Below are 394,854 nucleotides of genomic sequence, written 5' to 3' on the forward strand. Positions count from 1 at the left end.
ATATTTATCCCAGATATTAAATAACTACACTCTATACAGTTTACTTACTGATTTAGCACTCAATTTGAAAGATGAAATACAAATCACAATAAACTTTAAAAGTTGTTCAACGGTATCAAGCTTTCCTTTTTAGGGGTTGCCATTTTAAGTACGTTCCCGAACGCCACAACCACTCTAGTGGACCGTATAAAAAATACTTCAACCATATTCTGCTTAATAGAATTTGGAGAACAAAAATGATGATGCCGAGTACAAATAATTCTGTGGCACCCCAACTACTGAATACACACCCAAAAGCCCAAGCAGAAAACAAAATGGCTCCAATAACCCCTTGCATTTCATAATTAGTCAGTGCCATTCGACCATAAGGAGATAATACGTCAAGATATTTGCTAAAACTGCTGGTATTATACAGAATAATAAATCCCATCCCCAAAGCAGCTGAGAAAAATACTAAATTGAGATCTCCCAAAGTTTTAACCACCAACATCATCGCAGGTATATATTCATCACCCGGTCTCATTAATGACCGCACTTCTACAGCAGGCAAGAGGCTTTCAATCCAATTCACGAAAAAGGAAGCAACTGCAAAACTGACAAACATGAATAGGTTCCGTCTTTTTCTTTCCCCCACAGTCTCAAAAAAGCGGATTCTACCCACAACCAATCCTAATATAAACAAGGCAAAAGTAACATAGCCTCGCCCATACATACCAAATTGATAATTCAGCTTCCCTTCAAATCTTTCAGCATAATTGTGCTTTACAGAATTAATAAAAGAGGGGTTTTGGATATGCGGTGGAATTTCCCTTGCTTCAGGAGAACCGCTTTCAGTTGGGTTTTCTGCAGTTTGCTCTTTCAGATTACTATTATGAATGCTAGACTGGATAGCTCGAGGCGTTCCAATTAGCAGAAGAGCAGCCACCAGTAGTAAACTCCAGTTTCTCAGAGAATAAAGAGGGATCAATAACAGTCCAAAAACGGCATATATGGAAATGATTTCAATACTGTAAAATGAATGGCCAACTACTCCAATCAGTAACAAAATGAACATCCTCCATATAAATCGCTTTCTAAAATCTACCCCTTTCTTGGCTGCCCTGTCCATCTGAATAAAAAAACTGAGTCCGAAAAGAAAAGCAAAAATATTGATAAACCTGCCCATAATCAGGTTGCTGCCAATCCATTGAATCACTTTATCCATTTCCGGAAAGCGAGATTGAGCTTGATCAACTGAAACTTCAAATATTCCGAAATTTTGCAACATATGCATCAGAATAACACCCAGAAGGGCAAAACCCCTTAATGCATCTAGGACTGTAATTCGTTTTAAAGGTTGGGTTAATGTGGTGGGTTGACTTACATTTTTCATTTTGATACACTATTTTTATATAACAAATGTAGTGTCCTCAATTCATCTCTTACTTATACAGACTACAGCTTAACCTACCAATTTTACTGTTATACTACTTCATGATCTGAAGGCTTTCTAGCCAATCCTTCACTTCACCTTTTACTTCCTTGCGTTTTTCACCCTCCATCACAAAATAGATTCCGTCTCTTTCTACTCCACCTTTGGTCGAATAGCCTTCCAGAATAGTACTCTCAGGACAAAGCTCCTTTACGGTATTAAAACTACTTCCAACTCCATACCCAGCATTGGTATTAAATGGGATGACTGTTTTACCACTAAGATCATATTTGGTCAAAAAGCTTTTCATTGGTGGAGGTAATTGCATATCCCAAGTAGGAAAGCCAATGAAAATAATATCATACCGTTGAATATTTTCGATTTCCGTTTTAAGAGGCGGTAAGTATCCTGTTTCATTTTCTTGGTCTACTTGCGCTACTATTTCATCATAATCTTCCGGATAAGGGGTTTTCAACTCCAATTCAACAATTTCCCCACCTACTTCCTCATAAATCATCTTGGCAACAGCCTGAGTATTATTCGTTCTGCTTAGGTACACTATTAGCACATCATCAGACTTATTTGCTTCATTCACGCTCTTATTATCTTTAGCCTGGCTGCAAGCACTAATAGGTATAATGAATAAAATACCGACCAAGAAATAATTAAGAAATTGCATTACACTATAGTTATTGATCCTAGTCACTTCAATTATTTACCACTATCGCCACCCAAGAGTTTTGTAAAGGAGAGTGCGCTCAGCTTCCAATTTCCATCTTCTTTCACATATACCTCAGTCACTTCGAAAGGGTTGGTGACTTCATTTCCACCGACTACAGCTAAAAGTGTGATGTTATTCAATAGAATGGCGGTGTTGCCCATTACATTAACCGATACTTCTTTGACATCTGCTTTCTTATACCAAATACCCCCACTTTCAATCACACTAAGTTCCTTCTCCTTGCCCCAGCTTCCTCCCATGTGGACGAAGACTGATTGCTCATGAAATAAATCATCCAGTTGACCTACATTTTTATCCGCCATCCAATCCCATTTCTTTTTGGATAAATCCATGATTTCCTTTTCTACATTTTTTGTATTGGATATAGTCAATTCAATACTATTAAATTCTTCCTCCTTTACCGGTTCAAGCCATTCTGTAGGTTCATTACCTGTAATGGCAAGGTAAGTAACACCTGTGTTAGGGGTGGCCGCATGCCAATGCGCTACTCCAGCTGCGCAGTGCACTACATCTCCTTTTTTTACAGTTTGCACTTGCTTTCCTCTTTCCTGATAAAAACCGATGCCTTCAGTGATAATTAATTGCTGTCCGGCAGGATGCTTGTGCCAATCGAGTTTTGCTCCTTTAGCAAATACAGCTTGTACGATACTATAATCAAAGGTTTTATCAGCATCACTTACATGATAGAGCCAAACATCCCCAGTGTGGTGTACATTAGGTGCTTTTTCTCCTTTGGGAAATGTTGAATCATCTTGCGCATTCAATTGCCTGCAAAGCAATAAACTGAATAGAATAGCGGAATAACTTATATACTTTTTCATCATAACAATATTTATATTTCAATTCGTAATGTATTAATACTTAATCAAGTCCTTTTTCTTGTAGCCAATTGAACATAAGTTCGGCAATCTTTTCATTGTTTAAATCTGACATAGGGAAGTGGCTATTCCCTTTAATTCCAATATCTGGCAAATATATCAGGGTCACATCACCGCCATGTTTATTGACTGCATTGCTCCATGTCTTAGCCATAGCCAATGCTGCCCTCCATTGCTCTTGTCCTGGATATTTCACAGGCTCAGTTGGAATATAATCACCGTAATAAATAATAATCGGGATTTGTGTTAATTTCTTGAAATCCGACATGGGAACCCCTCTGGCACTTAACTTTCCACCAACATATGAAATGGGGTCTGGTATTTCATTTTCAGGAAAAACAAAATTACTGCCCGGCTCATAGGAGACAATGCCTTTTATATTATCATTTTGAAGTGCGGTTAACCATCCCTGACCTCCACTATGCGAATGAGTTACCAATATGCCAGCACCAATTTTATCAAATAATGCGGTTACTGCATTGATGTTAACTTCTATGTCGAGCGGGCCAGTATCTGGTGTAATCTGTCTGTAAAAATGGTTTAAAGCCAGTGAATCTTGAGGAAACTGGCTTCCTTTGAAAAACTCATTATCAATTCCCAACCGGAAAATCCCAAACCAGAGCTGATCATCAGGTTTGGCTGTAATAGTAGTGGGTTCTGTACTTCTCCCTGCTTTTCCTCTCCTCGGTTGATCAATTAAATAAACAGGAAACTGCTTTCTTAGAAAAATATTCTGAAAACCTTCTCTGCCATCTGGGGTAGTCTCCCAGGTTTTAGCTGATTGCCCGTAACCATGCCAAAATATCAGTGGCAGCTTACGTTTATCTTGTGGGATTTGATAGAATACATAAGCGTGATCACCATGCAAAGTCTGTCCTTCTGAAGCTTGATTGGAAGGATTAAAATAACCATGATTTATTGGGTCAAAGGTGCCTGAAGCTTTTACAATTTCACCACCGACCATAAAACTACCTTGTTCCTCAATAATTAAGGGTTGCTTTTGTGCATGACTTGGAAAAACGATCATCATCAGAACCACAGCAAGAAAAGCAAAGAATGAAATGTTATTTTGATAGTGCATAGTATCCTTTTTGGTTAACAAGCATAATTTACATAATTAATTAAGAAAATTTTGTTCGTCAATCATTAGCCAAGTCCTTAACTTCAATTATCAATGACAGCTACTACAAATTTGAACCTCTTCTTAATGAGATTACTTATACAATCTACTGCTATTCTTACCAATTTTACGGATTCAGCAATTGAGGCGCAGGAATTAAAAAAGTATTGTATTAGTTTTGATAAAAAGTAGTTGTTATGGACGAGATACAAAAATTTGAAACTGTTAGCCAATACAATGCATACAACAATCATGAAACACTACACCCTCTGGTTACAGTAGTGGATTTTTCAAAGGCTGATCCAAGGTATCTTAAAAAAACATATTTCGGCCTGTATCTTGTACTCTTGAAAGAGGTAAATTGTGGAGATCTAAGATATGGAAAACAAACTTACGATTATCAGGAAGGCACTTTGATATTCGTTGCACCGGGGCAGGTCATTTCAATTGATAATAACAACCAACTCTATCATCCCAAAGGACATGGAATTGCCTTCCATCCAGATCTTATCAAGGGCACTTCACTGGGCAAACACATTGATCTCTATTCATTTTTTAGCTATAATGTAAATGAAGCCCTGCATGTTTCTGAACGCGAGCGAAAAATGGTCATGGATTGTTTTTCCAAAATCAGCTATGAACTAGAGATGAATGTTGACAATCACAGCAAGAAATTAATTACCTCTAATATTGAATTGCTCTTAAATTATTGCGATAGGTTTTATGACCGCCAGTTCATTACCCGTGACAATGTGCATAAAGGAATTTTGGAAAGGTTTGAAACTTTACTGAATGCTTACTTTTCTTCTGACAAACCCGAAACTATTGGCTTGCCTTCTGTAGCTTATTGTGCTGATGAACTCAACCTATCATCAAACTATTTTGGTGATTTGATTAAAAGGGAAACTGGTAAATCTGCTCATGAGTTTATTCAACTAAAATTAATTACAGTAGCAAAGGAAAGAATATTTGATCCTAATAAATCCCTTAGCCAAATTGCTTTCGACCTGGGCTTTAAATACCCACAACATTTTACTCGCGTTTTTAAACAGCATGTAGGCGTATCTCCAAAAGAATATCGGAATTTGAATTAACCCTAATTCGATTAAAAACAAAAAACCGTAGCTATGAACTACGGCCTTTCTTCTTGATTTTCTTGACCACCCATTTCATGGCCAAGGACATACAAAAACTAACTAATGCTCCTACAGCTGCCAGAATACAAGTTTTGATGATATCAGCACTTTGCAAATTGACCAGCACCGTAAGGATTGTTCCCCCAGCTGTGCCTGCCTTACCGTGGACTTGCATCTCCCTTGTTTTTGACCTCAGGCAGTGGAGGAATTTTGACCTCATTATCCACTGTCACCTGACTTACTGCAGTCAGGACACTGGCACCAACGGTCAAATATCCTGCAACGGTGATCAAGCCAGCTGGCAATGTGATGGGCGCTCCTAAAAGAGCGCCTCCAGCAGCAGCCAATATCAGACCGACTGTCCGCAATTTTCTAAACAACTTTGGAGTGGGCTTTTTAACTCGTTCTAAAATATTCATAGCTGATTTCTCTTTAATAGTGATGTAAATATGATTTTGCTTCTCTTGAGCCTCTTCAAAGACTTCCAAAAGCCTGTCCATGGCTTCACTCGATCGGATTCCTTTTCCTATTCCTGTTAGCTCCGAGACTGGTGCAATACAGCCTTCCAATTCTGTCCTAGCATCATTCGCAGGATGGATTAAAATCCAACTTCTTCCAGGAACACTTTTCAATATCAGATGAAATCCCCTCTCATGGGTAATCCTTTTTTCAAGTAGGTATTTACCTTCTGGGATACAACTAATAAAAGGCTGATTCTCCTTCCACGGAAGTTCAATAGTATGGCAGATTTTTTCACTGCCATACCTCAAGCTCCCATTGGTTCCGCTGGACCTATAATTTCGAATAAGTTCAAAACTCATTTCCAAATTCTATAAAGGTCCGGGAATAGTATTGTCAATCTCTACCAAGGCAAGAGCATTGTACGCACCGTTTTTAAGCGGGTACATTGTCCCGTTTACTTCCTGCAGGAATTCCACCCCAAAAAGTAAAAAGATTGGAAAATCTCCTGTTGTAGGAACCGTAGCGGTCAAGTTGATAGCTGATTCCGATTGAGGACCAATAGCAATATCACTGCTTTCATCAGTGTCCAAGTCGAACGATTCACCTTCAAAGTCCACTTTACTTGCAGCTACAATCAAGCGCATATGGGTAGCCCCTCCAGGAGCAGCAAAAGTATTCTGAGGAATAAACCCCGGAATGTTTACCGTTGCCTCACCACTTGCACGATCAATGGCAGCCGAAAAAGGCGCATACATGGTTGCATTAAGCTTTCCGTTTTGATTAAACTCAAAACCCTTCAGCAGCTCAACATCACCTTCACTAGCCGTTCTTTGTCCTCTATCGTTGGATGTATCGCTTTTCACGACCTTGACCATTTCTCTGGTCATTCGGCTGGCCACTCTACCATCAGCCGCCTTCAAGAGTAGAGGTCGAACAGAAGTTCTCAAAAGCCTTCCAGCTTTTCCAGCCCTCCCGAATTCAGCGCCATTTTCCCGAGTCCTCTGGAAAGCAGGGTCATTCTTCATACGCTCTTTGTCAATTCCGCCTTTTTCCCTGGCCAAGTAGCCATCTTTCGTTTTGTAGAAAGACAGATCCCCGATCTTGCCTTTCAGTTTGATTATACCTTTTTGTCTTGCCATAATTGATAAATATATTTGATGAGTCACCAAAGTATTTCTCAAATGAGCGTTTGTCAAAAACTGACTTCCGATAAAGGTTGTGTTGTCTTAATTGGCAATTATTGTCGCTAAAGCTTTCAAGAAATTGGCTATATTAGTGTATAGCATCCTTATGGATAAAGTATAGATAAAGTATGAAGTCATGATATTGAAAAGAACCGTCATATATCCAAAGGACATACAGCGCATCACGGGTAAGAGCGAACGCACTGGAAGACGAATATTAGAACGTATAAGAGAACAAAAAGGAAAAGAGAAGCATCAGCTGATCACCGTTTCCGAGTTCGCAGATTACACCGGAATAGATGCTGAAACAGTCCAAGAATACCTCACCGATTAAGCCAAATTTTTAGGTTCTAATCCAGAAATTTTCCCGCCTTTTATTCATAAAATTTGCCCTTTTTTGCGTATATTTAGTATAACAAAGAAACGTTCTTTGGCAGTTTTAGCTTCAAAAAGAGCCGATATTTGGTGACAAAAACGATTAAATTTTTAGTGCCCTATTCGTGCCCTTTTAAACCATACAAATCATAAGTAACTGAATATCAGTTTTAAATAAGGTTTTAGTGTGGTCCAGGTGGGCCCACTTTCAGAATTTATCTGAACACAAAAAGCCTTAAATCTTATGATTTAGGGCTTTTTTGTGTCATTAGCCGAAATCCTCCTCAACCGCTACAGCCATTTCACAACCAGTGGAATGATTACCCCTGCCGCCACAAACCTTAATCCTGATGAACTTGAAAACCTTTACTGAAACAGAGTGAGGTCTCGGATGATAGAAATGTTTAATCTGATACCATTTAATTCAAAAGACAAAATGTTCTGATGAGATTAAACATTCATAAGTGCAATAACAAATAAAAAACACGCATAAATGTTTAATTTGATTGCATTTTATTTTACAGATAAAAGAATTTAATGCAATAATTAACACTTTGCTTTCATCTTGTATTGCCAATAAAGTAAAGAAATGTACTTTTATTGCTAACTAAAGTAATAATGTTTACTATTTAAGATAACCATATGCAGAATTATGTACGAAAAGAAATATTTAAACTAGCAACTCTTCCATTATTACTGCTCTTTGCATGTAAATCAAATTTGAATAATGATATCATTAATGTAGGATGGGTCAATGAAAACGGTAGAACAGCCTGTTATTGGATCGGAAACGAAAGGGTAGATTTGGTTAATAGTTCAGAAGGAGCAGCTTACTTAACTGATTTACAATTTAAAGATTCCGTTTTTTATTCATGTGGCACTTATTCTAATGGCGAGCGATTAAATGGTTTTTTTGCTATTAACGATAGTATAATTTATCTGGATGGAAAGGTTAAAAGCGAAATTCATTCTATAAAGGTTGTTGATGATACAGTTCTTTTAGTTGGTTTTTTTAACAGTAAACCTGCTTTTTGGAAAAATGGAAATAGGATCCTCCTTGAGAATTCTGACGATTACTCAGTTGAATCAATGTACACTTTCAACAAAAACGTCTTTATTTCTGGATATAACCGTATAGAAAAATCTGTATGTTTTTGGGTAAATGGTGTTAGAGTCGACCTTAATGACGGTAGAAAGACATATGAAACAGCAAATAATATTTTTGTAGACGAGTATGATACTTTGATAGCAGGTAGTTTTATTAAAGGAGAATTACTTGACAAAGCTTGCTTTTGGAAAAACGGTAAAAGAATCGATTTAGCAAAAAACTTAAACCTTTATTCATACGCAAATTCAATTTATAAAGATAATAATGATATATATGTTGCAGGGTATTTTGGCAAAATAGACCCTAATTCTTCAACTTATAAAAAAGTAAGACAGGCATGTTACTGGAAAAATGGTGAACTTCACACCTTAGAGTCAGAAAATTCAATTGCAAAATCAATAATGGTAAAAAATGGGAGAGTTGTAATTGGAGGATTTACGAGAACCAAAAATAAGACTACTCCTTGTTATTGGATAAATGGGAAGAAATATGACTTAGAACCTTGGCTTATAGGCTATGAAGGCTTATCAAACTCGTTATCTATAATTTCTAAGAAGTATAATGAGTAATAAAGCCAATAAGGATCCTAAACTATAGGTAAAACTCCAAGAATTAATGTAATTTAAATAGCAAACAAAATTATCATTAAGTAAAATTGGTAGATGACTGGCAGGATTACCAGTTAATTTAAATGAAACTTCAAACACAATACATCTTTATAATACTTTCTTTTCTTGCTGCATGCACCACTTCAGCCGAAAAAACAACTGAGCTTAACGATCCAATCTTTCGAGAATGTGATTCCTTAATTGAAAAGGCAAGCTTGGATTTTGAAAACGGGATAAGGGATTATACAATAATGGGAACAGTCTACGCCACCGAATTTGAGATGTTCTATTTTGAATACATGAAAGAGCATCATGACGTAACCATAAAAGCAAGTTGTGTAATTGACTTCCCTAGAGAATGTTACCAGTCAGCAATGAACTCACTAATCGAAAAAGAATTAGGCGAGGATATAATAGAAAAAACTAGAAAGGCAGCGAAGGAAGAATTTTAAATTGAAGAAGCTCCTACAACCTCGACCAGAAGCTAGCAGATTCAAGCCTAACTAAAGCCACTAACTTAACCAATCATAAACGCCTAACCCTTCCTTCAGCTACACCTGGATAAAATGCGTTTGACGATTTTCATCCGTGCAATTTGGTGCAAATTCAAATCCTACCTCCTCAGCATCTCAATCTCCTTCTCCTTGGGAGAGGGACTAAGGATAAGGCCTAATTTCCTTCCCTTTCGGGGTAGGACTAAGGATAGCTTGCCAGCCTTTGGCAGTGGGATGCCACCATATCCGAAACTCTCCATAGCACAAAAAAGATTTACAACCCTAATTACAGCCTATTCAAAACCTGCTTTTGGCATTCAAATCAAAATTCATCTATACCTGTGACCAATTCTTTCCAAATAAAAACAAGATTGAATTCACAATCGTTGATACAGGAATAGATTTTAAACAGAAAGTGAATACCAGATTCGGAAGCAATCTCTCTTAAGTACAAGCACTCAAGTGGGCAGTACAAGCTTGATGCAGGTTCTGATGAGGGTGGTAGTGCGAAGGAAGAAAAGTTCTATTTTAACGGTGAATTAATCCGGAAATACTCCCATAAAAATTACTATAACAATTCAGATAATGTACCTGATGCTCAGTGGGTATCTGGTCAATATACAGTAACGAAATACTACAATAATGGAAACTTAATTTTCACCGAGAAAGAAGAGAAAGGTGTAATGACGCTTTCAAAAAACTAACAGCAGGAATAGGGAAATTTTTTCAGCAATGTTTGATATTTCTTAGTCTTTCAAGTAATCTTATAATCCAATCCAAATGAAAACTCTCAGAAAAATATTTAAGTGCACACTATATTTTTTGCTGGTTCCTGCTTCTTACATAGTAGTTTCTTTGACGTTAAGTGCTATCACAATTGAAAGAAATAAAAGTGATGAAGTCCCTGATAAAACCATTTATTTAGCTTCAAATGGTGTTCATTTAGATATTGTCCTTCCTAAGGAGGGTATAGAATCAAAATTACTATCTCATTTAAGACACAAACCAAATGAGAATTATTTGGCTTTTGGATGGGGAGATAAAGAATTCTACTTGAATACCCCAACTTGGAACGATTTAACCTTAAACACCGCATTTAAGGCGGTTTTCTTTAAAGGTTCTGCCTTAATCCACGTCACTCGTTATCAGAATAAACAAAGCCACTGGATTAAAATTGAAATAACAGAATCTGAACTAAGGAAATTGAATAACTATTTGTATGAAACCTTCGAATTAAATAATAATGAAGAGAAAATTCTACTTAAGCGCCAAGGATATACCACAAGAGACGATTTTTATAAAGCAAAAGGCAGTTTTTCTTTTTACAAAACCTGCAACTCTTGGGTAAATACAGGGTTTAAAAGTAGTGGGATGAAATCATGTTTGTGGACTCCCTTCGATTTCGGATTAATGAATAAGTATAAGTGAATGAATTTAGAGATGCACTTATAGGCATGTATTAACTCCAGTCATTTCCAATTACTTTTTAAGTGTTGCATAGTTTTGAGCTAGAATCTCGATAAAAAATCTGTTTTAGTCTTTAATAAACTCGCGTTAATCGAATATGATTTAATTATGAAAACCATGAGTCCTAATATTGGGTAGAAAATAAATGTGTACTGGGCTCATCAACCTAAAATTATGTACACTTCCTTATCATCCATCATTTTAATTTATACTGTTAAAATGATAAGTTATGAAGATTTTATTGGTTGAAGATAATGAGATAGATGTTGTACTTACTAAATCTTATTTGGATGATGTTTATGCTGATTTACAGCTAGATGTTGTAAATAATGGAGCTGATGCTATTGATTTCTTACTACAGCAACAAGAGTTCTCTCATTGTGAGGAACCTGATATAGTGCTCTTAGATTTAAATTTACCAAAAATTGATGGTTTAGAGGTTTTGCAAGTGGTGAAAAATACACAAGGTAAAAAGCATATTCCCATCATCATTTTAACTACATCGGTTTTAACCGCAGATAAAAATTTTGCTCTGCAAAATGGTGCTTTAGCATATTGGGAAAAGCCATTAGACATAGCTTTATTGAAAAATATCCTTTATAATAATAGTATTTTAATTGAGGATTGATTTTGTTGCTTTATGAAATCTCAAATTTTATGAAGGCGGCTACACTAGCAGAAATCAAAAAAGAATTACAGCATAAATCTGAAGAAGAGCTCTTATCCTATTGTTTGAGTTTATCCCGATTTAAGAAAGAAAACAAAGAGCTTTTGACCTATTTACTGTTTGAAGCTTCAGATGAGGAAGGGTATATCCAATCAGTGAAAAATGAAATAGATTTACAATTCTCTGAAATCAACAATCAAAATTACTATTGGATGAAAAAGACCATCCGAAAGGTGTTGAGACATACCAGAAAATATATCCGGTATTCAAAAAAGAAAACAACTGAACTAGAATTACTGATTTACTTTTGTCACAAAATGCTTTTATTAAGGCCTTCAATTAAAGAAAACACCGTTTTAATCAATTTGTATAATAGATTGGTCATATCAATCCGCAAAACTATAGCCAAAATGGAGGAAGACTTGCAGTATGATTACAATCTAAAACTAGAGGAGGTTTTAGGTGAAAAAGCATTGTAAATTTTTGATCTGTTTAATTCATGAAAAACAATGCTTTATTTTTTAATAATCTTCATTATCCTTCCTAGTTCATCTCCTACGGTGATGTAGTAAACCCCTTCTTCTAAATTAGTCAAATCTACTTCCTGACTGTCTTGAGCTTTAATCATAAAAGTTTTTACAGTTGCCCCGTTAGAAGAAACAATTGCAGCTTTCTGCTCTGGCCCTGTATAACCTCTCAAATACAATATTCCAGTCGTAGGGTTTGGATATAGATTAAGATCAAAAACAGCATTATCATTTGCTAAAACAGTAATAATCTCAAAATCTACTATCCCTCCTTCATTTAGGTATACATTAATACTCAATTCAATTATTTGCTCATCGAATGGTAATTTGAAAGAAGTAGCCCCTTGTTCAAGTCCAGGGATATCAATATAAAACTCGTAATTACCTCGAGGTATTTCTTCCATGCTAAAAGCACCCGATTCCTCAGTAACCGCGTCACTCACTATTTCTTTAGAGGCTTCATCTAAAAGGTAAATTATTAATTCACTAATCCCTTCCCCACTTTCCAACTCACCTATTGAAAGTCTAGCATTCATCTGCTCTTCTGACTTTATTACTTGTCCGTTAATTTGACCATTTCCATTTGATTCTCCCTTTTTGGTTTTCATCTTCATACTTAAGTCCAAATTACTATTGATGCTAAGTATTGATGCATCTTTGTTAAAACGGGTGCTAGCATAATAAGTAGGTGAGATGTCCGATGTAGTATTACCTCTTGGTATCACTTGTAAGATATAATTACCAGGAGCGACATTGCTGAATTTCAAATCTCCGTCTGTGAATGGCTTTCTTTCATAAAGTCCTCCATTTATATCAAACAGTTTTGCTAGCCCATCATCAAGTGGACTATCATCAGACCTTAAAACATTAATTGAAAGATCATATGTACCTAGCACTGTCACTGTCTTTACAACTTCTGTGCTATTTATGGTATCATTCCCTGTTTGATAAGCTTTTACATCAACTACCGATCCATTAGTGAATACTAATTCATTATCTAGGATACTAGCTGAACCACTTTCTACTGTAAATTGAACAGCTAACCCACTCGAAGATGAGGCTACTAATGGGAAGGGTGATTGGTCCAGAGATAATGTGTCAGGTAGATTGAAGGTAATGGTTTGGTCTTCCTTAATTATCCGTGCTTTAGTCACAGCTACTTCCCATTCCTGAGTGGTACTACCATCTTGAGCGGTAACAGTATATTGAACTGCTTCTGTGAAATCTCTACTTACATTTGTATCTGGAGATATAGAAGCACCTTCTGAAATTTCTATTTCCGGAGTTAAACTGGTAACATCCGATAAGCCCTCTACCTCAACTTCTATTTTATGATTTGAAGTATCAATAATTGCAGCTGATGTCGATGTGGCTAAATTAAAACTAACGATATCGGTTGCTGTATTTAGTTTGGAGAAAATTTCAGAGGTAAGATTTACACTACAGTCTGAAATTGTATCTGTGAGCTGTATAGCATAAAATCCTTCACTTAAGCTATCTATTATTATTTCTTCTGAACCTGCATTTACAAATCTATTGAAAGTATCATTTACAAGGATTTCATAAACACGATTTGGTTTGCTCACTTTAATTGATATTAAGCCATTGGCTATAGTGCCAAAATCTTTATCCTCAGTCTTCAATATATTTGCAGTAAAAGAAGCTGAATCAACCACTGTTATGGTTTCTGCCTTGGACAAACAATTTGTATTTAAATTCAAAGCCTGTACTGTATAATTACCAGCAGTTAGGCTGTCAAGTATTGGCCCCTTTTCAGAAAAATCTGTTTGATTCTTTACTTCTGAACCTTGATACCAATAAAAAGTATAATCGTTTTTAGTATCGATATCAACATCTACTTCAATTCTTCCATTATCAGGAGAACAAGTGGTAACTGGATCCGCTGTTAGTACAATAGAAGGAGTAATCGTATTATTATTTATCGTGACAACATCTGTTATGAAGCAAGCTGTTCTAACATCGGTTACTTTAACAGTGTAATCACCTGCCGCTAAACTATCAAGCAAATATCCATTTCCTATGGAGGTATTTGTAGTGTTTGTATCTGAATACCATTCAATTAAATAATCAGAAGAATCACCTTGAATAGCAACCGAAACACTCCCAGTGGGTGAAAGCACATCACACGAACTATTATCAGTACTAAATAGCTGTGTTATAGTGGGACTAGCAGTTTGGTTAATTTCAACAGTCGCTAATGCAGATTCACATAGAGTACTTGAATTAATAGCAATAACTGAATAAACTCCTTGGGGCAGGTTATTGATAGTATCACCTGTAAAATCTACTTCTGCTTTTTCACTACTACCCAAAAACCATTTAAAAGTATAACCAGAAGTTGAATCACCTACATTCACCATTACACTTCCTGAATTTTCATCTGAGCATATTACATCTGTTGCACTTGCAGAGGCTGTAGGGATTATTTTATCATCAGGTACTTCAATACTTTGTATTGTTTGACAACCTGTTGCTTTCTCTGTAATTAGTACAGTGTGAACACCCGATTCTAAGTTATCGGCTTCGTGGCTATCACTTATTTTCAAACCACTACCCACAGTATTCCCAACATACCATTCATAAGTGAAATTCCCAACGGGTTCACCTCCATTCACGGCTACAGTTAATTTACCATTCGGGTTGTCACAGTCATCATTTCCTCTATCAACAGTTATGTCAGCAGTAATTGTTCTGACACTATCAGAAATCACTACTTGGACTGTATCCGAGGAACAACCAGCCAATTTATCAGCTGCAAAAACAGTATAAGTTCCTGCACTTAATCCTGAATAGACGGAACCCGTATAATCCGGTGTGTCATCAACGGTTGTTCCGTTAAACCAAAAGAAATCATAATCAGCAGTCACCTCTGTTCCACCGACTAATCTAAATACTCTAGCGTCACCATTTGGAGGAACACTTCCTGCCGAGCAAGTTATATTCTTGTTAATTTCTGTTGAAAGAGCAAAAGGAATAGGCTTCACTTCAGCAGAAACCATGTTGTTACTATAATCACATTCCAGGAAATTTGAATTAGGAAAACTTATAGGTGTTGGTGTAGTAGAACCATTGTCGTTCAATACTACATAAAGGGTAAATTGGGCACCCGTACCATTCACCAATAGGTTATCGGCTGATTCAACATTCCCTACCGCAAAATTACTAACGGAAATATTTTCTGTATTCAACTTATTGGTTCCAGCAACTAAAGGGTCGCCATCATAAAAAGTGACTGGTATACTACCTGATAATGGAACATCCCCAATGTTTTCGAAATCGAAACTTACAGTAAAATTGTTATCGGGACAAACTGGTGCTGTTACGGAAAAAGACGATTCGATAAGATTTAATTCTGGCGCTGCATAAGCATAACAACCATCAGAAGTAAGAAAGGGTGCTTGATTTAGAAAGTTATTTAATGGGCGGTTGGGGCCAGGTGTACAAACACCAGTAGAAAATACGGTCTGATGTTTTTGCTGATTTCTTGGAACGGTCAAATCATCATTGATATTAACATTGAAATAAGCATGCTGATTCCATACCCTTCTTGCAGGTACCCAAGGTGCAGCACCGGATTTATAAATTCGTACTTCTGCCGGAGCATCTAGGCTAAGATTTCTGCCTGGCGTACTTACTTGATGGTCTTCAGTAACGCATACCACACAAATTTCCGTGGAGCCATCCGCATCCACATCGGCTACTATAGGATACTCCGTCATTGTTCTTGAACGGCAATGTTTGAGAGGGTTTATGGTACCATCTTTCCCATTGAGAATATATAAATAATCTTCATCTCTGTAAACTACTTCTGATTGACCATCACCATTAAAATCAAATAAGGTTGCTCCTGTGATTCCTGAAGTTTCTTCATTTACTTCTGTTCTCCAAAACAATTGCCAATTTTCATCTAATGCATAAAGATATTTTCCCGAGACAAATGCAGCATTTAATTGACCATCCCCATCTAAATCGGCAATATTTACTCTTCCTGTACCTTGTCTCCAACCAAATTCATAACCAGCTTCAGCAAAAGGGTCACTGAAAGTTTTTACAGTATTGTTGAATACATCCCAAAAGAATACGGTTGTCACATTGGAAGAATTTGCACCCGTTACAATTACGTCTAAATTACCATCCAAATTATAGTCTGCGATAGAGGTTGTAGAGTTCTGGGGTTGCTGTCCACCTGATTTAGTTTGGTAAGGGGCAGGCATTGTAGCAAGTAAAGTTAATGTACCAGCACCTTCTGTTCTATCTCCTAAATTCACACTATAAATATTATTCCCAATAATCAATTCTAAGTCCTCATCACCTAGTATATCCACTGCAACAGGCCCACCTGGGATTTCATTCCAGTTAGTACCGGAGGTTTCTACAATAATTGTCCCTGTACTTGGATCTCTAATTACATCTTTATAATACATTTCTGCTTGACCATCACGGTCGAAATCTGCAAAGCTTAGAAAATTAGGATCCTGATTTAGACGCTCTGAAGTCCAAATAGGATTTAGTTCACAATCAAAAGAGCTGATATTGTAATTATCAACACTGTTGACATTTACTATAAATACTTCTCCGCAATTATCATCTTGAAGATTGACCATTGCGGCATTAGTAAAAGAGGGGTTATTTGTTGTTCTTTCATATTTAACAGTAGCATCATCACCATTTAAAAGAAAAATTTTGTCATCATATTGATTGGTTGTCAAAATTTCAGGAATTCCATCTCTATCTAAATCCCCTAAGGCCATACTACTCAATGAAGTTGTTACATCGTTACGAGATTTTGTTCCTAATGCTAGCTCAAAAACTGGAAATTCTGATGGTTCTGCTTGGCATGAGGCATCATTACCCATGTAAAAGCCATCACAAGCTGCATCTGACACACAATCTCCATCAAAACAGTCGATGAAGCCATCGCCATCATTGTCAATGCCATCATCGCAAATTTCTTGAGCGTTGCTAAAATTATAGGATATGAACGAAAGGACTAAAAATGTTATTAATTTTTTCAATGCAATTATATTTTAAAGGATAATATGAGGTAGAGATTTTGATAATTGGTAATGTGCTAATTGTCAAGTATTATATATACAAAGGTAGTTCAATTTTTAGTTAGAAAAAAGGATTGTTTAATTGTAAGTAGGGTATAATGCTATATGTTACCTATACCTTGAAATACGGGTTTGAAAGTGGTTTTTCCATGAGAATTTACAATCCTGCATTTTATTTTTTTTGTAATTTATTTATAACAAGTATTATTAAAGCAGTTAGAAATTGGTTGATTATCTCCAACACTACTTGTCAAGAATTAATACCGACTATCATAAATTTATTGGACTATTAGTATAAATAGAGTTCAGTTCTTTCTTTTGCAACAAACATTAATATGCGATCAGTAATTTTTATTTTTATTCTGTTTTTTTTTCAAAATGCTGGTTTTTCCTTTCAACAAAGTACTTACACAGTTTCGGGTGTAATTATTGATGCTAATACGAAGGAATCAGTAGTTGGAGCTTCCATTTCTTGGGATGATGGAACGGAAGGAGTAATTGCTGACGTAAACGGAAGGTTTTCTTTCCTTTTAGAAAAAGGAACATATACTATTAAGTTTTCTGCTGTTGGTAAAAAAACTATTGAAAAAAGGGTTGAAGTTACTCGGAATGTTGAGTTGAAAATTCAGATGGAAGAGGATGTTAAGCAATTGTCTGAGATTACGGTCAGGGCCAAAGGTGAGGTTTCAAATTTGAAATCGGCATCAATGGGGATTGAGCGATTATCCATTAAATCTATCAAAAAAATTCCTCCCATGATGGGAGAAGTTGATGTAATTAAAAGCATCATTACATTACCAGGCATAAGCTCCGTTGGAGAAGGCGCTGGAGGCATAAATGTTAGAGGAGGTTCTGTTGGGCAAAATTTAGTGTTGTTGGATGGAGCACCTATATATTTTACTTCACATTTATTTGGTTTCTTTTCAGTTTTTAATCAAGATGTAGTTGAGGGTGTAACGCTCTACAAAGGAAGTATTCCTGCCCGATATGGTGGTAGAATTTCGTCAGTACTTGCTGTTGAAACGCAAGATCCTATTAAAGATTCTTTGATAGTTAGTGGTGGAGTTGGATTGATTTCTAGCAGGCTTACTTTACAAACTCCAATTATTAAGGATAAATTGGGAGTCATGGTTTCTGGTCGCAGCACCTATTCAGATTGGTTATTAAAATCGACTAATAACCCACAGATTGAAAATAGCAGTGCATCCTTTTATGATCTAAACTCTAAAATTAGCTGGAGATCGGGAAATAGGAGCAGGTTTAGTTTTTCTGCCTACCACGGTGCTGATAAATTTGCTTTTTCCCCGGACACAACTTATAGATACGGTAATAGTTCATCAACACTTATGCATCAATATGAAGTAAACGAGATTTTTAATGTTACAAGTTTGATTTCCTATGCTAATAATTTCTCCAATGTGATCGGTAGCTTTAGTAATCAAGATTTTTTATTAGAAATCGGAAGTGAAAGCAAAGCTGCAAAAGTTTATATGGGAGCTGATTTAGCAAGACATTATTTTGAATGGGGAGCGGAATTGAACCAATATGAATTAAACCCTGGTCAATTGAAACCAACTAATGCTGAATCAATAATTAATAAAAAAGAGCTTGAATTGGATTACGGAAGAGAATGGGGCTTTTTTGTAGAGGATGATATCGATATTGTTAAATTTAAATTTATCATTGGAATGAGATACAGTCTATTTCATAAATTAGGACCTTTTACAACTCATACTTATCAAGAGGGTAGAACCAAATCTCCTCAGAGTATCACCGATACCAAAATATATAGTAAAAACGAAAAAATTGTTACTTATGGTGGTTTTGAGCCTAGATTCTCATTGAATTATGAAATAAGTGAAGTTCAATCCATCAAAATTGGCTACCAAAGAACTAGGCAATACATGCATCTGATAGCTAATAATGCAGCTGTGGTCCCAACAGATATATATAAATTAAGTAATCGACATATTCAACCACAGATTGGTGATCAGATTTCTTTGGGCTTCTTCCAAAATTTTAAAAATGGCGGGTTTGAAACATCTATGGAGGTTTATTATAAAAACATAGAAAATTCAATTGACTATAAAGAAGGAGCTAATTTGCTTTTGAATGAATTTTTAGAATCGGAAATAGTAAACGGTAGGGGATATTCGTATGGCGCTGAACTGTCGATTAATAAAACTAAAGGAGATTTAACAGGAAGATTGAGTTATACTTATTCTCGTTCTCTTTTTCAACCTGACGGTAGATTTGAAGAGGAAAATATCAACAACGGAAATCCGTACCCGGCTTATTTTGATAAACCACACGATTTAACTTCTATATTATCCTATCAATTATCCGATGATTGGACTTTAAGCGGTAATTTCACATATAGCACTGGACGACCTGTAAGTATTCCTATCAGTAAATATGAGGTAGGAGCCATAGCAGTGGCGGAATTTTCTGAAAGAAATCAATATAGAATACCTGATTATCATAGGCTGGATTTAGCATTGACTTATGATCCACAAAGCACTAATAAGCAATTAAGAAGTAGTTGGACTTTTGGTCTTTATAATGTTTATGGCAGGAAAAATCCTTTTTCAGTTTTTTTCAGAGATCAGAATGGAGCTCCACCACAAGCTTATCGCTTGTCCATCTTAGGAATACCATTTCCTTCTGTTACTTATAATTTCAGTTTTTAGTATGAAGTTTCTTAAATTAATTGGTTTTCTTTTTTTTCTCAGTGGCTGTATTGATCCATTAGATATTGAAGTTGAAGATAAAAATGGTCGTTTAGTTGTGATCGCTGAAATTACTAATCTGAACGAATCCTACAATGTAACCTTACAAAGAACTGCTGATTACGAAACATTAGTAAACCCAAAAGAAACCGGTGCCAAAGTTAGTGTTTTTGATGAGCAGGGAAATGAATATTCTTTTATCGAAAGAAAAGCAGGCAAGTATTGGTCTTGCCCCTCTGAGTTTATAGGAGAAGTGGGCAAGGATTACGTATTGAGAATTGAAACTATGGATGGTAGTATTTATGAATCTGATGTAGAAACACTTTTACCTACAGGCCAAGTCGATTCAGTTTATTATGTGAAGAGCTCCAGGGAAAGAGAGGTAAACGGGGATACATATATTGAAAAAGGGGTGAAAATTTATAGTAATTTCCGAGATAATGAGGAAAAGGAATTTTTCAGAATCGATTGGCAAGGAACTTATAAATTTCGTTCAGCACCTATGGATAATAATAATCGATATTGCTGGAATACAGAATTTTCAAAATTTGATATCAAACTTCATGATGATCAGTTCACAAATAACAGTTTGATTACGGATTATCAAATTACTTTTCTACCCGATGGATTGCGGTTTACTGAAGACTATAGTTTTCAAGTACAATTGAAAACTATGAATCAAGGTGCTTACCAATTTTGGGATCTAATTAAGCAGCAATTTGAAAATGATGGTTCAATATTTAGTGCGCTGCCCGCTCAGATAGAGAGTAACATCAATTCAATAACAAACCCAAAAGAGAAAGTTTTAGGTTATTTTATTGTTTCAGGAGTGAGTACCAAAAGAATTCGAATTCCTGCTTCTGCCTTGACTGGAATAAACGAGGCAGCACTATCTTGTAATCAATTTAGACCCTCTGACCCGCTTCCAGAATATTGCTATGATTGTGCAAAATATCAAAACAGTACTAGTGAAAGGCCCTCTTTTTGGTGAAATATTGTAGCTATTTGAGATTAGCTTTAATCTTCTTTGCGGTATTTTCTAGCGCTTCTTGAGATGGATTTAATTTCCCTTTGCTGAAATTTATATCATCCATAGAGTTCATTGGTACCAAGTGAACATGCACATGAGGTACTTCAAGGCCAATTACTGCAACGCCAACTCTTGTGCATTTGATTGATTTGTCTATAGCCTTTGCTACTTTCTTGGCAAATAAATGCAATCCTGAAAGGACATCATCTTCTAAATCAAAAATATAGTCAGTTTCTTGTTTAGGAACCACTAAGACATGACCTTCTACCAATGGGTTAATATCCAAAAAAGCAATATAGTTATCATTTTCAGCCACTATATGCCCTGGTATCTCTCTATTAATGATTTTTGTGAAAATACTTGCCATAATATTGATGATTTATAAAGAGCCGATTAAAATTTTCGGCTCTTTCAATAATTACATACTAATATCTAAAATTTCAAATTCCATTTTACCGGCAGGAGCATCAACTTCAGCGATTTCTCCTACTTTTTTACCCATAATTCCTTTTCCAATAGGCGATTTGATAGAGATTTTCCCTTCTTTCAAATTTGCTTCTTCTTCAGAAACCATGGTATAAGTCACTTCCATTCCATTCTTTTTATTCTTAATCTTGGCTTTTGTTAATAGGCCAACCTTGGAAGTGTCCACATCGGATTCCTTGATAACCCTTGCATTTGCCACAACGGTTTCCAATTTATTTATTTTCATTTCAAGTAAACCTTGAGCCTCTTTAGCAGCATCATATTCTGCATTCTCGCTTAAGTCTCCTTTGTCCCTGGCTTCGGCTATGTCAGCTGAAGCTTTTGGTCTTTCCACGGTTTTTAAATGATGGAGTTCTTCCTTCATTTTTCTTAAACCCTCTTCTGTGTAGTATGATACTTTACTCATCGTTATTAAAAATTGAGATTTCTATAAAATAAAAAACGGCACAGTTTTGCATGAGCCGTCTATCTTGTTTCTGAATATTTATACAAATATATGAGAATTATATATTGAAAACAAGATGGAGGAGCTAACGTTCTATTTACCTAAAAGTTCTGGGTATTTCTCTTTTATCTCGTTTTTGATGTCTTCATCTAGCTCGGCTAAATAAAGCGTTTTTACGTTTTTAAGCTGATCTGCTGTAATTCCTTCTGCTCCTTTTAAGTTAGCTTTATAAAGGCTAGCTTCATCAAATGTTGCACCAGTAAGGTGGCAATTACTTAAATCCGCTTCCATTAAATAAGCATTGGAGAAATCAGATTTAATAAGAAAAGCATTTCGAAAGTTAGCTTTAATTAGAAAGGCATCTTTAAAATTGGCTCCGCTTGCGAAAGCTCCTTCAAAATTAGCTTGGTTCATCTTAGCATTTTCAAAATTAGTCTGGTTAGCCCTAGTGCCCGAAAAATTACATTCTATTGCATTTGCATGACTAAAGTTTGAGGAGTTTAAATTTGAGCCAGTTAAATCTACATGACTCATATTGGTTTTTGTCATGTGACAGTTTACCAAATTGATTTCGGTGATTTTGTGTCGGTTCAGTCTTTTTATGTTACCAACAGTTCGAAATGCGGCTTCTTCCGATTCCCATTGACGGAAGTCATCAATTTCATCTTTATACATTCTGATTCGGAGCTGTTTCTCACCATTGGCATTTAACCAATAAATAAGAATACCAATTATGGCAATATCAAAGAGCATACCGTGGGCTTCCGCCATTACCTCTTTGAAAAAATCTCGAAAATTATCCAAATAATACGGCAAACTAAATCCTAAAACCAAGATGGTCAGAAAAAATAAAACTATGAATGAAGTTAAAATTGGCTTCTCAATAGTCTCTTTTATTTTTTCTTCAATTTTTTCTTTAAGTTCTTTTTTGCTCATTGCGATAAATTCCTCAGTGAAATCAGTTCCTAATTTATATTTATTTTATGAGTTTTTAATATGGAAATCTATAATTAATCTCTTTTTTCGACCAATAATTTAATTTTTTGGCTTAATACTTTATTTATTTTTTCATAGGATTCAAATGACCAGCCTGCCACATGCGGAGTTAGTATTACTTCTTTTAATTTTGTAAGTTCTTGAAATACAGCTAAATCATCATTTTTTAATGAGTTGATTTTTTCATTTTCCAGCACATCTAGTGCAGCCCCCTTTATTTCTCCAGCTTTTAATAATTTCAATAAATCTTTTAAGATTAATACTTCTCCTCTTGATGTATTGATGATGTAATCCAGTTTTTTAAATCTTGCTAAGTATTCATAATTAAGGAGTCCTTTATTTTTTGAATTCATGGGGATATGTATACTCAGAATTTGAGTTTCTGCATACAATTTCTCTAAACTTACTTCTTGGACAAAATCATTGGAAAAGCCCGTTTTTTCAGCATCAAAAGCTAAGATTTTACATCCAAAGCTACTTAACCTTTTAGCAAAAGCTGCTCCCATATTTCCATACCCCAATAAACCAACGGTTTTGCCCATCAATTCAACTCCTCTATTGCCTTCTCTGTCCCATTTTCCACTTCTAACTTCTAGGTCGGCTGTATTAATTTTGTTGAAAAGAGTTAGTAACATTCCCATTGCATGTTCTGCCAATGCATCTCTATTTCCTTCAGGTGCATTAATGAGCTCTATATTTCTTTTCTTCAGCTCTTCTACCTCAACATTATCAACTCCAGCTCCAGCGCGGGCTACAAAAACTAGTTTCTTAGCGTTTTTCAATAATTCAGCATCGATATATGTTTTACTTCTCACTATTAATCCTTCATAATTTTCAACTATGGGAATTATTTCCTCTCGCTTTATTTTTGGCATATAATCTACTGCTAAGTTGAGTTCATTCAACAAAGGCGTAATACTTTCATGCATTTCATCAATAACAAGGACTTTCATTTTGATTTTATATGGGATCTAATAATTAATTTCACTAATACATGTTAATCACTTCTGAATATCAGGCGGATACAGTGTGTTATCGTGTAATTGCCTTATAGGTTCATTTTAAATTAGGAAATGAGCCACAGTAAAATATACAAGTAAGCCTAATAAATCATTAGCGGTGGTGATAAATGGTCCAGCGGCCAGGGCAGGATTAATTCCTAATTTATCTAACACCAAAGGAGTCACAGTGCCCATAAATGATGCTAGTAAAACTACATTAAACAATGCAATAGAAACTACTATTGCTAATCTTATATCCTGACCTAATATAAGGTTCATTCCCATCACAATTCCAGCAATCACGGCTCCATTCAAAATAGCGACTGCCAATACTTTTAATATTCTTTTTAGAAATGAATCATCAAAAACTGATTTGCTAGCCAAACTTTGCAAAACAATGGAGGAAGATTGAATCCCAACATTTCCGCCTGTTGCTGTAATTAAAGGAATGAAAAACGCCATGGCAGGAACCAATAAAATATCATCTTCAAATACTCCTATAAATTGCGCCCCTAACAATCCGCCAAACATGCCAATAATAAGCCAGGGTAGTCGGGCTCGCGTTAACATCCATACACTATCGTCTTCTTCAACATCCTCGGATATACCAGCCATCATCTGTCTTTCCTCTTCGGCTAATTCAGTAATTACATCCACAATATCATCAATGGTAATTCGCCCCATTAATTTTCCTTGAACATTTACTACTGGCACAGCATCCAAATCGTATTTCCTCATGACTTCGGCTACATCAACTTCATCCATGTAAGTCTCAACAGAAATAACATCATCATCATAGAGGTCCTTTACTTTTAAGTGGTCATCAGCTAAGATGATTCTCTTTAAAGAAACTCTACCTAACAAGATGTTTTGGTCGTCCACTACATATACTGAATAAATTTTCTCAACATTCTCTGCCTGTCTTCTGATTTCTTCAATGCACTGATTGATAGACCAGTTAACGTTGGCTTTAATTAGCTCTTTTGCCATCAAACCACCCGCTACGTCTTCTTCGTAGCGTAAAAGGTCTAATATGTTTTTAGCTTTTTCTTTATTCTCCAAAGAAGCAATTACTTCTTCTCTGTCTTTTAAAGGTAATTCATTTATGATATCCACCGCATCATCTGAATCTAATTCATTCAGCATGGCGGCAATCTCTGTAGTATTAAATTCCTTTAAATATTTTGAACGAACATCCTCATCTAAATCATTTATAACTTCAGCACTGACCTCATTTTCCAATACATCCAATACATAGCGAGATTCCTCGGTATCGAATTCCAAAAGAATAGTGGAGATATCGGCAGGATTCGTTTCATCAAGTGTATTTTTTATAAACTGCTCATCCTGCTCGAAAATGGCAGTTTGCAATTTCTCCAAATACTCTTTTGAAAGCTCAAATTGGTCAATATGTTCTTTTTCCTCAAGATTCTCCATTGGCAATATGGTTTGTCAATTCTACAAAATCATTAACGGTCAGTTGCTCGGCTCGTTTATCCAACAAATCTAATGACTTTATTTCATCAGATAAATTGAAAGTCTTTAAAGCATTTCTTAAAGTTTTTCTTCTGTTATTAAAGCCTTGTTTCACTACTCTGAAAAATAACTTTTCATCGCAATCTAAAGTTTGAGTTTCATTTCTTTTCAGTCGTAAAACAGCGGAAGTTACTTTTGGTGGAGGATTAAATACGTTAGGCGGAACAGAGAAAAGGTATTCAACCTCATAAAAAGCCTGAAGCAATACACTCAAAATCCCATAAGTTTTACTGCCTTCTTTTGCAGCTATTCGCTCCGCAACTTCCTTCTGAATCATCCCCACCACTTCCGGAATTTGATTTCTATATTCTAATACCTTAAAAAATATTTGTGAGGAAATATTGTATGGGAAATTCCCTATAATTCCGAAAGCTTCTTTATAATAATGACCCAAATCTATTCTTAAGAAGTCTTCTTTTATGATTTTTTCTTTATAGTCAGGATATTGATTTTGAAGGTAGTCCACTGATTCTTGGTCAACATCCATAAATAGAAGTTCATATTCAGCTCTATCGATTAAAAAATTACTAAGCACACCAGTGCCTGGCCCAATTTCTAAAAGATGTTGGTATTTTTTATGCCCACTAAGGCTTTCTACTATTTTTTGGGCAATATTTTGGTCTTTTAAAAAGTGTTGCCCTAAATGTTTTTTCGCTCGAACTCCCTTCATTTTTCAAAGCAGATAAAAAAAAACTAAATTGCACAGAATTTAATCATAATTATTTTAAAATTCGACTTCAAGCGCTTATTTAAGATATGGAAGAACTTACTAAACCAACTATAGCCATTACCATCGGAGATGTGAATAGTATTTCACCTGAAGTGATTATTAAATCTTTGGAAGACCCGAGAATTATAAAAATGATGACTCCAGTGGTTTACGGTTCTGGAAAAATTCTTTCTTACTACAGGAAAGCATTAAATATTCGAGATTTCAATTATTTTCAATTGAAAAAATTGGAAGAGTTAAGCGATAAAAAACTTAATGTACTGAACCTGTGGGAAGAAACGGTGAATATCACCATGGGGCAATCATCTGAAGAAGCTGGGAAATATGCTTTCATTAGTATAAAAAAAGCGGTGGAAGATGCAATGGAAGGTAAGGTGGATGCAATTGTGACAGCTCCAATAAATAAGCATAACATACAGTCTGAGGATTTCAAATTTGCAGGACATACTGAATATCTAGCGCAGCAGGCAGGAGTAAAAGATAGCTTGATGCTTTTAGTAGATGGAGATTTAAGAGTTGGGGTAGTTACTGGTCATATTCCAATTAAAGAAGTGAGCGAAAAAATTACTGCAGAAAAGATAGATAGTAAGCTGGATGTATTAGAAAAATCTTTAAAGCATGATTTCGGAATTAAGAAACCAAGAATTGCAGTCTTAGGACTGAATCCGCATGCTGGTGATGGAGGAGTGATTGGAAATGAAGAGGAAGAAATGATTAAGCCATTAATTGAAAAAAGAAAAGAAAAAGGGAAGTTGGTTTTTGGGCCTTTTCCGGCAGATGGATTCTTCGGGAATCAGCAATATAAAAATTTTGATGCCGTATTGGCAATGTATCATGATCAGGGTTTGATTCCATTTAAAACGCTGGCTTTTTCAAATGGTGTAAATTTCACGGCAGGTCTTCCTTTTGTAAGGACTTCCCCAGATCATGGAACAGCTTATGATTTAACAGGAAAAGGCTTAGCAGATGAAACTTCTATGCGTCAAGCCTTGTTCTTGGCAATCGATATCATAAAGAATAGAAAAGAATATTCTTAAAGCAGTTTAGTAATATCAAATAATATTTTTATCTTTGCGCTCTTAATTCAGATGGGATGGAAAAGTTGAAGGATTTCGACATTCAGGTTTATAAGCTTGGAAACAAGCAGCATGAATATGAATTTGCAGTAAATTCAGCCTTTTTCAGTGAGTTTGAAGGTGAATTGGTAGAAAGTGGAGAAGTAAAAATTCATGTTCTATTAGATAAAAGAGAAAATCTAATGGAGCTAGATTTGAATTTCTCAGGCTACGTTGACTTAATTAGTGATAGAAGCTTAGAGCCTTTTCAATATCCTATAGAAATCAACAAAAAGTTGTTGTATAAATATGGGGAAGAGGAGCAAGAGTTGGAAGAAGATGTAATGGTCATCACAAAAAACACTCAAGTGATTAATGTGGGGCATTTCATTTATGAAACCATTGCTTTGCAAATACCTTTGAAAAAATTGCATCCTGATGAGATTGAGGAAGATGAGGAACATAATGAATATGTGTATATAGATGATGCTGAAGAAGAGCTGGAGGAAGAGGAAGAAAGCATTGACCCAAGATGGGCAGCATTAAAAAATTTGAATAAAAAGAAATAAGAATTAAAATTTAGAATAAAATGGCGCATCCTAAGAGAAAAATATCCAGAACCAGAAGAGATAAAAGAAGGACTCACAAAAAAGGAACGGCAAAATTATTGGCGATTTGTCCTACTACAGGCGAGGCGCATTTGCCACATAGAGCTTTCTGGCATGAAGGTAAACTTTACTACAAAGGAAATGTAGTAATGGAAAAAGAAGTATTGGCTTAATTCAGTCAATTCAAATTGTTAAAGCTTTGCTGTCAAGCAAAGCTTTTTTTATGTGACAATGTTTTTAGAAAAAAAATAATGGTTTTAGCATTCTATGATGTTTAAATTTGATTTTTCTAAAAATATCACTTATTGATTATTGCCTAATCAAGCATTTCTTAAGAATTTGTCGGGCTTCAAATCAATATTACATATATTAGCAGCTGAATAGCCAAAGAAACTACAATCAAAACATGACTAAAATAACCGCAGCTATTACCGGAGTTCATGGGTGGGTGCCTGATTATGTGTTGACCAACAAAGAGTTGGAAACAATGGTGGAAACCAATGATGAATGGATTACATCCCGTACCGGCATAAAAGAAAGAAGAATTCTGAAAGGTGAAAATCAAGGAACTTCAGTAATAGGAACACAAGCTGTAAAAGGATTGCTTGAAAAAACAGGAAATAAAGCAGAAGATATTGATCTTTTGATTTGCGCTACTACAACTCCTGATATGCTTTTTCCTGCAACAGCAAACGTTATCAGTAATAATGTTGGTGCAGTTAATGCTTTTAGCTACGATTTACAAGCCGCATGTTCAGGTTTTATTTTTGCATTATCCACAGCTTCTCAGTTTATTGAAACAGGTAAATACAAAAAAGTAATTGTGGTTGGAGCCGATAAAATGTCTTCAATTATTGATTACGAGGATCGCCAAACTTGCATCATCTTTGGTGATGGGGGAGGAGCAGTGTTGCTAGAGCCTGATACCGAGGGTTATGGTATTAAAGATTCGATTTTACATACAGACGGTTCTGGCGAGCAATTTCTTCACATGAAAGCAGGCGGAAGCAGAAAGCCAGCATCCCCCGAGACCTTAATAGCCAAGGAACATTACGTTTACCAAGAAGGAAGTCAGGTTTTTAAATTTGCCGTTACTAATATGGCTGAAGTAGCCGCTGATATTATGGCAAAAAATAATTTAGTTTCTGATGATGTAGCTTGGTTAGTTCCTCATCAAGCTAATAAAAGAATTATAGATGCCACAGCAAAACGTATGGGAGTCAGTTCTGATAAGGTTATGCTTAATATTCATAAATATGGAAATACTACAAGCGGAACCATTCCTTTATGTTTATGGGAGTATGAAAAGCAAATGAAAAAAGGAGACAATATAATATTGGCTGCTTTTGGTGGTGGTTTTACTTGGGGTTCCGTTTATATAAAATGGGCTTACGATTCTAAATAATTTTATTAAATTAAAGTTAACAATATATATGGCAGATACTTCTGATTTTAAAAATGGTCTTTGCATAGAATATAACAATGATTTATTCACAATTGTTGAATTTCAGCATGTGAAACCAGGCAAAGGCCCAGCTTTTGTAAGAACAAAACTAAAAAGTCTTACTACAGGAAAAGTTCTGGATAATACATTTAGTGCTGGGCATAAAGTAACTACAGCAAGAATAGAAAGAAGACCACATCAGTTTTTATATAAAGATGACATAGGAATGCACTTTATGGATACTGATACTTTTGAACAAATTTCTATTCCAGACGAAGTAATTGATAATGCAGATTTATATAAGGAAGGACAGGAAGTGGATATTTTAATCCATGCGGAAACTGAAAAACCTTTAAGTTGTGAGTTGCCTCCATTTGTAGAAATGAAAGTGACTTATACAGAGCCTGGTATAAAGGGCGATACGGCTACTAATGCAACTAAACCAGCAACTGTAGAAACTGGAGCAGAAATAAAAGTGCCATTATTCATCGATCAGGATGAGATTATTAAAGTAGATACAAGAACCCGTTCTTATGCCGAAAGGGTGAAAAAATAAATTGTAATATAAAAATTTTGACTTTTAACTAAACCAACAGCTATGAAAGCGAAAGAGATTCAAGACCTAATTGATTTTATTTCTAAATCCGGATTGGATGAAGTAAATATTGAAACTGAAGAATTTAAAATTAAAGTTAAAAAGAACACGGAAGCGAAAGTTGTTCAAGCAGCAGCTCCTGCACCACAACCTGCAGCAGCTCCAGCTCCTGCACCAAGTCCAGCACCAGCAGCACAGGCGCCAAGTACTGGGGGAGAAGATAAAGCAGCTGCTTCTGATGACGATAAGTATGTTGCCATAAAATCTCCAATGATTGGCACATTCTACAGAACTCCTAATCCTGACAATCCTCCTTTCGTAAACGTTGGAGACTCAGTTAAAGCTGGAGATACTGTTTGTATTGTAGAAGCAATGAAATTATTCAATGAAATTGAATCAGATGTTTCGGGTAAGATTGTGAAGATTTTGGTAGATAATGCAACTCCAGTTGAATACGATCAACCACTATTCTTAGTGGATCCTTCTTGATAATTATAGAAGTCAAGAGTTATTCTTAATGTGTCATTAAAATACAGAAATCGTGTTTAAAAAGATATTAATTGCCAATAGAGGTGAAATTGCTTTGCGAATTATTAGAACTTGCAAAGAAATGGGAATCAGTACAGTGGCGGTTTATTCAACAGCAGATAAAGATAGTTTGCATGTTCGTTTTGCTGATGAAGCCGTTTGTATCGGTCCTGCTGCGAGTAAAGATTCGTATCTAAATATTCCAAATATTATTTCTGCTGCGGAAATTACCAATGCAGATGCTATTCACCCAGGTTATGGATTTTTATCCGAAAATGCTGAATTTTCTAAGGTTTGTGGTGAATATGGTATAAAATTCATCGGAGCTGACCCTGAAATGATTAGTAAAATGGGGGATAAAGCTACAGCCAAAGCTACTATGAAAGCTGCTGGTGTACCTACCATTCCTGGTTCTGAAGGCCTATTGGAATCCATTGATGAGGGTAAGAAAATTGCCAAAGATATGGGCTATCCTGTAATATTGAAAGCTACCGCTGGTGGTGGAGGTAAAGGGATGCGAATTGTAAATAATGAAGAAGAGTTTAAAAAAGCTTGGGATTCAGCCCGTCAGGAAGCTGGTGCATCTTTTGGAAATGAAGGACTTTATTTAGAAAAATTTGTTGAAGAGCCTCGTCACGTTGAAATCCAAATAGTTGGAGATAAAAACGGTAGAGCGTGTCACCTTTCTGAAAGAGATTGTTCTATTCAAAGAAGACATCAAAAATTAATTGAGGAAACTCCTTGTCCAGTAATGACGGATGAATTGCGTGATGCAATGGGTAAAGCTGCCATTGCTGGGGCTGAAGCTGTTGGATATGAAGGTGCTGGTACTATTGAATTCCTATTGGATAAGCATAATAATTTCTATTTTATGGAGATGAATACGCGTATCCAAGTGGAGCATCCAATCACTGAGGAGGTAACTGATTTTGATTTGATTAAAGAACAAATCAAAGTAGCTGCGGGAATTACCATTTCTGGTGAGAATTATTTCCCACACCTTTGTGCAATGGAGTGTAGAATTAATGCGGAGGATCCTGCTAATGGTTTTAGACCAAGCCCAGGAAAAATCACAAACTTACATTTGCCAGGTGGCCACGGTGTAAGGGTTGATAGTCATGTTTATGCAGGCTATACTATTCCTCCATTTTACGATTCTATGATTGCTAAATTGATTGTTTCTGGGCAAACTAGAGAGGAAGTAATGGTGAGAATGAAAAGGGCATTAGAAGAATTTGTAATTGAAGGAGTGAAAACAACCATTCCTTTCCATATTGAAATGATGGATAATGAGATATTTAAATCTGGTAATTTCACTACCAAGTTTTTGGATGATTATGATTTCACTAAATTGAAAAGTAAGAAATAATAAAAACTTAATTTATATGACAAAGCAAGCCGGAATATTTACTATAATATGTTTCCTGCTTGCTTTTTCTGTTTCAGGGCAAGATTCCACTTTCACTAAATTTGCTGGTATTAGCTTTGGAAGTAGTATCCCAAAGACCGATTTAGAACCTACCTATAAAAAACCTGGTATTCAACTTTCGGCCTATTTACAATTCATTCCAAATCGTTGGTTAAATGTTGGTTTATGGTTTAGTAGTGGAGAAGTGATGTCTGAAAACAGAGAGGTGCGTTTTTTTGATCAAACTGAATTTCAGATAAATGATTTTGCCAGAACAACTTACCAATCATTACATGTTGAGCCCAGTTTTCATTTTTTGAAAAAGCCTAATTATTCATTGTATCTCTCTCAAGGTTTTGGATTTATGCGATTTGCTGTTTATGATAGAGATAATAATGATTTGATAAATCAACTAGATAGCCGTGCTCCAGGAGAAGAGTATTCTAATTTTACAGTGCTATTGCCCACAACTTTGAATGTATTCTACTTTTTTCCTAATGATTTTGGGCTTCATGTTAGAACTGGTTTTTTGAATCCTCAAACCGATTATTTAGATAATATATCGAATTTTGGAAATCCTGATAATAATGACAATTTATTTATACTTCAACTGTCAATTATAAAACGTTTTAAGCTTAAAAATTCAGAATATGAAAAATAGTCTAGCGCTTGTTTTAATTGGTTTAATGTTATTTTCTTGTCAAAAAAATAAGGAGAGTAAAGAAATTAAAAGAATTGATAGGCCCGAATCTAGTATTTTAAAAGGTGTTTTTATCCCTGAAGGTAAAGATGTTTTCTATACCTCAGGTTTAGTAAGCGAAGTATTAAATCCCAATGCTGGTGTTGGTGATATGTCAAAATATGGTAATACCTACCAGCAAAGTATTGGTGCCTTAAAAAGAATAAAAGAAACCTTAGAAGCAGAAGGCTATAATATGGAAGATGTATTCTTCCTAAGAGTATATTTAGCGCCTGATGAAACTGGAGAGATAGATTGGGATGCTTGGTTTAAAGCTTATGGAGAATATTTTAATAATGAGGATAATCCAAATAAAGTTGCGCGTTCAACTATTGGAGTATATAAATTAGCTCGACCTGAATTGTTAGTAGAAATTGAAGCTGTGGCAGCAAAGTGATTTAACGTAATCTTCTTTGATTTCTTTCGTAAAGCACCTGCATAATCCCATCTTTAAGTCCACTATCTGGAACAATTATGCTGAGTGATTTTGACCATGCCATAGCATTAATATAAATATCCAAGGCGGGAATGATGACATCAGCTCTATCGGGGTTCAATTGCAATTTATTGATCCTTTCTTCCATGTCAAAACCCTTAATATATTCCTGAATTTCTTTCACTTTTTTTAAACTAATAGGTTTACCTGCTTTTTTACCAGCTAAATCTTTCACTTTATTTATGTTTCCACCAGTGCCAATTGCATGGATTTTAACTGATTTCTTTATTACATTTTTTTCAATCCAATTCCTCATTTCGTCCCACATATAATGTGAGTTATCAGTTTCCAAATGCCTTACTGAGCCAATTTTGAATGATTTAGATAATAGTTTTTCATTATTTTGGTAGAAATTGAATTCAGTGCTTCCTCCTCCTACGTCAATATGCAGATATGCCTTTTCATCCATATAAGGGAAAATGGCTTTATTAATCATATTAGCTTCCTGATCACCATCTATAATGTCAATTTCTAAATCTAACTCTGCTTTTACTTGGTCAATTAAGTATCTTCCATTTTCAGCCTCTCGCATAGCAGAAGTGGCGCAGCCCATATAATCATCTACTTCATATAAGTCTATGAGAATTTTAAAGGCTTGCATTAACTTTAAGAATTTAACTTTGGATTGTTCGCTTATTCTACCTGTAGTAAAAACATCTTGCCCTAATCTTAAAGGAAAACGAACATATTCAAGCCTTTTGAACGTAATATTTCCTTGGTAAAGCGTTATTCTGGTTAATTGTATTCTGATGGCATTGGAACCAATGTCAATAGCAGCTAATTTTAACATACTCAAAAAAACAAAAAATGAATTGATTTGTAACTATAATACAAAACAAAAAACATTTAATAGTGATGAGCTTTATGTTTTTGAAAATTATTTGGATAAAGTCTATCCTTTATGATATATTCTAAAAAAATATTTATATTTGTTATTGGAAGAATTTTATGAAGAAACTCCTAGTCATATCGATTTTATTATTTCTAGCGCAAGATATCATTGCGCAAAGTTTCTATTCCAATAGAATAAATAGACGTTGGTTAGCTACAGGAGGCCTTGGATATGCACGTTCATTAGGTGATTTGACCAATCCAGGTTCATATTTTGACACAAAATTTAATGTTGTTGGAGGATTACAATATCGATTTACGAACAGAGTTCAAGCTGGTGTAAATCTTATGGCATTTCAACTTTCTGGAGATGACCAAGATATAGATCCTGAATTGAATACAAGGTCAAGGGGTTTGTCATTTGTATCGAATAATTTAGAATTAAGCGCAACCGCCACTGTTTCACTTTTCCCTACCCCCACTAGGTTTACTCAGCGTAAAATGATAAATCCTTACGCAACAGTTGGAGTAGGATTATTATTATTTGATCCTAGAGCTGAAGTACCTGAATATTTACGAAATCAAACAGGAGATACATTGAGAGCTGTTCCTAGGGCTGGAGAAATGGTTTCCTTAAGGCAGTATCAAACTGAAAGACCTAATACTTATGGGCGCTTTGCATTTGTTATACCAGTAGGAGCAGGAGTTAGAGTTAAAGTTACCGATTTCATGGATGTTTCTGCTGAGGTTAGTAATAGAATTACTTTTACCGATTATTTAGATGATGTCAGTGGTAGAGGGTATCCAGATTTGGATCAATTCGATTGGCAAAATAGTGATCAAGAAGCAATTGCTGCGGCCTTATCAGATCCAACTGGTAAAGGAGAAATAAGGGGTAATCCTGATAGTGATGATTATTATTTAATATTTAATATTAAAGCAGAATTTTATATTCAAGGAGAATTGCTAAATAGGATATTTAGTCCTGGAGGTAAACGATATAATATTAAACCAAAAAGAGGCCGGAGAGGCGGTGGTCTTTTTAACAAAAGAAGATTTTAATGAAAAGGCTGGTTTTGCTCCAGCCTTTTTTAGTTATAAGTGTACTACTGGTAGATTTATATGAATCTAAAATCATAGCCAACCATTATGCTTCCAGCATCTGATGCTGTGTTCCACCTTAAGTCAAATCTATCCTTGTAATTTTAATACCTACTTTGTTTTGACTGTACCTATCCACAGTTGAATTACTATATTCTATATCTAAAAAAGAGGTTATATATTTTCTTTTTTGCTAAAATCTCTGTTTAGTTTATTGGGGTTCTTCCTATTTAAGGATTTGTATTTTACTTTGTTTGTTTTTTTTGGCGGTTAAATTTCAAAAGTAGGTAAATCATTTTCAAGGTTCACTTATATTGAATCTAATCTTTAAAAAATAAAATTCGAGCTTCGTCAAAATATTGTCATGGGTTAAGAATACAATTAGTAACTTGCAGTTTTTAGTGAATTCTTACTGGGAAGGAGAAAAAATAGGGATTAAAAGGAAGCTAAAATAATAGATTAAAGATAATGCCTTCCAGTTTAAGATGTATTAAATGCGCTAATCTATAAAACTATAAATGAAAGTAGCTATAATAAAATATAATGCTGGTAATATTAAATCTGTATTATTGGCATTAAAACGATTAGGTATAGAAGGGAATTTAACGGATAATCCTGATGAGATTTTAGCAGCAGACCGTGTAATCTTTCCTGGTCAGGGAGAGGCAAAATCAGCTATGAAATACTTGAAGGAAAGAGGATTAGATAAAGTGATTCAATCTATAGAAAATCCTTTTTTAGGTATTTGTTTGGGATTACAGTTGCTGTGTAGTCATTCTGAAGAGGGAGATACAGAATGTTTAGGGATTTTTGATGCTAAAGTGAAGAAGTTTCCCAGTAAATTAAAAGTACCTCACATGGGTTGGAATACTGGAAGTATATCGGATGATGTTATTTTTCAAGGAATAAAATCACCTGCATATTTCTATTTTGTACATTCCTATTATGCTGAAATTTGTGATCAAACAATTTCACAAACGGAATATATGTTGCCATTCAGTAATGTATTAAAAAAAGATAATTTCTATGCGATTCAGCCACATCCCGAAAAAAGTGCAGAAGCAGGAGAACAATTTTTGAAGAACTTTTTATTCGAATTATAATATTATGCATATAATACCAGCCATTGATATCATAGATGGAAAATGTGTTCGCCTTACCAAAGGGGATTATAACCAGAAAACAGAATACAATGATCATCCACTAGCAGTTGCTAAAGAATTTGAAGCAGCTGGAATCCAGAGATTACACTTGGTGGATTTAGATGGTGCTAAAGCAAAAAAGGTAGTGAATTTGGAGGTGCTTAAATCCATTTCCGAGAATACTAATTTAACTATTGACTTTGGCGGTGGAGTTCAAAGTACTGAAGATTTAAAAGCAGTATTTGATGCTGGTGCAAATCAGATAACCGGAGGAAGCATAGCCGTGAAAAACGAGCCTCTATTTACTGAATGGATAGAAGAATTCGGGGGTGAAAAAATCATATTGGGCGCAGATGTGAAAGGTGAGCACATTGCTATTCATGGATGGCAAGAAAGTTCTGAAAGGCATATTTTTGATTTCTTAGAGCATTATCTTAAAAAAGGATTAAAATATGTGATTTGCACAGATGTTTCGAAAGATGGAGCTTTAGAAGGCACTTCTAATGAACTTTATCAACATATTTTGGATAGATTTCCTGAGGTGCAATTAATAGCCAGCGGTGGAGTAAGTAACATAAAAGACTTACAAATTTTGGAAGAGATGAAGGTTTACGGTGCTATCGTTGGTAAAGCTATTTATGAAAAGAGAATAAACTTATCAGATTTAAAGCAGTTCCAATAATATGCTTACAAAAAGAATAATTCCTTGTTTGGATATCAAAAATGGTCGCACCGTCAAAGGGGTAAATTTTTTAGAGTTGAGAGATGCTGGTGATCCAGTTGAATTAGCTAAAATTTATGCAGAGGAAGGAGCAGACGAGTTAGTGTTTTTGGACATTACCGCCACTAATGAGAAAAGAAAGACATTGATAGAGTTAGTGGAAAAAGTAGCAGAAGCTATCAATATACCCTTTACAGTTGGAGGGGGAATTAGTACAGTAGAGGATGTTTCAGTGCTTTTAGGAGCTGGAGCAGATAAAGTATCTATTAATTCAGCAGCCGTTCGAAATCCGCAAATCATCAAAGAAATGGCGGATGAATTCGGCTCTCAATGCATAGTGGTGGCAGTAGATTCCAGAAAGGTAGGGGATAAAAATATAGTTCACACCCACGGTGGTTCAAAACCTACTAAGTTAGAAACTGAAGCTTGGATTCAACAAGCTGTTGACTTAGGTGCAGGTGAAATTCTATTAACCTCAATGGACCACGATGGAACTAAAGCTGGTTTTGCCGATGAATTATTATCTAAAATCTCATACTTGGTGAATGTTCCCGTGATTGCTTCAGGCGGGGCAGGGAATATGCAACATTTTTGTGATACCTTTACAAATGGAAAATCCGATGCTGCTTTAGCTGCCAGCATATTTCATTTCAAAGAAATTGGAATTCCGGAATTAAAAACATTTTTAAAGAGTAAAAATATACCTACAAGAATCTAATGTTTAGATTTTAATATTATTAGTTATGCAAAAACCCGATTTTTCAAAAGGTGAAAATGGTTTGCTACCAGCCATCATTCAAGATTCTATAACAGGCAAAGTCTTAATGCTGGGCTACATGAATGAAGAGGCATTGGAAAAAACCCAAACAACTGGAAAAGTAACGTTTTATAGCAGATCAAAGCAAAGACTGTGGACAAAAGGAGAATCTTCATCAAACTTCCTGCACTTAGTAGATATTGTTTTGGATTGTGATCAGGATACTTTTTTAATTAAAGCCAAACCCGATGGGCCTACTTGCCACACTGGCGCAGATACTTGCTGGGATGAGAAAAATGAGAGCATTGGTTTCATTAATCAATTGGAAGAAGTGATTGAAGAACGTAAGAATGGAGAGGATGAAAAGTCTTATGTGAAAAGCTTATTCGATAAAGGCATTAATAAAATTGCTCAAAAAGTGGGAGAAGAGGCTGTGGAAGTAGTGATTGAAGCTAAGGATGACAGTGAAGAGTTATTTCTAAATGAATCAGCTGATTTATTATTTCACTATTTAATTCTATTACAAGCTAAAGGATATAAATTACAGGATGTAGTGAAAATATTGGAAGGCAGGCATCGTTAAAAGAGAAAAATAAGCGGGTATGAAAATCAGTTGTTTACGTATATTTTTGCTATTGTTTTCGCTTTCGTTTTTTTCTTGTGAAGAGGATAAATTGAATTCTGCCGAATGTGATGGAAACCTATTTTGTACTAAAGAATTCAGAACCATCTCACTTGAAATTACTAACCAAGAAGGTAATCCAATAGTATTAGATGATTTCTACACCTTTTATGATTCTAGGAAAAAATTTGAATATGAGTTAAATGATATTCAAAAAAGGCAGGGAATATATCCTGTACTTACTGATGCCGAAATGGATGAGGTAGAGAAAGAAGGAACTACTTTGATTTTTGTAGGAGAAAAAGATGGTCGAAATATTGTGGAACATCAAATGGTGATTGGACATGATTGCTGTCATGTTATTTTAATTGAAGGAGAAAGTAAAATTGTAATTGAAGGATAATGAAAAATCTATTGATGTTATTTTGTTTTATTTCAATGGCAGCTACTTGTCAGGATAATAATTCTGGTGCTAAGAATAAGAAAGAAAATCCGTGTGATCCGGATATTATGTGTACTATGGAATTCCGAATTATTAACTTAGAAATTACTGATAATGAAGGGAAAGTAATTGTACTAGATGATTTTTATAGTGAAATAGATGGAGAGAAAATTGAAATTCCAGATGATGTTTATGAATCTAAGAATGGCATTTACCCAGTAGCTACTGATGGGCAAATGGATGTATTAGATTTTGATGGAAATGAAGTGATTTTCTATGGTATAATCAATGGTGAAACTGTAGTGGAGCATAAAATGAAAATAGGTAAAGATTGTTGCCATATTCTGCATATAGAAGGTGAAAAGAAAATCACAATCACTCTTTAACTATAAAATTCTGCAATTTCATTCAATCCTTTTCTATCCAGCTTAGGCACATAAGTCTCCTCCGCAGGATAACCAACTGGTAATAATAAAAAGGGTCTTTCATTTTTTGGTCTTTCCAGAATTTCAGATAAAAAATTCATTGGACTGGGCGTATGCGTTAGGGTAGCCAAACCCGCTTGGTGGATGGCGGAAATTAAAAATCCACAAGCTATTCCGACTGATTCATTTACATAATAATTGGTTTTCTTTTGTCCTTCTTCCTCATCATAGATTTTTTTAAATACCACTATGATATAGGGGACAGTTTCCAAAAATGGTTTTTCCCAATCCGTGCCAATGGGTTCCAAATCTTTTAACCATTGATCGCTCATCCGATTTTGATAACTTTCATATTCCTCTTTTTCTGCTGCTTCCCGTATTTTCTTTTTTAAGTCAGGATTAGAAATGACACAGAAAGTCCAAGGCTGTTTATGTGCACCTGAAGGAGCAGTTGCTGCTGTTTTTACAATGTTTTCTATTATTTCTTTTGGGATGGATTTACTAGAAAATTCACGGACAGACCTTCTTTTGTTCATGGATAAATAAAATTCCTCACTTCTCACTTTCAATGTTTCAATAGCTGCATTATCAAATTTTAATTGAATATGAGGGTGACCTTTTATTACTTTTTCCATTATAGTTGCATTTGTTTCAAAGCTTTCTCCACATCTTCAGGGGTATCAATTCCTACTGTTTCTATAGGAGTAATTGCGGTTCTTATTCTGTAACCGTTTTCTATCCATCGCAATTGCTCTAAAGATTCGGCTAGCTCCAAAGGTGTAGGGGAAAGGGTGACAAGTTTAGCAAGTATATCAACCCTGTAGGCATAAATCCCAATATGCTTATAGTGTTGATGGCTCTTCATCCAATCTTCGGTTGGGATGTTTCTCATGTGAGGAATAGGAGATCGAGAGAAATATAAGGCTAATCCGCTGTCCGCTTTGAGGGCTTTAATAACATTTGGGTTTTGAAGGTCTTCTATATCATCTATATTTTTAATCAGAGTCGCAATTTCAGTCTTTCTATTAAGAATACTAGCTAATAAATCAATTTGCTTTGGGTCAATAAAAGGTTCGTCACCTTGGATATTGATTACAAAATCATAACTATCATTTACTAATTTTAGAGCTTCATGACATCTTTCTGTTCCATTTTTGTGATCGGGACTAGTCATATATACTTCGTGCCCCAATTCTTTTACGTGTTCAAAAATACGGTCATCATCAGTGGCTACTACCACTTTCTTCAGTGCACTACTTTTTTTGCATTGTTCTACGACTCTTTGAATCATGCTTTTGCCTCCAATATCAACTAAAGGCTTTCCAGGAAATCGGGTTGAGCCATATCTGGCTGGGATAATTCCAATTATGTCCATATTTTCTTAGTTTTCAGCTTTTTTCACCTTTAAGCTTGTGCCACTTTCATCTACTACCACTATTTTTTCTCCTTGATCTAAATATTCTCCTCTTGTATTAGCATCATATAGTTCCCCGTCTATTTCAACTTTTCCGCTAGGTCGAAGAACTGAAAAAACGGTTCCTGTTTTACCCACTAAACCAGCTTTAATAAATCTTGAAGAATAGCCTTCTGTTTTGGCTTGAACTCCTTGTAGTGCTACTTTTTTGAAGAAATTACTATTAGTTAATCGCACTCCTCCAATAAACATCAAAATTATGCTTCCAAACAAACCTGTTAATGTAGTAAGCAGTGCTCTTGTGATGTTTTCACTCGGTACAAATTCAAAATCAAACATTTCGTTATTCAGCATCATAAATACCAAAGAACCTAAAGTCAGAATTAAACCTAGTATTCCAAATATACCAAAGCCGGGGATAACAAATACTTCAATGGCTATTAACACTAGTCCAATTACAAAAGCTAAAATCTCCCAATTTTCTGCTAATCCATTCAAATAATAGGGTACTAAATAAAGAACCAATGCTATGATGGATGCCATAATAGGAAAACCCACTCCAGGGGTTTGCAACTCAAAATATATTCCTCCTATAATAATGAGGATTAAAATTCCACTAATAAACGGGTTGATAAAGAACGAAATGATGGATTCAGTACCGCTTACTTCATAGCGATGTACTTTTGAGCTATCTAAATTTAAGTAAGTTAATAATTCAGTGGTGTTGTTAAATTCTCCTTCGCAAAATCCATGCTTTATGGCCTCGGAGGTTGAAAAGGTTATAACTTCCCCAGCTTTGGTGATGCCTTCTATCTCAATTTTCTCATCCACCATGGCTTCTGCAATTCTAGGGTCTCTGCCTGAAGCTTCAGCAGTTGATCTCATAATAGACCTCATATATGATTGATATTTATCTGGAGCAGCCTCACCAGTTTGATTTACTACAGTTGCAGCGCCTATGCTACCTCCAGGTGCCATATATATGCTGTCACATGCAATGGAAATTAATGCACCAGCTGAAGCTGCATTGTTATCAATAAAAACGTAAACAGGAATATCTAAATTTAGAAGGGCTGAACGAATTTCATCAGCATCATAAAGAGCACCTCCATAAGTATTCATCTCAATTAAAATATGTGAGGAATTCCTTTCTTTTGCTTCTTGAAGTGCTAATTCAACATATCTATTGGTTCTGACATCAATCTGATCCTTAATTTCCATTATGAAGACTTCCTGCTTTACATCCGTTGAATCAGCAAAAATTGAGAATTGAATTATTCCCAGTAGTAATAAAATAAAAGCTACTCTTTTCATGTGCATTCGTGATTCCTCATTTGCAATATGGAACTTCAATTTAAATTGATCTCTTTACTTCCTTTTATTTTCTTCATGATATAGCTGATTTTATAAAATCAATATCAGGATAAAAATTATGGATCAATTTAAGGTAATAGTAGTTAAGCTACAATATTATGCAATGACATTTTAAATATTTTCTATGAAGTTAAATTAATGAACGATTTATATTGATATTTCTCTTTGCTTTTTCTTCGAAAACCGATCCTGAAAAGCCTTTTTTAACAAAAAAGAATTAAATTTATTTTAAACAGCTGTTTTTATAATTCGTTAATTGAAATCACGTTTTCTTTAATGATTTGAGAATTAAAATTCAGTTTTATTTTACTTATCATTACATAATAACCATTTTTGTAAAGCAATCGAATACCCTAAAAGCATGAAGATAAAATCCTTATTCATCTGTCTATTTTTCGTTTTCACTTCCTTAATTTCTGCAAATGCTGCCGTTATTGATTCTGTAGGTATTAAAGTTATAGATGGAGAAAAATATATCATACATAAATTAGAACCAAAGGAAACACTTTACTCATTAGGAAAGCGCTATCACGTTTCTGTGGCTGAAATACAAGAGGTGAATCCGCAAGAGAAAGATGGGTATAAAATAGATCAAATAGGTCGTGTGCTTTTAATTCCATTTAAGGAAGAAGAGTTTGTTTCGTCTACTGACATAAGCCCTCAACAGAGCAATGCTAAGCAACATACAGTTGAGGCTGGAGAAACCATTTACTCAATTTCAAAACAATATAATGTTAGTCAAGAAGACATTAAGAAATGGAATGACTTGCAATCGAGTACTTTAAATATTGGACAGAAATTATGGGTGAGTAATCCTTCTCGATTCCCATCAGGTACAAAGGCTGCTGACAAGAATGTAAAAACTGAAAGTAGAAATAAGATTACACATATTGTAGATTTAGGAGAAACCATTTACAGTATTTCTAAGCAATATGATGTTAAACAGAGCGATATTATTGAATTGAATGGTTTAAAAGATAATAATATTGCTGTTGGTCAGAAATTGATTATTAAAGCTGGAAAACAGGAGAAAGTAATTGCTGAAGTAGCGAAAACTAAGCCGGACGAGCAGAAAAGAGAGGTTAAATCTTTTCATAATGCCAAAAAAGGAGAGACTTATGATATAGTGGCTGAAATGTACGGTTTGAAAAAAGCAAAACTGAAGAAATGGAATAATTTCAAAGAACCATTTGTAGGAGGAGAGGTTATTAAAATTGTGCCGCCAGTTACAGAGACAGAAAATACTGCAAATCCTGTTTCAGAAACTGGAACAGTTGAGGTTGATGAATCAAGAATACATACTGTTGAGTCTGGGGAAACATTATACAGCTTGTCTGAAAAGTACGGTGTAGAAGTGGAGGATTTGAGAAATTGGAATAGCTTAAGTAATTACAAACTGAGTTTAGGTCAGAAATTATACATACAGAATCCTGATGCTTTGATGGCAGATGTTGAAGTTGATGAGCAGAAAAAAGAGCAAGTAGTTTTTGAGGAGCCTAAAACAGAAATATCTGAAAATCCTCAAAAACAAGATACTAAAGCCTATTTTTCTGTTGACGAGGAGGATATGCCTAAAATTGATAAGATCAAGGAAAAAGGAGTGGCAGAAGTTATTGAAGGATCAGAAGGCACTGAAAAATATTTAGCTTTGCATAGAACTGCTAAGATTGGCACCATCATGCAAGTGAGAAATGATTTGAATGATCAAATTGTTTTTGTGAGGGTCTTAGGGAAATTGCCTAATACTGGAGTTGATGAAAAAGTGATTATCAGAATCTCCAAAAAAGCATTTGAAAAGCTAGGTGGAGTGGATTATAAATTCCCAGTTGAAATCAGTTATCTTCCGCTGAAAGATTAAGAATGAAGGATTTGGAGGAAGTAAAATCCTTATTGGATGAAAAATATAATCTGTATAATCGTCCTGATTTCATTGCAGATGATCCAGTCAGCATACCACATTTATTTAAGAAAAAGCAGGATATAGAAATTTCTGCTTTTTTTGCTTCCATTTTAGCTTGGGGACAGAGAAAAACCATTATTAATAAATGCAAAGAGTTGATGGGGATGATGGGCAACAGTCCCCATGAATTTATCTTAAACCATTCTGAAAATGACTTGAAAGACTTGATGCATTTCAAGCATAGGACTTTCAACGATATTGACACCCTTTATTTTATTCATTTCTTTAAAGAATTTTATCAAAAGCATGATAGTTTAGAGGAGGCTTTCCTGTTAGGCAGATCATCTGAGAACGGATTCATGAAAGAAAGCCTGATTGCTTTTCATCAATTCTTTTTTGCATCAGAATTAGCCCCTCAAAGAACCCGAAAACACATCGCCACACCTGAAAGAAAATCAGCTTGCAAAAGAATCAACATGTTCTTGCGCTGGATGGTAAGGCAAGATGATAGAGGCGTAGATTTTGGAATCTGGCAGAAGATAAAACCCGCAGATTTAATTTGCCCTTGTGATTTACACGTTGATCGAGTAGCTAGAAAACTAGGCTTAATTCAAAGAAAGCAAACCGATTGGCAAACTGCAGAGGAGTTGACCCAAGCCTTGAGAAAAATGGATCCTAATGACCCTGTGAAATATGATTTTGCGCTTTTTGGGCTGGGGATTATGGAAGGATACGGGAGATAATTACGAATTGGGAATTTTGGAATTACGAATTTCTTTTGGTTAGTATGCTAAGAGTACTGGGTGAACTGAATTAGGTAATAAGTATTAAGTTTTAGGTTTTAAGTAAAAAAAATCTACCGCTTGCGTCTTATCAGGGGTAATTTCTTGTTCCTTTGAAACATTTACTACTAGTAAATTAAGAGATAGGTTCTATATTCAAACTGAAATCACTTTTTCCGTTTTCCAACAGACTCAACCTTACTTTTAATTTCCTGATTAGCAGTAATAGTCTTCAGTTCATCGCCTTTTTTTAATTTCTGTCCCATTATACTTTTACCGTTCAGGCTAGTGTAGGAATAACCTTTTTTGAAAACTGTATCGGGATTTATTAATTCGAGTGTTTTTTGGTAAATCTCTAATTTCTGATGCGTGTTTTGGAAGCTTTTTCGAATATCATATTGCATTTTCTGCTGATAACGGCTCAATTGATTTTCAGCTTTGTTGAAATGCTTTTTCAAGGCATAGCGCATTGAATGTTTTCGGTCATTGAGCTTATGTTGCTCTCTTTCCACTTTTTGGTTGAGGTAAGCCAATATGTTATTGGTAGCCAAATTGAGTTTTTCCTCATAAATCCTCATGCCTCTAATCAAAAATTCAGCTACTGCAGTGGGAGTTTTTAATTTGGTATGTGCCACTAGGTCACAAATGGTTTCATCTCTTTCATGACCAATTCCTGTAAAAACTGGTATAGGAAATTGCGCAATATGAGCGGCTAATTCGTAATCGTCAAAGCAATCCAAATCAACTTGAGCACCACCACCTCGAATTAAAACCACTGCATCAAAATTTTCCATCTGCTCATGGATTTGATGTAGTGAGGAGATAATGGTTTGTGCTGCCTTATCTCCCTGCATAGTGGCTACAAATAACTGGGTCTGTAATTTATATTCATAATTGTTGTCTAAGATTTGATTCATAAAATCACCATAACCCGCTGCAGATTCAGCACTGATAATGGCAATGCGCTGAGGAACCATAGGCAGAGGATGGCTTTTGTTCATTTCAAAAACGCCATCCTCTTTCAGTTGGGCAATAATTTCTTGCTTCTTTCTGGCTCTTTCGCCCAAAGTAAAATTGGGGTCAATATCTTTTACATTTAGGCTTAAGCCATATACTTCATGAAATTGTACCTGAATATTTGCCAAAACAGTCATTCCAGCTTTTAGGCTTTCCCCAGTGATGGATTGAAACCAAGCGCTTATGCTTCTATAGCTGTATGACCAAATGGTTGCTCTGCTTTTGGATAACAGTTGATTACTTTCTTCATCTTTTTCAACAAATTCCAAATAGCAATGTCCGTTGCGGGCTTCTCTTAACTCACCTATTTCTGCCACGACCCAATAGGAAGGTTCCAACTGAGTATTAAGCGTATCTTTAATTAATAAATTGAGGTCTGTAAGAGAAATGTGCTGCATTAGGGTTGCACGTTTTGGATATTTTTAACTACATCTTTTATGATGAAAAAAAGCACTACGGCAAAGCTGACTATAGAAAACCAGAACATAAAACGTTTATTTGCATAAGGAACTTCTTCATCACTTTCTTTATCGGCAAAAAGCCAGCCGTAGAATTTCTCTATGGTTTTACGCATTACAATTCTTTTAAAAATTCTAAAAATCCTGCGTTTTTACCTTTTGGCCTCACGATCATCAAAGGTATATCATTATCTAACTGGATTAGCCTTTCCGCAATACTTCCTAGGAAGAAAGCTGTTGTTGCGGTACGTCCTTTTGCTCCAATAATGATAGCGTTTGCGTTAATTTCATGTGCTTTATCAATCATATCAGTTGTCACATCTTCATTGGTATCCTGAGAGTAAACAGCTTTTAGTTTAATGCCTTTGGTATCAATTGAGTTTATGAATTTTTTATAGCTTTTAACTGCATTTTTTTTCATTACCTCGGTGAATTCTTCGAAAGTTTTTCCAGTATAGTGATATCCTGTTGGTACTGTAAACACATTTTGAACAGTAATTTCAGTAGAATTATCATTAAGTTGGGCAATATTAATAGCTTCTTCTAATGCCAATTTAGAATGCTCTGAGAAATCACTTGGTACCAATATTTTATCCATTTTTGGAGTGGTTCCTTCAGGAATAATCAAAAGACTACATGCGGCACGTCTTGCCAATCTTTGAGAAAGTGCACCGCTTTGTTCAGCTTTTTCCCTTCGACCCATGACGATTAAATCGATGTCTTTTTCTTTGGTGAATTTTAAAATGCTATCAGCAATTTTACCTGTCACTACATTAAAATGGAAATTGGCTTTATGCTTACCAGAAATGAATTTTTCAAACTTCTGTTCCATTTCATTTTTTCTTTCCTTGATGACATTATCGACCATGTCAGGAAATTCTTTCAATACATCTTTAGGTATATGAAGGTTTTTAATAACATTCACAAAATGAACATCTTCCACAGCTGAAGCTTTTGCCAAAAAGTCAGCAAATTCTACCATGGTTTTGTCTAAATCACTTAAATCTAATCCTATTATTACTTTTTTAATTGGGTACATAAGGGTATAATCTGAATTCGGTTACAAAGGTACAAACACTAATTTCCAAACTAATTAAAAATCAAAATAAAAATTATTCATCATCTTGCTTTTGCTCTTCTTCAAATGGCTTCATAGAATCCTCGTCATAAAACTTTTGGAGTTTTCGTTTTAATTTGAAGTAACGAATTAAGCCATATATTATCATCAGAAAACTAATTCCAAAAGATAGATAAGCTAGCCATTGTATATTTTGCAGGCTTTCCATTTTTAAGAAGGCAATTCCACCTAGAATTAAATATAGGCTAGTTCTAATGTAAGCGAATAATGTCCTCTCATTTGCCAAGGTGGTTCTTTCTAAGGCTAAAAAGTCTCTTAAGATGATTTTCTCCCTGTTTTTGTAATCAGGGACTATTTTAGGCATTCTTAGTTTTCTCATTACATTAAAAAGTTGAGCTCAATTAAATTACTTTACTCGTTTTATTGATTTATCGCTAATTATTTTACTTATTTTTATGAAAATTGTTCATTTTTATTAGCATTGACAAAAATAAAACGAATTCTTAGCCATGTCTTTTTTTCTAAAAGTAGTTACTAAAGCTTTTCTATTCTCTTCTCTAATTTTTTTTACGCATAATTCGGCCGCACAGTTTGGCATAGGTGATGCCCTTAAAAATAAAGCTGAAAAGTTAGTGAAAGATAAATTGAAGGAAAAAACTGAGGAAAAACGTGAAAGTTACGATACTCTATCTTTTAATTATGCGATCGCCTTTCTGGATAAGACTGAGTCTTTTGAGAATCAACAAAAGGGTGAGGGGCTTATTAAGACAGCTAATTTCCTGTTGAGGGATGATGAGCCCCAAACAGATTTGGAAGTAGCAAGAGATATTTATGATTTTGGTCGACTTAATTATAATATAGGCAATCAATTTTTGGCTGAAACAAATTTGAAATTGGCAAAATTAAAATATGAACAAATTTCAGCCACAAATGAACCCAATTATCTGAAAACTATAGGGCTTTTAGGGCTGTTATATAGCGATATGGGTCGATTCACAAAAGCTGAGGAATTTACTCAGACAGCATTAGATGGATGGGATGAGCTTCAAGGCAAAAATAGTATTGGTTATCTGGCTGAGTTAAATAATCATGCTGTTTTGCAAATTAATTTAGGCAACTACCTACAAGCAGAAAAAATCATAAAGCAATTAGGGGATAACCTCAATGCGGAAAAGGAGAATGAAATGTTGCCGTATGCTATTTATTTAAATAATGAAGCCATTTTGAATCAATATATGGGTAGGGCAGATGAAGCTTTGGGCTTGTTGGAGGATTGCACCGAAATCGCAAAAGAAAGCTTAACAGAAAAAAATAGCACATATCTGCAGTTTTTGACCAACAAAGCAATACTAGAACAAGAAAATGGTAATTTAAAAACCGCAGAAAATACATTTCAGGAAGTATTAGATTTACAAGAAAGCAGGTTAAAGTTGAATGCTAAAAATGACCCCGATTATGCCCACATGAAATCGAATATTGCAGCACTTTATGTTGAAAAAGGAGAATATGAAAAAGCTGAGGAGGCATTACAATTAGCATTGGAGATTTACCAAGACAAATTTGGTGAGGAGCATCTAACTACTTCGGGAACTCAAGCGGATTTAGGCAACCTCTACCGCTTTTTAGGAGAGAATGAAAAAGCTGAACCATTATTGCAGTCAGCACTTTATACTCGAGAAAGAAAATTATCTAAAACACATCCGAAGGTGGTCAAGAGCCAAGAAGATCTAGCACTGTGGTTCTGGGCTAACGGTCAAATAGAGTCAGCTACAAGTTATTTTAAACGGGTGATGGGTACCAGTCAGGAATTTATAAAGGATTACTTTCCAGCTCTTAGTGAAGCAGAAAAAACAAAATATTGGGAGCAGCTTAAGCCTCGCTTTTTCAGGTTCTATAATTTTGCCTTGGAAAATTATAATGAATATCCTGAATTACTAGAAGATTTTATGCGCTATAGGTTATCCACTAAAGGGGTATTATTAAGTTCATCCACTGCTTTGAGAAATGCAATCTTTAGTCAAAATGATGAGGAATTGACTAGACTATATGAGCAATGGATAGATCAAAAACAGCAATTGGCTAACGCATATGCCTTGAGTGAGGAGGAAATTAAAGAGCAAAATCTAAATGTAGATTCTCTGGATAATGCCGCTAATCAAACCGAAAAGGATTTATCTGTAAAATCAGATGCCTTTTCGACTGCATATGAAGATAGGAATACCGATTACAAGGCTATTCTTAGCCAATTAAAGTCTGGTCAGGTGATGATTGAAATTGTGCAATATCCGATTTATGATAAGCAACTAACATCGGATAACGCTTATGCCTATTTGATTTTGAAGAAAGGGGCAGAAAAACCTAGCGTAATTATTAACAAGGAAGGAAACCTTTTGGAAAACCGATACTATTCTTATTACAATAATGTTATCAATCAAAAAATGAAAGATGATTATTCCTATGCCCAATATTGGAAGAGCATGGAAAATGAAATTGGGGATGCTAGCAGGATTTATATCTCTCCAGATGGTATTTACAATCAGGTTAATATGAATACGCTTCAGCAACCAAATGGAAAATATTTGATTCAGGATCATGATATTCGTTATGTCGGACATCCTAATGATATTTTATATGAGAGATTAGCTCAATCTGCTGGGCAACAAACAGCCTTCTTAATGGGAGACCCTAATTTCAATAGTCAAAACATTGCGCAGCTCCCTGGAACAAAAAAGGAAATTGAAGATATTTCAAAATACCTCTCGCCCTCGATGACCATGCAGAAGTATTTGAATAGTGAAGCCAATGAGTCCAATTTAAAACAGGTCAAGTCTCCAAAATATCTGCATTTGGCAAGTCACGGTTACTTTCTAGAGGATAAACAAGCAAACCATAATTTGTTTGGCGTACAGTTACAATACATCAGACAAAATCCATTATTGCGTTCGGGTCTACTTTTGGCTGGTGCTGGAAAGGAAGAAAGCTCAGGAAGTTCACAATCATTTAATCAGAGTGATAATGGTTTTTTCTCAGCCTATGAAGCCATAAACCTCAACTTGAATAATACTGAAATGGTAGTGCTTTCCGCCTGTGAAACCGGGAAAGGAGATATAAAAGCAGGAGAAGGCGTTTATGGACTACAAAGAGCATTTATTGTAGCCGGTGCTGAATCATTGGTGATGAGTTTATGGAAAGTAGATGATACTGCTACCCAGAAATTGATGTCAGGATTTTATAAAGAAAATGTTCAAGGGAAAGCCATTCCAGATGCTTTTCGTTCTGCCCAATTAGCCATGTTGAGTGAGTATCAACATCCATATTATTGGGGAGCGTTTATCATGTTTAGTAGGTGATTTTTATTGCATGCTTACTCGCTTATCTCTTCTCTTTCTGAGAAAAAGCGAACTACATTATCAGGGATCTTTTGGAGCAAGATGCTTATTGATTTTCCATTTTAAAAATTCATAATTGATTTCTTCTATTTTAGAGCTGCGCTTAGTTCCAAAGTAACCAGGCTTAACATATTCAATTTCTTGCATGTCATTTAGGAATAAAGTGTAAGGTGCTCCTATTAAAGAGGATTCTTCAAGAATCCTTTCAGATAAGAACAAAAGTGGGACAGGTAAGCGCATAAAATCTTTCTTATTCCTGTATAGGGTATAAAAATCATCTTCTTTTTGAAGGCTCCATTCTCTATTTTGTTTGTCCACTCTCATAATAACCAATATGGAATCCTTTAAATAGGGTTGCTCTGAAATAATTCTTTCTAGCTCATCAAGCTCTTTTTTACAATATCTGCAGTCTGAAGACCAATAAAACAGTATTTTTTGAGAATACTCTTCAAAGTTTTGCACTGGTTTACGATCTAGATTTGTTCCCGTATATAAATAAGTTTTAAAGTTTAGGCCCTCTTCTAAAATCTCACCAGTTTCCGACTTACTAAGTTCATCAAATTCCAGTAGAATTTCTTCTTTACTCTTGTCTTGAGAAATAGCATGATTTAATGTTGTGAATGCTAGCAATACTAATAGATAAGTTCGTTTCATTTTATTGGATAATTCAAAAACTAAAGTAGTAATTTTTTATTTGTGTAAAAAGCTTATTCATAAGTTGCTTAAAAAAAGCTTGATTCTATTATTTTTGGCATCTTTGTATTTATAAAAAGATCTTACTCAGTCAATGTTGAAATTTTTCCAATTCATATATACCATTTGGGCGCTACTCATTTTCCATGTCTTTATGATTATCCTTTTTCCGGTGTTTTTAATTCCACCCATGATCCATAAAAAAGGAATACATCTAAGCTTCAGGGCGATTCGATTGTGGTCATTACTTTTTAGTACTTTTAACCGTATCATTTATAAAATTAAAGGGAAGGAACATTTCAATAAAAAAGAAAATTATGTGGTCATTTCCAATCATACATCCTTTTTAGATACACCTGCCATTGCGCAAGCTATTGACGCTCCTTTTAAGGCCTTGGCTAAAAAAGAATTGACCAAAATCCCAATTTTTGGATTTTTGATCAAAATGATAACCGAAGTAGTGGATCGATCAAATCCTACAAGCAGACAGAAAAGTAAGGAGCGATTAAATGAAGTTTTACAAAGTGAATCTTCTATTTTAGTTTTTCCTGAAGGCACCATGAACCGAACAGATCAGCCCTTACAACGATTTTATGACGGAGCTTTTCGAATTGCTATTGATGCGCAAGCTCCAATTTTACCCATAGTCATAAAAGATGCAGCCAAATTGATGAAACCTAGTAGTTTTTTAATGAAACCCGGCAAAGTGCATGTTCAAATTTTACCCTCTATATCAACGGAAGGATTGACCCAAAAAGACCTTCCGAAATTGAAAGAAGAGGTGATGGAGAAGATGCAGGAGGAGTTGCTCTAACAGCCAGAGATTTCCAGCATTTATTCATTATTGGCACTATCAAGATAAAATCGTAATTTGGTAAAAACTAAAACACCGAATTATGAAGAACTTACTTAAAGGGCTGGCATTATTTTTCATAGTATTAATTCCATTTAAATCCTTGGCTCAATCAGATTGTAATCCTTATTTCTTATTGGAAGAAGGCAGGAAATGGACTTTAGCTAATTATAACGCCAAAGACAAATATCAAGGAAAGCAAAGCTATGAAGTTTTGTCTCTTGAAGAAGAGTCAGATGGCAAACTCATTGCCAATGTAATGCTCATTTCTTATGACAAAAAGGATAAGGTGGTAATGGAGAAAGAAGTGGAGTTTACATGCAAAGATGGTGTGGTAGAATTGGACATGTCCAAGTATATTCCTGATGAAACTATGGAAGGTTTTAAGAATATGGATGTTGAAATGGAATTTGATGCCATCACCATTCCTGAAAATTTGGAGGCAGGTCAATATTTGGAAGATGGTGGTGTAAGCGTGACGATTGCAGGTCCTATGCAAATGAATATGGAAATCAAAATTCAAGACAGAAAAGTAATGGCGAAAGAGAGTATTGAAGTACCAGCCGGAACCTATGATGCTTGGAAAATTAATTCAATTGTGAAATTGGATATGATGATGACCCGAGAAACCAAAAATGTGGAATGGATTGCTAAGAATGTAGGGGTTGTTAGAAGTGAACAGTATGATAAAAAAGGAAAGTTAAGTAGCTATACTGTTTTAACTGAAATCAATTAGTTTATTTTCATGAAACACATCATGGCTTTTCTGATATCATAGAGTAGGCTTTCGATAAATTCTATTATATTGAAATCCTTAAAGCTGTCTGTTTATTCAATTTATTAAATATGAACAATAAATTTTTATTAGTCCTTTTAGTATCATTCTTATTTGCCAATAGTAGTTTAGCTCAATATCCTGAAATTCTGAGTTTAGAGGATCAGGCTAAATTGGAAGACGAAATTCTGAAAGAAAGATTTGAAACTGTTTTACCTGAAATAATGGGGCGATCAGGTATCGATATGTGGGTCATTATTTCAAGTGAATATAATGAAGATCCTGTTATCAAAACCATGTTACCGTCCACATGGATGGCCGCCCGAAGAACTACGATGTTGTTGATATATCAGCCTGAAAAAGGAGCAAAACTGCAGGCTCATGCTGTGGCTAGATATGATGTTGGAGAAATTTTTAAGAGGGCTTGGAATCCTGATGAACAGCCAGACCAGTGGAAAAGATTAGCGGCACTCATCGCAGAGAAGAATCCTAAAAAGATTGGCTTGAACATGTCCAAAGACTTTTCACATGCCGATGGCCTGGTAAAATCGGAATATGACTTGCTGATGAATGCTTTGTCAAAATCACAACAGAAAAAAGTAGTATCAGCAGAGAAATTAGCTGTGGGTTGGTTGGAAACCAGAACAGAGCGAGAGCGTGTTATTTATGAGCAATTATGCAATATTGCCCACAAAATTATAGCGAAGGGATTTTCATTGGAAGCCATCACACCTGGCGTTAGCACTACCGATGATTTGGTTTGGTGGTATCGGCAAGAAATCAATAGTCTTGGTCTAAAGACTTGGTTCCACCCTACTGTGGATGTGCAAAGAGCTGATCCTGAGAATTTTGATCATTTGAGGAGTTTCAGTAAAAGACCTGACCAGCAGATTATTCAGCCAGGTGATTTATTGCATGTAGATTTTGGCATCACCTATTTGAGATTAAATACCGATACACAACAGCATGCTTATGTTTTAAAGCCCGGAGAGGAAAGAATCCCAACTTATTTGGTCAAGGCTTTTGAGGAGGGTAAAAAAGTGCAAGATCATTTGACTAATCAATTCAAAACAGGCCGAACAGGGAATGAGATGCTGTTATCAGCATTGGAGGAGGCTAAAGAAGCTGGTTTGAAACCTACTATCTATACACATCCTATCGGCTATCATGGTCATGCCGCTGGACCTACAATCGGAATGTGGGATTCTCAGGGTGGAGTCCCAGGAAGCGGTGATTATCCATTATATCCAAATACAGCTTATTCCATTGAATTGAATGCAGCGGTTTTCATCCAAGAATGGAATAAGGAAATCCGCATCATGCTGGAAGAAGAAGCTTTCTTTGATGGGGAAGAAATATATTATATTGATGGAAGACAAGAAGAGATTTATGCCATTTCGAGATGAAATTTAGGTGGTAATGAAGAGGTCCAAGCGAGACGCTTGAACCAGTTGCCTTTTTACTACAGATATCTAGCTCAAGCGTCTCGCTTGGGCTTTTTCTTTCTTAAATAGTCTTAATCCTAACCTTTTTCTTCTTTAATCTACTGTTATCTAAAGATTTCACTATGCTTTTAGCTTTTTCAGCATTAACCGCCACGAAAGCACAATCCAATTTTAATTCAATTACGCCTATATCTTCTTTTTGCAGTTTGCCTTCCTTCATAAACAAACCTGCGATATCTCCTTTAGATATTTTATCTTTTCTACCCCCAGAAATAAAAAGCGTTTGAAAAGCGATGGCATCAGTCTTTGTATTTCCAATTTCTTGAATAGAAATATATTCTTCATTGATAAAATTAGGTAGCTTCTCTTCCGATCCTTCTAAAACATAAGCCACCCCTGCTTGATGCATGCGGGCAGTCCTTCCATTTCTATGAGTGAATTCTTCCGCTTTAATAGGTAAATGATAATGGATAATAAATTTGATTTCAGGGATATCAAGACCTCTGGCTGCTAAATCAGTAGCTAACAACAAATGATAGCTTCCATTTCTGAATTTAATAAGAGCTCTTTCCCGGTCTTTTTGCTCTAATCCGCCATAGAAACAGCCATGCGGAATTTTCAATCCACCTAAATGTTCGCTGACCCTTTCAATGCTATCTTTAAAGTTACAAAAGATAATACCTGGTTGCCCCTCTAATTTCTGGACTAATTGCCCTAAAGTTTCAAGCTTATCCTTTTCAGGGGATTTAATAATTTTGACTGAGAGTTTATTGATCTTTTCATCCAAATAATTTAAGTAAAAAGGATCACGTAAACCTAAGAATTCAGGTATTCTATTAGGTTCAGTAGCAGAAGTCAAAATCTTCTTTCTCAATTGGGGAAGCTCCCAAACGATGGCTTTCATTTCTTTTTCAAAACCTATTTCAAGAGACTTATCAAATTCATCTAGTACTAAAGTATGGATGTTCTTGACAGCAAAACTTTCTCTTTCAATATGATCCGCTATTCTGCCCGGTGTACCAATCAGAATTGCTGGCGGATGCTGTAAATCGATTTTATCTTTAGCTCCTGCCCTACCTCCATAAATAGCATTCGTTTTGTATCCACTGCCCAATTCCCTCACTACTTGTTCAATTTGCAATGCCAATTCACGAGAAGGAACAATGATCAAAACTTGAATCTCTTTGCATTCTGGGTCTAATGATTCAATAATGGGCAGTAAAAATGCCAATGTTTTGCCGCTTCCTGTCGGAGAGAGCAAGATTGTATCTTCAGAAGTTTTGAGAACTTGCAAGGCCTCTTTTTGCATAGGATTCAAGCCCTTGACTCCTAATTTAGCCAACATTTCGGCCTGAGATTTGATTTTTTGAACCATGATGCAAAGCTAAGGAAATTAAGTTTGATATTGATAGTGTTATTAAACCTCTATGTAAAAGGGAATCATGATCAAAAATGAATAACTTTACATTTCATTTTATAGCACACCCCTTTATGTCTTTTGCATCATTTAATTTACCTATTGCACTTTCCAACGTTCTATCAAAACAGAATATTAAAAGCCCCTTTCCTATTCAGCAAGAAGTTATTCCGCTGGCTATGGATGGGAAAGATGTTCTAGGCATTGCCAAAACGGGCTCAGGAAAAACCTTAGCCTATGTTTTACCCATTTTAACAAAACTCAATTTTTTTCCAGAAGCAAGAAATCGTCAGCCGCAGGTTTTAATCTTGGTACCAACTCGTGAATTGTCACAGCAGGTATTGGAGGTCTTTAAACTTTTTGTGGATACGAATCGAAATCATAGCAAAACCATGGCAGTTTTTGGAGGAACTTCCGTGAATCCACAAATGCAGGGAATGGGAGAAGTGAAGATATTGGTTGCGACACCTGGCCGACTTTTGGATTTAGTTTCATCCAATGCTTTAAAGTTGAGTAGCTTACAGCTTTTGGTGATTGATGAGGCGGATAAGATATTGAATGCAAACTTTAAGAAAGAGTTAGATGAAATTTTGAAGATCATTCCAGGGACTGCTCAGAAGCTATTGTTTTCAGCTACTTTAAGTCCTGATGTTCAAAAATTGAAACAACTATACCTTAACAAACCCTCTATCATTCATATCGAGCAAAAAGAAGAAAAAGTTGAATTGATAAAGCAATCCGCATATGCAGTAGAAGCCAATCAAAAGGGCCCCTTGCTTAGATATTTAATAAAATCAAAAGACCTAAAACAGGTAATGGTTTTCACTTCTTCGATTACAAGTGCTAATAAAGTAGCCGATAAATTGCGAAAGAATGGGATAGATGCGTTAGCTGTTCATAGTAAAAAAAGTCAGCATGCCAGAAATCAAGCCTTATCGGATTTTAGAGATGGGAAAGTTAATGTTTTGGTCACTACAGATCTGCTATCTAGAGGTATAGACATTGAATACTTACCGTTCGTGATCAATTATGAACTCCCCCGTTCGCCTAAAGATTTTGTGCATAGAATAGGTAGAACAGGAAGAGCCAAACATGCAGGTGAAGCGATCTCCTTGATTTCTAAAGAAGAATCACATCACTTTGAAGTTATACAAAAGAAAATCAACTATAAAATTACGCTAACAGAGATAGAAAACATCAACCTTCACGGTTATTGACCCTTTTTTGCCTATGGGGCAAGCGAAATCTTATTTTTAAAAGATATTATATTTTTTATGTATCTTTAATGATATGGACAATACCCAAAAAGATATGATTTGCGTTTATAGCGATACTGAATTAAATATTAATAGGCTCAGAGCTGAATTGGCTAAAATTGGTATTTCTTCTTTGGTAAAAAATGAATTTCAATCAGGAGTAATTGCCGGATTTGGAGCTCCTGTGAATGCTGTTGATTTATATGTTAATGCTAGTGAGTCGGAAGAAGCATTAGCAATAATTCAAGATTTGAATTCATAAAGCTTGGATCAAAACCTTAAAAATAAAGTGATTGAATAAAAACCTGCTAAAAAATGAACATCTAAGAGACGTCACTTTGAGTGTGATATTCGGATTGCTTTCAACGCTTTTAGGTCTTGTCAAATTTAATATACCAGGCTTCACAGCTGCCATTAGCAGTTTGAATGAAATCCCTCTTTTGATAAGTGTTTTGTATGTTGGCAACCCTTTTTATCTCATTATTGCTGTTGTTATTTCAGCTTTACCCACACCTGAACAAGGATCTATTTATTCGACCATATTGATGCATGCCGGAGGCTTAGCTTTCTTTGGTGCGTTTTATCATTTAGTTATAAAGCAGTATTCAGGCTATTTAATTAAAACCATAGCGCTATGCGTTTTAGGAATTTCTATCTATTACGCAGCATTCTTAGTCCCTATTTTTATCATCACAAATCAGCTTTTAGGATTAAATGAGACTCCATTCATTCCTTTTTATATCGAATTAAGTCAATCGCTTCATTTCGAATTTATCACTTCTTTACTTGTCGTCACCTTATTCATGGTTCAATTTAATTATAGCAAAAAGTTAAAGAAATATTCCACAGGGCTTGAAGGAATAGTAAAAGAACGAACAGAGGAACTAAGAACGACTGTGGAAGAATTAAACAGAAGTAATCAAGAACTAACTTCCTTGAATGATGGACTAGATTTGATGGTGAAAAACAGAACTGCTGAATTGGAGGAAAGAAATTACCAGCTTACAGAGTACGCATTTATTAATTCTCATCTTCTACGAGCTCCATTAGCTAGGGTTTTGGGCTTAACTGACCTCATTAGAATGGAAAGTACGGATCCGAAGACCAAAGATCTAATGGAAAAGTTATTTAATTCCTGCGAAGAATTAGATGAAATTATAAAATTAATGAGTAACCAACTATCAGATGGTAGCATTCTAAGTTCAAACCAAAAAGAGGAGTTGAAAAATAGAATTAATGAGATTATAGCTCAACGCGATAATTTAAATTAAACCACTTCAAAGCCTCACGACTTATTAACCATTGTAGATGAAGCTTGAGCAGTTGGGAATACTAAAACATCTGCTAAATTCACATGTGCTGGTCTAGTAGCCATAAACAAAATCAAATCTGCAATATCTTCTGCTTTCAAAGCATCAAAGCCCTCATAAACTGTTTTGCTGCGATCCTCATCTCCCTTGAATCGCACCAAGGAAAATTCTGTCTCCACTAATCCAGGAGCAACTTGCGAAACTTTAATTCCATATTTATTCAAATCCATCCGCATTGAACTATTTAAAGCATCCACTGCATGCTTGGAAGCACAATAGACATTGCCGTTAGGATAAGCTTCTTTCCCAGCGACAGAACCTATATTAATGATGTGCCCTGCCTTTTGAGCAACCATTTTTTCAATAATTGGCTGAGAAACATATAACAATCCTTTCACATTGATATCAATCATAGCTTCCCAATCTTCCATATTGCCATTTTCGATTGAAGCCAGACCATGTGCGTTTCCTGCATTGTTTACTAAAAGATCGATATTCTCCCAGTCTTTGGGTAGGCTTTCGATAGCCTTCAAAACAGCTTTTTGGTCACGTACATCAAAATTCAGTGTATGAATTTCCGTATATTTTTCTAACTCGTTTTTTAATTCAACTAGTCTTTCTTGCCTTCTACCTGTTGCAATTATCCTAAATCCGTTTTGACCTAAAAGTAAAGCAGTGGCTTGACCAATACCTGATGTTGCGCCTGTTATAAATGCTGTTTTTTTCATAGTTTTTCTTTTATCACTTTAATTCTCTCACAGAATGCACAGAAGGTCACAGAAAGAATTTTAAATTATGATTTATTTGAGTTTAAATAGATACATTAAATTATCATTTAGTGTTTTACGGAGTTTAGCATCTAACTCGCCAATTTCACCAAGGATTAAATTTTTATGGAGAGTGACAATTTTGGACAATCTCAAAACAGATGTTTTTTTCAATCCATTAATACTAGATGGTTCAAGTAGAATGTCTGACTTTTCCGTCCAATTGAGTTGTGTAGAAATAAAAGCTAAAATGATATCTGATTCTTTATTTACTAAAATTATTGCTGGACGTATTTTGCTGCCTTTTAGATCAGTAAAAGGAAATGGAACCAAGACAATTTTGCCTTTTTTCATTTATACTTAATTTTCAGATCTTCTACTGTATATAAATCTTCTTCCTCTTCCAGAAAGTGATAGGTTTGAGATTGATTTGCTAATTGAGTCAAGCCATTTTGCAGCGTATCTTCTTCATACTTTTTCAGAATGTAGCTGGCAAAATCTTTGACTTCTTGGATTTTTTCGTCAGACATTTTATCTAAAATATCAACTGTGTCTTGAATTAAATTAGCTTTTTCCATTTGTTTTATTGTTAATGGGTTATGAAATATATAAACAAAATCATAAGAATGAAAATTCGATTAAGTAGGCTTTAATTAGCTTAATTAATAATCCTCACCAAGCTTTCGTTATCCACTAGTTTTGAAACGTTGAAGTTAACTAATAAGCCTAATTTTTTGTCTGATAATTTGAGGTAGGAAAGTAGTTGTTTTTTATGGACATTATGTAGAAATTCTACTGATTTGATTTCTATTATAATATTATTCTCAACTATTATATCAATTCTATAGCCTAGTTCTAATTTTGTGCCTTTGTATATAACGGGTAAACCTACCTGACTTCTTGCCTTTAATCCCATTTGATGTAATTCGAACATTAGAGTGGCTTCATACACATGTTCTAATAATCCTGGCTCTAGTTCTTTAAATACGGTATATATGGCACCTTTTATTTGGTAGGTCAAGTCGTTTAAACTCATTGGGGTTGGTTTTAAGGTTGAAATTAATTTAAGGGAATGAAGGAACTAGAATCTTGAGAAATGAAATCTACTCTATGGGATTGCTCACAGAAGAACACATTAAATCTGAGCTTGTCAACCTGGCAACATGTAAACTTGTTAACCTATTTTTTAACTCTACTAGGATTATCGTTGATGAAGGCTTTCCAACTTTTAGGGCCACTAGCTGTTTTTCCTCCTTGGAAGTGATGACAGACTGCCACTCCTAATGCATCTGTTGCATCTAATAGTTTAGGAATTTCCTTTATGCCTAATAAAGTTTTTAGCATTTCAGCGACTTGCTCTTTGGAGGCGTTACCATTACCCGTAACAGACTGCTTTACTTTTTTGGGTGCGTATTCCGAGATGGGTAAATCTAACCTTAGAGCAGCTGCCATAGCCACTCCTTGAGCCCTTCCCAATTTCAACATGGATTGTATGTTTTTACCATAAAAGGGTGCTTCCAAAGCAACTTCATCTGGAGCATAATCTTCAATTAAGCTCGTTACACGATCAAAGATTTTACGTAATTTAATTTCGTGATTAGCGTATTTTGATAAGTGAATTACACCGTATTGAAGCATAGACATTTTATTGCCTGTTATTTGAATAACCCCATATCCCATAACCGAAGTACCTGGATCAAGCCCTAAAATGATTTTGTCTTTAGGCATATGTTTTTTAATCTCTTTATTGCTATTTGCTTGTAAGTCCTCTTGTGTTTTGCTCACAGAAACCCCAGAATTACACAGAAAGTGGAATTAATCTATCAATCTTATATCAATCTATTATTTCCACTTTTTCCACCAATTTATTTCAACTCTTCAAAAACTTGACAACACGATAACTTGCAAACCTGATAACCTAGTGCGCCTCACTCCAATTATCAGCTATACCAACCCCGATTTCCATAGGAACATCTAATTCCATGGCATTTTTCATGAGGTCTACTACTTTATCTTTGAGCTTATCAATTTCGTCTTTATGTGCATCGAAAATCAATTCATCATGCACCTGCATAATCATTTTGGATTTTAAATTTTCCTTTTCCATCCATTTATGAATATTGATCATGGCAATTTTTATCATATCTGCAGCACTTCCTTGTATTGGAGCATTTATAGCATTTCTCTCTGCATATCCTCTAATGGTCTGATTTCTAGAATTAATATCTCTTAACCACCTTTTTCTTCCCAAAATAGTCGTTACGTATTCGTTAGCTCTTGCATCTTCTTTGACTTTTTCCATATAATCATGTACCCTAGGAAACTCTTTAAAGTATGCCTTGATAATATCGGAAGCCTCTGTTCTTGAAATATTGAGGTTTTGAGCTAATCCAAATGCTGATATTCCATAAATGATTCCGAAGTTTACTTCCTTAGCTTTTCTCCTCATTCCAGGATCCACATCATCTAAATCTACTCCAAATACCTTGGCGGCAGTAGTAGCATGAATATCTCTACCATTTTTAAAGGCTTCCATCATGGCTTCATCTTGTGAGAATGCTGCCATAATGCGTAATTCTATTTGAGAATAATCGGCAGCCATCAGTTGATAATTTTCATCTCTAGGAACAAAAGCTTTTCTAATCAATCGACCTTTTTCCGTGCGGATGGGGATATTTTGTAAGTTTGGATTATTGGAACTTAATCTACCAGTAGCAGCAACCGCTTGGCGATAATCCGTGTGAACTCTTCCATCCTTTTTACTGATCAATTTTGGAAGAGCATCTACATAGGTCGATTTCAATTTTTGATACTCTCTGAATTCTAAAATCTTATCCGCTATTTCATGTTCATTGGCTAGTTTAGATAATATTTCCTCTCCAGTAGCGTATTGTCCTGTTTTGGTCTTCTTAGGTTTATCAACCAGTTTCATTTTATCGAAAAGAATCTCGCCCAATTGCTTTGGTGAGGCTATATTGAATTCCTGACCTGCTAGTTCAAAAATCTTCTCCTGTGCCTCTAAAGCAGCGGTTTCTAATTCTTTTGACATCTTTGAAAGCGCATCTTTGTCAATTTTAACTCCTTCATACTCCATTTCAGCCAAAACGTAGGAAAGTGGCTCTTCCACATCATGAAGCAAACTTTCAAGATTGTTTTCTTTGATTTCCTTTTCTAAAATATGCTTTAATTGTAAGGTGATATCGGCATCCTCCCCAGCATATTCTACAACATCCTCCACTGGAACATCTCGCATATTTCCCTGCTTAACTCCTTTTTTACCAATTAGATCGGTAATGGAAACTGGACTGTAGTTCAAGTAATTCTCAGCCATTACATCCATATTATGACGCGTTTCAGGATCCAAAAGATAATGAGCCAGCATTGTATCAAACATCTTACCTTGCACTCTGACACCATAATTTCGCATTACCTGAATGTCATATTTCAGATTTTGTCCAATTTTCGTGATGTCTTCATTCTCTAACACTTCCTTGAATTCATCAGCTATTTTTTGAGCTTCTTTTTGATCCGCTGGAAATGGAACATAATAAGCTTCACCCGCTACATAAGAGAAAGCTAACCCAACTAATTCTGCATCAGTGGGTTCCAAATCAGTGGTTTCAGTATCAAAACAAAATTCATCCTGAATGGACAAATAAGTTATTAAATCCTCCCTTAATTCAGGTGTATCAATTAAATGATATTGATGCTTTGTATTAGCTAAGGTTCTTCTTTCTTCTGGCTCTTCTTCTTTTTGTGCTGCTTCTTCTGGTGTATCTGTAAACATAGACATTTGAGCAGGGTCAACCTTAGCCGAAGATTTGGATGGAGCACTTGGCTCTTCTCCCAACACCCGTTTCATGATGGTCCTGAACTCCAGTTCCTCAAATAATTCCCGTAGAGCTTCTTCATTTGGTTCATCCAAAACCAATTTATCAGGCTCATAAGCCAGAGGTACGTCTACTTTTATTGTAGCTAGTTTCTTTGAAAGCAGAGCCTGTTCTTTATTGGCTTCCACTTTCTCTTTCATCTTTCCTTTAAGTTCATCAGTGTGTTCCAGCAGTCCTTCCACTGAACCATATTGCTTTAAGAATTTTATAGCAGTTTTAGCTCCAACACCCGGGATTCCTGGAATATTATCCACTGCGTCACCTTGTAAACCCAAAATATCGATTACTTGCTCAACTCTGTCTATATCAAATTTCTTTTTAACTTCCTCAACACCTAGTACATCTACTCCATTACCCATAAACGCAGGTTTGTAAAGGAATACATTTTCAGTAACCATTTGAGCATAATCCTTATCGGGCGTCATCATATAAACCTTAAAACCATCTTCACCTGCTTGCTTGGCTATCGTACCGATAATATCATCTGCTTCAAACCCATCCATAATCAAGACAGGAATATTAAATGCCTCCACTATTTTCTTCACATAAGGAATAGCTACACGGATATCCTCTGGCTGCTCTTCTCTTTGTGCTTTGTAAGCAGGGAATTCTTCATGGCGAAATGTTGGAGCTGATGTGTCAAAGGCTACACCAATATGTGTTGGTTTCTCCTTCTTCAATATTTCTAAGAGGCTGTTGGTAAAGCCTAAAGCAGCGCCAGTATTCATCCCTTTTGAATTGATTCTTGGGGTTTTGCTAAAAGCAAAGTGCGCACGGTAAATTAGCGCCATTGCATCAAGAAGGAATAATTTTTTATCTGATTCGGGTGTATTGCTCATTTGTAATTTGATTCTGAAGTTAAACAGATTTTAAAGGTAGAAAATCTTTAGGCTTTTTGGAATGTTGAAGTCTTTTTAAAATTGTAAATTGTCTGCTATTAAATTTTAAAATAAGTATGAAAAAAATAATTCATCTGATTGTTATCGTATTATTTCTATTTAGTTGTTCTGCACAAACTCAAACGGGACTTGAACCTCATGAAGGAAAAGTTGAGGTAGAAGGTGGAGAGATTTGGTATAAAGTAATGGGGGAAGGAGAGGGGATTCCGATTCTAACATTGCATGGTGGGCCTGGTGGAACCCATCGTTATTTTTATCAATTGAGTCCTCAAACAGATAAAAGATCATTAATATTATTTGATCAGTTAGGAGGCGGTAGATCCGATTATCATAATGATACTACTTTGATGACTGTAGATCATTTTGTGGAGCAGGTAAAAACATTAAAGGACAGTTTAGGTTTGGAGGAATTTTATCTGCTAGGCCATTCTTGGGGAGGTGCATTGGCGGTAGAGTATTACCTAAAATACCCAGGGGGAATTAAAGGAATGATATTGAGTAGCCCCTTGATCAGTACTCCTAGATGGGAAGCAGATGCAGACACTTTAATCAAAACACTACCCGAAGATATGCAAGCAATTATTAAGAATGCAAATGAAACAGGTGAATATGATTCAGAAGAGTATCAAAAAGCAGATGCCTATTATTGGAGTCGGTTTGGTTTAAGAACTGCTAAAAATGAGCATCCTCTAGATTCTGTTGAAGTTACGGGGAATGGAATAATTTATAATTATATGTGGGGTCCAAGTGAATTTAGGTGTACAGGAACATTGAAAGATTTTGACAGAACTGAAAGTATGAGGAAAATTTCTGTACCTACACTTTTTGTAACTGGCGAATATGATGAAGCTCGTCCGCAGACTGTCCAATCTTTCAGTGACAAAGTTCCTAATTCAGAATTTGAGATTATAGAAGGCGCAGGGCACTCAACTTTAAATGATAATCAGGAAGGATATAATAAAATTTTAAAAGAATTTTTGAAAGAGTAGAAAATGTCCTGAGTTTATACTCAGGACAGAAAATTTGTTTATTAATCAGCTATTTTTAAAGTTAGAACTGGTCTTTTAGAATGGTTTACCACATCCTCAGCAATACTTCCACTAAGTAAATGCATCAAACCTTTTCTACCGTGTGTGCCCATGGCAATCAAATCAATATTGTTGTCTTTAGCAAATTCTAAAATTCCTTCTTCTTCGTTTATGCCATTATGAATATGCTTCTCAGCCTCCAAGCCATTATTTTTCATATATTCATCCATTCGCTTGTAGGTGGTAGTTGATGATTCGAAATTATTCGGAGTATTTATTTTTAGAAGGTGAATCTTAGCATAAGATAAATGTGCAATTTCTTTCATCTTAGCTGCTAATTCTTTGTCATCACTCTTCAACGAAGTGGCAAAAACAACATTGTCAATGTTAGCTAAACTTATTTCTTCTTTTAAGGTCAGAACAGGGCATTTAGCATTTCTTACTACTTTCTCGGCATTAGAACCAATTAAAATTTCATCTACTCCACTACTACCGCTTGTTCCCATTACTACTAATTCAGGCTCATATTCATTGATGATGCTAGAAATATTGTAATAGGTATTTCCAGCTTTTAATTCGGTCTTTAGATTAACATCTTCTAAAAGCTCATCATTTCTAAGTTCTTTCAATTTTTTCTTGCCTTGTTCAATCATTTTCATCACGAAAACACCTTCCATTCCATCAACATTAGTTGCTTCTCCCATAGTATTAAAGGAAGTTTGGCCTGGAATTTCTACAACATGCAAGAGTGTTAATTCAGCATCCGTTTTTTTTGCAATCTCTGCAGCTAATTTCAATGCGTATTTAGCTTGATCTGAAAAGTCGGTTGGAACCAATATTTTTTTCATAGTGATATAGTTTTCGATTATTGTTCAATTAAATATACGAATCTTATGCTAAAATGATGGGGAAAGTACTATAAAATATGGTATTACAAGTCTAAAATTGAAATGCCAAATAAAACTACAAATAGTAAAGTAGAAAGTGCCAAATGTTTTAATTGTGGGTCATATTCAATTGAGTTCTTTGCTTTATAAATTTTAATAAGATGGATTACAAATAAGGCAAAAGCAGGAAATAAATTAAAAATGCTTTTTATTTCTTCGTTCATGAATAAAAATACAATTGAAGCCAGACATCCTAGAGTTATTAGAATGGTATGATAAATGATTGCTTTACCTTCCCCAATTCTTACTGGGACGCTATTTTTTCCAGCAGACTTATCTGATTTGATATCTCTTATGTTATTGATATTCAAAACCCCTGTGGCAAACAATCCACAGCTAGCGGCAGGTAGTAAAATTAGGGGCTCAAGACTTCCAGCATGTAGAAAATAGGTACCGCAAACGCCAACTAGACCGAAAAAAATAAAAACTGAAATATCGCCCAATCCACTGTATCCATATGGTCTTTTTCCATTGGTATAAGCAATAGCTGCCGCAATAGCAGCTAGGCCCAGGCCTAGAAAAACATAAAAAGCAGTGCTGCCAATCCCAACTGAAAAATGTAAAAGTATAATACCACTTACAAAAGATAAGATAGCAAAAACGATAATGGAATTGAACATGGCTTTAGAAGAAATACTGCCTCTTTGCACACTGCGTTGAGGCCCTTCTCTTTCTGCACTGTCTGCGCCATGTACACTATCTCCATAGTCATTCGCCAAATTGGAAAGGATTTGTAAGAATAGGGTAGTGGTCAAACTTAAAATACAGACTGATAGACTGAAGTTCCCATAAAAAGCAGCTAAGAAACTGCCCATTCCAATACAAGACAGGGCTAAGGGTAAAGTTCTTAGCCTAAAGGCTTCTAACCAATTTTTAAGCATACTTATAGTTTTTCAGCTATCTCGCCGGGGTTTACTGATGATGGGTAAAAACTAATTTCTTTCCCATCACCTGAAACTAAATATTTACAGAAATTCCAAGTCGGTTCTTTGCCAGTTTCCTCTTTTAAGAATTTAAAAAGCGGATGCTGATTTTTTCCTACTACTTCCATTTTAGAAAACATAGGGAAAGTTACACCATAATTCTTCTCACAGAATTGAGCAATTTGTTGATCGCTACCCGGCTCTTGTCCACCAAAGTTATTGGCAGGAAAACCTAAAATGGTTACTTGATTACCGAAATTTTCATGCAATTCTTGCAAATCGGCATATTGAGGAGTGTAGCCACACTCACTTGCCGTATTTACTATTAATAAGTTTTTGCCTTCATAATCCGAGAAATCTATCATTTCCCCTTCTAAGGACTGTATTTGAAAATCATATATACTCATAGCTTTTTCTGTTTCATTTGAGTTTGTGAAAATAGATAAATTCAGCAGAAGAAACAGAAAAGAAAATAGAATGTTCATTATTGAAGAGTTTAAGATGATAGATTTAAGATTATAGACTCACTATTTAATTGCACAAGCTCTGAATAAAATCCTTTGCTTTTTCTTTATATACATCTTTAATTTCACCTAATTTGATATCGACAATTTAGTGATTCTACATCTTCGTAGGAGCTTCTGCTCCTAGTAAATTCATCGACTTTTCAATGGTTTCTGCTACTATTCTTGAAAACCCTATTCGAAATGCCAGTGCATCTTTATCTGATTCATTGAAAATGGAAACCTCTGAATAGAATTTATTGTAAGCCTTAGCTACTTCATAAACATAATTTGCTATGATTGAAGGGGCATATCCATTCGCAGCCTCCTCTATTTTGTTAGGGAAGTCAATGATCAATTGAAGCACATTGTTTTCAGTTGGCTCTAGTGAACTTAAACTCTCACTAACTTGAGGTTCAATACCTAATTGCTCTGCTTTTCGTAAAATCGCACAGATTCTAGCGTGCACATATTGAATAAAAGGGCCTGTATTTCCTTGGAAATCAATGGATTCTTCAGGGTTGAACATCATTCTTTTTACCGGATCTACTTTTAATAGATAATATTTCAAAGCACCTAGCCCTAACTGACGGTATAGTTCTTGAGCTTCTGCTTCATTAAACCCATCAATTTTGCCCAATTCATCCGTTCGGCTTTTAGCAGTGGCAAACATATCTTCCATCAAATCATCTGCATCTACCACAGTACCCTCTCTGGATTTCATTTTACCTGTTGGTAAATCTACCATACCGTAAGATAAATGGTAGCAATTTTCTGCCCATTTATAGCCTAATTTAGCTAAAATAATGAAGAGTACTTTAAAATGATATTCTTGCTCATTTCCTACTGTATAGATTTGTTGTTCAATTTTAGGAAAATCTCTATAGCGCAAAATGGCAGTTCCAATATCTTGCGTCATATAAACAGAAGTTCCGTCTTTTCTGAGCAATAATTTCTCATCCAAGCCATCTTCTGTCAAATCAATCCAAACAGAACCATCTTCCTTTTTATAAGCTAAGCCTTCTTCTACTGCGCGTAGTACTTCTTCTTTCCCTAATGAGAAAGTTTGGGATTCGTAATATAACTTATCAAAATCTACGCCCATGGTTTTGTATGTATTTTCAAAACCTTTATAAACCCATCCGTTCATCTTTTCCCAAAGGGCATAAGTTTCAGGCTCTTTTTGCTCCCATTTCAGCAACATTTCCTGTGCTTCTTTCATAATTGGAGCTTCTTTCTCAGCTTCTTCTTTAGTCTTCCCAGCCTCTACCAACTCAGCAATCTGAGCTTTATATTTTTGATCGAAAATCACATAGTATTTCCCCACCAATTTATCACCTTTCATTCCACTTGATTCAGGTGTTTCACCTTCACCAAATTTCTGCCATGCCACCATGGATTTACAGATGTGAATCCCTCTGTCGTTAATAATTTGAACTTTATGGACTTTATTTCCATTAGCTTTTAGAATTTGGGCAACGGAATAGCCCAAAAAATTATTTCTTAAATGGCCTAAGTGCAAGGGTTTATTGGTATTGGGAGAGGAATACTCTACCATTACTTCCCTTCCAGTTTCTGCTTTGAATCCGAAATTAGGAGTATTCAAAATATCAGAAGCAATTTGCAACCATACCTTATCAGCAAATACAATATTTAAAAAGCCTTTCACCACATTAAACCCACTTACCAATTCAGAATTCTCTTGCATGAATTCACCTATAGCCTTAGCGGTCTGTTCTGGGCTTAATTTTGAAAAGCGTCCTAATGGAAAGCAAACTAAGGTATGGCTTCCTTCGAATTCTTTTCTTGTTGGCTGAATTTGAATAAGGTTTTCATCCAAATCTTGTTCAAATAGAGATTTGAATGCTTTTAAGGATAGTGATTTAAGTTCTTCTGTTAAATTTAACATGATAGAGAATTATTTAATAGATAGTGAATTGAATGATTAAGCTTTGGGTAAAAATACTTCTGCCATCATGCACCTGGCACTTCCACCACCTAAGGCTTCAATAGTATCCAATGAGCTACTTATAATTTCGCAATATTTTTCAATTCTTTTAACCTGTTCTTCATTCAACGACTGATGCGCAGCGGCTGACATCACTAAATAAGGCTTTCCGTCAGTACCATTTACTTGCAGCATATTTCCTGCAAAGTGGTGCTTTTGCTTTTCGCTTATTTCAATTACTTCTTTACCACTATTATGTAAACTTTCAATAACGGTTTTTCTTTCTTCTTTATCATCAATAGATTTTGCGCAGAGAATAGCAAAATCATTGGCAATACACATCATTACATTGGTGTGGTAGATAGGCAATCTTTTGCCATCCACAGTTTGATTTGCTGTAAATTTTATGGCTTTATAGCCAAATTTATCACAGAACTCATCTAGAACCTTTTCATCTGTTCTGAGCGAAATTGCTATATAGACTAACCTGTTTGGACGGTCTAAGATCATACTGCCAGTACCTTCCAAAAAGCGATCTTCGGCTTCATGATGTGAAAAATCTATAATCTCACTTATTTTCAGACCTTCCTTAGTTTGAAGCTTTTCCAAAATATCTGGCCTCCGCTCTAGTCTTCTGTTAGGAGCATACATAGGATATAAACCTACTTTTCCATCTTCATGAAAAGAAACCCAGTTGTTAGGGAATATAGAATCAGGAGTGCTTGGTTCAGGGGTGTCTTCTACCACAATCACATTGATATTTTTGCTTCTGAGCATTTCAACAAAATGATCAAATTCATTAGCGGCTTTTAATTGTATTTCGGATGCACTTAATCCTTCAATTGCTTTTTGGTAATAATTATTCACAGCAGTTTGTTCATTGAATCTGAACTGAACTGGTCGAACCATCATTAATGTATTGGTACTTTGGTTATTTTCCATCTGATTAAAAATTTTCAAAAAGAATAAAATTATTTATTTGGCTCTTTCAAGCGGTAATGTTGAACATCTTAACAATCCTTCCATTTTAGAAATTTCAGCGTAAGGCACTTTTTCAACCGTATATCCTTTTTCTTCCAAAATGCCTGCCAGTCGAGTGAATTTCTCTTCTAAAACCACTACTTTAGGGCTGATAGAGAAAACATTAGAGTTCATTTCGTACATCTCATCCCTAGTGATATGGATAAGATTATCTTCACCAAAATAATCTTTAAGGTAATTATAATCTTCCTCTAACTTGAACCCATCCTTATAAATTATAGCTTGGTTTTCACCAATAGGCTGAAAACAGCAATCTAAATGCAGGGCATTGTCTTTGGCTACCTGATCTGATTTATTAAGTTGAAACCCTTTTACTGTTTTGTTTGGGAATTCATGGGCAAGAAATTCTAATCCGGCTCTATTGGTCCTCGCTACAATGTATTTTTCAAAATCTTCTTTTTCAGAATAGCCTACGAAAATGTGGTCTTTCCAAGGCATGACATCTCCACCTTCTACCCTTACTTCTTCCGGAACCGTCACAATTTGCTCAGGATTAATTTGCTCTAAAACATATTGAATGCCTTTGATTTCCTCTTTTCGGTCTTTCAAGATTCTTGGTTTGATGAATTTATTTTCAATCACAAAGCCAATATCTCTTGAGAAAATCTGATTATAATCTTCTATAATTTCAGGGCGGTAAACTTTTACTCCGTGTTTCTCTAAAACTTTTGCAAATGCCTCCATTTCCTTCACCATATCGGCTTCTTTGGGATAAGTCCCTGCAGCAATATGTTCTTTAGACTTAGGGTCATAGGCATCATCCAGATTGGGGACATCCCCAACGCCTTTGGCAGTTCCTACTATCACAGCCCTCAATGGGGAGGTCTCATCGTTTACAAATACATTTATCATAAAAAATATTGAATTATTTAATAGAAAAACCCGAATGTTTCAGTGTTAAAATTTTAGTTTTGCAAAGATTGCAAATATAATTCAATATTGCATTTCAACACCGTACTAAACTTTAGTTGAATGAAGAGTTACATAGATTTAATAGAACAAACCTTTTATTGGCCTCAAAAAGAATTTAACGTTGAGGATAATGCCTTAAAATTCCATGATGTCCCTTTAATGGATATTATTGAAAAATATGGCACTCCTCTAAAACTGACCTACCTACCTAAGATTAGTCAAAATATAAATCAAGCAAGAGAGTATTTTGCAAATGCATTTAAGAAATTAAATTACAAAGGAGAATATACTTATTGTTATTGCACAAAATCTTCGCATTTCTCTTTTGTAATGGAAGAAGCCCTGAAAGCGGGCGTCCATATGGAAACTTCATCCTCTTTTGATATTCCGATTGTAAAGAAATTGCATGAGAAGGGATTGTTGACCAAGCAACATTATGTGGTCTGCAATGGTTTTAAAAGACCACTATATAGACAGTACATCAATGAGTTGATCAACGATGGTTTCGAAAATGTGGTGCCTGTTTTGGATGATTTGAACGAGATTGACAGCTATGAGGCCGAAGCTAAAAATCCTTATAAAGTAGGAATTAGGATAGCTTCAGATGAAGAGCCTACTTTTGAGTTTTATACCAGCCGATTGGGGATTCGCTACAATGATGTGATTGATTTATATCAAAATAAAATTGCAAAAAGTGAAAAGGCTAAGCTTAAAATGCTCCATTTTTTCATTAATACTGGGATAAAGGACACGGCTTACTATTGGAGTGAATTAGGCCGATTTATTGATAAGTATTGCGAGCTGAAAAAAATAGCTCCAGAATTAGATACTATCGATATTGGAGGAGGTTTTCCAATCAAAACTTCTCTGGGCTTTGAATATGATTACCAATATATGGTCGATCAGATTGTGGAGAATATTCAATGGATTTGTGAGAAGAATAATGTGGAAACTCCTCACATCATGACAGAATTTGGGAGTTACACGGTAGGGGAGAGCGGTGCCACTATTTATTCTATACTTGATCAGAAGCTTCAAAATGACAAAGAGCTTTGGTATATGATAGATGGATCATTTATTACGCATTTACCAGATGTTTGGGGTTTAAACCAGAAATTTATTTTGATGGCAATTAATAACTGGAACGAGCCATTTCATAAAGTGAAAATGGGAGGTTTGACCTGCGATTCTATGGATTATTATAATTCGGAAGCTCATTCCTTCGAGGTATTCTTACCTAAGGTGGAGAGAAATGAACAGCAATATGTAGGCTTTTTCCATACTGGGGCTTATCAAGAATCATTAGGGGGCTATGGTGGAATTCAGCATTGTTTGATTCCAGCACCAAAGCATGTTTTGGTAGATAAGGATGAAGAGGGAAATATAACAACTAAGCTTTTTGCTGAAGAGCAAACCAGTGAAAGTATGTTGAAGATATTGGGATATTAAGGTCTAATGCCCCAAAGCTAAAGGAAGTACAAAAGAGAACGTACTTCCTTTATTTTCCTCTGATTCAATATTTAAGTCAGTTTTGTGGATTGATAAAAACTCTCTGACAAGTTGTAATCCTAAACCAGTACCTTTTTCGTTCCTAGTTCCTTTCGTTGATATTTTCTTATCCTTTAATTTCAGCCTCTTTAATAAATCATTTGGTATTCCTACCCCAGTATCAATCACTTTAATGACAGCTTTCTTATTGTCAGTCTCCTCTATATCCACTTTAACCAAACCATTTTCCGTGAATTTAATGGCATTATTAATTAGATTACGTAATACAAACCTGATCATGGATAGATCCGCAACCACTTTAAGATCATCACCAATACCACATTTCAATTCAATATCTTTATCTAAGGCATTCCCCTCAAATAAACTGCAAATTTCTAAAACTACATCTTTAATATTTATCTCAACGAAATTTACATCGTTGGTACTTCTTGACCATTCCAATAAATTCTCAACTAACTCATCTAAGCTATTTAGATTGTTTTTTACTAAAGGAAATAACTGAGCCAAGTCTTCTGGCCTATTTGCATCTATATATTTGGAATTAAGATAGGCACGCATGCTTTTTATTGGGCCCTTTAAATCATGCGAAATGATACTAGTAATTTGGCTATTAAGCTCATTCAGTGATTGTAATTTTTCATTAGTGGATTCTAATCTAAGTTTTTTATCTCTCAATTCAATTAATTTCGAAGCTTGCCCTCCCAAAATTCTCAAGGCCCTAATTTGTGTTTCATCTAGACTTTTTGGCTCTGAATCAATAACACACAAAGTACCAAGGTTAAATCCATTCTCTGACTTAATAGGCATACCTGCATAGAATCTAATGCTAGGATCATCAACTACTAATGGATTATCATAAAATCTCTCATCGGCTACTGCGTTTTCTATTATGAAAATATCATCTCCATGAATGGCATGGCCGCAGAATGAAACATCTCTATGAGTAGAATCCACTGAAACACCTTTTTTGGATTTAAACCATTGCCTGTCAGCATCAACTAAAGTTACTAAAGAAATCGGCACTCCGCAGATAATAGAGGCAAGCTCTACTAATTCGTCAAAATCCTTTTCTTGTTCAGAATCTAGTATATTTAACCTGCGGAGTTCCTTTAATCTCTCATTTTCATTATCTGGGATTTTCGGCTTCTGCATCTCTTTTGTTTTCAATAGTCAATTGAAGTTCAGGCTTTTTTAATAATAAACCATCATTCAACAATCGTTATTTTAACAAATTTACGATAATTGTGCTACTTCGGATTCTCTATTAATCTTTTTAACTAGCCCTTGTAACACCTTTCCAGGGCCACTTTCAATAAAGATAGAAGCTCCATCCTGAACCATTTGGTGAACAGATTGTGTCCATTTTACGGGTGCTGTTAATTGTGCTATCAAGTTTTCTTTGATAGCTTCAATGTCTATAGAGCCCTGAGCATTTACATTTTGATATACTGGGCATTTGGGCTTATTAAATTTAGTCTCTTTTATCGCTTGTGCTAGTTCTTCTCTAGCCGGTTCCATTAATGGAGAATGAAATGCTCCACCAACGGGCAGCGGAAGAGCTCTTTTAGCTCCAGCTTCTTTCATTTTTTCACATGCAATTTCAATACCTTTGTTGGATCCTGAGATTACCAATTGCCCTGGACAATTATAATTAGCAGGAACTACAACTTCTTCCTCAATTTCAGCACATATTTTCTCTACCACTTCATCATCCAAACCTAAAACTGCAGCCATAGTCGAAGGATTTATTTCGCAAGCTTTTTGCATAGCCAGAGCTCTTTTATAAACTAATTTTAGGCCATCTTCAAATGATAAAGTACCATTGGCCACTAAAGCTGAGAACTCTCCCAAAGAGTGTCCGGCAACCATTTCAGGTTTGAAATCAGGGTGGACTATAGCGTTAATAACAGAATGTAAAAAGACTGCTGGCTGTGTTACTCTGGTCTCCTTTAGTTCATCAGCAGTGCCTTCAAACATTATTTTAGTGATTTCGAAACCTAATATTTCATTAGCTTGATCAAACAGCTTTTTGGCTTCCCCATTATTTTCATATAATTCTTTTCCCATTCCTGGGTATTGGGCACCTTGTCCCGGAAATACATAAGCTTTCATGTGTATAGTTGTTTTTAAGTTAAACTATGAAATTCGCAACAAATCTTTTTTCTGCCAGACGCAACAAAGAAATCCTGGGTTATCCAGTTGGATTCTTAAGATTTATACTCATTTCATAAAAATTGTTTAATTATTTATCTTCAAAACGTAAATTTTGTGGCAAGTTATAAACTTTTCCAAAGTTTGAGCAAATAATTACCTCCTCAAAGTACATTGGAAACTGAATCGAACTATTTTTAGAGAGCTGAGCTCAAACTTAAACTCAACTTTTTTATTAAACGGATTAATCCATTTCCAAGAATCTATTCTTTATATCTTCAGTGGGCATTCTGCATTTATCTCTTTTACCAAACCATTTATAGCGGTTTTTGGCTATAAGTTCATAGATAAAATCTCTAATGAATTTTGGTATGACAATAAAGACATAAAATACTTTCCAGGCTCCATCCAGATTTCGAGCGATTCTTAATGCGGCACTGCTTTTGGAGTATAATTTACCAGATTCTAATAAAATGATGCTGTCGGTATTTTGAGAAATTGATTTAGGAATATGGCTGTCTGCTATTGACGATTGCAAGGGAGCAAATTTGAAATAACTTTTTTTGTCTCTGTCAATTATAAAGTTGATTGCACCATTGCATAAATTACATAATCCATCGAAAAATATAATAGGTTTTTGATCTTCCAATTACCTTATAATTTGAACATATCCTTTATACCTTTTTTGCTTATTTTCAGGCCTTAACATATCAAAGGTAACAACAGCTTCGTAGTAATAAATGGCATAAGGAAGTGGTTCTCCGTTGAAATTGGTGCCGTCCCAATTAATATAGAGCCCATTCTCGCCTCCGCTTTCGTAAGCATATACTTGTCTTCCGTATCTATTGAATACTTTGAAATCAATTTTTTCTAAGAATCTAGGGCATTTATCAAATGGGATTGACCCAGCTTCACTAGCCCTCTGATAGAAAGGAGTAAAGAAATCATTTCGGCCATCATCATTTGGTGTAAAAACATTTGGGAATGCTATGTTCGGACAATTCTCTTTGCAAAAAGTTTCTGAAAATTCACTTCGGTTTTCAGACTGATCAACAGCTCTAATGGCATAGCAGCCTGCAAATTCAGGTAAATTATCATGAATAAAGAAAGTGTCACGGGTGGTGCCAATTAATTCAAAGTCACTCTCTAATTCATTCTTAAAGAATACTTCATAATAATTGATTTCACTATCGCAGCTATCTGCTAAATTAGATTCCCAGTAAAGCTCATTTTGGAATTGATCGAACTCACAATTTTTATCCGCTAAAAATTCAAGGCATTTATCAGGGGAGTCTAATTGAAAACCCACATCAAATGGAGGACATGGATCAATTTGATCATCTGGGCGAGCACAAAGAATTTGAGAGTCGTTTAGTAAAGGCTCAAAAATATCTTCATTTCCATATCCTCCAGACGTAGTTACATAGTAACAATACTCCTCCAAGTTCGATAAGTTTTCATTGTTGAACTGACCACTATCTACATATTGAAATCCTTGTTGTCTTACATCAACTGAATCTATCAGTACTAATTGGTCCAGATTTTCATTTACTTTATTTCTATAAATGTAATGATAAGGGTAGTCTTGATTGGTATTTGACCAAGGAACTTCAGCTGACCAGTTTAATTCTATGGATTCGAATAAGCCTACAGAAGAAAGCCTTACCGTGGCTGCTTGGGCTGATATTTCGATTAGATTATCTTCTGAAACAGGATCATTTGCCAAGTATAATTCTAATTGATAATTATAAATATTTTCTAAGGTATTCACCCCTGAATCTGTAAAAGTAGTATCGTCTGATACCATGCCCACTTCTTCAAAATCACTACCAGAGCTTCTCAAAATTCTATACTTGTAAGGTGGCGGATATTGAAGTATATCGATTTCGAATGGTGGCAACCAACTTATAGTAATTTCTCCATTTTCAGCATCTGTTTCATCAATAGTAACATTTGTAATTACAGGTCCTGTAGCATTAATCTGCTGGCACACTTCCTCTGAAGCATAGCTGACACCGCCTTTAGGCAATTCAAAGACTGCTACCAATCGATAGCAAAATGTAGCACCAAAATCTAATCCGCGTCCTGCATTATTATCTAGAAATGTATTTTGTCCAACAGGAACAGCTCCTATTAATTCATAGCCTCCATTTTCTGGTATTCCAATTTCACAGTTCTCGGGCTCAAAATCATAATTATCTACCCTTCTATATACTTGAATGACTTCGGCATCACCACAGTCATATTCATCCCAGCTGATTTCAATTGATCGCTGAGGCTTACTTTCAGCAACAACGTTTTTAGGAGATGGGGGCACTATAGTGATACTCCATGTTTCAAATGCAGTCAACCTTAAGCCAGGACCATTGTCTGTTGCTTTAAATCGCACTAAGTATGGGTCTTCTCTAATGTGTGTACAATCAGTTTGCCAAGAAAAGGCAGCATTAGTAGGCGACTCTTCGTAAACTGCTGGATCAGGAGAAAGAATAGCTGGGGGGTCTAGCACAAATGGGCCTCCAAAGCCTTCAATTTTCACAGAAGATTCAGGGTTTGGATCTGTTGCCACTATTGTAGCTTCCAACAAAGTACCCGCCTCAATGCAAGTGTCCAATGGAACTTGAATTTCAGGTGGATCATTTTCAGTTTCATCAACTATAATTTGCATATCACGCGTCACGCTACCCAAAAACTCCCATTTACCAGAAATTTTTCTCCACTCTTCTGCAATAAATGCAATGTTAAATTCCCCCTTCATTCCTGGAGCATCCCAAATTAAATCGCCTAAAATTGCATCTAATGTTAATGTTGCAGGACCGGTTTGCTGACTGTTTTGTCCGCCAGCAGCCACCTCAGGAGACCTGAAATTGGGTACATCAACTCCTGCTCTACTTTGAGGGGTGACCATTTTGAAAGCAATACTATCGCCATTGATGTCAAATGCACCTGGATTATGGTAGAAAAGCACTCCTACAGCCCCTTTGTCAACAGGAGGGATTAGAAAGACTGGAGTACTATTACAGCCAAAAAAAGGATCTATTCGAATTATTGTTTCTACATAAAAAGAAACAGAACCAGAATTACTCATATTTATGATCCCCACATTTCTAAAATCCTCTACATATGAAACAGTATAGTCTCCATTAGATGAGTAAGTATGCTGAATCTTAAATTCTACTAATTCGATTTCATCATCTATGATTTCCTTTCGGTTAAAACCATCAGGGTTTAGCATAATAACTTCGCCATCTCCAAAGTCGAATTCTCCATTTCCAAATAGAATATCGGAACCAGTATCTCTGTAAGCGGTAAGGGTAAACTCATAAGTTAGACCACTGCAACCTAATCTTCTTGCGGTAATTTCCCCAGCTCTTATATGAGTTCCATATGATTCCGAAAAACCGAAGATAATTAATGATACGATGAGGAGTACTTTTTTCACAGGTTGCCTTTATTGAGAAACTTAAAACGTTAAATTATGAAAATATGTTCTTTTTTCATTAAAACAATCATGATTCATGAAAAGTTAAACGAAAATACTATAATTAACTATATTATTTAGAATTGTTTAAAATAGAAAACACAATTGTTTTCTAAATGTTCCAAATGTAACTTTGAGACGAACATTTTATTATTAACTTCTAAAAATTAAAATAAAATATATGAGTTGGCTTTCTGACACTTTAACGAGTACAATCGGTAGGAAATTGGTGATGTCACTTACCGGTTTGTTTTTAATCATTTTTTTGGTTGTCCATCTAGCAGGAAATTTTCAGCTATTGGCTGGTGATGGAGGAGTAGCATTTAATGAGTATGCAAAATTTATGACCTCCAACCCACTTATTAAGTTTACTTCTTATGGACTGTATGCTTTCATATTAATCCATATCGTTATGTCCATTGCCTTGGCACAAAAGAACAAAAAAGCAAGACCTGTTGGATATGATAAAGTAAAGGGATCTGCTAATAGTTCTTTTTCTTCAAGAAATATGGGCATTTTAGGATTTATTATCTTCGTTTTCTTGGTGATTCACATGAGGAGTTTTTGGTACGAAATGCATTGGGGTTCTATTCCAATGGATAGTGCTGGAAACAAAGACCTTTATAAAGTTGTTAGTGCTGCATTTAGTCAGTGGTGGTATGTTGCAATTTATGTAGTATGTATGGTGGGATTAGCATTTCACCTATCACATGGGTTCTCAAGTGCTTTTCAGACATTGGGAGTCAATCATAAAAAATATACACCATTCATTAAAAAATTGGGAATCGTATATGCAATCCTTATACCGGCTGCATTTGCTAGTATTCCATTAATCATGTTTTTCAATAGTTAAGGATAATTACTGTACTATGAATTTAGAATCAAAAATACCTGAAGGTCCATTAGCAGAGAAATGGACAAATCATAAATTTAATGTGAAGCTGGTGAATCCGGCGAACAAACGGAAATATGATGTAATTGTGGTAGGGACAGGTTTAGCTGGAGCTTCCGCATCTGCTTCATTAGCTGAGCTTGGATACAATGTAAAAGCATTTTGTTTTCAAGATAGCCCTAGAAGAGCTCACTCTATTGCTGCACAGGGTGGTATTAATGCTGCTAAAAACTATCAGAATGACGGTGACAGTGTTTTCCGTTTGTTTTATGACACTATTAAAGGTGGTGATTATCGCTCAAGAGAAGCTAACGTTTACAGATTAGCCCAAGTAAGTGTTAACATCATTGACCAATGTGTGGCACAAGGTGTTCCTTTTGCAAGAGAATATGGTGGTTTATTAGCCAATCGTTCTTTTGGTGGAGCGCAAGTTTCCAGAACATTTTATGCTCGTGGTCAAACTGGACAGCAATTACTATTAGGTGCTTACAGTGCCTTGAGCCGTCAAGTCTCGAATGGTAAAGTAGAGCTTTTTCCAAGAACTGAAATGCTAGATTTAGTAATGGTAGATGGAAAAGCCAGAGGTATAGTAACTCGTAACTTGGTAACTGGGAAGATTGAATCTCACAGTGCACATGCAGTCGTTTTAGCATCAGGTGGATATGGAAACGTATTCTATCTTTCTACCAACGCAATGGGTTCAAACGTTACGGCTGCTTGGAGAGCACATAAAAAAGGTGCTTTGATGGCGAATCCTTGCTATACTCAAATTCACCCAACTTGCATTCCTGTAAGTGGTGATCACCAATCTAAACTGACATTGATGTCAGAATCATTAAGAAATGATGGTCGAGTATGGGTGCCTAAAACAAAAGAATTAGCGGAGAAAATCAGGAATAAAGAAATTCATCCGAATGACTTAAGCGAGGATGAGAGAGATTATTATTTAGAAACTAAATATCCAGCATTTGGTAACCTAGTTCCTCGTGATGTGGCTTCAAGAAACGCTAAATATGTTTGTGACGAAGGTAGAGGAGTAAACTCATCTGGGAAAGCAGTATATCTTGATTTTAGAGATGCTATCAATAGAGATGGAGAAGATACAATTGCTGGGAAATATGGCAATTTGTTTGATATGTATAGACAAATAACCGGTAGTAATCCATATAAGGAGCCTATGATGATTTATCCTGCTGTCCACTACACTATGGGTGGTCTTTGGGTTGATTATAATTTAAAAACTAATGTTGACGGATTGTATGCTACTGGAGAATCAAACTTTTCAGATCACGGAGCAAACAGATTGGGAGCAAGTGCATTGATGCAAGGTTTGGCTGATGGATACTTTGTACTTCCATATACAATAGGAAACTATTTAGCCGGAGAGAAATACGAAAAAATCGGGACTGATCACGAAGCTTTCAAAGAAGCAGAGAAAGCAGTGAAGGATAGTATCGATAAACTCCTTTCTATTAAAGGAAGCAAATCTGTTGACCAATACCACAAGGAGTTAGGAAAAATCATGTGGGATTATTGCGGCATGTCCAGAACTGCTGAAGGTTTGAAAAAAGCCAAAGAAATGGTGAAAGAACTAAGAGCTGATTTCTGGAAGAATGTAAAAGTTCTTGGTAGTAATGAAGAATTCAATAGTTCTTTGGAAAAAGCTTCAAGAGTTGCTGATTTCTTAGAGCAAGGTGAATTGATGATAGATGATGCTTTACATAGAGAAGAATCTTGTGGAGGTCACTTCCGAGAGGAGCACCAAACACCAGAAGGTGAAGCAAAAAGAAATGATGAAGATTTTGCTTATGTAGCCGCTTGGGAATATACTGGTCCTGAACAACCAGAAAAGCTTCATAAAGAGCAATTGATATTTGAAAATGTGAAACTGACGCAAAGAAGCTATAAATAAGCTTTAGTCACCAAAAATATTTTAATTATGAAATTCAATTTGAAAATCTGGAGACAGAAAAATAATCAAGATAAAGGAGCATTTAAAACATACGAATTGGATGGTGTGTCATCAGATATGTCATTCTTGGAAATGATTGATGTTTTGAACGAACAATTAATTGATAAGGATGAAGATCCTGTACATTTCGATCATGATTGCCGTGAAGGAATCTGTGGAATGTGTAGTATGTATATTAATGGCGAGCCGCATGGTCCTTTAAGAGGTGTAACGACTTGTCAATTACATATGAGAAGCTTCCAAGATGGAGAAACTATTACTATTGAGCCATGGAGAGCGAAGGCTTTTCCTATAGTGAAAGATTTAGCAGTTGATAGAAGTGCATTTGATAGAGTGATTCAAGCGGGTGGATATGTTAGTGTAAACACAGGCGGAACGCCAGATGCAAACGAAATTCCTATTCCTAAATCAGTTGCAGATGAAGCATTTGATGCAGCTACCTGTATTGGTTGCGGAGCTTGTGTTGCAGCATGTAAAAATGCCTCGGCTATGCTTTTTGTAAGTGCCAAAGTTTCGCAATTATCAATGTTGCCTCAGGGAAAGGTAGAGAGCGCTGAAAGAGCACAAAAAATGGTGGCGCAGATGGACGAAGAAGGATTTGGAGCTTGTACTAACACAGGTGCTTGTTCAGCTGAATGTCCAAAAGGGATTGATTTATCCAATATAGCAAGAATGAATAGAGAATATCTAGGAGCTAAAATTGGTTCCCAAGACTAACTCAAGAATTAATACATATAGTAAAAAGGGCTTCGGCCCTTTTTTTGTTTGGTATCTTTATGTTTTCCATAACTCAAGCGGACTTCAAATTTCAACAAGTGTTATTTTTTTTGTAGTTTAAGATTTATTCATTTATATCTCATTTTCCATACATGCACATAATAGATATTTCAATTTTTGTTGCTTACATGCTTGGTGTTCTAGGAGTTGGCTATTACTTCTTGAGATCCAATAAAGGGATGGATGATTACTATGTAGGAGGGAGGAAAATGACCAGTTGGCACATTGGATTAAGTGTTGTAGCCACGGATGTAGGAGGAGGTTTTTCAATTGGCTTAGGTGGGCTGGGGTTTACCATCGGGATTTCAGGCTCATGGATGCTTTTTACTGGGCTTCTTGGTGCATGGCTTGCCGCTGTTTTTCTTATTCCGGTGGTTAGAGGAAATAAAGCATTCGATAAGTTTCATACCATGCCACAGCTTTTTGCTTATTTTTTCGATAAGAAAACAGCATTGTTAGCTGCTTTGATTTCAGCAATAGGATATTTAGGTTTTACAAGTTCACAAATATTGGCAGGAGCCAAATTGGCCTCAGGAACCTTCCCTGATCTGGGTTTAAATCAGGCATTGATTATAATGGGGGTGATTGCAGTAGTTTATACTGTAATGGGCGGAATAAAAGCAGTTATATACACAGATACCATCCAGTGGATAATTTTACTGAGTGGTCTTATATTTATAGGTATTCCATTGTCATATAATGCTGTAGGTGGCTGGTCAGCGATAAAAGCAACCTTAGACCCGGAAATGCTTTCTATGACTAACATCAGCTGGCAGGATGTGGTTTATTGGGTAGTAACCATAATTCCAATTTGGTTTGTTGGCATGACGCTATATCAGAGAATATATGCCAGCAAAGATGTAAAAACAGCTAAAAAGGCCTGGTATATTGCCGGGATCTTCGAGTGGCCAATTATGGCTTTCATGGGAGTAGCCCTTGGGTTGATAGCTAGAGTTGCTGCTGATCAAGGTATGTTTGCTGGCTTTGGTCCTGAAAATATTGCACAAGCTGATCCAGAAAAGGGTTTACCTATGATGCTAGCTACTGTTCTGCCAGTGGGTTTACTCGGTTTAATGATGTCAGCTTATTTTTCTGCAATACTTTCTACCGCTGATAGTTGCCTGATGGCTTCATCAGGAAATTTTGTGTCAGACTTCATAAAAAAGTTTACGAATCGATTTGATTCTGATAAGAAAGAACTTAGGCTTTCCCAAGTTGTTACATTGATAGTGGGTACTTTAGCACTTTTATTAGCAAGTGCAATGGAAAATGTTTTAAGTTTAATGCTGTACAGTTATGCTTTTATGGTTTCTGGTTTATTTGTTCCTATACTAGGCGGGCTTTTTTGGAATAAAACTAATGGGAATGCAGCATTTTCGGCTATGATCGCAGGAGGATTGACCACTGCATTGCTGCAAGCCAATAAAATTACCTTTGGTACTGCAACAAAAATGTCTGAATTACGAACATTTATGAATGAAGCAAAGTCGAAAGTTGAATTTACAGGAGTGAATATAGATAATATGACACCTGGTCAAGTGGTTGAATCAATCAATAAAATGCAGATAATTGATCTCCCATTTACTGAATATTTATTTAAATTACCTTTAGGATTAGACCCTAACGTATTTGGTATCTGTTTTTCAGCAATAATTTTTGTAACTTACTCTCTAATATATCCTAAAAAATAATTAATACATGGAATATCAAACACTTACTTCAATAGACTCAGCAACAACTTTACAGAAAAATGAGATTGCAGATTTTCTTTATACGCATCTTGATGAATTTGGTGATGCCAAGGACGACATCATGAAATGTTTGGACTATGCACTTAGTTCATTTGGTCATCAAGGAGGATTTGTAGTTTTAGCTCGAGAAAAAGGAAGTATAAAAGGAGCAGTAGTTGTAAATCAAACAGGTATGTCTGGTTATATTCCAGAAAACATATTGGTTTATATAGCTGTTCATAGTGACCAGAGGGGGAAGGGTGTAGGAAAGGAATTGATGAAAAAAGCTATCAATACAGCTAAAGGTGACATAGCACTTCATGTGGAACCAGAAAATCCTGCTAAATTCTTATACGAGAAATTAGGCTTCACCAATAAATATTTGGAGATGAGGTTAAAAAACTAAACATGGCATTTTTAAAATTATATAAAGATAAGCTTAAACATAATTTTGATTTTTTACATAAACTTTTTACTGAAAATAATTTAGATTGGGGGGCAGTTACCAAGCTGTTCTGTGGTAATGAACTTTATTTAAAAGAAGTTATTAATTTGGGATTTAGAGAAATCCATGATTCAAGAATTAAAAACCTTCAGAAGGTTAAAGAGATAGACCCAACAGTAAAAACCTGTTATATAAAACCACCTGCTAAAAGGAGTATTCCAGATATCGTGCGCTATGCTGATATGAGCATGAATACTGAATATTATACTTTAAAGCTTCTCTCGGATGAGGCGGTTAGGCAAAATAAAACCCATAAAGTTATCATTATGGTAGAAACAGGGGATTTGAGAGAAGGAGTAATGGGAGATCATTTAATTGATTTTTATGCCAAAGTATTTGAGCTGCCGAATATTCAAATCGAAGGCATCGGAACTAATTTGAACTGCTTGCATGGGGTGATGCCCTCTCAAGATAAGCTGATTCAGTTGAGCTTATATAAACAAATTATTGAATTAAAGTTCAATAGGAAACTTCCTTTAGTTTCTGGTGGAACATCCGTTACCATTCCACTGATCATGAACAAGCAAATTCCAGCTGGCGTTAATCACTTCAGAATAGGGGAAACACTTTATTTTGGTGCTAATCTTTTTGAGGAAACCACTATTGAAGGAATGCATGATGATTGTTTAGAGCTTTTTACAGAAATCATTGAAATTACCGAGAAACCTAAGGTTCCAATGGGAGAAATGGCTGCCAATCCACAGGGTGAAACTACCGAGATTGATGAATCATTATATGGTGAAACCAGTTACAGGGCTATTTTAGATATTGGAGTACTTGACATCGATCCCAAATATCTTATTCTAGAGGGTTATAATTTTGAAATTGTAGGTTCAAGTTCTGATATGATTGTGATCGATCTCGGAGATAATCCAGAAAAGCGAAAAGTAGGGGATTTAATCAATTTCAAAGTTAAATATATGGGTGCTTTAGGGATTTTGAACTCCAATTATATTGAAAAAACTGTTGAATAAATTTAAACGATTCTAAAATTGATTACAGCTAGTGTTGTAGGTTGTTACTGATTTAATCAAATGCCACACTTGCTGGTGTAATTGCCAAATAGGCTCTATTTAAATTATTTTTTTATGGATTTAAAGCTTGATATAGAGGAGCTTATAGAGTTAAGACATCGATTACATGCAAATGCAGAAGTTTCAAACCAAGAAGAAAAAACTGCGAAGATAATAGTAGAGTTTCTTGAGCAATTTGAACCTCATCAAATTTGGGTCAATGTTGGAGGACATGGTGTCATAGCTCAATTTAAAGGAACAAAGGAAGGAGAAAATATTGGATTTCGTGCTGATCTGGATGCGCTTCATATAGCTGAAACTATAGATTTGGAATATGCTTCTAAAACACCCCATACTGCTCACAAATGCGGTCATGACGGGCATATGACCATGGTGTCGGGTATTGCGGCCTACCTTCAACAAAATCCACTAGACAAGGGTAATGTTTACTTAGTTTTCCAACCTGCAGAAGAAACGGGGGAAGGTGCTGAAAGAATAAATAGGAGCTTAAAAGAATTAGATATAAAGCTTGATTATTTGTTTGGGCTTCACAATTTGCCTGATTTCCCCAAAGGGAAAATATTAACAAAAAAAGGAACATTTGCTGCGGCTTCAAGAGGTATGGTAATAAAGCTTTTTGGAAAAACAAGTCACGCTGCAGAACCCGAATATGGGATAAGTCCAGTGATTGCAATGGCTAAAATTACCACGGAGATGTCCCGCATCCACCGAACGTTAGATTTCTCAGATTTAACGTTGGCAACAGTGATTCACAGTGAACTAGGAGAAATTGCATTTGGTACTAGCCCTGGTTATGGAGAGGTCAGAATTACTCTTCGAGCAATGAAAGATGAAGATATGTCTATCCTCATCGATGAAGCGGAAAATCTTGTTCATAAGTACTGTGAAGATGACGGCTTAGGCTGTGAAATATCTTATACTGAAGTATTTCCATCTACAATAAATTCTGATGAAGCATATGGCATTATGCAAGAAGCAGCAGCCCTGATGGATCTTGAATTTAAACAATTGGAAACACCTTTCAAGTGGAGTGAGGATTTCGGTCAGTATAAACTGCAATATAAAACTGGGTTTTTTGGGATTGGTTCAGGAATGGATTGCCCTCACTTGCATGATGAGTTTTATGATTTTCCAGACGAAATAATAGGAGATGGAGTTAAAATGTATATCGGTCTACTCAGATACTTTGGATTAGTAGCTTAATATTTTATACTTTTTAATATTATTGTTGTGATTTGATTATCACTTTTATATACCCTTTTTTTGTAATCAATTTTCTTTCTTCAATTTAACTGGAAAATATGAATCAAAGCATATTTAGTACATCTACTATCACACTGAGTAAGAGTGCAGTAAGGCAAAATGTTCGTTTTGTCAGGAAAAGATTAGCAGAAAATGTTTTGCTTTCAGCAGTTTTAAAAGGAAATGCTTATGGACACGGAATAAAAGGAATGGTGCCACTTTTTGAATCTGCCAACGTGAAGCATCTATCCGTATTCTCAACCCATGAAGCAGAGCAAGTTTGTCAAGTTAAGAAAAAGACTACTGAAGTCATGATAATGGGGTGGATGGAAGATGAAGAAACTGAATGGGCTATTGAAAACGAGGTAGAGTTTTATGTTTTTGAAATGGGGAGGTTGAAGGCAGCCCTTCATTATGCTAAAACATTAAATAAAATAGCAAAGATTCATGTTGAGGTAGAAACCGGAATGAATAGAACCGGGTTCGAAGAGGAACATCTGGAAGAATTAATGCAGATGATGAAGGAAAATCATGAGTATATTTCTTTTGTAGGCTTGTGCACGCACTACGCAGGAGCAGAAAGTATCACAAATTATCTAAGGGTGGTAGATCAAATAAAGAAGTATAAAAAAATATATGATTTGTTTGTGGAGAACGATTTAGTGCCCAAAAGAAGGCATACTGCATGTTCTGCAGCAGCCATGTCCTATCCAGAAACTCAGATGGATATGGTCAGAATTGGTATTTTGTTATACGGCTTTTGGCCAAGTCAGGAGACTTTTATAGCCTATCAAAGAAGTAATGGTCATGGGCAAGATGGTCTGGATAGAAAAGTACGGCACCCACTGAAAAGGGTAATAAGCTGGAGAAGTAAAATTATGTCCGTAAAAGAAGTGCCTGTGGGAGAATTTATAGGATATGGGACAAGTTATCAAGCTACCAAGAAAATGAAGATAGCAACCGTTCCTGTTGGCTATGCTTATGGATTTGCAAGATCATTAAGTAATCAAGGAAGGGTAATTGTAAATGGAAAAAGAGTAGCTGTAATAAGTACTGTTAATATGAATTTAATGATCATAAATGTGACTGAATGCAAGAATGTCGGGAAAGGAGATGAGGTCATAATGATAGGGAGTAACGGGAAGGTTAATGTAACAGTGGCAAGTTTTGGCGAACTCAGTAATCAGTTGAATTATGAATTACTGAGTAGATTGCCTATGGATATTCCGAGGAGGGTGGTGATATGACAACAAATTTTTGAGTTTACATCAAAAGTATTCTTAAATTTAAGTTTTAATAAAGTGCAGATGAAAAAACAATTACTAGTCGCAGTCTTTTTGGTTCTATATATACCTGTTTATGCACAAATGTTCAATAATGTATCAGTAAATGCTGAATTAAGGAAAGTAAATAATAGCAGGATACAAAATTTACGTTTGACAAGTTATTTTGATGCTTCAGGTAAAATGGTGGCTATCTACGAACGCCCGGAAAATTTAGTTATTATTAATGATGAAAAAGGCAGAGTAACAATTTATGATTCAAAAAATAATACTGTTGTACAAGCCAATAATCCGTACTACAGTAGTAGAGCAAATGAATTATATTATTTTATAAACAATAAGAAAAATGATTTAGGATTATCTGAAATTGGGTTTCAATTGCAAGATAGCAAAGTAGAGGACGGATTAATTATTACAGAATGGGTACCTCCAATGGATGGGATGAAATATTTCTCATTTATCAAAATAGTTCATGAAAACGATAACCCTATCTACTTAGAGTATAGAGATCAAGATAATGAGATCATAAAAAAAGTGTACTACTATAATTATGAATATTTTAACCAGCTTGAGATTCCTACCGCTGTAACTACTATAGATTATTTGAGTGAAAATGACAGCACGGTATCCAAAACTATCTATAGTGATTTTCAATTTAATACGGATGAAAATAAAGAAAACCTGAAATATAAAGTGCCGTCTGATGCTGAAGTTATTAAGTAAAGTTGCCTTAACATTTTTATTAATGCTGATTTCTTTTGGTGGATTAAGTCAATCTGATCAAGATTTATTATTGTCTAAAGGAAAACTTCAGAAAATCAGTTTTAAGGTAGAAAAGGACGAAAAAAGATTGATCCAAAAGTTGAATCCATTATATTGGATGTATACAGGTCTGGTTCATTTCTACCAGCGGAATATAAGTGTCCAAATCGCAGCTAACTGTATTTTTGAAGAAACTTGCTCTCACTACAGTAAAAAGCTTGTAAACGAGAAAGGAATTTTTGGTGGTATAGTTTTATCATTAGATCGCCTGTCGAGATGTAATAAAGTAACTTTAGCAGAGACCAGTCCATTAAGATTTACAAAAAGTGGTAAAGTAATAGAAGATATCGATGAATATAGTTTCTAGGGTTTTATTCACTTTTTCGCTTGTCATATTATTATCTCAGGCTCGTTGTCAAAAAAGTGAAAATGATTTTATAGAATACTTGTATGAGTCTGAAAATTATGATCATCTTCGTATTTATCAAAAACACCTCGAAAAGATAGATTCTATAAAATTCGATTTAGATTTATTGAATTTTCTTAATGGTAAATCATTCTATCATCAACAAATTCATGATAGTTCAAATTTTTACTTAAATCGTATAAAGAATGGTGAAAAATTTGATCAGATCTGGTTTTTGATTGGTGTTAATTCTATTTATATGAATGAATATGATCAGGCAAAAAGTGTATTAATATCAAAATCTTTCAATTCTAATGAGCTGCAAAACCTGAAATATTTTCAACTTTCCGGAATTGCCTTGCTCGAAAGAGATTACGCCTCTTATCATCGATACAAAGATCAAATTTTTCAGGATTACTATTTCTTTGAAAATGAGATGGAGTCCTTTCGGCAAATTGAAAAGGATTTACAATCGTACAATAGAAAATCTCCCTTTCTTGCAGGTCTGTATTCTGCTCTTTTGCCAGGCTCAGGTAAATTTTATGCAGGTAAAAGAGGGCAGGGTATTTATTCTTTTGTAATCAGTTCATTGTTAGCATTTCAAGCTATAGAAAGTTATCAAAAAGCCGGACCAGGAAGTGCAAGATTTATTATTTATGGTGGTTTGTTTTCACTTTTTCATATAGGTAATGTTTGGAGTAGTGCTCTTTCGGTGAAAAAATATAATGATGAGTTTTATGAAGCAGTTGATTATCGTATTAAGCTGGATATGCATATTCCAATCAGGAGCTTTTTCAATTAATGCACAAAGTATTCTTATTGCCGATAGTCTTTATAGCGTAAAGAATTATGATTTAGCGGCAGTTTACTATGAAAAGGCAATTTATCAGGTAGATAATTCCCAAGATTACAATGATTATCTTTGGAGGCTGGCTAACCTTTATCGAGAAAGTCAAGATTTTAATAAGAGCATAAAGACACTTGAAAGGATTAGAAGAGCCATGCTAAACGATTCGGTAAAATCAGAATTATTTTATCAGATTTCGTTTGCATATTTTATGATGGATCAATATTCGAAATCCTATTTTAATTTACTTCAATATAAAAGCCTTGATTTTAAAAGATCCCGTGAAGATGTTCTTTTGTTAGAAACTTTGCTATATGCGAAAATGGGAAAATGGGAAAAGTGCGAAGAGGCTTATTATGCATATACCAAAGATACTACTAAATCTTCAAGTGATTTTTTTGGAGATATGAAAGCCGTGAAACGTAAATCTCCAGAAAAAGCTGAAAACCTTTCATATTTACTTCCAGGAGCAGGACAGATTTATGCAGGTAAGCCAATTAGAGGATTAACATCTTTTACCATTCAGACAGGTTTGTTAGCATTTGCAGCTTATAATTTCTTAAATGGTTACTATTTTTCAGGAACTTTTACAGGAGTTAGTTTATTCTACGTGTTTTACATGGGAGGGGCAAGACATGCTGGTTATTTGGCAGAAAACTATAATGAAGCGCAAAATGAAAAGGCATATAATCTATTACTGAATAGAATCGAAGAAAATAAGAAAGGGCATTGAAAATGCCCTTTCTTATTTGAATTTCGTGAATGTAATTACCACATAATAAAGTTGTCATTTCCAACATATGCGCTGATGTCATCGTAATTAATTGCTAAAACAATTAAATCCCCTAAAGGAAGAACACCAAAAATACCACCACAAGTAATGAAATACAATAGAATTAAAGTTGGCTTACCACCAAGATATACTCTGTGCACAGCCAATCCACCAACAAAAATATCTAATAATATAGCTACTAATGGGTCTTTTTCATTCAAACTAGCACTTTGATTAAATAGTTCTGCAGATGTATTAACATCTAAACTGAAATCGGTATTAACTTCAACACCTTTTGAAAGTACCTCTTCTACTGCTGAATCATCAACATAGTATGATGAGGCTGTTGCATTTGATAACCCGATGATCAAAAATAGACTAAATACTGCTAATAGTTTTTTCATAGTTTTTTTAATTTTAAAATTTTGTAGTTACTCCAAAAGTACATTTTTTATACTAATTTGTAAATCATTTTATATATAAATTTACTTGAGATTTTCTTATTTATTTTTCTGATCTTTTTATGATAGAAGTTTAAGCGCAAAATACTTGGTTAATAGCAACTACAGCTCATTCCAAAGATGAAATATTAAGTTACAAAATATTGTTATTTATAAATTTCAATCACCTATATGAATTATTGAATATAATTTTGCAAATATGTAACATTAATCGTTACTTAGGGACTAAATAACAGTTGAACCTTTAAACCAAATAACATGAAAAAAATACTACTAGCTGTTGTAGCTTGTTTTCTATTAGCTTCTTCAAGCTATGCAACAAACACGGATTTATTTGAATTGAATGAAGAGAAAATCAATGCGGAATTCGTAGAATTGAATGAATTAGAAGCCTATGTTTCTATGCATGAGAATGTTACTATTCATAATATTTATCAGGAGAATGCAGGATTAATTGCAGGCATGAATTTGGCTTATGGTCCTGAAGGAATGATGGGACAAAGTGGTTTCTCAATGGATACTTTCGAATGGGGGTCCTTTGCATGGGGCTTTTGCTGTTTCCCAATTGGTGCCACAATCGGTATTTTTACTGTTCTTCTTAATGATAATAAGGGAAGCGATCATAAAACTTCTTACTTGATTGGAGCAGGAGTAGGTTTTCTACTTAGCGGTGGTTTTGGCTATTATCGTTTTCTATAGTATTATTTGAACAATATATGAAATTTAGCCTAGTCTTTAAAAAGATTGGGCTTTTTAGTTATGTGGAAAGTTGTTGTTTTTTTATTGTTTTCGAGTATTGTCTATCTTCCAAATTCTAATGGACAAGCATATTTTAGAATTTCTGCTGATTTTACGATTAAGGAAAGTACCGTAAACGGGAAAGAGTTTTATAAAGGGAAAGTTTTTTTTGATAAAAATGTCAATAAAATAATTTATAAAATTTCATTTCCTGATAGTAAGAAGCTTGTCATGGCAGATACTCAAATGTATGTATTGCAAAATGAGAAAATAATTAATCAACGGTTTACCCCAAGCACTAACAGATTTTCGATTTTTAATTTAACCTTAAGTGGCCACTTAAAGAATTATGGCCTTGATAAGACGGGGTATTACATCAATAGTATTGAAGAATCTGAAGATCAGACTATTATTGAGTGGTTGCCTCCCACTGGTTTAGAAGATAAATTAGGTAAAGCCGTTATATCTTTAAAAAATGATCAACTTTTTGGCATCGTCTTATTTAAACCTAATGGTGAAATCATGGGAAAAAGATTTTACAAAGATTATGTAAGTGTTAATGGATTACCCTTTCCCAAAAAAGTTATTCAGGTCTCCTATTTGCATGGAGCAGAGTATTATAAAATTACTACCTTTGAGAATATAAAAATCGATGAGTTGGAAAATGAAGAGATGTATCGTATTGACCTTAATTCTAAGTAGCCTTAGTTTTCAATCGTGGTCACAGCTTGATGCAGAATTAGAAGTATTAAAGGGGATCAAATATGATAATTCTTCGGCAGAAAATGTCAAAATTCGGGATCAATACGAACATGTTCACGTGAATACCAATGAAATTCAATTTGTGTTTTCGGGCCTTTTCCTCTTTTATAAGTCTTTTATTTCTTCTCAGGATGCTCAATCTTGTTCTTTTACCCCTTCTTGTTCAGTATATGCCTTAGAGGCGGTTAAAAAGCAAGGGGTTTTGAAAGGTATGATGAATGGATTTGACCGATTATCTAGATGTAATTCCCTTTCTCCTGAAAAATATGAAGTTGATCCTGAAACCAAACTTTTAATAGATCCTTTAGTAGTTCAATGAGATTATACCTTATAGTTTTCTTGTTTTTTATGGGGATAAATCAATCCCATGCGCAGAATATTTATACATTTGACAAGAGTAAAGAATTTGCATCCTACTTATTTATGAGCGGTCAATACGAATTATCGGCTGTCGAATATGAAAGGTTATTGTTTGTAGATGAAAATAATGACTCATTGAAATTGGCTTTGGTTAATAGCTATTTTAAGAATGATGAGTTGGCAAAGGCAATAAGACGAACAGAATCTTTGTACCCGTTAATTTCGGATTTTTCCCAGCCCATGTCAGAATTATACCTTGAAATGCTAATCCTGGGTAAGGGTTTTGAAAAATTTGACCAAAACTTAAGCCTGCTTCGGATTGAAGAGAAAAAAAAATCTGTTTATCAGCTGCATAGAGAGGTAATGGCGGGTAATTGGGAACAAGTGGAATTAAAAATACCACAAGTGTCTGCTACAGATCATCCTTCAATATCGGGTTTAAAGAACTTATCTAAACAGGCAAAAGCTTTCAAGCCTAAGAAACCTTGGGTAGCAGTAATGATGTCAGCAATATTACCTGGTAGCGGGAAATTTTATACAGGTAATTATAAGGATGGGATTTTTAGTTTGCTGGTAGTAGGAGGAAGTGCATTTCAAGCTTATAGAGGATTTAATAAAGATGGAGTGTCATCCACTTCGGGGTGGATTTTCGCAGGTTTGACTACTGGATTTTATGCCGGCAATGTTTACGGATCTGCCAAGTCAGCGCAGGTATATAATCAAAATTTTTGGTTAGAAATTGAAAAAGATGCAGAAGATATTATTCGCTCTACTTATTAGCCTTGCTTTATCGGTTCAAGCTGTTTCCTCTCAAACTGTTGAGGAGACTATTCAATTTGCTGAAGAGCAGTTCCAGCTGGGGAATTATACCAACAGTGTATTGGCTTATGAGCGAGCGATTTATTTTCAAGAAAACACTTCTTCGGAAACGTATTTTAAGTTGGCCAATGCTTATTTCAATAAGGGAGATGTTGAACGGGCAATTAGGTTTTATGATAATGCTACATTTTTAGAAAAGGATCATAATAAGCGGAATGATATAATTTTCAAAAAGAGTTTGGCCTTTTTAAGTATAGAGCAATACAATCAGGCTATAATTGCTTTGGCTTCTGTCAATGATTTCAATAATCCCGAAGCAGGATTTAAAAAACGATATTTTAAATCTGTCGCTTATTTTTTAAAAGAAGATTTTGACCAATTTGAAAAAGTATTCAAGGAATATATAGCTGAAATGAATCTAGCATCAAATCAGCATTATAATGATCTTGAATTGTATAGTCAAAAGGCTGCAAAAGTAAAGCCAAACCTAGCGATGTGGATGAGTGTTTTTGTGCCAGGTAGCGGACAGATTTTATATGGAAATTGGAAAGATGGATTGAATTCTATGGCGCTGACCACAGCTTTGGTAGGTTTGTATTTTAATTATGTTATAGAGTTTTCTTTGGTGGAAGGCTATCTGGTTGTTTTGCCTTGGTTTCAACGGTATCACAAAGGGGGATATATGAAGGCAAAACAAACCGCTTTAAATAAACAAGAAGAATATAGGGCAAAAGCATATGCTGAAATGCTTAAATTACATCCAAGCTTATTCTAAATATTTCAATCATTATAGATAATTGGGCAATGAGGCTATTAGTTTTACTACTATTATTGCATTTGAGTACAAATTGTTTTTCCCAATTAGAAGATGAGAAAAGCGTTCAAGTTTTTAAACACCTCTATAGTTTCAAATTTGAAGAAGCGGATAGCATTATCTCTACCATCGATAGCACCACCGAATCATCAAATTACAATTTCCTGAGGGCACATTATATGCGCTGGTTTCATCTTCCTATTCATAATCAAAATGATTCAATTCTGAATGCTTATAAAAATTATTTAACCACAGCTGAAATTGATATGGAGTTTAATAAACTCAATTATAATCAAATAAACGGTGCTCTTTTGAGTGCTGAATACAATTATAATATGGGAAATTATTATAAGGCTTTGCAAAGTGGCTCTATGGTTTATGATTTAGTTAAAAATAATTTAGAGCAAGAACCTGAGCAGAAAGAAGTAAAACTGTTGTCAGCATTATATCATTATTATTATCAATATTACAAAACTGAAAATTCAGTTCTTGGAACTATGATCTGGTTTTTTAAAGAAGGGGATAAAGAAACTGGATTAAAGTGGCTGGAAGAAGTGGCTAATCAAGAAAGTATAGTTAGTACAGAAGCGTTGATTTATTTGTCACATATTTATTTAAGGTTAGAGAATAACCCTGATAAAGCATTGTATTATGCAAATAAGCTCCATCAACTATATCCCAATAATTTGAAATTTTATGAACTGTATATTGAGTGCCATTTTTCTTTAGGAGAATTAACAAGGGAAGTTTACAGTCAGATTGAGGGATTGAAAGATTCTGAAAAAACTTATTTTCAGAAATATGGAATTTGCTATGAGGCCATTTGCAATAGCTTAAAGGATAGTATTAGCGTTGATGAAAAAGAAATTAAGCTTAATGAAGCATTAAGTTTTATCAAAGAAAATGGTGGAGGGAACCATTTGTCTTCTTTGCTTTTTAAAAGCTTATATCATACTACTGGGGATGAGGAATATTTAAAACAGAAGGATAAACATGAGGTTTATCAATTTGCGTTAACCGGTTATCCTCCAAAACAGAAGGGTTACAACTACAAAAACTGACAAGCAGCCCCTACAATCCCAGCATGATTTTTTAATTCAGCAGGGATGACATTCAGCCTGCTGTCAATGTATTTTTCATATTTTTTAAACTTTTTGCTTACGCCACCACCTAAAATAATCAGATCAGGCCAGAATAGTTTATGCACTTCTACTAAATATTGATTCAAACGCTTTCCCCAAACCTCCCAGCTAAGGTCTTCATTTTCCCGAATAGAATTTGCGGCATAAGCCTCTGCTATATCTCCTTTGAATTGTATGTGTCCGAGTTCGGTGTTAGGCATCAGCTGCTGATTGTGAAATAAAGCCGAACCAATTCCAGTGCCTAACGCCAATATTAAAACAGTTCCACCATGATCTTTACCTGCTCCAAAGCGCATCTCAGCTAAGCCGGCAACATCTACATCATTCATGACCCGAGTGGCACAACCCGTGGCCTTTCTAATCATATTGGCAAGAGGTTTTTCTATCCAGCTTTTATCAATATTTGAAGCAGTTTTTACCGTTCCATCAATTATGGCTGCTGGAAAACCACAACCTATTGACCCAGACCAATCGAAGTGTTTTTGTAGTTTGACTACAGTCTTCATCATAGCTTCTGGTGTTGCGGGTTGTGGCGTTTTAAATCGTTTTCGTTTACCAATGAATTCCCCGGTTTTTAAATCTACTATGGCAGCTTTCATGCCAGAACCTCCAATGTCAATGCCTAATACTTCCAATATCTTCGAATAATTTATTTTGAAAACAAGATAGGGTAATAATTGAAGTTGTGAAAGTTTATTGCAATTTCCTGCATGGAAATGGATTAGGATTTAAATTATTTCAACTGAAACAGTAAGGTATAGACATATCTTGTTTCAGTATCCAATATTTACGGTTTTAGAATGTTATGATACTTAGTAAAATCCAAAGAGACATATTATAGTGACTTGCCTAAAGAAAGACTTGTACTAACAAGGACTGAGTTCTCTTTAAGAAACATTTTTTTCTAAAAATGATCTGATGAAAAGACTTTATTTATCGCTTTTAATGTATTCTATTATACTAGTTTTAGGGATTTCATCCTGTACTACTTTAATAAGCAAAATTTACGGAGTAAATCAAATAGATAGTATAAATGAGGAAAAGATTAATCAATTTTATAATGAATTTGATTTTGATGGTATCCAAACATCTCAGGTTAAAATTGATTCAGCAGTATTTCAAAATCTGAGAGAACATGAAGATAGCACTATTAAAAAAGATTTAGGCCAGCCCATTCAGCTTCATTATTTCAAAGATTCTGATTTAGTTTCCTTTCATGCCAATTGTTATGCAAAACGGAGTTTAAGGAACTTGAATTGGAATTATGAACAAAGATTCGAGTCTTTTCTTCCTATTTCTGCGGTGGAAGATTTAGAGTGCTATCCTGATTTGCAAAGGCTAAATAGAATGATTGCTGACCTTGATACATCATCAGAAGAGGACATAGTGATTGCTATATTTTGGACAAGAATGCTGGAGGATATTTCAAAGGATGCAATCAATATTGTCTTGCGCAATATTAGGGAATTCGAGAAAGAAGAGAAGATCCGCTTGATTTTGATCAATACCGATTCTTTTTTTAGTAAGATATGAATTATCAATATTTAAAGCACCCACCATCCCCAACATCCACCGCTTTTATAATTCCTATGCTTTTCTCACGAAAAGCCCTTATTTTAGTTAAAATTTTAACTTTACTATCATGAAATGAGCATAAATTTTAGAATCCTCAATATACCAACTGAGGATGGATAAAATTTATTGAATTCCATGGGACCGTTAACAATAAACTTATACATATGAAAAAAATATGGGCTTTTCCACTTGCATTGGCAATCTTTGCCTGCAATAGTGGCGAGAAAAATCAGAAAATGGAGATACAAAATTATCCTGAAACGGCTAAAGTGGATACAGTAGATACCTATTTTGGGACTGAGGTTCCAGATCCTTACCGTTGGCTAGAAGATGACCGCTCTGAACAAACGGCAGAATGGGTGAAGGCGCAGAATGAAGTCACCTTTGGCTATTTGAATAATATTCCATTCAGAGATAAAATAGAAGAACGCTTAACCGAACTTTGGAATTATGCTAAGGAAAGCGCTCCAAGAAAGCATGGTGATTACTACTATACCTATAAAAATGATGGTTTGCAAAATCAGTGGGTAGTGTATCGTAAAAAAGGCTTAGATGGAGAAGAGGAAGTCTTCTTAGATCCTAATACTTTTTCTGATGATGCCACTACTTCTCTGGCTGGAACTTCTTTCACCAAAGATGGAAGCCTATTGGCTTATTCGATTTCAGAGGGAGGCTCTGATTGGAGAAAGGTTATCGTGATGGACACTGAAGATAAATCCATAGTGGAAGACACCATTCGAAATGTAAAATTCAGTGGCATCTCATGGAAAGGGAATGAAGGTTTTTTCTATAGCAGTTATGATAAACCTGAAGGAAGTGAGCTTTCTGCAAAGACACAGGAGCACAAACTTTATTATCACAAGTTAAATACACCACAATCAGAAGATTTATTAATATTTGGAGGAAGCGAAACTCCTAGAAGATACATTGGTGGGTATGTAAGTGATGATGGGCAATACTTGTTTATTTCAGCCGCTAATAGCACGAGTGGAAATGAATTGTATTTCAAGAATCTATCTGATCTAAACAATCCGATCAATGTAATTGCATCTGGTTTTAATAGTGAGCATTCTGTTCTGGATAATGTAGGAGGACGCTTGTTAATTGAAACCAACCTTAATGCACCCAATAAAAGATTGGTAGAGGTAGATGTAAAAAAACCTTCTACTGATAATTATAAAGATGTAATTCCGGAAACTGAAAATGTCTTAAATGTAAGCACTGCAGGTGGTTATATTTTTGCCAATTATATGGTGGATGTGAAAACGGAAATCCATCAGTTTGATTATGAGGGTAATAAAGTCCGTCAAGTTGAACTGCCTGGCATCGGTTCTGCAGGTGGCTTTGGTGCTGAGAAAGAAGACGAAAAACTATATTACAGTTTTACCTCATTCACCTATCCTTCTGCAATTTTTGAATATGATATTGAGGAGGGAAATTCGGAATTATACTGGAAACCTGAAATAGATTTTAATCCTGAAGATTATGAAACGGAGCAAGTATTTTACGAAAGTAAAGACGGGACTAAGATTCCAATGTTTATCACTTACAAGAAAGGCTTGGAGAAAAATGGTAAAAACCCAACGGAGCTGTATGCTTATGGTGGTTTTAATGTGAGTTTGCGTCCGAGTTTTAGTGTAGCCCGATTGGTTTGGTTAGAAAATGGCGGGATTTATGCACAGCCCAATTTAAGAGGTGGTGGAGAATATGGAGAACAATGGCACAAAGCCGGTACTAAAATGCAGAAGCAAAATGTATTTGATGACTTCATTGCAGCAGCTGAATATTTAATTGAGGAAGGTTATACTAGCTCTGATAAACTGGCTATTTCAGGGGGTTCTAATGGTGGGTTGCTAGTGGGGGCAACTATGACGCAACGACCTGATTTAATGCAAGTTGCTTTCCCTGCAGTGGGTGTAATGGATATGTTAAGATATCACACCTTTACGGCAGGCGCAGGCTGGGCATATGATTATGGAACCTCGGAAGACAGCAAAGAGATGTTTGAGTATTTATATGGATATTCTCCAGTTCATAATGTAAAAGAAGGTGTGAAATATCCTGCCACCATGGTCACCACAGCTGATCATGACGATAGGGTTGTACCTGCACATTCGTTCAAATTTGCAGCTGAACTTCAAGCAAAGCATGCAGGGGGAAGTCCTGTCTTAATCAGAATTGAAACCAATGCTGGACACGGAGCAGGAAAACCAACAGATAAAATTATTGATGGCATAGCGGATAAATATGCTTTTGCCTGGTATAATATGGCTGAGATTCCTTTTAAGGATGAGATGTAAAAAAACCCAGATTTTTTGAGGCAGCATAAAGTTATTGGATGACCTGAGATTTATTTCTCAGGTCTTTTTTTATTGCCGCTACTATCAAATTAGCATGCTGAAAATTGGAAGGGATTCTATTTGCTGAGGATTTCACCCTCAATCCCGATGGATATTGGTTTAAACAACCTAAACCAGAAAACGGATGCAAATTACTCCTTCTCTCTGCTTAGTCCTCTTTAATAATCTTTTGCTAAAGCTAAAGAATCATTGCAGTTTTGTATTTTCAAACTAGTAAGTAAATCATATACTTTATGAATTCAGAAAAATATGCCGTCATCTGGAAGCATTTTGATGAGGAATCTGCATTGGGAAAAAGGTTAAAAGCGACCACCGATTTTAGTTTACCCTATTTTTTGACCGAGGAGGAAAAAACCAGCTTCGATAAGAAAGAAGAAGTAAGCTTGAATCCTTTTCATATGGTGATGGGCTTGCTTGTGGGTTATTTTGACAAGCCACCTGGAGTGGACACAAAATTTGCAAGAGAAAAAGCACCTGCTATTATCAAAGAGCATTTAACAAGCTTTAAAACTAACTCCATGGAAAATCTCCTGCTGGATTTATCCAACTTTCTGCGTGATAGTCACGGACAAAAGGTGAGTTTGCAATCTTTAATAGCAGGTGTGGAGCTTGTGCCAGATAGTAGTGCAATTAAATATGATGCTTGCATTGATTTAATCAATTGCATAGATGATGACGAATTGGATGATCGTATTGCGGCAGTCCAGCAACTAAAAATGCTCCTCAGTAAGATCGATGCTAAAAAACTGAATCAGGACCTCGTTCAGGATTATATGAAAATGATTGAGATTGCGAATGAATTCTAAAAACGACCATCCTGACTCATGCCGATCAGGTCTTTTTTGTTAGCTGATTTCTTTTGTTTTTTTGTTGATAAGATTTTAAAAGTAGCATTGATTTTTTTGTAATAAAACTTACTGTTGTTTTACGGCTATATTTTTCATTAACAACTATTTATGAACATTTTATAACTACCTTTGCGCTCCAATTGAGAAATTACCCTTATGAAGCGAATTAACGATTACAAAAAATTATTTAATGTTGAAGGTCCTATTGATCTTAAGCAACTAAAATCAAGCTATAGAAATTTAGTTAAAGAATGGCATCCTGATAAGTTTCAAGCTGATGATCCAAAAGCTCAAGAAGCAGAGGTCAAAAGTCAGCAAATTATTGATGGCTATCATTTCCTGATAAGCATTGCTCCTGAAACCCATAAAGCTAATTTGGAAGAATATACCAAAACTATTACTGAATCAAATATTCTAGATTTCAGACACAAAGGATTATTGCTGGAGGTTACATTTTTGGATGGTACGACCTACGAATATTTTGGAGTAAATAAAAATGTTTATTCTAAATTGCTAAATTCTGATAAACCTTATCGTTTTGCCAAAAGAAATATCTTTAACAACTTTCTTTATAGAAAATCTAAGAAGGCTATGGAAATGGCTTAATATACGGGTTGATCATGGGACTGAACTAGATGAATCAACAGTCAGGATTTCTGCTCAAGTTTTTTTATCCTCCTCTCATGATTAGCATAATTTTCTGCAGAGAAAGCCATATACTCAATAATATCGGCTTCAAATTCTTTAAAAGCTGCTCCCAATCCTTTCACACCCTCATTTAAAAATGAAATTTTTGTATCCACCTGATTTAGCCTTTTATTTCTCTTCTTTTGAAATTCTTCATGAGTACTCATCATTAATATTTTTATATTAAAGCGTCTTGATTTGAGTTCTACTTAGTTATAATACTAAATTATTTAAAAATCTAGGAATTTTATTGATTGGCAATTTGAGATTATGATGATTTGTCAACTGAATATTGTCAACTGTCAATTTATTTTCAAATAATCTTTGTGCCTTTCCTTCTTTGCGGTTAATTTTATTTTTATGAGCGTAACTATAAGAAGAGCAACCGAAAAAGATATTCCTAGAACTTTAGAGTTAATCCAAGAGCTAGCAGTTTACGAACGTGAACCTGACGCTGTTGTGGTAGATGTTGATGAGCTAATCAGAGATGGTTTTGGTGATAACCCAGCCTACGGCCTATTTGTGGCAGAAACTGAAAAAGAGATTGTAGGCATTGCCCTTTATTATTTCCGCTATTCCACTTGGAATGGTAAAGTTCTTTATTTGGAGGATTTAATCGTAACAGAATCAGAAAGAGGTAAAGGCTACGGACGAAAATTATTAAATGCTATTCTTCAAGAAGCGGATGAGCAAAATTGTAGGCTGTGTACGTGGCAAGTGTTGGATTGGAATGAACCTTCCATTGAATTCTATAAAGCTATTGGCGCTGATTTAGATGAAGGTTGGATCAATTGTACAGTAAAGCAAGATCAGTATAAAGGGATTTATAAAAGTTGATTGGATTAATTTTTATTCATGTTTTTCATCCTCTCTAAAACTATAAGTTATTTACTGATGCCAGCTACATTAATCGGCCTCGCCTGGCTGGCATTTTTCATTTTTAGAAAATGGAAATTTAGAAAATACTTGGCAATCTTAGGCTTTGCTTTGTTTATAATTTTTACCAATGATTTCTTAGCCAATTGGTTTTTAAAAGCTTGGCAAACTGAAGCAGCTAATCTCGAATCTATCAAAAACCAAAAATTCACTTATGGAGTTTTGCTTACGGGTATGACTAACACCCTTAAAGAACCCAAAGATAGAGTCTATTTTAATCAAAATGCAGATCGAATTTTGCAAGCCATCATGCTTCATCAACAAGGTATAATTGACACACTTTATATTTCAGGAGGTGGTGCTACGGCACTAAGAAAGGATTTGCAGGAAGCAAGGGTGATTTCAAACTATTTGGAATCTATTCAATTTCCAATGGACAAAGTAATTCTAGAAGATCAATCTAGAAATACAGTGGAAAGTGCCCGTTTTGCTTCCGCTTACATCAGTTCTCAAACAGAAATTTTGCTGATAACCAGTGCTTCGCATATGCCCAGAGCATTGGGATGTTTTAAAAAGGAGGATTTTCGAGTTCAGCCATATCCTACTGTTTTTCTTACCAATGATGAAATGATTAATCCATCCATGTTTTTGCCGTCTGATGATGCCTTGCTTAAGTGGAACATACTGTTTAAAGAATGGATGGGGTACAGTGCCTATTGGATTGCAGGGTATTTGTAAATAGTGGTTAAGCATTGGAAATTGAATAATAGATAAAGAAGCATATTATGAGTAAACAGAATCTTGTCTTATTACATGGAGCCTTAGGCAGTTCTAGATCATTCGATGACCTAACTAATTACTTATCAAGCAATTATAATTTGATTATACCTGATTTTAAATGGCATGGGTGTAGGTCAAATGAGGGACATGGTTTTATTATGAAAGATCTAGTGGATGATCTGGAAGCCATTTTTCAAAATCAAAATATACAATCTGCTAATGTCTTTGGTTTTAGTATGGGGGGATATGTGGCACTTTCTTTGGCACTGAAAAAGCCTGAATTATTTAAGAAAATCATGACTTTGGGTACAAAGCTTGACTGGAATCCACAACAGGCTGAAAATGAGAGTAAAATGTTGAATGCTGAAAAGATTCAGGAGAAAGTACCTCAGTTCGCAAAGCATTTGCAAGCACTGCATGCTGAGAACTGGATTCATTTATGCGCACAAACTGGGCAGATGATGAAAGAGCTAGGAAATAGACCTCTTTTAACTAAAGATAATATCGCTACTATAGAATTAAAGATACGTTTTGGATTGGGCGACCAGGATAATATGGTTAGTTTAGAAGAAACTACCGCCTTTTATAAAGCTTTGCAACACGGGGAATTACAAGTGTTTCCAAATTGTCCACATCCGATTGAAAAGGTAAATTCTCAAATGATTGCCGATTCGATTGAACAGTTTCTAGGATGAAAGTCATGGTATAAGTTTGAAATAATTTGATATAGTTTTTATCAAAAGATCTGGTTGGTTTGTGATCAGATAGAATTAAAATTTAAGCTGCACTGAAATCTTCTTTAAACAGCTAGATATAGAGAAATTTACTAGTTGAGGTTGTTGTTTTGAACTAGATATAAATCACATATCGAGCAGCTTTATATGATTATTTTCTGATAAAATTATGGATAACAAATTTAATTAGTTTATTTCGCAGCTGCATTTAACTGTTATTTTATATGAAAAAAAATATTTACCTATTACTAATACTTGGAATTACCCTTTTTGCTTCTTGTGAGGAAGTACCACCTGTTGAGCCTGATGTAAATAATATTACGGTCAATAATGATGTGAAAGACTCACTAAATATTGCAGAACAATTGGATGTATTGAACAGAGCAGGTGAGTTCTATAATGTGAATATGAAGATTTTAGATGGAACTACTCCTATTGAAGGAGCCGAAGTTAAGCTTACTTCTTCTTTGGATGGTGAACTAATCGAATTGACAGAACTATCCGATGAATCCGGAAATGTCATCTTTGATGAAGTGACCGTGGGTGGTAATATTATAGAAATTAAGAAGGAGGGATACTACTCTGCATTAGGATTGATAGATTTCAAATTCGAGAGAGGGTATAACTATGAGGTGATTGAAGATGTAGTGGCACCTATCACTAAGAATGAATCTGCCATTATCCCTTTGTATAATAAAGGAAACGGAGCCAATACTGCCAAGATTAAAGGAAGAGTTAATATTGAAACCAATTTAACCAATACAACCTCTGAAGTAGTGAAGGATCAAATTATAAGAGCTGATTTCTCAGGGAATATTGTGAACGTGAGCGAAGGACTAAGTTTTTCCGAGTATTCGCTAAATGTTGAAGGAGGCTTAGGAGAGGCTGTTACCAATGAGGCAGGAGAATATGAGCTAGTAATCCCGACAGGAAATGAAGGGGTGTCTGTAGATTTAATGATTCCTCAGTTACAATTGAAACAAAAACTGGCCTATTTTGATCCAGAAACGGAGGAGCCTACCTTGGACTCTGTTTTGACAACCTTCGGATACAATGAACAAGTGAGCAATGTCCCTTATGTTAGAGGAATTAAAACAGTTGTACCAGAGCCAAGCACGCCAGGAAAAGGATTTCAAATTAATAATTTCACTAAAGCGGGAAGGAAGCTGTTTGATAATCTTCCATCTTACCAGGATGAAATAAATAGCTCAGAGAATAATCAAGAATTAGGTGGACTTTTGTTCTCCTTTACAGCTGGTTTAGGTTATAATAGTGTGCCAGATGTAGTCGTAACTGACCCAACGGGTGAAGGTGCGGAATTAAAACCAATTGCTGAATATGCGATACAATCAATCACTTTAGATAGTAGCGCTCAGTATTCTCCTAACTATTATGTCGATTATTATATACGAGCTTACTATGCTTCGGAATGTTGCATTCAGTCTTACAGTATTTATTCCAACAGTGTGCTGACAGATGAGAACGGAAGAATTACTCAAGATCAATTAGAACAGAGCTTATCTTACGCTTTTCAGAATAGAAACTGGTTTGGAGAAAATTATCATGCTCTTTACAATAACTATGAAATTGATAGTATGACAATTAATTTTGATCAATGGAATGTTGATGCGGAATCAGAGGCGACCATTGTTTATGATACCAAAATATCTAGTTTGAAAATAGTAAATCTTGGTGAAAATTATACAAATCCTACTATATCATTCGAAGGTGGGAATCCAGAAGAAGCTGCGGAATTTGAAATATTGGAATTCAGAACCCAATGGGAATTTGATCTTGATAATAGTGCTAATTCAGCACCTTACACTGCTATACCAAATGTAGTGTTCGAGTACTTAGAAAATGATGTTTATAAAACTTCAACTCTAGTTGTTCCACATGATCAAGGATATTCTACTATGAGTGATGTTATAGAATCAAGAAACGGAGAAATAAAGTTTCAGGATGATAGAAACTATCGCACTAGATTTTATTCTTTAGAAGCCCCTATTGCTTACGTTACTGAACCTATCCATACGAAAGCAGATATTTATTTTCAAATTAACAACGGTAGTCTTGAATATAATTACAACTACAATACTAAGCTGGGAAATGGATATTCGGAAAAATTCAATATAGAGATTCTTCCGCAGTTTGATGAGATGCCAGGAACAGGAGCCGAAATACAAATTATTGGGGGGTCCCAAAAAGGGGATGAATATCAGTGGGGTGGAAATTTTATATTAAAGAATAAAGGAGAAGGATATGTAGATAATGTCAATCGTATAGCTCCAAGAGACTTTTCCCTTTCTTACAATAGCAGCGATTTATTCTTAAAATCGCAGGATGAAATTATTATTGATATTGATTACGGTACTGGTAGGCGTTAATAAACCTTGCGTTTTTCTGAGAAGGGAGCAGTTACTGCTCCCTTTTTTTGTTTTACAGGTATTTAATCATAAAGTAGTTTGATTTTAATGAAATGAATAATCAAAAAACTAAACCACGTTTTCTTTAAACCCGCTAGGGTCTAAGTGAGTATATTTAGATGATGGGAGATATATGAAAGGATTTCCCTTCCTTTTTATTCTAAACTTGAATTATATGAAAAAATTGAAATACAAGGACGAAGTAGCCACTCGATATACCGCATATAACAGCCTTTTTCTTGATTTACCTTATGATCATATTTACAGAACGGGTACATTGCTACCTATTCTAGAGCAATTAAGTACTCAAGGTTTTGAAAATGGAAAAGATCCTGTCGAGATTATTAATCAATTTAAACGAGAGATTTTAGGTGATAAAGAGGAGAAACAGCTGCATCAATTGCTATTTCAATTGATCCAATATGTTGAAAGACAAGTGTTGCTTTTTGACTCTATAGAAGATGCTGCTTTTGAAAAAATATTTAATGTAGAAGGAAAAGGGTCAGTAAAAGAGCTAATCGGAAGGGTAAGACACACTAATAAAATTGAAGAGCTTCAAGAGAAGTTAAAGACATTTTCTGTCAGAATTGTCTTAACTGCGCATCCAACTCAATTTTATCCTGGAAATGTGCTAGCCATCAATACTGATTTGGAAGATGCCATAAGAAAGGATGATTTAGCTTCTATTAATTCCCTTATGTTACAATTAGGAAAAACGCCCTTTATAAATAAGGAAAAACCTACGCCATATGATGAGGCGGTCAGCCTGTGTTGGTATCTGGAAAATGTATTTTACAAAAGTATTCCCGCTATTATTTATGATTTGGTGGAGGAGCTGGAGGAGCCATGGGAAGATTGGGTGAATCCTGATCTATTAACCGTTGGGTTTTGGCCTGGTGGCGATAGAGATGGGAACCCTTTCGTAACTCATAATATTACAGTTAAAGTAGCCGATAGACTAAGAGAGACGATTCTAAAATGTTATTATAGAGATTTACGTGCGATCAGACGAAGGCTTACTTTTAAAGGAGTGGAGAATAAAATATTGGAAGCAGAGCAGCATGTATATAATGCATTGTATGGAGATAAATCTAAAGGCTTTAAACAACCTGAGGAATTGATAGATGTTCTAAGGGAGGCGCTTCATAACCTTAGAAATGAACATAAGGGGATATTTTCTGAACTATTAGAAAAGTTTATATTAAAAGTCAGGATTTTTGGATTCCATTTTTCTATAATGGACATCAGGCAAGATAGCCGTAAACATGATGCATTATGGGAAGATATTTTGTCAAATGAAGATGATAAGAGTATTGTGGCTCAGTATGAGAAAATGCAAGAGGAGGATAAAATTAATCATCTTCTAAGTTTTAATAGTCTTCCTCATGACGTTAGTATTTATAATGATTTTCATCAGGAGATGTTGAAAAGCTTTGATGCATTAGAAGAGGTGAAGAAAAGAAATGGACATAGAGCCTGTCACCGATACATCATTAGCAATTGCCAATCGGCATTACATGTGATGGAAGTTTTTCAGTTGGCAAGGCTCAAATTAAGTTCGGATGCTTATGAATCATTGGATATTGTCCCTCTTTTTGAAACCATCGATGATTTAGCCAATGCATCAGGTGTCATGAAACAATTATATGAAATTCCAGCTTATCGGGAGCATGTAAAAAACAGAGGCGATAAGCAAACTATTATGGTTGGTTTTTCTGATGGTACCAAAGATGGAGGATATTTGAGAGCTAACTGGTCTATTTTTCAAGCTAAGGAAGCACTCACAGAAATTTCAAGAGAATATGGTATTAAGGTCATTTTCTTTGATGGTAGGGGTGGGCCGCCTGCCAGAGGCGGAGGTAATATGCATGATTTCTATGCTTCTCTAGGTTCTAAAATTGAAGATGAAGAAGTTCAAGTCACCATACAGGGTCAAACCATTAGCTCAAATTACGGAAAAGTTGGTTCCTGTAGATACAATATGGAGCAACTGCTCTCGGCAGGATTAGAAAATCATCTGTTTGAAAGTGATAACAGAATGCTTAATGAGGAAGAACGAGAACTCTTGAGTCAATTAGCCGAAATTGCATATCAGCTATATAAAGATTTTAAAGGACATGATAAATTTACAAGTTATTTAGGTGATGTAACTCCTTTAAAATATTTTGGAGATACCAATATCGGTAGCAGACCAACTAGTAGAGGTAAAAAAGGCGAGTTGAAATTTGAAGACTTAAGAGCTATTCCTTTTGTAGGTGCATGGGCTCAAATGAAACAGAACATTCCAGGCTTTTATGGTGTAGGAACGGCTCTCCATAGCCTTAAAAGCAAAGGGAAAGGTAAAGATGTCAAACAATTATATCGAGATTCGCTGTTTTTCAGAACACTCTTAGGGAACTCCATGCAATCTATTGCCAAATCATTTTATCCCGCTACCGCTTATTTAAGTAAGGATGAAGATTATGGCGAGTTCTGGCAGCTGATGAAAAAGGAATTCGACTTAAGCAAAGATGAATTGGACGATATAAGTGGTAAAAAAGGGATTTTACATGAAGCGCCAGTTTCTCAGGCATCTATTGCTATCCGAGAGAAGATTGTATTGCCCTTAATTACGATTCAACAATATGCCATCCAGAAGTTAAGAGAGGGTGTTAAAGATGAAGAAATCTATAAAAAACTCATTTTACGGAGTATGTTTGGAATTGTGAATGCTGCAAGGAATGCAGCTTAGAATTATTAGATCAACAAATTGTCTATGTATTATTAGCAATAGTAAAGAATAAAAAAGCCCGAAAGAGCATGACTTCTTTCGGGCTTTCAAATGTGTAATTTGAATTACTTAATTGAAAGTGTCTTCCTTCACTTCAATATTAAATTCTGCTGATTCTAATTCGGTGTTTAATGGTCTTCCTTGGAATTTCACATTTTTCTTAGGAATCATTATTCCATCTACTGCTTCAAAATCACCAAATTCTTCATATACAGTAACTTCACCTTGAGGACCTTGCTGCGTTGCAGAAGTTTTAACTTTTAACCCACTTTCAGTATCAAAATAAGATTTTGTTACCTGTCCTGAAGGAAGTGTTATCGATACTACATATGCATCTTTATCATTTACTGTTTCAATGCCTGTAAGTTCAGTTGTTGCTCCCATTTCAGCATAATGCAGCTCAGGAAAAATTTTGGTGTTCGACTTTAAATTGCTTTTAGCTTCTTCTGGTAGAGGAATCTCCTGACCTTGTCTTAAAGCTTTTACCCCTTCGTCATTCACTAAAACTTTACTTACGACCATTGGTCCCATTCCAACTTCTTGCTTGAAATGCTCATTATCTTTAATTTCAGTAAAAGTTAATGTTTGCCCCTGCATGCTCATAGTATAAACTGTTTTTAGTGATTCAACGGCCGAAATTTTATCTTTTCCTCCTAAAGCTTCAAAGTAATTTTCAAAAACCTTATCAGCAGTTAAACCTGCAGGTAATGCAGTTTTATCATTTGGATCGTATTCATTTCCTTTTCTATCGAAATATTTTACTTCTCCGAATTTCCCTAAACCTTCAGCTACTTCGGCACCTTTTCCTACTACCAGTATATTGGCATTATTTGGTAAAATGTATTTTTGAGCTGCTGCTTTTACATCTTCTAAAGTTACTGCTTCCAAATTTTTTAAATAGTTGGCATAGTAATCTTTTGGAAGATCATATCGAGCTGTATTGATGGCAAAAGAAGCCACGGTTTGTGGGCTTTCTAAAGAACGTGCAAAGCTACCTGAAATGGAGGCTTTTGCTGCATCTAATTCATCTTGTGTTACACCTTCTTTATTAATTTTTATTAACTCAGCCATAAATTCATTTACAGCACTATCGGTTACTTCATTTCTTACACTAGCGCTGGCAGTAAAGCTTCCTACATATTCGTCAGCACTTAAAGAAGATCTTGCTCCATAAGTGAATGCATTTTCTTCTCTTAGGTTTTGCATTAACCTTGAAGAGAATCCACCACCTAGAATTTGATTAAGAACTCTTGCTTTGATTACTTCTTCACTTCCTATTGGAAGCTTTACTGGGTAAGTTACGTTAATAACAGATTGAACTGATGCTTCTCTATCCACTAAGGCTACAAACGTTTCTTCAGGTGGAGTTGGCATTTCGTATTCAGCTGTAGGTACTTCTCCTTCTTCCCAATCAGAAAAATTCTTTTTGATTAATTTTTTAGCTTCTTTAGGGGTGATGTCACCAACAATTGCTAAGTAACCAATATTTGGTCTAAAATAGCTGTTGTAATACGATTTGATCTCTTCTAAAGTAATATTGTCTACCGACTCTTCAGTTTCAAATTCACCATAAGGATGATTTTCTCCATAAACCAATTGGCCTCTAACGTTAGATGCAATAGCATTTGGATCATCTTTAGAAGCAGCTAATCCTGATAAGGTTTGCTTCTTCAATTTCTCTAATTCATCCTCTGGAAAAGCAGGATTGAATAAAACATCTTTCATCAATTCAATCAATTTATCTTGATGTTTTGTTAATGAAGTAGCATACATTCCAGTTGAATAAGTGTTGATATTGGCTCCAATGAAATCAATATCCTCATCTAGTTCTGCTTTAGTACGGTTTTTTGTCCCTTTCATTAGCATCTGACCTGCCATGCTTACATAACCTGCTTTGTCTCCTTCTAAAACAGGATCACGGTCAAATGTTAAAGAAAAAGCAACTCTTGGTAGTTTGTGATTCTCTACTACGAATACTTTCAAACCATTTTTTAAAGTGAAAGTAGTAGGTTCCCCTATGTTAATTTCTTTTGCCGGACTAGGTTCCGGAGCTTTTGTTCTATCAACCTGAGCAAATGCAACACTTGCAGCCAAGGCGAAAATGAAGCTTATATATATCTTTTTAATCATTTTTTTCAATTATTAAGTGAAAGACTTATTGGTTTTGTTGAGATTTTGGTAAGTAATATAATACCACTCTGTTTTCCTCAGTAAGATATTCATTTGCTACACGCTTGATATCCTCTTTGGTCACTTTCATATATCGATCGATCTCTTTATTGATTAAGTTAGCGTCACCATAGTAAACATGGTAGTTAGCTAAGCTTTCAGCAATACCTGCCATTCGGCTGTTGCCTGATATGAAATCGTTCTCTTTTTGATTTCTGATTTTTTCAAATTCTTTATCAGAAATCAATTCTTCTTGAACTTTCTTGATCTCGGCATCCATAGCATCTTCCAATTCTTTCAAATCACCACCAATAGTTGGTAAACCAAAAAGTAAATACAAACCTGGATCTTCTGAAGAAAATGGGATTGCTGCAACTTGCAATGCTTTTTGTTGTTCATCAACCAATGATTTATACATTCTGGCTGATTGTCCACCAGAAAGTGCAGTACTTAACATTTCCAAAGCGTAAGAATCTTCAGTGCCTTGAGCTGGCATGTGGTAAGCTTGAATGACGGCAGGAAGCTGAATGTTATCGTAAACGGTGTCACGAACTTCTTCAGTTTGCTTTGGCTCCACTATATCCGGTCTTGGAATTTCTTTACCACCCCTTGGAATAGGACCAAAGTAATTCTTAATCAATTTTTTTGCTTCTTCTATTTCAATATCACCAGCAATGGATAATGTAGCATTTTCAGGAACATAAAATGTTTCGTAAAAATCAACAAATTCATCTAATGATGCAGCATTTAAGTGCTCCAAAGAACCAATTGGAGTCCATCTGTAGGGATGCTCAGTATAGGCTCTTTTCATGATTTCAGGTAAAATTGTACCATAAGGCTGGTTATCATATCTCTGCCTTTTCTCTTCTTTTACTACTTCACGCTGAGTCTCTACTCCAATTTCTTGGATTTGAGCATGCATCAATCTTTCAGATTCTAACCATAAGCCTAATTTCAATTGATTTGAAGGTAAAACTTCATAATAGTAAGTTCTGTCATTTGATGTGTTGGCATTGTTCACGCCACCAGCATTAGTGATGTACTTGTCAAATTGACCTCTTTCAATATTTTTAGAGCCTTCAAATAATAAATGCTCAAAGAAATGGGCAAAGCCTGTACGTTCCGGATTTTCATTTTTTGATCCTACATGGTACATCACAGATACTACCACAATTGGAGTAGAATTATCTTGATGTAAAATCACATGCATTCCATTATCTAAATCGAATTCAGTAAATTCGATCTCCTTTTTTTGTGCTATTGAGCCAAAGGACATCAATAAACACAAAGACCCGATTATAAGTCTTTTCATCATAAGTTGATTGTTTTAAATTGAACTATGTTTATAAATTTTGTGCGAATATAGTGGAAATATTACATCTATATAAGAGATTGATATTAAATTTTGAAGATGGTTTTTGTGCAGGATAGGAGGGAGAATTTTGGTTTATATTGATATAAATAAGAAAGCCTTCAGAATTTCTTCCAAAGGCTTTTAAATAGATTCAAGAGTTAAGAATCAAGAGTCAAGACAGGTTTTTAATCTACGGATTAACTTGTTGTCTTCAAATCCTAATTACTAATTACTCTTCCACTTATTCAATATCTCTTTGGCATCAGGCCATGTCAATCTAGGACCCATTTGTGTTACAATTTTTGAGCTTGCCAAAGATGCTAATTTGCCTGCATCAGCGTAACTATGGCCATTTGTTATAGCATATAGAAAAGCACCAGCAAACATATCTCCTGCACCATTGGTATCTACAGCTTTCACTTGATAAGGCTCTATGTCGATAAAAGTATCCCCGTCATAAATGATGGCGCCATTTTTTCCTTGCGTGATAGCAAATCTTTTGGCTACTTTCTTTAACTCTTCTCTGATGCTTTCAATATCATTTTCTCCTGTAAACAGTGCAGCCTCCTCCTCATTACAAAATAATAGATCAACACTAGCACCCACAACGGATTCCATTTGTTCTTTAAAATATTTTACCATTGCTGGATCAGAAAATGTAAGAGCTGTTTTAACACCATTGTCTTCAGCCATTGTTTTAGCTTTCTTCATAGCAGCTAATCCACTTTCTGAAGTCACCAAATAACCTTCCAAATACAAGTATTTAGAATCCTTTAGGGCATATTCATGTATCTCATTTTCAGAGAAATCAGAAGTTATGCCTAAAAATGTATTCATGGTGCGTTCTGCATCAGGAGTGGTCATTACCAGTACTTTTCCAGTAGTACCTACAGGAGCACTTTCAGGAGTTAAAACGGTATCAATACCATTAGCTTTCAAATCATTTAAAAAGAAAACACCTTCTCTGTCGTTAGCAACTTTACAAGAGTAGAATCCTTTTGCTCCAAGTTGACTGGCAGCAACCAAGGTGTTGGCTGCAGAACCCCCACCTTGCATATGTTCTTCTGTAATTTTCATGGAATTGAGCAATTCGGCTTGTCGTTCCTCTTCCACTAAGGTCATAACACCTTTTTCTACTTTATTTTCAAGTACAAATTCTTCTGAAACTTCGGTGATAATATCCACTAAGGCATTTCCTATTCCGTAAACATCATATTTTTTGTCGGACATAAAATTTTAATTAGTAATTAATAATTAGGAATTAGTAAATCTGAGATTGCTCTCATTTAATTATAGAAACTTGTCAGGTTTAACTGACTTATATACTGGTCGGTGTGCCACCGATCAGGGAAAGTTGCTCCATGGTTGGTGGCACACCAACCATTCTAATCTCTAAAATCAAGGCAAAATTAAGGATTCTTACGGAATTTGTCAGCTAAATCTGGATAATCTGTAATGATGCCATCCACGCCTATTTTGAGCAATCTTTCAGCGTCTTTTTCCTCATTTACCGTCCACGGAATTATTTTCACTCCTTTTTCATGCAGTCTTGTCACCATATTTTTATCTACCAACTGATGATATGGGCTGTAAATTTCTGGTACAAAGCCTAATTCTTCAAATTGCTTTTCCCAGGCTCCGCTTTCATAGACCAATGCAGCTAAAGGAACTTTTGGAAAGGTTTTGTGGAAGTGTTTCAATACATCAAAATCAAATGACTGTATGTTCCATTTCTCTTCAGGATATTCCATAAACAGTACTTTAAATACCAATCGACTGAATTTCTTGATATTAGGATGATAAACACTTTGCATACCATCTTCATACTTGATTTCCACATTCATATGCGGGAGTTCCTTACCTTCTTTTTCGCAGTATTCTATTGTTTTTTTAATGATATCATATAACAATGGCTTAGGAGAACTGTCCTGTTTTTGATGTGGGAAATCCGGGTTTCCAATACTTCCGCAATCACATTTTTGTAAATCTTCATAAGTCATTTTGTAGATGTTCCATTTCTTTTCTTCTTCCTCGCTAATGGGATTTCCAGCAGTATCAAGGCAGATTTTGTGATTTAGAAAAGGCTCATGAGATAGCACTACTTCTTCATCTTTGGTAATGACCACATCTAATTCTAAAGTAGACATATTTTGATCTATGGCATATTTAAATGCTGCCCAGGTGTTTTCTGGGTAAACCCCTCTGGCACCTCGATGGCCTTGCCAATCGATGCTTTCGTATGTTTCAGGGGGGCGAGTGCATGCTAATGTCATAATTATCAAGCAAACAGGAAGTAGATTTTTCATTTTGTTTATCAATTTAAATTAAGATACAGTAATTTAGTAAGTTAAAATTAACTCATAATTAATTTTTTGCGTAATTCGCATTTCAATGCTTCAAAAAATCCGAAAGTATATCTTATTTCTTCAGTATGCCATAAAAGGCACCAATGAAGATCTGACTAATATAAAAATTAGTCGTGCCATTCTTCTTTTGTCCATTCCCATGGTGTTGGAAATGGTGATGGAATCTTTATTTGCAGTGGTGGATGTTTTTTTTGTGGCTCAGGTAAGTACTAATGCAGTAGCTACTGTTGGTCTTACTGAATCCGTAATCACCATTGTTTATTCATTGGGAATTGGGTTAAGTATGGCAGCAACGGCTATGGTTGCCCGAAGGATTGGAGAGAAAAAGAAAAAGGAAGCTTCTCATACCGCTGTTCAGTCAATTATTCTAACATTGGCAGTTTCTTTAGTTCTCAGCGTTGCTGGCTTTATTTATGGGGAGGATGTTCTACGCCTTATGGGTGGAGAGGAAGATTTAATACGAGAAGGAAGATGGTACACCAAGATACTATTTGCCAGCAACGGTACCATTATGTTACTTTTCTTAATCAATGGTATTTTCCGTGGAGCAGGAAATGCTTCAATTGCTATGCGAGCATTATGGATTAGTAATATTCTCAATATGTTATTAGACCCACTTTTTATTTTCGGCTGGGGACCAATCCCTGCAATGGGCGTAACAGGTGCAGCTGTGGCAACTGCCATTGGCAGAAGCATAGGAGTTTTATATCAAGTTTATCACTTATTAAAAGGAACAGGGGTGATTTCTGTTTCATTTCAGCACATTAAACCTGATTTCTCAGTCCTTACTAGAATAGTAAAGATTGCATCTGGCGGGGTTGGACAGTTTCTAATTGAGTCGGCTAGTTGGATATTTTTAGTGAGGATTATTTCAAATTTCGGTAGTGAGGTTTTAGCAGGCTATACGATAGCACTAAGAATTATAATTTTCACTATTCTACCGTCATTTGGAATAAGCAATGCAGCAGCTACTTTGGTGGGGCAAAATTTAGGCGCAAAATTACCTGATAGAGCCGAAAAATCTGTGTGGCTTGCTGCGCGCTATAATGTGGCTTTCCTGTTTTCAGTTTCTTTGATTTTCTACATTTTTTCAAATGAAATTGTCGGGATATTCACAGATGTGGAAGCCGTTAAAAAGGAAGCCATCAAAGCAGTTCGCTATATATGTTTTGGGTATATTTTCTTTGCTTATGGAATGGTGTTGAGTCATGCCTTCAATGGAGCTGGAGATACCAAAACCCCAACCATTATCAATTTTGTATGCTTCTGGCTTTTCCAAATTCCGCTAGCTTATTTCATGGCAAATAATTTAGGTTTAGGTTCAGATGGAGTATATCTTGGGATAGTTTTTGCCTTTGCACTTTTAGCCGTAATTTCAATTATCTGGTTCAAAAGAGGTAGGTGGAAATTGACTGAGGTTTAGCTTTTTTCTATCGCTAGCCTCCGGCTAGTGATGATTACTTGTGCCTCTGGCACGGAATGATAGCTTAATTAGAGAGAATCTTTTGCATTAAAAAAAGTGCCAGAAGGCGATAGTATTTTCCACTAGTCTGAGGCTAGCAGAAGGTAAATGTTTAAAAATCTTCTCAATTTTTTTAGCCTACAAAATTTGTTCGGAGCTTGCGGGAGGGAGGAAAGTTTAGCGGGCCAGCGGAGGCCTTGTGGGTGTAAGCCAGCCAGAGGCTGGTCAGCCTCTGGCTGACATTAAACTTTCTTGAATTTTTGTTTCTTTTTGTTCAAGCAAAAAGAAGGAAAGAAAATGTCAGCGAAGAAAAATACTTCTAGATATATTGAAATTATTAATCTCCTATTCTAGTGATCGCTATAGGTGCCTCTGGCAAGTAATACTAGTTTAGTCATAAAAATCCTAATCAGTAAATATTGTAAACATACGAGGCGATAGTATTTTCCACTAGCCGGAGGCTAGCGGAAGAAAACATTTATAAATTTGCATTGCGAACTTTGTTTTATCAAACCTCGACTTTAAAAACTAAATATGCCCCCAATCTTCAAAAATTTGCGTGTAATAGAATTAGCCAACGTCCTAGCAGGACCATCTGTAGGTCAGTTTTTTGCAGAACTAGGAGCTGAAGTCATTAAAATTGAAAATCCCAAGACAAAAGGAGATGTTACCCGCTCTTGGAAACTTAAAAGTGAAAATTCTAAGAGCTCTATTTCCGCCTATTTCTCTGCTGCCAATAGCGGTAAAAAATCAATTGGTTTGGATATCAGAAAAGAAGAAGATTTATCCATTCTTTATAAATTAATCGCCAAATCCGATATTGTGATTGCTAGCTATAAAGCAGGCGATGCCGAAAAATTGAAGGTTGATTATCAGTCGCTTAAGTCAATTAATCCTAATATTATTTACGGGCAAATTACGGGCTATGGCGATGAAGATGAAAGGGTTGGCTATGACGCCATCATTCAGGCTGAAAGCGGATTTATGAGTATGAATGGAGAGCCAGGAGGTAATTCATTGAAAATGCCAGTTGCCTTGGTGGATGTTCTGGCAGCACATCATTTGAAGGAAGCTATTTTACTGGCTTATATCAATCTTTTGAAAAGCAATGAAGGCTCAAAAGTGTCAGTTTCTTTATTTGAATCTGCTATTGCTTCACTTGCCAATCAAGCTACCAACTACTTAATTGCTGGACATATTCCACAAAAAATGGGAGTAGAGCATCCAAATATTGCGCCTTATGGAACTGTTTTAAAGACAGCCGATCAAAAGGAAATTCTCTTAGCAGTAGGGACAAATTCTCAGTTCCAAAAGCTTTGTGAGGTCATGGAATTACCTGAACTTTCTGATGATGAAAGATTCAAAACCAATACTTTTCGAGTGGAAAATAGAAAGACTTTAAATCAGATTTTACTGGAAAAAGCAAAATTATTCCCATCTGATATGCTGATTCAGAATTTAAAAGCAGCTCAAATTCCAGCTGGAAAGTTGCAATCTGTTGAAGAAGCTTTGCAAGGAAAAGATGCCGAAAAAATGATATTGAAATCACCTGAAACGAGCTCTGGACTACGGAATTTTGCTGGTCATTTATCTTTTATGGGAAAATCCTCCCACCTTGCCCCACCTCCTAAATTTGACCAGGATAGAGATGAAATTCTAGCTTTAATATAGTTTTTGGCTATGTTTTAGGTTATTTAGGTCAGCAGTCTAAGTTTTAAATATTACAGGCCTAAATTCTTATGGTAATTTTGTTTTTAACTGAATATCAAAAACTTGCATAAATCGGTTTGTTCTTTTGCTTTCATTTTAAAGTCTTGATAATTAGATGGTTGTGGATTTACAGTGCTGTCAATTTCTGAGGTTTTAATATATTGGAAAACATCTATTCACTGATTTTGAGCGACTTTTCCTTGTCTTTTTAATGCCCAAAATGTAATCTTTTGAAGAAAAGTGTAAAAAAGTGGGGGAAAGTGGTATGAAATGTCGCATATTGTTTTAGCTTTGCATATAAGAAATTGTGTAAACTGTAAGCATGGCATTCTTCACCGGTGAATATGATTGTAAGCTAGACGCTAAAGGGCGTATGGTCTTGCCAGCCAAGATCAAAAATGCTCTACCTGAGGGTAGCGGTGATGAATTAGTAGTGCGCAGAGGTTTCGAGCCTTGTTTGGTACTTTACCCAATGCTCGAATACAAAAAGATTTTTTCAAAGATTGCCGGTTTGAATGAATTTAATGCTGAATACAGAAATCTACAGCGCAATTTCTTCAGAGGCAATGCAATCGTGGAACTTGATAGTGCAGGAAGAATTTTGATTCCGAAAAATATGATGGCCTTTGCCGGATTGGAAAAAGAGTCAATTGTAGTAGGAATGGGAAATCGAGTTGAAATATGGGATGCATCAAAATATGATGATTACTTGATTAAAGACCAGCAGGAATTTTCTGATTTGGCTGAGAAACACCTTTTTGAATCTTAATCCCTATGAGCGAATATCACGAACCGGTTATGTTACAGCAGTGTCTGGATGGATTGGCTATTAAGCCCAATGGAATCTATGTGGATTTAACTTTCGGGGGAGGGGGTCATTCTAAAGCTATTTTAGAAAAGCTAACGGATGGAAAATTATTGGGCTTTGATCAAGATCAGGATGCAGAAGTAAACGCTGAAGCTATCAATCATCCAGGTTTTGAGTTTGTACAAGCAAATTTTCGGTTCGTAAAAAAATATTTGAAATTATACCGCATCAAACAAGTTGATGGTGTGCTAGCTGATTTGGGAGTTTCTTCGCATCAGTTTAATAAAGCTGAAAGAGGGTTTTCTACTCGTTTCGATGCTGAATTGGACATGCGGATGGATCAGCATGCTCCAGTAACAGCTAAGGAAGTTATAAATGAATATAGCGAGTCGGATTTACATAAGATTTTCGGGCTTTACGGAGAGGTTCGGAATGCTAAGACTTTAGCTTCTGCTATTGTTTCTGCAAGAGCCGCAAGTCCTATCAATACCATAGGAGAACTAAAAGAGATTTTAGCAAGATTTGCTAAGCGAGGAAGAGAAAATAAATATTATGCACAAGTTTTTCAGGCGCTCAGAATTGAAGTGAATGAGGAGCTAAAAGCTTTAGAAGAAGCTTTATTACAGATGGAAGAAGTAATTAAGCCCGGTGGTCGATTGGTAGTCATGAGCTATCACAGTCTGGAGGATAGGTTAGTGAAAAACTACATCAATAAGGGGAAATTGGATGGCGAAGAAGAAAAGGATTTCTATGGAAATGTTTTGAAGCCATTTAAATCCGTTAATAGAAAACCTATAACTGCAGAGGAAGAGGAGTTAGAGAATAATAATAGAGCAAGAAGTGCAAAATTAAGAATAGCTGAAAAGTTATGAGCGAGAATACTTTTAAACAGAAAGATAAAAACAAGGAAAAGAACGCAGCTTCAGGAAGTATTTTCTCAAAGCTGGATAGAGCTTTAGGAGGTAATAATGCAGAAGGAGGATTGCCTGTGCACTATCTACCTTATGTTTTATTCTTAGTGGCGATTGGTATTTTTTATATAGGGAATAGCCACTATGCAGATAAAACTACTCGTAAAATCGATAAGCTTCACCAGGAAGTGGAAGACTTACGAGCAGATTATACGACATTGAAATCAGAATATATGTTTGCTGCCAAGCAATCTGAAGTGGCAAAGAAAGTAAAGAAGTTAGGGTTACAGGAATCAGAAAAACCACCATTTAAAATTATAGTAGAAAAAGGTGAATATTAAGAAGTCCATATTGCTCAGAGTACGATTAGCATTTTTGGCAATTGTCATTTTTGCTGGAGCTATTATGTACCAGATTTTCCACATCCAATGGATGGAAGGGGATAAATGGCAAAAGATGGCTGAAGAAATTACTATGAGCTATCAGGAAGTGAAAGCTACTCGTGGCAATATTTATTCTGATAATGGGAGCTTATTAGCAACTTCTCTGCCTTTTTATAAGGTAGCATTTGATCCTACCATAGCTGATGAACAATTATTTAATGAAAACATTGATTCTTTAAGCTTGATGCTATCCAAAAGTTTCGGGCAATCTTCTACTTATTATAAACAAAAAATCACTTCAGCTAGACAAAAGGGTAAACAGTATATTTTCCTTTCAAATGATTTGATTGGTTACCAGAAAAAGAAAGAAATGGAGACATGGCCTATTTTCCGTGACGGAAGATTGGGTGGTGGAGTTATTTTTACTAAAACAGACAAGCGATTCAGGCCTTTTTCGAATTTGGCTTTTAGAACTATCGGCTTTTTAAACGAAAATGATTATGGAGCTGGACTTGAATATAGCTTCAATAAATATTTAGCAGGAACAAATGGGAAAGCATTGTTTCAAAAAATATCAGGAAGTAGTTGGCGACCAATTAATGATGGTTCGGAAATACGGCCAAAAGATGGTTTTGATATTCAAACTACGATTGATATCAATTTACAAGATGTTTCTGAATCGGCCTTATTAAGCCATTTGATGCAACATAATGCCGATATGGGATGCGTAGTGGTGATGGAAGTGAAAACAGGAGAAATCAAAGCTATTTCTAATTTGAAAAAGCTTTCCAATGGGAAATATGGAGAGGTTTATAATTATGCGGTAGGAAGTCATGGATTACGGGAGCCCGGTTCAACTTTCAAATTAGCTTCTTATATGGCCTTGTTAGAAGAAAAGAATATCCAACTGACGGATTCTATTGAAACTGGAAATGGTGAATTAAAATTTTACAAAGAAAAAGTAAGAGACCATAAACCAGGAGGTTACGGAAAAATTTCCATTCTTGATGCTTTCGAAAAATCATCAAACATAGCCATTGCTAAACTAATAGATGAAACATTCAGGGAGAATCCGCAACGCTTCTTGGATTACCTAAAAACAATGGGCTTAACCCAGCCATTAGGTTTTCAAATGGTAGGAGAAGGGAAACCCAATATCCCACCTATCAAGCAGTGGAGTGGTATTACTTTGCCATGGATGGCATACGGGTATGGATTGGAATTAACGCCTCTACATACCCTTACCTTATTTAATGCAGTTGCTAATAATGGGAAAATGATTCGTCCGCTATTAGTGAAATCCATTAAAAAGACTGATAAGGAGATAAATACTTTTAAAACTAGTGTGATTAGTAATCAGATTTGCTCAAAAGAAACCCTAGATAAATTGAAAATCATGCTGGAAGGGGTGGTTCAAAATGGTACTGCTTCTAACATTAATAACGCAGAATATAAAATTGCAGGGAAAACAGGAACGGCTCAAAGCTTGAAAGATGGTCGTTATGTTCGTCAATATTATACTTCCTTTGCTGGTTACTTTCCAGCGGATAATCCTAAATATTCAGCAATAGTGGTAATGGATAATCCCAAAGGATATCAGCAGTATGGATCTGATGTAGCAGCTCCTGTTTTTAAGGAAATTGCAGATAAAATTTATGCTTTGGATTTGAATATGCACGAAGAATATCAATTAGCTGAAAAGCCTGAAACTGGTATTTTCCCTGTGGTGCAGGCTGGTAATAGAAACGATTTGTCCTCCATGTTAAATTATTTAGGAGTATCGAATCACAGTGATGAGCAAGAGTTGGAGTGGGTGCGAGCATCAATTCACAATAATTCCATTAAATGGGAACCAAATAATCAGCATCAGCAAGGTTTAGTGCCAGATGTAAGAGGAATGACCTTAAGAGATGCCTTGTTTCTATTAGAGAATACAGGCTTAAAAGTAGTGGTGAAAGGTGAAAAAGGAAGGGTGTCTAAACAATCACAATACCCAGGATCAAGAGCTTTAAAAGGTAGTACAATAAAACTAGAAATAGGTTAGTGGCGAATTTAAAAGACATATTATATAAGGTAAAATTAATCAGCGTTTCTGGAGCTACTGATATTGCTATTGATGCTATTCAGTTTGATTCTAGGATTGTGGGTGCCGGAGATGTATTTGTTGCAATAAAAGGAACACAGGTTGATGGTCATGAATATATTTCTAAAGCCATTGAACAGGGAGCTGTAGCGATAGTTTGTGAAGACATACCTTCGGATATCCACCCTCAGGTGACTTATGTGCAAACTGACAATTCAGCTAAAGCGCTTGGGGTTATGGCGGCCAACTATTTCGGGCATCCATCAGAGAAATTAAAATTAATTGCGGTAACGGGTACCAATGGAAAAACCACAACCGTGAGTTTGTTACATCAGTTGTTCATGAATTTGGGCTATCATACTGGTATGATTTCTACAGTCCAAAATCAGATTAATAATGCGGTTATTCCTGCAACACATACGACTCCTGATGCACTTCAGCTGAATTCCCTACTTAAAAAAATGGTGGATTCTGGCTGTAATATTGTTTTCATGGAAGCCAGCAGCCATGCTATCGAACAAGAAAGGATGGCGGGTTTAAAATTAGCTGGAGCTGTTTTCACCAATATTTCCCATGAGCATTTAGATTATCATAAAACATTTGATAATTACATAAAAGCCAAAAAGAAACTATTTGATGATTTGCCTTCCGATGCTTTTGCTTTGGTAAATGTGGATGATAAAAGAGGTATGGTGATGTTGCAAAATTGTAAAGCCTCAAAGTATACTTATTCATTAAAAATGATGGCGATTTATAAAGCCAAAGTTTTAAGTAATTCAATACAAGGGTTGGAGCTTAATATTGACCAAAAAGATGTTTGGTTTAGACAAATTGGCTATTTCAATGCTTATAATTTGTTAGCAGCTTATGCCACTGCACATTTATTGGAAGAAGAAAGTGAAGAGGTATTAATGAATCTATCCCAAATCGAATTAAAGAATGGGCGATTTGAGCAAGTACCTAATAATGCAGGAATTACGGCAGTAGTAGATTATGCACATACTCCGGACGCATTGGAGAATGTGTTGCAAACCATTGATAATTTTAGGACTGGCAATGAGCAAGTTTTAACTGTCGTAGGCTGTGGGGGAAATAGAGATACAACCAAAAGACCTTTAATGGCTGAAATAGCTTGCAGATTTAGTGATAGAGTGATTCTAACATCGGATAATCCAAGGTTTGAAGAACCAGAAGCTATCATTGCTGATATGCAAAAAGGTGTTCCAGTTTCTCAGGTGAGAAAAGTAACGAATCTTCCAGACCGAAAAGAAGCCATAAAATTGGCTTGCAGTTTCGCTCAAAAGGGAGATATCATATTAGTGGCAGGAAAAGGTCATGAGACTTATCAGGAAATAAAAGGCGAGAGAAGTCATTTCGATGATAAGGAAGTAGTACGTGAAATGTTGAGTTTAATACATAATAAATAAAAATAGAGAAAGGTGTTATATTATTTATTCGACTTCTTAAATAAAAAAATGGACTTGCTTGGGGCAGGGGTGTTTCAATATATCTCCTTCAGAGCTGGTATGGCTACACTTTTTTCTTTATTGATTACCATCACCTTTGGTAAGCAATTGATCAATAAATTAAGAAGAAAACAAGTTGGGGAAACTGTTCGTGATTTAGGACTTGATGGTCAGATTGAAAAGGCCGGCACTCCAACAATGGGTGGAATCATGATTATTCTGGCTATTGTAATTCCTGTTTTACTTTTCTCTAAAATTGATAACATATATATTATTCTTCTATTGGTTTCCACCGTTTGGATGGGTTTAATTGGCTTTTTGGATGATTATATTAAAGTATTTAAAAAGAATAAGGAGGGACTTCAAGGCAAGTTTAAAATTTTCGGTCAAATCGGTTTAGGGCTAATTGTAGGTCTAACTTTATTTTATCATCCAGACGTTACCGTTAGAGAATTTGTGACACCAGTCAGTGTTTCCGAAGGTGTTGAAATGGTGGCTGAAACTTCCTATGATGATGTCAAGTCAATGGTCACTACTATTCCTTTTTTTAAGAATAATGAATTTGACTATAGCAGTATTTTACCTTTTCTTCCTGATTGGTCTACAGTTGTTATTTATGTCTTGATTGTAATCTTTATAGTGACGGCTGTTAGTAATGGTGCAAATATTACTGATGGTATTGACGGATTGGCTGCCGGGACATCAGCTATTATCGGACTAGCGTTAGCAATTTTTGCTTATGTATCGGGTAATGCCATTTTTTCACAGTATCTCAATATTATGTTTATTCCTAACAGTGGGGAAATTGTGATTTTCTGTGCTGCTTTCGTGGGAGCTTGTGTGGGTTTTTTATGGTACAATACTCACCCTGCTCAAGTATTTATGGGAGACACAGGAAGCTTATCGATTGGAGGCATAATAGCTGTTTTAGCATTAGTCATTAGAAAAGAATTATTGATTCCTGTTTTATGCGGGATTTTCTTAATTGAGAATCTTTCTGTAATTATTCAGGTGAGCTATTTTAAATATACGAAGAAGAAGTATGGTGAAGGTAAAAGGATATTCTTAATGTCCCCCTTGCATCACCATTATCAAAAGAAAGGAATTCATGAATCTAAAATTGTAAACCGCTTTTGGATTGTAGGCATTTTATTAGCCATTATTTCAGTAGCAACATTGAAGCTTAGATAGATTAGAAATTTGAAAGATGAAAGTTGAAAAGGTCAGTACCGAAGGTCAGACCGGAGTTGGACATAAAGTTGAAATAGATCAAAATAAAATAAAAAGTTGAAGTCTTAGTACTTAAGACCTAAAACTTAATACTTAGAACTATAAATGAAAGAACGAATCATCATATTGGGAGCAGGAGAAAGCGGAACCGGTGCTGCTTTGCTGGCAAAAGCAAAGGGATATGATGTTTTTGTGTCTGATTTTGGAGTCATAAGTGAAGGCAATAAAGCTAGCTTGTATCAAGCTGAAGTTTCTTTTGAGGAAGGGAAGCATACTGAAGATTTAATATTAAATGCCTATAAAATTATTAAAAGCCCTGGTATTGCGCCAAATGTTGAGATTGTAAAAAAGGCTTTAGGTAAAAATATTCCTGTAATTGATGAACTGGAATTTGCTTTTGGATTTACAAAAGGAAAAATCATTGCCATAACGGGCACTAATGGTAAATCTACTACCACTATGCTGACTTATCATCTGCTGAAAGAGGCTGGACTATCAGTAGGATTAGGCGGAAATATAGGTAAAAGTATGGCAGGGCAATTAGTAGACATTGATTTTGATTGGTGGGTATTAGAGTGCAGCAGTTTTCAGATTGATGGCTTTGTCAATTTTAAACCACACATCGCTATTTTACTAAACATCACGCCTGATCATCTGGACAGGTACGATTATAAAGTTGAAAATTATGTAGCATCAAAATTCTCTTTATTCAAGAATCAAGGAAAAGAAGATTTTGCGCTATTGTATACAGAGGATAAACTGATACATGATTACCAAGTCAAACATCCGTTTTCTTCCAAATTATTAGAATTTAAATTTGAAGATATACCCTATGAAGGAGCCTATGCTAATCCATCTGGTATTATCGTCAATCTAGATAAACAAAGACATACTTTTTCACAAGACTTACTAACTATAAAAGGAAAACATAACCAGACTAATGCCATGGCTTCTATTTTAACTGCTAAACTCACTAAAATTAAGAATGATAAAATTTCGGAAAGCCTTCCGAAATTTAAAAGTATTCAACACCGATTGGAATCTGTTGGGAATATTCATGGAATCGAATTTATAAATGATTCTAAAGCTACCAATGTTGATGCTGTTTACTATGCTTTGGATGCTTTCACCAGACCAATAATATGGATAGTGGGTGGTGTAGATAAAGGAAATGATTATAGTCAATTGGATGCAGTGAGTACAAATGTGAAAGCTATTATTTGTCTTGGAAAAGATAATGAGAAGATCAAGGAGCATTTCAAAAGTAGATGCCCGATAATAGAAGAAACACAATCTATGCAGGATGCTGTAGAAATGGGATATAAGTTATCTAAGGACAGGGAAGTCGTTTTGCTTTCTCCTGCTTGTGCTAGCTTTGATTTATTTAAGAATTATGAAGATAGAGGGAATCAATTCCGATTAGCATTCCAATTATTGGAAAGAGAAATAGAACTGAAAAAATTATCGCAGTAATGATAAATATTCAAAACATAAAGGCTTGGACTGATAAGCACCTAAAAGGAGACCCCGTAATTTGGTCGGTGGTTTTCGCTTTGGGTATGCTCAGTATTTTAGTGGTTTATAGTGCAACTGGTACTATTGCTTATTTCAAATATGGAGGCAATACGGAATACTATTTACTACGCCATAGCTTTTTAGTGTTTTTGAGTTTCTTTGCTATGTGGGTGGCTCATAAGGTAGATTATAGATATTATTCCAAAATATCGCGCTTGGCTTTATGGCTTTCAGTTCCGCTTTTGATATTTGCTTGGCAGTTTGGTGTGAATTTGAATAGCGCTTCAAGATGGATCACTATTCCTTTTATTAATCAATCATTCCAGCCATCTGATTTAGCAAAATTAGCCTTGATTATCAATTTGGCTGGGATGTTATCTAAGAGGCAGCAAAATATTCATGACTTTAAAAAGGCATTGATTCCTATGTTGTTATGGTGTGGTGTCATCTGTGGTTTAATAGCCATGACTAATTTATCCACGGCTATATTATTATTCTTGACCTGTATGTTGCTTTTATTCATAGGTAGAATTCCGGTTAAATATTTAGCAATGCTAGCTTTTGTTGGTGTTTTTGCAGTAAGTATTGCTATGGTGGTAGGACAGAGGGGTGAAACCGCTATTAGCCGTGTTGAGAATTTTATTAACAAAGAAAATATTCCTTTTCAAGCGCAACAGTCTTATATAGCAGTTGCAACTGGCGGAGTAACAGGAAAAGGACCTGGGAATAGTAGTCAGCGAAACTTTTTACCTGAAGCTTTTTCGGATTTTATATTTGCCATTGTGGTTGAAGAATATGGAATGATAGGGGCAGGGATTGTAATTCTATTATATCTCACTTTACTGTATAGAGGCATGAAAGCTGCCGCTGCCAGTGGTAGGGCTTATGGTGGATTACTCTCTGCAGGCTTAAGTTTTGCCATTGTCATTCAGGCTATGGTGAATATGGGTGTAGCAGTTGGCTTAGGGCCAATAACGGGTTTACCACTTCCACTTTTAAGTATGGGAGGAACCTCGCTTTTATTTACAGGTTTGGCAATGGGTATTATTTTGAGCGTAAGTCGCGGAGAAATTGAAGAAACGCCCGATGCGCTGAGTAAGAAGCAATTTTCTAATTTACCTAAAAAAGAAGCAGCCTAAATGGATATGCAAAAACCATATCGATTTATTTTAAGCGGGGGCGGCACAGGTGGTCACATTTTTCCTGCCTTGGCAATTGCGGATGAAATCAAAAAGCAGCTACCAAATGCAGAAATTCTTTTTGTGGGAGCTGAAGGTAAAATGGAAATGCAAAAAGTGCCAGAAGCGGGCTATAAGATTTTTGGATTACCAATAGCGGGTATTCAGAGAAGTTTGACTTTGAAAAATTTGAGCTTCCCTTTTAAGCTTTTGAATAGCTTAAGGCAAGCTAAAAAAATAGTAAAGAATTTTAAGCCTGATGCCGTAATTGGTGTAGGAGGTTATGCAAGTGGGCCAACCTTAAGAGCGGCTTCCAATTTAGGAATTCCGTGTCTCTTGCAAGAACAGAATTCTTATGCTGGCTTAACGAATAAATGGCTTAAAAAGAAAGTAAAGCAGATTTGCGTTGCTTATGAAGGAATGGATAAATATTTTCCAGCCTCAAAATTGAATTTAACTGGAAACCCAATAAGGAAAAACCTATTGGATTTACCTGATAGATCAAAAGCTATGAAAAGCTTTGATTTAGACGAAAGTAAAAAGACAATTTTGGTTTTAGGCGGAAGCTTGGGAGCAAGAACCATAAATGAAAGTATAGCGCAAAATCTAGATATATTAGAAAAAGAAGATTGTCAGGTACTTTGGCAAACAGGCAAGCTTTATCATAACGAAATGCTGACTCGATTTGAAAATGCTGATAAAAAGCAATTGAAAGTTCTGGAGTTTATCAAAAATATGGATGAAGCTTATGCTGCTGCTGATATTATTATAACAAGAGCGGGTGCTTTATCAGTTTCTGAATTGCAAGTTGTTGGTAAGCCAGTGATTTTTGTGCCTTCGCCAAATGTGGCGGAAGACCATCAAACGAAAAATGCTCAAGCATTAACTCAAGAAGATGCAGCCTTAATGGTAACGGATGCTCAGGCTGTTAAGGAGTTGTTACCGAAGGCTTTTGAATTATTAAAAGATACTGAAAAGCAAAAGCAGCTTTCTGAAAACATAAAAAAGATGGCTAAACCAAAAGCTACAGAAAATATAGTGTCGATTATTTTTAAAATGATTGAATGAAGATAAAAAATATACATAGCGCATATTTCATTGGAATTGGCGGCATAGGCATGAGTGCTTTGGCTCGTTGGTTCCACCATAATGGGGTGCAAGTTTATGGCTATGATAAAACATCAACCAAATTAACCACCCAACTGGAAAGTGAAGGCATTTCAATTCATTTTGAAGATGAAATTGAAAAAATGCCTGACTTTGTATTTAAGAATAGCAAAGAGGTATTGATTGTTTATACTCCTGCAATTCCAAAAGACCATAAAGGTTTTAATTATCTCAAAGAAAAGGGAATTAATCTTTATAAAAGATCTGAGGTTTTGGGGAAATTAACGGAAGGAATGTTTACCGTAGCAGTGGCAGGTACTCATGGAAAAACTACGACTAGTTCAATGATTGCCCATTTGCTAAAAAGTGGTAAGAAGGATATAGCTGGATTTTTAGGCGGAATAACTACTAATTATGATACCAATATGATCATGAATCAAAGTGATTATAAAAAGGCCATTATAGTGGTGGAAGCGGATGAGTTTGATCGATCTTTCCTGACTTTAAAACCTAATGTGGCAGTGGTGACTTCTACTGATGCAGACCATCTAGATATTTACGGAAAATTAGAAGAATTGAAGAAGTCTTTTTCGCTCTTTTTGGAAAACGTAAATCCTTCTGGTCAAATCTATATTAAAGATGGATTATGGGAAGAAATAGCTACTAAAAGGATTAAAGCAAAACCTAGTTCTTACGGATTAAATGCTGGGGATATTAGAGCACTACATGTTCAAGTGAAAGATGCAAAATTTGTTTTTGATGTTACGCTTGATAACAAAGTTATTAAAGGATTTCAGTTATCTGTTCCTGGCTTCCACAATGTGGAAAATGCAGTAGTGGCCATTGCCATTGCAAATCAATTAGGCTTAAGTGATAAAGAGATTTTAGAAGGAATTAGAACTTACCAAGGAGTCAAACGCAGATTTGAATATGTAATTCAAAGAAATGATTTTGTGTTTATTGATGATTATGCACATCATCCTAGTGAGATAAAAGCTATGTTGACTTCAGTAAGGGCACTATATCCTGGAAAGAAGGTAAGCGTATTGTTTCAGCCTCATTTATATTCTAGAACTAGAGATTTTGCAGTGGAATTTTCTCAAAGTTTAAGTTTGGCTGATGAGGTGATGTTGTTGGACATCTATCCAGCTAGAGAACTGCCGATTGAAGGAGTTAGCAGTGAAATTTTATTGGAGTCCATTCAAGCGGATGAAAAATATAAAGTAGAAAAAGATTCTATAGTAGAATATTTAAGCAATCGTGATCTTGAGGTTTTCATAACAATGGGAGCAGGAGATATAGATAAATTAGTTGAACCATTAAAAGAAATGTTTAATACTGAGCATGCAGCTTAAAAAGAGTTTAAATATCGTCCTGAAGATTGTTTTGCCCATCTTGTTGTTTGTGGTAACCATCGGCTTTGTTGGCAAAAAGCAGGATGAAGTTTTGTGTAAAAAAATTATTATAAATATTAAGAATCAGCAAGGGAATTTCTTTATTAATGAGGCTGATATTAATAGTTTATTGACCAATGATGGCAATGAAATGGTCATGAATCTGCCTTATGAAAATTTCAAATTAAAAGATTTGGAAGAGAGAGTGAATGCTCATAAGTTTATTCAAGCGGCAGAAGTATATAGAGATTTAGAAGGAAATATGATGGTGGATGCGGTACAAGCCAGACCAATTGCTAGAATATTTAATCCAGATGGCGCAGATCATTACATAAGCGATCAAGGAAGAATTCTACCAGTGTCGGATAGATTTACCGCTCGTGTTATGGTTTTGTCTGGTGACTTTTTTAATGCTTATATAGAGAAAGATATGCTGGCAGATGATGCCGGTAAAGATTTATTTCATTTTATAAAGTTTATAGAGCAAGATAAATTTTGGAGTGCACAGTTTGCACAATTGGAAGTAGATGAAAGAGGAATAATCAATATATACCCTCAAGTAACCAAACAGTTGATCGAATTTGGGACGGTATATAATTATTCTGATAAATTATCGAAACTTAAAATTTTTTACGATAAGATACTGCCAGACAGAGGGTGGAATCGATACGATCGTGTAAATTTACAATTTAAAGAACAAATCATTTGTGAATAGAATAACCTTAGTTGATACATGGACATGCAAAATGATAAAATAGTAGTCGGATTAGACATAGGAACCACCAAAATATGCGTGATAGTGGGCCATAAAAATGATTATGGTAAACTGGATGTTTTGGGTATGGGAAAAGCCGTATCTGATGGCGTAGTGAAAGGCAAAGTCATCAATATTGAAAAAACCATTTTGGCAATCAAAAAGGCGGTGGAAGAAGCCGAAGACAATTCCGGTATCGACATAAAAGTGGTGAATGTAGGCATAGCTGGTCATCATATTAGAAGTTCTATCCAAAGAGGAAGCATAACTCGTGACGATAGAGATGAAGAAATTACAGTGGAGGATGTAAATCGCTTAACGAACGATATGCACCGCATGGTAATTCCTGCTGGAAATCAAATCATCCACGTAATGCCTCAGGTTTATACGGTGGATTATGATGATGGCATCAAAGATCCTGTGGGTATGACAGGCATTCGATTGGAAGCGGATTTTCATGTTATCACAGCTGATATTAATTCTATCAACAATATTCAGAAATGTGTAAAAAGAGCAGGTTTGGATATTGAAAATATGATTTTAGAACCACTGGCTTCCAGCTTGGCAGTTTTATCGGATGATGAAAAAGAAGCCGGTGTTTGCTTGGTGGATATTGGGGGTGGTACAACAGATATTGCCATTTTCCATGAAAATATTATTCGTCATACTGGTGTAATTCCTTTTGGAGGTAATATCATTACTTCTGACATAAAAGAGGGTTGTATGGTGATGCAACAGCAAGCTGAATTATTGAAAACCAAATTCGGTAGGGCGATTTCAACTGAAGCAAGTGAAAACGAAATCGTATCTATTCCAGGTTTAAGAAATAGAGCACCAAAAGAGATTTCCATCAAAAACTTGGCCCATATAGTGGAAGCCAGAATGGAAGAAATCATTGATTTGGTGCATGCTGAAATATTAGCATCTGGTTATGAAGGTCGTTTGGCTGGTGGAATTGTGATCACTGGGGGTGGTTCGCAAATGCACAGCGCCAGACAACTAGTTGAATATTTAACGGGAATGGATGCTAGAATTGGTTATCCAAACGAACATTTAGGAAGAACAAAAATAGAGGCTGTGAAAAGCCCAATGTATGCCACATCTGTAGGATTAGTATTGGCAGGTTATCGTTCCATTGATGAGCGAGAAAACAGATACCTTGAAGCAAAGTTGAATAATCAGAATATGTTTATCAACCATAAGCAGAAAGGTGTAAAGAAAGAAGGAGACTTCTTTTCAAAAATTATCAATAAAACTAAAAGTTTTTTGATAGATGATTTTGATGAAAAAGATGACTATTAATATCGAAAGAATTTAAATACGAATATTATGACTGAAGGAGCTTATAAATTCGAAATACCAAAACACCATAAATCTATCATTAAAGTGATAGGTGTTGGTGGAGGTGGCAGTAATGCTGTTAATCACATGTTTAACCAAGGCATCAGGGATGTGGAGTTTGTGGTCTGCAATACAGATTCTCAAGCATTAAAATCAAGTCCTGTGCCTAATAAGCTGCAAATTGGAACCAATCTAACGAGCGGGTTAGGTGCAGGTGCTAATCCTGAAAAAGGAAAAGATGCTGCGCTGGAGAGCAAGGAAGAAATCCGTGATTTGTTAGGTAATGATACTAAAATGGTGTTCGTTACGGCAGGAATGGGAGGAGGAACAGGAACTGGTGCAGCGCCTGTTATTGCCCGTATTGCCAAAGAAATGGATATTCTGACTGTGGGGATTGTTACTTCGCCTTTTAGTTTTGAAGGAAAGAAAAAGGTTAGGCAAGCCGAAGAAGGTATCCGTCAGTTAAAAGAAAATTGTGATACTGTTTTGGTAATTCTCAACGATAAATTGAGAGAAATTCATGGTAATCTGACCATTGGAAATGCATTTGCTAAGGCAGATAATGTATTAACCACCGGAGCCAAAGGTATTGCGGAAATCATCACAGTTCCAGGTCAGGTAAATGTGGATTTTGAAGATGTCAAAACGGTAATGAAAAATGCAGGTGCTGCCGTAATGGGATCTGCCAGAACTGAAGGAGATGGTAGAGCTCTACGAGCAGCCGAAGAAGCATTGTCTTCTCCACTACTGAATAATACTGATATTTTAGGTGCTCAGAAAATACTATTGTCCATCATTTCAGGTGAAAAAGCTGAATTGCAAATGGACGAGTTGACTGAAATCACAGATTATATTCAGGAAAGAGCTGGTGATGAAGCTGAAGTTATTTTTGGACATGGAATGGATGAATCTTTGGGAGAAGGCTTGTCTGTCACGGTCATAGCAACTGGTTTTGATCAAGGTGGTTATAAGGAAAATGCCATACCGCATCAAGAAGCCAGAAAGGTTTATGATTTAGATTCTAATAAGCAAATCACACTTTTTGGTAATGAAAAAGAGGAAGAAAAGTCTAAACCAGAGCCGAAAAATGATCCTAGCCCTTTTACTTTCGAAAAGAAGAATACGCAAGAATCTAGACCTCAGGCTGATGAAGAAAGAGGCTATTCTTTTGGCTTTCCATCAAAAAAGCAAGAGGAAGAACCTGATTATGTAGATGAGGAAAATGATTATGCGGATGATTTCACTCAAAGTTTGTCTAATGATTATGATATTGTGGATAAATCCGAAAGTCAGGATGACATAGAGAAGAAAGAAGCGGAACGTCAGGAAATGCTTAAAAGGCGTTCTATTGAGAGAATTGAAAAGCTGAAGAACTTAAACGGTGGGCATACCAATACTCCTGAAGCTTATAAGCAAATGGAAGTTCCTGCTTATAAGAGAAAACAGGTGAAATTAAGAGATGTGCCACATTCTTCAGAGAAAAACATTTCAAGGTTCAACTTGAATGATGACAATCAAATATTGGGCAACAATAAGTTCTTGCATGATAATGTAGATTAATTTCGTTGAATCCCGTAAGTCATAATAAACAGGTGTACAAGGCAGCTTCTTAAGAGGCTGCTTTTTTTGTTAACCACAAATGAAATACAACAGCCAAAGGCTATTTTGGTTTAACCGCGAGGGACACAAAGGATAATCACGGAGTTTCACAGAGTATGACGAAAATACAAAGGGGAATAATTGAGCTATCCTTGAATTTCTTTTTTGGATTGACTAAAGATACATTTGTTTTATGTTTTGTCATTTAATTGTAAAAATCAGTTATAGCATTTCATTTCTTTGTGTCCATGGTGAAATCCTCAGTGTAACTCTGTGGTTACCCCATTTCAGCTTTAGCTGAATTATTTGTCATTAATTAGCTGGCTTGGTGGTTTTAATCAATTTTAAATTTCCTATAAATTCGAGCCCTCAATTTTGTGAAAACGGAAATGTTTGCACTAAATTCGTCCATTAATTTTTAAGACAATAAATCATGACTTTAAAAGATATTGCATCAGTTACTGGAAAAGGCGGTTTGTATCAGGTTGTAAAACCTTCAAGAACAGGCGTTATTTTAGAATCATTGGATGAGAAAAAGCAAAAGCTAGTGGCTCATGCCCATGATAGAGTATCCATTCTGGACGAAATCTCTATTTATACCACTGATGCAGAAGGGAATGTTCCTTTGCAGAAGATTTTTAATACCATGCATGAGGAGTTTGGTGATGATTTAGGGATAGATGCGAAATCTTCAAAAGAAGAAATCATGGCTTTCTTAAAGCACATCTTGCCGAATTATGATGAGAATCAGGTTTATCCTTCTGATGTGAAGAAATTAGTGAGCTGGTATAATGTTTTATTAAAAGAAGCACCTGAGGTATTGACTGCTAAGGGAGAGGAGAAGGAATAGGTTGATATTTGGAAATAGTAAATTAGACCTATCAGGTTTACTTAAATAATTGCTTGTAGTTTCCGGTCGGTGTGCCACCGACCGGGGCAGTATCCATGGTCGGTGGTACACCGACCATTTAAAATATGATTGAAAACCTATCTTTTAAGCAAAAACCATTTCATTCAATTTTCTAACCTGTTTCCAATCCAAAGTTTCTCCTTTTGATAGCATTTTATAATGCCCTCTAAAGTAATTAGTGCAAATCTTCTGAAAATCATCGGGGCTAATACTTGAAGAGTAGATAGGTCGAAAACATGGGCTTTGATAACGTTCTTTCTTACTTAATTTTGCACCTTTCAAACGAAGAATTGGAGCTGTATCGGTAAAATGTTCTGCTTCCCATTTTTTTTCGCTTTCCTCGATTTTATTTAATTGGTCGCATAGTTTTTCCATACTGATTCTTGGATAATGCTTTCTTGTGGTATTAATCCAGGTAGTGTATTTAAATTCCAATTCATATCGGTTATCTGAATAAATACTTATGACGATGTCAGATGATTGACTTTTGCTGTAAAGCGCATAATAATGTAGCGGCTCCTTGGCATGTAGAATGCGTATTCTGAGATCATCAATTGTTTCTTGTTTATCAATTTTTTCAAGATGATTCAAGACTAAATTGAATTCTTCTGTCTCTGGAATCTTATCTAAGGGCAAATCTACAACTTTGCTAAAAACCTCTAAAAAATGAATGTATTTGGGAACGCAAGCTTCCATTTCCTTTTCTGCTATTTCCGGTGCTCCAAAAGGTGGGTAAAATAATTCAGCTTCTTCGTCATTCAGCCAGCAGACTAATTTTAATGCTTTCTTCCAATCAGGATAATCAAAATTAATCTCTCTGAAATCCCCAACTTGAGCCATTTCAGTTAATAGATCATAATGTGCTAAAGCTTTATTTGGATTGAAAACAGTCCAAACGCCTAAAAAGCCATCAATATCATAATGATTATTGGTGACATATTTCTTATCTAACTCTGGAAGTTTGTTTTGGATTGCTTTTAGTACAATTTCAGTGCTGGTATCTGCCTCACAATTCTTAGGAACGGGTGCTCCTCTCCAATGCGATAAGTCAAATCCCTGTGGGTGATGAGCATCAACTACCAATACTTCATTAGGGCATTTTTTAATGTCGTAGAATGGAATGAATGTTTTGTTTTGCATAACAATACCTTTAAAAAATTAAAGTAGTTAGGGTGTTGATCCCTAACCACTTGTGAATTAATTTTTAGAATTTAGCAATAAATGTTGCGTAAAAATGGGCTGGTGCCTGTACGAAAAACCCCATTTCATTACCTACCGATCCACCATCAGTATAATACTGTTCACTGAAAATGTTATTGATGTCAACTTCCAATCTGTAGCTTTCTGAAATATTTGAGAACAATTTAACATTGGCTACTGAGTAACTAGGCAAAACGAAGTCTTCGTTATTTGTCAGATCTGTATAGCTTTTACCAACAAATCTTGTGTGTAAGCTTAGTCCAAATTGATTAATAGGGTGATATTGGATTTGGGCATTCACAAAATATTCAGGGCTGTAGGGTGTTTTAATATCCTCAAAAACTTCATTACTTCCTTCAGGGCTATATTCACTAATAATGCTTTGCATATATGTTGCATTACCCGATACAGTAAAATTTTCGACAGGCATAAACTGCCAATCTAATTCTACTCCTCTTCTGAATGAGGATTCTTGATTTTCATAAAGCTGGATAAAATACTGTGGAATGAATTCTCCAATTGGTGCAATTTCATTCTCAAAATCCATGTAAAAGGCATTGAAATTTATTTTCGCTTTTTGTGTATTGTATCGTAAACCTCCTTCAAAATCATTTACAAATTCTGGCTGTACAAAACCTTGATTTTGTAAACTGTCTATGTTTCCTGCATTTATTTGTGTATCGCCTAAATAGTTACTTCTTGTTGGTTCTCTACCAGAGCGGCCAAAGGAGGCGTATGCGTTTATATTACTGTTGATTTCATAAGTAACTCCGACTTTTGGATTTAGAAAAGTCCATTCATATGTTGGAATGGAGCGATCTTCTCCTAAAAAATCTGTATCAGGAATCATTTCTAGGGTAACATACCGAGCCTGAACATCGGCCAGTATACTGAAATCACCTACTCTGTAACTTCCTTTTATGAATGCGCTGATCTCATCTTTAATAGATTGATCCTGATAGTATGGATTGCTGAAATTGGGAACCAATTGCTCGATATTTTCTCTATTGAAACGATAGGCGTGAATACCAGTAGTCCATTCAAAATCAGTAAATTTCTGATTAAAATAGCTCATCACCCCATAATGATCATTAAAAAGCGGATAATTGATACTTGCTAGGTTTTCACTATCGACATTATACGTATATGGGAAATCACCACCTGCAGCCCCATAATAAGCGGATGAAGTTAAAGTTGAATTATTATTGAAAAAATGCGTATGCTCTAATTGCAGTAGTGATTGACCAAAATCATCAATGTCATTAGGATTATTGACATTAGTCCGTGGATCTTCTTCAATAAGTGATTCGGGGACAGGGGAGTAGGCTAAATCATTTTTAGTTCTACCGTTAAAACCATTTATTTTGACGATATCCTTTTCACCAAACCAACCTCCGCTGAAAAAGAAGGAATAGGCATCACTGCCAGAATGGTCACGATATCCATCACTATATGTTCTACTTAATCTTGTATAAAATGCTGTGTTATTCTCCATTAGACCAGTCTTAACTTCAGCAGTACCTTGCCAAGTATTAAATGAGCCGCCTAATAGAGTAACAGTTGCCTCAGGATCTTCGGTATTTATATCTTCTGATTCATAACCAATTGAGCCTGCATACGAGGCAGTACCATTTGTACTTGTTCCTACACCTCTTTGCACTTGTACACTTTCCATGCTTCTAGTAATATCAGTGAAATTTGAAAAGAAAACACCTTGGTCAATCATATCATTAAGAGGTACGCCATTTAGTGTAATATTGATTCTTTTCTGGTCTATCCCTCGTAATCTCATGCTTCCATAATTGGTGAAGCGGGTTCCAGCATCTGAATTTACTTGTATCGAGGGTGTGAGCTGTTCTAAGACAAATGCCCCGTCTTGACCGTTAAATACCGAGTTGATCTCTTTCTTACTTAAAGTTGATTGAGTGATAGGGGCAAGCTTGTCGGCACGTATGGCGCTAACTACCACTTCTTCTGATAGTAGTTTGTCCGGCACGAGGTAAATTTTAAGGGATTTACTTTCAGAAATGCTTATTGATTCTTCATAATTTTTGTAGCCAACAAAGCTAACTTTTAAAGTGTAGTCACCATTTGGAATATTGTTTATTTTAAATTCCCCATCCTTATCAGTTGTACTACCCTTAGAAATTGGCAATAAAACTACATTAGCACCTACTAAGATTTCATCTTCAGATTCTGATTTTACAGTTCCAGTAATGGAGTTTTGAGCATAAGCAGTGAACACTGCAAGTGCTGCTATTGCTGTCAATAGCGTTTTTTTAAATAATTGTAACATGTTAATAAATTAAATAATTGTTAGTGAAACTCATGGAGGCGGGGTAATTACCTCCTTTCATTTTCCTTAACCAAAATCCCTGCGACCGCATTATCGGCATCAGGTTCATTGGGTATGATCTCAGCCCGTTGTATTAAGGCACCCCAGCGTTGAAACGCTTTGTCTTCATAATGGATTAACCAGAACTTTTGTTCCTTAATCCTATTTTAATTTTATATTTATTTCTTGATTTAAATTCAAAATTCCTACGCTCGCATTACCGAGATCAGGTTCAGGGTATATTCTCAGCCCGTTATTTTAAGGCACCCCTTATTGATGCTGCAAGTATAGGGGTGATTAATGGGGATTGCAAATTCTTTGGTACTATTTTAAGTATTCTATTCATTTACAATGATTATGTGAACAATTGTACAAAAGAAGTTTGGTGCTGATTATGAATGGATTAGTTTTGAAGTTTGGTATAAAATATCCAGTTCTAATTTTAAAACTAAGTATACTTCTTAATGAAACATTTTTACTCTCCCCTCAAATCTCTATTGTCTTTATTTTTCATTTTATTTGCTTTAAACGTTAATGCTGCTGACTACTTTTGGATTGGTGGTTCAGGAACATGGAGTGATCTCAATCATTGGGCAACTTCATCTGGAGGCAGTACTGTACATTCCTCGCTACCAGGAGAAACTGATAACGTAATTTTTGATGCCAATTCTTTTTCTGGAGATGGACAAACGGTAACCGTTGATGGCAACATTATCAGAGTAAATGATTTCATAGCTACTAATGTAAGTTATAATGTTGACTTTTCAGGGGAGTCGCCTATTCCTGATATTGAGATATATGGAAGTATGGATGCTCCAGCCAATATAAGTTTTGAGTTGCCAGGAGTATTATTAGATTTCAATTCAAATGTGGATGGTCAAACAGTAAACATTGCCTCAGGTTTATTGAATACTTCAGAAGATGCTTCTGTAAGATTTTCAGGCGAAGGATCTTGGTCTATTGAAAATGGGCTTAGCGGTCATTCTTTATTTGTTACTCAAGGGGAAATAATTTTTGGTGCCAATACTTTCAATTTTAAAAATGTTTACCTCTGGTATTCATTTGATAAAATACTGAACCTTACCGATGCGACACTCAATATTGAAAAGTGGACGATGAATAACTCTGATTTTGTCACTGTTATCCCAAATAACTCCACTATTAATTTTAGCGATGAATTTCAAGGATACGGCAAGACTTATGGAACAGTAAATGTGACAACCCCAACAGGCTTTGGTAACGATATTGTAATTAGTGGTAATAATACCTTCCAGAATTTTACCGTAGTAAAAGGAGCTAATTTATTGGTAGATGCCAATACAACACAAACTATTTTAGGAAACCTAACCTTAAATGGGACATCATCAGAAGTGATTACTTTTGAATCTTCAACAAAGGGTGAAAAATTTAATTTTGATGGAACAGGAATTAATATTTCAGGTGAGTATGTACACATCAGTGAATCAGATTTTCTAGGTACTGCCACTTTTTCTTTAGAAAATAGTTTGCTAATAGGTGATGTCAACGGTTGGGAAATTAATTCTGTACCAACCCCTACAGACAATGGATCATTTTACTACTCTAAGATTTTCGCTGATAGCTTATACATTGATTTAGATCCGGGAGATGGTGCCGAGCGGATAGTGTTTATGAGACAAGGTGGTTTTCCAGATATCACCACAGTTAATGATGTAGCTTATACTGCCAATCAAACTTTTGGAAATGGTGAGCTGGTGGGGCAGGATACTTATGTAATGTATCAAGGGAGTGATGATTTGGTGAAAATAGAAGGTCTTTTACCAGGCACAGAGTACTCAATTGCTGTGAGAGAAGTCAATAGAACACCAGATAATTCCAGTATCAAATACTATGTTCCCTCTACTGGATTTTCAAGAAGTGCTACAACAGCTGATTCTGGAAATATTTATTTATCATACAATGGAACTGCTACCGTAAGTGGTGGGGAACAGTTTTTTGATGATGGGGGTAAAGGATTTTACTTTCCTGATAGAGAAAATGTTTTAACCTTAAATGCCGCTGAAGCAGGCAAAGCAATCAAGTTAACATTCAATGAGTTTGAAACCAGATCTTACGAAGAATTAAGGATTTTTGATGGAACAGACACCACGGCCAATTTGATCACCTCATTATCAGGTACTAGCTTGAGCTTACCAAGAACAGTAACTTCTACTGGAGAAAACATGACACTTAAGTTTACCAGTTCTGATTTCGAGCCCTACGCTTTTGATTTAGATGGCTGGGTGGCTGAGGTTGAATTGTTTTACGCTCCTCCTACAACGGTTTCAAGTGATATCCAACTCATTGATTTTACAGATTCTAGCATTGATTTTTCTTTCACCAAAGGGGATGGTGATGGCAGACTTATTGTAGCCTCAACTACTAATAATTTGGGATCTTTTAATCCTACAAATAACGTTAACTATACGGCAAACACTATATATGGTTTAGGTCAGGAAGTGTCTTCTGGGGTGTATGTTATCGGCTATGGAGATGTTTCTTCAGTAGCGGTTACGGGACTAAATGCAGCTGTGGATATGCAGATTAAAATTGTTGAATATAAAGCTTATGGTTCAGAGATTGTTTACGGACAGGCCAATTATATAAGCACGCTTAGTAATAAGAATCAAGCCCCTTCTTCTGATTTTTATGGTTACAGAGTTTATAAAACTGCTTTTCCTGTTGTTCAAAGAGATAACTCAGCCTTAGAGCTAAATAGAGTGAACATGTCCTCTCCTGATTATTATTCTGAAACTGAATTGGGCTTACTCCTTTTGGTCAGTGCACGAGAGTTGTCTTATGAAGATTTAAGTGGTGTATTAACTGACGATAAAAGAGTTGAAGCTAATTCTGAATTTGGCAAGGGAGATGAATTGTTACCCAATGTATATGCTGTATCAAAGGATAAATTTGATACCAATTTAGCAGTTAATGGATTAGCTGCGGAAACAGAATTTTATTTTTATACAGTTTACTATAGGGAAAACGAATATGGCGTTAGATATGATGATAAGCTCACATATATCACAAAAGCAAGTACTTTACCCACAGGCTCGGTTCGAATTGGTGATGGAACCTCTCAAATTGCAAATAAAACGCCACTTTATGATCATAACGGATTAAGTGGTTATCAAGAAGATCCTTATAATTATGAGGTAACCTACTATCCTTCAGGTGATAATGATAAGTTAAGTCTTTTGATGGAGCATGTTTTTAAATTAAATGAAACTGAACTAGTAGTGTATGATGGTGAAAATACCTCAGCTCCTATTTTGGAAAAGTATCCGTATAGAGGCTACCCCGAAAATTTACCACATAAAGCCTTAGAGGCCACTAATGCAGCTGGAGCTATTACTATTAAATACATAAAGACATTTTCTGGACAGGATTCTGATGTAGAAAGTCTTGGTTTTAAAGGAATGTTAATTCCTACAAAGACAGGACAGGTGAAAGGAAGGGTTAGTGACATCAAAGTCTCTAATATCGACTATACTTCTGCCACCATAGAGTGGGTGAGCACTGATGTATCAAATGTCTTGGTTGTATTATCAGAAACAGATGCAGATTCTTTTAGCCCAATTGATGGATTAACTTATCAGGCTAGTTCGTCTATGGAAGAAACCATAAAAGATGGTAATTATGTTGTTTATAATGGTTCAGAGCAACAAATTGAGGTAAAAAACTTAAAAGCTGACACTAAGTATGACGTTAAGGTTTATCAATATTATGGAACAGGTAGTACAATAATATACGGTGATGAATCACGAAATTTATTTAATACAAAAACACTAAAACCTACGAGTCATGCGAGCAATATCAATATTGAAAGTGTAGGCAGTGATAGGGTAACAATTACGTGGAAAAAAGGTGATGGACAAAGAAGACTAGTTGTGGTGAATAGCTCAAATTACCTTTCGCTTGATGAAGATTTTTTTTACAACAAAAAGTATGAAGTGGTAGATGGGGGTGAATACAGTAATTTACCTTCCGATGAAGATATTTATAACAGAGGGTTTAGGGTAGCATATAATGGGACAGGCAATTCTGTAACTATTACTGGTTTATCTGATTTGAGAAGAACTTATAATTTCAGAGTTATAGAATATAATGAAGTAAATGATATTACTAGTTATAAGGTGCCAAATAGTGATTCGCACTTTAGTGTACTTCCACCTAAACCAGCGCATAGCGTAAATGGGTTTGAGATATTAGATGTTAAAGCAAGGACAGTTGAATTTAAATTAGATGCACAAAGTAAGGTTTTTCTTGGGGTTCTTTCTAATACGGCTGATGTGGATGTTCCTTTTGAGCCAGGAATGATGTCTCGTCTTGAAAACTATAGAGGTGATCAATATTTTGATAATAAAAGAGTTTTTTGGTTTGCTTCTGACACTTTAAGATTAGAAGGACTTAATACTCAAACTGATTATCAGCTTGCTATTTATCCTGCTAGTTTAGGAGATTTAAGGAATATTGTTAATTATGATTCGGAAAATAGAGTGGTTAAATCATTTACGACCAGTTCAACTGTGGATTATTATTTTGTGGATGAAACCGGATATTGGGATGACGTTGAGAATTGGCGAACAACATCAGGAGGTGAAATTCAACATGGAAAACTACCTGACATTAATTCAAGTGTCATTATTGATACGAATTCATTTACAAGATATGACGAAGAGGAATATGTCTATGTTTCCTTAAGAGATAGGGATTATTCCGTAAATAGTATTACTTCTAAACCCTTAAAGAGAAGAGTCTTGTTTTCTAATGTAGACTATTACTCCTATTCTTTTAAAGTAGCTACTGATGTTGAACTAGGTGAAAACTGTAGACTTCAACCATCTTATTTTTATTTTCTACAAATAGCAGATACAAATAGAGTTAATATTAAGCCCTATTTACAAAACCCGTACCTGCAATTTAGAACTCCTCCTAGTAGTGGAGTAACTGTTATAGAAGATATACCTGGTTTATCTCGAATAGAAGCCTGGGATTCAAAAATAATTTTTACAACAGAAGGCAAAGAGTCAGTTAATCTAGTTGCCATGTATCAATCAGAATTAGTAAACCCACCATTTTTTGAGGATGTTGATGCTCTTAGAGGAGAGCTTTCCTTAAAAAAAGTGTATGGTAATAGTGGAGGTCTAAATATTTCTGGCCAAGTACAAGTAGACTCAATTTATCTTACAAATGATTTGTTGACCATCTCTGAAGGTGATACGCTGTCTACATCTTTTATTCAAAGGAATGATAGTTTGCCAATAAAACTACAAGGGGCAAATGGAGTAAGCTATATTAAAAGTTTAGCTGATACGTTGAAAATTAATAATGCGATCATTTCCAATAATCATGCTGTAGGTAAGAGTTATTATTTAGCAACAAATTCTGTGGGTTTGAAACAGACACAAGGATGGGCTTTTGAATCAGACGCATTTTCTGTACCAGAATCAAATTTTACGCATCTAAGAAAGAAGGTGCTTAAAGAGACTTTAGAGTTTACGCTAGATGGACAAACACAGTTCGACTACCATTATATGACCATGAGGAAAGTTGGAGACAGTTTATTAAATCTTAACAAAAACTTAAGACCAACGGTCAGTAATACTTTTGACTATAATTTGGATGTGGAGCAAAGTGTTTTGAATGGGAAAGAAAAGGAATTTTACATAACTGATTTAGAACCAGATACGGAATATGTTTTTAGAGTCTTTGATTACATTGAAAAAGGGGATTCTATAGTGTACTCTGTTCCTTCAGAATTTAGTATCAAAACGCTAATGACTGATGATATTATTATGGCTCGTGATAGTAAAGAATACCTAGTTTCAGGGAATCGAAATGTATATGGTGAAAATGGGGGAGGGTCTTCCCATCCATGGGTGCCTAATTACGTGACATTAAAGCCTCAAAATCCTGGCGATAAAGTGATGCTGACGCTTAAGCATGGTACACCACAGTCATCTTATGTGGATTTAGTAGTTTATGATGGTACTGATACATCTGCACCTATAGTATTTTCAGAAAATTTAAGAAGAGGTGATTCAGTTTTTGAGAAGCTTGTTCAAGGGTATATACAATCAGAAAGTGCGAGTGGTGCACTTACTTTAAAAACTTATAATAGTTCTGGAGGAGGATATATTTATGATTATTCAACGCATTTTTTAACCTCTGTTTCTGCGGGTGCTCTTGCTGAAGAGCCTTTAGTAGAACCTTCTAATTTAACTATTGATTCAATAAAAACTAACAGTGCAAAAATTTCATGGACTAAAGGAGATGGCAATAAAACATTACTAGCTGCCATAAAAGGCGGATATTCTACTCCAAGTAGCTTGTTTAAAGATGGATTTACATTTAAAGCTAATTCGGATTTCGGTTTTGGTGATGTTTTTCGTCCAAATACGGAGGGCTACTTCATTTATAACGGAGAGGATGATAATGTAATCCTAAGCAATCTGGAACCGAATACCCGATATGCTGTTTTGGCCATTGGTTTTAATCAAGGAGAAGGAGAAGACCCTAATTATATGAGTTCTGATGTAGTTTCGACTTCATTCTATACGATGCCAAATCCTCCTAACCAATTGCCACAAAACTTTTCAACTTTTGACCGGGAAGCTACACAAACGAACTTCACGTTTCAAGATTCTGAAGGCAAAGGAGCCTTGATCTTGATCAAAGAAAATGGAGCAGTTGATTTAAACTCGGTTACAGATAGCATTAAGTTTTCTACTACTTCGGGCTATAATGTAGACTTTTCTCAATTAGATAGTCTTGAAGATGGAAGTAAAATTTACCAAATAAATAATTATTCTAACATGAACTATTATTTAGAAGGATTGAAGGAGTCAACTGAATATCACTTTGCTATTTATAATTACCAAGAGAATTCTGGCGGTAGAGCTGTAAATGAAAATGCCTTAACAGGTAGTTTCCGAACACAAGATGGGAGCTATAGAATAGATGATTTCTCATTAGCAAGTAATTATTATATGGAGGGAGATGAGATTTGTATGGGAGCAGATATAAAGATCCACTACAATTACACTGGAATCAATGAAGGTGATAATTCAGCTCTTCCGTTTATTTCAAATTCTTTTGACATGAGTGATAGTACACTTTTGGATGTACTAAGTAAGGAGAATGGTTTTATTATAGTGAGGTTACCCGAAGAGTTGGATTCAGGAATGCATTATTTTTCAATGGTACCTGAACTTGGCTCTGATTACAGAATCTATAAAGACTCACTAAATATTCAGCCAATTCAAGAAATTGAAATTGCTAGGAATAATGATAAATTGGTTATCAATGACTCTGGAAATTTAAAGTGGTTCAGAAATGATGGGTTGATCTCACAAGCGAATGATTCCATCTTAGAACTCAGTAGAGAAGGAGTGTACTACGCTTCAAAAAGAGCTGCCAACTGCGAATATTTCTCGAATGAAATATACGTGAAGGCAAGAGTAGCTTTAAACCAAGATACAATTAAGAGCTGTGTAGACGAATCAGTAGAATTCAGTTTTGAAAATGCCTTAGGAAACCTTAATGAATCGTTTAACTATAATGCTTTGCTTTTAGATAATTCAGGAAATGAACAAAGGTTAGAAGTGGAGGCGATAGATTTAAACGATAATTTCTTCAGTTTCTCATTGCCTGAGAATTTACCAACTGATTACTATTCAATCATACTCAAAGCGGAAGGTGATAGTATAGAATCAGATACTGCAACGCTTTATATTGAAAATATGGAGCCAGCAATCATTACCTTAACTGAAAGTGGCTTGAGCTCTAATTATGAAGAAGGAAACCAATGGTTCTTTAATGGTGAACCTATTAATGGTGCTACTTCCCAATCCATTTCGATAGATAGGTCTGGGGTCTACTCAGTTGAAGTAGCTACGGAATTCTGTAGTGTGGCTTCGGAAGGTATAGCACTTACTTCAAACCGCAGGGGATTGTCAGCTGTCGGTTTTAAAGCTTATCCTAATCCAGTGCGTAATGATTTTAACCTTAAATACACTGGGGATGAATACCTGGGACTTAGTAGTGTAGTAATTACTGATTTGACGGGAAAAGCCATTTACAATGGATTACATGACTTCCAAAAGGAGAAAAAGTTAGAAATTCCATTAGATGAAATAAACGATGGGGTTTACTTTATTACGGTGGAAACTGAAAGCTACAGAGCTCAGCAAAAGCTGATTAAAAGATAGATTTAAGAGATAAGGAGAGTATTTAAAAGTTACTCTCCTTATTTAATTTTCTCAATCACTTCAATTCCCTTTTCTATTCGATCCTTGGTTCCTGAAATCAAGCCATATTCAAATCTATAATTCACCAACTCCTGTTGATAGCGATCATAAAGCTCTTCTCGCATATTAGGATTTTCTCTTAATGGGTCAGCTTCCCAAGGGAGATCAGGGGCACATAGCAAATAAAAGTCATAAGGCTTTTGAGATAGTTTATCTAAGACATAAGGATGACATTCTCCATATTTCACTTCATACCAAACTTTCATCATAATCAAATCGGTATCGCAAAATAAGAAATGCTTGGCATTTTTGGCTTGCTCTTGCTCTGCTTCAAGTATGCCTTTACTGATTTTCAGTAGATCAGATTTCTCATATTGACTGCCATTTTCCTCCAAATATTTTCTTCCAAATTCAGGAACAAAAGGTTCATGAAAGTGATCTGCTAAGCCTTTTGTTAAAGTACTTTTTCCAGTGCTTTCTGGTCCTATGATGGCAATTTTTTTCATGCGTATTTGGTCTGGTAAAGCCTACGCCAGTTGAAATATCCAACAGCTGCTATAATTACATAAGCTGCCATTAGGAGGGAAGTTAGGAATAATTCTCTTTGGAAATAAATGTAAACCGCTACTGTATCAATAACGATCCAGTAGAGCCAGTTTTCTAATACTTTCCTAGTTACTAATAAGGTAGTCAATACGCTAAAAACAGTGGTGAAAGAATCTAAGTAGGGAAGTTGTGCATCTGTCTTTTCTATCAAAAAGTAACCAAGTCCAAAAGTGAAAAGAATGCCAGCAATTATGAATATGCCATGTTCCTTCAACTTCATTTTGGAGATCGGTAATTCCTTTTCTTTCCTGTTGGGGTTTCTCCAATGCCACCAACCATAAATAGTGGTGCCTAAATAGTAGAAATTCAAGCCCATTTCGGCATATAGCTGAACTTGGTAGCAGATTACCAGATAGATACTAACGCTTACTAAGCTGGCATACCAACACCAGATCATTTCTTTGGCAGCAAAATAGATATATAAAATACCGAAGGATACACCGAGTCCTTCCAGCCATCCCATATTCAGAAGGCCAAAATATAATTCTTTTAAAATTTCCATCTGTTAAATCATTGATTCCTACGCCTGCATTATCAGGATCAGGTCCAGGGTATGTTCTCAGCCCGTTATTTTGAGGCACCCCTTAATTGATGGCGCTAAGGTAATAGTTGAATTTCAATATGCAAAATATGAGCTTATTCCTTGAATCGTTCTTTGAGCTGTACTGCCTGACTCTCCTTTTTACTTTTCTTTCGCATTCTCATATTTAAGAGCTCAACCAATAATGAGAAGAAAATGGCAAAATATATATAGCCTTTTGGCACATGCACATGGAATCCTTCCACTAGTAACAACACGCCAATCAATAATAAAAATGAGAGAGCCAACATTTTGACTGTTGGATGCGCATTCACGAAACTGCTTATTTTACCTGCTGCTAAGATCATTATGCCTATACTAATGATGACAGCGACAATCATTATCATTACACTATCTACCAATCCAACTGCAGTTAAGATGGAATCAAAAGAAAAGACTATATCCAGTAAGATAATTTGGAAAATTACGGATGTAAATCCACTTATTTTTGGAGATTCACTTACATCTGTTTCTTCTCCTTCCAGTTTATGATGGATTTCTGTGGTACTTTTATAAATCAAAAATAATCCACCTGCCATCAGAATTATATCTCTGTAGGTAAAGTCAAATTCAAATAAGGTCAAAAGCGGTTTTGTCAAACCTACCAGCCAAGTGATACCAAACAAGAGGGCAATTCTCATCAATAAAGCCAAAACCAAGCCTAAATTACGAGCATTTTTCTGCTGATCTTCAGGTAATCGATTACATAGGATTGATATGAATATAATGTTATCTATCCCTAAAACTACTTCCATTAAGGTCAAAGATAATAAACTGATTAGTCCATCGGCTGTTAAAAGTGCCTCCATTTTTCTAAATCTTTATGGTATGATCAAAACTTAAAATCAAGTAAAAAATCTAACTGGATTCTTCTTTGGTTATAGGGATTTTTACAATGAATGTACTGCCTACATTAGGTTGACTCTCAAATGTCACATCGCCTTTCAAACGTTCAATAGCTCTTTTGAGTATAAACAATCCTAAGCCAGTTCCAGTCCCCTCTTCGCTTGCTCTGTAGAACATGCCAAATATTTTATTGTGGTGTTCGGGTTCAATACCCTTACCATTATCTATTACTTTAAGGAAAATATGATCTTTTCGTTTATAGATTACCACATCTACTTTAGGTTGGTTTTTATTTATGTCAATATACTTAACACTGTTTTCTATCAGGTTTTGCAAGATGGTATTAATAATATACCACTCCGATCTGAAATATAGATTACTTTCTATATCTATAGTAAAACTTATTTTTGAGTAATTAGGCAAATAAGCATATGCAGAGATGCAATTATCAACTATTTCATAAAAATTGATTGGCGTAAGCTTAATATCCCGATAATTTAATTCAGTGATGTTGATTAGCTCCATCACGATCATGTTTAAACGCCTGATTTGATGGTCATACATTTTGAAGAAATGCCTGGCATCGGGGTCTTTGATATCCTTGTCCACTAAATCACTTAATCCTAGCAGAGATGCAATAGGACCTTTTAAATCATGAGAAACTCTATAAAAAAATGAATCTAATTCTGTGTTTTTCTTTTCGATTATGGAGGCTTTTTCTTGTTCTATTTCAGCATCTTTCTCCAAATCTTCCATCTGGGATATCACTTCATAGCCATCCACTATATTTTTAATGTACTTGTGATTTTCTTCTTCTCTCAGTTTTACGTATTCCTCCAGATGAAAAAGTGCTTTTGAAGTGTTTACAGGTTTAAAGCATTGAAAGAGAAGGTGATGACACTTAAATAAACTATTTCTCAAGCTTCTTTTCTCAGCAATTTGTACTGCCTCTTCCAACAAGTCTATTGCCTCTTTAATTTTTCCTTCCTTGAAGTAAATACCTCCTAGCTTTTCCATGCTGTCCACCATCCCAGACTGCATGTTATACTCTTTAAACTGTGATAAAGCAATCGTAAAACTGTTTCCAGCTTTTTCCAGCTTTCCTGCTTTTGATTTTATTTTCCCTGCTAAATAGTATGCGCTGGCAAGTTTCTCTTGCTGCTTGAGTTCCTCTTTTAGTTTAATGCATTTGTCTATTAACTGAGAAGCTTTAGATACCTTGTTAGTTTTTAAATTGATACCCGCAAGGCTTAAATATATATCGCTAATTAAGTTTTTGTTTTGATGCGTTTCAGCTTCTTTAAGCCCTTCATTGTATGCTAAAAAGGCATTTTTGAAATCGTGAAAACCTTCATACAGATTACCTAAAAGGCATAATGATTTGGTGTGAAATTTATAGTCTTCTATTTTTTCATAATAGTGTACAGCATCGGTCGCAAAAGGTAATGCTTCACTGTATTTTTCTAGCTCTGTCAGTATTACAGCAGTATTATAACTGGCATCACCTTTTCCTCGTTCATAGTTGATTTTTTTAGAGATTAGTTGTGCTCTTTCAGCAAGCGATTTAGCGGTAGCATATTCCTTATTTTTGCGTTGTAATAAAGATAGCTGATTTAATGCATCTGCATGAATAGCGTTTTTTCTTTTTATTTTTTGGGATTTAAAGAGTGCTTTTTCAGTTAAGCTTATAGCACTTGGAATACTTTCTTTAGAAATCTTATAAGCCTCAGCAAGCAAATCCTGTATCTCCCCAATAAGGTTGTCAGCTATCTTCAAATTAATATTAAATTCAATGGTTCTATTCCAAATATACAATTAAATATTAAAATCATCATCCTGATCGGACGAATCTTCAAAATTTAACATACTGCTTAATAGGTCTTTAAAGCTATGTCCCTTCGCTAATGCATGTTTACTCAATAAGCTATATTCAGCCATGCCATGAAGTGCAAATTCCATCATGAAGTAGGTCTCCTTTTCGCTTAGCTTTTTATGCTGTGTTTTGACCAAATCCCTTAAACCTGGAATACTATCTAATTTTTTCTTGTAATCGCTTTCATTGTCATCGTGGAAGAGGTCAATTTTTTTACCATCATTAAACCATTTGCTGATTGGTCGGTAAGGATTTTTCTTTTCCCTATCTTTTCTTAATTGCTCCGGATTTGGGAAATAGTGATCAAATTGCGATCGGATGGCTTTGCCAACTAAAGTTTGAGCAACAATGCCTGGTCCTTCTTGCTCTCCCTCATAAACTAATTCTACCTTTCCTGTGATAGCGGGCACAACACCTGAAAAATCAGACATTCTTACATAGACCTTTTGCTCTTTGTTGATTAAACATCTTCGTTCTGCTGCGCTGACCAAACTTTCGTAAGCTGAAATGGTCAGCCTGGCAGAAACTCCACTTTTTTCATCTATATACTCACTATTTCGTGCTTCTATAGCAATTTGTTCAATTAAGTCTTTGGATAGCTCATTTAATTCCACCACCTCATTTTGCTCATCTTTTATAGCAGCTTCTTGTTTTGTGATTTTTCGTCCTATTTCAATGCTTTCAGGGTAATGAGTGATAATTTGCGCATCTATTCTATCTTTCAATGGTGTGATGATACTGCCCCTGTTTGTGTAATCTTCAGGATTGGCAGTAAAGACAAACTGTAAATCTAAAGGAAGCCTTAATTTAAAACCTCTGATTTGAATATCTCCTTCTTGTAAAATATTAAATAAGGCTACCTGTATTCTAGCTTGTAAATCAGGTAATTCATTGATCACAAATATCCCTCTGTGTGAACGAGGAATTAACCCGTAGTGTATCACGCGCTCATCAGAATAAGGAAGTTTTAATGTAGCTGCTTTGATTGGGTCAACATCTCCAATCAGGTCAGCAACTGAAACATCGGGAGTAGCTAATTTTTCAGTATAGCGCTCATCTCTATGCATCCATGCCACTGGGGCATCATTCCCTTGTTCTTCCAAGATATCCTGTGCTTGTCGCGACAGTGGTTGCATAGGGTCATCATTGAGTTCTGTACCCTTTAAAACTGGAACATATTCATCCAGCAATAAAGTCATCATCCGAGCAATTCTGGTTTTTGCCTGACCTCTTAAGCCTAATAAATTAATATTATGACGCGACAGAATTGCTCTTTGTATATCAGGAATAACCGTATCTTCATAACCCCAAATGCCTTCAAAAACATTTTCTCCAGCCTTCATTTTTTTGATGAGGTTCTGTCGGAGTTCTTCCTTGACGGGTTTGGGCTGATAACCGCTTTTCATTAAATCTTTAAGGGTGGTAATTTTTAATTTATCTTGCGTAGTGAGTTTCTCGTAGCTCATAAAGTTATTTTCAATATCTTTTTTTTCTGTTTCTCTTGTAATCTTCAAACACTAAGTTGCCTAATCCTTGCAGACTGCTGTAATATGCATTTCCGTTATTTACGGTTGTGAATTCTTTTACAAACTCCTGTAAATAAGGGTCGGAGGCAATCATAAAAGTGGTTATAGGTATATTCAATCTTCGGCACTGAGCGCCTAAATTGAGTGTTTTGTTTAAAATTTTCGGGTCAAGACCAAAGCTGTTCTTATAATATTTGATGCCTTGTTTCATGCAGGTTGGTTTCCCGTCTGTTATCATGAAAATCTGCTTGTTCTTATTTTTTCTTCTTCGCAATAAATCCATAGCTAATTCTAATCCGGCTATGGTATTGGTGTGATAAGGCCCCACTTGCAGATAGGGTAAGTCTTTTATCTGAATCTGCCAGGCATCATTTCCGAATACTATAATATCAAGTGTGTCCTTTTTATATTTTTTGGTAATGAGTTCGGCTAAAGCCATAGCTACTTTTTTGGCTGGTGTAATGCGGTCTTCTCCATACAATATCATAGAATGGGAGATATCAATCATCAGCACAGTAGAGGTTTGTGTTTTGTATTCGCTTTCTACCACTTCTAGGTCATCTTCAGTCAGCATAAAATCACCTAACCCATGATTGATTTGTGCATTTCTCAGCGAATCAGTCATAGAAATTTGATGAAGCAAATCACCAAACTCGTAGTTTCTTCTGTCCGTTCCTGGTTCTTCACCCAATCCAGTGAAGTTAGTTTTATGTTCTCCCTTTCCTGATTTCTTTAGCTTGCCAAATATTTCTTCTAGTGCATTTTTACGAATATTTTGCTCTGTTTTGGCTGTTATTTCAAAAGAACCATCTGGCGTTTTATCCGAAATAAATCCTTTGTTTTTTAAATCTTCAATGAAGTCGCCCATTCCGTACTGCCCATCAGTAATGTTATATTGCTTGTCAATATTGGTCAGCCAACTTAATGCTTCACTAACATCACCACCCGTAATGATCAATAATTCGTTGAATACATTGAATAGTTGATCAAAAGTGGTATCCGATAAATCTTTATGAGCTAAATACTTTGTAAATCTGTAACCTAACATATTCTCTCTTAACTAAATTGAGAAGATGAATGTTACTGTAATAAGGATAAATTTATGGTCTTATAAAACTTTACATTTTTGAAGACTTGATAATTCTAAAAGAAAGAATTCAATACAAGTAAAGTATTTTACAAGATATGGTGAGAAAACTCCTGATTCACATGCTGCGATAAGCTGATTTCTTGCTTGTGATTTTCTAGCAAGTTATGGTGAGTCATATTAACTACGCCTTTCAAAGAGCAGATGCTTGTAATACTAACGGTTTTTACCTCTCCTCTATCCATCACAAGGTCATTCATCAAGTCACCAGACCCAGCATTTCTGTGGAAATCTCTTATTGCTTCAACCGTGTATTCTCTATTGTCCTTCAGCCATTTTTCAAACCATTCATTTCTATTTTGAACAGCTTCCTTAGTGTAGAGCTGTGTGGAAGCCCATATATGCGGTTTTTCTGAATCTTTCTCTACTAAGAAAGTATTTTTACCATCCCATTTGAATTCGAGTATTCTTAACTCAGGATCGTGAAAAAGCACCACCATGGTAAAGGGTTCTATATCAGTGAAATCATAGTTTTTGAAAAACTCATCTGGCTTAATACATTCTATGGCTTCCATCACCACCAGTCCTCTGCTCATTCTGTATGGCGGATTAAACTCATGGGGCTGATCAGCTCCATTCAATAGACATACGCTAATCCCATTATCAGAAGTAGCAACCCAAGTGCCTCCAGCCTTTGGATCTTGAGGGAATACAATATTCTTACCCTCAACATGGTGGTAAGAAGGAAATCCCGCCAACCCTCTATCCGGACTCTCATCACGATTAGTAGTTAAGATATATTGCTCTTCAGAAAGTGGTAAATATGTTAGTGTGCACATGGCTTTTTATAAAACTTCCGAATGATACTAAATAATCAAATCTTTAAAAAGTCATTTCTTTAATTAGTATAAAAAAAATTGATTGGATCAGGGTAAATGAATGAATAATCTAAAATAAATTCAATTTTAGGGCTTTCAATAATTCGGTTCGTCATTTCTTGTTCTTTATTTTCAAAACCAGGAGCTTCGAAGTTAAAATCTTTTGCATTCTTCAGGAATACTTCTTTTTTAGTTGGGTGATAGGGAGCGGTTCCATTGAATATAAAAGACCACTTTTCTTTTTTAAGGACAGCTTCAATTATTCCTATTGCATCATCTCTATGGATATAATTTACTTTTTGTTGGTGTTGCGCGACATTTTTGCCTGAATAGTACCTTCCAGGTATCCTGTCGTAACCTAATAGCCCCCCAAATCTAATAATGGTCAATTTATCTTTAAACTGATTGTGTAGTAATTCCTCTGCTCGAATAAGGGCTTTTGCTCTTTCTGAATTATGATCTAATTCATGTTCTTCATCAATTGGATAATCAACTTTTGGGTATACAGAAGTAGCGCTGATGTAAATTATTTTTTGGCCAAGTGGAATCTTATTTAGTATTGATTTTAGACTTTCCACATGATGATCTACACCTTTTTTAGAAGTTCTTGGAGGAATATTAATAATTAAATATTCAGAATTAAAGAATTCAGAAACTGAACTTTTATTTGGTAAATCAATGGTAAAAGCATTTATTCCGGCCTCTTCCAGTTTGGGTATTTTTGAAGTGCTGGTTGTACTTCCTTTTACTTCATATCCTTCAGCGATTAATTTTTTTCCAAGAGGAAGTCCTAGCCAACCGCAACCTAAAATGCTAACTGATGCCATTAATTATTTTCTTTTTGGAACAGTGTTGAAAATATAATCCCAGATAGGAGATGAAACTCCAAAGTATTTATCAGGGTGCTTGTAATGGTGAATACTGTGGTAAATCCATAGCCACCTCATAAAATTTTTGGGAGGTTGATAGGCATGAATGGCATAATGTACAAAGGCATAAGCCAAATAACCAATTAGGAAACCTGGTACAAAAGCAAAAGCATAATTCTGCATGATTAGCCAAAATCCACCAAAAATAATGCTACTTATTAAAATTGCACCTGCTGGTGGCATCACAATTCTATCCTTATCTTTCGGATACTCATGATGAATTCCATGAAAAGTGTAGGTAATCCATCTTTTCCATTTTTTATCATCGTCCATATGAAAGACATATCTGTGAATGAGATATTCACCTAATGTCCAACTGAAAAAGCCCGCAATAAAGAGGGGTATAAATGACGTTACCCCAATATTAAATCTAGTGAAAGATAAATAGGCCAGTAAAATAGAAATTACAGCTAAAATACTTAAAGGTACTGAAAAATGACTTCTAGTCAGTTTTTCAAGTAGTGGGTTCTCGAAAAGATTTTTTGTTCCTGAACCCTTTATTTTTCTGTCTTGTGCTATATCCATAACTATTAAAAATGACAATTTCAAAAAAAGTTGTTCATCGATTAACTACCGGATTTTAACGACCAAGCTCAAGAATTGTTCAACAAGTAATGCTAAGAAGGCCTTTCAGCGAGTTCTTTTTTCAGTATTTTAAAATAAAAATTTTCATAAAGCGGAAGGATGTTTGTGATGTCAAATTTCTTTGCGCGCTCTAGTGCTGCAGTTTTAAATTTATCTAAATTTTCATCAGCTAAAATGTATAATGCTTTCTCTGTCATGTCTTTAACGTCTCCGACATTACAGGTAAAACCAGTAACTCCGTCAATATTTAATTCAGGTATTCCACCAGCATTAGATGATAGAACTGGAACTTCACATGACATTGCTTCTAATGCTGCCAAACCAAAACTTTCTTTTTCAGAAGGCATTAAAAATAAGTCACTTACCGACAGAACCTCTTCTACTGCTTCCATTTTGCCTAAAAAGCGGATATCCTCGCAAGTGCCTAGCTCACGACAGAGTTTTTCCATTTTAATTCTTTCCGGGCCATCCCCCACTAAAAGTAATTTTGAAGGAATTATTTTTCGAACATTATTGAAAACGTGTATAACATCTTCAACTCTTTTTACTTTTCGAAAATTAGAGGTGTGGACCATCAATTTCTCTCCATTAGGACATATGGCGGTTTTGAAGTGCTCCTTTTTCTGTCTCTTGAACCTATTCAAATCTATGAAATTAGGAATTACTTCAATATGCTGGTAGATGTCAAAATGCTCTAAAGTATCTTTCTTCAAATCTTCGGAAACAGCAGTAACCCCATCCGATTTATTAATACTGAAAGTTACTACTGGTTCATAGGAAGGGTCTTTTCCTACTAGCGTAATGTCAGTCCCATGCAATGTGGTGACCACAGGTATATTGATGTTTTTTTCCTTTAAGATTTGTTTTGCCATGTAGGCAGCTGAGGCATGTGGAATAGCATAATGAACGTGCAATAGATCCAATTTTTCATGTTGAGCGACATCTACCATTTTGCTGGCCAACGCGAGCTCATAAGGAGGGTATTGAAAAAGGGGATATGTTCTGATATCTACTTCGTGGTAAAATAAGTTTTCGTTGAAAAAATCTAATCTTGTTGGTTGGGAATAGGTTATAAAGTGAACATTATGTCCATTTTTAGCTAAAGCTTTTCCTAATTCTGTAGCTACAACCCCACTTCCTCCAAAGGTAGGATAGCAAACAATACCTATATTCATTTAATTTTATGTTAGATATAAATTTCTTTTATAAGATGAAAAGTAAAACGTAATGCCTGACGATTATGTTTAAAATTTCAAAATTGCGCCTATTAATTAACGTATTCTTCTTGTTCCGATTCGTATTCAAAAATTGATTGATAAATGACATCCATTATTCTTGTTCGAATATTGGAGGAAATCAATTTTCTATTATCGGCATCAGGATATACCCTGTTTGAGAGGAATATATATACCAAACCAAATTCTGGGTCTGCCCAGGCAGCTGTGCCTGTAAAGCCAGTGTGTCCGAAAGTTAATGGGGAAGCATAATGTGAGGTAGGAGAGGGGCCTTCTTCCTCAACTGGCTTATCCCAGCCTAAACCTCTTCTATTTTCATCAAATTGCTTTTTGGTAAAATAAGGAACAGTGCCTTTACTAAAATACCGAACACCGCCATAAGTACCATCCCACAAATTCATTTGCATTAATATTGCAAGATCCTTGGCATTGCTGAATAGTCCGGCATGTCCAGCCACACCTCCCACCATAGCAGCACCCTGATCATGTACCCAACCTTTGATTAAATCGTTTCTGAACACCAGATCATTTTCAGTTGGAGCAATTTGTGTTTCTGGGAATCGACATAATGGGAGAAAACCCATTGTACTCATCCCCATGGGTTTATAAAAATTTTCATGCAAAAAATCTTCATAACTCATATTGGTCATGCGTTCACTGATTTTCTGCATGATATAATAACCCATGTCGGAATAGCGATAGTCATAATTTTTTTGCCATCTAGGTTTTTCTAGTAATTCTGAATCTATTACCCATTGCCAGATGGAATCACCCAATACTTGATGACCATATAAGCCAGAAGCTAATTGATTGGGATAAAGTGAAGCCTCATGGTTTTGATACATGGGCGTTTTTAAACCAAACATATCGTGGGTTTGTCTCCAAAATGGCACATAAGGAACTAAGCCAGCCTGATGAGTCAAAATATTTCGAAGTGTCATATTTTGTTTATTACTCTTTTTAAGCTCGGGCAGATAATGACTTATTTTTTTGTCCAAATCGATAATTCCTCTGTCATATAAAAACATGATGCTTTGCAAAGTAGCGGCTACTTTAGTGATGGATGCTAAATCATAAATGGTTTCATCTTTAACTTTTGAATATTTATGGTATGTCTGGTAACCAAAGTTTTTTTCGTATACAATTTGACCATCTTTTGCTACTAATATTTGCCCTCCTGGTGTGGCTTCTGTCTCAATGGCTTCTTGTGCAATGGCATCAATTTCGGCTAGAATTTTTGGATCCATTCCCACATCCAAAGGATTGCTGTATCCAAATCTATTAAGGGTTTTTGTATTTATTCCAGTTCCAGCTTTCATCTCAGGAGCAACTGAGATAGGTAATTTTCCTTTTGTAGGTTTCGCACCAAAAATCATCTGAGGAGCCAGTTTTTGAGTAATATCATTATCCTCATACATCATTAAAATATGCTGAAATGATTGTAAGTATTTTAAGCTGTACGCATTACCAAAAACAGTCAATACCACATTGGCTTTCTCGGAAAGGTTTTGAAGGAATAGTAAATCCTCTGATTTCAGACCAAATCTTTTGGAGGCTGAATTGTTCATGCCGTGCAAACCAACTACCACCGTTTCATATTGGCTTAGTTGGTTTATAAGTTGACTATAATCACCTAAATCCATGTTATCTTTAGGTAAATGATAATGGGTAAAATCAGCATATTTGCTTAAATATTCTTGGAAAGTATTATTGTTATCGCCTTTTAAGGAGAGAGAAGCAAAATTCGTGGTGTCCAAAATATGGATAGGTAGAAAATTCTTTTCATTTCTCACTAAAGTAGCCGCTTCAGCATAGAGCTTTTCGTTTAGATTTTTAGCTTCTGTAGAATTAAGTTTTTCATGGATTTTTTCAGGTTCCAGTTTTTTAAAGCCTTCATGAAGTCCTAATTTATATTTAGCATGAAGTATTTTCTTTACACTTTCTTCCAATCTTTCTTCTGGTAATTCACCTTTTTTTATGGCATCTTTTATCATGTTGATGGCATTTGGAACATCCATCGGAAACAGTAATACATCATTTCCTGCTTTAAAAGCTAACAAATCAGTTTCTCCTGGAGCGTAAAAATCGCTTACTCCCTTCATGTTTAATGCATCTGTAAAAATCAAGCCGTTAAAACCTAATTCTTCTTTTAGCAAATCAGTCACCACATTTTTAGATAGGGTAGTGGCTTTATTAGGAGTGCTATCATAAGCAGGAATATGCAAATGTGCCACCATCATGCTATTTACATTATTCTCAATGAGCTTTTTAAATGGGTATAGTTCTAATTCATCGAGTCTGCCTTTGCTGTGATTGATTATAGGTAAAGTCATGTGCGAATCCGAGTCGGTATCTCCATGTCCTGGAAAATGTTTGGCATTGGCTAAGAGTCCATTATCTTGCATTCCTTTCATGTAGGCCACTCCTTTTTCAGCTACGTTTACTTTGTCTTCCCCGAAAGAGCGATTCCCAATCACGGGGTTTTTAATATTATTGTTGACATCCACAACGGGAGCAAAATTAACATGAACACCAATCAGTTTAGCCTGACGAGCAATCTCTGCACCCATTTTATAGATGTAATCATTATTTTGAATGGCCCCCAGTGTCATTTGCTTGGGGAAATTCATGGTGCTGTCCAGCCGCATTCCTAATCCCCATTCCGCATCCATTCCTATCCATAATGGAATTTCAGATTTGGCTTGAAGTTGGTTGGTCATATTGATTTCCCTTCCTGGTCCGCCTTGGAAAAATATTAACCCTCCTATATGATAATTTTCTATGAGGAGTGAAAGGTTTTTGATGTGTTGTTCATCTTTATTGGAATAAGCTGCCACCATAAACAGTTGTCCAATTTTTTCTTCCTGATTCATTTCCGCATAAGTTTCTTCTACCCATTTCGGATACATGATTTCCTGCGAAAAAAGTGAATTTAATACTGAATAAACCAACAGAATTGATAGGGAGAAAACTTTTTTGAACATGTGGTAGTTTTGAATTTATGATAAAAGCTAAATTAACATTAAGTTTGTTTCTGAGAAAGATGATTTCCTTTATATTGTTAATTTTTGCTAATTTGTTGAATTAATTTGAATTCATAATAGCAGTTTGCTATTTAAACTTACATAACGAAAGCTTCGTTCCTTTATTCATCTATTTTAAATTAGAATTTATGAAAGTTCCATCCATATTTAGATTGCCCAAATATCAGAGGTTTGAGATTCAACCTCGCTATTACGATCCAGTGAAGGAAGATATTGAAAAGAGAACGGATCGAATCAGAAAAGAAATAAGAAATCAAAGGGAAGGCAACAGTTCTGAAAGTATAAGAGAAGCTTATAAAGCGAGAAGAGGTTCCAATCGCTCTGCTGATTTGTTTCAATTTTTGATGATTATAATTGTAGGAGTTTCCATTGGAGGTTATTTGATGTACGGAGCAAATGTCTATTTTGCTTTACTTCTCCTAATTCCTTTATACATTATCTTGAGAAGAAGGAAATAAATAGAATCTATTAAAAACAGATGCTGAATATTTGATTCTCAAAGCCAAAATCTAATTTTTGGTGTAATTAAATTTTAGAATCCACATAATAAAGTAAATGTCCGATATTATACAGTTATTGCCTGATGCAATTGCTAATCAGATTGCCGCAGGAGAGGTAGTCCAAAGACCTGCTTCTGTGGTAAAAGAATTATTGGAGAATTCCATTGATGCCGGCAGCAGTAAAATTAAATTGGTGGTGAAGGATGCCGGAAAGCAACTCATTCAGGTAATTGATGATGGCGCAGGGATGTCAGAGACCGATGCCAGAATGTGCTTTGAGCGTCATGCTACTTCTAAAATCAGAAAATCAGACGATTTATTTGCTTTGAAGACAATGGGCTTTAGGGGAGAAGCAATGGCCTCAATAGCAGCAGTTGCTCAAGTAGAGCTTAAAACCAAAACGGCTGATGCAGAATTAGGAGTTTTGTTAGAAATTGAAGCTTCTGAAATCAAAAATCAATCTCATACAACTCATACCGGTGGCACTACCATTTCAGTAAAAAATCTTTTTTATAATGTTCCGGCAAGACGTAATTTCTTGAAATCCAACCCAGTGGAAATGCGTCATATTATTGATGAATTTCATCGGGTAGCGTTGGCCAATCCGCAAGTTGCTTTTAGCTTGCATCAGAATGATATGGACGTTTACCAATTGAATGCTGGTAAGCTGAGTCAGCGAATTGTTGGATTATTTGGTAAAAATTATCAAGAGCAATTGGTCGCCTGTGAGGAAACCACTGACCAATTAAAAATTTATGGTTACATCGGGAAGCCTGAATTTGCAAAGAAAACAAGAGGAGAACAATTTTTCTTTGTGAATAATCGCTACATCAAAAGCGGCTATTTACACCATGCTGTGGTGAATGGATTTGAAGGATTGTTGGCAAAAGAAGCGCATCCATTTTATGTGCTATGTTTAGAAATTGATCCTAAGCGGATTGATGTAAATGTTCATCCTACCAAAACAGAAATTAAGTTTGATGATGAGCGTATGGTTTACGGAATTTTGGCAGCTGCCATTCGTCAGGCTTTAGGAGCGCATAATGTAGCGCCTGCATTGGATTTTGACAGTGATGTGAATTTTAGTTTTAATGCCCCTAGAAGAAATCAGGTAGATGATTTTTCCAGAAAAACCACCAATTATCAAAAGTTCAAACAACCAAAAGATAATGATGGGGAGTGGGATAAAATTCTATCCAATTTCCAGGAGTTGAGCCAGAAAATAAGCGAAGAGGAAGAAAATGAAGATATTGCCGATGAAAGTCAGCAGTCGATGACTTTTGGAAGTGCAATTAATGAAGAAAATGAAAGCAAGGTGCCTCAAAGTGAAAGGGTAGAGGCTAAATCAAGCATATTTCAAATCCATCAGAAATATATTGCTACTCAAGTAAAATCTGGATTGATGTTAGTTGATCAACAAGCAGCTCATGAACGGATTTTATTTGAAAAATTCAATCGTCATTTGCAAAATAGTGATGGAAGCTCTCAACAATTTCTTTTTCCTGAGCAAGTGCAGTTATCTGCACCGGATTATGCTTTAGTGATGGATATGGAGGAGGAGTTAAAAGCTTTGGGGTTTGTGATTTCTTCTTTTGGAAAAGATACGGTAGTGATTAATGGTGCCCCAACAGAATTGACGGATACCTCGGTAAAATCAGTATTTGAGGGTTTGATTGACCAATTTAAGCATAATAAAAACGTGCTGAGTGTATCGAAAAATGAAAATATTGCTCGTTCTTTGGCTAAAAGGTCAGCCATTAGAGCAGGGCATAAATTGAATGCGGAAGAAATGAATGCTTTAATTGATAAACTTTTTGCTTGTCAAAACCCTAATTATGCGCCTTCAGGTAACTCAACTTTTATTATTTTTGACCTTAATAAAATTGCAAGCTTCTTCAACTAGATATAAAGAGAGAAGTTATTCTAATTAAATTATAGAAATTATATAGTATAAATTTATGTTCGCAAGACTTACTCCGGTTGTTAAAAACCTGCTTTTAATAAATATAGCTTTATTGCTTATTCCGTCCTTAATGAATTTAGAATTGGCGCAGTATTTTGGCTTGCGTTATATTTTTGCCGACTCTTTTAAGCCATTCCAGTTCATTACCTATATGTTTCTGCACTCTGGTTTTGGGCACTTATTAGGTAATATGTTTGCCTTATTTATATTCGGCCCAATGCTGGAACGGTTTTGGGGATCGAAAAAGTTCTTTATTTTTTACATGGTGACGGGTGTTGGTGCTGGTATACTTTATGGAGTTGTAAACTTTATAGAAATGCAGCAATTAGAAAGTGCTGCTGAACAATATATCGAAAATCCGAATTATGAAAGTTTTGTATCTTTTATTCAGGAAAATGCCAATTATGCTTACCGACAATGGTATGACTTTATCGATGCTTACGGAGAAAATCCTGAGAATCCAGAGTATGTCGAGGGTAGTATTCAAAGAGTAAAAGAGGTAGTGCGCTTTCAGGGAAATGTACCATTAATTGGAGCTTCAGGTGCGGTGTTCGGAATTCTATTTGCATTCGGCTTTTTATTTCCAAATACGGAATTGTTTTTACTCTTCCCGCCTATTCCTATCAAAGCCAAATACCTTGTAACCTTCTATGGTTTATATGAGTTATATGCAGGCATACAGAATGTTCCGGGGGATAACGTGGCACACTATGCCCACCTTGGCGGAATGTTGATTGCATTTATTCTGTTAAAGATTTGGCAGAAAGATAGTACAAGATTTTATTAAAGAAGATGGCAGGATTTTTCGATGAGTTAAAACAAAATTTTAAGCGCCCCAATAATGCCTTAAATCAATTGATCATTATTAATGCAATTGTTTTTGTAGGATTGGGTTTATTGGCATTAATAGGAAAATTTTCAGGTGTTGAAGGGCTATATGCAATAGTAGATGCTCAATTTACAATACCACCAGATTTAGAAAGGTTTATCTACAGACCTTGGACCATCATTACATATGCTTTCTCACATGCCGGATTCTTTCATATTTTAATGAATATGCTGGTATTGTATTGGTTTGGAATGCTGGTTTCTCAATACCTTGGAAGTGCTAAATTGGTGAATTTATATGTTTTAGGTGCGTTGGCTGGAGCTGTCATTTTCATACTAGCCTATAACTTGATTCCTTTTTTAGCAGATAGAACTACTAGCGGAATGGTAGGGGCTTCTGCTGCCGTTTATGCAGTAGCTACAGCATCTGCAACACTACTTCCTGATCACAGGTTTCATTTGATTTTTATAGGTCCTGTAAAAATTAAATATATAGTAGCGGTCTACATCATTTTATCATTATTAAACTCTGCTGGTCCTAATGCTGGTGGAAATCTTGCACACTTAGGTGGTGCAGGAATTGGCTTTTTATATGTAAGAGGTTTACAAGCTGGAACAGATTTTGGCCTTTGGATTCAAATGACTTTAGGTTTTATTCAAAGTTTATTCAAATCAAAGCCTAAAATTAAAGTTACCTACAAAAAGAAACAAACTGCTGGAGCCAGTAAAGGTAGCAGTTCCTCTTCATCATCTTCATCCTCTAGTATTGAGCAAGAAGAAATAGATAGAATATTGGATAAAATTTCTGAAAAAGGTTACGAAAGCCTAAGCAAAGATGAAAAGCAAAAGCTTTTTAATGCTAGCAAAAAATAATTACGAATTACGAATTTTATAATTACGAACTAGGGCACTTCAATTTTGTAAAGCTATTGTAGTTGATGATTAACCTTTCCTTAATTTGAAAAATGTAAATAAGATTGATAATTCGAGAGAATTTAGAATGTATTATAATCTCAGAGAAGACCCGCAGTTCGTAATTATATCAAATCTGTCCAATCACATACATTTTCTCCATGGTAGGGTTTTTACTGCCACCTCTAGGTTCTAGCGTTACAGCAAATGCAGAAGCTTTTCCAGTGGTTTTCATTTTGAGTAAGCTTGTCATATCACCCGCTACATCAAAAACGCCCATGTCAACTGGGTTTCCATCAACTATTGCCCACAATTGATATTGATTATCCATTTCATTGGCAGGCATTTTCTTAGCATTAAGAAAAACCTCATTGGTTTTTTTGTTCCAATGTACGAAGGCTTGAGCTTCTGGTGCAATGTCCAAACCTTTCATAGGAACAGTTTCTATTCCTGGCTGTCTAAGGATTTCAACATTCTCAGCATATTGCTCCATCTGATTTTTCACCACATTATACTGCTGAGCCATTGTTTGGTTTTGCGCAATTATATTGGATAATCGGGCTTCAGTAGCCTGCCATTGGTTATAATAATAAACACTAAAAGCTATTCCAATTATAGCTACAATACTTGCTGCAGCTGATAAATAAGGGTAAATAGAATAGGATTTACTCTCCTTTTGGATTTCTTCTTGAACAAGTTCTTCTTCAGAATCATCTTCAAAAGATTCGACCTCCAATCCCAAGTCTTCAAAAAGATTGTTTTTAGAGGATTCGGGAGGTGCAATGCTTCCTTTTTTACCTAAAGCAAATAAGGTTTCTTCCGCCTCATCAATGGCTTTTCTTACTTCCTCATGCTCTTCTGCATACTGAAGCAACTCCTTTGTTTCGGACTCATTCAGCTGGCCCAAAACAAAAGCTTCAATTACTCCTGTCGATATGTATGCTTCTATTTTACTCACAATAATAATTCTCTTAATGTACGCATAGCTGTCCTCGCCCTGGTTTTGACCGTACCCAATGGGATATCAAATTCCTCGGAAATTTCAGTTTGCGTATAGCCTTTAAAATACATTTGATCAATAACAAATCGGAGTTCATCAGAAAGCTTATCTAAGACTTTTTCTAATCCTATGCTATCAATTGATTGCTCTGTTGAATTTGCATTGTCAATGGTATGTACGTTGTCTGAGACTGAATCGGTTTTACCTGTTTTCTTTATTTCTTTTGATCGAAGTTTATCGATGGAAGCATTTCGGCTAATATTGACTAACCAAGTATACAATCGACCTTTTTCAGCACTGTAAGCATTTATGTTTTTCCAGGCTTTTATAAAAACATCATGCAAAACTTCCTGTGCTACTTCCTCTGATTTAACAATTCTGACTATGACACCATATATAGCTCCACTGTAATTATCATACAGGTATTCAAAAGCACTTGATTTCTGTGCTTTGAGTTCTTTTATTAGAACCTCTTCCGATATTTTAACTGTTGGTGCTATAACTTTGAATTTCGATTGCTAAATAAATGATAATACCCCAATAAAAAAAGCTGTTAGGCAAATTCAACTAATTAAATCTGCTTAACAGCTTTTTGTTTTGTTTTTAACAAGCACGAGCTAAGAAGCTCGCGCCAGCTCGGCTAGCACGAGCTTCTTAGCTCGTGCTGAAATTAAATATGTATCACCTCATCATAAGCAGCAGCTGCAGCTTCCATTATAGCTTCACTCATGGTTGGGTGAGGATGAACTGTTTTAATCAATTCATGACCTGTGGTTTCTAATTTTCTAACCGCCACAATTTCAGCTATCATTTCAGTAACATTGGCTCCGATCATGTGCGCTCCTAAAAGTTCGCCATATTTTGCATCAAATACTAACTTCACGAAACCATCTTTGGCTCCAGCCGCACTTGCTTTTCCTGAAGCTGAGAATGGGAATTTACCTATTTTTAAGTCATAACCCGCTTCTTTAGCTTGCTTTTCAGTATAACCAACTGATGCAATTTCAGGGCTGCAATAAGTACAACCAGGAATGTTTTTGTAATCTAATGGCTCTGGATTTTCACCAGCAATCTTCTCAACACAAATAATTCCCTCGGCTGAAGCTACGTGAGCTAATGCAGGACCGTGAACGATATCACCAATTGCGTAAACGCCATCAACATTGGTTTTGTAATAATCATCAACTAATACTTTTCCTTTATCAGTTGAAACGCCAACATCTTCCAAACCAATTCCTTCTAAGTTAGTAGCAACGCCAACTGCAGAAAGTACTACATCACAATCCAGTTTTTCTTCACCTTTTTTAGTTTTGACCGTCACTTTGCAACCACTTCCTTTGGTGTCAACTGAAGTTACTTCAGAGCTGGTCATAATGTTGATCCCTGCTTTCTTATAAGTCTTGGCTAATGCTTTCGATACTTCCTCGTCCTCCACAGGAACAATTCTATCCATAAATTCAACTATGGTAACTTCCGTTCCAATTGCATTGTAGAAATAAGCGAACTCAACACCAATCGCACCAGAACCCACAACCACCATTTTCTTTGGTTGTTTTTCCAGGCTCATGGCTTTTCTATATTCTATGATTTTTTTGCCATCAATTGGAAGGTTTGGTAGTTCTTTAGCTCTTCCTCCAGTGGCTATAATGATGTTATCAGCTGAATACTCAGTTTTCTTACCGTCATTCTCTACTTCTACTTTCTTTCCTGATTTCAATTTTCCAAAACCGTCAATTACATCGATTTTGTTTTTCTTCATCAAGAATTGAACACCTTTGCTCATGCCGTCAGCAACACCACGGCTTCTTTTTACCATTCCTGAGAAATCAGCTTTCGCATCTTTTACGGTGATTCCATAATCTTCAGCATGGCTGATATATTCAAATACATTGGCACTTTTCAATAATGCTTTAGTAGGAATACATCCCCAGTTTAAGCAAATCCCGCCTAAACTTTCTTTTTCAACTATAGCCACTTTCTTACCTAATTGAGAAGCACGGATTGCGGCTACATAACCACCTGGGCCAGAGCCCACTATAATAATGTCATATTTTGATGCCATAATATCTATTAATTAAATTTTGGATTCGTTATTTATTCGCTGACAAATTTAATGGAAATGGGGCTAGAAAAAAATTTTAGATAAATTAAGCTAGCGATTACTAGTAGCTCCCTAAGCGGAGCGATTTGATTAGGAATTTTGCAGTAAGCTTGCTAGAAAGGGTTTTTGACTGCATTTTTTACGCAAAAGCATAGAACATTTTCTTAATTAACTTATTCCTTGTAATTTTAGGTTTTTTACAATCAACTACTAACCCATTATGACAAAACTATTAGAAGGAAAAACCGCACTTATCACAGGTGCTTCAAAAGGAATAGGTAAAGCCATCGCTCAGAAATATGCTGAACAAGGCGCTAATGTAGCTTTTACTTTTTTATCAAGCGTTGAAAAAGGGCAGGCTTTGGAAAAAGAATTAACAGATGCTTATGGTGTAAAAGTAAAGGGATACCGCTCTGATGCCTCTGATTTTAAAGCAGCGGAAGAATTAATTGCTGGAGTAGTAGCTGATTTTGGAATCTTGGATATTTTGGTGAATAATGCTGGAATCACAAAAGATAATTTATTGATGCGCATGACAGAGGAAATGTGGGATGATGTAATCAATATCAATTTAAAATCTTGCTTCAATACCGTAAAGGCTGCAAATCGTACTTTTATGAAGCAAAAAAGTGGTTCTATTATTAATATGACCTCTGTTGTAGGAATAAAAGGAAACCCAGGACAAGCAAACTATTCTGCTTCAAAAGCTGGGATAATTGGATTTACAAAATCTGTTGCTTTGGAATTAGGTTCACGGAATATCCGTTCTAATGCTATAGCGCCAGGCTTTATCGAAACTGAAATGACTGATGCTTTGGATGAGAAAACCGTTCAAGGCTGGAGAGATGCTATTCCTTTGAAAAGAGGAGGGAGTCCAGATGATGTTGCAGATTTATGCGTATTCTTAGGCTCTGATATGTCTTCTTATATCACAGGTCAAGTAATTCAAGTTGATGGCGGAATGCTGACTTGAGTTTTCTTTATAAAGTAGAATAAATTATTAATCAATCCGGAGTTTTTCTGTTTAAAGTAAATCTTCGGATTTTTTATTTATTCTATTTATCTATTATACTGAATTAATTAACGAACTTATTAACTTTAGCTACCGTTTAGCAAAAAAATAAATTACATTTAAATGAGTACTTATTAATTAATACTCAGCTGACAATCTATATATTATGTACACTAATTTTAATGATCTAGATAAAAGTTCAAGACTGTGGGTATACCAAGCAGATCGACCATTTACTGAAGAAGAGAAGCAGTTTGTTTTACAAAATGGTAAAGTTTTTGTAGAAAATTGGACAGCTCATAATAAAGCATTGAATTCATCCATTGATGTGAAGTATAATCAGTTTATTGTGCTATCAGTAGATGAAACTAAAGCTCCGGCAACTGGATGTTCAATTGATAAATCGGTTCATTTTATTAAAGCTTTGGAAAATGAGCTGAAAATTAATTTACTTGATAAAAGCAAAATTGCTTTTCTGAAAAATGGAGAAGTTGTTTTAGAAAAATTATCCTCCATTAAGTCAAAGGTAGAATCTGGAGAGATCAGTGAAAGCCTAATGACTTTTAATAATATGGTGACTACCAAGGATGAGTTTGATAAAAATTGGTTAATTCCTGCTAGTGAGAGTTGGATGGCAAGATTTTTTAAGTTAGAGGCATAATTCTGCGGAATTGCTCGTTTATATGTTAGTTTTAATGTTTAAATTTTGGTGAAGATAAAATATATATTATTTACTTCAGCTTTACTTTTTTTAGTTTCATGTTCAACTTTTAAAAGAGCGGAAAAGAAGTTTGAGAAAGGAGAGTTTGATTCAGCTATTGATTTATATCAACAGGCTTTAAAAAAGAATGATAATGCAGCTCAAGCTTTATTTTCAATAGCAGAATCTTACAGATTATCCAACAGATTGGAAATAGCAGAGCCTTATTATAAAGCTTCTATTGATTCTGGTTATACAGAAGATGAAGTATTTTATAACTATTCTTTATCCCTAAAAGCTAATTCAAATTACGATAAAGCAAGGGAAGTATTGGAGAGCTATTTACTAGATGCCAATAATCCCGAGATTAAAAAACTAGCAGAATTCCAATTAAAAAACTTATATAATATTGACGAAATTCTGGAAGACCAAACTTTCTACACGGTAAAAAACCTTGAAGAAATTAACACTCCGGCTGCTGAATATGCTCCTTTTTTTCATGACAATGAGCTGTATTTCACTTCAACAAGAGATGATGATGGCAAAGTTTACAAAGCTACAGGAGATAATTTTTCTGATATCTATAAGGTGAAGTCAAGAGGAGCAAATGTTGACACAGCTACAATTGAAAAGTTGCCACCTATTATCAATTGGTCGGATGCAAACGAAGGTTCTGTTGCTATAGATTCAAGAGGTAGAACAATGGTTTTTGCTCGTGGTAACACGGGAAAAAGAAAGGGCTTGAATGATGTGAATCTTTATATCACTCGTTACCGAAACGGCAAGTGGTCAGAACCGGAATTGATGAAGATTAATGATCCGGAAGCATGGAATTCTACTCCTGCTTTTAGTGAAGATGGTAGAACACTTTACTTTTCATCCACAAGAGAAGGAGGTTTTGGTGGTGTCGATTTATATTCGGCAACTGTCAATAGCAGAGGTCAATGGGGAAATGTCAGAAATTTAGGTAATAAAATCAATACTCCTGAAGATGAGATGTTTCCATCAGCATCACAAGATGGAAAATTATATTTCTCTTCAAATGGTCATCCTGGCTTAGGGAAACTTGATATTTTCGTGGCTGAACGAAAAGGTGGTAAAATCACCATTTCACATTTAGGTAAACCCATGAATTCTAATAAGGATGATTTTGCGGTCTTTATGTATTCACCGGATAGGGGTTTCTTTTCAAGTGACCGCCCTGGAGGAGAAGGTAGAGATGATATCTATACTTTCAAAAATGAAGATCCTAATTTAAAAATTGTCAACTATTTTTTGGCTGGAGTAACAACTACTCATAACGCTAATGAGGAAGAAGTGATTTTACCAGGAGCTAATGTGAGGTTGTTTTCTCAAGACAGTGTTTTACTTGGGGAAATCCTCACCGGCCAAGATGGTGAATTTAATTTCAGGGTTTCCGAAGAAGAGGATTATTTTATAATAGCTGAAAAAGATAATTATTTCACGACCAGAAAGACCTTCTCTACCGTTGGAAAGACAGTGGATAAATCGCAGTTGACATCTTTAATCACCAACAAGGTATTTGAAACTGAAATTTTATTGGAAGAAATCATTTTGGATAAAGCATTTGAGCTCGAAAATATTTATTACGATTTCGACTCAGCAAATATTCGAGCTGATGCAGCTATTGAGTTAGATAAACTGGTTACTATATTAAAAGATAATCCTCCTATAAAAATCGAATTAAGCTCACATACCGATGCTAGAGGAGAAGCGGCTTATAACCAAGAACTTTCCAAACGAAGAGCAGAATCAGCTGTTGCTTATATCATTTCTCAAGGTATTGATCCTTCAAGAATAAAGGCTAGGGGCTACGGAGAAAGTCAATTGATCATTGAAGATGCACAAACAGAAGAAGAACATGAAACCAACCGAAGAACTGAATTCAAAGTAACGGAATACGATAAAGAAATTGCAAGAAGAATAAGAGAACAAGAAGAAGCTCAGTTCAAAAAGGGAACCGTAGAAGTAGAGATCAAAGATGAGAAGGAAGTGCCAGAAGCCTCAACAGATGAGTTTGATTTTAATTAGCCCCCGAGCCCAAAGCCCCCTAGCCCCCAAAGGGGGAACACGCATGGATTTCGCGGAACAGTAAAATTGAGACAGCATCTTTACTTTTAAATGAAAAGAGCAAAATAAAGTGCCTCAGGAATATTCTATATCACAGGAAAATAAATAAGTATAATCTGTGAGAAATTCCCCGCCAGCTGGCGGGTTAGGGGGCAAAAAAAGCCCCACATTGCTGCGAGGCTTACCCTATTGTTGCATGATGATGAATTTATAATCTATTTTAAATCACTTCAGTTCAAATTAAAAAACAACTGTAAATCTGTGCGAAAATTCCCCCATTGGGGGCTAGGGGGCTATTGAACCACCACCCTAATATTCTCCTGTAAACCATTATGGTTTACTTTTAATATATACATACCTGCTTTTAACTGCTGATTAATTTGCAGACTTCCTTCTGCATCAAAATTTCTAAATTCTTGTACTTTAGTACCATTCAAATCAAATAAACCTACATAAGCCAGTTTATCTCTAAACTCACTTGGTACTTGAATTTTGAGATTCGAAGCATCTTGAACCGGATTAGGCGAAACCGCCAACTTACCTTCAAAGCCAACTTCAATTTTCACCACTGGCGAATATTCATAAGAAGCATCAATATCTACTGATTTCAGTCTGTAGTAAATTACTCCAAAAGGAGCATTTCTATCTGTAAAGTCATAAAATACATCAGAATTGCTTTCTCCCAGACCTTGCACTAACCCGATTTGACTCCAGTTTTCTTGGTCAAGAGAACGCTCAATTTCAAAGTGAGAAAAGTTTTCTTCTTTAGCAGTTACCCAGTTTAAATCAATGTTCTTGCCTGATTTTGAGGCAGTGAAGGATTTTAGTTCGATTGGTAGAGCTTCATCTGTACAAATTCCAATAGTTTCATCGCATACCTCAACTGAAAATAATGGACACGATTCATTGGGATCTCCATTTGGTTGAGTACAAGTTACCCCTTCCCCATTAATGATTTCTCTAGCACTGACTGATCCTGTTCCGTCAATTTCCATCGGAACACCTCCAAAATCTAATTGGTCTCCAACATTTAAATTGCCATTTACTTCTAGAAATTTATCTTTATTATTTGGTCCTGTAAAAATAATATCATCAGTGACAGTAACTGTTACACTATCAGGAATCACTAATCGAATAGGTTTATTTCCGTTCTGGAAATTAACAGTAAGTGAGTTTAGAGAGACATCCTGTCTAAAAACTAATTGTCCTTCTCCTCCAGCATCATTAATTATAACGTCACCGTTATCACAATCAATAATGACATCAAAGTAGAATATATCTCCTAAATTAGAGTTTTTTAAAGTTCCATTGTCGGTACATTGTGCAAATCCTGTACTTATAGTAAAAAATGCAATTCCAATAAAAAGTAAAATCTTTTTCATAATCATTAAATTATATATGCAAATATACGGGATTCTCTTATAAGTAGATGATAATCAATAAGTGAAATGCTTAATTTTCTTACATGAAACACCTAATATACGACTATCTCCTTAATTTTGGATGTTAATCAATTATGTTTTCCGTTGAATCGATGATTTCATTCGATAAAGCCTTTTAAATTCTATATCTGCCTATCTTCAAATTATCATTAAAGTAAAATGCTCTTTGTGGTTGGGGCTACATCAGCTATATTTGCATTCTAAAAGAAAAAGAATTCATTTATGGCTGATTTTGAAAACCTACAACTGGCTAATGAGAATGGTGTACTAACCATCACCATCAATAGAGCCGAAAAACTAAATGCCTTAAATATCGCCACTATAGAAGAATTGCGTGAAGCTTTCCAAGATATTTATGATAATAACGAAGTGAAATCTGTCATTTTAACCGGTGCTGGCGAAAAAGCTTTTGTAGCGGGTGCGGATATTTCTGAAATATCAGAATTGAATGAAATGAACGGTAGAAAGTTTTCTGAAAATGGTCAGGAAGTTTTTGAAATGATAGAGAAATGCCATAAACCTGTCTTGGCAGCCGTAAATGGCTTTGCTTTAGGCGGTGGTTGTGAACTGGCAATGGCCTGCCACATGCGAATTGCAACTCCTAATGCTAAATTTGGTCAGCCAGAGGTAAATCTTGGGATCATACCAGGTTATGGAGGTACGCAGAGATTAACACAATTAATTGGTAAAGGAAAAGCATTAGAGTTAATGATGACGGCTGATTTCATTGGAGCTGAAGAGGCCAAAAGCCTAGGTTTAGTGAACCATATAGCTGAAAATCAAGAGGAACTAATGACTTTAGCCAATGCTATACTCAGTAAAATAAACAGCAAGGCACCGCTTGCAATCGGTATGGTAATAGATAGCGTAAATGCTTATTACACAGGAGAAGAAAATGGCTATCAAACGGAAGCCAACAGCTTTGCAGCTTGTTGCAAGTCCGAAGATTTCAAAGAAGGAACAAAAGCCTTTTTAGAGAAAAGAGCTGCAGAGTTTAAAGGAGAATGATTTTAATTACGAATTACGAATTTGGTAATTACGAATTATAAAAACATAGGTAGTAGGAAGATGAATTATCGTTTTGGTAGTCATCTTCTTAATTCCAAATTCTGGCCCTCAACTTCCCTCTTCCAACACCCAACTTCCAACTTCCCCTATGAACCCACTTAAAAAATTAGCATCCGAAACCGGTTTGTATGGAATGCCCAGCATAATGGGTAGGTTGCTAAATTATTTATTGGTTCCGATACACACAGGAGTTTTCATGCGAGAGCAATTCGGAACCATTGGGGAATTATATGCTTATGCTGCTTTTCTGAATATCATTTATACATTTGGTATGGAAACGGCTTATTTCCGTTTTACCACAAAGGAAAAATCAGAAAGTTACTATGCAAATGCTTTTACGGCCGTTCTTTTAACTTCTGTCTTATTTAGTGGATGTATTTTTATATTTGCTACTCAAATAATTCAATTTCTTGAATTAGATGTTCAAACTTACATTGTCCGTTACCTTGCAGTCATCTTTTTTATCGATGCTATAGTGGCAATTCCTCTGGCCAAACTGCGATTAGCCCATAATGCAAGAAAGTTTGCTTTTGCCAGAATGAGCAGTATAGTGCTCAATATAATTTTCAATCTCTGTTTTTTAATGCTTTTTCCTTTTCTAGCAAAAAACGGTTGGATGAACTGGGCTATACAAGAGCCATTTGATATTGGATATGTGTTTTTAGCTAATCTACTGGCTAATTTATCAATGGTAGTTATTTTGTACAAAGAAATATTTATGCAAAAGCTCCAATTCCATTGGCCTAAAGTAAAAAAAATGTTGGTGTACGCTTTACCAATATTAATAATGGGATTGGCAGGCATATCTGTAGAACAATTAGATAAAATTATTTTTACCCATCTTTTACCTCCTAATTTTTATGAAGATACTTCTGCTCAAGCGGCTTTAGGAGTTTATACGGCAGCTGTCAAATTGAGTGTTTTTATGGCGTTGGCCATTCAGGCTTTTCGTTATGCCGGAGAACCTTTCTTTTTCAGTCAGGCAGAAGATAAAGAAGCACCAGAGCTTTTCGCAAAAGTACTCTATTATTTTGTAGCTCTTTCTTTGTTGATTTGGGTGGGAGTGAGCTTAAATGCAGATTTAATTGGTCGAATATTTTTAAGCGGAGATGAATATAGAGAAGCTTTATTTTTAGTGCCTATTTTGCTATTTGGTAAATTATTTTTTGGAATCTATATCAATCTCAGTATTTGGTTTAAAGTGACCGATAAAACGTATTATGGAGTTTATATTAGTGTAGTTGGGGGACTTGTAGCATTAATTGGAAATATCATTTTAATACCGATCTTAGGATATACTGGGGCTGCTTTAACCTCTGTCTTGGCTTATTTCAGTATGATGATCTATTGCTATATAAGTGGTCAGAAGCATTTTAAAATTCCATATCCTGTCGGGAAGATCACTTTAAATATAGTAATTGCAGCAGCTTTAATAATAGCTTTTTTCTATTTCAAGCCGAGTTCTTTATGGCTTAATTACGGACTAGGTATTTTAATCACATTATTATATGCAGGATCAATGTTTTTATATGAACGCAAAAGTATTTTTTCCAAAAGATTAAAATGATACTTTTGAGTTAGAATAATATATTATGCAAGTAAAAGTTATAAATAAATCAAATAATGAATTACCAGCTTACCAAACGCAAAGTGCTGCCGGTTTGGATTTAAGAGCAAATTTGGACGAACCTATTAACTTAAAGCCAATGCAAAGGATGTTGGTGTCTACAGGTCTTTTTATGGAACTGCCTGAAGGCTATGAGGCACAAATTCGTCCAAGAAGTGGATTGGCTTTTAAGCATGGTATTACGGTTTTGAATAGTCCTGGCACGATTGATGCAGATTACAGAGGAGAGATTAAGATTTTATTGGTTAATCTATCCGATGAATCTTTTTTAATTGAATCTGGTGAGAGAGTAGCTCAAATGGTGATTTCAAAGCATGAGCAAATTGATTGGGAGTTAGTAGAAACATTAGAGGATTCCAAAAGAAGTGCAGGAGGTTTTGGGAGTACGGGGTAGCCCCCTAGCCCCCAAAGGGGGAATAAGCACAGAACTATCTAAGTAGAAAACATAATCTGTATTATTATTTTTATCAGCTTATTCATAAGTTAAAAGTGATATAGAGTCAAATTTAAAAACTAATGTCCATCCGTGCTGCCGTTCCCCCTTTGGGGGTTAGGGGGCCGGGTTGGCTGGGCTAAACATAAAACATTATGAACATTATTATTCCAATGGCAGGCATGGGAAAACGCATGCGCCCACATACATTAACAGTTCCAAAACCTTTAGTACCTATCGCTGGTAAACCTATCGTTCAACGTTTAGTGGAAGATATCGCAAAAGTTTGCGGAAGTGAAGTTGATAAAATTGGCTTTATCATTAAATCTTCCTTCGGACAAGAAATAGAGAAAAATTTATTGAAAATTGCCGAGTCAGTAGGTGCTGAAGGCTCTATCCATTATCAGGAAGAAGCTCTAGGAACTGCGCATGCCATCATGTGTGCCAAAGATTTATTAGATGGTAAGACCGTGGTGGCATTTGCCGATACGCTTTTCAAAGCAGATTTCAAATTGGATACTTCCGAGGAAGGCATTATTTGGACTCAAAAAGTGGATGATCCTTCTGCTTTTGGTGTTGTAAAAGTAAATCATGATAATGTTATTACTGATTTCATAGAGAAACCTAAAGAACCAGTTTCCAATCTGGCTATTATTGGTATTTACTATTTCCAAAAGGGTGAAGACTTAAGAAAAGAACTTCAATATCTGTTAGATAATGATATTAAAGATGCAGGTGGTGAATTTCAAATCACAGTGGCATTAGAGAATATGAAGGATAAAGGCGTTAAATTGCGTCCTGGAACGGTTACTGAGTGGTTGGATTGCGGAAATAAAGACGCAACAGTTTATACCAATCAGCGCTATTTGGAGTTTATAAAGAGTGAAGAGCTGATTAGTAAATCGGCTAAAATTGAAAATTCCATTATCATTCCACCCGTTTATTTGGGTGAAAATGTTTCGATTAAGAACTCTGTGATAGGTCCACACGTTTCCATTGGAAATGATACTGATGTTCAAGACAGCAGAATAAGTAATAGTATCATTCAAACGAACTCAATAATATCTGAAGCGCAAATAAAAAATAGCATGCTCGGTAATTTTGTATTGTATGAAGGAGCAGCTAAGGACTTAAGTATTGGGGATTATAATAAGGTGATTGAATAATATTGTGAGTAAAACTTTCCATCATATATTTAACCGTATAGTTATATTCTGTCTGTTGTGCGGGCAGGGTTTGATCGTATGTGCTCAAACTCCAGAAACACCTAATATTCCTCAACAAGAAGATGTATTACCTGATGCAGACCCATTGAAGGTAGATCGTTTTAATGTTGAGTTTTTGATAGTGGAAGGAATGCATTTCCTATCTATTGATAATCCTGCCAAAGCATTGGATAGTTTTATGAAGGCGCATCAAATTATGCCTGAAAATTCTGCCATTAATTATAAAATCGCCAAGATTCTTCGAGAAAGTGAGGATATAGACCAAGCTTTGTTTTACATTTCAAAAGCAACTGATAAAGAAGAGACCAATTATTTTTATCAAGCCTTGAAAGCCGAAATATTGACGGATAAAGGGGATTTATCAAGTGCAATTGCTACTTATGAAGATTTGTATGAATTATCGGAGGATGCTCCTGATGATTATTTATTAGAATTAGCAGCTTTATACCTTTACAATGGCAATCCAAATATGGCTTTAAAAACCTATGACAGAATTGAAAAGCGACTGGGGGTATTGGAAGAAGTCAGCACTCAAAAGCAGAAAATTTATTTGAAACAAAATAAACTCAAAGAAGCAATTGCTGAAGGGAAGAAATTGGTAGAAGCTTATCCGAAAATTGGAGCTTATGCAGTTTCTGTTTCGCAAATATTGGTTTCTAATGATAAGAATACAGAAGCTATTGAGTATTTGAAAGAATATTTAAGTGAACATCCGAATCAAGCAGTAGCTGAAATGGAGTTGGCAAAACTTTACAGACAAGCAGATGAGGTTACACTTGCTCTTGAATATTTTGAAAGGGCTTTCAGTTCGGAAGAAATCCAATTGGAAGATAAATTGAATGGCTTTGTTGCTCTTATTCAAAAGCTTTCAAAAGTGGAGGATTTGACAAAATTAAAGCGTTTGGGTAAAAATATTTTACAAATTCATTCTTCTGATGCCAACGCATATGCAGCAAATGGTGATTTATATTTTGCTTTAAAACAAAAGGACAGTGCGAAATATTTCTATAAAAAAGCAGTAGAAATAAATGGTAATAATCTTCAACTATGGCAAAATTTATTATCACTGGAGATGGAAAATAATCATTATCAGAATGTAGTTGAATATGCTGATGAGGCACTTACTTATTTCCCTAATCAGCCTGTATTATACCTATATGCTGGTTCAGCAAATTTTTCTTTGAAAAATTTCAAGAATGCTATTATGTTTTGGGAGCAGGGAAAATCTATGGTTTATGGAAATGATAGAATGAAAAGTAGTTTTGCTGCTCAACTAGCTGATGCATATCATGCTGACAAGCAATATGAAAAAGCCTTTAAAACTTATGAAGAAGCCATAAAAGCCAATCCGAACAATTACTTTGCCATTAATAACTATGCATACTACTTGTCCTTGAAAAAGCAAAATCTTGAAAGGGCGAAAGAATTGTCTGCCAGAATGGTAAAAGCAAATCCGGATAATGCTACTTTCTTAGATACTCATGCTTGGGTTTTATTTCAAATGGAAGAATATCAAGAAGCTTTGAAATATTTAGAACGGGCAGTTCAAAATCAATCTTCTGCAACTATCATAGAGCATTATGCTGATGCACTCTATAAAACTGGACAGAAGGAAAAAGCCATAGAACAATGGAAGAAAGCTAAATCTTTAGGTGGTGCTTCCGACTTAATTGAAAAAAAAATAGCAGAAAAAAAATATTATGATGCGTCTATTTAGTGTGTTGATTTGTTGTGCAATTTTGTTTTTTTCCTCTTGTGGCAAAAAGCTTTTACCAACTTCTTCTATAGAGGAAGAATACGCATTGGAAAAGTTCGATTTTGAATATCTACAAGCCAAATCTAAAATCAGGTTTAGCTCACCCGATAAAAGCTTAAGTTCAAGTGCGACTATCAGGATGAAAAAAGACAGTGTTATCTGGATTTCTGTTTCACCAATATTTGGGATCGAAGCGGCAAGAGGTTTTATAAGTCAAGATACTATCGTTTTTATGGATAGGGTCAATAAGGATGTCTATAGATATAATTATGAATCTTTAAGTAACACCCTTAATTTTGAGGTGAACTTTGAAATGCTGCAGTCAATTATTTTAGGTAATCAGGTTTTCGACTTTAAGCGAGATGATAATTTTTCCAAAAAATCAGGAGAATTAAAAATTGGTCAAAAAAGAGGAAGATTTGAATTAGAAACATTTGCTGCAGTTGAAAACAGAAAAGTAAAGGCGATGAAGGTTCGAGAAATACCAGATGGAAGCAAAATGGAAATTATTTTTTCTGAATTTAACATAGTAGCTGAACAAGCATTTCCATTCAGCACCAATGTAGAAATAGTATCAAAAGGCACGAAAGGAGATGAAAGTACTAATGTTGAAATCAATCATTCTAAAGTAGAAATTGGAGACGCCTCATTATCCTTTCCGTTTAGCGTACCGAGTAAGTATGAAAATTAAGGTTTTCCATATTGGCTTATTTGTTCTCCTATTTGTATTTGGGCATTTGGCAAATGCCCAAAAATCTAGGGAAGAACTTGAGAAAGAAAAGAAAGAAAATCTCGAGAAAATCAGTCAGGCGGAAAAGATATTAAATCAAACTACATCAAAAAAGAAGGCAACGATTGGGCAATTAAATGCCCTAAATTACAAAATTGAAGCACAACAATCTTTAACTAATTCAATCTCTAATGAGCTTAATTTACTGAATCAAAAGTTGAATGAAATCGGGAGTATCATTAACTCCATGGAAAGTGACTTAGATAAAATGAAAGCAGAGTATGCCAGTATGCTCTATGCTACCCAAAAAAGTAATCAATCTTTAAGTAAACTGGCCTATATTTTTGCATCAGCCTCTTTTTATGAAATGTTTATGCGACTCAAGTACATGGAGTATTATGGGAAAATGCGGAGGCAGCAAGCAGCTCAAATCGAAATGATTAAAGATTTGTTGATCAGGCAAAAGGAAAGTGTGGAAGAAGTAAGATTAGAAAAAAGCACCTTGCTTCAAGAACAGATTTTCAGAAACCGGGAATTAAACAAGTTGAAACAGCAACAGAGTGATTTAGTAGCTGAGCTGAACAAGCGAGAAAAACAAGTCAAAAGTGAAATAGAGGACAGAAAGAAGGCAGTTGATAATCTTGAAAAAATTATTGCAGATTTAATTAAGAAAGAAATTGAAAAAAGTTCTAAAGGAGCCTCTTCTACTAAATTTGCTTTAACTCCTGAGGCTAAAGAGCTGTCAGATTCATTTGCAGGCAATAGAAATAAATTGTTCTGGCCAGTGACTTCAGGCTTTATTTCCCAGAAATTTGGTACTCATCCGCATCCTGTCTACAAAAATATTCAAATCAATAATGATGGAATTGATATTCAAACCAATGAAAATGAGGAAATAAGAGCCGTTTTTGATGGGGAAGTAAGAAATGTAGCTTTCATTCCAGGGATGAACAATGTTGTGATGGTGCAACATGGTGAGTATTTTACTGTTTATGCTAAGCTTAAAGATGTAAAAGTGAAGAAAGGAGATAAAATAACCGCTAAAGAAACTTTAGGCATTGTTTATACGGACAATGACGGCACCTCTGAAGTGCAGTTTCAGGTTTGGAAAAACAACCAAAAGTTGAATCCTGAACAGTGGTTATTTAAAAAGTGAAATAATAATTGAATTGATTAACTGAACTATTCTACCATTTTAACCCTTTCTCATAAATAAGCTGTCAATTTTTTGATGAGTGATTGCTTAGGCAGTCAAATATTATTTAACTTTACATTCACATTTATAATAAATAAGCAATGAACACAGTATTTGCATTTTTAGGAGGATTGGGAGGATGGGAAATTCTTCTGATCATGTTAGTGATTTTAATATTTTTTGGTGCTAAAAGAATTCCTGACCTTGCAAGAGGCCTAGGGAAAGGTATCAGAGAGTTTAAAGATGCTACCACAGAAATTAAAGACAATATTGAAGACGGAGGTACAAAAAACACAACCTCTAAAACAGATAGTACTGAAAGTAGCAATACTAAAGACCAATAAAACTTGGAAACCTATCACAGTCTAAAACTACTTCAGCAGGAGCTGAAGCAAGAAAAGTATTCCCTAAATTCGGTTGTTGAACATTATTTAAAGCAAATTGAAGAGCAAAAACAGCTCAATGTCTTTTTAGATGTTTACGAAACTGAAGCCTTGGCTAAAGCTGATCAACTTCAAATGAAGTTAAAAGATGGAAAGCCACTAGGGAAACTATTTGGTCTAGTGATAGGAATAAAAGATGTCTTGGTTCATCAAAACCATGAGGTTCGATCTGCATCTGAAATTTTAAAAGGTTTTGAATCCCAATTTACAGGAACGGCAGTTCAGAGATTACTTGATGAAGATGCCATTATCATTGGAGCTCAAAATTGTGATGAATTTGCTATGGGTTCTTCCAATGAAAACTCTGCTTTTGGACCTACTTTAAATGCAGCTGATCATTCAAGAGTGCCCGGTGGTTCTTCTGGGGCATCGGCTGTTGCAGTTCAAGCCGGCCTATGTATGGCTTCTCTAGGAACTGATACGGGTGGTTCCGTAAGGCAACCAGCCGCTTTTTGTGGGGTAGTGGGTATTAAACCTACTTATTCCAGAGTTTCTCGCTACGGTTTAATCGCTTTCGCTTCTTCTTTTGATTGTATTGGTATATTTTCAAATAATATTGAAGATAATGCTCGTATTTTAGAAGTAATTGCTGGTTATGATGAATATGACAGTACAGTTTCGACAGAAGAAGTGCCTGACTATGCTAGCAATCTCCACATTAATAAAAAATTGAAGATTGCTTACGTAAAGGAGACTATAGAAAATGAAGCATTAAATTCTGAAATAAAAGAAGCCACCATTTCTAAATTAGAATGGTTGAAAAAGGAAGGGCATCAAGTGGAAGAAGTCACTTTTCCTCATTTAGATTATGTTTTACCAACCTATTATATCTTAACCACCGCAGAAGCTAGTACTAATTTATCTCGTTTCGATGGCGTGCGCTATGGATATAGAGCACCAGAGGCGCACAATATGGAAAGCATGTATAAACTTTCCCGTTCTCAAGGATTTGGCGAGGAAGTGAAAAGGAGAATTATGCTAGGTACTTTTGTGCTTTCTGCTAGTTATTTTGACGCTTATTATACTAAAGCTCAAAAAGTAAGAAGGATCATTAGAGATGAAACCCGAGAAATGCTTTCGGAATATGATTTTATCATTATGCCTACCACCCCAACCACTGCATTTCAACTAGGCACAAACCGAGATAATCCTGCTGAAATGTACTTGGAGGATATTTTTACCGTTCAAGCTAACGTGAGTGGCATTCCAGCTATTTCCATTCCAAATGGAGTGGATGCTCAAAATTTACCAATTGGCTTACAAATTATGACTGACGTATTCAAAGAGATTGAATTATATGCATTTGCTGATTATTTGATGCAATCATAATCTAAATATTATGAGGGAGATAGTAAAAAAAATATCGATTTTTGGAGTTTTATGGGCGTCTACTATACTGATAACCTATGCCCAGAAAGCGGACTCTTTGACAGAAACTATAACCCCTGATTCGCTATCGAAAACCTTATCTACTGATTCTACTGTTATTATTAATGATTCAGTGGATGAAGAGCTGATTCAGTTTTCTCATCAATATGAATACGTTCCTGAATATTCAGAAGTAATCATTCAAGAACGATTAGCTCAAATTGAGAATGAAATTCCTTTGACTTTCAATCCAATTGTAAATTCATTTATTAGCTACTTTACAGTAACTGATCGCGAGTATACAAGAAAAGTAGCCAAATTGCAGACCAAATATTTCCCAATGATTGAGCGCTATTTGGAGAAATATAATTTACCAGATGAATTAAAGTACTTAGCAATAGTTGAGTCAGGCTTAAATCCAAAGGCAAAATCCCCAGCTGGAGCCGTTGGCTTATGGCAGTTTATGCCTTTAACTGGCAGATTAGATTATGGCTTATCTGAGAATTGGTATTTAGATGAGAAAATGGATATGGAAAAGTCCACAGATGCGGCTTGTCGTTATTTGTCTTTTCTTTATAAATATTTTTATAACGATTGGCCATTAGCCTTAGCTGCCTATAATACTGGGCCAGGGAATGTTCGCAAGGCAATTAGAAGAAGCGGCTATAAAAAAGATTTCTGGGAAATTTATCCCTATCTATACAGAGAAACCAGATCTTATGTACCGCAATTTATTGCTATTATGTACAGCATGAACTATTTAGAAGAGCATAATTTCTTTATTGAAGAATATGAGTATATGCCTGATTATGAGGAAATTTCAATAAATGGATTCTTAAGTTTGCCCTTATTTGCGGAACATTCAGGTATTTGTTTAGAAACTTTAAATGATCTTAATCCAGAGCTTAAACATGGTGCTATTTCGGATAAGCATCTAAATTATAATTTACGAATCCCCTCGCATCACAAAGATTTTGTAGCTGAAAATTTAGATGCGATCATGCAGTTTGCCGGACAGGGAAAAGAGCATTTCGAGAGATTAGCTAAAAATGAAGTAGGAAGTACCTATGGAAGGCAAAAACTTACTTATAAAGTTCAATCAGGTGATGTTTTAGGTAAAATTGCGCAAACTTATAATGTTAGGATAGCAGATTTGCAGCAATGGAATAGTCTAAGAGGAACCGTGATTCGAGTTGGTCAGCCCCTGAATATATGGATTGCCGATGATTTTTATGATAATGTAAATAAACAACTAACTGCCATTAGCCAGAAAGGAAGTTCTAAACAGGCTGTAGCGATAAAGTCAGGAGAATATCGTGTGCAAAATGGAGATACCTTATGGGATATTTCTAGAAGATTTGATGGATTAACCGTAGAGAAGTTGAAAAAATTAAATAATTTGGAGGGAAATGGGATAAAACCTGGTCAAGTACTCAAAGTTAAAGATAATTCGTAAAATTTAGATTATGCTGAAAATCAACAAATTATATTTATTAACGCTTTTATTTATATCCTCTTTTTTTGTGATTTCATGTGATGATAAAGGTAAGGATGGGGACGAAAATCAAAATTCAAGCTCCACTTTACAAAAAGCCAGAGGGGAAACTGGAGAAGTAATAATGGTAATTCCTCCCAGTCTGTGGGATGGTGAATTGGGAAACTTATTAAGAGAGGTTTTTACCTCAAATGTCAAAGTGTTGCCACAAGATGAGAAGCTCTATGATTTAAAACCAGTTGATCCTAGTAAATTTAATAGTGTATTTAAGGCATCTCAGAATTTGATATTTGTTGCCACTCTTGATAATAAGAAACCTGAAGGGAAATACATGAAAAGGTATTTCACTGAAAATTCATTAAATCAAATTGAGCAGAATCCTAAATTATTTTCTTTTAATCAACAAGATGTGTACGCACGTGGTCAGGAAGTACTTTATTTATTCGGAAGAAATGAAGAAGAGCTAATCAATAATATCAAGGAAAATAAATCTGGAATAAAGGAGTTTTTCAATGATAAAGAAGCTGAGCGTTTAGTTTCTTCATTTAAGAAAACCGCTCAAAAAGGGATTATGAATTATATCGAAGATTCCCTAGATCTTGAACTAATTGTGCCTGTTGGTTTTGATGTTGCTCAAAAAAGCAATGATTTTATTTGGTTAAGAGAACTGGACAGCAAAGAAGAATACAATATTTGGCTTGTTAAAATGCCATATAATGATGAATCGGTTTTTAATCCGGATAAGATTAAGTCATTCAGAGATTCATTGGGTAGGAAGTATATTACTGATAAAGATATCCCAGATTTGCATTTAACCAGTCAGGATGAAATTGATTTTGAGATTGATACAATAAACCTTAATAATCAATATGCCTTAAGAATTAAAGGCTTATGGAAATATTCAGATAATTCCAGAGGTGGTGCATTTGTTAGTTACCTTTTTGCAAATGAAGATTCAGGTGATTTATATTATCTGGAGGGGTATTTAGATGCGCCTGGCGAATCTAAACGCGAACCGATGAGAAGATTGAAAGCCATCTTAAGTACTGCAAAAGTTCCAGATACTATTAAAGACTAATCTGTTAAAAATCATGATTAACGCTGCAGTATATTGCAGTCTTTTCTAAAATTACTTTAATATTTATTTTTTCAATAAGGGATTCTATAATATTTCCTAAATTGAATGAATTATAACAATTATAGACATTATTATGCCGAAGAAAGTTCGTAGACAAGATGCATTAAATTATCATATGCAAGGCACACCAGGGAAAATAGAGGTGGTACCTACTAAAATGTTAAGCTCTCAGTCAGATTTGGCATTGGCCTACTCGCCAGGAGTGGCAGAACCCTGTAAGGAGATCGAAAAAGACAAGGAGAATGCTTATAAATATACTGCTAAAGGGAATTTAGTGGGAGTAATTTCCAATGGTACTGCGGTTTTAGGATTGGGTGATATTGGACCTGATGCTTCTAAACCCGTAATGGAAGGAAAAGGTGTTTTGTTCAAGAAATTTGCAGGAATTGATGTGTTTGATATCGAAATTCAAGAAAAAGACCCTAAAAAACTGATTCAAATAATTAAATCATTAGAACCTACTTTCGGGGGTATCAATTTGGAAGATATTAAAGCTCCTGAATGTTTTGAGGTAGAAACTGCATTAAAGGAGCAAATGAATATTCCTGTAATGCATGATGATCAGCATGGTACTGCTATTATTTCTAGTGCAGCCTTATTGAATGCCTTGGAATTAGTAGATAAAAAGATTGAGAATGTTAAAATTGTGGTATTAGGAGCCGGTGCGGCAGCCATTTCCTGTACTAAACTTTATCACTCATTAGGAGCCAAGCTTGAGAACATCTATATGTTTGATAGGAAGGGGCTGCTAACCAAAGATAGAGATGATTTAAGTGAAACAGGGAAAATGTTTGCCTCTGCTAATACCGAAATCAAAGATGTCTTGGATGCCATGAAAGATGCTGATGTTTTCTTGGGTCTTTCGGCTGGTAATGTGATTAATAAGAAGCATATCAAAGCAATGGCTGATAATCCTATAGTTTTTGCATTGGCGAATCCTGATCCTGAGATTCCTTATGCTGAGGCTATGGCAGCTCGTAAAGATATTATCATGGCTACTGGGAGATCCGACCATCCTAATCAAGTAAATAATGTGATAGGCTTCCCTTATATTTTTAGAGGAGCATTGGATGTAAGAGCTACTGCTATTAATGAAGAGATGAAGTTGGCAGCAGCTTACGCAATTGCTGAATTGGCAAAGCAACCAGTGCCAGAATTGATTAATAAAGCCTATGATGATCAGAAAATCGTATTTGGGAGAGAATATTTGATTCCTAAACCGCTTGATCCGCGCTTGATCACTACTATTTCACCAGCTGTTGCCAATGCGGCAATGAAATCGGGCGTGGCAAAAACTAATATTAGAGATTGGGCTCAGTATGATGTAGATCTCCAAAAAAGAATTGGAGTTGATCAGAAATTAATGAACAGAATACTGACCAAGGCCAAGAAAGACCCTAAGCGAGTGGTATTCTCAGAAGCGGATAATGCGAATATTCTGAAAGCTGTTCAAATGGTGATAGATGAAGGTATTGCGGTCCCGATTTTGCTAGGTAATCGAGAAAAAATAGAATCACTTATAGAAACGCATCAATTGGATTTAGGCGGTGTAACGATAATTGATAATTTCTTGAATGATGAAAAACGTCAAGAATACGGTAAAGTCCTGTATGAGAAGAGAAAGCGAAAGGGAGTTACGCAATATGAAGCAGTAAAATTAATGCGTGACAGAAATTACTTTGGCAGCATGATGGTAGAATTAGGTGAAGCAGATGCGATGATTTCTGGGCTTACCAAAGATTATCCTAAAACTATTCGACCTGCTCTTGAAATCATCGGTGCTGAAGAAGGAAAGAGAGTAGCGGGTATGTATATTTTATTAACCAAAAAAGGTACTTTCTTTTTCTCGGACACCACGGTAAATACAAATCCAACAGTAGATGAGCTTGTAGAAATTATTGGCTTGACCGCTAGAGGAGCTAAAGTTTTTGGTTTTGAACCACGTATGGCGGTGTTGTCATATTCTAATTTCGGAAGTAGTAAAGGAGAAATACCGGAGAAAACAGCTAAAGCAAGGGAGATTGCCAAAAAGAGATGGCCCGATCTAATCATTGATGGTGACATTCAAGCTAATATTGCCGTTAATGAAGAATTATTGAAGGAAACATATCCTTTCAGTGAATTAGCAGATAAAGGAGCAAATACTTTTATTTTCCCAAGTTTGGCATCGGGTAATATTGCTTATAAATTATTAATGGAATTGGGAAATGCGGAAGCAATAGGACCAATTTTATTGGGTATGAATAAACCTGTTCACATCTTGCAATTAGGGAGTTCCATCAGAGAAATAGTAAATATGGTAGCCATTTCAGTGGTGGATTCTCAAGACCATCAGAACCGATCAAATTTATGATTTCATATTTAAAAGGAAGTATTATAGAATTAGAACCTACTCACCTAATTATTGAGGTTGGGGGAGTAGGTTACCATGTTATCATACCAATGTCTACTTATGATGCCTTCAAGAGCCAGAAGGAGGTAAAAGTGTTGACTCATTTTCATGTTAAAGAAGATTCCCAAACTTTATATGGTTTCTACCTCCCTGAAGAAAGAACCGTATTTTTGGATTTGATAGGCATTTCAGGTATAGGCCCCTCAACAGCAATTGGAATGCTTTCTGCCATGAATCCTAATGAAATTAAATCTTCAATCGTTGCGGAGAATGTTAAACAAATCCAATCTATTAAAGGAATAGGAGGGAAAACGGCTCAAAGAGTTATTTTGGAATTGAAAGATCGTTATAAAAAAGAAGGTTTAATTACAGAATCTACCCAATCTTCTGGAGTTTCAAACAATAGCTTGAGAAACGAAGCGTTATCTGCTTTAATAAATTTAGGGTTTGCCAAAAATTCTGCTGAAAAGGTTATTGATAAGATATTGCAAGCTAACAAGGAAAATATTACTTTAGAGCAATTAATCAAGCAAGCCTTAAAATCAGCCTAAACTAAATTGTATTTTGCTAAGTAGAAGCACTCAACTTCTTTTAAGGGTATTCACAATTTTTACTTTCATTTTTGGAGGTAGTAACAACCTATACGCCAATTTTAACGGCAATGCTTTCAATTTGTTCCAAGAAGTTCAGCAGTCTGCGCAACAATCTCAAGATACCGTAAAAACTGATTCTACAAAAACGGATAGTGTAAGAAATTATCAACCTACCAGGAGGCCTACCTACCAAGCTCAGGATCGATATGGTGACCCTTTTTCAAACCAAACCAGTAACAGCCCATTATTGCTGGAAGATCCAGCGGCCTTAAACATGGACGTGAAAATTGATACCGGATTTAATTATTCTATTTATGAAACTATTGGGGATATAAAATTCAGGCCTACTTCTTCAATGTCATATGAGGAATTTTCGGATTACCAAGATGATAGAATATTAAAAGAGTATTGGAAAGAACGCTCCTTGGGTTTAGATGGTGAAAGTGCTGTAAGTGGGCGTTCACTTATTCCACCTCTTTATGTTAGTCCTGTTTTTGATCGACTTTTTGGTGGTAGCTTTGTAGAATTGGTACCAAACGGATTCATCACTCTTGATTTTGGAGGACGGATTACTAAAAATGAAAATCCAAATCTTCCAGTACAGGCTCAAAAATATTCCAGTTTTGAATTTGATCAGCAAATCAATATGAATGCTGTAGGGAAAGTGGGTGAGAAATTGGCGATTACTGCGAATTTCGCTAATAATAACTCTTTTAATTTCCAGAATGATTTAAAGGTAGAGTATACTGGATATGAGGAAGAAATATTGAAGAAAATTGAAATAGGTAATGTCAGTATGCCTGTCAATAATTCTTTATTGTCGGGTGCGCAAAATTTATTTGGTGTTAAAACACAAATGCAGTTTGGACATTTATTTGTAACCAGTGTTGCTTCAACTCAAAGAGGAAAAGCAGAAAGTATAAAAGTTGAAGGCGGAGCTCAAAGGAAAGAATTTCAAGTCAGAGCCTCAGATTACGATGAAAACCGACATTTCTTTTTAGGACATTTCTTCAGAAACAATTATGAAAGATGGCTAAGTGGTTTGCCAAGGATCAATTCTAGTTTAGATATCAGAAGAGTTGAAGTCTACGTGCTTAATAGAAATGAGAATACACAGAACATCAGATCAGTAGCGGCCTTTATGGATTTGGGTGAAGCTAATCCAAATAATATAAATGAAGATCAATTCTTAAAACCTGGGTCTCCATCAAATAGCCCAACTGATAATGATGCCAATAATCTTTGGAACAGTATTAATAGCTACAATAAAGATTATGATAGTTTTTTAAATACTCTGGAAACATCAAATCCTAATTTATCTCGAACTGTGGATTACGAGATTATTAACGTAGCTAGAAAATTAGATGCTACTGAATATAGTTTCAATAAGGAATTAGGTTACATATCCCTTAGAAGACAATTGCAAAATGATGAAATGCTTGCAGTGTCCTATGAATACACCTATAACGGTAGACGGTTTCAAGTAGGTGAAATGGCTGAGAATTACGGTAGTAGGTCCAATGATGAGGTAGTTTTATTGAAACTATTGAGGCCTTCAAAAATTAATGTTGAAGTTCCTACCTGGGATTTAATGATGAAGAACATTTATAACCTTCAAGGTAGTCAAATAACGCAAGAGGGCTTTCAATTAAGAATTATTTATCGAGATGACAGAACTGGTCAGGATAACCCAAGTTTGCACGAAAGTTCATTAAGGGATATACCGCTATTAAGGGTGTTTAATTTAGATAGTCTTAATCAAAATAATGATCCGCAACCAGATGGTAATTTCGATTATATTAATGGTTTAACAATTAATCAGAATGAGGGGAAAATTATTTTCCCTGTTTTAGAGCCTTTCGGGAGTAGCTTAAGCCAGCAGTTTCGAGATGATGAGCAAACTTTTAGAGGCAAGTATGTTTTTAATACACTCTACGAATCCACCAAAAATGATGCGCAACAGTTAACTTCTAAAGATAAATTTTTTATAAAAGGTCAATACGAAAGTAGTGGCTCTGCTACGGAAATTGCCCTACCTGGATTAAATGTAGCCGAAAACTCTGTTCGGGTCAGTGCTGGGGGCACTCCTTTGCAAGAAGGAATTGATTATCGAGTGGATTATAATCTAGGTAAGGTGATCATTTTGAATGAAGGGATTCTTAGTTCAGGACGTGATATAGACATTGATTTCGAAACCGAAGATATGTTCAATTTCCAATCCAAAACATTAATAGGAACTCGATTTGATTACGTAGTAAGTGATAAAATTAATATTGGAGCCACTGTGCTTCGCCATACGCAACGACCGCTGGGTGTCTCTCGCTACACGATTGGTTCGGAACCTTCAAGTAATACGAAGTGGGGCTTGGATTTGAACTACAGTGATGAGGTGCCTTTTTTAACCAAGATGGTTGATTTCCTTCCTTTTTTAGATACAAAGGCGCCATCAACCCTCACCTTTAGAGGAGAATTTGCTCAACTGATTCCTTCTACTAGTAGTCAGGTAGATGGTCAGGGAACAGCTTATTTAGATGATTTTGAGCAATCTGTGACAGTAAATAATTTAGGAAGTGATTTTGTAAGTTGGAAGATGGCGGCCACTCCAGAGACGGAGGATAATAGATTTAAAGACCAAGGAAAGTGGGGTGCTAATAAAAAGAGAGCAAAGTTAGCTTGGTATAATATCGATAATACGACAATTTATAATACGAATGGTGCCAATGCAGCAGTCATTTCTGAAGAAGCACGGGAGAATCATTATTCGAGAGGTATTGTAATGCAGGAAATATATAAGAATAGAGACCGGAATGTTGGTAGTAATATCTTGCAAACATTTGATATTTCTTATTTTCCATCCGAGCGAGGTATGTATAACTTCAATAGCGACCTTACAAATGATGGATTACTTAAGAACCCCAAGCAGAATTGGGCCGGAATAACAAGACCTATCACCTCTGAGGTAGATTTTGACAAGAATAATATAGAGTATATTGAATTTTGGTTGATGGATCCATTTATTGATACTCCAAGGGGAGTGATAGATGATGGGACTGAGGATGCAACAAATAACACTACAGGTGGAAAATTATATTTTAATTTAGGCAGTGTTTCGGAAGATGTGCTACCTGATAATAAGCTTGCTTTTGAAAATGGATTGCCAGAAGAGTACAATAATGAAGCAGGAGTAGATATTACAGAAGAGGGAAGAGTACCTGCTGATCCACCTATAACTAATGTTTTTTCTAATAATGAAAATGCCAGACCTAATCAGGATGTTGGGCTAGATGGAGTTAGAAATGACCAGGAATCAGAATTTTATAGTGATTTTGTGAATGAGATCAATGCTAATCCTGCTATTTCTGAAGAAGCAAAGGATCGTATTTTAGCAGATGTTGCCGCAGATAATTTCAGATATTTCTTGGGAGATGATTTTGATGACAGGGAAGCACCTGTTATAGAGCGATATAAGAACTTTAGTAAAACAGAAGGAAACACTCCCGGGAGTAGTGGTGAAGAAACCTATAATCCTTCCGGCAGTCGTTTTCCTGATTCAGAAGATTTGAATAACGATAAAACGGTATCCACTTTGGAAGAATATTATGAATATGAAGTTGCACTTAATGAAAATGACCTCAATGTTGCTACAAATCCATTGATAGTAGATGAAGTGACGGCTTCTGATGAAAATGAGAATGTGAAATGGTATTTGTTTAGAATTCCAGTGCGAAATCCTTCCCGAACACAAGGAGATATTCAGGGTTTTAAATCAATCCGATACATAAGAACGGTTTTATCAGAGTTTGAACAGCCAGTTGTTTTAAGAATGGCTGACTTTAGATTGGTGGGGTCTCAATGGCGAAAATATAATGGTTCATTAGAGCGGGCAGGAATTATAGAAACACCAGAAACTAAACCTTCAAATCTAGTAATATCATCTGTTAGTATTGAGGCAAATTCTGAAAATGGGCCAGGCAAAGTTCCCTATGTTTTACCGCCAGGAATTACAAGGGACCAAGATATTGCTGCCGTAGCGAATCAAGTAAGACAAGATGAAAAGTCCATTCAATTGTGCGTGGATGATCTGGAAGATGGTAAAGCTGTAGCAGCCTTTAAGAATGTGAATTTTGATTTAGTTAACTATGGCAGGCTTAAATTATTTCTTCACGCCCAAAGCCCAAATGTGAACAATGACGAAGTTACCGCTTTTGTTAGGTTAGGTACAGATTTTGACGATAACTACTATGAAATTGAACTTCCACTAACAATAACTCCTTACCAAACTACAGATGCAAGAGAAATCTGGCCATTAGAGAATGAAATCGACATGGATTTAGATCGCTTGTATGAGCTGAAGGCCAGAAGAAATAGAAAACTGGGAAATCAGAATGTTTTGTTACCCTATATAGAAGAATCAGGGAAATATACTATAACAGTAAGAGGTAGACCAGATATGAGTTCTGTTCAAACCATGATGATTGGGATAAGGAACCCTGAAGGAGGAAGTACTATGCCTCAAGATCTATGTATATGGGCAAATGAGTTGAGGGTAACAGATTTTGATCAAACGAATGGTTGGGCGGCAAATGCAACTTTAAATGCTCAATTAGCAGATTTTGCTAACATAACTTTAGGCACCAGTTACACTACTGTGGGCTTCGGTGGGATTGAACAAAATATTGCCCAAAGAACAAGAGAAACCAGCGAAGCCTATGATGTTTCGGCAAATATTAGCTTAGGTAAATTCTTTAAGGAGGAAACCGGCATAAAAATACCGATGTATTTAGGCTATCAGACTTTTACTGCCACCCCATTTTTTGACCCTAGAGATCCTGATATTCCACTAACAGCTGCTTTAGAAAGTTTTGAAACTGCGGAAGAAGCTGAAAGCTATCGACAATTAGTGATAGATCAAGAAGTAAGAAGAAGTATAAACTTCACAAATGTCCGAAAAGAAAGAAAAGAAACGGACAAGCTAGTGTGGCCAATTGCCATTTCTAATTTCGATTTTACATATGCTTATAGTGACATCTTTCGAAGCAATTTGCAAACAGCAGAATTTGCTACAAAAAATTATAAAGGGGCTGTTGGATATAACTACGGGTTTCCAAACACAAATATCGCACCTTTAAAGGATGTCGATTTTTTAAGCTCACCTTATTTAAAATTAATTCAGGATATTAACATAAATCCTTTGCCAACCAGTTTTAGTTTGAGGGCTGATTTGGACAGAAGTTATGTGAAAACGCAGTTGAGAAACGACAGGTTAACGATTGATGGGATTGAGCCGCAATTTCAAAAATCATTTACCCTCAATAGAAATTACAATCTTGACTGGAACTTAACTGAAAATATCAATATAAACTATACAGCAAGAGCTTTCTCAATCATAGATGAACCAGCTGGAGAAATTAATAGTGAGGTAAAAAGAGATTCTATTATGACCAATCTTCAAAACCTTGGAAGGATGAAGAATTTTGATCAAAGTGTAGTAACAGGATATCAATTACCTTTAGGCAAATTCCCATTAACGGATTGGATTTCTGCGGAAGCTCGTTATAAGGTTGATTTCAATTGGACGTCTGGCTCTTTAAATCAAATAGATACTTTAGGGCACCTTATTCAAAACAGCAATGAATGGGGACTGAATTCCCGATTAGATATGAATAAACTTTATAATAAAGTAAAGATTCTCAATAAAATAAATAATCCCCCAAGGTTAAGAGCAAACCAAAAAGATACGACATGGAGTCAACCTGGAGCACCGATAGTTAAAGGGTTTTTAAAATTATTAATGTCCTTAAAAAATGTAACAGGAAGTTATTCTGAACGAGGTGGTACTATGTTGCCAGGCTTTAGAAACAGAGCTTATTTATTTGGATTAGACTCATCACTAACAGCCCCTGGTTTACCATTTGTATTTGGTAGTCAAGATCCATCTATTCGATATACTGCTGCTGAGAATGATTGGTTGGCTAGATCTACTTCCCAATCAAATTTCTATACTCAATCCATTGTAAAAACATTGGATCTAAAGGCTACTCTTGAACCAGCAAAAGATTTAAGTATTCAACTAGATGTTAATCGAACTGTGAATGAGAATTATAGCGAGTTATTTAGATTTAGCGATGAGTCAAATTCATTTGTAAATCTCACCCCTTCAAGAAGCGGTAATTATATCATGAGTTATAATATGATAAAAACATCATTTGTCCCTACTGATGATTCATTTTCACCTTTATTTGAACAAGTCAGGGAAAATAGAGAAAGCATTAGGCAAAGGCTTTCATCCGCTAATACAAGTGGTGGAGAGTATCAAATCAATCATCAGGATGTATTGATTCCATCATTTCTTGCTGCTTATTCAGGTACTTCAACGGATGAAGTATCAACAAATCCATTCCCTAAATTACCTTTACCAAATTGGCGAGTAGATTATAAAGGCTTAACTAATATTAAGGCGATTAAAGATGTTTTTCCAAGTGTTAGTTTGAGTCATGCTTATGTATCAACTTTAACCATCAATAATTATATTAATAATGCAGTATACAGTCAAGAAAGTGAATTAAACTTAAGTAATAGCATAGAAAAGTATCCTTTACCAACAGCTGTTTCTGATAGTGGTTTCTATTTACCCGTATATACAATTGGTCAGGTATTGATTTCGGAGCGTTTTTCTCCTTTAATTGGGGTGAGTTTAAGGAGTTCTGGAAGGTTGACGGCTAAATTTGAATACAAAAAGGAGAGAAATGTAGCCTTGAGTACAGAAACTTCCCAAATAACAGATCAAAAGAGTAATGATATAGTAGTTGATATAGGCTTCACTGACCCTAATTTCACACTACCATTTAAGGTTCAAGGGCGGACTATCTCGCTAGATAACGATTTAACCATGCAGCTGAGTATTACCGTGAGAGATACTGAGGTTGTGCAAAGGACATTAGATGATGGTAGGAATGTTCTTGTAGATGGAACCATCAACTTCCAACTTCGACCAACTGTAAATTATACAGTTAACGAGCGTCTGAATCTTAATTTTTATTATCAAAGAAACTTCAACGAACCAAGGGTTCAAAATTCCTTTCCTACAACAAATACGGCCTTTGGAGTACAAATTCGGTTCGGATTGCAATAATTATTTTTGCATCCAAAAAAAGAGTGTAATTTTGAGGGATTATTAAATAGTAACTCATGAAATCGAGATTAAAATTCAAATTTGAAATATACACCAATCGAAAATGAATTATAATCAAAGATTCCATATAACAACTTAAAAACAATTATATACATATGAATATACCTGCGAATTTAAAATACACTAAAGATCACGAATGGGTGAGGGTTGAGGGTGACGAAGCTTATATCGGTATAACAGATTTTGCTCAGCGCGAATTAGGTGATATCGTTTATGTTGAAGTTGAATCAATTGATGAAGAACTTGATGAAGGTGAAGTTTTTGGTACTGTTGAGGCTGTAAAAACGGTTTCTGATTTGTTTATGCCGGTAGGAGGGACAGTTTTGGAATTTAATGAAGATCTTGAAGATGCTCCTGAATCCGTTAATGAAGATCCATACGAAAAGGGCTGGATGATTAAGTTGAAGCTTTCCGACCCATCTTCTGTCGATAAATTATTATCTGCTGAAGATTACAAAGAATTGATAGGGGAATAAGTATGTTTCTCAGGTATAATCTGTTTGGGATTATCTGGTTTTTGCTCATTTTGCTGTTAGGACTAACACCAGGTGAGTCAATGCCTTTAACCAATGTATGGGACTTCCTAAGTTTTGATAAAATAGCTCATTTTATTGTATTTGCCATACTTTGTTTTTTGCTGGTGCTTGGTTTTTCCAAACAATATACCTTTTTGTTTATTCGTTATAATGCTGTACTATTAGCAATTGCCATTAGCTTTGGTTATGGTTTGGCAATTGAATTATTTCAGACCTTAATCCCTGACAGAGGTTTAGAATTTGCTGATATCTTGGCAAATTCACTTGGAGTTTTTGCAGGATGGTTTGTATTTTATTTGATTTATAAAATTTAATTGTATAAAAAATCGAAAAGATTGTAAGGATAATTTGAATTTTATTCATTAAATAATAGTTTTACTATCTAAACGATGCTTTAATTATGGAACTTAAAAAGAATCCGAAAGCTGACATCAATAAAAAGTCGACATTATTCCTAAATATAGGATTAGTGGTGTCTATCTCTTTGGTGTTTTTTGCTTTTGAATACAAATTTTATGATGAGGGACCTGCCATGGATTTAGGTCAGGTTAATGATGACATGGAAGAAATCATGGAGATTCCGCCAACGGAGCAACCACCTCCCCCGCCACCAAAAGTGAAGCTTCCTGAAATTATCGAAATTCCTGATGAAGAAGAAATTGAAGAGGAAATTGAATTGGACTTGGATATGGACATGACGGAAGATGATGCTATTGAAGATATGGTGTTCGAAGAAGAGACTGAAGAGGAAGTGGACAAAGTTTTCCAAATTGTAGAGCAACAAGCGGAGCCTGCAGGTGGTATTCAAGCTTTCTATGATTACGTGGCTAATCAATTATCAGATAAATACCCAAGACAAGCTCAAAGGATGGGTATTGAAGGTGTTGTTTATGTGCAGTTCGTAATTGAGAAAGATGGTTCATTAACAGATGTGACAGCCGTTAAAGGTATTGGTGGAGGCTGTGATGAAGTTGCTGTTGAAGTAGTGAAGAACTCTCCAAAATGGACTCCAGGTAGACAAAGAGGTAGAGCAGTACGTTCTCAGAGAGTAATTCCAATTAGATTTGTATTGAACTAATATATAATTACATTAAGTGTATAAAAGCCGGTTAATCCGGCTTTTTTTTGCTCTTTACATTTTACAGTCTTTGTATTAAATCTGTCCTTGCAAATCTTTAATTTTGAAAAATGTTAGATAGTATCATAATAGTAGTTAAATGGAAATAATAGCAGTTGTCATTGGTTTAGCAGTTGGGGCAGTCCTTGCTTACTTTATAGTGAAATCTCAGAGCAGAGGTGGGAATGAGATAGAGGCTCTAAAAGAAGAAAAGCAGCAGTTATTGACTGAACTGAGTGTAATAAAAAGTCAAAAGGAGAACTTAGCTACTGAATTGAAGAACGAAAAAGATACTCATGCTCAAGAGAGAGAAAAAAATGTTCAACTGAACAGGCAGTTATCAACAGTCGAATCAGATTATAAAAATCTTAAGATTAAGTTAGATGAACATAAATCAGAATTAGCCGAACTTCAACAGCAATTTAAGAATGAATTTAAAAATTTAGCTCAAGAAATTTTTGAAGAAAAAAGCAAAAAATTTACCGATCAGAATAAAACTAATATCGGTGAACTGCTTAATCCGTTGAGGGAGAAAATTGATAAATTTGAAGAGAAAGTCGAGAAAAGTAATAAAGAGAATCTGATTTGGAACAGTGCTCTAAAGGAACAAATCACATCCTTAAAAGAGTTAAACCTTCAAATCACTAAAGAGGCTGAAAATTTAACAAGAGCCCTTAAAGGTGATTCCAAATCTCAGGGAAATTGGGGCGAAATGCAATTGGAAGCCATATTGGAAAAAGTAGGTCTGCAGAAAGGAGTGCATTATGAGAAGGAGAAAAATTACAAAAATGAAGAAGGAGATAATCAAAGATTAGATTATATCATCAAAATGCCTGATGACAAGTATTTAGTTTTAGATTCTAAAGTTTCCTTAACGGCTTACAGCAACTACTTTGATGCCGATGATGACGTGAAACGTGCTAGATTTTTGAAGAATCATTTAGATAGTATGTATTCCCACATAAAGACCTTGGGAGACAAAAATTATCAAAATCTTTACGATATTAATCAACCAGATTATGTTTTAATGTTTATTGCCAACGAACCAGCTTTAACTATTGCCTTAAAAGAAGACCATAGTCTTTATGAAAAGGCATTAGACAAAAACATTGTATTGGTGTCCACCACTACTTTGATGGCAACCTTAAGGACTATTTCCTATATCTGGAAGCAAGATTTGCAAAACAGGAATGCGATTGAGATCGCTACACAAGCCGGAGCCTTATACGATAAGTTCACCAACTTTACGGATGATTTATTAAAGGTGGGTAATAACTTGAAAACCACTCAAAACAGCTATTCTGATGCTATGAAAAAGCTTTATGACGGGAAAGGAAATTTGATCAGAAGAACTGAAATATTACGAGAATTAGGTGCTAAGACTACTAAAAATATAGATAAACGCTTGTTAGATAGATCAACTGAGTAATATTCCATTCTTCAATACGTTTGTTTGTAAATGCGTATTTTATTTACAGGAATATTCATCTTTATAGGGAGTCAGTCAATTTTAAGCCAAAACCAGTTTGCGGGGTTCATTCTGTCTTCTGAGGATTTTAGCAGTATTGAGGGTGCTCATATTTTGAATGTTTCAAAAGGCAAGTTAGCATTTACCAAAAGTAAGGGGGAGTTTCAGATCCCAGCGGATATAGGCGATACTTTAAGCATTTCTTATGTAGGATTTCAATCTAAGCAGATAATAATTGAAAATTTCGATTTCAAAGTATTTTCTTTAAAACCAGAAGTAGTAGAACTAAAGGAAGTTCAAGTGACTAGAACTCCAGAAGATGAATACAGATTTAAGAAAAGGATTATTAAGCAAGAGATGATTGAAACAGAGCCCTTTATTCCATTTGGAGTTACACCAGGTAAGCCAAAAGGGAAAATTCCTAAACAATATGAACGCAAAACGGAGGTTGTATTTGGAGCAGATGAACAGTTCAATCCTTCAGTGACAATTCCAATATCATATTTTACAAAGAAGTACAGTAAAAAACACAAAGCTAAAAGAGATTACTTTGAATTGAAGGCGTCAAAAGAACAACGGATCTTAAATCAGAAGAAATATAACAAAGAGATGATAACCAGACTAACTGGTTTGAAAAATCGACAATTAATGGATTTCATGAGTTTTATGAATCTTAATAAAGATTTTATAAGCGCTGCAACTGATTATGAAATAGTAAAGACGATCTTAGATTCGTATAAAAAATATCAGGCTAAGATTAGCCTGGAATAATCCTGAGTGCATAATTTGATTTTTGAAAATTTTTAAATATAATAAGTCCTTACTTTAATACGTTTTGCCCAAATGAAGAAAAGCTTGTTAATATTCTTCCTTGTATCAATGTCAATATCTGCTTTAGGTCAGACACAAGAGCTACAAGGAGAAATTACGTCCAGTGCGGATAGCTCACCGATTGAAGGTACCCATATTGTAAACACCACTGCCAATAGAATGGCCATTTCAGATGAAAATGGAAGTTTTTATTTAATTGCTAAGGAGGGAGACACTCTAGTAGTTTCAAATGTAAATTATAATACGAAGCAGTTTATAGTTAAAAACTCAAAGTTTTTAACTATTAGCTTGAATCCAGCTAGCATTCAGTTAGAGGAAGTAAGGGTTAGTAATTTGCCAGAGACCGAAGCAGACTTCAGGAATCGCATTGTAAAAATGGGTGTTCAAGCTGATAATAGCTTTGAGATTGCAGGTATGCCACCAGCAAAATCAAAAGGCAAAATTCCGAAAAATTATGATCCTGACTATACCAACTCGGTAGGATATGCAATCAATAAACCCATCTCATTTATTGTCAAAAAAATAAGTAAAGCCCATAAAAATAAGCTAAAGTATTATCAAACCGTAGCAAATAAAGAATCTACTATATCGAATAGCAAGAAGTATAATCCTGAAATAGTAAGTGAATTAACAGGATTGAAAGGTGATGAACTAACTGATTTTATCCAATATCTCGACCTAGATCCTGCTTTTGTGAAAAGGTCAAGTGAGTACGATATTGCTGTTCGGATTTTAAAAGAATTTGATTATTATAAAACTGACTCGCAAAAAGGTTGAGTTCAGGCATATCAATTCATTCTTACCGTAATTAGTACTTTTCTTAGCAAAATTTTCTTAGAAAGAATTGGATTGTGTATTGATGGAGCTGAAGCTAATTATTGATTTAAATATTTCAAATATGAAATTCTATTCTTTACATGGAAGGAAATGTTTTGGTGTATTATGTTGAAATATTAAAAAATAGACATTGACATTAGTTTTTAATTTGTTCGATTCTAATGCCAGTAGACACAATACCCTCTAATTCCATTTCTCTCATATATTGTTTTAGTTCTATTTTGTATTTCCCTTTTTGATGGAAAAACACTGAATCTTGCAGAATCAATTGATGTGAATATAGGTCACTTTGATGATCTCCGTAAGGTTTTCCAGTTTTGGCTTCGAAAAGTTTTAGGTTTACTAATTTATCTTCCATTAAATTAGTAGAATCTCTAAGCTGGTAATTAATATAAAGGTTTCGGTATGGATACTCCATGGTATTTCTGACATTCAATTTGATTTGATACGGAATTTCAATGCTATCAATTTCAAAGTTAAAAACAGCTGATTCCTCCATATTCCAGATTCTATCTTTGAAATCATGGTTGTTTTCATAGTATCTTTCCTCAGTACAAGCAAAGATAAGAAATGCCATAAATACCGTGCTGTATATTGCCCTCATTATTCTTTTTTATTGTTAGGGTTGTTTCTGTTTTTATTAAACCTTTTTTTGTTCTTATGCTTTTTAGTATTGCCTTGAGGCTTTTCTTTAGGAGATGAATTAGGCCCTTTCTCAGCTTTGATTTTGTTTGGATTAAACTTACCGCCTTTCTTCTTTTTCTTTTTAGGTTTAGAAAATTTACGGTCTAATTTAATTAAATCACTATTGATCTGAACCGACTCCTCAATCTCAAGAATATCTTCCATTAAAGTATCCGGTTTTTCACCTTGCTTATTGAGGGCAATTATTTCTGCCACTCTCTCGACTTTGACAGGATGCCAGATATTATCCTCGGAGTAACTAAACCACATGATTTTACGAAAGATGTCGGTTTTCTGTAGAGTTAAACTGCCTCTTTTGGTTTGAATCGGTTTTTCAACATCAGGAATACCACTTAAAGCTTCCATATAAGTATCCAATTCATAATTCAGGCAACATTTTAGTCTGCCGCATTGTCCAGAAAGTTTACTTGGATTTAATGATAGGTTTTGATAACGAGCAGCACTTGTTGATACACTTTTAAAATCTGTAAGCCAAGTGCTACAGCATAGCTCTCTTCCGCAACTGCCTATTCCTCCAATTCGTCCGGCTTCTTGACGAAGAGAGATTTGACGCATTTCCACCCTGATTTTAAATTCACCTGCTAGTTTTTTAATCAGTTCCCTGAAATCTACTCTTTCTTCAGCTGAGTAGTAGAAAGTAGCTTTGGAGTTATCTGCTTGAAACTCTACATCTGAAAGTTTCATCTTTAATTTAAGCTCTTGAATTACCTCTCTAGCTCGGTACATGGTCGGCATTTCCCTATTTTGTACCTCATGCCATTTTTCAAGGTCTTTGTCAGTGGCAATTCTATATACTGCTTTTATTTCATCATCGTTTTTAACCTTCTTCTTTTGCATCTGCAGACGGACCAATTCACCTTGCAGGGAAACATATCCGATGTGATGCCCATTTGGTACATCCACGACTACAGCATCTCCTGTAACTAATTCTAGGTTATGAATATTTCTAAAGAATTCTTTTCTGCCGCCTTTAAATTTGATTTCAACTATATCGAAATTATCGTAATTAGGGAAATCCATATTGGACAACCAGTCGAAAGAATTCATTTTATTGCATCCGCCTGTGCTACAACCTCCATTATTCTGGCAACCTGTTGTGGTGCCTTCTTTATTTTTAGTTCCGCATGATGAGCATCCCATAATCTATCTATTTAAAGCTGTGTTTATTCACAGCATTCTACATTTAATTAAAACGAATACCAATTCCTCAAAAGAAAAATAGAGGGATATTCATTTGATTACATTAGTGTAAGTTTTTTCTGTCTCCTAGAAATTTAAGCTTGCATAGAGTTTCCTCAATAGTGGTCATTGACCTTGTAAAGCAAGCAAGTCCTGACCAATGTCTTTTCTGTAATATATATCATCCCAACAGACTTTATTTGCGCCTGCATAGGCATTTTTTAAAGCAACTTCCAAATTTTCTCCCATTCCTGTAATGGCTAAAACTCTTCCGCCAGCTGTAACTACCTCGTTATCTTTTTGAGCCGTGCCAGCATGATATACTTTTGCATTCTCCACATCATTCAAGCCCTTTATAACTTTTCCTTTTTCATAACTTTCAGGATAGCCGCCAGCTACTAATACAATCGAGGAAGCAGTTTGATCGCTTATTTCAAACTCTTCATTTTTTAAGTCTTTGTTTTTCAAGCTCTTGAATATAGATAGCAGATCACTCTTCAATCTAGGAAGTACCACCTGAGTTTCAGGATCTCCCATTCTCACATTATATTCAATAACATAAGGTTCTCCTCCAACATTCATTAATCCAATAAATATAAAGCCTTGATAGTCTATTTTGTCCTTTTTTAAACCATCAACGGTAGGTTTAATGATTTTTGATTCTACCTTTTCCATGAAGGTAGAATCTGCAAATTTCACGGGAGAAATGGCTCCCATTCCGCCAGTATTTAAGCCTGTGTCACCTTCTCCAATTCTCTTATAATCTTTAGCAGCAGGCAAAACTTTATAGTTTTCTCCATCGGTTAAGACAAAAACAGATAGTTCAATGCCTGATAGAAATTCTTCAATGACTACTTTTTCACTTGCAGCTCCGAATTTTTTATCTTTCAGCATTTCCGTTAAACTTTGCTCTGCAGTCTCAAGGTTTTCACAGATCACTACTCCTTTACCTCCCGCTAGTCCATCTGCTTTTAAAACATAAGGAGGCTTTAGTGTTTGCAAATAGGAAAGTCCTTCTGATAAAGTGGCTTTATTAAAAGTTGAATAGGCTGCAGTAGGAATACTATGTCTTTGCATAAAGCTTTTAGCAAACTCTTTGCTTCCTTCTAATTCTGCCCCTGCTTTGCCAGGCCCTACTATTTGAATCTTTTTTAATGTACTATCAGCCTCAAAATAATCCCTGATTCCTGCAACTAGCGGTGCCTCAGGCCCTACAATAATCATTTCAATAGAATTTTTCGAGCAAAACTCAGCTATTCCCTTAAAGTCTGTAAGGGATAAATCGATGTTTTTTGCAATTTGTGCAGTCCCTGCATTTCCAGGGGCTACAAATAGTTTATCACAATCATTGCTTGCGGCTATTTTCTCAGTAAAAACGTACTCTCTTCCGCCAGAGCCTAATATTAATATGTTCATCTAGTTAGTTCAATTTTTTCGTTTTCCCTTAGGAAAAGTAATGTGTCGACAGTAAAATTAATGAAAAAAATGACCGCAAATAATGCGGTCATCAGAATTAGTTTGCGTAAGTAGATAAAAACTTAATACGCATAAGCCTTAAATCCTCTTCACTAAATTCTTCATCAAATTCGTCCATGGCATCATCAATGCTGTCCGATTCAGCTGAAAGGAAGTATTCCATGATTTCTTCCTGTTTGTCATCATCGATAATTTGATTTAAGTAATAATTTAAATTTAAGGTGGTGCCTGAGTAACAGATATGTTCTATTTCATCGATCAACTCTTCAAATGAAATATCTTTCATCTCCGCAATTTCCTCCAGATCTATTTTTTTATCAACCTGCTGGATGATGAAAATTTTCATTTTTGATTTGTTCACCGATGATTTGACCATTACATCCGCAGCCGTAATGATATCATTTTCATCAACATATTCTTTGATCAACTCCATAAAAGGCTTTCCAAACTTCCGGACTTTTCCTAAACCAACTCCGTTGACAGCTGCCATTTCCTCATTTGTAGTAGGGTAGGTAGTTGCCATTTCCTCTAATGAAGGATCTTGGAAAATCACATAAGGAGGAAGATTTTTAGATTTAGCAACCTTTTTCCTTAATGCTTTAAGCTGAGTGTATAAAGTTTCGTCAAATGCCTTCGCAGAAACAGCGTCCTTCTCAATCTGATCCTCATCACCGTCATCAGTATAGACGTGATTGACAGTAAACTGTATATCCGTAGGGTTTTTAAGAAAATCTTCACCTGCTTTGTTAATTTTTAGAACTCCGATATTTTCAATATCTTTTTCTAAATAACCATACAGCATGGTTTGTCGAATTACTGATTTCCAAAACTCCACATCTTGATCTGCTCCCACACCATGAACGTCAAGTTTGTTATGATCATAGCTTGTAACGTACTGGTCTTTGGAACCTCTAATTACATTCACCAAGTGATTGATGCCAAATCTTTGATTAGTTAACTTTACAGTTTTTAAAACTGTAATCATCTCATCTTTTGCATCAAATTTTTCTTTGGGGTGGCGGCAATTATCACATTTTCCACAATAGTCAGCAAATTCTTCTCCAAAATAATGGAGTAACTGCTTCCTTCTACAGACAGAAGATTCTGCATAAGAAGACATTTCTTCTAAGAGAAGTTTAGCATTTTCCTTCTCGGTTACAGGCTTGTCTTTATTGAATTTCTCCAGCTTAAGAATGTCATTATAACTGTAGAACATAAGGCAATCACCAACTAGACCATCTCTTCCAGCTCTTCCTGTCTCTTGGTAATACCCTTCTACAGATTTTGGAGTATCATAATGAATTACAAAGCGTACATCTGGCTTGTCAATTCCCATTCCGAAGGCAATAGTGGCCACAATGATATCTACATCTTCGTTTAAGAAGTCATCTTGATTTTTCATCCTGGTAGCACCTTCTAAACCTGCATGGTAGGGAGCTGCATTAAATCCATTTACGTTTAGAAATTCAGCAATTTCTTCAACTTTTTTCCTGCTCAAGCAGTAAATAACACCACATTTCCCTTTTCTCTCATTTAAGAATCGGATGAGTTGTTTCTTGGCTTGATTTTTTGGTCGAACCTCATAGTAAAGGTTTTCTCTGTTAAAGGAGGATTTAAAAACATTGGCTTCCTCCATATTCAGATTTTTCTGAATATCCAACTGAACTTTAGGAGTTGCAGTGGCGGTAAGGGCTATAATCGGGATATTTGAAATTTGCTGTAAGATGGATTTGATCCTTCTGTATTCTGGACGAAAATCGTGTCCCCATTCAGATATACAATGGGCTTCATCTATTGCAGCAAATGAGATATTTGCCTGTTTTAAAAATTCAACATTTTCCTCTTTGGTGAGAGATTCAGGAGCAACATAAAGAAGTTTCAAGTTACCACTCATGACTTCTTTTTTTACCCTTTTGGTTTCAGTTTTAGTTAATGTTGAATTTAAAAATGCGGCATTGACTCCCAACGCAACCAAAGTATCTACTTGATTTTTCATCAATGCAATCAATGGGGACACTACCAATGCAGTTCCTTCTCTAGAAATTGCAGGTAATTGGTAGCAAAGTGATTTCCCAGCCCCTGTAGGCATGATCACAAAGGTGTTTTTGCCGTTAATAAGGTTTTGCATGATCAATTCCTGGTTTCCCCTGAATTGATTATATCCAAATACCTCTTTTAATTTTTCTTTTAAAGTAGCTTCTTGCTCTTCTATCATTTCTTTAGCACAAATTGCTTAATTAATAACTAATTTATTCAATCTCATGTCAAATTTAATCGCTATTCATGAGATACTTTGAATTTAGTAAAAAATATTAAAAAAATTGACTTAAAATCTTTATTTAATAATGCTTTCAGTGTAAGAATATTATCAATAATGTTCTATTTATCATTAGCATCTAATAACGGTGTTGCTATTACAATATTTAGTTAGAGGTTGTATATTCTGTTATGTTTTACAATGCAGTTATTATTTTGCATTTTTGAATTCGAAATTTTTAGAAAATAACATTTGCATTGTAAGGGGCGTTAAACGACCTATTAACTGCTACAAGCAAATTAAGGTAGATTTTTTAATTCGGGCTATTTTTCAATTGGTCTGAAACCAATAAAACATATGAATCAAAATCATTTTGTCATTATAATGGCTGGGGGAACAGGAACACGTCTGTGGCCAGTTAGTACTTCCAGAAAACCCAAACAATTTCATGATTTATTAGGAGTGGGCAAAACTTTGCTCCAGATGACTTATGAAAGGTTTTTGGCAAAATTCCCTAAAGAAAATATTTATATAGTAACGAATAAGGAATATGAAGGGCTAATACATGAACAAATTGAAGGTTTAGGAAGTCAACAGTTGCTCTTGGAGCCCTATAAAAGAAATACCGCTCCTTGTATTGCTTATGCCGCATACAAAATAGCAAGTAAAAATCCAGATGCTTCAATGATAATTGCTCCTGCTGACCACCTGATTCTAAAGGAAGATATTTTTCATCAATCAATTGCTGTAGCCTTAGATAGTGCTGATAAAAGTGATCAACTGATTACTTTGGGTATGCATCCAAACAGACCCGAAACGGGCTACGGTTATATTCAATATATTCCAGATTCGGCTACAATTAAAAAAGTGAAAACTTTTACCGAGAAGCCAGAAATCGGATTAGCTCAAAAATTTATAGAAAGTGGCGATTTTGTATGGAATGCAGGGATTTTTGTTTGGTCTGCAAAAAGTATCATCAAGGCTTATGAAGATTTTTTACCTGATTTGGCAGAAATTTTTGCCGATGGTAAATCTCAGTATTTCAGTACCAATGAAAGCTTATTTGTAAATAAAGCTTATACCCAATGTGTTAATATTTCTATTGACTTTGGGATTATGGAAAAAGCTGAGAATGTATTTGTACTATTGACTGATATTGGTTGGTCTGATTTGGGTAACTGGGAAAGTTTGCATGAAATTCGTGAAAAGGACGATCAAGACAATGCGGCTCCAAAAAATGTGATGAGTTTTAATTCAACTGGAAATATTGTGACGACTGATAAAACGAATTTAGTGGTCATCCAGGATTTGCATGACTTTTTGGTGGCAGAGCAAGATGGAGTCCTTTTGATTTGTAGAAAAAATGCAGAAAAGGAAATAAAGGAAATTGTAAATTCTGTAAAAATAGAAAAAGGAGATAGCTTTATCTAACCCTCTTTCATTTCACCTAATTATTTGTTCTAAAAAATCACCTACGAAATAGGCAACAACTGCAGCCAAACCGCCTAAAAGGAGCGTTTCTGAGATTCCTTTTATGATGGAATTGTTGGTGACACGTGATTTCAAAAAGCCTATAATTACAAATGCCGCACCTGTTAAAATGCTTGCCCAAAAGAATTTATTAGTAATCTCGATATTTATATAATCAGCTACAAAAACCAATAATGGAATCAAACCAATTATTAGGAACGAGATAAAGGTGAATAAACCGGTTTGGAAGGGTGATTTTTCTTCCTCTACTAGTCCTAATTCATCTTTCATCATAACATCAACCCATCTGTCTTTATCCTTAGTAATGACTTCTACCACCTGGCTTAAGAGAGGTTCTTCAAATCCCTTTTCGATATAGATATCTCGGATTTCCTCTTTTTCGGTATCGGGCATATTATCTACTTCCCAATATTCAATAGCTTTCTGTTTTTCAAAGTGTTGCTTTTCAGATTTAGCTGACATATAGGCTCCTATTGACATTGAAAAGCCATCTGCAAACAAATTTGCAAAGCCCAAAATGATGATCACTGAATTATCTAATCCTGCACCTACAGCACCTGCTACTACTGCGAATGTAGTAATACTGCCATCAATACCTCCGTAAACAAATTCAGAAAGGTAATTTTGATGTCTACCAAAAAAACTGCTCCCTTGGTGAATGAATTCTTCTTTGGATTCCATATTACTTCAATATAGATTTTTTTTTGGAAAGGAAGGATGAAAGATTGAATTTAATCGTGGATAATTGTTAAAATAAAAAGGTGGATTAAAGAACCCACCTTTTAGGAAATTAAGCAAAATTAAGGACTAAGACTATGATGATCATGGTAGCAATAATCCCAATTACCACTGGCCAATTCACTTCTTCTTCATCGGGTGGAGTGGCAATGTTTTGATTTGTAGTTTTCATTTTATTGTGTTTACAGAAAGTACTGTAACAAGCTCATGTACGGATTATTTTAGGAAAGGTGAGTGTATTGTAGGTAAATTTTTTAAACTTTTAGAGCACTACAAATATTAGTAAAAACGACAAACTAGGCTTAACTTGCAACAAATATGAAGTTGATATGAGAGAAGATTTCCTGACAGGAGATGATGAAAATTTAAACCCCGAAGAGAAAGAGTTTGAAAAAGCCCTTCGCCCGCTCTCTTTTGGTGACTTTACTGGTCAGCAAAAGACAGTGGATAATATTCAGGTTTTTGTTCAGGCTGCTAAAAAGCGATCAGAACCTCTGGATCATGTATTGTTGCACGGACCTCCAGGCTTAGGGAAAACTACTCTTTCTCATATCATAGCTAATGAATTGGGCTCTAGTTTGAAAGTCACTTCTGGTCCAGTATTAGATAAACCAGGTGACTTGGCGGGCTTATTAACTAATCTGGAAGAAGGCGATGTGTTATTTATAGATGAAATCCACCGGCTCAATGCGGTAGTTGAAGAATATCTTTATTCTGCTATGGAGGATTTTCGAATAGATATTATGCTCGACAGTGGTCCAAATGCTAGATCAGTTCAAATTAGTTTAAGTCCTTTTACCTTAATTGGTGCTACCACTCGCTCAGGATTGTTGACTTCTCCGCTACGAGCTCGCTTTGGTATCAATGCTCGTCTGGAGTATTATGACGCAGAATTATTGAAAAAAATCATCAAACGTTCTGCTGCTATATTAAATACTCCTTTACAAGAAGATGCGGCATTTGAAATTGCCAGAAGAAGTAGAGGAACTCCCAGAATTTCCAATACACTTTTAAGGAGAACCCGTGATTTTGCCGAAATAAAAGGAGATGGAACCATTACAAAGGAAATTGCAGAATTTGCCTTAAATGCATTGGATGTAGATCAACATGGGTTAGATGAAATGGATAATAGAATTCTATCCACCATTATTGAAAAATTTAATGGAGGACCAGTGGGTTTAGGTACTATTGCTACCGCAGTTGGTGAAGAGGCTGATACTATAGAAGAAGTCTACGAGCCTTTTTTAATCAAAGAAGGCTATTTAAAAAGAACTGCCAGAGGCCGTCAGGCTACCGAATTGGCTTATAAGCATTTAGGAAGTGTTCCTCCGGGCAAATTAGGGACTTTGTTTGATTAATGTCTTTGCCTAAAGAAAAAAATACCAAAATCATCAAATCCATTGCCTCCGATTTGGGCTTTGATTTCTGTGGTGTGTCCAAAGCAGGGTTTCTAGAAGAGGAGGCACCAAAGCTGGAAGATTGGCTCAAGAAGGGATATCATGGCAAAATGCATTACATGGAAAACCATTTTGATAAGCGCCTTGACCCTAGCAAACTGGTCGAAGGTGCTAAATCAGTGGTTTCATTGATGTACAATTACTACCCTGAGCAAGACTTAGCCAAAAGTGATTCCTACAAAATTGCTAAATATGCTTATGGTAAAGATTACCATTTCGTCATTAAGGATAAGCTCAAGGATTTCATGACCCGACTCCATGAGAAAATAGGAGAGGTGGGCGGAAGAGTTTTTGTGGATTCAGCCCCAGTCATGGAAAGGCAATGGGCTGCTAAAAGTGGTTTGGGCTGGTTGGGTAAGAATAGTCTGCTGCTCAACAAACAAAGAGGAAGCTTCTATTTCCTAGCCGAGCTGATTATTGATTTAGAATTGGAGGAAGATGGTCCTATGCAGGATTATTGTGGTACCTGTACCAAATGCATTGATGCTTGCCCAACGGATGCAATCGTGGGAGATGGAATTGTAGATGCTTCTAAATGTATTTCGTATTTGACTATTGAACTGAAAGATGACTTACCTACAGAGTTTTCCGATAAAATGGAGGACTGGGTTTTTGGATGTGATATTTGTCAGGATGTTTGCCCCTGGAATCGCTTTTCAAAATCGCATCAAGAATATTCATTTCAACCTCATCCCGTTTTAGCCGAAATGGACAAAAAGGATTGGGAAGAAATGACTAAAGAAGTCTTTAATGAAGTATTTAGAAAATCCGCAGTGAAGCGTACAAAATACAGTGGCTTGAAGCGAAACATTAAATATATAAATTCTTGAAATTAAGGCTGAAAAATTGCAGGAATTACATTCTTAATATCATCAGAATGCATGGCATATTGTACATAATCTGGTAAATCCTTTAAAGGCATCATTAATAAACCGATTTTTTCACTGCGGGCATATTCATGATAATCGGCTACCGAATGAAGATGCAATTTAATGAATCCTAAGGGCTCAAAATATTTCTTAGTTAATAGTACTAATTTTTGTTCTTTTAACCGGTTGTTTTTACTTAGTTCATAAGGTGATATAATAGTGGCTGGAATAATGGTTTCAGGCAAAAAGGGTTGAATTACGTTAAAAGAATCCTCAAAATTTTCATGTCCCGTAAACTTTATTAAGGCTTGTTCTTTTATCAAATGGTTGCGGTGATAGAATAATACAGGTCTCTTAAATTTCGCTAAACTCTTTAAGAAGTTTCCTAAATCAATTTTAAAATCAGACTCATTTAATTTCGATAGTGGTAAAACAAGTTGTTTTCGGTCTTCGTGCTTGGCTAGACAACTATTGCAAATTCCATTTTTACAGGAGTAAAATGATTTAGCTGGTATCCAATCGTTCGCTTGATTTTGTCCTCCGTGGTTTTTTATTGATTTAGCTTCCATCTTCCCAATTGTTTTTTTACAAAATTGGCATAATTGTGCTGGAACTGTACTGAGATTAATAAGGAGGGAATATGATTAATGTCATGGTTTTTGGGTGAGAGTCTAGAATCTAGAGTCAAGACAAAAAATTGACAATTGAAATAGACAGTTAACAAAACTTCGGACTTCTTACTTTACACTTTTTGTTTCCAATTTACGGTACCTGCGGTCTGAGCTATAGTACTGACCAAAGCAGGAAAAAACAAGCATCCATCATCCCTCCTCCCGTAGTATCTAAATTTTAGATTTATCATTGTCAGTACATTAGGATATCGAATAATCATTTAGGTACTGACCTAATTTCCCCCTTGGGGATGAAGGGCTTCATATAACAAATACTTTTCCCGCATTACCTTATATTCCTGCAAACCCGCTTGCCAACTCATTTTAATTTCCTCTTCTGAAAATCCTGCCTCAATTTGCTGACGTAGAGATTCTGTACCAGCTAATTTGGTAAGGAAATTATTGAAATAATCGTCTTTATCAGGAAAAGCTGTGTAGAAATCTATCAAGTATTTTAAGGAAATCCCTTCTTCAAAATCTTTGGACTCAAAGTCAATTCCGTAACATTTTGCATCTTCAAAAGGTGGGTGGGCACTGCTTCCTGGCATACTGCCTGGGGTGAATGTATGCTCAAAATCTGTTAAGGAAGGATGGCCAATTTGCTGGAAAGGTTTTTTAGTACCTCGTCCGACACTAATTACAGTTCCCTCGAAAAGGCAAAGCGAAGGGTATAGTGCGATACTTAGGTCATTTGGTAAATTAGGGGAAGGTTTGATGGGTAATGAATAAGAATCTGCATGGCTGTAATTCCTATTCTTTATAATTTTCAATTCGCATTGCAATTCATTTTTCAGCCATTTTTCACCGTTAATCATTTGTGCCAACTCAGCTACAGTTAATCCATGCAAAATCGGTATAGGATGCATGCCTACAAATGACTGGTGTTCAATTTCTAAAATGGGGCCATCCACATACATTCCATTCGGATTGGGACGGTCTAAAATCAATAGTGGAATATTGTTTTCAGCGCAAGCTTCCATTACATAATGCATAGTGCTGATATAAGTATAGAATCTTGCACCCACATCCTGAATGTCAAAAATCACCACATCCAAATCTTTCAATTGCTCATTGGTAGGCTTTTTACTTTTCCCATAAAGGGAAATAATAGGTAAACCTGTTTTTTCATCAATTCCGGATTTTATTGTAGCTCCTGCATCAGCTTGCCCACGAAATCCATGCTCAGGAGCAAATACCTTCTTTATATTAATGTCATGAGATCTTAAAGTGTCTACCAAATGGGTCTGCTTGATGGTAGAAGTCTGATTGACTACCATTCCAACCGCTTTTTCTTTCAAATAGGGTAGGTATTCTTCGGTTTGGTATGCAGCGGGAATGGGCGAATTTTGTTGAGCCACGCAAGCATTTGCCAAAATCATAAAAAATAGACCGCAAAGCGGAATGAGTTTGCCAATGAAATTGTAATTTGCAGTTCTTATCATAAACCAAAAATAAAGTTAATTCTTGAATCTACCTGATTTTATAGCGAAACGTACAATAAATTCTAAAACTGGTCAATTTTCGGGCAGTATTTACAAAATAGCCATTAGTAGTATCGCTATTGGATTGGCAATAATGCTGATCGCACTTTTGATTTTAGGTGGTTTCCAAAAGACCATAAAAGATAAAGTATTCAGTTTTGCTGGACATTTGCAAGTCACGAAATATACGCTCAGTAATTCTTTTGATGAGTCACCAATTTCGATAGAAACAGATTTTTTTCAAAATCATGAAGATTTAGATTTTATAAGACATGTGCAGGGAGTTGCATATAAAGCGGGTTTGTTGAAAACAGAAGAAGCTGTAGAAGGGGTAGTGATTAAAGGAATCGGGGCAGACTATGATACTGCAAATTTTGCTTCTAATTTAATACAAGGAAGGTTTCCTAATGTCAATTCTGAAGAATACAGCACTGAGATTATAATCAGTAAAGAAATAGCTCAATTGCTTCGGTTGGAATTAGGTGAAAAAGTTATTATGTATTTTGTACAAAACCCACCGAGGTACCGACAGCTTGAGATTGTGGGAGTTTATGAAACAGGCTTGGAGGATTTTGATGAGCGCATGATAATCGGAGATGTCAGAATGATCCAGAGGTTGAATGATTGGACTGCAGATCAAGTGGGGAGTTTTGAAGTTTTCATTAATGATGATATTGATGAAGAGGAGGCGGAATCTATTGTTTTCGATAAAGTAGAGGCAGATCAGTTTGTTAACTTAACCAGTAAAAAATATCCACAATATTTCGAGTGGCTAGAATTACTCAATCAGAACGTTCGTCTGTTTTTGGTACTTATATTATTTGTTGCTTGCTTTAATATGGTAGCCGTAATTTTTATTCTAACTATGGAAAGAACCCCGATGATAGGTTTGCTAAAATCAATGGGTGCAAAAAATATACTCATTAGAAATGTATTTTTAATGAGCGGATTAAGGTTGACTTTTAAGGGCTTACTTTGGGGTAATATGGTCGCAATCGGAGCCGCTGCCTTACAGTATTATTTTAATCTTATCCCCTTAGATCAAGAGAATTATTATATGAGTGCAGTTCCCATTCTCTGGGATTTCAAAATGATTGTTGGCTTGAATTTATTAGTATTGGTGGTGGTATTGATTTCGCTCTTTTTACCGGTTTGGTTTATTGCTAGAATGAAACCGATTAAGGCGATTCGATTTGATTGATTAGATTTAAATCAATTTTGCTTAAGGTCGTCCCTCTGGGACTTAGGTATTTATTTTTGTCTTTTTACTTACCATAAGTTCGTCCTGACAGGACTTTTTGCTCTGTGGGTTTCCATAAAAAAATAAAGATAATGCAACCAAAGGCTGTGACTAACCGCAAAGGCGCAAAAACGCAAAGAGAACATATCCATTTCTAGCTTTAAACTTCTCCAACTTGGCAATATTACACTTTAATACTTACAAACATCAATACTTCAAAACCAGATAAATATTTATTAATCCTATCATCCAGATATTATACTTCAACTAAAAGGAAAACCAAACATATTCAGGCTCAAACTTCCAACTTCCCACTGCTAACTTCCAACCTAAACACCTCAATACAGCCATACCCCATCACTTAAGAAAAATCTATTTTTTATCTTCCGATTCTTCATGCCTTTCACTAATTTCAAACTCTGAAATTCACCACCTTCTCAGCAACAGTTTTATGTACTTAATTTACGATACCGAGACCACCGGATTACCAAAAAATTATAACGCTCCATTAAGTGATGCAGACAATTGGCCAAGATGTGTGCAGATTGCATGGCAATTACATGGAGCAAATGGTGAGCTTTTAGATGCCCAAAACCACATCATCAAACCAGAAGGTTTTGATATTCCCTATAATGCCGAAAAAGTGCATGGAATTTCTACTGAAAGGGCTCAAAAAGAAGGTAAACCATTAATTGAAGTTTTAGAAGCTTTCAAAACCATTTTGGAGAAAACCGATGTGGTGGTCGGACATAATATTAGCTTTGATATTTCAATTATGGGAGCTGAAATGCTGAGAAAAGAGCTTTCTGAAACTGTTCTTACCGAAAAACCTATTATAGATACCAAAGAAGCTGGAACGGATTTCTGTAAAATCCCTGGCGGCAGAGGAGGGAAGTACAAATGGCCAACCTTAACAGAGCTTCATAAAAAGCTATTCGGACAAGATTTTGCCGATGCACATGATGCAGCATACGATGTGGATGCTACAGCAAAGTGTTTCTTTGGTTTGATTACTGAAAAAGCAGTAAAGCCATTAGGTGAAACCCCAATTGAGGCAATCAATTATGAGCCACCTAAATTAGATGCAGCCAATTTTGCTACTAGCTCAAAAAATGAAGAAAAAGCTGCATCTGATGCATTAAAGCAAGCTAAAAATGCTGATATTTCAGAATTAAGTGATACTAATTTTGTGCACCTTCATTGCCATACGCAATTCTCCATTTTGCAATCTACTACGGAAATCCCCTCTATGGTCAACAAAGCAAAAGAGATGGGAATGCCGGCTATTGCCATGACTGATCATGGTAATATGATGGGAGCTTATAATTTCGTGCGGGATGCCAATAAAGCTGGAATTAAACCCATAGTGGGCTGTGAGTATTTCCTGACTCAAGATAGAAATAACAAGAAAAATAAAGATGATGGTTTTCAGACAGTTCTTTTGGCAAAAAATAAAGCAGGCTATCATAATTTAGCCAAGCTTTCTTCAATTGCATTTGTAGAAGGATTCTATTATGTGCCTCGAATTGATAGGGAAGCATTAGTTCAATACAAAGAAAATATTATTGCCACCACAGGGGGACTATGGGGAGAAGTCCCATTCCTAATTTTGAATGCGGGAGAAGCTCAGGCAGAAGAAGCCTTTCTTTGGTGGAAAGAACAGTTTGGTGATGATTTTTATGTAGAATTAAATCAACATGGGGTTCCTGAAGAGCAAAAAGTAAATGAAGTTTTATTAAAATTTGCCAAAAAGTATGATGTAAAATATTTCGCTGCCAATAATACTTATTATACTAACAAAGAAGATGCTGAAGCGCAAGATATTTTGCTTTGCGTAAAAGATGGAGAAACTACTGGTGAGCAAGGAAAGCCTAAAAAGTATGTAGGTAAAAGGGGGCGAGAATATCGCTTTGGCTTACCCAATGATGAATTCTACATCAAGTCTCCCGATGAAATGAAGAAATTGTTTGCTGATTATCCAGAAGCGATTGCTTGCACGGCTGAGATAGCAGAAAAAATAGAGGGCTTTGAATTAGCTAGGGATGTACTTTTGCCAAAATATGATATTCCCCAAGAATTCATTGACCCTAAGGATGCTGAGAATGGTGGAAATAGAGGTGAAAATGCTTATTTACGCCATATCACTTATGAAGGAGCAAAAAAACGATATCCTGAAATTACAGCTGAAATAAAAGAGCGATTGGATTTCGAACTGGAAACCATCGAAAGAACTGGCTATCCAGGTTATTTCTTAATTGTACAGGATTTTACGACAGCAGCTAGGGAAATGGGTGTTTCTGTAGGGCCTGGAAGGGGTTCAGCTGCTGGTTCAGCAGTAGCCTATTGTACGGCCATTACCAATATTGATCCTATTAAGTATGATCTCCTTTTTGAGCGTTTTTTAAATCCAGATAGGGTTTCATTGCCCGATATTGATATTGACTTTGATGACCATGGCAGGCAGAAAGTAATTGATTATGTGATTGAAAAATATGGTGCCAATCAGGTTGCTCAAATTACCACTTATGGTACTATGGCAGCGAAATCAGCCATCAGAGATACAGCTAGAGTGATGGAATTGCCACTGATGGATGCCGATAGGATTGCCAAATTAGTACCCGATATTAAACTCAAAGCCTTATTCGATTTGGCTTCTGATAAAAAGAAATTATCGGCTAAGCTGAAAAATAACGGAGAAGCCATTAGTAAAGCAGAAGAGTTATTGAATCTGGCTAAAGCCAATGATGCTTCTGCTAAAGTAATTAATCAAGCAAGAGTTCTTGAAGGCTCAGTAAGAAATACAGGTATTCATGCCTGCGGAGTAATTATCACACCTGACGATATTACCAAATTCGTACCGGTTGCCTTGGCTAAGGACTCGGATATGTACTGCACACAATTTGATAATGCGGTGGTGGAAAATGCTGGTCTTCTTAAAATGGATTTCCTGGGTTTAAAAACTTTAACGCTGATTAAAGATGCCGTCAGAATTGTGGAGGAAAGGCATGGTGTTAAACTTGATCCGGATGAATTCCCTATAGACGATCCCAAAACCTATGAACTTTTCCAAAAGGGAGAAACGGTCGGGATATTCCAATATGAATCCCCTGGTATGCAGAAATATTTAAGGGATTTAAAGCCTACGGAATTCTCGGATTTGATTGCGATGAACGCACTTTATCGGCCAGGTCCCCTGGAATATATTCCGAATTTCGTTAAGCGGAAAAATGGTTTAGAAGAGATTAGCTACGATCTTCCAGAAATGGAGGAATACCTGCAGGAAACTTACGGTATTACCGTTTATCAGGAGCAGGTGATGTTGCTTTCTCAGAAATTGGCAGGATTTACTAAAGGTGAAGCGGATGTTTTGCGTAAAGCCATGGGTAAAAAGATCTTTGCCTTGCTGGAGGAGCTGAAACCAAAATTTATTAATCAGGGAGCAGAAAAAGGACATCCAAAAGATGTGTTGGAGAAGATATGGAAGGATTGGGAAGCCTTTGCTGCCTATGCTTTTAATAAATCACACTCAACTTGCTATGCTTGGGTGGCTTACCAAACGGCCTATTTAAAAGCACACTATCCTGCAGAGTACATGGCTTCTGTGCTGAGTAATAACATGGGCCAAATCACGGATGTGACCTTCTTTATGGAGGAATGTAAACGTGCTGGTATTGAGGTGTTAGGGCCTGATGTGAATGAATCCAATTCAGGTTTTACAGTAAATGACAATGGTCAAATCCGATTTGGATTAGCAGCTATAAAAGGAGCAGGTTCTGCGGCAGTAGAAAGTATTATCCAAGAACGAAAATCTAATGGGCAATATAAAGATATATTTGATTTTGCTGAACGTATTCCATTAAAAAGTGTGAATAAAAAGACCTTTGAATCTCTGGCTATGGCAGGTGGATTTGATTGTTTTAAAGAATATCACAGAAAGCAATTTTTGGCTTCTGATAATGGAGAGGGTACTTTAATTGAAAAAATTATTAAATATGCTCAGAAACTGCAGCATGAAAAAGACAGTGCGCAGACTTCCTTATTTGGAGGAGAAGGAGGAGTAGCTATTCCGCCTCCGAGAGTTGCAGAAATGGAACCCTATTCTGAGCTTGAGAAACTGAATATTGAAAAGGAAGTGGTAGGACTTTTTATTTCTGGCCACCCATTGGATGAGTACAGATTTGAAATGGAGAGCTTCTGCAATACGCAGGTTTCGGAGTTAAATGATATTGAAAGTCTTGCATCTAAAAATGAAATAAAAGTAGGCGGGATTGTAACTGCTGTAGCTCACAGGCAAACTAAAACGGGAAAGCCTTTTGGAACCTTAACTTTGGAAGATTACGGTGGTTCTTTCACCTTCTTTATGTTTGGAGATGATTATCTAGCGAATAAGCAATTTTATGAAAATGGTTGGTTCATTTTTATTTCAGGAAGAGTGGGTAAAAAGCCATGGGGCGATCAGGCGCTGGAGTTCAAAATAAGTAAAGTAGAATTGCTTTCTGAATTACGGGATAAAAGGACAAAGAGTTTGGCTATTATGCTTGATTTAAATGCCATCACGGAAGATTTAATAGTGGAACTGGATAATTTATGCCAAACCTTTAAAGGAGAATGTGAAGTAAAGTTGGAATTGCAGGATAAAGTGAATGGCTACAAAGTAGAAACTAAATCCCGAAAATATAAAGTTAATCCAAGCAATGAATTGATAGAAGGACTCAATAGAATCCCTGATTTAAATTATAGGATTTTGACTTAAGGTAAATAAAAAAATCCTCTCCGAATTCAGGAAGAGGATTTTGTTTGTTCAAGTAATTCAATGTAGATAAGCTTATCTACACGCAGGTTTATATTTGTTTGATATTAATTTCTTTTTTGCTGCTTGCGCGATTTTTACCTATTGAAACAAATATTTCCAATCTATTATCATGATGAACAGCTTCTACATCATTAGTGTCTGCGAAAACAGGTAATTGCACTTTTTTATAAAAAAGTGGAATCATTACACCTTGATTTTCAGCAGGATGATTTATGGTAGCAAATATCTGTAGAGAGTTTTGATCTGAAATTACCTTAAGTTGTTCAGCCTCAATACCTGGAGCATTCACTACTATCAAAAAGCCATCACTTTGATTTTCTATTGTGAAATCAACTTGAGCAACGCCTCCAGCCAAAGTATTCAATTGGTCACCTTGAAATAATAAGTTTCTTAATACGTCTTTATTTTTGAGTAGGTTCATACTTCCTAAATTTTGTTAATTGATGTATTGACATCAAAACATGTTCCAATAAAAAATGTTTACTCAATTAAGACATATTGACACTGTTCAAGAATCTAGTCTGACATATTTACTGTTTCTAGTGAGTTTCTTCAATCCGAGAAACGGGATTGTTTTTGATAATATGACTATCAATTAATTTTAATTAAAGTTTAAAACCTGTCAAATTTTCAATCGAGGTTTAAATGGTTGGTGGCACACCGACCGGCAGCAAATGTTATGCTTATGAGCTCTAAAATACTCACTTGTATTTTAGAGCAAACTGGTTTTCTCTAAAATTAGCTATCTGCAACTCAGTCTGGTGAGAAGGATAATCTATTGAAATAATAGTTGAGTCAGGATATTTATGAATTTTGTCTATGCTGAGACATATTAAAAGTAGCGAATTCGTACTTTTGCAGTCTAATAAAGCAAATGGATTCAAAAATAATTGTCATAATCCCTGCATTTAATGAGGAGAATGCCGTTGGTAAGGTAGTGAAAGCTATTCCAAAAGAGTGGGTTGAGGAAATTGTGGTGGTTAATAATAATTCCACCGACAAAACCAGAGAAGCTGCTGAGCAGGAAGGAGCATTAGTTTTGGATCAACCCAGCAAAGGATATGGAAATGCTTGTTTGAAGGGAATTGAGTATGTAAAATCAAAAGATGAAAAGCCTGATGTTATTGTCTTTTTGGATGCTGATTATTCCGATTACCCTGAACAACTACCCGAATTAGTAAAGCCAATTCTGCAAGAAGAAATGGATATTGTAATTGGTTCAAGGGCCTTAGGCGAAAGAGAAGGAGGTAGTATGACTTTTCCTCAGGTATTTGGAAATTGGTTAGCTACCAGACTGATTAGACTTTTTTATGGTTATCGATTTACTGATTTAGGTCCATTCAGAGCAATCCGTTGGGATAAGCTGATGGAGGTAAATATGCAGGATAAAACTTTTGGCTGGACGGTAGAAATGCAAGTGAAAGCAGCCAAAATGAAAATGAAATGCACGGAAGTACCAATGGCTTATAGGAACCGGATTGGGAAATCTAAAGTTTCAGGTACAGTATACGGAACTATTATGGCAGGATATAAAATTTTATACACCATTTTTAAATATTTATGAGCATGACTTGGGAGTGGTTAATTATTGTACTTTACGGACTCAGCTTATTGTTCATATTCTTTTTTAGTTTAGGACAGTTGCATCTTACTTTTCATTATTTAAGAGCTAAGAAAAAGCAGAAAAAGAATACTGTGCGAACGCCTGAAATGAAAGGTGAATACCCTAAGGTTTGTGTGCAATTGCCCATTTTTAATGAAAGATATGTGGTGAATAGATTGGTAGATGCAGTTTGTGAGTTGGATTACCCAAATGAATTGCTTGAAATTCAATTATTGGATGATTCCACAGATGAAACTACTGAAATGCTGGAATCCAAAGCGCAATATTGGCAATCAAAAGGCAAAAATATTAAGCTCATCCGAAGACCAGATAGAATAGATTTTAAAGCTGGAGCTTTGAAATACGGTATGGAAATAACGGATGCTGAATTCATTGCAATTTTTGATGCTGATTTTCTTCCGCAGCCACATTTCCTGAAAGCTACGGTTCCACATTTTCAAAATGAAAAAGTTGGAGTTGTCCAAACTCGTTGGGGGCATGTTAATAAGGATTACTCACTCTTGACTCGTTTACAAGCTTTTGGCTTAGATGCTCATTTTACCATAGAGCAAGTAGGTAGAAACAGTGCGGGTTCTTTTATCAATTTTAATGGAACTGGTGGTGTTTGGCGTAAAGAAACCATCATAGATGCAGGAGGTTGGTCAGCTGATACTTTAACAGAAGATTTAGACTTAAGCTATCGTTCTCAGTTAAAGGGCTGGGAATTTTTGTATAAAGAAGATGTAGAATCTCCTGCTGAATTGCCGATTATCATGCCTGCTATAAAATCTCAACAATTCAGATGGAACAAAGGGGGAGCAGAAACGGCAAGAAAGAACTTTTTGAATGTGTTGAAATCACCCATTAAGTTTTCCAATAAGCTGCATGCATTTTTCCATTTATTCAACAGCTCCATTTTCATAGCAATTTTGATCACGGCTGTACTTAGTGTCCCTATGCTGTGGATTAAAAGTATTCATCCAGAGTTGGCGCTAATGTTCCAAGTTGGAAGCGTATTCCTATTAGGCTTTTTTTCCATTGCTATTTTCTATTGGGTCGCTAATAAACATTTGATGAAAGGCATTAAACATGGTAAATATTTCTTTAAAACCTTTCCTTTATTCATTACAGTTTCTATGGGCTTATCATTGCATAATGCCTTGGCGGTGGCTGAAGGCTTACTTGGATTTAAGTCAGCTTTTATTCGTACACCCAAGTTTAATATTTCGGATAAAAACAAAAGTTGGAAGGATAATCAATATATCAAATTGCAGTTCAGTTGGCTAAGTGTTTTGGAAATCTTGTTAGCTTTTTACTTTGCCTTTGCTATCTTTTTAGGCATTAGCTTGGGTGATTATGGCTTAATCATTTTTCATCTAATGTTGATGCTGGGGTTTTCAATGGTTTTTTATCATTCCGTAAAACCACAACTCAAATAAATTGAAGTCCGCTGGAAAGTATATGGCTTTGCTGGTGATGAGTGCATTACTCATTAGCATCAGCTATTTTACTTTTCGATTTGAAAGTGTATTGATCTTAGGACAATTTGTTGCTCTTTTTGCTCTTTATTTGTATCTGGCTTTTCAGAAAAAGAATTTTTCCCTTAAGGAAATAATCACTTTGGGAATACTTTTTAGATTGCTCTTATTCCTTTTGACTCCGAATTTATCCGATGATGTTTACCGCTTCCTTTGGGATGGAAAATTATGGTGGGAAGGAATAGATGCCTACGCTTTTTTGCCTTCTGAAATTGCCAAAGAAAAAATTCTGAGTCCGGAGTTATTTGCTCAACTTAATTCACCTAATTATTTCAGCATTTATCCTCCACTTAATCAATTGATTTTTGCCGTAGGAGCGGTGTTTGAAAATACGACTTTAGGTGTTATTTCAATTCGATTATTTATCATTTTGGCTGAAGTTGGGACATTAATTTTGTTACCAAAAGTTTTACTGCAATATGGGAAAGACCCAAAATCCTTGCTTTACTATGCTTTTAATCCTTTAGTGATCTTAGAGTTGAATGGTAATCTGCATTTTGAAGCCTTTGTGATTTTCTTTTTGCTTTGGGCAATTTATGAATTTGAAAAAAACCGATTCAGTAAAAGTGCATTGGCACTAGGCTTGGCTATTAGCTTCAAGCTCCTACCACTCATATTGCTTGCAAGCTTTTTTAGAAAGCTGAATTTAAAGCAATACATGAAGTTTATCCTATTAGCATGTTTAGTGGCAGCTATCACTTTTTTACCATTTTTATTTTCAGAAGCACTGAAAGGAATCTCTACCAGTACTTCTCTCTATTTTCAGAATTTCGAATTTAATGCAAGCTTGTATTATTTAGTTCGAGAAATTGGTTTTACAATTAAGGGCTATAATATTATTGGCACAGCTGGCCCCCTAATGGGAATTATTGCATTTTTTGGAATGATAATATTCAATATTTTGGCATCTTCAAAGATGAAACTACCTGAAAGAATGTTATGGACTTATATGATTTATTTTATGTTCGCTACTACAGTTCATCCCTGGTATGTTTTACCTATTTTGGTATTGGGAATATTAAGTGATTACAAATTTCCTATTTTATGGAGTTTTATGGTTTTCTTTACCTATTGGGGATATTCTCAAACCGGTTATAAAGAACATTTAGGTGTAGTGACAGTTGAATACATCTCATTAGTAGCTTTTATCGTATTTGAATTAATAGAAAGAACTAAAAATAATAAAAAGCTTTATGCTTAAAATCTGGCTCAATATCATGTTATTATCATTTCTGCAATCGTTGGTGGCTTGTGGTCAGCAGACTTACGACCAAAAGCTTCAATCTTTATATAAAAATACTGTTTCGCTGATTCAGCCACAGGAAGTAAAAGCTAAGCTCAACAAGGAGGATGTCGTGATTTTAGATACTCGCTCTGCCAAAGAATATAGCGTAAGTCATATACCCAATGCTAAATTTATAGGCTATGATCATTTTGACATTTCCCAAGTGAAAGATATTCCAAGAGATAAAGAAATCATAGTTTATTGTTCTGTAGGTTATAGAAGTGAGAAAATAGGGGAGAAGCTAAAGGAAGCAGGTTTCAACAATGTAAGTAATATTTACGGAGGAATATTCCAATGGAAAAATGAGGATTTGGATGTTGTAAACCAGAAAGGAGAAGTTACCGACAGCGTGCATACCTATAATAAACGTTGGAGCAAATGGTTGGAAGAAGGAAAAGGAATTAAGGTTTATGAATAAAAAGCGTTTACTGATTATTTTCGTTAAAAATCCCGAACTGGGGAAATGTAAAACTCGATTAGCAGCTACCATCGGAGATCAAAAAGCATTAAATTTCTACAAAAATATGCTTATTCGAACCAAAGAAGTGTCTGAAAAAGTAGAGGCTGATAAAGCGATTTATTATTCTTCCTTTATAGATGATAATGATTTATGGTCCAATGAGCCACCTGTCTACAAATTCCTTCAAAACCAAAATCCTGATTTAGGAATCAAAATGCAATCTGCCTTTAAGGAAGCTTTTAGTAATAATTATGAGTCAGTATGTGTTATTGGTAGTGATTGTTACGCTTTAGACGAGAAAGTCATTGACCAGGCTTTCAAATCATTGGGAAGTAAAGATGCTGTTTTAGGGCCAAGCAATGATGGAGGATATTATTTACTGGGCATGAACCAATTACATACTGAGCTTTTCGAAAATAAGGAATGGAGTACGGATACTGTGGCTTCCGATACTATGCAGGACTTTAAAAACCTAAATTTGGAATTTGAATTATTGAAGGAGTTGACGGATATTGATAATGAGGAGGATTTGAAGAGTATTCCAGAAGCTGAAAAACAGCAACTCTTAACATAACTAGCAATTAATTTTACATCTTTTTTGATAACTGGAATTCCCCAGTTTGGGTGTTTTCACCCAAACATTTACTAGAAAGCTCTTGAATTCTCACAGAAATTTGAAGGTAAAAGCACCTTCAAGAGGGGTTAGTTGTTTGAAAAGTGTTGAGTAATAAATTTTTGTCATTATTGAGATTAACAGGGTGATAGAAGCAAAAAAGCCTTTGAATTCATAATCCAAAGGCTTTCCAATATCAAAAGTCTAGAATCTAGGTTCTAGAATCTTAAATCTATTTTATCCAATCGCTACTCTCTTAAATTCAGTAACCGTCATTCCTTTGTTAACTGAATCTAAGTATTGAGCAATAGAAGTTTTGTTGTCTTTTACAAAAGCTTGTGGTAATAAAGTATGCTCTTTGAAGAACTTGTTTAATTTACCAGTAGCGATTTTTTCCAACATTTCTTCTGGCTTACCTTCTTGACGAGCAGTATCTTTTCCTATCTCGATTTCTTTTTCGATAACAGAAGCATCAACACCGTCTTTATCAACAGCAACTGGATTCATGGCTGCAATTTGCATGGCAACATCTCTACCTGCATCTTTTACATCAACACCACCAGTGTTTTTCAAGGCTACTAATACACCTAATTTAGCTCCAGCATGAACATAAGAAACTACTTTTTCACCAGTTAAAGTTTCATAATGGCTGATTTCGATTTTTTCACCGATTTTCCCTACCATTTCGATCACTTTCTCGCCAATAGTAATGTCTTCGTAAGGGATGGCTTTTAAAGCATCCATATCAGCTGGTTTTTCAGCAGCAACTTTACCAATGATTTCTTCACCAAACTTCTGGAAGTCTTCATTTTTAGAAACGAAATCAGTTTCACAAGTTAAAGAAATTAAGAAAGCCTGAGTTTCATCATCATTGGTTTTGATGAATACATTACCTTCAGTAGTCTCTCTATCTGCTCTTTTTTCAGATAATTTCTGTCCTTTTTTTCTTAAGAATTCAATGGCTTTGTCGAAATCACCATCAGCTTCAGTTAATGCCTTTTTGCAATCCATCATGCCGGCACCTGTTATTTCTCTAAGCTTTTTTACTTCTTGTGCTGTAATAGCCATGCTTAATTGATTTTAGTTTTAATAGTATATGTTAGAATGGGTTAGAATAAAAAATTGAACACCAAAACGAGTTCGATGTTCAATTGCATATTTATTCAATATTGTTCATTTGAAAATTTATTCAGCAGATTTGTCAGAAGTTTCCTCTTTCTTAGGTTCTTCTTTTTTAGATTCCTCTTTAGCATCTACTGCTTTTTTCTCTTCTTCAGCTTGTTTCATTTTAGCATCATCTTTCTCTGCTTTTCTTTCCATTAAGCCTTCTTCAATAGCTTTACCGAAAGATTTCAAGATCAAGCTGATTGATTTCCATGCATCATCATTAGCAGGAATTGGATAATCAACTTGAGTAGGATCAGAGTTAGTATCCACCATTGCAAAAACAGGGATATTTAATTTCTGAGCTTCTTTGATTGCGATGTGCTCTCTTTTGATATCGATTACAAAAAGTGCAGAAGGAAGTCTGTTTAAGTCAGCAATACCGCCTAAAACTCGCTCCATCTTTTCTTTCTCTCTTTGAATCATCAATCTTTCTCTTTTTGCAAGATTAAGATATGATTCTTCTTTTTGCATCTTATCGATATTAGCCAATTTTTTCAATGACTTTCTGATAGTTGCAAAGTTGGTCATCATACCACCTTGCCATCTATCTACTACATAAGGCATGTTCAATCTTTTTGCCTCTTCCATCACAATGTCTTGTGCTTGTTTTTTTGTAGCAACAAATAAAACTTTTTTACCAGAACGAACATGGTTCTTGATAGCATGACATGCTTCATCTAAAGCAGCCAAAGTTTTATTAAGGTCAATGATGTGGATGCCATTACGCTCCATGAAAATGTAAGGAGCCATTTTTGGATCCCACTTTCTTGTTAAGTGTCCGAAATGGACACCAGCTTCAAGTAAGTCGTTGTACTCAAGCTTAGCCATAAGTGTTTAAATTTATATTGTTTGTAAAAAATTAACGTTTTGAGAACTGGAATGCTCTTCTCGCTTTTCTTCGTCCGTATTTCTTACGTTCAACCATTCTAGGGTCTCTAGTAAGGAATCCTTCTGCTTTTAATGCTGGCCTGTGCTCAGGATCAAGTTCACAAAGTGCACGAGAAATTGCTAAACGTACAGCTTCTGCTTGACCTGCAACACCACCACCATCAACATTCACTTTAAGGTCAAAAGAACCTTCAGTTTTTGTTGTAGCAAATGGTTGGTTAACGATTGCTTGAAGAATTTCAGTTGGGAAATATTCCTTAACGTCTTTTGTATTAACGGTAATAGCACCTTTGCCTGACTGCATATACAATCTAGCAACAGATGTTTTTCTTCTACCAATGGTGTTTATGATTTCCATCTATTGATTTTTTAGATTTCTTTAACTTTAGGTTTTTGTGCTTCATGACCGTGTTCTGTTCCTTCATATACATAAAGGTTTCTGAACAAGTCTCTGCCCAATCTGTTTTTCGGCAACATGCCTCGTATAGCTCTTTCTACTAATAAAGTAGAAGATTTCGCTTTCAACTGACGAGGGGTGATTTCACGCTGACCACCAGGATATCCTGTGTAGTGCTGGTAAACTCTATCATCCCACTTCTTTCCAGTCATAAGGATTTTGTCTGCATTGATAACAATTACGTTATCGCCACAGTCCACATTAGGCGTAAAACTTGGTTTGTTTTTACCACGAAGAATTTTGGCTACATCGCTGGCAAATCTACCTAATACTTTTCCTGCAGCATCTACTACAACCCAGTCTTTTTCAACTGTGGCTTTGTTTGCCGAGATGGTTTTGTAACTAAGCGTATCCACTATTTTTTCTTTTTGTTAGTTCTTAACTCCTTATTAATTAGCTTTTTACAGATAGTAAACATTTATGATCGGGCGAACTATCCGCTAAAAGGGACACAAAGATAGAAGCTTATTAATTGAAAAACAACACCCTACGGAAAAAATCGCATTGATTTCCTGATTGTTTTTGCTGTTTTTCTACCTAAATGTTAAAGACCAGCTATTTTCTGAGATTATCTATTTTTTCTCAACTGCTTTAGCGCCACTTCTATATCTTTGGGATATGGGGCTTCTACTGAAACAACTTTACCTTTCAAATCAGTTAAACTTATGCTAACTGCATGTAGGGCAAACCTTTTTATAATGGGATGTTCTTCTTTTTCTTTACCTCTTACAAAGTTCCTTTTAAAAGAAGATAAATATAAAGGCTGTCCCCCATAAGTTTCATCCCCTGTTATTGAAGCATTTAGAGAGGCTAAATGTACTCTAATTTGGTGCATCCTACCAGTTTCTGGTCTGCAGGCAACCAAAGTATGTTTTTTAAAAGTTTCAATAGTATTGAAAATGGTTTTGGCATTCTTTCCTTGCCGATGCGATATTTTGACATAACCTGATGCCGTGGTATGCAAAGGTAAATTCACTTCCTCATCCTTGAATTGATGTAAACCATCTACAATGGCCGTATAGATTTTTTCTACTTGCCTGTGCTCAAATTGCATGGAGGCATTTCTATAGGCTTCAGGATTTTTTGCTACTAACAGTACCCCCGATGTTTCTTTATCCAGTCTGTGACATATTTGATAATCATCATTGTATTTTTTCACTAAAGATAAAATGGTCACAGTGTCGTTTCTATCCGCTAAGGTAGAAACGAAAGGCGGTTTATTTATAAAAATATAATCCTCTGACTCTTCTATAATCAAAGGTTTTAATGATTTGTAATACATCCTCAAATTAAAGTTATCTATTCTCCCTCTTCATCTGCTATTGGTACATAAGGCTCAGGCTCTTTTTCCACAGGTAGTTTAAAGCTAAATAAAGAGCCTTTCCCTACTGTGCTTGTAACGGATACTGAAGAGCCATGCGCTTCTATAATATGCTTCACAATAGCTAAACCTAAGCCTGTACCACCTCTTTCTTTAGATCTACTTTTATCTATTCGGTAAAATCTTTCAAATATCCGTTTGATGTGTTCAGGCGAAATTCCAGCACCATGATCTTGAATAGCAATGGTGACTTCTTTTTGGTTTATTTCAAAACCGACCACAATTTCGGTATTTTCATCGGAATATTTGATGGCATTGGAGATCAAATTTACAATTACTTGATAGATACGCTGATAATCTGCAATTACATTTATTGGACCTTCGTAGGATTTATCAAGTTGAAGGCTCATATTTTTTTTGTCTGTTTTTCCCTCAAACTGGTCAAAAACATCTTCTACCAAAGCTAATAAATCGATTTCCTCAAAATGCATGGTGATTTCTCCTGCTTCTATATGAGAGAGGGTTAATAAATCATTGACTAGCATTTCCAGTCCATCTAAGCTTTTAGCAGCTTTCTTTAAGAATTTTCCTCTTACTTTTTTGTCTTTCACTGCGCCATCAATAAGGGTGTATACAAAGCCTTGGGCCGCAAAAATAGGGGTTTTTAATTCGTGAGACACATCCGCTAGAAACTCCCTACGATAGGTTGCCATTCTTTTAAGCTCATCAATTTCTTGTTGCTTATTGGCGGCATAGCTAAAAATTTCCTGATTGATTTTTCTTAAGGGGTTGAATGATTTTTGTGTTTCTAGATCATTTACGAATGAATAGTCTTTTTCACCAAGCTTATTGAAAACTTCATACAGCTTATTGATTTCCTTAAAAAATAGAAATTCCAAAACGATGCTAATTAATAAATAGGAGGAAGAGGAAGATAAAATAAAGGTAAGGATCAATGCAGTAGTTCCGACCCCTTCCAACAAACTAAGGAAAGCAGTGGTAACAATGCCAATTGAAAGTGCTAATAGTATAGAAACTCCTCTGGAATTAAAAAGCATAGTTTTTTCTATTCCATATCAAATTTATAACCAACTCCTTTAACAGTAGAAATATAACCATCTCCAACCTTTTCTCTAACTTTACGCACATGAACATCAACTGTTCTGGCTAATACGTATACATCAGACCCCCAGATGTTTTGCAACAAGTCATCTCTGTTGAAGACTTTATTCGGGTTTTGCGCTAAGAAGTAAAGCAATTCAAACTCTTTTTTCGGTAATGATACTTGTTTGCCATCTACAGAAACTGTGTAACTGGTTCTATCGATCGTTAAGCCACCAATTGTAATTTTATTATTGTCTTTTTGTTTTTTAACATCTCGTCTAAAATAAGCATTAATTCTGCTCATTAAAGCGCGTGGCTTTATGGGTTTGGTAATGTAGTCATCTGCCCCATTTTCAAAAGCAGCAACTTCGGAATATTCTTCTGAACGAGCGGTCAAGAAAATAATGAATGAATTAGCCGATTCAGGGGTTTCTCTGAGTTGACGGCAGGTTTCCACTCCATCTTGATTCGGCATCATGATGTCAAGTAGAATCAATTGAGGTTGAAATTTTTGAGCTTTTTCAACTGCCGTTTTTCCATCTTGAGCTGTTTCTACCTCATAGCCTTCTTTTGTGAGGTTATATTCCAATAGCTCTAAAATGTCTGATTCATCATCAACGACAAGCACTTTGTGGCTTTGCTTGTTTCCCATGGTTATTTGTATTTTGTTTTAGGCTAAATTCGATAAAAATATTTATAAATTAAGCGATTAAAATGGTAATAACAATTTCTTAATATGGAATTAAACTTAAGGATATATGCACTATAAAGAATTGAAGTTCTTTTGATAAAATTCCAACATTCTTTTGATATCCCTATCAAATTGTTTTTCAAGTTCTTTTTCGAGTAGTTGCTGATGTCCAGAATACCGTTTGTATGCAAGTAAATAAGCATTGTTCACATCAATTTCGCTGGTTGAGAATTTTTTATACTTTGGGTTTGTGAACTTTTGATTTTGTAAATCCTCCTTAAACTTTTCTATTAAGTAATATTTCTGATTTTCCTTTTCAGTAGTGCTGTAGCCTTCTAGTTCCTGATATAGGCTATCGAATTTTGGCAAGTAGTTTCTGATGAATTGATTAAGAGCATTTCTGTCTTTAAGCTCAGATATGTATTCTTTATAATCTTGACCATATTCATCCCGATTTTTTTCAAAGAACATTTTAGTGAATTCTTGTCCGAAAAAAGAAGCTAGATTCTCATTGAAATCTACACTGTCTTTAATGAATATTTCATCGTGTGTTAATTCATGAAATATTAATTCTGCTAATCTTCCATTGCTGTATTGCAATACATTGCTTAATAATGGATCGTTTAGCCAGCCTAAAGTTGACCAGGCGCTTGCAGTTCTTAGCCTAACATCGAATCCTTGGTTTTTTAGTTCTTTTTCGAGTTTTAAGGCTTCCTTTTCAATAAAAAAGCCTTTGTAGCTTAATTTTCCTAGCAAAGGAAATTTCCATTCGTAATTTTCGAGTTTGTAGGGGTAGGCAGCAGTCACTACCCACATCAATTCCTTTCCCTTTTGGTCAAACATTTTCTGGTATTGACTTTCAGAAGAGAATCCTATTTCAGATTTGGCAAATGCTTTTACATTTTCAACTAATCTAATTTTAGCTTTTAAGGAATCAGGAAAGGAGGCCTTATTCAAGTACGTATCCAAAGGCTCAGCATTATACATAATGGAAAACTGGCCTTTAGCTTGTTGCCACCCATATTGTAGTAAATCCCATTTTATGACAACGAACATCATTATGATTGTGATTGTCAGCAATAATATTTTGCGAAATATGGACTTCAATTATTTTTCTTTATTGGTATAGTTTTAAAAATATTGAAATAAATAGCGTGAGAAAATTCGAATATCCGATTCTTAAAATCCCAATAGGGTTCAAACCTTAGTAGAAGTGTGGAAGATTCACCTATATGAAATTCATTCATTACTCTTAATATTAATAATTTTCTTTCATCTTCAAAAAATCTTGAATTGGGGTCAGTGCTATAGGACTGATATAATCTGCCGCCTTTATAGGAATAAAAATGATCTCCTTGCCAGTAACTTAGCATAAAATCACCTATTTCAGTTTCTAAAGTTCCGTTAAGATAATAACCATAACCTTGAGTGTAAGGTAAACGGAATTTCTGACTGTTGTCTATGTAATGTAAAAAATAGCCTTCCCATTTATGTCCTTTAACAAAACCTGTTTCATATTTTGTATGGTAAGAAGCTCCAAGGGCATTATTGAATCTGGTGACCAATGGTTCTCCTCGTAAAGCGTCTATTTGCCCTGCACGGTGATACCCTCTGAATTGATAATGAAGACTAGCAGTATTGCCATTCTTTTTCAGAACATCATATTTACTTACTAGTCCGCCCGAAACTTCTTCCTTAAATGGAGAATCTTGATAGATCATTTTTTCCCAGTTGATCCAGGCATCGAAAAATATTCTTTCGGTATTGTACAAATATTGAATGCCATTTTCAGGGGCGTCTATTAATAGTCTTTCAAAATCTTCAAGTGGCTCTAACATGCGATGATGAATTGAACCGTTATAATTCCCAAATATTAACTGACTATAATTCCAATCATACAAAACACTAAAGTAAGGTATTGAATAGGTTAGGTTATTGTTCCCAAAATCTTTTTGAAGAAATATACCAGCTTGAATATTCACTTGTTCGTGAAGTTGATAGCCTATACTTGGTGTAAATCTTGTGCCAAACAAAGTATATCCTTTTACAATTCTATTGAAATATTCATTGTTTTTATTGAAAGACAGAAATCTTAATGAAAAGCTGAAAGGATCATCTATAGTGCTGTCTTTTTTAATTTTTTGTTCAAAGCCTGTGTTGTCTAATTGAGCCATCACTGGATTAGCAAAAAAGGCTAAAATAATGATGGAAATACTAATTATTTTGAATTGCATAAAATTTAGTTATAAAGCAAGGCTAAAGCATTTGGCAATTGTTTCTTTTCCTGCTAAATTCGATGCAGCAATTTACAAATAAGCCCTATACAAATTATTAAAGATGAGCGAAAAAAGCGAAAAATTAAAAGCATTACAACTAACTATTGATAAACTGGACAAAACTTACGGGAAAGGTTCTGTCATGAAGTTGAGTGATGAGAAGGTAGTGGATGTTCCCTCCATTCATACCGGTTCTTTAGGATTAGACATTGCGTTAGGCATAGGTGGAATTCCAAGAGGAAGAGTAATTGAGGTTTATGGACCTGAATCATCCGGTAAAACCACCTTGGCTATGCATTGTATTGCTGAAGCCCAAAAGGCTGGTGGCATGGCTGCGATTATTGATGCTGAGCATGCGTTTGATAAAGCCTATGCTGAGAAATTAGGGATTGATACCGAGAATTTATTGATATCTCAACCTGATAGCGGTGAGCAAGCTTTGGAAATAGCTGAACATTTAATTCGCTCAGGAGCTTTAGATATAGTAGTGATTGATTCCGTTGCGGCTTTAGTTCCTAAAGGAGAACTGGAAGGCGAAATGGGGGATAGCAAAATGGGGCTTCAAGCCAGACTAATGTCTCAGGCATTAAGGAAATTGACTGGAGCCATAAGCAAAACTGGTTGTTCTTGTATTTTCATTAACCAATTAAGAGAAAAGATTGGTGTGATGTTCGGTAATCCTGAAACAACTACAGGTGGTAACGCTCTCAAATTTTATGCTTCTGTTCGTTTAGATATCAGAAGAATAGGTAGCATTAAAGAGGGACCTGATAACATCACAGGTAACAGAGTGAAGGTTAAAGTCGTGAAAAATAAGATGGCACCTCCGTTCAAAGTAGTAGAATTTGACATCATGTATGGGGAAGGAATTTCTAAAGTTGGCGAAATCATTGACTTAGGAGTGGAGTTAGAGGTGATAAAGAAAGCAGGTTCTTGGTTCTCTTATATGGACAATAAACTGGGTCAAGGAAGAGATTCTGTGAAATCCTTGATTTTGGATAATCCGGAACTGATGGAAGAATTGGAAACGAAAATTAGAGCCAAAATTAACGGAGAGGATTTGGAAGAGCAAACTGAAAAAGCTAAAAAGTAGACTTAGAATCTAGTAAATAATGATATAAAAAAACAGCTTCTTAAAGGTAGCTGTTTTTTTATATCCACCTGCATGTAAAATTCATTAAAGCTTAACACAATCTGTTAATCTAAAGACTTGTTTTCACGTACATTTATGTGAGAATGAGTCCAGAGCTTTTAAAAAATAAAAATCACTACAAAAATGTGCTGTCCATCATGGATAGCACTGAATGGCTGCTGTTTATATCCACTTTTATCAGACGGAAAAATCTCATCACTATAATTTACTGGACATATCTCTTCATCGGATTAGTGGGGGGTGTTTTTATTCTTTTCGATTACAATTTAGTAACTGTTGAATCCAGGTTTTGGATTATTGGCATAACAGGAGGTTTATTAATCTCCCTATTAGTGAGTCCTGTTTTGCATGAGCTAATTCAGGTAATATTTTTTAAACTCTATGGTGCGAAGCATGTCAAATTCAAATGGAATTGGAGTCTTTTTCGATTTAATGTGCAAGCGAATGATTTTACGCTAAGTAAATGGAGATATTACGGAATTTGCTTAGTTACCTTTTCTCTTTTCTCAATTCTACCGTTTCTGTTGGCCTTCTATGCTGATGGAGCTATACTTTTCACTTTACTTTCTTTATCCTTTTTTCATGCACTCTATGCCATGAAAGATTTAGCAGTTTGTAGCTATTTATATAAGTTTCCAAATTGTTATATTTACAGTTCTGAACAGGATAAGACAGTTTTTTACAAAACATTGCCTAAGTAATCGGAACCAGTCTGTACTATTGTCGTTTTCAAGAATAAATCTTTATAAAATTGAAATGAAAAATATTTTAAAATTAAGTTTTTTTCTTGTTGCTATCCTATTGGTTAGTTGTACATCAAAAGAGAAGGATATTGAAAAATTGAAGTCTGAGACTATTGCTATTCATGATGAAGTAATGCCTAAAATGGATGATATCATGAAATTAAAAAAGGCTTTAAAAGCTAAGAAGGATACTTCTGAGGACGTTAAGCCAAATCAAGTTCAAGATCTGATATTAGCCTTGGAAGAAGCAGATGAAGCTATGATGAATTGGATGCGAAATTATGATCCCAGAATGGAAGCTATGTCTGATGAAGAAAAAATAGCGTATTTAAAAAGGCAAAAAAAATCTATTGAAGAGGTAAGCGAGAAAATGAAATTTAGTATTTCAGAAGCTGAAGCTTTCTTGAATCAGTAAAATTTATTGACAGTTGGAGAGTGATTCTTCAACTGTCTCTATTTCAATCATTCCCTTTTCATTTCCCCAGCTGTTGTAAATGTATGTTGAGATTTCAGCTATTTCCAGATTGGTGAGTCTATCTAAGGCAGGCATAGCTTGATTGTAGCTTTTTCCATTTACTGTAATTTCACCTATCATTCCGTTTTTAATCCCACAAATGCTTCTCGGAATATCCGCTAACATATAATCAGATTTAGCCAGTGGAGGAAATAATTTACCTAGTCCATCTCCCTGCTCTTGATGGCAATTGCTACAATGTGTAGTGTAGAGCTGTTTGCCTTGTATCATATACTTAGCAAATTTCTGCATTTTGACATCAGAATAATTTTCAGTTGCAGAGTTTTTAAATTCTTCATATCTGCCACAAGAAAAGAGCACAAGACTGAAAATTAAAAAAGACAAGAAAACTGAATTATTTCTCATAAGTAGCCAAAAGTAATTCAATATCAGTAATTAATTTATCTACTTCCTCAGCACGGGTGCCATCGTAAACACCTCTGATTTTTCTTTCCTTATCTACTAAGACAAATGCTCCGCTATGTAGATAACCGCCTTCTTCATTTTCATCTTCCATAGCAGTAACCATATATCCTTTTTGACCTAGTTCATAAATGGCTTCTTTTTCTCCTGTCACAAAATTCCATTTTGGTGCCTTTACTTCTAGTCTTTCAGCAAAATCCTTCAGTAAAGCAACAGTATCATATTCAGGGTCTATGGTGTGGGAAATAATACCAACTTGATCATTGTCTTTATAAGCTTGATATACCCTCAACATTTGTTTTTTCATTGTAGGGCAAATAGTTGGACATGAAGTGAAAAAGAAATCGGCTACATATACTTTTCCTTCAAATGTTCTTGGAGTTACCCAATTACTATCTTGATTCACTAATTTAAAGTCTGGAATTGTATGGTCAACAGTATCGGTTACAGTCTTTCCGTCTACCACTTTCTCAATATATTGTTTTCTTCCTAGTACAGGGAACTCTGTCTTTTTATTTTTCTGATTCTCCAGTCCACACGCAGCTAGCGTAAGGGCGATTAAAGTGAAAAGAAAAGTTGATTTTAAAATCTTCATTTATAAAAGAATTATGAATTATGAATTATGAATTATGAATTATGAATTATGAATTATGAATTATGAATTATGAATTATCTTTTTTCTCTAAGTGCTTTATAGATTTTAATAGCTGCCATAAGCAGTATTCCAAAACTTATGAAGCCAAGGGTTCCCCAAATCCAGTTGAGTTCATTTTTAAGTACTATTAAGAATACTACGGCAACCAGAAAAAGAGTTGCTACTTCATTCCAAATTCTTAACTGAGTAGAACTATATTTGATTTCTCCTTTTTGAAGCTTTTTATAAATGTAATGACAAGAGAAGTGGTATAGGTAAAGAAAAAAAACGAAAGTTAGCTTGATGTGCATAAATGGCTGCTGCAACCAGAAGGGTTGGAGGATCAATAAACTACTAGCTAAAATCAACGTAATAATAGCCGAAGGCCATGTAATGACTTTCCATAAAAGTCTGGCCATTTTGCTGAGCTGATTATGTAAAATCGATTTTTCTGGCTCCGTTTTTTGAAGTGCCTCTGTCTGATAAATAAAAAGTCTGACAATATAAAATAATCCTGCAAACCATGTGACTACAAAAATAATATGCAAAGATTTAAGGTATAAATACATATTTTGATATTTCGAATTTCAGCTTTTATTGAATATGGGAACATAATTTCCTAATGCAAAAGTAATCAAAATGAACTTAAATTTGTTTAGTTCCGTAAAGTATAACACTTTACTAACTAACATTATCTAATTAAGCTTTAATTAAAAAACCGATGTCAGATTCCTCGCAATTATGGTATTTCGAAAATGTTGATCTGTTCAATGTGCTTTGTCCTCACAAAATTAAGGGTCTTGAAGATGATCATCCAATGACTAAATTCAAGAAGGATGAATTTGTGTATTTTCCTGAGCAGGTATCAAATCATATTTATATGATAGCAGAGGGGAGAATTAAGATCGGATCGTATTTGGAAGATGGCAAGGAATCGGTGAAAGCTATTTTAAGTAAAGGGGAGATTTTTGGTGAGCTAGCTTTAACGGGTGAGGAAAAAAGACAAGACTTTGCGCAAGCTATGGATAGTGAGACGATTATATGTCCTATGACACTTGATGATATGAAGAATTTAATGGCTAATAACCAGCCCTTAAGTTTTAAAATGATGAAACTAATTGGCTTGCGATTACGCAAAACTGAAAGAAGATTAGAGTCCTTAGTGTTCAAGGATGCACGAACTAGAATAATAGAGTTCCTTAGGGATGAAGCCAATGAGAAAGGAAAGAAAATAGGCTTTGAAATGATGATTCCTAGTCATCTCACTCATAAAGATATAGCTGCTTTAACGGGAACATCACGCCAAACCGTCACAACGATTTTGAATGAGTTAAGAGAGAAAAATATCATCAATTTTGACAGACGGAAAATTCTAATCCGTGATATGGAACTATTGGCATAAAAAAAGGAAGCACTTTTCAGGCTCCCTTCTTTAGTTTAGTTTTGGTTATAATGTTAGTTAGTAAAACCATTTCTGATTAAGAAATCTTCATAGGCTTTTTCGAATACGGGAACATCTGGTGCTTTTTGAATAGCTTGTTCATATGCTGTTAATGCATCTAATAGCAAATCATTGTCCTCATAAAAAGCAGCCATCACTAATTTATCCATAGCTGACTCTCCTTCAATTTCGCTTTTCAACTCTTCTAAAGTAGCTTTTATTTCAGCTGTTTCGTCCTCAGGTTTGATAGTTATAGCATAATCATCAGATTTCAAATCTTTACCTTTAACTTGCACCTTTACTTTAATAAAGGATTGATCTTTGAATGGTTTTTCACTTCTATTTAACAAATAAGAAGTTTTGTCAACTGTTTCTGTTTTGATAGTTTCATCAAATAAGTTGCTAAATACCAATTCATATTGTAATTCCTCGATTTCACCTTCCTGTTGAGGTTCATTCCATCTAAGAATAACTTCATCATTGATGATTTCACTTGAACTTAATGCCATAATTTTGATTGAAGCTCCACTTGCTAGAGCTCTATCAACTGCTCCAGTAGCACCAATACTTTTTCTATAATCATCACTTCCTTCGTCATCACTCATTTTGTTCATTACGAAATCAGCATATTTACTGGCTACGCTAGTGTTTTTACTTTTTAAATTAGCAGCTAATCCCGATACTGTATGAGGACCAGGAGTTTTAACCTCCAAGGTTTTACCTGAACTATGCATTAAGCCTAAGTATGCTTCATCTGACAATTTTAATTCATCGCCTGAATTTAAGGATTGTCCTGTTTTCAATGGGCTCCAATCTGCTCCTTCTATTTTTACAGAATTATCGCCTTTGTTTGCTAGTACCTTAAATACGTAATTTTGTGCATTAGCTGCGTAATTACCGAGCCATAATGCCACAACTAAAATTTTGATTAAAGATTTCATAATTCTTGATTTAATTGATTTCTACTTTGTCTTGTTCTCTTTTATTAACACTAAATAATTCTCTTCTACCTTCTTTGGTAAACATATTTTTCACTACTCCATTATAAACTTCTAAGGAGTCACCCACTACCGCCACAACACCCATTGCGAGTGTTAATTCTAAATTAATATTGAATAAATGATAACTATAAATAATTGCCCCTAATATAAGCAATAACTCAATCAACTGAACTACTTTAGTTATTCCATCATACCAATTCTTTAGTGCGTAATAAACCCACATAAAGGCTACAACATTTAAATAGCATAATAAAACAGCTATTATTATTTGAAAATGTTCTTCCAATTTATAAACATAATCTTCGTCCATTACCATGGAAATAACATTTGCATGAATTACAGCACCATACATGTCGGGAGCACCTCTACCAGCATACTTTTTATTTAATGGAGTATAGTACTTATCTTCCACATTATATGGGTCTCCAAAGTATTCACCCAACATACCAAAAATAACAATTTTATCTTCAATTAATTCCGGTACAAAATTTTCATTGAAAACATCAGGAATATCCAATGCAAAGAAAGTAGGCGCAAAATTACTCGCACTTCCCATCGCATTGCCTTTATAGTTTATATATTCTAATTTATTATCACGCTCTAAAAATCTTTCTACCTTGTCAGGTGCTAAATATTGTGCCAATTTTAATGCAAAAAACAAATGAGTACTATCCTTGCTGTGCAAATACTCCTTTGTAAGAAATGAACGGCAGGTTTTTACGTCTTCCTGACCCACACCTTCACCAACAAATAGATTTGCAAACCCAAAATCTTCTGCATGAACTCTAAATTTTTCAGCTGATAGTTTCAAAGAATCCACTACATTTTCGCTTGACCATCTTTCTAACTTTGTAGCCATCACTAAATTATCTACCTCACTTAGCGCATTTACTAGTGCTGAGTCTTGGGCTTCTCCTTTAGAAAAAGGAAAAAATGTATCCAAACCTATTACTTTAGGATTGTATTTGTTTATGATTCTGATTTGCTCTGCTATTAAATGCCTGGGCAATCTTCCAATATTGACCAAAACTATATTGTCATCAGCAGGAGGGTCTTCCCTTAGAGTAGAATATACAATATCATTAAACTCCACATCTTCCAGAGCTTCCCCAACAGGATCAATAGCATCAAAGACATTTATTAAGGAGAATAATCCAAAGATTACAACGAAAATAAATGCCGTTGCTAAAATTGAATCAACCCATATGTTCTTAAAGATACTTTTCTTCATCCTATATTAAAATAATACATTTTTTTAATTGAATAGTAAAATTAATTGAATTTATTGAATATAACAATTATATGTATAAAAAATTGCATTTTAATCATTTAGCATCTTAACTTTTGATTTTAAATATAAAATGAGCTTGAGAAAGAAGAACAGATTATCAATTGAAGAATATAAAGCAGGGGTGCTTTCTGGAGATAGAATTGCATTAAGTAGAGCTATAACTTTAGTAGAGAGTACCTTAGATGAAGATAATGAGTTGGGAGCCCGTCTAATAGATGAGTTATTTCAATATACAGGTAATTCATTTAGGGTAGGAATTACAGGAGTACCAGGAGTTGGGAAAAGCACCTTTATTGAGTCTTTTGGAAGTCATATTCTTGATGAAGGTAAAAAATTGGCCGTTTTAACAATTGACCCTTCAAGTCAAAAAACAGGAGGGAGTATTTTGGGTGATAAAACCCGGATGGAAAAACTGAGTCAATCGAAAAATGCTTTTATCCGTCCGTCTCCTTCTGGAGATGCCTTGGGTGGGGTGGCACAAAAGACCAGAGAGAGTATGTTACTGTGTGAAGCTGCTGGTTTTGATGTCATTTTTGTGGAAACAGTAGGTGTAGGGCAGTCAGAAACGGCTGTAAAAAACATGGTGGACTTTTTCCTGCTGTTAATGTTGTCTGGTGCTGGAGATGAATTGCAGGGGATTAAAAAAGGTATAATGGAAATGGCTGACGCCATTGCAATTAATAAAGCAGATGGAAATAATATTGAAGCAGCCAAAAAAGCCAAGAAGGAATATCAGAATGCTTTACATTTGTTTCCTGCCAATGAAAATGGTTGGATCCCTAAAGTCGGAATTTGTTCAGCATTGGAAAATAGTGGGTTGTCAGATATTTGGGACTTACTCAAGGAATTTCAAGCTCAGCAAAAAGAGAGCGGGTATTTTGACCACAACAGAAAAGAGCAGTCCATCCATTGGATGCATCAAACCATTCATCATTATTTGAAGAGAAACTTCTACAAAAGTCCAGAAATTAAAGAGAATTTGCTGAAATTTGAAGATGCTGTAAGACAAGGGGATAAACACTCTGTGCAGGCAGCAAGATTATTACTAGAGAACTATTTTAATAAACTATCATGACTAAAAATTACCTTTTTTTACTAGTTTTTATACTAACTATCAATTTTGCATTTTCGCAAACAGCTTGTGAAAATGGTACAGTGAATGGCTTTGATTGCAATCAAGTAGATTTTTATGCCAATATCAATAATTCCAATTTATCTGGAAGCTCGGGAGTGGCAGGTGCCGATATTTGGGGATGGACTGATCCACAAAGTGGCATTGAATACGCCTTGATGTGCCAAACTAATGGTGTTGTATTTGTAAGTATTGAAAATCCTAGCGATCCTATAATCATAGGTCGTTTAGAAAGTCAAACGGGTAATGCAAGTTCATGGCGAGACATCAAAGTTTACAATGACCACGCTTTTGTAGTGGCAGATAATAATTCAGGACATGGAATGCAAGTTTTCGATTTGAAAAGACTTCGTGATTATTCTGGTAGTATTTTAGATTTCAATGCTGATGCAGTGTATAATGGAGTTTCCAGTGCTCATAATGTTGTTATAAATGAAGCCTCTGGATTTGCCTATATTGTGGGTGCCAGAGGGGCAAGTAATAATTGTGGTGCGGGAGGTTTGCACATTGTTGATATCAGGGATCCCAAAAATCCTAAATATGCCGGATGCTTTGATGCAGATGGATACACGCACGATGCACAATGTGTGATTTACAACGGCCCTGATTCTGATTATCAAGGACAAGAGATTTGCTTTAATGCTAATGAAAATACAGTTACTATAGCTAATGTAGAAAACAAGGGCAATACTTCATTGATAGCAAAATCAGGCTTTCCTCAATCTGCTTATTCCCACCAAGGGTGGTTAACTGAAGATCACCAATATTTTATTTCAAATGATGAGTTGGATGAGCAAGGGAATGGTTTTAATACACGAACTTTAATTTGGGATGTGAGGGATTTAGATAACCCTGTGCTAATAAACCAACATTACAGTGAAAAGTCATCTATTGATCATAACTTATATATAAAAAACAATAAAATTTATCAGTCGAACTATACCAGCGGTTTAGTTATTTTGGATGCCAATAAAGTCAATGAGGGTGAAATAAGAGAGCGAGCATTTTTTGATACATATCCCAATTCGAACAATAATTCATTTAATGGTAGCTGGAGCAATTTTCCTTTTTTTGAAAGTGGAGTTGTTGTGGTCAGTGATATAAATAATGGTTTGTTTGTTTTACAGCCTAATTTGAAGGAATATATTGATTCACATCCTATTTTTGAAGGTTGTGGTATTGACAATACTTTATCAGTTGGTATCACTGAAGGTCTAGATGTTCAGTCTTATCAATGGCAGCTAATTCAGGATGGTGGCTCAATAAACATACAAAATAGCAATAACTTTTCCGGAGTTAATACAGCGGAGTTGACTATTAACTTAGAGCAAGAAGGAGTGGAGGAGATGAAGTTTAGATGTAAAGTAGTATTTGAAAATGGTGAAATTGCTTATAGTTATAATTCGAATAGCAATAGTGGAGTTCCTTCTGCTAGCTTTAATGCTGAATTAAATAATTTGGAAGTCTCCTTTGTTAATTATACCTCAGCTGCTGATAGTTTCGAATGGGATTTCGGGGATGGTTCAGAAATTTCAACTGAAGAAAATCCTGTTCATATTTACGATGAGGTGGGTACATATGAGGTGGTGCTGACGGTCAGTAATGATTGTGGTACTGACTCTTACAACTATGCAGTAGATTTATCTGCATGTATCCCAGCGGCCGATTTTTCATATCATACGGAGGATGGGCAATTTAATTTTTATTCGTCTTCTGATCCTGCCAACGAATTTGAATGGGACTTTGGCGATGGTTCACCAATTTCAACTGAAATTAACCCAAGTCATACATATGCTGAGGAAGATAATTACACCGTGACGCTGGTTGTAAGAAATGAGTGTGGGGAAAGTACATATTCTGAAACTTTAGATGTTGAAAAAATTCTAAGTAATGACAAGGAGCTAAGAAAAGAATTTAAGGTGTTTCCAAACCCTTTTCAAAACAACTTAAATGTTAAAAATTTGAATATAAATGCTCTTGAGCGTTTAGAAATCATTGACCAAGGTGGACGTAAATTGATAGATATAAAACATTTTAGTGATACTTCTGACTTAAGTTTTCGTACAGATTATTGGAATAAGGGTATGTATTACTTAGTGATAACGAAGAAAAATGGTCAAAGGGAAGTCAGTAAGATTTTAAAGCATTAGGAATTATTTGGATGATTAGTGAATTCTAGTTCTGCAAAATAGAATTCACTTTTCACTTTTTTTAGTTCTTCACCTTCCTCGATCTGATATTCATAAAAATGAGATTGAGTTGAGTTTGAATTAATTTTAACAGCTTTTTGGAAAATCGGGCCGTCATAAACAAAGGTGTGGAATTCTCCATTTTCTCCACAAGGATCTACATTTGCGGGTAATTTTCGTAGAAGCTCATGTGTGATACTTTTGCCAATTAAGTCCTTCCTTATTTTTGCAGCATCACCAGCGCAAATTTTGGTTTTGTAGCCCAATTCTAGGAATTGATTTATTACTTCTGCTGTATCTTTTTTCCATAATGGAAATAAACATTCCATGTCAACCTCTGCCATTTTTTCTTCTCTGTAGTTCTTTAAATCTTCCAAGAAAATATCTCCAAAGGCAATAGTAGTAATGTTTTTGGATTTACAGTAACTAGCATATTCTAGCATCACCTGCTCATAAGAGATATTACTTTTATCCGAAGGTAAGTAGCTAATCTTGAGAGGAATGCCTAATGCTGCTGCTTGAGCATCAATTAATTCTTTTTTGATGCCATGCATGCCCACTCTGTTTGTCTCCCCGCCAATTACAGTGTGCAAATGATCTATTTCATATTCATTGGAATTCATTAAATAGTGCAGTGCCAAACATGCATCTTTTCCTCCACTCCAACTTAAGGCAATTTTATTAGACATATTAAATGGTAATAAATGAAATGTAAAGTTCAAAAAGGAAACCAAAAACTAAGAGACTGAAGTAAAAGAATCCTAATATGAAAAACTTCATTACAGATTTTCCCCAACCATTCTGGTAGAGTCTCTTAATCGAGAAAAGTGTATAGATGCTTACCCATGTAAAACTCAAAAAGATAATCCATCCTGTTGCAACTGAAAATAGACTTAATAGCAATATAGCTAAGCCATAAATAAAATAGGCAAATGCATGGAGATGTAATCCGTGAATTAGATGTTCTACGTAATATCTTTTTTTCATAAATAGAAGGTAAAGGATAAAAGCAAAAATGGGGAGGAAGAAAAACATCATCAAAGGCAAATTTCTGATGGCCTGATAAGTAAACATTGAAGAATTTAATAGAAATGATCTTTTATAAGCAGGTGAAATGAGGTCTAAATCTAATCCTATCCCCTGAAGATTAGCTTCAAATTCTTCATCTGATAAATTTTCATCTGAAGCCCAATATTTTAGTGTGCTCCATTTATTAAGTGAATCTTTCTGTTCTACTGCTTTATTTTCCTCTGCAATTTGAATTAGTTGATCTACTCGTACACTGTCTAGCCCGTTAAGTTTGGCAGAATCCAAAACTTCTTTTCGATTGACGAAAGACTTAAGGCCTTTATCAATCAGATCTTTAGGGACTGTAAGACTTATCATGAAGAAATAGAAAAGAGAGAATATCAAATACATCCGAATAGGATTGATATATCGTCTTCTTTTGCCTTCATTAAATGCTTTGCTAAGCCTGCCAGGTCTGAAAATAAAAGGATTTAAAGTTTTGAATAGGATGGTGTCAAAACTTAAATAATTAGAAAAGAAATCTTTTATAAAAGCTCCTAATGGTAGTTTTTTATCAGAGTTTTCTTGTCCGCAATTTGGACAAAAATTTTCATTTGAATCTAATTGCTCTCCACAATTAAGGCAGTTCGTAGTCTTGTTTTTCAATCTTCTGTTCAGTTAGCTAGCTACGAAAGTAAAAAATAAATTGAATGTTTTCGTTATTTTTTTGCCTTCACATTTTTAAAATCATAAGGGCAATGTCGGCACCTGTTTCCACAGCAATACCCTCTTTTTAGATGATATTTTTCAGTGAAAACGAAAAAACCATTTTCCATGTAAAAATCTCCCTCTTCTATTTTGATGTTTTTAGCACTCATGTGATTAAAATCGGTTTCTTATGTTCATCAATTGCTACCATAGTAAACCGGCCTGAGATTGATTTTTCTCGGTGATCAGAATACATTTCTTCGGTAAAAACATCCACTCTGACCTCTAAACTAGTATTTCCGACTTTTTCTATTTGACCAACTAATTCTACTATTGTTCCAGCAGGAATGGCTTTATTGAAATCAATTTTATCACTGCTTACCGTTACCATTTTCTGCCTGGAATAGCGCGTGGCGGTTATAAAAGCCACCTCGTCCATCCATTGGAGGGCAGTTCCTCCAAATAGCGTATCATAATGATTAGTTGTATTGGGAAAAACTGCCTTGGTTACTTTTGTAATGGCGTTATCTGCCTTATTTCCTTTAGTTACAATCATCTATCTCTTTCGATGTTAAAAGAAAATTGAGTAGGAGCAATGCCAGATTCAAATGTATCCAGCAGTTCTCCCTCTGCATCATATCGAATTACCAGGCCTTCACTAGAGAAATCCAGTGCGTCTCCTAGATAAAAGTCGCCTGAAACCGGATCAACAGCAAAAGCATAGGGAGTTTGTATTTCCACTTCAATACCTGTTGAGCTAATACTGTTATCTGAAATATTTAAAAACAAAATTTCACTATTTGAATAAAAATAGATGGCATCTTCATGTGAATCAATATCACCTAATACTGAATTGTCCAGTTCTATTTGGTTTGCGATGCCTGTTAAAGATGTATTTAATTGCAGCAAATTCCCACTAGTACAAATCACCCAAACATTACCGTTATCGTCTTCTATTATTTCCTGTGGCCCGCTTGGAACCTCAAGAGTTTCTTCTATTTGTAAATTATCAAGGTTGATAATGGATATTTCGCTAATACTTCCATCAAAAGATGCGTGGCTTACTACAAGTTTATTGTTTTTGATAAAAAGATGTTCAGGGTACTCCTGAGTTTCAATTCGATCTATTAATTTGTTTGTGGTTAAATTCACAACGAAAATTTCACTATTTGTCAAAGCAAAATTTTGTTTGTAAGGTCCCCAGTTTGCAATAAAGGCGATATCACCCAGTACGGCAATATCTCTTGGTTTATCCAATTCAGCGAAGCTGATTTTAGCTTCAGATTTCAAATTTGTAGTCATTAAATCAATCGAATTACTTCCATTTAGCACACTGTAGATTCTATCATTACTATTATCTACCAAAATGTTTTGTTGCACATCCCCAATGAAGTTACTGTTTTGCCCCCTGTAAAGTGACGGATTATAATCATAGGATTCAGGATCATAATTGCCAATGGTAGCATTATTACTGCCAAATCCTCCTTCATGGTAGATGTAGACACCCGCTGTTTTTAGTGCTACATCTTCAGTTTCTTCACAGGATGAGAAAATAAACAATGCAAGAATAAAGTTGATTAAAATTGAATAGTTCTTTGTCATGTTATTTGAATTTAAATTTTCGGGTTATACTGATTTGATAATTTCTACCGGGCATTGCATAGCCAGAATAGAGGAAGTATTCTGTGTTAAAAGTATTCTTGGCTTTAGCTGATAAATGCCATGAAGTCGATTTCCAACTCAATCCTATATCAGATAGTAAAAATGAATCAAGAGCAAATAGCTCGGAGTTGCTATTGGTGGTATAAACTTTACCTGTCCACTGGTGGAAAGAGTTTAATGAAAATTTCTTCCAGGAAAGAGAAGCTGTGGCATTTGCTTTATGCAATGGAGTGTAGATAAGTTGCTTCCCTATTTCACGGGAATTTTTTTCTGAATCTAAAACTGTCGATTGAGTGTAGCTATATTGGAAATTAGTTTGAATTTTGAAATAATTAAAGACAGGAAATTCAACTCCCATCTGAGTTTCAACACCCTTTGCCAGCACTTCTTTGATGTTTCGAGGTCTCCATTGATTATTTTCATCAGGCACCCACTGAATCCAATTGACTACATCATTGTGGTAAGCAGTGATGGAAAAATCTGTTTTAACATCAAGCCACTGATGCGAAGACTGTAAAGTCATCTCCTTATTCCAAGCGGTTTCTGAATTTAGTTCCGGGTTACCTGCTTCATTCCAAAATCGGTCATTTAAGGTTGGAAGTCTATAGTTAAAAGAAGAGTTGAGTTTAAGCTTAAGTTTGTGATTTCCATGTTGAATTAATTGATACGAAATGCCCGCATAAGGCGAAACGGGTATATTCACTCCTGGGACTAATTGCTGCCTCAAATGTAAAGCATAATCAATTCCTTCAATGATTTGGCCCTTAAATAATGCACCGAGGCTGTATCTTTGTTCAATAGCACTCCCTGATTCATAACTTTGGTTGTTGGCCTCAATATAATTGTGACGAGTTGAAAGTTTGACTTCATGATTTTTGGAGAAATGATGTTTATAAGTAGCAAAACTTTCCCATCTGTTCACTTTATTGTAGGAAATTGCCTGGTTCAATTGATAATCCATCTCATCCATGAAATAACCACTCCCAATAGATAGAAGGCCATTTTTCACTTTCTTATCGAAATTAAGATGTGTCCTTAAATTATGATCCTCTTGCTCATTTATATCTCTGGTAGACCCTATTGGTGGTTGAATTTCTCGGAAGTTGTCATTATACCAAATCGCTAATTTTATTTTTTCAGTATTACTAATTTTATAGCCAATGCTTTGGTTTATCCCCCATCTTTCAAAGCTTGCGTTGTCCTGCTTTTCGCCAGTTTGTAAAATCTCAAAATCATTTTCGGCTTTCCCCCAATATAAACGAGTATCATAAGCCCATTTGCCGTTGCTGCCAGTTGCATTTACATTACTATTTAGCAACCCAAAACTGCCGATTTGCTGACCAATTGATAACGTATTCTCTGTTTTGAAGGAGAGAGGATTTTCTAATAAAACGGCACCACCAAAAGCACCACTTCCGCCCATAGTGCTTCCACTTCCCGGAATGATGGATATTTCAGAAATGGCTTGAGAGGGTAATAAAGAAAAATCTGTTTGTCCTAAGGTGAAGCTATTGATATTGAAATTGTCCCAAAGCACTGCAGTTTGGCTAGCATTTGTACCACGAAATGCAATGGTTGTGAGCATTCCATTTCCATATTCTTTGAAATAGATACTGCTGTTCTGCTTTAAAATTTCGCTAATATTAGCGCCATCATAAAACTCCAGTGTTTTGGCTTTGGGCAAAATAATAGTATTGCCTGGCAGAAATTGTTTTTCAAAATTGCCATGCACATATACTTCCTCTAACACAGAAATGCTGTCCTGATGGTTTTGTGCCCATAGTCCATTGGAGAACCATAGCAATAAAAATAAGATACCTAATCGCATAAAATATTGTTTAATGCGACCACGGTCAAAATCAGATGTAAAAAAGTTAGCTTATAGCTTTCGTACATTCCTGACCTTTCACCCGAAAGTCGAAAATAATTATGAGCTATGGCAGGTCTCCTGACTCGTCCGTTGAAGTTGCGGCCTTCCCATCAGCCGGTAGGCTAACAGTGGCAAGGATAGTGCATTTCAATCTAAAAATGGACTTACAGTTGCGGGGACAGTTTCGGACTATTGATCTAAAAATACAATCAAGCACCGAATTCCCTTTTAATTCTGAAGGATTGCTTTCCAACAGAAACCATAATTCTGTTGCAAATGTAGGCGAATGAAATCTGAAATCAAATTTTAATGTTTTAATTCTATAAATAAGAATGTTTCCGTAGTGAATATAGTATCGGTGTATCCAGTTAAGTTGCTTTTTGATATTGTTCAGTCAAAAAATGGGGATATGACTGCCAATGAGTTTTTAGATTAATGCATTATAAAATATACCAACAATACATTTATTATTTGTATTCCTGATACCATTTAAATTTCTCTTCAAGAATTTCATTTTTCTTAAGTTGAATAAAGTCCAGATAGGCCTTGGCAACAGGAGACATTCTTTTTCCTTTTAGCCAAATCAACCTCCATTTAGTAGTTACAGGCAAATCTTCAATAGGTAAAATATATAGTTGCTTTTCTATTAGTTCGTTTTTGATTCCAATTAAAGGCATGATGGAGTTTCCCAAACCTGCAATAACAGCTTGTTTCACGGCCTCGTTGGAGGTGAGCTCTAATCTCTTTCTAGCCTTGGAATTATGGGTGCCGTAATAATGTTCCATTGCACTTCTTGTGGCAGAGCCTTCTTCTCTGTAGATCAAAGGCATTTGTTCATTTGGTTGTGGTTCACTGCTGATCAAATATAATTTATTGTCAATGAGAAGTTCTTCTTCAACATCTAATAAATCAGGAACCACACTTACAAGGGCGAAATCTATTTCATTATTTTTTAAGCTTTGAACTACTTTAGTTTTATTCGTTACGTCTAGGACCAAGTCAATTCCAGCGTTATTTGATAGGAATTCTTCAAGAAAAAATGGGATCACATATTTTCCTGTTGATGCAGAGGAGATTTTCAGTTTCCCTGTCAGCATGCCCTTATAGGCTTCGGTTTTGTAGTTTATAGTATTTAATTCTTCAATAACCCTTTCGGCTATTAGGGCAATTTCTTTTCCGAAATCGGTGATATGCAATTTCCGTCCTATTATCTCATAAAGCGATATGTCAAACTGATCCTGAAAATTTTTTAACTGGATAGAGACAGCAGGTTGAGTCATGAAAAGCTCCTCAGAAGCTTTAGTGATACTTTGCTTTTGTACCACCTTTAAAAATATCTGTAGCTGATGTATAGTATAGTTCATAATAATAGTTTATGTTATTCATTAAACATATAAATAAAAATATATGAACAATGTTTGCCAAATTTGTGTAAATAATTTGAAAAACCATTAAACAATTTTAAAAGTTATGGAAAAAGTATTAGTGAATAAGCAAACAGAAGACCTTGTAAGAGGAGAGTATTCAGCAGTAGAAGCAAGAGAAATTGTCTCTAATTTGATTAGTCAAAAAATCAACTTTCATAATTTGAGAGATTTCAGTTCTTATGAAAGATATGGAAAACCAGATGAAAACTCTAGAACAAGAATAGCTGAATTAAAAGCAAGTAGGAAATCTATATTGGAAATTATTGATGCTGCCAAAGAAGAGGGTAAAACAGTGAAAATCAATTCAAATATCACAATTGAATTAATCTAAAACTGTAAGAGATGACCAAAGAATTAATCATAGGCATTGTTTTTCTATCACCCCTGTTTTTTACAGTTATAGCCATTTTGTCTTGGTTTATGAAGGGCTTAAGGCCAAGGAAATTGATAGGGGTTAGTAGAATATCAATTTATTCATCTATTCTAATCGCCCTATTTTCTGCTCTGATGGTATATCAAAGTGGATTAATAGAGAGTAATAGTTTAGCTTTCAATGGTCTAGGAATATCCATTAGGTTAGATGCTTTGAGTGTTTTGATATTCACCATGATTAATCTCATCTCTTTTGTAGTGATGAGATTTAGTTTTAATTATATGGATGGCGACAAGAGGCAGGGAGTCTTTATCGGAAGATTGGCTGCGACTATTGCTTCTGTTCAGTTATTAGTGCTGTCAGGAAATGTAGGCTTGTTGTGGATTTCTTGGGTATTGACAAGTATTTCTTTACATCGATTACTTGTTTTTTATTCTGAAAGACGCAGATCTAAATTGGCTGCCAGGAAGAAATTTATAGCAGCACGACTGAGTGATTTGTTTTTGCTGGGAGCAGTTTTATTAACCTTCAATCGTTTTGGTACGGGAAATTTAGAAGTGGTATTTACTGAGATGAAAAATTTTTCCGGTATTCTACCGCTAGAAATAGAATTGGCAAGTATTTGTATTGTGCTAGCCGCAATTCTGAAATCTGCTTTATTTCCTACTCATGCCTGGTTGGTAGAAGTAATGGAAACGCCCACACCGGTTTCTGCATTACTCCATGCCGGTTTATTGAACGCAGGGCCATTCTTAGTAGCTAGAATGTCTTTCATGGTAGGAGAGACGACATATGCTCCGATTGTCCTGATTATTTTTGGCGGATTCACTGCATTATTTGGATCCATTGCCTATATGACTCAATCTTCTGTGAAGACTGCTTTGGGCTATTCCAGTATTTCCCATATGGGCTTTAGTTTGTTACTATGCGGATTTGGTATTTATGCTGCGGCTATGCTACACTTGGTAGCACATTCGTTCTACAAAGCGCATGCATTTCTTTCTTCTGGCAGTTTTATTGACGTTAAAAAAGCATCAAAAATAGAGCTTCCAGAGAGAAAGGCTAATCTGCTTGTCCTTGTAATAAGCATAGGGCTTGCTTTCACAATTTTTGGATTTATGGCCTATGCCTGGGGCATCAACCCCATAGAAGAATTATCATTATTGGTGATCAGTTGCATTATCGTCATGGGATTGTCTTTATTAATAGCTACTGCTTTAGATTCTTATGGAAGTAAAAGGTTGATTCCAAAGGTGGTATTGATGGCCGCCCTTGTTGCTTTGGCATTTTTCAGCTTGGAAACATTGATGGGTACTATTTTGAAATCACAAATTCCAGTGATTATGCAACCCTCTACAGCGGTGGTGATTTTATTATTCTTTTGGTTGATAGTTTTCGCAGGAATAGTGCTTATTCAAATCTTTTCGCCCTTCATCAAAGATTCCAGCTTCTGGAGGAAATGGTCCATTCATTTCAGAAATGGGCTTTATGCGAATGTGGTTTATGACCGTGTGGTAGGGGCCTTGTATGTAAAAGATTCTAAACCTGATTTCATAAAAAAATATGAATGAGGAAAGAAGTTTCTTAATGACTTATTTAAAAGCAATTTAGTGTATTTAAACAAATTAAAATGTTAAATAAAATCAAGGATTCTGAAATCAATTTAATGAATGTTTCAATAGGTAAGGCTCTTCTTGATGCTTCAAAGAAAATAGCGCCTTTATGGCCATTAGAAAATTTTGTTGCTGTAAACCCCTATTTAGGGCTAAGCGATCACTCCTTTGAATCAGCTGCTCAAAGATTATCTTATGCAGCAGGAATCCACACTACGATGTCTGCAAACTATTATCTAAATGCTTTAGAGCAAGGTAATATATTGATGGAAGATTTGGAAACTGCAGTGAATGAAAAATATCGAGACAATAAAATTAGTGCGAAATCCTTTTTAGAAACACTTAAAAAGAAGGAATTCAAAAATGCACATACTACTCAAATACATACAGTTGCTGAGTTGGCGAAGAAGATCAGCACGGCAAACTGGCCTGATTTCATGCTAGATTGTATTTCTTCCTGGGCGGCTTCTTATTTTGACGAGGCGCAAAGTCAATGGAAAAAGGAGGGGCAAGAATTAAGTTTGTTTTCTGCATGGAAAATTGAAGCAGAAACCAACAGATCACCATCATTGATTGGGATGAAGGGATTTCATAAGCTGATAAAAGAGTTACCAGATAATCATATTGAAGCAGCAGCTATTGCACTTCATGAGCTTGAGCTGGAGGAGAAAGTTCTACCAATTTATTTACATAGTTTGTTGCTAAGGGTAGGTGGTTGGTCTTCCTACATTGCTCATTTTGATTGGGATGCTAAGCGATACGGCCGTGAAGAGAAAAAATTAAGTGAATTCTTAAGCGTATTAATTTGCTGGGAATATGGTGTTTATAAAGCTTTGAAAACCCCAGTTTTGGAAAGCCAATGGAAGAAAGCGAAGTTGGAGATGCTTAAATATGATGCGGCTGATACCAATTTGTCGGATTTGATTGTATTACAAAACGCATATGATTTAACTGCTCAAAGACGATTAATTAAAAAATTTAAGAGGAAGGATTCTTCTAAGCAAAAAGCATCTAAACCGAAAGTACAAGCTGTTTTCTGTATCGATGTCAGATCTGAGGTTTATCGTAGGAATCTGGAATCTGTAGCACCAGAGGTTGGTACATTAGGTTTCGCAGGCTTCTTCGGTTTTCCAATTAATTTTGTAAAAATTGGTCATGACAAGGGATATGACCAATGTCCTGCATTAATACCTTCAAGCTACACCGTGAGGGAGAAAATTCTTAATAAAGATCAGAATGGGAAAGTAGTTTTAAGAAGAAAACTCAATAGAGTCTTCAATTTTTCGTGGAAGTCTTTTAAATCAAGTGCAATCAGTTCCTTTGGTTTTGTGAGCCCTATTGGATTGTCTTTGTTACCTAAACTATTCACTGATTCCTTTGGGATGACTAGGCCTGTTCCACATCCGCAAAAAAACGGCTTGAGGAAGGAAGAAATCGAGAATTTATCGGTTGAACTTGAGAGCAGTAATAGTGAACTGACTCTAGGAATTCCATTGGAGGCAAGGGTGAATATGGCAAAAGGAGCTCTTCAGGCAATGTCACTTACTGAAGATTTTGCCCGCGTGGTGATGATAGTAGGACATGGATCTACCTCTGTCAATAATCCTCATGCCTCCGGCTTGGATTGTGGTGCTTGTGCTGGGCAGTCAGGTGAGGCTAATGCAAAAGTGGCATCCATTATCTTAAATGATAAAGAGGTGAGGAAGCAGCTCGCCAGTGATAAAATTGTCATTCCTGATTCAACCTATTTCCTGGCATGTCTGCATGATACTAGTACCGATGAGATTTCACTTTTTAATGCGAATTTAGTTCCCTCTTCTCATCAAGCAGATCTGGAAAATATAAGAAAGCGAATTGCACAAGCAGGAAGCGCTACTCGTTCAGAAAGAGTTTTAAGGATGAATATAGAAGACGGAAAAGATGTTGATTCATTCATGAAAATAAGAGCTAAGGATTGGTCGCAAGTACGACCGGAGTGGGGGCTTGCAGGTTGTTCTTCTTTTGTAGTTGCACCAAGAACCATTACTAGAGGAGTCGATTTGAAAGGCCGGTCTTTTTTACATTCCTATAGTTGGAGAGAAGACCGAGGATTTAAAGTTTTAGAAACTATTATGACTGCACCTATGGTAGTGACAAGTTGGATCAACCTCCAATATTATGGATCCACAGTAGATAACAAGCATTTTGGTTCTGGTAATAAAACTTTGCACAATGTCACTTCAGGAATTGGAGTGTTAGAAGGATTTGCTGGAGATTTAAGATCTGGCCTGCCGATGCAATCGATTCACGATGGGGTAAACTATCAACATGAACCATTACGATTAAGTGTCGTGATTAATGCGCCCAAAGAAGCCATGATTAAGGTTTTGGAAAAGCATGATTCGGTAAGGCAGCTTGTTGATAACCAATGGATTTTCTTGATGGCAATGAATGATGAAGGAGAAATTACTGACATTTATGATGGAGATTTAAGATGGAGGAAGTTGATTGCAGAGCAAGTTGTTTATGAACCAAATGAAAAAATGGTAGAAGAGTTAGTTTAGGATGCTTTTAACTAGCATGATCCCAGAATGGTTAGTGAAAACTATTTCATTCTGGGTAATTATTTCCTGACTGTTTTGATATTAACCGGCATCCTAAATTTAATGATCAAAGACGACATTATGGTTAAACTTGCAATTGTTAAGATAGCGTATTCAACTCCAAATATATCAGCAGTTACGCCCGAAATTATGGCGCCAAAAGCATAACCCAAATCTCTCCAAAGCCTGAATGTCCCTATACTTTCAGCTCTTTGTTGCGGACTTGTGGCTTGAGCTATGGTGGCGAGAAAGGTAGGGTAAACGAGTGCGGTTCCTAAACCTAAAATAGCTGATAATCCAGCTAGAACGGCAAATTCACTGCTATATGGAATAAATAATATGGCAATTCCTTGCATTAACATTCCCCAAAATAGCATTCCTTTTTTGGAATAATGGTCGGACATTTTGCCTGTGAAAAGCTGTCCAATTCCCCACACTGCGGGATAAATAGCCGTAATAATGCCTATATTTTCATTATCAAAATTTAAGGAAAACAGAACCATAGGTAGAAGTCCCCAAATCATCCCATCATTCAAATTATTGATTAAACCGGCTTGCGTAACTGAACTTAGGGTTTTGTTTTTGAAAGTGGTCTCTAAAAATACATTTTTGAGCTCAACCGTTTTATTGTTTTTGCCTTCTTTTTTGACAAAATCTCGAGTGTCTTTCACCCAAAATAAAGTCAATAGAAATCCAACAATGGATAGAAAAACACCGATATAAAATGGATAGGGCGTAATACCATAACTATTGGCCACATAACCTGTGATAAAAGCCACTATTCCGACAGCAAAGTAGCCGGCAAATTCATTTAATCCCATAGCAAAGCCACGGTCTTTTTCGCCCACAAGATCAATTTTCATGACTACCGTGCTACTCCAGGTCAGTCCCTGACTGAGTCCTAATAAAATATTGGCGATTATGACGAATGTCCAGCTTGGCGCATAAATCAGCATAAAAGGTACAGGTATAGCCAATAGCCATCCAAAGAGTAGGAGAGTTCTTCTGCCAAATTTATTGGCTAATTTACCTGTATAATAATTAGCTACTGCCTTACTAATACCGAAAGCGGTGATAAATGCTAAAATGGCCGTTTTGGAAGCTACTCCGAATTCTACTTCAGCAAATTGTGGGAATATACTTCTTTCCATCCCCACCATACCGCCAACAAAACCGTTGACGATCACCAATAATGCAAACTGTTTCCAGTTTTCTTTAAGTCCTAGCTTTACGCTGTCCATTGATATGTCATTTTTCAAGATGCAAATGTCGAAAATTTTCAGGAGTGCTATGTATCAATTGTTATATAGCGGAATATTTATGATCAAAAGCTTTAGTGTATTCCTTCTGTTTTACGTTTTCTTTAATAGCATTGTCTGATTGTCTTCAACTACTTTTCATCGTGATGAACATGTAAAATATAAATAAGTATCTCTATATGGCTCATTTTTCGATTTACCGATATTCTGGATTCGGGTTGTCCTTATGATTTGAATTATCCCATTCTGTTCTTTGGTTTCCGTGTGCTGGAATACCATCATTGTCTTTAAGCATTTTTGCCATATGCATTAAATTCCAAGTCATGAAAGTGGTATTTCTATTGGTAAAATCATTCTCAGGGCCACCGCTTCCTTCATCCATATAAGATGCACCAGGACCGGCTTCACCTATCCAGCCAGCATCTGCTTGAGGAGGAATCGTGTATCCTAAATGCTGTAAACTATACAAAACATTCATTCCTACATGCTTAATACCATCCTCATTTCCGGTAACCAGACAGCCACCCACTCTACCGTAGTAAGCATATTGTCCATGCTCATTAGTTTCTCCTGAAAAGCCATATAATCTTTCTATAACCTGAGTAGCCACTGAGGACTTTTCTCCCAACCAAATTGGCGTTCCAATGACTAAAATGTTGGCATCCATTACTTTTTTTTGAATGGTCGGCCAGTCATCTTTATCCCAGCCATGCTCGGTCATATCAGGGTAAACCCCAAAAGCAATATTATGATCTACCGCCCTGATGATATCCACATGTATGCCATTATCTTCCATGATTTGGGCCGACATGCTAATCAAACCTGAGGTATGCGATTTTTCTGGCGATTTCTTTAAAGTACAATTGATGAAAACAGCTGTGAGCTGACTGAAATCAGTCTTGTTCTCCTTATTGAGTTTTTCTTGGAAGCTATTTAGTTTCATAGGTTATGATTTTAACAGATTTTAATAACAAGAAATTGAAGTTGGTATAGAGTGTAGCAACTGTTCATTGCATCAATATACTATCGACTTAATTTTTAAGTAAGAGTAGGTTTTATTTAGCTAACTTCTGATTGATAATTGAAGTATACGACCTATCCTTAAGACTGTTTTTTTAGAATTTATTTTTCAAAATAAAAATAGGTATTAGCATTTTTAAATTCGCTCAAGGTGTGGCCTTTTTATATTTAAAACTTTGTCATCAATAATGACACAATAATTTTTACAATCTGATGGTTTAATTTACATTCGTTTTGCTGTAAACTAAATTCATGAAATCATTTATATTCATTGTCTTTTATTTATGTTCAGTAGGTTTTGTGTACTCCCAAAAGAATAGCGAGGAAAACAAAAGCTATAACCTAAGTGCCAAATTTGGAATAGGTATAACCAAATTTGCTGTAGTAGGATTTGAAACAGAAGATTACCCTGCAATGGCTACTCGCTTAGGATTTGCAATTTCAAAAACGGTTATTGGTAATAGGATTCTAGTTGAGTCTGGATTGAATTTCTATTATAGGGCAAAAAGTAAATCCCCACTTGTAGATGAAATATATTGGTATGGAAAAGGAGCACTATTCCCAACTTTAGATGACACAGCAACGCAAAGGCATTTTGCCTTTGAAGTTCCTATTATAATTAAGTATTTATTAACTGGAAACAAGTCTATAAATACTGGCATAATAGTTAGAAAATGGCAACCAAAAGACCAAGACCCAGTATCGTTACTGGCCTCTCAAACTGAATTGGGTTGTGTTTTAGGAATAAGCCAGCAAATAATAAAAGATTTAAGTATTGTTTGTGATATTTTTATTGGTTTTAAAGATTTTTACCCAGGCCTTGTTATTGGCTCTTCAGGAGGTATTATGGTAAAAAATAGATCTGCTCTTTTTTCAATAGCTTACTCCTTTTAACAGCTTGTCTAATTTCAATTAGAATGAACTTAATGCAGGTTAAGTCTTGATTCTAGAATCTAACATCTTGAATCTAGATTCTACTCCTCAAACTGAAAATTAGTATAAGCATTCTGTAATTCCCTTAGCGCATGATGTTCGCCATTTTTTTGAGCAAGGGCTATTCCTTTTTGGTAAATTTCATCTGCTATATCTCTTTCGAAAAATTCAGCATACAGTGCGGCTGCGTGATAGTAGGTTCCAATGTAGTTTTCATGCTTTTCCAGCAGTTCATCGAAAAGTTCTTTTGCTTTTTGGGGTGTCTCTTCTTTATATTCTGTAGCCAAAGCATAGAGTATAAAGGGATCATCGGGAGATTCTTCTCGAAATTTTTGAAGTTGTGCTATTCTATCTTCATTCATTAGTCGGATTCAATTTTTATTTTTTTCAATTATACTTAACTTCGGGCTTTAATATCAGTTATACTTTATAAATCTTCAAATTGTCTTCAACAAAAAGTGTTTTAGGCAATGAACCATAAACTCAAAATATTTTATGAAAATATTAGTTTGCATAACGCATGTGCCGGATACAACGGCAAAGATTTCCTTTACGGACGACAATACAAAATTTAATTCAGACGGAGTGCAATATATCATCGGCCCTTATGATGATTACGCACTGGCAAGAGCGGTTGAATTGAAAGAAGCTTCGGGCGGGACGGTTACAGTATTAAATGTTGGAGGTGCCGAAACAGAACCAACTATCAGAAAAGCATTGGCAATTGGAGCTGATGATGCTATCAGAATTGATGCTGAGCCAACAGATTCATTTTTTGTAGCGGAGCAAATTGCTAACCATGCTAAAGATGCTGGATATGATTTAATCATGATGGGTAGAGAATCTATTGATTTCAATGGTGGTATGGTGCACGGAATGGTAGGTGAATTATTAGGCTTACCGGCTATTTCTCCAGTTATGAAATTGGATATCGAAGGACAAACAGCTAAGTTGGCTCGTGAGATTGAAGGTGGTAAAGAATATTTAGAATTGGAATTACCTTTCATCGCAGGATGCCAGGAGCCGATTGCTGAATGGAAAATTCCAAATATGAGAGGAATTATGTCAGCAAGAAGCAAGAAGTTGGATGTAGTAGCACCTTCAGAGGCTTCGGAGGCAGTAAAACTGCAGAAATATGAAATGCCGCCAGAAAAAGGTGATGTAAAAATGATTGATGCCGACAATGTAGAAGAGTTGGTGAAATTGTTGAAAAACGAGGCGAAAGTTATTTGATAACTGAAAAGTCGATTAATCATTGTTGAACGAAATTATTAGAAAGAAATGTCAATATTAGTATTTATAGAACACGCAGAAGGCGAAATCAAAAAATCATCTCTTGAGGCAGTATCTTATGCTGCGGCAATGGGAGAGGATGTTACAGCAATTGCTATTGGTCCAGTAGATGAATCAATTTTGAAGGCAGCTGGAAAAGCAGGTGCTTCAAAAGTTTTGCATGCTGCGGATGAAAAATTAGAGAAAGGTTTAATTCAGCCTTATGCAAAAGTAATTGCTCAAGCAATGGAAAAGGAAGGTGCAAAAACTTTAGTGCTTGCTAAATCTTCATTAGGTGATCCTGTAGCAGCGCGAATTGCAGCTAAATTAAAAGCAGGATTTGTATCCAATGTTGCAGATTTACCAGATACCTCAAGTGGGTTTTCAGTAAAAAGAAGTATTTATACTGGTAAAGCTTTTGCTAATGTGGAAATGACCACTGAAACAAAAATTATCGGGATCAAGAAAAATGCTGTTGAATTAAAAGAAGATGGTGGTGATGCTTCAGTAGAAGCCTTTGAGCCAACATTGGAAGATGCTGATTTTGCAGTTAAAATTACTTCACAAGATAAGCAAACTGGTGAAATTTTATTACCGGAAGCAGAAATTGTAGTCTCTGGTGGAAGAGGAATGAAAGGACCTGAAAACTGGGGAATGATTGAAGACTTAGCTAAAACTTTAGGTGCGGCTACAGGATGTTCAAAGCCTGTTTCTGATATTGGATGGAGACCTCACCATGAGCACGTAGGACAGACAGGAGTTAAAGTTTCTCCTCAGTTGTATGTAGCAATTGGTATATCTGGTGCTATCCAACATTTAGCAGGTGTGAATTCTTCCAAATATATATTAGTGATTAACAAAGATGAAGAAGCACCGTTCTTCTCAGCAGCGGATTACGGTATTGTAGGAGATGCTTTTGAAGTAGTTCCAAAATTAACTGAAGCACTAAAAGCAGCACAAAATTAAAATTCACTTGTGGATAAAATCAAATTAGAAATATTAGGTTTATCGTCTAGTCAGTCGCAATCAGGTTCTTTCGCCTTAGTTTTGGGTGAAACACCGGGTAGCAGAAGATTGCCGATCATCATTGGTATGTTTGAAGCGCAAGCTATTGCTATTGAAATTGAAAAGATTGTGCCCAACAGACCCATGACACATGATTTATTCAAATCTTTTGCGCACAGTTTTAATTATTCAGTAAAAGAAATTGTGATATCAGATTTGAAAGAAGGCGTGTTTTTTGCCAAAATTGTTTGTGATAATGGAATGGAAACTGTTGAAATAGACAGCAGACCTTCTGATGCCATTGCAATAGGAATTCGTTTTGACGCTCCTATTTACACATATGAAAAAATCATGTCCGAGGCAGGTATAGTTCTATCTGACGAGAAGGAAGACGAAGATATTTCTGAGTTGAAAAAGCCAGTTGAAAAATCATCTTCTCCAGGATCTTCATCAACTCCAACTTCAAAATCCGATTTCGACAAATTGAAAAATATGCCGATGGATAAATTGAATGAGTTGTTGGATAAAATGATTCAAAGTGAGGACTATGAAAAAGCGGCTAAAATCCGAGATGAAATTAATAGAAGGAATTGAAAAAAATATTCTTTAATTGTATTACAAATAGCTTTGCCCTTAATGGTGAAGCTATTTTGTTTATTAAAACGAAATTTCAATAGGGCAAGATTCCTGACAAGTCAGTAATCTATTCATTTTAATCTTTGATTAAAATATAAAGATGGCTTATCCTTCCCAAGTTCAAGTTTAACACCTACCGCCAAACTCTTCCACATCAAATAATCTCTAAAAAAGTATATTCCAAGCTTAAAATACTTATCAATTTCATACTCTTATCATCAAATTATACTAAATTTACAATCACTTAATACGAAGCTATTTTTTGCTCATTTGAGTTGTCAATACTTGGTAAAAATATCATCCTAAGTAGTAATAATGAATTTCTCTGCACTTCTAGCACAGCACCCTGTTTTTGAGTTAGTTAAAAAAAGTGCCCATTCCCTGGGTATTGAAGCCTATGTAGTAGGTGGGTATGTGCGTGATTTAATCCTAAAACGACCTTCTAAAGATATTGATTTCGTTTGCGTGGGAAGCGGAATTGATTTAGCGAAAGAAGTAGCTGCAAACATCGGGTCTAAAAAGAAATTTCAAGTTTTTAAGAATTTTGGTACTGCCAGTATTCACCATGGCGATTGGGAACTGGAGTTTGTAGGCGCAAGAAAAGAATCTTATCAGCGTGACAGTCGCAAGCCAATAGTGGAAGAAGGAACCCTTGAAGACGACCAAAACAGAAGGGATTTCACGATCAATGCTTTAGCTATCAGTTTAAATGAAGAAAATTACGGAGCCTTAATTGATCCTTTTGGTGGAGTGAAGGACTTAAAGAAAAAAATAATTAAAACTCCTTTGGAGCCTGATGTTACTTTTTCCGATGATCCTTTGAGAATGATACGAGCAATTCGTTTTGCATCTCAATTGAATTTTGACATAGCACCCAATACATTTGATAGCATCATTAAAAATGCAGAGCGATTAAAGATAATTTCTGCTGAACGTATCACTGATGAATTGAATAAGATCATCTTGACTGAAAAACCTTCATATGGTTTTAAGTTGCTTTATCATGCTCAATTACTGGATAAATTCTTCCCGGAGATTGTGGAATTACAAGGAGTGGATGAAAAGAATGGCTTTAAGCACAAAGATAATTTTTATCATACCTTGCAAGTATTGGATAATACTGCTGAATATGGGGGCGATTTGTGGTTAAGATGGGCAGCTATTTTACATGATATTGCTAAGCCGGCTACGAAAAGATTTAATCCGAAACAAGGCTGGACATTTCACGGCCATGAAGATAAAGGAGCACGTATGGTTCCAAAGATTTTCAAGAGAATGAAGCTGCCATTAAATGAAAAGATGAAGTACGTGCAGAAGTTAGTTTTGCTTCATTTGAGACCAATTCCTTTAGTGAGAGACAATATTACCGATAATGCAGTACGAAGGCTTCTTTTTGAGGCAGGCGATGATATCGAAGACCTAATGACTTTGTGCCGAGCGGATGTCACCTCTAAAAACATGAATAAGGTGAAGCAGTTTCGAGCTAATTTTGATAAAGTAGAGCAGAAAATGAAAGAGGTGGAGGAAAATGACCAAGTTAGAAATTTTCAACCACCTGTAAGTGGGGAAGATATCATGAAAGCATTTGATTTATCACCTTGTAAAGAAATTGGTATTATTAAAAGTGAAATAAAAGAAGCGATTTTGGATGGCGAAATTCAGAATAATAGAGAAGAAGCTTATGAGTATATGCTCGAAGTTGGTCGAAAACTTAAGCTAAAAGCTCAATAAATATTTTATAAACCAATAATTGGCACAGTATTAGTAAACTATTTAAAATAATTAAAAATGAATATGCGAAATTCTACTCAAAAAGTATTCTTATCTGGCTTTGCCATACTACTGGCATTTAGTTTCAACATACAAGCACAAGATAAAACTCCAAACGAGGCTGAAATCCAAAGAGCTAAGCAAAAATACAATAGATCTATTAAGTATAATGATTTTGCTGTTGCAAAAGATGCTATATATGATTTGATTGTTTTGGAGCCCAATAACAGTTCTTATTTGGATTCTTTAGCATATATGTATTTTGAATTTAACCAATATGCTTCAGCTGCATTGGTTAGTAGAGATGCTTTAAGCAGAAATCCTAATAATCAAATGATTTTACAAATTAGTGCTAAGAGCTTAGATCAGCTTGGCGCCCTTGATCAGGCTCTCAAGATGTATCAAAAGCTTTATAATATTTCTGATGATGGATTTGTATTGTTTGAGGTTATTCAAAAGCAATATGATCTGAAAAAGTATGATGATGCCATGATAAATTCAGAATTACTGCTTGGCAAAAGAATAGTAGATGGCAGTAAAGTTTATGCGAAAGATGAAGCAGGAAATGAAATTGAGGTTCCTTTTAAAGCAGTCATTAACAATTTACAAGGTATGATTGCAAGAGCACAAGGAAATGAGGAATCTGCAAAAAAATACTTTAATAGTGCATTATCATTAGCGCCAAATTACGCTTTACCCAAAGAAAATTTGAATCCTAAAGACTAATGTTTTTATTTACTAATTGATTTAAGTGGAATAGACACCCTAAACTGAAAATTATGAAACAATTCAAAATTGTATTGACGGCTACTTTATTTTTTATAAGTAGTGTTGTATTATCTCAAAATTTAACTGGAGATAACTATGCAACTGCAAAAGCAGCTGGAAAAGGAACGGTTACTTTCACTTATGTGGAGACACCAGGATTTGTGTATAAAGATCAAAGTGGAAAATTAACCGGAGTTTGCGTTGATATCATGAATGATTTCTTGCAATATGTAAGGCAAAATCACGGGATTAGTCTGAATGCTAGATTCTTAGGAAATGGAAGCAGTTTTAGCGCCATGTACAATGGAGTTAAAAATGGTAAAAACGGAGTTTTCGGTTTAGGAAACATCACTGTGACGGAAGCCAGAAAAAGTGAAATTTTGTTTAGCCCTTCATTTATTACCAATTTTGCAATTTTGGTAACACATAGTAGCGTGCCTACTTTGGAATCTATGAGTGAGATACCACAAAAATTTAGTGGCTTCACAGCTTATACTGCTAAAGGTACTTTAAATGAAAAACGAATAAATAAACTTAAATCCGACTATTATCCCGGTCTTGAAATCAGTTATGTTAGTTCAAGTCCTGATGTTTTGGATAAAATTTTAACTGATAAGAAGTCATTATCTTATTTAGATTTAGCTTTCTATTTGTCAGCTGTTAAAGAAAGAAAACCATTGCAAAGGCACAAAGTAGGAGACGAAGGCTCTGAAGAATTTGCTTTTGTGATGCCTAAATCAAGCGACTGGCAGCCGATAATAGAGGAGTTTTTCAACGCAAATGGTGGTTATAAAAACACTACAGAGTATAAAAAAATCCTAGTGGATCACTTAGGCTTATCAGCAGTTAAATTATTGGATTCAGCTTCTGAATAATAAGCTTTTATGAGTCAAAAGGAAGATTTTAAATATTGGGAATCTTTTTTCCAATCTTTGCAAATGACCTATTATGGTTTGTTGGCAGCGCCTTTATTTCTGTTTGCCGTGGCATTTTTAAGAGCTGAAAACGGGAATGCAAAATTACTCGCTATTCCTGCGGATATAGAGGATACCATAGTAGGGATAACGGTGATTTTAGCCATTATTGAGACAGTTTTCCTTCATTTTTTAGCAAAACGTCAGTATAAATTAGCTGCACAAGATGATGTGCTAGTTTCTAAAATGAAGAAGTATAAAAGTGCTACTCTGATTAAGTATATTGGTTTAGCCATTTATCAAATCATTACTGTAGCTGTTTTTGCAATGACCTATCACAATGGATTGATGGGCTTGTTTACAGGTCTGCTACTTTATAGTTCGTTTTTCAGACCAGAAATTCAGAATGCGAGAAGGGATTTGAAGCTAAGTAAAGAAGAATATCAAAAAATAGATTATAAAACAGGTTTGGTGACCTGATACAAAAAAGGGCTTTCTTCTCAGAAAGCCCTTTTTTTATATCTCTTTAATCACCACTTCATAAGTTGCCTTCACATTTAAAGTACCAGAAACAGAGCAATATTTACCTGCAGCCAACTCAACCAATTTCATAAATTCATCCTCCTTTAAATTGTCTGATGTGGCAGTAAAAATCATATGGATACTTTCATAGGCTCTTGGATGTTCTTCCCTTCTTTTTCCTTTAGTCTCAACTTGAAGATCAAATAGGTTCTTTCTTCTTTTTTTGATCATTTCAACCAAATCTACACATGCGCAAGATGCTAAAGAAGCCAAAAGAGTTTCCATAGGTGAAAAATAATCTTTGTCCTTAGTATCGTACATATCGATGTTAAGAATATTGCCATATTCATTCTTGCTTTCGTATTCTTTAGGCGCAAGCATATTCGTAATTACTCTCATTCTCTATGTTTTAAAATGGATTTTAAAGTTCTATTTCAGAAAATTTATTTCTACTGAAGTTAAAATAATTTCATTAAAAATAATGTAGAAACATGATTTACATTTTACAGAGCGCAAAGCTACAATCTTCTCAATAAATTAGTAAGCTTATAACTTATATTTTCAAAGGCTGTAAGATTCATTAATCTTTTCTTATTTTTAGAAAAGCCTAAAAGCATAAAAATGTTACAAATTATTAAAGACGATCCTTGGTTAGCCCCTTACGAACCTGATATCCAAACTCGTGTTGATTATTTTAAATCAGAATTGGATAGAATTCAATCTGATTATGGTAGTTTATTAAAATATTCAAATCGACATCAGGAGCTCGGATTTCAAAAAAATAAAACGGGCTTTACTTATAAAGAATGGGCTCCGGAAGCACAAGCCTTATCATTAGTTGGTGATTTTAATAATTGGGATGAAAGTGCTCATCCCATGCAGAAAGATGAAAAAGGGATCTGGGAAGTTGAAGTAAAGAATGAGGATGGATTAGAACATCTATCTGCTGTTAAAGTAAGAGTGACTGCTGCTAATGGAAAACATGACAGAATTCCTGCTTATGTAAAATATGCAGTGCAAAATATTGATAACCATGATTTTACAGGGAGGCTCTGGGTACCGGGAAAATCATTTCAATGGACAGATGATCAATTCAAATTAAGTGACATTAAAAACCCTGTGATTTATGAATGTCATCCTGGAATGGCTCAGGAAAAAGAAGGGGTTGGCACCTTTAAGGAATTTGAAGAGAATATTTTACCCAGAATACAGTCATTAGGCTATAATTGTATTCAGTTAATGGCAGTAGCCGAACATCCTTATTATGGTTCTTTTGGTTATCATGTAGCCAATTTTTATGCACCCTCTTCTCGTTTTGGAACGCCAGAAGATTTAAAATCCTTAGTTAATGCTGCCCATAAAATGGGAATTGCAGTAATTATGGATGTAGTGCATTCTCATGCAGTCAAGAATTTTTCAGAAGGCCTAAATGATTTTGATGGCAGCGGAAATCAGTATTTCCATCATGGTGGTCGAGGATATCACACTGGCTGGGATTCAAAGTTATTTAATTACGGAAAAGAAGAAGTTTCTCGTTTCTTGCTATCAAATTTAAAATATTGGTTGGAAGAATTCCACTTTGATGGTTTCCGTTTTGATGGGGTAACTTCTATGCTTTACCATCATCATGGCGAAGGAGTCAGTTTTGATCATTATGATAAATATTTCAAAGAAGGAGTTGATTGGGATGCCGTTCGTTACTTGCAATTAGCCAATACCTTAATTCATGAAATTAAGCCCGATGCTATCACCATAGCTGAAGACATGAGTGGAATGCCAGGCACTTGCCAGTCCATTGATGAAGGCGGTTTGGGCTTTGATTATCGCTTGGGAATGGGAATCCCCGATAATTGGATAAAATGGCTGAAGCATAAGCAAGATGAAGAATGGAGCATGCAAGAAATCTGGAATGTGCTAAGCAACAGGAGATATGGAGAAAAAACAGTAGCCTATGCCGAATCTCACGATCAGGCAATGGTAGGGGATAAAACCTTGGCTTTCTGGCTGATGGATAAAGAAATGTATTGGCACATGAAAAAAGGTGATGATAATTTGATAATCGATCGAGGTATTGCCTTACATAAAATGATTCGCCTGGTTACAGCCTCAGCTGGTGGTGAAGCTTATTTGAATTTTATTGGTAATGAATTCGGTCATCCCGAGTGGATGGATTTCCCTCGAGAAGGGAACAATTGGAGTTATAAATATGCCAGAAGACAATGGTCATTGGTGGATAATAATGAATTGAAATACCATCACCTCAATGATTTTGAGGAGGCAATGCTTGAGCTGTTAAAATCAGAAAATGTATTGCGAGCTGCTCCAGCTAACCTGCTCAATGTTGATGAAACTAATAAGGTGCTGATTTTTGAAAGAGCCAATTTGATCTTTGTATTCAATTTTCATCCTAGCAATTCTGTTCCTGATTACGAATTTTGGGTTCCTAAAGGAGGAAAGTTCAATTATCTTTTAAATAGTGATGATACAAAATTTGGAGGTCATGAAAGGATAGATCAATCAACAATTCATGAAAGCTTTAAAAAGGAGGGAGGAGATTTTATTAAGATTTATTGTGTTAATCGAACAGCTTTGGTTTTGAAAAGAAACTTGTGACCGCTCCGATTTGAGTCCTTACTAACAACTCGCCAGAGGCGTCAGTAATTTCCACTAGCGAGACGCTAGCCGGAAGCACCTTTGTTTTTCTATCGCTAGCGTCTCGCTAGTGATGGATACTCGCGCCTCTGGCGCTAATAAATTATACTGTCGAAGAGGAAATAAATCTGCGAAAGTACTCTAAAGACAAATGAAAATTAAATAAATAAGACTCAATAAATTTTACATTTATCATATTCAACCTTTTCTATTAACTTCGCATTTTTCAGTAACTCAAACAATCATGCAATTTAAATACGTTTTCAGTTTACTTATATTTTTAGTTCTAGTAACAGCCTGTTCTAAAGAAAAAATCACTACTCAGGATAATTATGAAGTGGTGGTATTGCCCGATGGCAGCATTGTATTTCTAAATCATTATTCGGAATTAGAATATATTGAAGCATTCAATCAACGCAAAGTGGCTATTTCAGGAGAGTGCTATTTTTCCGTTGAGCCTTCCGATAAATCTTTTACGGTAACAGGTAAACTAGGTGAAGTAGAAGTTTTAGGCACCGAGTTTAGCGTGAAATCCAATACTGAAGATATGGAAGTGGAAGTAGAAGAAGGTCAGGTTAAATTTAATGTAGAAGATATGTCAAAAGAGATATCCGGAGGACTTAAAGCTTCCTATCAAAAAGGTGAAAGCGCTATTGAAACCGGAAAAGCCTCAAATGATTTTAAAAAATGGATGGCTAAATTGAGGATTGAATTTAAGCGACTGGATAAAAAATTGAATGATGAGGCAAAAGGCATAGAAGAAGAACTCAATAAGAAAGCTAAAGAAATTGAAAAAGAAGCCGACAAAATTGGAAAGGAATTGGAAGAGGTAGGTGACCAGATTGGCAAGAGTCTCAAGAAAATTGCGGATTAAAAATATCCTTCTTAAGCAGGATAAATCCTGCTTAAGAAGGATATTTATTTATGAGCTTGGATTATTTCAAATACTCATCCAAAAACACTTTTATCTTCCCATAGCCTTCAATCTCATTTTCTTTTTTACGGAAACCGTGCCCTTCATCTTCAAATAATACATATTCTACTGGAACCCCATTGTCTTTTACATTTTGTACCATTTCATCCGACTCAACTTGTAATACTCTTGGATCATTACTTCCCTGCAGTACCATCACAGGTTTAGTGATTTTATCGGCATGGAATAAAGGAGATATTTCATACAATCTTACTGAATCTTCGGTATTAGGATTACCTAACTCTTCATACAATGCTGTTTTCTGTGCTTCCCACCAGCTCGGGATTGATCTCAACGTTCTGATCCAGTTGGTAACTCCAAAAATATTTACGCCCACATCAAATGCGTCCGGTTGAAATGCAAGAGCTGCCATTACCATATAGCCTCCATAAGAACCGCCAATTATACCAACTCTGGAAGTATCCGCCCAATCTAAGTTAGCCAGATAATCTTTTGCATATACGCAATCCATCAAGTCATCTTCTCCATGTTTCTGATCATCTAAGCGATTGAATGTTTTACCGTAACCACTGCTTCCGCGATTATTCACACCTATAATAGCATAGCCATGATTGACTAAATATTGAATTAATGGAGAATAATTTAAGCGAGTTTGACCTCCCGGGCCACCGTGTACCCAAACTAAAACAGGTACTTTATTATCCGCTGATGCTTGATGTGGTTTATACAAAACTGAAGGGATTTCTAAGTCATCGAATGAAGGATAACGCACCACTTCTCCCTCCACCAAATCTTCTTTATCCATATTCGGATTTAAAGATTCAGTAAGTTTTTTGAGCTCATTACTTTCAAAATCATAAACATAAATATTACCAGGAGATTTAGAGCTTCCAACCGATAATCTCATTTTATTTTCGCTTCTCGATATTCCTACTCCGTTGATATTTCCACCCTTTATAGTGGGCATTTCCACTTCCTCATTTTCTTTTGTATTGGTAATTTTTACTGAAGTTTTAGCATCCTCATTTATCCCCATCACTCTATAGGTATCATCCCAAGAGTAATTGGCATACCAAATGTCCCAATCCGTTTCATAAACTTTTTCAGATTCACCGCTTTCTAAATCGTATTTGCTTAAATAGGTGAATTCGCTGCCATCATTTGTGGTATAGTAAAGGTATTTGCTATCAGCACTAAACTCTTGAGCACTATAACTGGCTGTTGGGTTTTCTGGAGAAATTTTAGTTTGTTCTCCCGATTCTACTTCAACTATGATTAATTCATTGATGGAAGTGGTAATAGGCTTGCTGATGGCTACATATTTTTTATCATCTGATATCCCGGAAGGATTTCCTCCTGTATTATTCTCAAAAATCATTTCACTCTCAAAATTCTCGATATCCATTTCATAGATGTCAAAAAACTTAGGGTCACGTTTGTTGGAAATGTATTCAAAACTTTTTAAGTCTTTGCTCCAACCAGCAAAGGATGCTTTTTCATTTTCTTCTGGAGTAAGATCAATAACATTGCCATCTTCATCTAATAAATAAATATGACTGATTTCATTTCCGCCTTTATCTGCTGAGAAAAGGATGCGATCATCCTTTGGAAAGTAAGAATTGGCAAACCAGGATTCTTCGGTATTGTTTGAAAGTGTATCTACAAGGGTGCCATCAGTATGCAAAGCATATAAATTATAAATCCCTGTGGCATTACTGGATACCAAAAGTTTCGACTCATCATGGGAAAAATATCCGCCTGAGTAATTGATGTTGTTATAAAATTCCTCAATGGTATATTGAGTGATTTTATCCTCTTCCTTTTCTTTTGTCTTTTGAGTATCGCAACTACTCAGAATAATACTCAGCATAAAAATGCTCGAAATTGTTAATGATTTCATAGTCAGTAGGTTTAGTGTATTTCAATTTATGAATTTTTGACTTAATATGTTATCGCTATTGTGCTTAAATTTCTTGTGTCACATTTCTTAAGTGCCTATGTGCTAGCTTGTATGTTTTGTCCACTTCCGATCAAGAATGTTCATAAATGAACATTTTTTGAATCAAAAGTAGGCTTTATTGCTGTTTTTACTCTGTTTTCTTGAATGGTTTAATTATTGGTATGATTAAATAAAAAATACTAATTGCAACTATTTAAAGTTCTTATACATCATTAAATAAATCTACTTGCTCAATATAAAGAGAAATGAGTACCCAGTAAGCTTCTTTTTATGCTGTAAAATGTAGGATTGCAATTATTATGAGCTAACTAATTAATTGAATAATCAGCATGTTAAAGTATTACTTATTTAGTTTATTTTTTCTCTGGGGATTTTACTGTCTATCACAAGAAACCGATAGCATTTTTCGTAAAACCATAGATATTCCAAGGATAACTGAAGCTCCTAAAATAGATGGTGTATTGGATGATGTCGCTTGGCAAAATGCTCCTGTCGCAAAAGATTTTGTGGAAAGAAATCCTAAAAATGGCCGACCTATACCTGATAGTTTGTCTACTGAGGTGAAAATTATTTACGATGATTTAGGTATTTATTTTGGGGCTTATATGAAAGATCCCGATCCCGATAAAATTGGTACTGAATTAACGGAAAGAGACGATATAGGTGCCGATGATTTCTTTTTTATTCTATTAAATGGTTATAACGACCGTCAACAAAGTATGCAGTTTATTGTAACAGCTGCAGGAGTTCAATATGATGCTAAAATGACCAATGGTAATGAAGATAACTCTTGGGATGCCGTTTGGTATAGCGAAGTGAAAATAAACGATGATGGATGGGTAGCAGAAGTCTTCATTCCCTATTTTATTTTAAGATTTCCCAATAAGCCAGTGCAAGAATGGGGGCTTAATATGGAAAGAGAAGTTTTTAGAGTACGTACCCGATACAGCTGGAATCATATAGATAATCAAAAAGGGGCTTTTTCACTGTATGATGGGGAAATTCACGGAATTAAGAATATTAAAACCCCTACTAGATTATCCTTTCAACCTTATGTTTCGGCTTATGCAAATAATTATGATGGGGAAACCAGCTTTAATTTCAATGGCGGACTGGATCTGAAATACGGTATTTCGGATGCTTTTACACTTGATATGGTACTGATTCCCGATTTTGGACAAGCTCGATTCGATAATAATGTACTAAATCTATCTGCATTCGAGGTTCAATTTGCAGAGCAAAGACCCTTTTTTAATGAAGGGACAGAATTGTTTTCCAAAGGGGATATGTTTTATTCCAGACGTATCGGAGGAAGGCCCTCTTCAAGCCCTACAGTAAATGAGGGAGAGGAAGTAGCATTTCAGCCTAATGCAGTGGAATTAATCAACGCAACAAAGGTTTCGGGCAGAACCGAGGGTGGATTAGGAATAGGACTGTTCAACGCAGTCACAAATGAAGCCTTTGCTCAAATTCGAAATGAGGAAAGCGGGGAGACAAGGACAGAAATGGTAGAACCTTTTACCAATTATAATGTAGCCGTTTTGGATCAGAGGTTTAGCGATAATAGCTCAGTCTCATTTGTCAATACGAATGTGACCAGACTTGGACGCTTTAGAGACGCAAACGCAACCGGATTATATATAAATCATACCAATAAAGCCAATACATGGAATTATAGCGCAAGCACGGAAGGTAGTTGGGTTTTTCAGGAAGAAGAGACTGTCTTTGGAACTGAAATTCAGGCTTCAGCAGGCAAAATAAGTGGAGAACATCGTGTACAAGCTAGAATGGATTTACGGACTTTAGATTATAATATCAATGATTTAGGGTTTTCTACCAATACTAATTATGTTCGCTACATGGGCTATTATGGGTATCGATATTTACAGCCTAAAGGAAACTTAAACAATATGTTTTTGAATTTTAATCTCAACCATTTTAGAAGACTAGACCCTGATTTATTTAGCAATTTTACCTTTAATTTTAATTCTAGTTTTACCACTAAAGAGTTTTTTGGTTTTGGAGGAGGTATTGAAACAACTCCTTTTGGAACTAATGATATTTATGAGCCAAGAATAAATGGAAGGCATGTACAGTTTCCGGGCTATCATGATCAGTGGATTTGGATGAATACAGATTTCAGAAAAAAGCTGGCCTTCGAAGGATTCATCGATTGGTACAATTACTTTGAAGAGGGTAGAAGTAGCATATTCTTGAGCTTAAATCCGCGCTATCGATTTTCCAATAAATTCAATTTGAGATATGGTCTGTTTTATAATCCTTCTTACAAAGAACAAGGCTTTGTTGATATGGATGGAGATGACATCATTTTTGGTCAGCGTGATAGAATAACAGTTGAAAACTCAATTGGAGGTAATTATATTTTTAACAATAAGATTTCCTTAAATCTGATATTCAGACACTATTATTCTGGCGCATTGTATTCAAAGCTTTACAGTCTTGAGCAAAATGGTGAATTAACTGAAGAGCCCGAAAGAGAAAATATTTATGATGTAACCTTCAATACTTGGAACTTGGACTTGAATTTTTCCTGGTGGTTTGCTCCAGGTAGTCAAATTACGATTCTTTACAGAAATGCACTTGACAGCTACTTACAGCAAAGCGGTCAGAGTTTTGATGAGAATTTCGATTATTTATTTAGCCATCCGCAGTTAAATAGTATTTCAATTAGGCTAAGCTATTTCTTGGATTACAATCGAATTCGAAATGCATTTTCGAATATGAATAATTCGAACCGCGTAAAGCCTGAAAAAATGACGGAGGGTTCTTAAATCATGATACCTTCGGAAATTGCAAAGTAAAAGTAGTATTTACCCCTGGAGTTGAACTTACGCTTAACTTCCCTTTATGCAGCTGCATGATTTGCCTTGAAAGCGCCAGTCCAATACCGGAGCCTTGTTTTTTGGTGGTGAAAAACGGAATGAAAATGCGGTCTAATGCCTCGGGCACTATACCTTCTCCATTATCTTCAATATTGATATAATAGAAATTTTGGGTAGTAATAATGGTGATGCTAATCAAAGGTTTTTCCGTCTCTGAGAGTGCTTCCATGGCATTTTTCAGTAGGTTAATGAATATCAACTGCAGTTGTTCTTCATCTGCCCATAAGCTAATGTCATTTTCGGGAAGGTTTAATTTCAATTCTATTTTATAGTGATTCAAATCCTCTTGAAGCAATTTTTGGACATATAAAAGCAGCTGCCTGGCCGATATTTTTTCAAATTTTGGTGCTGGAATATTGGTATAATCTCGGTAGGCATTTATAAAATTAATCAAACCTCTACTCCTATTTTCTATGGTTTTCAAGCCGAGTTGTAAATCTTCATGAGCCTCAAAAGGCATAGTGTATGAATCTGAATGTTTAGTTAAGTCTTCCTCCATGATATCATTCATAGAGTTTACCAAAGAGGCAATAGGCGTTATGGAATTCATGATTTCATGCCTTAGTACTTTGGTCAGGTTTTGCCATGCATAAAGCTCATTTTGTTGCAATTCAGAATAAATATTATGCATAGTCACAATTTTCCAATCCTTAGTGCCGAGGCGAAGAATAGTGCTATTCAGGGAAAGTTTAATATCGGCATTGACATTAATTAAATCACTTTTCCCGGGTTTTAAGTTGATCAGTTTATCGTATATAGCGGGCTGACTTCTTTTTATATCAGATAAGTTCTTGATTTGGGGAGTCAACAAAAGCTTTTTAGACATACTATTGAGGATACCTATTTCACCGGATGCATCAAAGCTGATGATTCCAGTCTGAATGTTTTGCAAAATAGTGGAGAGCATGATGAGATTTTGCTCTTTTTCAGCTCGGGTATTACGGAAAACTTCCAGTACCTCATTAAATGATTTATTAAGTTCTTTGAATGATTTCCCCATCTTGTTGTCTGTAGAAAAACCGGAAGAGAAATCCGAATATTTTACAGATTCTAAAAAGCGAACCACTTTTTTGTTGATACTGGTCACATAATGATAGAGCTCTATAAATTGAAAAAACAGTAAAATGCTAAGGATAGCAGAGCCCAAATAATTAGCGTTAGTCTGAATTAAATAGGCAATAAAGGCCATCACTACAAATACGAGTAGCAGCCTTATAATTACACCAAAACTGAATTTTCTAAATATCAATTATTTATATGTTAGTTTAAATATCTTTTGAATTCTAAATCAAAAGATTTCTGTATTTCCCTCCAATAACACCCCTATAATCCCCTCAAGGGGATAGTCCTCATGGATTTTAATTTGTAGATGTTGAAAATATTATACTATATTTTTAACATCATAAAAAAAATGATCAATTGTTATTAAGTCAATTTTAAAGGATAAAGAAAATCTGTGCGACTCCTCCGCCAGCTGGCGGAGGCGAAGGGGGGTGTCTCAATAGTTGAATATAATTACTAGTCATTTCTTGTATCCTTTTACTTTACGTTGCGAGGTCTTAGCGTCTTTGCGTGACACACCTCAAGCCTTTGGCTTGTATTAGTTTTAGGTTAAGTACAAAGCTAATGTATAGCACTCCCTCTTCCCCCTTTGGGGGCTAGGGGGCTTACAACCCATATTTCTCCAATCTTCTATACAATGAAGAACGTGTCAATCCCAAATCCTGTGCTGCCTGCGTTATATTTCCAAAGTTTTTATCCAAGGCTTTTCTGATCAATATCTTTTCAACATCCTCAATATTCAAGTGATCCAAATTCACCTTATCTGATCTTTTACTTTCCTGATCTGCAGATTGAAAAAAGAAATCTTCTGGCTGTAAAACCGACTGATTACTTAAAATCACTGCTCTTTCAATGCTGTGCTGCAGTTCACGGACGTTGCCCGGCCAATCGTATTTGCACATTCTGGAATACGCAGCATCACTTACTTTATAAATCTCTTTGTTATACTTTTTGCTATAGAATTTAATATAATGCTCCGTTAAAAGCGGAATATCTTCCACTCTTTCCCTTAAAGCCGGTAATTTTATTTCTATGGTATTGATTCTGTAAAGTAAATCCTGACGGAATTTGCCTGATTGAATCATATCCTGAATCGGCATGTTAGTGGCACTAATCAATCGGATATCAATATCAATTTCTTTATTGCTTCCTACTCTGGTGATTTTTCTATTTTGCAAAGCCGTAAGCAGTTTAGCTTGCTGTGGAAGGCTAATATTGCCAATCTCATCTAAAAAAAGCGTTCCATTTTGGGCCACTTCAAATCGACCTGCTCTATCATCTTTTGCGTCTGTAAAAGCGCCTTTTTTATGACCAAATAGCTCACTTTCGAATAAGCTGTCAGTAACAGCTCCTAAATCGACTGTTACAAAAACCTTATCATCTCTTAATGAATTTCTGTGGATGGCTCTGGCGATTAATTCTTTTCCCGTTCCATTTTCTCCTGTGATCAGCACATTGGCATCAGTGCGAGATACCCTTTTGATGGTTTCAAAAACCTGCTGCATGGCAGGCCCTTCCCCAATAATATCTCTGAATCTTCTGTCGATGTCCGCAGATAATTGCCTTTGCGTGGATTCCAGTTGGCTGACTTTATTGCCGGCATTTTTCAGTTTTAAGGCGGCATGTAAAGTGGCTAATAACTTTTCGTTGTCCCAAGGTTTGAGTACAAAATCAGTAGCGCCTTGCTTGATGACTTTCACGGCTGTATTGACATCTCCATAAGCTGTGATGAGCACCACAACAGCAGAAGGATCAATTTCCAGAATTTTATTGAGCCAATGATAGCCTTCCTGTCCGGTGCTAACGTCTCTAGTGAAATTCATATCGAGCAAAATGATATCGTAACTTTCGTTTTGAAGGAGTGTGGGAATTAGATTCGGATTGCTTTCTATGTCGACCCTTTTGAAATGCCTTTTGAGAAAAATCTTAGCAGCATTCAGAAGATCCTGATTGTCATCAATAATTAGTAGCGTACCTGCTTTTTGCTCATTCATTCTGTAAAAGTATTATTCGGTTGCAGTAATATGGTGCATTTGTCAAAAGCTATACCGTTTTGATAAATTTAATGGATTTAAAGTTGAAAAATATAAAGAATGGCTTATTAATTAATTTAAGAGGTGGTTTTGATGGAAGTAACAGATTTAGGACTTAAGTCGAGGTGTCCGATATCGGACGTTTCCGGTCATCAGTGGACGCCTTTTTTAACCATGGAGATACAAAAGGACAGCCAAAGGCTGTTTTCTTTTAACCACTGAGTTGCGCTAAGTTTTACACTAAGGACACGGAGGACAACCAAAGGCTGTATTGAACCGCAAAGACTACTTTATGGGGAAAGGAAGGAAAACCCTAAGCATTCCTGCAGGAAGCCCAGAATTTCCCGCAGGAAGGGTCAATAGTGATGCAGGAAGCATCCTAAGTCATGCAGGAGAGGGTTGAAGTGATGCAGGAAGGGCCAATAATCATGCAGGAAAGGGTTGAAGTGATGCAGGAAGCCCCCTAAATGATGCAGGAAGCATCCTAACCCTTGCAGGAAACCCTCTAACTGATGCAGGAAAGGGGTAATATTCACGCAGGACGCTCCAAATTCCCGCAGGAAGCGGAAAAATTCCGACAGGAAGCCTTAATAGTCTCGCAGGAAAGGTTGATAGTCTGACAGGAAGGGGTATAAACGCGACAGGAAGGGTCCTCATTCTGACAGGAAAGGGTTGAAGTGTAACAGGACGGGTAAAATCCTGACAGGAGACCCTTTAACACTTCAGTTCCCTCCATCAAAAACCCCTTCATCAAACCTAAAAATCCACTTACTTTTCGATTGAATTCTGTCTTTTGAGCACAGATTTAGTAACTAATCTGCTATATTTAATACAGAATGTAGATCAAAGGTGTCAATATTCAAACTTTAATTTAATTTCGATGAAAAAATCTGAAAATGAAGGAGTTCAAAATTTTTTGGAGGAAATAAAATTGGTGGATGCTGACAAATCAAATATGCTCATTGAAATACGTGACATCATTTTAAATACTTTCCCAAAAACCAAAGAAAAGGTCATGTATGGAGGACTTGTATTCTTTCTTAATGACGAAATGTTTAGCGGATTATTCTTAAACAAGAAGCATGTCACCCTTGAATTTTCAACAGGATATTTAATGGAAGATCCTAAGAAAGCTCTTGAAGGAAAAGGCAAATACCGAAGACATCTTAAAATATTGACTACAGAGGACATTTTAAACAAAGAAGTTTCCTTTTTTGTGAGACAAGCAGTATAAATTGATTGACTAACTTTAAAAATTATGGACTCACTAGCACCTAATATTTTTGTTCAAGACATAGATGAAACCATTCAATTTTATAAAGCCATCGGATTTAAAGTTGGGATGTCCGTACCGGAAGAGGGCGACTTTGTTTGGGTTATGATGACTTGCGGAAAGGTGAGTTTTATGTTTCAAACCCTCGATAGTTTGGGTTCAGAATTGCCAGAAATATCAAGGCAAAATGGCGGTTCATTATTACTGTACATCCAAATAAAAGAAATCAGACAATTTTACGAGAAAATCAAAGACAAAGTGAAGGTAATAAAAGGGCTGGAAAGTACTTTTTACGGAGCCACTGAATTCTCTATTTTGGACAATAATAACTATGTATTGACTTTTGCCGAAAATGAAGAATAAGAAATAAAGGAAACCCTTAACATTTCCCATCCCACCAAAACCCCCTTCATAAAATCTAAAAATCCACCTCCGTTCCAGTCATTCCCTGCATGTTCTTGAGATAATCTATAAATTTAATTATATAGCTTGAATAGAACTAACACGCCCAACTTCCGAGGAACTCGGAAAAGCGGGAGGGAGGACAAAATAGCGGGCAGGCGTAGGGATGCGGGATGAAGCATTATTTTGTCTTGATTTTTTCTATCTTTTTTATCAAGAAAAAAGATTAAAGAAGAACCTGAAAATTTCAGACATTTAGCAGTAAAGATTCAAAAAAGCTCAAAAGCCAAAATCCTTTAAAAATTTTTAATATTCCCCTTTCCCACCAAAAACCCCTTCATCAAATCTAAAAATTTCCATACTTTTCAATTAACTCCCACATCTTGAGAAAATGAATAGCCTTTAGGTTGTTCTTTTAATAGATGCAATCCAATTCAACTCATGAAAATAGGAGATCTTCTGATATCCTAACAAATTGAAAGGAATGAATTCATCTAATTAAATTTGTGTTAATTCAAATAAGAATTATTATTTTTAAACATGGTAGATTTAAAGCAACAACTGATAGATAAAATCCAGCTAACTACTGATAAGGTTAAATTGGAGGAGATATATAGGTTATTGGAGATAGAATTTGATGAACAGGAAGTTTATATACTGTCAGCCGAACAAAAATCTGCAGTTAAAGAAGCACAAAAGCAGATAAAAAATGGAGAGTTTTTATCTGACGAACAAGCAAACAAGGAAGTAGAAGAATGGCTAAAAAGAAAATAGTTTGGTCTGTTCGAGCCCAACAAGATAGACTCGAAATACTAGAATATTGGATTAATAGAAACAAATCGACTGACTATTCAGAAAAGCTTTTCAAATTATTTAAAGAATCTGCAGCACTCATATCAGAACATCCAGAAATTGGAAAACCAACCGATATTGCGGGGATAAGAATCAAAATTGTACGCGATTACTTGATGATATATCAAGAACAAGCAAGCCAAATAGATATTCTTTTAATTTGGGATAGTAGAAAAAATCCTGAAGAATTAGGTGAAACCATAAAAGAAGAAATTTGAAATGGAAATAAGACCAATAAGAAACGAAGCGGACTACAAAAAGGCTTTGGAGCGTTTAGAAATAATTTTTGATGCTAAAAGAGGAACCAAAGAGGGGGATGAACTTGAAATTTTATCTATTTTAATTGATAAATATGAAAGCGAAAATTTCCCTATTGGAATGCCAGACCCAATTTCAGCAATAAATTTCAGAATGGAGCAAATGGGATTGAAACAGAAAGACTTGGTGGAAATGATTGGATTCAAAAGCAGAGTAAGCGAAATAATGAATAAAAAACGAAAACTGACGTTAGATATGATCCGAAAATTAAGCGCCAGTTTAAAAATCCCAACAGAAGTTTTAATTCAAGATTATTAATAAAATCTGTCAAGAGCCCTAGAATACTACATATTCCCCATTTTGAGCAAGAAATCCTGAAAGTTCATTCCTAATTAGCAAAGAACTAACACGCCCAACTTCCGAGGAACTCGGAAAAGCGGGAGGGAGGAAAGTTTAGCGGGCCAGCGTTGGCATCGCGCGTGGAAGCATTAAACTTTCTAGAATTTTTGTTTCTTTTTGTTCATGCAAAAAGAAAAGTAAAAAGCCTCAAAATTTAGACATTTAGCAGTAAAGATTCAAAAAAGCTCAAAAGCCAGAACCATTTAAAAACCATCAACATTTTCCTTCCCCCACCAAAAACCCCTTCATCAAACCTAAAAACCCCTTTACTTTTCGATTAACTCCTGTATTTTTAGGATGTATTTTATAATTAATCCCCTACATTTATCCTTCAAGTTCATCTGCAACCAAAACCTGTAAATATTCAATCTTTCTTTTTTTGGTTAATGGGGACTGGATAGCTGGTATATCGGCAATTGAATTGTCATTATAACTTTTGTTTAGGATAGTGACAAGTTTTGTTTTACTATCTAATTTTAGCTGTATTATACTTTCAAAATGAACATATTCAGATTATTCAAATCAAAAGACAAAAAAACTGTAGAAAAGCCTATTGAAAAACTTAAAATAAAAGAAGGTCAAGAATTGATTTGTCTTGATAAGGAGAATTACTCCAAGCTATTAGGTAGAGATATTCCAAAAACTGATCAATTTCAGCTAGATGAAATTATGGTTAATGAGACAGAGTATTTTAAAGCAAACCAAACCTTATTTACTTTAAGCTCAAGAATTCATGGCAGTGGAATTTTATATATAAACCTTCCTTACGGAGGAAGAATAGATAAATTCTTAATTAGTAAAGGAACTAGAATTAACTTGAAAGACGAACTCCTTTTTGTGCGCAAAATAGAGGAAGAAAAAATATTAAACGCGAAGCTTCTTGAACAAAATAGACCGAGGCTTGATCAAACTGAAGTTAGTTATTTGGAAGATGAATTTACAGATGATAAAACGATAAAAGTTACGAAATTAGCTTCGGAGGAATCTGAATACTTCAAACTCTATCTTGATGAGGCAACCTTAGCATACGAATATTTAGGATTATCATTGGTGAATCATAATGGCTATGTCTATGCATCATTTAATTCAAGGATCGAAGATATGACTTTATCAAAAGGCGATTCTTTAATCATGCTTTTTGAAGATAAATCAAAACTGAATTTCAACTTTTCAAATGCTGGAGAGGGAACTAAAGGTTTTAGATTCAATCACTCTCCAATAGGATTTGAGGAACTTGACATGCTACTCAATAAAAGGTTGGTCAAAGTCAAGTTAATTAGTGCCAGAAAAAAGCTTTATTCAATTTATCACATGAATCATAAAATAAATGAGAATCAAACCATATCAATTAATCAGGCTACTCAATACCAAACAGAATTGGAGGGTCAATATTTGCTACAACTTATAACAGCAAGATTTATTGAAATGAATAAGCAATTTAAAATCAAGTAATACCGCTTTCATCCAGTCTTCTCGCTATGCACTGCATGGTGGTAGCATAAATCATCAAATTTATATTATTTTAATTCTAATCTAAAACCTCATTTATTTTTCGATTAACTCCTATATTTTTAGGATGTATTTTATAATTAATCGGCTATATTTATCCATTAAGTTCATCGGCAACCAAAACCTGTAAATACTTAATCTTTCCTTTTTTTCAGATAGATTCAGGTCAAGTTGGTTAATGAGAACAGCATGCCTGATCTAGTGTTAAATATTGTGCCAGGTGTATTATGAAAGTGCCCGCTTTAATTGTTAGCGTAAATTAAAGAATATGAACGAAAAGTATTTTGAGTACATAGAAGAACAAAGAATGAATGAGTCTGAAAGAAATGAATTCTTGATGAGGAGAGCCGAATATGAATATCTTAAAAATAGAAAATTCGCTCTTTACGGGATTACTTTGTCTGTAATTGGTTTAGTTTTCATACTTACCAGAGAAGTTGCTTATGAGTACTTTGATAGACAGTTTTCTTTCATTTTTATAATCATTGGAGCCGTTAGTTTAGCATTTGGCGTAGGGTTTATATTATATCGTTATCTTCAAAATGGGTCGTTTAGCAAATATTCAAATTCTGATATATCAAATCAGAATTTGCGTTCTGAAATTCAAGATTTAAAATTTGAACTTTTAAAACTTAGAAAGAAGAGCGGTGAAACCACTGATTCGGAAAATATAAGCAAAACAATAAATAAAGCTATTGATAGCACTCTAACTGAAGGTTTTATTAGGACTAAAATTGATTCTTTTTACAGTGAAAAGGCAATAGCTGAGGCAAAGCGTAAAGATATTATTGATGAGTTTGAAGACTTAGGATATAGAATCGGTGGCGAGTTAATAAGACTACGTAAAAGTGCAAATATAAATTTGGTAATTGGTACTGTAGTAACTATCTGTGCAATTGTAGCTTTGGGATATGAGGTTTTTTATAATGAACTTGATTTTGAAAATACTACCAAAGTTATTTCACATTACATACCAAGATTGTCAATAATAGTGTTTGTTGAGATTTTTGCCTTTTTCTTTTTAAAACTATACAAAGCTACTCTCTCAGATATAAAATACTTTAATAATGAAAAGACAAACATCGATTTTAAAATTATCTCATTAAAAGCTGCCTTAAATACAAGTAATGATCAAATTATCCAATTAATGTTACAAGAATTAATTAAGACTGAGAGAAACTTTAAATTGGGAAAAGGTGAGTCTACCGTAGAATTAGAAAAATCCAAAAATGAAGTTGCTAACAATGAAATTTTAACTAGTATTTTTGAAAAACTGAATAAAAAATGACTGAAGTCATCAACTAAGGATTATTGAGGTCATTGACAAAGAGCATTAGCCTTTAGGTACTACCACTAAGAAAAAGTGGTACTACATAGATCAAGAACAAAATATATACTAAGTAATATACATTAGAATGGATATTAAAGAATTAAAACACTTACTAACAAGCTTTGAGAAAAGAGTACCTTATACTGTTTATTCAAATCTGAATAAGAAATTTGACATTGCTAAGAAGTTTTCGAAACATAAAATCAAAGGTGGTAGAAATTCATACGTTGATAAATTACTACAATTATACTCAACAAACGAGAAAGATAACGATTTGATTTTTGGAGAAATTCACGATATATATCGTGATAATATTGAATATGGATCTAAATACATTCAATTTTTTAGTTTTTCTTCTAGTAAGTTTATGGGGCTTTACAACTTAGCCTCTCAATTGTCAATTGAGGAAAATAAGTTTAGAGAATCATTCCCATACTTGCTGAAGAGAAATGAGTTTTTACAGGATGATGTTAACAAAATACACTTAGTTGATAAAAGAGAAGATGATAAAAAAATGATTCTTATTTTTACTAGAGTCGTTGAATTCATGGAGAGAGTGGATATTGATATAGAACTAATAATAAGTGATCGATTAAAAGATGATTACACTCAATTTTATGGTGTGAGAAAATATCCCATGCAATTTGTAGATGTGGTGTATTTTGATAAAGTGAATAATAGTATTGAAATTCGAATAGATTATTTTAAAGGTACAAGTGACAGACAGGTTGAAAGTCATTTTTCAAATTTTTTTGGGGCTTTCAAACGTTTATTAGGGGGATCTTTAGAGACCGGAGTATTTGAACGAAACAAATTCAATATTCACTCGGTAATAAAGAAGTTTAATTGTGACAATACTGGGAGAGTTGTAGAGTTGTGTTTTTCTACTAAAGAGGGTTCAAATATTAAAATTAAAAAAAGAAGAGCTAATCATGATATTAGAGAAGAGGCATACCATAAGGCAGGCAGTAAAGCTGTTCTAAATGAATTAGATATTTATCGTATCGGTATTGTATGGGAAAATGAAAGTGAAATGGAATTAGAACTATTAGTACCAGGATCATCTAAATTAGTTCATTCAGTAAAAAAAGAGATAAATGAAATAATTATCACAAATTGCACTGGAGTTAAAGATTTCAGTTATCTAAAAAATAAAATCTCTAATGCGTTATCAGACTAATGGCTTTAATTAAGAGGGACATAATTTTAGATCTAAGCAAGCTTCCAGAAAGTCTGCATAGGGATATTATGTACAAAGTTGTTGATTATGTATTTAGTTATCTCCATGTAAAAGAAATTGGGATCGGTGATGTTAAAAAGTTAGTTTCAAAAGATATATCGGATGTAGACATACTTTTAAGTTTACAAAAACTTTGCTTATTGCATCCCCCATTGTTGAGTTTAAATTATGAATTTTTTGAAAATGAAGACACATATTATCCACTTTCAAATTCAGATGTAAAAGCAGCGGAAGAAACTGGATTTTTAACGCATCCGTATACAGGTGAATTATTGCCAGAGGATATTTATAGCAAACGGATCTTTATGTTTTATAAAGTAAATGTCAGAAGTTAAGGTTATGAGCTCAATTACACTGAAGGAATTTAATTCACTCGCCTCCACCGACTATAGATTAAGGCTCCAGCATGAACGAATGACTGTTGAAAATTATGATGATTTTGTTTCAGCTCTTTATAATGATTTAGATTGGTGTATAAATGAAGTCCAAAAAAAAGCAGAGTATCTTCAACCAGATGTAAATGGTGAAGATCGTGTTTCTAGCTATTTGCAAGTGGCTCTAAATGCAATGTTTTATTCTGCTGAGGCCAAGTTTGTAAAGGGTGGAAACACAGATTTAACTATCAGTTCATTAAATAATCAATATAAATGGATTGGTGAAGCTAAACTCGTCCAAGGAGTTAATAATAGACATGTTTGGGGAGGTTTTTTACAATTAGTAGAGAGATATACAAGTGGAGAGGATCCTAATGGTGGTATATTACTATACATATATTGTCCAGATGCTAAATCAATTATGGAAAGTTATAGAGAGTATACTATGACTAAAAATGAGTATCATTTTCTTTATGAGAATTGCAAGAAGAAAAAAATAGGCACTTTTTATACCATCCATAAGCATACATCGTCAGGTGAAAATTTTAAAACTCGTTATATCCCGGTGATTCTTCATAACTCACCCAAAAAATAAGAAGTAGGTAAAACGGTAAATGAAAATAAAAGATCCCATTCCCGCCAAGCTCCGCATAATAGTTTTTCAATTTGGACTAATCCTCACCACCCCCAAACATCGTTCTCGCCATGCTCCGCATGGTGGTTAGAAGCTTCTTACCACTTCAATCAACCTCACCAGTATCCTCAATTTCCCCTATCTTATATTAATAATTCAAGCCGTCCGCTATCGGACGTTTGCGTGCTTTTATGAACGCATAGCAATAGTGAATTATCCCTCTAAATGCTAATGAAGCCACTTTTACTATACTTGGCACAGAGTTGGTAAAAGTGAATTTGCATTATTATAAATTTCAATGGATAAGAAAATAGTACAAAAAAAGTGGACGGGCAAAAGGTTGCTATTAATAGGTTTGGGAATTCTCATTTTAAGCCTGATTGTTTACCAATTACTTTTTGCAGATAATCGCTCTACACTCAATGTAAATAAAGATAGACTCAGCATTGGCACGGTGAAAATGGGCGAATTCAAAGATTTTATTCCGGTTACCGGCAATGTGGAGCCTGGAGAAACTTTCTATTTGGATGCCATTGAAGGCGGTATTATAGCCGAAATTGTGCGGGAGTCTGGAGCCATAGTGGAAAAAGGCGATACCATTCTAACCTTAACCAATTCCAATTTGCAGTTGGAGGTGATGCAAAGGGAAACGCAACTTTATGAGCAAATCAATAATCTTAGACAAACCCGCTTATTGCTCGACCAAAATGATTTAAGTCAGCAAGCACAGTTAGCCGAAATTGATTACCAATTGAATTTATTAAAGCCACAATATATCCGCTTCAAAAGTCTGTTTGAGCAAAAACTGATTTCCGAAAGAGAATTTGAGGAGGTAAGAGAGAATTATGAATATAATGTGAAGCGCAAACAGTTGACCTACAGGAGCTATAAGAATGATTCCGTTGCTCGTGTTTTTCAATTGCGACAGTTGAGCAATTCTGAAGCTAGAATGCAGAGAAGTTTGGATGCAGTCGGCAAGATTTTAAATAACCTGACTTTGAAAGCTTCCAGAGACGGACAATTGGCTACTCCACAATTGGAAGTGGGTCAATCCGTAGTTTCCGGTCAGCGCTTAGGGCAAATTGATGTGATGAACAATTACAAAATCAGGGTTGGCATAGATGAGCTGTACTTACCAAGAGTAGATGTCGGACAAAAAGGAAGCTTTACCTTTTCCGGAGGAGAGTATAATCTCGTCATCAATAAAATTTACCCGACTATCAGTAATGGTAGATTTGAAGTAGATATGGTCTTTGAAGGTGAAAGTCCGGAAGGCATCAGAAGAGGGCAGACCGTAAGAATCAAACTAGAATTAGGCGCCACAGAAGAGACTTTATTATTGCCGGTAGGAGGTTTTTATAAAGATACGGGCGGCAACTGGGCTTATGTGATAAACCCTGCCAATAAAGATGAAGCCGTAAAGCAGCCAATCAGATTGGGTAGAAAAAATATAGATTATTATGAAGTACTGGAAGGCTTAGCAGCCGGTGATCAGGTGATTGTTTCTGGTTATGAGAATTATGGGGATAATGAGAAGCTGAGTTTGGAGTAGGAAGTAGGAAGCTCGAAGTTCAGTGATAGCATTTAGGTCAGTACCGAAGGTCAGACTGGAGATAGCTTGAAGTTGGAAGTTGCAAGATGGAAATGTGATTGAGATAAATAGAAATTAAATTGAAATAAGGTTGAAATAAAGGGGAATAGGGGTTGAGGTTTAGGTTAACTAAACACCCCCCAACCCCCCTCAAGGGGGGAGCCCGCAACGATTTGGATAACTGCTTATAATTGCACTTTGTCATGTTTTAATTCCAAAGAGTAAGAAAATGGGGATAAAGATTGCTGTTTTATGCTTATTTTAATCGAAGAGACTATCCCCTTGAGGGGATCATAGGGGTGTTATTTTTGGCAGGACTAGTGAAAAACAAATTGAAATTAGAAAATAGATTATATAACTAAATTAGATAAAAGACATGGCAACTTCAGAACACGGCAACTTGCAAACATGAAAACCTGCAAACCTGCCAACATGATAACTTGCCAACCTGATAACTTGTAAACTTAAAAAAATATGGATCATGTAATTAAAACGGTTGATTTAACGAAGCTTTATACTACTGAGGAGGTGGAGACTACGGCTTTGAATAATATCAATATTGAAATCAAAAAGGGCGAATTTGTCGCTATAATGGGACCCTCGGGTTGTGGGAAATCTACTTTGCTCAATATTTTGGGCTTGTTGGATAATCCTAACTCGGGTGAATACCATTTTGTAGATCATGAAGTGGCTAAATATTCAGAACGCCAACGAGCACAACTGAGAAAAGGCTCTATCGGATTCGTTTTTCAAAGCTTTAACCTGATTGACGAGCTGACGGTATTTGAAAATGTAGAGTTGCCATTGCTTTATATGAAAGTGCCTTCTTCGGAAAGAAAAACCAAAGTAGAAGAAGTGCTGACCCGCATGAACATTATGCACAGGCGAAATCACTTTCCGCAGCAATTGTCCGGTGGACAGCAGCAAAGGGTGGCCATTTCCAGAGCCATTGTAGCCAAGCCAGATGTAATCCTTGCCGATGAGCCGACCGGTAACTTGGATTCAGCCAATGGCGAGGAAGTAATGAAATTATTGGAGCAATTGAATAATGAAGGCACCACCATCGTGATGGTAACGCACTCCCCACATGATTCCAATTATGCGCACAGAGTCATCAATTTATTCGATGGCCAAGTGGTTACAGAAAATATCAGAGAGCAATTTCATGTGTGATAAGGGTTCAATTTCTCGTAGACTTTCCAGCCAGCTGGTACTTCAATGTAATTAGGTTAAGGAAATACCCTTAACTAGTTTTTCGCTTAAGCGAAAAAACTTTTGTTTTCTTTTGAATCTTTTGTGGTTAAAAAAAAATGTTTGTGAGTAAATACCACCGGTAGGAAATTTCCACCACAAAAGAGACAAGAGAACACAAAGAAAATAACCAAGGTTATTTTTCAGGTTTATATCAAAAGATGAGGCTTCAAAGCTTAACTTAATAGCATTGAGGGGACTTTAGGGGTGTTGTTAGGGTGGATTAAAGTGATTTAGTCAGCAATGAAGAAATCTGATTCCATGGTCGGTGGCACACCGACCATCAAGATAATTAGTCACCTTGAGTGCTTCCGGTCGGTGTGTCACCGACCGGGGGTAAGCAGTTAAGTAATTGGTTAACAGGATAGTTAAATAGTAGAAAAAAGTACTTCAAAATTTAAAATTACGGCCATGCTGAAAAATTATATACTAGTTGCTGTTCGGAACATTCTTCGAAATAAAACCATCTCATTTATCAATATCTTCGGATTGGCAGTGAGCATGACGGTTTGTTTGCTCTTGATCATCATCGTAGCCGATCAATATTCTTATGATGATTTTCATAGCGATTCTGACAAAATCTATCGAGTCATTACAGACCGTGAAAAGCAAAATGACGGCATCTGGAGTACGGCAACCGCCCCTTTTCCTTTGGCGGCTAATTTAAGAGTACAGCAGGGAGTAGAAGAATTAGCGTTGGTGAAAAACAATTTTGAAGGTACTGCCAAATGGCAACAAGCTGAAATTCCATTTCAAGGACTGTTTGGTAGTAATGAAGTCTTTAGCATTTTTAATTTCCCGATGAAATCAGGAAGTGCAAGTGAGGTCCTTTCGCTTCCCAATGCCGTGGTTTTAAGTAATGAAATGGCGGTTAAATTATTTGGCGAAGCTGATCCCATCGGGCAAACCATAGAAGTAGAAGAAGTAGGGGAATATGTAGTGACAGGCGTACTAGCGGAATTCCCGGGTAAAACGCATTTTGATTTTGATATGATGGCTTCCGCTAACGGGCTGCCTTTGCTAGAAAAGGAAGGGAAATTATTAGCCCCTTTAACAGACTGGAATAATGTTTATGATAATTATATCTACATCAAAACCACAGAAAATTTTCAGGAAGGTGATTTAGCACCAATTCTGAACAAAGCTTCTATCGATAATTATGATGCAGAAGGTGATTATAGCTTTCACTTTAAAATGCAACCGCTTTCAGAAATTACCATGGGTCCACTGCTAAGCAATACCATGGGCTTTGGTTTACCTGCCATTTTTATTTATGTCCTTTTGGGATTAGCGCTGGTCGTTATGCTTTCGGCTTGTTTTAACTATGCCAATTTAACCACAGCCAGGGCCATGAACCGAGCCAAGGAAATAGGGGTGAGGAAAGTGATTGGAGCTGGTAAAAAGCATATCATGGCGCAATTCCTAATGGAGGCCATTATCATTTCCCTCTTTGCTTTTGCCATAGCCGCTCTTTTAGTAGAGTATCTCCATCCATCGCTTAATTCTATGTTTACTTCGCTGGGAGCGCCAATTCGCTTTGATAAAACCAATTATCTCTATCTATTTTATGTAGGATTTGCGGCTTTAACCGGCATTATAGCAGGCATAGTTCCGGCAGTCTTTTTCTCTTCCACTAATGCACTGACAGCGCTTAAGAAATCCATTAACCTAGAAAACCTGGGTAAGAAAATGGGCATTGCCCGCTTCAGTATCCGAAAAATTTTGGTAGTCATGCAGTTTGCCTTTTCCATTTTCTTTGTAGTGACCATTATTACCATTTATCAGCAGATGAATATGGTGTTGACAGCGGATCACGGTTTTAAAAAGGAAAATATTCTGAATGTGAAATTAGATGGTATGCCTTATGAAACCATCAAAAATGAATTTAATTCCATATCCAACGTACAAGCCATTTCGGCCACTACGCACATGCCGGCATTGGGCACCAATAATGGCTTTCAAGTAGATTTACCTAATGAAGAGGATCCCTTATTCATGAGCTATATGGGAGTAGATAATCACTATGTAAATTCCATGGAAATTGAATTAGTAGCCGGAAGGAATTATCCTGAAAATATGCCAAATGAAGAGCGCTACATTTTAATTAACGAAAGAGCTGTGGAACGCATCGGCTGGGAGAGTCCGGAAGAGGCCATTGGACAGCTTTTAACAATTGAAGATAAGCAGGTGGAGGTCATTGGCGTCTTGAAAGATTTCCATTATGAAAGAATGGATGAAGAAATCGGACCTATGGCATTAAGGTACAAACCAACTGAAGTGCAAACTATGATTTTGACCATCAATGCTGAGCAGGCCAAAGAAACCCTTTCGCAATTAGAAGCTGCATGGAAAAAGCATACCAACAGGCCGTTTAACTACAGCTATTTTGAAGATGATATGAAATTAAGTTATGGCTACTATGCAGCTTTACTTGCTATTCTAGGATATGTAACGATTATCGTGGTTTCATTGGCTTGCCTTGGACTTTTGGGGATGGTCATTTTCCATATACAAAACAAAACCAAGGAAATCGGGATCAGAAAAACCCTCGGAGCAGAAGCCTGGAACATCACCATGACGGTAAGCAAGAGCTTTATTATCCTCATAGGAATTTCCTATTTGATAGCGGGTCCGCTAGCCTACTTTGTGAATGTCAGTTGGCTAAAAATGAATGCTTACAAAATAGATTTTGGAATCGGGACAATAGCCATTGGCTTTCTAATGGTGTTGGCTGTAGTAGCAATGACTATTGGTAGTCAGGTTTACAAAGCCTTAAAAATCAATCCTGTGGAGTCATTGAAGAATGAATAAACAAAATATTTGAACTCATGCTAAAAAACTATATAAAAATCGCCTTTCGAAACTTGTGGAAGAATAAGACCTATTCTGTCATCAATATTGTGGGACTGACGCTGGGTATTACTTGCAGCAGTATGCTATTCATGCTGGTGATTGATGAGTTTTCTTATGACAGTATGTACGATCAAAAGGACAGACTTTACAGACTGATTGAGATTAATACGAGTCCTGAAGGAGAACGAGAATTCGGTATGGTGCCAGGGCCAACTGGTAAAGCCTTGAGTGATGATTACGAGGAAATTGAGGATTATACGCAATTATATAAGTTTGGAGGTCAAATAGTGTTTCAACACAATGAGGAAGCCTACGAAGAGCGCGATTACTACTTTGCAGAGCCGAATTTCTTTGAACTGTTTAATTTAGAATGGATAGCCGGAGATCCCGCTACGGCTCTCGAGAAACCTTTTGCGGTAGTTATAAATGAGGAATGGGCTATGAAGTTGTTTGGCACTACTGATGCATTGGGTAAAACTTTGCAGTCTGGCGGAGAAACGGATTTTTTGGTGACTGGTGTCATTAAAGACTTACCGCAAAACTCGCATATTCAATATAAAATATTGGTGGGGATCCCCACTGGCATGGAGTTTTATAAGCAAATATCCACCAGTTGGGACCGATACGGTGCATATACCTATCTGCTGCTGAATGAAAATGCACAGCCGGAAAGTATTCACCAAAAAATGGAGGGTTTCGTAGCCAGTCATTTTGAAAAACCGGAGGAACATGATTTCTATTTACAAGCGCTTCCTGATATTCATTTTAATTCGGCCTCAATTGAATATGGTGTTGATACCAATAAAGGAGAAATCACTTACGTCTATATTTTCATGGCAATCGGGATTTTTATGCTCCTAATTGCTTGCATTAATTATATGAATCTGGCAACAGCCAAAGCCCTGGATAGAGGCAAAGAAGTTGGCATTCGAAAAGTTTCCGGTGCTTTCCAACACCAGTTGGTCACACAATTCCTTTCCGAGTCAACCTTAATGGCATTTATCGCTTTCATTCTGTCCTTTTTTCTAGTAGATCTGCTATTACCTATTTTCAATTCTTTCACCGACAAAAATTTCGTTTTTAATCTAGACACTGTCGGCACTATTTTCTTACTCATATTAGGTGTTACTGTGGTGGTTGGCCTTCTATCAGGAAGCTATCCTGCTATTCTGATGTCACGCCTAAAAACTACCTACATCTTAAAAGGAGCCATGCAAACCGGCAAGGGAAGCGTTGCGCTTCGAAAAGTATTGGTCAGCACTCAGTTTACATTATCCATAGTGATGATCATTGCCACATTGGTAGCTTATCGACAGTTGCAATATATCCAAGATGTTCCCTTAGGTTTTGAGAATGAACAAATGCTGATTGTTGATATCAATAATGGCGAAGTAAGACAACGTTTTGAAACCATTAAAGCCGAGTATGCTAATTCTCCTTATGTGGAAGGGGTTGCCGTTTCCTCAAGGGTACCGGGTGAGTGGAAATCCATACAAGAAATCTATACCAAGAACTTTGGAAGTGCGGATTCTATGAAAATGAATTATATCGGATTTGATGAAGATATGATTGATTTATACAAAATGGAATTGACTGCAGGAGCAAATTTCACAGGAAATAAATCGGTTGATTCATTGCATATCATTATTAACGAAACAGCTGTTCAAACCTTAGGACTGGAAGATCCCATTGGTAAATATTTGGAGCTAAGTGATGATGGAACCCGTCAGCAATTACAAATAGCAGGCGTGGTGAAAGATTTCAACTTTCAATCTTTGCACAACGAAGTGGGGCCAATGATTTTGGGATTTAGATCCAATCCATTTCAAAGTATCGATTACTTTTCATTAAAATTTAATTCTGAACATACAGAGGAAGTCCTTGCGCATGCGGATAAAGTACATAAGATGTTCGATACTTTCTCTTCCATGGAATACCATTTTCTCGATGAGCAATGGGCAGCATTTTATAAAGAAGATAGGAGAGTAAGCAATGTATTTGCTATTGGTGGAGGAGTCACCATTTTCATCGCCTGTCTAGGATTATTTGGCCTGGCCTCATTCATCATTCAGCAACGTACCAAAGAAATTGGTATTCGCAAGGTGTTGGGAGCAAATGTAACCAACATAGTGGGTTTACTTTCGAAAGATTTCTTAAAACTCATCTTGATTTCCATTTTGATTGCTGTTCCAATTGCATGGTATGCCATGGAAAGCTGGTTACAAGATTTCGCTTACAGAATTGATGTAAGCTGGTGGATATTTGCGCTTTCAGGTTTTGTGGTCCTGGCTATTGCATTTTTCACCATCAGCATTCAATCCTTAAAGGTTGCTTTTACTAATCCTGTGGATTCATTGAAGAGAGAATGATGTAGTTAACTGTTTCACAGGCTAAACACAAACACTATGATAGCTAATTATTTAAAACACGCGCTAAGGTACATATTGAAGTATAAGGTATTCTCGCTGATCAATATTGGCGGGTTAATTATATCCTTACTAAGCTGTGCTATCATACTAAACTTTGTGTTGTATGAATATTCATACGATAAAATGGAAAGCAGAGAAGGGGAGATCTATAGGGTAAATCTCTTACGCAAAAAGACAGATCAACGGCATGCCGCTATTGGACCTCCCATGGGGCCAGCACTACAAAGAGACTTTGCAGAAGTGGAAAAGGCAGTAAGGCTTAGACATGCTGATAATATTTTAGTAAGCCTCGAAAATGATGAATTTTATGAAACCAAAGTGTTTTATGCCGATTCCGGATTTTTTGAGTTCTTTCCTTATCAATTTGTTGAATTAGCTCATCCTAATCCAATAGACGAAATTAATACAGTGGTTTTGTCGGAGACATTAGCCCATAAATATTTTGGTGAGGAGTCTGCTTTAGGGAAAACCATTCGAATTGATAATGAGAAGGATTTCAAGATAACTGGAGTGGTGGAGAAGCCCAAAACTCCACAGCATTTGCAGTTTGATATGATTCTTTCTTTCTCATCTTTTGAAGTCCCTTATGGCTATCCTGTTACCCTGGCTACCTGGGGATGGACGTCCTTTCCTACTTATGTGCGCTTAGTAGAGCAAACCAATCCAAGCACATTCAATGAAAAATTGAACAGTTTTATAGCAAGACATATGGGAGAGGATGTTAGTGAAAATATCAGCCTTGAAGCACAAGCCATTCAGGACATTCATTTAAATTCTGAAAATATATCAGAGCGAGATGGCACGGCTCCTAAAGGGAGTAAAAGTCAGATCAGGATTTTGATTGTTGTGGCATTGGCAATTCTGGGCTTATCCATTTTTAATTTTGTCAATCTTTCTACTGCCTTGTCCATCAAAAGAATTAAGGAAGTCGGAATCAGGAAAGTATTGGGAGCTAATAAGTTTAGTATTTTCAGACAGTTTGTGTTTGAATCCATAGTGCTTGTTTTTATTGCTACTTTGGTGGCAGTCGCATTGTTATTATTGTTTGGGGAAAAATTTAATCAGATTTTCGAAGCGCCATTATATATCAATCAGTACCTATTTGAATATTGGTATTGGGTGATCCTTTTTAGCGTGGCACTCGGATTATTGGCAGGTTCTTATCCCGCTAAAATCATTGCTCGCTTTTCAGCTTCAGAAACCTTAAGCAGTGCTTCGGTGAAAGTGAGCAGCCCTTCAGGGGTGAAGTCTGTTTTGGTAGGGCTACAATATTTTATCACTATCGGGTTGATTATTGGCAGCATAACCGTTGGCCGACAGATGCATTATTTAACCCAAAAAGATCTGGGGTATGAAAATGAAAATATCATAGTGCTGAAGGTAGACGGCCCTTCATTAACTCAGAATTACGAGACGATCAGACAAAAATTATTGCAGAATGCATCTGTCATAAATGTGACTTCCACAGGAAATATGTTTGATGGACTGAATGGCAGTGTGCCGGTTTATCTTAAGGAGAATAGTGAAGAGTCCTTTCGAATTAGCCTTCTTTCTGCCAATTATAATTTCCTGGAAACAATGGAGATTCCCCTTTTAGCTGGTCGTGATTTTTCCTCTCTATATGCTAACGATTCTACTTCCTTTATCATTAATAAGGCTGCAGCTGATATGCTGCAAATTGGCAATGATGAGCTAGGGAAAGAGATCGTGCTCAATGATGTTTGGGAAGGCGAGCTAATCGGCATTACAGAAAACTTTCACTTTGCCAGTTTGCATGAGAATATACAGCCTATCATCTTATTTTTTCCAAGATCATTTGATGACAGAATTTTTGTAAGGCTGAATACGGATGATTATCAATCCGCTATCAGTGCCATTAACGCGGATTTCAGTGAGGTTTTTCCTAATCTACCATTTGATTATAAGTTTCTGCAAGAGCATGTCAACGGACTTTATAAAAGTGACAAGCTATTTGCCAACTCCATTTACTTCTTTTCAGCCATTGCACTAATACTGGCTTGTTTAGGCTTGTACGCTATCATTTCATTTCAAATTGAAACCAGACAAAAGGAGTTAAGCATCAGGAAAATATTAGGCGCATCCGACTGGAAAATAGCCTACTCTTTAATTAAGCAGTTTGTTCTGTTTATTACAGTTGCGGGTGTTTTGGCTATTCCGCTGTCCATAGTTTCAGTCCAAAAATGGTTGGAAGGATTTGCATATCGCATCAATGTTAATGCTTTCGATGTGATTATAGCCATCATCATTATTATTTCAATAACGCTATTGTCGCTAAGCCACAAGCTTTTTAAAGCGATCAATACGAGTCCATTAAAATATATAAAGGATAATTAATAAAAAGGGTAGAATCAATAGAAGGGAATCATCCAAAAAATAGAACTCATGATAAAGAATTACTTTAAAATCGCCATTCGAAATTTAATCAAGCACAAATTATATACAGCCATTAATCTCTTTGGTCTGTCTTTGGGCTTAGGTGTTAGTATTTTGTTGTTTTTATTCATTCAAAATGAATTTTCTTTTGATGACTTTCATAATAATGGAGATCGAATAGGACGTGTATTATGGGAGGAAGAAGTGCAGCCGGGAGAAGTTTCTATTTCTGCATCAGGTCCAATGGCAGCTCCCAATGCAATAAAAGCGAGTTTTGAAGAGGTGGCAGGTACTACCCATCTGATTCAAACGTCTAATTTATCAAAAAGAAAAGAGCAGAATGCTATTTTACAAGAGACTACTATAGTGGGGTCGGATTTCCTCAAAATGTTTTCTTTTCCGGTCCTAAAAGGCGATAAAAATCCCTTAAATGAAAAGTATTCTATTGCCATCACTGAAAGCACAGCCAGGAAATTTTTTGGAGCTGAGGATCCGATCGGGACAACTTTAATGATTCAATTAGGGAAAGATTTTGAAACTTATGAGGTAAAAACAGTTCTCAAGGATCTACCCAATAACTCGAGTCTCAATTTTGGACTTTTAATGTCAGACTTAAATCTTTCTACTTATATAGGTCCAAATGGACTGGACAGTTGGTTCAATACCTATGGAGAAAGTTATGTTTGGCTTAAGGAGGGGCATGATTTAAAAGAGTTGGAGGAAAAACTTCCTAGTATGATTGTTAACGCCATCGGACAGGAGCAGCACGATGAAAGTAGCTATGCTTTGTATTTGCAACCGATCCAAGAGGCTCACTTAAATGCTGACATAAGTGGTGGCAGTATGGCTGTTACCGATCCTCAATTATTATGGATTTTATTTAGTGTTGCCGTGATGATTATGCTGATTGCTTGTATAAATTTCACAACACTAGCCATTGGCAGATCTGCAACGCGAGCTAAAGAAGTAGGCGTAAGAAAGACCATGGGGGCTGTGTATAAGCAGTTATTCGGTCAGTTTATGACGGAATCTATGATTATCTCTTTTCTTTCTACCGTTTTAGGAATATTTATAGCTCATTTACTACTGCCTGTTTTTAACGATTTATTTGCTAAGTCCTTGGTGATCAGTTATTCCATCAATCAAATTTTGATTATAGTCGGTTTAATGTTAGTGATCACGTTGATAGCCGGCTCTTATCCCGCACTGTTTCTTTCCAAGCTACAACCTGTAAATGTATTAAAGGGGAGATTGAGCATTAGTTTTGGAAAAAATAACTTACGGAGGACACTGGTAGGGGTTCAGTTTTTCATCTCATTATTTTTAGTGGCTTGCACGATTGTCATGTATCAGCAAATGAATACCATTAATAACTACGATTTAGGGTTCTCTCCCAATAACATTATAGAAGTAAAAGTGCCTTTAGTTTCTTCCGGCGGTGGATTTGGATCGGGTATCAAGATGTCGTTTGAAAAGGCAGATCGTTACAAACAGGCTATTAAAAGCAGAGCAGGGATTGAAAATGCAGGAATAGCTATGAGCACCTATGGTAATAATAGCTGGTGGAATGCCGGATTTCCTAAAGAGGATGGTAGTACTTTTTACTATCGTTTTAATATTGTAGATGCTGATTATGCTGATGTAGTAGGCTATAAAATTAAGGAAGGAAGAAACTTATCAACTGAATTTCCTTCGGACAGCTCTGCTTTTCTGATTAATGAAACTTTTGCCAAGGTCGCTAATATGGAAAATCCTTTACAGGCACAGGTAGGAAGCCCTGGAAGTTATGATAATCATAGGATTGTAGGGGTTGTGGAGGATTTTCATCATGCTGCTTTGTATTCTGAGATAGAGCCAGTCATGATGGCCATGAGCCCCGATGTAGGTCTTTCTGGTATCAATACCTTGAATATTCCAGGAGGAATGAGCCCTACCGTCTTTGTAAAAATATCATCTAATAATTATCAAGCTATTATAGAGAACCTCAATACCGAATGGAAGAAGTTATTTCCGGATGAGCCTTTTGATTACCAATTTTTTGATGAATCTATTCAACAACAATATGAAGCAGATCAAAGGTTAAGTAAAATGATAGCGACTGCCTCGATTATTGCAATCTTAATTGCTTCTATGGGACTTTTTGCGCTGGCCTCACTTGCGATTACTGGACGCATGAAAGAAATAGGTATTCGAAAAGTGATGGGAGCTTCGGCTTTCAATATCTCCTTTATGTTTAATAAGGAATTTTTAAAAATTACCCTAATAGGAATTGTGTTGGCCATGCCTTTTAGCTATTGGCTGATGAATAAATGGTTGGAACAGTTTGAGGTGAAATCAACACCTGGTGCGGATATTTTCATTGCAACGGTTATGATCGGAGTGATCTTCACCATTATAATCGTGTCTTTCCAAACCATGCGGGCAAGTTTCATGAACCCAGTGAAGAGTTTGAAAGAAGAATAATAAAACGCATCTAAAGCAAAAGAAAATGTTAAAAAACTATCTTAAAATCGCCCTGCGAAATATCAAGCGTCACAGCTTGCGCTCTTTTATTCATGTAATAGGTCTATCCATAGGAATAGCTGCTTGCTTTGTTGTTTATAACTTGGTGAGTTATGAATATAGCTTTGATACCCATCAAAAGGATCGAGATCGAATTTACAGAATTACTTCTGTCACAAGTAATGGAGAGGAAGAGTGGCCTAATCCGGGTTCTCCCATTCCTTTGGTTGAAGCGGTTCGAAATGAAATGTCGGCTGCTCAAGAAGTTGCTCCCATCTTCAGTGCCTATCGATTTTTGGTTGAGTCAGCTGATGAGTCAGAGAATTTTGGTATCAGTACTAAGGTGGTATTTGCTGATGAGAAGTACTTTTCTCTATTTGAGTATGAATGGTTGGCAGGATCTGCAATAAATTCATTAGATCAACCAAATTCGGTTGTGCTCACCAAATCTTCGGCTAGAAGGTATTTTGGTGATGAAGCCCTAAATACAATTCTCGGTAAGGAATTAGTTTATACTGATACCTTGCGTGTGATGGTGACGGGAGTGGTGGAAGACGTACAAAAAAATACGGACCTCATTTTTACGGATTTCATTTCTTATGAGACGCTATTGAGTAATAGAGAAATCCGAGCCAAGAGGAATGTGGATGACTGGGGATCTGTTAGTTCAAATGCGCAACTTTTTGTCAAGTTGGCCCCTGGTCAGAAGGAAAAAGCTGACAATGAATTGATAGCAATCAAAAATAAATATGTGGAACCCGATGGTAATTGGACAACCCAATTTGAATTTGAGCCTTTTAGCAATTTACATTTTTCAGATACTTTTAGTGGAAATACAGCCGATAGGAAAACCTTGAATGGATTGATAATTATTGGTTTCTTTATTCTATTTATTGCATGTATCAATTTCATAAACCTGGAAACTGCTCAAGCTAGATTGAGATCGAAGGAAGTTGGGATTAGAAAAACAATGGGTAGTACTAGAAGGCAATTGATTAGTCAATTTTTGATAGAGACCTATGTCATTATACTTTTAGCCATGGTCGGAGCTACCTTATTAAGTCAGTTGGTGACATCCTATTTTCAAGAGGTTCTTCCTGCAGGTTTTGAGTTTGATTATTGGAATTTCGATAACGCATTATTTTTGCTGGGGCTTTCATTAATAGTGTTGCTTTTATCTGGTTTTTATCCTTCCATGATTCTTTCAGGCTATAGTCCAATAAAAGCAATAAAGGATAAAGGAATGACACATAGCAAGTCCAATTTTCAATATTTTTTGAGAAAGAATTTGATTGTATTCCAGTTTGGATCTTCCATTGCATTTATCATTATCGTTTTGGCTATAAATTCTCAGATTGATTTCCTTTTGAATAAAAATATTGGTTTTAATAAAGAGGCAGTCTTACATATTTCCACACCTTTTCAAGGTACTTTAGACAAAACCAAATTACTTAAAAGTGAATTGGAATCAATTGCCGGTGTTGATAAGGTTAGTTTAAGTAATGATATGCTAATTTCTGGCTCAATGTGGACGAGCACAGTAACCCATGATCTTAATGGTGTGGAAGAAGAAGTAAGCATACAGGTTAAAACTGCCGACACCAGCTACCTTTCACTTTACGAAGTTCCCTTTTTAGCAGGAAGAAATTTCAGTTTTGATGAATCTGAGATTGTGATTAACGAGGCTGCTCTGGAAAAGCTCGGGATAGAAAGTGCTCATGCTGCCCTTGGGAAGCAAGTGGAATATGATAGTACATATCTTTCGGTTGTAGGAGTAATCCCAAATATTCACACCCAGTCTATGCATGCAGCTATAAGACCTATGATGATGGGCTATGATGAAAGAAATCTATTTACAGTAAACACTAAGCTGGCTCCAAACGTGGATTTAAGAGCCTGCGTAGATGCCATGCAGGATGCTTTCAAAAATATCTACCCAAATGAAACAAGAGAGTTTACGTTTTTGGATGAGACGGTTGCGAACTTTTATACAAGTGAAGTTCGATTAAGAAAAGTACTGATTTTCTCAACTGTGATTGCAATTCTGATTAGTTGTTTAGGGCTTTTTGGCTTGTCTTCTTTTACTATAGCACAAAGAACCAAAGAGATCAGCATTCGAAAAGTGTTGGGAGCTTCATTATCAAATATTTTAGTATTGATTACCAAAGAATACGCCTTACTGATATCGGTTGCCTTTGTATTGTCCATTTACCCAGCCTGGTATTTTTTGAATAATTGGTTAAGCAATTTTCAATACCGCATGGAATTATCTGCATTGACTTTTATAGTTGCAGGCGTTATAGCCCTTGTTTTAAGCTTATTAATAGTAGGGTTACACTCGCTTAAAGCAGCTAATAGTAATCCAGCTGAAGTATTGAAAGATGAGTGATTTGGTTTAGCTACTTTTCCATAGTTTAGCTTTGGAAATTTGTTAAAGGCATAGAAAGCTAAAATTCGCCAGAGGCGTAAGTAATCATCACTAGCCAGAGGCTAGCGGAAGAGGATCATTTTCCCTATCGCCATCCTCTGGATGGTGATGATTACTGGCGCCTCTGGCGCTAAATAGTAAGATGAGATATAATGTCCTTTCGTTTAAATTTTCTCTAAGGTTTAGTACCTCAGTCTTTGAAATTCAAAAAGTTAACACATATTTCTCTTTGCGAGATCTTTTTTGAGCGTCAAGGAATCCAAGGAAGTTTATAAATTACCTTCATAGAAGGTAATTCAAAGCTTAAATCCACACCCCCCTTCGCCCCCCCTCAAGGGGGGAGTCTCACGGAAATTACTTTCGATATTTTAATTTGAAAAGGTTGTTTTCTAAAGTAGACTTTTAATTAAAAAGAAATAAATAGTGATGAGTTTTTATTTTTTCTGCTGAATTAAATCTGTGAGACTGTCCCCTTGAGGGGACTATAGGGGTGTTGCTTGAGAGATGTAAAGGTGTTAGCTGTAACTGAGGAAATCTAGTTATATAGTAGCAAAAAGAAAGTGAGAAAGAAAGATAGTGTCGAAAACGAATTCAATCAACCGACCGCTTACGGACAAACCCACAACATTTACGAACATAGCAATTCCAAAAACCTTCCTAATAGCAATATGAGGCTATATTTCATACTATGGCACCGCAATTGAATAAGTAGTGCAAGACTATTTTTCAATTTAAACAAACAGAGCATGTTTAAACATAACCTCCTTATAATCTACCGCAATTTCAAGCGATTTAAAAGTACTTTCTTTATCAATCTTTTGGGGCTTTCCACCGGCATGGCTTGTGCACTTCTTATTTTCCTGTGGGTCAATGATGAGCTTTCGATCGATAAATTCCATGAAAATGATGAGCAGCTTTATCAGGTTTATTTACATCATGATGAGAAGGGAGAAATCCGTTCTGCACCGCCAGTTCCGGCACTTTTGGCGGATGTATTGGAAGTAGAAAGGCCGGAGGTGCTCAGAGCAGTGGAGGATACAGATACCAATGAATTTGGCGACAGTTTTTCTTTGGCTATTGGGGAGGATAAAATGAAAGCAAGAGGAAAGTTTTCTGGTCAGGAATATTTTCAGTTGTTCTCTTTTCCATTTTTAAAAGGTAATGCCGAAACAGCATTGGCTGATAAAAGTGGTATAGTTTTAACCGAATCTTTAGCGCAAAAACTTTTTGGAACTACTGATGTGATAGGCAAAAGCTTGGAATGGCAGATCTTGAAATTTAAGGGACAAGCTCAGGTTTCGGCTGTTATTCATGATTTGCCCAGTAATAGTACTGAGTCTTTCGAGTTTATACTTCCTTTTTCGGTTTTTATAGATGATTTAATGGGCAAAGAGCGTAATCATTGGGGCAATTATATAGCACTTACTTATGTGCAATTGGCAGAAGGAACAGATGTGCCCCAACTGAATGAAGAAATAGCTCCACTGATAAAAAATAAAGTAGAATGGAGTAATGTTGAACCTTTTGTAAAGCAGTATTCTAGCAGGTATTTGCATGGTAAATTTGAAAATGGAAAGGAGGCAGGAGGGCGGATAACATATGTGCGCCTGTTCGGTATAATAGCATTATTTGTTTTATCGATTGCTTGTATCAATTTCATGAATTTAAGCACGGCCCGAGCAGCTGGAAGATTAAAGGAAATTGGTGTAAAAAAGACTTTAGGAGCTAATCGTAAGCAATTAATTATTCAACATCTGGGAGAATCTGTAGCAATGACAATTATTTCCTTAATTGTGGCTTATTTACTTGTGTTATTGCTTTTACCTCAATTTAATGCCATCACGGATAAAAGCTTGAGCTTGCAATTATCTCCTAATTTATTGATAGCTACTGCAGGAATTACGCTTTTCACAGGACTGCTAGCTGGGAGCTATCCTGCCCTCTATCTTTCTGGTTTTAAACTTGTTAGCATTTTAAAAGGAAAATTAACCACTTCAACGGGAGAATTGTGGACCAGAAAAGGCTTGGTCGTATTTCAATTTGTTATTTCCATTGTGCTTTTAGTGTCCGTTTGGGTAGTTTACAAACAAATTGAATATGTTCAGAATAAAAATCTGGGTTATGAAAGACAGCAAGTAGTCAAAATCCCAATTGAAGGGGAAGTAGCCAATCGTTTAGAGCTTTTTATTGATCGCTTAAAAGCCGTTCCTGGAGTGGTGAATGCTTCGGCAACTACGCACTCTATAGTGAAAAGTGGTGCATCTACAACTGGTGTTACTTGGCAGGGAAAAGATCCCGATAGTAATATTTTATTTGAGCAAGCCAGGGCATATTACGGCTTGATTGAAACTTTAGGAATTGAAATGAAAGAGGGAAGAAGCTTTTCTAATGAATATGGAGCAGAGGAAGATAAAATTATTTTTAATGAAGCGGCCATTAAGGTAATGGGTTTAGAAGATCCAATCGGAAAAACGGTGACCATGTGGGGCAAAGAAAAGCAGATTATTGGTGTAGTGAAAGATTTTCATTTTTCTTCCTTACACGAGGAAGTTTCACCTATGCTTTTTCATTTCGATATCAGTTTTATGCTGAGCATTTTTGCTAAAATTCAAGCCAATAGTACAGAGGAAACGCTTGCAGGAATTCAGGCACTTTATAAAGACTTTAATCCGGGCTTCACTTTAAATTACGAGTTTTTAGATGTTAATTATCAGGCTCAATATCAGGCAGAGCAAAAAGTGTCTTTGCTTTCTCGCTACTTTGCCGGAATAGCCATCATTATCTCTTGTTTAGGCTTGTTCGGGTTGGCAGCTTTTACGGCTGAGCGAAGGCAAAAGGAGATAGGTATTAGAAAAATACTAGGCGCTGGAGGTTTGCAGATTATGAAATTACTCTCTGCTGATTTCACTAAAATGGTATTTATAGCTATTATTATTGCCTTGCCTATAAGCTTTTGGGCTACTCAAAACTGGCTTCAAGGTTTTGCTTACAGTATTGAACCCGAATGGTGGTATTTTGCAGGTGCCGGACTCATTGCAATAGTGATTGCTTGGATTACCATTAGCTTCCAAACCATTAAGGCCATGCGCTTAAATCCCGCAGAAACTTTAAAGGATGAATGATTTTAAACGAAGATAATTCACAGCTTAAATCTACACCCCCCTTCGCCCCCCTCAAGGGGGGAGTCGCACGGAACACTCGATTCTATATTTGGGTATACCTTATTCCAATCTTTTGCTTAGTAATTTTTTTAAAAAAAAGTTATAAAACATATTATTTCCTTCAAAAATAAATCTGTGAGAACTATCCCCTTGAGGGGATTATAGGGGTGTCGGCTGGAAAAATGAAATCTTATCATATAGTAGAAAAAAGAAAGGAGAAGAAAATTGGAAAAGGAAAGTCTAAAAATTAAATAGGACTTTAATTGACAATCAACAAAACACCGTCCGATTTCGGACGTATTCTCCCGCTTTTGAACAACGGCTTAAAGAAAAGACGCCTTAATGAGCCTTTGAAGCCATATTTTTGAAGTGGCATACAAATTGAAAAACCACATTAAAAAACTAGAACATGATCACATTAACAGATTTAGACAAATACATTAGCAATAAATTTCAAAGACAGTTTATCCTGAAAGGATTAAACCTGCAGATTGAAGAAGGAGAATTCGTGACCATTATGGGGCCTAGTGGTGCAGGGAAGTCTTCTTTACTTAATATCATCGGCTTATTGGATGATCATTCCGCAGGAAGTTACCAACTATTGGAGGAGAAAATCGACTCGCTTAGTGAGAAAAGAAAATCCGCATTGCACAAACTGCATTTTGGATTCGTTTTTCAAGCCTATCACCTGATTGATGAACTGACGGTTTATGAAAATATAGAAACACCACTGCTTTACAGAGGAGTGAAATCTTCAGAACGAAAAAGCCTGGTGGCGGAAATGCTGGATAAATTTGGCATAGTAGCTAAAAAGGATTTGTTCCCAGCCCAGCTTTCCGGTGGACAGCAGCAAGTAGTGGGAGTAGCCAGAGCTATTATTGGTAAACCGTCTATTTTGTTGGCAGATGAACCTACAGGAAATCTTCATTCAACCCAATCCAAAGAAATCATGGAGCTTTTTCAGGAGCTCAACCGACAAGGAACCACTATTATTCAAGTGACCCATTCAGAAGAAAATGCACAATATGGTTCGAGAATAATTGAATTAGAAGATGGAGCCATTCTTAAAGATATTTCGCTTAAAAATGAATTACATGTTTCGTAAAAATATACTATTTGCCTTTCTGTTTTCCCTTTTATCTTATTCTGGTTTAACCCAAAATCAGCAAGAAAAAGTCATAAGCTTACAAGAGGCAATCGCCATAGGATTAGATAGGAATGTTGGCCTAAGACAAGCTGAGAATCAATTGATGAGCTTATCGATGGATCAGACTCAAGCCAAAATGGCTTATTTGCCGAATGTTTCCCTAAATGTTAGGGCAACCAGACAAGTTGGGCAGCAATTTCAGTTGGTTGAAGATGGTTTTGAAATCAGCAATGTTCAAGCAGATAGATTATCGGGAGGACTCAGTGCCAGTTTATCTATTTTTGAAGGCTTTAATAGGCAGAATCAAATGCGAATTTCTGATCTAGAGTATAAGGCTCAATCAGAAGGAATAGAAAGAGAAAAGCAGAATGTTATTTTCCTAGTTGCACAGCAGTATCTTCAAATTTTATTGGACCAGCAGTTGTTGGAAATTGCCAGGAAGAATGTTGAAAACCAAAATAAACAGTTAGATCGAATTGAAGGATTTACCAAGACTGGACTCAGACCACAAGCTGATTTCTTTACCCAAAATGCTAGTGTTAAACAACTGGAAATGGAGTACATTGAAGCTGAAAACACCCTTTTACTTGATAAAGCCCAACTTACACAGATTTTGCAGCTAGATCCATTAGAAGAATATGTGATTTCTTCAGACGGACTAATGGATACTCCTCAAGATGAAAAGTTGGAGTTAGCAGAATTATTTAATTTGGCTATAGAAAATAGAGCAGATTTAAAACAACTAAAATTCAGAACTCAATCAGCAAATCAAAATATAGAAAGTATGAAGTCTGGATATTTACCTAATCTGAGAGCATTTTATGAATATGGCACACAATATAGCTCACTTAATACTTTAAATTATAGAGATCAACTGCTAGATTTGTATCCCACCAATATTGTAGGCTTGAATTTAAACATTCCGATCTTTAATAATTACATCAACAAAGCAAATGTAGAAAGAGCAAAGGTTAATTTGCATAACACCCAACTTGATTTCGAAAATACAGAGAGAATCATTTTTCAAGATGTGCAAAATGCCTATTTGAATTATAATGCTGCTATAAAGCGATTTGAGGTAAGCAATGCTGCCTTTGAGGCAGCTGAGGAAGCCTTCAAAGTACAAGAAGAACGCTATAATGAAGGCATTGCTAATCTGGCAGATTTATCTTTAGCTAATCAGGAATATGTAACGGCTTCAGCAAATAAGGAACAAGCTCGTTTTACGCTGATATTTCAAGAAATGATTTTGGAATATCAGGTTGGGACTTTGGAAATAGAGTAAAGGACGGTAGAACTGTATTTTATAGTGATTTTTAGTTAGGAAGATCTTTAATTCTTCTGACTAATTTCTTCATATAAATGATTTATTTCAGACAAATCCGGCTCTTGTTTCATCCATTGTACTCGCGCATCCTGAGTTTCCACATATCGGTACAACCAACTGATTCCCCATTTTTTGTAATAGGTATCTTTTTGCGAATAAATAGGGTCTGTTAAGGATTCTTCAAAACTGACAATTTCATAATCTTCCTTTTTTAACCGGACGATTATTTCACCTATATAGTCAGTATTGATAGCATTGTCATGGCAAAGGTAAATATGCTTTATTGAGCGTTTGTAAATACTATTTGCCATGGATTCATAAAAGGACAACAGCTCTATGGTCTTTTTTACATATTGTTCACCTATTGCTGCAGCTTTGTCGATTTCCCCTGTATTTAGATAATGTAGATAAACATAATTATACATCCAGTCAGAACTTTCAACAGTAAAGGGGGCAATTACATAATCCTTCGATTTTAAAAAATCTCTAATTTGTTTATGTTGAGTGGAGTCTTCTCCCATATCATTGTATGGAAACCTAAAATATTTTAAGCCTTTCTTGTAATTGGCAGCGTATTCTTTGGTTAAGATTTCTCCTTTCTCAATTTCCTGAACGAATTTATCGAAACCAACTGCTGAATATCTAGCGTGACTATATGAATGGTTTCCAACTATTGAATTTCTGTTTTGAATCCACATTTCCAATAGCTCCTTATTTTCATTTTCAAACTCATTATTGAAAAGCTTTGCCTCATTTATGAAAATGGTAAATGGGATGTCCATTGAATCCAAAACTTTCAAAAATGTTAGATTGAAATTCTCTTTTTTATATTTTCTGGTATTGGGTACATCATCTATAGTGATGGATATTGATTTCTTTTGTGAAAAAGCCGAGATACTCAAAAGGAGTATAAGACACAGAAGAAGTATGGATTTATAAGGAAATTTATTCATTTGTTTAATTCAAAATGCTATTCAAAAAAGATGTAGTAAGTCAGAATAATTGCCGTCATATTATAAATTCCATGAGCTATAATGGAAGAAGTTAGCCTTTTCGTAGAAATAAAGAGTAATGTGTACATGACGGTAGGCACTAAAATATCAAACCAGTCTAGAGCGCTAGAAGGCATGTGTCCAAGTGCAAAAAGGCCAATGGATAGAATAGCGGAAAACCATAAACCTGTTTTTGGATTTTTAAAAGTATCTTTCAAAATACTGATAAAATAACCTCTGTTAAAAAGTTCTTCAGTGATGCCACCACCTATTACTCCTAAGGCTATGAAAGAGAGCAATCCGATTATACTGCCATCATACATAGTCAACATATGACTAATATCTGCTCTACTTGCCCCGCCTGTGTTGGGAATTAGGAACACGAACTGAAGAATAGTCCATAAGGATCCGAACCCCAAACCCAAAAAGATGTCTTTCTTAAGGTTGACAAACTTTAATCCAATGTCAGTAAAATTTTTCTTAAGGATTTTTAGTGAAAAATAGAGTAGGGCGGTCACACTAACAAATTGAAAGAGTGCTATATACAGCAAGTTTATTCCTGTCTTACCTCCGTTTATTTTGGTTACTCCAAAGAAAACATCCGGAATAATGAAGAGGATATATCCTAAAAGAATGGTAGCAATATAAACAAGTATAGTTTTAGTTTTGCTTACAGATTTTTTGTTTTCAATTTGATGCATACTTAAATTTTATGGGCGTATTTTTCAATAATTGATTATCTTAAGAATATGAATCAATAAATATAGTAAGCCAACTAGTCCAATACAAGTGTAAATACATAGGGTTGCAAAGGTTTAATTTATGCTTTTTTTTGAATTCAATTATATAATCTAAAACAACATATTTTAAAAATACGCTAAATCCAGAAAATTGCCTTAATTTTGTTGCTATACTAATAATTAATAATGCAAGAAGCCGAGAAATACAGCCGATATTCATTTTTACTGGATAAAACAGCACGTAGGGTAAAGCAATATGCCAAGCAAAGGTTTAGGGAATTGGGATGGACTATTACGATTGATCAATGGGCAGTTTTAAAGCAATTATATGATAAGGGCGAGGTGAACCAAAGAGAATTGGCCACCAATACCTTCAAGGATCATCCTACCATGACTCGTATTATTGATTTATTAAAAGCCAAGGAATTGATAGAGCGTAAACCTCACCCCGGTGATAGAAGAAGTTTTATTATTGGGTTAACAACTGAAGGGAAATCTATGGTGGAGGAGTGTTTACCAGAAGTTCAAAAAATCAGGATGAAGGCTTGGGATAACCTTTCAGAAAAGGATTTTCAAGAGTTTAAAAGGATCTTGGAAAGTATCCATCAGAACTTATCCTAAGTGATTGTAGTTAATGTTTTCAGCTTTAATATTTATAATTGATTGTATTTGACATTTTTTTCAGCGGATATTTGTTAATTTTAGTCAATAAATCTAATACTCAGATTTCATGAGGAAAATACTTTTCATTTTTCTTTTTTTAGTGCTCTCTGTTGAGATAAATGCTCAAATCTCTAAGCCTAAATATGCCAATGAATTTTTAGCTATTGGGGTAGGAGCAAGGGCTTTTGCGTTGGGTGGGGCTTCCGTGGCTTCGGTTGAAGGAGCTTCTGCAGGATATTGGAATCCTGCAAAACTCTCAAGTCTGAAAACCGACCACTCTCTAGATTTAATGCATGCTGAATATTTTGCCGGAATAGCGGCTTACGATTATGTAGGATTTGCTACTTCCATTGATGAAGATAGTAAAATGGGTTTTTCTTTAATCAGATTTGGTGTGGATGATATTCCAGATACCCGATTCATTTATGATGCCAATGGAGCCTTGAATTATGATAATATTCGCTTCTTTTCCGCTGCTGATTATGCTTTTCAGTTTTCTTATGCCCGCGACTTAAAGTTTTTGGATGGCTTATCTTTTGGGGCAAATGCAAAAGTAATTCACCGAACGGTAGGCGAATTTGCCAAGGCTTGGGGTTTTGGATTTGATTTGGGTACCCACTACAAATGGAAGAATTTGGATGTGGGGTTGGTGGCTCGAGATGTCACAGGAACCTTTACCACCTGGTATCACAATATAACTATGATAGAAGATATTTATACCCAAACCAACAATGAAATCCCTGAGAACACCACGGAAATGGCAGTTCCTCGATTAGTTTTTGGAACGGCTTACACTCAGGAGTTACCTTTTAAATTTTCCATAATGGGAGAAGTAAATTTAGATGCTACTTTTGATGGCCCACGAAATACTTATGTTAGTGAAGATAAATTCTCTATTGATCCTCGAGCTGGTGTGGAAATAGGCTATGATAATATGGCTTTTGTTCGATTTGGTGGCAATAATCTTCAAAAGATCAAAAACTTTAATGGTACGGAAAGATGGAATGGACAAGCAAGTATTGGGGCTGGTTTTTGCTACAAAATATTGCAAATTGATTATGCTTTCACCGATTTAGGAGATTATTCAGAATCACTTTATTCTCATGTTTTCACTTTGATTTTTAATTGGGATGCTAAAGAATAAACTTTTTAATACCATATTAACCTTTGTTCTTTCCGCTTCTATTCATTTTGTTTCGGCACAGAACCCTCAATCTTGGATTAATTTCAATCAATCTTATTATAAAATAAGCCTAGAATCTACAGCTGCTTATGAATTGGAATATGATGATTTGCTGGATGCAGGAGTTCCACTTTCCACTATAGACGCTAGATCATTACAGATTTTCTACAGAGGACAAGAAATTGCCATTAGAGTAAGCGGTCAAAGTGACGGTAGATTAGATCAGGGAGATGTAATTCAATTTTTAGGTAAAAGAAATGATGGGGTTTCCGATACTCCTTTGTATAGAAATCCTGAGGATCAGGCACATCAATACTATAATCTTTTTACAGACGAATCAGCTTATTTTTTGACTTGGAAGAACGATGGTACAAATGGTAAAAGGATTCAAGAGCAGAATATCATTAATAACACCAATAATTTGGCTGCAGAAAATGCAGTTGAAAAGGAAATTATAAGGCTATTCACGAACAGTGCAGATCGAGGACAGCGTTATAGTCCGCAGGATGAAGTTTATTATTCTGCTTTCGATTTAGGTGAGGGATGGTCTGGTTCTGCATTTACTAATCCCACTAATTTTTCCATCACAGGCTTGGAACGGGCTGTTCGAACCGAACTTCCGCCTCGATTAGAAATTCTTATCCAAGGAAGAAATATTAGGCAGCATCAAACTGAGGTTTTGGTGGGACCAAGTGAAAATTCTTTAAGGTCGCTCGGTACTGTAAATTTTGATGAATATGAATATGTGACTTTTTCAGATGATTTGGAATGGACAGATGTGGCCAACAATGGAAGTATGGTCATAAGATTATTGCCTCAAGCGGAAGGTGCAGACAGGATATCACTGTCGTATATCAAAATCAATTTTCAAAAAGAGCCTAATTATGATAATGAAGCGGGAGGGAAATTGACTTTAGAATCAAATCCCCTTGGTAGTTCGTATTTACAACTTTTCAATACTAATAGTACTGCACGACTTTATAGAACAGAAAATTTCAATGAGCCCATTTTATTGAAAACAAATAGGGTAGGGACTGAAATTAATACTGTTGTTGAAAATACCTTTGCTGGTGCAGAACTATTTTTGCAGAATCAGAACTTCCTTACTCCAAGCATTAAGAAGGTAAATTTCAGAGATTATGGTAATTTCAATCCTGATTATGTGATTTTGAGTCATCCAGATTTGGGTAGCCCTAGCGGAGATTACAATAATCCTGTTAAAGCTTATGCAGCTTATCGCAATTCTGAAGAAGGCGGTGGATATGATACTTTGGTGGTGGACATCAACCGACTCTATGATCAATTTAATTATGGCGAAACCTCGCCTTTAGCAGTTTATCGATTTACTCAATTCTTAGTAGAAAATACTAAAGCTGAAATGGTTTTCATTATAGGTAAAGGATTGAACTGGTATCATAGCTACTACAGAAGAAATGAAATTCCTAATGAATTATTCAATGAATATGTTCCCACAGCTGGCTCGCCTGGTTCCGACATTTTATTTGGTTTTGACTGGAAGGAAAATAATAGGGCAGCGATCTCTTTTGGAAGGTTGAATGCCCACAATAGCCAAAATGTAGCGGATTATCTGGATAAAATAAAAGAAATGGAAGCTAAGCCTTTTGATGATTTGAGGCGTAAACATTTTTTGAATTTAAGTGGAGGTATTTCATTTTTTGAAGTCAATAGGTTTTCGGGCTATATCAATGATTTTTCAACTTATGCTAAAAGCCCATATATAGGAGGAAATCATTCTAATTTTACTAAGGAAACTACGCAAGTGGTGGAGTTTATTAATGTGGCAGATCAAGTAAACCAAGGATTAAATTTGATTACTTTTTTTGGACACTCTGGTCCGAATACTGCGGATATTGATATTGGAAGAGTTTCTGATGAAAATTTAGGTTATAATAATAAAGGTAAATACCCTTTTATTTTGATTAATGGATGTGATGCTGGAGCTTTTTACCAAATTGCTAAGAATGAAACACCCTTTGGCGAAGATTGGGTAAATACGGCTGAAAAAGGTTCTTCTGGTATTTTAGCACATGCTTACCTTGGCTTCCCAAATGAATTAAAGCGATACAGTGATTTGTTTTACGCCAATGCCTATGGAGATTCCGTTCTGATTGATCAACCTATCGGCCTCGTGCTTCAAAAGACCATAAATGATTATTTAGCTAATTTCGGGACTAATCCTGCCCCATTATACATGTCTCAAGCTCAGCAGATGAATTTATTATGTGATCCTGCTTATAAACTTTTCCCTGCTGGAAAGCCTGATTATGCCATTTCGGATGAAGACTTAGAAGTAGTTTCCCTGGACGGACAGCCTATTGACGCCTTGACTTCTGAATTTGGTTTAGATGTGATTATTCGAAATTATGGAATCACGAACGCAGATTCAATTGAGATTTTGGTAAAAAGGACTTTGCCCAATAATGAAGTAATTGTGCAGGACACTCAAAAAGTAGCCGCTATAAATTATCAGGATACTGTTACGCTTAGTATCTATAATGACCGTCCTGAAAGCTTTGGTCAAAATATATTGGAAGTGATCATCGATCCAAGCGGAAAAATTGAAGAGATTAAAGATGATAACAACACTGCAAGTATCAATTATTTTCTGACCTTAGGAACCACCTTGAATTTATACCCTTATGATGAAGGCTTGAGTGATCAACAAAATATCACGCTTACTGCCCAATCAGTGGATTTACTTGCAGACGAAAGGGAATTTCTCTTCGAGTTGGACACTACACGATCATTTGATAGCCCTTATTTAAAGAAACAGAGTATTAGCGCCAAAGTAATTGCCAAGTGGGAAACGGATTTACTCTCCAATGATAATCAAGCCTATTTCTGGAGGTCGAAATTTGCTAACCCAAGAGAGGGCGAACTGGATGAATGGACTATTTCAAGCTTTACCTATACCAATTCTTCTGTGCAGGGCTGGCAACAAAACACTACTGATCAGTTTTTACTCAATACCATTGAGGGGATCACAATTGAAGATTCATGGACTTTTGAGGAAAACACTTTTAATCTAGAAGTAAGTGCTCCCGGCAATAGTGCTTTAGGAAGCCTAAGTATAAAAATCAATGGTAATGAATATGCCATTACCAATTTAAATGGTGCAGCTTGTCGAATTAATAGGCTTAATTTGCTTGCATTTGATAAATCCAATGCGGTACCTTACAGTATTTTAACAGATGGCAGTGCATTCGACCTAAATGATAATTTAACCTGTGGAATTCGCCCTCAAGTCATCAATCAGATCAGTAATACGCAACTAGCTCAACCTGAAACCTATTTCAAAAAATATTTTGATGAATTACCCACTGGGGATATAGTCCTTTTATCTTCCTATGATAGTGTGGCTTGGAATATTTTACGCGCCAATAACAGAACCCAATTGCTTGATTTGGGTGCCTCAGCAAGTGTGATAGACAATCTTCAAAATGGTGATCCTTATATTTTATTGGGCAGAAAAGGATTGGGGGCTGGAAACGGAATTGAAGTTACAGCTACACAAACTCCAAAAAGTGAGCAAAGCATTTCATTGAATGAAGATGTTGAAGCTCGGTTTGAGTCCGGTACCATTATTTCTAAGACCATAGGGCCAGTGAAAGAATGGATTGAATTGGATGCGGAATTTGAAGATATAGAGGCCTCTGACCAGATAAGGCTTGATGTATTTGGAATTGACACGCTTAGTAATCAAAGTTTATTGTTTTCAGATGCAGTCCTCCCACTGGATATTTCTACCATAAATGTCAATCACTATCCTCAATTGCGTTTGAGGGTAACTTTTACTGATCCGGATAATTTAAGCCCAGCTAAGCTTGCCAAATGGAAAGTGAATTATCGAGAAGTACCGGATGCAGTTTTGCTTCCTTCCGAAATGGCCAACAGGGCTAGTACAGAATTAGCTGAAGGAGAAACTTTCAGTAAATCATTTAGAGCCATTAATGTCACGCCAAATGATTTTGATGCCCCAATTCCCTATTTACGGCAAGTATTCAATAGAGAAGACCGGGTTTTTCATAATGAGACCAATGCTTTAGCCCCTCTAGAAGCGGATGCTGATACTACTTTCTCCATAGAAGTAGATACCAGAGGTAAGGTGGGAGAAAACGACCTGACCCTAAGTCTCAACCCTAATTCTAATTACAATGAAAATAGATTAACCAATAATGTGATTTCATACCAAAGGCTTTTTGAGGTCAAAAAGGATTCATTACCACCATTTGTGGAGGTGACTTTCGATGGAATTTCCATATTAGATGGCGATATCGTTTCTCCTCGTCCGTATATCCAAATTAAATTAAAGGATGAAAATACGTTGATCAACAAATCTGATACCACTGGAATTGACATTCAATTACGAAGGGATTGTGAAGAATGTGTAAGTCAACGAATAAATTTTTCCAATCCTAATATTGAGTGGGTTTCCGCAACTGAAGAGAAAGCATTCACCGTAAATTACCAGCCGGATGCCTTAGAAGATGGAAACTATCAATTGAGCGTGCAAGCAACAGATGCCAGTAACAACACAGCAGGAGAGGAGCCTTATAAAGTGAGATTTGAAGTAATCAATGCCTCGACCATCACTAATTTCTATCCATATCCGAATCCTTTTTCTACCAGCACCCGCTTTGTGTTTACGCTAACAGGAACGGATTTACCACAGGAAATTAAAATTCAGATACTAACCGTGACTGGCAGGGTAGTAAGAGAAATTCTGCAAGATGAAATAGGCCCGATCCACATTGGAAACAACATTACCGATTACGCCTGGGACGGAAAAGATGAATTCGGGGATAGACTAGCCAATGGCGTTTATCTTTACAGAGTTTTAGTCCGAAAAGATGGAGTATTCATGGAACAGCGCGCCACAGCAGGGGATAAAGCCTTTACCAAAGGCTATGGGAAGTTGTATATTTTGAGGTGATGATGTTTTAATTTTAAGTGTAGAATTAAACGTTTATTATACGTATAATTATACGGTTATAGACTTTATTATTGTTCTTAATCCAATATAAAAGGCTTTTTTATTAACTATTAATTCAGTAGATTGCAAAGGATATAAAAGAAATAAATGCACCTAGAGGTGTACTTTATTCAATTGTTGGGGTGCATTAAAACGAACATATGAATAAGAGAACAAGATTAATATTCCTCGGGCTCTCTCTAATCCTGTTAATTGGAGTTGGGAGATTCGTAACGAATGACTTTAATTTCTTACTCAATGATTTTTGGTTCACCTCAGGTTTCTTGCTTCTTATTTTACTCTCATTAATCGACCAACCTCATTTCTCAAAAGATTCTAGCATTTTCATTAATGCTGTAACTGCAGGAATATCACTTCTGTTAATTCCCGAAGAAAACAGAAATTGGGTTTTTTGGCTATTTCTTGGAATTACTTTGTATTTAGCAATAAGCAGTTATGTTTTAATGTGGCTGAGAAACAACCCCTTGCCACAAGAAAACAAGTGGATCCAATTCTTTTCAAGAGTCAATAGAGAGATTGGGAAACCTCAGACACTTTTTTCTGCATTTTTTCTTTGGGGTGCGTTGAATCAATTTGGATTAGGAAGTGAAGGCTTTAACGCTTTGTTATTGTATTGGGTCATTTTTATGATTCTCAACATACCTTCGATAGCTCAGGTAATCAATAGATTATTTGAAAAGAACGAAACAAAAAAGCAAGAAAATGCTCTTGGGTCTATATTAGGTGTTCAGTCAAAAAACACATTTTTAGTTAAGTTATTCTCAGATAGAAAAGAAACTATCAAGTTATTCGACTTTGTAGAGTTTATCTACTCAATAGATGACTCTCGTCAAATCAGAAAGGGGATAATCCTAGACACCTATTTACTCAATGAGCAACAGTGGATAAAGGTTCTCACAACCTCAGAAATCAATAAAATATTTGATGGTAAGCCTATATTCAATGAACATACAGATGATATTATTTACAAGATCTCTGATGTTCCAGAAAATGAGTACTTGGATACATTCGTAGGAATTGTAACTGAAAACTCTTCAATTCAAAAAATCAAGTTCATTTATAACTCCAAAGCTGCGGTAGAAGATGGACAACTTCTAGAAGTAAGAGTTAAAGAAGCTGTTGTCTATTATCAAATTGTCGAAGGCATAACTCGAATAGAGCAATTAGAAAATAAAAATGAAACAGGCTTGATAGTTGGAGAAGCAATTCAACTTGGGACTTGGAATCATGACAAAGTTAGGTTTGAGCAATTTGGTTGGGTTCCTGAAATAAATTCACCAGTCTATATCTCTTCAAAAATCCAAGAAGTAAAAATTTCAGAAACAGAGTTTCAGATTGGTCATATACCAAATACAAACTTCCCAGTCATTATAAATAAGGAGTTAGCTTTAACTCACCACACAGCAGTTCTCGGGGTTACGGGGACAGGAAAATCAATTTTTGCCCGAAATCTTATCAGAGAGCATTTAAAGGACAAAACAATCAAAGTGATTTGTATTGATTTCACAGGTGAGTACAAGGGGAAATTTGCTGACTTGTCTCCGGTAAAAATCGTTTCAGAAGAAAAAGATAATGAACTCTATAAGACATTTGAATGGGTATCAAATGAGTTAGAGAAATTTGGGAATCAACAGAATAAGGAAAAGCTAAAGGATGCAGACGAGTTCATTAAAACGACTTTGAATGATGCTCTCCAGGCTTTCTTAAAAGAACCTGAGTCCAGGCTAAGCATTTTTGAACTTCCAGATGTTTCAAATACAGCCAGTATTTTAGAGTATACCAGACAATTATTCAAAGCCCTTTTTGTACTTGCAAAATCTGAAAGATGTTTTGGGCATAAGGTCTGCATTGTACTTGAAGAAGCTCACACAGTAATCCCTGAATGGAATTTTGTTGGAATAGCCGATAAGTCCTCTCAGTCTTTGCTTAACAGTATTGCTCAAATTGCTTTGCAAGGCCGTAAATATGATGTTGGACTATTAGTAATAGCACAGAGAACAGCAAACGTTTCAAAGACTGTTCTAACTCAATGTAATACAATAATCTCCTTTCAAGAATTTGATAAAACCAGTAGCGAGTTCTTGGCAAACTATTTTGGACAAGGAATAGCAAGTACCCTTCCTAAACTTAAGTTTAGACAGGCAATCGCAGCCGGAAAGGCATTAAAATCAAATGTTCCAATGATTTTTGAAGTTCCCGAAATATTAGAACCTGAAGTTGAACAAGAAGAAGAAAAATAACGACACCCCAACATTGGCTATACGTAATGCGGGCGAAAGTGCTGCTATGAAAGTAATTACATTAAATAAACTTATCGGTAAACGGACAGTGAGGTGCCTTGAAATCCCGCACTACGCATAGCCGAGACCGTTATACTTCATTAGTGCTATCAATTAACATTAGAAAACTATTATATGAGATATGCTATTATAATTTTATTAACTCAGATAATGATTTCTTCATGCACTATGGATATCGAAGATTTTGCAGAGGGCAGAGAGGATATTCCAGAAATTATAAGAGACCGAATTTCAAAATCTGAACTAATTCAGAAAGATGATAGCATCATAATGATGATTTATGACTATTCGCAACTTATACCCACATTTGAAATCTATGATGAGGCCTTTACAATGCTAACCAAAAATCATCTAATCAGATTTTATATGACGGAAGACGGAGAAGAAAACATTCAGAAAATTGATTTGCGAGAGTGCTTAAGTGTAAAAATAAAACCAATTTTTAAGCAACGTGATCATCTTACCTATCATGTAGAAGGAGAGCAATTGGGATCACACTGGTTCAGCGAAAAGACAAAAAGATATGAATTGGTAACGGAAACAAATAGTGTATACTATGGTGGTGCCTCTAAAAATGAAAAGAAGCTTAAGGAAATGAACAATCTAATTATAGAAACATGGAAAAAGCAAGACAAGTACGACAGTTTGAGGCAAATTTATCGCAATTTTTTTGATGAAAACGATAATCGAATAGTAACTGATGATGTTAAAATATCCAGAGAAAAACTGCAATCATTAAAAAAACGAATTAAACCTTATTCTGAAAAGATAGAAGATAAAACTGATTTGCTAATAATCGTTCGTCAAGGAAAAATTTTACAAGTTCAATACGACTACTTTGAGAAACAATTTAACATTTTGGAAATACAAGTTGAAAATATACCAAGTGATGAATCTGAAATTTCATCAATAGTCTTCTATTATATTGCATTAACAAAGGGGGGTAGAGAAAAACTAAAAATGCCTTATGAATACAAAACAGAGTTTAAGAAAATAACTTATTTAAATGCAGAAAAAATATATGCAAAAAGTATTGAAGACATTTTAGAAAAATACTATCAACAATCGGAAAAATAAAGAAGTATAACATTCTGTCATAAATCATGGCTGTTAGTAGGTTATTGTTCCTTCAGCTCTTTGTAGAAAGCCCGGCAATCCGCAGGCTTGCCTTATTGGTGAAAGTTAATTTAATAAGCCAATCCTGCGGATTGCCTCGGTAGTTAACGCAAATTTTTATACTTTTAATCAGCCACGAATTTATACAGTGGCGTTAGATCCAATACCATGATTCGATATTTTCTACTAATTATCATAATGTCTGCATGCTCTCCTAGTAACGAGGATTGTTTGAAAAAACTGAACAATGAGCTTGATTCTAAGTATGCTGAACCTCTTGACGAGTTGACCCTCGAATTTGAACGGATTGTGATGAAATCAGACGGTTCAAGTTTCCCTGATAAATGTAGAAATTTCCTAAAACCGCTTGCGTCTGGGAAGGATCAAGAATTCTACTCGAAAATTGTCAAGAGAGAGGAGCTTGTCAATGCTGTTGCAGGATTGGACACTATGATTTTCAAGTATGAATTCCATACAACGGATAGCCTCTCAACTAGGAAACATATTTCGAACAAATGGAATAGTAATTTTATCAAAGCACTATCAACCTTAAAAGAATGTGACGAATTGATTTCCGGATATGTAGAAACTATAGTGGAAACTGGAGGATTAGGACCTGTTCTAGTGGCGAATGGAGCAATTATGAATTACAGTGATGAAGATTTCAACAACCCAATTGTCAAGCGAATACTAGCAGTGGAAGTTCTTCTACCCTATCTGACATATTCTCCTGAATAAAAATGTCTCTAACATTACCTAAAAATGCATTCGCTAACTGCATTTAGCAAAGTGAGGAATTACTTCGCCACAAAGCCAAACATTTAGATGCATTTAAAGAAAAGGCAAACAAAGTGCTTCTCTCCTTTTACTGCTTTGCAATTGTAGTTATGGTTTGGCTTTGCTACTTTAGTACTTCGTCAGCGAAGTGTGGCAAACGCATTTTAGCATGGCGTTAGCGAGAATGAAGGTTCTAATTTACATACCAATCTTAATAGCAGTTCTTTCTGGTTGCAGTGAACCTGCCACGGAAAATCAGAAGTATCAAGTCTCTGTAGACTACGAATATGATATGTCACGAATCAATAGACCTTCTAACAGACTATCAAAAAACACCTTATATCTGTTTTTTGAACAAATTTTTGAGCAGGATACGATTGATATCTATTTAAATACTAAGAAAACTTCGGAGCGTAAAATCATAACGACTGAAGATATGCTCGCTCTTGCTGACGTCTTCGAATTTAAGAATATAGAAGCAATTCATTCTATCAAAATTCGAATGAATTCAGGACCAATATTATCAATAAATACAGAGAACAACGAAAAGAATATATGGCGGGTAGGCTTTTGGTCGGATACTTTAAGGGCTCTACCTTTAAGAAGTCCTCCTATTTATGACTGACTCTCGCTAACATGGCATAAAACCCATTTGCTCACCACCCTGTAGAAAAGTGTCTGCTAAATAGCCCGTAATTTATGCTTGCTTTCCATAGCGGGCAACTAAAGATACTGCCTTTGGGCAATTATGGCACTTATTTATTCTGAGCTTTTGCAATTAATGAAGTGTATCAGTTTGTGGAGAAAGCATAAATTACTACTTTCAGTATTTCATAGCCTAGTATAACAAACGGGTTTTATACAGGTTGGCAACAATAGCGCTCCTTGCAATTGATTCGAATTTGGTGTATATTTACATCAAACTTTAAATTATGGCACGTCAAAGTATTTCATTTACCGAACCGAATGACGAGTGGTTAAAATCCCAAGTCGACAGTCAGGAATATTCAAGCAAAAGCGAATTAGTGAACGATTTAATCCGACAAGCAAGAAGCCAACAAAAGCAAATTGATTGGATTAAAGCAAAACTTGAAAAATCGGAGAAAAGTGGTTTTACAGATGCAACTAAAGAACAGATTTTAGCAGAATCTAAGTCTAATTTGAATGGCTGATTACAGACTAAGCAACGAAGCCAAAAACGACCTCATCAGAATACACCAATACGGAGTTAAAAAATTTGGTGAAGTACAAGCCGACAAGTACTTCAATACATTTTTCGATTACTTTGACATGATTGCAGAGAGACCATTTTCATACGAATCAGTTGACTACATTAAAGAAGGATATAGACGTTGTGTTTGCGGAGCTGATAGCATCTATTTTAGGATCAATGATAATGATAATATTGCTGAGATTATGGCAATCATTGGCCGACAGGATATTACTGGAAAAATAACATAAAGTTGCAAACATCTGCTAAAAATGTATTTACTCATTGCTGCTAGCCAAGTGATTACTTAAATCACCCAAAGCCAAACATCTTTTTTCAAATAGAAAACATATAGATTGATTCTCTCCTTTTACTGCTTTGCAATTGTAATAATGATTTGGCTTTGCTACTTTAGTAAATCGTCAGCTTAGTGTAGCAAACTTATATTAGCCAGTCGTTGACATTCATACAGAACACCAGACACGAAAAAATAATGAGTAATAAGAATAGCGTATTTATCGCAACAAGTTTAGATGGATACATCGCTGACAAAAATGGCCGAATTGATTGGCTCCATTCTATACCGAATCCTAACAAAGATGATATGGGATATGTCGATTTCACAAATGGAATTGACGCTCTTGTAATGGGACGAAAGACATTTGAAACTGTACTTGGATTTGATGTCGCCTGGCCATATAACAAACCAGTATTTGTCTTAAGTAATACGCTGAATGAAATACCTAAAAGTCATAAAGGAAAAGTATTTTTGGTAAAGGGTACTTTGACCGAAGTATTAAAACAAATCAATGAAAAAGGATTTCACAAACTATACATTGATGGAGGAACCACAATAAGAAATTTTCTGAAAGAGGATTTAATTGATGAAATGAAAATTACAACAATTCCGATACTCCTGGGGGGTGGTTCACCTTTATTTACTGACCTCCCAAAGAAACTCAAATTTGAACTAATTGAATCAAAAACATTTCTGAACCAAGTAACTCAGAATCATTATAAAAGGAAAAGATAAAATACGAGATGCAGACAAGGTGTATAGTGCATTCCCTGCGGAATAAGCGTACTACACGGACTGTTCAAACAATTAACTTTAGTTGGAATCATATTCTTTTATTTTCGGAACTATTATTATACTCTTGGCTATTGCGTTGATAGTTATTGTGATTAGATATCCTCTCGACATCATCCGTGGTTTCCTTGAAATGATTCGACCTGATAGTTATAGAACTTGGTTCCTCGCTCCAATTTGGTTTCTATTTTATGGACTTAATAAATTATTCAATCTGAGTATAATTGAGGACAAAGAATCAAGCCAAGACAAGCCTGAAGAACCGTACAAATCCATAAAGAATCTGAAGTTTGATTTTTCAACAGGTAAAAAATTCATCTCGTATTCAAACAATGAGATTCATGCTTTATTAGTTGACTTTGTAGCATTTTCTGAAGGAAATTATGAACTTGAAGACTTTAGCATCAAATCAAAGCAAACAATTCTAGAATGTCCTAATGCGATATCATTTTATGACTATTGTATTTTAGTTCAGCACATTTGGAACACACAAAAAGGTGCAACGTTTGGAATATTTATTTCAGCTAAACTAAAATTCTATTTTTATCAAGACGATAAAACACTTCATAATTTGATAGGTCAAACGATTGATGGTAAACGATTTTCTATTTACACTTTAGATGATCTAAACAAGAAGATACATCTTAGACTTAATGACAACATCAGGGTGAAGAAATTCGATTTACTTGAATATTAGACTGTTCAGAACATCATGGATGGTATGCCATAAATCAGGAAAGTTTGATAGCACTTGGAAAGTCAGCCACAATTTGTACTTTTATTAATTGCTGTGGCTGTGTGCAGATGGTAAGCTTAGAGCTTTCTATGCCCCGCTCATCATAGCCAGGGTCGTTAGCGATAATTCCTTTCAATGAAAGACTACTACAAAATTTTAAAAATAAGTAAAAATGCCTCGGAAATAGATGTAAAAAGGGCATTTCGAAAAAAAGCTTTATTGACACATCCAGACAAAACAAATTGGGACTCTAAACAACAGTTTTTAGATATTTACGAAGCGTACTCTGTTTTATCTGACTATAAAAAGAAAGCAAAATACGATAAATTTTACCAGAAAGCTGGAAGGGAAGTAGAAAGGAAGATGGCAGAACCAGAGCTCGATCTTGTTTCAATTTCTGAGAATGGAAAGGTTTATGCAGAAAACTATCAGAAATTTAACCGTGAACTTATTTTAATCATTATAATGGAAATTTTGCTTGGAGCAGATCGACTTTTATATGCTGCGTTAATTTGTATAATTCTTGGCTTATGGACCGTTGTCTCTGGAATTATTGATTTTCGCTTTACTTATAGTTTGGTGGGTTTAGGATTAGCTTCGTTAGGTTTGTATTTAGCAATCTTAAAAATTAACAGATTAGACTATTAAACAAACCGTTAGCATTTGCTAAGAATGTAGTTGCTCCTTGCTTTTAGCAAAGTGATTACTTAATTCTCCACAAAGCTAAACTAGATATCTCATTTAGATTTATAACAAGCATTCAGGAGGGTTCTCTTCATTTCTGATTCAATAATTGTGGTTATGGTTTGGCTTCGCTACTTTAGTAAACCGTCAGCTAGGTATGGCAAGTGCATTTTAACTGCACGTTGTGAGTCATTCAGTAAAGTCCGCATGTATAATTAGAATCAGATTCATGAAAAATGATATTAATTTTGTAAGCATTGCTATAAAATTTTGTTTATCAGCTATACTTATTTTCGCTTCAATTGCTTCTGCAAGTGGACAATCAGACTGCCTTGAGGATTCCGTGAAATATAAAAATGTTTATATGGAGCGAACTCATAATGTCATTGGACTTGTACCCTCCAAAGCCAGAGTTACAAATGGATGGGCGATTGGGTGGGAAGCATCACTTGACAACCATTGTGTGCACATGGATTCAATTCGAATTAATGGTTTACATACAAATGTTTTCCTTCCTCAGGCTTATATTGCTGCAATGTCTCTTATTATGGCTCCTTTTTATCCAAGAATGCTACTAGAAAATTTTGATATTGATACTTTAACATACGATGATCTACTAATAAGACATAAGTTAAATGGAGTATCCATTAGTCTTTTTGAATTTGGCAAGCAGTTTGCAATTCAGGGGCTTCATGTGACAGCCTTTTTCTATAATGTGGACAAATTGAATGGCGTATCAATTACTTCAATTGCAGGAAAATACAAGCACTTCAATGGAGTTATGATTTCAGGTATACTTAATAAAACAAATAATGGTAAAGGCCTACAAATTGGACTTATCAATAGTGCCGCCCAGCTGAACGGAATGCAAATTGGTCTCTGGAATAGGATAGGAAAAAGGGGCTTCCCATTAATCAATATGAATTTCAAAAAAACTCCATAAGGCCTATTGAACAAAGGGTGGGAATGGTGAACGATTCTATTCAAGGCACTTTATTTAACTGTTGGTCATATCTTAAAAAGATTTTTTACTTTAGTATTTTAAACTATTCAAACTATAATAAAGATGAAAGAACTATTAACCTTTGCCGTTACCGCTATTATTAGCATCAGTACGATAAAAGCTCAAGAAATACAATTTTACAATACGGAAGAAGGCGATAAACATATCTGGGGTGAATTCCCAGTGGATTATTTAAAAGAAGATACTACCTATTCCAGTTGGTTTAATACAAATTATGAAAGGTTTGCGCTTGAAAAAACGGAATATGATTGGATCGAAAACCTAGAAGATGATTCGGTAGAAATCTATTTAGGCACCTGGTGTGGAGATAGTCAGGAATGGGTGCCTCAGTTTTTAAAACTTTGGGATGATATGGGCTTAAGTAGAGATCAACTGAAATTCACAGCCCTTTACGGCTCGGGAGAAGATTACAAACAAGGGCCAAATGGCGAAGAAGAAGGCTTGAACATTCATCGTGTGCCTACTTTTATTTTTAAAGAGGATGGAAAAGAATATGCCAGAATTGTAGAGTCACCAAGCACTGACCTTTTTACTGATGTTGCACAAATTGCTTTGGGTTATCCTTCCGCTCCCAATTACGCTGGTGCAAATTATATCCTCCAGGTTTTTGATACCATGAGCATGGATGAGATCTATAAAGACATCAATAATATTTACAGAACTGCTTATTATAAGGTAGGTCGTTTTGCTGAATTCAATACCTTAGGTAAAGTGCTATCAGCCGCTGGGAAGAAAAATGAAGCCTTATTGGTCTTTCAATTTAATACTTATTATCATCCTGGCAGCTGGTACGGATATAAAAGTTATGGGGAATTATTAGTTGAGATGGAAAATTACCCTCAGGCAATTATAGCATACGAAAAATTGATTTCTTTAAATCCTGATGATGAAGATGCTAAAGCAGAACTGGAGCGCCTAAAAGGGCTAAAAATTAGTGAGGAAGAAGAAAAAGGTGGTGCAAACTAGTTTGTTAAAAGACTGGCTTGCATAAATTGTTTACTAAAGGATTTTTGAAGTTTGGGCTTATTTCATAGTCCATCAAAATGATAATGCTGTTAAATCACCAAAAAATATATACAGGTATTATATAGAAAATTAAGCTTGAAATAAAGCATAAAAAAAGAGCGACTTTTCAGTCGCTCTTTTTTTTCAAGTATCTACCAATAGAAGGTAGAAATTATCCTTGCTAAAGAGATCTATTCTTTTATGAATTTAAGCTGCATTTGCTTAGTATTTGACTTAATAATAAGAACATAAACACCCGGGTTAAACTCAGACACATCTATTTTTTGCTCCTGACCATCGTATTTAATATGTTCTATAACCGTTCCAGAAGTATTGTAAATGAAAATCTCTGCATCAGCTTGAATGGTTAAGGGTTGAATAAATAATGTGTTTTGAACAGGGTTTGGATAAACTTTTGAAAGCAATTCAGAATCGATAGAAAGAGGTTCTTCCTCTACATCAGTTACTGTTATCGTTATAGCAGTAGTGGAACTAAACCCATTTTCATCAGTGGCTATGAGATCTAATTCATAGACATTATCTTCATTGGCATCAGCTGGAGCTTCAAAATCAGGAGCTGCATTAAAGCTAATGGCATCCGTACTGATAGTGAAAAGAGCTTCATCTTTATCACTTCCCAAGGCGAAGGTAGCTGTAACGTCAGCCGTGGCAGTATACACTGTTCCGCTACTATTTTCTTCTACACTAACACTTTCCGAAGAGGTAATGCTAGGGCCAGATTCATCTACATCGGTTACCGTTATGCTAATAGCTTTAGTGGAAGTGAACCCATCTCCATCGGTAGCTATAAGATCTAATTCATAGACATTATCTTCATTGGCATCAGCCGGAGTTTCAAAATCAGGAGCTGCATTAAAGCTGATGGCATCTGTTGAGATAGTGAAAAGATTTTCATCTTTGCTGTTTCCTAAGGTAAAAGTAGCAGAGACATCAGCTGTAGCAGTATAAACTGTTCCTGTGACATTCTCTTCTACACTAGCACTTGCTTCGGAGGTGATGGTCGGACCAGATTCATCGATATCGGTTACCGTAATGCTAATAGCCTTAGTGGTAGCAAACCCATCTCCATCGGTAGCTATAAGATCTAATTCATAGACATTATCTTCATTGGCATCAGCCGGAGTTTCAAAATCAGGAGCTGCATTAAAGCTGATGGCATCCGTTGAGATAGTGAAAAGACTTTCATCTTTGCTGCTTCCTAAAGTAAAAGTAGCAGAGACATCAGCTGTAGCAGTATAAACTGTTCCCGTGACATTCTCTTCTACACTAACACTTGCAGAAGAGGTGATCACAGGACCAGATTCATCGATATCTGTTACTGTAATAGTAATCGCTTTGGTTGTGCTAAAGTCATTTTCATCGGTAGCGATAAGATCCAATTCATATACATTATCTCCATTGTCATCGGCCGGAGTTTCAAAGTCTGGAGCCGCATTAAAGCTAATGGCATCCGTTGAGATAGTGAAAAGACCTTCATCTTTGCTGCTTCCTAAAGTAAAGGTAGCGGAGACATCAGCTGTAGCAGTATAAACTGTTCCTGTGACATTTTCTTCTACGCTAACACTTGCAGCAGAAGTAATGCTAGGTCCAGATTCATCTACGTCCGTGACCGTAATGGTAATAGCAGCAGTAGTGCTGAAGTCATTTTCACCTGTGGCGGTAAGATCTAGCTCATAGACATTATCTTCATTGGCATCAGACGGAGCTTCAAAATCTGGAGAAGAATTAAAGCTAATGACACCCGATGAGATAGTGAAAAGACTTTCATCTTTGCTGCTTCCTAAAGTAAAGGTGGCGGTGACATCAGCTGTGGCGGTATAAACTGGTTCATTAATATTTTCTTCCACGCTAACACTTGTCGCAGAGGTGATGGTAGGACCAGATTCATCTACATCCGTGACCGTAATGGTAAGAGCCTTAGTTGTGGCAAACCCATCTCCATCGGTAGCGATGAGATCTAATTCATAGACATTATCTTCATTAGCATCCGCTGGGGCTTCAAAATCTGGAGAATCATTGAAACTGATGGCATCTGTTGATATAGTGAATAGTGCTTCATCTTTGCTATTTCCCAAAGTAAAGGTTGCGGAGACATCAGCTGTAGCAGTATAAACCGTTCCCGTGATATTTTCTTCTACACTAACACTTGCTGCAGAGGTGATAGTAGGGCCAGATTCATCCACATCCAACACAGTGATGGCGACTTCTTGAGTAACTTCATTACCTCCCTGATCTGTTGCAATTAAATCAATAAGATAAATGTTGTCATTATTGGCATCTTGAGGAGTTTCGAAGTCTGGTGCAGTCTTAAAACTGATTTCATCGGCAGAGATATTAAAAAAGGCTTCATCTTTAGAATCACCCAAAGTAAAAGTAACTTCTTCATCTGCTGTGGCGGTATAGAAACTAGCGGTTTCATTTTCGTCCACGGAAGCTGTAGCCGCTGATGTGATGCTAGGAGGAACGAAATCAGTTAAGTTTTTATACAAATATGAAATATTACGACCTGATTGGTTTCTTCCTGTAATTAAAATGTCTAAAAGTCCATCATTATCGGTGTCAGCTAGCGATAGGTCGCCTTGAGAAACACCAGTGAGCGGTAAATTAGCTATTTCAGAAAAATTCCCACTTCCATCATTGACGTATAATTTGGTAGTGAATTGACCACTTTCATCGCCTGAAATAATGATGTCGTTTCCGTTTATTCCATCTATATCAGCAATTTTTGCAGCACTATTGTTGACTGCTGAAAATGGCGTTCCAGCAACTTCTGTGAATGTAGGGTTTCCGACTGTTCCATCATTTGTGTAGAGTTTTGCTACATTATTTCCTGTAATCAGAAGATCAAGGCTACCATCTCCATCTGTATCTCCGACAGCAATAGCACCATTCTTTACACCATCAAAGGTTTGTCCTGATGCAGAAAAACTCCCATTTCCGTCATTGATATATAAAATTGTAACGGCAGTTCCAGAGGAATTTTCTCCGGAAATTATAAGGTCAGGGCCATTTTCACCATCCATATCAGCAAAAGCAATGGAGCTATTTATTACGTCCTCAAAAGGAGTTCCTGCAACTTCTGTGTATGTACCATCACCATTATTTGTATATAATATTGTTGCATGGAAAAGTGATTCATTAGGATTTGCTCCCGTGATGACAACATCTAAATCATTATTATTATCTTCTTGGATATCTGCGAAAGCTATAGAACCATTATTTAATCCAGTAAGAGAAGTTGGAGTTCCGAAGTTTCCTGAGCCATCATTTAAATAAAGTTTAGTACTGAATACTTGTGGGAAACCAGGTTCTAATCCGGAAATCAATACATCTGGCCCATTTGCCCCATCTACATTGGCAAAAGCAATTGCACTGGTTTCAACTCCTGCAAACGGAGTCCCTGAAACTTCAGTGAAATTATTACTCCCATCATTTGAATACAGCTTAGCGATTCCGTTGTTGGCATTATCGTCACCGGTGATGATTACATCTTGGTTGCCATCATTATCTACATCAGCAAAAGCAGCAGCACTTTTAAAAACACCTTCAAAAGGAGTTCCACTTGCAAGTGTCAACACTCCCGTACCATCATTTGCATAAATTTCAGTGATTGGATTACCGGATGAATTTTTCCCTGAAATTATTAAATCTAAGCTGGCATCTCCATCAATATCTAAAAAGGCTACTGATCCATTTGAAATATTGGTAAATGATCCGCTTCCCCCCGGAAAGCCACCACTCCCATCATTAAGATAGAGTCTAGTAACTTCATCTCCTATTGAATTTGTACCTGAAATAAGTAGATCTGGGCCATTTGCTGAATTTACATCTGCAAAAGCCACTGCACTAAATTTCAGTGCATCAAAAATTTCGGAGCTTTCCGTAAAGCTAGCAGACCCATCATTTATGTATAGTTTTGTAACGGGTTGGTTTGAGCTATTAGATCCTGAAATCAATAAATCTTGGCTGTTATTATCATCAACATCTTCAAACGAAAGGTCACTATCTAATAATCCTTCAAAAGGAGTACCACTCAGTAATGTGAAATTAGCACTTCCATCATTCAAATATATTTCAGTTCGTTCTGCTGGAGTTTGATTGGGGAATGCCGCAGGCACACCATTTCCACTTAAGGCCACATCTAAGTCATTATCTCCATCCACATCTGCAAAAGCGATCGAACCTCTTGTTATCTTTTTAAAAATTGTACTTTTTGTAGTAAAACTACCACTACCATCATTTAGGTAAAGATTGGTAATTAAGACTGATGATGCATTAAGCCCTGATATTAGTAAATCTGGTCCATTTACTCCATCTAAATCAGCAAAAGCAATTTCACTACCTCGAACGCCCTCAAAATTTGCAGTGGCATCTTCAGTGAAATTTCCATCACCGTCATTAGTATAAAGCTTAGTGATCGGTTGACTAGTATTATCAAGACCTGATATCACTACATCCTGGCTTCCGTTTCCATCAATGTCCGCAAAAGTTACCGAACTTTCCGTAACACCTATAAATGGTGTCCCCGTTTTTTCTGTGTAATTACCGTTGCCATCATTAATATACAGTTTGGCAATAGGATCATTAGCATTATTACTTCCTGTGATGAGTACATCCAGTCCATTAATGCCGTCTACATCAGCATAAGCAATATCCCCTTCATCTGTTGGTTCGAATGCGGGAATGATTTGAGGAGCAGGTGCTGGAGGAGGCACTTGCTTAAAGTTAATTTGAGCAAATGCACTCGCTGCAGTAAGCAATAGGAGTAGAATTAAATTTAATCGTTTCATATATCAATTCATTTCAAAGGTTCAACAATTGTAACTTTTCTATTAGAGTTATATTTTACTCTATTAAACATAGGTTTTCAATGATAAAGATAAAAAAATCTAGTGTTATTTAATGAAAAGGTTTAGAATATATTTATTTAAAAAATAGAGTAAAGCCGGGCTGTCAACTTAAGTTCTATTGTAATTTGGAAGTCAGAAAGCCCGATTTATTGATAGCTACACTGCAGTTCTGAATGTGAAGACTCGATCTAAACTAAAATATTCTAAGAAAACTAAAACCTAAATAAACAAAGAACAAGCCCGCTGCTAAACTACCCATCCCGTACAACAAAAACATTCCTACTTGTCCATTTTGAAGATAGCTGAAATTCTCATATGAAAAGGTTGAAAAGGTAGTGAAACCACCGCAAAAGCCCGTAACCAATAATAGTTTGATGTTTTGAGAGGGATTTTCTATTAAATAAGCTATCAAAACCCCGATTAAAAATGAACCTAATAGGTTGGCAATGAGAGTTCCGTAAGGCAAGAAACTGGATAAGTATTTTTGAGCTAGCGTTGTGGTGCTATACCGGGCAATGCTTCCCAATCCACCGCCAAGCCCAATGAGGAGTAAACTTTTAATCATTTGGAAGCAAATTTACGGTTCCACTGGTCGCGGTCATATACTAAGTCACCTTTAGCATTCCACTCTTGATTGATGTAAGGCTTAAATTCTTGGTCGAATGGATCTCGACCATATTGAATCGTTTTTTTTCTTCGTCTTCTTTGGTCATAATATTCTGCCCATAGACCTACTTTTTCATCAAACCGATATTCTCCTTGCACGGCTACTTGGCCATTTTTATGGAAATAAAGGTAAGTTCCTTCTTTTTCACCATGTTCAATCGGAATCACTTCTTTCACATGCTGTCTTTTCTCTTCATCATAATAAGTGATTTTGGAATCTATTGGCCAGCCTTTAAAATAGGTGAGCTTATACAGAAGTATACCATTATTATCATAACGCATCCATCTTCCATGTTTAAGCCCATTCCAGAACATTCCCTTTTCTATCACCTGCTCATCCTTTATTTTCTGATAAGGTCCATGCAAAATCCCTGCAAATTTTGGGTCTGCATTTTTGGTACTTCTAATTTCTTTTCTCTTGAAATCATACCAATAGAAATCCCTTACATAAGGATCGGGTTCTACATATTCTTTCTTAAGATAGTTGAAAAGTTCGCGGGTGACATTGTTTCCATAACCTGACAAGGTGTAGTTTTTCCTTACCTTTTTACCGTAGTAAAAATTTCTTTTTTTCTTTTCCTTCTTTTTTTTGTCCTCTTCCTCTTCTTCCTCCTCTTCTTCTGTATTCAGGTCAATAGTTACAGGTGCTCCATCCAGAAACTGAAAGGTTCTCCTCACGGTGTCGGAAGCTGTTTCTGTAGTATCTTGAGGGATTTCTTCTTCCTGAGCCAATAGAATAAGAGGCAAGCCAATAAATAAGGTCGATATCAGTAAGAATTTCTTCATATTATCCAAAACGAAAACAGCCCGAAGTTATTGAAAATTCCGGGCTGTCTATAATAATTATTAAATTTTCAATTACGAATTACGAATTGGTGAACCTTAATTCGTAATTATCAAATTCCTAATTCGTAATTATTTCTCCATCATCTCCACGCTTCGGCTGATAAAGTTGGTTAAATCTTTACCGTTCAGCATGTTTTGAGAAAGAAGCGCTAAATCATAATTCTGCTTGGCAATATTCTTTTGCTCTTCTTCGCTTCCAGCTTTCAATATTTTGGAAGCCATTTTATGATTAGCATTGATGGTTAAATTATATTGATCTGGCATTCCGCCCATGAAAGGCATACCGCCTCCGGTTTGCTGCATATCCTTCATTCTGCGCATAAACTCAGGCATGGTTAGGGAAACTGGCAATTCATCAGGTGATAAAGCTTCTACAGCCACCGTCATAGATGAATTATTGATAGCCTCTTCAAATACTTTTTTCAGCTTCTCTTTTTCATCATCAGACAATACGCTTTCTGCTTTTTCGTCCTTATCAATCAATTTATCCACTATATCAGCATCTACTCGCTTCATATTGGTTTTCTCCAATTTCTGCTCAAGCTGATTAATGAAATGACTATCTATTGGGCTGTCTAATATAACCACATCATAGCCTTTTTTCTGTGCAGATGTGATATACGCATCTTGCTTATCAGGATTAGTGGCATATAGGATATTCACATTTCCATCCTTATCGGTTTGATTTCCAGCAATGCTTTCTTTATACTCATCTAGAGTGAAGTATTTGTCTTGCTCTATGCTTTTTAATAAGCAGAATTTTTTCGCTTTGTCATAGAACTTATCATCACTCATCATACCATACTTCACAAATAAGCCAATGCTTTCCCACTTTTCTTCGAATGATTTTCTATCATTTTTGTAAAGCTCAGCTAACTTATCAGCCACTTTCTTGGTAATGTGGTTGTTGATTTTCTTTACATTGCTGTCGGACTGCAAATAACTTCTCGATACGTTCAACGGAATATCAGGAGAGTCAATTACTCCGTGCATTAACATCAAGAACTCTGGTACCACATCTTTCACCTCATCAGTAATGAATACCTGACGAGAGTACAATTGAATTTTATTTTTCTGAATATCAAAGTCATTCTTGATTTTAGGGAAGTATAAAATTCCTGTCAAATTGAACGGATAATCAACATTTAAATGAATCCAGAATAATGGTTCTTCACTAAATGGATAAAGCTCTTTATAGAAGTTTTTATATTCTTCGTCTGATAGATCAGCTGGAGCTTTTGTCCATAGGGGAGTAGTGTTATTGATAACTTTAGGTTTTGTTATCTTCTTCTCTTTTGCATCATCTCCCTCACCTTCTTTAATAGTCTCTTCCTCTTCACCAAAGATGATAGGTACAGGCAAGAACTTGCAATATTTGGTCAAGATTTCATTGACTCTGTGTTCTTCTAAAAATTCCTCAGAATCTTTATTAATGTGTAAGATGATTTCAGAACCTCTTTCTTTTTTATCACCGTCAGTTAATTCAAACTCAGTACTTCCATCACAAACCCAGTGGGCAGGAGTGGCATCTTTCTCTCTTGATAAAGATTTGATCTCTACTTTGTCTGCCACCATAAAGGCAGAATAGAAACCTAAACCGAAGTGCCCAATGATACCTGATCCTTCTCCTTTTTCCTTATATTTCTCCACAAATTCAGTGGCGCCAGAAAAGGCGATTTGGTTAATGTATTTTTTGATTTCCTCGCCAGTCATACCGATCCCTTTATCGATGACATGCAAAGTCTTTTTCTTTTTATCAATTTTAATTTCGATGCTTAAATCACCCAAATCACCATCATATTCACCTAGGGTACCCAGACTTTTGATTTTCTGAGTGGCATCAACTGCATTGGAAACCAACTCACGAAGGAATACCTCATGGTCAGAGTATAAAAATTTCTTAATTATTGGGAAAATATTTTCCGAATGGATCGAAATACTACCTTTCTCTTGCATTTTAGTTACTGTTTTGTTTTATCTCTTGCCAATCCTCAATTCTTATTCCAGTCGTAATTTAATCTGCATTAGCTGTCAGCTTGGCAGAAAAAAAATCTGTAAATTGCATGAACTGAAAATTTATCATACTATGAACCGGATACCCCTAATTTTCTTTGCCATTTTTTGTACTATAATCTTTAATTCTTGTGAAACTTTAAAGCAAGTTGCTAAAGATTACGATCTTGATCCAACCCAAACGGGACAATTGACTGAGCGGGAAGTAATTCAAGGATTGAAATCTGCTTTAGAGGTGGGCACAAAAGCAGGAGTTGATCAATTAGCAGCTACAAATGGCTATTTGAGAGATGAAGCAGTAAAAATTTTATTGCCCTCTGAACTACAATCTGCTATTGCTCAATTGAAATCCACTTCAGCTGGTAGAAAAGTTTATGATGAATTGATTAAAGATATTGAAGCCGATATGGTAGTCAGTTTGAACCGTGCTGCTGAAAAGGCTGTGATAAAAGCCAAGCCCATTTTTGTAGATGCCATCACATCTATGACGGTACAAGATGGATTTGACATATTGAAAGGGGATGACAATGCAGCCACTTCTTATTTACGAAGTAAGACTTTTAATCAATTGGTTAATGCTTTCAAACCTGATATAAAGAATGTTTTGGATGATCCAATTGTCTATAATAGAAGCAGTGAGCAATTGTATAGCAGTTTTGTGAAAACCTATAATGAAGTAGAAAAGAATGATATTATCAATGCCCTGAAACTTGATCCTATTAATGAGAAGGATTTAGCCACATTTGTTACGGAACGTGCCTTGGACGGCATGTTTCAAAAAGTAGCTTTGAAAGAAAAAGATATCCGAGAAAATCCTTCAGCAAGGATAAATGATATATTGAAAAAGGTATTTGCTCAACAATAGTTTATAGATTTGCACTGATTTTGAGTCGGGTAAATTATTCATTTAAGTTAATTGAATATAAGATATTTTTTAGATATGAGATTAAAAGGTTTTTTAATTTTTACTGTCCTGATTTCTTTTTGGGCTATTCAATTTCCTGATGAATTGAATGCACAGGATTATGGGCTGAAAGGGGGGCTGGTGGTTTCCACTATAAATGGTCAAGGAAATAGTAGCTTAAAGCCTGGCTTACAATTAGGTGCTTATAAAAAATTTGGAGCCACAGAAAAGCTTTTTGTTCAAATGGAGGCTTTAATTACTCAAAAAGGTTCATGGAATTGGGATAGCGAAAACATTAATAATATCAATCTATATTATTTTGATTTCGCCATAATGTTTGGCGTTATGATCTCTGAAAAATTTACAGTCAATTTGGGTATTCAACCCTCTATTTTCTTAGGTGGTAGTTATAAATATTCAACAGGTAATCAAGAGCATAAAGAAAGCCTAAAAGGTCGAGTAAGTACGATGGATTATGCCACCCTATTTGGATTGGAATACGACTTTGATGAAAATTATACAATAGGTGGAAGGTTTAATTACAGCTTTGTCCCGCTGCAATCCTATGAAAACAATTTTGCTGAAAATGCTGAGCTTCCATATTCCTTGGTCTTTCAGCTATATGGGAAGGTTAAGATGGAAAAAGTATTAAATATGATTAAAAGTGAGGAGTAATTGATAATTACTAATTAATAATTATTAATTAAGCTTTACTGCACTAATTCATCATTTTTCCATTGGCCATCTAGCTTCACATTTCCATCTTTATCGTAAAGCGTACCTTGACCATTTCTTTTATCATTTTTCCATTCGCCTACATATTTTTCACCCGTATTCCAATAATAAGTACCAGTTCCTTCTCTTTTGTCATTTTGGTATTCTCCTACATATTTATGACCATCTACCCATTTATAGGTTCCTTTTCCATGTTTCATATTATTCTTCCAATCACCATCATATACACTGTTGGAACTGTAATGACCAACACCTTCACCGTTTGCCTTTCCAAATTTCACTTCTCCGAAATAAGCGATTTTAGTGCCGTTGGCATTATAAAAAGTCAATCGGCCCAATTCAGCTTTATTTTGAATCTGTCTTTCCTTTTGAGCTATGGTATTTTTTAGGGAGGACAGATCTTTATCGAATCTGTTTTGTAAATTCTCCATTTTTTCCTGGTACTCTTTTTCTACCTCACCAATTTTATTATCCATTTCTCGCTCCATACTTGCCATTTGTGAACTGCTCATATTTTGCGTGCTATCAAGTTCCGATCGCAATGAATTAAATCGGGCTATAGTAGCTTTTCTACTCTTTAAAAAACTGTTATTGTCAATTGAATCAGCTATTTCAAGGTAAATTTCCATAGCCTCATCATATTTCCCAGTAATAAAAAATTCATCTGCTTTGGATTTTTGACGGTATAATGCACTTTGTTGCACTAAATTCTCCAGTTGTTCGGTTTTGGTTTGAGCTTCTTTCTTAAAGTGGTTTTTTCTTTTGCTAAGGAAGAAAATAGCTACCAAACAACCTACAATAATAATGGGCGAAACAAAGAGCGATATTTTTTTGAGTTTATCCATATCGGGTTAATCTGAAAATTTAATGGTTGGTATTTTTTGTTCTTCTTTTCTGAAATCTAAAGAAATATATGTACTCAATCTAATAATTAATCTTCTTCTGTATAAGGTAGGGTCATTAATGTTTTGTCCGGTCGTGTACATCAATCCTAAAGAACTTGAAACCCTTGGACTTGCAATATAGCCTAGGTTTCCATAGAGTCTTAAGTCTTCAACGAAGCTACCTACTACATTTTTCCCGCTTTGCATAATCAGTTCTACGCTAGGAGAAACATAAAAAGTTCCTGGCTTTAACTTATTCCCGTTTAGAGGGATTTTCATATAGAAATTATACCGCCAGCGGTTACCAAATTTGAATTCGTCTTGGGTGGTTCTGCTTCCTCTTTTCCATCTATGCTCAATCCTGATTCTATTGTATAACATAAATTTTGGAAAGGGTAGTACAAATAGATATTGATGCCAAATCCTTGGTTCAATATAAATAGGATCGTATTCTGCATTGCCAGGTTGGGGGGTGAAGTTTAGACGTAAAACACCACCAACAGTGAAATTGAAGTTGGGAGACACAACATAGTTTAAGCCGTGCCTATTGTATACTTGTGCCATTCGGTCAACAAATGGCGTAGTGGCTGCACTGCCCACTCTTCTATAGTGCATTTCACCAGCCCAATAGAGCTTGTCGGCTATCCTAAATTTATTGTAGGAACTAAGCCATAAATTTGTACTTAAATCTTCAAAATCTGCTTCTAGTTCCTGAGCTGAAATATTGAAATAAGCACCTAATAATATAATTAGTAAAAGTTTTCTCATACCATCAAAAGCTTAATTCCATATCTAATACTTCCGCTGCTTCTTTAGCCGTGTTAGTCCTTTTTACTTTTCGTTCTTTTCTATTGGTGTTTTCCTCATTAAGAACATCAATCATTTCATCATATAAAACTTTAAAATTGGCTTGGTAAGCCCTTATGTTATCGCAGCTTAGATTTTGCATATTTTGAAATATGCCAGGTAACAATAATTTATTGAAAGCCTTGTAAATGGAAGGTTTTGATTTCTCTTCCATATTGGTGAAAGTGTATGGATTAAATACTTCTTTTGTATAGGCCTCATTGATTTTATAAATGCTTTCAGGTGCTTTGTTTATAGTGTAAATTAACTCTTCAGTTCTATTAAAACATTGAATAAGGGGTTCTATAGCACGAGTTTTCTCCTCGATAGTAGTCAAGTTGGAGTAGAAAGCAAGCTGTGCATCTGTAAAATCTACGATAGCTTTTGCGACATCAATTCCAGCGAAATTATCATGCTCACCTGTAATTAAAGAGTCAGCTAAATAGTTGGTTTTTTCGTATTTAGCCAACATTGCATTTTCTAACTCCACCAATTTCTCTTCTTCTTGAATTTCTTGAAGATATTCGTGTAAATGCTCTTTTATCAAAATCAATTCTACCTCTATTGCATTCATTAGAGCAAAAAGTCTGAATAAGTTGCTTTGATTATTTGAAAAGTTTAATTGAGATTGGAATTCATAATCTTGTGATAATGTATCACTATTAAAAATACTATTGATAGCAGATTTATCCCTTAAATCAATTTTATATTGAATCAATTTATCTCGTTCAAAAAATTTCAATTGTTCGTTCTCATGCAGTGCTAGGATTTCCTGAGTTGGTATTAGAATGAAATCATTAATATCTTCCAATACGTTTTTAGCTTCAGCCACTTTATTGGTGGAAACGCTGGCAATATTAAATTGTGGATTGCTTAATATGGACTGGGCTTTTTCTTGATTCGTCTCAAATTTCTCTTTCACTTTCTGCAATAAAGCCAGTTCTTTTTCAGTAATAGGAGCTGCTTGTAGTTTGCTTTTGATTTCGGGCTTAATATTGCTTTTGGTGATAGGGGAGAAGCTTTGGTCTACCAGGTCTAAATTTTCCAGTAAAGTAAAATATAAATTACTTATTTTATCCTCCTCCTTGTATTTTTTTAATAACTGTTCATTATAGATTTTGGCTTTTAAATCAATTATCTCTAGAAATTTATGATCAAGCAAAAGGTTTTCTGTTAATAGATCTGCTGAGATTGGTTTTTCAATTATTATTTTCTGCACTTCTTCATTCCTGTATAAGTGCATAGCCACAATGCTGTTCTCATCAAATATCCATTCCTTTATTAATTCTTTTTCTCCAGAATGCGACACCTTATAGAATGACCAAGTTCCTTGGGTCAATTCATTTTCTCCTATTTCACCTTCTAAAATATTATTTTCAATGCTTAAACGAAATTCACCTTTGGCTTTACCTTTCTCAAAATTTATGCTTGCTGTTAGTGTAGTGTCTGATATTTTGGAATTGCGGATTTGCCAATCATAAAGTTCCCAAACGCCAGTTTTTTCACCTACAATAAAATTTCCAATTGCCATAAATTCATGACCGTTTACATCATAGGAGTAAGTATAGTCTTTATAATAGCCATCACCGGTCGGTTCGAAAGATCCTTCTTTTAATTTCCAGGTTTCATCTGCTCGATTTTCGATAAAATATCCTTCAAGCGACAAGTATTCATAAATATCTTCTCTATTTTCAAATTGCTGAGAGAGGCTGAATTCGCCATTATAGATTGTGTCTTCTTCACTTATATAATATTCATATTTTGCCAAATACTTGGTGTTGTCGATGGTATAGGTGCTATCGTAAATTTGAATATTTTGCGCCTGAGTCCATGAAGATAAGAGTAGTAATGCTATGATTTTGAGTAGTATATACTTTTTTGTGCTCTTCATAAATGGTAATGGTATCAAAATCAAATGTACTAATAATTTTCTTGGGCACTTAAACCGAATTATTAACTTTTGGCTTGGAGGGTTAACTTTTTATAAAAAAGCATTCTAAGTGCCAATAGTATAAAAATGAAATCGACATAAAATAAGCAGAATTCAATAACTGATCATGGTTTTAAATAAATCCTGAAAGAAATCAATTATTGAATAATGATCACTTAAAATTACCGTATTCTATCCATAGACCTTACCAATCTTTCATCTTTTCTGATGAAGCGGACTGCCAGTGAATTAAATACCAAAGCAATGGCAGGCAAAAATAATCCATAGCTGTAAGATCCCTGAATACCTGCTAATAATTCACCCTCAGCCTGAGTTGACCAGTATGCCGAAAGCCCTAAAGCGGTACCGATTAAAAGAGAGTTCAGCGTTGATAACATGATTTGACGCATTCTCTTTTTGTACATTCCAATAGAAATAAAAGCTATGCAAACAGACAGAAGCCCCAGGATTCCAGGGATAACATAAGGCATAAATTCATTTTTCACGCCTTCTTCAGGAGAAGTGACGGTTTCTAAGTAAAAAGCGGTTAAAGTGTAAGATGCACCTGAATTGGTATCGACTTTTTGCCATAAAGGAGCAAATAAAAATACCAACATAGCTAATCCTACAATTAATAAAAATATGGTTTGAATTCTTTGAATCATCGAAAAGTGCTTTTTGTATTTTGCAAATATACAGTAAAATTCAGTTTGGGTAAATGAGTAGAGCAGAAAAATACACTAGGCCTATGAATTCTTTGAAATAATAGGCAAGTCATTTCATGCTGAAATCATATATTGAAGTAAGGCGATGGCATGCACCTTATTTCTAAAGGAGGTAAGACGTTGTATATTAACTTATGCTGAATCTTCAGATGCACTTTCTATCTAGGTTGATAAATGAAGGGTATTCTGACTAAATCGTCTTTGTATATACGTATAAAAAACCTTATCTTCAGAGAATACAACTTTAAACGAACCAATCTGAACATTCAAAATTTAAAAAAGCTCAATCTCGGTCCATAATCTGAAATGTAAAGTGAAATTAACTAAGATTAGATATGAAAGACTTATTGACTTCAGATATCCTGACAAAAACCTTTGACGGTTTACCAACCGGGGTGGGCATTTTTCATGTTCCCGATTTAGATGATATAGAAAGTGTAAGATATGTGTACATGAATAATGTCATTTTGTATGAAATGAGGAAGAATCGAGAGGAGGTTTTTGGCAAACGAATTATGGAAGTTGCCCCCGAAGCTTACGAACACGAGGGAGGTTTAGCAGTGATTGAAACTTATAGAAAGGTAGCTGCTGAGGGAGGAAATGTCGATCTGGGGTTGGTAGAGTATTCTAATCATATGGTGGCAGGAATTTACGAATGCTCCGTGCATTTCATCAAACCTCATTACGTTTATGTGATGCTAAGAAATGTAACGGAACTGGAGAAGGCGAAAAATGAGCTCGAAATTAAAAATCAAGAATTAAGTCGATTTGCTTATATGGCCTCTCATGATTTGAAAGAGCCTTTACGGACGATTTCAAGTCTTGTGCAAATTCTTGAAATCAAATATAAAGGTAAGCTAGATGCGGAGTCTGATAAGATTATTGATTATATATCTCAAGCCTCAATTCGACTAAAAGATTTAATTGACGCTTTGTTGGACTATAGCAATATTGGAAAGGGTAAAATGAAAAAAGAAATTGATTGCAATGAAATAATTGAAGTCATTAAAGAAGATTTGGCTGTAGTCATAAAAGAAACTAATACCATTATTAATACCACTGATTTACCAGTACTTTTGGGATTGGAGGCTGAATTGAGAATGCTCTTCCAAAATCTTATAAGCAATGGAATCAAATTCAGTAAAGCCGAAACTAGCCCAATCATCAATATTTCTGCAAGTCATGAAAACGGATGGACTTTCAAAGTTGAAGATAATGGTATTGGAATTGATCCTAAATATAAGGAAAAGATATTCAGTATTTTTGAACGTCTGCATACCAAAGAAGAATATGAAGGAGCAGGAATTGGATTAGCTCATTGTAAGAAAGTTGTGGAATTGCATAATGGTCGAATATGGGTTGAATCTACTCCAGGCATCGGAAGTTCATTTTATTTTTCAATCTCTGAATCATGAATGGGAGTTGGATCCTTTAAAATTTCAAAGGTACTGGTAAATCTCTGCAATTGTTAAATTTGCATAATTCGGTAGTACTGGAATACCAAAAAGAAAAAAAGCTTTCCATAAGTTTCTTTCTTTGTAACTTCTGTTACCATCCTATCCGTTGAAAGTCCGTTACTTAGCATTGTGATTCAAAAAAAAGAGATAAATGAAAGATTCAAATAGAACAATAATTGACGTAAGGTCAGAAGGAGAATTTGCAATGGGACATGCACAAGATGCACTCAATATCCCTTTAAATGAAGTAGAAGCTAGAGCTGAAGAAATTGCGAAAATAGAGGGAGAAATTATTTTGTGCTGCGCTTCAGGAAACAGAAGTGGAATGGCACAACAAATTTTACAATCAAAAGGAATTGATTGCCATAATGGAGGTTCTTGGTTTGCAGCAGAAAATTATGCAATGGCCTTATGAGTTTCTTAAGAAAATTATTCGGATTAGGCCCAGCTGTGGACTGGAAAGCATTGGCAGATGAAGGAGCTATCATTTTAGATGTGAGAACAAAAGGAGAATTTCAAGGAGGGCATATCAAAAATGCTTTGAATATTCCTGTAGATAGCATTTCCTCTAATTTATCCAAATTGAAAAGTAAAGATAAGCCTATAATTACTTGCTGTGCTTCGGGAATGAGAAGCGGCACTGCCAAGAGTATTTTAAAATCAAAGGGCTATGAAAAAGTGTATAATGGTGGGGCTTGGACTTCACTCAATAGAAAAATAGCATGAATAAAACTATTTTACATACTCCCTGGACTTTTATGCGCTGGCTTAGGTTGGCAATAGGTCTATATCTAGTGTTCGTAGGGATAACTGAGCCCGATATATTGGCAGGAAGTATAGGCGCAGTCTTCAGCTTTTTAGCTTTGTTCAATCAAGGCTGCGGTGGAGGTAGCTGTGCTAATGGAAATTGCGATATTCCGAAAAAATAGTTTTAGAACCTAGAGTCTAGCACCTAGATAAGTCTTGATTCTAGGATCTAGATTCTAAAAATCTCATCAATGAAAGAATTTTGGAATGAAAGGTATGCGAAAAATGAATTCATTTATGGTACGGAACCCAATGAATTTCTTCGTGAAGAATTAGAAAATTTACCAATAGGTAAAATTATTTTGCCCTGTGACGGAGAAGGTAGAAATGCTGTTTTTGCAGCCAAATTAGGGTGGCAGGTTAGTGCTTTTGATTATAGTTCTTCAGCTAAGGAAAAAGCTGTCGCTTTAGCCAAACAGGAAAGAGTAAGTCCACATTATGAAGTTGCTGATATTCACGAAAAGGAATTCAAAGAAAATTCAGCAGATGTGGTAGCACTCATTTATGCTCATTTCCCTGCTGAATTAAGAAAAATTGCTCATCAGAAAGCAGTAAAATGGCTGAAGCCAGGAGGAAAACTTATTTTGTAAGCCTTCAATCCCAAACAACTCAGTAATGAATCAGGTGGGCCAAAAAATATCGAATTGCTTTATACGGAAGATCTTTTAAGAGAAGATTTTAAAGATTTAGAAATCGAAACAATGGAAAGTTTGGAAACATATTTATCTGAAGGTGATTTTCATAATGGGAAAGCAAATGTGATAAGAATTCTGGCAACGAAGCAGTGAAAATTACTTTTAGGATTTCTTCTCCTGTTAATATTATTGATTTTATCTATATCTATATTTATAGAATCGACATTATTGAATGTTGATACATATAATATTAAATCTATATTTGCTTTGACAATAATTTTTTAAATGATAAAACTATGAAAAGAATTAGCACAATATTAATAGTTTTCGTTGTCGGCTTGATTTTGACAGCCTGCGGAAATGAGGAGACTAAAACAGCAGAAGCAGACGGTTATTCTGGTGCTACAAAAAGAAGCCAATCAGCAATGAAGGCAAGTCAATTAACTGATTGGTGGCCAAACAGATTGGATTTAAGCATTTTGAGACAAAATTCTGAAATGTCTGATCCATTAAATAAGGATTTTGATTACAAAGAGGCTTTTAGAAGTGTTGATTATGCTACTTTGAAAGAGGATATTGCCAAAACGCTGAAAGATTCAAAGGAATGGTGGCCGGCAGATTATGGACATTACGGACCTTTCATGATTCGTATGGCCTGGCACAGTGCCGGAACCTATAGAACTGGAGACGGAAGAGGTGGCTCTAGATCAGGACAGCAAAGATTTGCACCTATCAATAGCTGGCCTGATAACGCAAACCTTGATAAAGCCAGAAGATTAATGTGGCCAGTGAAACAAAAGTATGGTAACAAAATTTCCTGGGCGGATTTGATGATCTTAACTGGTAATGTGGCTTTAGAAGATATGGGCTTTAAAACCATAGGTTTTGCAGGGGGAAGAGAAGATGTTTACGAACCAGAACTAGATGTTTACTGGGGTTCTGAGGAAAAATGGTTGAGTGATAGGGACCGGTATTCAGGAGATAGGGAATTAGAAGATCCCTTGGCAGCGGTTCAAATGGGCTTGATTTATGTGAATCCAGAAGGACCAAATGGAAATCCTGATCCAATAGCAGCAGCACATGATATCAGAGAAACATTTGGTAGAATGGGAATGAATGATGAAGAAACTGTGGCTTTGATAGCAGGAGGGCATACGCTAGGAAAAGCGCACGGAGCAGGGCCAGCAGATAATGTAGGGAAAGCACCTGCTGGGGCAGATATGGAAGAACAAGGCTTTGGATGGAAAAGCTCTTACAAATCAGGTAAAGGAAAAGATGCGATCACTTCTGGCTTAGAAGTTACATGGACTAATACTCCAGCAAAATGGAGTCATGGTTATTTAATGAGTTTATTTGAAAATGAATGGGAATTAACCAAAAGTCCTGCAGGAGCTCATCAGTGGGTGGCTAAAGATCCTAAAGTAATGGTACCAGATGCTTTTGATTCTACTAAAAAGCTTAAACCAACTATGTTTACTACTGATTTATCTTTAAGAGAAGATCCTGCTTATGCTAAAATCTCTCGTAAATTTTTAGAGAACCCTGCCTTATTCAATGATGCATTTGCAAAGGCTTGGTTTAAATTGACTCATAGAGATATGGGACCTAATTCAACTTATTTAGGACCTGAAGTGCCAAAACAAGATTTCATCTGGCAAGATCCAATTCCTGCAGTTGATCATCCTTTAGTAAACGCTGATGATATTACCAAGCTAAAAACTCAAATTTTAAATTCTGATCTGTCTATCAGTGAAGTAGTTTCAACTGCTTGGGCTTCTGCATCTACTTACAGAGACTCTGATAGAAGAGGTGGAGCAAATGGTGCGCATATTCAATTGTCGCCTATGAAAGATTGGAAAGTAAACAACCCATCTCAATTGCAAAAGGTGTTGGAAATCTATAGAGGTATTCAAGAAGAATTTCATAAAACATCAGGCAGTAGAAAAATATCAATGGCTGATATGATTGTTTTAGGTGGTGCAGCCGGAATAGAGCAAGCCGCTAAAAATGCTGGATATAGTGTAAAAGTACCATTCACTCCAGGTAGAATGGATGCTAAACAAGATCAAGTGGATGTAGAATCTATGAACTTACTGGAACCAATAGCAGATGGCTTTAGAAATTATCTTAAAACCAGATACACTATTTCTACTGAAGAATTATTGGTGGATAAAGCCCAATTATTGACTTTAACTCCTCCTGAAATGACTGTTTTAGTAGGTGGAATGAGAGCGCTTGATGCTAATTATGATGGTTCTAAACATGGAATTTTCTCTGACAAAAAAGACCTATTGACTAATGAGTTCTTTGTTAATCTTTTGGATATGAGTACAGTTTGGGAGCCAACTGATGATACTAAAGAACAATTTATAGGTAAAGACAGAAGCTCAGGTGAACAAAAATATACAGCTACAAGAGCAGATTTAGTTTTCGGTTCTCATTCTGAATTAAGAGCTTTAGCTGAAGTTTATGCTTAAGCTGATTCAAAAGAAATGTTTGTGAATGATTTCGTGGCAGCATGGGATAAGGTCATGAAGTTGGATAGGTTTGATTTAATCTATCAATAAAAGTTTAATATGAATTCCAATTTGAAAAGCCAGGCAGAAAAGTCTGGCTTTTCTTATATTTAGGCGATTCAAATTTCACAGTTTCTACCTATGCCATTAAAAGTAATCATAGCCTCCAAAAACCCGGTTAAAATCGCAGCTACCAAAGCAGCTTTTCAAAGAAAATTCAGAGAACAATCTTTCGAATATGAAGGGATGTCCGTTCCTTCTGATGTTAGCGACCAACCGATGACGCATAATGAAACTCAAGAAGGCGCTTATAACCGAGCAAATAATGCTAAAATTAAATATCCAAATGCTGATTATTGGGTTGGCATCGAAGGAGGAATTCATGATGATGAATTTGGCATGCAAGCTTTTGCTTGGATGGTTGTTCTTACAAAAGAAAAATTAAGTCAAGCACAAACGGCAGTTTTTTATTTACCCGAACCTATTGCCAAAATGGTAAGGGAAGGAGTCGAGCTTGGGGAAGCCGATGATCAATATTTTGGTCGGTCAAACTCTAAGCAAAAAGATGGTGCTGTTGGGATTTTGACCAATGGCGAAATTGATAGAAAGGCTTACTATGAACATGCCATGATCATGGCACTTATCCCATTTGCTGAGAACGTACACAATTGAAAAGTAGTCTTGTTGGATTTATAGAAGAAAAATCGATGATTCGTTTTCTTGATTGGCACTTACTATGACTAAAATCATCATTAAAGCTAAAAATGGTTTTATGATGATTTTATACTTTTAAATGCAGCTACTATTCTCTATCTTAAGAAGAATTACGGAGGTCTTATTTGTAATCTCTAATTATAGCTTTTATCTATATCGATATAAAAACTATAGATAAAAAGTATTGATATAAATTCGTAACTTACTAACTGAAATCAAAAATAAAATTTTTCAACTATGGAACATATGAGTAATCTGGGAGACGTAGGAAAGTGTCCCGTAATGCATGGCGGTAATACTAAAATTGGTGGTAATGGCTCTATGAATAAAGATTGGTGGCCCAACCAGTTAAATCTTGGGATTTTACATCAACATTCTTCCAAATCAAATCCCTTAGGAGAAGATTTTGATTATGCTGAAGCGTTTAAAAAAGTAAATCTTAAAGAACTAAAAATAGATATTGAGAAAGTATTGACCACTTCACAAGATTGGTGGCCAGCTGATTATGGACATTACGGACCTTTCATGATCCGGATGGCGTGGCATAGTGCAGGTACCTATAGAACAGGTGATGGTCGTGGTGGCGCAGGCACAGGAAATCAACGATTTGCACCTGTGAATAGCTGGCCAGACAACGGTAACTTGGATAAAGCTAGAAGACTGCTTTGGCCTATCAAGCAAAAATATGGAAATAGCGTTTCCTGGGCAGATTTATTTATTCTGACAGGAAATGTAGCTTTAGAATCAATGGGATTCAAAACATTCGGTTTTGGTGGAGGTCGTGAAGATATTTTCCAACCTGAAGAAGACATTTATTGGGGTGCAGAAGATACTTGGCTAGGCAACAATCGCTACTCAGGTGAAAGAGATTTGGAAGATCCTTTAGCAGCAGTGCAAATGGGATTGATTTACGTTAACCCTGAAGGTCCAGATGGTAATCCTGATCCTCAAAAATCAGCTTATGACATCCGTGAGACTTTCAAGCGTATGGCAATGAATGATTATGAAACCGTTGCTTTAACAGCAGGTGGACATACATTTGGTAAAACTCATGGTGCTGGAGATGCAGCTTTAGTGGGACCTGAGCCGGAAGCTGCACCAATCGAGCAAATGGGCCTCGGTTGGATCAGTAGTCATAAAAGCGGTAAAGGAAGAGATACTATTACTAGTGGATTAGAGGGTGCTTGGACGCCAACTCCTACACAATGGGATATGAGTTATTTTGATGTTCTTTTTGGATATGATTGGGAATTATCGAAAAGTCCTGCTGGAGCGCATCAATGGGTGCCGAAAAACATAGCGGATAAAGATAAAGCGCCTGATGCGGAAGATGCATCGATTAAAGTAGGCATTATGATGACTACTGCAGATATGGCCATGAAGGTAGATCCTGATTACCGTAAGATATCAGAACATTTCCATAAAAACCCAGAGGAATTTGCAGATGCTTTTGCTAGAGCTTGGTTTAAATTAACTCATAGAGATATGGGGCCGAAAGTTCGATACCTAGGACCTGAAGTTCCTAAGGAAGATTTAGATTGGCAAGATCCAATTCCTGCAGTTGATTATGAAATCATTAATAGGCAGGATGTAAAAGAGCTAAAAGCTCAAATTTTAGAAACGGGTCTTTCAGTTTCTGAATTGGTTTATACGGCTTGGTCTTCTGCTTCAACTTTCAGAGGTTCAGATAAAAAAGGTGGTGCTAATGGTGCCAGAATCGCTTTAACTCCTCAAAAGGATTGGGAAGTGAATCAGCCTGCTCAATTATCAAAAGTATTGAATGCATTGACTGATATTCAGAAGAAATTCAATGATGCGCAGTCTGGAAATAAGAAAGTTTCGTTGGCCGATTTAATAGTATTAGGTGGTTGTGCAGCCATAGAGAAAGCAGCTAAAGATGCAGGACATAGCGTAGAAGTACCATTTACTCCAGGTCGTGCCGATACTACTCAGGACTTAACGGATGTGGAATCTTTCGAGTGGTTGAAGCCTGAAGCAGATGGTTTTAGAAACTACAGAAGAACTGCATTCACCGTTCCGGATGAAGAAATGTTAATAGACAAAGCACAGTTGCTAGAGCTAAGTGCTCCTGAAATGACGGTTTTGATTGGAGGTTTGAGAGCTTTGGATGCAAATTATAATAATTCAAAGCATGGGGTTTTAACGAAAACGCCAGGTAAATTGACCAACGATTTCTTTGTGAATATTACGGATATCAATACCGAGTGGGCACCAGCCAAAGAAGATGATATCTTTGAGGCAAAAGATAGAAAAACAGGCGAGAAGAAATGGACAGCTACAAGAGTTGACCTTGTATTTGGTTCTAACTCTCAGTTGAGAGCCATTTCAGAAGTTTATGCCCAAAATGATACTAAGGAGAAATTTGTAAAAGATTTCGTGAAAGCTTGGGATAAGGTGATGAATCTAGACAGATTTGAGTTAGAATAATATTCCATATTCGAAGATAAATTGAAAAGGCATCCGCTTCTAGCGGGTGCCTTTTTTGCTTGTTGAAGCTATTAGGATAAAAAATATCTTAAAGGAAGGCTTCCATATTTTCTTTTAGCTGAAAATCATTTAGTTTTACTGTCTTTTATGAATTCAATTTTTGTCATTTTAGAAAAGTAAACCACAGTGACGTGGCTTTATAAATCTCGCTCACTTTAATCCCGAGTAATGGAAAATTCCTTCTTTTTTAGTTCATTTGTCATTTGCAATTTTTAGGATTTAAATAATGCAGCATTTTTTTAAGCAAATATACACACTCTGGTGTGCCATTGTATTCATTGGTCTTTTTCTGCTGTTATTTCCTTTTTTCTTGATTATTATTTTAGTGCCCGCATGGCATAAGCATTGTTATTACCTCAATAAGTTCTGGGCTTCAGTAGCCTTGTTTTTGGTGGGCATTAAAACTGAAATTTGTGGATTGGAAAACCTTAATCCTAGACTTCAATATGTTTTTTGTGCCAACCACTTTTCATTGTTGGACATAGTGAGTTTTGGTTTTGCTCCCCATTCCGTGGTTTATGTTGGCAAAAGTTCATTAGCAAAGGTGCCGTTATTTGGCTTTATGTTCAAAAAATTGCATGTTACAGTCAATCGAAAAAGCTTAAAGGGACGTTATAAATCTTTGCAACAGGCACTTGAGAAAATGGGCAATGAACGTTCCTTAGTAATGTTTCCTGAAGGAGGTATTATGTCAAGGAATATCCCCGAAATGACCCGTTTTAAAGATGGAGCTTTTCGTGCGGCAATTACTAAACAAATTCCACTTGTGCCTGTGACTCTTCCGGATAATTGGATAATTTTACCGGATGAAAAAATTCCTCTAATTAGCAGGAAGAAGATGAGGATGATTTATCACCAACCCATTTCAACTGAAGGGCTCACTATGGATGATGTGCCTTCCTTAAAAGAAAAGGTTTTTAAAGTGATAGCTAAAGAATTAAAGAAATATCATTAGATGAGTATCAATAAAGAGACCTTGGAAAAAATTGCTCACCTTGCTCGTTTGGAGTTTGATGAGAAATCAGAAGAAAAGATGTTGAAAGATATGAACAACATGCTTTCATTCGTTGAGAAATTACAGGAATTGGATACTGATAATGTGGAACCTCTGCAAGCAATGTCTTTTGAAATCAATCAAATGCGCGAAGATAAGATAAAAGAACATCTGTCTCGTGAGAAAGGACTTAAGAATGCGCCTAAGAAAGACCAAGAGTATTTCAGAGTACCAAAAGTAATAGAATAAACCTATGGCTAGATTAGATTTTTGGAAGGATTGGAAATTAAGATACAGGGGCATTTACCAGGTGCTCCTTTTTATTTTTCTTTTATCGGTTGCTTACAGTTTTTATAATCAAAGCAATAGCAATGATTTGTCTGCTCCAATGGATGTGGTTCGAAAGACGCAAAGTATTGAATTATCTCTCCAGAATGTTCAGGATTTTATATTTGAATTACCTATACCGGCACGTAATTATGTAATTTTTCAGGGGTTTTTAGCATTGGAGTCAGGCTTTGAACTTAGTGGTACGTATTTATTGATTGCTATTGTGTTTTGCTGCTTTTCAATACTGATGACTGCTTCTACATATTTGAGTCGATGGTGGTTTATTATTTTTCAATCGGTTTTTGTAATCTGGTTAATCACACTCAAGCTGCCGTATTTGGAAATATTAGGAGTGGATAACCAGATGTTCACTTTCATATTTGTTGGATTAATTTTAGCAGTTGGCTACTATTTTCATGCATTTAAAGAAGATGCAGGCTTGTTTCAACGTTGGTTAGCTTTTGCATTGATTTTAATAGCCTTGCTGTTGCTTGTCATTTTAGGATCACCTGTTGAAGCCCCGGTTGTTTTCATGGCTCATCACGGAATAATAGTGCCAGTCATCTTATCAATTATCTTCATTTTTAATGTTGCATATGAGATTATACTGCACATCCTCTATATTTTAGCAGCAAAGAAAAATAGTGACGGTAGCTCTAACCTGATTCATTTTATCGTACTATCTATGCTTTACTTGGTATATGTAGGCTTAACATTTGCTAAAAATGATAATCTAATTGACTGGAACATAGTCTATATCAATGAATTCGTGTTATTAGGAATATCAGCGGTTTTAGGTATTTGGGGATATAAAAAGAGGAGTGAGTTGATTGGGAATCAACTCAGTTTTCGTCCGCTCGGTGGTTATGTTTACTTAGTCTTAGGTATTTTGACTTTTTCAGTTCTGGCTTGGGTATTCAAAAATGGGAACGATCCTTTAATGGATACCTTTGAAGATACCATCATTTTCTCTCATTTAGGCTTTGGTGTTTTATTTTTCTTTTATGTACTCTATAATTTTGTGGGCCTTCTTAACGCTGGTCATAGTGTTTATCCTGTAGTATTTCGGCCAGTTAATATTCCTTATAATTTAGTGCGCTTTGTTGGATTTGGGATTGTAGTGGTGTTAGTTCTCCGCGTGTCTTATTTGCCATATTATCAAGCAATTTCCGGTTATTACAATGGCTTGGCAGATTATTACGAATACATAGAAGAAGATGAAAAGGCAGAAACAACTTATAAAATCGCAAGGCAATATGCTTCCACTTCTCACAAGCATAATTTCAAAATTGGACAGATAGAATATAAAGATAAAAATTGGGTTGAAGCATCTGCTTATTTTAAACAAGCAAATTTTAAGCGTCCAAGTGTTCAAGCATACATTAACAGAGCTCAGGCTCAATTGAATGCTAGTTTAATTTTTGAAGCCTTATTTACATTGGAAGATGCTCAAAAAGACTTTCCCGATAATGGGTATTTGCTTAATATGAAGGGTTTAGTTTATGAAAGACTGAACAAGACGGATTCTGCCTTCATATATTTTGATGCAGCAGAAAGGACTTCTACCTCCAAGCAGGTGTCAGAAATTGCTTCAGTAAATCGTTTAGGGCTTTTTGCAAAAAATTCAATTGATGAAGACTTGCCTGAACAAGCCTCACTAAATAATAAGCCAGTAGCATATCAAGCTAATTATTTAGCTTTAGCTAACAGAAAGCGAGAATTTATTGATAGCATTAGTTTGAATTCTGAAAAAATCCCTAAAGCTTTAACCTATAATGATTTCTCTTTCATTTTTAATTACACACTTAATAAAACACTAAATAATCAAGAGTTTGAGACAGATACTATTCTTGGCTTAACCAAACTATCAGAAAATGAAGATTTTGCTAAGTCGTTAAATTATGCTGTTTCTTCTCGCTTGAATTATTCAGCAAGAATCAATGAAGCTTACAGCTATATCTATTCTCTTGAAAATGCAGATATTTCTGATGCTGGATTTTACTATTTGGTTCATGGGTTATGGCTGCTAGATCAGCAAGCTTATGCGAAAGCGGCAGAGCATTTTAGAAAAGCAGCTAATTTGAAAATGAGTAAGGCGAAAACTTATGAAGCCATCGCCCTTATTTTGGATGAAAGATTGTATGAGGCGGCTCAAGTTTACAATAAACAAGTTGAAACTGAATCAATTGCAGAGAGCTATCTCGATAAAGATCCTTTATATCAATTCCTTCAAGGAAACACTCAAAAGCTTCCAGATAGTTTTCTTTATCTGTGGTTAAGAACAAATCCTTCTTTGCAGCCGAATGAAAAGGACTCCATTAAAAATCACATAAAGGACTCTCCATTCTTTGCTTTATTTAGTTTGAAAGAATCAGAGGATGATATTATAAATGGTAATTATGCTGATGCAAAAGAAGCATTAACTAGTCTTAATATTCCCGCTGAAGAGGAAGGTTTACTTATTTATCAAAATAATTTGATTGCAGCTTTGGCCGCACTTTCTAATGATCAAGAGTTGGTGCAATTGGTTGAAAAGTCCACTCTTTCTGTTTATCCCTATAACTATAAATTCTTGTGGAAGTCCTTTCTCGAAATTGAAAAGGGCAATCAGGATAAGGCAGAAGAGCTGATAGTGGCATTTGGAAGACAAAATGCATTTTTCGAAGTTGGAGTTCTTTTTGCAAGTCAATATTTAAATGGAAAAGATGAAATGGAAAAGGCTTATGAAATTTTAGTGGAGGCAAGTCGTTTAAATCCGAATAGTGTTGAGATTTTAAAATCTTATACACTTCAGGCCTTGCGATTGAATTTAGTTTCATACGCTGAAGATGCTTATGAAGAATTAGGAAGTTTATTGAGCACGGAAGAATGGACGGAATTCTCGGAAAAATATCAAGAAATAGCTAAAGAAATGGACGAAATACCTTGGTAATTTCCGTTTATCAAAATATAGTTGCACTACACTTAACAACAACTTAAATTTCAAAAAAACTGTCAATATAATATCTAATGGGAAACTCTGTAATTCAAACAAAAGATATAGCCAAAATCTATAAAATGGGAACTGAAACGGTGGAAGCCCTCAAATCAGTTACTATTAATATTGATAAAGGTGAATATGTAGCTTTCATGGGACCATCAGGTTCTGGCAAATCTACTTTAATGAATATAATTGGTTGTCTTGATACTCCAACAAGAGGTACCTATGAATTAGCAGGTCAAAATGTAAGCGAAACTTCAGAAAATGATCTAGCCGAAATAAGAAATAAAGAAATCGGCTTCGTATTTCAAACCTTTAATTTATTACCCAGACAATCATCACTTGAAAACGTAGCATTACCTTTAGTTTATGCAGGTTTTAGTAAATCGCAAAGGGAAGAAAGAGCGTTGGAAGTATTAGGAAGCGTAGGGCTTGCCGATAGAGCCTATCATAAACCTAACGAACTTTCAGGTGGTCAGCGTCAAAGAGTCGCTATTGCAAGAGCTTTGGTTAATAACCCAAGTATCATATTGGCCGATGAACCAACGGGTAACCTAGACACGAAAACATCCTATGAGATCATGGAGTTGTTCCAGATGTTGCACGATCAAGGAAATACAATTGTTATGGTGACGCACGAAGATGATATAGCCCAATATGCTCATAGAATTATCAGGATGCGTGATGGGTTGGTTGAGTCAGATAATATTAATAATGATATTACAAGAGTTGGAGCCGAATCGGTTTAGTGTTTAATAGCATATATTATTATTTTTATTGGGGATTGTTTTAAGTATTATCGAATAGTTTTATTTATTTGATCATACTTTCACTTCTTTCCAGTTGCAAATTTATATTTTTATCAGCGTTGTTTCTCAACTCGAATAATTTTAGATTTGAATATGATTGATAAACCAAACCCAATTAAATTGATAATTGCAGATGACCATGAGATTTTAGCAAATGGAATGGCATCAATTCTGGCAAAGCAAGCTGATTTTGAAATGTTGGGAACTGCTCAAAATGGCAGAGAGGTTTTAGAAATGATGGCAATAAATCCTGCTGATGTTATAGTGATGGATTTGAACATGCCCGTTTTGGATGGAATTGAAACAACTCAAATCCTTAAAAAAACATATCCTAAAGTTAAAGTATTAATCTTGTCGATGTTTGATAGAGAAGGCTACATTCAAAATGCTCTTGATATAGGAGTGGATGGATATGTCTTAAAGAATATAGGTGAAAAAGAAATAATCTCCGCTATTCATAGAATCCTGGAAGGGAAAACTTATTTTTCTCAGGATGTAATGGAAAAGGTTGCTATAAAAATGAGGCATGAGCCAGAACCAGGGATAAAGCTATCGGCTACTGAAAGGAAGATGCTAAAATATTTAAGTGAAGGTGATACCTCTGGCGAAATATCTGAAAAAATGAATTTAGCTACTAATAGCGTAATGTCATACCGAAAACTGCTGTTGCAGAAATTTGAAGCTAAAAATGTGTCCCACATGATAAAAATGGCTTACGAAAAAGGCTATTTGGGAAAACCCTAATGAATTCAAAAGCAATTATCTTAGCTTTGAACTGCAAATCCTAGAAACATGAAATATTATATAATTGCGGGGGAACGTTCAGGCGATCTGCATGGAGGTAACTTAATCAAAGCTTTGAAAGCTACAGATTCTCAAGCTGAAGTCAGATGTTGGGGAGGAGAAGAGATGCGAAATGCTGGTGGTGAGCTAGTAGTCCATTATCGTGAGATGGCATATATGGGTTTTTGGGAAGTACTTGTTCATCTTAAGGCCATCAAAAAGAAAATTAATTTTTGTAAAGAAGATATATTGTCCTTTCAACCAGATGCATTGATCTTGATTGATTATGCAGGCTTTAATCTTAGAATTGCAAAATTTGCTTCCCAACATAATATCCCTGTTCACTATTATATCTCTCCCAAAATCTGGGCTTGGAATCAAAAAAGAGCTTATAAAATCAAGAGGTTTGTAGATTATATGTATGTAATTCTGCCTTTTGAAAAGGAGTTCTATCGAAAATTCGATTTTGAGGTAGATTATGTTGGAAATCCCTTACTAGATGCCATTAAGGCCTATAAGCCAAACAAAGATTTTCAGTACAAGGGACAAGATGTAATTGCCGTTTTGCCTGGCAGCCGTAAACAGGAGGTTAGGGCTATGATGGAAAACCTACAAGGCATTGCTGTAGATTTTCCTGAGGAACATTTTGTTATAGCAGGCGTGTCTAACCTAGAAACAGAACTTTATGATGGATGGCAACAAATTGAAAATGTAGATTTGATTTTCGATCAAACCTATGATTTACTGTCTCATTCCAAAGCAGCTTTAGTTACTTCCGGAACAGCTACTTTAGAAACTGCTCTTTTTGAAGTACCCCAAGTGGTGGTGTATAAAACGGGTAAAATTTCCTTTGCCATTGCAAAAAGAGTGGTGAAAGTAGAGTTTATTTCCTTAGTAAATTTGATACTAGATAAAGAAGCGGTCAGAGAATTGATTCAAGATGAATTTAATCCATCAAATCTCAAAAATGAATTTGAGAAAATTTTACCCGGTGGAGAAAACACGGAATCCATTTTAAAAGATTACAAGCAGCTAAAAGAAATGCTGGGAGCGGAGAATACTTCTCAAATTACAGCTGAGTTGATGGTGAATAGGGTTCAGGGATAGTTTTTATTGAACTCAAATATCATTCCCCCTAAAAAAGTCAGCGATTCCCATTCTTTTTTTTCCCTCAGGTTGAATCACTTTTAATGCTAAAATGCCCGGTTTACATTGGATATGAAGATAACTTTTGTGATCTGTGTTGATCTTTCCAATTTCGCCAGATTTATTGGCGTCAATAATTGAACTTTGATGGATTTTATATTTTTTGTCATTAATTATTGCCCAAGCTGTGGGAAAAGGATTTAATCCTCTTACATAATTATATAGTTTTTCAGCTGGTTCATTCCAATCTAGCTCAGTGTTTTCTTTGAATAGCTTAGGTGCATGCTTTAACTCTTGGTTTTCATCTTGAGCAGTGAGGTCATAGTCTTCATTCTCTATGGCTTTTACCGTTTTTAAAACTAAGCCCGCTCCTTTTTTCATTAACCTACTGTAGACCTCACCAGTTGTATCGTTAGGAGAGATAGCTTCTTTTTCTTGTAAAATAACGCTTCCTGTATCAATTTCATGTTTAAGGAAAAAGGTAGTCAAGCCTGTTTCTGTTTCACCATTCATAACCGCCCAATGGATAGGGGCAGCACCTCTGTATTGCGGAAGAAGTGAAGCATGCAAATTGAAAGTCCCTATTTCTGGCATTGACCAGACCGCTTCTGGCAACATCCTAAAAGCCACAACGATCTGTAAATTAGCATTCAAAGATTTCAATTCTTTCTGAAATTCAGGATCTTTTAGATTTGTAGGTTGTAAAACAGGGAGTCCAACTGATAAAGCATATTCTTTTACGGGTGATTGCGATAATTTTTGACCTCTCCCTTTGGGCTTATCAGGAGCAGTGATAACCGCAACAATATCATAATTATTCTCAACTAATATTTCCAATGAAGGCACTGCAAAATCAGGCGTGCCCATATATACGATCCTTAATTTTTTCATAGAGTGCAAAGTTAAAAATAACGATTGGGAATATTGAGGATTAATACTTTTTAAACTTATTCTAGATTGCTAGGTAATATATTGTCAGCTTTTGCTAAGCTATTAGAATACTGCCTTCGCTCCTGGCAGCTGCCGGGTGAACAGCACGGAATTCCAAGTTTCACACCATAACTATTTTCTTTTCTTCTAATATTGATCCGTGCGTCTTTCCCCTTTCGGGTAATTAAAGGGGGCTTTTGAGGAGATTATAGAGAGGCTGATTATTTTTCTCTAAAGCAGAAAAAAGATTAAATCAAATCCATTCTTTTAAACTACAGTACGATTATTGCTATATTGATGCTTTAAAATTTTAATAATAACTGTGAGGAAACCTCTACTACTTAGCATATTAATTTTCTTAGTGATTTCAATCTCTGGTTTGAGGTGGTATTACCATTCTCAAGAGTTGGATAAAGAAAATTTTATTGCTCACACCCAACGAAAATTGGATAAAGAATTTAAAGCTGTTGAAAAGGACCGGCAAGCATTAGTTGAATATTTTGTTCAAAGTAAAGCATTAGATTTTCAATCACTCAATCAGTTAAATAGCACTTACCCTTTCTATTTGTTCAAAAATTACGGGCTGGTATATTGGTCTGATGAGCACTACACTCCATTAATAAGAAAGTATCGTAAAGAAGGTTGGCATTTTGTAAAGGACGATGCTGGTCAATTTTTAGAGTTGAATAGTAAATCCAAAAATTCTGATATCATCTTGGTGACCGTAATTCCATTATTTGAATATTATGATGTCAATAATGAATATATTCAGTCCTCATTTAATACTGAGATTTTACCTTCCTCTGGTATTCAACTTCATCAAACGGAACAAGAAGAGTCCTTTGCTTTAAAGGATTTAGAAGGCAAGCCAATTTTCCATATTTCTTTTGCAGAAGATTTTGAAAATTATCTACCTAATTTTCATTATCTAATTATCACTTTAGAATCTATTTTAGTTGTTTTACTGCTATACTTGCTCTGGCAATTTGCTTCTAATAGGAAAGGGTTTTGGTCAAAAATTGCAGTTTTCATAATAGGCATTGCTTCAATTTGGGGACTGATGGAATACTTCGATTTCCCCTTTCATTCAACCGATTTAGAACTATTCGACCCTAAATATTTTGCCTCTTCTGATTTCAACCCTTCTCTTGGAAATTTAATCATCAATAGTATTCTCTTCTTTCTAATCGGGTTTTTCTCAATCCGAAGGTTGAATGACTTTCTCTCAAACGAGAAGAGATTGCTTCCTAATTGGCTGTGCTTATTGCTCAATTTGGGTGCCTATTTAGTCACTTTAGGTATTTATTATTTTATTTATCTGATTTATATACATTCTAATTGGGGCCTGGATAGCACTCAATCGATTGAATTCAATTTTTTAGAAATACTGTCCTATACTGTAGTATTGCTTTTTGGATATTTGGTTTTTGAGGTTTTTAGATTAGTGCATCATCTTAATAATCAATTCAAGACCAACTTTATAGAATTTCTAGGATTTCAAATTACCGCTTTCGGTCTCTTTTCTTTAATGGCTTTCAGTTTCGGTGTTGTGATTTTTTGGATGGCGGGCATTGTTTTTCTAGTGAATATCATAGTGTATTTAACTAATTTAGGTGGGGCACTTGAATCCCTAAAATTTCTAAGTTTTATTTATCTATTTATTTTAATTATCGGCATCTCTGCAATTAGTGCTTCCTCTGTTTATGAATTGGAAAAACAAAAGGAAACTAGCCAAAGGAGTGTTTTGGCTGACAGAATAATGAATGGAAATGATGTGTTGGCTGAATATATGCTCGTGCAGTTGGATCAAAGTTTACAAAAGGATGCCTATATCAAAAGGCAGTTTCTAATGCCACTTACTCCCTATAAAACTATAGTCGATAAGATTGAGCAGTATTATCTCAATGATTATTTTGAAAAATATGAAAAATCTGTAAGGATTTTTGATGCCGAAGGAAACCCAATTTTTCCAAGTTCTACTTTGCCAATGTCTTCCTCTTATCCCATTCAGCAAATGAATGAACGTAATAAAAGAGGGGATATCAATTTATATCTGGTGAGTTACAATGAAGGAAACCAACTGCTAAGAAAATACATTTATGTTTATGAAATAAAGCATTATGATTTTGTGTTCGCTAAAATTGTTTTGGAGTTCAAACCTAAGAAAATCCGTCCTGATAATGTTTTTCCTGAGTTGCTAGTCAAAAACCGTTATGTATCATCTCTCATTGATATCCCGTACGATTATGCTCTTTATAATAACGACACATTATCCTACAGTGTAGGAAATCTAAATTTTCCTAATGTGGTCAACCATGAAATTACCAAGGATAAAACCTTGCTCAATATTCAGGAAGAGCAGAATATTAATTTCAGTGTAGTAATCAATAATAATGAAAAGTTGATATTTAGTAAGAAAGATGTGTTCTGGTATCGCTTCTTCTCCAATATATCTTTTTTCTTTGTAATCAGTTTTGTGTTAGTTTTTGTTATATCGGTTTATCAATTCTTTAAACTGTATTGGAAGACAAGGTCAATTGGACTAAGCGCTAAAATTCAGCTCTATTTTTCGCTTGCCTTTTTAATTCCTTTACTATCGGTAAGTATTTCTACGATTGGTTTTGTGAACGCTACTTTTTTAAAGGATATAGTGACTGAATACGAAGAAAGTACCAACAGAGTGGCTGGTCAGCTGACCCCTTTGTTAATGAAGTACGAAAATGGTTTAGTGGATAAAACAACTTTAAATAATGAGTTGGCCACCATTACGAAGATCATTAATACGGATATTAATTTGTATGATTTAAATGGGCAATTGTCCGCTACTAGTCAGCCTCAGGTCTTTGATAAAAACTTATTGTCCAATAGAATCAACCCGCAAGCCTATGCTTCCATTTATCAAAGCGGACAAAAAATGATAACCTTGGAGGAAAAAATTGGAAGCCTAAATTATCAATCAGCTTATGTCGGAATCAGGTCTTACAATTCGGGTGAGCTTTTAGCCATTTTGGGAAGTCCCTTTTTTAAGTCTAATAAAGAGTATGATCTCCTGCTTACTGATTTGCTGAATAATGTATTCAATATTTTCGTGGCATCATTCATTATCTTCATCTTTTTAGCATATGCAGCAACAAAAATCTTAACAACTCCATTGAACCTGCTAAAACAAAAACTATCCCAAGTGAACTTATCTGCAGAGAATAAACCTATAAGTTGGCAAGTTGATGATGAAATTGGCTTATTAATCAAGGAATATAATCAAATGCTCTTGAAACTGGAGAGAAGTAGACAGGCCTTGAGTAAAACAGAAAAAGAATCTGCATGGCGCGAAATGGCACAGCAGGTGGCACATGAAATTAAAAATCCGCTTACTCCTATGAAGCTTTCTTTGCAACATTTGGAAATGAAAATACAACGAGCAGATAGTCCTATGCCAGAGGCTTCTGAAAAAATTCATAGTATACTATCGCAAATAGAGAATTTAAGTGATATTGCTACTTCTTTTTCAGCATTTGCTAAAATGCCAATTCCCGAAAATGAAAGGGTTTGTATAAGCGATACGCTGAAAAAAGTAGTTGATTTCTTTCAAGCAGAAAATGCAGAAATCAAATTGGATTTGCCTGATGAAGATCTGTATGTATTGGCAGATCCGAAAATAATGGAGCGTACTTTCAACAATATGTTGATTAATGCTATCCAGAGTGGTGATGGAAGTCAGGCTATTACCATTAAAATTAAAATTGAGCTTTTGGAGGGGAAAATTAGAATTTCAATTACCGATAATGGGTTAGGTATACCTGAAGATAATTATAACAAAGTTTTTTTGCCTAACTTTACAACAAAATCTAATGGTTCTGGAATCGGATTGGCTGTGGCTAAAAGAGGAATTGAACATGCAGGGGGTGATATTTGGTTTGAAACAGAAGTTAATAAAGGAACTACCTTTTTCATAGAATTGAAAAGATTGGATTGATTTTGAAGTATGTTTTTAGAGTTGTGGTTATTAGTATTCTGGTCTTATTTATAAGTCCAAAGTTTCTTTATGCCCAATCAAATTGCTTTGAAACGGAGTATACCAGTTATCAAATACCTGATTCCATTTTGATAATCTCCTCTACAATCCAAATTAATAATATAGCAGGTGAAGAGTTAGGCTATGAAATTTTTGATAATGTTCTTAAGATAAATGAATGTCAAGAAGGGGAATTTTTTAGGGTTTGCTTTAATTATGTTCTTAAAGAGACTGAATTAGTTAAGTCTGCTGTTCCAGAGGAATGGTATGATAGTACCGCTCGCTTTACCAACAATATTCAGGTTCAAGAAGAAAAGAATCGATCTACTCAAGAATTACTAGGCTTAGGAGGGATTCAGATTGATGGGGCGTATATGCGGTCAGTTTCTGGTGGGGGGCAACAATCTGCCATGATGCATTCAGTAATGGATTTGACCATTTCAGGAAATATTTCTGAAGATTTGCAGCTTCAAGCCAGAATGACTGATCAACAAATGCCTTTTGAGCCAGAAGGAAATACACAGCGACTTCAGGACTTTGATAGAGTAAATTTTCAGCTTATTCATGAAAACTGGGGAATGGAAGCAGGTGATTTGGATATCCAATCCAATCGCGACTTAAACTTTTTGAGGTTTAATAGACAAGTTCAGGGCTTGGCTATATCTTCTACTAAATTGTCTTTTGACTCAACTGATTCCAAAACTCAAGCTGTTACCTCATTTGCAAGAAGCAAAACAGGAATCCAATCCATTCAGCCTCTCGAAGGAGTTTTAGGTCCTTACAGAATAGACGGGCCACAAAATGAACCCTTTATTTTTCTCTTAGCAGGATCAGAAAAAGTATTTCTTGATGGGAAGCTTTTAGATAGAGGGCTGGAAAATGATTATGTCATTGATTACAATGCAGCCGAACTTACTTTCAATTCCAAAATTTACATTTCAAAATACAGTAGAATTCAAATTGAATTTGAGTATTCTGACCGACAGTATAGCAGAAATGTAACCACCTTACAACATCAACAATCTATTGGGAATTTGGATGTTAACATTGGTTATTTCCAACAATCCGACAAGCCAGGGAATCAGATGAATGACTTGTCTAAAAGCGATTTTGAAGAATTGTCAAATTTGGATGCAGGTGCTACTTACGGTGAAATTTCTTCTGCAGATAGCGTTGGTTATTCTTCAAGCAGAAAGCGCTATGCTCAAATTGATACACTTATTAATGGTCAGACTTATCAGATCTTCAAGCGTTCGGAAAATCCTGAAATTGCTCACTATCAGTTGAGTTTTACCATGGTAGGGGAGAATCATGGGGATTACCGTATCGCTAATTCCTCTGAAAATGGGGTGAGCTATGAATGGGTAGCACCGATTGATGGTGTGCCCCAAGGAAATTATGCTCCAATAAAACGTGTGGCATTACCCCAGAATCAACGCATCATAAATCTTGGCTTTAATTATAATTTAAAGGACGATTCAAAAATAAGCTTTGAATATGCAGGTTCCGAATTTGTAAGCAACCGCTTTAATCAAGAAAATACAAAGCAGACAGGCAATGCATTTTCTGTTGGTTATCAATCAGATGCTAAAGATTTGAGTTTTGGCAAAAACTCATCCATTGACTACTTCATTAAATATGAATATTTGGATTCTGCATTTTCTCCTGTTCAACCATTTCGAGAAATGGAATTCAATAGAAATTGGGGAATGGAACAATCCGCAACATTTCAAGCAGGGGAAGAGCACCTGTTAAGTTTGGGAACTTCTATCCAAAATGATAAGCAGAATTTTAGTTATGAAGTGGCGCTACGGAATAAAGAAAATTTTGGTAATGGTGCTCAGCACAGTGTAGTCTTTCAGAATAGGGGAGATTTAAATATAGCCTTTAATGGCTTTATGATGAATAGCAAGCATGGTGAAACACAAACCGATTGGAAGAAAGCTACTGCTGACTTTAGTTATGCAAAATATAAAATTCAACCAGGCTATACATTTAGGACAGAGCAACATCAAATCAAAATTAAGGATGAAATTGCTAGCAGTTTTCAGTTTTTTGATAGTCATAGTTTTTATCTTGCTAAGCCAGACTCCAATCATTGGGATTTTAAAATTGCTCATGAATTTAGAGCAGATCAAAGACCAATTGAAGGAGAATTCCGTGAATTCGAAAAAGCACAGAATACGAAATTGCAAACTTCATTTCGATACGGTGAAGACAATCAACTAGCCTTTAATTTGCTGAGAAGAGAAATACAAACTACCATAGATTCAACAAGAACGGAAAAGTATTTTCAAGGAGGATTGAACTGGCAATCAAGTTTTTGGGACGGCAATATTATTCAAAAATTAAACTTTCAGACTGGGACAGGAAGAGTTTTGCAAAGGAGCTATTTTTTCATGGAGGTAGCACGAAGTTTAGGAACCCATTCTTGGTCTGATTTAAACGGAAATGGTGAGCAAGAATTGAATGAATTTTTTGAGGACGAAACGGAATACGGAGATAGAAATTATGTGAAGGTTTTGACCATGGGTGATAGTTATCAAACTGCTTTTATCAATAATTTGCAGTATCAGTTAAGATGGAATTTGCCCAAATCATGGGCCAAATCTGAAAATTTAATGCAATATCTAGAAAAATTTTCAGGTAGTTTTAATGTCAATCTTGATAATAAAAATACGTTTGAAGAATGGGCATCCAGGATATCTCCTTTTTCATTTGATAATGGTGATCAAGTACTGTCTTCTCGTAATATGTGGAAATCTAATTTCTGGTATAATAGGGGAGGTATAGCTTTTCTAGAGGCTTCTTTGTCTAACTCCAATCGAAAACAATTAATGATTGAAGGTTTTGAAGGAATGGATAGATCTGTATTCTTACTGGCAGGTTCCCTCAATGCATTTCAAGATTGGAACTTTTCTACAACTTATCGTCAAACTTCTAATGCTTCTTTTTCCGAGGTAGTGGAAGAAAGAGATTATCAGTTTAATACGACTTCGGTAAATCCTAAAATTAGTTGGCAAGGAGGTAGAAATTTAAGAGTGAGTTTGGCCTATAGAAATGAAAACAAACTGAGTGCTGATGAAAGCGCAGGTGGTGCAGTATTAGTTAATTCAATTGAGCTTTCCAATAAATTGATCCAAGCAAAAAATGGTGTCTTGGAAAGCAAATTCAGTTATGTTAGTGTAGATTCAGAATTGCGAGATAATAGAAGTCCATTAGCATTTGAAATGTTTGAAGGATTAAGGGCAGGTGATAACTATGTTTGGAATCTCTCTCTAAGAAGAAAAATTATAGGTGATCTAAATCTAATTTTACAATATATAGGCAGAAAAAGCCAAGACAGCAAGACCATTCATAATGGCAGCGTCCAATTAACCGCCTTATTCTAAATCACCCCACACCCATCGCCCCACTACTTCCTTCTATACTACTTTTTTCCTTCCTTAGGAATTACAAGGCTCCAATTTCCCCCTTTGGGGGCTAGGGGGCTACAGCGTCTTCCTCAACTTCTTCATAAACTTACTAGCAAAAATAAAGTCTTCTAAATCTTCTTGACCAGACGTTAGGATGTTGTCAGAATTTCCTTCCCAAACTTTTTTACCTTTTGACAAATACATAATGTATTCTCCCACTCCCATAACGGAATTCATATCGTGCGTAACCATAATAGTAGTGACATTCAGTTCATGAGTAATTTCCTGAATTAATTCATCAATCAATAGTGAGGTTCTAGGGTCAAGTCCTGAATTCGGTTCGTCACAGAACAAGTAGTTGATATCATTTACAATAGCTCGAGCTATTCCAACTCTTTTCTTCTGACCTCCACTTATCTCAGAAGGCATTTTTTTGTTAATGTTTTCAAGACCAACTCTGCTCAATACGTTATTTACGCGATCAAGCTTTTCGTCTTTCTTCATATCCGTAAGCAAGTCCAAGGGGAACATAACGTTTTCCTCTATATTTTTCGAGTCAAATAGGGCACCACCCTGAAAAAGCATGCCAATTTCACGTCTCATCTGTGCTTTTTCATCTTTATCGGCTTTCAAAAAACCCCTGCCATCATAGAGAACTTCGCCTGCTTCAGGGATTACTAAGCCTACAATGCATTTTAACAGTACACTTTTTCCAGTGCCACTAGCACCAATGATTAAATTGGTGATACCTCTCTCAAAGGTTCCTGAAATATCTTGTAAAACATGATTATCATTGAAAGACTTGGATATATTTTTGATTTCAATCATTTCTTAGTTTAATAATAATTCTGCTAAAATATAATCAGCTAACAATACTGCAATACAGCTTTTTGTTACAGCACTTGTACTGGATTGACCTACCTCAAGTGCTCCTCCAGTGGTGAAAAAACCTTGAAAAGCTGAGATAGAAGCGATTAAAAATGCAAATACTAATGATTTTATAAGAGCAAACTGGACTGTAAAGGGATTAAAATCTATTCTAATTCCGTAAACATATTCTGTCTCCGTCAATATACCTGTAAGCGTGCCGGCAATATACCCTCCGTATAGGGCTAAAAATCCTGCTATGACGACCAGAAGTGGGTACATAATCATGGCGGCTACAATTTTAGGTAAGACTAAATAAGACGAAGCATTTACTCCCATCACTTCTAGGGCATCTATCTGTTCAGTAATTCTCATAGTGCCTAATCCACCCGCTATGCTAGATCCAACTTTTCCCGCAATAACAATGGCAGTAATGGTAGGTGCTAGTTCTAAAACAACCATTTCCCTAGTAACCTGAGCTACCACATAATTTTGAATTAGTGGGCTTACTAAATTATAAGCAGTTTGGACGGTCGTAACAGCACCCATAAATGTTGAGGTAATAGCAACGATTAATATGGAATTCCAGCCTATGGAAATACATTCATTAATGGTGAGCTTGAAATAGGATGAAAAGGACTCTCGCCTTACAAACATACTTCCTAAAAATATAAAATAGGCACCTATAGACTTCATAAGGTTGTTGTTTCTTGTATCTTCAAATTTAAAGTTAGCATGAAAATTTTCTTTACAATAAAAGTTGTTTCAATTCTTTACAGATAATTGGATTTTGAGGTTATGCGGATGATTATTCTAATCCAATACGCTAATGAATTTCGTAAGTTTGTAGAACTACAAGATTATTGTTTAGTTTCGTATTTTCAAACCAAAGATAATTCAATTTTAAAATGAATAAATTTATAGTAATTACTGGAGGTACAAAAGGTATTGGAAGAGCCTTAGTGCTCCGGTTTGCGGAAAAAGGATTTGATGTCATTACTTGCGCTAGAAATAAAGCTGATTTAGAAGTTCTGAAAGAGGAAATAGAAAAATCATATAACAATAAGGTGCATGTGAAAGCAGCAGACTTATCGAAAAGAGAAGACATTGCAACTTTTGCAGATTTTGTTTTAAGCACCACGCCAAGAGTTGATGTTTTAATTAATAATACCGGTATTTTCCTTCCGGGAAGCATTCAAGATGAACCAGACGGAAATTTGGAAATGATGATGAATACAAATTTATTCTCAGCATATCACCTGACAAGGGCTTTGTTGCCTTCAATGTTGCCTCATAAACAGGGACATATTTTCTCTATGAGTAGCATAGCTGGAATCACAGCATATTCAAGTGGTGGTTCTTACAGTATAACTAAATATGCCATGCAAGGATTTACAAAATGCCTTAGAGAAGAATTAAAAGGTGAGGGTATAAGAGTTACTTCCGTACTACCTGGTGCTACCTTCACTGCAAGTTGGGAAGGGGTAGATTTACCTCATGAAAGATTTATGAAAGCAGAAGATGTCGCTGAATCTGTGTGGTCAGCCTATGCTTTATCGGACAGAACGGTAGTAGAAGAAATTGTTTTAAGGCCTCAATTAGGAGATATATAGAGCCATGAATGAAAGAATATTTTTATCAGCTCCCCATATGGGAGGAGAAGAAGTTGAATTTATACAACATGCTTTTAATGAAAATTGGATAGCACCCTTAGGTCCAAACGTTAATGGTTTTGAAGCAGATATTCAGGAATATAACAATATTCCATATGCAGCAGCTTTAAGTTCTGGCACTGCTGCAATTCACTTGGCGTTAATATTATTAGGAGTGAAAAATGATGATGTTGTGATGGCGTCTAGCTTCACATTCTCCGCAACTATAAATCCTATCGTTTATCAACAAGCTGAACCCGTTCTGATTGATAGTGAAAAGGAAACATGGAATATGGATCCTGTGCTTTTAGAAAAAGCCATCAAAGAATATATGGCAAAAGGTAAGAAACCGAAAGCTATCATATTTGTCCATCTTTACGGAATGCCAGGGAAAATTGAGGAAGTAAAAGCAATTTCAGAGAAATATGAAATTCCCTTAATTGAGGATGCTGCTGAAGCCTTAGGGGCTAAATTAAATGACAAACCTTTAGGAACATTTGGCGATTTTGGTGTTTATTCATTTAATGGCAATAAAATAATTACTACTTCAGGGGGCGGTGCTCTAGTATCGCAAAACAAAGATTGGATTGATAAAGCGCGATTTTTGGCTACACAGGCTAGAGATGCAGCTCCTTATTATCAGCATTCCGAAATTGGCTATAATTATCGAATGAGCAACATAGCAGCAGGAATCGGAAGAGGTCAAATGAAGGTACTGGATAAATGGGTAGAGAACAGAAGGGCAAATCATGATTTTTATTTTAAGGAACTGAATCCAGTAGGATTTGAGTTTTTAAAAGAACCTAAAGGCGCCTACAGTAATAGATGGTTAACTTGTGTTTTATTTAATGAAAATTTGAGTAACAACCCTGAAGATTTAAGACAAGAGCTAGAGAAATTCAATATTGAAACCAGACCCTTATGGAAGCCAATGCACCTTCAACCGATCTTTAAAGATTGTAAAGCTTATCTGTCAGGAGTATCGGAGGAATTGTTTGAAAGAGGCCTGTGCTTGCCTTCTAGTTCCTCGCTAACCAACGAACAAAAATCGATGGTAGTCGAAAAAATAAAGAACTTCTTGAAATAATTACTTAAATTATTATAAAAAAATATTAAATAGGTTATATTTGTGGTTAGATGATTAAGAAAATAAACGATATCAGCTTTTTGCCTAGGTGGATCATTTTATTGATTGACTTAGTGTTGTTGATGTCTGCTATTGTTTTTGCCTATTTATTGAGGTTTAATTTCAATTTTGAAGAAGTCATAGCTTTCAAATTCACTGAGGGCTTGGTTCTTTTTTTAATTTGTCATTTGATTGCAATATTTATTACGCAAAGCTATGCGGGTATTATTCGCTACACTTCAATTGAAGATGGTCTTAGAATTTCCTACACAACTTTTATTGGTTCCATTTTAATAGCTATTGTAAGTTATCTTAATTACTGGTACACGGGTAGTGTTATTATTCCATTATCAGTTTTAATAATTAGTTTTATTTTAGCGGTACTTATTCTTTTTTCTTATCGCGTTTTAGTGAAGAATCTTTTTGCCTATTATCGTGATGCTGTTCGTCATAGAAAGAACGTGATGATTTTTGGTGCAGGTCAATATGGGATCATTACTAAGCAAGTAATAGATGCTGATCCAAATGCCAGAATGAGAGTGATTGGGTTTATTGACGATGACCTTAAAAAAGTCGGTAAGGTGCTAAATGGAGCCCCAATTTACGATGCAGGTTATAATCTAGATGATATCCTCGAGAAATATCATGTTCATGAAATTGTAATTGCGGTAGCAAATATTTCTATTGAACGTAAAAATGAATTAGTCGATTACTGCCTAAAAGCTCATGTAAAAGTCAGAACAGTCCCTGCTCCTGATAAGTGGATAAATGGGGAACTGAGCATGAATCAGATTAAAGAGGTTCGTATAGAAGATTTGCTGGGCAGAGAGTCGATTAAGTTGGAAAACCCTAAAGTTTCAGAAAATATTAGTGGCAAGACAGTATTGATTACTGGTGCTGCCGGTTCGATTGGTTCTGAAATTGCAAAGCAAATTCTAAAGGTAAAACCTAGAAAACTAATCCTATTAGATCAGGCAGAATCATTTCTTTATGCAATCGATATCGAGTTAACTAACTTAGATATCGAAAAAGATATCGAGATCATTCCAGTCATTATGGATGTGACCAACAAAAGAAGATTGGAGTTTGTTTTTGACAAATATAGACCAAACGTGGTTTATCACGCAGCAGCCTATAAACATGTCCCCTTAATGGAGATGCACCCTTTTGAAGCAGTAGCTACAAATGTTTTCGGAACAAAGAATCTTGCTGATCTTGCTGTGCAATATAATGTTGAGAAATTTGTAATGGTTTCCACAGATAAGGCAGTAAATCCTACGAACGTTATGGGGGCAACAAAAAGATTGGCAGAGGTTTACGTCCAATCCTTAAATGATTCTAAATCCGAAGAAGTAAAAAACAGCACTCAATTTATTACTACAAGATTTGGAAATGTCCTAGGTTCTAATGGGTCGGTTATTCCTTTGTTTAAAAAGCAAATAGAGAAAGGTGGGCCAATTACGGTGACGCATCCTGAAGTAACTCGTTATTTCATGACTATTCCTGAAGCCTGTCAATTGGTTATTGAAGCAGGGATTATGGGATTTGGAGGTGAAATTTTTGTTTTTGACATGGGTAGATCGATCAAAATAATTGATTTAGCTAAAAAAATGATCCAATTATCAGGGTTTGAGGTAGATGAAGATATCAAAATCGTTTTTACCGGATTGAGAGAAGGTGAGAAATTGTATGAGGAACTGCTAAGCGATAAAGAAACCACTGTGCCAACACATCATGAAAAGATTTTGATTGCAAAAACCGAAAGAATGGGGCATAAAGATACTATTAAACAACTACAAAAGCTTAATGATTTGATGAATGACGAAAATGAATTGGGAATGATCATGCAAATGAAAAATATCCTTCCTGAATTTGTCAGTCATGCCTCTCGTTTTGAGGCCTTGGATGAAGAGCTAGCAAGTGAAAGAAAACGTAAGTGGAGCATCACTCGTAAAATTAGCTGAGATCTTTATTTGCTACTTAACCTCAATCAACCCCTCCTGATATTCATGAAATTTTTTCATCACATATCGAATGGAACGATAAGTGGTCAAAAGAACAGTTCTAAGCTCAACTTTATTAACCCAAATCACCTTTTCAATCCCTTCCTCTTTTTGAGGCTTCATTTTCTTGTCTTCCTCTAAAGTCATATGATACCAGCTGGTTTTCTTGAGATGATTTTTACCATTCCTAGTATAAGTATGCCATGTTTTGCAAACTCTCGGGCCTAAGGCTACTTTAACATTACATTCTTCTTCAACTTCTCGCACTGCAGCAACTTCCACTTTTTCTTTTTTCTCCAGCTTGCCTTTTGGCAAATCCCATTTTTTTAGTCTATAGATAAAAAGGTATTTATCCTTTTTAGTCACGATACCGCCAGCAGCTTCCACAATTTTAAACTCTTTCTTAAAATCCTTTACTACTTTTTCATAATCATAAACCTTGCAAGTAAGGGAGTCAAGCTTTTTGTTTTTGTCAGAAGATAAAAATTTATAAAATTCCAATATATCAGCTAAACTACCTTTTCGGATCAGTACGTCATCAATTAAATTATCATAGCGAATCTTTTCTTTTTCCGCATCAATAATAAGGTCATAATGTTCCCTGTCAATTATTTTATCCATAGGGATTATGTATAGCGGAACATCATTAATAAAAACTTTCATAGAAATGGTTTTGAGCTGTGCAAGTAAAAGAATAATTCAGAATGTGCCAATAATTAATCTAGAATTTAAAAAATAGAAGTTGAAAATATAAGCATAAGATTTTCTTTTCTATATGTATTACTATGTTAAATATAAGACCTAATTTTGTGGCATGAACTATCTTTCAGTAGAAAATATTACCAAAAGCTTTGGCGAAAGAGTATTGTTTGAAAACATCTCATTCGGCTTAGCTCAAGGTGAAAAAGTAGCATTAGTGGGAATTAATGGCTCTGGAAAATCCACTCTCTTAAAAATATTGATGGGAGAAGAAACGCCCGACTCCGGAAACCTAAGCTTTCGAAATGACATTAAGGTAGGATTCCTATCGCAAAATCCGCAATTTCAAACTGGGCAAAATGCAATGCAGGCTATTTTCAGTTCCGATCATGAATCGCTCAATATCATTAAAGAATACGAGCGATTAGCCGAAAATCCTGATATGAATGATAAAGAGCAAAATCGCTTTCAAGAATTGATGGAAAAAATGGAAGCACACCAACTGTGGGACTATGAAAGTCAAGTACAACAAATCCTAGGTCAATTAGGGATTAGTGATATCAAGCAATCAGTGGAAAACATGTCGGGTGGACAAAAGAAAAGGGTTGCCCTTGCTGGCCAATTAATTGTAAAACCGGATGTTTTGATTTTAGATGAGCCAACTAACCACTTGGATATAGATATTATTGAATGGTTGGAGAACTATTTGGCTACTCAAAATATGACCTTATTAATGGTTACTCATGATCGTTACTTTTTAGATAGAGTTTGTAACGGTATTTTGGAGATTGACCGCCAGCAGATTTTTAAGTATAAAGGGAATTATGAGGAGTTTTTGCTAAAAAAGGAAGAAAGAGAATCAATTGAGCAGCTTGAAGTGGACAAGGCAAAAAACCTCATGAAGAAAGAGCAAGAATGGATGCGCAGAATGCCAAAAGCTCGAGGGACTAAAGCTAAGTATAGAGTAGATGCTTTTCAAGATTTAAAAGATAAGGCTACTAAAAATCTTAAGAAAGATCAAGTTGAGTTGGAAGTCTCTCAGAAGAGAATGGGAGGGAAGATTCTAGAGCTAAAGAATATTTCCAAGGGATTTGATAGTAAAAAACTCTTTGAGAATTTTAGCTATACATTCAAAAAAGGTGACCGAATTGGAATAGTAGGACAAAATGGTACAGGAAAAAGTACATTCCTAAATATTGTAACTGGTAAAATTAAAGCCGATTCGGGTGAATTAGATTTAGGAGTTAATACTGAGTTTGGATATTATAAACAACAAGAAATTCAATTCGATGATAATAAGAAGGTAATCGATGTGGTGCTAGAAATAGCAGAGCATTTTAAGTTACCCGATGGAAATGAAATAACAGCTGCGCAATTTTTAAATAAATTCCTTTTCCCGCCCAAACAGCAGCACGATTTTGTACATAAATTAAGTGGCGGTGAAAAAAGGCGACTGCAATTACTATTGGTGTTAATTAAGAATCCAAACTTCTTAATTTTGGATGAGCCGACCAATGATCTTGATTTACAAACGCTCTCTATATTGGAAGATTTCCTTGATAGATTTCAGGGATGTTTGATCATAGTATCCCATGATAGATATTTTATGGATAACCTCACCGAGCAATTGTTCCTGTTTGAAGGAGATAATCAAATAAAAATCTTTAATGGTAATTATACGGATTATCGGTTAACCAAAGATGAATCTCCAAAGAATAAAACTGATAAAAGTAAAGAATCAAGCAGTAAGGAGAAATCAAAGGTTGATGACAAACAAAAATTGAGCTATAAGGAGAAAAGAGAATTAGAATCAATTGATAGTGAAATCCCCAAATTAAATAAAAAGAAGCAAGAACTAGAATCAAAATTAGCAACAGGAGAAGGAAATTCTGATGATTTTACTAAATGGGGAAAGGAACTTAGTTTACTTAATGAGAAGTTAGAGGAATTGGAAATGCGCTGGCTTGAGTTAAGTGAATTAGAGTCGTAATTAACTTAAATGCTTGATAATAAATAAGATTAATCAAGGAATGGATATATGAATTGAGTAATGTATTCTAAACCGTATTCTTTTTCAATTATTTTTGTCTCTCACTTGTTTTGTTTTAAAAATCATTACCTATATTTGCAACCCGTTAAGGGAAAGCCTTAGCAGAATCTTTTGAAATGCCTTGGTGGCGGAATTGGTAGACGCGTTGGTCTCAAACACCAATGAGGTAACACTCGTGCCGGTTCGACTCCGGCCCAAGGTACTCATAGCCCTGTTAATCATCTGATTTTCAGGGCTTTTTTGTTGTATAGGTGGCAAAATTGGTGGCTAAATTTTTTTAATATCTTCCATTGAGAATTTAGAACACTGATAATAATACTATCTTATGCATTTTATCTATTCTTGAGATTATCTCTCCTTTTTTAAAATATATTAATTCATCTTCAGTGATACTTATTTAAGTTCTAATTTACTATTACTGTAATTTTAAACAACAATAAAGATGTTTAAAATAACTTTAGCTAATCCATCTTCGTTATTCTTTTTAAATACTTTGTAATTAATATAAAAACTATACATATTTGATTATTATTACCAAGAAAAGGAATTCTCTTTTTATTTATGGCATTAGACTTCAACCCAAATACAGGTTTACTAGAACCAGGTGAGCACAAAGTAACTTTAAAAGAGCTTGAAGAGAATTTTTCCTTTTCAGATAAGAGAAAGCAATTGATCGGAAAATTAAAGGACATTATTAATGTTCTAAAGCAAATCAATTGTGAAAGGCTATATGTAGATGGTAGCTTCGCAACAGAGAAGTTTGAACCAGGTGATATTGACGTATGTTGGGAATTATCAACTGATCCCATTATTAAAACACAGCAATTAAGAGATTTAAATAGAATTGAACCTTTGTTTTTCTTAAGGTCAGATTCAGATAGGGATGAATTAAAAGCTAAGTATAATGCAGATATTTTTCCAGCTAACGTAAGAGAGGGTAGCACAGGGTTAATGTTTAAGGATTTTTTTCAAAAAGATAAAGATACGAATAGTCCAAAAGGTATCTTGTTAATTGAATTGATATGATAAAGAGCACGAGACAATATAATGATACTAAAAAGCTGTTAACTAAGTACTCTAAACTATTAAATGATAGTTTACCAGTGGATGATGATGATTTAGAAAATGAGTTATATGTTAATTCATTGAAAACCATTATAAGAGATTTAGAAAATCAGCTAAAAGAATATGAGATTTTAGAAACTGGAAATATCCAGATTTTATCATGCACTAAACTGGAAGATTTACCTGTAAACTTAATTAAGGCAAGGATAGCGTCCGGTGTATCACAAAAGAAATTAGCTGACCAATTAGGAATTAGCCCTCAACAAGTACAGAGGAATGAAACTAATGATAATCAGCAATTAAGTGCCAAGAAATTACAAGGTATTTCAGATGCTTTGGGGCTTGAAATTGAGATTTCAAAAATCGTTTTTTTGAAAAATCAGCCTAGCTTTTTAGCTCCTGATGAGTTAGGCGAAGCTAATATTCAGGAGACAAGCAGAATTATTGCAGAAAATAGATCTATACTTTTTTGAAAATGAAGACAATAACGTTTTATTCATATAAAGGTGGCGTAGGGCGCTCACTGGCCTTAAGTAATATGGCTATCAAGTTGTCCCAACTTGGTAAAAAAGTGTGCTTAATCGATTTTGACATCGAAGCACCAGGCTTACAATATAAATTTTCAAATGATTATAAATACGAACCTGTTGCTGGAAATAAGGGATTGGTAGATCATATTTATAAATTTTCAAATGAAGGAGTATTAAATGATAGTATACAATGTATAGTGGGACATTTAGTTCCTAAAAACAGAAATTATGCTGTAATAGATATAATTTCAGCAGGAGATTTTGAAAATGATGATGACTACTGGAAAAAGTTATCTGTAATGAAGTGGTCTGAAATGTTTTATTCAGCTAAACCAAAAGGGACTCAATTTTTCCTTGATCTCAAGGCAAAAATTCAAAAAGAGATTAAGCCAGATTACCTATTGATAGATTCTAGAACAGGAATAACAGATATTGCAGGTATAACCTTAAAATTATTAGCTGATAAGGTAGTAATTTTAGCTGTAAATAATGAAGAAAATAAATTCGGGACTAAAAAGGTAGTTAATGCCTTGTTGAAGGCAGATAATCATGAAGCTAAAATTCATTTTGTTTTAACTAGACTTCCTTATCCTGATTCGCCCTTAGAGAAAGCAGAAGAATCAGATTTAGTTAAAAAATGGAGGGATCAATTTAATTTAGGTTTGAATTCTGCTTTTATAACTTTTAGTTCAATTTATTCAGATAGAGGGTTGCAGAAAGATGAGTCCTTAAAGATCAATATTACTAAAGGCTCTGAAAGGATTACGTTAGATTATCAAAAGTTATTTTCTACAATTTTTGACGAGACCTTAAATGTCGAAAATGAAGACTCTACCATTAAAATTATTAAAGAAGCCGATGAGTTATATGAAAAATCATTAACAGAAGAAGACAAGAGTAAAAAATTAAAATTACTGACTGATGCCATTGAAATTTATGATAAAAAGCCTGAGTATTATTTTGAAAGGGGATTGATTTATCTAAATATAGATGATTTTAAATCTGCTTTGAAGGACTTTGAAAAATCCTATGAACAACAACCAGATGATGACTTTACCAAATATTATTTAGCAATTGTAAATGGTAAATTAGAAAGATATGATAAGGCATTAGAGTATTTAAATGATCCATTCCGATTCCCTCAATTTTATCATATTAAAAGTACTATACTTATTTTGAATAAACAGTACGATGAAGCTTTAAATATAATCAACACTGGATTAGATCTTTATCCAGATGAAGACTATTTGTTAAATGTTAGAGCAGAGCTTTATAGGATAATTGGTGAATATAAAAAAGGATTTGAGGATATATATAAAGCAATCGAAATTGCTCCTAATACAGGTATATACTTTGCAACGTTGGCTGAATTAAATTTGCTTAATGGAGAAGCAAGCGATTTTTATTTAAATCTGAATTTAGCTCTTTCTAAGGGAGTAACTGAAAAGGACATTAAAAATGCTAAAGATGTTTACGAGAAAGTAAGGACAGATCAAAAATTTATTGATTTATTAGAGAGATATCAGTTGCAACAGTCTAAAATATTTGAAGAGTAAATGCTTAAATAAGTGATTAGGGTTTAATTCTCAAATTGATTAATTTATTCTACTTCTAATTTATCTGACCACACGAAATAAACAAACTTAGGGTTAGGTAGATATTAAATTTTTGGTTGTTCCCATCTTTATATTTCATGTGCTAGAGCTATTTGAGTTTGAATAATTCTTACTTAAAAGTGCTTCAGAATAGAAAAATGAGACAGTAGCTTACTTCCTGTCTTTTCATTATTACTTGTTTCATGGCTTTAAGTCATTGTTTTTCATTTCTGTTTATGTTATCTTTATTTGGAAGGTTAGTATCTACTATTGCATTAGCTATTACTTCCTATTATCCTGTTTATTCAGAACCAATAATTTAAAATCTGTTATAGACATGTACTGAATGTTGTTGCAATCTCTCAATACAAGGGGAGGAGAGAGTGTAAAGATAGCAAGGTATGAATAAATGTTTTTGTCATGTCTCTTTTTGTCTAGTAAGAACATTTTCTAGACTGTTAGTTTAATATTATAAAATTATTTTTTAAATGAATTTCCTATATACTAAAAGAGAAGTGGTAGATAAATTAAATGAGATTACATCTTCGGCTGAAAACATAGTATTTGAGTTTAAAAGAGATATTGATGGTGAACACTTACAAATTGACATAAACGATAGCAACGCCCAAGAAGATTATCTTATTGATTATATTTCCATTATCCATTCTATAAATGAGGTTCCCTTTAGGAAAAGAATAATTGTAAACCGTAAGATTATTGCAAATCAAGATGATTATACTCTAGATTTAAATCTTAGCAACTGTGAATTCAAAAATCAATTGGTCTTATTTGGTAAAGAGTTTAAGGGTAGGGTCGATTTTAACTATAGTGTTTTTAATGAAATCAATTTTTCTTACTCTATATTTCATGAAAAAACAACTTTTCAACATTGTATTTTTGATAATTTAGTGGATTTTTATAATACGACTTTTAATAATTTAGTGGACTTCTACTACTCTACTTTTAAATGTTCAGTACAATTTCATTTAACTGATTTCAAAAATATTACAGTATTTTCACGCGTTACTTTCGAACAAGAACTACAGTTTCTTTATAATAATATTTCCACTGAAAGTACTAAAGTAAGTTTTGAGAACGCCACATTTAACAGATGTATCGATATTTCTAGATCGAATTTTTATTGTATACTTAATTTTTGGTCTTCAACAATTAAAATTGACTCAATAATTGAGGAACTGGGAGAGTCACAATTTTATAAAACAGATAATGGTAAACTACAATCAAAAACTGAAAAAGGAAATGATGTTTATCATATTTTAAGAGAATCAATCCGGATTATAAAACATAGCTTTAAAGAATCAAATAATGTAATAGAATCTCTTAGATATCAAAAGGTTGAAATTGAGTTATTGTCCCGTGATAGAGAATCAGATAAGAAGTGGAGTGACTCTCTTTCATTACAATTAAATAGGGTTTCTAATAATCATGGTCTTAGATGGGATTTCGGGATTTGCTTTACTGTTATGGTAGGCTTTGTTACTTTTTTTATCTTATTGGATTGGGACTTAATCTATAGGATATTATGTACTAAAGACTTTAGAAATCCACATAGTGATATTGGTAAACAACTAATTCAATTTTATTTACCATTCAATATTGAGTATCCTAGTTCTTTCTTAAAAGAAAATTTAGTAGGCTTTTTAATATTCTATATAAGTAAATTTCTTATTGCGTATGGTTATTATCAAACTATTGCAGCATTTAGAAAATATTTAAAGAATTAAGAATAAATATGTTTGCAGATAATATAAATACTATCATACCTGTAATTTCGACTTTGGCGGGAATAGTCATTGGTTGGCTATTGAATGAATTAAGAGATTATTTCAAATTAAGAAGAGAAAACAAAAGAGTAATAAATCATGTGCTTTTTAATTTATTGGAAATTCGATCTATTTTGGCTAAAACTGAGATGGAGCATTCCAGTGAATTCATTATTAAATTAATTGAAGATAAATACCCTCAAGTGCCCAAGAAGCAAATGAGATTCTATATGAGATCTATTTTTAATTTATACCTTAAAAAGATTGTTGCTGATAATCAAAATAATAGTATTCAATCAATAGAAAATAGATACAAAGACTCTGTAGATGATTTTTCTAAAATTTTTCCATTACTAGCATATGAAGTTGGTGGAAAAATTAATCTGTATAATTACTTGACTTTCCTGACAAAGTATGTAGAAAAAATTGATGATATGGTTAGAGCTGAGTTTAATAATGATTTAGTACCTAATGATCAGGATGAGTATCATAGTTTTACAGAACTAATATCAGAATTTTTTGAAACAAATTTGTTTAAAAAAGCACTCAATTCCATTAGTGTTGATATAATTAAAATATCAAAAAAACTTGGTAGAAGCACTAAAAAGTCTTGTGAAGAAATAATGCATGGACAAGACTCCAGTTTTGAATCAGAAGATTTTCAGATCTTTTTTGATGATTACATGGAAAAAGTAAGTAGCTACCAATAGAACATATTGAAATGGTGAATTTTAGTATTTTGAGTAATGTGAATGAAATTAGCTTTTATTTGTAGCCCAATTTAAGAATTTTATAATGAGTCATTTTTTGCCATTGTTGACTAGAACTTCATCAGTTAACAGAGGGGGTACCCTGATTGGAGAAAGGTTAAGGAATGGTTGGAGGAGTATTAAGTGTCTAATTCAATATTTTTACATTTTTCTCTAATTAGTATTAAATAAATATTATGAGTAATATTTTAACTAAATGTTCCCTATGTAAAGCAAATGAGGCTGATCAAACCGGGTCACACATTGTACCAAGTTTTTTACTAAAACGAATAGAAAATATTGATGGTAGAACAGGTCGAGACTACGAAATCGGTTTCACCTTAACTGACCAAAAGATTGAGAGCCACTTTGGTAGAGAAGTCCCTATTGAAAAGCTCAATGAGGTTTATGGAGAACTAACAGATGATGAAATTAAGGCCAATAAACATCCTTTGGTAGTTGATTTTATTTTTTGTAGAAGTTGCGAAATAAAGCTAGGTGTTGTTGAAAGTGAATATGCAAGTAGATTTAATAGCGAGGGAGAAAATATTAATTCAGCTATTAGCTTCTTATTCTGGTCTAGTATAATTTGGAGATTATCGATTAATAGAAAGGATAGTAATCATTTAACTAAGAGTCATTCAGAAATACTAAGGAGGATATTAGATAGGACTCTAAAAGACAACTTATCTGCCATAAATCAAGATGAATTATTGACATCAAGTGATAAATCTAAAATTAGTTACAAATTATTGAGAGCAAAGGATTTCTCGAATGAACATCCCACCTTTTTATCGTTTGTCAAAGGATATAATAACCCCTATCTTCTTATTTTAGATGAATATATTTGCCTCTTCAGATTTGGGAATAAAACAGTAGATTCAATTCAAAAAGATTACTTTGGCTTAAAAGACAAGTTAAGAAATGCATCTTATAATAATTATAATGAATTAGAGGTAATTACATCCATAGGAGAAGAAGAGATGTCTAACATGATCAAATTTTTACTTGCTGAGTATTCTAAATTAAGAACTAAAAACATTAATATTATTTTGGATAAAGTTCATAGATATATTGATGGAAAAGGAAGATTCATGCCTTTAGAGATTAAAAAGGAAATTGTTATTAATTTATATGATAATGAAAAAGAGTTGGGAAGACGGTTCTCGAATGAAGAATTCATAGAGGTAGTTATTTCAGTACTAAGAAAATATATTCCTTTTCAAAATTAATTGATCTCTATCCTTATTAGAATCTTTAATGAATAAAAAGGATTCCATCTTGCTTATTAGGTATTTAATTTATCACAATACTCCCCTGTAGTTTAATTAATTCTGGATCTTCTGGTTTGCTTAATTCAATTTCTACAGTAACTACATTTGATTTAATTTCGGAGAGTACTAAAGAACTATAAAGGATAGGAATCGAATAGTCTATTTCAATGCCCAATCGAGGGTTTTTATACTTTTCAATATTATTTATTCTTTCACTTATTAATGTGGTTTTTTTTAAGGTTGAGTCTTTCTTATTATCTACTTTTTTTAGCTGTGTAGGGTATTGTATTTTTTTGAGAAGAATATTTTTACATATTAGTAAGGTTAATTTTGGTATTAGAATATTTAAAGGCCTAAGATATACTTTTAAAAATCTTGCAATATCTAGGTTCAATTCACGAAAATTTAATGCATCAATTATTACATCGATATAATTATTGTATTTTCGATCAGATTCGCTTCCTTTTACAGGGATTTCAGTGAAACCGACATTTATTTTATCTAAAATTGGATATAGTTCTTTGTTTCTATCGATAATAGGATGAGCTGACCAATTACAATAAAAGTATAAAGTTTTATAGTTTTCTTTTTGATGTTCTAGCTCGATCAAGCTTCTTACATCTCTCAAAAATTGTCCTACATCATTTTTACTCAACTTTCTTTTAGATAATGATTCTTTGATTTCTTTAACAAGGTGTGACTTTATGTTGGACATATTTTTCTGAATTTAATGTCATTAAAATGTAGGTTTATTTTATCGTTTTTAGATTAATCCAGCTTCAAGTTCTCTAATGATTGAATTGATTTTAGAATGATTATATATTATTGGTTTATCAATTCTGTCCACGCTTGTTTGTAATATTGTCTTGTTCAATTCATTAATGAATTCACTTGAATAGTGCTTGGGATATTCATTTTTGGTACGTAAGGTAAGCTTAGAAGAATTGTATCTAATGTTATTTTCAACATGAGGAGCCATAAGCTTGTAAAGTGCATAGTCTCTGGTAGCAAAAATTGGATATGTGCTTTTCTGAAATATTTTATTTAATTCAGGTGCGTTACAACTAATCCTAGCGTGAAATAAGTCCCATGCAGATCCCCAAAGCGATTTTATGACTTTTTCAGGTGTAGATCCTAATTTAATCATTGAGCGAAGTTTAGAGTCACCTCCAAAAATTGCTAAGGCTAAAGAATATTCTAAGCCTAAAAACAAGTCTAGGTTAATCATCCATTGTATAAATTTTTGAATATTTTTTTCTGCAAGTTCATTTTTTAAACCATTGTTTGATATTTCCCTTATTTTAAGTAGTCCTGCATAATAGAGATTAAGATTGCTAGCTAAGGGTGCAATAGATGTAACTAAAAGTTTTGGATTTTTACTTGGTATAAAATTTTGATTGTAATCAAAATTTAACTTTTTAAGTCTTTTTATAGGATATTTAAGAGCAAAATCAATCTTATTCTTAATATCCCATAATTTATCTTCTTGAATCTCAAATGTGGATTTATCATAGCATAGTTCAATGAGTGCAAAAATTGGGATTGCCTCTATATTGTTTTTCTGAATATACTCTATTAGATTAAATATTTTTATTTTATCAACCCGTGCAGATTTCTTATGCTTTATAAGGGTAATGATATCCAAACAAACACAGCTATCCAGAATTATGATAGGTTGCTCATTTTTTTCTGAAATTTCTGTCAGCTTTTGTTGATTAGGCAATGCAATTTCTCCTAATTCTGATAAGTAGTGAAAATGATTCATGATAAAGATATATTCTGTATTATTTAATTCATGTCATCATTATATTGATTAGTTAATAACTCCATCTGATCTTTGAGTGCTCGGTATTTTCTTTAAATTTTGATTGATGCCTAATTAAATATACGAAAGAAAAAATAGCTGATTTGGTAAGAATCATCAATATTTTAGTTTTTTCAATGAGTTCTAATTTGGTAAAAGCTTCCTCATTCATCGATTTATAATGCTTTAATTCAGTATCGGAACCCACTACATGAAGAATTTTGTGTTCCATCGCATTTCTTATTGACCTAAAACTACTCAATGCAGCATATTTATCTTTGCTTAAATCTCTTGCTATGCTGTACAGAGAAATAAGGTAGTAATTAGATTCAAAATCTTTATCCTCAAATAAACCCAACCCTTGATCCCACATATTCAAAAAGTAAATCTTTGGACGTTCATTTTTATTTGGAAATTTATTTTTCAGCTTTTTCTGATAATCAATTTCCATTACTTGAAAAATACCATGTGCAAGTTGATCTAATATGCTATATAAAGTTTTAAATGAGTTTTTTAAAAGTGCATTCTTAATATTTTTTTTGGTAGCACCTCTTTTGATTGAATTCACATGGAAGCCGTGAATATTGACTTTATCTAAACTCTTGTAATAATTATGCCTTGCAAGAATAAAATCATAGATGGAAACTTCTAGTATTGATTCAAACTGCTGTACCCAATTAATTTGCGTGTGTGGGTGATTTGTTTCTATTTGAAGATCATCCCTGATTGCACTGGGGCATTGACAAAAAAATGAATGTTCATTAAGATAGAGTTGATTTTCAATACAAAACTGATTGTAAGAATTAAAATTATCTTTTTGCTTTACAATTTTTGTGTAATGCTTTCTAAGATTTTTTATACTTAGTTTTTGATCCTTTATGAATTTTCTGCTTTGTGTTTCGACTCTTATTAATTGTTGCTTTTGCTCTACTAATATATTTCCCGATTTTTTTGCCTCTAAACAATAATCTATGATTTTTAGTAGTAACAGGCCGTTATAGCTTAAGCAAGTTTTTTGTTTAATAGCCTCTAGTAATAAGGCTCGAGTATAGTCAACATTTGCATTAATGTGTAGATATTTCTTGGCAATATTTAAATAATAGAGTGGTTCAAACCATCTGGAAAGTTCAGTTAAACTTAGGGATAACAAAGTTAAACAACTACTTAAATCAGTTTCGTTCAGTATGTTTTTACCCTCTAAATGCTGTATGTAAACTTTCCACAGGTAAGACTTCGCTTTAATTAAGTTCTCTGATATTTCAAATGAATTGGTTGGATTCTCTAGTTTAATCAAATTGTAATACATGATGAGTGTTTCAGCATAAATTATGCTTGATCTGACAGTATGTTTTGAAAACAATTTTGATTTTAGATTTGGTTTTTCAAATTCAGCAATAACATTTAAAAAAGTCTGTTTACTTGAATATTGCTGTGCATAAAAGTTGAGTGTTTCAAAAAAACCTAAATGGACTTCAAGTTTATCTTTTTCTTCTATTTTGGAGTTTAAACAAGCAAAGTAAAAGGCATTCAAAGCACCTTGTACTTTTTCTTTTTTTTCTGTTAAAAATAACCGTCTAAATCTTCTTAGCTCCTTATTGTATCTTTCTATAAAATTTGGTGATTTAAAAAAATCAACTGGAAATAAATATACTGCCTGCTCCTTATCCTTCTTGTTTAAGTCCGAACTTTGCATGCTTAATTTTCAATAATCTTAATTTCTTCATCAGTCAATCCATAAAGTTGATATACCAATTGATCTATTTCACTTTCTAATTCAGATAGGTCTAAGTGTGGATTCTCTTTTTTTTCACTTATAATTTCATTGACTTTATCAGTAATTTTTATTTTCTGACTTTCATTTGCCGTTGCAATTGGCACTTGGCTAAAGTATTTCCAAATTAGTTGGTAACCATTTTGAATAGCAGTGCAATATTTTGAAATTAGCCACCATCCTAATTTTGAATTTAATATTCCAAGCAATACTTTATCATCTGTAGGAATAATCCAAACAGAATCATTACAGTATTGACCTTCTTCGTCATATATAAAACATGGTTTTATCTGGAATCTTTGATACATAATTTTAGGTCTTTCAAATTCTTTCCAGTAAGCAATAGAATCTTGTGTTTCAAACCATTTCCCAGATGTCTTTTTACGTGACCCATTCTCCCCACTTTGTTCCAATCGCTTTATTCCAAAAGACTTTAAATGATTTTTAATACCTGTATAATTATCAATATTCAATCTAAGGCTTGGGAAAGTACCAATTAGATAGGAATTTTCAGATTTCGAGTACCAAGGAGTAATATCTCTCCCTCTAAGCATGGGCTTAATTAATTTTATGGAATTAGGGTCAACTTCTGTTATTTGATTTTTAGTTTTTTCATTTATAAAAAATGCGGAAGATAAGCCCGTTTTAATGCCATAGTTTGCAACTCCTGTCAAAAATTCATTTAGGGGTTTACTTATAGACTTAATTTTTTCAAGTAAATCTTGATCCTCTGAATTAGAAATTATCCAAGTTTCATTATTTAGTGAATTCTGATTTATTACATTTCTATGAGTATCAATATACACTTGAAATCCATCAGGGAATTTAAGTGTATCTATGTTTATTACTTTTAAATCTTTATTTGGATTTGACTTTTGGGCAAATAAAATACACGGATAAGTTGTAGCTTCTTCAAAAACTTGCAAGTCACCGAAATTCAAGAACTCTACAATATTATGTTCGAGTAAAAACTTTCTTGCATTTCTACCATATCCTGCTTGCATGAACTTATTTGGCATTATGTATGTGAATTCACCGTTCTTTTTCAAGATCGAATATCCTTTTTCAATAAAAAAAACATATATATCTGCTGTGCCAGAATAAGTGGGGAATGTACTCTTGAAATAGTTTTTAAACTCTTTTAATTCCTCTTGTCTAATATAAGGTGGATTACCAATGACAACATCAAATCCCAAGTAATCTCCTTTGTCATTTAGTACTTCTGGAAATTCAAATCGCCATTCAAAAGCATTACTGAAAATAGGGTTATTTTGTTTTTCTTTAATTTTTTGGGTTAAACTGTTTATATTCTCTTCTAACTCTTTTTTATCTTTTAGTTGCTTTTTAGATAGTTTTGAATCAAATAATTGTTTAGACTGATATCTTACATATAATTTTTCGTTTTCTTTTTGTAAATCGCGCACATCACGATCAGAGTATTTAGCTATATCAGTTCTAAAATCCCCTTTAATTATTTCTATTAGTCGTTCAAAGTCTCTTTTTTCTTCTTTGGTCTTTGCGTTTTGATATGACTTTACTGCTGCTTTATATGTGTCGACATTCCACTTTTTATTTTTCAGTATCTTACTTATACTAACATCCAAATCGAAACGACTGACTAAAGAATTACCACATTTGATATTGATATCAATATTTGGGAGGGTTTCAAGTTCGGTTTCGTTTTTATAGTAGGCATTTTTTAGAAGTTCAATCCACAAACGTAATCGACATATTTTAACTGAATTAGGATTAATATCTACACCAAACAGGCAATTTTCAATGATTGTCTGTTTTTCATGAAAAAGAGCTTCTTGTACTCGCTGACTCTCTTTATTCTTGATAGAGTACTCAAATAATTCGCTGTCATCATCTGTAATAACTAACTCATCATTTATAACTTCAAAATGATACTCTTTTAGCCGTTTACCTTCTCTATCTTGAAGTACTTTTAGATCATTTTTAACGGCAATAATCTCATTGAGAGCTGATACCAAGAAATGACCTGAACCAACTGCAGGATCGCATATTTTTAAGCTGTTTATAATAGTGTTAGCTTCATTTCTATCTTCTATTTTATCATATAGTTCATCAAAATTTTTACAATTCCATTCCTTTATCTCATTGAATTTTTGAACTACAGATCTTCTGATACTCTCCCTGCACATATACATCGTAATGAACCCAGGCGTAAAAAATGATCCATCTTTATAACCATTGATTTTTTCAAATATTAAACCAAGTACTGATGCATTAATTAAAGTTTTATTATCTTCTTGAATTTCTTCTCCACCTTCACTACTAAAGTCATAAGCTTCAAGAAAGGCAAATAGATATTCCAAGGTATTCAGTTTTCCACTTCTTTTTTTTCCATTACTATTTTTTAGGACTGTATTTGGATGCAATGGTATTTCCTTTTCGTCTCGTAGGTTGCTAATGAAAAGTGTATTATGCTCTAAATCATTTGGTTCAAATAAGGAAGAGTTTAGATAGGGTACTTTTTGAAAGTTGTTTTGAATTTCTTCGCTACGGTTGTTATTTTTCTTTGCTAATACTTGAAAGAAAAGGCTGTTAAGATCATCAAAATTTTTTATTTTTTTAAAATTCAAAAACGCATAAGAGTTATCCCCTTTGTGATAATTGATTAATTGAGCCTCCATTAGTTTTAGAAACAAAATTCTATTGATCCATGTAATACAAAGTTGAAGTCCAACATTAAAGAGTCTATCTTCATTTGTTGTACCATATTGATTTGGCTTTTCTAATCGATATATCTTATCTAAAGAGTCTAATTGGATAATTGTATTTTCAAGTAAAGTTCCTGCATTTCGCTCACTTTCTTTTTTTCTACCAATTACTCTTTTTCCACCTTGCTTTTCATCAATTAAACCTATTATATGCAATAGTTCCTTGTAAAATTTGCTGTCAAGAGAGTTGCTGTCATTTTTGAAGCGTAACTTAAGTAGGTGCTCCGGGGATAGAAGTTTGAATAGAACAATTAATTTATTATCGTCTTTCTGTTCATTATTTAAAAGTGGTTTTTTATACTCATTTAGGTCAAAATGAGTATAATTCAATTGACCTAGTACTTTTTCAATAAAAGGATTTGCAATTTCTTTATAAAAGAAATCTGTAGTATTACCACTTAAGCGACCAGCTTCAAATTCTTTAAATTGATTCACTAAGGGTTTATTATTGTAGAATAGTTTTTCGAAAAGTTGAGCATCAAAGATGAACCATTCATTAATATTTGTGGCTATTAAGTGTTTAAGCTCTTTATTGTTTTGATGGACTCGTTCACGTAAATAATAAAGTAACAGTTCCTGTAATGCTTTTGTATTCAGTTTTTTGGTTGACAGCATTTCTGCTTTATTACTAGCCTTTTTAGTTTCTATAATTACCCCAACACTAGAATCAGCATTTTTCCCATTATGTACTACTAAATCACTACTTTCTTTTGTATTGATATAGTGGTTAGGATCATAATAGGTCTTTTTTAAAAAATCTATTAGAACGATTTTATTATGTTCTTCACGTTTTTCATTATCAGCCCTTTCAATCAATTGAATTATATTGATTTTAAAGTTTTCAATAGACTCTCGGTAAGGCTTAACCTTTAGAAATGCTTTATTGAGTGATTTTCGGGGAGTCAGTATCTTATGGTTTGACATTCAAATAAAAATAAGGATTTATAAATTGAAGTCAATTTAATAGAATTTACTTAAAAGGTTAAATTATTCATGACAAAGTAAAATGGACTATTATCAATTTATACTGACCTAAATAGAATCAAAGTATCAATGTGATTTTAAAAAATCAATCTATCAGGTTTGAAACCTTCTTGCTCTTGTAAGTCAATATACCCTAATTGGTTGGTCATTAATTGAGTTTCTCCAATTTGGAAATCTTTTCTGTTTGCATGATGATGACCATAAATCCAGTAATTGGGCTTAAATTCCTTAATGAAAGGTTCTAATTCAACTGCAAAAGCTTCATTCAATATGCTGCCTTGATATTTTGAGGGGTAATTAATTTTGGTGGGTACATGATGTGTAACTACTACTGACTTTTCATTTTCACTACATTCCTCCAACTCCTTCTGAATAAAGGAAAGGCAGTCTTCATGAAGCTGATTATATTTTTTAGGTCGGAGGCTTAATCCATCATCTTTAATCACTCTAAAATCATTCATACCACGTTTTATGTCATTTGCATACTGATCTCCAATTGAAGTCCAGAGCGTGCTATAGATGATTTTATAATCTTGAAAATGAATTGATTTATTATTTAGCAAAATAACATTATCTCGAATTTGCTCTTGAAATGAACCGCTTCTTTCATTTATATCAGATTGGTAATATTCGTGATTGCCAGGAATCCAATATACCATCTCAAAATTATCAGATACATAATCGAAAAAGTTATCTGCAGCATGCATCATGTTGAAAGGAATAATGTCACCTGCCAAAATCAAAATATCACCTTTAGCTTCCAAAGGATATTTCTCAATGAAAACTTTGTTCATCATAAACTCTAAATGAAGGTCTGATGCGAATTGGATTTTCATGGTCAAAAGATATAGAATCCAAGCTGATTTTAAAATTGTCTTCCGATCTCATTTAAGATTTTTTCAATTTTCAGAGTATTTATCACAAGAAGTAATAGAAAATAGGGCTGAATAAGCAACAAGCACGTTTTAGCAGGGCTTTTTTTGCTGTCCTTTAAAAGGAGGTTGATTTTTTTAAGCTTTACAAAGTATTTATATACAATTGAAAATTGATAAAAAAAATATTGACCACAATTCTGTCATAAGACTGCAAAATATGATGAAAGTGCCACTGACACTTTTTGTCTGTTTTGTGTCTTCCTTAGTGGCTATAGGTCTGGCTAGTCCTAATGCGACAGGCATTTTAATAATGCTTTTCTTATTGACGGGAACTGTTGCTTGTTTGGTCTGGGGAGTTTCAATTTATTTAAAGATACATAGAATAGATAATAAATTATGAATTTACATGGTTTCAAAGTTCCTTACAATGTCACTAACAATTAAAATACTGATAAGCCTATAAAAAGAAAGCCGTTGGATCCCCACCCAACGGCTATATTTCAACCAAAACCTTACAAAGTCATTGACTTGATAAGATACCTCAAATTAAATTAAATTATTACACAGATGCAAGTAGCTTCAAATGAAATAACCTTATTTCTAAGGTTTGCACTAATCAATGAAATGGGAAATGCTTAAATGGAAAAAAAATTAAGCCTTATTTTGACGTGATTCCACCTTTTTCACAATTTCAGAAGGTTTGATTCCTAAAACAACACAAAGTCTGAATAGGGTGGGAATGGAAGGAAATGATATTTTCCGTTCAATCCTAGAAAGCACAACTCGTTCCATATTTGCAAGATCACACAGCTTCTGCTGAGTAAGGCCTTTTTCTAACCTTACCTCCTTTAATACATCTGCAAAATACTCTTTAAGTAATTCTTCCACGATGGAAAGGTAAAATTGACCGAGCATTTACCTTGAGTGGAATTGTACTCATTGATAGAATTTATTATATTTCGACTTCACTATTAACCTTAGTAAAATGGAAAAAGCGTTAAAATTAACAGTCAATGATTATACCGATGAAGAGGTAAAGGAATTTGATGGGCTAAGAAAATACTGCTCTATGGAATCAATGGATATAGAGCTTTTAAAAGCCTCAAAACAGCCAGAAGAGAAGATTGAAAAATATAAGGAATATAAGGAAATATGCCTTTCAAATTATAGAGCTGCAAACTTAAGAGAACCTTCATTGCTTAGACAACGAGATTTTCACGAATTTTCTAAGGAAGAACTTGAAAAGTTTACTGATCTATTTAAAATCAAGATTTTAGACCCCTCTTATGTATTTGAAAATATTCAAGAGAAAAGATTGTTCAAAGAAGTTATGATTGCATTTCACTTGGCAGGGCCAGGAGTTTTGTTAAGATAAGATACAAAACAAAAATAGAGAAGTCATGGAAAAGAGAAGATTTACAATAGCATATTACACAGGCGAGGAATTTGACCGCCCGAAGCTAAAAGAAACCCATGAGGGCATAAAAGAAGCTGTCAGATGGTGTCAAAGAAACTATGTGCCACTTGCAGTAGTGGAAATTACCGAATGGGATACGGAGGAAAATTTAACTCCAAAAGCATTAGGCTCATGCTGCTTAGAAGATGCTTATGAAAGCCAGATGGAATCATTGCCCAATTAACAAATTCAATTTTAAACTATTAATCAAAACCATTATGAAAAAACTATCATTCACTATTTTTAGCATATTAACCCTTGCCTTCATTTCATGCGGACAAAAAACAAAAGAAACCAAATTTCCGGACGGATCCATCAAAGAAAGATTTGAATATACTGTTGATGAAAATGGGTCTGAATTGAAAAACGGTGAATACACCCAATTTTATTCCAATGGACAAGTGAGAACCAAAGGAATATATGAAAACAACCTTTCAACTGGTTCATGGAAAAAGTGGGATAAAAAAGGTAATCTGATAAAAGAATACACCGCCAAGGAAGGAAATTATCACGGTGAAGAAATATCCTATAATTCCAAAGGTGACACTATTAAGAAAAACACCTATGATGAGGGCATTTTAACCCATTTAATGGAAAATAATGAAGTGGGTAAGCTGATTAAAGACATAAAATTGGAAGAAGGGCATAATAAGTCAATACTGGGAAAATGGAAAATTCATGATAAAACATATGAATTTTTGGACAATGGCACAGTTTTAATCGGGGAAAGAAAAATAAAGGGCACTTATCAAGCTAATGCAGAAAAGATCAAGATCAATGGGCAAATATTTAATATTTTAACCCTAAACAATGACCATCTAATTTATGGGCGCAAGACTTTTACTGGCTCGATGAATATTTCAGGAGAAAGAATTTAATTTTTTAATACTTAATAAATAATCCATTCATGAAGAAACTATCACTTACAATTTTAAGCTTTCTTATTGCCCTTACAGTAATGGCTCAGGAAGAATCATTTGATCAAGTCAATAAAACTGACGGCAGCTCAATAGAAGTAAAGGTAACCAAGGTTACTACCGATTTTATAGAATACAATTTCCCAGAGGAATCCTTGACAAATCAATTAAAAACATCTGAAATTGAATCCATTGTTTTCGCATCGGGAAGAACTCAAACCTTTGAGCAGGAAGATAAAAAGGAGGTAAAAACTGTTTCCTGGGAAGATGTAAAAGTCTATGAGGACGAAAACCAAGTTGCTTCTATGGAAATGGTCGATGATCTTGAAGTTGAAAAGAGTAAATATTACGGTGCGAAGAAAAAACTAAGGGAAGAAGCAATAGTGGCCATGAAAAAAGAAGCTGCAGCCAAAGGTGGTCATGCCGTATTGATTACTAATGAAAACTTTAAGAGAGTTCCTATTAATACTTACTCTATCAAAGGAGTCATCTACAAGGAATAGAAATCTAAAAATACAAGGAGTTGCTTACTTCCACTCAATTCTTCTTTTATGGAAAGTAAGCGGCTCTTTTCTGTTCATCAGAATAAGCTTATTGAAGCTTTTCCATTTCTCAGCGTCACTCATTTTCATAAAAACCAATCTATCCTCTGTTTCAGGATCAACATTTGGATTCCAGTTTAAATGCATTTTATTTTTTGGCATAATTTCAAATATACTGAATGGTATGAAGTAATTAATTTCTTTGTATAGCTAGATGTATTTCCTTTAACTCAGCAATCATTTCTTCTAGGTCATTTTTGAACTTTTTAATTTCATTTGGATCTTTAGTGATATTAAGAATTTTAGCAATTTGATTTATTTTCAAACCTATTTCATGAAACTTCTCAAGCATTTTCTCATCAGTTTTGGAGACTATTTTTATTCTGTTACTTAGGGCTTTATCTCTTACATATTCAGATAATGAACGCTGTTTTGCTAATTTAATTATTTTTTCCTTTTCTTTCTCAGTGCATTTAAAACCAAGGCCTTCTGAAAGTTTTTCTGATTCATTTTTTCTAGGTCTTCCTGTCTTCTTTGGATTTCTTTTTTCATTCATTTTTCTGTAGAGTTTAATTAATTTAAAAATGTGACCTGTAGGGAGCATTTGAAAGAACGTCCCTGTTCTTTAGGGTCAAGGGGCAATGCCCTTTGCAAGGACTTTTGGTAATACCAGAATATACCTTGCTTTTTACGCTAATATCAAATTCAATCGTTTAAATATTTCTCTATAATCACATTGCCATTGGGGTTCTTATTTTCAAGATAATATCGATTCGCATACTTGGCTATATAGGCCAAATCCCCTTTAAGTTGCTTTTCTTCCAGCTTCTTTCTATTTCTGTAGGATTTTTGCTTGCATTTGATGCTGCAGTAATTCGAATTTTTATATCCGTTGTACTCAACTTGACACTGTATACATTTCTTTTCCATTTGGTAACGTTATGGATTAAATCAAAATAGAGCAGGAGTTAAGAGTCCTTTTTTGGTCGTTTCTCAATATTGTCAATAGATTCAAATAATAAATCCAAGGCATTTTCTAAAGCTTGTTTTTGGGTATAATTGTAATCTTCCCTGAGCTTTTTAGTATGAACAAAATCTTTGAGTTTTTCTAAATGATCATCACTAATTAGAAATGTTTGCCGAGTATATTTTTTGGCTTTTTTATCATTTGATAAAACTGGCTCAGGCTTCTCATTACTATCTTCAAAATTCGAGAAGAAATCATCAGTTGATTTCGGCTTCTGATCTCGTTTGATACTAATTCTACTTTTCGACATGGTTGTGGATATTTAAGATTTCATTTGCTAAATTTCTATAATCTGTGGCACCATTTGATTCGGGTGCATATTCAAAAATATCTTTTCTGGCTGAGGGAGATTCTTTGAGCTGAACGCACTCTCTAATTCCAGTTTTTAACAGCAATCGCGGATAGTCAATCTGTATGATATTTTCTACTTCCTGACTGATAAGTTTTCTTCTATGGTGGCGTGTGAAAAATACGCCTGATAGTTTTAAGTCAGGGTTTAATCGCTTTTTCATTTTATTGATAGTCTTAATAACTTCATCAAGTCCATCTAAGCTAAATTCTTGGGATTCCAAAGGAGTGTATACCTCCGAGGCTGCTACATAAGCATTTACCGATAGAAGCCCTAGAGAAGGGGGACAATCTAAAATAATGAAATCTATGTCTACCGATTTGGTAAGCTCAGCAAGCTCCTCCTGTAGGATGTAAAATGCATCAGGATTAGTGCCACTATTTTGCTCAAAAGCAGCCAAGTTTTTACTGGATGGAATTAACAATAAGTTCTTACGAATTTTAGCAACAGTTTCCTTAATGGCGTATTCTTTCAATAAAACTCCATATACATGCTTTTCAGGATCAATTATACCACAAGACTTACTCAAATTTGCTTGAGGATCTAAATCGATTAAAAGTACTCTATTCCCTTCTAAAGCTAGGGCTGCTGCAATGTTAAGGCTTGAGGTAGTTTTCCCCACACCTCCTTTTTGATTTGATATTGCGATTGTTCTGGTCATATTATTTGTATTTAAAGTATTTACTATTCATAATTTGAATACTGTATTACTTATATTTCCTCATAACATTGTATTACACTTATTACATGGTCACACAGTATTTTTGATATTACCAGTATTACACAGTAATAAAGTATTACAGCTGAATACTTGAGGACTAGTATTCACAGTATTACATGCTCATACCTTTTGATTTTTTAATATTGGGTTTATTCATCAGCATTACGTTGTAATCATTATAACCCTTGTAGATATAGCTCATGTCAAATATTTTTCTGTCCAAATTTTGAAAAACTTGACCTGATCTCTTTCCAGCCTCATCTCTATCCAAAAACAGAAATACTTCCATATTTTTAGGCAGCTGCAGAACTTGTTCTTTAGCTGCTAATGTGTTATTGGTGCTGTTTAGAATTATAATGTGACTTGAAGTTTGTTCCTTCTTTGAATAGCTGAAGTGGGATAATAAGTCAATGAAGCCTTCAAAGACTAATATTTTATTATTGTTACCCTTGAAGTAACTGATTGCTTTTGGACCTAATGTTCCTTTAAAATATTTATTTCTGAGTTCAACTCCACCTTTTACGTTGTCTATTCCAATCCCAAAATAGTTTCTACTGTTAAGGGAGTAGTGGTATTCATTTACCATTCGTTTGGCTACAGGCAATTTGATAGCTCTTTCTTCTAAGTAATCGCATAGTCTTTTTTCTTTCAAAAGCTCCTTTGAAAGAATCTTAAAGCTTGATGTTTTATCAATTTTGGGTTTAGCAATATTTAGCTGGTGAAAGGAAAAAGAGTCATTATTAAATTTCTTCACTACCTCACTTACAGACAAATTTTCTAATCTTGTACAAAGATCAACTAGCGTGCCACCCTCACCAGTTCCTCTATCTATCCAGACGTTCTTTTCTAATGAAACATCAAAGGAAGGTGTGTTTTCATTTCTAATAGGGGAATAGTACCTAAATCGATTTCTTAACTTTTCTGCGGGGTCTATTCCTTTATTTTTCAGGTATTCAATAATTGAGTATTTATTGATTTCTGCACATGTTAAAGATTTATTTTTTTCCATTTTAGAAAGTGTTTTAATTATCAGGTCGTTTTTCTGTTGTTTTGTTGATATTTGAGTTAAGTGTTTGAAATACATTTATTTATAAGTCAACTTTCAGTCAACATGGGATCAACAATTGTTGAATTTTTAATTCATTCTCTCAACATTTTCTATTTTGTTGCTTAATTGTTGACCACTTTGTTGATTATTATATTATTGATATACAGTTAATTAGAGTGATAAGTCAACAATTCAACAGTTTATCATCTATAAATTCTTTATTAACTGTGTAGTATCTACCTTTTGCTTGAGGTGTTTCATAAATATTCCCTTCCGAATTTATTGTATATTTAGTGTATGTACTGGGGTTTTCGATTGGAGAAAGTTGCCATTTTTGCTGTAAAATTTCTTTAATTTGAGTTCGTTGATTATTTCTTATTTTAGACCTATTGAGGAAAGCTACTGCATCAGTTAATGTGAACTTGATTTCCTCTTGATCGAAATCGTATAAGATATCATTGAAAATTGATGCCAATTCAAGCTCAGCTTTACTTTTATTCCTATTTATTACTCTTCTAAGAGCATCAGTTTTTAATAATGAAGGGTGAAACCACATTCGACTAGAATGTTCAGTAGAAATTTTCCGATTAGCCAAAAAATGCATTATCGCAGGTATTTCTTTCTCTAATTTTTCTATGAGAAAGGGATCCTCTTCACCTTCAAAAGGCTTCACCTTGATAACCCAGTATCGGGTTTCACCTTGATCTATTGGAATAAAAGTTTCTTCATGATTACTACATAAAATGAACTTTCCAAAGAACTCCTGTTCAACTCTTTGCTTGTATTTTGCTTGACTTTTAGTGGTTTTTGCTGTACTAAGGTTCTTTATCCTTTCACTATCTTCTTTTCTATCCAATAAGGCTTCATCTATGCCTATTAATAATTCACTGGACCAATCTTCATTGTACTGTGACCTGAAGTCCTCGGTTTTATTGACAGTCATATTGTCACCAAATATTAACTTAGATAAATTAAGAATAGTAGTCTTCCCCGTTCCTCTTTCCCTACTGACTAAACATAATATAGGAAGTGCTTGAGTTGGCTTTTGATAAAGGATAGTAAAGTAATCCAAGCCTAATTCATACTGTGATTGAAAAATATGGTTCATGTATGCTTTAAAGTTTTCTATACTACCTTCCTTAGGTTCATAATTAAGTTTTTTGTAGGTGTTAAATAGTTTACCTATCGTCTCTTGATAATTTGTATGACTAGGATAATTACAGAACCCATCGAACTTTTTTATGTCTCCTATGCTTTCTTTTCCGTAGTCATCAATTAATGCTTGCCTACTCCACATGGTTAAGTAGTTATGATAATCGCCAGATAATAGAAGTTTATCTACCTTTTTGTAATAGGTAGTTGCAACTCTTAAGTAGAGTTTTTTGTCCTTATTCCAATCCATAAAACTTTAGATTTTTGTTTTAATCGCACTAAAGCCTTAACTTTGACTTACCACAGACAAAAATTTAATGGCCACAGTGCGAAAGCGTTGTGGTTTTTTATTTTCTAGATGGTCCTAGTAAATGCCTGTTTTTTGAAATTACTTTTTTAAGCTGTGACTTATAGTATTTTACTTTGGTAGATCCAGGTAGCTGTTCGTAGGGTATTTTTCCTTCCCTTTTATACTTTATAATCGTAGTTTGAGTAACTCCTAGGAATTTAGCAGCTTCTTTTTGGTTCATTTCATCTCCTTCAACATCAATAGTTGCTGTAGATGAAGAAGTTTCTATTGTGTCCCTTATAACCTGTTTAAATTCATCCAAGGACATTGTAATTGTGACGTTATTTTGCATAGCGAAATTGAATTGTTTTACATTCGCTAACATCGGGCGATATGGTGGTTCAAAAAATAACTTTTTCAAAAAGTTATTTTAATATACTGATATTCAATAATGTAGATATCGTAGAAGTGTGGATTTTTTTTTAGATAGGTATTTTAATTAAGGATAAATGACTTAAATTCAGTAAAGGTTATGTGAGAATTTTTAAAACTAATTGTTTGCATTTCTCTTTCTTTGGCTTTAGAAATATTTTTCTTCCATGTTTCAGCTTTATTTCCTTTTGCAGTAGTGGAAATTAATTCTCTTAGCAAGGCATTTAGTTGGTCTGCTACCTTAAAGCCCATGTATCCGTGCGATAACATATATTGAAAAATCATTCTTACATCATGAACTGAATCTTTCGTAAAGATATAAATGGAGCCAGCTGGTAATTCATTATCAACGTCTAAATCAAAATCGTGATTGGAGCATATTGAGTAAATGAGCCAATCAATATTAGTATAATTAAACTCTATTAATCCGTAGTCTACCATGAATTTAATGCATTTCTTGAAAATTGGCTTATTTTTAATGGATACTGATGATTTGTATGTTGATATGTTTTCTTCTCTAACAGCTCTTTCAATTGCATCAGGTAATTTATTGAGAAGATTATTTATTTCATCAACATAATTTTCAATGGGAATTTTTACTGCGTGATTTTTAATATCTTGAAATGATTTGTTTTTGTTTTTTACAATTTCTATCTGATGTAAATGAATATAATTATCCTTAATTCTATCTAATTGTAATCTAATCCAGAGTACAGTGTTATAGGGATCTTTATGATTCCATACTTTTTCTTCAATAATTTTACACCAATTTTTTGGGTCGTGCCTATGTAAAGCTGGGTATTCAACCTGTGGAAGGCTTTCTTCAAAGTGAATTTGATGAATTCTAACAGCTATAGACTCTAATTTGGCATCCAAAAAGTTAGTTAATTTTTCATTTATATGAAATTTCTTAGTTTCTAGACTCTCAATTCTTTTAATCCTTATAAGATCGTCTTTAATACTTTGATATAGTTTTGTTAATACATTATGCTGTTTGTTAATGTCAACATTGTTTATGTTTGCTAAGGAATATGCTGAATCTTTTAACCTATTGATTTGGAGATTAAGGATTCTCAAAAAACTGCATAGCTCAGATGAGAACTCGTTACTTTCTAAAATTGATTCCTTTAGATCAATAAGTTGGAAAAAATCTTTCTGAGTTAAAGATTTATGGAAATCAGATTTGGATAAGCAGTTGACTCGATTTGAAAAGAAAATCTTCAATTGTGAATTTTTGTTTCCATTAAAGCTTATTCCAGGTATTTTCCATTTCTGTCTTTTTATGATCGTCTGCAATTTTAACATATTTTTTAAATGAAGCTTCTTTTTTATGTCCTGTGATATTTCTTACCACTAATTCCTTCATTCCAAGAATTAGTGAATTAGTGACAAATGTTTTTCTAGCCACATGGCTTGTTATTAGGTTATATTTTGGTATTGTCTTTTCTATTCTGTTGCTACCCCTATATTCAATAAGCGTTATCAGGGAATTGATACCAACTTCTTCACAGCATTGCTTTACATATTCATTATATTTTTGTTGAGAAATCACGGGTAGGGGAGAGTGAATAGTATTCTTATACTTTGATATTATTTCTAAGGCATACTTGTTTAAAGGTATTTTGGCTGATATTTCTTTCGTCTTTTGGATGTTCTTAACAATGTATCCATCTATGATGCTATTTTCATTCAGTGAAATAACATCGGAAAATCTTAAGCCAGTAAAGCATGAAAAGCAAAAGGTGTCTTTTACATGTTCTAATTTCTTTGAATCAAATTGATAATTATAAAGAGTGAATAGTTCATCCTTTGTTAGATAGATTACCTCTCTTTCTCTTTCAGAGGTTTTAAATTTTCTAAATTCAGTTGAATTAGTATATCTTTTATTGATACACCAATTCATGAAGGTTTTAAGGACAGAGATAATCTTGACAAAATAATTGTCCGCAACTTTTAAATTAGAAAATGAATAATCTCTTAATTTTTCGAAAAAGTCTAAGTCTATAAGGTCTAATTCAATTTTTGACTTTGTAGATGATTCATAATCTTCCAGAAAATTTCTAATGGTAGTATAATTTTTAATCGTATTCTTGGCTTTATGTGATTTGCATGATTTTAAAAATTCATCAAATGCTTGGAAGAAGCCTATCGTCCTAGCATCAATACTATGAGGATTTTCTAATTTTGATATTATATACTCTTCTGTAAACTTTATTTCATCTCTAAGAGCAACCTTATTTATCTTCTTAATATTTTCTTCAAGCTCCTCAAGTTTGGCATTTAGTAATTCTGCAGTTATACCTTTACTATTTACAGTTCCCTTCTTTACTCTGGATTTTGTGGAGTTCCAATTTTGTATTCTTACTTTTGAAGCTTTAATTGATTTCCGGATTCGGTAACCATTAAATGTCAAAGTCATCCAGATAGGAGCTTCGTT

The 394,854-nt window shown here is 35.2% G+C and carries 332 protein-coding genes, 1 tRNA gene, 1 pseudogene and 4 riboswitches (1 of these 338 only partly in view); of the genes and pseudogenes, 204 read left to right on the forward strand and 130 right to left on the reverse strand.

Annotation, left to right across the window (positions count from 1 at the left end; genetic code table 11):
• Positions 1-115: 115 nt before the first annotated feature.
• From FTRAC_RS15865 to FTRAC_RS15880, 4 genes are all read right to left on the reverse strand, one after another.
• The gene (locus FTRAC_RS15865) at positions 116-1,372 is read right to left on the reverse strand and encodes a DUF418 domain-containing protein (RefSeq protein ID WP_013455287.1); all 1,257 of its coding nucleotides are present in this window, start codon (positions 1,370-1,372) and stop codon (positions 116-118) included.
• Positions 1,373-1,466: 94 nt separating this feature from the next.
• Complete coding sequence (locus FTRAC_RS15870) at positions 1,467-2,090, reverse strand: flavodoxin family protein (RefSeq protein WP_013455288.1); 624 nt, start codon at positions 2,088-2,090, stop codon at positions 1,467-1,469.
• Positions 2,091-2,122: 32 nt separating this feature from the next.
• A complete protein-coding gene (locus tag FTRAC_RS19635) occupies positions 2,123-2,977 on the reverse strand; it encodes a DUF4440 domain-containing protein (protein ID WP_221405908.1) in 855 nt (284 codons plus the stop codon).
• Between the two features lie 37 nt (positions 2,978-3,014).
• On the reverse strand, positions 3,015-4,112 hold the full coding sequence (locus FTRAC_RS15880) for an alpha/beta hydrolase (RefSeq protein WP_013455290.1): 1,098 nt from the start codon (positions 4,110-4,112) through the stop codon (positions 3,015-3,017).
• A gap of 236 nt (positions 4,113-4,348) precedes the next feature.
• On the opposite strand from FTRAC_RS15880, the gene FTRAC_RS15885 reads away from it, so the two are divergent.
• On the forward strand, positions 4,349-5,245 hold the full coding sequence (locus tag FTRAC_RS15885) for a helix-turn-helix domain-containing protein (protein WP_013455292.1): 897 nt from the start codon (positions 4,349-4,351) through the stop codon (positions 5,243-5,245).
• A gap of 31 nt (positions 5,246-5,276) precedes the next feature.
• Here the strand turns inward: FTRAC_RS15885 and FTRAC_RS15890 are convergent, their stop codons facing one another.
• Genes FTRAC_RS15890 through FTRAC_RS15900 form a run of 3 tightly spaced genes read right to left on the reverse strand, consistent with a single transcriptional unit; the run spans position 5,277 to position 6,888 of the window.
• Positions 5,277-5,462 carry a hypothetical protein gene (locus FTRAC_RS15890; protein WP_013455293.1) on the reverse strand — a complete coding sequence of 62 codons (186 nt, stop codon included), beginning with the start codon at positions 5,460-5,462 and terminating at the stop codon, positions 5,277-5,279.
• Positions 5,446-6,108, reverse strand: a complete 663-nt coding sequence (locus FTRAC_RS20175) for a DUF5675 family protein (RefSeq protein WP_013455294.1) — start codon at positions 6,106-6,108, stop codon at positions 5,446-5,448. The genes FTRAC_RS15890 and FTRAC_RS20175 overlap by 17 nt, the downstream gene beginning before the upstream one ends.
• A gap of 9 nt (positions 6,109-6,117) precedes the next feature.
• Positions 6,118-6,888, reverse strand: coding sequence for a hypothetical protein (locus FTRAC_RS15900; protein WP_013455295.1), 771 nt, complete (start codon positions 6,886-6,888; stop codon positions 6,118-6,120).
• A 1,062-nt stretch (positions 6,889-7,950) separates the two neighbouring features.
• Here FTRAC_RS15900 and FTRAC_RS15910 point away from each other — a divergent pair.
• The 5 genes from FTRAC_RS15910 to FTRAC_RS15930 all read left to right on the forward strand — a co-directional run bounded on the left by FTRAC_RS15910 (position 7,951) and on the right by FTRAC_RS15930 (position 12,131).
• A complete protein-coding gene (locus tag FTRAC_RS15910) occupies positions 7,951-8,985 on the forward strand; it encodes a hypothetical protein (RefSeq protein WP_013455297.1) in 1,035 nt (344 codons plus the stop codon).
• 122 nt (positions 8,986-9,107) lie between these two features.
• On the forward strand, positions 9,108-9,476 hold the full coding sequence (locus FTRAC_RS15915) for a hypothetical protein (RefSeq protein WP_013455298.1): 369 nt from the start codon (positions 9,108-9,110) through the stop codon (positions 9,474-9,476).
• 822 nt (positions 9,477-10,298) lie between these two features.
• Positions 10,299-10,946: a DUF2459 domain-containing protein gene (locus FTRAC_RS15920; protein ID WP_013455299.1), complete on the forward strand. Its 648-nt coding sequence runs from the start codon at positions 10,299-10,301 to the stop codon at positions 10,944-10,946.
• Positions 10,947-11,214: 268 nt separating this feature from the next.
• Positions 11,215-11,613, forward strand: coding sequence for a response regulator (locus FTRAC_RS15925; protein WP_013455300.1), 399 nt, complete (start codon positions 11,215-11,217; stop codon positions 11,611-11,613).
• A 29-nt stretch (positions 11,614-11,642) separates the two neighbouring features.
• The gene (locus tag FTRAC_RS15930) at positions 11,643-12,131 is read left to right on the forward strand and encodes a hypothetical protein (protein WP_041650809.1); all 489 of its coding nucleotides are present in this window, start codon (positions 11,643-11,645) and stop codon (positions 12,129-12,131) included.
• 35 nt (positions 12,132-12,166) lie between these two features.
• Here the strand turns inward: FTRAC_RS15930 and FTRAC_RS15935 are convergent, their stop codons facing one another.
• Positions 12,167-17,215: a DUF5018 domain-containing protein gene (locus tag FTRAC_RS15935; protein WP_013455302.1), complete on the reverse strand. Its 5,049-nt coding sequence runs from the start codon at positions 17,213-17,215 to the stop codon at positions 12,167-12,169.
• Positions 17,216-17,589: 374 nt separating this feature from the next.
• Between FTRAC_RS15935 and FTRAC_RS15940 the strand changes: the two genes are divergently transcribed.
• Entirely contained in the window at positions 17,590-19,944 is a 2,355-nt protein-coding gene (locus FTRAC_RS15940; RefSeq protein WP_013455304.1) for a TonB-dependent receptor, read from the forward strand.
• A gap of 1 nt (position 19,945) precedes the next feature.
• Positions 19,946-20,974, forward strand: coding sequence for a DUF4249 domain-containing protein (locus FTRAC_RS15945; RefSeq protein WP_013455305.1), 1,029 nt, complete (start codon positions 19,946-19,948; stop codon positions 20,972-20,974).
• A gap of 10 nt (positions 20,975-20,984) precedes the next feature.
• Here FTRAC_RS15945 and FTRAC_RS15950 read toward each other — a convergent pair whose 3' ends face one another.
• From FTRAC_RS15950 to rsmA, 6 genes are all read right to left on the reverse strand, one after another.
• On the reverse strand, positions 20,985-21,380 hold the full coding sequence (locus FTRAC_RS15950) for an HIT family protein (RefSeq protein ID WP_013455306.1): 396 nt from the start codon (positions 21,378-21,380) through the stop codon (positions 20,985-20,987).
• A 51-nt stretch (positions 21,381-21,431) separates the two neighbouring features.
• The gene (greA, locus tag FTRAC_RS15955) at positions 21,432-21,905 is read right to left on the reverse strand and encodes a transcription elongation factor GreA (protein ID WP_013455307.1); all 474 of its coding nucleotides are present in this window, start codon (positions 21,903-21,905) and stop codon (positions 21,432-21,434) included.
• A gap of 132 nt (positions 21,906-22,037) precedes the next feature.
• Entirely contained in the window at positions 22,038-22,880 is an 843-nt protein-coding gene (locus tag FTRAC_RS15960) for a pentapeptide repeat-containing protein (RefSeq protein ID WP_013455308.1), read from the reverse strand.
• 74 nt (positions 22,881-22,954) lie between these two features.
• The gene (locus FTRAC_RS15965) at positions 22,955-23,893 is read right to left on the reverse strand and encodes an NAD(P)-dependent oxidoreductase (RefSeq protein WP_013455309.1); all 939 of its coding nucleotides are present in this window, start codon (positions 23,891-23,893) and stop codon (positions 22,955-22,957) included.
• Between the two features lie 108 nt (positions 23,894-24,001).
• Positions 24,002-25,378 (reverse strand): magnesium transporter, encoded by a 1,377-nt coding sequence (mgtE, locus tag FTRAC_RS15970; protein ID WP_013455310.1) that lies wholly within the window; start codon positions 25,376-25,378, stop codon positions 24,002-24,004.
• Positions 25,365-26,147, reverse strand: coding sequence for a 16S rRNA (adenine(1518)-N(6)/adenine(1519)-N(6))-dimethyltransferase RsmA (rsmA, locus tag FTRAC_RS15975; RefSeq protein WP_013455311.1), 783 nt, complete (start codon positions 26,145-26,147; stop codon positions 25,365-25,367). The genes mgtE and rsmA overlap by 14 nt, the downstream gene beginning before the upstream one ends.
• Before the next feature lie 86 nt (positions 26,148-26,233).
• On the opposite strand from rsmA, the gene pdxA reads away from it, so the two are divergent.
• The 9 genes from pdxA to FTRAC_RS16020 all read left to right on the forward strand — a co-directional run bounded on the left by pdxA (position 26,234) and on the right by FTRAC_RS16020 (position 32,981).
• On the forward strand, positions 26,234-27,244 hold the full coding sequence (gene pdxA / locus FTRAC_RS15980) for a 4-hydroxythreonine-4-phosphate dehydrogenase PdxA (protein ID WP_013455312.1): 1,011 nt from the start codon (positions 26,234-26,236) through the stop codon (positions 27,242-27,244).
• A 56-nt stretch (positions 27,245-27,300) separates the two neighbouring features.
• On the forward strand, positions 27,301-27,831 hold the full coding sequence (locus FTRAC_RS15985; RefSeq protein ID WP_013455313.1) for a YceD family protein: 531 nt from the start codon (positions 27,301-27,303) through the stop codon (positions 27,829-27,831).
• Between the two features lie 20 nt (positions 27,832-27,851).
• Positions 27,852-28,043: a 50S ribosomal protein L32 gene (gene rpmF / locus FTRAC_RS15990; RefSeq protein ID WP_013455314.1), complete on the forward strand. Its 192-nt coding sequence runs from the start codon at positions 27,852-27,854 to the stop codon at positions 28,041-28,043.
• A gap of 233 nt (positions 28,044-28,276) precedes the next feature.
• Positions 28,277-29,275 carry a beta-ketoacyl-ACP synthase III gene (locus FTRAC_RS15995; protein WP_013455315.1) on the forward strand — a complete coding sequence of 333 codons (999 nt, stop codon included), beginning with the start codon at positions 28,277-28,279 and terminating at the stop codon, positions 29,273-29,275.
• Positions 29,276-29,303: 28 nt separating this feature from the next.
• Positions 29,304-29,870, forward strand: a complete 567-nt coding sequence (gene efp / locus FTRAC_RS16000) for an elongation factor P (protein ID WP_013455316.1) — start codon at positions 29,304-29,306, stop codon at positions 29,868-29,870.
• Between the two features lie 42 nt (positions 29,871-29,912).
• The gene (gene accB / locus FTRAC_RS16005; RefSeq protein WP_013455317.1) at positions 29,913-30,398 is read left to right on the forward strand and encodes an acetyl-CoA carboxylase biotin carboxyl carrier protein; all 486 of its coding nucleotides are present in this window, start codon (positions 29,913-29,915) and stop codon (positions 30,396-30,398) included.
• Between the two features lie 52 nt (positions 30,399-30,450).
• Positions 30,451-31,806: an acetyl-CoA carboxylase biotin carboxylase subunit gene (gene accC, locus FTRAC_RS16010; protein ID WP_013455318.1), complete on the forward strand. Its 1,356-nt coding sequence runs from the start codon at positions 30,451-30,453 to the stop codon at positions 31,804-31,806.
• 16 nt (positions 31,807-31,822) lie between these two features.
• A complete protein-coding gene (locus FTRAC_RS19440; protein WP_013455319.1) occupies positions 31,823-32,506 on the forward strand; it encodes a hypothetical protein in 684 nt (227 codons plus the stop codon).
• Positions 32,496-32,981 (forward strand): RidA family protein, encoded by a 486-nt coding sequence (locus FTRAC_RS16020; RefSeq protein ID WP_013455320.1) that lies wholly within the window; start codon positions 32,496-32,498, stop codon positions 32,979-32,981. The genes FTRAC_RS19440 and FTRAC_RS16020 overlap by 11 nt, the downstream gene beginning before the upstream one ends.
• Before the next feature lies 1 nt (position 32,982).
• Here the strand turns inward: FTRAC_RS16020 and FTRAC_RS16025 are convergent, their stop codons facing one another.
• Positions 32,983-33,870 carry a Ppx/GppA phosphatase family protein gene (locus tag FTRAC_RS16025; RefSeq protein ID WP_013455321.1) on the reverse strand — a complete coding sequence of 296 codons (888 nt, stop codon included), beginning with the start codon at positions 33,868-33,870 and terminating at the stop codon, positions 32,983-32,985.
• A gap of 158 nt (positions 33,871-34,028) precedes the next feature.
• Here FTRAC_RS16025 and FTRAC_RS16030 point away from each other — a divergent pair, with 158 nt between their 5' ends.
• The 7 genes from FTRAC_RS16030 (at position 34,029) to FTRAC_RS16060 (ending at position 39,082) form a co-directional block, all read left to right on the forward strand.
• Complete coding sequence (locus FTRAC_RS16030) at positions 34,029-34,973, forward strand: outer membrane beta-barrel protein (RefSeq protein WP_013455322.1); 945 nt, start codon at positions 34,029-34,031, stop codon at positions 34,971-34,973.
• A gap of 557 nt (positions 34,974-35,530) precedes the next feature.
• Positions 35,531-36,115, forward strand: a complete 585-nt coding sequence (gene hisH, locus FTRAC_RS16035; protein ID WP_013455323.1) for an imidazole glycerol phosphate synthase subunit HisH — start codon at positions 35,531-35,533, stop codon at positions 36,113-36,115.
• Between the two features lie 4 nt (positions 36,116-36,119).
• Complete coding sequence (gene hisA / locus FTRAC_RS16040; RefSeq protein ID WP_013455324.1) at positions 36,120-36,836, forward strand: 1-(5-phosphoribosyl)-5-[(5-phosphoribosylamino)methylideneamino]imidazole-4-carboxamide isomerase; 717 nt, start codon at positions 36,120-36,122, stop codon at positions 36,834-36,836.
• A 1-nt stretch (position 36,837) separates the two neighbouring features.
• Entirely contained in the window at positions 36,838-37,593 is a 756-nt protein-coding gene (gene hisF, locus FTRAC_RS16045) for an imidazole glycerol phosphate synthase subunit HisF (protein ID WP_013455325.1), read from the forward strand.
• Between the two features lie 25 nt (positions 37,594-37,618).
• Positions 37,619-38,215: a bifunctional phosphoribosyl-AMP cyclohydrolase/phosphoribosyl-ATP diphosphatase HisIE gene (hisIE, locus tag FTRAC_RS16050; protein ID WP_013455326.1), complete on the forward strand. Its 597-nt coding sequence runs from the start codon at positions 37,619-37,621 to the stop codon at positions 38,213-38,215.
• A gap of 19 nt (positions 38,216-38,234) precedes the next feature.
• Positions 38,235-38,657, forward strand: a complete 423-nt coding sequence (locus FTRAC_RS16055; protein WP_013455327.1) for a hypothetical protein — start codon at positions 38,235-38,237, stop codon at positions 38,655-38,657.
• A complete protein-coding gene (locus tag FTRAC_RS16060) occupies positions 38,657-39,082 on the forward strand; it encodes a hypothetical protein (protein ID WP_013455328.1) in 426 nt (141 codons plus the stop codon). The genes FTRAC_RS16055 and FTRAC_RS16060 overlap by 1 nt, the downstream gene beginning before the upstream one ends.
• Here FTRAC_RS16060 and FTRAC_RS16065 read toward each other — a convergent pair.
• From FTRAC_RS16065 to FTRAC_RS16075, 3 genes are read right to left on the reverse strand one after another with little or no spacing between them, the layout of a single operon-like run.
• Positions 39,079-39,756 carry a nitroreductase family protein gene (locus FTRAC_RS16065; protein WP_013455329.1) on the reverse strand — a complete coding sequence of 226 codons (678 nt, stop codon included), beginning with the start codon at positions 39,754-39,756 and terminating at the stop codon, positions 39,079-39,081. The two genes, FTRAC_RS16060 and FTRAC_RS16065, sit on opposite strands and share 4 nt — an antisense overlap.
• A complete protein-coding gene (gene kdsB, locus FTRAC_RS16070) occupies positions 39,756-40,496 on the reverse strand; it encodes a 3-deoxy-manno-octulosonate cytidylyltransferase (protein WP_013455330.1) in 741 nt (246 codons plus the stop codon). Before kdsB ends, FTRAC_RS16065 begins: the two co-directional genes overlap by 1 nt.
• Positions 40,497-40,502: 6 nt before the next feature.
• Positions 40,503-41,849, reverse strand: a complete 1,347-nt coding sequence (locus FTRAC_RS16075) for an NfeD family protein (protein WP_041649927.1) — start codon at positions 41,847-41,849, stop codon at positions 40,503-40,505.
• A 421-nt stretch (positions 41,850-42,270) separates the two neighbouring features.
• Between FTRAC_RS16075 and FTRAC_RS16080 the strand changes: the two genes are divergently transcribed.
• Together FTRAC_RS16080 and FTRAC_RS16085 are read left to right on the forward strand one after the other, a co-directional pair.
• Entirely contained in the window at positions 42,271-43,767 is a 1,497-nt protein-coding gene (locus FTRAC_RS16080; protein ID WP_013455332.1) for a muramidase family protein, read from the forward strand.
• Positions 43,768-43,769: 2 nt separating this feature from the next.
• Entirely contained in the window at positions 43,770-44,552 is a 783-nt protein-coding gene (locus FTRAC_RS16085; RefSeq protein ID WP_013455333.1) for a TIGR02757 family protein, read from the forward strand.
• 206 nt (positions 44,553-44,758) lie between these two features.
• On the opposite strand, the gene xseA is transcribed toward FTRAC_RS16085, so the two are convergent.
• The 4 genes from xseA to FTRAC_RS16100 all read right to left on the reverse strand — a co-directional run bounded on the left by xseA (position 44,759) and on the right by FTRAC_RS16100 (position 47,523).
• The gene (gene xseA / locus FTRAC_RS16090; protein WP_013455334.1) at positions 44,759-46,006 is read right to left on the reverse strand and encodes an exodeoxyribonuclease VII large subunit; all 1,248 of its coding nucleotides are present in this window, start codon (positions 46,004-46,006) and stop codon (positions 44,759-44,761) included.
• On the reverse strand, positions 46,006-46,182 hold the full coding sequence (locus FTRAC_RS19840; RefSeq protein ID WP_013455335.1) for a hypothetical protein: 177 nt from the start codon (positions 46,180-46,182) through the stop codon (positions 46,006-46,008). The genes xseA and FTRAC_RS19840 overlap by 1 nt, the downstream gene beginning before the upstream one ends.
• On the reverse strand, positions 46,182-47,105 hold the full coding sequence (locus FTRAC_RS16095) for a universal stress protein (RefSeq protein ID WP_013455336.1): 924 nt from the start codon (positions 47,103-47,105) through the stop codon (positions 46,182-46,184). Before FTRAC_RS16095 ends, FTRAC_RS19840 begins: the two co-directional genes overlap by 1 nt.
• Before the next feature lie 73 nt (positions 47,106-47,178).
• Positions 47,179-47,523 (reverse strand): DUF202 domain-containing protein, encoded by a 345-nt coding sequence (locus FTRAC_RS16100; RefSeq protein ID WP_245545984.1) that lies wholly within the window; start codon positions 47,521-47,523, stop codon positions 47,179-47,181.
• 130 nt (positions 47,524-47,653) lie between these two features.
• Here FTRAC_RS16100 and FTRAC_RS16105 point away from each other — a divergent pair, with 130 nt between their 5' ends.
• On the forward strand, positions 47,654-50,494 hold the full coding sequence (locus tag FTRAC_RS16105) for a CHAT domain-containing protein (protein WP_013455338.1): 2,841 nt from the start codon (positions 47,654-47,656) through the stop codon (positions 50,492-50,494).
• Between the two features lie 60 nt (positions 50,495-50,554).
• Here the strand turns inward: FTRAC_RS16105 and FTRAC_RS16110 are convergent, their stop codons facing one another.
• Entirely contained in the window at positions 50,555-51,187 is a 633-nt protein-coding gene (locus FTRAC_RS16110) for a hypothetical protein (protein WP_013455339.1), read from the reverse strand.
• Between the two features lie 229 nt (positions 51,188-51,416).
• Between FTRAC_RS16110 and FTRAC_RS16115 the strand changes: the two genes are divergently transcribed.
• From FTRAC_RS16115 to FTRAC_RS16125, 3 genes are all read left to right on the forward strand, one after another.
• A complete protein-coding gene (locus FTRAC_RS16115; RefSeq protein WP_013455340.1) occupies positions 51,417-52,040 on the forward strand; it encodes a lysophospholipid acyltransferase family protein in 624 nt (207 codons plus the stop codon).
• Between the two features lie 82 nt (positions 52,041-52,122).
• Positions 52,123-52,815 (forward strand): TapB family protein, encoded by a 693-nt coding sequence (locus FTRAC_RS19445; protein ID WP_013455341.1) that lies wholly within the window; start codon positions 52,123-52,125, stop codon positions 52,813-52,815.
• Positions 52,816-52,925: 110 nt separating this feature from the next.
• Positions 52,926-54,260, forward strand: coding sequence for a M24 family metallopeptidase (locus FTRAC_RS16125; protein ID WP_013455342.1), 1,335 nt, complete (start codon positions 52,926-52,928; stop codon positions 54,258-54,260).
• A 100-nt stretch (positions 54,261-54,360) separates the two neighbouring features.
• Here the strand turns inward: FTRAC_RS16125 and FTRAC_RS16130 are convergent, their stop codons facing one another.
• Positions 54,361-55,674: a DEAD/DEAH box helicase gene (locus FTRAC_RS16130; protein WP_013455343.1), complete on the reverse strand. Its 1,314-nt coding sequence runs from the start codon at positions 55,672-55,674 to the stop codon at positions 54,361-54,363.
• A gap of 77 nt (positions 55,675-55,751) precedes the next feature.
• Here FTRAC_RS16130 and FTRAC_RS16135 point away from each other — a divergent pair, with 77 nt between their 5' ends.
• From FTRAC_RS16135 to FTRAC_RS16145, 3 genes are all read left to right on the forward strand, one after another.
• Complete coding sequence (locus tag FTRAC_RS16135; RefSeq protein WP_245545986.1) at positions 55,752-56,933, forward strand: DEAD/DEAH box helicase; 1,182 nt, start codon at positions 55,752-55,754, stop codon at positions 56,931-56,933.
• Between the two features lie 73 nt (positions 56,934-57,006).
• Entirely contained in the window at positions 57,007-57,234 is a 228-nt protein-coding gene (locus FTRAC_RS16140) for a putative signal transducing protein (protein WP_013455345.1), read from the forward strand.
• Between the two features lie 31 nt (positions 57,235-57,265).
• Complete coding sequence (locus tag FTRAC_RS16145) at positions 57,266-58,243, forward strand: phytochrome family protein (RefSeq protein WP_013455346.1); 978 nt, start codon at positions 57,266-57,268, stop codon at positions 58,241-58,243.
• Positions 58,244-58,257: 14 nt separating this feature from the next.
• On the opposite strand, the gene FTRAC_RS16150 is transcribed toward FTRAC_RS16145, so the two are convergent.
• The 6 genes from FTRAC_RS16150 to polA all read right to left on the reverse strand — a co-directional run bounded on the left by FTRAC_RS16150 (position 58,258) and on the right by polA (position 63,778).
• Entirely contained in the window at positions 58,258-59,010 is a 753-nt protein-coding gene (locus FTRAC_RS16150; protein WP_013455347.1) for an SDR family NAD(P)-dependent oxidoreductase, read from the reverse strand.
• Positions 59,011-59,082: 72 nt separating this feature from the next.
• Positions 59,083-59,403 carry a type II toxin-antitoxin system PemK/MazF family toxin gene (locus tag FTRAC_RS16155; protein ID WP_013455348.1) on the reverse strand — a complete coding sequence of 107 codons (321 nt, stop codon included), beginning with the start codon at positions 59,401-59,403 and terminating at the stop codon, positions 59,083-59,085.
• Complete coding sequence (locus FTRAC_RS16160; protein WP_013455349.1) at positions 59,400-59,627, reverse strand: hypothetical protein; 228 nt, start codon at positions 59,625-59,627, stop codon at positions 59,400-59,402. Before FTRAC_RS16160 ends, FTRAC_RS16155 begins: the two co-directional genes overlap by 4 nt.
• 80 nt (positions 59,628-59,707) lie before the next feature.
• Positions 59,708-60,085 (reverse strand): GxxExxY protein, encoded by a 378-nt coding sequence (locus FTRAC_RS16165; protein WP_013455350.1) that lies wholly within the window; start codon positions 60,083-60,085, stop codon positions 59,708-59,710.
• A gap of 143 nt (positions 60,086-60,228) precedes the next feature.
• Positions 60,229-60,777: a crossover junction endodeoxyribonuclease RuvC gene (ruvC, locus tag FTRAC_RS16170; protein ID WP_013455351.1), complete on the reverse strand. Its 549-nt coding sequence runs from the start codon at positions 60,775-60,777 to the stop codon at positions 60,229-60,231.
• Between the two features lie 190 nt (positions 60,778-60,967).
• Positions 60,968-63,778 carry a DNA polymerase I gene (gene polA / locus FTRAC_RS16175; protein WP_013455352.1) on the reverse strand — a complete coding sequence of 937 codons (2,811 nt, stop codon included), beginning with the start codon at positions 63,776-63,778 and terminating at the stop codon, positions 60,968-60,970.
• Positions 63,779-63,894: 116 nt separating this feature from the next.
• Here polA and FTRAC_RS16180 point away from each other — a divergent pair, with 116 nt between their 5' ends.
• Entirely contained in the window at positions 63,895-64,827 is a 933-nt protein-coding gene (locus tag FTRAC_RS16180; RefSeq protein WP_013455353.1) for a proline iminopeptidase-family hydrolase, read from the forward strand.
• Positions 64,828-64,868: 41 nt separating this feature from the next.
• Here FTRAC_RS16180 and FTRAC_RS16185 read toward each other — a convergent pair whose 3' ends face one another.
• The 6 genes from FTRAC_RS16185 to FTRAC_RS16210 form a co-directional block, all read right to left on the reverse strand.
• Entirely contained in the window at positions 64,869-65,714 is an 846-nt protein-coding gene (locus tag FTRAC_RS16185; protein WP_013455354.1) for a universal stress protein, read from the reverse strand.
• Between the two features lie 83 nt (positions 65,715-65,797).
• Entirely contained in the window at positions 65,798-66,694 is an 897-nt protein-coding gene (locus FTRAC_RS16190; RefSeq protein ID WP_013455355.1) for a 1,4-dihydroxy-2-naphthoate polyprenyltransferase, read from the reverse strand.
• A gap of 2 nt (positions 66,695-66,696) precedes the next feature.
• Positions 66,697-67,221: a glutathione peroxidase gene (locus tag FTRAC_RS16195; protein WP_013455356.1), complete on the reverse strand. Its 525-nt coding sequence runs from the start codon at positions 67,219-67,221 to the stop codon at positions 66,697-66,699.
• A gap of 136 nt (positions 67,222-67,357) precedes the next feature.
• Complete coding sequence (gene argS, locus FTRAC_RS16200) at positions 67,358-69,148, reverse strand: arginine--tRNA ligase (protein WP_013455357.1); 1,791 nt, start codon at positions 69,146-69,148, stop codon at positions 67,358-67,360.
• A gap of 36 nt (positions 69,149-69,184) precedes the next feature.
• On the reverse strand, positions 69,185-70,129 hold the full coding sequence (gene ctlX / locus FTRAC_RS16205; protein WP_013455358.1) for a citrulline utilization hydrolase CtlX: 945 nt from the start codon (positions 70,127-70,129) through the stop codon (positions 69,185-69,187).
• A 33-nt stretch (positions 70,130-70,162) separates the two neighbouring features.
• Positions 70,163-71,080, reverse strand: coding sequence for a dimethylarginine dimethylaminohydrolase family protein (locus tag FTRAC_RS16210; RefSeq protein WP_013455359.1), 918 nt, complete (start codon positions 71,078-71,080; stop codon positions 70,163-70,165).
• Between the two features lie 120 nt (positions 71,081-71,200).
• Between FTRAC_RS16210 and FTRAC_RS16215 the strand changes: the two genes are divergently transcribed.
• On the forward strand, positions 71,201-72,589 hold the full coding sequence (locus FTRAC_RS16215) for a type III PLP-dependent enzyme domain-containing protein (RefSeq protein WP_013455360.1): 1,389 nt from the start codon (positions 71,201-71,203) through the stop codon (positions 72,587-72,589).
• Positions 72,590-72,592: 3 nt separating this feature from the next.
• On the opposite strand, the gene FTRAC_RS16220 is transcribed toward FTRAC_RS16215, so the two are convergent.
• From FTRAC_RS16220 to FTRAC_RS16235, 4 genes are all read right to left on the reverse strand, one after another.
• Positions 72,593-73,801, reverse strand: coding sequence for a GAF domain-containing sensor histidine kinase (locus FTRAC_RS16220; RefSeq protein ID WP_013455361.1), 1,209 nt, complete (start codon positions 73,799-73,801; stop codon positions 72,593-72,595).
• A gap of 81 nt (positions 73,802-73,882) precedes the next feature.
• Entirely contained in the window at positions 73,883-74,761 is an 879-nt protein-coding gene (gene fabD / locus FTRAC_RS16225; protein ID WP_013455362.1) for an ACP S-malonyltransferase, read from the reverse strand.
• A 283-nt stretch (positions 74,762-75,044) separates the two neighbouring features.
• The gene (locus tag FTRAC_RS16230) at positions 75,045-75,449 is read right to left on the reverse strand and encodes a thiol-disulfide oxidoreductase DCC family protein (RefSeq protein WP_013455363.1); all 405 of its coding nucleotides are present in this window, start codon (positions 75,447-75,449) and stop codon (positions 75,045-75,047) included.
• Positions 75,450-78,239, reverse strand: coding sequence for a T9SS type B sorting domain-containing protein (locus FTRAC_RS16235; protein WP_013455364.1), 2,790 nt, complete (start codon positions 78,237-78,239; stop codon positions 75,450-75,452).
• Positions 78,240-78,459: 220 nt separating this feature from the next.
• On the opposite strand from FTRAC_RS16235, the gene FTRAC_RS16240 reads away from it, so the two are divergent.
• The 12 genes from FTRAC_RS16240 to FTRAC_RS16295 all read left to right on the forward strand — a co-directional run bounded on the left by FTRAC_RS16240 (position 78,460) and on the right by FTRAC_RS16295 (position 90,461).
• On the forward strand, positions 78,460-79,131 hold the full coding sequence (locus FTRAC_RS16240; RefSeq protein WP_013455365.1) for a succinate dehydrogenase cytochrome b subunit: 672 nt from the start codon (positions 78,460-78,462) through the stop codon (positions 79,129-79,131).
• A 16-nt stretch (positions 79,132-79,147) separates the two neighbouring features.
• Positions 79,148-81,082 (forward strand): fumarate reductase/succinate dehydrogenase flavoprotein subunit, encoded by a 1,935-nt coding sequence (locus FTRAC_RS16245; RefSeq protein WP_013455366.1) that lies wholly within the window; start codon positions 79,148-79,150, stop codon positions 81,080-81,082.
• Between the two features lie 27 nt (positions 81,083-81,109).
• Positions 81,110-81,859: a succinate dehydrogenase/fumarate reductase iron-sulfur subunit gene (locus FTRAC_RS16250; protein ID WP_013455367.1), complete on the forward strand. Its 750-nt coding sequence runs from the start codon at positions 81,110-81,112 to the stop codon at positions 81,857-81,859.
• Positions 81,860-82,011: 152 nt separating this feature from the next.
• The gene (locus tag FTRAC_RS16255; protein ID WP_013455368.1) at positions 82,012-83,610 is read left to right on the forward strand and encodes a sodium:solute symporter family protein; all 1,599 of its coding nucleotides are present in this window, start codon (positions 82,012-82,014) and stop codon (positions 83,608-83,610) included.
• Positions 83,611-83,617: 7 nt separating this feature from the next.
• The gene (locus FTRAC_RS16260) at positions 83,618-84,055 is read left to right on the forward strand and encodes a GNAT family N-acetyltransferase (RefSeq protein WP_013455369.1); all 438 of its coding nucleotides are present in this window, start codon (positions 83,618-83,620) and stop codon (positions 84,053-84,055) included.
• 2 nt (positions 84,056-84,057) lie between these two features.
• Complete coding sequence (locus FTRAC_RS16265; RefSeq protein WP_013455370.1) at positions 84,058-85,128, forward strand: alanine racemase; 1,071 nt, start codon at positions 84,058-84,060, stop codon at positions 85,126-85,128.
• Positions 85,129-85,242: 114 nt separating this feature from the next.
• Entirely contained in the window at positions 85,243-86,391 is a 1,149-nt protein-coding gene (locus FTRAC_RS16270) for an amidohydrolase (protein ID WP_013455371.1), read from the forward strand.
• A 98-nt stretch (positions 86,392-86,489) separates the two neighbouring features.
• Positions 86,490-87,677: an alanine racemase gene (alr, locus tag FTRAC_RS16275; protein WP_013455372.1), complete on the forward strand. Its 1,188-nt coding sequence runs from the start codon at positions 86,490-86,492 to the stop codon at positions 87,675-87,677.
• A 60-nt stretch (positions 87,678-87,737) separates the two neighbouring features.
• Entirely contained in the window at positions 87,738-88,436 is a 699-nt protein-coding gene (locus FTRAC_RS16280) for a LolA family protein (protein WP_013455373.1), read from the forward strand.
• Positions 88,417-88,842, forward strand: a complete 426-nt coding sequence (yidD, locus tag FTRAC_RS19450) for a membrane protein insertion efficiency factor YidD (RefSeq protein ID WP_013455374.1) — start codon at positions 88,417-88,419, stop codon at positions 88,840-88,842. Before FTRAC_RS16280 ends, yidD (FTRAC_RS19450) begins: the two co-directional genes overlap by 20 nt.
• Positions 88,826-89,683 carry a hypothetical protein gene (locus FTRAC_RS19455; protein WP_013455375.1) on the forward strand — a complete coding sequence of 286 codons (858 nt, stop codon included), beginning with the start codon at positions 88,826-88,828 and terminating at the stop codon, positions 89,681-89,683. Before yidD (FTRAC_RS19450) ends, FTRAC_RS19455 begins: the two co-directional genes overlap by 17 nt.
• On the forward strand, positions 89,619-90,461 hold the full coding sequence (locus FTRAC_RS16295; RefSeq protein ID WP_041649931.1) for a tetratricopeptide repeat protein: 843 nt from the start codon (positions 89,619-89,621) through the stop codon (positions 90,459-90,461). Before FTRAC_RS19455 ends, FTRAC_RS16295 begins: the two co-directional genes overlap by 65 nt.
• A gap of 35 nt (positions 90,462-90,496) precedes the next feature.
• On the opposite strand, the gene FTRAC_RS16300 is transcribed toward FTRAC_RS16295, so the two are convergent.
• Positions 90,497-90,904 (reverse strand): NINE protein, encoded by a 408-nt coding sequence (locus FTRAC_RS16300; protein WP_013455377.1) that lies wholly within the window; start codon positions 90,902-90,904, stop codon positions 90,497-90,499.
• 315 nt (positions 90,905-91,219) lie between these two features.
• Here FTRAC_RS16300 and FTRAC_RS16305 point away from each other — a divergent pair, with 315 nt between their 5' ends.
• Genes FTRAC_RS16305 through FTRAC_RS16330 form a run of 6 tightly spaced genes read left to right on the forward strand, consistent with a single transcriptional unit; the run spans position 91,220 to position 95,515 of the window.
• Positions 91,220-91,660, forward strand: coding sequence for a hypothetical protein (locus FTRAC_RS16305; RefSeq protein ID WP_013455378.1), 441 nt, complete (start codon positions 91,220-91,222; stop codon positions 91,658-91,660).
• A gap of 60 nt (positions 91,661-91,720) precedes the next feature.
• The gene (locus FTRAC_RS16310; protein ID WP_013455379.1) at positions 91,721-92,401 is read left to right on the forward strand and encodes a hypothetical protein; all 681 of its coding nucleotides are present in this window, start codon (positions 91,721-91,723) and stop codon (positions 92,399-92,401) included.
• A complete protein-coding gene (gene yidD, locus FTRAC_RS19460) occupies positions 92,364-92,780 on the forward strand; it encodes a membrane protein insertion efficiency factor YidD (protein ID WP_081457036.1) in 417 nt (138 codons plus the stop codon). Before FTRAC_RS16310 ends, yidD (FTRAC_RS19460) begins: the two co-directional genes overlap by 38 nt.
• Positions 92,777-93,601, forward strand: a complete 825-nt coding sequence (locus tag FTRAC_RS16320) for a hypothetical protein (RefSeq protein ID WP_013455381.1) — start codon at positions 92,777-92,779, stop codon at positions 93,599-93,601. Before yidD (FTRAC_RS19460) ends, FTRAC_RS16320 begins: the two co-directional genes overlap by 4 nt.
• Complete coding sequence (locus tag FTRAC_RS16325; protein ID WP_013455382.1) at positions 93,570-94,415, forward strand: tetratricopeptide repeat protein; 846 nt, start codon at positions 93,570-93,572, stop codon at positions 94,413-94,415. The genes FTRAC_RS16320 and FTRAC_RS16325 overlap by 32 nt, the downstream gene beginning before the upstream one ends.
• A gap of 29 nt (positions 94,416-94,444) precedes the next feature.
• Positions 94,445-95,515: a hypothetical protein gene (locus FTRAC_RS16330; protein WP_013455383.1), complete on the forward strand. Its 1,071-nt coding sequence runs from the start codon at positions 94,445-94,447 to the stop codon at positions 95,513-95,515.
• On the opposite strand, the gene ppgK is transcribed toward FTRAC_RS16330, so the two are convergent.
• Positions 95,503-96,231 carry a polyphosphate--glucose phosphotransferase gene (gene ppgK, locus FTRAC_RS16335; RefSeq protein ID WP_013455384.1) on the reverse strand — a complete coding sequence of 243 codons (729 nt, stop codon included), beginning with the start codon at positions 96,229-96,231 and terminating at the stop codon, positions 95,503-95,505. The two genes, FTRAC_RS16330 and ppgK, sit on opposite strands and share 13 nt — an antisense overlap.
• A gap of 283 nt (positions 96,232-96,514) precedes the next feature.
• Between ppgK and FTRAC_RS16340 the strand changes: the two genes are divergently transcribed.
• From FTRAC_RS16340 to FTRAC_RS16355, 4 genes are all read left to right on the forward strand, one after another.
• Positions 96,515-97,129 carry a hypothetical protein gene (locus FTRAC_RS16340; RefSeq protein WP_013455385.1) on the forward strand — a complete coding sequence of 205 codons (615 nt, stop codon included), beginning with the start codon at positions 96,515-96,517 and terminating at the stop codon, positions 97,127-97,129.
• A gap of 206 nt (positions 97,130-97,335) precedes the next feature.
• A complete protein-coding gene (locus FTRAC_RS16345; protein ID WP_013455386.1) occupies positions 97,336-99,471 on the forward strand; it encodes a prolyl oligopeptidase family serine peptidase in 2,136 nt (711 codons plus the stop codon).
• A gap of 293 nt (positions 99,472-99,764) precedes the next feature.
• Entirely contained in the window at positions 99,765-100,337 is a 573-nt protein-coding gene (locus tag FTRAC_RS16350) for a hypothetical protein (protein WP_013455387.1), read from the forward strand.
• A gap of 198 nt (positions 100,338-100,535) precedes the next feature.
• Complete coding sequence (locus FTRAC_RS16355; protein ID WP_013455388.1) at positions 100,536-100,985, forward strand: KTSC domain-containing protein; 450 nt, start codon at positions 100,536-100,538, stop codon at positions 100,983-100,985.
• A gap of 41 nt (positions 100,986-101,026) precedes the next feature.
• On the opposite strand, the gene FTRAC_RS16360 is transcribed toward FTRAC_RS16355, so the two are convergent.
• Positions 101,027-101,236 (reverse strand): hypothetical protein, encoded by a 210-nt coding sequence (locus FTRAC_RS16360; protein WP_148230100.1) that lies wholly within the window; start codon positions 101,234-101,236, stop codon positions 101,027-101,029.
• 190 nt (positions 101,237-101,426) lie between these two features.
• On the opposite strand from FTRAC_RS16360, the gene FTRAC_RS16365 reads away from it, so the two are divergent.
• The 5 genes from FTRAC_RS16365 (at position 101,427) to FTRAC_RS16385 (ending at position 108,613) form a co-directional block, all read left to right on the forward strand.
• Positions 101,427-101,903, forward strand: coding sequence for a GNAT family N-acetyltransferase (locus FTRAC_RS16365; protein WP_013455390.1), 477 nt, complete (start codon positions 101,427-101,429; stop codon positions 101,901-101,903).
• Positions 101,904-101,960: 57 nt separating this feature from the next.
• The gene (locus FTRAC_RS16370; RefSeq protein WP_013455391.1) at positions 101,961-102,680 is read left to right on the forward strand and encodes a YdcF family protein; all 720 of its coding nucleotides are present in this window, start codon (positions 101,961-101,963) and stop codon (positions 102,678-102,680) included.
• A gap of 47 nt (positions 102,681-102,727) precedes the next feature.
• Entirely contained in the window at positions 102,728-103,417 is a 690-nt protein-coding gene (locus FTRAC_RS16375; RefSeq protein ID WP_013455392.1) for an alpha/beta fold hydrolase, read from the forward strand.
• A gap of 263 nt (positions 103,418-103,680) precedes the next feature.
• Complete coding sequence (locus FTRAC_RS16380) at positions 103,681-105,843, forward strand: hypothetical protein (protein ID WP_013455393.1); 2,163 nt, start codon at positions 103,681-103,683, stop codon at positions 105,841-105,843.
• 214 nt (positions 105,844-106,057) lie between these two features.
• Positions 106,058-108,613, forward strand: coding sequence for a phosphoenolpyruvate carboxylase (locus FTRAC_RS16385; RefSeq protein ID WP_013455394.1), 2,556 nt, complete (start codon positions 106,058-106,060; stop codon positions 108,611-108,613).
• Between the two features lie 108 nt (positions 108,614-108,721).
• Here FTRAC_RS16385 and FTRAC_RS16390 read toward each other — a convergent pair whose 3' ends face one another.
• From FTRAC_RS16390 to FTRAC_RS16405, 4 genes are all read right to left on the reverse strand, one after another.
• Positions 108,722-110,782 (reverse strand): M16 family metallopeptidase, encoded by a 2,061-nt coding sequence (locus FTRAC_RS16390; RefSeq protein WP_013455395.1) that lies wholly within the window; start codon positions 110,780-110,782, stop codon positions 108,722-108,724.
• A gap of 25 nt (positions 110,783-110,807) precedes the next feature.
• On the reverse strand, positions 110,808-112,136 hold the full coding sequence (locus FTRAC_RS16395; RefSeq protein WP_013455396.1) for a M16 family metallopeptidase: 1,329 nt from the start codon (positions 112,134-112,136) through the stop codon (positions 110,808-110,810).
• A gap of 264 nt (positions 112,137-112,400) precedes the next feature.
• Positions 112,401-113,405, reverse strand: coding sequence for an adenosine kinase (locus FTRAC_RS16400; RefSeq protein WP_013455397.1), 1,005 nt, complete (start codon positions 113,403-113,405; stop codon positions 112,401-112,403).
• Positions 113,406-113,584: 179 nt separating this feature from the next.
• Positions 113,585-114,481, reverse strand: a complete 897-nt coding sequence (locus tag FTRAC_RS16405) for a glycerophosphodiester phosphodiesterase family protein (RefSeq protein ID WP_013455398.1) — start codon at positions 114,479-114,481, stop codon at positions 113,585-113,587.
• An 85-nt stretch (positions 114,482-114,566) separates the two neighbouring features.
• On the opposite strand from FTRAC_RS16405, the gene FTRAC_RS16410 reads away from it, so the two are divergent.
• The 16 genes from FTRAC_RS16410 to FTRAC_RS16485 all read left to right on the forward strand — a co-directional run bounded on the left by FTRAC_RS16410 (position 114,567) and on the right by FTRAC_RS16485 (position 134,332).
• Positions 114,567-115,964: an MATE family efflux transporter gene (locus FTRAC_RS16410; protein ID WP_013455399.1), complete on the forward strand. Its 1,398-nt coding sequence runs from the start codon at positions 114,567-114,569 to the stop codon at positions 115,962-115,964.
• A gap of 573 nt (positions 115,965-116,537) precedes the next feature.
• Positions 116,538-117,674 carry a CaiB/BaiF CoA transferase family protein gene (locus tag FTRAC_RS16415; RefSeq protein WP_013455400.1) on the forward strand — a complete coding sequence of 379 codons (1,137 nt, stop codon included), beginning with the start codon at positions 116,538-116,540 and terminating at the stop codon, positions 117,672-117,674.
• 361 nt (positions 117,675-118,035) lie between these two features.
• Entirely contained in the window at positions 118,036-118,482 is a 447-nt protein-coding gene (gene mraZ / locus FTRAC_RS16420; RefSeq protein ID WP_013455401.1) for a division/cell wall cluster transcriptional repressor MraZ, read from the forward strand.
• Positions 118,483-118,487: 5 nt separating this feature from the next.
• Positions 118,488-119,393, forward strand: a complete 906-nt coding sequence (gene rsmH, locus FTRAC_RS16425) for a 16S rRNA (cytosine(1402)-N(4))-methyltransferase RsmH (RefSeq protein ID WP_013455402.1) — start codon at positions 118,488-118,490, stop codon at positions 119,391-119,393.
• Positions 119,390-119,773 (forward strand): FtsL-like putative cell division protein, encoded by a 384-nt coding sequence (locus FTRAC_RS16430; RefSeq protein WP_013455403.1) that lies wholly within the window; start codon positions 119,390-119,392, stop codon positions 119,771-119,773. The genes rsmH and FTRAC_RS16430 overlap by 4 nt, the downstream gene beginning before the upstream one ends.
• Entirely contained in the window at positions 119,763-121,859 is a 2,097-nt protein-coding gene (locus tag FTRAC_RS16435; protein ID WP_013455404.1) for a penicillin-binding protein, read from the forward strand. The genes FTRAC_RS16430 and FTRAC_RS16435 overlap by 11 nt, the downstream gene beginning before the upstream one ends.
• A complete protein-coding gene (locus FTRAC_RS16440; RefSeq protein ID WP_013455405.1) occupies positions 121,859-123,325 on the forward strand; it encodes a UDP-N-acetylmuramoyl-L-alanyl-D-glutamate--2,6-diaminopimelate ligase in 1,467 nt (488 codons plus the stop codon). Before FTRAC_RS16435 ends, FTRAC_RS16440 begins: the two co-directional genes overlap by 1 nt.
• A gap of 12 nt (positions 123,326-123,337) precedes the next feature.
• Positions 123,338-124,555, forward strand: coding sequence for a phospho-N-acetylmuramoyl-pentapeptide-transferase (gene mraY, locus FTRAC_RS16445; protein ID WP_013455406.1), 1,218 nt, complete (start codon positions 123,338-123,340; stop codon positions 124,553-124,555).
• A 144-nt stretch (positions 124,556-124,699) separates the two neighbouring features.
• Positions 124,700-126,067, forward strand: coding sequence for a UDP-N-acetylmuramoyl-L-alanine--D-glutamate ligase (gene murD, locus FTRAC_RS16450; RefSeq protein ID WP_013455407.1), 1,368 nt, complete (start codon positions 124,700-124,702; stop codon positions 126,065-126,067).
• Complete coding sequence (locus FTRAC_RS16455) at positions 126,067-127,248, forward strand: FtsW/RodA/SpoVE family cell cycle protein (RefSeq protein WP_013455408.1); 1,182 nt, start codon at positions 126,067-126,069, stop codon at positions 127,246-127,248. Before murD ends, FTRAC_RS16455 begins: the two co-directional genes overlap by 1 nt.
• Positions 127,249-128,355: an undecaprenyldiphospho-muramoylpentapeptide beta-N-acetylglucosaminyltransferase gene (gene murG / locus FTRAC_RS16460; protein ID WP_013455409.1), complete on the forward strand. Its 1,107-nt coding sequence runs from the start codon at positions 127,249-127,251 to the stop codon at positions 128,353-128,355. It begins immediately after the preceding gene.
• The gene (murC, locus tag FTRAC_RS16465) at positions 128,352-129,749 is read left to right on the forward strand and encodes a UDP-N-acetylmuramate--L-alanine ligase (protein ID WP_013455410.1); all 1,398 of its coding nucleotides are present in this window, start codon (positions 128,352-128,354) and stop codon (positions 129,747-129,749) included. Before murG ends, murC begins: the two co-directional genes overlap by 4 nt.
• A complete protein-coding gene (locus tag FTRAC_RS16470; protein ID WP_013455411.1) occupies positions 129,739-130,503 on the forward strand; it encodes a cell division protein FtsQ/DivIB in 765 nt (254 codons plus the stop codon). The genes murC and FTRAC_RS16470 overlap by 11 nt, the downstream gene beginning before the upstream one ends.
• Positions 130,504-130,527: 24 nt before the next feature.
• Positions 130,528-131,844 carry a cell division protein FtsA gene (ftsA, locus tag FTRAC_RS16475; RefSeq protein WP_041650833.1) on the forward strand — a complete coding sequence of 439 codons (1,317 nt, stop codon included), beginning with the start codon at positions 130,528-130,530 and terminating at the stop codon, positions 131,842-131,844.
• Between the two features lie 27 nt (positions 131,845-131,871).
• Entirely contained in the window at positions 131,872-133,443 is a 1,572-nt protein-coding gene (ftsZ, locus tag FTRAC_RS16480) for a cell division protein FtsZ (RefSeq protein WP_013455413.1), read from the forward strand.
• Positions 133,444-133,915: 472 nt separating this feature from the next.
• Positions 133,916-134,332, forward strand: coding sequence for a DUF5606 family protein (locus FTRAC_RS16485; RefSeq protein ID WP_013455414.1), 417 nt, complete (start codon positions 133,916-133,918; stop codon positions 134,330-134,332).
• 144 nt (positions 134,333-134,476) lie between these two features.
• Here FTRAC_RS16485 and FTRAC_RS16490 read toward each other — a convergent pair whose 3' ends face one another.
• Together FTRAC_RS16490 and FTRAC_RS16495 are read right to left on the reverse strand one after the other, a co-directional pair.
• Entirely contained in the window at positions 134,477-135,532 is a 1,056-nt protein-coding gene (locus tag FTRAC_RS16490) for a DUF6687 family protein (protein ID WP_013455415.1), read from the reverse strand.
• A 64-nt stretch (positions 135,533-135,596) separates the two neighbouring features.
• On the reverse strand, positions 135,597-137,888 hold the full coding sequence (locus FTRAC_RS16495; protein WP_013455416.1) for a TonB-dependent receptor: 2,292 nt from the start codon (positions 137,886-137,888) through the stop codon (positions 135,597-135,599).
• Positions 137,889-137,947: 59 nt separating this feature from the next.
• A riboswitch (TPP riboswitch) is annotated at positions 137,948-138,044 on the reverse strand.
• A 69-nt stretch (positions 138,045-138,113) separates the two neighbouring features.
• Positions 138,114-138,208, reverse strand: a riboswitch (TPP riboswitch).
• 183 nt (positions 138,209-138,391) lie between these two features.
• On the opposite strand from FTRAC_RS16495, the gene FTRAC_RS16500 reads away from it, so the two are divergent.
• Positions 138,392-146,158: a T9SS type A sorting domain-containing protein gene (locus FTRAC_RS16500; protein WP_013455417.1), complete on the forward strand. Its 7,767-nt coding sequence runs from the start codon at positions 138,392-138,394 to the stop codon at positions 146,156-146,158.
• Between the two features lie 38 nt (positions 146,159-146,196).
• On the opposite strand, the gene FTRAC_RS16505 is transcribed toward FTRAC_RS16500, so the two are convergent.
• The 11 genes from FTRAC_RS16505 to FTRAC_RS16555 all read right to left on the reverse strand — a co-directional run bounded on the left by FTRAC_RS16505 (position 146,197) and on the right by FTRAC_RS16555 (position 159,326).
• Positions 146,197-146,703, reverse strand: a complete 507-nt coding sequence (locus FTRAC_RS16505) for an AAA family ATPase (RefSeq protein WP_013455418.1) — start codon at positions 146,701-146,703, stop codon at positions 146,197-146,199.
• Positions 146,700-147,305: a nicotinamide riboside transporter PnuC gene (gene pnuC, locus FTRAC_RS16510; RefSeq protein ID WP_013455419.1), complete on the reverse strand. Its 606-nt coding sequence runs from the start codon at positions 147,303-147,305 to the stop codon at positions 146,700-146,702. Before pnuC ends, FTRAC_RS16505 begins: the two co-directional genes overlap by 4 nt.
• A riboswitch (TPP riboswitch) is annotated at positions 147,304-147,398 on the reverse strand. It overlaps the preceding gene by 2 nt.
• 41 nt (positions 147,399-147,439) lie before the next feature.
• On the reverse strand, positions 147,440-148,192 hold the full coding sequence (locus FTRAC_RS16515) for a TerC family protein (protein WP_013455420.1): 753 nt from the start codon (positions 148,190-148,192) through the stop codon (positions 147,440-147,442).
• A 49-nt stretch (positions 148,193-148,241) separates the two neighbouring features.
• Positions 148,242-150,005 carry a tetratricopeptide repeat-containing sensor histidine kinase gene (locus tag FTRAC_RS16520; protein WP_148230101.1) on the reverse strand — a complete coding sequence of 588 codons (1,764 nt, stop codon included), beginning with the start codon at positions 150,003-150,005 and terminating at the stop codon, positions 148,242-148,244.
• Positions 150,006-150,044: 39 nt separating this feature from the next.
• Positions 150,045-151,568, reverse strand: coding sequence for a P-loop NTPase family protein (locus tag FTRAC_RS16525; protein WP_013455422.1), 1,524 nt, complete (start codon positions 151,566-151,568; stop codon positions 150,045-150,047).
• A 10-nt stretch (positions 151,569-151,578) separates the two neighbouring features.
• Entirely contained in the window at positions 151,579-152,676 is a 1,098-nt protein-coding gene (locus tag FTRAC_RS16530) for a vWA domain-containing protein (RefSeq protein ID WP_013455423.1), read from the reverse strand.
• 128 nt (positions 152,677-152,804) lie between these two features.
• On the reverse strand, positions 152,805-153,554 hold the full coding sequence (locus FTRAC_RS16535) for an NRDE family protein (protein WP_013455424.1): 750 nt from the start codon (positions 153,552-153,554) through the stop codon (positions 152,805-152,807).
• A gap of 59 nt (positions 153,555-153,613) precedes the next feature.
• Positions 153,614-154,420, reverse strand: a complete 807-nt coding sequence (locus FTRAC_RS16540) for an NAD-dependent epimerase/dehydratase family protein (RefSeq protein ID WP_013455425.1) — start codon at positions 154,418-154,420, stop codon at positions 153,614-153,616.
• A 3-nt stretch (positions 154,421-154,423) separates the two neighbouring features.
• Positions 154,424-155,047, reverse strand: a complete 624-nt coding sequence (locus tag FTRAC_RS16545; RefSeq protein ID WP_013455426.1) for a sterol desaturase family protein — start codon at positions 155,045-155,047, stop codon at positions 154,424-154,426.
• A 92-nt stretch (positions 155,048-155,139) separates the two neighbouring features.
• Positions 155,140-156,282: an N-acetyl-alpha-D-glucosaminyl L-malate synthase BshA gene (gene bshA, locus FTRAC_RS16550; RefSeq protein ID WP_013455427.1), complete on the reverse strand. Its 1,143-nt coding sequence runs from the start codon at positions 156,280-156,282 to the stop codon at positions 155,140-155,142.
• 92 nt (positions 156,283-156,374) lie between these two features.
• The gene (locus tag FTRAC_RS16555) at positions 156,375-159,326 is read right to left on the reverse strand and encodes a glycoside hydrolase family 3 N-terminal domain-containing protein (protein ID WP_013455428.1); all 2,952 of its coding nucleotides are present in this window, start codon (positions 159,324-159,326) and stop codon (positions 156,375-156,377) included.
• 188 nt (positions 159,327-159,514) lie between these two features.
• On the opposite strand from FTRAC_RS16555, the gene FTRAC_RS19465 reads away from it, so the two are divergent.
• The 4 genes from FTRAC_RS19465 (at position 159,515) to FTRAC_RS16575 (ending at position 163,550) form a co-directional block, all read left to right on the forward strand.
• A complete protein-coding gene (locus FTRAC_RS19465; RefSeq protein ID WP_013455429.1) occupies positions 159,515-159,844 on the forward strand; it encodes a hypothetical protein in 330 nt (109 codons plus the stop codon).
• 97 nt (positions 159,845-159,941) lie between these two features.
• Positions 159,942-161,789, forward strand: a complete 1,848-nt coding sequence (gene mutL / locus FTRAC_RS16565) for a DNA mismatch repair endonuclease MutL (protein WP_013455430.1) — start codon at positions 159,942-159,944, stop codon at positions 161,787-161,789.
• A gap of 55 nt (positions 161,790-161,844) precedes the next feature.
• Positions 161,845-162,636 carry a rhomboid family intramembrane serine protease gene (locus FTRAC_RS16570; protein ID WP_013455431.1) on the forward strand — a complete coding sequence of 264 codons (792 nt, stop codon included), beginning with the start codon at positions 161,845-161,847 and terminating at the stop codon, positions 162,634-162,636.
• A 5-nt stretch (positions 162,637-162,641) separates the two neighbouring features.
• Positions 162,642-163,550, forward strand: coding sequence for a rhomboid family protein (locus FTRAC_RS16575; protein WP_013455432.1), 909 nt, complete (start codon positions 162,642-162,644; stop codon positions 163,548-163,550).
• Positions 163,551-163,719: 169 nt separating this feature from the next.
• Here FTRAC_RS16575 and FTRAC_RS16580 read toward each other — a convergent pair whose 3' ends face one another.
• The 3 genes from FTRAC_RS16580 to lpdA all read right to left on the reverse strand — a co-directional run bounded on the left by FTRAC_RS16580 (position 163,720) and on the right by lpdA (position 166,651).
• Positions 163,720-164,547, reverse strand: coding sequence for an anti-sigma factor (locus FTRAC_RS16580; RefSeq protein ID WP_013455433.1), 828 nt, complete (start codon positions 164,545-164,547; stop codon positions 163,720-163,722).
• Positions 164,544-165,089, reverse strand: a complete 546-nt coding sequence (locus FTRAC_RS16585) for an RNA polymerase sigma factor (protein WP_013455434.1) — start codon at positions 165,087-165,089, stop codon at positions 164,544-164,546. Before FTRAC_RS16585 ends, FTRAC_RS16580 begins: the two co-directional genes overlap by 4 nt.
• Positions 165,090-165,259: 170 nt before the next feature.
• Entirely contained in the window at positions 165,260-166,651 is a 1,392-nt protein-coding gene (gene lpdA / locus FTRAC_RS16590) for a dihydrolipoyl dehydrogenase (protein ID WP_013455435.1), read from the reverse strand.
• Between the two features lie 259 nt (positions 166,652-166,910).
• Here lpdA and fabG point away from each other — a divergent pair, with 259 nt between their 5' ends.
• The 3 genes from fabG to FTRAC_RS16605 all read left to right on the forward strand — a co-directional run bounded on the left by fabG (position 166,911) and on the right by FTRAC_RS16605 (position 170,454).
• The gene (fabG, locus tag FTRAC_RS16595) at positions 166,911-167,663 is read left to right on the forward strand and encodes a 3-oxoacyl-[acyl-carrier-protein] reductase (protein ID WP_013455436.1); all 753 of its coding nucleotides are present in this window, start codon (positions 166,911-166,913) and stop codon (positions 167,661-167,663) included.
• A gap of 205 nt (positions 167,664-167,868) precedes the next feature.
• Positions 167,869-168,363 carry a hypothetical protein gene (locus FTRAC_RS16600; protein WP_013455437.1) on the forward strand — a complete coding sequence of 165 codons (495 nt, stop codon included), beginning with the start codon at positions 167,869-167,871 and terminating at the stop codon, positions 168,361-168,363.
• 48 nt (positions 168,364-168,411) lie between these two features.
• The gene (locus tag FTRAC_RS16605) at positions 168,412-170,454 is read left to right on the forward strand and encodes an OmpA family protein (RefSeq protein ID WP_013455438.1); all 2,043 of its coding nucleotides are present in this window, start codon (positions 168,412-168,414) and stop codon (positions 170,452-170,454) included.
• Positions 170,455-170,786: 332 nt separating this feature from the next.
• Here the strand turns inward: FTRAC_RS16605 and FTRAC_RS16610 are convergent, their stop codons facing one another.
• Entirely contained in the window at positions 170,787-171,875 is a 1,089-nt protein-coding gene (locus FTRAC_RS16610; RefSeq protein WP_041649935.1) for a T9SS type A sorting domain-containing protein, read from the reverse strand.
• 282 nt (positions 171,876-172,157) lie between these two features.
• Between FTRAC_RS16610 and FTRAC_RS16615 the strand changes: the two genes are divergently transcribed.
• The 20 genes from FTRAC_RS16615 to FTRAC_RS16710 all read left to right on the forward strand — a co-directional run bounded on the left by FTRAC_RS16615 (position 172,158) and on the right by FTRAC_RS16710 (position 199,320).
• Positions 172,158-172,943: an enoyl-CoA hydratase/isomerase family protein gene (locus tag FTRAC_RS16615; RefSeq protein WP_013455440.1), complete on the forward strand. Its 786-nt coding sequence runs from the start codon at positions 172,158-172,160 to the stop codon at positions 172,941-172,943.
• Between the two features lie 148 nt (positions 172,944-173,091).
• Positions 173,092-174,570, forward strand: a complete 1,479-nt coding sequence (locus FTRAC_RS16620) for a lipopolysaccharide biosynthesis protein (RefSeq protein WP_013455441.1) — start codon at positions 173,092-173,094, stop codon at positions 174,568-174,570.
• 25 nt (positions 174,571-174,595) lie between these two features.
• Positions 174,596-175,024, forward strand: a complete 429-nt coding sequence (dut, locus tag FTRAC_RS16625) for a dUTP diphosphatase (RefSeq protein ID WP_013455442.1) — start codon at positions 174,596-174,598, stop codon at positions 175,022-175,024.
• A gap of 194 nt (positions 175,025-175,218) precedes the next feature.
• On the forward strand, positions 175,219-176,229 hold the full coding sequence (locus FTRAC_RS16630) for a sugar phosphate nucleotidyltransferase (RefSeq protein ID WP_013455443.1): 1,011 nt from the start codon (positions 175,219-175,221) through the stop codon (positions 176,227-176,229).
• A 4-nt stretch (positions 176,230-176,233) separates the two neighbouring features.
• Positions 176,234-178,006, forward strand: coding sequence for a tetratricopeptide repeat protein (locus FTRAC_RS16635; protein ID WP_148230104.1), 1,773 nt, complete (start codon positions 176,234-176,236; stop codon positions 178,004-178,006).
• Positions 177,990-178,736 carry a DUF4292 domain-containing protein gene (locus FTRAC_RS16640; protein ID WP_013455445.1) on the forward strand — a complete coding sequence of 249 codons (747 nt, stop codon included), beginning with the start codon at positions 177,990-177,992 and terminating at the stop codon, positions 178,734-178,736. The genes FTRAC_RS16635 and FTRAC_RS16640 overlap by 17 nt, the downstream gene beginning before the upstream one ends.
• A complete protein-coding gene (locus FTRAC_RS16645) occupies positions 178,726-179,931 on the forward strand; it encodes a murein hydrolase activator EnvC family protein (protein ID WP_041649939.1) in 1,206 nt (401 codons plus the stop codon). The genes FTRAC_RS16640 and FTRAC_RS16645 overlap by 11 nt, the downstream gene beginning before the upstream one ends.
• A gap of 140 nt (positions 179,932-180,071) precedes the next feature.
• Complete coding sequence (locus tag FTRAC_RS16650; RefSeq protein WP_013455447.1) at positions 180,072-180,314, forward strand: Sec-independent protein translocase subunit TatA/TatB; 243 nt, start codon at positions 180,072-180,074, stop codon at positions 180,312-180,314.
• Positions 180,315-180,317: 3 nt separating this feature from the next.
• Positions 180,318-181,742 carry an Asp-tRNA(Asn)/Glu-tRNA(Gln) amidotransferase subunit GatA gene (gatA, locus tag FTRAC_RS16655; RefSeq protein ID WP_013455448.1) on the forward strand — a complete coding sequence of 475 codons (1,425 nt, stop codon included), beginning with the start codon at positions 180,318-180,320 and terminating at the stop codon, positions 181,740-181,742.
• Positions 181,743-181,752: 10 nt separating this feature from the next.
• A complete protein-coding gene (locus FTRAC_RS16660; protein WP_013455449.1) occupies positions 181,753-183,237 on the forward strand; it encodes a lytic transglycosylase domain-containing protein in 1,485 nt (494 codons plus the stop codon).
• Between the two features lie 10 nt (positions 183,238-183,247).
• On the forward strand, positions 183,248-184,354 hold the full coding sequence (locus FTRAC_RS16665; protein WP_013455450.1) for a DUF4837 family protein: 1,107 nt from the start codon (positions 183,248-183,250) through the stop codon (positions 184,352-184,354).
• Positions 184,355-184,487: 133 nt separating this feature from the next.
• Positions 184,488-186,767, forward strand: coding sequence for an NADP-dependent malic enzyme (locus FTRAC_RS16670; protein ID WP_013455451.1), 2,280 nt, complete (start codon positions 184,488-184,490; stop codon positions 186,765-186,767).
• Positions 186,764-187,357 (forward strand): Holliday junction branch migration protein RuvA, encoded by a 594-nt coding sequence (gene ruvA / locus FTRAC_RS16675; protein WP_013455452.1) that lies wholly within the window; start codon positions 186,764-186,766, stop codon positions 187,355-187,357. The genes FTRAC_RS16670 and ruvA overlap by 4 nt, the downstream gene beginning before the upstream one ends.
• A 13-nt stretch (positions 187,358-187,370) precedes the next feature.
• A complete protein-coding gene (sov, locus tag FTRAC_RS16680; protein ID WP_013455453.1) occupies positions 187,371-194,531 on the forward strand; it encodes a T9SS outer membrane translocon Sov/SprA in 7,161 nt (2,386 codons plus the stop codon).
• 155 nt (positions 194,532-194,686) lie between these two features.
• A complete protein-coding gene (gcvH, locus tag FTRAC_RS16685) occupies positions 194,687-195,067 on the forward strand; it encodes a glycine cleavage system protein GcvH (RefSeq protein ID WP_013455454.1) in 381 nt (126 codons plus the stop codon).
• 80 nt (positions 195,068-195,147) lie between these two features.
• Complete coding sequence (locus FTRAC_RS16690; protein ID WP_245545988.1) at positions 195,148-195,441, forward strand: VanZ family protein; 294 nt, start codon at positions 195,148-195,150, stop codon at positions 195,439-195,441.
• Positions 195,442-195,527: 86 nt separating this feature from the next.
• Positions 195,528-196,205 carry an energy transducer TonB gene (locus FTRAC_RS16695; RefSeq protein WP_013455456.1) on the forward strand — a complete coding sequence of 226 codons (678 nt, stop codon included), beginning with the start codon at positions 195,528-195,530 and terminating at the stop codon, positions 196,203-196,205.
• Positions 196,206-196,344: 139 nt separating this feature from the next.
• Positions 196,345-197,673 (forward strand): DNA recombination protein RmuC, encoded by a 1,329-nt coding sequence (gene rmuC, locus FTRAC_RS16700; protein ID WP_013455457.1) that lies wholly within the window; start codon positions 196,345-196,347, stop codon positions 197,671-197,673.
• A gap of 30 nt (positions 197,674-197,703) precedes the next feature.
• The gene (locus tag FTRAC_RS16705) at positions 197,704-198,483 is read left to right on the forward strand and encodes a peptidase associated/transthyretin-like domain-containing protein (protein ID WP_013455458.1); all 780 of its coding nucleotides are present in this window, start codon (positions 197,704-197,706) and stop codon (positions 198,481-198,483) included.
• A gap of 108 nt (positions 198,484-198,591) precedes the next feature.
• Positions 198,592-199,320, forward strand: a complete 729-nt coding sequence (locus FTRAC_RS16710) for a carboxypeptidase-like regulatory domain-containing protein (RefSeq protein WP_041649942.1) — start codon at positions 198,592-198,594, stop codon at positions 199,318-199,320.
• A gap of 196 nt (positions 199,321-199,516) precedes the next feature.
• Here FTRAC_RS16710 and FTRAC_RS16715 read toward each other — a convergent pair whose 3' ends face one another.
• From FTRAC_RS16715 to recQ, 4 genes are all read right to left on the reverse strand, one after another.
• Complete coding sequence (locus tag FTRAC_RS16715) at positions 199,517-199,984, reverse strand: gliding motility lipoprotein GldH (RefSeq protein WP_013455460.1); 468 nt, start codon at positions 199,982-199,984, stop codon at positions 199,517-199,519.
• A complete protein-coding gene (locus tag FTRAC_RS16720; protein ID WP_013455461.1) occupies positions 199,984-201,225 on the reverse strand; it encodes a PSP1 domain-containing protein in 1,242 nt (413 codons plus the stop codon). The genes FTRAC_RS16715 and FTRAC_RS16720 overlap by 1 nt, the downstream gene beginning before the upstream one ends.
• A gap of 165 nt (positions 201,226-201,390) precedes the next feature.
• A complete protein-coding gene (gene purD / locus FTRAC_RS16725) occupies positions 201,391-202,680 on the reverse strand; it encodes a phosphoribosylamine--glycine ligase (RefSeq protein ID WP_013455462.1) in 1,290 nt (429 codons plus the stop codon).
• Between the two features lie 97 nt (positions 202,681-202,777).
• Positions 202,778-204,955: a DNA helicase RecQ gene (recQ, locus tag FTRAC_RS16730; RefSeq protein WP_013455464.1), complete on the reverse strand. Its 2,178-nt coding sequence runs from the start codon at positions 204,953-204,955 to the stop codon at positions 202,778-202,780.
• A 399-nt stretch (positions 204,956-205,354) separates the two neighbouring features.
• On the opposite strand from recQ, the gene FTRAC_RS16735 reads away from it, so the two are divergent.
• Positions 205,355-206,428 (forward strand): mannose-1-phosphate guanylyltransferase, encoded by a 1,074-nt coding sequence (locus tag FTRAC_RS16735; RefSeq protein WP_013455465.1) that lies wholly within the window; start codon positions 205,355-205,357, stop codon positions 206,426-206,428.
• Positions 206,429-206,440: 12 nt separating this feature from the next.
• Here the strand turns inward: FTRAC_RS16735 and FTRAC_RS16740 are convergent, their stop codons facing one another.
• Complete coding sequence (locus FTRAC_RS16740; protein WP_013455466.1) at positions 206,441-207,169, reverse strand: VIT1/CCC1 transporter family protein; 729 nt, start codon at positions 207,167-207,169, stop codon at positions 206,441-206,443.
• A 386-nt stretch (positions 207,170-207,555) separates the two neighbouring features.
• Here FTRAC_RS16740 and ruvB point away from each other — a divergent pair, with 386 nt between their 5' ends.
• Both ruvB and queG read left to right on the forward strand, forming a co-directional pair.
• A complete protein-coding gene (ruvB, locus tag FTRAC_RS16745) occupies positions 207,556-208,584 on the forward strand; it encodes a Holliday junction branch migration DNA helicase RuvB (protein ID WP_013455468.1) in 1,029 nt (342 codons plus the stop codon).
• Entirely contained in the window at positions 208,584-209,513 is a 930-nt protein-coding gene (gene queG / locus FTRAC_RS16750; RefSeq protein ID WP_013455469.1) for a tRNA epoxyqueuosine(34) reductase QueG, read from the forward strand. The genes ruvB and queG overlap by 1 nt, the downstream gene beginning before the upstream one ends.
• Before the next feature lie 2 nt (positions 209,514-209,515).
• On the opposite strand, the gene FTRAC_RS16755 is transcribed toward queG, so the two are convergent.
• Together FTRAC_RS16755 and FTRAC_RS16760 are read right to left on the reverse strand one after the other, a co-directional pair.
• Positions 209,516-210,121: a hypothetical protein gene (locus FTRAC_RS16755; RefSeq protein ID WP_013455470.1), complete on the reverse strand. Its 606-nt coding sequence runs from the start codon at positions 210,119-210,121 to the stop codon at positions 209,516-209,518.
• A gap of 335 nt (positions 210,122-210,456) precedes the next feature.
• On the reverse strand, positions 210,457-211,665 hold the full coding sequence (locus FTRAC_RS16760) for an exo-beta-N-acetylmuramidase NamZ family protein (protein ID WP_013455471.1): 1,209 nt from the start codon (positions 211,663-211,665) through the stop codon (positions 210,457-210,459).
• Positions 211,666-211,687: 22 nt separating this feature from the next.
• Here FTRAC_RS16760 and FTRAC_RS16765 point away from each other — a divergent pair, with 22 nt between their 5' ends.
• Positions 211,688-212,905 (forward strand): ABC transporter permease, encoded by a 1,218-nt coding sequence (locus FTRAC_RS16765; protein ID WP_013455472.1) that lies wholly within the window; start codon positions 211,688-211,690, stop codon positions 212,903-212,905.
• A gap of 490 nt (positions 212,906-213,395) precedes the next feature.
• Entirely contained in the window at positions 213,396-217,697 is a 4,302-nt protein-coding gene (gene dnaE / locus FTRAC_RS16770) for a DNA polymerase III subunit alpha (RefSeq protein ID WP_013455473.1), read from the forward strand.
• Between the two features lie 88 nt (positions 217,698-217,785).
• Here dnaE and FTRAC_RS16775 read toward each other — a convergent pair whose 3' ends face one another.
• Complete coding sequence (locus FTRAC_RS16775) at positions 217,786-218,178, reverse strand: Hsp20/alpha crystallin family protein (RefSeq protein WP_013455474.1); 393 nt, start codon at positions 218,176-218,178, stop codon at positions 217,786-217,788.
• A gap of 453 nt (positions 218,179-218,631) precedes the next feature.
• Here FTRAC_RS16775 and FTRAC_RS16780 point away from each other — a divergent pair, with 453 nt between their 5' ends.
• From FTRAC_RS16780 to FTRAC_RS16800, 5 genes are read left to right on the forward strand one after another with little or no spacing between them, the layout of a single operon-like run.
• Complete coding sequence (locus tag FTRAC_RS16780) at positions 218,632-219,321, forward strand: glycosyltransferase family 2 protein (protein ID WP_013455476.1); 690 nt, start codon at positions 218,632-218,634, stop codon at positions 219,319-219,321.
• Between the two features lie 2 nt (positions 219,322-219,323).
• Positions 219,324-220,799: a cellulose synthase family protein gene (locus FTRAC_RS16785; protein WP_013455477.1), complete on the forward strand. Its 1,476-nt coding sequence runs from the start codon at positions 219,324-219,326 to the stop codon at positions 220,797-220,799.
• Between the two features lies 1 nt (position 220,800).
• Positions 220,801-222,099: a hypothetical protein gene (locus FTRAC_RS16790; RefSeq protein ID WP_148230105.1), complete on the forward strand. Its 1,299-nt coding sequence runs from the start codon at positions 220,801-220,803 to the stop codon at positions 222,097-222,099.
• On the forward strand, positions 222,092-222,601 hold the full coding sequence (locus FTRAC_RS16795; RefSeq protein WP_013455479.1) for a rhodanese-like domain-containing protein: 510 nt from the start codon (positions 222,092-222,094) through the stop codon (positions 222,599-222,601). Before FTRAC_RS16790 ends, FTRAC_RS16795 begins: the two co-directional genes overlap by 8 nt.
• On the forward strand, positions 222,594-223,217 hold the full coding sequence (locus FTRAC_RS16800; RefSeq protein WP_013455480.1) for a TIGR04282 family arsenosugar biosynthesis glycosyltransferase: 624 nt from the start codon (positions 222,594-222,596) through the stop codon (positions 223,215-223,217). The genes FTRAC_RS16795 and FTRAC_RS16800 overlap by 8 nt, the downstream gene beginning before the upstream one ends.
• A gap of 276 nt (positions 223,218-223,493) precedes the next feature.
• Here FTRAC_RS16800 and tsf read toward each other — a convergent pair whose 3' ends face one another.
• From tsf to FTRAC_RS16845, 9 genes are all read right to left on the reverse strand, one after another.
• A complete protein-coding gene (gene tsf / locus FTRAC_RS16805; RefSeq protein ID WP_013455481.1) occupies positions 223,494-224,324 on the reverse strand; it encodes a translation elongation factor Ts in 831 nt (276 codons plus the stop codon).
• Between the two features lie 117 nt (positions 224,325-224,441).
• Positions 224,442-225,251 (reverse strand): 30S ribosomal protein S2, encoded by an 810-nt coding sequence (gene rpsB, locus FTRAC_RS16810; RefSeq protein WP_013455482.1) that lies wholly within the window; start codon positions 225,249-225,251, stop codon positions 224,442-224,444.
• A gap of 31 nt (positions 225,252-225,282) precedes the next feature.
• Complete coding sequence (gene rpsI, locus FTRAC_RS16815; RefSeq protein WP_013455483.1) at positions 225,283-225,669, reverse strand: 30S ribosomal protein S9; 387 nt, start codon at positions 225,667-225,669, stop codon at positions 225,283-225,285.
• Between the two features lie 11 nt (positions 225,670-225,680).
• Positions 225,681-226,124: a 50S ribosomal protein L13 gene (gene rplM, locus FTRAC_RS16820; RefSeq protein ID WP_013455484.1), complete on the reverse strand. Its 444-nt coding sequence runs from the start codon at positions 226,122-226,124 to the stop codon at positions 225,681-225,683.
• A gap of 212 nt (positions 226,125-226,336) precedes the next feature.
• Positions 226,337-227,050 carry an RluA family pseudouridine synthase gene (locus FTRAC_RS16825; protein ID WP_013455485.1) on the reverse strand — a complete coding sequence of 238 codons (714 nt, stop codon included), beginning with the start codon at positions 227,048-227,050 and terminating at the stop codon, positions 226,337-226,339.
• 17 nt (positions 227,051-227,067) lie between these two features.
• The gene (locus FTRAC_RS16830) at positions 227,068-228,147 is read right to left on the reverse strand and encodes a sensor histidine kinase (RefSeq protein WP_013455486.1); all 1,080 of its coding nucleotides are present in this window, start codon (positions 228,145-228,147) and stop codon (positions 227,068-227,070) included.
• A gap of 8 nt (positions 228,148-228,155) precedes the next feature.
• Positions 228,156-228,845: a response regulator transcription factor gene (locus FTRAC_RS16835; RefSeq protein WP_013455487.1), complete on the reverse strand. Its 690-nt coding sequence runs from the start codon at positions 228,843-228,845 to the stop codon at positions 228,156-228,158.
• A 111-nt stretch (positions 228,846-228,956) separates the two neighbouring features.
• The gene (locus FTRAC_RS16840) at positions 228,957-229,991 is read right to left on the reverse strand and encodes an aminopeptidase (RefSeq protein ID WP_013455488.1); all 1,035 of its coding nucleotides are present in this window, start codon (positions 229,989-229,991) and stop codon (positions 228,957-228,959) included.
• The gene (locus FTRAC_RS16845; RefSeq protein ID WP_013455489.1) at positions 229,988-231,118 is read right to left on the reverse strand and encodes a hypothetical protein; all 1,131 of its coding nucleotides are present in this window, start codon (positions 231,116-231,118) and stop codon (positions 229,988-229,990) included. The genes FTRAC_RS16840 and FTRAC_RS16845 overlap by 4 nt, the downstream gene beginning before the upstream one ends.
• A 103-nt stretch (positions 231,119-231,221) precedes the next feature.
• Here FTRAC_RS16845 and recA point away from each other — a divergent pair, with 103 nt between their 5' ends.
• From recA to FTRAC_RS16860, 3 genes are all read left to right on the forward strand, one after another.
• Positions 231,222-232,253, forward strand: coding sequence for a recombinase RecA (gene recA, locus FTRAC_RS16850; protein WP_013455490.1), 1,032 nt, complete (start codon positions 231,222-231,224; stop codon positions 232,251-232,253).
• A 143-nt stretch (positions 232,254-232,396) separates the two neighbouring features.
• A complete protein-coding gene (locus FTRAC_RS16855; RefSeq protein ID WP_013455491.1) occupies positions 232,397-233,014 on the forward strand; it encodes a DUF3267 domain-containing protein in 618 nt (205 codons plus the stop codon).
• A gap of 55 nt (positions 233,015-233,069) precedes the next feature.
• Complete coding sequence (locus tag FTRAC_RS16860; RefSeq protein ID WP_013455492.1) at positions 233,070-233,471, forward strand: hypothetical protein; 402 nt, start codon at positions 233,070-233,072, stop codon at positions 233,469-233,471.
• A 3-nt stretch (positions 233,472-233,474) separates the two neighbouring features.
• On the opposite strand, the gene FTRAC_RS16865 is transcribed toward FTRAC_RS16860, so the two are convergent.
• The 3 genes from FTRAC_RS16865 to FTRAC_RS16875 all read right to left on the reverse strand — a co-directional run bounded on the left by FTRAC_RS16865 (position 233,475) and on the right by FTRAC_RS16875 (position 235,196).
• On the reverse strand, positions 233,475-233,936 hold the full coding sequence (locus tag FTRAC_RS16865) for a c-type cytochrome (RefSeq protein ID WP_013455493.1): 462 nt from the start codon (positions 233,934-233,936) through the stop codon (positions 233,475-233,477).
• Positions 233,926-234,588: an SCO family protein gene (locus FTRAC_RS16870; RefSeq protein ID WP_013455494.1), complete on the reverse strand. Its 663-nt coding sequence runs from the start codon at positions 234,586-234,588 to the stop codon at positions 233,926-233,928. Before FTRAC_RS16870 ends, FTRAC_RS16865 begins: the two co-directional genes overlap by 11 nt.
• A 74-nt stretch (positions 234,589-234,662) precedes the next feature.
• Positions 234,663-235,196 carry a CopD family protein gene (locus tag FTRAC_RS16875; RefSeq protein ID WP_013455495.1) on the reverse strand — a complete coding sequence of 178 codons (534 nt, stop codon included), beginning with the start codon at positions 235,194-235,196 and terminating at the stop codon, positions 234,663-234,665.
• Positions 235,197-235,348: 152 nt separating this feature from the next.
• Between FTRAC_RS16875 and FTRAC_RS16880 the strand changes: the two genes are divergently transcribed.
• On the forward strand, positions 235,349-236,029 hold the full coding sequence (locus FTRAC_RS16880) for a Crp/Fnr family transcriptional regulator (RefSeq protein WP_013455496.1): 681 nt from the start codon (positions 235,349-235,351) through the stop codon (positions 236,027-236,029).
• A gap of 53 nt (positions 236,030-236,082) precedes the next feature.
• On the opposite strand, the gene FTRAC_RS16885 is transcribed toward FTRAC_RS16880, so the two are convergent.
• The gene (locus tag FTRAC_RS16885; RefSeq protein WP_013455497.1) at positions 236,083-237,009 is read right to left on the reverse strand and encodes a hypothetical protein; all 927 of its coding nucleotides are present in this window, start codon (positions 237,007-237,009) and stop codon (positions 236,083-236,085) included.
• Between the two features lie 10 nt (positions 237,010-237,019).
• Positions 237,020-238,300, reverse strand: a complete 1,281-nt coding sequence (locus tag FTRAC_RS16890; protein ID WP_013455498.1) for a CHASE2 domain-containing protein — start codon at positions 238,298-238,300, stop codon at positions 237,020-237,022.
• A 130-nt stretch (positions 238,301-238,430) separates the two neighbouring features.
• Between FTRAC_RS16890 and meaB the strand changes: the two genes are divergently transcribed.
• Both meaB and FTRAC_RS19470 read left to right on the forward strand, forming a co-directional pair.
• A complete protein-coding gene (gene meaB / locus FTRAC_RS16895; RefSeq protein ID WP_013455499.1) occupies positions 238,431-239,435 on the forward strand; it encodes a methylmalonyl Co-A mutase-associated GTPase MeaB in 1,005 nt (334 codons plus the stop codon).
• Positions 239,432-241,642: a choice-of-anchor B family protein gene (locus FTRAC_RS19470; RefSeq protein WP_013455500.1), complete on the forward strand. Its 2,211-nt coding sequence runs from the start codon at positions 239,432-239,434 to the stop codon at positions 241,640-241,642. Before meaB ends, FTRAC_RS19470 begins: the two co-directional genes overlap by 4 nt.
• Here FTRAC_RS19470 and FTRAC_RS16905 read toward each other — a convergent pair.
• The 7 genes from FTRAC_RS16905 to FTRAC_RS16935 form a co-directional block, all read right to left on the reverse strand.
• Positions 241,639-242,370, reverse strand: a complete 732-nt coding sequence (locus tag FTRAC_RS16905; protein ID WP_013455501.1) for a Dph6-related ATP pyrophosphatase — start codon at positions 242,368-242,370, stop codon at positions 241,639-241,641. The genes FTRAC_RS19470 and FTRAC_RS16905 overlap by 4 nt on opposite strands.
• 1 nt (position 242,371) lies before the next feature.
• Entirely contained in the window at positions 242,372-243,355 is a 984-nt protein-coding gene (locus tag FTRAC_RS16910) for a DUF3667 domain-containing protein (RefSeq protein ID WP_013455502.1), read from the reverse strand.
• Between the two features lie 53 nt (positions 243,356-243,408).
• Positions 243,409-243,567 carry a DUF5522 domain-containing protein gene (locus FTRAC_RS19845; protein WP_013455503.1) on the reverse strand — a complete coding sequence of 53 codons (159 nt, stop codon included), beginning with the start codon at positions 243,565-243,567 and terminating at the stop codon, positions 243,409-243,411.
• Positions 243,564-243,953 (reverse strand): acyl-CoA thioesterase, encoded by a 390-nt coding sequence (locus FTRAC_RS16915; protein ID WP_013455504.1) that lies wholly within the window; start codon positions 243,951-243,953, stop codon positions 243,564-243,566. The genes FTRAC_RS19845 and FTRAC_RS16915 overlap by 4 nt, the downstream gene beginning before the upstream one ends.
• Entirely contained in the window at positions 243,950-244,999 is a 1,050-nt protein-coding gene (locus FTRAC_RS16920) for a DUF5074 domain-containing protein (protein WP_013455505.1), read from the reverse strand. Before FTRAC_RS16920 ends, FTRAC_RS16915 begins: the two co-directional genes overlap by 4 nt.
• A gap of 1 nt (position 245,000) precedes the next feature.
• Complete coding sequence (locus FTRAC_RS16925; RefSeq protein ID WP_013455506.1) at positions 245,001-246,887, reverse strand: TonB-dependent receptor; 1,887 nt, start codon at positions 246,885-246,887, stop codon at positions 245,001-245,003.
• A gap of 93 nt (positions 246,888-246,980) precedes the next feature.
• A riboswitch (cobalamin riboswitch) is annotated at positions 246,981-247,208 on the reverse strand.
• A gap of 188 nt (positions 247,209-247,396) precedes the next feature.
• Positions 247,397-248,293: a LysR family transcriptional regulator gene (locus FTRAC_RS16935; protein WP_013455507.1), complete on the reverse strand. Its 897-nt coding sequence runs from the start codon at positions 248,291-248,293 to the stop codon at positions 247,397-247,399.
• 106 nt (positions 248,294-248,399) lie between these two features.
• Here FTRAC_RS16935 and FTRAC_RS16940 point away from each other — a divergent pair, with 106 nt between their 5' ends.
• Genes FTRAC_RS16940 through FTRAC_RS16950 form a run of 3 tightly spaced genes read left to right on the forward strand, consistent with a single transcriptional unit; the run spans position 248,400 to position 252,885 of the window.
• Positions 248,400-248,687 carry a hypothetical protein gene (locus FTRAC_RS16940; protein WP_013455508.1) on the forward strand — a complete coding sequence of 96 codons (288 nt, stop codon included), beginning with the start codon at positions 248,400-248,402 and terminating at the stop codon, positions 248,685-248,687.
• An 11-nt stretch (positions 248,688-248,698) separates the two neighbouring features.
• Positions 248,699-250,300, forward strand: coding sequence for a proton-conducting transporter transmembrane domain-containing protein (locus tag FTRAC_RS16945; RefSeq protein WP_013455509.1), 1,602 nt, complete (start codon positions 248,699-248,701; stop codon positions 250,298-250,300).
• Positions 250,301-250,359: 59 nt separating this feature from the next.
• Positions 250,360-252,885, forward strand: a complete 2,526-nt coding sequence (locus FTRAC_RS16950; RefSeq protein WP_013455510.1) for a YbcC family protein — start codon at positions 250,360-250,362, stop codon at positions 252,883-252,885.
• A gap of 59 nt (positions 252,886-252,944) precedes the next feature.
• On the opposite strand, the gene FTRAC_RS16955 is transcribed toward FTRAC_RS16950, so the two are convergent.
• Both FTRAC_RS16955 and FTRAC_RS16960 read right to left on the reverse strand, forming a co-directional pair.
• The gene (locus FTRAC_RS16955) at positions 252,945-254,165 is read right to left on the reverse strand and encodes an MFS transporter (protein ID WP_013455511.1); all 1,221 of its coding nucleotides are present in this window, start codon (positions 254,163-254,165) and stop codon (positions 252,945-252,947) included.
• A 214-nt stretch (positions 254,166-254,379) separates the two neighbouring features.
• Positions 254,380-255,126, reverse strand: coding sequence for a flavodoxin family protein (locus FTRAC_RS16960; protein WP_013455512.1), 747 nt, complete (start codon positions 255,124-255,126; stop codon positions 254,380-254,382).
• A 329-nt stretch (positions 255,127-255,455) separates the two neighbouring features.
• Here FTRAC_RS16960 and FTRAC_RS16965 point away from each other — a divergent pair, with 329 nt between their 5' ends.
• Entirely contained in the window at positions 255,456-256,097 is a 642-nt protein-coding gene (locus tag FTRAC_RS16965) for a hypothetical protein (protein WP_013455513.1), read from the forward strand.
• Between the two features lie 80 nt (positions 256,098-256,177).
• On the opposite strand, the gene FTRAC_RS16970 is transcribed toward FTRAC_RS16965, so the two are convergent.
• On the reverse strand, positions 256,178-256,498 hold the full coding sequence (locus FTRAC_RS16970; protein WP_013455514.1) for a tetratricopeptide repeat protein: 321 nt from the start codon (positions 256,496-256,498) through the stop codon (positions 256,178-256,180).
• A gap of 133 nt (positions 256,499-256,631) precedes the next feature.
• Here FTRAC_RS16970 and FTRAC_RS16975 point away from each other — a divergent pair, with 133 nt between their 5' ends.
• From FTRAC_RS16975 to FTRAC_RS17005, 7 genes are all read left to right on the forward strand, one after another.
• A complete protein-coding gene (locus tag FTRAC_RS16975; RefSeq protein WP_013455515.1) occupies positions 256,632-257,369 on the forward strand; it encodes an electron transfer flavoprotein subunit beta/FixA family protein in 738 nt (245 codons plus the stop codon).
• A 48-nt stretch (positions 257,370-257,417) separates the two neighbouring features.
• Positions 257,418-258,374: an electron transfer flavoprotein subunit alpha/FixB family protein gene (locus FTRAC_RS16980; RefSeq protein WP_013455516.1), complete on the forward strand. Its 957-nt coding sequence runs from the start codon at positions 257,418-257,420 to the stop codon at positions 258,372-258,374.
• Between the two features lie 9 nt (positions 258,375-258,383).
• Positions 258,384-259,007: a bifunctional nuclease family protein gene (locus tag FTRAC_RS16985; protein WP_013455517.1), complete on the forward strand. Its 624-nt coding sequence runs from the start codon at positions 258,384-258,386 to the stop codon at positions 259,005-259,007.
• A gap of 357 nt (positions 259,008-259,364) precedes the next feature.
• Positions 259,365-260,780 (forward strand): CCA tRNA nucleotidyltransferase, encoded by a 1,416-nt coding sequence (locus FTRAC_RS16990; protein WP_013455518.1) that lies wholly within the window; start codon positions 259,365-259,367, stop codon positions 260,778-260,780.
• 57 nt (positions 260,781-260,837) lie between these two features.
• Complete coding sequence (locus FTRAC_RS16995) at positions 260,838-261,545, forward strand: tetratricopeptide repeat protein (protein ID WP_013455519.1); 708 nt, start codon at positions 260,838-260,840, stop codon at positions 261,543-261,545.
• A gap of 53 nt (positions 261,546-261,598) precedes the next feature.
• Positions 261,599-262,462, forward strand: a complete 864-nt coding sequence (locus FTRAC_RS17000) for a substrate-binding periplasmic protein (RefSeq protein WP_013455520.1) — start codon at positions 261,599-261,601, stop codon at positions 262,460-262,462.
• 9 nt (positions 262,463-262,471) lie between these two features.
• Positions 262,472-262,981, forward strand: a complete 510-nt coding sequence (locus FTRAC_RS17005) for a hypothetical protein (protein WP_013455521.1) — start codon at positions 262,472-262,474, stop codon at positions 262,979-262,981.
• A gap of 36 nt (positions 262,982-263,017) precedes the next feature.
• Here FTRAC_RS17005 and FTRAC_RS17010 read toward each other — a convergent pair whose 3' ends face one another.
• Positions 263,018-263,422 (reverse strand): OsmC family protein, encoded by a 405-nt coding sequence (locus FTRAC_RS17010; protein WP_013455522.1) that lies wholly within the window; start codon positions 263,420-263,422, stop codon positions 263,018-263,020.
• A 222-nt stretch (positions 263,423-263,644) separates the two neighbouring features.
• Here FTRAC_RS17010 and FTRAC_RS17015 point away from each other — a divergent pair, with 222 nt between their 5' ends.
• Positions 263,645-265,636 (forward strand): alpha-amylase family glycosyl hydrolase, encoded by a 1,992-nt coding sequence (locus FTRAC_RS17015; RefSeq protein ID WP_013455523.1) that lies wholly within the window; start codon positions 263,645-263,647, stop codon positions 265,634-265,636.
• A gap of 283 nt (positions 265,637-265,919) precedes the next feature.
• On the forward strand, positions 265,920-266,549 hold the full coding sequence (locus FTRAC_RS19475) for a FecR domain-containing protein (protein WP_013455524.1): 630 nt from the start codon (positions 265,920-265,922) through the stop codon (positions 266,547-266,549).
• A gap of 61 nt (positions 266,550-266,610) precedes the next feature.
• Here FTRAC_RS19475 and FTRAC_RS17025 read toward each other — a convergent pair whose 3' ends face one another.
• Positions 266,611-268,509, reverse strand: a complete 1,899-nt coding sequence (locus FTRAC_RS17025; RefSeq protein ID WP_013455525.1) for a S9 family peptidase — start codon at positions 268,507-268,509, stop codon at positions 266,611-266,613.
• Positions 268,510-268,898: 389 nt separating this feature from the next.
• Between FTRAC_RS17025 and FTRAC_RS17030 the strand changes: the two genes are divergently transcribed.
• Positions 268,899-271,361, forward strand: coding sequence for a DUF5916 domain-containing protein (locus tag FTRAC_RS17030; RefSeq protein ID WP_013455526.1), 2,463 nt, complete (start codon positions 268,899-268,901; stop codon positions 271,359-271,361).
• A gap of 1 nt (position 271,362) precedes the next feature.
• On the opposite strand, the gene FTRAC_RS17035 is transcribed toward FTRAC_RS17030, so the two are convergent.
• Together FTRAC_RS17035 and FTRAC_RS17040 are read right to left on the reverse strand one after the other, a co-directional pair.
• Positions 271,363-272,721 carry a sensor histidine kinase gene (locus FTRAC_RS17035; protein WP_013455527.1) on the reverse strand — a complete coding sequence of 453 codons (1,359 nt, stop codon included), beginning with the start codon at positions 272,719-272,721 and terminating at the stop codon, positions 271,363-271,365.
• Positions 272,722-273,139: 418 nt separating this feature from the next.
• On the reverse strand, positions 273,140-274,528 hold the full coding sequence (locus FTRAC_RS17040) for a sigma-54-dependent transcriptional regulator (RefSeq protein WP_013455528.1): 1,389 nt from the start codon (positions 274,526-274,528) through the stop codon (positions 273,140-273,142).
• Between the two features lie 919 nt (positions 274,529-275,447).
• Between FTRAC_RS17040 and FTRAC_RS17050 the strand changes: the two genes are divergently transcribed.
• The 20 genes from FTRAC_RS17050 (at position 275,448) to FTRAC_RS17145 (ending at position 303,879) form a co-directional block, all read left to right on the forward strand.
• A complete protein-coding gene (locus tag FTRAC_RS17050; protein ID WP_013455529.1) occupies positions 275,448-275,801 on the forward strand; it encodes a DUF1801 domain-containing protein in 354 nt (117 codons plus the stop codon).
• A 24-nt stretch (positions 275,802-275,825) separates the two neighbouring features.
• On the forward strand, positions 275,826-276,203 hold the full coding sequence (locus tag FTRAC_RS17055; protein WP_013455530.1) for a VOC family protein: 378 nt from the start codon (positions 275,826-275,828) through the stop codon (positions 276,201-276,203).
• Positions 276,204-276,782: 579 nt separating this feature from the next.
• Positions 276,783-277,016 carry a hypothetical protein gene (locus tag FTRAC_RS17060; RefSeq protein ID WP_013455531.1) on the forward strand — a complete coding sequence of 78 codons (234 nt, stop codon included), beginning with the start codon at positions 276,783-276,785 and terminating at the stop codon, positions 277,014-277,016.
• Positions 276,998-277,312: a type II toxin-antitoxin system RelE/ParE family toxin gene (locus tag FTRAC_RS17065; RefSeq protein ID WP_013455532.1), complete on the forward strand. Its 315-nt coding sequence runs from the start codon at positions 276,998-277,000 to the stop codon at positions 277,310-277,312. Before FTRAC_RS17060 ends, FTRAC_RS17065 begins: the two co-directional genes overlap by 19 nt.
• A 1-nt stretch (position 277,313) precedes the next feature.
• Positions 277,314-277,670 (forward strand): helix-turn-helix domain-containing protein, encoded by a 357-nt coding sequence (locus FTRAC_RS17070; RefSeq protein WP_013455533.1) that lies wholly within the window; start codon positions 277,314-277,316, stop codon positions 277,668-277,670.
• Positions 277,671-278,249: 579 nt separating this feature from the next.
• Positions 278,250-279,203, forward strand: a complete 954-nt coding sequence (locus FTRAC_RS17075; RefSeq protein WP_013455534.1) for a hypothetical protein — start codon at positions 278,250-278,252, stop codon at positions 279,201-279,203.
• Between the two features lie 325 nt (positions 279,204-279,528).
• The gene (locus FTRAC_RS17080) at positions 279,529-280,548 is read left to right on the forward strand and encodes a hypothetical protein (RefSeq protein ID WP_013455535.1); all 1,020 of its coding nucleotides are present in this window, start codon (positions 279,529-279,531) and stop codon (positions 280,546-280,548) included.
• A 127-nt stretch (positions 280,549-280,675) separates the two neighbouring features.
• Positions 280,676-281,770: a hypothetical protein gene (locus FTRAC_RS17085; RefSeq protein WP_013455536.1), complete on the forward strand. Its 1,095-nt coding sequence runs from the start codon at positions 280,676-280,678 to the stop codon at positions 281,768-281,770.
• Positions 281,770-282,165, forward strand: a complete 396-nt coding sequence (locus tag FTRAC_RS17090) for a hypothetical protein (protein ID WP_013455537.1) — start codon at positions 281,770-281,772, stop codon at positions 282,163-282,165. The genes FTRAC_RS17085 and FTRAC_RS17090 overlap by 1 nt, the downstream gene beginning before the upstream one ends.
• 4 nt (positions 282,166-282,169) lie before the next feature.
• Positions 282,170-282,799 (forward strand): hypothetical protein, encoded by a 630-nt coding sequence (locus FTRAC_RS17095; protein ID WP_148230107.1) that lies wholly within the window; start codon positions 282,170-282,172, stop codon positions 282,797-282,799.
• 337 nt (positions 282,800-283,136) lie between these two features.
• Positions 283,137-284,390 carry an efflux RND transporter periplasmic adaptor subunit gene (locus FTRAC_RS17100; protein WP_013455539.1) on the forward strand — a complete coding sequence of 418 codons (1,254 nt, stop codon included), beginning with the start codon at positions 283,137-283,139 and terminating at the stop codon, positions 284,388-284,390.
• Between the two features lie 513 nt (positions 284,391-284,903).
• Positions 284,904-285,602, forward strand: coding sequence for an ABC transporter ATP-binding protein (locus FTRAC_RS17105; RefSeq protein WP_013455540.1), 699 nt, complete (start codon positions 284,904-284,906; stop codon positions 285,600-285,602).
• Between the two features lie 489 nt (positions 285,603-286,091).
• A complete protein-coding gene (locus FTRAC_RS17110; RefSeq protein WP_013455541.1) occupies positions 286,092-288,491 on the forward strand; it encodes an ABC transporter permease in 2,400 nt (799 codons plus the stop codon).
• A 17-nt stretch (positions 288,492-288,508) separates the two neighbouring features.
• A complete protein-coding gene (locus tag FTRAC_RS17115; RefSeq protein WP_013455542.1) occupies positions 288,509-290,902 on the forward strand; it encodes an ABC transporter permease in 2,394 nt (797 codons plus the stop codon).
• 36 nt (positions 290,903-290,938) lie between these two features.
• Positions 290,939-293,317, forward strand: a complete 2,379-nt coding sequence (locus FTRAC_RS17120) for an ABC transporter permease (protein WP_013455543.1) — start codon at positions 290,939-290,941, stop codon at positions 293,315-293,317.
• A 48-nt stretch (positions 293,318-293,365) separates the two neighbouring features.
• A complete protein-coding gene (locus FTRAC_RS17125) occupies positions 293,366-295,819 on the forward strand; it encodes an FtsX-like permease family protein (RefSeq protein ID WP_013455544.1) in 2,454 nt (817 codons plus the stop codon).
• A gap of 25 nt (positions 295,820-295,844) precedes the next feature.
• A complete protein-coding gene (locus tag FTRAC_RS17130) occupies positions 295,845-298,247 on the forward strand; it encodes an ABC transporter permease (RefSeq protein WP_013455545.1) in 2,403 nt (800 codons plus the stop codon).
• Positions 298,248-299,032: 785 nt separating this feature from the next.
• Entirely contained in the window at positions 299,033-301,408 is a 2,376-nt protein-coding gene (locus FTRAC_RS17135) for an ABC transporter permease (RefSeq protein WP_013455546.1), read from the forward strand.
• Positions 301,409-301,856: 448 nt separating this feature from the next.
• A complete protein-coding gene (locus tag FTRAC_RS17140) occupies positions 301,857-302,552 on the forward strand; it encodes an ABC transporter ATP-binding protein (protein WP_013455547.1) in 696 nt (231 codons plus the stop codon).
• Complete coding sequence (locus FTRAC_RS17145) at positions 302,542-303,879, forward strand: TolC family protein (RefSeq protein ID WP_041649952.1); 1,338 nt, start codon at positions 302,542-302,544, stop codon at positions 303,877-303,879. Before FTRAC_RS17140 ends, FTRAC_RS17145 begins: the two co-directional genes overlap by 11 nt.
• Before the next feature lie 47 nt (positions 303,880-303,926).
• Here FTRAC_RS17145 and FTRAC_RS17150 read toward each other — a convergent pair whose 3' ends face one another.
• A complete protein-coding gene (locus FTRAC_RS17150) occupies positions 303,927-304,874 on the reverse strand; it encodes a polysaccharide deacetylase family protein (protein WP_013455549.1) in 948 nt (315 codons plus the stop codon).
• Between the two features lie 17 nt (positions 304,875-304,891).
• Entirely contained in the window at positions 304,892-305,614 is a 723-nt protein-coding gene (locus FTRAC_RS17155) for a CPBP family intramembrane glutamic endopeptidase (RefSeq protein ID WP_013455550.1), read from the reverse strand.
• 225 nt (positions 305,615-305,839) lie between these two features.
• Between FTRAC_RS17155 and FTRAC_RS17160 the strand changes: the two genes are divergently transcribed.
• The 14 genes from FTRAC_RS17160 (at position 305,840) to FTRAC_RS19485 (ending at position 322,416) form a co-directional block, all read left to right on the forward strand.
• Complete coding sequence (locus FTRAC_RS17160; RefSeq protein ID WP_013455551.1) at positions 305,840-306,274, forward strand: MarR family winged helix-turn-helix transcriptional regulator; 435 nt, start codon at positions 305,840-305,842, stop codon at positions 306,272-306,274.
• Between the two features lie 109 nt (positions 306,275-306,383).
• On the forward strand, positions 306,384-307,460 hold the full coding sequence (locus FTRAC_RS17165) for a putative type IX sorting system protein PorV2 (protein WP_013455552.1): 1,077 nt from the start codon (positions 306,384-306,386) through the stop codon (positions 307,458-307,460).
• On the forward strand, positions 307,447-312,453 hold the full coding sequence (gene porU2, locus FTRAC_RS17170) for a putative type IX secretion system sortase PorU2 (protein ID WP_013455553.1): 5,007 nt from the start codon (positions 307,447-307,449) through the stop codon (positions 312,451-312,453). Before FTRAC_RS17165 ends, porU2 begins: the two co-directional genes overlap by 14 nt.
• A 200-nt stretch (positions 312,454-312,653) precedes the next feature.
• Positions 312,654-314,753 carry an ATP-binding protein gene (locus tag FTRAC_RS17175; protein WP_013455554.1) on the forward strand — a complete coding sequence of 700 codons (2,100 nt, stop codon included), beginning with the start codon at positions 312,654-312,656 and terminating at the stop codon, positions 314,751-314,753.
• A 174-nt stretch (positions 314,754-314,927) separates the two neighbouring features.
• Positions 314,928-315,890, forward strand: a complete 963-nt coding sequence (locus FTRAC_RS17180; RefSeq protein WP_013455555.1) for a hypothetical protein — start codon at positions 314,928-314,930, stop codon at positions 315,888-315,890.
• Between the two features lie 270 nt (positions 315,891-316,160).
• Positions 316,161-316,667 carry a hypothetical protein gene (locus FTRAC_RS17185; RefSeq protein WP_148230108.1) on the forward strand — a complete coding sequence of 169 codons (507 nt, stop codon included), beginning with the start codon at positions 316,161-316,163 and terminating at the stop codon, positions 316,665-316,667.
• A gap of 208 nt (positions 316,668-316,875) precedes the next feature.
• Positions 316,876-317,331, forward strand: a complete 456-nt coding sequence (locus FTRAC_RS17190) for a hypothetical protein (protein WP_013455557.1) — start codon at positions 316,876-316,878, stop codon at positions 317,329-317,331.
• A gap of 307 nt (positions 317,332-317,638) precedes the next feature.
• On the forward strand, positions 317,639-317,878 hold the full coding sequence (locus FTRAC_RS17195) for a ribbon-helix-helix domain-containing protein (protein WP_013455558.1): 240 nt from the start codon (positions 317,639-317,641) through the stop codon (positions 317,876-317,878).
• Entirely contained in the window at positions 317,871-318,167 is a 297-nt protein-coding gene (locus tag FTRAC_RS17200) for a type II toxin-antitoxin system RelE/ParE family toxin (RefSeq protein ID WP_013455559.1), read from the forward strand. The genes FTRAC_RS17195 and FTRAC_RS17200 overlap by 8 nt, the downstream gene beginning before the upstream one ends.
• 242 nt (positions 318,168-318,409) lie before the next feature.
• The gene (locus FTRAC_RS17205) at positions 318,410-318,949 is read left to right on the forward strand and encodes a dihydrofolate reductase family protein (protein ID WP_013455560.1); all 540 of its coding nucleotides are present in this window, start codon (positions 318,410-318,412) and stop codon (positions 318,947-318,949) included.
• An 82-nt stretch (positions 318,950-319,031) separates the two neighbouring features.
• Positions 319,032-319,703 (forward strand): hypothetical protein, encoded by a 672-nt coding sequence (locus FTRAC_RS17210; protein ID WP_013455561.1) that lies wholly within the window; start codon positions 319,032-319,034, stop codon positions 319,701-319,703.
• Positions 319,704-319,877: 174 nt separating this feature from the next.
• Positions 319,878-320,390, forward strand: a complete 513-nt coding sequence (locus FTRAC_RS17215; RefSeq protein ID WP_013455562.1) for a J domain-containing protein — start codon at positions 319,878-319,880, stop codon at positions 320,388-320,390.
• 265 nt (positions 320,391-320,655) lie between these two features.
• A complete protein-coding gene (locus FTRAC_RS19480) occupies positions 320,656-321,369 on the forward strand; it encodes a hypothetical protein (protein ID WP_013455563.1) in 714 nt (237 codons plus the stop codon).
• Positions 321,370-321,492: 123 nt separating this feature from the next.
• The gene (locus FTRAC_RS19485; protein ID WP_013455564.1) at positions 321,493-322,416 is read left to right on the forward strand and encodes a tetratricopeptide repeat protein; all 924 of its coding nucleotides are present in this window, start codon (positions 321,493-321,495) and stop codon (positions 322,414-322,416) included.
• A 230-nt stretch (positions 322,417-322,646) separates the two neighbouring features.
• Here the strand turns inward: FTRAC_RS19485 and FTRAC_RS17230 are convergent, their stop codons facing one another.
• The 4 genes from FTRAC_RS17230 to htpG all read right to left on the reverse strand — a co-directional run bounded on the left by FTRAC_RS17230 (position 322,647) and on the right by htpG (position 330,794).
• Positions 322,647-327,266, reverse strand: coding sequence for a T9SS type A sorting domain-containing protein (locus tag FTRAC_RS17230; RefSeq protein WP_013455565.1), 4,620 nt, complete (start codon positions 327,264-327,266; stop codon positions 322,647-322,649).
• A 253-nt stretch (positions 327,267-327,519) separates the two neighbouring features.
• Complete coding sequence (crcB, locus tag FTRAC_RS17235; protein WP_013455566.1) at positions 327,520-327,891, reverse strand: fluoride efflux transporter CrcB; 372 nt, start codon at positions 327,889-327,891, stop codon at positions 327,520-327,522.
• Positions 327,888-328,778, reverse strand: coding sequence for a toxin-antitoxin system YwqK family antitoxin (locus FTRAC_RS17240; protein WP_013455567.1), 891 nt, complete (start codon positions 328,776-328,778; stop codon positions 327,888-327,890). The genes crcB and FTRAC_RS17240 overlap by 4 nt, the downstream gene beginning before the upstream one ends.
• A gap of 129 nt (positions 328,779-328,907) precedes the next feature.
• Entirely contained in the window at positions 328,908-330,794 is a 1,887-nt protein-coding gene (htpG, locus tag FTRAC_RS17245) for a molecular chaperone HtpG (protein ID WP_013455568.1), read from the reverse strand.
• Positions 330,795-330,924: 130 nt separating this feature from the next.
• Between htpG and FTRAC_RS17250 the strand changes: the two genes are divergently transcribed.
• A complete protein-coding gene (locus FTRAC_RS17250) occupies positions 330,925-331,716 on the forward strand; it encodes a DUF4197 domain-containing protein (RefSeq protein ID WP_013455569.1) in 792 nt (263 codons plus the stop codon).
• Positions 331,717-331,791: 75 nt separating this feature from the next.
• Positions 331,792-332,430 carry an outer membrane beta-barrel protein gene (locus FTRAC_RS17255; protein WP_013455570.1) on the forward strand — a complete coding sequence of 213 codons (639 nt, stop codon included), beginning with the start codon at positions 331,792-331,794 and terminating at the stop codon, positions 332,428-332,430.
• A 35-nt stretch (positions 332,431-332,465) separates the two neighbouring features.
• Here FTRAC_RS17255 and FTRAC_RS19490 read toward each other — a convergent pair whose 3' ends face one another.
• The 4 genes from FTRAC_RS19490 to FTRAC_RS17275 form a co-directional block, all read right to left on the reverse strand.
• Complete coding sequence (locus tag FTRAC_RS19490; protein ID WP_013455571.1) at positions 332,466-333,335, reverse strand: MORN repeat-containing protein; 870 nt, start codon at positions 333,333-333,335, stop codon at positions 332,466-332,468.
• A 6-nt stretch (positions 333,336-333,341) separates the two neighbouring features.
• On the reverse strand, positions 333,342-334,142 hold the full coding sequence (locus FTRAC_RS17265; protein ID WP_013455572.1) for a DUF2490 domain-containing protein: 801 nt from the start codon (positions 334,140-334,142) through the stop codon (positions 333,342-333,344).
• A 4-nt stretch (positions 334,143-334,146) separates the two neighbouring features.
• Positions 334,147-336,111: a hypothetical protein gene (locus tag FTRAC_RS17270; protein ID WP_013455573.1), complete on the reverse strand. Its 1,965-nt coding sequence runs from the start codon at positions 336,109-336,111 to the stop codon at positions 334,147-334,149.
• Positions 336,112-336,332: 221 nt separating this feature from the next.
• Positions 336,333-336,815 (reverse strand): DUF4293 domain-containing protein, encoded by a 483-nt coding sequence (locus tag FTRAC_RS17275; RefSeq protein WP_013455574.1) that lies wholly within the window; start codon positions 336,813-336,815, stop codon positions 336,333-336,335.
• A 395-nt stretch (positions 336,816-337,210) separates the two neighbouring features.
• Here FTRAC_RS17275 and FTRAC_RS19495 point away from each other — a divergent pair, with 395 nt between their 5' ends.
• The 15 genes and pseudogenes from FTRAC_RS19495 to lpxB all read left to right on the forward strand — a co-directional run bounded on the left by FTRAC_RS19495 (position 337,211) and on the right by lpxB (position 352,515).
• The gene (locus FTRAC_RS19495) at positions 337,211-338,290 is read left to right on the forward strand and encodes a sensor histidine kinase (protein ID WP_013455575.1); all 1,080 of its coding nucleotides are present in this window, start codon (positions 337,211-337,213) and stop codon (positions 338,288-338,290) included.
• Between the two features lie 193 nt (positions 338,291-338,483).
• Complete coding sequence (locus FTRAC_RS17285) at positions 338,484-338,747, forward strand: rhodanese-like domain-containing protein (RefSeq protein ID WP_013455576.1); 264 nt, start codon at positions 338,484-338,486, stop codon at positions 338,745-338,747.
• Positions 338,744-339,058 (forward strand): rhodanese-like domain-containing protein, encoded by a 315-nt coding sequence (locus FTRAC_RS17290; protein ID WP_013455577.1) that lies wholly within the window; start codon positions 338,744-338,746, stop codon positions 339,056-339,058. Before FTRAC_RS17285 ends, FTRAC_RS17290 begins: the two co-directional genes overlap by 4 nt.
• Complete coding sequence (locus tag FTRAC_RS17295; RefSeq protein WP_013455578.1) at positions 339,055-339,261, forward strand: hypothetical protein; 207 nt, start codon at positions 339,055-339,057, stop codon at positions 339,259-339,261. The genes FTRAC_RS17290 and FTRAC_RS17295 overlap by 4 nt, the downstream gene beginning before the upstream one ends.
• A 69-nt stretch (positions 339,262-339,330) precedes the next feature.
• Positions 339,331-339,729: a class I SAM-dependent methyltransferase gene (locus FTRAC_RS17300; protein WP_221405909.1), complete on the forward strand. Its 399-nt coding sequence runs from the start codon at positions 339,331-339,333 to the stop codon at positions 339,727-339,729.
• Positions 339,730-339,783: 54 nt separating this feature from the next.
• Positions 339,784-339,927, forward strand: coding sequence for a hypothetical protein (locus FTRAC_RS19940; RefSeq protein WP_221405910.1), 144 nt, complete (start codon positions 339,784-339,786; stop codon positions 339,925-339,927).
• A gap of 272 nt (positions 339,928-340,199) precedes the next feature.
• Positions 340,200-342,341 (forward strand): annotated as a pseudogene (gene katG / locus FTRAC_RS17305) (catalase/peroxidase HPI).
• Between the two features lie 90 nt (positions 342,342-342,431).
• The gene (gene yjjX / locus FTRAC_RS17310; RefSeq protein WP_013455579.1) at positions 342,432-342,962 is read left to right on the forward strand and encodes an inosine/xanthosine triphosphatase; all 531 of its coding nucleotides are present in this window, start codon (positions 342,432-342,434) and stop codon (positions 342,960-342,962) included.
• A gap of 279 nt (positions 342,963-343,241) precedes the next feature.
• A complete protein-coding gene (gene katG, locus FTRAC_RS17315) occupies positions 343,242-345,452 on the forward strand; it encodes a catalase/peroxidase HPI (protein WP_013455580.1) in 2,211 nt (736 codons plus the stop codon).
• 286 nt (positions 345,453-345,738) lie between these two features.
• The gene (locus FTRAC_RS17320; RefSeq protein ID WP_013455581.1) at positions 345,739-346,467 is read left to right on the forward strand and encodes a lysophospholipid acyltransferase family protein; all 729 of its coding nucleotides are present in this window, start codon (positions 345,739-345,741) and stop codon (positions 346,465-346,467) included.
• Positions 346,468-346,755 carry an Asp-tRNA(Asn)/Glu-tRNA(Gln) amidotransferase subunit GatC gene (gene gatC, locus FTRAC_RS17325; RefSeq protein ID WP_013455582.1) on the forward strand — a complete coding sequence of 96 codons (288 nt, stop codon included), beginning with the start codon at positions 346,468-346,470 and terminating at the stop codon, positions 346,753-346,755.
• A 4-nt stretch (positions 346,756-346,759) separates the two neighbouring features.
• Positions 346,760-349,768, forward strand: a complete 3,009-nt coding sequence (locus FTRAC_RS17330; protein WP_013455583.1) for a tetratricopeptide repeat protein — start codon at positions 346,760-346,762, stop codon at positions 349,766-349,768.
• Positions 349,769-349,845: 77 nt separating this feature from the next.
• On the forward strand, positions 349,846-350,565 hold the full coding sequence (locus tag FTRAC_RS17335) for an ABC transporter ATP-binding protein (protein ID WP_013455584.1): 720 nt from the start codon (positions 349,846-349,848) through the stop codon (positions 350,563-350,565).
• A gap of 153 nt (positions 350,566-350,718) precedes the next feature.
• A complete protein-coding gene (locus FTRAC_RS17340) occupies positions 350,719-351,369 on the forward strand; it encodes a response regulator transcription factor (RefSeq protein ID WP_013455585.1) in 651 nt (216 codons plus the stop codon).
• A 48-nt stretch (positions 351,370-351,417) separates the two neighbouring features.
• A complete protein-coding gene (lpxB, locus tag FTRAC_RS17345) occupies positions 351,418-352,515 on the forward strand; it encodes a lipid-A-disaccharide synthase (RefSeq protein WP_013455586.1) in 1,098 nt (365 codons plus the stop codon).
• Positions 352,516-352,527: 12 nt separating this feature from the next.
• Here lpxB and fmt read toward each other — a convergent pair whose 3' ends face one another.
• A complete protein-coding gene (gene fmt / locus FTRAC_RS17350; protein WP_148230109.1) occupies positions 352,528-353,445 on the reverse strand; it encodes a methionyl-tRNA formyltransferase in 918 nt (305 codons plus the stop codon).
• Positions 353,446-353,806: 361 nt separating this feature from the next.
• Here fmt and FTRAC_RS17355 point away from each other — a divergent pair, with 361 nt between their 5' ends.
• Both FTRAC_RS17355 and FTRAC_RS17360 read left to right on the forward strand, forming a co-directional pair.
• Positions 353,807-357,457 (forward strand): sensor histidine kinase, encoded by a 3,651-nt coding sequence (locus FTRAC_RS17355; RefSeq protein ID WP_013455588.1) that lies wholly within the window; start codon positions 353,807-353,809, stop codon positions 357,455-357,457.
• Positions 357,454-360,888, forward strand: coding sequence for a hypothetical protein (locus tag FTRAC_RS17360; RefSeq protein ID WP_013455589.1), 3,435 nt, complete (start codon positions 357,454-357,456; stop codon positions 360,886-360,888). Before FTRAC_RS17355 ends, FTRAC_RS17360 begins: the two co-directional genes overlap by 4 nt.
• A 99-nt stretch (positions 360,889-360,987) precedes the next feature.
• Here FTRAC_RS17360 and FTRAC_RS17365 read toward each other — a convergent pair whose 3' ends face one another.
• Both FTRAC_RS17365 and FTRAC_RS17370 read right to left on the reverse strand, forming a co-directional pair.
• A complete protein-coding gene (locus FTRAC_RS17365) occupies positions 360,988-361,740 on the reverse strand; it encodes an ABC transporter ATP-binding protein (RefSeq protein ID WP_013455590.1) in 753 nt (250 codons plus the stop codon).
• A gap of 3 nt (positions 361,741-361,743) precedes the next feature.
• Positions 361,744-362,475, reverse strand: a complete 732-nt coding sequence (locus FTRAC_RS17370; RefSeq protein ID WP_013455591.1) for an MlaE family ABC transporter permease — start codon at positions 362,473-362,475, stop codon at positions 361,744-361,746.
• A gap of 212 nt (positions 362,476-362,687) precedes the next feature.
• Between FTRAC_RS17370 and FTRAC_RS17375 the strand changes: the two genes are divergently transcribed.
• From FTRAC_RS17375 to FTRAC_RS17385, 3 genes are read left to right on the forward strand one after another with little or no spacing between them, the layout of a single operon-like run.
• On the forward strand, positions 362,688-363,392 hold the full coding sequence (locus tag FTRAC_RS17375; protein WP_013455592.1) for an SDR family oxidoreductase: 705 nt from the start codon (positions 362,688-362,690) through the stop codon (positions 363,390-363,392).
• Positions 363,393-363,396: 4 nt separating this feature from the next.
• Positions 363,397-364,518 carry a DegT/DnrJ/EryC1/StrS family aminotransferase gene (locus FTRAC_RS17380; protein ID WP_013455593.1) on the forward strand — a complete coding sequence of 374 codons (1,122 nt, stop codon included), beginning with the start codon at positions 363,397-363,399 and terminating at the stop codon, positions 364,516-364,518.
• Positions 364,519-364,568: 50 nt separating this feature from the next.
• A complete protein-coding gene (locus tag FTRAC_RS17385) occupies positions 364,569-366,521 on the forward strand; it encodes a polysaccharide biosynthesis protein (protein ID WP_013455594.1) in 1,953 nt (650 codons plus the stop codon).
• A 12-nt stretch (positions 366,522-366,533) separates the two neighbouring features.
• Here FTRAC_RS17385 and FTRAC_RS17390 read toward each other — a convergent pair whose 3' ends face one another.
• Positions 366,534-367,223 carry an NUDIX hydrolase gene (locus FTRAC_RS17390; protein ID WP_013455595.1) on the reverse strand — a complete coding sequence of 230 codons (690 nt, stop codon included), beginning with the start codon at positions 367,221-367,223 and terminating at the stop codon, positions 366,534-366,536.
• 151 nt (positions 367,224-367,374) lie between these two features.
• Between FTRAC_RS17390 and FTRAC_RS17395 the strand changes: the two genes are divergently transcribed.
• The 8 genes from FTRAC_RS17395 (at position 367,375) to FTRAC_RS17430 (ending at position 376,264) form a co-directional block, all read left to right on the forward strand.
• Positions 367,375-369,249, forward strand: a complete 1,875-nt coding sequence (locus tag FTRAC_RS17395) for an ABC-F family ATP-binding cassette domain-containing protein (RefSeq protein ID WP_013455596.1) — start codon at positions 367,375-367,377, stop codon at positions 369,247-369,249.
• A 178-nt stretch (positions 369,250-369,427) separates the two neighbouring features.
• Positions 369,428-369,511: transfer RNA gene (locus tag FTRAC_RS17400), tRNA-Leu, on the forward strand.
• Positions 369,512-369,870: 359 nt separating this feature from the next.
• A complete protein-coding gene (locus tag FTRAC_RS17405; RefSeq protein WP_013455598.1) occupies positions 369,871-370,335 on the forward strand; it encodes a DUF6932 family protein in 465 nt (154 codons plus the stop codon).
• On the forward strand, positions 370,332-370,847 hold the full coding sequence (locus FTRAC_RS17410) for a helix-turn-helix domain-containing protein (protein ID WP_013455599.1): 516 nt from the start codon (positions 370,332-370,334) through the stop codon (positions 370,845-370,847). Before FTRAC_RS17405 ends, FTRAC_RS17410 begins: the two co-directional genes overlap by 4 nt.
• 2 nt (positions 370,848-370,849) lie before the next feature.
• Positions 370,850-372,460: a KGGVGR-motif variant AAA ATPase gene (locus FTRAC_RS19500; protein ID WP_013455600.1), complete on the forward strand. Its 1,611-nt coding sequence runs from the start codon at positions 370,850-370,852 to the stop codon at positions 372,458-372,460.
• A 527-nt stretch (positions 372,461-372,987) separates the two neighbouring features.
• The gene (locus tag FTRAC_RS17420; protein ID WP_013455602.1) at positions 372,988-374,244 is read left to right on the forward strand and encodes a pentapeptide repeat-containing protein; all 1,257 of its coding nucleotides are present in this window, start codon (positions 372,988-372,990) and stop codon (positions 374,242-374,244) included.
• Positions 374,245-374,252: 8 nt separating this feature from the next.
• Positions 374,253-374,993, forward strand: coding sequence for a hypothetical protein (locus FTRAC_RS17425; RefSeq protein ID WP_013455603.1), 741 nt, complete (start codon positions 374,253-374,255; stop codon positions 374,991-374,993).
• Between the two features lie 236 nt (positions 374,994-375,229).
• Positions 375,230-376,264 (forward strand): hypothetical protein, encoded by a 1,035-nt coding sequence (locus FTRAC_RS17430; RefSeq protein ID WP_013455604.1) that lies wholly within the window; start codon positions 375,230-375,232, stop codon positions 376,262-376,264.
• A gap of 64 nt (positions 376,265-376,328) precedes the next feature.
• On the opposite strand, the gene FTRAC_RS17435 is transcribed toward FTRAC_RS17430, so the two are convergent.
• The 6 genes from FTRAC_RS17435 to FTRAC_RS17465 form a co-directional block, all read right to left on the reverse strand.
• Positions 376,329-377,021: a hypothetical protein gene (locus tag FTRAC_RS17435; protein WP_013455605.1), complete on the reverse strand. Its 693-nt coding sequence runs from the start codon at positions 377,019-377,021 to the stop codon at positions 376,329-376,331.
• A 48-nt stretch (positions 377,022-377,069) separates the two neighbouring features.
• Positions 377,070-378,071 (reverse strand): hypothetical protein, encoded by a 1,002-nt coding sequence (locus FTRAC_RS17440; RefSeq protein WP_013455606.1) that lies wholly within the window; start codon positions 378,069-378,071, stop codon positions 377,070-377,072.
• Between the two features lie 52 nt (positions 378,072-378,123).
• Entirely contained in the window at positions 378,124-379,803 is a 1,680-nt protein-coding gene (locus tag FTRAC_RS17445; protein WP_013455607.1) for an LA2681 family HEPN domain-containing protein, read from the reverse strand.
• Between the two features lie 2 nt (positions 379,804-379,805).
• Complete coding sequence (locus FTRAC_RS17450) at positions 379,806-383,549, reverse strand: class I SAM-dependent DNA methyltransferase (protein ID WP_013455608.1); 3,744 nt, start codon at positions 383,547-383,549, stop codon at positions 379,806-379,808.
• A gap of 137 nt (positions 383,550-383,686) precedes the next feature.
• Complete coding sequence (locus FTRAC_RS17455) at positions 383,687-384,445, reverse strand: metallophosphoesterase (RefSeq protein WP_013455609.1); 759 nt, start codon at positions 384,443-384,445, stop codon at positions 383,687-383,689.
• 690 nt (positions 384,446-385,135) lie between these two features.
• The gene (locus FTRAC_RS17465) at positions 385,136-385,372 is read right to left on the reverse strand and encodes a helix-turn-helix domain-containing protein (protein WP_041649965.1); all 237 of its coding nucleotides are present in this window, start codon (positions 385,370-385,372) and stop codon (positions 385,136-385,138) included.
• 97 nt (positions 385,373-385,469) lie between these two features.
• Between FTRAC_RS17465 and FTRAC_RS17470 the strand changes: the two genes are divergently transcribed.
• The 4 genes from FTRAC_RS17470 to FTRAC_RS17485 are packed head-to-tail and all read left to right on the forward strand — an operon-like array spanning position 385,470 to position 387,360.
• A complete protein-coding gene (locus FTRAC_RS17470) occupies positions 385,470-385,859 on the forward strand; it encodes a hypothetical protein (protein ID WP_013455613.1) in 390 nt (129 codons plus the stop codon).
• 25 nt (positions 385,860-385,884) lie between these two features.
• Positions 385,885-386,124 (forward strand): hypothetical protein, encoded by a 240-nt coding sequence (locus FTRAC_RS17475; RefSeq protein WP_013455614.1) that lies wholly within the window; start codon positions 385,885-385,887, stop codon positions 386,122-386,124.
• Positions 386,125-386,158: 34 nt separating this feature from the next.
• On the forward strand, positions 386,159-386,818 hold the full coding sequence (locus tag FTRAC_RS17480) for a toxin-antitoxin system YwqK family antitoxin (protein ID WP_041649967.1): 660 nt from the start codon (positions 386,159-386,161) through the stop codon (positions 386,816-386,818).
• 29 nt (positions 386,819-386,847) lie between these two features.
• Entirely contained in the window at positions 386,848-387,360 is a 513-nt protein-coding gene (locus FTRAC_RS17485; protein ID WP_013455615.1) for a hypothetical protein, read from the forward strand.
• Between the two features lie 24 nt (positions 387,361-387,384).
• Here the strand turns inward: FTRAC_RS17485 and FTRAC_RS19850 are convergent, their stop codons facing one another.
• The 10 genes from FTRAC_RS19850 to FTRAC_RS17530 all read right to left on the reverse strand — a co-directional run.
• The gene (locus FTRAC_RS19850) at positions 387,385-387,561 is read right to left on the reverse strand and encodes a hypothetical protein (RefSeq protein WP_185094415.1); all 177 of its coding nucleotides are present in this window, start codon (positions 387,559-387,561) and stop codon (positions 387,385-387,387) included.
• 31 nt (positions 387,562-387,592) lie between these two features.
• Positions 387,593-387,955 carry a plasmid mobilization protein gene (locus tag FTRAC_RS17490; RefSeq protein WP_013455617.1) on the reverse strand — a complete coding sequence of 121 codons (363 nt, stop codon included), beginning with the start codon at positions 387,953-387,955 and terminating at the stop codon, positions 387,593-387,595.
• 149 nt (positions 387,956-388,104) lie between these two features.
• The gene (locus tag FTRAC_RS17495; protein WP_013455618.1) at positions 388,105-388,329 is read right to left on the reverse strand and encodes a hypothetical protein; all 225 of its coding nucleotides are present in this window, start codon (positions 388,327-388,329) and stop codon (positions 388,105-388,107) included.
• A gap of 38 nt (positions 388,330-388,367) precedes the next feature.
• On the reverse strand, positions 388,368-388,676 hold the full coding sequence (locus tag FTRAC_RS17500; RefSeq protein WP_041649971.1) for a hypothetical protein: 309 nt from the start codon (positions 388,674-388,676) through the stop codon (positions 388,368-388,370).
• Positions 388,663-389,436: a ParA family protein gene (locus FTRAC_RS17505; RefSeq protein WP_013455619.1), complete on the reverse strand. Its 774-nt coding sequence runs from the start codon at positions 389,434-389,436 to the stop codon at positions 388,663-388,665. Before FTRAC_RS17505 ends, FTRAC_RS17500 begins: the two co-directional genes overlap by 14 nt.
• Before the next feature lie 172 nt (positions 389,437-389,608).
• A complete protein-coding gene (locus tag FTRAC_RS17510; protein ID WP_041649972.1) occupies positions 389,609-390,505 on the reverse strand; it encodes a toprim domain-containing protein in 897 nt (298 codons plus the stop codon).
• 223 nt (positions 390,506-390,728) lie between these two features.
• The gene (locus FTRAC_RS17515) at positions 390,729-391,946 is read right to left on the reverse strand and encodes a primase-helicase family protein (protein ID WP_013455621.1); all 1,218 of its coding nucleotides are present in this window, start codon (positions 391,944-391,946) and stop codon (positions 390,729-390,731) included.
• A 97-nt stretch (positions 391,947-392,043) separates the two neighbouring features.
• Positions 392,044-392,406, reverse strand: coding sequence for a helix-turn-helix domain-containing protein (locus FTRAC_RS17520; protein WP_013455622.1), 363 nt, complete (start codon positions 392,404-392,406; stop codon positions 392,044-392,046).
• Positions 392,407-392,480: 74 nt separating this feature from the next.
• The gene (locus FTRAC_RS17525; protein WP_148230110.1) at positions 392,481-393,713 is read right to left on the reverse strand and encodes a hypothetical protein; all 1,233 of its coding nucleotides are present in this window, start codon (positions 393,711-393,713) and stop codon (positions 392,481-392,483) included.
• On the reverse strand, positions 393,661-394,854 hold the 3' portion of the coding sequence (locus FTRAC_RS17530; RefSeq protein ID WP_013455624.1) for a site-specific integrase. The gene runs 48 nt beyond the window's last position; the window shows 1,194 of its 1,242 coding nt (coding positions 49-1,242); its start codon lies beyond the right edge, outside the window; the stop codon is at positions 393,661-393,663. The genes FTRAC_RS17525 and FTRAC_RS17530 overlap by 53 nt, the downstream gene beginning before the upstream one ends.

The organism is Marivirga tractuosa DSM 4126, from assembly GCF_000183425.1.
Lineage (GTDB): Bacteria > Bacteroidota > Bacteroidia > Cytophagales > Cyclobacteriaceae > Marivirga > Marivirga tractuosa.

What these genes read in the sequence shown, in the direction of transcription:
- FTRAC_RS15865 (WP_013455287.1), bottom strand. Translation starts at nt 1,372, where the DNA reads ATGAAAAATGTAAGTCAACCCACCACATTAACCCAACCTTTAAAACGA.
- FTRAC_RS15870 (WP_013455288.1), bottom strand. Translation starts at nt 2,090, where the DNA reads ATGCAATTTCTTAATTATTTCTTGGTCGGTATTTTATTCATTATACCT.
- FTRAC_RS19635 (WP_221405908.1), bottom strand. Translation starts at nt 2,977, where the DNA reads ATGATGAAAAAGTATATAAGTTATTCCGCTATTCTATTCAGTTTATTG.
- FTRAC_RS15880 (WP_013455290.1), bottom strand. Translation starts at nt 4,112, where the DNA reads ATGCACTATCAAAATAACATTTCATTCTTTGCTTTTCTTGCTGTGGTT.
- FTRAC_RS15885 (WP_013455292.1), top strand. Translation starts at nt 4,349, where the DNA reads ATGGACGAGATACAAAAATTTGAAACTGTTAGCCAATACAATGCATAC.
- FTRAC_RS15890 (WP_013455293.1), bottom strand. Translation starts at nt 5,462, where the DNA reads ATGCAAGTCCACGGTAAGGCAGGCACAGCTGGGGGAACAATCCTTACG.
- FTRAC_RS20175 (WP_013455294.1), bottom strand. Translation starts at nt 6,108, where the DNA reads ATGAGTTTTGAACTTATTCGAAATTATAGGTCCAGCGGAACCAATGGG.
- FTRAC_RS15900 (WP_013455295.1), bottom strand. Translation starts at nt 6,888, where the DNA reads ATGGCAAGACAAAAAGGTATAATCAAACTGAAAGGCAAGATCGGGGAT.
- FTRAC_RS15910 (WP_013455297.1), top strand. Translation starts at nt 7,951, where the DNA reads ATGCAGAATTATGTACGAAAAGAAATATTTAAACTAGCAACTCTTCCA.
- FTRAC_RS15915 (WP_013455298.1), top strand. Translation starts at nt 9,108, where the DNA reads ATGAAACTTCAAACACAATACATCTTTATAATACTTTCTTTTCTTGCT.
- FTRAC_RS15920 (WP_013455299.1), top strand. Translation starts at nt 10,299, where the DNA reads ATGAAAACTCTCAGAAAAATATTTAAGTGCACACTATATTTTTTGCTG.
- FTRAC_RS15925 (WP_013455300.1), top strand. Translation starts at nt 11,215, where the DNA reads ATGAAGATTTTATTGGTTGAAGATAATGAGATAGATGTTGTACTTACT.
- FTRAC_RS15930 (WP_041650809.1), top strand. Translation starts at nt 11,643, where the DNA reads ATGAAGGCGGCTACACTAGCAGAAATCAAAAAAGAATTACAGCATAAA.
- FTRAC_RS15940 (WP_013455304.1), top strand. Translation starts at nt 17,590, where the DNA reads ATGCGATCAGTAATTTTTATTTTTATTCTGTTTTTTTTTCAAAATGCT.
- FTRAC_RS15945 (WP_013455305.1), top strand. Translation starts at nt 19,946, where the DNA reads ATGAAGTTTCTTAAATTAATTGGTTTTCTTTTTTTTCTCAGTGGCTGT.
- FTRAC_RS15950 (WP_013455306.1), bottom strand. Translation starts at nt 21,380, where the DNA reads ATGGCAAGTATTTTCACAAAAATCATTAATAGAGAGATACCAGGGCAT.
- greA (WP_013455307.1), bottom strand. Translation starts at nt 21,905, where the DNA reads ATGAGTAAAGTATCATACTACACAGAAGAGGGTTTAAGAAAAATGAAG.
- FTRAC_RS15960 (WP_013455308.1), bottom strand. Translation starts at nt 22,880, where the DNA reads ATGAGCAAAAAAGAACTTAAAGAAAAAATTGAAGAAAAAATAAAAGAG.
- FTRAC_RS15965 (WP_013455309.1), bottom strand. Translation starts at nt 23,893, where the DNA reads ATGAAAGTCCTTGTTATTGATGAAATGCATGAAAGTATTACGCCTTTG.
- mgtE (WP_013455310.1), bottom strand. Translation starts at nt 25,378, where the DNA reads ATGGAGAATCTTGAGGAAAAAGAACATATTGACCAATTTGAGCTTTCA.
- rsmA (WP_013455311.1), bottom strand. Translation starts at nt 26,147, where the DNA reads ATGAAGGGAGTTCGAGCGAAAAAACATTTAGGGCAACACTTTTTAAAA.
- pdxA (WP_013455312.1), top strand. Translation starts at nt 26,234, where the DNA reads ATGGAAGAACTTACTAAACCAACTATAGCCATTACCATCGGAGATGTG.
- FTRAC_RS15985 (WP_013455313.1), top strand. Translation starts at nt 27,301, where the DNA reads ATGGAAAAGTTGAAGGATTTCGACATTCAGGTTTATAAGCTTGGAAAC.
- rpmF (WP_013455314.1), top strand. Translation starts at nt 27,852, where the DNA reads ATGGCGCATCCTAAGAGAAAAATATCCAGAACCAGAAGAGATAAAAGA.
- FTRAC_RS15995 (WP_013455315.1), top strand. Translation starts at nt 28,277, where the DNA reads ATGACTAAAATAACCGCAGCTATTACCGGAGTTCATGGGTGGGTGCCT.
- efp (WP_013455316.1), top strand. Translation starts at nt 29,304, where the DNA reads ATGGCAGATACTTCTGATTTTAAAAATGGTCTTTGCATAGAATATAAC.
- accB (WP_013455317.1), top strand. Translation starts at nt 29,913, where the DNA reads ATGAAAGCGAAAGAGATTCAAGACCTAATTGATTTTATTTCTAAATCC.
- FTRAC_RS19440 (WP_013455319.1), top strand. Translation starts at nt 31,823, where the DNA reads ATGACAAAGCAAGCCGGAATATTTACTATAATATGTTTCCTGCTTGCT.
- FTRAC_RS16020 (WP_013455320.1), top strand. Translation starts at nt 32,496, where the DNA reads ATGAAAAATAGTCTAGCGCTTGTTTTAATTGGTTTAATGTTATTTTCT.
- FTRAC_RS16025 (WP_013455321.1), bottom strand. Translation starts at nt 33,870, where the DNA reads ATGTTAAAATTAGCTGCTATTGACATTGGTTCCAATGCCATCAGAATA.
- FTRAC_RS16030 (WP_013455322.1), top strand. Translation starts at nt 34,029, where the DNA reads ATGAAGAAACTCCTAGTCATATCGATTTTATTATTTCTAGCGCAAGAT.
- hisH (WP_013455323.1), top strand. Translation starts at nt 35,531, where the DNA reads ATGAAAGTAGCTATAATAAAATATAATGCTGGTAATATTAAATCTGTA.
- hisA (WP_013455324.1), top strand. Translation starts at nt 36,120, where the DNA reads ATGCATATAATACCAGCCATTGATATCATAGATGGAAAATGTGTTCGC.
- hisF (WP_013455325.1), top strand. Translation starts at nt 36,838, where the DNA reads ATGCTTACAAAAAGAATAATTCCTTGTTTGGATATCAAAAATGGTCGC.
- hisIE (WP_013455326.1), top strand. Translation starts at nt 37,619, where the DNA reads ATGCAAAAACCCGATTTTTCAAAAGGTGAAAATGGTTTGCTACCAGCC.
- FTRAC_RS16055 (WP_013455327.1), top strand. Translation starts at nt 38,235, where the DNA reads ATGAAAATCAGTTGTTTACGTATATTTTTGCTATTGTTTTCGCTTTCG.
- FTRAC_RS16060 (WP_013455328.1), top strand. Translation starts at nt 38,657, where the DNA reads ATGAAAAATCTATTGATGTTATTTTGTTTTATTTCAATGGCAGCTACT.
- FTRAC_RS16065 (WP_013455329.1), bottom strand. Translation starts at nt 39,756, where the DNA reads ATGGAAAAAGTAATAAAAGGTCACCCTCATATTCAATTAAAATTTGAT.
- kdsB (WP_013455330.1), bottom strand. Translation starts at nt 40,496, where the DNA reads ATGGACATAATTGGAATTATCCCAGCCAGATATGGCTCAACCCGATTT.
- FTRAC_RS16075 (WP_041649927.1), bottom strand. Translation starts at nt 41,849, where the DNA reads ATGAAAAGAGTAGCTTTTATTTTATTACTACTGGGAATAATTCAATTC.
- FTRAC_RS16080 (WP_013455332.1), top strand. Translation starts at nt 42,271, where the DNA reads ATGAAGATAAAATCCTTATTCATCTGTCTATTTTTCGTTTTCACTTCC.
- FTRAC_RS16085 (WP_013455333.1), top strand. Translation starts at nt 43,770, where the DNA reads ATGAAGGATTTGGAGGAAGTAAAATCCTTATTGGATGAAAAATATAAT.
- xseA (WP_013455334.1), bottom strand. Translation starts at nt 46,006, where the DNA reads ATGCAGCACATTTCTCTTACAGACCTCAATTTATTAATTAAAGATACG.
- FTRAC_RS19840 (WP_013455335.1), bottom strand. Translation starts at nt 46,182, where the DNA reads ATGCGTAAAACCATAGAGAAATTCTACGGCTGGCTTTTTGCCGATAAA.
- FTRAC_RS16095 (WP_013455336.1), bottom strand. Translation starts at nt 47,105, where the DNA reads ATGTACCCAATTAAAAAAGTAATAATAGGATTAGATTTAAGTGATTTA.
- FTRAC_RS16100 (WP_245545984.1), bottom strand. Translation starts at nt 47,523, where the DNA reads ATGAGAAAACTAAGAATGCCTAAAATAGTCCCTGATTACAAAAACAGG.
- FTRAC_RS16105 (WP_013455338.1), top strand. Translation starts at nt 47,654, where the DNA reads ATGTCTTTTTTTCTAAAAGTAGTTACTAAAGCTTTTCTATTCTCTTCT.
- FTRAC_RS16110 (WP_013455339.1), bottom strand. Translation starts at nt 51,187, where the DNA reads ATGAAACGAACTTATCTATTAGTATTGCTAGCATTCACAACATTAAAT.
- FTRAC_RS16115 (WP_013455340.1), top strand. Translation starts at nt 51,417, where the DNA reads ATGATCCATAAAAAAGGAATACATCTAAGCTTCAGGGCGATTCGATTG.
- FTRAC_RS19445 (WP_013455341.1), top strand. Translation starts at nt 52,123, where the DNA reads ATGAAGAACTTACTTAAAGGGCTGGCATTATTTTTCATAGTATTAATT.
- FTRAC_RS16125 (WP_013455342.1), top strand. Translation starts at nt 52,926, where the DNA reads ATGAACAATAAATTTTTATTAGTCCTTTTAGTATCATTCTTATTTGCC.
- FTRAC_RS16130 (WP_013455343.1), bottom strand. Translation starts at nt 55,674, where the DNA reads ATGGTTCAAAAAATCAAATCTCAGGCCGAAATGTTGGCTAAATTAGGA.
- FTRAC_RS16135 (WP_245545986.1), top strand. Translation starts at nt 55,752, where the DNA reads ATGAATAACTTTACATTTCATTTTATAGCACACCCCTTTATGTCTTTT.
- FTRAC_RS16140 (WP_013455345.1), top strand. Translation starts at nt 57,007, where the DNA reads ATGGACAATACCCAAAAAGATATGATTTGCGTTTATAGCGATACTGAA.
- FTRAC_RS16150 (WP_013455347.1), bottom strand. Translation starts at nt 59,010, where the DNA reads ATGAAAAAAACAGCATTTATAACAGGCGCAACATCAGGTATTGGTCAA.
- FTRAC_RS16155 (WP_013455348.1), bottom strand. Translation starts at nt 59,403, where the DNA reads ATGAAAAAAGGCAAAATTGTCTTGGTTCCATTTCCTTTTACTGATCTA.
- FTRAC_RS16160 (WP_013455349.1), bottom strand. Translation starts at nt 59,627, where the DNA reads ATGGAAAAAGCTAATTTAATTCAAGACACAGTTGATATTTTAGATAAA.
- FTRAC_RS16165 (WP_013455350.1), bottom strand. Translation starts at nt 60,085, where the DNA reads ATGAGTTTAAACGACTTGACCTACCAAATAAAAGGTGCCATATATACC.
- ruvC (WP_013455351.1), bottom strand. Translation starts at nt 60,777, where the DNA reads ATGCCTAAAGACAAAATCATTTTAGGGCTTGATCCAGGTACTTCGGTT.
- polA (WP_013455352.1), bottom strand. Translation starts at nt 63,778, where the DNA reads ATGAGCAATACACCCGAATCAGATAAAAAATTATTCCTTCTTGATGCA.
- FTRAC_RS16180 (WP_013455353.1), top strand. Translation starts at nt 63,895, where the DNA reads ATGAAAAAAATAATTCATCTGATTGTTATCGTATTATTTCTATTTAGT.
- FTRAC_RS16185 (WP_013455354.1), bottom strand. Translation starts at nt 65,714, where the DNA reads ATGAAAAAAATATTGGTTCCAACCGACTTTTCAGATCAAGCTAAATAC.
- FTRAC_RS16190 (WP_013455355.1), bottom strand. Translation starts at nt 66,694, where the DNA reads ATGCTTAAAAATTGGTTAGAAGCCTTTAGGCTAAGAACTTTACCCTTA.
- FTRAC_RS16195 (WP_013455356.1), bottom strand. Translation starts at nt 67,221, where the DNA reads ATGAACATTCTATTTTCTTTTCTGTTTCTTCTGCTGAATTTATCTATT.
- argS (WP_013455357.1), bottom strand. Translation starts at nt 69,148, where the DNA reads ATGTTAAATTTAACAGAAGAACTTAAATCACTATCCTTAAAAGCATTC.
- ctlX (WP_013455358.1), bottom strand. Translation starts at nt 70,129, where the DNA reads ATGGAAAATAACCAAAGTACCAATACATTAATGATGGTTCGACCAGTT.
- FTRAC_RS16210 (WP_013455359.1), bottom strand. Translation starts at nt 71,080, where the DNA reads ATGATAAATGTATTTGTAAACGATGAGACCTCCCCATTGAGGGCTGTG.
- FTRAC_RS16215 (WP_013455360.1), top strand. Translation starts at nt 71,201, where the DNA reads ATGAAGAGTTACATAGATTTAATAGAACAAACCTTTTATTGGCCTCAA.
- FTRAC_RS16220 (WP_013455361.1), bottom strand. Translation starts at nt 73,801, where the DNA reads ATGCAGAAGCCGAAAATCCCAGATAATGAAAATGAGAGATTAAAGGAA.
- fabD (WP_013455362.1), bottom strand. Translation starts at nt 74,761, where the DNA reads ATGAAAGCTTATGTATTTCCGGGACAAGGTGCCCAATACCCAGGAATG.
- FTRAC_RS16240 (WP_013455365.1), top strand. Translation starts at nt 78,460, where the DNA reads ATGAGTTGGCTTTCTGACACTTTAACGAGTACAATCGGTAGGAAATTG.
- FTRAC_RS16245 (WP_013455366.1), top strand. Translation starts at nt 79,148, where the DNA reads ATGAATTTAGAATCAAAAATACCTGAAGGTCCATTAGCAGAGAAATGG.
- FTRAC_RS16250 (WP_013455367.1), top strand. Translation starts at nt 81,110, where the DNA reads ATGAAATTCAATTTGAAAATCTGGAGACAGAAAAATAATCAAGATAAA.
- FTRAC_RS16255 (WP_013455368.1), top strand. Translation starts at nt 82,012, where the DNA reads ATGCACATAATAGATATTTCAATTTTTGTTGCTTACATGCTTGGTGTT.
- FTRAC_RS16260 (WP_013455369.1), top strand. Translation starts at nt 83,618, where the DNA reads ATGGAATATCAAACACTTACTTCAATAGACTCAGCAACAACTTTACAG.
- FTRAC_RS16265 (WP_013455370.1), top strand. Translation starts at nt 84,058, where the DNA reads ATGGCATTTTTAAAATTATATAAAGATAAGCTTAAACATAATTTTGAT.
- FTRAC_RS16270 (WP_013455371.1), top strand. Translation starts at nt 85,243, where the DNA reads ATGGATTTAAAGCTTGATATAGAGGAGCTTATAGAGTTAAGACATCGA.
- alr (WP_013455372.1), top strand. Translation starts at nt 86,490, where the DNA reads ATGAATCAAAGCATATTTAGTACATCTACTATCACACTGAGTAAGAGT.
- FTRAC_RS16280 (WP_013455373.1), top strand. Translation starts at nt 87,738, where the DNA reads ATGAAAAAACAATTACTAGTCGCAGTCTTTTTGGTTCTATATATACCT.
- yidD (WP_013455374.1), top strand. Translation starts at nt 88,417, where the DNA reads ATGCTGAAGTTATTAAGTAAAGTTGCCTTAACATTTTTATTAATGCTG.
- FTRAC_RS19455 (WP_013455375.1), top strand. Translation starts at nt 88,826, where the DNA reads ATGAATATAGTTTCTAGGGTTTTATTCACTTTTTCGCTTGTCATATTA.
- FTRAC_RS16295 (WP_041649931.1), top strand. Translation starts at nt 89,619, where the DNA reads ATGAAGCAGTTGATTATCGTATTAAGCTGGATATGCATATTCCAATCA.
- FTRAC_RS16300 (WP_013455377.1), bottom strand. Translation starts at nt 90,904, where the DNA reads ATGAAAAAACTATTAGCAGTATTTAGTCTATTTTTGATCATCGGGTTA.
- FTRAC_RS16305 (WP_013455378.1), top strand. Translation starts at nt 91,220, where the DNA reads ATGAAAAAAATACTACTAGCTGTTGTAGCTTGTTTTCTATTAGCTTCT.
- FTRAC_RS16310 (WP_013455379.1), top strand. Translation starts at nt 91,721, where the DNA reads ATGTGGAAAGTTGTTGTTTTTTTATTGTTTTCGAGTATTGTCTATCTT.
- yidD (WP_081457036.1), top strand. Translation starts at nt 92,364, where the DNA reads ATGAAGAGATGTATCGTATTGACCTTAATTCTAAGTAGCCTTAGTTTT.
- FTRAC_RS16320 (WP_013455381.1), top strand. Translation starts at nt 92,777, where the DNA reads ATGAGATTATACCTTATAGTTTTCTTGTTTTTTATGGGGATAAATCAA.
- FTRAC_RS16325 (WP_013455382.1), top strand. Translation starts at nt 93,570, where the DNA reads ATGCAGAAGATATTATTCGCTCTACTTATTAGCCTTGCTTTATCGGTT.
- FTRAC_RS16330 (WP_013455383.1), top strand. Translation starts at nt 94,445, where the DNA reads ATGAGGCTATTAGTTTTACTACTATTATTGCATTTGAGTACAAATTGT.
- FTRAC_RS16340 (WP_013455385.1), top strand. Translation starts at nt 96,515, where the DNA reads ATGAAAAGACTTTATTTATCGCTTTTAATGTATTCTATTATACTAGTT.
- FTRAC_RS16345 (WP_013455386.1), top strand. Translation starts at nt 97,336, where the DNA reads ATGAAAAAAATATGGGCTTTTCCACTTGCATTGGCAATCTTTGCCTGC.
- FTRAC_RS16350 (WP_013455387.1), top strand. Translation starts at nt 99,765, where the DNA reads ATGAATTCAGAAAAATATGCCGTCATCTGGAAGCATTTTGATGAGGAA.
- FTRAC_RS16355 (WP_013455388.1), top strand. Translation starts at nt 100,536, where the DNA reads ATGAAGCGAATTAACGATTACAAAAAATTATTTAATGTTGAAGGTCCT.
- FTRAC_RS16360 (WP_148230100.1), bottom strand. Translation starts at nt 101,236, where the DNA reads ATGATGAGTACTCATGAAGAATTTCAAAAGAAGAGAAATAAAAGGCTA.
- FTRAC_RS16365 (WP_013455390.1), top strand. Translation starts at nt 101,427, where the DNA reads ATGAGCGTAACTATAAGAAGAGCAACCGAAAAAGATATTCCTAGAACT.
- FTRAC_RS16370 (WP_013455391.1), top strand. Translation starts at nt 101,961, where the DNA reads ATGCCAGCTACATTAATCGGCCTCGCCTGGCTGGCATTTTTCATTTTT.
- FTRAC_RS16375 (WP_013455392.1), top strand. Translation starts at nt 102,728, where the DNA reads ATGAGTAAACAGAATCTTGTCTTATTACATGGAGCCTTAGGCAGTTCT.
- FTRAC_RS16380 (WP_013455393.1), top strand. Translation starts at nt 103,681, where the DNA reads ATGAAAAAAAATATTTACCTATTACTAATACTTGGAATTACCCTTTTT.
- FTRAC_RS16385 (WP_013455394.1), top strand. Translation starts at nt 106,058, where the DNA reads ATGAAAAAATTGAAATACAAGGACGAAGTAGCCACTCGATATACCGCA.
- FTRAC_RS16390 (WP_013455395.1), bottom strand. Translation starts at nt 110,782, where the DNA reads ATGATTAAAAAGATATATATAAGCTTCATTTTCGCCTTGGCTGCAAGT.
- FTRAC_RS16395 (WP_013455396.1), bottom strand. Translation starts at nt 112,136, where the DNA reads ATGATGAAAAGACTTATAATCGGGTCTTTGTGTTTATTGATGTCCTTT.
- FTRAC_RS16400 (WP_013455397.1), bottom strand. Translation starts at nt 113,405, where the DNA reads ATGTCCGACAAAAAATATGATGTTTACGGAATAGGAAATGCCTTAGTG.
- FTRAC_RS16405 (WP_013455398.1), bottom strand. Translation starts at nt 114,481, where the DNA reads ATGAAAAATCTACTTCCTGTTTGCTTGATAATTATGACATTAGCATGC.
- FTRAC_RS16410 (WP_013455399.1), top strand. Translation starts at nt 114,567, where the DNA reads ATGCTTCAAAAAATCCGAAAGTATATCTTATTTCTTCAGTATGCCATA.
- FTRAC_RS16415 (WP_013455400.1), top strand. Translation starts at nt 116,538, where the DNA reads ATGCCCCCAATCTTCAAAAATTTGCGTGTAATAGAATTAGCCAACGTC.
- mraZ (WP_013455401.1), top strand. Translation starts at nt 118,036, where the DNA reads ATGGCATTCTTCACCGGTGAATATGATTGTAAGCTAGACGCTAAAGGG.
- rsmH (WP_013455402.1), top strand. Translation starts at nt 118,488, where the DNA reads ATGAGCGAATATCACGAACCGGTTATGTTACAGCAGTGTCTGGATGGA.
- FTRAC_RS16430 (WP_013455403.1), top strand. Translation starts at nt 119,390, where the DNA reads ATGAGCGAGAATACTTTTAAACAGAAAGATAAAAACAAGGAAAAGAAC.
- murD (WP_013455407.1), top strand. Translation starts at nt 124,700, where the DNA reads ATGAAAGAACGAATCATCATATTGGGAGCAGGAGAAAGCGGAACCGGT.
- FTRAC_RS16455 (WP_013455408.1), top strand. Translation starts at nt 126,067, where the DNA reads ATGATAAATATTCAAAACATAAAGGCTTGGACTGATAAGCACCTAAAA.
- murG (WP_013455409.1), top strand. Translation starts at nt 127,249, where the DNA reads ATGGATATGCAAAAACCATATCGATTTATTTTAAGCGGGGGCGGCACA.
- murC (WP_013455410.1), top strand. Translation starts at nt 128,352, where the DNA reads ATGAAGATAAAAAATATACATAGCGCATATTTCATTGGAATTGGCGGC.
- FTRAC_RS16470 (WP_013455411.1), top strand. Translation starts at nt 129,739, where the DNA reads ATGCAGCTTAAAAAGAGTTTAAATATCGTCCTGAAGATTGTTTTGCCC.
- ftsA (WP_041650833.1), top strand. Translation starts at nt 130,528, where the DNA reads ATGCAAAATGATAAAATAGTAGTCGGATTAGACATAGGAACCACCAAA.
- ftsZ (WP_013455413.1), top strand. Translation starts at nt 131,872, where the DNA reads ATGACTGAAGGAGCTTATAAATTCGAAATACCAAAACACCATAAATCT.
- FTRAC_RS16485 (WP_013455414.1), top strand. Translation starts at nt 133,916, where the DNA reads ATGACTTTAAAAGATATTGCATCAGTTACTGGAAAAGGCGGTTTGTAT.
- FTRAC_RS16490 (WP_013455415.1), bottom strand. Translation starts at nt 135,532, where the DNA reads ATGCAAAACAAAACATTCATTCCATTCTACGACATTAAAAAATGCCCT.
- FTRAC_RS16495 (WP_013455416.1), bottom strand. Translation starts at nt 137,888, where the DNA reads ATGTTACAATTATTTAAAAAAACGCTATTGACAGCAATAGCAGCACTT.
- FTRAC_RS16500 (WP_013455417.1), top strand. Translation starts at nt 138,392, where the DNA reads ATGAAACATTTTTACTCTCCCCTCAAATCTCTATTGTCTTTATTTTTC.
- FTRAC_RS16505 (WP_013455418.1), bottom strand. Translation starts at nt 146,703, where the DNA reads ATGAAAAAAATTGCCATCATAGGACCAGAAAGCACTGGAAAAAGTACT.
- pnuC (WP_013455419.1), bottom strand. Translation starts at nt 147,305, where the DNA reads ATGGAAATTTTAAAAGAATTATATTTTGGCCTTCTGAATATGGGATGG.
- FTRAC_RS16515 (WP_013455420.1), bottom strand. Translation starts at nt 148,192, where the DNA reads ATGGAGGCACTTTTAACAGCCGATGGACTAATCAGTTTATTATCTTTG.
- FTRAC_RS16525 (WP_013455422.1), bottom strand. Translation starts at nt 151,568, where the DNA reads ATGAGCTACGAGAAACTCACTACGCAAGATAAATTAAAAATTACCACC.
- FTRAC_RS16530 (WP_013455423.1), bottom strand. Translation starts at nt 152,676, where the DNA reads ATGTTAGGTTACAGATTTACAAAGTATTTAGCTCATAAAGATTTATCG.
- FTRAC_RS16535 (WP_013455424.1), bottom strand. Translation starts at nt 153,554, where the DNA reads ATGTGCACACTAACATATTTACCACTTTCTGAAGAGCAATATATCTTA.
- FTRAC_RS16540 (WP_013455425.1), bottom strand. Translation starts at nt 154,420, where the DNA reads ATGGCATCAGTTAGCATTTTAGGTTGCGGTTGGCTAGGACTTCCTCTT.
- FTRAC_RS16545 (WP_013455426.1), bottom strand. Translation starts at nt 155,047, where the DNA reads ATGGATATAGCACAAGACAGAAAAATAAAGGGTTCAGGAACAAAAAAT.
- bshA (WP_013455427.1), bottom strand. Translation starts at nt 156,282, where the DNA reads ATGAATATAGGTATTGTTTGCTATCCTACCTTTGGAGGAAGTGGGGTT.
- FTRAC_RS16555 (WP_013455428.1), bottom strand. Translation starts at nt 159,326, where the DNA reads ATGTTCAAAAAAGTTTTCTCCCTATCAATTCTGTTGGTTTATTCAGTA.
- FTRAC_RS19465 (WP_013455429.1), top strand. Translation starts at nt 159,515, where the DNA reads ATGAAAGTTCCATCCATATTTAGATTGCCCAAATATCAGAGGTTTGAG.
- mutL (WP_013455430.1), top strand. Translation starts at nt 159,942, where the DNA reads ATGTCCGATATTATACAGTTATTGCCTGATGCAATTGCTAATCAGATT.
- FTRAC_RS16570 (WP_013455431.1), top strand. Translation starts at nt 161,845, where the DNA reads ATGTTCGCAAGACTTACTCCGGTTGTTAAAAACCTGCTTTTAATAAAT.
- FTRAC_RS16575 (WP_013455432.1), top strand. Translation starts at nt 162,642, where the DNA reads ATGGCAGGATTTTTCGATGAGTTAAAACAAAATTTTAAGCGCCCCAAT.
- lpdA (WP_013455435.1), bottom strand. Translation starts at nt 166,651, where the DNA reads ATGGCATCAAAATATGACATTATTATAGTGGGCTCTGGCCCAGGTGGT.
- fabG (WP_013455436.1), top strand. Translation starts at nt 166,911, where the DNA reads ATGACAAAACTATTAGAAGGAAAAACCGCACTTATCACAGGTGCTTCA.
- FTRAC_RS16600 (WP_013455437.1), top strand. Translation starts at nt 167,869, where the DNA reads ATGTACACTAATTTTAATGATCTAGATAAAAGTTCAAGACTGTGGGTA.
- FTRAC_RS16610 (WP_041649935.1), bottom strand. Translation starts at nt 171,875, where the DNA reads ATGAAAAAGATTTTACTTTTTATTGGAATTGCATTTTTTACTATAAGT.
- FTRAC_RS16615 (WP_013455440.1), top strand. Translation starts at nt 172,158, where the DNA reads ATGGCTGATTTTGAAAACCTACAACTGGCTAATGAGAATGGTGTACTA.
- FTRAC_RS16620 (WP_013455441.1), top strand. Translation starts at nt 173,092, where the DNA reads ATGAACCCACTTAAAAAATTAGCATCCGAAACCGGTTTGTATGGAATG.
- dut (WP_013455442.1), top strand. Translation starts at nt 174,596, where the DNA reads ATGCAAGTAAAAGTTATAAATAAATCAAATAATGAATTACCAGCTTAC.
- FTRAC_RS16630 (WP_013455443.1), top strand. Translation starts at nt 175,219, where the DNA reads ATGAACATTATTATTCCAATGGCAGGCATGGGAAAACGCATGCGCCCA.
- FTRAC_RS16640 (WP_013455445.1), top strand. Translation starts at nt 177,990, where the DNA reads ATGATGCGTCTATTTAGTGTGTTGATTTGTTGTGCAATTTTGTTTTTT.
- FTRAC_RS16645 (WP_041649939.1), top strand. Translation starts at nt 178,726, where the DNA reads ATGAAAATTAAGGTTTTCCATATTGGCTTATTTGTTCTCCTATTTGTA.
- FTRAC_RS16650 (WP_013455447.1), top strand. Translation starts at nt 180,072, where the DNA reads ATGAACACAGTATTTGCATTTTTAGGAGGATTGGGAGGATGGGAAATT.
- FTRAC_RS16660 (WP_013455449.1), top strand. Translation starts at nt 181,753, where the DNA reads ATGAGGGAGATAGTAAAAAAAATATCGATTTTTGGAGTTTTATGGGCG.
- FTRAC_RS16665 (WP_013455450.1), top strand. Translation starts at nt 183,248, where the DNA reads ATGCTGAAAATCAACAAATTATATTTATTAACGCTTTTATTTATATCC.
- FTRAC_RS16670 (WP_013455451.1), top strand. Translation starts at nt 184,488, where the DNA reads ATGCCGAAGAAAGTTCGTAGACAAGATGCATTAAATTATCATATGCAA.
- ruvA (WP_013455452.1), top strand. Translation starts at nt 186,764, where the DNA reads ATGATTTCATATTTAAAAGGAAGTATTATAGAATTAGAACCTACTCAC.
- gcvH (WP_013455454.1), top strand. Translation starts at nt 194,687, where the DNA reads ATGAATATACCTGCGAATTTAAAATACACTAAAGATCACGAATGGGTG.
- FTRAC_RS16690 (WP_245545988.1), top strand. Translation starts at nt 195,148, where the DNA reads ATGCCTTTAACCAATGTATGGGACTTCCTAAGTTTTGATAAAATAGCT.
- FTRAC_RS16695 (WP_013455456.1), top strand. Translation starts at nt 195,528, where the DNA reads ATGGAACTTAAAAAGAATCCGAAAGCTGACATCAATAAAAAGTCGACA.
- rmuC (WP_013455457.1), top strand. Translation starts at nt 196,345, where the DNA reads ATGGAAATAATAGCAGTTGTCATTGGTTTAGCAGTTGGGGCAGTCCTT.
- FTRAC_RS16705 (WP_013455458.1), top strand. Translation starts at nt 197,704, where the DNA reads ATGCGTATTTTATTTACAGGAATATTCATCTTTATAGGGAGTCAGTCA.
- FTRAC_RS16710 (WP_041649942.1), top strand. Translation starts at nt 198,592, where the DNA reads ATGTCAATATCTGCTTTAGGTCAGACACAAGAGCTACAAGGAGAAATT.
- FTRAC_RS16715 (WP_013455460.1), bottom strand. Translation starts at nt 199,984, where the DNA reads ATGAGGGCAATATACAGCACGGTATTTATGGCATTTCTTATCTTTGCT.
- FTRAC_RS16720 (WP_013455461.1), bottom strand. Translation starts at nt 201,225, where the DNA reads ATGGGATGCTCATCATGCGGAACTAAAAATAAAGAAGGCACCACAACA.
- purD (WP_013455462.1), bottom strand. Translation starts at nt 202,680, where the DNA reads ATGAACATATTAATATTAGGCTCTGGCGGAAGAGAGTACGTTTTTACT.
- recQ (WP_013455464.1), bottom strand. Translation starts at nt 204,955, where the DNA reads ATGATAGAAGAGCAAGAAGCTACTTTAAAAGAAAAATTAAAAGAGGTA.
- FTRAC_RS16735 (WP_013455465.1), top strand. Translation starts at nt 205,355, where the DNA reads ATGAATCAAAATCATTTTGTCATTATAATGGCTGGGGGAACAGGAACA.
- FTRAC_RS16740 (WP_013455466.1), bottom strand. Translation starts at nt 207,169, where the DNA reads ATGGAATCCAAAGAAGAATTCATTCACCAAGGGAGCAGTTTTTTTGGT.
- ruvB (WP_013455468.1), top strand. Translation starts at nt 207,556, where the DNA reads ATGAGAGAAGATTTCCTGACAGGAGATGATGAAAATTTAAACCCCGAA.
- queG (WP_013455469.1), top strand. Translation starts at nt 208,584, where the DNA reads ATGTCTTTGCCTAAAGAAAAAAATACCAAAATCATCAAATCCATTGCC.
- FTRAC_RS16755 (WP_013455470.1), bottom strand. Translation starts at nt 210,121, where the DNA reads ATGGAAGCTAAATCAATAAAAAACCACGGAGGACAAAATCAAGCGAAC.
- FTRAC_RS16760 (WP_013455471.1), bottom strand. Translation starts at nt 211,665, where the DNA reads ATGATAAGAACTGCAAATTACAATTTCATTGGCAAACTCATTCCGCTT.
- dnaE (WP_013455473.1), top strand. Translation starts at nt 213,396, where the DNA reads ATGTACTTAATTTACGATACCGAGACCACCGGATTACCAAAAAATTAT.
- FTRAC_RS16775 (WP_013455474.1), bottom strand. Translation starts at nt 218,178, where the DNA reads ATGAACCTACTCAAAAATAAAGACGTATTAAGAAACTTATTATTTCAA.
- FTRAC_RS16780 (WP_013455476.1), top strand. Translation starts at nt 218,632, where the DNA reads ATGGATTCAAAAATAATTGTCATAATCCCTGCATTTAATGAGGAGAAT.
- FTRAC_RS16785 (WP_013455477.1), top strand. Translation starts at nt 219,324, where the DNA reads ATGACTTGGGAGTGGTTAATTATTGTACTTTACGGACTCAGCTTATTG.
- FTRAC_RS16795 (WP_013455479.1), top strand. Translation starts at nt 222,092, where the DNA reads ATGCTTAAAATCTGGCTCAATATCATGTTATTATCATTTCTGCAATCG.
- FTRAC_RS16800 (WP_013455480.1), top strand. Translation starts at nt 222,594, where the DNA reads ATGAATAAAAAGCGTTTACTGATTATTTTCGTTAAAAATCCCGAACTG.
- tsf (WP_013455481.1), bottom strand. Translation starts at nt 224,324, where the DNA reads ATGGCTATTACAGCACAAGAAGTAAAAAAGCTTAGAGAAATAACAGGT.
- rpsB (WP_013455482.1), bottom strand. Translation starts at nt 225,251, where the DNA reads ATGGCTAAGCTTGAGTACAACGACTTACTTGAAGCTGGTGTCCATTTC.
- rpsI (WP_013455483.1), bottom strand. Translation starts at nt 225,669, where the DNA reads ATGGAAATCATAAACACCATTGGTAGAAGAAAAACATCTGTTGCTAGA.
- FTRAC_RS16825 (WP_013455485.1), bottom strand. Translation starts at nt 227,050, where the DNA reads ATGTATTACAAATCATTAAAACCTTTGATTATAGAAGAGTCAGAGGAT.
- FTRAC_RS16830 (WP_013455486.1), bottom strand. Translation starts at nt 228,147, where the DNA reads ATGCTTTTTAATTCCAGAGGAGTTTCTATACTATTAGCACTTTCAATT.
- FTRAC_RS16835 (WP_013455487.1), bottom strand. Translation starts at nt 228,845, where the DNA reads ATGGGAAACAAGCAAAGCCACAAAGTGCTTGTCGTTGATGATGAATCA.
- FTRAC_RS16845 (WP_013455489.1), bottom strand. Translation starts at nt 231,118, where the DNA reads ATGCAATTCAAAATAATTAGTATTTCCATCATTATTTTAGCCTTTTTT.
- recA (WP_013455490.1), top strand. Translation starts at nt 231,222, where the DNA reads ATGAGCGAAAAAAGCGAAAAATTAAAAGCATTACAACTAACTATTGAT.
- FTRAC_RS16855 (WP_013455491.1), top strand. Translation starts at nt 232,397, where the DNA reads ATGAGTCCAGAGCTTTTAAAAAATAAAAATCACTACAAAAATGTGCTG.
- FTRAC_RS16860 (WP_013455492.1), top strand. Translation starts at nt 233,070, where the DNA reads ATGAAAAATATTTTAAAATTAAGTTTTTTTCTTGTTGCTATCCTATTG.
- FTRAC_RS16865 (WP_013455493.1), bottom strand. Translation starts at nt 233,936, where the DNA reads ATGAGAAATAATTCAGTTTTCTTGTCTTTTTTAATTTTCAGTCTTGTG.
- FTRAC_RS16870 (WP_013455494.1), bottom strand. Translation starts at nt 234,588, where the DNA reads ATGAAGATTTTAAAATCAACTTTTCTTTTCACTTTAATCGCCCTTACG.
- FTRAC_RS16875 (WP_013455495.1), bottom strand. Translation starts at nt 235,196, where the DNA reads ATGTATTTATACCTTAAATCTTTGCATATTATTTTTGTAGTCACATGG.
- FTRAC_RS16880 (WP_013455496.1), top strand. Translation starts at nt 235,349, where the DNA reads ATGTCAGATTCCTCGCAATTATGGTATTTCGAAAATGTTGATCTGTTC.
- FTRAC_RS16885 (WP_013455497.1), bottom strand. Translation starts at nt 237,009, where the DNA reads ATGAAATCTTTAATCAAAATTTTAGTTGTGGCATTATGGCTCGGTAAT.
- FTRAC_RS16890 (WP_013455498.1), bottom strand. Translation starts at nt 238,300, where the DNA reads ATGAAGAAAAGTATCTTTAAGAACATATGGGTTGATTCAATTTTAGCA.
- meaB (WP_013455499.1), top strand. Translation starts at nt 238,431, where the DNA reads ATGAGCTTGAGAAAGAAGAACAGATTATCAATTGAAGAATATAAAGCA.
- FTRAC_RS19470 (WP_013455500.1), top strand. Translation starts at nt 239,432, where the DNA reads ATGACTAAAAATTACCTTTTTTTACTAGTTTTTATACTAACTATCAAT.
- FTRAC_RS16905 (WP_013455501.1), bottom strand. Translation starts at nt 242,370, where the DNA reads ATGTCTAATAAAATTGCCTTAAGTTGGAGTGGAGGAAAAGATGCATGT.
- FTRAC_RS19845 (WP_013455503.1), bottom strand. Translation starts at nt 243,567, where the DNA reads ATGAGTGCTAAAAACATCAAAATAGAAGAGGGAGATTTTTACATGGAA.
- FTRAC_RS16915 (WP_013455504.1), bottom strand. Translation starts at nt 243,953, where the DNA reads ATGATTGTAACTAAAGGAAATAAGGCAGATAACGCCATTACAAAAGTA.
- FTRAC_RS16920 (WP_013455505.1), bottom strand. Translation starts at nt 244,999, where the DNA reads ATGACAAAGAACTATTCAATTTTAATCAACTTTATTCTTGCATTGTTT.
- FTRAC_RS16925 (WP_013455506.1), bottom strand. Translation starts at nt 246,887, where the DNA reads ATGCGATTAGGTATCTTATTTTTATTGCTATGGTTCTCCAATGGACTA.
- FTRAC_RS16935 (WP_013455507.1), bottom strand. Translation starts at nt 248,293, where the DNA reads ATGAACTATACTATACATCAGCTACAGATATTTTTAAAGGTGGTACAA.
- FTRAC_RS16940 (WP_013455508.1), top strand. Translation starts at nt 248,400, where the DNA reads ATGGAAAAAGTATTAGTGAATAAGCAAACAGAAGACCTTGTAAGAGGA.
- FTRAC_RS16945 (WP_013455509.1), top strand. Translation starts at nt 248,699, where the DNA reads ATGACCAAAGAATTAATCATAGGCATTGTTTTTCTATCACCCCTGTTT.
- FTRAC_RS16950 (WP_013455510.1), top strand. Translation starts at nt 250,360, where the DNA reads ATGTTAAATAAAATCAAGGATTCTGAAATCAATTTAATGAATGTTTCA.
- FTRAC_RS16955 (WP_013455511.1), bottom strand. Translation starts at nt 254,165, where the DNA reads ATGGACAGCGTAAAGCTAGGACTTAAAGAAAACTGGAAACAGTTTGCA.
- FTRAC_RS16960 (WP_013455512.1), bottom strand. Translation starts at nt 255,126, where the DNA reads ATGAAACTAAATAGCTTCCAAGAAAAACTCAATAAGGAGAACAAGACT.
- FTRAC_RS16965 (WP_013455513.1), top strand. Translation starts at nt 255,456, where the DNA reads ATGAAATCATTTATATTCATTGTCTTTTATTTATGTTCAGTAGGTTTT.
- FTRAC_RS16970 (WP_013455514.1), bottom strand. Translation starts at nt 256,498, where the DNA reads ATGAATGAAGATAGAATAGCACAACTTCAAAAATTTCGAGAAGAATCT.
- FTRAC_RS16975 (WP_013455515.1), top strand. Translation starts at nt 256,632, where the DNA reads ATGAAAATATTAGTTTGCATAACGCATGTGCCGGATACAACGGCAAAG.
- FTRAC_RS16980 (WP_013455516.1), top strand. Translation starts at nt 257,418, where the DNA reads ATGTCAATATTAGTATTTATAGAACACGCAGAAGGCGAAATCAAAAAA.
- FTRAC_RS16990 (WP_013455518.1), top strand. Translation starts at nt 259,365, where the DNA reads ATGAATTTCTCTGCACTTCTAGCACAGCACCCTGTTTTTGAGTTAGTT.
- FTRAC_RS16995 (WP_013455519.1), top strand. Translation starts at nt 260,838, where the DNA reads ATGAATATGCGAAATTCTACTCAAAAAGTATTCTTATCTGGCTTTGCC.
- FTRAC_RS17000 (WP_013455520.1), top strand. Translation starts at nt 261,599, where the DNA reads ATGAAACAATTCAAAATTGTATTGACGGCTACTTTATTTTTTATAAGT.
- FTRAC_RS17005 (WP_013455521.1), top strand. Translation starts at nt 262,472, where the DNA reads ATGAGTCAAAAGGAAGATTTTAAATATTGGGAATCTTTTTTCCAATCT.
- FTRAC_RS17010 (WP_013455522.1), bottom strand. Translation starts at nt 263,422, where the DNA reads ATGAGAGTAATTACGAATATGCTTGCGCCTAAAGAATACGAAAGCAAG.
- FTRAC_RS17015 (WP_013455523.1), top strand. Translation starts at nt 263,645, where the DNA reads ATGTTACAAATTATTAAAGACGATCCTTGGTTAGCCCCTTACGAACCT.
- FTRAC_RS19475 (WP_013455524.1), top strand. Translation starts at nt 265,920, where the DNA reads ATGCAATTTAAATACGTTTTCAGTTTACTTATATTTTTAGTTCTAGTA.
- FTRAC_RS17025 (WP_013455525.1), bottom strand. Translation starts at nt 268,509, where the DNA reads ATGAAATCATTAACAATTTCGAGCATTTTTATGCTGAGTATTATTCTG.
- FTRAC_RS17030 (WP_013455526.1), top strand. Translation starts at nt 268,899, where the DNA reads ATGTTAAAGTATTACTTATTTAGTTTATTTTTTCTCTGGGGATTTTAC.
- FTRAC_RS17040 (WP_013455528.1), bottom strand. Translation starts at nt 274,528, where the DNA reads ATGAATGAGCAAAAAGCAGGTACGCTACTAATTATTGATGACAATCAG.
- FTRAC_RS17050 (WP_013455529.1), top strand. Translation starts at nt 275,448, where the DNA reads ATGAAAAAATCTGAAAATGAAGGAGTTCAAAATTTTTTGGAGGAAATA.
- FTRAC_RS17055 (WP_013455530.1), top strand. Translation starts at nt 275,826, where the DNA reads ATGGACTCACTAGCACCTAATATTTTTGTTCAAGACATAGATGAAACC.
- FTRAC_RS17060 (WP_013455531.1), top strand. Translation starts at nt 276,783, where the DNA reads ATGGTAGATTTAAAGCAACAACTGATAGATAAAATCCAGCTAACTACT.
- FTRAC_RS17065 (WP_013455532.1), top strand. Translation starts at nt 276,998, where the DNA reads ATGGCTAAAAAGAAAATAGTTTGGTCTGTTCGAGCCCAACAAGATAGA.
- FTRAC_RS17070 (WP_013455533.1), top strand. Translation starts at nt 277,314, where the DNA reads ATGGAAATAAGACCAATAAGAAACGAAGCGGACTACAAAAAGGCTTTG.
- FTRAC_RS17075 (WP_013455534.1), top strand. Translation starts at nt 278,250, where the DNA reads ATGAACATATTCAGATTATTCAAATCAAAAGACAAAAAAACTGTAGAA.
- FTRAC_RS17080 (WP_013455535.1), top strand. Translation starts at nt 279,529, where the DNA reads ATGAACGAAAAGTATTTTGAGTACATAGAAGAACAAAGAATGAATGAG.
- FTRAC_RS17085 (WP_013455536.1), top strand. Translation starts at nt 280,676, where the DNA reads ATGGATATTAAAGAATTAAAACACTTACTAACAAGCTTTGAGAAAAGA.
- FTRAC_RS17090 (WP_013455537.1), top strand. Translation starts at nt 281,770, where the DNA reads ATGGCTTTAATTAAGAGGGACATAATTTTAGATCTAAGCAAGCTTCCA.
- FTRAC_RS17095 (WP_148230107.1), top strand. Translation starts at nt 282,170, where the DNA reads ATGAGCTCAATTACACTGAAGGAATTTAATTCACTCGCCTCCACCGAC.
- FTRAC_RS17100 (WP_013455539.1), top strand. Translation starts at nt 283,137, where the DNA reads ATGGATAAGAAAATAGTACAAAAAAAGTGGACGGGCAAAAGGTTGCTA.
- FTRAC_RS17105 (WP_013455540.1), top strand. Translation starts at nt 284,904, where the DNA reads ATGGATCATGTAATTAAAACGGTTGATTTAACGAAGCTTTATACTACT.
- FTRAC_RS17110 (WP_013455541.1), top strand. Translation starts at nt 286,092, where the DNA reads ATGCTGAAAAATTATATACTAGTTGCTGTTCGGAACATTCTTCGAAAT.
- FTRAC_RS17115 (WP_013455542.1), top strand. Translation starts at nt 288,509, where the DNA reads ATGCTAAAAAACTATATAAAAATCGCCTTTCGAAACTTGTGGAAGAAT.
- FTRAC_RS17120 (WP_013455543.1), top strand. Translation starts at nt 290,939, where the DNA reads ATGATAGCTAATTATTTAAAACACGCGCTAAGGTACATATTGAAGTAT.
- FTRAC_RS17125 (WP_013455544.1), top strand. Translation starts at nt 293,366, where the DNA reads ATGATAAAGAATTACTTTAAAATCGCCATTCGAAATTTAATCAAGCAC.
- FTRAC_RS17130 (WP_013455545.1), top strand. Translation starts at nt 295,845, where the DNA reads ATGTTAAAAAACTATCTTAAAATCGCCCTGCGAAATATCAAGCGTCAC.
- FTRAC_RS17135 (WP_013455546.1), top strand. Translation starts at nt 299,033, where the DNA reads ATGTTTAAACATAACCTCCTTATAATCTACCGCAATTTCAAGCGATTT.
- FTRAC_RS17140 (WP_013455547.1), top strand. Translation starts at nt 301,857, where the DNA reads ATGATCACATTAACAGATTTAGACAAATACATTAGCAATAAATTTCAA.
- FTRAC_RS17145 (WP_041649952.1), top strand. Translation starts at nt 302,542, where the DNA reads ATGTTTCGTAAAAATATACTATTTGCCTTTCTGTTTTCCCTTTTATCT.
- FTRAC_RS17150 (WP_013455549.1), bottom strand. Translation starts at nt 304,874, where the DNA reads ATGAATAAATTTCCTTATAAATCCATACTTCTTCTGTGTCTTATACTC.
- FTRAC_RS17155 (WP_013455550.1), bottom strand. Translation starts at nt 305,614, where the DNA reads ATGCATCAAATTGAAAACAAAAAATCTGTAAGCAAAACTAAAACTATA.
- FTRAC_RS17160 (WP_013455551.1), top strand. Translation starts at nt 305,840, where the DNA reads ATGCAAGAAGCCGAGAAATACAGCCGATATTCATTTTTACTGGATAAA.
- FTRAC_RS17165 (WP_013455552.1), top strand. Translation starts at nt 306,384, where the DNA reads ATGAGGAAAATACTTTTCATTTTTCTTTTTTTAGTGCTCTCTGTTGAG.
- porU2 (WP_013455553.1), top strand. Translation starts at nt 307,447, where the DNA reads ATGCTAAAGAATAAACTTTTTAATACCATATTAACCTTTGTTCTTTCC.
- FTRAC_RS17175 (WP_013455554.1), top strand. Translation starts at nt 312,654, where the DNA reads ATGAATAAGAGAACAAGATTAATATTCCTCGGGCTCTCTCTAATCCTG.
- FTRAC_RS17180 (WP_013455555.1), top strand. Translation starts at nt 314,928, where the DNA reads ATGAGATATGCTATTATAATTTTATTAACTCAGATAATGATTTCTTCA.
- FTRAC_RS17190 (WP_013455557.1), top strand. Translation starts at nt 316,876, where the DNA reads ATGGCGTTAGCGAGAATGAAGGTTCTAATTTACATACCAATCTTAATA.
- FTRAC_RS17195 (WP_013455558.1), top strand. Translation starts at nt 317,639, where the DNA reads ATGGCACGTCAAAGTATTTCATTTACCGAACCGAATGACGAGTGGTTA.
- FTRAC_RS17200 (WP_013455559.1), top strand. Translation starts at nt 317,871, where the DNA reads ATGGCTGATTACAGACTAAGCAACGAAGCCAAAAACGACCTCATCAGA.
- FTRAC_RS17205 (WP_013455560.1), top strand. Translation starts at nt 318,410, where the DNA reads ATGAGTAATAAGAATAGCGTATTTATCGCAACAAGTTTAGATGGATAC.
- FTRAC_RS17215 (WP_013455562.1), top strand. Translation starts at nt 319,878, where the DNA reads ATGAAAGACTACTACAAAATTTTAAAAATAAGTAAAAATGCCTCGGAA.
- FTRAC_RS19480 (WP_013455563.1), top strand. Translation starts at nt 320,656, where the DNA reads ATGAAAAATGATATTAATTTTGTAAGCATTGCTATAAAATTTTGTTTA.
- FTRAC_RS19485 (WP_013455564.1), top strand. Translation starts at nt 321,493, where the DNA reads ATGAAAGAACTATTAACCTTTGCCGTTACCGCTATTATTAGCATCAGT.
- FTRAC_RS17230 (WP_013455565.1), bottom strand. Translation starts at nt 327,266, where the DNA reads ATGAAACGATTAAATTTAATTCTACTCCTATTGCTTACTGCAGCGAGT.
- crcB (WP_013455566.1), bottom strand. Translation starts at nt 327,891, where the DNA reads ATGATTAAAAGTTTACTCCTCATTGGGCTTGGCGGTGGATTGGGAAGC.
- FTRAC_RS17240 (WP_013455567.1), bottom strand. Translation starts at nt 328,778, where the DNA reads ATGAAGAAATTCTTACTGATATCGACCTTATTTATTGGCTTGCCTCTT.
- htpG (WP_013455568.1), bottom strand. Translation starts at nt 330,794, where the DNA reads ATGCAAGAGAAAGGTAGTATTTCGATCCATTCGGAAAATATTTTCCCA.
- FTRAC_RS17250 (WP_013455569.1), top strand. Translation starts at nt 330,925, where the DNA reads ATGAACCGGATACCCCTAATTTTCTTTGCCATTTTTTGTACTATAATC.
- FTRAC_RS17255 (WP_013455570.1), top strand. Translation starts at nt 331,792, where the DNA reads ATGAGATTAAAAGGTTTTTTAATTTTTACTGTCCTGATTTCTTTTTGG.
- FTRAC_RS19490 (WP_013455571.1), bottom strand. Translation starts at nt 333,335, where the DNA reads ATGGATAAACTCAAAAAAATATCGCTCTTTGTTTCGCCCATTATTATT.
- FTRAC_RS17265 (WP_013455572.1), bottom strand. Translation starts at nt 334,142, where the DNA reads ATGAGAAAACTTTTACTAATTATATTATTAGGTGCTTATTTCAATATT.
- FTRAC_RS17270 (WP_013455573.1), bottom strand. Translation starts at nt 336,111, where the DNA reads ATGAAGAGCACAAAAAAGTATATACTACTCAAAATCATAGCATTACTA.
- FTRAC_RS17275 (WP_013455574.1), bottom strand. Translation starts at nt 336,815, where the DNA reads ATGATTCAAAGAATTCAAACCATATTTTTATTAATTGTAGGATTAGCT.
- FTRAC_RS19495 (WP_013455575.1), top strand. Translation starts at nt 337,211, where the DNA reads ATGAAAGACTTATTGACTTCAGATATCCTGACAAAAACCTTTGACGGT.
- FTRAC_RS17285 (WP_013455576.1), top strand. Translation starts at nt 338,484, where the DNA reads ATGAAAGATTCAAATAGAACAATAATTGACGTAAGGTCAGAAGGAGAA.
- FTRAC_RS17290 (WP_013455577.1), top strand. Translation starts at nt 338,744, where the DNA reads ATGAGTTTCTTAAGAAAATTATTCGGATTAGGCCCAGCTGTGGACTGG.
- FTRAC_RS17295 (WP_013455578.1), top strand. Translation starts at nt 339,055, where the DNA reads ATGAATAAAACTATTTTACATACTCCCTGGACTTTTATGCGCTGGCTT.
- FTRAC_RS17300 (WP_221405909.1), top strand. Translation starts at nt 339,331, where the DNA reads ATGAAAGAATTTTGGAATGAAAGGTATGCGAAAAATGAATTCATTTAT.
- yjjX (WP_013455579.1), top strand. Translation starts at nt 342,432, where the DNA reads ATGCCATTAAAAGTAATCATAGCCTCCAAAAACCCGGTTAAAATCGCA.
- katG (WP_013455580.1), top strand. Translation starts at nt 343,242, where the DNA reads ATGGAACATATGAGTAATCTGGGAGACGTAGGAAAGTGTCCCGTAATG.
- FTRAC_RS17320 (WP_013455581.1), top strand. Translation starts at nt 345,739, where the DNA reads ATGCAGCATTTTTTTAAGCAAATATACACACTCTGGTGTGCCATTGTA.
- gatC (WP_013455582.1), top strand. Translation starts at nt 346,468, where the DNA reads ATGAGTATCAATAAAGAGACCTTGGAAAAAATTGCTCACCTTGCTCGT.
- FTRAC_RS17330 (WP_013455583.1), top strand. Translation starts at nt 346,760, where the DNA reads ATGGCTAGATTAGATTTTTGGAAGGATTGGAAATTAAGATACAGGGGC.
- FTRAC_RS17335 (WP_013455584.1), top strand. Translation starts at nt 349,846, where the DNA reads ATGGGAAACTCTGTAATTCAAACAAAAGATATAGCCAAAATCTATAAA.
- FTRAC_RS17340 (WP_013455585.1), top strand. Translation starts at nt 350,719, where the DNA reads ATGATTGATAAACCAAACCCAATTAAATTGATAATTGCAGATGACCAT.
- lpxB (WP_013455586.1), top strand. Translation starts at nt 351,418, where the DNA reads ATGAAATATTATATAATTGCGGGGGAACGTTCAGGCGATCTGCATGGA.
- fmt (WP_148230109.1), bottom strand. Translation starts at nt 353,445, where the DNA reads ATGAAAAAATTAAGGATCGTATATATGGGCACGCCTGATTTTGCAGTG.
- FTRAC_RS17365 (WP_013455590.1), bottom strand. Translation starts at nt 361,740, where the DNA reads ATGATTGAAATCAAAAATATATCCAAGTCTTTCAATGATAATCATGTT.
- FTRAC_RS17370 (WP_013455591.1), bottom strand. Translation starts at nt 362,475, where the DNA reads ATGAAGTCTATAGGTGCCTATTTTATATTTTTAGGAAGTATGTTTGTA.
- FTRAC_RS17375 (WP_013455592.1), top strand. Translation starts at nt 362,688, where the DNA reads ATGAATAAATTTATAGTAATTACTGGAGGTACAAAAGGTATTGGAAGA.
- FTRAC_RS17380 (WP_013455593.1), top strand. Translation starts at nt 363,397, where the DNA reads ATGAATGAAAGAATATTTTTATCAGCTCCCCATATGGGAGGAGAAGAA.
- FTRAC_RS17385 (WP_013455594.1), top strand. Translation starts at nt 364,569, where the DNA reads ATGATTAAGAAAATAAACGATATCAGCTTTTTGCCTAGGTGGATCATT.
- FTRAC_RS17390 (WP_013455595.1), bottom strand. Translation starts at nt 367,223, where the DNA reads ATGAAAGTTTTTATTAATGATGTTCCGCTATACATAATCCCTATGGAT.
- FTRAC_RS17395 (WP_013455596.1), top strand. Translation starts at nt 367,375, where the DNA reads ATGAACTATCTTTCAGTAGAAAATATTACCAAAAGCTTTGGCGAAAGA.
- FTRAC_RS17405 (WP_013455598.1), top strand. Translation starts at nt 369,871, where the DNA reads ATGGCATTAGACTTCAACCCAAATACAGGTTTACTAGAACCAGGTGAG.
- FTRAC_RS17410 (WP_013455599.1), top strand. Translation starts at nt 370,332, where the DNA reads ATGATAAAGAGCACGAGACAATATAATGATACTAAAAAGCTGTTAACT.
- FTRAC_RS19500 (WP_013455600.1), top strand. Translation starts at nt 370,850, where the DNA reads ATGAAGACAATAACGTTTTATTCATATAAAGGTGGCGTAGGGCGCTCA.
- FTRAC_RS17420 (WP_013455602.1), top strand. Translation starts at nt 372,988, where the DNA reads ATGAATTTCCTATATACTAAAAGAGAAGTGGTAGATAAATTAAATGAG.
- FTRAC_RS17425 (WP_013455603.1), top strand. Translation starts at nt 374,253, where the DNA reads ATGTTTGCAGATAATATAAATACTATCATACCTGTAATTTCGACTTTG.
- FTRAC_RS17430 (WP_013455604.1), top strand. Translation starts at nt 375,230, where the DNA reads ATGAGTAATATTTTAACTAAATGTTCCCTATGTAAAGCAAATGAGGCT.
- FTRAC_RS17435 (WP_013455605.1), bottom strand. Translation starts at nt 377,021, where the DNA reads ATGTCCAACATAAAGTCACACCTTGTTAAAGAAATCAAAGAATCATTA.
- FTRAC_RS17440 (WP_013455606.1), bottom strand. Translation starts at nt 378,071, where the DNA reads ATGAATCATTTTCACTACTTATCAGAATTAGGAGAAATTGCATTGCCT.
- FTRAC_RS17445 (WP_013455607.1), bottom strand. Translation starts at nt 379,803, where the DNA reads ATGCAAAGTTCGGACTTAAACAAGAAGGATAAGGAGCAGGCAGTATAT.
- FTRAC_RS17450 (WP_013455608.1), bottom strand. Translation starts at nt 383,549, where the DNA reads ATGTCAAACCATAAGATACTGACTCCCCGAAAATCACTCAATAAAGCA.
- FTRAC_RS17455 (WP_013455609.1), bottom strand. Translation starts at nt 384,445, where the DNA reads ATGAAAATCCAATTCGCATCAGACCTTCATTTAGAGTTTATGATGAAC.
- FTRAC_RS17470 (WP_013455613.1), top strand. Translation starts at nt 385,470, where the DNA reads ATGGAAAAAGCGTTAAAATTAACAGTCAATGATTATACCGATGAAGAG.
- FTRAC_RS17475 (WP_013455614.1), top strand. Translation starts at nt 385,885, where the DNA reads ATGGAAAAGAGAAGATTTACAATAGCATATTACACAGGCGAGGAATTT.
- FTRAC_RS17480 (WP_041649967.1), top strand. Translation starts at nt 386,159, where the DNA reads ATGAAAAAACTATCATTCACTATTTTTAGCATATTAACCCTTGCCTTC.
- FTRAC_RS17485 (WP_013455615.1), top strand. Translation starts at nt 386,848, where the DNA reads ATGAAGAAACTATCACTTACAATTTTAAGCTTTCTTATTGCCCTTACA.
- FTRAC_RS19850 (WP_185094415.1), bottom strand. Translation starts at nt 387,561, where the DNA reads ATGCCAAAAAATAAAATGCATTTAAACTGGAATCCAAATGTTGATCCT.
- FTRAC_RS17490 (WP_013455617.1), bottom strand. Translation starts at nt 387,955, where the DNA reads ATGAATGAAAAAAGAAATCCAAAGAAGACAGGAAGACCTAGAAAAAAT.
- FTRAC_RS17495 (WP_013455618.1), bottom strand. Translation starts at nt 388,329, where the DNA reads ATGGAAAAGAAATGTATACAGTGTCAAGTTGAGTACAACGGATATAAA.
- FTRAC_RS17500 (WP_041649971.1), bottom strand. Translation starts at nt 388,676, where the DNA reads ATGTCGAAAAGTAGAATTAGTATCAAACGAGATCAGAAGCCGAAATCA.
- FTRAC_RS17505 (WP_013455619.1), bottom strand. Translation starts at nt 389,436, where the DNA reads ATGACCAGAACAATCGCAATATCAAATCAAAAAGGAGGTGTGGGGAAA.
- FTRAC_RS17510 (WP_041649972.1), bottom strand. Translation starts at nt 390,505, where the DNA reads ATGGAAAAAAATAAATCTTTAACATGTGCAGAAATCAATAAATACTCA.
- FTRAC_RS17515 (WP_013455621.1), bottom strand. Translation starts at nt 391,946, where the DNA reads ATGGATTGGAATAAGGACAAAAAACTCTACTTAAGAGTTGCAACTACC.